The organism is Edaphobacter sp. FHG110511_03, from assembly GCF_059115365.1.
Genome location: NZ_JBZYWL010000001.1, coordinates 1,035,087 through 1,496,459, shown reverse-complemented (window position 1 = coordinate 1,496,459; position 461,373 = coordinate 1,035,087). Strand labels below are relative to the sequence as shown.

The window sequence follows — 461,373 nt, the reverse complement described above, 5'->3', positions numbered from 1 at the left end:
CGCGCGTCATCTTCTTCGCCGGAGAGAACGGCACCGGCAAATCCACTCTGCTCGAGGCCATCGCTTCTCATTACGGATTCGGCCCTGAAGGCGGAAATCGGAATATCCATCACGACACCACCGAACACAACCACTCGACCGATACTTTGGTCCGAGCCTTGCGCCTCTCCTTCGACAGACGCACTGGCGCTGGATTCTTCCTTCGCGCAGAGAGCTTCTTCAATACAGCGTCTCATCTCGATGAGCTCGATAAGCAGGGATTAGGGCCTCCCATTCTTTCTTTTTACGGTGGCCGAAGTTTGCATTCGCGTTCTCACGGCGAAACCTTCTTCACTCTCCTCGAGCAAAAGTTCCGCCGCAATGGCCTCTTCCTCCTCGACGAACCCGAGGCCGCTCTGTCGCCACAGCGTCAGCTTGCCTTCCTCGTGCTGATGCACGACACCCTGCAAAAGTACAAGGACGCGCAGTTCATCATCTCCACGCACTCTCCTGTGCTGCTTGGCTATCCCGATGCGCAGATTCTCTCCTTCGATAGCGCACCTCCGCAATGGATCGGGTACGAAGAGACGGCGCCACTCCAAATCGTCCGTTACTTTCTGAACAATCGTGAGGAGTTTCTGAAGGAACTGCTTGGCAGAGAAGAGCAAGAATCCCTTCCTCTCTTCAGAGAAGAAAAGCCTTAGCGATCCGTTCTTTAGAACTTGTGGAACATGAAAAAGGCGCCCGCCACCAGGCAGCAGAAGGCGACGGCATGGTTCCAGTGCAGCTTGTCACCAAAGTAGAACGTCGAGAAGACCCCGAAGACAGCCAGGGTAATGACTTCCTGGATCACCTTCAACTGATCCGGCGTAAACGTCCTTGCACCGATGCGGTTGGCGGGAACCTGCAGGCAGTACTCGAAGAACGCGATAGACCAGCTCACGACGATAACCTTCCACAACGCCACTTCACGATACTTCAGATGGCCGTACCACGCGAAGGTCATAAAGATATTCGAGCCGATCAACAAAAGGATGGTCCACATGCGTTTTATCTATCTCCGGGAAATGGATCGTCAGCAGCAAGTAAGATGCTGTTGAGATGAGTATCGCGGAGAACATCGCACGCCTGAAAGAAGAGATAGCCACAATCTGCCGTCGCGCCGGCCGTAACGAGAGCGACGTCGCCCTGATGGCGGTCAGCAAGGTCCACCCCGCCGAGGCGATTCTTGAAGCCTACGCAGCCGGTCAGCGGCTCTTCGGCGAGAACCGGGTGCAGGAGTTCGAGCAGAAGTCTGCCACCGTCTCAGGGCTGGAGGGAGCCGCCTTTCACCTGATCGGCCCGCTTCAGTCGAACAAGACCAACAAGGCCGCCGAGCTCTTCGACGCCATCGATGCCGTCGACTCGTTCAAGATCGCCCAGCGTCTTGACGCTGCAGCAAGCGCCCTCAACAAGCGCCTCCCGCTGCTGATCGAGGTGAAGCTGAGCCACGAAGAGTCCAAGCACGGAGTGGCCCCTGAAGAGCTACCCGCCCTTCTCGACGCTGTCAATGAGCTGACCTCCGTCGATGCGGTTGGCCTGATGACCGTTCCTCCATGGTCCGAAGAGGCCGAGACCGCCCGTCCCTACTTCCGTGAGCTTCGCCGCCTGCGCGACGAAGCCGTGAAGACGTACCCTAAGCTGACACAGCTCTCCATAGGCATGTCGAACGACTTCCACGTCGCCATCGAAGAGGGCAGCACCTGCGTCCGCGTGGGCACGGCCATCTTCGGCAAGCGTATCTATCCGGCAGCCCCATGAATCTCGCCCAGGACCCAGCCCCGTTCGCTCGCGATGTTCCCAACGGATGCTCCCTGAGCGTACGTGTGCATCCAGGCGCGAAGAAGGATGCGGTGACAGGAACTCACGCGGGTGCCCTCAAGATCGCGCTTCACTCCCCGCCTGTTGATGGACGGGCCAACGAAGCTCTGATTGCCTTCGTCTCCGATCAGATCGGACTCCCTCGATCGCGCGTCTCTCTCGTCTCCGGCGCATCCAGCCGAAGCAAAGTCCTTCGCATTACAGGAAAAAACGCGGCCGAAGTTCAGGCCGCGCTCTCCCCTTCCTTAGATTGCTGATCGCTATTTGATAGCCACCTTCGCGCTGGGCGCGACGGTCATCGCCGCTCCGGTCGCGGCAACGACATGGACATCGGAACCCGTCACCTCGGCATAAGCGATGGTCATGCCTTTTTCAGCCGCAATGTTGACATTCTTCAAGACAACATCTTTCACCGGCGACTCCGGCAGCCCCACGATCACCCCGGCAGTTCCACTTTTGACCGATTTCACATTCTCAATCGTGATGTCGTGAAAGAACGGAGTCAAACGTGTCACGGGAGCCGCAGCTACATCACCCTCAGGAAGTACCTTCGGGTAGTACTCGCTGATCAGGATCGAGGTCCTCACATCCTCCATCGTGATGTCCTTGAAAGAGATGTTGAACACCTGGTTGCCGCGGTCGCGATTGGCCTTGATGCGAATCCCTTGATCGGTTCCCTTGAAGTGAATTCGTTCCGCGTGAATATTGTTCGCTCCACCCGCAATCTCCGATCCGATCGAGAGTCCGTGTCCATGCATGAACTCGCAGTCCGTAATCGTGATGTTCTTGCTCGGCGCATCCGGTCCGGGCGAGTTGATGATGCCGCTCTTGATCGCGATATTGTCATCCCCCACATCGGCGTACACGTGGTCGATCACCATGTTCGACGAGCTGAACGGATCGATCGCATCCGTGTTGGGCGAGTGCTGCGGCGCAAGAATCCGAAGGTTCCGGATGGTCATATCGTCCGTGTAGTACGGCACAATCTGCCAGCTCGGCGAGTTCTGCACCGTCACGCCTTCCATCCGCACGTGCTTGCAGTGATCGAAGACCACCAACCGGGGGCGGAACTTTACCGCTCCCACCACTCCCGCGTTGTGCGTGGCGCGAGCCTCCGCCCACCAGCTCTCACCGTTGCCGTCGATAGTGCCTGCTCCCGTAATCGCGATGTTCTCTGCATTCGTGGCGCTGACTAGCGATTGGGTTCCCTCGGCGCGAAACTCGGTCTTCGCCGGGTAATCGGCGTGATCGGGCGAGCCAAACAGTGTCGTTCCCTTGTCGAGGTCGAGCGTCACATTGCTTTTAAGTTCGATAGGGCCAGACAGGAAGGTCCCGCCGGTAAGTTTGACCGTTCCGCCACCCGCCTTCGAGCAGTCGTCGATCGCTGCCTGGATCGCCTTGGTGTTCTTTGTCGTGCCGTCGGCCTTGGCTCCGTAGGCCTTTGCATCGCAGACCTTCGCGCTTGCGGGGAGTGCCGCAATGACAAGAAGGGCTGCGAGCGATAGAGAGATGCGAGTGTTCATGACTCCTCTTCCCTGCTGCTTCGTGAATTTCTGTTGCTGTTGGCTCAGCGAAATCTTACACGAAATTGGTCCGACCACGCACTTTATCCCTTTTCTGCACCCTTTTTGCCTTCATAACCGGTGTGGTGAGTCCTTTTCTGTAAACTCCCGCCATGAAGACATCCTGTGTTCTGCTCGCTCTCCTGCTGAGCCCGTTTGCTCTTGCGCAGACCTCGTCTGCCCCGCCCACGGTTGCCGAAGCGAAGGCCTTTCTCGATCGTGCCGACGCCGATCTGCTGGCGCTGGCCAACGAGGCCGCCCGGGCCGGCTGGGTGCAGGCGACCTACATCACCGACGACACCGAGGCTCTCGCCGCCAAGGCTAATGAGCGTCTGCTGACGAAGACCAATGAGATCGTGATCGCGGCGCGCCGGTTCAACGGCCTGAAGATGCCGCCCGAGATGGCACGGAAGTTCATGCTGCTGCGCCTGAACGGTTCACCGACTGACCCGAAACTGGTGGCCGAGCTGACACAGGTGAGCACCGCACTCGATGGCATGTACGGCAAGGGCAAGTACTGCCCGCCAGGCAAGAGCGGCGAGGACTGTCTCGGTATCGACCAGATCGATGTGCTGATGGCGAAGTCGCGCGACCCTAAGGAACTGCAGGACCTTTGGGAGGGCTGGCACCGCATCTCGCCACCCATGCGGGAAAGGTATGCGCGGCTGGTGGAGCTCTCTAACCAGGGCGCAAAGGAGTTCGGCTTCAAAGATACCGGCGACCTCTGGCGTTCCAATTACGACATGACGCCTGCCCAATTCTCCGCCGAGCTCGAACGCGTGTGGACGCAGCTGGAGCCACTCTACAAAGAGTTGCACGCCTACGTGCGCTTCAAGCTGATCGACAAGTACGGCACAGCTGCCGAGCGCCCTGACGGCATGATCCCCGCATATCTGCTGGGCAACATGTGGGCGCAGGAGTGGGGCAACATCTACGACGTCGTCGCGCCGACACCGACGGGCAACTACAAGATGTACAACCTCGAGGCCGCACTGAACCAGCAGATCGGCGAAGTCACTCCCCTTGAGGCCGGCAAGAAGATGGCGCGCTACGGAGAAGGCTTCTTCACCTCGCTCGGCTTTGAGCCTCTGCCTGCCACCTTCTGGGAACGCTCTCAGTTCATCAAGCCGCGCGATCGCGATGTCGTCTGCCACGCCAGCGCGTGGGACGTCGACAACGATCAGGACCTTCGCATCAAGATGTGCATCAAGGTCAACGCCGACGACTTCACCACCGTTCACCACGAGGAAGGCCACAATTTCTATCAGCGCGCCTATCGCAAGCAGCCTTTCATCTTCCGCGGTGGCGCGAACGATGGCTTCCACGAGGCGATCGGCGACTCCATCGCCCTTTCGATCACACCGGATTATCTGAAGAAGCTCAAGCTGATCGACGAGGTGCCTCCGGTCGAGGCCGACATCCCGCTGCAGCTTCGCACGGCGCTCGACAAGATTGCCTTCCTTCCCTTCGGCCTACTGATCGACAAGTGGCGCTGGCAGGTCTTCAGCGGCGAGACCAAGCCCGCCGATTACAACAAGGCATGGTGGACGCTGCGAGAGAAGTACCAGGGCATCGCACCGCCGACCGTGCGTGATGAAGCAAACTTCGATCCCGGCGCGAAGTATCACATCCCGGGAAACGTCCCCTACGCTCGCTACTTCCTCGCACGCATCTACCAGTTTCAGTTCTACAAGGCGATGTGCGATGCCTCGGGATACAAGGGTCCGCTGAACCGTTGCAGCTTCTACGGCAGCAAAGAGGCTGGAGCAAAGCTGAACACGATGCTCGAAGCAGGACAATCGAAGCCCTGGCAGGAGACGCTGAAGGCGATGACCGGCGAGGATCACCTGGACGCCGGCCCGATGCTCGAATATTTCGATCCACTGTACAAGTGGCTGAAAGAGCAGAATACCGCCAACAAGGTGAAGACGGGTTGGACTCCCGCTCCCTAGCCGTATCAAGGCGATTTCGGCAGCTTTGTTTTTTGCCCAAAGTTAGCGGTAAATCTTATACATTGGCTCGTGGCTTCATAGCAGACCTGCTTCTGTTGTGAAGAAGGAGGTTTGTTTGGCCACAAGGCAATACATTCTCGCCCTCGACCAGGGCACTACCAGTTCTCGCGCCATGGTCGTAGACGAATCCGGCTCCGTCATCTCCATCGCGCAGCATCCATTTCGTCAGATCTTTCCAAAACCCAGTTGGGTCGAACACTCCCCCACCGAGATCTGGTCTTCGCAGAGTGGCGTTGTCACCGAAGCCCTCGCCAAGGCCAACCTCACGGACCGCAATATTGCGGCCATCGGCATCACCAATCAACGTGAGACCACCGTCGTATGGGATCGCGAGACGGGAGAGCCTGTCTTCAACGCCATCGTCTGGCAGGACCGGCGCACCGCCGAGTACTGCGACGGTCTGCGTGCGAAGGCCGGTGATCTTATCCAGCAGAAGACCGGGCTCATCCCCGACGCTTACTTCTCCGGCTCCAAGATCAACTGGATCCTCACCAACGTCGAAGGGGCACGCGCCAAAGCCGAGGCAGGCAAGCTCGCCTTCGGCACCGTGGACAGTTGGCTGATATGGAAGCTCACAGGCGGCGCTCGCCATGTCACCGATGTGACCAACGCCTCCCGCACCATGCTCTTCAACATCCACACCATGCAGTGGGACGACGAGCTGCTGAAGCTGCTCGACATCCCCGCATCCATGCTCCCGGAGGTTGTCGCCTCGAGCGGTGTCTGTGGAACCGCGAAGGGCCTCATCCACGACGTACCGATCGCCGGAATAGCAGGGGATCAGCAAGCCGCGCTCTTCGGGCAGATGTGCACCTCGCCCGGCATGGCCAAGTGCACCTATGGAACGGGTGCTTTCATGCTCATGAACACCGGCACCACGCCCATGGCCTCGAAGAACCGTCTGCTTACCACCGTCGCCTGGAAGATCGGCGATACGGTCGAGTACGCCCTTGAGGGCAGCATGCTGATGGCCGGAGCCGTCGTGCAGTGGCTGCGCGACGAGTTGCAGATGATTCGCACCTCTGCCGAGATCGAACAGCTTGCGGCCTCAGTACTTTCTTCAAACGGAGTCGTTCTTGTTCCGGCTTTTGCGGGGCTGGGTGCTCCCCACTGGGACCCCTACGCCCGCGGCGCGCTCGTCGGACTCACCCGCGGAACCTCGCGAGCCCACATCGCCCGCGCGGCTCTTGAGGGCATCGCACTGCAGGCGACAGACGTGCTTGAGGCTATGCAGGCCGACTCCAACCTGCCCCTGGCACAGCTCCGCGTCGACGGCGGCGCGGCGGCCAACAACATGTTGATGCAGATCCAGTCCGACGTCCTCGGCATTGAGGTCGTGCGGCCAAAGAACGCGGAGGCCACGGTGCTCGGCGCAGCCTATCTCGCCGGTCTCGCCGTGGGATACTGGCCAGACAAGGACACGATCGCAGGCCAGTGGGAGATCGATCGCGTCTTCAAGCCGGCGATGGAAGCTGGCGACCGAAAGAAGGTCCGTTCCACCTGGCGCCGCGCGCTTCAGCGCGCTGGCGAGTGGACGCGTGAGGAGGAACAGCAAGGTTGAGCAATCGCGCTGAGATTTTGCGCAGACTGGGCGAGCAGGTCGAGTGGGATGTGCTCATCATCGGCGGCGGAGCTACGGGTCTGGGTGCGGCAGTAGAAGCGGCTTCGCGGGGCTATAGGACCACGCTGATCGAGCGCGCGGACTTCGCCAAGGGGACCTCGAGCCGAAGCACCAAGCTGGTGCACGGCGGCGTAAGATACCTAGAGCAGATGAACATCACGCTGGTGATGGATGCACTGCGTGAGCGCGGCCTGATGCTCGAGAACGCTCCCCACCTGGTGCATGATCTCTCCTTTGTGGTCCCTATCTTCGACCTCTTCGGCCTACCTTACTATGGCTTCGGGCTGAAAGTGTACGAGTGGCTTTCAGGGAAGCTGTCCTTTGGTCCCTCGCAGATGCTTTCGCAGAAGGAGACCCTCGCCATGCTTCCCGGTATTCGCTCCGAAGGCCTGCGCGGAGGCGTGCTCTATCACGACGGGCAGTTCGACGATGCTCGATATGCTATCTCGCTGATGCGAACCTTCGAGGAGCTGAATGGAACCGCCATCAACTACGTCGAGGCGACGGGTCTGATCGAGCACAACGGTAAGGCCGTCGGAGTGCACGCCCGCGATCTTGAAAGCGATACCAGTTTTGACCTGCGAGCCAAGGTGGTGATCAACGCGACCGGCGTCTTTACCGAGCAGGTGCTGGCCATGGATGGTGATCGGGAGTCCCTGCTCTCGGTGAGCCAGGGAAGCCACTTCGTTCTGCCGCCTTCCTTTCTGCCCACGTCGAACGCGATGATGATTCCCAAGACCTCGGATGGCCGAGTGCTGTTTGCGATCCCGTGGCATGGAGCGACGGTCGTGGGGACAACCGACGAGGCTGTCGAGCGGGCCAGCGTCGAGCCTCGGGCGATGGCTTCGGAGCGTGGCTTCCTGCTCGAGCACATCGGCAAGTATCTGGGCCGGAAACCGCAACCCGACGAGATTCTCAGCGTGTGGTCCGGTCTGCGTCCGCTGGTTCGCAAAGGCGGCGGGGCAACCTCGAAGCTGTCACGCGATCACACCATCCTGGTTCGTCCCTCTGGCCTTGTGACCGTGACCGGTGGCAAATGGACAACCTACCGAAAAATGGGCGAGGACGTCATCAACCGGGCAGCTGACGTCGGAGGTCTGCGCAAGGAACCCTCGCGGACGCGATCGCTGCGGCTGCACGGATGGAGTCGCGATATTCCGGACGTTGAGTCTGAGCGAGTTTATGGGTCAGATCTTCCTCGGATCGAGCGGCTGTCACTGGAGGATGCGGCGCTGAACGAGCTCATCCATCCTCAGCTTCCGTACAGGATGCGCGAGGTGGTCTGGGCTGCTCGTCAGGAGATGGCGAGGACCGTCGAGGATGTTCTGGCGAGGCGGACTCGCGCGCTGTTCCTCAATGCACGGGCTGCAGTGGAGGCAGCTCCTCGTGTTGCCGAGGTGCTGGCGCGGGAGCTTGGGCGCGGCGAGGAGTGGAAGATCCGCGACCTGGAGTCGTTCGCTTCGGTCGCGCGTGGTTATGTGTACGAGGGTGAATGATGGTCGATTGGTCTGCGGTGATCGGTGAATTTTTCGGGACGTTTGTCCTTATCGTGCTCGGCAACGGCGTCGTAGCCGGAGCGCTGTTGAACCGGTCGAAGGCGCAGAACGCGGGCTGGATCTCCATCACGGCCGGATGGGCCATCGGGGTCTTCGCCGGGGTTGCTGTAAGTGCGGCGCTGGGTGATACGGACGGGCATCTGAATCCTGCCTTCACCGTGGCGTCGGTGATGATGACTGGTCACCCGGAGCGCCTGCTGACCTATATTCCGGCACAGATTCTGGGCGCGCTGTGCGGAGCCGCCGTGGTCTGGCTCCACTACAAGCCTCACTGGCAATTGACCGAGGACCCCGATGCCAAGTTTGCCTGCTTCGCAACGGCTCCGGCCGTCTACTCGCCAGGATGGAACCTGGTGAGCGAGATCATCGGGACTTTTGTACTCGTGCTGGTGGCCACAGCTCTCTTCTCCAAGCGCATCGCTCCGGCGGGTGTTGCTCCGGGGCTGGGACCACTGCTGGTAGGCTCGCTGGTCTGGGGAATCGGGCTTTCGCTGGGCGGAACCACCGGCTATGCGATCAACCCTGCCCGCGACCTGGGACCACGGCTCGCGCATGCGCTGCTGCCGATTGCGGGCAAGGGCGGCTCCGGCTGGGGTTATGCCTGGATCCCGGTCCTCGGCCCCATTCTAGGAGCCCTGCTCGCGGTAGCGGTCATCCGCGGATTCAACGTTGCCTGATACCCCCTCCCCCCGTACTTTTTTGTGCAAAGTCTTCTATTTAGGTGACTTAGGTCCGGACTTTGTGTGTGCACCGGCTTCCGTCGCCTCGATCCTGTTCATTCAGAGGCTATTTCCATTATAGGGAGGGGGGAAACTGATCGGCAACTGTAAGGCATTGTGGGTAAAGGGCTTCCATGGGATTGGGGCTTGACAGGCCTTTTCTGGGTCCGTTCGATTCCGGATTGGATCTGTGGGGCATGGGTGGCCTTCTTGAGGCCTGGGGGTAAAAGGCAAAATACAGGGATCTCTCCACTTCGCTTCGCTTCGGTCGAGATGACGTTTGTGAGGGGGCGTCGAGATGGCGTTTGGAGATGGGGTGTCGAGATGACGGTGTCGCGATGATGGTGGGCGTGGATGTTTATTTGGAGAAGGATTTTGGCGGTTTTAGGTCTTCTTCGCGGAATGGCTCTATTGGTCCGGCCCAGTCTTCGCTCAGGTCACGCCATGTGGGGTTTTCAGCGACGATGAGCCGCATCTTTTTGATACGGGACCATCGCTTCAACTGTTTTTCCCGCGCAATGGCTGATTCGATGTCGCTGAAGCGCTCGAAGTAGACGAGGTCCTTGATGTTGTAGCGCGCCGTGAAGCTGTCGGGATCGACTTCGTTGCGATGCTGGCGAATGCGGAGATCGAGGTTGGCTGTGACACCGATATAGAGGTGCTTGAAGCCATTGGAGAGGATGTAGATGTAGGAGATTTCCTGCATGGGTGGAGTATGACATCGCCTCGGAGCTGTGGCCTGGGAAAAGCGAAATACAGGGATCTCTCCACTCCGCTTCGCTTCGGTCGAGATGACGTTTTGGGCGGGGTGATTGGGTTGGATTGGGAGCGCCTATGTCCTCTGACTGCGGACAGAGGGTGTGAAAGAAAGAGTGGGTTACTCCTGGACTACCGCTTTGACCAGGTTGCGGGGGTTGTCTACGTCGATGTTGCGGGCCGTGGCCATGAAGTAGGCGAGGAGCTGTAGCGGGACCACCTCAAAGAGCGGAGAGATGTATTCGGCTGTGGGAGGGACCACGATGGTGTGGTCGCTCAGCTCGGCGATGCGGGTATCGCCTTCGGTGACGATGGAGAGGATCTGGGCTTTCTGCTTGCGCATGTCGCGGACGAGGTTGACGGTCTTCTCGTAGCGGAGGACGGAGTCCGGCGCATGAGGGTCGCAGGTGGCAAGAACGACGAGGGGGTTGTTGCGATTCACCAGAGCGTTCGGGCCGTGCTTGAGCTCGCCGGTGGGATAGCCCTCAGCCTGGATGTAAGCCGATTCCTTGAGTTTTAGAGCGCCTTCGCGGGCGATGGGATAGTGAATGCCACGGCCAAGAAAGAGGAAGGTTTCCGCGTCGTTGAGGGTGGCGGCGATCTGGGAGAGCTGCTTTTCCCACCGGGGAAGAGCGGCCTGCATGGCATCGGGAACGGAGAAGAGACGTTCTAGATGGGATTCGACTACCGCACGGGTCATGCTGCCGTGGACGCGGGCGGTGTAGAGCGCGAGCAGGGAGACTACCGCAAGCTGGGTGGTGAAGCTCTTGGTGGCGGGAACCGCGCGCTCGATGCCGGCGAGCGTGGGGAGGGAGCAGCCGGCAAGCTTTGCCATGGACGATTCGGGCTTGTTGGTGATGGCAATGGTGGAGCAGCCGCGGGCGATGGCCTCGCGAAGTGCCTCGGAGGTGTCGGCAGTCTCTCCGGATTGCGAGATGACAACGAAACAGGGGTTGCGCAGGGTCTGGGTGGAACGGTAGATGTACTCGCTGGCATATTCGACATCGACGGCGATTCCAGCGAGGTCTTCGAAGAGAATCTCGCCAGCGAGACCGGCATGACGGCTGGAGCCTGAGGCGGCGATCAGGATGCTGTCGCGACCGACCAGAGCCTGCCGGGCGGCAAGAAAGACATCTTCGCGCAGGCCGGAATCGTCGGAGTAGGCGGAGAGGGTTTCCGCGATGGCGTGGGGCTGCTCAAAGATCTCGCGTAGCATGGCGTGGGGAAAGTGGCGGGTGTTGGCATCCATGGGGTTGTCTATACCTCTATACCGTTAACTCTACCGCGATTCGAAACCTTTCGCGGTCCAGGCAAGGCCGCGATTTTCTGAAGCTATGATCATCTCACGCCTCCCCCAGAACATGTATGGACGTGCCCGGATCGATGTACTATGCTCAAACCTTCAAAATACCTCTGAAGGCAAGGTGATACAGCTCCTTTGACAAGGAGCGTGGTTATGCAGGAAGGCCCCGCAATACGGTATGGATCCGATGTCCTCGACACGATCAGCATCTCGGCTCTGCAACGACGGGGTAATGGATGAGCGATCTCGCGAAAAAGGCTTGGCCAGCTTCTTCGAGAAGGCAACTGGCACTGTTCGTTTTTCTGTTTACGATAACGACGCTGCTGGTGCTGCTCTATCCTTTTGGCCAACCGGTCCAGATTCTTCGTCATGATTTGCCTTGGACGAGGCGCACGAGCGAGGTCCTGCTTCAACTCACCGGTGGCCTGGGAGCCTGGCTGGTCTGCATCTTCTGTCTGATCGGGATGCGGCGGATTTCAAGGTCATGCAGCGAGAATGTTCCTTCCCTTCTTACCTGCCATGTACTTTTTGCCTTTGTTCTCTTTTTCACGATCAAGCGGCTTGCCGGCAGCATTCTGCCCGTCGGCTGGCTCGTGGGGAGTTCTCATTGGATCGATCTGCTGAGCTCCCTTGGAGCCGCGGCGAGCATCGCGATGATCTTTCCCTATTTGCGCAGCATGAAGGAAGATTCCGGAACTGCGCAAAAAGAGCATGCAAAATTTCTTGCGTCGGTGGAGAGCAGCCTCGACGATTTCTACATCTTCGATGGCATTCCTGACGCCTCTGGCCAGATTGTCGATTTCCGGTTCGCCTATATCAACCCGAATGCGGAGCGCCGGCTGAATGTCAAGCGCGAGAGCCTTCTGGGGAAGGTCCTCACGGAAGTTCGTCCTTACATGATCTCCTCCGGGCTGATCGAGAAGTACCGAGAGGTTGTCCGCACCGGCGTGCCCCTGGCCTGCGAGGTTTTTATCGACGATGAGAGGATCAAGGACACATGGCTCAGCATCCAGGTGGTCAAGCTTGGAGATGGGGTAGCCATTACCAGCCGCGACGTTACAGAGAGCAAACGTATGGCGGACCATGTGCAGCACCTGGCCCACTACGATCAGCTGACGGGCCTTGCGAACAGGACGTTGCTGGCGGACCGTCTGCACCAGGCGGTGCTGCGGGCGCGACGCTATCGACACCAGGTCGCGCTGTTTGTGCTTGATGTCGATTATTTCAAGCGGGTCAACGATTCTCTAGGCCACGCTGCCGGGGATGCACTGCTCACCGCAGTTGGAGAAAGACTGGTTTCCCTGATCCGTGAGACCGATACGATTGCGCGCATGGGCGGCGACGAGTTCGTGATTGTGATGCCGGACTTCAAGAGTATGGAAGACGTGAGACGTTGTGGCCTGCAGATGGTTCAGCGTCTTGCAGAGCCGATCACGATTGAGGATCGCGAGATCCAAATCACGGTCAGCGTCGGCGTCTGCACGCTTCCTAACCATGCCGAGGAAGAAAAGGAACTTTTCAAGAATGCCGATGCCGCCATGTACGTGGTGAAGGCGGCAGGCCGCAACGGCCTGAATGTTTTTGGCGAGAGCGAAAGCATGATCAGGGCCGGCGAGGCAGGGATTGAACTGAAGCAGGATCGATACTGACAGCGCGATCCCTCGTGAAGTGTTTCGGAGACCTGGAGCTAAAAAAAATAGCGGTGCGGGCCACCCCCTGCACCGCCGTGGAGAAGCTTAGTGGGTTCCGGCGGTCGCGGGAGACGCTTCTTTGCCGAGGGCGAGTTGAGGATTTTTAGCCATGCTGAGGAGATTGGCCATGATGCGGAAGGAGCCGGGAACTCCGTCGGGCATCTGCCGGAAGAAGGCATACGACAAGTAGACGTAAGCTCCCTTGCCGTAGCGGGCATAGAGAAGGCCGCCCTTTTGTGGGTCCTGATCGGTATCGTGCATTTCGGTGAGGGCGATGTAGTGTGAATCCCAGCTGCGCATGAAGCCGTGGCCGCGCTCCTCGACCCAGTGGTCGAAGTCGGCGGAGGTGATTTTATTGGGCCAGTTGAGGACGGGATCGTTGGGGACGAGGATGGATACCTTGTTGTCCTCTTCGACAACCTTTTCGGGATCACCGGAGAGGGTGAGCGGATAGGGGCCGTAGCTGTGGTCGTACTCGGGAGTCTGGTACTGGACGACGACGGTTCCGCCGTTGTGCACGTATTCGAGCAGACGGTTGTTGAAGGTCTTGAGTTCGGGACGCGCCGCATAGGCACGGATGCCGAGAATAATGGCGTCGTAGTGAGACAGGTCTGCGGAGGCGATCTCCCCCGCGGAGAGCATGGAGGGATGGATGCCGATATCCTCCAGCGAGGTGGCGACGTCGTCGCCGGTTCCCATCACGTAGCCGATGTTGAGATTCGGCGCGGTCTTTACGTCGACGCCGGTGGTGCGGTATGTGGCTGGACGATAGTGCGGATAGGGCCGCAGGCCGGGATAGCCGACAGTCTGAAAGCCCTGGGTGAACTTCTCACCATTGAATTCGGCGACCGCGGTTATGGTGTAGGGCTTTGTCTGCACCTGCTGGGGCTGGACGTGGAAGGTGAGGTTCTGGTCTTCTCCTTCGCGCATGGTGGCAAAGTCAGCGACTTCAGGAGTGGACTTCCAGCCGGGAGGAAGGTCGAGCCGGAGAGTTCCCTTGGCAGGTCCCTTGACGCTGCTGTGTAGCTCGACGTGAAGCTCGATAGCGGAGTTGTTGAGGGGGACCACTCCGGCATAGGGAGTGACCGTGAGCGAGATGGCCGGGGCGATGAGCAGGGGCTCGAGAACAGGTCCTTCCCCGTTGATGCGGTGCACGGTTTGGACGACACCCGCCAGCCTAATTGCGACATCGTGATATGTAACTGTGGCTGTAGCAAGCAGGGGATAGGGGCGCGTTGGGAGGTTGAGGTAACGGGGGTCGTTGATGTCGTAGTAAGACTGTTTCAGGGACGGTCGACTGAAATAAGGCCGGGTGAGCTCGGCGGTGCGGGGAACGGTGACATCGAAGGATTGGTCGCGGGTTCCGCCGGGGGCGAGCTGGCCGACGGCAGAAGCTTTCGGAGCGATGGTAAAGCCGGCTCCGGCCTCGGAGACGACGTTGACCGCGGAAAGGGAGACGGGGTCCGCACCCTGGTTGGCGATGTGGACTGCGACGGCGACCTTGTCTCCGGGAACAACGGTCTGCGAAGTGGGCAGCTGCGTAGAAAAATCACCGAAGGGCCCTGTGCGGCCTGTTCCGGCGGGGCCCTCTATGGTGTTGGCGAGCAAGGCCAGGCCAAGGGACTGCTGCAGAGCGAGATTGAACTGCTGCTGCTTGATCGTCAGCTCGTGCGTCATGTTGTAGCACGCGTCGGCGGGCAGCTTGCTGCTGGAGATCTCCTCAAGGAGCGCGTTGGTTTCGGAAAGGCCTTTCGCGAGGATAGGTGCGATGGTTGCGGGCGTGGCAGCATTGAAACCGCTGAGAGCCGATTCAACCGTAGCGTTGAGGGCATTCAGCTTTTCGCGCCACGCGGCCTGCTCGCTCTCAGGGGCATAAGAGGCGATACCGGCGAGGGTGGTGTCGATGCCGTCGAAGAAGGTTTTCTCCTTCGAAGCGGCGGTCACGCGCGAGGCGTAGAGATGATAAGGAGTGGAGAAGGCGCGCGGGAGCGGCACGGCAATGCCGCCGTTCTGGGTCTTCTGCTCGTTGAGCCCCTCGCGAGAGAGTTGCATATACGAGGTTCCGAGCATGGGATTGTAGTTGCCGCTGGGGATCTCGACCGTCGTTGAAGGAACGCCCTCGATCCAGGTGCTGTCGACGTAGTTACGGAAGCGGGCAGGCGCGTAATGGCCCGTGGCGTAGTCGTAGATTCCCTTTTCAGAGACGCGGGCGAAGGGGACGCGGCCGTAGACCTTGAGCGGCGACCAGGGAAGCAGGCCTGCCCTGATCTGGTCGGGGAAGACTTTGGGATCGCCCGCCATCGCGTAGACTCGCTGCGCCATGTAGCCGGCGACCTGATGGTGTCCGTGGCCATCGGAGACGTTGCCCGCGAAGACGCTGGTGACGACGAGCGGACGCTGGATGCGGATGGCGCGAACGACGTCGTAGAGGACGCGCTCTTCGCCCCAGGTCTTGAGGGCTTCCTCGATGGTTTTGGAGAAGCCGAAGTCGGCTACGCGAGTCCAGTATTGATGAATGCCGTAGTAGTCGCCGGCGGCGAGAAGCTCCTGGGTGCGGAGAGTTCCGAGCTGATCCCAGAAGTCAGAGGTCATGACGTTCTGTCCACCTTCACCGCGATTGAGCGTGAGCAGGGTGGTATCGACGCCCTGGCCGCGGCTTTCATACGTGAGCGTGCCGCCATCTTCGTCGTCAGGATGTGCGGTGACCATGGCGAGCGAGGCCCGGGTATGGAGCTTCTGCAGCGTCTGCGAGAGGCCTGTCGATCCGCGATCTACAGAGAGGGGGCGCGCATATGCGGACTGATAGGGAGCAGGCCCGGACTGCTGAGCCACGACGGCTTCCCCCTGCAAAGCGAAGGACAAGGTAAGGATCGTGGCGATGGTCCCGCGGCGGACATCAGGTCTCATGAACGAAAGGCTCCTGGAGATGCGACTCTTTGCTACAGATGATCTTCTGTTTGGTTAGGGTGCTTTATGAGAGTCTCATTCTTTGTTTGGTAATGGATACCAGACGCCCTATAACTTTGTAAAGATTATTAACAAATTTAGGATATGATGTCTCGACAGACGCCCTCATGCGAATCCAGTCCACCCCATCTGTTCAATATCCATCAGGATCCGCGGTACAGCCTTCGCGGCCGTCGCATCTGCGCCAGGCGAATGCGCGCGGACTTCTGCGGCTGCTGCGGGAACATAATCCCTGTTCGAAGGCCGATCTGGTGCGGCTGTCCGGATTGAGCGCACCTACGGTTTCAAGTGCTGTGGCCTATCTGGAGTCGCTGGACCTGGTAGAGAATCTTGGAGATGGGGAGTCGAGCGGTGGACGGCCACCCGAGATGCTGCGCTTCAACGCCAACCGTGGCTATGTAGCCGGAGTAGACATAGGCGGCACGCGACTGCGCATGGTTCTAGCGGATCTGAATGGACACATTGTGACGCAATGGGCGACGCAGTTCACGGAGCGACAGAGAGCGCCAAAGGCAGTGTGCGCGTTGGTCCATGATGGACTGAAGATGATGTGCCAGGAAGTCTCGACCTCGATGAAGAAGGTACTGCACATCACGGTAGGCGCGCCGGGCGTAACGAATGTGGACTCCGGAATGGTGCTCTCCGCGCCGAACCTGCGGGACTGGAACGACGTTCCCTTGCGAACGATGATCGAGCGCGAAGTTGGCATTGCCGCGACGGTGGAGAACGACACCAATCTGGCCGCGGTGGGCGAGCACTGGCGCGGGTCGGCCTCGGGCGTCGAAGACTTTCTGTTCATCGCCCTGGGTACAGGCGTGGGTGCGGGAATCTTTCTGCGTGGACGGCTGCATCATGGCGCGAACTGGAGCGCGGGCGAGATTGGCTATGCCGCCGTGAACGGACGTCCAAGGCAAGCCCTGGAGGTCCAGGCGGCAGGGCAGATGGAAGGCGCGATCGGCGGCCTGGGTATCGAGGCTGAGTGGAGAAGGCTGCTGGGGCGCGAGCGACGCTCCAATATGAACGAGCTCGCAAAACTACGCGCGACCGAGATCTTTGACCTTGCTGTGGACGGCGACCGACTGGCTGCACAGATTGTGCAGTATGCGGCACAGATTCTGGCGGACTGTATTGTGGACATGTCCCTGACGCTGGACCCGGAGGTCGTCATTCTGGGCGGCGGCGTGGGCTCGCATGCGGAGCTTTGTAGAAGCACCGAGAAGCTGCTGGCGCGCAACGAGTTCGCAAAGCCGCAAGTGCGGTCGAGCTCGCTGGGGACACAGGCGCAGCTTCACGGTGCAATCTCGGTCAGTCTTTCCGCCACCGAAGCTCGCCTGCTGGACTAACCCGAGAATCCAGAATTTTATTGACAGCCTTCCAATGTTTCACTAGTGTGAAGGCACCTTCAACACTTCCTAAATAGGTTTTACTAAGTTTTCCGTCCCGGGCAGCTTTCGCGATAGCAGCTTAGCTTTCCAGATTGCAAGATCCGTTTTGACGGTCCCAGGAGGCACACCTTGTCGACTCTTCGCAGTGTCCGAATCTCCCTTCTTGGAGCCGCGCTCTTCGCGGGACTCCCCGTTCTGATCGCACCTGCAATGGCCTGGGGTCAGTCACAATCCATCAACGGCACGATCCGCGGGCATGTGACGGATGCGAGCGGTGCTTCCATTGCCGGTGCCAGTGTCACCGTCACGAATACCGAGGTCGGCTATAGCCGGGCGATTCAAACGGGAGGGGATGGCTATTACGTACTCGTCAATCTTCCTCTGGGAACCTATAGCGTCTCGATCACAAAAGAAGGTTTTTCTACGGCACACTACGATCAGATCGCATTGTCTGCCGGCAAAGAGGCTACGTTGGACAGCTCGCTTTTAGTGGGAAACGCGACCGAGCAGATTGAGGTGATCGCGTCGACGACGAATATCGATCCTTCGACGCTCAACGTACAGCGGACGCTGGATTCACGCGAGATCGAAAACCTTCCGCTGACTTCGAGGAATCCGTACAACTTCATCCTCTTTCAGCCGGGCGTGAGCGGCCATCCTAACCAAGAGCTGGGGATCCCGCGCACGATCAATACCAATGGTTTGCTGGATCGAATCAATTACCAGATGGATGGCATGGTGAACACCCAGAGCGATCGTATCGGTCTACGCCTGTTCCCGATCGGCAACATCTTCGTCAAAGAAGTCCAGACGGTCTCCAACAGTTTTGCTCCGGAGTTTGGCTGGACCTCCGGGGACGTTTATAACGTGATCTCCAATAATGGAACCAATAACTATCACGGATTGTTTCAATGGCTCCGCCGCTGGCAGGACGCGACCGCGTATCCATTCTTCGCCGATAAAACGAAGGCGAAGCCGAACCTGGAACTGGAGGATTACTCGGCGAATCTGGGTGGTCCTGCGATCAAGGACAGACTGTTCTTCTTCGGATCCTATGAGCACGTGGTGCGCGGACAGCCTGCGCCAGTCACGATTACACCTGCGAATATTCAGGCTCTAGGACTGACGCCCGATCAGGTTGCAGCAGCGCCCGGCCTGCTGCACGGCACCTTTGTGCTGGGACGCGGCGACTGGACCATCAACCAGAAGAACTCGCTGTTCGTGCGTTACAACTACTTCAAGAATGACTTCCCGTTCAACACGCAGGTGGGCGGCATCAATACGCGAAGCACCGGCGTTGACTTTCTGGATCGCGCCCACGTGATCGGTATGCAGTTGACCTCTACGATCAACGATCATCTGGTGAATGAACTTCGATTCTCCTGGCCGTTCCGCAACAACTCGCACTTTCCCGGACCCCAGGGCGGAACTGACCCAGCCATTATCATCACCAACATCGCAGCCCTGGGAGCATCCAACATGGGCGGAGATCAGTACACCGACAAGGTCCCCAGCGGAAGCGACAACGTAACCTACGTTCGGGGAGCCCACACAATCAAAGGCGGGTTCAGCCTGGCGCAGCTGATCAATCGTCAGCGTCTTGTAAGCTTTAACACCTACACCTTCCGCAGCGTCGCAGACTATCTTGCGGCCAAAAATGGAACCAACCCTTATAGCTATAGTCAGTTTGCGCGCCAGCAGGACAAGACCGGGATTGGGTATGCCTCTTTATTCTTCGGAGCCTATATTCAGGACACCTGGCAACTCTCACGAAGACTGGTGGTTGTTTACGGTGGCCGCTATGATCGTTTCAAGGGACCGCAGGCGAATCCAAATGCACCCTTTGTAAACTCGCAACATTTCAATACGCCGAATACCAACTTTGCACCTCGTCTGGGTTTCACATACCGGCTCGACGACAAGACGGTTCTGAAGGCATCCGCTGGAATGTTCTATCAATCGACCCCAACGAATCTCTGGTTCAATGCGCTGAACCTGGATGGATCGAATCGCACCAACAGCTTTACGATCACACAGCCTGCCGGCGCTACCAGTGGCGTTCTGGCGTTCCCGAATATTCCTGCAAGCGGCGTGGGGGCACGACAGAACGTAACCACTGTCTCCCCAACGTTCAGGAACGAATACACCTGGAATGCGACGATGCAGCTCTCGCATGAGTTCAGCCGCTATGACACGTTCATGCTGGGCTATATCATGACGAGCGGTCGCAATCTGCAGTATCAGCACAACATCAACGTCAAAAATCCGATCCGGTTCCTGGCGGATGGGCGCCCCGTCTTCGACACTGCGGTCAATGCAAATTCGCGCGTGGATACGAGATTCGATCAGATCAACCAGGTTGAATCGGGAGCGAATACAAGCTTCAACGCGCTTCTCGTGAACTACACTCGTTCGCTAGCCCGAGGCATCCAGATCAACGCGAACTACACTTGGTCGCACACAATCTCGGATGGCCCTGAGGTGAACACGTTTGAACAAAGCGTGGGCATCGAAGATCCGACGAATCTGAAGCGCGATCGCGGCAACAGTCTCGTGAATCATCCGAATGCGTTCAACCTGACCGCAGTGATGGAGCCGACGTTCACCCTGAGCAACCGCTTCCTGAACTCAGCTGCCAATCACAACATGATTGCGCTGCTGGCCAATGTCAGCTCGGGCGACCAGGCAAGCATTCTGACAGGCGTGACGCTGAATGGAGACGCCTCGACACAGGCTGTTACACGGCCCGCGTTTGTGGGGAGAAACACAGTGCGCTCCCCCAGTGTCTATCAGATCGATGGACGTTATACGCGAACCTTCCCTAAGCTGTTCGATCGCCTCTCCACGTCGTTCCTGCTGGAGGCGAATAACATCTTCAACCACACCAACGTAACCGGCATAGCCACGACGCAGGCCGTCAATACAACAACAGGTATTGCGACCGGAGCGGCGCCGACCATCGTTCGCAGTTCTGTGCTTGAGGCTCGCATCGTTCAATTCGGCGTTGCAGCTCGCTGGTAGTCAATCGCGGTGACGTAAACCGATCATGGTTTACGTCACCTATTTTTTTGTCTTGAAACGGGTAATGTAGAAGGAAGATTCATGAAGACCTCGGAGCAGAAGACGAAGTTTCCAGCGCCCATCTATCGCGATACCGTGCTGGCTCCGGTCTTTGCCGATGCGAAGCGGTACTTTCTGGAGCCGCTGCTGGAGATCGAGTACGCACATACGCTAATGCTCGCCCGCCAGAGAATCATGCCGGAGAACGAGGCCGTGGCCTGCCTATCGGCGCTCGACGGCCTGGATCGCGATGCGATTAAGACGGCAGAGTACGACGGAAGCTTTGAGGATCTCTTTTTCTATCTGGAGAAGAAACTTGCGGCGGCCTGCGGCGAAGAGGTTGCCGGAAAGATGCACACGGCGCGCAGCCGGAATGACATCGACCTTACGATGTATCGCATGGTCCTGCGCGGAAGGCTGATGCAGATGTTCGAATCCCTGCTGGGGTTGCGGAGCTTTCTGGTCGAGCTGGCATGGACGCATCGAGAGGCGTTGATGCCTGCGTATACGCATAATCAGCCGGCACAGCCGACGACGCTTGGCCACTACCTGATGGCTTATATCGAGATCCTGGAGCGCGATGCGGAGCGTATCCGTGAGAGCTACGTGCGGGTGAATTGCAGTCCGCTGGGAGCCTGCGCGATTACGACGACGGGATTTCCGATCGATCGAACTTTTACGGCGGAATTGCTTGGCTTTGACCGGCTGCAGATGAACTCGTACGGCGCGATTGCGGCGACGGATTATCTGGTGGAGAGCTGCGGAGTGCTGGCGACGGCGATGCTCAGCCTGGGAAGATTTACGCAGGATCTTTTGCTGTGGAGCACGGTGGAGTTCGGTTATCTGCGGCTGAGCGACGGTTATGTGCAGATCTCGAGCATCATGCCGCAGAAAAGGAATCCTGTTCCGCTCGAACATGTTCGCGTGCTGGCCAGTCGCGCGCTGGTGGAGGCGCAGGGTGTTGTGGGGAGTCTGCACAACACTCCCTTCGCCGATATGAATGACGCAGAAGACGACCTGCAACCACTGGTTTACACCGCCTTTGACGATGCAGAACGCAGCATTCGGCTGCTTACGGGGGCTCTCGGCGAGGCGGAGTTCAACACGTCGAGGATGGCGGCTGCTGCGGACGAAAATTTTCTTCCTGTCACGGAGCTGGCCGACACCCTGGTGCGTGCGACCGGCATGAGCTTTCACGCCGCACATGGAATTGTGAGCGGCGCTGTGCGTGAGCTGGATGGAGTGTACGATGCAGAGGCTATGACGACTATCATCGAGCGTGAGCTGAAGGGCGAATTCACGCTACCTCGCGATCAGATTCGAGGGGCGCTGAGTGCGAAGAACTTCGTTGCGGTGCGAAAGATTCCTGGCGGCCCGGCGGTGGAGGTTCTCGGTCCAGAGATTCTGCGTGCTCGGGATGCTGTATCGGGCGATGAAAGATGGATTCGCGAGAGAAGGCAGCGGCTTGCACACGCCCAAGATGCGATGAGGGGCGAGTGCGATAGGTTGACAGGGCGGCTGAATGAACGTTAAACACTCCCGGACGGCGCTCGCGGATGGAAAACCGGTGGAGCTGCAGCGGGGGCTTTCTACGTCGTCTGCGCTTGGCCTGAACGTGATCGGAATGGTTGGAGTGGGGCCGTTTGTCACGCTTCCACTCATCGTCGCCGCGATGGGCGGACCGCAGGCGATGCTGGGCTGGATCCTGGGCGCCGCGCTCTCGTTGTGCGATGGAATGGTGTGGAGCGAGCTAGGGACGACTTATCCCGAAGCCGGCGGATCGTACGCCTATCTGAAACATCTTTATGGTGAGCGTGGGCTGGGACGTGTCTTCTCGTTTCTTTATGCGTGGCAGATCCTCTTCAGCTCGCCGCTGTCGATCGCTTCGGGATGCATCGGGTTTTCGCAGTACGTGTCGTTCTTTTTTCCGCATTCGGGCAACCCATTCTTTTCCTCCAGATTCCTGGACGTCCCTATTGTGTTGAGCGGACAGACTCTCATTGCCATGGGAGCGTGCGCGCTAGCACTGGCGGTGCTTTATCGAAGCATTGTTTCAATCGACAAAATCGTTCGCTGGCTCGGCGTTGCGGTAGTGTTGACGCTGGTCTTCATCATCTTCGCAGGGTTTACTCATTTTAATTCGAAGATTGCTTTCAGTTTCCCCACGGGAGCCTTTCAGCTGAACACTGAGTTCTTCATGGGGCTTGGGGCGGGATTGCTGGTTGCGGCGTATGACTATGGCGGATATTACAGCGTCTGTTTCCTGGGTGCGGAGGTTCGCGATCCGCAGAAGACGATTCCCCGAGCCGTACTAGGATCGGTTGTGATTGTCGGCACGCTATACCTTCTGATGAACATCAGCGTGCTGGGCGTGCTGCCGTGGCAGGAGATGATGCACGACAACGGCAGCCATGCACGAATGTTCACCATGGCCGTGTTTATGGAGCGGCTCTACGGGCATGGGGCAGCGGGAGTGATTGTGGTGTTGATTGCAGTGGCAGCGCTGTGCTCGGTGTTTGCGTTGCTGCTCGGCCAGTCGCGAATCCCCTTTGCGGCTGCGCGCGATGGAAACTTTCCTGCCTGGTTTGGCGCGATCCATCCGAAGCTGCGAATGCCGCATCATGCCTTGCTGACACTGGGCACGATGACGATGATCTGCTGCATCTTCCGGCTGCAGGAGGTGATTACCGCCCTTGTCGTGATCCGCATCCTATTTCAGTTTTTGCTGCAAGGCCTGGCGGTGTTGCTGCCGAAGCATCGGCGAGAGCGGAAGGTGCGCGGGTATCGAATGCCGCTGTATCCCCTTCCCGCTTTACTCGCGCTTGCCGGATTCCTCTTCATTCTGTTTTCGCGAACGAATTTCTTTCGAGAGATCCGGACGGCTGGCGTGATTCTACTGGCCGGGCTCATTGTCTATGGAGTTCGCTTCCTGGGCGGCAGCCGTGGCAACAGCATTGCGACTCAACCAGAGGCTTGAGTCGCGATCGCTACTTCAACAGATCGCGGTAGTCTTCGCGGGTGGGTGTGAAGACGTCAAGAACCTCTGAGGGTTCAAGAGCGGACGCCTGATGTTCGACGCCTCCATCGACAATGAAGCTATCGCCTGCGTGAACATCGATGACCTTGCCAGCGATATCGACACGAATGGCTCCCTTGATGACATAGACGAGCTGATGATGCGGATGGCTGTGACGGGCGCCAACCCAGTCCGCCTCGAAAAAGTGGCGAATGAGCATGAGCTGGTCGGTGTTGGCGAGAACCTGCCGGCGCATACCGGGCTCGGGGGTGAAGGTCTTCGGGTCCTGGTTACGTATAAAGCTCATGCTGTTTTCCATGTCTTCAGTTTACGTCTTGAGTTGCGATTTAAAGATTAAGAGAGCGAACGGTCTGGCAGCTCGCCTTCTCATCGTCCCTCTATGGCTACGGCTTCGACGTATGTGGATAGTCGACGCGGATGGAGAGAATCTCGTACGGACTGATGTGCGCCGTAACTTTGTCCCCGGAGAGCGGGAGGGGTGAGCCTGTGGACCTCTCCATCAGGTTCGTCTCGGTTGCGGCCGTGGCTCCTGCAGGAACCGTGAATGTGACGTCGCCTTGCTTGCCGGCCCACTCAAATACGCGGAAGATCAGGCCATTATCGTCCTCGGCCTTCTTGACAGCTGTGAGGACGACGTTCTCAGGCGAGACCGAGGCGTAGGAGTGCGCGAGGGGAAGCGAGCCAGCATGGGGAACGACCTGCTGCGCGCGCAGCTCGTAGTTGTACTGGTAGCCGTGGCGCTCGGTGAGAGCCTGCTTCCAGGTTCCAGCATGCGGATAGAGGGCGTAGCTGAAGTGCTGATGGCCCTGATCCGCGTCCGGATCGGGCCATGTGGCCGAGCGCAGAAGCGTAAGCCGCAGCGAGTTGCCGACGGCATCGTAGCCATACTTCGCCTCGTTCAGCAGGCTGAAGCCGTGTTTGGAGTCGCCGAGGTCGGCCCAGCGCAGAGCGGGAACCTCGAACCGTGCCTTCTCCCAGGAGTTGTTGCGGGTTGTGGGACGCTCGATGCTTCCATAGGGAATCTCATAGGTCGCCATGGGGCCGGAGGCAGCAAGGGGAAAGGCTGCCTTGAGCAGAACGTGTTTCTCATGCCAATCGATGTCATTGATGATGTCGACGGTGTCCGTATCGGCGTAGAGCTGGATGTCCTGAACGAACTTCGAGCTCTGCCAGGTACGGGTTACGCGGATGACGGCACGCATCGGCCCCTTCTCAACCAGCTCGACAGAGTCGACCTTGTCGATGGGGGTCATGTGGTCAAAGGTGCCGGGATCGATGTTCCACGCATCGTAATCCTTCGGTAGATCGGCAAAGGTCTGGAGCTGATTGCCGCAGGCTCCTTTGGCCAGCGATTCGAACTTCGCCTTCTTGTCGTAGAGGCTGGTGATGCAGCCGTCTTTTGGATCGACCTCGACGCGAAGAAATTCATTCTCCATCTTCGTGTCGCTGGCTTTTAGATCGCTCTTGAAGGGTTTTTCCCCAGGAACAGCGTGCAGCACCTGATATCCCAGCGAAGGAACAGCGTGGGCCTGGACCAGCAGCTTGTAGGTTCCGGCCTTCTCATCGCTTGAGAGAATCTTCGTCGGCACCACCTTGTCGTGCTCGTCGAGCAGAGAGATACCGTTGTCGGAGTTGTTCGGCATCTGCACATTCACAGTCGTCACGCCGGTGTGTCCCCACGCCAGCGGATTGAAGACCAGGATGGGAACATCGCCCGCTGCTTTCGTGTTTACGTTTGCGGCGAGTGTGTGGAGCGCGTGAGAAGAGATCTCGTTGGTCTCGAGCCGCACCTGATCGAACTCGGCCTGGGCCTCTTTATAGATGATGCCGATTCCCGAGCCCGCGGCGAGATCGTGGAATCCGTTGAAGGCGATTTTCTTCCATGCATCCGTGAACTGGTCGTTGGGGTAGAGGCTGCCGTTGAGCCATGCGAGTGAGGCATACTTCTCCGCATTTATGGTCTGCTCTTCACTCTCGCGCATGTTGCGTTTGTGCTGGGCCTGCGTGGTGAATACGCCGCGATGGTACTCAAGGTACATCTCGTCGTCCCAGGTCGGAATACCGATCCTGCCGGCATCGGCTTTGGGCTCCTTGTAGCCCTTGGCGATGGAGGTGTAGTCCCAGGTGGATGAGCTGGGGGAGAGCTTCTGCTCGATGCCGGTGAAGTAGCTCTGGGCGGTGCCGAACTGAAGTTTCGGAACGATCATGCCATCCTTCGCCCAGTGGTTGCCTTCGTCGAGCATGGCGCGAGTTGGACCCCCGCCGTGATCGCCGATGCCATATAGATCCATCATCTGTTCCATGCCCGGTGAACGCTGACGAGCGGTCGCCAGGTCGGCGGAGAGACGGATGGGGTTCAGATTGTTATTGGCATAGTCGTGCGGGAAGTAGGTAAGAACCTTGCTGCCGTCAGGCGATTTCCACCAGAAGAGCTTGAAGGGCAGTTGGTTGGTGTCGTTCCAGGTCATCTTCTGGGTGACGAAGTAGTCTATGCCGGAACGCTTGTAGATCTGGGGAAGTTGCCAGTTGTAGCCGAAGGAGTCGGGATTCCAGCCGATGCGGACGTCGACGCCGTACTCCTTCTGGAACCAACGCTTGCCGATCAGCAGCGAGCGGACCTGCGATTCGCCGTCGGGCATGTTGAGGTCGGGCTCGACCCACATGCCGCCAACAATCTCCCATCGTCCTTCCTTGATGCGTTTCTTGATCTCGTTATTGATGGCCGGATACTTGTTGGCCATCCACTCGTTGTAGGCGGCTGCGGACTGCGTGTAGGTGTAGTCCGGGTACTCGTTCATCAATTGTAGGGCGGTGGAGAAGGTGCGCTTGACGACATCGACGGTCTCGGAGACCGGCCAGAGCCATGCTGCGTCGATGTGCGAGTTGCCGGTGAGATGGATCGTCGCCTGCTGCAAAACAGGCTTTAGGGTTTCAAGCTGCTCGCGGGCCGTATCGAGCGATGAGTCGAACTTCGGCTGATTGTTGGAGTCGAGCGCGGCGAGATCGACGGCACCAATGGATCGCTCGAGCGTAGCCATGTCCTGTTTGGGCTGCTTTGAGAGCGAGGGAAGAAGGACGGCGGTTGAGAGAAACTCAATTCTCAGGTCCGAGGGATTCGGACGTCCCTTGGCGAACTCGATGCGCGTGGAGACAGAGGAGAAGTTCTTCGTATCGACAGTCTGAAGAAGTTTTACAGCGACGAGAATTTTGTCGCCCGGCTTGGCCTGATCGAAGAGAACAATGGGTTCGAGATCATCGCCAAGCGCAACCCGGCGCCCATTGAAGTAAATAATCTCCGGCACGGGACCGTTGGCATTCGCGCGAAACTGGAACCAGATACGCGCACCCGTGAGGTCGTATCCATTCAGCGTCTTCGGCACCTCAATCAGGCGGCGGTACCAGACGGCCTCAACCGGGGCCTTGCTGTGCGGTTTCGCCTCGGGCCACGAGGAGTCGTTCAAAGCCGGGTCTTCGCCATGCGCCAGATCGCCGATGTGATAGCGCCACTCGTCACCGGGCAGGTTCTCGAACGAGGACAGGCGCTCGATGGTCTTCTGCGATTGCGGCGCAAGCGTATGCAGGATGTCTGAGACCTCTTTCGGCGACTGCGCATAGAGAGCGGGAGAGACAAAAGAAGTGAGAGCGAGCAATAGTTTTGCCGTGGTTCGCAACGCAGGAAGACGGAGGGGAACGATCAACGGATACGGCTCCTTGTTGGCGATTCTGCGTCGAATCTCGACGAGGTTTAGCAGTAAAGCCGAACAGTGGGAGTCTAACGCACTTTCGCCCTCCGGGCAGGGAGGGCGAAAGTGCAGTGCCTGCATATCCTGTGTGAAGTTTCAGCGCTTCAAAACCGATTCGAGATAGGTGAGTGCGCGAGGGTCGCCGGACTGGCCGAGCCAGAAGAAGGCGTCCTTGCGCACAGCGGGATTGGTGTTGGTCTCAGCGACGTGAATCAGCTGCGGAACACCCTCTTCTTTCGGAAGCTGACTTAAAGCGAAGACTGCCTTCTTCTTCACCTGCTGATCGGGGTCGTTCTCGATGGCGTTGGTGAGAGCCGCGCTAGCTTTCTTTCCCGCCTTCTGGGCGAGCCAGAAGATCGCCTGGCCGCGAACGCCCGGATTGCTGTCGGACTTCGCAAGTGCCAGCAAGTCGTCAGTCGCGGCAGGGTCATGGTTGATGGAGAGATCGAAGGCGAGTTTCTCGCGGAGCTTTGGGTCCTGCTCGCTGCGAACCAGCTTCTCGAGGGCAAGCAGGCCTTCATGACCGCGCGCCGCTCCGAGCCAGAAGGCGGCCTTTTCGCGCAGGTGAGTGGAGCTTGGCGGCGCAGCGAGTGTGGCGAGCTCAGAGGTCGCCGCAGGGGTGGCGTGTTGCGCCAACGTGACGAGTGCGCCTTCGCTGACTCGATTCTCCGTTGCGGACTGGCTTGCAAGCTGGGCGAGGAAGTGCACGCTATCCTCTGGCTGGACTCCCGTGAGCCACGTGAAAGGGACGCCTCCCGCATTCATTCGGCAACCCACGTTGGCTGGCCGCACCTTGGTTACGGAGCCATGATCGAGGCGAAGAAGGACATACATCCTGCCCGGCTCGGTCTTCTGGCTGGTCTGGGTCACACCGTCTCGTGACCCTTCGAGTTGAACTTCACCGCAGCATCCATCGTCAGACGATCCGTATGAATCGCCACATGAAGATGAATGGTTTCCTGGAACAGACGGAACTTCATATCCAATCCATAGCTGCTGGTTGGAGTGCTGAAATCGCGTCACCGTCGCGGACAGTCCTGAGCCCACAGACTCAGTGTTGAAATGCGTGTCGGAGACGCGCGGCTGCTGACCCGAGAAGGCGACAGCAGACGCACTGAGGACGAGAGCTATAGCGAGGTGGCTATTCACGGGACGTACCCTCCTTGTAGGGACGCTGCTACTTGTTGAGGATTTCCATCATGTAGTCGGTGGCTTCCTTGTTGTGCATGAGGCTCAGCTTGGAGACGATGGCCTGCTTCATCTCCGGGTTCTTCTCTGCTCGCGCGAGAGCGATAAGGTCATGCGCGTCGCCGGAGAGGAAGAGACCGTCGAGCGCCGCCTTCTTCGATTCGGCATCGGAGCTGTTCTGGTAGGTGGCGACCAGTGCCGGAGCAGCCGAGGCTCCTCCGCTCACTCCTAGGTTGCGGATGGCCTTGCGGCGCAACTCGGGATCCTGCTCGGTCTTCGCGATCTCGCCAAGCACTTCGGCTCCCTTCGGCCCTGATGCGACCAGCGAACCGATGATGGCGGACTTGACCTGAGTGTCCTTCGTGTCGTGGTAGAGCTGCGAGAGCGCGGAGGTGGCAGCCATGGCTCCAAGCTCCTGAACCGCGGTCCTGGAAAGCATAGCGTTCTGCTCGCTGCGCGCGGCTTCGATCAGTCTGTCCTGCGAGCCTGAGACCAGGTACGACTGCAGGATGGCACGCTTTACCGCTTCGTCCGCTGTATGTTGATAGACATCCGCAAGCGTTGCGGCCGACTGCTTGCCTTTGATGGCTGCATACATGCGAACGGCCCGAATCTGCAGCGCAGGATTCGATTGACCGCGCGCAATCTCTCCGATCAGCTTCTGCGCCTCCGGCGAATTGCTATTCGCCACCACAAAGAGAGCGCGCTCCTTGAGCTTCTCCGATCCGTTGCCGTTGAGGATCTGCTGGATCGCCGGCATGGCACGTGCCTCGTCCTGCTGCATCAGCGCATTGAGCGCCAGCAGCTTCAGCTCGTCGTCGCCCGTCGATTGCGGCGAGACCGGCTGTCCGCTCCGACCGCGAATCTCGATGCGAAGCGCGTCGCACTCTGTGATCCAGCGGCTCTGCGGGTATGTGTGGCCAAGGTCGGCGCAGGTCTCGAGAGCACGGGCCTGCTGGCCCTCCTTGTTCTGCGCATAGGCCTTCCAGTAGAGGGCGGCGTCGGAGCGATCGCTGTGCTGCGATGCGATCTTCGTGAAGATGGCTTCGGCGTCGGACCAGCGGCTTTCGTTGATGGCGCGGGTGCCATCCGCATAGGGATTACTTCCACGATCGTCGGCAGGCATCTCGTTGAGGAAGGCTGTGTCGGCGAAGACGGCAGGTTGAAGGCAGACCGCCGCGGGTGCGAAAAGTGTGGACGCAAAAAGTGCGGCCGGGAAGATCAAATTAGCTTTCATAAAATGGAGACCCCTTTCGTTGCTGCCGCGACGTTCTTCTTCGAATCGCCATCCTCCTGCACCCGGGAGCGGAGGACGCGGACCTCGAAGAGGAGGCCGTCGGTATTCATCTCTTTTTGCAGTTCATCGAGCTTCGCCTGTGAGAGACCGGCGGGCTGGTTCGAAACTTCGATCAGGACGCGCTCCAGATGATCGAGCGCACTGGCGAGGGCGGGATCGCCTGCCTGCTTTACGCTCTCGCGATACAGGCGATTGGTGGAGAGCAGGTCGCGGGCCTCGGCTTGCAGAGGAGCTTCGGTCGAGGGCCCGGCGTGCTTCAACTCGACCAGGAGCCGCTCGGAGCGGTCGAGATGGTCGCCAAGGACGACCAGCACGACTCGCTGTTTGCCCTGTTCGCCGTTCACGTTGTTCGCTAAGGAAGGCGTGCTGCGATGCTCCCACAGCCGTCCCGCAAAGAAGGCTGCTGCGATGACAAACAGGCAGGCTGCTGCGACAGCGAGTCCGCCGCTCCAGGAATGAAGCATGGGATGAAGCGCAAACCAGCTGCTTCTCTTGCGCGGAGCTTCTCGTGAGGCTTCGTAGACCGGCACGGAACTCCGTATGGACTGCCACACCTTTGCGCCGTAATCCGCATCACGAGTTGGAGCAGGAGCAGCCACGATCGCCGAGAGATCGCTCGTGAGTGAGGCGTAGTCCTTTGCGCAGCCGCTGCATTCGCGCAGGTGCGTATCGATTGCGGCCGGCGATTCGGATTCGCCGTAGTAATAGTCGATGAGTTCTTCTTCGTTCAAATGCTTCATGGGTTCACCCGGAGTGGAGCGAGGCTGCGGCGCAGCTTCTGTACGGCGCGAAAGACGGCCTGTTTGGCGGCGTTGGGAGCAATCTCGAGCGCAGCGGCAATCTCTGTAGTGGATCGATCCTCCATGTGACGGAGAATGAAGGCGGTGCGCTCGGTCGCGGTAAGGTTTCGCATCGCCGCGGCCTGAAGGGATTCGAGCTCGCGGCTGAGCAGCGTTCGCTCAGGGCCGGCCGAGGTATCGGCGACCTGCACCTGCTTTTGCGAGGGATCCGTCTCTTCACCGATCTGGTACGTTGCGTCGAGTTTGCGTTTGTTGATCATATTGAGTGCGCAATTTACGGCGATTCGATAGATCCAGGTTCCGAATTCAGATCGCGACTCGAAGCTCTGGAGCCGCTGGTAGCCGCGAAGGAAAGTCTCCTGAACCACCTCGTCCGCGTCGGCCTCGTCGCCGGTAATGCGGAAGGCGACGCGAAAGACATTCTGGCTATGGCGGGCAACGAGCGTGCCATAGGCCTCTTTGTCTCCGCCCAGTACCGTCCGGACCGTCGCGTGGTCGTTGACTTCCATTCAGCGCATTAGACAAGGAAACAGCTGCGCGGTTAGGAAGTTTTTTTCGAGAGTGGTAGACTCCGCTCGGGTCCTGACGTTCAGGCTTCGGCTGAGCACCGAAAGCTTCCCCTCAATCCGTATGACCGGCAAGTAGAAACAATCCAAAAAACGAAGCCGGAGCGAAGAACCGGTTATGGAAAAAAGAGATACGCGCTGCCAGATGTTGCGTTGCATCTTCGTGCTGGCTCTGGTCCATACCACTGTCTTTGCGGCTTCCCAGACACCCTCTCCGGCCTCACCGGGAGCCGGATCCTCCAATCCATCTGCGACTTCCTCCCCTCCGCCTGCCGCGCCGGTTCTTCCGCCTGATCCGTTTGGACGCGAGACACCGCACGGTTCCGTGCTGGGCTTTCTGCGCGCCGCCGGGAGCCAGGATTACGCCCGAGCCGCGGCGTATCTTGACGGCAAGCGTTCGGAGCATGCATCGGAGGAGTTGGCGCAAAAGCTGAAGTATCTGCTGGATCTCGGCACCTCGACCGACATCGGCGCGATCTCCCGCTCTCCGCAAGGGAATGTCGAAGACCGGCTGCGCGTCTCGCGAGAGAAGGTCGGTACCATCCGAATACCTACCGGCGATCTCGATATCCTGCTCGATCGCATCGAGCGCCCGAATCAGACGCCGATCTGGCTGTTTTCGCAGGAGACTCTCAAGCGCGTACCGGCAGCCTATGCCAGCGTGCAACACCGGGACCTGGCGCATTACTTTCCCGCATGGATGTCGCGGTTCCGGCTGCTCGCGGTTCCGTTGTGGCGATGGGCCCTCATTCTCGTCTCCCTGGCCATAATGCTGCTGCTTGCAAGAGTGCTGACACGGGCCCTGATCTGGGCATTGAAGACCGTGTTTCACAAGCGGATGACGCCAGGCATCCAGGCATCCATAACGGCATTGCGCGGTCCCGTCTTCGGCCTGATGCTTGCAGCCACCATCAGGGTAGGAGCCGGCTACGCCCTTACTGCCCTGAGCCGGAATTACTGGGAGGCTGCCGGCACCACGATTGCGCTTGCCAGCGGAGCGTGGCTGTTGATGAGGTTAAGCGATATCTTCGCATCCTTTACCTGCCACCACCTGGCGAGCCAGATGCAGGTTGAGCGCATGACCTTAGTCGGCCTGCTCTCAAGACTTTTCAAGATCCTGGTTGGCATCATCCTGGCAATCCTGCTGCTGCGGAATGCGGGGGTCAACGTATCGGCGCTGGTGGCAGGCCTTGGCATCGGCGGCATCGCGCTGGCCCTGGCCGCGCAAAAGACGCTCGCGGATCTCTTCGGTGGAATCTCGGTTGTCATGCGGGGTGCGGTCCGAGTGGGCGACTACTGCACCGTGGCCGGAAAGTCAGGCACGGTCGAGGAGATCGGCATCAGCGCGCTGCGGCTGAGGACGCTCGATCGGTCCGTGGTGTCGATTCCGAATTCCAGGGTCGCGGAGGCGGAGCTGGAGAACTTCTCGATGCGCGACGAATTCTGGATCCACCAGGTCTTCACGCTGAGATTCGATACGCCTCACACGGTCACGCAGATGGTGCTGAAAGAGATTCTCGCCGTGCTCAGGTCAAGGAAGGATATCGAATCTGCATCGGCTCGGGCGCGGCTGATTCAGCTCACCACCTCGGGGCCGCAGATCGAGGTATTCGCTTATTTTCGGAGACCCGGAAGCGACTATCCGCAATTTCTCGCGGAGCAGGAGAAGGTCATCCTGGAGATGATGCGTGTGGTCGAAGAGGCGGGGACCAGCATGGCTGCACCCATCGGAGTCATCCGTTTGAACGAAGAACATTCGAAAGGCCTGCAGGAGCAGAGGACCATAGAACGCATCCCGGTTGACACCGCGGACCACGGACTATAGGGTTTAGCCCGGAAGTAACCGCTTACGAACTTTCATTTATGGAGAATTGGAAAGATCCTATGAGTTTTGTCCGAGCAACGAAAACCATCCTCACGGACAGCCACTTTCTGGTACCGTTCTTCGTCCTTCTGGCGGGTGTGGTGCTACTAGTCGTGCTGCACTAAAGGTCAAAGCTGGGATGAGGAGAACGAGTGGCAAGCGTGGTGGAGAAATCGAAACATCAGAATCTGTCGCTGCACGGGCTAGGGGTTATCTGCGGACTGACGGCAGGAGTATGGCTGGGCGCGGCTGAGGCTCCTACAAAGCTGGTGAATACGGGGCTGTCACCGTTCGCAGTCTCGTTGTGCATGGTGGCGGGAGTTTTTACGGCTCGGTGGACTTTCCCCACCCTGCTCAAAGGCACAGGCTACGTCTTTACAGACCTCATGGAGAAGAAGCACCTGATCGTGTGGGCGCTTCTGGCCGGAGCTCTGTGGGCGGTGGCGAATACCCTGACGGTCTTCGCGATCCGGGATGTGGGACTGGCGGTCGCGTTCCCGCTCTGGAATGCAAACTCGTTGATCGGGCTGCTCTGGGGACGCGTGCTCTTCAAGGAGCTTGAAGGAGCGAACGCCGGCAACATCAGCAAGGTGGTTCTGGGAACCATCGCCATCGTCATCGCCGCAGTCATGCTGGGATTTAGCACGCTTCATGGGCAGACAGCCGCGGGACAACACGCCGTGCGCGGCATTCTGGCTGCGGCGGGCGCGAGCCTGATGTGGGGAACCATGTATGTCCCGTATCGCAAGGCGTACATCAGCGGCATGAATCCGCTCTCGTTCGTCACGGCCTTCACCGTCGGCGAGCTGGGAACCGTTCTCGGCCTGACGCTGGCACTGGACGGCGGAATCCATTCACCATCCTTCGCGCTGTTTCATCAGCCGGGGCTGGTGTTCTGGCTCTTTCTTGGTGGATTCGTGTGGGTGATCGGGGATCTGTTCCAACAGTTCGCGGCGAAGTACCTGGGCATCGGCCGCGGGATTCCTTTATCCAATACCAATCAACTCTGGGGACTGGCGTGGGGCGCCCTGGTGTTCGGCGAGCTTGCTGGAGCGGATTCGCGGCACCGGTTGCTGGTGATAGGCGGCTCGCTGATCATGATCCTCGGAGCGATGGCGATCGGGACGGCGGTGGCCTCGGCTCGCGAGCAGACCTCGAACAACGAAGCGGTGCTGCGGGAGTGCGACCGCTACGGGCTAGATTACAACCGCACTCTGGCCGCACAGGCCGGGGACGAATTTGGCGGCCGCGATGAGCGCCGGCGCTGGTGGGACTACGCGATTGTTCTGGCAGCGACGGGAGTCTTCGTATGGCTGGGCACAAAGGCGATTGTTCCTCCCCTGGAGATGGACATGCGCTGGGTCGCCGGGCTGGGCCTGCTGCTTGCGGTGAGTCTGGTGGTGGGAAGCTGGACGCTGTGGCGCAGGACCAGATTTTCCTGATGATTCGGTGGTTTCACCTGCGAGATCGTTTTCGATCTGGAAAATCGCTGTAGGATGGTGCTGTTATGGCAGTCAGACTGAAGGACATTGCACGGGACCTTGGTGTGTCGGTCGTCACCGTCTCGAAGGTGCTACGAGGCAACAGTGACATCGGCGAGGAGACTCGAAAGCGCGTGCTGAAGCGCATGAAGGAGCTGAACTACCAGCCCAACATGCTGGCGCGCGGCCTGGCGAGCGGAAAAACCTACACTGTCGGCCTCGTCGTTCCGGACCTGGTCCATCCATTCTTTGCGGAGTTCGCCAAGTCGCTGAGCGGCGTTCTGCGGAAGAGCAATCGTGCCGTGATTCTCGCCTCTTCGGAGGAAGATCCTGAGATCGAGCGGCAGGAGATCCGAACGCTGTTGCGGCGCGGCATTGACGTTCTGCTGATCGCTTCCTGCCAGCCGAACCTGCGCAACTTCTATGAGCTGGGCGACAAGCGGACGCCTTACCTGCTCTTCGATCGCAACTTCCCTCACCTGGCCGCGCACTTCGTGGGCTCGAACGACCTGATGGTGGGCGAGATGGCGACCGGGCATCTGATCGAGATTGGTCGCAAGCGCATCGCGCATATCGCCGGGAAGAACACCAGTCCTTCCTATGAGCGTCTGCGCGGCTTTCGCAACACCATGGCCGAGCATCGCCTGCCGATTCCAGACGATTACGTCATCGTGTGCGACCACACGGAGGAGCGCGGCGATAAGGTGGGTTACGACGCGATGCAGCGACTCCTGGCGCTGAAGGAGCGGCCGGATGCGATCTTCTGCTACAACGACCTGACTGCGATTGGAGCCATCCAGGCGACGATTGCCGCCGGATTGCGGGTCCCGGAGGACATCGCCATTATTGGCTGCGGCAACATGCCCTACAACGACTACCTGAGGGTTCCGCTCAGTTCGGTCGATCACGGCACGACCGAGCTGGGACGCATCGCCGGCGAGCTGGCGCTCGAGCTAGTCAATAGCCCGGAGCAGCCGCCGAAGAGTATTCTGGTGCCCCCAACCCTGGCGGTGCGTGCTTCCACCTCCGTGAGTTGAGAGTGAACCTCCGGAGGATGCCGGCGAATGAGCAAGGTACGAGTTCTGGTTGGCACACGCAAGGGCGCGTTCGTCCTTACAGCAGATGGCAAGCGGGAGAGCTGGGAGGTCAGCGGACCTCACTTCGCGGGGTGGGAGATCTACCACCTGAAGGGATCGCCTGCCGATCCCAACCGCATCTTTGCCTCGCAGGCCAGCGGGTGGTTCGGGCAGGTGATTCAACGCTCCGACGACGGCGGCGCAACCTGGGAACCGGCGGGGAACAAATTCACCTACGAGGGCGTTCCAGGCACGCACCAGTGGTATGACGGGACGCCGCATCCGTGGGAGTTCAAGCGGGTGTGGCATCTGGAGCCCTCGTTGACGAACCCGGAGATCGTGTATGCGGGAGCGGAAGACGCTGCCCTGTTCCGCTCGAGCGACGGCGGCCAGAACTGGGAGGAGCTGTCCGGCCTGCGGAAACACGGCTCCGGACCGCACTGGCAGCCGGGGGCCGGAGGCATGTGCCTGCATACGATCCTTCTCGATCCAAGCAATGCCGAGCGAATGTATATCGCCATCTCTGCAGCCGGAGCCTTTCGCACCGATGACGGCGGCAAGAGCTGGAAACCGATCAACCGTGGCCTGCGGTCGGAGTTCATTCCCGATCCGGAGGCGGAGGTGGGCCACTGCGTCCATCACATTGCTATGCACCCGGAGCGGCCGGGCGTGCTGTTCATGCAGAAGCACTGGGACGTGATGCGGTCCGACGACGCGGGTGACTCGTGGACGGAGGTGAGCGGGAACCTTCCCACCGACTTCGGTTTCGCGATCGACGTTCATGCCCATGAGCCGGAGACGATTTACGTGGTTCCGATCAAGAGCGACAGCGAGCACTTCCCTCTGGACGGCAAGCTTCGCGTCTACCGCAGCCGCTCTGGCGGCAACGAGTGGGAGCCGCTGACGAAGGGGCTTCCGCAGGAGAACTGCTACGTCAACGTACTGCGCGATGCCATGGCCGTCGACACGCTCGACCAATGCGGCGTGTACTTCGGCACCACGGGCGGCCAGGTCTATATGTCCCCGGATGCGGGAGAGAGCTGGAAGCCGATCGTGCGCGACCTTCCGGCAGTGCTCTCGGTCGAGGTGCAGACGCTTTCATGATGATTCGAGTACTACTGCCCGCGCATCTTCGGGTGCTGGCGCGGGTGCAGGGCGAAGTCACGGTAGACGCCGAAGCGGCGACGGTATGCTCGATCCTCGACGCGGTTGAGGCGCGTTACCCGATGCTCGAGGGGACGATTCGCGATCATACGACGAAGGAGCGGCGGCCCTTTCTTCGCTTCTTTGCGTGCGAGCAGGATCTCTCGCATCAATCGCCGGACACTCCACTACCCGGGGCTGTGGCATCCGGCAAGGAGCCATTGCTGGTCATCGGGGCGGTTGCAGGCGGATAGCCCACCCCCCCGTCGTTTTTGCGCAAAGTCTTCCATCTATTAGGTTTAGATTTGGACCAGATATCCCAAAGACTGCAGAAGTCCTGATTTACCGGGTTGATCTTTGTAAAGTATTAATTCTAAAGGAGAAGGCCCGATCCTTGGGACCGGGCCTTCTTTCTTACTCTCTGCATTAATCATAGCGGATTGAGTAGAACTAAACGGCAACGTTGTTCTCGTTTGCTTTGTTTGAGTTGCATGGTTTCGGAGATTGACAGAGAACCGAGCTCCCTCTCACCGCGTTAGCCTGTCGTGATCAGGTTGTCGTCTTTGGGGTTGGGCTCAACCGTAATGTCTTTGTACTCGTCGAAGAGACCGGCGTTGTGCATCTGGAGAGCGAAGGGGCCAGGGCGTCCGGCGGCGGGGTTGTTGAAGGAGAGAACCTCGATGGCCTTGCTTTCGGGCGGCTGGGCTACGGCCATGCGAGCAGTTCCCTTCGTGGCGTCGACGAGGATCTCGACGCGGCTCCATGCATGAGGGTCGAAGTGAGTCTTGGTGACGGTTGTGAAGTTGGAGCCGCTGTTGTTTTGTCCGGGGCGGTAGTCCCAGTGGCCACCGTTGGGGACCTGAAACTGAATTCCTCCGAGGGCGTCGAGCGGCTTCTCATTGGGTGCGGGGCGGGTGCAGAAGACGAGGACGCAGGCCTGGTGATCGGGTGAGCCGGAGACGTGGCGCATGGTGAAGAGGATGCGGTAGCGGGTGAGGTCCTGGGCGGTGTAGATGACTCCACGACCGGAACCGGTGCTGGCCATAGCGCCCTCTTTTACAGTCCAGCCCGTGGTGGAGCTCTTCTGTATCTCAGGAAAGGCGTCTTCGAGCAGAAGCTTGTTGAGGCGGGCGAGATTCTGGCCGGTTGGGTTCTGGTGGAGGAGCTGTTCGGTCTCGGGGCTCAGAGTAACGCCAGCGAAGCGCGCTTTGTCGTAGAGAGACGAGCCGGAGATGAGCTGGTTGAGCTGTTTGACTAGCGCAGAGAGTGTGGCTTTGGCGTTGGGGCTGGAGGGGGAATATGAAGCGAGGTCGGTGCGCAGGGACTCGTCGAGTTGGGAGCGGAGAAAGGTGGAGAGTGGTGTGGCTGGGGTGGCGAGGCGGGCGATGAAGGCGGGCTGATCGGTGATGGCTCCGGCAGAGAGCGAGGTGGCGGAGTTTTCGATCTGCAGCCAGCCATCGAGGGTGCGGCCGTTGAAGAGGAGGAGCTGCTCAGCGAAGGAGCGCTCGCTGAGCGCGAGACCAGCGATGGTGGATCTTGCGATGAGGGAGGCAAAGCTGCGGCGGGTGAGATGCGGCATTGCGGGAGTTTAGCTGGAGCGGGATTGTATGTCTTGCGGATTTCACATGCTGTGATGAACTGCGGTTCGCAGCTTCGCTCAAATGATCCCGAATCTCAGTCGAGATATGGAGCGATCAATCCGCTCCTTGCAGCGTCAACCACTTGCCCCGGTAGTAGTACAGGAACACCGACGCATGTTCGCCGCCCGATTCGATGCCCTGATGGTCAATCGGCGGCGGCTTTGGTCCACCATAAGCCCGGTAGTGATCGAGGATGGATTTTCGGTCAACCGCTCGAATATACCAATCGAAAGTTCTGTGGGGATCGTCAGAAAACTTATCGAATACCAGCGGGTTCGTGGTCTTGCCGTTCCAGAAGACGAGAAGACTTGTGGAGCCCTGCGTTGAACACAGCACAGCCCAATCGGTCTGCCCCGGCTTAGCGAATTCTCCCCGGATTACGTTCTCTTTCTGGTCCGTAGATGGCTGCGGAATTGTGCATCCGCGGCGTTCCAATTCCGTGATCAAGTTCTTCGGCAATTCCGGGAATGCTGCTGGTGGGATCCGACGGATCGGATACGTAAGCTGAGACGACGGTTGACTCATGGCTTGTGCGGCTATCGGGAGTGGCAGAACGCAGAGGAGCGCGGCGGCGAGTGCAGTGACGGCAAGAGGAGCGACGCCAGGTTTCATCGTTCACCATCATTGCACTTGCCGCACGATCCCGGCATGCCGCCGTCGAATCCTTGAAGAGAGCGGAAATGACAGGATTGTGGGAATTGGATTCGCCGCCACGCTATGTATTCCGAGGTTGATGCCCTACTTCACTCCCTTGGCTGGATCCCAAGAACCTTGTTCCTTGCGGACGAAGACGATCTGGCCGATGTGGTAGGCGTTGTGAGCTCCGATGTGGGCGATGGTGGAGGCGTTTTCGGCGATTTTTTTGTCGTCGGCGGACTCGACGGCTTTTTCCCAGTCGGTCATGACCTGATCGAACTGCTTGACGAGGTCGTTCCACTGCTCAGAAGTGAAGTTGTTGAAGGTCTCTTCATTGTTGCCGTCGAATTTGGGGTTTTTTTCGCCGTTGAACTGCCTAAGAGAGCGCTTGTTCCAGAAGACGAGGTGATAGGTGAGCTGGCCGACGGAGTGGTTGCCCTTGCCGTCGGTCCAACGAGCCTGCTCGGCGGTGAGACCGTGGATGGCGGTGTTTCCGGAGGCGAACCAGTCCTGGGCGTCGTGGGTGGTGTGGAGCTGCTCGAGAAGGACGCCCTTGAGAGTGGTGGGCGGCGGCTTGGGTGCGGGGGTCTGGGCGGTGGCGGCGAGGGAGGAAAGGCAGAGAGCGAGACTGAGGCTTTGAATCCTTTTCATGTGAGATGGAACCTCCTCGGAAGAAACAGCGGACTAATTTGTAGTGTCTGAACGCCTGCCAGTTTAGGAGGAGAAAAGAGCTGCTGGCGCGCATTCGGCGCTTTTCCGGCGGAGATTGTGACGAATGGCCGCGAATAAGGGGTTAGGGGACCAGCGGGATCGAGAGAGATAACAGGGATGAACAAGTTCGTCGAAGAAATCCTCGACAAACGGTGCCATGCTGAGCGGATGAGACGACTTCTCCGCTGGCCTGCGTTTATGCGTTCCGTTGCGATTGTGATGATGTGCTTTCTGGCCGCTTTTGCGGCGATGGAGGGGAGAGCCCAGAACAATCCGGAGTGGACGGAGCCTTTTCCTCCGCACAAGATTATGGGCAACCTGTACTACGTGGGCGGCAAGGACCTGGCGGCGTTTCTGGTGGTGACGCCGGAGGGGAACATCCTGATCAACAGCAACCTGGAGAGCTCGGTTCCGCAGATCAAGGCGAGTATCGAGAAACTGGGGTTCCGGTTCAGCGATACGAAGATTCTGCTGATCAGCCATGCGCACCTGGACCACGATGCGGGAAGCGCCACACTGAAGCGGCTGACCGGAGCGAAGTACATGGTGATGGATGCCGATGTTCCGGTGGTGGAGGATGGGGGCAGGAGCGACTTCGCCTATGGACGGGAGAAGGAATGGAGCTATAAACCAGCCACGGTGGACAGGGTTCTGCACGATGGCGATGAGGTGAAGCTGGGAGGAGCGGTACTGGTAGCTCACAAGACCGCGGGTCACACGCGGGGGTGCACGACGTGGACGATGAAGGTCACCGATAACGGGAAAACATACGATGCGGTGATCGTCGGGAGCCCGAATGTGAATTCGGGATACAGGCTGGCCGGCAAGCCGAGCTATCCAGGGATCGTCGCGGACTACGAACGGACCTTCCGGACTCTCAAGGCATTGCACTGCGATATCTTTCTAGGGGCCCATGGCGGCTACTACGGCATGACTGACAAGTATGCCCGCCTAAAAGCCGGGGACCAAAGAGCCTTTGTCGATCCGGCAGGCTATGCGAGCTATGTTGCTGAAAGAGAAGCGGCTTTTCGCAAGGAATTGGCAAACAACAGCAACTGAGTGCTCCGGCAAAAGGGTTTTAAGGTCCCTCTTCCAGCCGGGAAAAAAATCGCTCGAATTGCCATCTTTTAACTTGCTATTCGGTATAAGGACGTCTTATAGTTACCGCTAACTTTAAGCTAGTGCCTGGAGGAATGAGATGGCCGCGACAACGATTGCACAGAATGATCCCTTGCATAAGGACATGGAAGACTGGGACGAGTTTCTGAAGGGTCGCTACCAGGAGGGCAAGAGCCAGGAAGAGTTTCGTCAGTATGACGAGACGGCTACTCCGGGAGTGGCGGAGTTTTACCGTCTGAATCATCAACACCAGAGCTTCGATTACGTGATGGCGAAGGAGAAGGAGTACTTCAGCCTGAAGAAGGGCACGAAGACGATCTGGGAGGCGGCGGAGTTTCTGAACACGCTGGTGGACGACAGCGATCCGGACACGGACCTTACGCAGATCGAGCATCTTCTGCAGACATCGGAGGCGATCCGGGCGGATGGGCATCCGCGATGGTTTGTTTTGACGGGCTTCATTCACGACCTGGGCAAGGTGCTGTGCCTGTATGGTGAGCCGCAGTGGGGCGTGGTGGGGGATACGTTTCCGGTGGGATGCGCGTACTCGGACCAGATCGTGTTTCCGGAGTACTTCAAGGCGAACCCGGATTACAACCACCCGGTGTACAGCACGACGAACGGGATCTATGAGCCGAACTGCGGCCTGGATAACGTTCACATGTCGTTCGGGCATGACGGCTACATCTACGAGGTGATGAAGCCGTATCTGCCGGATTCCTCGCTTGCGATGCTACGGTATCACTCGTTCTACGCGTGGCACCGCCATGGAGCGTATCAGCACCTGATGAACGAGAAGGACAAAGAGAGTCTGCACTGGGTGAACAAGTTCAACCCGTACGACCTGTATTCCAAGGGCCATACGAAGCCTAACCTGAAAGAGTTGAAGCCTTACTATGACGATCTGTTCGCGGAGTTCTTCCCGGAAAAGATCGCCTGGTAAGGACGCGTTCGAAACGTTGTCCGAGAAGGTCGTTTTTGAAGCCCCGGAGTCTCATGGACTCCGGGGCTTTTCTGTTTACGTCTGAAGAACTTTTTGGCGAGAGTTACCGGTTATTCATGAGGGTTTTACATGGGACGTTCATCATGTTTTCATACGCTCATTTTCGGGATTTCTGATTTCCCAAATGGGAATAAGTTTCCGCTAACATTCACGAAATTTAATTCATAACTTATTTATTTTCTGTCAATTGGAGATGAATCCTCCAATTCTTTACGTTATCGGTACCGTTCGGTTATTTCGATTGACAGCGCTGAAGCGCAATCAGTAGTGTTTGTGCCGGTCCAGAAAAAACAGGAACCACCGTTCTTTGCGCGAGCAGAGGACAGGGAAAGCTCAAACCCGGCAAGTGAAACAACTAACGGGCAAACAGACGATGCAAGAGAGGCACATTTCATGAAAAACCTATTCGAGTATGCATACGCCGCTGCAAAGAGGCGTCGATTATCTCCCAGACGTTGTGAGCAAGAGACCTTGAAGACATCTGCCGGAACGAGAGGTTGGCTTGCCTTGGTAACAGCGGTGGTCCTGATGCTGAGCGGGGCTTCGGCGTTCGCGCAGTTTGAGTCAGCTTCGGTGCTGGGGTATGTCCATGACGCCTCGGGCGCGGCGGTGGCGAACAGCACGGTGACGCTGACGAACACGGCTACCGGGATTCAGCAGACAAAGAGCACGGATAACGAGGGCAAGTACGAGTTTGCGAGCGTACAGATCGGCAATTACACCATTACAGCCGAGGCTCAGGGCTTCAGCCGTACTTTGACAGAGACCTTCGCCGTGCAGACGAACGCTCGTCAGCGTGTCGATGTATCGCTGAAGGCCGGCTCGGTCTCCGAAGAGGTGACGGTGACCTCGGCGGCGCAGCTTCTGGATACGGAGACGAGCTCGCACTCGACGGTGATCGGCACCAAGCAGGTTGAGGATCTTCCGCTGAACGGACGCTCCTATGCGGACCTGGTTCTGCTGGTTCCGGGCGCGCGCAAGTCGCTGCTGGAGACCAATGGAACATCGAGTCGCGAGGGCTCATTCAACATCAACGGCCTCCGCTCGGCGTTCAACAACTATATGCTGGACGGTCTGGACAACAACAACTACGGCACGTCTAACCAGGGCTTTGCGAACGAAAACATTCCTCCTTCGCCGGACGCGATCAGCGAGTTCCGGGTAGAGACGAACAACTATTCAGCTGAGTATGGGCGCGTCCCGGGAGCAGTGATCAACGCGTCGGTGCGTCGCGGAACGAACCAGTTCCACGGGCGCGCATGGAACTACGATCGCAACACGATCTTCAACGCAATCGGACCGTTTCTAGCCCCCGGCGCAACAAAGCCGAAATTTATCCAGAACCAGTTCGGCGCAACGTTCGGTGGACCGATCTGGAAGGATCACACCTTCTTCTTCGCAGACTACGAGGGCCTCCGTCGTATCTTCAACAATCCCAGTGCTGCGTCAACCCTGCCGACGACGAATCAGCGGAATGGATTGTTTTACTTCAATGACAATGCGTCGATCCCTACGAACGCGATTCCATTGAAGAACCCTGTTACCGGCAAGAACTATGTCGGCGCGATTCCGCGTGGCGACATGACTCCGTTCGCGCGCGCGGTGCTGGATGCGCTTCCGCAGCCCAACGTGCCAGGGCGCATCGGGAGCAACTATGCGATTACGCCACGCGGGACGATCAACGATGACAAGGGCGATGCCCGTGTCGACCATACCTTCAGCGAACATTTGACGATCTTTGGACGCTACAGCGAGCACCGTCAGGCGCTCTTTGATCCTCCGGGAATCCCTGGACCCGCAGGCGGCAACTCCAACGGCAACGTGAATATTCAGAACCGCAACATCGCCGGTGGTGCGACGTGGACGATCTCGGCCAACAAGCTGCTCGACATTCGCTTTGGATGGTCGCGCAACCTTGGCGGCAAGTTCCCGATCGGACAGGGTCAGCCCTCGCTGCTGGTAGCAAACGGCATCACGGATGGCCTTCCGACCGATCCGCTCGTAGTGCGTACACTGAACGCGCAGTCGGTAACGGGCTACTCGCAGTTTGGAGCGCAGTCGTCGAACCCGCAGTTCCAGAACCCAACGATCTATAACCCGAAGGCGAACTTCACCTGGATCAAGAGCAAACACTCGATGAAGTTCGGCTACGAGTGGCAGGGTGTCAATACCGAGTTGAATGACTTCAACCCGAGCTATGGTCAGGACAACTATGCGGGTGTCTTTGCGGGCAATGGAGATATCGCAAATTCGAACCGTACCAGCACCGACTCATCGTCCAGCTATGCGGCGCAGCTGCAGGCGGCACGGAACCTTGCGGACTTCATGTTCGGCAACCGCTCCTCGTACTCGCTGACGACGTATGCGATTGTGCACCTGCGGCAGCGGTACAACTTCATGTACTTCCAGGATGACTTCAAAATCTCGCCCAAGCTGACGGTCAACGCCGGTCTGCGGTATGAGATCGTCACCCCTCAGTACGAGAAAGACAACCGGCTGGCTAACTTCGATCCCAACACCAACTCGCTGATCTTGGCTCGGAGCGGCGGCGTTTACAGCCGTTCGCTGGTGAACACGCCACTCAACAACTTTGCTCCGCGCCTTGGCTTTGCATACTCTGCGACAGACAAGACCGTGCTGCGCGGCGGTTACGGAATTGTCTACAACCAGTGGAACCGGGCAGGTGGCGAGAACAACCTGACGTACAACGGTCCCAGTGTAGTCAATGCAAGCATCACGCAGGGAACTTCGGCGGCGAGTGCTCCTTCACCGTCCACCGTGTGCGTCAATGATACCCAGGTACAGGCGAACTGCTTCCGTCAGACCCAGCAAGGGTATGCAGCCAACCTCACCTCACCGGCGTACTTCAATCCGCTGAATGTGCTGTCTCGCTACATTCCACGCAACTTCCAGACCGGCTATGTACAGCAGTATCAGATCGGCGTTCAGCAACAGTTGCCTCACGGCATTGTTGCGGACATTGCTTATGTCGGAAACAAGTCGACGCATCTGCAGGTGCTTGCGGACTATAACCAGGCGACGCCTTGCATTGCAGCCAGCGGATGCGGAACCCTGCAGTCGCGGCGACCTGTCTCACAATTTGCCGGGATTGAGATCGCTTATGGTGCGGGCTCGGCAAACTACAACTCGCTGCAGTTCAAGCTGGAGAAACGTGCTTCGAAGGGGCTTTACCTGCTGAACTCGTTCACGTGGAGCCGCTACTTCGACATCTCTTCGGGCCACCTGGAGACGGCGAATGGCGACAACTCGCGCGTGAATTATGCGAACCCGAGCCGCGACTACGGTCCGGGCGGATACGATCAGCCGCTGGCTGATACGCTCTCGATCGTGTATGACCTTCCTTATGGTCATGGGCAGCACTGGGGCGGCTCGTCGGGACGCATGATGAATACGCTCGTGGGCGGATGGCAGCTTACGCTGATCAACACCATGACCAGCGGCACGCCGATCAACGTCACCTATACGCTGTCGTCTTCGTCGCCACTGTACGTCTCCGACCTAGTCACCTACCGTCCAAGCAATCTGACCGGTGGCCGGATCAAAGGAGCTTCGTCGGGACGCGTAAAGACGGCCACTTCACTGAACAATTACCTCATTGGAACGAGCCTCTCCAACCCCACGACGAATCCGTGGGGCAACGTGAGCCGGAACTCCCTCCGTTCGGACGCTTTCTACCAGGCTGATCTTGGCCTGCATAAGGCGTTCCCGCTGTGGAACGAAAGCTCGAAGTTCGACTTCCGCGCAGAGGCGTTCAACGTGCTGAACAAGGTGAATTACTTGCCGTCATCCAACAGCAACTTGAGCAACTTTGGAAACTCGAGCTTCGGGCAGATTACGAGCTCGTTCCCGGCACGTCAACTTCAACTCGCAGCGAAGATCATCTTCTAAGCGACTGCAACCTGCTATGACCTGGCGCCGTGTCCTCATGAACGGCGCCTTTGTTTTTGGAAGCTAGACTTAAGGAAGAGGAGCAAAGATGTTTCGAAATGTATTTGGAACTGTTGCGGGTGCGGCGCTCGTGGTTGCGACCACCACTGGATTTGCTCAACAGACTACGCAGGCGGAGCAGGACAAGACGGTAAAGGTGAATCAGATCCAGGTGATCGGCTCGCACAACAGCTATCATTCGGGGTTTGCTCCAAGTGAGCGGAAGTATCTGGAGACGAAGAACCCGAAGGCGCTGCGAGCGCTGGATTACAGCCATGCTCCCCTTCCCGATCAATTGGATGGAGGCGTGCGCCAGATCGAGATCGACGTGTTCGCCGACGCCAAGGGCGGGCGGTATGCACATCTCCCCATCGACGACGCCACGGTGAAGGCCGGATTACCAGCCGATCCGAACTTCGATCCCAAACATGAGATGGATAAGCCGGGCTTCAAGGTGATGCATGTGCAGGGAATGGATGAGCGCAGCACCTGCCATACTTTCGTGAAGTGCATCACGGTTGTGCGCGAGTGGTCGAAGCAGCATCCTCAGCACCTTCCCATCTTCATTCTGGTCGAGACGAAGGAAGACGGCGGCAAGCAGAGAGAGGGCATGATCGCGACCGAGCCTTTCACCAAACCCGTCTTTGATGCTCTGGATGCGGAGATCCGTTCTGTCTACCATTCAGGCGAGTACATCACTCCGGACGAGGTTCGCGGCAACGCCGCCACACTCAACGATGCTATCCGTGCAGGCGGCTGGCCTACCCTTGCAAAGGCGCGCGGAAAGGTAGTTTTTCTGCTGGATCAGCGCAAGATCGAGACGATCTACACCGACGGACATCCCTCGTTGAAGGGCCGCGTGCTGTTTACCAATGGCGAACCCGGCAAGCCGGATGCTGCTTTCACGGAAGAGAACAACGGAAGCAAAGAGACTATCGATGCTCTCGTGAAGCAGGGCTATCTGGTTCGGACGCGGACCGATGAAGGCACAGAGCAGGCTCGCACGAACGATACGACGCGGCGCGACCTTGCGCTGTCGACCGGAGCTCAGATGATCAGCACCGACTACCCGCCGTCGGAGCCTTCGCAGTGGAGTTCGTTCGTCGTGAAATTTCCGGATGGGTTGGTTGCGCGATGCAATCCGGTGAACAAGCCGGAGGGATGCGTGGATCGGCTGCTGGAAGCTCCGGCAGGTACAGTCGCAACGAAGTAAAAGCAATTCGGTTGTCATAGAAAGGCGCGGCATTGAGCCGCGCCTTTTTGTGTAGAGAGCAAGAACCGCAGGTCCCATTCGGCTACGCTCAGGGCAGGCTCTTCGACTTCGCTACGCTCCGCTCAGGATGACGCTTTTTGAGGGAGGAGATTCCGCTGGTGCAGATGCAGCTTAGCGCTCCAGCCAGTTCTTGATCTTCGATCGATAGGTGCGGCTCATGGAAATTTTCTGTCCGTTGAGCAGATGCACGCCGTATTCGCCATCGATCTCGGGTCGGACCTCCTTGACGTATTGGAGGTTGACGATGGAGGAGCGATGGACTCGAAGGAAGATGTTGGGGTCGAGCTTTTCTTCGAGATGGGTCATGGTCTCGCGCAGGAGATGGGTCTCAGACTGCGTGCAGATGCGAACGTAGTTCTCTTCGGCTCCGATCCAACATATCTCGGTGACGGGAAGAAAGAGAATGCGTCCCTTCGATTTGAAGACGATGCGCGTGGTGTAGGGCGTGCCATTGGGGCTCTTCGGTGCGTTGGCATTCGGGTTCTGTTTCGAGACTCGGATGTGATCGAGAGCGCGCTGGGTGGCGGAGCGAAAACGCTCGAGAGTAAAGGGCTTCAGGAGATAGTCGACGGCGTGGATCTCGAACGCGCGCAGGGCGTAGCGATCATAGGCGGTGGTGAAGATGATGGAGGGCATGACGGGTGCGCCAGCCGCACTGAGCTCGCCGACGACATCGAAGCCATCCATGTCGGGCATGCGGACATCAAGGAAGAGAAGATCGGGTTTGGTGGCGCGCACAAGGGCAATGGTTTCCGAAGCGGTTGCACCTTCACCGGCAACTTCAATTTCTGGGAATTCGCGCAGCAGTTGTCGAAGCTTCTGCCGTGCCAGGACTTCATCGTCTGCCAGGACTGCCTGAATCATCACGCACCATATCCTGTTGTCTGTTCTATTGGACGCTCCGCGAAGCGGAGAGGGAGCGTCAGGACGACCTGAACGAGGCCGTCTTCGAGCTCGGAGATAGAAAAGCTATGATCGTCGCCATAGTGCATACGGAGGCGATCCTGAACGTTGACCAGACCAACGCCATTGCTCGCAGCCTTCTGTGCTGCGACACGCAGGCCGATGCCGGTGTTGGTGACTTTGAGGCGCAGGACAGAGCCTTGTGACGATGCATCAATGGAAAGAAGACCATTGGAGCTTAGTCTCGACAAGCCATGCGCATAGGCATTTTCGACGATTGGCTGAAGAATCATCGTGGGAACGATTGCATCGTGCACGTGTGGATCAACGTTCATCTGCTGTTGCACACGCCCCGCAAACCTGCGGTCCTGCATAGCCAGATACATCTCGATGAACTCCATTTCGTCGCTTAATGGGATGAATTGGGCTTCCCCGCGATGCAACGTTATACGCAAAAGCCGACTGAGTTGTTCCAGCATAAGATCGGCAGCGGCAATATCGGTTTGCATGAGACTCGAAATGCCGTTCATTGTGTTGAAAAGAAAGTGAGGATTGAGCTGCATGCGCAGGGCGCGCATTTGTGCCTGTACCAGTTGCGATTGCAACTGCGAGGCAATACGCTCCTTTTCGCGATAGCGCTGGTAATAGCCCACTCCGCGAAAGAGGAAGAAGGCAGACCAGAAGAGGACGAGCGAGTCGATCAACTCAGCATCGAGATGGAACGACAAACGTTGCCAAAACGGCATCGGTGGTCTACCCATCGGAAGACGGGGAAAGAGGATCACCCAGATGGTCTCCTCGAGCACACTGGCGAAGAGACTAAGAGGGAGGAAAAGAGTGAGTATGGTCTTGAGATTTGCGCTGTAGATTCTGGATCTCAACGTCCACCAAAGGACCCAGCACAGAACGCCCCAGATAAAAAACTGCGCTCCCCATGCCAGAAGCAGAACCGAGAGCATGACATGCTCTTCGTTCCAGAAGCGCATGCGGGTGTTCCAGTCCTGAAGGGCAAAGAGCAACCCAAGCGTAGTTGACCCCGAGATAAAGATCAGAGGGTGCATCCACACTGGCTGGTGCGTCTCGTTCTTCCAACGGGTGAATGTCAGTTGCTTGTCCCTCGGCTTTCTACAGTCATCCGATACCGTAGGCCGCCGGCATTATTGTGCATCCATGGATACGCCTTGAGAACAATCCTGCGAAGGCGCGATTTCTGCCGACGGACAGGAATTCAAGTGGGTAGATGGGATGTAAGCCACGGCGGCAAAGAGGATAAGGGAGATCAGTACCTTTTGTTTCAAGAAAAATGAGTACATCGCAAAGTTCCTCCCGACAGATTGCTTGCCCCAGATGAGATTTCAGACAGAAGGCTGCAGAGGCTCTTCTGCCGGTAAATAAATAGGGGCCCGGTAAGACATCGACGAAATGAATACGATTCCGTCATCCATAAGGGCTAGATCCTTACAGGACGAAAAGGTACCTTGCCCAGCTTAAACTCCAGCTGAACCCATATTCAGGCCGTTGGTCACAAATTCTGCGATTTACAGAGGCGAGGTTTCCCGGGACTGGGGAGCGATGCCGGAACCACGTCCGGTGAGCTGATGGATGAGGTCGGCCTCTCTCTGGCGGTAGGGAGTGCCGTCGTGGCGGAAGACCTCGTGAAACCAGATGGTGGGCTGGGAAAGGACATAAGGATGCTGCCAGGAGTCCCAGGGGAGATACGTCTGGGTCTTTCCGGCGACGAGACCCCAATTAATAGCCGCCACGTTTAGTTGTTTCGCCAGAGGGAGGATGGTATCGAAGGTACTGCCGCTGCCACGCGCCATGTATTCGGTACAAATGATGGGTCGGTGAAGGGGTTGAAGAGAACGGACCCGAGCTTCGAACTCCTCGGGCCAGCCATAGTTATGGAAGGTGATGACGTCGCTTTCTGCGAGCTGAATTTTGGTTACGGGGCTCTCTTTGGCCGGATCGCTCCAATCACCGGTCCAGACGCCGCTGGTGAGGGGCTGGGTGGGGTGAGCAGACCGAGCCCAGTCGAAGGCCTTGGGGAGAAGGGCGGCGATCAGCTCAGCCTTATTCTTCGGCTCGCTGAAACGGTTGCCGTTGTTATTGTCGGGCTCGTTCCATATGTCCCAGGCGAGGACGCGGTCGTCTTTGGCGAAGGCGGAGACGACGCCGACGACATATTCTTTAAGGTGGGGCTCGTAGGAGGAGTCGGTGAGTTCAGCAGCGCCGGGACTCTGAACCCAACCGGAGTTGTGGACGCCGGGGATGGGCGGATGCTGGGGACCGAGATGAGGGTTCGATTCCCAGCAGGAATCGAAGAGCACAAGGATGGGGCGGATATGATGACGGGCGGCGATAGCAAGGAAAGCATCGAGGCGGCTGACGAATGCTTTGGGATCCTGCTTCCAGAGCTGGTCCTGCAGGAAGACGCGCATGGTGTTCATGCCGATAGCCTCGGCGAGGCCGAGCTCACGGTCATTGATGGCAGGGTCGAAGGTGGCGGCCTGAAACATCTCGAACTGGTTGATGGCGTTGGAGGGAACATAATTGGCTCCAACGAGCCAGGGCTGACGGGCGTACCAGGCGTTGGCGGCGCTCTCGGTCCAGCGGGCGGAGGCATTTGAGGGGGATTGAGCCTGGAGGCTTGGGGCCGCGAGAACCGACAGAGCAAGAAAAAAGGCTGAAATACGCATCCGCGCCATGATACGCGAAGGGGTGGCCCATCCGGCCGGTAAAACCATTTGAACCAGGCAACAGGTCGTCCACTGAGATGGATGGCAACCAGTGACGATCTCGAGGATGGGAACGAAGAAAGAACTGTACGAAATACAAAAGGAATGGAATTATCGAAGGACCGCAGGGGTGGTCACTACACTTTGAAAAGAGGGGCGCCGATACAAAGGTGACTCCAAGGGCCAGGTTTTTGGATGGGAAAGGATAGCAGCAAAATGAGATGGTTGCGTTGGGTGAGCGTGGTTGGATTGGTCTCATGGTTGAGCATGGCCTGCTGGGCACAAAACCCGAAGGGGGTCGGGGGAAAGCTGAAGGTCTACTTTGTGGATGTGGAGGGGGGCCAGTCCACGCTATTTGTGACTCCTGCAGGACAATCTCTATTAATTGACACGGGGTGGGGAGAGAATGAAGGGCGGGATGCGGAACGGATTGCCGCAGCAGTAAAGGATGCGGGCGTAAAAAAGATCGACTACGTGCTGATTACACACTTCCACGAAGATCACGTGGGCGGGGTGACGCAACTCCTCGAAAGGGTTCCGGTGGGAGCTTTTATCGATCATGGGCTGAACCGGGAGGAGGAGCCCGCTGCAAACCGGGGATACGCTGCCTATGAAAAGGCGATCGCAGCCAATAAGGTGAAACGCATCCAGGCGAAACCAGGCGACGTGCTTCCGATTGTCGGGATGAAGGCAGTTGTGGTGAGTGCCGATGGCAATCTTATCCAAAAACCACTTGAAGGCGCGGGGGCGGCGAACCCCTTCTGCAAAGGCGCAGAGAGCAAGCCTGCCGATATGACCGAGAACGCACGCTCCCTGGGGATCAAGATTACGTTTGGCAAGCTGCAGCTGCTGGATCTGGGAGACCTGACCTGGGACAAGGAGATGGAGCTCGTGTGTCCGGCAAACAGGCTGGGCAAGCTGGACGTCTATATTGTCTCTCACCATGGGTGGGACCATAGCTCGAGCCCGGCGATGGTCGACGCGATCGGCGCACGTATTGCCGTTATGGACAATGGTGCGAAGAAGGGAGGGTCGCCGTCGGTTCTGGATACGATCGCAGCCGCTCCGGGGCTGGAGACGATGTGGCAGCTTCACTTCTCCGAAGAGGGTGGAGAAGAACACAACACGGCTGAAGAGTACATTGCCAATCTCGAAGCGCAGGAGAAGGGAAATTATCTCGAGCTGATAAGCGCAGGCGATGGCAGCTTCGATGTGTTGAACTCCAGGACCGGCGATACGAAACACTATGCAGCGGCGGCTGCTTCTGTCGCACATTAGAGCGTTGGTTGCGTCGGACAAGGTGGTCAAGATACAACCGGAGGTCCCATTCGGCTACGCTCAGGGCAGGCTCTTCGACTGCGCTGCGCTCAGGATGACAGCTTTTATGGTGCGAATTCTATAGATTCCATCGATTCGCAACGAAGAGTGAGGGGACCCGGAAGATATGCTCTTACGAGCCGTGCGAAATGTTCGACATGCGGGGGTCCTTTTGTTACCTTGTGTGAGATGCGATCCGCTGCACCTCGAACTGTGACCACAAAACCACAGGGAAAACGCTACTATCCGACTCCAGCCCTCGAAAAGGGATTGGACATCCTTGAGCTGTTTGCGAGCAATCCAGAGGGGATGACGGTGAGCGAAGTCGCACGCCGGCTGAACCGCACGATGTCTGAGATCTTCAGAATGCTGCTGTGCCTGGAGCAGCGCGGTTATCTGGCTCAGTCCTCGAACAAGGATCGATATCATCTCACACTGCGGCTGTTTCGGCTTGGACAGGAGCACCCTCCGACCAAACGGATGGTTACCGAGGCGACGCCGGTTATGCACTGGCTGGCGCACCAGATGCGGCAGTCATGCCACCTGGGCATCCTGGACGGAGGCCATGTCGTGATCCTGGCGCAGGTGGATTCTCCGGAGTCCACGGGGTTCTACGTCAAAGTGGGGTCCAAGGTGGACCTGATGCATGCCGCAACGGGACACGTCATTCTTGCGCATCAGACGGAGGATGCCCGTGAGCGGGCCATTCAGGAGTGGATGCGCGAGACCCAGAAGAAAAAGCCGTTGGATCTCGATGAGCATCTGGAAAAGATTCGCGCTCGCGGATACGAACGTCGCGCCAGCTATGAAGTGACAGGCGTGATGAACATCAGCTTTCCGGTGCTCAACTCCCAGGGCAACGCTATCGCCGGACTTACTGTGCCTTATGTTAAGCGGATTGAGGACAAGATCGGCGTGCCAGAGATTGTAGAAGCATTGGGCACGGCCAGCCGTCAGATCTCGGAAGCAATGGGAGCACTGACGGAGGAGGCCCCGCCAGTTGAGGCGTCTTCGAAGAAGGCTGCGGGGACGAAGGCAAAGAAGTAAGGCCTGGCGCGATTCAGAGATCCTGGCAATGACTGGCTGGGATAGTTGACGGAGCTTTGTTTACGTTAAACAAAGCTGCTCCCTGAAAGATTTGCGATGGTGCGATCAAATACAGGGATTCTTCGACTCCGCTGGGCTGCGCTCAGGATGACGTCCTCTTTTTGTTTTCAGAGTGACATCAAGCTCTCAAAAGTGACGATTGGGTTTTCAGAGTGACGTCCTCTACTGAAGAGCTCGACCACCAGACGATTCCTTATCTGTCCGGAAATGGACAGCCTATTTTGTTTGTGGACAGGATGCCTCTCCTTCTCTCCTTCTAAGTCGTTGACGATGCTAGGGAACGAATGGCCCATCGTTTGCGTTTGTACTGGGTGCGATGGACATTCAAAGACCAGATATCAAACGGAAAAAGATTCGGCAACAGTGGATTGCGGGTGCGGTGGGCTTGGTGGTGTTGGCCCTGGCGGCGCTGTTCGTCTCGAAGCTAAAACCAGCTGCGCCTACGGTAGATCGTGCGGTTGTTTGGACGGACACGGTAAAGCAAGGCCCCCTGCTCCGCCAGGTTCGGGGACCGGGAACGCTGGTTCCCCGCGAGGACCGGATCAGGCTGATTCCTGCCGAGACTGAGGCGACGGTGGTGCGAATCCGTGTTCTTCCCGGCGTTAAGGTCGAGCCCAATACGATCGTGATGGATCTGGTGGATCCTACGCTGCAGCAAGAGTTGCTGGATGCCCAGCTGCAGCTTAAGGCTGCCCAGACAGACCTGATGAACGTCAAGGCGAGGTTGCAAAGCGACCTGATGACTCAGACGGCCGGAGCCGCGACCGTACGGGCGGACTATAACCAGGCCAAGTTGCAGGCCCAGACGGACAAATCGCTGTATGACCTGGGGGTCATCAGCGGGTTGACCTACAACGCCTCGAAGGGCAAGGCGGATGAGCTGACGACACGCGATGGGATCGAGAAACAGCGGCTGGTCGTCAACGAGAAGGCCATTGAGACCCAGGTTGCGGTGCAGCAGACCAAGGTGGCCCAGGCACAGGCGCTACTGGCCTTGAAGGAGAGGCAGCAGGAGGCGTTAAGTGTAAAGGCAGGCATCAGCGGTGTGCTGGTGGATCTGCCGCACCAGGTGGGCGAACACGTTGCCCCGGGCACGACGCTGGCCAAGGTCGTGCAGCTGGACCAGTTGAAGGCGGCCTTGAAGATCGCGGAGACGCAGGCACGCGATATCCAGATTGGCCAGCCGTCGGAGATTGACACCCACAATGGCGTGATTCAGGGCAAAGTAATGCGGACGGACCCGGCTGTTGTGAACGGAACGGTGACTGTTGACGTAGAACTGGAAGGCGCATTGCCGCAGGGAGCGCGTCCTGACCTGAGCGTAGACGGGACGATCGACCTGGATCGCATGGCAAATGTGCTGTACGTGGGCAGGCCGGCATTCGGAAACGAGAACAGCACGATCAGCCTGTTCAAGCTAAGTCCTGACGGTAAGACAGCAGTACGGGTTCCAGTAAAGGTAGGCAAGGCCTCGGTCAATGCGATTCAAGTGATCGAGGGGCTGCAGAACGGGGACACCGTGATTCTGTCGGACATGAGCCGCTGGGACAACACAGACAAGATTCGCCTGGAGTAGGACACAACAGTTACGAAAGCAGGAAAAGGAGAAAGCGAATGACCGAGACGATTATCGAGATCGAGCAGCTGACCAAGGTCTTCTACACCGATGAGATCGAGACGCACGCGTTGTCGGGTGTGCATCTGCAGATTGAGCGCGGGGAGTATGTGGCGATGTCGGGACCTTCGGGCTGCGGCAAATCGACGCTGCTGTCGATCATCGGATTGCTGGACACTCCGACGAATGGACGCTATCAGCTGAACGGAAAAGCGGTCGCAAACCTGGACTTTGCCGACCGCTCTCGAATTCGCAACCAGGAGATCGGGTTCATCTTTCAGAGCTTCAATCTGATCGGCGACCTGAGCGTTGCCGAGAACGTGGAGCTGCCACTTACCTACCGGACAGGAATGCCTTCCGCCGAACGGAAGAAGCGAGTGCAGGAGTCTCTGGAGCGAGTGAATATGGCTCACCGGATGCGGCATTACCCGGCACAGCTCTCGGGCGGTCAGCAGCAGAGGGTGGCGGTAGCGCGCGCTCTGGCGGGATCGCCATCGATCCTGCTGGCGGACGAGCCCACGGGAAACCTGGACTCGAAGAACGGCGAAGCGGTGATGAAGCTGTTGAAGGAGCTGCACGATGAAGGCGCGACGATCTGCATGGTGACGCACGATCCTCGTTTTGCCGCACATGCGGAGCGGCAGATTCATCTGTTCGACGGCAAGGTGGTTGCAGAAGGAGAGCTGAGCCAGCTAATGGCGGAGGCGTAGTCATGATTCGTGAAGCGATAGAAGAGGCGAAACAGACCGCACAAGAACTGCCGGCTTTTACGGCGGCTGTTCTGATGCTGGTTGCACTGTGCATAGGAGCGCACTGCGCAGTGTTCTATGAGGCGGATGGAGAGCAGCTGAAACTGACTGCCGCCGGTTCGATGAGCCGTACAGCAACAGAAGGCATCGATGCTCTCGGGCGTATGCGCAGCCGGGCGGAGTGCGCAATGAAGACACCTGGATTCACTGTGATTGTCGGACTGCGGCATTACGAGATGGAGCTAAGCGTTCCGATTGCAAGCGTGCAATCGCTGTTTGAGAACGCGCGAACGGATGTGGTTCGCGTGTTTGCACCTAATCTCAACATCGCGGCTTAAGGAAAACGACTGTCGCGCATGATGCGCGTGAAGAGGAGTGAGGTATGAATCGACTGATTCAGGACGTGAGATTTGCGCTGCGGCAGCTGCGAAAGGCTCCCGGATTTACGCTAACGGCAATTCTTACGCTCGCGCTTGGCATTGGAGCCAATGCGGCGATCTTCACTCTTGTGCACGCGGTTTTGCTGAAGAACCTTCCCGTCGCAGACCCGAAGGTGCTGGTACGCGTAGGTGATCGCGACGACTGCTGCGTGAATGGCGGCGTTCCGGATGAAAACGACTATTCGATCTTCGCTTCAGAGCTCTACGAGCACCTGCGGGACAATACGCCGGAGTTCGAGCAGCTGGCGGCGATGCAGGCCGGGGTGTGGAAGGGGAACATTACTGCCCGCGCAGGCGGAAGTAATGCACTGCCTAAGCCTGCGGCTGGAGAGATGGTCACGGGCAACTACTTCGCCGTGCTGGGACTGAAGCCGTATGCCGGACGCCTTCTGCAGGCTTCTGACGATAAGCCCGGCGCCCCGATGGGTGTAGTGATGAGCTACCAGGCGTGGCAGCGGGACTACAACTCCAATCCTTCGATCGTAGGCAGCACCTTCATCCTGAACACGTATCCGGTGACGATTCTCGGGATTACGCCTCCGGCCTTTTATGGCGACCGCATGACGGACAGCCCCCCGGACTTCTACATCCCGATGGTGCTAGAACCGCAGTTCGGCCCGGCACATCCAACGTCGCTTCTGCATAGCAGGGGAGCGAACTGGCTCTACATCCTGGGCAAGGTGAAGCCGGGGACAAACATTGCCCCGTTGCAGGCGAAGATGAGCGGGGAGCTGCGGAACTATCTGGCGACGATTGACACCTACAAGAAGGCAGACCAGAAGCCGAATCTTACGAAGTCGCATGTGTTGTTGACGCCGGGCGGCTCGGGGATCGCCAACATGCAGGAGGAGTTTGGCAAGGGTTTGCGCCTGCTGATGTCGGTCTCAGGGCTGGTGTTGCTGATCGCCTGCGCAAACATTGCAAACCTGGTGTTGGTACGCGGGATGGCGCGGCGTGCAGAGACCTCAATCCGGATGGCTCTTGGTGCTCAGCGGAAGCGGCTGATCCGGCAGATGCTGACGGAGAGTGTACTGCTATCGTGCCTGGGCGGTATCGCTGGCCTTGTTGTGGCGTATGCCGGCACGAAGGTGCTGCTGGCGATGGCCTTCCCGCACGCGACCAATTTGCCGATCGATGCGAGTCCGTCGGTGCCCGTTCTCGGTTTCGCTTTCCTGCTCTCGCTGGTGACGGGACTTCTGTTTGGTGTGGCTCCCGCGTGGGTGACCTCGCATTCGCAACCGGCAGAGGCTCTGCGTGGATCGAATCGAACGACGCAGGACCGCTCAGGCTGGTTGCAACGCTCCCTGGTTATTCTGCAGGCAGCGCTCTCGCTGGTGCTGCTGGTTGGCGCAGGGTTGATGGCGAAGAGCTTGATGAGGCTCGAAAATCAGAACTTCGGAGTGATCACCGAAAACCGCACGGTCGTTCATTTCAGTCCGGAGAACGCGGGACTGAAGCAGGAGCAGTTGCAGGGCGTCTACGACCAGATCGATCAGGAGATCCGCAGGCTGCCAGGAGTGGAGAAGGTTTCGCTGTCGCTGTACACACCGCTGGAAGGCAATAACTGGGGACAGGGGGTCTTTCTGCAGGGACGGCCGGAGCCGCATGCGGGAGACAGCATCGGGGCTTCGTGGCTTCGCGTAGGGCCAGACTACTTTGACATCGTGGGCCATCGCGTTGTGCGCGGCAGGGGAATCACGATTCACGACACGGCGACATCAGCTCCCGTTGTGATTGTGAACGAGACGTTTGTGAAGAAGTTCTTCCCGAACGGGCAAAACCCACTCGGTGCGCACTTCGGCGTATCGGGGATGGAGAGCGTGGGCGATTGGGAGATTGTGGGTGTGGTCTCGGATGTGAAGTACAACGACATTCGCAATCCTGTACGCCCGATGTACTTTCGTCCGCTGCTGCAGGTTGCGCACACCAAGCCGGACGATGATGTTCGTTCGCTCTATGCTGGCGCGATCATGATTCAGACAAAAGGTAGAGTGGATGGGCTTGAGGCGCAGGTGCGTCACACGCTGGCGAGCATCAATCCCAATCTGACTGTCACGCGGCTGATGAGCTTCGATGAACAGGTCCGCGGCCAGTTTGACCAGGAGCGGCTATTGGCTCGCCTGACGCTGATGTTCGGCGTTCTGGCGTTGATCCTTGCTTCGGTTGGCCTGTACGGTGTCACGGCGTATTCGGTGGCAAGGCGCACGCCGGAGATTGGAGTACGGATGGCGCTGGGCGCGAGCCGGGGCAGCGTGGTAGGCATGGTACTTCGCGAGGCGATGCTGCAGGCAGCGATCGGTCTAGCGATCGGAGTTCCTGTTGCATGGATGTGCGCGCGATTCGTGCAGTCGCAACTTTACAACGTAGGCGGACATGACACGACGGTGCTTGTCCTTGCGATTACGGTGCTGGCGTTCGCCGCCTGCGCGGCCGGGTTGATTCCGGCACAACGGGCCGCTTCCACGGACCCAGTAAAGGCGCTTCGAACGGAATAGATAAGAAAGAAGAACGGAGTTTTGCAATCCGCGATGGTGTTCACGATCGCGCAGGAGCTTTGTCGCTTTGCGCGGGATCCGGGAGTTTTAGAGTGCAAGGATCAGCGGCGCTAAGTTGAAGTGAATCAATACAGGGTCTGCGAATGGAGTAGATGAATCATGATTGAACTGAAAAACCTGGAACGCAGCTATAAGACCGGACACATGGAGACGTGGGTTCTTCGCAGAGTGAACCTGACGATTCGACCGTGGGAGTTCATCACGGTGATGGGTCCATCGGGCGCAGGCAAGTCTTCGCTCCTGAATGTGCTGGGCATGCTCGATGATCAGTGGCGCGGCGAGTTCGACTTCGACGGAGAGGCCGTCCACCGCATGAATCGCAAACAGCGCGCAGACCTGGCACGGCGGCGCATCGGGATCGTCTTTCAGAGCTATCACCTGCTGGATGACCTGACTGTGGCGGAGAATATCGACCTGCCCCTGTCCTATAAAGACATTCCCCGAGCCGAGAGACAGGCGTTGGTCGCCGATACGCTGGACCGCTTCAGCATTGTTGGCAAGAAGGATCTCTACCCTCATCAACTTTCGGGAGGGCAACAGCAACTGGTGGGGATCGCGCGGGCAATGATCCACAAACCCTCGCTTTTACTCGCGGATGAGCCTACAGGAAACCTGCAGTCGAAGCAGGCGAAGGAGATTATGGAGATGTTCCGGCAGTTGAATGAGGAAGGCACAACGATCGTGCAGGTGACGCACTCCGAGGCGAATGCGGCCTACGGCACGCGAACGATCGAGCTTCGAGATGGATGGGTCCACTCCGACACTGCAGGCGAGGTAGCAGACAAAGCAGAGGAGGTGCGTCCTTGAGGAGTTTCCTTCCCAGATGCGTAAGCGTGGTTCTGCTGGTTGCACTGCCGACGTGGGCACAAGATCCCCAGGCGCCCACAGTACAGACTCCTACCCTGCGGCTGGACATACCGCACTCGCACAATCCGCTGGATACTTACCGCGCGACGCTGGTGCCGCAGCCAAACCTTGCGAATACGCCTCGCATTGATTCACTGATTCATAACGGTGTTCTTGAGCTGAGCTTGAAAGATGCGATCACACTGTCGCTCGAAAATAACCTTGACCTGGCGATCGCGCGCTACAACATTCCCATCGCGGAAGCGGATATTCTTCGGACGCGCGCTGGTGCGTCCTTCCGCGGTGTGAATACGGGCGTGGTGCAGAATACTCCGGGTGGCGGCGTAGGGGGATTTGGATCGAGCTCGAGCGGTGCGGGTGCCGGTGGCACCTCCGGCGGTGCGGGCGGTGCCGGATCGGGAGCCGCGGGCCTGGTGCAGTCGACTCTGGGAGCGGGAACGGTAGTGCAGTCCTTTGATCCCTCCCTTACGGGAACGTTCAGCAACGAGCATTACACCCAGCCACTTTCGAATATTACGATCTATGGTGTTCCTCTGCTGCAACAGAATACGACAATCGGAAATGTCAACTATTCTCAGTCTTTCCCAACCGGTACGACCCTCTCGGCGGTCTTTCAAAATAATCGCGCTGCAACGAACAGCACGAAAACTTTTTTGAACCCGACTTTAAATACGTACTACCAGGTGGCTTTCCAACAACAACTACTGGCCGGGTTTGGATTCGGTCCGAACCTGCGATATTTGCGGATTGCGAAGAATAACCAGAAGATCTCCGATCAGGCCTTCAAGCTGCAGGTGGTCACCACGATCACACAGATCGCAAACATGTACTGGGATCTAGTAGCCGCTTATGAAGACGAAGGGGTGAAGAGCCGGGCGCTCGACTTTGCGAGGCAGACGCTGGACAGCGGACGCAAGCAACTTGAGCTGCAGGCTATTCCTGCAATGGATGTGATGAAGGACGAGGCCGAGGTCGCGAACCGCGAGCAGGATCTGACGATCGCCAAGACGACGCTGCAGTTTCAGGAGCTGCTGATCAAAAACGCCCTGACGAAGAATCTCGACGACCCGATTCTAGAGGCGATGCCTGTGCGCCCGACAGACTCAAGTTCGACGATGAGCACGGAGAGCACGGGGTCGACAGAGGACAGTATCGCCGAGGCCTTGCGGGATCGGATCGAGTTGAGCGAGTCGACCATCGATCTTGAAAACAGACGTATCAGTCGAAATGCGGCGCGCAATGCGCTTCTGCCGACGGTCGCGGTTAATGCTTACTATGGTGGGACCGGGCTTGCGGGACCGCCCTATCCGGCGGCCGGAGTTCCTTCGACGGCACCGATGGGCTGGACCGGCGCAGTGAGCGATGCTTTTCGTAACGTGGCGCCGGACTACTATGTGGGTATTTCGGTGAATGTGCCCATTCGCAACCGCGTGGCGAAGTCCGACCAGTACAGGTCGGAGCTGGAGGCCCGGCAGGCGGAGCTGCGAATGCAACAATTGAAGAAGCAGATCCGCATCGAGGTGCGCAACGCGGAATACGCTCTGGAACAAAGCAAAGCAAGGGTGGAATCGGCTCGCAAAGGCCGTGAGCTGGCGCAGAAGACGTTTGATATTACGGCGAAGGAGCAAGAGCTCGGTGCGGGATCGAATTACCAGACTTTGACGGCACGGCGGGATCTATCCGCTGCAGAATCGGCGCTGGTCGCCGCGATGACGGCCTATCAGAAGGCGAAGATCGAATTGGACCGATCCGAGGGAACGACGTTGGACGCGAACAAGATTTCGATAGAATCGGCGAGGACAGGGATTGCTCCAGACGTGCAATAACAGAGAGAGGCTTCATGGTGGAAGTGATGACGGCGAAGGATGCCCGGCCGACCAGACAGGAGACTCTGTGCCGACTACTCGTTGCAGACGATCAGCCCCATATACTGGAGGCGATTCATCTACTGCTGAAGCCTGAAGGGTACGAGTTGGAGATGGTCCGAACTCCGGCCCTTGCTTTGGAGGCAATGACCCGAGAGAGCTTCGACGGCGTGCTTGTCGACCTGAACTATACCCGCGATACAACCTCGGGGCAGGAAGGACTGGAGCTGGTAGCGCGCATCCGGGAGATCGACTCGCAGGTCCCCATTGTGGTGATGACGGCATGGGGAAATATCGATCTCGCTGTTGAAGCGATGCGTCGTGGCGCCGGGGACTTTATTCAAAAGCCCTGGGAGAATGCGCGGCTGTTGAGCGTGCTGCGTGCCCAGATTGAGCTCTATCGCAGTCAGCGGAGGGCGCAATGGCTGGAGGCGGAAAATCGCATCCTCAGGGCGCCAGGCGCACCTGATTTCATTGCAACCGCTCCCGCGATGAGGCCCGTCCTTGAGACAATGGCGAGAATCGGGCCCTCGGATGCGAATGTTCTTATCACGGGCGAGCATGGCACAGGCAAAGAGGTTGTTGCACAGACGCTGCATCGACTTTCGACACGCGCAGATCGCACCCTGGTTGCCGTCAATACGGGAGCGCTGCCGGAGGGCACGTTTGAAAGCGAACTCTTCGGCCACGTGAAGGGCGCCTTCACGGACGCGCGCGCGGATCGTATTGGGCGTTTCGAGCTAGCCAATCATGGCACTCTTTTTCTGGATGAGATTGCAAATATCCCCGTGCGCCAACAGGCAAAGCTTTTGCGCGTGCTCGAGACCGGCGAGATGGAACGCGTAGGCTCCTCGAAGACCCAGCGTGTCGATGTGCGGATGCTCTCGGCAACCAATGCCGATTTGCACGCGGAATGCGCAGCCGGACGCTTTCGCGAAGATCTACTCTTTCGCCTGAACACCGTCGAGATCGCTTTGCCAGCTCTACGGGATCGTCGAGAGGATATTCCCCTGCTCGCGGCGCATTTCCTCTCACGTCACTCCGAGCGATACCGGAGACCCTTGCAGGGCCTGGAGCCCACGGCAATGCAGCAGATGTTGCAGTATGGATGGCCTGGAAACGTACGCGAGCTGGACCATACGCTGGAACGAGCTGTCTTGATGGCGCGTGGGGAGCGCATTGAGGCCTCCGACCTCGGCCTACAAGCGCAACGTGGAGGGGCCGCGGCGCAGAACCTCGATGAGATGAGCCTTGAAACTGTTGAGGCGATTCTGATTCGCAAAGCATTAGCGCGTGCCAATGGCAATGTCAGCCACGCCGCCGATGCTCTTGGGTTGAGCCGTGGTGCACTGTATCGGCGCATCGAGAAATATGGCCTCTGATTCTCAGCCTCGCACGAAACCTATTACCCGCATGAGTCTGGGGAAGACGCGGAGAAGGGTAAGTTTCGAACGAAGATTAAGGCTGTGGCTTCTGCTGATGGGAGTGCCAGTCCTTGTTCTGACTTGGTCCGTGATGCGCATGGAGGGTGCGGACTCGACGGTCCAATGGATCGTCCTCGTGGTTCTCGCAGGAGGATGGGCGTTTGTAGTTTCGCTGTTGATGGAACAGATTACCCGTCCTCTGCAGACTCTCGCAAACGTCGTCGCTGCCTTACGTGAGGACGACTACTCCTTTCGCGCACGCGGAGCGATAAGAAACGATGCTATGGGTGATCTCGCGCTCGAGATCAATGCACTGGCGAGCATGCTGCAAGCTCAACGCGCGGGAGCGCTGGAAGCAATGGCTCTTGTGGAACGGGTACTCGACGCCATGCAGTCCCCCGTGTTCGCCTTCGATCAGGAGGGCAGAATAAAGCTGATCAATGCCGCAGCTGAGCAGATGCTTGGAGTCGATGCAAAAAAAGCTCTTGGCCGGCCGTCGGGAGAGTTCGAGCTTGCCTACCTGATCGATGCTTCGGACGACGATCTATTTTCGCTGGGAAATGGTCAGCATGCTGCACGTTGGATCGTGAAGCGAGCGAACTTCCGCCTAAGCGGAGTTCCGCATACGCTGGTTGTTCTCTCCGATGTAAGCGCAGCTTTGCGGGAGGAAGAACGACTGGCTTGGGCGCGACTGATCCGAGTGCTCGCGCATGAGATCAATAATTCGCTGGCTCCTATTAAGTCGATCGCTGAAAGCCTGCGCGGCCGCGTTACTGTTGCTGTTGCAGGCGATCAGAGTGGTGACTTCGAGCGTGGGCTTGAAGTGATTGAGAATCGCGCAGAGTCGCTGAATCGATTTCTACAAGCCTATCGACAGTTGATGGGATTGCCAGCGCCACGGCTTGAGATGGTTCCACTTGCCCCGTTGATCCGTCGAGTCGCGCAACTGGAGACACGAGTAAAGGTGAATATGGCGGAGGGCTCGGAGATTACGCTACCCGCTGATCCGGATCAGATTCAACAAGCCCTGATCAACCTCATTCGGAATGCAGCGGAGGCCGCGCTGGGGCCTGATACTACGCACGAAGGCACAGCCTGTGTTGGGATTGAATGGAAGGACAACGGAAATGAAGTCACGATTGGCATCACCGACAATGGACCCGGCCTAACCAATGCAAGCAACCTGTTCGTTCCCTTCTATACGACAAAGCCGAATGGAACGGGGATCGGTTTAGTGCTTGCGCAGCAGATCGCCCAGGCTCACCGTGGGATCGTCGAACTTCGCAATCGGAACGACGGCCGAAGCGGATGTAGAGCAGAACTGCGACTTCCACTGACTAATTCCATGCGCGAGATGAATTCGTAAGGATTCTACGGCGCTAATTCTGCCCTTCCCTGCGAGCCAATTCCGCGTTGAACTCCGCGCGCGTCATCTTCAGCTTGTCCGGGTGTTGATCGATCCACTTTGCGAATGCCTGATATTTCGCGGGGTTCCATCCCCCTTCGAACTCAGCACCGTTTTTTCCCAAGGAATTCATCTCGAAGTTGAATGCGTCTTCAAGATTGGTGAACTCCGCGGAAGCAACCGCGGCAGCAGCCAGGGTCGCAGGGATAAAGATGATCCCATCCTGCTTCGCAACAACAAGGTCTCCCGGCAATACAGTCGCGCGACCAATGCGGATGGGCGCGTTGATTGCGGTAAGCGTCATATCCTTCCATGCAGAGGGATCGCTGGCGCGATAGAACCCATTCAGATTCTGGATCTTGCGGTTCTCCTCAACGTCGCGAATTCCGGCGTCAAAGACAAAGCCAACGTGCGAATGCGCGGCGATTCCACTCCCTAGATTCGACCCTATAAGGGTTCCTTCCACGATCTTGCCGAATCCATCGGCAACGTAGACGTCCCCGTTTTGAAGCTCATTGATAGGCCACATATTGTTTCCGCCAGTGCGGCCTTCAGACTTGCCCTCTGCCTTGATGGCAGACACCATATCAGGCCTCGCGGGCATGTATTGCGCAGTCAAGGCTCGACCTACCATGGGCTGATCGATGTGGAGTGCTTGCCATCCACTGTCATATTGACAGTGGTAGCCGTGCTCTTCCAGAAAATCCCACAAGTCTTCTATGGTAATGTGCGAGGCGCGCGCAACGACGGAATCGGGAATCTTCGGCCGACCATCGGAAAAGCGTTCTCCCTTCCAATCAGAGGTGTAGAACAGGATCTGTTGCCTGGTCATGTTTACCTGCGCTGAGAGCCGCGCCGTTCCCATAGCTGCTAGGGCACATAATGTGCCCACAAGAAATCTCTTCAAGTTCGACTCCCTCTCTTAAATGCCGCATAGCCATACGATGGAATCATTCTATGGAAGATGCTCACTGACAATTTAGCGCTTTCGCAGATTCAGCGGAACGAACCATCTTCAAATTGGGGCTTTCGAAATAAATCTCGACCCTGGCCGCAAAATTCAATCTACCAAGCCACAATGATATTTTGCACTGAAAGGCGAGGCGTACTAAACTTTCAGAGGGAAGAGTGGCCGAGTGGTTGATGGCTCCAGTCTTGAAAACTGGCGTACCCGGAAGGGTATCGGGGGTTCGAATCCCTCCTCTTCCGCCATTTCGTCTTTTCTCTCTGGCTTCTGAGGTGGATACAGGCCGAAGTGCCCAAGAATGGCCTCTTTCAGGCGAATTCTTGAACTGCAGAGAATGATGGAGAGGAGAGCCCCATCCTCTGAACTAAGGTTTTTCTCTCGCGTAAAGGATATCCGCTTGTCCCGATTTTAGAGTCGATGAACTCCGAGACATGCGATGGCGGAGACGCTCGGCTTGAAAAATGTTTCGGCTCTTCTCACGAAGAATTTAAATGAGGAACAGCAGGCGGCAGACAAGATTCTGGCCGCAGCAAAGCCGATCCTTCTGGAGTCCGCGAATCAGCCCGAAGAAGGCGACAAGAAGCCTAAGACGGGCAAAGAAAAGTACTCGGCCCAAAAGAGCCGGGAAGATGAGAAGAAGGCCGCTCTCGATCTCGTAGCGCATGGTTCCAGCAAATAGAACGAGTTGGGACAAGAGGCGGTGTAAGACCGTCTCTTGCTAACTACTGACCTATGGCTGAAAACGTCTTCCATATCGGCTCGTGAACGTTTCTCACAAAATTCCTGCTCGTGTCTTGCTATCGTCTCTAGGCATTCTTGGACATGGCCGGGTATCGGCATGAGAGTATGATGCCGATCACGGTACAGGACCGTTTCGCATGTCATGATCCTCCGCCGCCACAATAGCCAATGCGTGCCAGTCACTCAGTGCTATCAGTGTTTATCAAGGCCAATTTCTGCGCTTCGTTAAGATTTACTGCAAAATGTGTCGTCTCACCTGAAACATGGTGCACGGCACTGAACGCGATTTCATAGCGTTCGCGGGGAATCCCCGCCTGTGAGAATGCTGCAGCAATTTGTTCGCTTGTCCTAAACCTTCGAACGACCCCGCTAAAACCGACCACTTCTCCGACTATCGAACAGGAGACGATATAGGGCTCTTCCCCCTCATCTTTGCGAAGATTGACTAGAAAATCCGGTAAAAACTCCGTGTGATTTAACATTCGTCAGTCCGTTTAGAGATGATGTGCTGCGGTGGAGGGCGCGATAGGACAACATAACGATGGACCGAAAGGCCTGGCAGGTGTCAGCGATTCCCTTTTCTGCCAGCAAGCAGGTAATCACTAGAACCACGCTCTCCTAGATCGATACGACCTTCCATGTATAGCTGGCCGTATTCAGAAATGATGGAATCATCCGACGTTTAGTTGTATCTGGATCACCCCAAATGCCCTCTTTTTGGAGGAAACAAACGAGACATAGTCCAAGACAGTTGAGGCGGCCCAACTATGTTCTACAACTCCCTCTCGGCACCGTGACCATTTCGAGGAACAGCCACTGGTCAAGTCCTCTGGATTCCTGGGTTACGCGAAAGCCGCAATCCGCCCTTACCTTGAAACTTATTTTTAGTCTCCAGTAACTCTGAACCGAAATCCTCAGACGTTTGGTGGTGTGCCTCTAGCCCGACCGATCTAGCACCCCAAACTCCAGAATCTTACGTGAATAATACCGACCCCAATACTGCAAGTTGCGACTTGCGACTCGAATGGCCCCTCTTTTGCTGAAAGGTCGTCTTTTATCGGCAACTTCAGTTTCGAACGTTCCGATAACCCCGTTTTCGATAAGTGTGCATACACGGGTCTATTTCGGAGCAGTAGAGATGGACTCGGAGGATCGGATATTGTGGCCGGCAAGGGTGTACTGGCCCAAGAATCGGACTGTCGCGATGCCGTCGAAGGTAACGGGTACCCACATATCGCCCAGTTGCGCAAATTGCAGGGTTATATGAATCTCCTTTAGCCAAAAGGAGGGACTCTTGACGGGCACTCCTTCAATTCGGCGGATGCGGAAAGTGCTTGCATCTACCCAGATCTGACCGCGTAAAAGGTTTTTCTCCTTCCGCTTAGGGAAGATACCCAGGACGTATTCAGGAACAATGCCGAAGTTCTGTCGCCGAAGAAAGACGAAGTCATAGTTCGCCCGACTGATCTCGCTGCTACGTTTTTTCGTCGTTGAGTCGGTTTCCGTTGCCAGAATTTCACGAACCATTCTTTCGCCCGCTGAGTTGCCTTTCGCCTGAATAATCTTGTACGTCTTCACGTCGGGAGGAACGAAATCGATCTGCGCGATGACCTCAGAAGTGGATTGCTTACTATAGCCGCGGAACACTTTGTATTCTCGCGTCACCTCATATGGTAGAGATTGAGCGGGATCCCGGTGCAATATGTCCTCCATACGTTGGAGAATCAGGTTCAGACGGGCATTTCAGTGGCGGACGAAGTTTCCTGTGACGATGCGGCGAGCGTTGCCAAAAGAACGAAACCTGACAGCCAGAGCGTTGGCGTAGCTGTTTTCGTGCGTCTCAAACAGACCGTCCATAGTAGGCATTACGTTAGCGAGAAGAACCCTATCCTGCTAATGCGGATGATAGTTTCATGCGCGGCGTGAGAGGTCAATCGTTACAGTTATGGCCATTCCTGACCGTCATTCGCTATTACCGAATGACGGTCGCGCCGGAAGTGATCCCATAGTGCCTGAAGAGCCCGGTTTCTGCGGCAATGAGTGCTACGCTGTTGCCGATATGGCCACAAACGAAAGCCTCCACAGAAAGCCGGCCAGCTCAACTTTGCTGACGAGCCGGCTCAGGCGGTCGCCAAGCCAGAATCGAAGGAGTCTCCTCACACAGAGCGGGCGCCCCTGGTCGGTGAGGGAGTCACCGTAGCCACCAGCGCCACCGTCTGGACGATCCTTCCTAACCCCATGTGTGGCCGCCACTACAGACGCGGCGACAAGCAGAAGATAGCCGAGACAATGCGGAGTGAAATGATAGGCTGTTGGCACTATGACGACGAAGCTATCCATTGAAGTGGCGGGGCAGATTGTGAACACAATTACTCTTTTGGGCGCAGCCACTCCGGTTCCTCAAATTGGGGATACCCTGACTTTCAAGGGTTTACCGCTGCTCGTCGCTCAGCGTTTCTTCAGCTATGGAACGGATGCGCTGGATATAACCATCGTGTGCTCCGAAACGGCGGACTTTAGAGCTCTCAAAGAGGCCGGTCTTCACCCCGAACATGACGAAGCGAGACGCGTAGCTCTTCGCAAGCAACAGTGGGATGAATAGATGCTCAGGCCATTCAAAACAAACTTACTCAATAGCGCGTAGACTCACGGCCATGCGAGCACTCGTCAGATCCACAAACCGTTTGGAAGAGATCAACGCAGAAATTGACGCGCTGAAGTTGAAGATTATCGGATTAACGAATGATGGAAGCGTTCCGCCCCGGGCTTTGATTGAATTGCGAGTTCTAAAACTCGAACTTGTAGACCTGCAAACTGAGTACCGGAACGAAGTCGCGGGATTGCCCATGTAGCTAATTAGCCGCACAAATGGCTGTCCGTGACAGAGAGACCGGCTTCTCAGTGTTAGTTGACCGAATTTAAGCTATCTAATGTCTAGGTCGCGAGTAACATCTGAATTGATTGCGGTTTGCTGCACTCGCACTGACAGACACCCCACCCTCCGAGCCGCCGGATTGTATGGTCTCAGCCAGAGCCAAACTCCGTTTGCTGGAGAACCTTGATGCCGATTGCTGTATGCCCGAAACAAAAAGAGATGCATGCGCTAGTTATAAACGCCTATCGTCGTTTATATGATCTCGATATCTTCCGCCATACCGCACAGGATCTAACGTTCGCGAAAGACCATGTATTTCGGATGAATAGGATCGTCTCCGCGCACTGCCGCGAATGCGATGAATGCAACGGTACCGTAATCATAGAGCCAAATTTCCTAGCCATCCCACCCCGGTTTCAGTGATTACAGGCAGTTGGAGATCTTCGTCAATTTCACGGATGAGCAGCAACGGAAGCTGAAGTGCGAGCCTTTGGATGTCTAACAAACGAAAACCACCGAGGAAAGCCGAGTCTATCGACATCAGTGCTAGGTTGGCTGCGAAGCCGAAACTTGAGAAGCACCATTCTCACGAGGCTCCGCAGGTAGGGGATACAGTGTGCATTGGCAGCGGAGAAGCCGAATACCGCGTTAGCTATGTGAGTCCGGGCGGGAGAGATGTAAATCTTGATATTCCCGGAACTAATCTCGAACGCTTCCGCGTCCCTATCGAAGATCTGACTGTCGCGGATCAAGTTCTACTCAAGCCAAAAGAACCGGTAAAGCCAGATATCGACAAGGAAGACGTCCACGAACATCTGGTATCTGCTCAGCACAGGAGCATGCACCATTTCGAAGGCGACATAGCCGTTCTCAAGAGATATTTCAAGAGCAAAGGTGTTCCTTCCGACTCCGCCAATGAGTTGGACGATCTCCGTATGGACATCGAAGACAGGTGGAGCGGGGCGATCGAATCGATCATGGATAGGCTGGGGCGGTAGGTTTGCTCCAGCCTATGAAACGTTTACGATGATGAATTTGATCGTCGCGCCCCATAATTTCGTTTGTTCTTTGCAAAGAGTAAAGCGCTCAAAACAGGTGCATTCAGCAAGAGCGTGACACCCCCCTTCCAAAACACAATTTTCTATCTGCTCATCGCTTTATATCCTCCAGGATTTGTTTAGTGGCACAGTGATCACTTCAAGCGTATGATCATCTCAGTTGTTGAATTATCTTTCTCGCCTCCAGCTGTTCATGCTTTGCTCCAGACGAGCACCTTCCAAGCAAGCAACAGACTAACTGGAGTAGCTATGAGCTTCGCCCACAAAACTGATGTAAAAAACCATCTTTCTAGGCGTACGAGAAAGAATATTCTTCCTTTAAAGTCATTACTGGGACCTGATTCCTCAGGTTCTAAGGATGAAGAACAAATCCGTTCTACGATACGCACTTCCAGCGCAGTTTTATCTCCCGATGGGAATGCAGTTGCTGTATTGGAAGTCAGAAAATTGCCCGTATGAAGCAGAATGCGATCTTTCTGCGTACAGGATGTTGCTGCCTGACGGATTAGCTTTTATTCAAGAGCCATTTTGAGAGAGGTGGATGTCTGTCAAAAACACGACTGCCACCACACTTGATAAGAGTTGCGAAATGCAGACTGGCACTTCATGTGGCTTACGGAAGCATATAGGTGTTGGAGTATTGGTCGAACAGCCGAATTAGCTTGTAGCAACGCGATGGTATTGGCCTTGAAAAAGGTGCAACAACGGTTCAATGCTGCCGAACTGGGTTTGCTCAAGATCACAAAATACCCTGGGCTTCAAGTTGCAAAGGTCGAGCTTCGTCCTCGACAGATCCAAAGGTATGCTTCTCTTGGTCTTGTCGACGAGATGACTCTCCGCGACAGCACTGCATAGTGGGCGAAGTAAGCCGGGTTTCTAGCTTTTCCTTAAAGTCCCGCTTTTCTCACTACCGTTCAATTTAGCCACGGTGAAAGTAGGCAAGCATGTCTTTCTCCAGAATCTCTCCGGCATTGCAGACATCCCGACTGCCGTTGCCGACACGCATCGCGTTTATTGGTAACTATCTGCCGAGACAATGTGGCATTGCGACATTTACAACAGATCTATGTACCGCGATGGAGGCCGAATTTGGTAGTGGCCACCTCTTCGCAATTCCCGTCAACGATCCGGACTCCAGCTATCAATATCCCGAGCAGGTACGACTCGAGCTTGAACAGGAGGACTGTTCCTCTTATGAACGCGCTGCCGAATTTCTCAATTTCAATGGAAACGATCTTGTCTGCATGCAACACGAGTATGGCATCTTCGGAGGGATTGCAGGCCGTCACGTATTAGCGTTGCTGCGTAGATTAAAGATGCCGCTGGTGACGACACTTCACACTGTTCTACGTGAGCCAGATTCAAATCAACGTGCCGTACTCGATGAGATCGGTTATTTATCGGACCGCTTAATCGTAATGAGTGAACACGCAGCAACGCTCCTGCGCGATGTATATGGCATTCCGGACGAAAAGATCGATGTCATTCCTCACGGTGTGCCAGATCTTCCATTTATGGATCCCAATTATTTCAAGGACATTTTTGGCACACAGGGAAAATCCGTACTGCTTACATTCGGCCTGCTGTCGCCGAACAAAGGAATTGAAAATGTGATTCGCGCATTGCCAGCGATTCTGACGAAGCACCCTGATCTTGTGTACATCGTCTCCGGAGCAACCCATCCGCATATAAGACGACGCGAGGGGGAGCGGTATAGAGAAGAGCTGCAAGCATTAGCAGAAGAGTATGGCGTTTCCTCGCATGTTACCTTCAACAATCGTTTCGTAAGTAATGAGGAAATGATCGAGCACGTCGGCGCTGCGGACATCTACATCACTCCGTACCGCCAAGAAGCCCAGGTGGTCTCCGGTACACTCGCAATTGCGCTCGGTGCGGGAAAGGCGATTATTTCGACACCATATTGGCATGCCAAAGAGATTCTTGCTGACGGACGTGGTGTCCTCGTTCCATTCGATGATCCTAAATCTATAGCAAATGCAGCGATCAGGCTCTTGGACAATGATGCAGAGCGGCATGCGATGCGAAAGCGCGCTTATCTTCATTCCCGCAACACAACATGGCAGAAGACGGCACAGGCCTACATGGCAAGCTTCCAGCGTGCTCGCGTTGAACGGATGCTACGTCCACGAGCTGCTCTGCCAAACATCTTCGCACCCAAGGCAACGGATACATTACCTGCACTCAATACGTCTCATTTATTGAGCATGACCGATGACACGGGCATGTTGCAGCACGCCATCTTTTCTTTGCCCAATAGCCTTGAGGGCTACACGACCGACGACAATGCGCGGGCTCTCGTAGTGACAACTCTACTCGCCACGTCTTCTGTTCCTCAAAGCAATGAGCACGCGGCATTGTCGCATCGCTACCTGGCCTTTCTTTGGTTTGCTTTTCATGGAAAGACAGGCAGGTTCAGAAACTTCCTTAGCTACAACCGTGAATGGCAAGAGGAAGTCGGTTCGGAAGACAGCCACGGCCGTGCCTTGTGGGCTCTTGGGACAGTGCTTGGCCATTCGGAAGATGCTGGCTTAAGAGGTGCTGCGGGCAGGCTCTTCGAGGCTGCCGTTCCGGCGACCCTAACGTTCTCCAGTCCACGCGCCTGGGCATTTTCTGTCCTGGGAATGCAGGCCTATCTGGACTGGTTCCCCGGAGACAGAGTGATTCAGAGTACACGCAATCTCCTCGCTGACCGATTGCTGGATATCTACGAACGTAGTCACTCCGAGACGTGGCATTGGTTCGAGAAGAGCCTCTCCTATTCGAATGCCAGATTATCGCAGGCGCTCCTAGTTGCTGGTTGGCGAAGTAGCAACAAGAGGATGATCGAAGTAGGATGCGAATCTCTCCGCTGGCTTACGCGGATTCAGCACCATCAGGAAGATGATTTGTTTGTCCCAATTGGCTCCAGAGGATTCTTCGCTCAGGACGGCGAAAGGGCACGTTTTGATCAACAGCCTGTCGAAGCCTGCGCAACAATCTCAGCTTGTTTACATGCATTTCGTCTGACCGAAGAAAAGTGCTGGCTTGACGAAGCATGGTGCGCGTTCCGCTGGTTTCTTGGCGAGAACGATCTTCAAGTTCCACTTTACGATGCGATCACGGGCGGTTGCAGAGACGGCCTCCATCCCGATCGAGCCAATGAAAACCAGGGAGCTGAATCAACGCTTTCCTTCCTAATGTCATTGCTCGAGATGCGAAGCATAAAAACTTCCACTGCAGAAAACACGGTCCCTGAAATGAGCGTTTCTCTTTGACTTCAACCATGCATCCAGCAACATCGCCTAAGTTACCCACCGCGAATCAGCTAGACTCGCAGACGCCGGCGAATGACTCCTTATTCATCCGTCATCCTGGCAATCCAATCCTCAGCCGAAAAGATTGGCCCTACCCTGTAAACAGTGTCTTCAATGCCGGTGCGACGCTATTGGCAGATGGAGATACTCTCCTGCTTTGCCGTGTTGAAGATCGAAGAGGGTTATCTCATCTTTGCGCTGCGCGTTCCTCAAACGGAATAGATGGGTGGCGAATTGATCCGCTGCCGACTCTGATGCCAAACCCCCGGGAATATCCGGAGGAGATTTGGGGCATCGAAGATGCTCGAATTACATACGTTCCCGAGCTTGAGCAATATGCGATTGCATATACTTCCTTCGCGCGAGGAGGCCCAGGTGTCTCCCTCGCGCTGACAAAAGACTTCAAAAGCTTTAAACGCTATGGAGTCATCATGCCGCCGGAGGACAAGGATGCCGCACTGCTGCCACGGAAGATCGGCGGCTTCTGGGCACTGATTCACCGGCCCGTGACAACGCTTGGCGCTCATATGTGGATCTCGTACTCGCCGGACTTACAGCATTGGGGTAACCATAAGGTAATACTCCAGGCACGACGCGGCGGATGGTGGGACGCAAACAAGATTGGCCTTTGCTCACCACCCATCGAAACAGCAAAAGGCTGGCTGGTGCTCTACCACGGTGTTCGGCAAACGGCATCTGGCAGCATCTATCGGCTGGGAGTTGCTCTCTTTGACATCGACAGGCCGGACATTTGCCTGCAACGTGGCGATTCCTGGATGTTTGGTCCCGAAGCTGACTATGAGCGAACAGGAGATGTTCGAGATGTCGTCTTTCCCTGCGGACAAACAATAGGAACGGACGGGGATACCATTCGCCTCTATTACGGAGCAGCTGATTCATGCATGGCTATGGCCACTGGCAGCATTCGCTCTCTCCTCGCGTGGCTGGATACGCATTCTAGTGCAGAGAATGAAGGCGGCGCTTAGAACTCGGAAGGAGATTAGCAATGGATATCTCAGGTCTGACTTGGCCTAGCAACGTTCCTCGGTTGCTGTGGATGCGTCGAGAATGCCCTCTCTGCAGTTCGATCGAGTTTAAATCCGCAGAATCGCAACCTCTTGATGGCTTGCTGAAATTACTTATGCTTTGTCCGGTTCGCTGTGCCAACTGCTGGCGACGATACTACTGGTTTGCAAAATGTGACGCGAATAGAACGTGACTCATGGAGACACCAAGAGTAATGATGAATAACCCACAATATCCATTCGGTCAAACCTCGAACGATTTGTTATTCAGCTTGGAAGAAGACAGCTCCCGGAAACCGCTGAACTATGAAATCGTCGCACAAAGCGTGGAAGAGGTGCAGGACATCTATAACGCTCCTGCTATCAGCATGGGACCATACTTGATCGATTCTGGACAAGAGCGACTTTTGACCACGATCAGCATCTATGCTCAGCGAGGCAAAGTGCGAGAGCAGGTGCGCCTGCTGTATATGAACGCTGTCGCACTTCGTATCTGGAAAGCGATGGGCAAACATCCAAACGTGATCGGCGCGCAGCATCGCCCACCTAAAACAGCCCTGCTTGCGTTCGGTGTTCCATTCAGTGAATAGAAGTTCAAGATTTCAGATTCCTTGGAACATCCACATGGTCGACCGACGCGTTCCATAGATACACGTACAGTGACGCTCTGCTAGGACAAGGAGTCAAGTCGAGTCTTTCTACTATCGGGATCAAATGATCGAGCCCCTACCACCCTCATAGCATCGAACATTTATGTATGCATTGGTGCGGCTGGCTGGGCACTTCCCGTAAAGTGTGGATCAGGTTAACGTCTCGCAATTGGCCAGCACAACCAAGCCGCTACTGAGATGCCATACACCTTGAGAATGCGCATCCAGAATCCGGGATTGTTGCCCGTCGATCGCTTGCTTACCCTTATGCTCGCAAACAATAGGCCATTCCCAATAATGAAGACGATAGCACCGATCACCACGAAAGCGAACAGTGGTGTACTCGGCGGCAGAGCAAGTGCCGCGACGATGATTCCCAGAACAACTCCTGTTTCGACCAAGACAAGTATTGCTTTAGTCACAGCATGGATGTCTTGATGGCATTGCAGGTTAGCCGAAGATGCGAACGGCGAATGGTGTTCGCATGACCACGGCATGAGTACACACTCGAACTCCGGGAAGTCTCTGGAGAGTAGAAATCCTCACTTTGACTCTAGAGGTGCCAAAGGCATCTTTACGGCTTAAACCCAACTGGTTGCAGAAGAGCTTTGTGTCCCAACTGTCCGCGTGAACGGGCGTCGATCGCGGAGGAGTTGGAAGACGGCCTGCATGCCGGACCCGGTCTTGGAAGAGACCTCGAAGATCTGCATTCCAGGGCGCACGCCGTCGATGTTTCGGCGAGCCGCGGCCACATCGAAGTCGGCAGCCTCTGCCATATCCATCTTGGTGATGATCGCGACATCCGAGCTGTTGAAGATGGTTGGGTACTTCAGAGGCTTGTCTTCGCCTTCGGTGGCGGAGAGCAGGACAAAGCGGAGTTCTTCGCCCAAGTCGTAGCTGGAGGGACATACGAGATTGCCGACATTCTCAATGAAGAGGAAATCGAGAGCGTCGAGTTGCCATCCTTGGAGCGCTTTTTCGATCATCTGTGCGTCGAGATGGCAGATGGTTCCGGTAGTGATCTGGCGGACGTTGGGTGTAGCGCGTTTGAGGCGGGCGGCGTCGTTTTCGGTGGCGAGATCTCCGACCAACGCAGCGACGCGGAAGTCGCGAGTAAGGCCATCGAGGAGCTTTTCAAGGAATGCCGTCTTGCCCGAGCCGGGGCTTGAAACCAGGCTGATGACGCTGACGCCCGAGGCCGCGAAACGCCTTCGGAGAGCATGGGCGAGGAGGTCGTTCTGCTTCATGACCTTAGCGCGCACTTCGACGATGCGTGTGTTCACGCTGCGACCTCCAGTGAGACGACTTCTAGTTCGCGGCCGGTGACAATGCAATCACTGGGCGTCTCGCAATCCGGGCAACAGAGTTGATAGAGCGACGGCACAGTGCGGTCCTGGCGGCAGACGGCACAGTGAACGACGAGCGGAACGGTTTCAATCTCGAGTCGCGAATGCTCGAGGGGGGTACCTTCGCAGGCAAGTTCCCAGGCGAAGAGGAGTGCATCGCGTTCGACCCCCGAGTAGACGCCGACCTTCAGATGCACGACCTGCACGTCGTGGAGGCCGCGCGCTTCTGATTCGTTGCCGATCTCGTCGATGATACTAAGAATGATCGATAGCTCGTGCATGAACTGCCTTTCATGCTTGCCGCGTGAGATCGCGATGGTTACATTGTGCTCATTTTGATGTAGCGCTTAATGTCTGGCGCAACCATGATTGCCATTACGAGTAGGGTGAAACCCAATGCTCCGAGCATGAGTTTTCCTGTCATGATGTCACCTCTCTGTTGCCCGTAACCAGGACGGGTGTCTGCGACTCCATTGGACGATCCTTGTTTTCGGCGAGGATTCTTCCGACCAACTCTTCGATCATGTTCGAAGCTTCGTCGATCGCGGCTTGCGCTTGCGGTGACAGCTCCATGCGGCCCTCGAGTTCGTCGCCGAAGTCCCTGGGTTCGCAACCCACGACGAGGATTCGGGCGGTGATAGGGCCGAGCGCCGCGGCGAGATGGAGCACGCGCATGGGGTCCATGCCATGAGGATCAAGGTCCATACCAACTGCACCGTGATTGCCTAGTCCGGTGAGATCCGGTTCGAGGACGAAGAGCGTGCCGGGTGCCTCATGGCGGGGGAGTGCGTCGACGAGGATGACAGTGTGCCATGGGTCGAGGAGGGTGTAAGCGAGATCGAAGCCACGGATGCCGAAGTCTTTCACCTGAACTTCGCCGGGAAGCTCACGACGCGAGAGCGAACGGGCGACCTCCACGCCGAATGCGTCGTCTCCGAGGAAGATGTTGCCGATGCCGGCGATGAGGATCGTATTCGTCATGCCGAGGCATCCTCTATCAACGCATCGCATCCGTTGCCGATATATGGCTCGACCTCTTCAGTACCGAAGAAGAAGCAGTGGCCCGGCTGGCGCATCATCCCAAACTCTCGGCCGGGGTCGTCGTCGAGGACTACGGCGAACTGGATCTGGCCCTCCAAGTCCTGCTCGATGGCCTTGATGATGGCGAGCTTGCCGGTGAGGGCGAGATCCATGATGTCAGCGCTCTTTCGTGGCGAGATGCGGATGCGATCGCCGACGCGGAGGTTGACACCAAAGACAAGCACCGATTCAGGCGGGACCTTCTCTTCGGCGAACGGATTCCAATCAGTTACGAGGCCGTCGGGCATGTCGGGATTCATGGGGCGTCTTCTCGGATTTCGCGCATCGGGGCGCACGATGCCATGGACCTTCAGCATCTCTTCGCCGGTCAAGGCTTCCGTACGCTCGAGGATCTGCCGGGCCCGGGGATCGCCGTTGCGCATCTCGTTCTTTTCGGCGTCGGTCAGGGTGAGGACGCGGAGGGCAAGCATTTCGTCCATCTCGGTGCCGTCGAAGTAGTCGCCAGCGCTTTCGGGCGAGGTCTTGGGGTAGTCGTACAGGATGATGGGCGAGAGCAGGACGATAGACCGGTCGGGTTCATCGCCGGCGAGGACGGGGAAGACGCCGGTGTTGGTGCAGGCGTTGGCGTCGGCGGCGTAAAGACTGGGGGGTTCGAGGAGTGAGATAAAATCTCCGCCGGTGAGGCCGAGCAGGAGGTGCGCGGAGACGAACGACTGAGGCAATGCTTCGTCGCGTCGGGCTTCTGTGCCGCTTGAAAGCGGGCTGATGTTTTGCAGTTCAAGATGTAGCCTACAGGCTCCGCTGGTTAGCCCATGTGCTTGGATGGACAGGTTTGCGGCGAGGTCTGGCGCAGGATTAACGCGCAGGCTCAGTGGTGCAGCGAGAAGTCTAATAAGGCTCAGGTCGCAGTGATCGGATGTGTGTTCGATGGCCTCGTCCCAATCGAGCGACGGATCGGCGAGGTCGGAGCTCGTTCGCCGCTGGGGTAGGAGTTGTAGGAAACTGATTTTTATGTCGAGCGACGGGTTGGCGCCGGGGACTAACAGACATTCGGAGACGAGGCGGAAGGGCTCCTGGGGACACTGGGCTTCGGCATAGATGCGGGGATAGAGGGTGCCGAAGTTCCAGCGCTGACGATTCTTGATCGCGGTGGAACGATAGGGATAGAGGATGTATCCCTCGTAGAGGACAGCGGCGGCGATCTTTTCGACGGAGGTGAAGTTCATGCTTCGACCTCCGCGGAGATTTCTCTTGAGGCATTTTCGGCGGCCAGGGCCTTGGCAATGGCTTGTTCCCAAGTCGGGAGACCATGGCGGACTTTGTAGTTGTAGAGCTGCTCGAAGGAGTCGCGGCGAAGGCATAGCCAGGCGGAGTTGGGGTGGTGCATCTCCATCATCTCTTTCCAGACAGAGATAGGGAGACGAAAACTGGCCTCACGGTCCCACGGGACTTGAGATATCTGCAGTGCATCGTCCTGGCCTTCGTAGAAGAGCGTCCCACTGAACATGACGGCGACCGGGATGTCACCTGTATCGAGGGCGTGAAAATACTTGGTGGCCGCGACGTTGAAGTCGAAGGTGCAAGGGAGTTCAAGGTCCACGAGAAGTTCGGCGGTGAAGCGCGGGACGGCGACGCTAGTGTTCATCCAGAGTAGCGGCTTGACGGTCCGGGCCCAGCGCTCGGGTGTACCGAAGAGGTCGAGCAGCTTCTCCTCTTCGTTTGGGGCGTAGCGGCGCTTGGCGGGCTCGATTTGAACCTGGCAGCGGAGGGTGATGGCGTGGATGGTTTCGGCGGCTGGGAGGTTGGTGATGCGCAGCTTAAGCGCAATCAGCGGTGTGGCGGCATGGGGCACTGCTTCAGCGCCTTCGATCTGGAAGTGGAGCTCAGGCATGGACGGGCTCCGGCTGCCGGTTCGCGGCAGACTCTCTTACTTCGGTGCTGCGGGCTTGCAGGCATGCGAAGAACTCGTTGATATGCTTCCAGACTTCAGCTCCACCAGAGAGGCCGCGCCAGTACATGCGGATGAGGCCGACGAGGTAGAAGCATTCGTCGATAGGGACGATATAGTACCCGTGAACAGTGCCGATGCGGTTGACGAGGAAGGCCTCGACGTCCGGTTCCATCTTCTGGAGCGAGGCATGCTGGGCGGTGATTTCGACCCACGATGCAAGGCTCAGGAGGGACTCGATGGCGCCGGCGGGGCTGGGATACATGGCCATCATCCTCCCGCCTTCGGTGTTGTAGTAGAAGAAGGCGAGGTTGATGGGGATCATGAGGGATTCCCATTGCAGGTTCGGCATCTCGAAGTCCGCGAGAGCGCGGATGCGACGGGGGATGCGGAGATAGCGAGCGCCGGGTTGACCGCAGAAGAGCACGGCGCAACCATCGCAGGAGCAGGCGATCTCGCGCTTGCGCGGGTCGAGCAGATGCTGGTGGGTCGGTGCAAGCTCAGCGCTGCAAAGCTCACAGCGTTCCGCGTCATCGGGGATAGGGCAACGGCCGGCAACCTGCTTCAGGAAGGAGGGGATAGCAGTTCGTTCCTGTTCTGCTTCGGGGAGTTCTTTCATGCTTGGCTCCCGAGGCTACGCTGGCGGCAAGTGAGGCATCTTGGGATGGATAGGGCCGCGCTGCTCGAGGTTAATGCCAGTGGCATCCTGGGCTTTGCGCGTGGGGCGCTTGGCAGGCGGCTCCGCGCGGCTCTCGCCTTTGCGAATTCCGATCGCGTGGGACGGGGTATCAGGGTGTGCATCCTGTTTGGCCATGAGGGTTCTCCTTACTTGATGGTTACGATCTGGGGTCTGCTCTGCGTGGTCGTCGCGGAGTTATCCGACACAATTTCGACGATGTCGGGCGCGACTTCGAAGAGTGCGTCTTCGACCGCGTTCTTCAGGGTTATGGACGAACTTGGGCAACTCCCGCAAGTTCCGTGGAGGCGCAGGTGAACGATGCCGTCGCGTACACCGGCGAATTCGACGTCGCCGCCGTGGGATTTGAGATACGGACGGACCTTCTGGATACCGCGCAGCACGCGCGTTTCGATGTCGTCTGGATGGAGGTTGTGCAATAGAAGCATGCTGGAGATCAGGTCGTTCTGCAGGGCTTCGGTGAGGGCCTGTTCGCCCTCGGGAGTGCGCATGAGCGAATCGACCAGACGCTGCAGGGCCGCAGCGTGCAATTCGACGACGGACTGTACGAGGTCGAGCGCGGTAGCCCGGATCTCCGGGTCACCCGCGCTTTCCAGGCGGGCGGCGAGCTTTTCAACTCGCTCAGTCCGCAGGTGGAACTCGCCGCGCTGGCGAGGTGCGATGCTGCCGAGGACCTCGGGTGGAGTATCGGTTTGGGGCCCAGCGGCCATTATTCGTGCCCCGCTACGCCAAACATTGGAGAATGGCGGGTCTCGAGGATCTTGCCGTCACCGAGATACATGTGGACGCCGCAGGGCAGGCACGGATCGAAGCTGCGGACAGTGCGCATGATGTCGATGCCCTTGAACTTGTCGGCTCCGTTTTCCTCGAAGAGCGGCGTGTTCTGGACCGCATCTTCGTAGGGCCCCGGGGTTCCGTACATGTCGCGCGGATTGGCATTCCAGGGTGTGGGCGGATAGGGATGATAGTTGGCGATCTTTCCGTCGCGGATGACCACATGGTGCGACAGAACACCGCGGACGGCCTCATGGAAGCCGCAGCCGATGGCTTCTTCCGGGACCTTGAAGTCGGTCCAGGTCGCGGTGCGGCCTGCGTTCAGCTCGGCAAGGGCTTTCTCGACGAAGTGCAGCGCGGTAGCAGCAGCGTAGGCCTGGAAGTAGGTGCGAGCGCGATCGCGCTCGAGCGTGTTCGACCACTTTGGGATGTGCCACTCGAACTCGGTCTCTGGCAGCATTGCTGTCTTTGGGAGATTGATTTTGACGCTGCTCCCGGTGGCCTTGACGTAGCCGATGTCTACCAGTCCGGAGAGCGCGGTTGACCAGAGACGTGCGATGGGTCCGCCGCCGGTATCGAGAGCCAGGTGGTCTCCGGTGCGCTTATCAAGCCAACGTGGCGACATAACCCAGGTGTAGTTGCCCTTGAAGTCGCGCTTCTGTGGACGCGGAATGGTGGTCTGGTTCCAGGGATGACGCTTATCGACGGGGTTGCCGAGCGGATCGCGGGCGACGAAAGTCTCGGAACCCTGCCAGTCGTCGTAGTAGGAACTGCCGAGGAGGATGCGGATGTTGAGATTGATATCGACGAGCGAGTTGGTCACCAGTTCGCCGTCGACGACTACGCCGGGCGTAACAAACATCTTGCGTCCCCATTCGGCCATGTTCTTGTACTCGTAGTCGCAATGATCGGGGTCGTTGTAGGATCCCCAACAGCCAAGCAGGACGCGGCGGCGGCCGACCTCTTCGTAACCCGGAAGAGCATCGTAGAAAAAGTTGAAAAGATCGTCGTGCAGCGGTACGACTTTCTTCATAAATTCGACGTACTTCATCAGCCGGACGAGGTAGTCGGTGAAAAGTTGGATAGTTGCTACAGTGCCGACTCCGCCGGGATAGAGTGTCGACGGATGAACATGCCTTCCTTCCATGAGGCAGAACATCTCACGGGTGAGGCGGCTCATGGCGAGGGTCTCGCGGTAGAAGGTTCCGGTGAAGGGGTTGAGCGCCGTCATGATGTCAGAGATCATGCGGTAGCCGTGCTTTTCGGCGTTCGGCGACGGTGTATGCTGCGCTTTCTCCCAGACGTTCGGATTGGTCTCTTTCACCATCTGCTCGCAGAAGTCGACGCCGACCAGGTTGTCCTGAAAGATGTTGTGATCGAACATGTACTCGGCCGCTTCGCCGAGGTTGACGATCCACTCTGCCAGTGCGGGGGGCCGGACGTTGAAGGCCATGTTCTGCGCATAGCAAGCGCAGGTGGCGTGGTTGTCACCGCAGATGCCGCAGATGCGGCTGGTGATGAAGTGGGCGTCGCGCGGGTCTTTGCCTTTCATGAAAATGCTGTAGCCCCGAAAGATGGACGACGTGCTGTGGCACTCGGCAACAGTCTTGTTGGCGAAGTCGATTTTAGTGAAGATGCCGAGACTCCCAACGATTCGCGTAATGGGATCCCAGTTCATCTCGACGAGATTGGGCTTCTTTTCGTCAAGTTCAGGGATGGTATCGGGAAACGTTGCCATGGCTTGGTCCTCTCTCGATTACTTAGAAGGCATTGGAGCGGTATGGGCGATAGCCGGTGGTGAGTTCCGGACGATTGTGGCGCCACTTCGGTTCCTTGTTGACGGTGGCATTGGTAATGCCGCGCAGCGCGCGAATCATTTTGCCGTAGCCGCCCATCATGGTGGACGAAAGCATGGCTCCCGGAGGTTCATCCATGAACGGCATGAATTTATCGGGGAAGCCGGGCATCGTGCAACCAATGCAGATGCCTCCCACGTTGGGACAGCCCCCGATGCCGCGCATCCAGCCACGTTTGGTCACATTGCAATCCACGACCGGTCCCCAGCATCCGAGTTTCACGAGACATCTCGAAGACCCGTACTCATTGGCGAAGTCGCCCTGCTCGTAGTAGGAGCCACGATCGCACCCCTCGTGAACGGTCTTGCCGAAGAGCCACGTGGGGCGAAGCTGCTTGTCGAGTGGAATCATGGGAGCAAGTCCGGCGACCTGGTAGAGCAGGTAGAGAACAGTCTCCATGAAATTGTCGGGCTGGACAGGGCAGCCGGGCACATTGACGATGGGCAGGCCGGCCTTCGAACGCCAGTCCCAGCCGAGATAGTCGGCCAGGCCCATGGCTCCGGTGGGGTTCCCTGCCATGGCGTGAATGCCGCCGTAAGTGGCGCAGGTGCCGGCACCGATGACGGCCAGGGCCTTGGGGGCGAGACGATCGATCCACTCGCAGGTGGTGATGGGCTGTCCGGTGTCATGGTTGGTTCCCATGGCCGCCCAGTAGCCCTCTTTCTTGATCTTCTCGTTAGGGATGGAGCCTTCGACTACGAGGACGAAAGGATCGAGCAGACCCTTTTCGGCGTCGTAGAAAAACTGCATGAACTCGTCGCCGTTCTCGTAGGCGAGCACAGGATTGTGCAAGTGAACCTTGGGCAAACCGGGGATGGCGCCGAGCAGAACATCCTCGATGCTCGGCTGCTCGGCTGCGGTGACGGAGACGCTGTCGCCATCGCAACTGAGGCCGGCGGTAATCCAGAGGATATGTACGTCGGATACGGGTGAAGGCCTGGTGATCTTGCTTTCGTGTTCAGGCATGGAGTTCTCCTTGGGCTGGCATGCAAAGGATGCAGCCGACTGCGCGCCGAACGGCGCGGGGAGGCACATAAGAGCTAATGAGTAGGGGATTTAGATGGGCGGGATGGTAGAAGCAGGACAAGCCTGTCACCTCTCGAAGCGGAATCCCCACTTCGATTTACAGCCCGCAAAAAGTGCAGGCCCCCAACGGCCAAGAGATTACGCCTCGTACAAGTTCGTGTCAAACGTCGAAATGCACAGTATTTGTGGCGTTTGGTAAGAAATTTTCATTCCACAATTTCAACCGTTCTCCAGCTCAAGCGGACTGTTACGGCTAACAGATGCGCGGAAGCTGCTCGCCGAACATCACGTCGAGAACACGCATGCCACCGATTTCAGTCTTCATCAACACCATGCCTGGGTGGGTTTCGACGACCTCGCCGATGATGGCAGCGTCCTGGCCCAAAGGATGCTGCCGCATCTCTTTGAGGACGGCATCTGCCATTTCAGGGACAACGAGGGCGAGCAGTTTGCCTTCGTTTGCTACATACAGGGGATCGAGGCCCAGCACCTCACAGGCGCCTTTGACCGACTCGCGCACAGGGATCGTGCGCTCGTCCAGCACCATGCCGACGTTTGCGTGCTTGGCGATTTCGTTGAGCGTGGTTGCAACGCCGCCACGCGTCGGATCGCGCAGTGTGTGGATAACGTCGTTCGTTCCTTTGGAAACATGAGGCGAGGCGGTCGCAAGTATGGCCGCGACAAGGCCATGGAGCGGTGCGCAGTCGCTCTCGATGGTGCTCTCGAATTCAAGACCCTCGCGTTGACTCATGATCGTCATGCCGTGATCGCCGATGTAGCCACTAAGGATGACCTTGTCACCGGGGCGGGCGCGATCGGCCGAGATGCTGATGCCGGACTCGATGAGACCGATACCGGTTGTTGTGATGAAGATCTGATCGCCTTTGCCGCGGTTGACGACCTTGGTATCGCCGGTGACGAGCTGTATGTCGGCTTCAACGGCGGCGGCTCGCATGGACGCGACAACCCGGCGTAGATCGTCGACAGCTAGGCCTTCTTCGAGGATGAACGCGGCCGAGAGATACAGCGGGCGGGCACCGCTCATAGCCAGATCGTTCACTGTCCCGTGAATCGCGAGCCGGCCAATATCGCCGCCAGGAAAAAAAATCGGCGTGACCACGAAGGAGTCGGTGGTGAATGCGAGGCGCACACCCGCGATGGTCAGCACCGCCTGATCGTCCAGCTTCTCGAGCGTGGGATTACGGAAGGCGGGAAGAAAGATCTTGTCGATCAGGTCGGAGGTGAGCTTGCCGCCGCTGCCGTGGCCAAGCACGATCTGTTTGTGGTCAAAGAAGGGTAGTGGGCAGGAACCGAAGGGGACCAGACCTTCGCCGGTGATTATCTCCTTTGTCTTGAGATCGTCTTCAGCGGCTGGCATGAGAGTGTACCCGTTCTTGGATGGGCAGGGTCGTAACGTCTTGCGGCGTGAGTTCGGGGACGATCTGATGGAGCTTGTCGGCTCCTTGCGGGTTCAGGTGCCGGCCGTAGGCGTAGTATGCGGCGCACGCTCCCTCAGCCGAAACCATCGTCGCACCGAGTGGATGCTGCGGTGTGCAGAGCGTTCCAAACGCGGGGCAATCGTGCGGCTTCCTGATCCCGCGAAGAATCTCGCCGCTGATGCATATCTGGGGTTCTAGCGTTGCGATCTCCGCCACATCGAAGAGCTTTTCGGCGTCGTGTTGGAAGAACTCGTCGCGCAGATGATAGCCGCTCATCGGGATGGTGCCGATGCCGCGCCATTTGCGGTCACCGGCCTCGAAGACCTTGCTGATCAGCTGTTGTGCCGGCAGATTGCCCTGGCGATTCAGGATACGCGAGTACTGATTCTCAACCGTTGCCCGTCCTTCTTCCAGTTGTTTGATGGCCATCAGCGTTCCTTCGAGGATATCGAGCGGCTCAAAGCCGGTGATGACGATGGGGACGTGGTGGCGGGCGCTGATGGGGTCGTACTCGCTGTATCCCATTACAGCGCAGACGTGCCCCGGACCGAGGAAGCCCTGCACACGATTGCCGGAGGCACTCAGGATGACTTCGAGCGCTGGCGGCACCAGAACATGCGAGACCAGCAGCGAAACATTGTTCACCTGCTCTTCACGTGCTCGCCACGCCAGCATCGCGTTGGCAGGAGCCGTGGTCTCAAAACCGATGGCGAAGAATACGACCTGCTTCTCCGGATTGGCGCGGGCGATCTTCAAGCAGTCGAGCGGCGAGTAGACGATGCGAACATCGCCACCTAGCGACTTGATCAAGAACAGGTCGCCGTCCGAGCCGGGCACGCGCAACATATCCCCAAACGAACAGAAGATCACATTGGGCAAGCGCGCTATAGCGTGCGCCTTATCGATCATCTCGAGCGGCGTAACGCATACCGGGCAGCCCGGCCCATGCACTAGTTCGATGCCCTCCGGCAGCAGTCGGTCGAGGCCGTTCTTCACGATCGAGTGGGTCTGTCCGCCGCAGACTTCCATCAAAACCCAGGGGCGGGTCTGGAGGCGTCGCATCTCCGCCACGATTCGCGCCGCTATCTCCCCATCGCGATATTCATCAAGATATTTCATTGTCGAAGCCCTCCGGGTTTCATCCACGCCGGGTAGGTTGGCTCGTCCGTCTCGGCGATCTCCTCGACAACTGGGGATTCCAACTCGGTCAGCTGATCGAGGTCCTTAAGCGCTTGGTAGGTACGCTCTGCTTCGGCTTCATCTACGCGGCTGATGGCGAAGCCGACATGCACAAGGACATATTCGCCGATCTGGGTCTCAGGCACGTACTCCAGGCATGCTTCGCGGACGACGCCGCCGAACTGGACCTTGGCCATTCGCAGACCGCGTTGGTCGTAGGTGTCTACCACTTTTCCGGGAATAGCCAGGCACATGTTAGTCCCCGCGGCGCAACAGCTCGTTCGCGATAACCGCTTGCCCGAGCGAAATACCGCCGTCGTTCGCTGGCACCATCGCGTGTAAGAATACTCCAAATCCAAAACGCCGCAACTGCACCACCGTAAGTCCCAGCAGAAGGTGGTTTTGGAAGACGCCGCCGCTCAGGCATACGCGGTTAAGGCCATCACTCTTGCGAATGTGACAGCAGACCTCGACGATGGCCGCGCTAAGCGTGTTGTGAAAGCAGGCAGAAACCTCGCCCTCACGCCGTCCGCGCCGGATGTCCCTGACGATCGACGCGATGGTTTGACGAAGATCGACCTCGATGGGTTCACCTTGGCGCAGATCGAACTCGTAGCGATCCGTAACGCTTGAGTCTGCTGCCGTCTCAAGCGCAATTGCCGCTTGCCCTTCGAATGTAACCTCAGAACCCATTCCCAATAGCGCCGCTACGGCGTCGAACAGTCGCCCGCACGAGGAGGTCTGCACCGTTTGAATGCCGCGCGCGAGCATCGTGTCCACAAGTTTGAAATGCGTGGCGGGAACCACGCGAAAACCGGCAAGATCGTCATGCGTCTGGGAGCCAAGAGAATCGCGAATGTAGCTCAGCGCCATGCGCCAGGGCTGACGTATTGCCGCATCGCCGCCCGGCAGCAGCACCGTGCGAAGGTGGGCGCGACGCTCGAAGCCCGCAAGATCCGCAACTAGAAATTCGCCGCCCCAGATCGTGCCATCCGTTCCGAGCCCAGTGCCGTCCATGGCGACGCCTATGACCTTTTCGCGGAGATGGTTTTCCGCCATGCAGCTGGCGATGTGCGCGTGATGATGCTGGACAGCAAACCTGTGGTCGATGACGGATGCGAGCGCCATGCGCGTACTTCTGTAATCCGAGTGCAGATCGTGTGCGATCGCCTTGGGTGAGACCTTAAAGAGATGTTTCATCTTCTCGAGAGTCTCTTCGAAGAAGCACATCGTCTCATAGTTTTCGAGGTCACCGATATGCTGGCTCAGGATTGCGTGTCTGCCTCGAGTCAGGCAGAAAGTGTTCTTCAGTTCGGCCCCCACAGCCACGACCTGTTCCAACTCGATGTTTAAATCGATGGTCTGCGGCACGAAGCCACGCGAACGGCGCAGCACACGCTCCCGCCGCTCGAAGATGCGAACCACAGAATCATCGACTCGTGTGGCGATGTCGCGGTTATGCAGCAGGAACCAGTCGGCGATGCCCGATAGACGCCGGAGCGCTTCGGTGTTCGAGACGACGATCGGCTCCTCGCTGAGATTGCCGCTGGTCATGACGAGCGCGGGAAACTCCGGCTCAGATTCCGCCGAGTCGCTGAAGAGCAGATAATGCAGCGGTGTATAGGGAAGCATAATGCCGAGTGTGCTGTTTCCGGGCGCGAGGACGTCGGGCAGGGCTACCGCTGCGGAATCCCCCGGTGGCCGGCGCGGCAGAATTACTATCGGCCTACGCGGATGTTGCAGCGTGGCTTCGTCCTCGGGCGACATTGCGCCAATGCTTTGGATCCCTTGCAGATCGCGCACCATCAAGGCGAAGGGCTTCAAGGGGCGGCGTTTGCGTCTGCGCAGCTCCGCGATAGCAGTGTGACTCCGGGCATCGCACGCAAGCAGGAAGCCGCCCAGGCCCTTTACGGCCACGATCTTGCCCTCCCGCAGGAATTGCCGTGCCATGCGGATCGCCAGTAGCGAATCTTTCTCGGCGTAGGAACAGTCCTCCGATACGGAGCCGCTAGGGACGAGGCAAAGCGACGGGCCGCAGACACCGCAGGCGTTTGGCTGAGCGTGGAAGCGCCGGTCGGCCGGATCATCGTACTCATTCTTGCAGGCATCGCACATGATGAAGCCGGACATGGTTGTCTTGGCGCGATCGTAGGGTATGTCTTGGAGGATGGTGTAGCGCGGACCGCAGTGTGTGCAATTTGTGAAGGCATAGCCAAAGCGCCGGTTTGAGAGATCTCCGAAGTCGCGCCAACAGGCATCGCAAGTGCCAGCGTCTGGGGAGACCAGGGTGGAGTCGCCCTCCTGCTCCCGGCTATCGAGAATGTCGAAACCGGCGCTGCCTACAACGGCCCTTTCGGAGACGGTTACTTCGAGGATTTCCGCGAGTGGCGGTCGATCGAGTTCCAGGCTCTCGAGAAAGGCGCGGATTCCCCCGGCGGCACCCTCGATCTCTATGGTCACGCCTGAAGAGGAATTGAAGACGAAACCGCTGAGGTTGAGCGACGTGGCAGGTTTGTAGACGAACGGCCGAAAGCCGACTCCCTGCACAATGCCTCGAACCTGAATATGACGCCGCGTCCTCGAGTCTGGGGGATCAGACTGCATCATTGGGCCCCTGTCCGCAAGGCTAACACCACGAAGAAAAGAAGATATTCTGACAAATCCGGACCGTGCGATCTCGGATCTCACTCAGTAGCAGAGCTAAAGCGGGCTGCAGGTGAAATCGATGACGCGTTATACAGAATTTTCCACTCTCGAATAGCGCGTTTCAAGCCTGTATCAAGGAACGCAAGTCCCTGATGCAGGATTTTTAATTCCCTGTTCTTTCCAGGCCAGATTCATGACGAGAGTGCAGTAAATGTCCCGCATATTAGAGGGATAGAGACATTTTCCTGTGGAGTCGAATGTATCAAAATCGAGAAAATACCCTGTATTTTCCCTGTTACCGGGAATCTCTCGCGGGAGACTAGTTCGCTGCAGACTGCATCCACCGCCATTTCTCTTTCTCGAAAATCTTTTTGAGTAGACTTACTGAAATCGCGAGATTTCCGCGGCAAAACTGTTTTTGCTTTTCGTACTTAAATAGGCGGGACGCGACTCATGTTATCAGGTCTGGTCTCTGCTAATGGAGTAGCAAACTCGGGATGCTATCGTAATTCTTATCAATACGATAAGAGAGAATGTAACAACAAAAGTGACGGTCTTTGGGATGTTGAGGTTACTGGGCCGTGATGTGCAGCCACGACTCTGAATATCCCCATTTGATATGCAGTTCCGTTTTATTGCTGTGGCTATTCTCAAAATCGATCAGAAGCTGTTCGATCGGCCCATCGGTATCATTGGTGTTGAGCAGGGTTCGACCCAAATCCTGACTCTGATCGTACTCCGCACCCGATTGCCCCGTTTGCTTATTGATGATGAGCTGGTAGCCCTTCTTCGTGACGATGCTATAAACGGTATAGGTCCCAGCCGGTACGTACAAATCTCTGATCTTCAGATCGATCGGAGTCTTGAGCGTTGTTGCCGCACCATCGCCGGTCCGCCACACTGTTCCGATCGGAATCAATTCACCAAGAATCTTTCTTCCGTGAAGCGACGGAGCGCCATAGTCGATCGTAATCTTCTGACCGTTGATCACCGTACTGCTTTGTTGCCGCGAGCTTGGTGCGGGCTCGTTGGCCGATGAAATATTTGCCTGTCCTATCACTGGAAACGATGCACATAGCAATAAGCTCACTGCCCAAAACTCTATCTTGCTGAGCATATATCCTCCGTTACTTATGCTTCCTTGAATACAGCGGGATCGCTGGTGCTGGGGCGCCCATTTTCGGCATGTCCCGCGAAGCGACGAAGAAATCCTGGGTCTGAATCGTGCGTGATCGAGATATCGAACCAGCCGGAGCTGGACGCAAGATTCGAGCGATCCTCCATCGTTTTACCAGGGGCAATCGTGTGATGCCGCACATCGTGAGCATCATACGAATTGCACACCTGCATCGTGCATGGCGATGTGCCAGCATTATGGAGCGTCAGACGAAGATTGCCCGCCGCATCGTGGCGCAGTTTTACCTCCGGCTTTTCCGCGTGATCTGAAGATGGGTTGTTGGAAAATTCCGTGAGGTATCCGTTGGGGCCGAAGACTGAAAGTTTGGCTGTACCCAGATCAGAGAGACTCCAATAATCACTGAGCTGTTGCAATGCGGAAACCGTATAACGCCTCGGATTCTCCTGGGGCTGCTTTGTGCTGTAGATATAAAACGCGGCTCCGACCTTGCTTTGATTGATCAGGTCGACCCAAACCTTTCCGCTCTCGGTATCGATTCGAAAATCGATGTAAATCTGATAAGGCAACGGACGAGCGGGTCTCGTCCCATTCTCCTGTACGGGCATCGACTGCACTGCGGGAACCGTAGGCGGTTCATGCTTGGAAACAATCGGCAATGGGACCGCGAATTGATAGGGCGTCGTATCCGGCGCGCTTGAAAAATCGAATGCGGACGTCAGGTCTCCGCAGACTGCCCGTCTCCACTTGCTGATGTTCGGCTCCGCAACTCCAAATCTCGCCTCAAGAAACTGCAGAACCGACGTATGGTCGAAGACCTGGGAGCAGACCCAGCCACCTTTGCTCCACGGCGACACGATCAGCATCGGGAGACGCGGCCCCAACCCGATCGGTTGCAGGCCGCCAGGATCAGCTCCCGGAATCAACGGATGCTGCTCGTGCGGATGCTTATCTGTATTAAGAAACTCATCCTGCAGACTTTCAAGCAGGTCATCCGATACCATACCCTCCGCATTCTGCTTCTGCGTAGCTGGCGGCATGGGAGGAACGACATGGTCGAAGAAAACGTCGTTCTCGTCGTAGTTGATGATGAATACGGTTTTGCTCCAAACCTCAGGATTGGCGGTAAGCGCCTCAAGAACCGTGTTGACGTAATAGGCTCCATCGCTGGGTGAAGCTTCAGGATGCTCGGAATATTTGTAAGGAGCAACGATCCATGAAACCTGCGAAAGGTTTCCGCTCGTGACATCCTGGCGAAACTCGGCGAGCGTGCGATCCGTTACACCTTTGCGAACCAGCGGTGAATCCGGGGAAGCTTCTTCTTCAACCTGGTACTGCGAAAAGAATTCGAGCGAGTTATCCGTATAGTTGTCCGTCGGCGACCCGGGCTCTCCCGTCCCCCCCTGGTAGAGCCTCCAGCTGATGTTGGCTTTCTCCAGCCGCTCCGGATAGGTCGTCCACGTAAATCCATTCTGCTTGTGGCGTTCTCCAAAACCGGGACCGTTCTTTCGTGTGCCATACGCATTCCGCGGATCCACCGTGCCCGACCAGAGAACAATCCGATTCGGGGCCGTATTGGCATGCACTGAACAAAAATATGAGTCGCACACCGTGAAAGCGTCCGCGAGAGCATAGTGAAAGCTGACGTCATTTCGCTTCAGGTAACCCATCGTGATGACGTCCTGCTTCTGGTTTACCCACTGGTCATATTTGCCGTGGTTCCACGAGAGGTGACCGCTGCTCCAGCCGTGGTCGCCCCCCGTCGTATGCTCCGTCGTGCGTTGCGGGTCGAGATAAAAAGGCAAAACGTACTTGGCCTCTTCCGGCAAGCCGCGGTCGTGGTATCGCTCCGTCCTGGTCACAACCGGCGGCTGATACCAGACAGGTTTGCCGTTGGCTAATCGGGCCGGACGGGGATCGTTGAACCCGCGCACGCCCCGCATGCTTCCGAAGTAGTGGTCGAAGGATCGGTTCTCCTGCATAAGAATCACGACGTGCTGCACGTCCATGATGGTTCCGGTCCTGCGATCGGCAGGAATCGAAAGTGCCTTGGCAATTGCGGGCGGCAGCACCGACATCCCTGCCGCCACTCCCGTCGAGGTCGCTGCAAGCCGCAGGAAGTCCCGTCTACTTCTAACCCTTTTCATAGATCTCCACACAAAACGCTCTTCCGCCTCTTCGCTGATCGCGTTGCAGAGGGGAACAGCTATGACCTTAACGCGCTCTCTCCCATCGCGAAAGGTCTTTAACGGTTCAGAAACTCGGTCTCTGTTCCAAGTATTGGACTTACCAAAGCTCATCCATGAGCCTGCAACAAAATCTTAACAAGGCGAGATTCAATTTTGGGGAATCAGAGGGGAGTGCACGGTTGTTTCACGCGGCCCGTCATTCCAACGAGGAGCCACAATTGCGGCCGCGATCATGAATGTGATCAGAAACAGGTTGAAGATATTGTCCCAGCCGTAATGATGAGCGAACCAGACGACCAGCAGTGGAGCGAACATCTGCCCTACCGATCCCGCTCCATTAACCGCCGCAATGGCGCGTCCCGAGCATGCCAGCGGCACAGTCTCCAGCACCGCGATTGAGACCATCAGTGCATCCACGGCATAGACCATCAGGCCCATCAGGCAGATGCTGACAGCCGAGGCCCACCATCCAAGGTTCGCAATCATCGGCTGCAGAAGCGAAAGAAATCCCAGCCCGAAAAGCAGCATCGTCGCTACCGGGTAGCGCCGCGAGTTGCAATAACGGGTTGAGATATGAACTGCAAAGAGGGCTCCCGCAAATCCAAACAACTCAAACAGGGTTCCAGCCGAAGCCGCGCGATTATTTGAAAGATGCGAAGTCTGCACAAGATACAGGGGCAGCCAGAAGAGCAGAGCATACCTCGTCATCTTGAGGAAGAAGTACATCGCCGAGATCGTTCGGATGTTTGCATTCGAAAGCACCATCCACCAGCCTCGGAGCACGCCATTCGCCTCGTTCTCCTCCATGGCATCGACAGCACCCAGCGGCTCAAGGCCGACATCCTCCGGTTTATCCCGAGTAGCTATATAGAAATAGATCGAGAGCAGGATCAACAGCAGGGGCGGCAAGGCGAAACATCGCCTCCATCCCCAGGTCGAAAGAAGATGCGGAGTCAGACACCACAAAGTGACGCTGGCCGCGAGACCTCCGCCGAGCGAATAACTGGCGCTCCACCATGCAAGAACAGGAGGCCTTTCCTTTCGCGTAAACCAGGAGGCCAGAAGTTTAGCAAGAGCAGGAAATCCCAGGCCTTGCCCAAAGCCGTTCAATAACTGTAGGGTCAGAAGGTTGTGCAGGTTATGAGTAAACACCATCGCAGTCGTAGCCGCAGCGGACACCAGTCCGCCGATCAGTGCAATATGACGGGGTCCGCGCAGATCGGCAATCGTTCCTGCAAAGATATGGCCGAAGACGTAAGCCAGGGCGAATGTGAAAAGTAGTTTTGCCAGCGAGTCCGGGCCTGCTGGTGCACTCGGCAGACTTAGAACCGTGGTCAGATTCTCTCGGCACAGATAGTAGCCCGCATAAAGAAGCCAGCTGGAGTTGAAAGCGGCCATACGCCAGCGTTTATAGAGGTCACTCTTTTGTTCAGGCGATGTCACTTTGGATCTCCAAGGAAGACTTGCGTCTGCCACTGCCCGGCCACGGTATGCAGTAGTAAAACCTGAAGGGGATTGCGGCTGCCGAGTTCATCCGTCACACCATCGGGGAAATGTTTTTGCGATGTCAGATCCTCCAGCAGATGTTCTATGGCCTCGCTGTCGGTTCCCTCTATATAGAGGGTGGCAGTATCTTCCGGCAAAACGGTAAGCAGAGCAGCTGACGAGATATTCGACGTCCAGACCCGATCGTGCACCACTCGGTCCGTAATCCGTCCCTCTTCGGGTTGTTCGGTCAAAATCCAGCGCAGGCGCTTATCCCGCGCAAGTGTCGGTGGAGTAATGAGGCCCTCTTCTACCGATGCAAGCTGTTCGGGCCTTATTCCTGAGGGAACGCTGTTCTCAATTGCCGTATCCACACCATATCTGCCCGCAATCCATGCGATGGGATAGAGGCTTTGAGCCAGTTTCCCCTGCTGCTGTTGATCAATCGAAAGAAGCAGAACATTGCGGCCACTTAATACATGATCCCAGAACCGAAGGTAAGACTCCCGATCCTCCAGCCGGTGCCGTATCAATAAAAGACACAGCAACAACGCCAGCAACGTTGGACGCATAAGAGCCATATTGCTCAGAGGAACGGGGACCAACGCCGCATCCTGAACCTCGGATTTTGCAATAGGAACAACGTCCATCGCTGATTTTTCTGCGACAGGTTCATGTGGTATGAAGCAGGGAATATAAGTTCCCAACGGCAAATTGATCTGAATCTTCGACATGGCTTCGGAAGATGCGTAAAAAGACGTCAGGCGCTTGCGAACATCGTTCGCGCGTACCCGGACAATTGCATCAGAGCTCGGGTCGTAGGAGATATCCCGCCCAAGCAGATCGATGCCGATGGACCGCTCCTTTAAGGAGTCCATGCGTCCATCCAGGGCAACCCGGACGACGTATCGCAGAAACTCACAGGCACGTTTACTGGTTCGAAAATGAACGGCGGAACAGATCCGTTCCAGCTCCGTTTCCACTTCAAGATGACGTGACCGGGCATCCTCGAAACTTTTCGGCATTTGAGGCACCGTCGCCATCTATTGTTCCTTCGGTGTTCGAGTCTTTCTGCTCTGCGCGGTAGGTACCTCTACGCTATCCAAATCGAGTTAACAATCCTTGAATATGAACGTCCTCTGTGTGAAGAACCCAACTTCCAAGATGAATGCCGTGCAAATAATTCCGCCCCAACTCCTTGTTTCTCCGCGAAAACCCCGGAACTTTAACAGTTAGCAACCTACTTCTCAGCCCCAATCTCCTCTTTGATAGACCTGAGGCGGAACGCTTCTGTGCATGGCACGTTTGCCAATCCGCACCCCCATCCCGGGCAGCCGCGATTTTCCGTCCCCCGCACGCTGTTTTAACTTTCAGGAGCCGACCATCATGATGCAGAGAGCGACCCGCATATCGTGCCAGACACGCCTGCGGTGGAACTTGGCCGCACTGGCCACCTTGTTCATATTCGTCCTCACCGCCACTTCTTCCAGGGCGCAGTCCAACCAGGGAGCAATCGTTGGCACGGTAAAAGACCCCAGTGGAGCCATCGTCTCAGGAGCCCACGTCACCCTTCTCAATACCGACGAAGGCATCCTCCGCGAAACCAACAGCAACGCCGCGGGCGACTTCCAGTTCCTCGAGACCAAAGCCGCGCACTACACCATCAGCGTCACCGCCACCGGTTTTGAGAAATGGTCTCAGACCAATGTCGCGGTCGCCCTGCGTCAGCAGCTTCGCCTCAACGTCGCGCTCGCCATCGGCAGCGTGCAGCAGGAGGTCGTCGTCAGCGGCGAGCAGGCCAGCGCCATCGAGACCGAGACCAACTCCATCAGCGCCGTCTACACCCGCGAAGACGCCGAGAACCTTCCCGTCAACAATCGTGCCGGCTCGGGAGGCACCAGTGGTCTCAGTCTGATCGCCACCCTCCCCGGAGTGCAGTCTGAGGGAAATCCTCCCTCCTACTCTCTGCAAGGTGGCCTGCCCTTTGCCTCTGAGGTAGCGGTCGATGGAATCACTGTCCAGAACGCAGGCGGCGGTGGTCCTCTCGCCGACGCTTTTCCCTCCACCGAAGCCATCTCCGAACTCCGCACCGACGGCGTTGGAAATAGCGCAGAGTTCGGCCAGCCCGGCGAAGTCAGCATCGTCACAAAAGGTGGAACCAATCATTATCACGGCTCCGCATTCTGGTATCACCAGAACGCTGCCTTCGATTCCATCCCCTTCGGTGCCGCCACCAAGCCTCACAAAGTCGGCAATACCTTCGGCGTGGAGATGAGTGGCCCCGTCAAAATTCCCCATTTTTACAATGGCCATGACCGCACCTTCTTCTTCGCCGACTACGAAGGCTACCGCTTTCCCCAGCAGGCTCCTAGCCAGCAGGTTGTCCCCACCGTAGCGATGAAAAACGGCGACTTCAGCCACTACAACGCCAAAGGCTTCGCCGGTACCCTGAATAACCCCTTCATGGGCGGCACCTATGGCGCCGTGCTTCCCAGCAACGTGATCAGCCCCATCTCTCAGAAGATCCTCAGCCTCTTCCCCGATCCCAACCATGGTGACCTCAACTCCTACACCGACGGCCAGAACCCCAACTACTACGTCAACCAGGACAAAAGCCAGCACAGCGATCAGTTCGACGTCCGCGGAGACCAGTATCTCGGGGCAAATCAAAAGTTCCTCATCTGGGGCCGCTTTACCTGGAAGAATTACCCCCAATTAACCCCTCAGAAATTGCTCGTTCCTTCCTCCGTCACCGCCAATCAGTCTCGCGTGCTTAGTACCAACGTCACCTGGACTGCCCGGCCCAATCTGATCAACGAAGCCCACTTCGGCTTCACCCTCTACACCTCCGGAGAGGACAACAGTCTCGACGGAAAGAGCTTCACCAACGGACTCGGGCTCGTCGGTCTTCAAAACCTCTTCTTCAACGGCCTGCCTGAGGTCTCCTTCCAGAGGATTCAGAGCCTCGACGTCGGCCGCCTCTCCTCCACCAACAAGTCCCATATCTTCGTCTATACCGATACCCTCAGCTGGACCCACGGCAATCACACCTTCAAGTTCGGCGGAGATATCCGCACCATTCGCTCTATGTCCCCGCTGGGCTTCTTCGGCGCCGATAACTACGGCACCTTCGGCTACACCACCACCGGCTCCGCCGTCGGCAACTACTCCGGCGTCGACTTCGCCGACTTCCTCCTCGGCATCCCCAACGGCACCGAGTACGACACCGTCCAGCAGGACAACGACGGCAGCACTATCCACTATCACTTCTTTGCTCAGGACCAGTGGAAGGTTTCTAACCGCCTCACCCTAACCTACGGAATCCGTTACGAGCTCCATCCCGGATACACCGATGCCGGCGGCGACATCGGAAACTTCGATCCCAGCGTCCCGCTCTCCGGCCGCGTCATCTACCCGGACGGCAAGTCCAGCCTGCTTGCGCAGAACTATCTGGCCAGCGCAAACGCCTGCAATCCCGATGGACTCCACAACACCAACTCCGCTGTCATCAACGGCGCCCCCTGCATGCCGGTCGAGACCGCAAGCCAGGCCGGATTCCCCGGCGGCCTCAAGCACTATCCCAAGCTTCGCTTCATGCCCCGCTTTGGATTCTCTTTCCGGCCCTTCAACGACGACAAGACCGCAATCCGCGGCGGCTATGGCATCTACAACATCACCCTGCTCGGTTCGAACTTCTATTCGCTCACCGGAACGCTGCAGGCCGCAACAACCGAATACGTCAACACCTATAACCCCACCACACACGCCATCGGCTATCAGTGGCCCTCCATCTTTGCCGGAGCGGCCGCGGGCGGCAGCAGCAAAAATTACGGTCAGAATGACTTCGGCACCGCCAACAGCACCAACTGGAAGGATCCCTACACCCAGCAGTGGTCCCTCAGTGTCGACCACGACTTCGGCTCTGGCTATGGCGGACGCATCTCCTACATTGGCTCCATCACTCGCCAGCTCGTCTGGGCGCCTGATGAAAATACCCTGCAGTTCTCCTCAACCGTTGCGGCGTATAACCAGCCCTTCACCGCCCGCCTCTTCCCGAACTGGGGCACCATTAACACTCGCGCCACTGGTGCCAACGAAACCTACAACGCTCTTCAGCTCGAACTCAGCCATCGCTTCCAGCGTGGTTTGAGCTTCGACTCCTCGTGGACCTACGCCAAAGCTCTCGCCGACAACCAGGGTCCCAACAACACCGGTTTTGCCGGGGAGAGCGGCGGGGCACGATCCACCTCTGTCCTTGACCGCCACGCCGACTTCGGCAACGTCGAAGGAACTCGTCGCCACCGCTGGAACACGACGGCCGTCTATGATCTTCCCTTCGGTCGTGGCCGCCGCTACGGCTCTTCCATGTCCCGCTTCACCGATGCCGTCGTCGGAGGCTGGCGTCTCAGCTCCGTTTTCGTCTGGCAGACCGGCGCCTTCCTCACCCCATACTTCCCCGGCGGACAAGGCGATGCCTCCGGTACCGGCTCCGGTATCGGAGCGACTGCCGCAGGCTGGATCGCTCCCAGCCGTCCGCAGCATGCGGATAACGTTCCAGGCGCAAACTGGAAGCCGTCCAACCAGAATCGCAACAATTGGGTCAACGCCAAGGCCTTCACCTGCCCCGGCTATCCCGCATGGCAGCCAGGCACCAAGTGCACCACCGGCAGCGGCTCCGGCCCTGTGCCGCTTCCCATTGGACGCTTCGGAAACTCGCAGGTCGGCTCTATTGTCGGCCCGGGGCTCATCAACCTCTCCTCTGGCCTCAGCAAAACCTTCACTCTGGCAGAAGGTGTGCATCTCAAGGCTGAGGGAACCTTTACCAACGTCCTGAACCACACCAATCTTGCCAACCCCAACCTGGACCTCAGCAATGCCAATGCTTTCGGGACCATCACGGCGGCTACCACCAACGAGAACGGAGGCAACCGTACCGGCCAAGTGTCCGTCCGTCTCGAGTTCTAAACACTCCAAGAATCCCGGCGTTGTGATCAGAAGATCCTACGCCGGGACTTGTACCTTCCTGCCTTCCGACAAGCCTATCCTCTGTATCTCTCCCCCGACAGTTACAACTTGTCTCCCATTAAGGCATCCGAACGGCTACGCAGCCCGCTGTATGATTCGCTCCGAAGCGATTCACTTGCGTGAGGGTTGGGGGAGTCGCTGTCCTAACCGAACAGGCTTCCCGAAATTGGGCGTTCCGTCCTTATTCCAGTGAAAGGGCTGAATGCGGGGGCTACGATGACCTCCGCATCCCTGGTGGGACTGAGGGTTGGCATGATAGATCAGCCAATCCTCAGTCCCGTCTGGAGACTTGAAGAACCCATTATGTCCAGGACCGAAAGCCTGAGCCTTACGAGAGGTTTTTAGTAGCGGGTGTGGCAGCTTCTTCCATGATCTTGCTTCCAACAAGTCGGAATCGACGGTCGACCGCAGAGCACCGAGTGAGTAGTTATCTGTCCAGCAGCCGGAACCTGAATACACAATGAAGATATCTTTCTCGTGAATGAGTGCTGTTGGCCCTTCGTTCACGTTTACGTGTCTTTTGTTAGGTAGGTTTCCAGACTTCTCCCATCGATGATTGGGAATAGAGATGAGCGTCCGGGGAGAATCAATTGTCCACGGGCTATTCATATGCGCGAGAAAGATATCTTGCTCGCCGTCCGCATCTCCTTCCCATCCAGACCAAACCATGTAGTGCCGACCCTTCACCTCGAACACATCGGCGTCAATAGCCCACCTGTCGGTCGCATCTGAGACCTTACCTTTGAAAGTCCATTCTCCATCCATCGGATCGTCGGAAGGATTCTCGATCACGAAGATACGGTGCGATGCATTCTTGCCGTTATCTGCAGCAAAGTAGATGTACCACTTGTCGTCCCAACGATACAGTTCAGGCGCCCAGACGTCTTTAGACCATTGCTGTCCTGACTCTGGTGTCCACACAACTCTTTTCTCGGCATCATGAAGCTCTGTGATGTTCTGCGTCTTCCAGAGCGTCAGATTTCGGCCGGTCGTGTTCATGTAGTAATAGTTTCCCTTCCACATAAAAACCCACGGATCAGCACCAGAGTCTTTCAGTGGATTCGTAAATGTCGCAGATTCACTCGAGCCAACCTGAGCATAAAGCGCAGGCGCCGGGAAGCCGGCCCAACAAAGGATCGTTATCCCTAATATTGAAAACATGCACGCAAGACGTAATGCAGCAGCGACAGAACGTACGAAAGGCATAATCGGATCACCCGATGTTCGATTGGTAGTAGATTTAGTTTGATGCGTGCGCTTAGGACTGCGTCGCTAAGGAATTGCGGTAGGAACCTACGGATTGAATGGGCCAGCGGAGCGTATAGGCTTGCTCGCATGTCTAAGCAAGCCTATACGTCTATCTCGCTCTGACAAATATTAGAGGACTTAGAAATAGAGCTTGCCCTGCAACTGAATCGCTCTTGGTGTATTAACCTGGGACGGAATGGGAGATCCGCCAACCCATCCGAAGTAGGTGTCAGACGGGGTCGTATCCACGTTCCCGAACTGTGGATGGTTGAGGGCATTGAATGCATCGATGCGCAGTTGTAGCCGTATGCTTTCATGGATCGGGAAATTCTTACGCAAGCCGATGTCCCAGTTATTTGTGTAAGGGTTGCGTACTGAGCCGAAGGTTGTCGGACTATCGCTGATCCAGGTCTTGAAGTCGTTGTAGACACCATTCCTTGATTGATCCGAAGACGACGTCGGCGACCAATTATAGCCAGGCAGACTCTGTACTCCGGTCCAGGACGGATAGGCAGCCAGTTGCGCAACCGTGGTGCTGCGATTCGGAAACGCCCGGAACTTATCGGTGTTGAACCATTTCGATTTACTTTTAGCTATTCCGTCCGCAGGGTCGCTCCCCTCGAAGAAGGCCGTATTGGTCGGCAGCGTAATCGGCGTTCCAGAGTAGAACTTGTAGATTGCGGAGATCTCCCACCCTCCAATTAGCCCATCCACGAAATGATTGACGTGGCTTCCAATCAGCTTGCCTTGACCGAACGGAAGGATGTAAGTGGGGCTGATCGAGATCTGGAAACGGCGGTCGTTGGGACTGAGTTGTCGATGCAGCGCCTGCGAATAAACAGCGGGCGTGAAGTAGCCGGTCTTATCCATCTGTTTGCCCCAGGTGAAATTCGCGATGATACCGAAGCCGTCCTTATAACGCCGTTGCACGCGCGCCTGTAAGGCATAGTTTGTTGAAGTTCCGCTGTAGAGACTCTCTGTGATGCCATTGATCAAGGGATTCGGACGAGCGAGCTGATACGCGCTTATCGTTGAATTGGTTTCCAGGCTCGATGTAATGTACGGTGCCCCCTTGAACGGGTTAGACACGACCACATTGCCAGGGAGGGTATCGACGGGACGTCCGTTAGCATCAAACTTCGGGTCAAATGCTCCATGCCAGACATCCAGGCCCGGCTCATCAATCTGATAGCCGGTAGTAAGACCAGTCGTACGATCGAAGACACCCCCGATTTCAAACAGATAGTTGCGAACCTGTTGTTGAAGGCGGAGACTTACGTCGTCCGTATACTGTCGCTTCACATTTGAGGTAAAGAAGCTCGAGACAGAGCCGACGCTGGTGAGCGCACCAAGAGAGTTTCCCGTGGGAGCTACAAGGCCGGCTGGAAACGGACTATCAAGCGTTGCCGAGGAGGTGCGATAGTTGTCATCCGATGCGGTAAACGGCGTCGTCGTGCTGTAGCCAAGCTGATCTCCGTGATTTGCCGTGAAGTTTGCCTGTACGAATCGACCTACGCCACCCCGCAGCACAGACTGTGGACCGAACTGGTAGGCGAAACCGATTCTGGGCTGGAAATACTTGTACTGCAGGTCGGTCAGAGAACGATTGGTCCCGTCGAGACCAGCGTATTGAATCGCACCTCTGGCCTGGAAGGTCGAAGCGTCGCTCCGATACTGGCGCAGGAATGCGACGCCCGAGCTGGTCGATGATCCCGCCAGCAGATTTGCATATTGCGGCTGAGCATAATTGGTTACAGGTTCAAGGTTGGCATTGGGATCAAAGCGAGCGTAGTAGCGATCATGACGCTCCTTCAGGGAGAGTTGAATATCCCAACGAATTCCCAGATCGAGCGAGAAGTTTGGAGTCACGCGCCAGTCGTCCTGCACAAAAGCGCCAGTGAAGGGCTGCGACCAGAATGCCGTCGCGTTTTGTGCGATGGACCCCGAACTTGGCAGGCCCAGCAGGAAAGACGGATTTACGGTATCCGCCCCTGCCGGCGCCGTGGTGTTGGGATTGGGCGAGGTCCATATTGAGCTGAAATTAAAGATCCCGGTCGCCCCAGAATTATTTCCGTCTGCTTCCTGTTGCAATAAATACTCGGCGCCGTAGCGGAGGGTATGCCTCCCCAGGATCTGTGTCACGAAACCGCGACCTTCCCATTGATAATCGTTCTCATAGAGCGGCCCGACCGTAGTTCCAATCGTGCTCAGTCCCAAAACATTCTGAAGCTGCGGAAGACCACGTAGAGGCTGGCTATTTGCAAAATCCTCTGAGAAACCATACTGCGTCGGATCGACGGAGGCTGCAGGCGATCCGTCTGTGGTTTTGTACGCAGTGGCGTTGGCATTGAAGGTGATGATTACATTCGGATTGACTACCCAGGTGTGGTTTACGGTGAGACCGTAGTTGTCACGGTTCAGATTTTCACCCGCCAGCAGGTTGTCAGGCCCAAAATTATCGTTCGTGAACTCCCTGAGCTGATTGCGCCGCCAATCGATATAGCTGTGGTGATTGTTGTTCCACGCCTGATCAACGCGTATGAGCCAGCTATAGAAGTTGTCTACCTTGGGATTGGTCTCGAGATAGTTATTGGAGTCCGTGCCGCCGGCGTCGTGGGGTACGTTCGGCAATGGCAGCAGAGAGACGAGCGCCTTTGCCATTGGGCTGATGCGATCCTGAGGAATGATTGAGTTAGGAAACTTCTGGCGATTGCTAGCGGAATCGATCGTCTTAGGATCATAGATGGCGATGGGATACGTCACGCCATTCACAACTTTGACAGACTGACTATAGTCCCCCTTGCGTTCCGCTTCGTTCGGAATGCTGAGGAAACTCGTCGTGGCCGGCGAGACGTTGTGAACGCCATCATACGAAAAGAAAAAGAAGGTGCCGTGCTTCCGACCGTCATACGCTTTCGGGATCCAAACCGGACCTCCTATCGTTCCACCCCATTCATTGAAGCGAATCGTAGGAGTTGGCGTCCCTGTAGCCTTGTATTGTACGTAGTTTGCATTCAGAAAGTTGTTCTGATTCCGTTCGTACAACACACCGTGAAACTTCTCCGTTCCGGACTTCAATGACATATTAATCGTGCCGGCAGCCGTACGCCCGATCGAGGCATCGTATGAGTTCGTCATCACGCGGACCTGGCTGACGGCATCATTGGGAGGAATGAACGCAATATTACCGCTCGACACGATCGTGTCTGTCGCGCCGTCAAGGACATAATTAACCGCATTGTTGCCCGAACCCGAGCCGTTTACTTTAATGCCCGACAGCGACGAGTTCGACCAGAGAGACGCGGCGCCTCCGGTAGGAGGAGCCAGGAAGACACCGGGCGCCAGCGATGCAAGCTCTGTTGGAGAATTGGTCATCGTGGGCAATTCCTCGAGATCCGCCGAGTTGAGCACAACGCCCGAAACCGCCGCCGTGGTGTCAATCAGCGGTGTCTCCGCGCTCACCACGACCTCCTGATTCACACTGCCGACCTTCATCGCTACGTCAACGGATTTGACATCCGCGATCTGAAGATCGACAGCGGAATGTTCTAACTTTGCAAACCCATCCGAGGTAACCGTAAACCGATAGTGACCGGGAATGAGCGAGTTGATTTGCCAAAGTCCGGCACCATTCGTGCGCGCGTGCGTCGCGACACCCGTTTCCTGCGAAGTCACGACCACTTCGGCACCAGGGATTACGTCCTGGTGCTGATCGGTTACCCGGCCCCCCAACGTTGCGGTGCTGCCCTGCGACCATGCCGGCCTGCTGCCGCCCATCATGATGCAGCCCACCCCGAGTAAAAGAACGATAAAACGACATGTATGGCGAATCACTTGGCCAATGACCGTTCTTGTCAGCTGGGTCTTGTTCTGTTGCTCTGTCCTCATTCCCGTCGAGCCTCCTTCAACGCGCCGATCAAACAGCCGTCCGCACGGACCCACGCCCCCTATCGGATGACATGTCAAATGCCCACCCTCTCGGAGTCGATCCGCGATCAGCAGTACGATCCACGCCTGTCTCTTGAACCACCAATTTCTATGGCGGCATGCTGATGACTGTCAGGGTTGGACACGGTGTCTTACGGTAAGAACTGCGATTATGACGTTTGTTATGAATAAAGTGGCGACAGGACCGGAATGTTCTTTTGGGGTGTAAAAGGCATGTCGTTGCGTATTGAATTCACGCAAGGGTACACTTCGGCAACGAATGATTACTGTTCATGAACAGGAGAACCCGCCTTCTGTCGAGTCACACGGCGTCACTCCAGAGGCTGTGCGCGCAGAGCTAGGACGAATTATCGGCAGTCGACACTTCCGGTCCAGTAAACGGAGCCAACAGTTTCTCCGTTACGTTGTCGAACAGAAGCTTCTTGGAAATGAGTCGGTCATCAAGGAACGGCTGATCGGAATCGAGGTTTTCGGACGGGACAATGATTATGTTACGGGAGATGATCCCGTCGTGAGGGTGCAAGCAGGTGAGGTCCGCCGTCGCTTGGAACTGTACCGGGCCGAATCGCAGGAGGAAGAGGGCATTTGGCTGGAGCTCCCCACTGGGACCTATGTACCCGTTTTTCACATCCGCCAGGCTTCGGCACCCATAGAGTCAGGAGTCGATATCCCTGCGAAATCCGAGGAGACTTTCGCAAAGATGCTCCCGGAATCAACGAGTGCAATCGCGATGGTTCCCGGTGACGGTGATTCTTTATTACCCGAGATAACCTCGCGACAGGTATTTGCATTGCCCGAGTATGCAGTATCACCAAAACTTGTGTTGTCTTGGCAAAGAATAGCTTTCTCCATGCTTCTTCTGATGATCGGCGTCGCAACAGGTTATCTGATCCGAACACCGCCACATGCTTCAGAGGCATTGACTAAGTTCTGGGGTCCGATAATGTCGAATCCGAAACCAGTCGTTCTGAATCTCGGCAAACCGTTCGTCTACGCGCCGTCCGCACATTTATTCGATGAATACGCGAACAGCCATCCAGGAGCCTTCGCTAAAGGGGTTGATAGGCATAATAAATTTCTGCCTCTCGAAGGAAAGGCACTCATTCAATGGTCCGACATGATTGCCGTGAGCAACTCCGGACCTGCGGTCGGCGGCGTACGGGCTGGTCTGGCCTTGACTTCATTTTTAGGAAAAATTAGCAAGCCGTTCGCCGTGCGGTTCGGAGACGAAGGATCGTTCCTCGAATTGCGAGACTCACCTTCGATCATCGTAGGAGCCATGAACAACCGCTGGACCGCCGACCTCGACAGCGATTTTCACTTCGGCATCCACGATAACAACTCCTATCAGTACATCGAGGAGAAAGGGACACATCGTACGTGGCGAACGGAATACACTGAGCGCGGAGCAAAAGACTATGGTTTGATCACGCGCGAACCAAAAGGACCTACTGGCGAGTTTCTTGTCAAAATAGCAGGACTGCAAGATGGTGGAACTGAGGCAGCCTGTGAGTTCGTAACCAATACGGAAATGATGGAGAACGTGATTCGCAGTTTACCTCCACATTGGGATACGAAGAACCTGCAAATTGTTATTTCGACTGATGTAATCGGGTGGAAGGCCGGCCCTCCACAAGTTGTTGCCATTCAGGTGTGGTAACGGTAGAAACGATCGGACCGGTTGTCATCCCCCGAACCTTCGGTTGGTTTTTCGTGTCTTTTACCAAACACAGCGCCGCAGATTCTTTTTGCTTTCGAAGCAATTCGCCCGGGCCACTGACGTGGAATCATGAAGCCCGTTGCCAGCACGATCACACTGTCGACTATCCATTATAGCAAGACAAGGGATCGAAATCACCGATAGCGAACCTTGGATGGCTAACAGAGAACCTTCAGTTAGTAATGCTGGTTTTGAGACTTTACGGCGTTGACAGCATTCCAACTTTCTCGTATACAACAATCATGCTTAGCAATGCGATCAGAAATTTGAGCCAGCCGCTCTACGCACACGCAACCTGCGCGCGCTTTCGTTGTTGCTGCTAAGACTATTCCTTTACATCCTGTGCATTGATTCGCGGAAGTTCTAACCGGACTGAAACCGTCATTTCTCGAATCTCACCGCTTTGCCTAGGCGCTTGTGTCGTCTGCGCCAGCAGAACGCCTGCACAGATCTCCACACTCTACTCACATCGATATATGGAGAGGATAGTCATGCGCGCTAGCCGCTTTCTGCAGCTACTAGCTCTTGCTTTTCTTGTTAGCCAACAACCTTTGAATGCTCAGGTTGACTCCGGAACGATCTCTGGAACGATCAAAGACCCTGGTGGCGCTGTAATCAGTGGGGCTACCGTATTTGTGGTCAACACCGGAGACCATACCTCACGGACCTTCACGACGAATAACGAGGGTATTTACACGGCACCATCTTTGCGTGCCGGTGCCTATGACGTAAGTGCTGAAGCAAATGGATTCCGCAGTGTGGCTCGCAAAGGAGTCGATCTTCGTGTTCAGGACCGTCTGGCAATCGACATCACGCTTCCTGTGAACGGCAGGGACAGTACTGTTCTGGTAACAACATCCCCTCCCCCACTGGAGACTGAGACCTCGTCACTAGGCCATGTCGTTGAGCAGGCTACGATCCAGGGTCTTCCGCTGAACGGGCGTAACGCAATTCAGCTTGCAACGCTGGCTCCCGGCACGTCGCCTTCGCAGCGAACTCAGGAAAGAAACACCTTCATCTCAAATGGACAACGTTCCATTCAGAACAGTTATTTGCTCGATGGCGTCGACAACAAAAACAAGATCGTTGGCTTCGACAACTCAACCGCTCAGTCTGTTGAGCCCATCGTGGATGCCATCCAGGAGTTCAAGGTACAGACCAGTACATTCTCGGCCGAGTTTGGACAGTCAGCGGGCGCGGTCGTGAACGCGACTATTCGTTCAGGTGAAGACAGATTTCATGGGAGTGTTTTCGAATTCATTCGTAACTCGGCTGTCGATGCAGCCCCGTTTTTTCAGCCAGCGTTCACAGCAAAGCCTCGTTATATCCAGAATCAGTTTGGGGCTACGCTGGGCGGTCCCATCTGGAAGAATCACACTTTCTTCTTCGTCGCGTGGCAAAGCTCACGGATCTCCGATGCTGCGCCTCAACTCGCCACCGTTCCAACGCCGGCACAGATTAAGGGGCAATTCACTAAGACAATTTACGATCCCGCGACCACTGCCGCATCGGGAAATACGTATACCCGCAAACCGTTTGCGGGCAATATCATTCCGGCAACTCGCTTTGATCCGGTTGCTGCCAAGCTCCTCGCGCTCTATCCTGCGCCGAATCTCACTGGAACCTTCAACTATTTCTCGAACCAGACAGAGAGGGTTGATAGCGACCAGTATCTTATTCGCATAGATCATCATCTCGGAGCCAAGGATTCGTTCTTCGCGCACTTTGTTCAAAATCTCGGCCGCAATACGCTTCCTACTACACTCCCCCCACCGACAAGCAGTCCAAGCATCGTGAAGCCAGAGGCGCACTCGTTCGTCGCGAGTGAGACCCATATCGTTTCGTCTTCCATGGTGAACGAGGCTCGAGTGGGATATCAAGAGACGCGCGAGCGTCAGAACATAGATGGGACACGCCTGTTCGAGCAATATGGAATCATCGGCGCGCCCAATATTCCAACCATCACCGGCCTCCCTACTTTTGCAGTGTCGGGCCTTAGTATTATCGGCACCACCGGGCCCGGTACGCTTCTAACCCCCGCTACCGGCTCGGGCAACTTGCCGATCGATAAGCAGGGACGCACGATTCAAACCAGCGACACCCTCACCTGGCAGCGGGGGCGTCATTCGCTCAAGTTTGGATTCGACTTTCAGCAGGTGACGCTCTACGCCAACTCCACGCTCAATGCGCGTCCTGCTTATAACTTCAATGGGGCCTATACGCAAGATCCGCAGAATCGAAGCACGACAGGCGACCCGTTTGCCGATTTTCTACTTGGTTATACGAGTTCGTCCACAGTGTCGACCAGATCCCTTAGCGAGAGCCGCCAGCATATCATTCAAGCCTTCGTGCAGGACGACTGGAAAGTTTCTTCGAAGCTATCGCTGAACCTCGGCATCCGCTACGAGCTACCGTTGCCGTTTTACGAGACCTCAAATCATTACTCCAATCTGACCCTCGAGCAAGGTCCGCTCTACGGCAAACTGCTCGACGACAGTAATGCAGCTGCTGCGGGTTATCGGCGCTCCTTCAGCGATCCCAACATTCGCAATTTCGCTCCTCGAATCGGTTTCGCTTACGCCCCTAACTCAGCAACAGTCATCCGTTCTGCGTTTGGGATCTTTTATGGCCGCGATGAGAATGTCCCTGTGGCGCGCAGGCCCACTAACAATCCTCCTTATTTCATCCAAACGAGTTATACATCCGATCAGATCAACCCAGGCATCACTCTTGCTCAAGGGTTCCCAGCGAATGCTACTGATCCAGCGAGCGTGTCGACTCCTGCGGTGAACTCTTATCCGAAGAACGCTCCTACTCCTTACGTCGAGCAGTGGAGTCTCAGCATCCAGCAACAACTGCCGGGAGCCGTGGTCGGTCAATTAAGTTATGTAGGCTCGCAGACCCATCGACTTTACTATCCCCTCCAGATCAACCAACCGCAGCCCGAGCCGGGAGCCATCCAGGCACGACGCCCCATGCCTCAATACAGCGCTGTATATCAGTACAGGCCGTTCATCTCATCGAATTACAACTCTTTCCAAGGTCAGCTCGAGCGTCGCTTTTCGAAGGGGCTTTATTTTCTCGCAGCCTACACATGGGCTCATTCAATCGATAATGGCCCGACTCAAGTAGACAACGCACCGATTCCACAGAACGCCTTCAACCTAGCGGCAGAACGGGGTGATTCGAACTTTGATATCAGAAATCGCTTCGTCGTCAGCGCCATATATGATCTGCCTTTTGGCCACGGTCGCAGTTTTGGAGCGAGTTCGAAACTGGTCAACGCCATTGCAGGTGGTTTGACCGTGAAGGCTATCTTCTCGGCTCAAGGGGGTCTGCCGTTCAACCCGGTCCAGTCCGTCGATCAAAGCAATACGGGTACAACGGCACGCCCCAATCGCATCGCGAGCGGTGCGCTTCCCGATGCTCAGCGGGGCTATCGGAGATGGTTTGATACCTCGGCATTCACAACTCCCGCCCAATATACATTCGGAAATGCCGGCCGCGACATTCTTCGCGGTCCAGGCTTCCATAACTTCGATCTCGCGCTTTCCAAGAACGCGAAGATCTTCGAACGGACCAGCGGGGAACTGCGCATTGAGGCCTTCAATGTCCTGAATACACCTCAGTTCGGCCTGCCCAACGCGACTCTCGGGCAAGGCACAACGGCAGCCATCTCGACCGTCGTTAATCCTCAGCGGCAGATTCAGGCCGCCATTCGAATCGCCTTCTAAAAGCAGGGTCACCTGCACAAACCATTACCAAGGGAGAACATTTTCATGAACAATAAGCCGTCGCGTCGTTCCATTCTTAAAGGTGCAGCATTGGCAGGTATCGCTGGTTTAACTGGGTCCGGGTCTGCAGAAGCTCAGACCGCCGGAGCGAAGCCAAAGACGATCTGGCAATCGCCCGCAAAACAAACAGGCAACAACCTTAATCTGATTGTGCTGGTCTCCGATACGTTCCGCGCAGACAATCTTGAGACCTACGGCAGCAACTGGGTCGAAACACCGTATCTCAACGCTTTCGCAAAAGAATCGGTCGTCTTCGAGCATTTTTACCCAGAAGGCCTTCCGACGATTCCTATCCGTCGTCAGCTTTACACAGGACGCCGGATCGTCCCTACGCATCTTTACTTTCAGCAAGACAATGTATCTCTTCCCGGCTGGCACCAACTCTTCTTAGAGGACGTGACTCTTTCCGAAACTCTTCGCGCCGCTAGTTACAAGACGGCACTGATAGCCGATCTCCCACATATCTTTAAGCCGGATCGTAACTTTCATCGAGGATTCGATTCTTTCCAATGGATTCGCGGCCAGGAGATCGATGCCTTCGGAACCACAGGGCGGAAAGATGCCGACCTCTCTCCCTATTACCCTGCGGAGTATGTCGAACGGGTTCAGCGCGCTCGTCAATTCGCCACGGGATCAGGGTTCACCCGGTTTGTGGATCAGTATCTCGCGAATCGTCATCTTTGGACCAAGAACGGCGACTCGATCGTGCAGCAGACCGCGAAGACCGCGATCAACTGGCTTGAAGACAATCATGCTAATGGACCTTTCTATCTTCAGGTCGAAGCCTTTGATCCCCACGAACCCTGGGATCCGCCGCAGGACTTTCTTGAGAAATATCTGAAGGAACCCACAAAGCATTCATGGCCTGAGCCGCCTTATGACAATGTCATCGTTCCGGAGGAGGGCGTAAAACGTTTGCGCGCGAACTATGCCGGGGAGGCCTCAAATGTCGACTACTGGTATGGCCAGGTTCTCGCCAAGATTAAGCAGCTTGGACTTTACGACAATTCGATTATTGTTTTCCTTGCTGACCATGGCGCCCTACTGAATGAGCAGCAGCAGTGGGTCAAAGGCCCAGAGAAGTTGCGCAAACAGGTGACCCATGCTCCGCTTCTTATCCGCCTTCCACATGCCGAACATGCGGGAAAGCGCGTCAGCGAGTTCGCCCAGCATCCCGATGTCGTACCTACGTTACTCGGCCAACTCAATCTTAAGCCATCTGAGCGAGTTACCGGGAAAGATTTGTGGCCACACGTTCTTGGCAAGATAGACGAGCGAGAATATGCCGTATCCGCTTACGGCTGGATCGCATCCATTCGTACCAAAGAGTGGAATTACTCTGCGGCATGGAAGCCCGAACGATTTGAAGGTAAGTACAAACCGCAGCTCTATGATCTACGTAAGGATCCAGAGGAACTGCACAATGTAGCTGACCAGAACCCCACTGTGACCAAGGAACTCTGCGCCAAGTTAGAGGAATATGTTGCGGCTGGCCGCGGCATCACTAATGGAACTTTTTCACAGGAGCTTTAGAAGGTTGTTGCTGCACATTGTTAGTTTCCGCTCTGTGCAGCAACTTCCCCTAGATCAGATTGGCGAGCGACGCCTGCCGAATGCTTCTAGACGCAAATTTTACAGGTGTTACACATGAGCGAAACAACGAAAACCGACAAGATAAGCAGACGAACCTTCCTTGCGACAACCGCGATGGCAGCGCCGTTAGCCGCTACGACACTGCCCGCTGAAGGCAGACTAGTACCCAGCCAAGCGCCGGCTGTGGCTAGAGGCGGTAACAGGAAACGTAATGTACTCTTCATTTGTTGCGATGACTTGACGCCGCGGATTGGCTGCTTTGGGACACCTGTGATCAAGACTCCGAATCTTGATCGGCTTGGAGAACTTGGTGTGCGGTTTGAACGGAATTACTGCCAATACCCTCTGTGCGCTCCCTCGCGAACCTCTTTGATGTCCGGTTTGGCTCCCGATTCGACAAAGGTCTGGGATCTCAATACGGACTTTCGCGAGACGATTCCTGACGCCGTCACTCTCCCTCAGCTCTTTCAACGGAATGGGTACTACACGGCGCGGGCGGGGAAGATTTATCACTACAACAATTCCAGCGAGATTGGTACGCCGGGGTTTGATGACGCCCTAAGTTGGCAGGCCGTCTCTCACCCTGCCGGTTATGACCGGACCCACGACGAGGCACTCGTCACGTTCTATGCGCCACAACAAATTAAGGAGATGAACGGCAATCGGCAAAACAATAGAGGGCGCGGATTCGCACCAGCATTGAATAGTTCTCAAGTTCCTTGGAAACACGGCGGAAGGGGTCCCTCAGGTATTCGCATTGCACAGGACGGGAGAACGCCGATCCTGCCGCTCAGCAAAAACGGTGACCTAGGGGTCGCAATTGCAGGCCATGCCTCGGATGGCAGTGACGAAATGATGACCGACTTCATGGTTTCCGAATCGGCCATTGCCATGATCGAGGAGCATAGGAACGACCCGTGGTTCATAGGGTCAGGTTTCTTTCGGCCGCATGTGCCGTTCGTCGTGCCGTCGAAATATTTCGATCTGTACAACCTGGACGATCTTCAACTCCCCAGGCTTGATGCCAACGAATTATCCGTAGCACCAGCACTTGCGTACAACTCGCTCAATCCAAATTACGGCATGACTGAGCAGCAACACCGTGAGGCAATACGTGCGCATTTTGCCGCTATCAGCTTTGTGGATGCTCAGGTGGGACGTCTCATCGACGCAGTTCATCGATTAGGGCTTATGGAGAATACAACAATCGTCTTTTGGGCCGATCACGGCTTTATGGTGGGAGAACACAGGCAATGGGAAAAGACAATGCTCTTTGAAGACTCGGTACATGTTCCCCTCTTCATCTCCGGCGCCGGAGTTACAGCAAAAGGGAAAGCGTGCAAGAGAACCGTAGAACATCTCAATATCTATCCAACGCTGGCCGAGCTCTGTGAGTTGAAAGGAGTGCCCGAGAGCCTTCAGGGACGTAGCATGGTACCGCTGCTCTCGAATCCAGAAAGCGCATGGGATCATCCGGCAGTCTCCCAGGTTGGGCGGCGATTGGCATCAGGACCGATCATGGGTTATTCACTGCGCACCGAGCGGTACAGATACACGATGTGGGGCGAGGAGGGTGCAGAAGGCGAAGAGCTCTATGACTATGATTTAGACCAGCGTGAAGTGATTAATCTCGCGAAGAGTTCAAATGCAGCTACGCTCAAATCGAATCTTCGTACGCAACTTCATGAAATATCTCGCGCTCGAAAGTTGGAACTGAAGAAATAATGCGTGGGGCAAATCGCTCGCGGGAGACTGGAACGCTTTTATGCTTTGATCTGCGTTACGGACATTCTACCGAGCCCGATCGATCCCTTTTGGGGAAGTTTCCTGATAAGCCTCTTTGAATTCCCTGTTCCGTATAGAGCCCGAGTGTTAAGACGCGGAACGACAGCCCGCCTTTGCTGGAGAACCTGGCATCGGGCGGCGCAGATCGCGGGAAAATTCCTATATGTGTGCGCGGGATCCCAGTTGTATTCAGGGCGGGGCCGGGCATCAACACCTGCACGTTTTTCTGATTCGTTTATGACGAAAAAAGCAAAAAACAGTGAACAGAACCGCCCTGCCTGGAATATACCGACAGAACACCAAATTGCCATTTGCCTCCAGGCATTCGATTCAGCCGGAATTGTTCTCCCTGGACCAAAAGAGGGCCTTGACCTTGATCCGTAATTGCCGTTCCGTTTTGTGGTTGGTTGTGCTGACTCTGTGTACCTCCCTCCTGGTCTTAGCCCAGGGTTCAACTGTTACGAAGACGGGCGAAATCAGAGTCCAAGTGAAAGATCCCAAAGGACAACCGTTGCAGGCGCAAGGCACACTCTCCGGACCAACTCCCGGCACGAGCCGAAGCCTTGAAACGTCCGCTGATGGCTCTCTGGTCTTATCAAACCTGGCCTTCGGACGCTATCAGTTGCTATTGCAACGGTCGGGTTTCACGCCGCAGGTCATCCATATTCAAGTAGGCTCGACTACTCCATCGACTCGGGAGGTCAGGTTAGTCATAGGCGGCCCGTCCACAACAATTAATGTCATCGCATCGACGCCTATTGGTACGCTTGACGTTCCCTTGTCCGATGTTCCCCTGCCGGTACAAACGCTCACATCCCAGACGATCGAAGATACGAATGCCATCGATCTAACCGATGTCATGAAACGTAGATTGAATGGCGTTTATGTGAACGAGAATCAAAATAATCCATTCCAACCCGATGTCAACTACCGCGGCTATACCGCTTCGCCCCTGGTCGGGTCGCCTGCGGGACTCTCCGTCTACCTTGACGGTGTCCGTCAAAATCAGCCTTTCGGCGATGTTGTCGCTTGGGATCTAATCCCCAAAGTTGCTATCAGTACGACTGAGTTGATTCCCGGTTCAAATCCGATTTACGGCCTTAACACTCTTGGTGGTGCCATTGCGGTTCAAACGAAGAACGGTATTTCGAACGTAGGATTTACCATCAGCGGATATGGTGGCAGCTTCGGTCGCCGAGCGATGGATGCCGAGTATGGTGGCAGTAATCGTGCAGGACTCAATTGGTTTGTCGCCGGAACACTTTTCCACGAGGATGGCTGGCGTGTCGCGTCGCCGTCTGATGTACGGCAGTCTTTTGCCAAGCTTGGTTACAACCGTGGCTCAACGGTTCTTTCGCTCTCCGGGGGATACGTCATCGATGCTCTGACAGGGAACGGAACACAGGATTTCCGCGCGATCAATCGCACCACGGGTCTGAACCATGGCTACAACAGCGTTTACAGCATTCCGGATACAAGTTGGCAGCATTCGCCGTTTCTTACTCTCAACATGACCCATGCATTAAGCAGCAGCCTGACTCTAAATGGCAACGCTTACGTTCGCTACACGAGAACCAACACCACCAACGGTGACATCAACGACGACTCGTTCGATCAGTCCTTGTATACGTTGAGCGCCGCTGAGATGAGAGCGCTGACTTCGGCCGGGATTCCATACCCCCCAAGCATTACTCCCGCCAACACACCGTTCCCGTATCTGCGTTGCGTTGCCCAAGGGTTACTTGAAGACGAACCGGGAGAAAAGTGCACCGGAGTCGATACCGATACCATAAATAAGCAGCATGCCTATGGTCTTTCAGGAGTGCTTTCCTGGCATACTTCGCACAATCAGCTGGCTGTTGGCGCAGGCTGGGACCGCGGAACGCTGACCTTCGTCCAGAATGCTCAATACGGATATCTCAACCCGGATGGTATAAGTATCACTCGTATTCCCACGTTCCTAGACGGTTCAACTGAAGTGGATGATGCTCCTCAGGATAACCGCGTCAATCTCCATGGAACGGCGAACACCCCTAGCTTCTTTCTCACCGACACTTTTACAGCCGGCAAGTGGGTCGTCACCGCTTCAGGTCGTTACAACCATACCAATATTAATAACGTCGATCGGCTGCCTTCCGTTGATTATCGCGGATCACTTACAGCGGAGAACATCTTTCAGCGTTTTAATCCTTCTGCAGGCATCGTCTATAAAGCGTCGAGTCTGATTCAGGCTTACTTCAACTATGGCGAAAGCAGTCGTGCCCCAACATCAACCGAACTTGGTTGCGCCGACCCTGACTTTCCCTGCAGTTTGCCGAATGCCCTTGTTAGCGATCCGCCACTGAAGCAAGTGGTGAGCCGTACCTACGAGGTGGGTGCTCGCGGTGACCTGAATGACCGCCTTCACTGGAGTGCCGGGTTCTTTCACTCCGACAACTACGACGACCTGCTGTTTATCGCGTCGCAACAGACGGGATATGGCTATTTCACAAACTTTGGGAAGACGCGCAGGCAAGGTGTCGAAGCGGCATTATCGGGACGGCTCAAAAATATCGATACCGGGATCGAATACACCTTCCTGAGCGCGACCTATCAAAGTAGCCAAACCATTAATGGTGGAAGCAATAGTAGTAGCAGCAACGCATTGGACGGAGGCAAAGGAGTAACAGATGGGGGAACGATCACCATCAGCCCTGGAAATCGTATCCCGCAGGTTCCTCAAGAGATGATGAAGATCTATGGGGACTACCATCCGATACGAAGGTTGTCCATCAATGCCGACTTCAACTTGATTGGCGCTTCATATGTGCGAGGCAACGAGAATAATCAACATCAGCCAGATGGTATTCACTACCTTGGCGGTGGTCAGAGTCCGGGCTATGGGGTCGTCAACTTAGGATCTCGATACAGATTTGGCCCGCACTATGAGCTCTTCGCCCAGATCAATAATCTTCTCAATCGTCACTATTACACTGCCGGGCAGTTGGCCTCCACGCCTTATGACAACAATGGAAACTTCACACCTCGCCCGTTCGGGGCAACAGAAATGGATGGCGAAACCGTTTATCCAGTTCGCAACTCAACATTCCTCGCCCCCGGTGCACCCATTACTGTGTTCGGTGGACTCAAGGTAACTTTCGGAAAGAGATAGATGAGGTATAGTAGGCGACGATCTTTTTTATGCTGAGTCGCCAACTCGAATCTTTCGAGTCGAAGGGGTCCTATGTTTTTCAGCTTCATTCCAGCCCATTTGTGGAAACATGTCATCCCTTTGTTACTCGTATCTGGGCTATCCCCGGCAGCCCTCGCGCAAGATTCTGGAGCGAGCCAAAACTGGTCCGCTTATGGAGGCGGACCAGGCTCTATCCACTATTCGAAGCTGAAACAAATAAATCGTACGAATGCTAAGAACCTGAAGGTAGCGTGGACATTTGATACGGGAGATTCGGCTCCTGGTGCTAAAACGGAGCTTGAGGCAACTCCTCTGGCAGTCAATGGAGTTCTTTACCTGATCAGCCCAAAGGTAAAACTTTTTGCTGTGAATGCGGCAACCGGCAAGCAGCTTTGGGTATTCGATCCGAGCGAAGGGCGAAAAGTGCTGGGCAGTACGCGAAATCGCGGCCTTACGTATTGGACCGATGGTACTGAAGCCCGCATCTTTATCGCACTCCAGCAATATCTTTATGCCGTCGATGCAAAAACGGGAAAGCTCATTGAAAGCTTCGGCGAAAAGGGCAGGGTAGATCTCAGCCGCGGATTGGGTCATGACGGTGAAGGTCTTACGATCTCGCTGTCTACGCCCGGGGTTGTGTACAAGGACATGTTGATCTGCGGCAGTATCGTTTCCGAGCAGTTGCCGGCCATGCCCGGAGACATTCGCGCCTTCGATGTCCACACAGGAAAGATTCGCTGGCAGTTTCATACGATCCCTCATCCGGGCGAATTTGGATATGACACCTGGCCGAAGGACGCGTGGAAGTATACCGGGGGCGTAAATAACTGGGCAGGCCTGAGTGTCGACACGAAACGGGGACTGGCTTTCGTTCCCCTGGGATCTGCCGCCAACGACTTCTATGGTGCCGATCGCATCGGCGACGATCTGTTCGGTGACTCATTGGTTGCGCTTGACGCCAATACAGGAAAACGCGTCTGGCACTTTCAATCCGTCCGGCACGATATATGGGATCGCGATCTCAACGCACCCCCGGCGCTCATAACGTTGCATAAAGATGGCAAGACGATTGACGCTGTGGCTCAGACCACCAAGAGTGGATATGTTTTTATCTTTGATCGGGAGACCGGGAAACCTGTCTATCCGATCGAATACAAGAAATACCCTGCCAGTGAGATTCCGGGAGAAGTAGCTGCCGATACGCAGCCTTTGCCTAACGCTCCACCAGCCTTTGCGCGGCAAAGACTGGACGAAAAAGATCTAACGAATCGGACGCCGGAAGCACACGCCGAAGTGCTCGCTAAATTTAAGACGATCCGAAGCGATGGCCAATTCATTCCTGCGAGCCTTCAGGGAACGGTGATATTTCCTGGGTTGGACGGAGGCCAGGAGTGGGGCGGTCCAGCTTTTGATCCAGAGACCGGGCTTCTTTATACCAACGTAAACGAAATGCCCTGGATCATCAGCATCAAGAAGCGTCCTGCCGCTTCTGCCATCTCAAGTGGCAAACAGCTCTATCAAAATAACTGCGCGGCGTGTCATAAGGATAATCGGACTGGTAACCCTCCAGACACACCGTCGCTGGTGGATATCGACCAGAAACATAGCTCTGATGAGATTTCGACGATCATCAGAAGTGGGAATGGCCGCATGCCCGCCTTTACGCGACTCTCCGACCAGGAGGTCGCCGCAATTGCAGGTTACGTCCTCAGCGGAAAAGACGACATCGTGGCATCTCCCTCTCCTGATCCGTCGATGCTTCAATATCAGTTTGGAGGCTACGTCAAATTCCTGGACTCTGAAGGGTATCCCGCGATCACGCCTCCATGGGGAAACCTGAGTGCAATCAACCTGAATAAAGGAACCATCGAGTGGCAGATTCCGTTCGGTGAATATCCAGACCTGGTTGCGAAAGGAATCAAGAACACCGGGTCAGAAAACTATGGCGGAGGAGTTGTTACCGCAGGAGGTGTGTATTTTATTGCTGCGACCAGTTACGACCGCAAATTTCATGTATTTGATAAGGGTGATGGAAGGTTGCTCTGGGAAACTACGCTGCCTGCATCAGGAAGTGCCACGCCTGCTGTCTATGAAGCTGACGGGCGCGAATTCGTAGTTATTGCGGCAGGAGGCGGAAAATCAAAGGACCCCTCTGGTGGAAGTTACGTCGCGTTTGCACTTCCGAAAGATGTGCAGCCCTAAACACATTGATACTGGGATGACTAGAACCTTCCTGCTCACCACGCAGTCACGGACCCGAGCAGGGAGCGCCCAAAGCCACCGTATATCGAACAGAAAGAACCCTGCGCTCTGAAAATAAAGGGTGAATAAGACGCCGCATAGAGGCCTATCTATTTAATTAGAATTAGATAGAAGTATGTGTCCGCGATAGTGGTTTACTGCCCAACAGTGGTGTACCTCAAGATGGAGTTTTAAATGGAACGACGTGAAGTACTCAGGTTGCTTGGCTCAGCTGCAGCCATCTCTGCTCTCCCATTAGAAGCTATGACCGTCATCCAGCAGGCGAGCGCGCAGGTCGCCCAGTCGACTGGGCTGAGGACGCTAAATCCGCAACAGAATGCTACCGTCACCACAATTGCCGAGTTGATTATTCCGGCCACCGACACTCCTGGCGCCAAGGGTGCGAAGGTGAACGAGTTCATCGACCTGCTGCTGACGGAGTGGTTTGAGCCTTCTGAGACGAAGGAGTTCCTCGCCGGGCTGGCCGATGTTGACGCGCGCAGCAGAAAGAACTTCTCCGCCGCCTTTGTCGACTGCACTCCCGCGCAACAGACGGAGTTGCTTAAGGAGCTTGACGCTGCCGCGATGGAATTCTCCGCCAGCCAGAAACAAACGATGCAGACGCGCGGCGCTCCACCGCCAATGAACTTCTTTTACCAGATGAAAAAGCTGACTCTGGCCGGCTATTACACCTCGGAGATCGGCTTCTCACAGGAGCTTGGTAAGAGCATCATTCCGCCGGGCCACGCCGGCTGTGCCCCCATCCAGGAGGTGGCGCGATGAGCACAGAGATACAGACACCGAATGTGCAGACCGGAAAGACCAACACCTATGACGCCATCGTCATTGGCTCAGGCATCACGGGTGGCTGGGCCGCCAAAGAGTTGACCGAGAAAGGACTCCAGACGCTGGTGCTCGAGGCCGGCCAGACCATCGTTCCCACGAGAGATTACGTCGAGCACGTTCCCGTGTGGGATGTAAAGTTCCGCGGCATGCGCGACCGCCAATACGAGAAGGTGCATCGCGAAAGGCAGAAGCACATCGGCGATGAATGGAACGCAAAGTTCTTTGTCGATGACCTCGAGAACCCGTACACCACACCGCCGGATCAGCCGTACCTCTTTCTGCGCGGCCGTCATGTGGGTGGACGCTCCGTGATGTGGGGCCGCCAGAGCTATCGCTGGAGCGATATCGACTTCGAGGGCAATCTCAAGGACGGCATCGCCGTCGACTGGCCGATTCGCTACAAGGACATCGAGCCCTGGTACGACTACGTGGAGGACTTTATTGGCGTGAGCGGGCAGGCCGAGAATCTGCCCCAGCTTCCAGACGGCAAATTTCTGCCTCCGATGGAAATGAACTGCGCCGAACTACACATGCGTGACGTGATTGCGCAGAAGTTTCCCGACCGTCGCCTGACCATCGGCCGTACGGCGATCCTGACGGTGCCGCATCGCGGCCGCGCAGCCTGCCATTACTGTGGACCGTGCGCTCGCGGCTGCATCACGCGCTCGTACTTCAGCAGCCTGCACTCGACGCTGCCCGCCGCCGAGGCCACTGGCAAGTTGACAATGCGGCCGTTCAGCGTCGTTCACAGTCTCATCTTCGACGCGAAGACACGGCGCATCACCGGAGTCCGCGTGATTGACGGACAAACGAAGCAGTCGGTCGAATTCCACGCGAAGATCATCTTCCTCTGCGCTTCGACGCTTGAGTCGGCCCGCATCTTGATGAACTCTGCGACACCGGAGTTCTCAACCGGGCTTGCCAACTCCAGCGGGCAACTTGGCCGCAACCTCATGGACCACATGATGGGCAGCGGAGCCAGCGGCATTATCCCCGGCCACGAGGATCGCGAGCAGATCGGCAACCGTCCCAATGGCATCTACGTGCCGCGCTTCCGCAACATCAAGGACAAGCATCCTGGATTCGTCCGGGGCTACGGCTTCCAGGGCGGCGGCAGTCGCGACGACTGGGGCCGTGGCAGCGAGACCGCGGGCTTTGGCGTCGATTTCAAGCACTCGCTGCGCCAGCCGGGGCCGTGGCGTTTCACCTTCGCAAGCTTCGCCGAGTGTCTCTCGAATCCCGACAACCGCATGGAGCTCGACAAGAACAAGGTAGACGCATGGGGTATTCCCGCAATGAAGATCTCCTGCAAGTGGCGCGACAACGAGTGGGCGCTCTTCAAAGATGCACAGGCTACAGCAGCAGAGATGCTCGAAGCCGCCGGTGCGAAGGACATCACGCTGCGCAATGCGCCTTCGGCGCCGGGCGAGGGGATTCACGAAATGGGCTCTGCTCGCATGGGCCGCGACCCTAAAACCTCAGTACTCAACGGCTGGAATCAGGCACACGACATCAAGAACCTGTTCATCACCGACGGCTCGTTCATGGTTTCCTCAGGATGGCAGAACCCGTCGCTAACCTACATGGCGATGACGGCGCGCGCTTGCGATTACGCAGTGAAACAAATGAAGCACGAAGAACTTTAAGCAGTTTGTGGCCAGTCTGCAGGACGTCGTACTAGTCCCTTGATTTCGCAAATAGGCACACCGATCTTCTGGTCCTGGGAGCTTCTTTTCCTCTTCAGTGGGAAGCAGCCTAGTCGCGGATCAACTCCAAATCGCCATTCCCATTGAGAACTCGTAACGCGCCAGACCAATTTCCCCCGTGCTACTATTTGGGCCTCAAATTGAGACGTCTAAATTTTTTCCGAGAAGAGTCTATCGGGGGATATAAATGCGTTCCAGCTTCGCTCGCAAAGCCGCCTGCATCCTTGGCATCGCTTCTACTCTGACAGCTCAAAGCGCCAAGCAGAACGCTTCAAATCAATCCCCGGATCTGCTCCAGAAAAACTTCCTCAATCCACCCAATGCCGCCCGTCCCCGCGTCTGGTGGCACTGGATGAATGGCAACATCACCAAAGAAGGCATCCGCCTCGATCTCGAGTGGATGAAGCGCGCCGGACTTGGCGGCTTCCAGAACTTCGATGCCGCGCTCAACACACCCCAGGTCGTCGATACCCGCCTCATCTACATGGACCCCGGTTGGAGGGACGCCTTCCGCTTCGCAATCGAAAAAGGGAAGTCTCTCGGTTTTGAGATGGCCATCGCCGGGTCGCCTGGCTGGTCGGAGACCGGTGGCCCCTGGGTCACGCCCGAACAGGCGATGAAGAAGTACGTTTGGAGCGAGACTGTCATCGAGGGCGACAAGCCTTTCACCGGCACGCTGTCCAAGCCTCCCATCGTCACCGGCCCCTTCCAGACACTCGCCTCGCAGGACCCTATGGGCAGCATGGGGGGTGCTGGAACACATGCGCCCTCTGTCCCCGACTTCTATAAGGACTCCGTCGTTATCGCCTACAGACAGCCTGAGGACGATAAGCCTGTCGCCTCGCTCAACCCGACTATCACCACCAGTTCCGGCGCAACTGACGCCGCCGCGCTCTGGGATAACGACCTGATGACCTCGGCCTCCATCAAGGCTCCCACCACCGAGCCTGTGTGGTTGCAGCTGACCTTCTCAGAGGCACAGACCATTCAATCTGTCACCTTCGCACTCGGCGGCCCTCGTAACCCGCTCGGCATGTTCATCCCTGAAACTAACGACGGCCCCATGATCGAGGGTAGCGAAGACGGCGCCACTTTTACTCCATTAGTCCGTGTACCGACCTTCGGAGCCGTCGAGCATACGCTCTCTTTCCCCGCAAAGACTCTCCGCGCCATCCGTGTCGTCTTTGCCCCGAAGCCCTCCCGCAATCTCGGCCCCGACGACATCGACCTCACCGACCTCGGCGTTAAAGCTCCTACATCCGTCCCTCCCATCATGGTCGCCGAGTTCGTGCCGCACACCGGCTCTCGCGTCAACCGCTTCGAAGACAAGGCAGCCTTCTCCGGCACGCCAGACAACTACGGCTTCGCCACCGACGAGGTCTCTGCTACCTCCACCATCGACCCCGCATCGGTGGTCGACCTCACAGCGAAGATGCAGCGCGACGGCTCCCTCTCCTGGAATGCTCCCGCCGGCAAGTGGACCATCACGCGCATGGGCTACTCACTCACAGGAATCACCAATCACCCTGCGCCCTCCGAGGCCACCGGACCTGAGGTCGATAAGCTCAACAAGGCCTACGTTGCCTCATACATGAACAAGTACCTCAACAACTACAAAGACGCCACGGATGGAATGATGGGCGCAAACGGAATCGGCTACGTCATCACCGATAGCTGGGAGGCAGGCACGCAGAACTGGACCGACGACATGCTCCCCGAGTTTCAGCACCGCCGCGGCTATAGTGCCATTCCATATCTTCCCGTACTCACCGGCCACATCGTCGGCAGCGCAGCCGACAGCGATCGCTTCCTCTGGGACTTCCGAAAGACCATCGCCGACCTTGTCGCTGAAAACCACTATGGCACCATCGCCGAGATCGTTCATGCGCGAGGCATGAAGGTATATGGCGAGTCGCACGAAGAGCGTCGCGCCACCATCGGCGACGGCATGGAGATGAAGCGCTACACCGATGTTCCCATGGCCGCCATGTGGACACGCTCCGGCCCGCAGTTCGGCTCACAGGCTGACATCCGCGAGTCGGCTTCCGTCGCGCACATCTACGGACAAAACCTCGTCGCCGCCGAGTCGCTCACCAGTTCCATCGGCCCATGGGCCTGGTCACCCGCGATGCTCAAGCCCACCGCCGACCTTGAGCTCGCAAGCGGACTCAACCGCTTCGTCATCCACGAGTCCGCGCATCAGCCGCTCGTTGGCAAGGCGCCGGGACTCACCCTTGGCCCCTTTGGCCAATGGTTCAATCGAAACGAGATCTGGGCCGAACAGGCTGCGCCGTGGATTACCTACCTCGCCCGCAATTCCTACCTTCTGCAGCAGGGACGCTTCGTCGCCGACATTGCCTACTTCTATGGCGAAGATTCCAACCTCACCGCCATTTTCACCGACCACGTGCCCGACGTCCCCGCCGGCTATAACTTTGACTACATCAACGCCGATGTACTCATCAACAAGCTCGAGGTAAAGAACGGCAATCTCACCGTGCCCAGAGGCATGACCTACCGCGTCCTTAAGCTCGACCCCTACAGCAAAAATATGTCGCTCCCCGTCCTGCGCAAACTCCAGCAACTCGTTCAGAGCGGGGCCACCCTCATCGGAGACAAACCCATCGCCACCCCTAGCCTCGCCGACGACAGGAAGCAGTTCCAGATCATCGCCGACACCATGTGGTCATCCGGAGCGAGCTACGGCAAAGGGAAGGTCATCAGTGCCGCCGATGCAGCTGCTTTTCTCCAGAGCTCAAACATCGCGCCAGACTTCGACTACGAAAAGCCGAAGCCTGATACCAAACTTCTTTTCGTCCACCGCCAGCTCCCCGCCGCCGACATCTACTTCGTCGACAACCACAACGATCGCGCCCAAAACGTAACTGCCAACTTCCGCATCACCGGTCGCGCGCCAGAGATCTGGCATGCCGACACTGGCAAGATCGAAGCTGCCTCCTATACCATCGCCGACGGACGAACCTTCGTTCCGCTCACGCTCGACCCCTACGGCACTACCTTCGTCGTCTTCCGCAAGCCAGCAACCACGCCCTCGCGCATGCTTCCGCAGAAACAAGAGGCCGCGCTCGCTTCAGTAGAAGGCCCTTGGAAGATCGCCTTCGAACCCAATCGCGGAGCACCCGCGGAGACCACCATGCCCACGCTCATCTCACTCAGCGAGAGTAACGACGCTGGCATTAAGTACTTCTCCGGTCACGCCACCTACACCAGAACCATCGACGCCCCCACCGAATGGTTCAAGTCCGGAGCCCAACTCTGGCTCGACCTCGGCGACGTTGCCAACCTCGCCGAAGTTAAGGTCAACGGCAAGCCGCTCGGCATCGCATGGAAGAGGCCTTTCCGCGTCGACATGACAGGCGCGCTTAAACAGGGGAGCAACACTGTCGAGATCACTGTCGCCAATCTCTGGGTCAATCGCCTTATTGGAGATGCACAACCAAATGTCGCGACTAAGTACACCTTCACCACCCGCAACCCCTACAAAGCCAACTCGAAGCTGTTACCCTCCGGCCTCATAGGTCCAGTGCAGGTCATCCAGATACAAACTGCCAGCAAACTATAAGCAGCATTCATCCGAATGAAAGCTGATTGATTGTCTGGAGCGGACCAGCAACTACTACGCATCGCGGCACAGCCGAAGAGATCGAATCAGCTACAGGCCAGGACTGTCATTTAACCGCCCGTATGGCATCTATCAAGACCGTTGCCTTTTGCTTCACTGTTTTTGCATCGTCGCCGGGCTTATAGATAGACGTGCCTGCACCAAAGCCATCCGCTCCTACTGCCATCCACGCAGCAATACTCTGCTTGTCGACCCCGCCCACGGGAATAACGAGAGCCTCTTTTGGTAGAACAGCCTTTAGAGCTTTCAGCATAGAAGGCCCTACAACCTCGGCAGGAAACAGCTTGATGGCATCTGCTCCCGCTTTCAACAAGGCGAACGCCTCTGTGGGATTAAAGAACCCCGGAACAGCAAAGAGACCGGATTGTTTTGCCGCGCGAACGACGGAAAGCTCCGCGTGTGGCGTCACGATCAGCCTTCCCCCCGCGCTTGCTACCTCTGTAACCTGTGCCGAATCCGTCAGCGTGCCCGCACCAATTAACATGCGATCGCCGAAGACACGCGCCAGCGTTCCGATGCTTCGAAATGGATCGGGTGAGTTGAGCGGTACCTCAACGATAGTGACACCAGCCTCCTCCAGAGCATCTCCTATGGATTCAACCTCGTCAGGCTTGATGCCACGCAGAATCGCGATCACAGGACAACGCGATATCCATCCCCCGAAATCGCTACTCTCTATTGCCAATTCAGCCTCCTTCCAATAGCTGCAAGTCCACGCGCCGCCGCATCTTCATCTTCGACCGTAGACGTGCCTCCGAGGGCCGCAATCGCCTGTTGATACAGCTTGCACAATTGAAGCGCACCCACCAGGTGTACGTGCGCTTGTGATGGCATCCCCGCGCGAACTTCATGCCCAATCAAAAGACCCGATAGATAAGAAGCCGTGGTGTCTTCCTTGAGGTCGCCCGTCAGCGCCAGGGTGCGGACACTGAAAAGATGATGCAGCAGGCCGCCCGCATCGCCTGAACGGGCAACACCGCGGAGAAAAATCGCTTCGTCCATGATTGCTTCCGAATTCATGAGCTTCGCGAGAATCGTATGTTTGCGTAGCGCAGCAAAGGCATCGCCCGTCATGCAGGTAAGAAAACTTACGATGGATCGATCCCTGAGTTCGATCCATTTCGTGTGCGTGCCGGGTAGACACACCAACCCACAGCCGTCGCAATCGTCGACGATTCCCATCGCCTCCGTCTCTTCTCCACGCATCACCTCAGGCACACCATTAGAGTCTTCTCCCATTACGCCTGGGATCAGCATGGCTTTGGCTCCCGCGAACGATATCTTTACGACTGCTTTGGCAAGATCGTCGATCTTTACCGGGCACTGTATGTAGTTGGCCTCAGTCCATCCCTGGCGGCTCCCGACCATACCGCACAGCAGGACATGTGTTTCACCGTCGGCGATCCAGTCCCCCACATGCTCCTGCAGCGTTTCGGAAAACTTCCCTTCCCGCACCTTGAGGATACCGATGGGATACGATCGTCGCCCAATCACCCTTCCGGTGTTATCGAAGCGAAATGCGCGAAAGTTGCTTGTACCCCAGTCCACCCCAATCAATCCTACCCTCCCGTAAAACTCTCACTTCATTGAAACAGATTCATCTCACGCAAAAAATTTTCTCGACAATCACGGTTCGCTGATCGTTGCATACGAGTGGGGTGGCAGTGAATAGATCATAAGAAGCGAAGGTCGGGAAATCCTGATTTCGAGCACAGCTGTCTCAGTCCACACAAAAACCGTCTCTTTCGTTAGCTCATACTGCGCTAGCGTGCTGCATAGCTCTTACTTTGCTTGTTCCCCGAATTGAAGACCGTGAAGCTCCCCTTCGGACTTGCCTTGACGACGATGTAATTTCCTTCATCTGGTCCTTGTGGATTCGCAATATACTCAGCAGCCGTATTGTGTTCCGCGCCCCCTTCCTCAGAGTAATGCAACTGCCAAAGCGTCTCCAATTTTGGCGACTGACGGATCGTATCGAGAACCGGGATGTTACCGCCCTTCGTAGCGGCGTTATCCATAATCGCCACACGCGGTTGAATGCCATCGATCAGGGCATGGCTGGAGCTTGGGCGAAAACCGTGATGCGAAACTACCAAAAGATCCACTGTGCCGATGCGATTATCCGGGCACATAAACAAGCGCTCCTTCTCCCATGTCAGATCGCCCAGGTCGAGGATCTTCAGTTTTCCGAAGTTGATCAGAATACCCAGTGAGTGCGAGTTCTCACTGCGGTCATTCGGCTTGTTCTCGACCACATCGCAATGTGGATTCTTCTCGCCGCCTCCAGGCAGATTGTGATCGATCACGTTACCGTCGCTGCTGATTACCGTGGCTTTCATGTTGCCGATCGGAAAGACATCGCCCGGCTTCGCTGAAATGCGTTTGTACTTCCCTGTTGCCAGCACCTTTTGATAGGCGTCCCATATCTTTATCGTCGCCCCGCCGGGTTTCGTGTCGATGTTCTCCCCGTGATCAAGGAACGTCCCTACCGGAATTCTCTCGACGAGCTGAGGAACTCCTCCAGAATGATCGTCGTGATAGTGGGTCAGCAGCACGTAGTCAATCCGGTTGATGCCGGCGAGCTTGGTGGCTGCAATAATTCGATCGGCATCGCGCCCGTTATTGCCCGGCCAGCCCGTATCCACCAGCAGCGAGTGCTTGTCTGGCGTTACGAACAGGGTGGCCTGCCCGCCTTCTACATCCACGAAATAAATCTGAAGGTCACCCTTATCGGCTGCCCGCAACTGTAAAGGAAGAACCGTAAGGCCAGCTGCCAACGCAAAGGTTAGCGCAAGAGAAGGAAATCTCATCTTCGACCGTCTCGTAAATCTCATATCACTCCCAGTCAGGTTGCACTTCTATCTATGTGATCTTAATTTGCGGTGGAGCGGAAGGTCCCGATGCTCCTTCCGATCCACTGCCATTTTTAGAACTGGAATCGTAAAGATGCCTGCAGATTCCTGGCTGTGCCTACGATCGACGTGATTTGGCCAGCCTGCGTGGTTCCTATATTCGCATTCGGATATCCGAACTGCGGATGATTGAAGATGTTGAACGCCTCAAAGCGGAACTGGAAGAGCATCTGCTCGTGAATGGGAAACGACTTCAGCAGCGACATATCGAAGTTCGTCCTTCCCGGCCCGACCAGCGAGTTGCGCCCCGCATTCCCATAGGTGTACTGCGCCGGAGTGCTGAAGGCAGATGCGTTGAACCAGTTCGTCAGCGTCTTGGGATAGCGCACGTCTCCCACCTGATTCGGCCGACTGCCGGTGCCAGTGTTTGTGGTTGACACAGCCAGCACAGGAGAAAAGTACAGCCCGGTTTGCGTAAAGAAGATGCCGTTCGTCTGCCATCCTCCGAGCACCCAGTCCAGCGGTCCTCCGCCATTCATGAACTCGCGGCCCTTACCAAATGGAAGCATCCAGAGGTAGCTGAGTGTGAGTCGCTGACGCTGATCGATGATGGAGTTGCTGCGTTCTGCTGAAAGGAACCTTGGGTCCTGTGGCGTTGGACCTACGGCTCCGCCACCGAACTCCAGCGGAACGTTGTCGATAGAGTGCGCCCAGGCATACCCCATCAGGAAGTTGACACCATGGCTGATGCGCTTATCCAGCGTTACCTGCAAGGCATAGTAATTTGCGCGTCCCTGGGACGTCGCGTACGTCACATCGCTTAGGTTTGGGTTGATGGCGTACAAAGGACGCCGTGTGTTTAGCGTAGTCGCCCCTGGAATAGCCTGGTTGGCGTTATAGGGAAGGTAGAGTGCCCGCCCCAGATTGCCCACACCCACCACCTTCATAACCATATCAAGCCGCGGGAACTCCTGCTCCAGTCCCAGGTTGAACTGCTCGGCATAACCAGGCCGGAAGTTAGGAGCGACAGAGGATTGCGCTCCGCTCGGATTGTCAGCCTGCGCATAATTCACTGTAGGTGCCGCAGGAAAACCCTGACTGATTGTGCCACCAGGAGTGATATCGCTCTGCGCGTTGCTGATTGTTAGCCCGAAAGGCACATTGCGCGCGAGACGCATATTCACGCTCTCGCTGCCCGATGCGTTGTAGAAGAGTCCAAAGCCCCCGCGGATTACCGTTGACTCATAGATCTTGTAGGCGAATCCCACACGCGGGCCAAAACCCTTCTTCCACGGCAACACACCGGATGTCAGACTGACACCATTCCGATGCGCAATATCCATCTTGCCTGTTGTCGGGTTGAAGTTCGACCACTGGTCATGCGCCTCGCTTGGCGGGCTGAAATAGTCCCACCGTATGCCGTAGTTCAGCGTCAGCTTCTTGTTCACTCTCCAGTCATCAGCCGCGTAGAAGCCATATTCATTCAGGCGGATACCCGGAAAGGGGAAGGTATAGTCATGTGCAATCGAGTTTGGAAGCCCCAGCATCATGCTCGCAATACTGTCTCCGCCTGTGCCCGCCGGATTACGAGAGTCTGTAAGAGCCGCCGAAAAGTTGAATCGTCCGTTGCCCTGGTTGGTCTGGTAGATTGACAACTGACGGCGACGAAAATCCCCCCCGAACTTCAGAGTGTGCGAGTTGTGGGTCCACGTCAGGTTGTCCAGCTCCTGGAACGTGTTCTCCCGACGATAGAGGGGGAGTGAACGCGTCTGCCCGATTCCAAGGTAGGTCGAGGGTGAGAAGATCGGCAGGTTCTGTTCCCGTGGAGTCACATTCGAGTTGGGGACGCCAAGTTGATTGCCAAGACCTCCGTTCTCGACAAAATCCACCGGAACATAATCCAGCCGGTATCGACTGAATCCAAACCGAAAATCATTCGCGATCGTGGGGGTAAATATTCTTGTGTAGCTTGTGGCCACATGCTGGACAGGCGCGCTTGAACTACCCGCGAAGGAAGCTTCATCGCTCAAATGTACCGGTGTCGATACTCCGGGAATAGTCGTCACTGGGTATGTACTCGGCGAAATGGCTAGTGACTTCTGGATGGAATAACGCGCAAAGAGAATGTCCTTCTGCGTCAGCTGCTCATCCACGCGCACATCCCCTGAGTCCGAATTCGTAATCAGGCTCTGGCTTGAAGAATAGTTGTTGATGCGCCCCGGACCTGTTGGCAGCGGATAAGCATTGAGCATCTTCATCGCAATTGGATCACGCCGCCCAACCGGGATGATGTTGCTCGCGAATGGCGTTCGGAGGAATCCTCCAGCCACATTCGGATTCGGACGGGTCGTCGTGGGATCGTAGATAGTCGCCGTCTCTCCGAAATCGCCATTGCGCATCCGGACCGTGGGAACGTTCCCTAGAAGGAATGCCTGCGTCGTCCGCCGCGATCCCTCATAGTCGACGAAGAAAAATGTCTTATTCCTGCCGTTATAAACACGTGGAATAACGATAGGCCCTCCAAAGGATCCGCCAAACTGATTGAGTTTCAGTGACGGGAATGCAGTGCCTACCTTATTGAAGTAAGTCCGCGAATCCACCGCGGAGTTGCGAATAAACTCGAACGCGCTTCCATGCAGCTGGTTCGTACCCGACTTTGAGATCACATCGATCACGGCACCCGAGTTGCGCCCGATGTCCGCGCTGTAGAGATTCGTCTGGATCTTGAATTCGCGAACAGCCTCTACCGCCGGCCGAAGCACAACCGAGAGTGTGAGCCGCTCATTGTCGTCCACACCGTCAAACAGAAAATTGTTATCTCCTTCGCGATTGCCGTTGGAGAAGATCTCTGACCCCGGCCGCTTGTCGTCTGGCCGCGTGCCGCTCTGGATTGTTCCTGTGGCAGACGACCCGACTCCGGTCACACCAGGACTCAGCGTTGCCAACTGAGTAAAGTTGCGACCATTCAGAGGAAGCTGGTTCACCATCTGAGTGTTAACCACCGTGCCGATTGACGAAGACTCGCTCTCGAGCAGCGGAGCTCGCGCCGATACCTCCACGGTCTCCGTCGCCTGACCAACCTTCAGCGTAAGGTCGAGTCGCACCTGCTGATTCACCTGAAGATGAAGACCGGTCTGTGCCAACTTGCTGAACCCTACAGCTTCGGCGGTGAGTGTATAGGTTCCCGGCCGTAGATTGGTCAGCACATAATCCCCATTGGTTTCGCTCTTCGTGCTCTGGGCTGTGCTCGTTTCGACGTTCGTCGCCGTGACTGTCACCCCGGGAACAACTGCACCCGAGGCGTCCGTAATAGAGCCACTGATCTCCGCGGATGTCGCCTGCGCTTCACAGCGCAAACTCATCAACGCAACTAACACCAAGAAACACGCAGTTTTTAACACGTCCGCTCTCCTCGTCTTCATACCCAGGGGGAATGCTGAGTTCAGTGCGCCGATCACTCTATAACGCAAAAAACTAAAATTGCAATCATTTATTGAAATGAGTTTCAAAATTTGACACGAAGATGCATAAAAGCCTAATGTGCCGTCCCAAACGAATTGCAGAGTGCTTTTCAGATAAGATGGAAGCCTATACAAGCACTTTTTATGGTGAAACCTAAGACAGTCCGGAAGTTAGTAGCGTCCAAGCGTATCGACGACTCGCCCAAGCCCGATAAGTATTTCTCTCGTGCCGTCAGCAAGGCACTGGAAGCGCTTGAGTTCCTGCAAAACGAAGCAAACTCTATGTCTATGAATGAGATCGCTCAACGTTTGAAACTCACCAAGACCTCAGCTTTTCGCCTGCTGAAGACCTTGGAAGCCACCGGTTATGTCGCCCAGGACGGCCGCGGGCAATATAAGTTGTCCCCCGGCATTCACGCGGTCACGCCAACCCAGTGGCTCAGCAAACTCGTGCGTATCGCCGTGCCGCATATGCAGTCGCTCACTCTGGAGACAACGGAAACCGTAAGCCTGGCAGCCCTGTTCGAGAACAGAATCGAGGTTGTCGCCGTCGTCGAGAGCCCTCACGTCATCCGCATGAGCAACGTCGTTGGCCATATCCTGCCCCCTAACGCCAGCTCACTCGGCAAGGCCATCACCGCCTTCCAGCCCTCGACAGGACGGGAGAGGCTGCTGCGCAGCTTCAAGATCTACCGTTTCACCGACCACACCATCACCGACCCGCGCGACCTCGCCCACGAGTACGAGAGCATTCGGGCTCACCAATTTGCCGTTGACCGCGAGGAGTGTGCCAACGATGGCATCTGCTTCTCTGTGCCAGTCTTTGGCCACAGTGACGAGGTATCTTCGGCCATCAGCCTCTCCATGCCGAAGTTCCGGCTGCGCGGCGAGGAACACGAAGCGTCCATCATCGCCGCTCTCCGGGCAACCGCCTCCACCCTTGCTCGCGATCTGTAGTCTGTGGAGTCTTTCTCTATCGACAGGCCCTCTCTCCTCTCGCCTTGTGATTTCACATTTTGAACAAAAGTTCATTTTATTGATTAAAGTTGCAATTTTTGCTTGACGTTGATAAGTCCTCGCCTATAAAGTCCCCGCTGTCGTGAAATCAGGTTTCGCGAACATCTTCTAAAGGGTTCTTTACAGGCGCGATGCGGACATCCAGTCTTTCTCTCCTTCTTGCCGTTTCGGCGCTTGCAACCCACAATCTGGCAGCCCAGACGACGCTCGCCTCCAGAATTGGACATACCGACCCCAGTAAATACAAGCACAGCCGCTCCCACGACAGCGCTGGAGACATGGCCTGCGAACTCCTCGTCCCGCCCACTGCACTGAACATCAATCTCAACTTCATGCACCGTTGCCAGATCATGCCCGGCGGCGGCGTCGGTCATCATTTCCATAACACCACCGAAGAGATGTTCATCGTCTTCGATGGCCAGGCTGAGTTCACTATTGATGGACGCACTTCCACCCTCAGCGGAACAGTGGGCGCGCCCGTTCGCATGGGCCACTCACATGCCATCTACAATCCTTCCGATAAGCCGGTCGAGTTCATGAACATCAACGTCGCCTCGATCAAAGGCCACTACGATGCCTTCAACCTTAGCGATGCTCGCGTGGGCGCCCCCAAGGATGCGATTCCCGTCTTCATGACGATGAAGCTCGATAAGTCACTGCTCGCACCCATCAAGAACTACAACGGCGGCGAGGGAACGGTTCGCTATCGACGTGCGCTGGACCCCGATGTATTTCTCACCAACTGGGCCTACGTCGATCATCTCCTAATTCCTGCCCGCGCCTCCGAGGGCCTGCACCGTCATCGCGGAGTCGAGGAGATCTATTACGTCCTCAACGGAGACGGCCAGGTGCGCGTTGGCGGTGAAACCGCGGAGATCCACAAGGGCGATGCCGTCCCTGTCCGCCTCAACGAGCCGCATTCTTTGACCAGCACCGGCGGCGACCTTGAGTTGATGGTCGTCGGCATCTCGACGCAGAAGAACGTACTCGACACGGAACTTGGTGCTCCAGCACCCCGATGAGACACCTATCCATAAACTGCTTCACGAAGGGAGAAACAGATGCTGGCTGGTAAAGCTGCGAGGATTACGCTCTGCTCCCTGCTCATACTTCCGATCGCATCCCTGGCACAAGACTCGACGCCGCTCGCCCAAAGAATCGCGCATACCGACCCCGCGAAGTACAAGCACCTTACGTCGGTCCACAACGGATCTGGCCCCATGGATTACATGGCGCTCTTCGACGTAAAGAGCCCCCAGTCCGCGAAGTTCAACCTCGGGACCAATCTCTTCTTCCTGCATCGCGGCGTACTTCCTCCCAATGGAGGCATCGGAGCGCACTTCCACAATCACTGCGAAGAGATGTTCATCATCCTCGACGGCGAATCGCAGTTCACGGTCGACGGCCGCACGTCCGTGCTCAAAGGACCGGCAGGAGCGCCCGTTCGTCTTGGGCACTCACATGCGATCTCCAACACTTCCGGCAAGACAGTCCAGTGGATGAACATCAACATTGGCCTCACAAAAGGCTTCTACGATGCCTTCAACCTTGACGACCCACGAGTGGGAGCCCCCGTCGATCCCATCCCGACCTTCATTGCCATGCATCTCGACCGTTCCCTCTTGAAACCCGTATCCAACATGCATGGCGGCAACGGCACCGTGCAGTATCGTCGCGCACTCGACCCCAGCGTCTTCTTCTCCTCCTGGTCTTATGTCGATCATCTGTTGCTTCCGCCAGACACTTCGGTTGGTCCTGATACACAGGCTGACATGAGCGAGGTCTACTTCGTGCTCTCCGGGGAAGGCACCGTCACGCTCAACGGCGAAAAAGCTACGATCCACGCGGGAGATGCTGTTCCCGCCGGCCTCGGTGAGACGAAATCGTTTGCCAGCACCGGCTCTGCGCCGCTCGAGTTCATGATCTTCGGTATCGCCCGCGACCTGGCCGCCAAAGAAGCGTACATGACCTCACCCACAGGAATGACCGGCCTCATCCCGGCAGCGAAAAAATGAGTTCAATGATAAGGAGTCTTTGCAATGCCTAAGGTAATCGACACCCACGCACATCTTGGCGAGTGCTGCGTCTTCGGCCTCTACGGTACTGAGGAGGACATGATCCGCCGCATGGACGAGTGCGGCGTTGACGCCACCATCGTGCAACCCTTTCCTGGAGCCAGAGACTACGTGCATCGTCACGATGAGATCGCCGAACTCTGCGCGAAACATCCTGGACGCTTCTTCGGCCTTGCCAGCCTCAGCCCGCACGTCGGCCGCGACAAGTACGAACGCGAAGTGGAGCGCTGCATCAAGGAGCTGAAGTTCGTCAGCGTCAAACTGCACACCATCGGCCACGGCGTAAATCCACTCACCGAGGACGGCGACCTTGTCTTCGCGACCGCTCATGCACTGGGAATCCCGTGCATGGTCCACACCGGCGCGGGAATTCCCTTCTCGCTCCCCGCTCTCTGTATTCCCGCGGCCAACAAGTACCCCGACCTCAAGATCATCCTCGCCCACGCCGGCGGAGGAATCGTCTCCGCGGAAGCCCAGGTAGCTGCCTCCATTTGCGGCAATCTGTATCTCGAAACCTCATGGTGCCTCGGCGAAGACATCCGCTGGATGATCAACACCATCGGCCCCAACCGTGTCATGATGGGAGCCGACCTGCCCAGCAATGTTCCCGTCGAGTTCGCAAAGTACCGCGCACTGGATCTCGAGCCCGACGTCTACAACAAGGTGATGGGCGAGACGGCCGTTGAAGTCTTCAACTTAAAGTGGTGAGGAGGCCCATGTTCGTTCTGCATGTTGAACTCAAGGCGAAGTCCGGGGCGCAGGCTGATCTCGAAAAGACCTTCGTCGAGCGCTTCTACCCAGCCATATCGAAACAAGACGGTTTCCTCGCAGCACAGCTTCTGCGTTCGAATGATGACGACACCAGCTACCGCTTGTGCCTGAGCTTCGATCACCAGGGTTCTCAGCAGAAATGGGTAGCCACCGATCTGCATCAGGAGATCTGGCCGCTCGTTGAAGATCTCTGCGAGAATTATGCCGTCGCCGGATACACCGCTATCTAGATCTACTTCGATAAAAAGGAAAATGAGGCTGCTCTATGGAGCGTTCCATTCCCGATTACATCTCCCGCTCCGTTCCTGTGCCAACGGCCGCGCGGGTGCCGTGGTACGGCAGCACCTTCCCCACCTACTTCGGAATCTTCCTCTGGGTTGGCTTCTACCTCAAGATCGCTGAGCCAACGATCGGATACGCCAGCCTGGGCCTCTGTCTGATCGCGCTCCTCGTCGCCGGCCTTCTCTGTTTTGCACTCTATTACTGGGCGCCAGCAATGCTCGGCTTGCAGAGCGGACGACCGCTTTATGTCGTTGGCACCTCTACCTTCGGAACCTCGGGCGGCTATCTCATTCCAGGACTCATGATGGGCTTCCTCCAGATCGGCTGGGTCGCCGTCATCGGAGCGGTCTCGGCAGACTTCATCATGAAAGGTTTGAATCTGACCTCGCGAACGCTTTACTGCGTCCTCGTGGTTGTCTGGGTCTATAGCCTCGGCGCGATCGCCATCAAAGGTATCCATCACGTCGCGCGGGTCGCGAAGTTTCTCAATTGGGTTCCTCTGTTCATGATCCTCATCGTCTTCTGGGCCAACCGAGACGGCATCGCACATTATCAACCGGCGCACACACAGCCCCTAAACGGCTTTCTCAACGTGCTCAGTATCGTCATCGGTTACTTCGCCACTGCGGGAGCCGCGGGCGCCGACTTCGGGATGAACAACCGCAACCGCAAGGACATCTTTCTCGGGGGCTTGCTCGGAATCGTCGGCGGCGCGCTCATCGCAGGCGGCCTTCCACTCCTCTCCGTCGCAGGTTATCTCGGACGCGGCATCGGCCCTGCGAGTTATGACTACACGACTGCCATCGCTAGCGTTGGCACCCTGGCTCCCGTCATGTTCTTTCTATTTGCCATCGCCTCAATGGTGCCTACCTGCTTTTCTTCGTTCATCGCATCGAACAGCTTCAGCACTATGCTGCCGAAGATCCCACGCGCGGTCTCGACCTTCATCGCTCTTACCCTCAGCGTCGTTCTCGCGGCAACTGGAGTCGCAAACAACCTCGTCGGCTTCTTCAGCCTCGTCGCCGCATCATTCGGTCCCATCTGTGGCGCGATGGCAGCCGACTATCTCCTCGCTGGACGTCGCTGGAGCGGCCCTCGCTCCGGCATCAACTGGGCCGGATACATTGCCTGGCTCATCGGCTTCCTCGTCGGCATTCCCGAACATATCCCCGGCCTGCCGACCTCGCTCCTCAAAGCGGACAACCCTTCCGGCCTTTATTCCTTCGTCGTGGGCTTCATCATTTATCTTGTTCTCGCCAAGGCTGGGATGCGTCCTCCTGTAGTCGAAACAGGAAGCAGCACAGCGTGGGAACCATCCGCCTGAACCTTTCTTCATAACGAAACCTCGATCCGCCAGGAGTACTCCTCTTTTATGAATCGAAGAACCTTCCTTCAGTCCCTCTCGGTTACTGCGCTCTCGGCGGCATCGGGCAGTTTGCCGGCCTTCGCCTCCCTTCCAAAGATGAAGATCACGCGGGTGCGTGCCTACCTTCCGCCTAACCCGAATCCACTCTTCAACCAGAGTGATGTCGTCGTCACGATCGAAACGGACGCCGGGATCACCGGTATTGGGGAGGGCGGATCGAAAGACACGCTGGCTCAGTCCGCCGGGCGCCTCATCGGCCGCGACCCACAATACATCGAACAGCTGTGGCAGGATATGAATCGCGCCTTCTTCTACCCGCCGGGACGAGAGAAAACCGACGGCATCGGCGCGCTCGACCTCGCCCTCTGGGACATTAAAGGCAAAGTGCTTAAGCTGCCCGTGCACGAAATACTCGGCGGTATGGTCCGTAATCACGTCGAATGCTACAACACCGCCGGCATCATTCCCGGCATCACCCAGGGAATGCCCATCAAGGACCGCGCCCGTATCACCGTCGAGGCCGGCTACCGCGCCTTCCGCTTCGGCGCCGCCGACACGAAGGCCAACACTACCTTCAACACCCGCGAGCGTATTAACAAGGTCCGCGAAGAATGCAAGCAAGTGCGCGAGGGGGTCGGCGAAAACGGCGACTGGTGTATCGACTTCCATCAGCGCTTCGATCTCGCCGACGCGATCCGCGGCTGCAATCTCATCGAAGAGTACAACCCTCTCTTCGTCGAAGACCCCGTCCGTGCTGAAGCCTTCCTGCAGGACATCCCTACCTTACGCAGCAAGGTTAATGTGCCGCTCGCCGCAGGCGAAGAGTGGGGCAACCGCTGGGACTTCAACCCGCTCGTCGAAAACCACAGCATCGATTATGTGCGCGCCACACTGCCCAACGTCGGCGGCATTACCGAGATGATGAAGATCGCGGCACTCTGCGAGACCCACTTTATAGGAATCGTTCCCCACTTCACCGGCCCCATCGCCACAGCTGCACTCGTCAATTGCCTCGGGACCTTTCCAGGGCCCGTCCTGATGGAATACAACTACCAGGGACGTACGCTACCCCATCTTCCAGTCTGTCTGGACTTTAAAGACGGAAAGCTGTTCCCTAACGAAAGACCCGGGATTGGCGTTGAACTAGACTACAAGCAACTGACCCAGATCGCCGAGTTCACCGAACCCGTCACCGCCCGCGCGCAAACCTACTTCCGTCCGGATGGTTCCATCACCAACTGGTAGGCAGTAACGGAGCTCGAACCAATCGCAAGTAAGATTAGAAGGCGCATGACACATATCCGGAAGATCACGACCGCTATCCCCATGCGCTATCTTCTCGTTTTCTGGCTCTTTGTCCTTAGCTCCGTCGCCTATCTCGACCGGACCAACATCTCGATCGCCGGAATTCAGATCGGCCACGAGTACGCGATCGACAACACTCAGCTCGGCTGGATCTTCAGCGCATTCTTGATCGGATACGCGATCTTTCAGGTTCCCGCTGGCCTGCTCGCACACCGTTTTGGTTCACGATGCCTGCTCACCTTTGCCGTAGTGTGGTGGGGCATATTCACCGTTCTCACCACGCTGGTCCCTCCATCAATCAGCCATGCTGTCATCGTCCTCATCCTTGTGCGTTTTGCACTCGGCGCGGGCGAAGCGACGATGTATCCCGCTGCGAGTCAATTCGTAGAACGGTGGTTTCCCATCCCTGAGCGCGGCAAAGCCAATGGCATCATCTTCGGCGGAGTTGGTGTCGGCTCTGGCTTTACGCCGCCGATCGTCACTGCCATCATCCTGCACTTCGGATGGAGAGCCTCCTTCTGGGTCAGCGCCGTCTGCGGCATCGTCGCCGGTGTGGTCTGGTACCTTGCTGCGCGAGATACTCCTGAAGAACACCCCCGCGTCAGTGAACAGGAACTCGCCCTCATTCGAGCCGGACGCGGGCCGGAATATATTGCGGACGGAGCAAAGCACAGCATCCCCTGGAGCCGTATCTTCTCCAGCAAAGAGATCATCGCGCTGTCGCTCAGCTACCTTGCCTACGGGTACGTTGCGTGGGTCTTCTTCGGCTGGTTCTACATTTACCTTGCTCAGGCTCGCGGCCTTAATCTCAAGACCAGCGCCGTCTACTCCATATTGCCCTTCGTAGGAATGACGATTGGAGCCATGGGTGGCGGCATCGCCAGTGACTGGCTCGTGCAGCGGTTCAGTCTTCGCATCGGACGCTGCATTCTTCCCTTCTTCGCAATGGCTACCACCTCCGTGCTGCTTATCGCAGGCTCACGCGCGGAGCAGGCAAGGACAGCAGGCATCGTGCTCGCGCTCGGCGCCGGCGTTCTCTACATCGCCCAGAGCTGCTTCTGGGCCATCACTGCCGACTTCGCGGGCGAATATGCGGGCCTTGCCTCCGGAATCATGAACATGGGTGCGCAGGTCGGCGGCGCTGTCGCCACAACCCTTACACCCTTCCTCGCCGCACGCCTCGGATGGCAGGCAGCGTTCTTCACCGCCGCCGGTCTAGCTGTAATCGGCGCATTGTCGTGGCTGTTCGTCGACCCCACCCGCAGCCTCGCGCTACCGGCCAATATTCCTGAGCCAACACTTCAGCGGAGCTAGTACGTAGCCCTGCCCCCGCTCAAATCGAACACCGCACCTGTCGTAAACGAGTTCTCTTCCGAGACCAGCCACGCAACCATCGCGCTCACTTCTTCTACTTTAAGAAAGCGCCCGCGCGGAATCTTCGAGAGCATAAAGTCTATGTGTTCCTGGCTTACCTGCTCAAAGATGCGGGTCTTCGCTGCTGCAGGTGTAATACAGTTCACCGCGATGTTGTAACTCGCAGTCTCTTTACCCAGCGATTTGGTTAATGCAATCACTCCTGCTTTCGAAGCGCTGTAACCGGATGCTGTCGGATTCCCTTCCTTGCCCGCAATCGAGGAAATGTTCACGATGCGCCCATAGTTCCGTTCGATCATTCCAGGAACAATCGCGCGACAACAAAGAAATGCCCCGGTTAGATTGATCTCCATTACCTGGCGCCATGCGTCGATCGGGTACTCCCATGTCTTGAAATTCGGCCCTGCAACCCCCGCACTTGCCACCAGGATATCGATCGCGCCGTGCCGCTCAACGGTGTGCGCCACAGCGGTGTCAATGTTCGCCGCGTCCGAAACATCCATTGCCTCCGTCGTCACCATCCCAGCCTTCTGCAGCTTTTCCGAAGCATTTTGCAAAAGGGCCGCGTCCTTGTCCCATAACGAGACCGACGCTCCAGAGGCTAACATTCGCTCCGCAATGGCGAATCCAATGCCCTGCGCTCCTCCTGTAATTACTGCATGACGTCCATTCAGATCAATATGATTCACATCTATCTCCGCGCAATTAGTTATAACGCAGGCTGGTTCTCCGACATAGATATAAAGAGTGCCTTTTGACCAATCTGCTCGGTCGATTCCAATCCTTTGGTGCACTCGCAGCCAGGAGACATTTCTTTATGTGCTCGACGAGTTGAGGGCCAAGCCGGGATCGGCAAATGCAGGGAGAAGGTGCACCAGTTGGATCACCCTTTACTGGATCGACCCGCAGGTTCGGTGGGTACCGCCGCCTTCAGCGTGAGATTAGATCTTGCCGGTTCGCGGAACAGGTGCCACTCGGACAAGAAGGCAACTCGAACGAACTCGCCATTCGCAAAGATGCTGCGCTTGTTCCTTGACGTCAGGGATGAAGCCCGTAGCGGGACCGGAACCGCTCGCTGCTAGCTTTTGGAAGTCTTTTGCATAAGCATAACAAAATAAAACGAAATATTTCGATTGAAAAAAATAGTTGCCGTAATACAAAACGTAATACATACTTAGGCCACCCAAAGTTTTCTGTTCTCGACCTGTTCACAAAAATCCATTGATTCCACTGGTTTGGGAGGCTAATTTGTCTCGCAATACGAATCTTTCTTTCGATTCTGGTAGCAACGCCGGTGTCCCTAGGCTTCGCATTGTTTCCATTCTTGTCCTTCTAGCGCTGACCCTGGCGATGAATTTGGGTGCCATGGCGCAGACGGTGAACTCTACTCTACGCGGAACAGCGAGTGACGCATCCGGTAGTGCAGTTGCGAACGCCGAGATAAATCTTTATGAACCGGCGACAGGCCAGCTTGTGCGTCACGCCGTCACCAATGAGAGTGGAGACTTTGAATTCGCAGAACTCAAACCGGGCGTCTACGAGCTCCGCTGTACTCTGACAGGGTTCAAGTTGTTCGTGGCAAAGAATGTAGTGATGGATAGCGGCCAGACGCGTCGTGTCAATCCTATGCTTGCTCTCGGAGAGGTCGCTGAGCAAGTGACCGTCACCGCCGGTGCCGCGGTCATCTCTACCGAGTCTCCCATGATCTCAGGTCTCTTCACGGCGAAACAGCACGATGAGACTCCTCAGGTGACGCTCTATCCGACAACCTATTCCATGCTGACCACGCTTTCCGGCGTCCAAGGCGGAACGGGGACTCCGATTGCGAATGGTCAGACACAAGCTCAGCAGACACAGACATTCGATGGAATCCCAAACGATCTAGCCGGTGCACAGAGCAACAATGCAAATTTCTTCGAACAGGTATCCGCTTCCCTGTTCAATGCTCCGGCAGAGAGTCCGGTTCCGGTGCAGATCAACGAAACAACAAAACGAGGAACGAATTCCTTTCATGGCGCCGCCAGCTATCGGATCTATGACTCAATTTTCAATGCAAGGGGATACTTTGACACGGCAAAGGTTCCCTTTCTGCAACATGAATGGAATATTGAGGGCGGCGGTCCAATCTGGAAGGATCGTACGTTCTTTTATGCCCAATGGTTTGCGCAAAAAATACCTCTAGGCACACAATATCGCGCGAGCGTGCCCACAGCCTCATGGCGAAATGGCGTATTCTCGTCCACAGTCATTGACCCTACGACAGGCCTTCCGTTCGCCGGCAATACCATTCCCGACAGCAGAATCAGTCCGGTTGCCAAGGCATTTCAGGAAAATTATCTGCCAGCACCCAATGTCGCGTCCGCCGCGTCACAGGTGAACAACTATGCCTTCCATTTTCCCTTTAACAGCGACCTTTACAAGGGCAACTGGCCGATTGCGCGGGTTGACCATAATCTGACGAAGAACAATACGATTTTCGTTCGGTGGTTGATGCGCGACACGCCCTACGTCCTCAATAACGGGCTTCCGTCGCTGCTCTGGACCCGTCAACGAAGACATCAGCAGTGGGCTGCAGGCGATACCCACATCTTCACTCCTCAACTGCTGAATAACTTCCGATTCGGATATTCAACGGATTTCTACACAGACGGTGAACCCCAGGCAGGCCATACACCAGCGGATGGAAGTTCCGTTCTTACGACGACCGGTTTACAGGGGGCAAATCCGAGCAATAGTAAGGGCCAGGGATTTCCGAGCATTAGCATTACCGGACTCACAGCGTTGACGAACGTGGCAGGCGGGGTTAAGTCGAACAACCATATCACCACCTTCAACGACACCCTCACATGGCAGAAGGGGCGTCATGTCTGGAAGCTGGGCGGCAGCGTCGAGCGCTTCAGCAACTTCTATGGTTTCGTAAACGATTACGGAGCATTTACCTTCGATGGATCCATTACAGGCAGTCCTTATGCGGACTTCCTCCTTGGCTTGCCACGTACAAGTCAGCGCACAAATCCCCTCAGCGGCCGTGAACAAACCCTTGCCGAATACGGCTTATACGCTGAAGATTCTTTTAAGGTCACACCGCGCCTCAGTCTTGATTACGGAGTTCGCTACGACATCTATGGTTCGCCGAAAGCAGCTGACCACTTGATGTACAACTTCGATCCGTCGACAGGGGACGTGATTGTGGACCCCGCCGGTATCTCGAAGGTGAGTGCGCTCTATCCTTCGACCATTACGGTAAAAGCGGGTGATGCTACCGCAACGGCATCGAAAACCAACATTGTGCCGCGCGTCGGCGCGGCCTATCAGCTAAGTTCCCGCTCTGTGATTCGCGGTGGATATGGCATCTATATCTCGCGTCTAGGAACTTCGGGAACGTTCAATAATTTCTTACCGATCAATCCACAGCTTGGTACAACCGGCCCATTCGCGATCAGTGAAATCTATCAGAATGTCGTGTCCCCCGGAACGACACCTCTCCTCTCTTTCCCAAATCCCTATCCGTCGAGCACATCGCTGGCAACAGTTCCGAGCCAGAGTATCCTGGGTTACCCCAAGCAGACGAGTAATGGTCACACTCATCAGTTCAGCGCAACCTACGAGATTGAATTGGACAAGACAGGATTCCGCATGTCCTATGTGGGATCCCGTAGCACGGGTTTGAACTATTCCGTCGATACGAATAAGCCGCAGCCAGGCACAATCCCGTTTACCGCTGGCCGTAGGCCTTATCCGCAATTCGTTACAACCACGATGCTTCGCTATGACGGCGGTGCCAATTACGATGCTCTTCAGTTCGACGTAAAGCGCAGAGTTGGAAATTTTACGTTTACCGCGAACTACTCTCTGGCGAGGAGCCGGGCCAACTATCTCGACACCGAGAATCCGTATAACGTCTTGTCGCACTGGTCGAATGATGGTCTGACGAGAAGACGCTATGCAACCGGAACACTCATCTATGCGCTTCCTTTTGGCAAAGGGCAGCGTTTTCTTGGAAATTCTGCAGACTTCGTCAATCGAGTCGTAGGCGGCTGGTCCACGAACGCCATCACCTATCTGGCGTCCGGCACATATTTTTCGCCGGCCTTCACAGGCTCCGACCCTTCGAACACGAACACTTTTGGCGGATTACCTGATCTGGTCGGCGACCCTACAGATGTGTCCGGTGGCCGAAGCAAGACGAATTGGTTCAATACGGCGGCTTTCGCAATTCCTAAGGCGGGCACGTTCGGAAATGCTTTGCCCAATAGTCTTGAAAGCCAAAATCTCTATCTGAGCCATTTATCCCTCATCAAAAAAACGCCAATCACAGAGCGAGTGACATTCAACTTCGTGGTGCAGATATCCAACATCTTCAATCACGCTCAATTCCTGGCACCTAGCGGAAACATCAACGTTGCGGGTGGCAACCAGTTCACAAGTCAAGTAGGAACGTTCAGCTCTCTCGAGGTTGCTAAACCTAGACAGGTCACATTCCAGGGCGGGTTCACCTTCTAGATGAAGGAAATCATGCTGCGCCGCTTGATCGTTGAATGGCAAGAATGGAGAGTGACATGAAGCGAGATGCCTGGCCTCATCACAGGTACCGGGAAATGAGTTATTCGTCTGGAACCGCGCACCGGTCATAACCTTTTGTAACGCAGCATCGAAAAATGGGCAGCTATACGTTTATTTTTGACGCATTTCTTCTCTGCAATTTACCCGTATTAAGGTGACCTAGGAGTCGGCCAGTGAACAAGCGAAACAAGCTGCGAGGCAATTTCTACCGAACGATTCTTTTGGCTGCCAGCTGCGTATCTGCGACAGCATCCGCAGCCGCACAACAGCCAGTGTTCGAAGATACTTTGATGCCGAAGCCCGCACATCTCACGCTGTCGAGCGGCCAGCTTCTTCTATCCCCTACCTTCACGTTGGTGCTTCAAGACGATAAGAATTCATTGCTGCGATCTGCCTCGTTGCGTTTCCTGAAGAAGCTCGAAGCGAAAACGGGGGTTCCGATCAGCCGTAACATGGGGACAGGATCAGCTGCTTCACTCCACATCGACGTGCAAGATCAGAGCGCATCCCGGCCCAAAATGGGCGTTGATGAAAGTTATGTATTGCACATCGACCCTAATGGGATTCGTCTTCAAGCAAAGACAACGTTTGGGGCCATGGATGGCCTGGAAACACTTTTCCAAGTCCTTCAGGTTCAGGGCGAGCAGTTTGTGTTTCCCGCGATGGATATTACGGATGAACCGCGCTTTCCCTGGCGCGGCTTGCTGCTCGATCCTGGACGTCATTTTCTCTCTGTTGATCAGATTCTGCGCACACTAGATGGTATGGCTGCCGTTAAATTGAATGTTCTCCACTGGCATCTGACGGAAGATCAGGGATTTCGTATCGAAAGCCGCCGTTTTCCCTTGTTGCATGAAATGGGCTCTGAGGGGCTTTACTACACGCAGGAACAGGTGCGCCAAATTGTGCAGTATGCCTCAGAGAGAGGCATTCGAATCGTTCCTGAGTTCGACGTCCCCGGCCACACGACCAGCTGGATGGTCGCTTATCCAAAGCTCGGAAGCCGGCCGGGGCCTTATGAGCTGCCGTATACCTACGGAGTGAAAGATTCCGCGATGGATCCTACTCGCGAGTCCACCTACGAGTTTCTGGATGCGTTTGTGACGGAGATGGTCACACTCTTTCCTGATGAGTACATCCACATCGGTGGAGATGAGAATAACGGCAAGGAGTGGCTCGGAAATCCTCAGATTGTTCGGTTCATGCACGAGCATAAGCTCGCCGACAAAGGTGCGTTGCAGGCTTATTTCAACCACCGTATGCAGAAAATTCTGGAAAAACATGGAAAACAGATGGTCGGGTGGGACGAAATTTTGGCTCCCGACCTTTCTCCCGAAGTTGTCATCCAGAACTGGCATGGTACTGAATTCCTCATCAACGGCGCCCGTCAGGGCCATCGTGGCCTTCTGTCCAGAGCGTTCTATCTGGATCACAACTACTCCGCGGCCGAAATGTACTCGGCTGATCCATTGCCTCCCGATTCTGGTCTGACACCAGATCAGCAGAAGCTGATCCTCGGCGGCGAGGCGTGTATGTGGGGAGAACAAGCGACCGATTTGACTGCAGATTCACGTATCTGGCCGCGATCGGCCGCAGTGGCGGAACGTCTTTGGTCGCCTGCGGAAACGCGAGATGTCGCAGATATGTATCGCCGCCTCGCAGTAGAATCTCTGCGCCTGGAGGCCGTTGGCACGACGCACATCTCCACCCCGGAGAAGGGTTTGCGACAGCTTGCCGGGAGTGAACAAAACATGACATCGCTCGCTCTATTTGCTTCCGTTCTGCAACCGGTAGACTTCCACGAGCGCGCAAAGGAGCAGCGAACCTCCGAGCGCACTCCAATTGGCCGTCTTGTGGACTTTGTCCGGCCCGATCCCCCGGCTAGACATCAATTGCCCGCATTGGTGCATGCTTATCTGACCGCGAAAAGCTCCGATGAGAAATCGGCGTTGGCTGACAAGCTTAAGAAGACTTTTCAGAGCTGGATCGTCGCGTCCCGCGATGTCGATGCTATGGCAGGACACAGCCCTCTAATTGCAGAGGTGAGCGTCCGTCGTAAGCAGTTTCCTCAACTCGCTGCACTTGGAATGCAATCGTTGGATCTGATTGCATCAGGAACGAAAGCACAGCCGGAGTGGGCGTCTGCGCAACAGAATTTGCTGACAAATGCGGCGCAACATACGGAGTTGGTCGATTTTGTCATCTTAGATGCCCTAAATGATCTCCTCCATGCGTCGCTTTGAAGACGAGGGAACGGATAGCCGTAGGCTATTCCTTATCTATTCATGGATTCTCGTAACGTTCATAGCCGCCCTCTCTGTTTACAGATGCGCTCGTTGAAGCCGCAGAGAATATTTGCGTTCAGGGTCCCGTACGGGATTTAGCGCGGCGGTCGTTTCAAATTCTACGATTTGCATCGCAAATACTGGTCGCCGGGTCACATCTGCAACTCGACGCAATGCGAAGAGGACTGTCTGATGTCTCCAACCAACCCCTGGTTTACGGATTCATTAGAATTTCCGACTAAATGTCTTCTAGTGTCCAATTGACCTAACACTTCCAAGAAGCATCTGATGGGACAAGGTGAACGGATCGCCAGTGAGCTTGCAGTACAAGCAAGTGGCGGTCGGAGGGACACTATTAAAGTGCACAAGGCAGGAGGCGATGTTGAGGCTTCGAGGATGGTACGACAGAAACACATGGCTTTTGTTGAATATGCAATTCGCTGCAAGCGCGGACTCCGCCCCTATCAAGGAGCGCAGAGCTGTTTTAACGTCAATGAGCTGGTTTTCTCGAACTTCGCCTCGCCGATTACACAATTTTTGGCCAAATTACGGTGCACTCTTCATCGCCGCATGATTCACTGAACTGTGTAAAGTTGAACCTTTCACCTGCTTTGGACACTTCGTCTCTAGATGGGTCGATCCAGCTAGAAACGACCTCGACCCTCTTAGCGAGGGCGCCTTTTTTTGACTTTGATGTGTAGGGAAATCTGCAGGAGTATTGGATGGAGTTTCACATTTCGCGATCTTTACGTGAGCGGCTGGATTTAGACGACTTGCTGTTTAGTTTTACAGGGAACATCGTCTTCGCAAACGTCACCGCCAGCCGGAAGTTGGCGGAGCGCTTAAATGTTATTAACGATGCGAGCGGTCTGCCTGAAAAAACCGTCAGCGGGTCGGAACTGTTTGCCATGGGCCTCATTGACGAGTTAAGTCATGCTCTCATAGCACAGTTTCGAAAAAAAACAGATCCCCGCGTACTAACCGACGGTCTTCTCTTTCTCGCGTCTCAGATCGGTACAGAACAACGAGATCGACTCCTTGTTGCCTTCACTGAGCAATTTCCGAACGTCGCAATCTTTCGTAACGAAATGACGGTCGAACAATGGTTGCTGGGGCGGACAGAAGACCTATCAAATCGTGAAGCGGCCTTCGAAGAGTTGCTCCTGCTTTGGCTGGCGAACACAAACCCCGCCTTTGCATCCTTCGGCATGCTTTTTGGAGACGATGCATTAAAAAGTGCGACAGCCTATTCTGCTGCGACCTCCTCGCTACCCAATTACCTGTCAGCTCGCCCACCGGTGGATTCGAATTTAGGAACGTTGTTGGATGCATTAAAAGCTCCCATGCTGGCGTCGCCGGATTCCCTCACAGGCCAGTTGGATTACATCCGGGAACACTGGGCGCCCATCCTTGGCAAAGACCTTAACCGCGTCCTGCTGGCGATTGATGTATTGCGTGAAGAAGAAATAGCGATTTGGATGCGATTTAACCCGGCTAAACCAGCATGGCATCGGCACGCGGATCCAGGCCGTTCAAACGAAGGCTTCGTTGGCGATGAATTCGTTGGCTTTGAAGGAGAGTTCATTACCCTTGCGGATGGCACTCGACGGCGACGATATGCAGAGGACTATCAGGCGCCACTCAACGAGTACGAAGCCTTCAGCGCCGATCAGGCGTGGATGCCGACCGTAGTATTGATCGCCAAAAACACCTATGTATGGCTCGAGCAACTGTCGAAGAAATATGGTCGCCACATTCACCGTCTTGATCAGATTCCCGATGAAGAGCTGCAATTGTTGGCGAATCGCGGCATTACTGGACTTTGGTTGATCGGCCTTTGGGAGCGCAGTTCCGCTTCCAGAACGATCAAGCGCCTCCGCGGCAACAGCGATGCCGTCGCCTCTGCTTATTCGTTGAAGAACTACACGATCGCCCAGGATCTGGGAGGCGAGGCAGCGTACACGCACCTCAGGGAACATGCTGCGTCTGTCGGCTTAAGACTCGCGAGCGACATGGTGCCTAACCATATGGGCATCGATTCTGATTGGGTCATCGAACATCCCGACTGGTTCCTCTCTCGTCACGAAAGCCCCTTTCCTGTGTATCGCTTTGAAGGTCCCGACCTCTCCACGGATAGTCGCGTTGAAATTAAGATCGAAGACCATTACTACGACCATTCGGACGCTGCCGTTGTCTTTCGCCTCCAACACCACAACAACGGTGCGACTCGGTATATGTACCACGGCAACGATGGAACCATGTTCGCCTGGAACGACACCGCGCAACTTGACTACTCCAAAGCCGAGGTTCGTGAAAACGTAATACAGGTAATCCTTGACGTCGCGAGGCGCTTTCCGATCATTCGTTTCGATGCCGCCATGGTCTTGGCGAAACGTCATGTACAGCGCCTGTGGTTTCCATTGCCCGGTGCCGGCGGCTCTATACCCTCAAGAGCCGAGAATGCGATGTCGGAAGAAGCTTTCGATGCGTTGATGCCGCAGGAATTCTGGCGTGAGGTTGTAGATCGAGTAGCAACCGAAGTGCCCGGGACGCTTCTGCTGGCCGAAGCCTTTTGGCTCCTCGAAGGCTACTTCGTTCGAACTCTGGGAATGCATCGCGTTTATAACAGCGCCTTTATGAACATGCTGCGCGATGAAGAGAATGCGAAGTACCGTTCCTATCTGAAGAAGACCGTCGAGTTCGATCCTGACATCCTCAAGCGCTACGTCAATTTTATGAGCAATCCCGACGAACGGACCGCCATCGATCAGTTCGGCTCAGGCGATAAATACTTCGGCGTTTCAGTGCTGCTTGCAACTTTGCCCGGCCTTCCAATGTTTGGTCACGGACAGATCGAAGGATTTACGGAGCGATATGGCATGGACTTCAAGCAGGCCATGTTGGATGAGCATCCGAACGAAGATCTCATCGCCAGACACCAGCAACTGATTGCTCCATTGCTCAAACGTCGTTATCTGTTTGCAGAAAGCGAGCACTTCCTGCTCTACGATTTCTGGAATGACCATGGTACGGTTGACGAAAATGTCTTTGCCTATTCGAATCGCCATGGCAACGAGCGCGCGGTGATTCTCTATAACAACAGCTATCAGTCAACCCATGGCACAATCCATTATTCAGTAGGATTTCTTGAAAAGGCCTCAGGTGCCATGCAGCAAAGGAGTCTCGCTCACGGGCTCAATCTTTCAACCGGTGACTCCAATGTGGTTGCGTATAGAGACAATGTCTCGGGGCTCGAATACCTGCGACGCGCAAACAACGTCCGCGAACGCGGCTTAACCTTAGGCCTGAGAGGTTATCAACACGTCGCGCTTCTCAAATGGCGCGAGCTTCAATCGACTGCGGCACATCCTTGGGATCGTCTTTGCGACGCTCTCCATGGCTCCGGCGTATACAGCATCGAAGAGGCTCTATCCCAACTCCAGGTTCGGCCGCTGCTGGAAGCATTGAGTCTGGCTGTGTCCAGTGAAAATATCGATGTCTTTTCAGAGCTTTTGCATGAGTTCGGACGCCTCAAAAACAAGCCTTCGAAAGATCTACGCTCCCTTCAAACCGAGCAGCCTCCTTCTCCATCGAAAGGACCTCAGCCAACCAAGCTAATTCAGCATACTGCCGCTAAAGAACAGGAGGGTGGGGCAGATCTCGATTTCCGTCTAAACAACTTTCTGGAGCATGCACATTTATTCAAGGACCGCGTTGTAGAGCTCTCCCAATTAGACGGTGGAAACTCCCAGTACGCGCTTCGGATGTCCGAGACCGACTTCGACGCTGGGCAATCAAAATCGAAAGTAGACGCAGCATCCCGGGAACAGGACTTCTGCTCGCCGTTGATAGCAGCCGCCATACGTCTTCCAGTGGGAGCTTCAATCTTTCCTGCAAGTTTGCAGCGTGCGGCTAGCTTGGCACTTCCAAGCCCCGACTTAAAGAACATTTTGACGGAGACGTGGGCTCCAGTCCTGGCATGGTTAGTGCTTCAGACTCTTCCACCCCTCTACAGTCCGCTCGAAGTCTTTGAAAGATTCAACCTGCGCTGGGCACTCGCAGAAACTTTTTCGTCGGTTGGGCTGGAAGGAGAGGCTGCGTGGAAGGCGGCAGCTCAGGTAAGTGTATTGTTGAGGTTTTCAGGCTCCGAGGACTTCGGACAGGTGCTTCGAACGGAATCGTTCTGGAAGGATCCAGAGGTCCGCTGGTTGACCGGCGTGAACAGTTCATCCGGCATTGAATATCTCAATCAGGAACAGTTTGAAGAGCTTTTGTGCTGGCTCCAGTTACCCGCTCTCATAAGGAAAGAAACTCCCAAGCTTCCTCTCGTGAAAGATGCAACTCGGATCACATGCTCCATAGAAGAACTGACGGTTTTACTCCGAGAGGCTGGGTTCGAATATCAGAGATTTCTCGATCTTTTATTTGCCACCCCAAAGGCTAAAGGAGAATTGGCTGAATCGGATGCATCAGACTCAGCTCCGCAGGAAGCTATGACCCCCGACGATACCCCTACATCACCAAGCAATGCTGGCTAGCAGGAAGAATTGTGTCATCCTGCTAACGCTATAGCATCGGAGCGTGCAGGAAGGTGCCGATAGCTGCGATTTCCGCCTTGGCCTGAGAGCTACTGTGCTGTATATGCATTGTTGTGGGCATGTCGGCTGGCCGAATGTTGAGGCGGGCCAATACAACGTCATCCACGTCAAAGGGCGAGTGACCATTCTTCGACATGATGCCGTGGCAGGTGTCGCAGGTCGACGGCGCTCCCTTGGCCTGATGACACGCAATGCACGTGCCCATACTTGTGTCCTTTTCCAGGGTAATGGCGGTGCGTTCGGCCACTGGGCCATGACACTCCTCGCACGTGCTGCCGGCGGAAGTATGAGTCTTATGACTGAAGGTCACAAATGAAGGCACGCGGTAAACGCGGGCCCATACAATGGGGTCTTCATTTTTAGCGGCTTCGGCGAGGCGTTGAATATCCGGCTTGTCCGTCGCGATGGAAGCATGGCAGCGCATGCACTTAGGCGGCTGAGGCATGGCCAGCGTAGTACCGTTGCCACGCGGCTCATGACAATCGTTGCACGACATCTTCGCAGTCTGAACATGCAGCTTGTGATCGAAGGCGATGGGCTGCACCGGGGCTGCGGCAGTAGTTGGAGTGGGGGAGGCCGTCGCACCTGCATTTTGCGCGGGGACGGCTACGGTAAAGCCGAACAATACGGCAAGCATCAGGAAAAACTTCTGCACGCGAAACCCTCTCTCCCTGAAGTGCCGTTTCCCGAGAAAACGGCACGTTGACAACTTTCAGACCACGTCGGGAACATTAGATGTTGCCCTTACGCATCTCCTCTGCAAGATATTCAGATGCGCGCATGGCGAGTGCGCACATTGTTATCGTCGGATTCTGCCATCCGGCGCTAACAAAGACGCTGGCGTCCGTAATGAACAGGTTCTTCATATCATGGCTCTGGTTCCACTTGTTCACGACGCCCTTCTTCGAATCATCGCTCATGCGGGCGGTGCCCTGCTCGTGGATGGAGTAACCCGGCGGGTTGAACTCGTAGTTCTTCACCAGGATGTCGAAACCGGCGGCTTCGGCCATTGCTGCCATGGTGTCGATATAGTCCTTGGACATGTTGGTTTCGTTCGTGGTGTATTTCGTATTGATGTTCAGCGTAGGCATGCCCCAGGCGTCCACGACCTGCTTGTTTAGCGTGACGTGGTTCTCATAGTGCCCGAGCGTCTCCCCCATGATGTTGGTGGAAAAACCGCTGCCGTTGTAGCTCTCCAGCTTCTGTTCCAGCTCTTTGCCATAGAACGGCAGTGCGCGAGCATCGAATGGACCGTTGCTGCAGGAGACATTGACGGCATAGCCGCGGAGGAAGCCATTGGTCTTCGTCTCCAGGTTGCGGAAGCGCGGGATCAAGGCGCCGCCTCCCATCAGGCCGCGAGGTGCCTTGCCATCACGCGCCTCTGGAACCGAACAGATGATTCCCGCTCCGTAGATCTGATCGGTCAGGTAATGACCGAGCGCACCGCTCGAGTTGCAAATTTCTGAGCTCATCAAAAGGCGAGTCGTCTCGAGCGTACCGGCAGCAACAATCACTACCCGCGCCTTCATGACCATCTCACGATGCGAGTGCCGGTCGACGAAAACGACGCCATCCGCCAGGCCGGTGTTCTTGTCCGCCGTGATCTGTCGGACAATAGCATTCGGAATGGTGGTGAGCTTCCCAGTCGCGACCGCATCGGGAAGCATCAGGTTAAGAGACGCAGCCAGACCGTCTTTACCCAGAGCGGAGCGTGGCTTGGTGACCGGCACGCCGAGCTTCTTGCCTGCGTCGACAAATCGCTGCATGGCCCCGGACCACGGAGAATTATCTTCGATAAAGTTGCCGTCCGGGTACTGTGGCAAGCCATCCTTGTGGCCCGTAACGCGGAAGAGCTCTTCCACACGCGGGTAGTACTCCGCCAGGTCTTTCGCAGAGATGGGCCAGTTTTCTCCGAAGCCGTCGTGGTCCTTGCTCTTGAACTCGTAGTCGCTATGACGGAAGGATTGGCGTCCCCAGAAGGGAGAACGTCCGCCCACGCTGCGCACCCGAACCCAGTTGTAAGGCTGTTCCGGCGGATGGTAGTAAGGAACAACCTTCTCATCCACCCACTGGTTCGCATTGAACTCGCTTGACTGAAAGACGTGTGGGAGACGACCCGGCGCATCGAACCCACGATAAGGCAGTTCGTGCACCGGCTTCAGCTCGCGGTATTTATCGAAATCCAGCATCGGACCTGCATCCAGCATCGTGCAGGAAATGCCCTTTTCCGTAAGAATCTTTGCGGCCAGGCCGCCGGTATGTCCCGACCCGATGATCAGGACGTCCACTTTCTTCTCTGCCATGCTCTATCCGTCTTCTTTTCTTGGGCGAAATATCTTAGGAATGCTTCTGTTTTGGTGTGTGTGTAGCTTGGGCTACACCGTGGTTCACCCATGTCTGGATTCCGGGATCAATGGGATGCCAGTAGAGACCCACTCCCGGAGTGCGCTCGCCCACAGCCTCAGCCGCGGTGGCCCAGGCAGGCGAGTTGATGGTTGCGGTGCGAATATCACGATGCACCAGGTTGATGAAGCGAACATGGGCTTCCCGTGGAGGATGGTCGTTCATCCAGCCCTTCAGATGCGGACGGATCACGGCGTCTACCTGCTTCGCATCGGCCTTTGCAAACGGGATATTGAACTGTTTCATGCAGTCGGCATTCACCCGATCGAGGCCATTGTTGTACATGGTCTGCTGTTCATCAGGAGAGGCGCCGATGTAGAAGTCCAGGAACTGCGATGCGCCGGCCTTGGTGGCGCTGGGATAATCGTCACCGGCGGGCATGAAGATCTCGCACAGGCGCAGCAGAGTGGCATAGCGCACGGGCGTGAAGTAGCTGGCATCCGTTACGGCAACGGTATCGGGTAACGAAACTGGAATGTTCGGCGTGTGGAACCGCGCCATCGCTTCCACGCGAGACCTCGCCCGCGAACTGGACGCGGCAGAAGGTTGCACCGCCATAGTGCCTTGATCTGTCGCATTTGCAGCCGGGGGTGGGTTCTGAGCCTGCGGTGCAGCCTGTTGTCCCAGTGCTGTGCTTGCCGCGGCCGTAGCGACGGCGAGGCCCCTTACAAAATCACGTCGTTTCATGGGCAAAATCCTACGGGTTATCGATAACTACAGTCAAACTGTCTACGAGGGGTCTGAACCTTTAGGACTTTCGCGCCACGTTTGTTCTTACCACGAAGACGAATACCTCTGCATCATACCGTCCGATTCGGCAATTCAGGAGAAAAGCTTCAAGAATCCTTCGTTACGGAAAAGGATGGGATACAGCAACTTACGGTTATCGCTATGAGTTGCAGCGAGGATTGACGATTGCAACATCCGTACGCGCATCGCTCGTGATTTCTCCAAAACTCCGATCGAAGTTGTCTTATTTTCAATCGAGTACTTCGCGTAACCCTATTGTCGAGAGACGATAACCGGACGGCGCGGGGCGACTGCCACAATCAGTTCACCGTTAGCATGTGAGATTTCAGCCGGTTGCATGCCTGTCTTCGTTGGCGAATGCACCTTCAGACTTTGTGCGTTCCATCCCGCTGGCATTGGGATACGGAACGTTCGAGCGGCAACAGAATAGAAAATCAGCCGGTCATCCCCCAGCGGGCAGGCCACCCATGTTGGGGTCGCAACTTCTCTTTCCCCTATGACTACGGAATATTCACCCGTTTCAATGGATACACGGATCTCACCACCTTCAATTTCGATATGGGATTCTGTCCCATCCTCCTTGAAGGAGAGAATATTTCTCCGATGGAGAAGCATCCACGGCAGAGCTTGGAGATAGAAGGTCTCCGCCACATTCAGCCGATCCTCGTCAAAACGGGTCATGAAGCGCGGGCCGCCACCGTAAAATACCTGCTGCGCTCCCGGATGCACTTCTCCGCGCCGCATCCCATCTCCCCACACGGCCACCTGTCGATAGACCGCCGGAAACATCGGTATCGCCCGCCCTCCCATGGGACATGGACGAATCCCGCAGCCTTGCCAGAAAAAACTGACCTTCCCCATGAAGGGATAGCGGGGCGCCTCCGAGCTCACATCGATGCCATGCTCGTGAAACGCATCGAGGACTCTGTACTTTCCATCAACCAGATTGATATAGCCGCTAGCGGGATTCTTACGATCCCAGTCATTGCGAATCGCATAGTAGGTCAATACATCGATGTGAGTCGTTCCGGGGAGCTTGTACTGCTTGCACGTGTACGCAACCCGGTCGAGCGCTCCATGTCGCACATATTTCGCCAATCCAAGAATGTATGACCTCTCTCCGGTCCAGGACCTGCTGTTGTACAACTCGCCGTCGGGCCGCCGAGCAACGATCTCCTCCTTCCAGGCTGGGCTGCTCCGATATCCGTCATCGTAGTTATCCGAAAGGGTCACCGTGGCGTTGTACTTCTTCGCATTCTCCATCAAACGCATCATGCCTTCGTATCCGCCGAGTCGCTCATCAACTTCGGTCACGGCCGGATATCCGGTATCTTTTCCTTTGAACTGCCACCCCCACATGTGAACGATCTGTGGGGTGTTCGCCGTGAGAGCCGCAACTTCACGGATGATCTCTTCACACTGCGCAAAGGTCGTCGCCGGTTGCGGCCACGTAGGCTCATCCAGGCGGATACCGTAGGTAAAGACATCGTCGTACATTGTGGTTCTCTTTGGCGGAAGCTGCTTGCGCACATGATGCGCCCCCTCAAGCCATGCCTGTCGCCAATCACCACTTACCGGCAAGAAATCCAGTTGGCATGTTGGTTTTTGCCCCACAAGAAGATTGGGAGTTCCGGCGTTACCGCAATTCAAGGGTTGATCTTTTCCCAGGTTCAGATCCGCGCACTGAGACCCATCTACGCGGTGCCTCTGCACGGTACCCATCGCTCCTCGGCCGTCTGAAGAGACGGACATCGCCCCGCCATCCATAAATCCTTGATTCACCAGGACGCAAAACGAGCTGGCATCTCCCACCATCAACACAGGTAGAGTGCTGAGAGTGTCGCCCCAGAATTGATTTGCACTTAGCCTGCCCGGCTTTGCAGTTGACAGCTCAATCAGAGCACCTCCGGTGTCTCCATGCGCCAACCACGCATTCTTGCGGTCGGTTCGGACTGTAACTAAGGACGGCAGGCGAACTTCTAAGAGTTCAAATCCACTCGCTTCTTTAACATTCTCCAGAGAGAGCGTCAGGCGCGTTCCAGAAACGACGTAGTGCAATTGGAAAATCGCGGCGCCTTCGCCACCAACCCTTGCTGCCATATTAAAGGAAACTGAATCGTTGTTATGACGTATTGAGACCACAGATGTCTGCACGACATCGTTCTTCCATGGACTCTTTCTGCAGACCAACGCCTCGACAGCCCTGCCGGTATCATCACCGGAAAGATTGAGACGCTTATCGACCAAAGTGTATTGAGTCGGCGATGCGGATTTGCCATTGAAAGTGATATGCAAGTCAGAGCTGCGTATCTCGACGGCATGTTGGACCGGCTGAGGTTCACCTGCATAGATCTGCTCCTGCAAACCAATGTTCAACCCCGTCGCCGCGGCAAGTTTGATAAAGGTCCGGCGATTCAATCCAAGTAGCTCTTCCTGCATATGTCTCCACCTGTGAACTATCTGCCAAATCTGCTGCACGACTCCTTCTCAGGAGCCCTCTTTTGCCGCATCCCTGTAATTTCTATTTATGGAATGCTTCGTTTGTCAATAAAAGATTGCGGAATTTTAGCTAAGGCGACCCCGATTCGACGGAATGCGGTACGAGTTCGCCTTGTCGCTGTTCAGCCAGGAACTTTCACCGAAAACGTCGACTATTGATGTCAGCGAAAGATGACATTCAGCATCACGCACGCTAATAGAAGCAGTAGCGCCAAAATCCAGGAACTCGTTGGTGGTCGCGTTGAGCGGTCGTTCCTGGTCACATAGGTAATCCCACCAAGTTCAGCAATCGGCCTCGGTCGCGTGAATAGACTCACCAGCGTGGAAACGCCAAGACAAGTTAGAAAAGCACAGATCGCTCCATAAAAATTTGCGCCCATTTGACTGCCATATTGAAGTACGCCGAAATGAGCGGCAAAATTCATTGCAATTGCCGCGATCATCCCACTAGCGAGCCCCCAGACCGCTGCGGTAGGCGTTGCCCAGCTCGTAAACATCCCGAGAAGCATGGTCGCAAGCAACGGAGCATTGAAAAGAGACAATATCAACTGCAAATAGTCCATGATTGTGTTGTAACGAAGGGCAACGTACGCAGATACGACACTAAGACAAGTTGCCCCTGCAACCGCCAGTCTTCCAACGAGCAGATAGTGAGATTCACTCTTGGTGGTATAGCGTGGGCGATAAACGTCGTGAGTCCAGATGGTGGCAATGGCCATAATGTTGCCAGCCAGCGCAGACATGAGACTAGCGAGAATCGCTGCAACACCTACACCCAACATCGCAGGATGGTAATAATGCAACATCATCGCCGGAAGCGTCTCATCGAAACGCTTCGGCCCGGTGAGTGCCGAGAACGCCGCGAAACCGGGGACAATAACCAGCAATGGAAAAAACAACTTAGCGAATCCGGCAAAAAGCGGAGTATTAATAGATCCCCGGCTGTCTCTGGCGGCCAGCGCTCGTTGAATGAGCATAAAGTCGGTTCCCCAATAGCCGAAGCTCAGAACAAACCCCAACCCAACGACGACCCCGATGGTATCCATCGGACCAGTTGTCGGCTGCGCGAACGGTAATAGGGTCCAGGTATGGCGCATCCGCTCTGGCAAACTGGACATAAGGCCCTGAATCCCATGGAACTGTCGCAAGATGAGATAGGACAAAGGAATGAGACCAGTAACGGTTATGCCGAGCTGAATGATTTCGCTGTAGATCGTGCTCTTCAACCCACCAAGCGAAACGTAACCGCTGGTTATGGCGAGAGTGAATGCAATGGTTGCAAAGTAATTCCAACCCAGAAATACCCGCAATAGCGACGCGATGGCATAGAGACTTATTCCAGATACAAAGCCCATCATGACAATCAGAGATATCGCCACGAATATCTGCATCGTATCGCTGTAACGCAAGCGTAAAAATTCGGGCAACGTAAGGGCATTGCTCTGCGCATAGATCGGCATCATGAAGACTGCGAGAAAGACAATCGCTGGAATTGCGCCGATCCAATAGAAATGCAGCGCGAGAGCGCCATATTTAGCACTGGCTGCAGCAAGTCCCATAATCTCAAGAGCGCCGCAGTTCGCTGCAAGGAATGCAATTGAGGTAATAATCGTTGGCAGCGTCCGCCCCGCATGGAGAAACTGCGATACCGTTCCCGATCGTCTTCGGAAGAGATAGCCAACAACGATCATTCCCAGAACGTACAGGCATACGACGACGAATGTAGCGTTCATACAGTCAATCAGGATTGGACAACACACGGTCCAAGGTGCGGATGATCGTGAGCATGCGTGAATCAGGACAAACGTCTTTCGCTCGAGAAGTGTCGACCAATAAATGCATGAATCAGCACCTCGTCGCTAAATAACGCTCGTCGATCACGTGGATTCTATTCTCCGATATTTTTATAGGCGATGGAGATAGGTCGTCAATGAAAACTTCGCCGAGCGCCTGTTGGCCATCATTTTGCTCAGGCGAAGACGCGACGCAGGTCGAACCACGAAGAGGCGCACTGCGGAGGAATACTTTCTGACCTGACGCTAGAACGCCCGCGGATCCACTCTGAATGTTCTTTGCGCTTGCTGGCTGGCTCTAACCTTTATCAAACGAAGGATTCAAATCCCGCTCCCTCACCCCGATCAGATAGAGCAGGCTGTCCAATCCAAGAAAAGAGACGGCGTGACCGGCTGTCTGCCGTACGATCGGCTTTGCCCGAAAAGCTATGCCCATACCGGCAATTCCAAGCATGGGCAGATCGTTCGCGCCATCGCCTACCGCAACCACCTGCTCCAGCGAGATGTTCTCCTTCCGGGCAATCTGCCGTAGTAATTCCGCCTTTCGGGCACCATCCACAATCTCTGTCCGAACGTTTCCGCTGACTTCACCGTCTACGATATCCAGCTCGTTGGCGAAGACGTAATCGATTCCCAGACGCTGCTGCAAATGCCGAGCGAAGAAAGTGAAGCCTCCCGACAGAATTGCCGTTTTATAGCCCAGCATCTTGAGCGTGCCAATCAGTTGTTCCGCTCCCTCCACTAAAGGGATCGTACCCAGCAGTTCATGCACTCTTTGCTCTGAAAGTCCGCGCAACAGCGCCACCCGGCGTCTGAAGCTCTCCTGGAACTCGATCTCGCCGCGCATGGCAGATTCGGTGATGGCAGCCACTCGATCGCCGACTCCCGCCATCCTCGCCAGCTCATCTATGACTTCGCCCTGAATCAGTGTGGAATCCATGTCGAAGGCAAAAAGGCGCCGATTACGCCGGAAGATACTCTCGCGTTGAAAGGCGATCTCGATCTGGAGATCATGGGCAATCGCAAGAAAGCTGGCACGCATGGACGATTCGGAAATAGCACTCCCACTTGCCCTCAGCTCCACACAGGCATTCGAGGTAGAAGTATGCACTGCGAGTGATAACCGCCCAGAGAGCCGCTCGATGCGGTCCACATTCAGGCCATGCTCCGCGATGACGGTGCTCACCTGAAAAAGATGGTTCGCGGAGATCGCGCGACCGAGAATGGTGATGATGAATCGGTCTTTCCCTTGCGAATAAATCCAATGCTCCAGATCCGCCTTGGCAATAGGCGTGAAATTGACCTGCAGACGCAACTCCATGGACTTAGCGGCTAGAGCCTTCTGAAGGCGAGGAAACTGATCGGATGGAGTCTCTATAAGTAAGCCGAGGACAAGTGTTTCGTGGATGACTGCCTGGCCGATATCGAGCACACAAGCGCCATAGTCGGCCAGAATGGCCGTTAGCGCCGCAATAAGTCCCGGCTGATTTTGGCCGGAGAAATGGATCAGGACTGTTTCGTTCATCGCTAAGGAAGTTTCACACCTAGCCTATCAGGGATAGGCGTGCATACTTCACGCGGCGATTCCAGTCAGAATTTATCAGCGAAAGCCCCCAAAAAGTGCGTCAAAGCGAACCTCGTTCTATCGCTCGGTAATTTCAGGATTGCACAGCGATTTCGAGACTCTTCTTATCACCCCATACCGATGCAGGAATGGTCACCACAGTTTCGGCAACGCTCCCTATCGAAGCAGACGTAAGCTTGCCTTTATTCGGTGGATGAATATGAAGGTGAATATCGCCGCTGAAGCTGTCCTGGCGTTCCAGCAATACTGTCCAGTTTCTATCGGTGGTGGCAATCGTAGACCATGTAATCGCCCCAAACCGGGTGGGGCATCTCTGCACCGCGATACGTTGGCCTTTGCTGAACCAGTGGCTCGGCGCCGCCTTCTGAAGATGGCAAACCTCGCGATCATTCTCTTCGTAGCACAACAACCAGCGAAGGCCCAACGTGGGCTGCAGTGTGCTGTTGATGACCGCCGACCATCCATAGGGACTGTGTTCGCCGGGATAACTGCCGGGAATGTACGCATCTTCCGGAGCATAGCGATTGCCTGAATCTGCGGCGTAGCAGACCAGCGCATACAACGTGAGAAGAAATGGCCTGTAGTCCTCCATGCGAATCCGTGCGGCGAGCGTGCCATGCTCCATAAAATTGCTCGTTCGCGGAACGTCGCCATCCGTATTCAACCCGCAGATCTGCTGTCCTGCAATCTCCCTATGCGTAAGGTGACCTTCGTCGTAGGCTGGAACTCCCCAGTCGGCCAGAAACCAATCCATCATGAATCGGTGATTTTCATAGCTCGATAGATCGGTGGGTTTACGACGGATATCATTCGGCTCAAAAGGAGTAATGCCCGCCTTGCGCATCTCCGGAATTGAAACTGCGATCGTCGCCTCGATGGAGCTTTGAATATTCCCGCGCATCTCTTGAGCGAGCGCAGCGTAAGCATCCCCAGCATTCGTAGCGGAAATATCTTTCTTTGAAGAGCCGACAGCCTTCAGAACCCTCGCATACTGTTCGACTCCTCGCCACACGCACGCCGCATTCTGGTAATAGAGAGGGTGCGAATCGGGGTAGTCGTTTCCAGGATCCCCAAGGTCGGCCTCCGGCGATCCCCAGATGAGCCCATAGCGGCGATCGTTCTTTTCAAAGCGCGTCTTCCCGTATTCATAGCGCCTGAGCACATAGCCCAGCATGCGTTCAAGTACCGGCCGCTGGCGTTCGAACCCTGCGACATCCCGCGTGTACCAGTAGTCGCGCGCCGCGTTTGCGAGAAAAATGCCTACGTTGACGGGAGCTTCTACCTGCTCCTGCGTGTTGTAAGTGAAGTTGCCGTCAGGAAGCACGTAGTGGTCGAGATAATGTTGTGCGTACGGTCGAGAGTTCTCTGCAAGCCCCCACAACTGCTGTGCCCATATGAATTCGTAATGAGCAACGGGAAAAAGCGCATGGCTCCGTTCGGGAATCTTCGTATAAGCGCCTTCTCCAACCTGATAAGTGGGCTCAAGTCCTCGATAGCTGCAACGAGACAGCGTAATGCCAGCACGCGCCGCATCCAGCAGCCACGGATCAGGGATCTCAACCGGCATAACCTCTTCATAGAGATTCTTCCAGTGGTTCCAAACCCCTGCGAGATTCCGGTAGAAGTTATCTGCGGACGTATTCCAGTAATGCTCCGCATATGTCCGCCCGTCGGCTCCCTTAACAAGGGTCCCTTGCCCATGATGATTCGAGCTCTCCTGCAAAAGCAATCGTATCCGGGCAATTGGCGCACTCTCCTCGGCCGGAGGCAACAACATCATGACCTCATAGCCAAGGTTGTAATTCGGATTCCACACTCCAATATCCGCTACCGGAAGATATCCTCCGAGAAGCGTCCTCTTGCTGTATCCCGGTACGTACTCGTAGCACTCTGGCGTCGAGAAAGGAAAGAAGTTGACGGGGTTGAAGAGCGGGCCTTCAAGATCCGGTGCCCAGCTTTGTTGCGGGTTCGCCTTGGGCTGCCTGCTCGTTCCGTCCGCCTCAAGGTAGATAGAGCGCATGGCCCCGGCACCATCGCTGGATACAAGCGTCCAGCCGATATATTCCTTGCCTAGCGCGGCTACATTCTCATAACAGGGATCCTCCGCGGACCGCAAAATATATTCGCCCGCTTTGTCCGGCCCCGGACTCATGCTCAATGGCCTGGTGAGCTTCACATCCGGCGTATTGGTCGGTCGAGGCCGGATATGATCGAGATCGCCGATGCCCTTGGGGATTAAGGCGATCGTGCCGCCCCGCGCAGTTACGTACGCGATGGCGCCACGATGGGTTACATGCCTCTCGAAGACCGCTGTCTGCACCCCGTTAATTTCGAGAGTCGCTAACAGCGTCCATCCGTTAATATGACCGCCAACGGCAACCTGCTGTTGTTTACCGCTGGATTCCCCCAGCAGACCTTCGGGATTGAAGGAGTTGACTTGCGGTGGACTCTGGAGCAGCCCGGCTTCGCCGGGAAGAAACATCCAGTATTCATTTTCAATCCTGCCCGGCTTGTACGGTTGAGAGGATCCAGCAACCTCCGCGTCAAGTGGTGACCCACCGCATACCGTGGCGGCTCCCATGACAGACATCAGCTTGACAAAGTCACGACGATCCAACCGCTTCATCCCCCTGCAGAAATTGTGAAAACGATGCTCGGCCATTATTCGCGCCTGCAGCCGGGAAAGAACATAGACCATACGAACTATACCCTGCGGCCTCGCATAGCATGCACAATTCGAACAGTCAATAGACAAGCTGAACTGAGCGCAACCTGTCTGCGATTCCGCAGAATGGTGGACCGTCTGGGTAGAGCACTAAAAACGCCTCGCATCTTCTGATGGCGATAAACAGACACCAGCTTCATCGATAGAGCGATGCCCGGAGTTACCGGGCACGGTAAAGCGCCCCTGTGGCACTGAAATGCACCCATGAATTTTTGGAGGGCAGTATGAGTTTCGTCCGGAGAATTTTCTGCGAATTGATTTGCATTATGGCATTGACTGCAGTCGCTCATGCTCAATTCAGCGGAGCCTTGCAGGGAACGGTTGAAGATTCCTCCGGTGCCGCCGTGCCATCCGCGGTGGTTACTCTCACCAGCGTAGATACCAAGGTCGACCACCTCACGCATGCTGATGCGTCTGGCGTTTACCGGTTCGCCAGCCTCGCTCCAGGAAACTACAAGCTGTCGGTAACAGCAACGGGCTTCGGGGCCTCTGAAACCAGTCTGGTCCTCAACACGAACGAGACAAGGAATGTGCCCTTCACGCTGAGTGTCGGTCAGGTCGCGACACAAGTGCAGGTGACGACCACGCAGCCGCTGCTGGATACCTCCGATAGCCGCAATCAGCTCACCTTGGACACCCACGCTCTCGGTTCTCTGCCCCTTGCCGCACGCAACCCGCTCGCTCTCATCACGCTCGCTCCCGGCGTGACCGGTCTGGGTTCCGGTACAGCCACAAACTTCAATCCTGAGAACTCCGTGGACGCCAGCGCCAATGGAAGAGGCGCAAACGGCAATCTCTACGTCGTGGATGGCCTCGACGTTACCAGCAGCATCCGCCCCGGTGTGATCAATCTCACTCCGAACGCCGACACCGTGCAGGAAGTCAACGTGCAAACGAACACCTACACCGTTGACTATGGGCGCGCGAGCTCTATCCAAACCGTAATCACCACTCGCTCCGGCACCGACGCCTACCATGGATTCGCCAGCGAGTACTACACCTATCAAGGGCTCTATGCCCGCGGTGAATACGGCGTCCCGAAGGGAACCCGTGTTGCTCCCTTCCATACGAACAACATGTCCTTCGGCGTGGGCGGCCCCGTGATCCCCGGGCATCGGTTCTTTTTCTTCGCTGGCTTCGAACCCTATCGGGCTCTCTCCACGACCGGGGCTACGCTTAGCACCTACGAGGACCCCAAATTCGTGGCCTTCGCACAATCGGTCCGGCCGAACAGCCCCGAAACTCAACTCCTGACGAAGTACACGCCCAGCAACGCAACCTTCAAAAACGTTCTGCAAACGGCACAGCAGGCATTCGGCCCTCAAAACCTGGCCGCGAATACAGGGTGTGGCACACAGTCAACCTTGAACGTTCCCTGCGATCTTCCCGTCTTCGATCAGGGCTTCTTCAACTCCAGCAGCTACAACAATTCAAATCAATACAACGTGCGCGCCGATAAGTATTTTGACAAAGACCGGATCTACGGCCTCTTTTATCGCGACACCATCGAAACAGGCGGCCCCGCGATTCGCCCGGCCTTTGCCACCAAAAACAACTACTACACCTTCTCGGTTCAGGGGAACGAGACGCACATCTTTACTCCCAACACTCTCAATGAAGCCTTCATGGGCTATAACCGCATCGAGGGATTCGCTCCCTCGAGTGGAGATTTCACCGTCCCCGTAGTGAATGTCACCGGGCTCGGCGTTAACTTTGGCTCCGGCTTTGCCTTCGGGGACTACATCCAGCACAGCTATCACTGGCGCGATGTGCTGTCCCACATTCACGGCTCGCATTCCCTCAAGTTCGGCTATGAAGGCTGGCACGGTGACGATATCGCACTCTTCGCCGCCGTCTATGCGCAGCCTAGCTTTCAATTCAATAGCCTCATTGACCTCATCAACGATAAGCCTTACTCCGAAGGCAATCTCTCCTATGACCCTGTTAGCGGTAAGCCCAAGGCCAACAACTATGGCTATGCGCAGACAACTGGCGGAGCTTTCGCCGAGGACACCTGGAGAGCCTCCAAGCATGTCACCATCAACTACGGCATTCGCTATGACAACTTCGGCAATGCCTATCCGTCTCTTGCAGGGACCGGCCTCTCGAACTTTCATCTCGGTACTGGAGCCACCTTACAGGAGCAGGTCACGAACGGTGTCATGACGCAGCAGGGTCATGTCTTCAACAACTCCATGAACTGGGTCTTCAGTCCCCGAGCAGGTATCGCATGGTCTCCCGATGATGCTGGAAAATGGCTCGTTCACGGCGGCGTAGGGCTTTACCACGACTACTTCACGCTGGGTAACTCCGAAAATGGCCTCAGCGCCAATCCTCCCAGCTTTGTCCGTCCTACCTTCTTCAACAATGGATCTACAGCGCCTCCCATCTTTGGATACGCAACCCAGAATAGTTATCCCTTTGGCTATGCTTATCCGGCATTCCAGGGCCAGCCTCTCGACGCCGAAGGCGGCATCCCGGGCTCACAGATCGGTGTCGGCGGCGTCGACGGCAATCTCAAGAGTCCCTTTACGGTAAATTTCTCACTTGCCGTCGACAGGCAGATTACTCCTGGTTTTGTCGCCAGTATTGGTTACATAGGATCTCACTCCGGAAACCTTATCTCAGCTGGCGGAGACACCACAGCTACCGCCTACGGAAACGACGTAAACGCTTTTGCAGGCGACCTGATCCAGCATCTTGACTGTACGGTGGACGCTACTACGAACAATTGCACCGGCACGCAGACCCGTCTCAATTCCAGCTTCGGAGCCATCAAGTACGCCTCTAACTCCGCGAAAGGAAACTACAGCGGACTCGTCCTGGCCGCACGTGGACGATTCGCCCAACGCGGATTCCTCACAGCCTCCTACACCCATGCGCATTCGATGGACAACTGGCAGAACTATCCTGTTGCTTACGACACCGCACGCTTTTACGCCAACTCTCCCTATGACATTCGCAACCGCTTCTCAATAGGGGCTTCTTACGATCTACCCGGCGGCAACATGAGCAACGGTTTCGGCAAACGCATCCTCGGTGGATGGACTCTCTCCGGCCTCTCAGTGCTGCAAAGTGGAGCCCCCTTCACCGTATACACTGGAGCAGCTTTTTCAGCCCGGCTTATCAATCCCGGCTCCCCCGCAACGGCATCGAATCTTGCCTTCGCTCCTGGAAGCGGCGATTTCAACGCGGACGGTAACAACAATGACTATCCCAACGTCTCTTCCTACCGTCAGAGCCATAACCGTGCCGACTACCATAGTGGTAAGGGAATACTCGCAGCCTGCCCCAGCGGTCAACTGCCTTGCGGCAACTTTACCCTGCCCTCTATCGGCATCGAAGGCAACCAGATGCCGAACCAGTTCCGCAACCCCGGATATGCCAATATTGATTTCACAGTCAAGAAAGGCACAGCCATCACGGAGAGGGTCAACTTCGAACTTCGCCTTGATGTCTTCAATATTATGAATCGGGTCAATTATGGTGTCGTCGATACCAATCTGCAGAACGGTACATTTGGACAAAGCACCTCAACCAATCCGCAGCGCAATATGCTTGTCGGTGGCCGACTCAATTTTTAGAGCGCCGGAGGCATGGTAGAGATGTTTCGATCCACGAGAGCCCCGCGTCGGCATTCAGGGATCCTTCGTCTCCTCTCCGTCTCCCTGTTCTTCTCCGCGTCACTGTCGGCGCAGCAAAGAATTACGCAGGTTGCCGAGATCGTCGGTCAACTGCGCTCGGGCAACAATCAGCAGGCGCTCATCCTTATTGAGCGCCAGACAAAAACATATCCGCATGATTGCAGGCTTCGTTCCCTTCAAGGAGTAGCGTTGACTGGCCTTAGCCGCCAGGACGACGCTTTGCATGCTTTCGACAGCGCCCTTTCCATGTGCCCCAACGATCTTGCTGCATTGGAAGGTGCCGGACAAATCCGTTATGCGCGAAAAGATAAGGACGCCATTCCAGTCCTTCAACGCATCGTGAATCTGCAGCCAGCCAATCTTCCCGCACAGGCGATGATTGCCTCCGCACTACGAAACAGCGGCGACTGCGCATCCGCATTGCCGCACTTCGAAGCAAGCCGTTCTGCATTTGGCACTCATGTGGAATGGATGGAGGGTCATGGTGCATGCCTGGCAACGACCGGCGACTATAGTTCAGCACTCACGCAATATCGCGAATTGCAGGCATCGTACCCAAACGATATCTACTTGTACGACATTGCATTCCTTGAGTGGCGCGGGGGAGATAGCCGGCAGGCTCTGGCAACCCTCGAGCCTCTTTTGAGCTCCGGCACCTATGAGCCTGCCCTAAGCCTGGGATCGCACCTTGCAGAGACCTTGGGCGACACCCCGCGCTCCGTCGACCTTCTCCGCAAGGCCATCCTTCTCAATCCGGATCGTGTCCAGAACTACCTGGACTTCGCCAATATCGCCTTCGCGCACCAGTCCTTTCAGGTCGGCATCGACATAGTGAAAGCGGGGCTCACGCGTATGCCGCAGTCAGCCCCGCTTTACCTCGCGCGAGGCGTTCTGGAGATACAGCTTACCGATCACATGCAGGCAGCGATCGCTGACTTCGAGCAGGCGCATCGCCTTGACCCGAAACTTTCGCTAAGCGTCGATGCCATCGGAATCGTGAAAACGCAACAACACGACAGCAGTGCATCGCGGAGTCTCTTCGAGGAACAGGCAAAGCTCAATCCGGAGGATCCCGTCGTGCAATATCTTCTGGCCGAGCAGCTTTCAGACTCGTCTGCCGGCGATCATGAAGCCATGAATCGTGCCATTCTCGCCGCCAGACGCGCTACGGATCTGGACCCGCATTATCTGCCGGCCCATGTTTTGCTCTCCAAGCTTTATCTTCGTACGGAGCAACCGAAACTTGCTATCGCGCAGGCCAGGATCGCTCTGACCGAGGATCCGGATAACCAGGAAGCCCTTTACCAGCAACTGATGGCCACACGCCGTGCTGGCGACCGGGACGCCGTGCAGGAGCTTAGCCAGAAATTCAACGCACTCCGGAAGGCCAATGCTGAGCGTCAACAGAACATCGATCGCTTCCGCCTCGAAGAGGCAAAGTAGCCATAGCCATGACTTTATTCGATCGCAACCCGAAGCCGAAGAAGCGAGCCCGCCCCTTTGCGTCTTTTCTTCTTGCCATGATTCTATGCACGTCCCTGCTCTCATGCACCCATCGCAATCGTTCGCCCGTGGTTGCCATTATCGAGAGCACGGGAGGAACCAGCTTTTGGCGCTTGTTTTCGCAAAACGTGAGTGAGCGCGCCCAGCACTTCGGACTTGTGCTGAACTGGTCCGATCCGCAGAGCGCCGCTGAGTATGAGGTGCAGGCGAAGCTCCTCAGCAATGCTGTGCAACGGCATGTCAATGGCATCATTCTCGCGCCCTCTCATCAGCTGGTGCTCGCAGAAGGTGTTCGTCGCGCCTATGCCGCGGGAATTCCCGTTGTCATCGTGGACTCGCCAATCGCGGTCCAGCCCTCCGAGTACGTTACGTCCATTGGCTGCAGCGACGAGGCCATTGGCTTCATGGCCGCGCAACAGTTCACGCAAACCATCGGCTCTCGTGCCCGCATCCTGGTGGTGGGGGCCAGTCCTACGCTCCAGACCACCGCTCAAAGAGAGGAGTCTCTTCGTCGAGCCCTTGCCCGTTTCGATCCGGGCGCTCGCATCGTAGCCTCGCGCTACAGCCTCTCAGACTGGGCCCGGGCGCGTCGCACAACACTCGATGCATTATCGGAAAAGCCGGAGATCAATGCCGTATTTTCGTCAGACGATTTCTCGGCGCATGGTGTCCTCAATGCCCTCCGCTCCATCCCGCCTTCACGCCATCTCACCAGTGTGACGGTTGACAACGGCGCCGAATCGGTCGAGGGCGTGCGTTCCGGTCTGCTAAGCGCCGCCATTGCCTGCGACGCGGGCACCATCGGTCGCCTGGCCGTCGAGGCCATGCACGATGCCCTTGAAGGTCGCCCGGTCGAAAAGCTCATCCAGACCGAAGCGATTCTTATAACAAAAAAGAATATCGATACCCCCGCCGTACACCGCATCGTAGAGCCATAGAGAGGCCCTACTTCGTCAGCTTAACCTTCAGTCGCCGCCAGGATGCCTTTGCATAATAGCTTCGCAATCCGACTTGCCCCTGCAGCGGCGTACAGGACTGCTCTACGTAAGAAACCTCAGCTTTATCGTCGGTTTCCAAATCTACGACACTGGCGTGGAAGGTACACCCGTCGGATGCAAAGGTCAGGCGGTACCATCGCCCCGTATGGATTTCATGCGGAAAAGGCGTGGTTGCGACTTCGCGAAAAGAAAAGGAGTGCGCACCGATCAGCAGCGTGTGATCGTCTGGCCGCAATCCCACGTAGTATCCACGGTGCGCATCCACGCCTATCGCAGGGTCTTGCACTCGAAGCAGAAGACCGGCGTCGCCAAACTGCGGATCGCCAGGCATGGAATCGAATCGCATCTCCGCGGAAACCACATAGTTGCCATAGTCCTTCGGTCCCGCAACAATCTTGTCCCCGCGGCCGGAGGAGCGGTCCGTCATCACGCCATCCGCCATGTGCCAATCTCCGCCGTAAGCGTGCCACTGGTCCAGGCTTGACGCTGCAAGCTCCGGAAAGACGTTGGAGCGGTGAACCCAGCGGAGGATCCCCGTGGTAAGGATCGCCAGCAACGCAAGACCTGTAAAGAACCGCGCGGGGTGTTTCAAAGAACGCATAACCGTTTCATCATGCCCATTTTGCCAGAGGAAGGGCACGCATGGGGAGAACTCGTCTTGCATCCACGCATCGGAGAGTTATACCCTTTGCCAGCAGCGCGTCTTCTCTGCCCTTCGCAATGCTTCCATGTCAATCCAGCGGCAATCCCGGTCCCTCTCCTTCGCGCTTTGCCTGTTCATCGCATTGTGTCTCGGACTGTTCCACCGATCGCCGTATGCCTTCGCAGAAGACCCCTCCTCCCTCACATCGATTCGATCCTTATTAGAAGATCCTCGCCCGCAAACGAAGGTCGTCCTTCGCGGCGCTGTCACCTACAGCAGTCGGGAGCTCATCGTACAGGACCAGACCGGAGCCATCGCCGTCGAAGCCCCGGCTGGCGCAAACCCCAGTCTCGGCGACGAGGTTGAAGTCTCCGGCCAGCTTGAGAAGCGCGCCGGAATCCCTATCATCCGCAATGCAACCGTACAGGACCTGTGGGCCGGCTCTACACCTCTCCCTCTCGCCATGACCCCGGACGAAGCTGCAGAAGGAGCCTACAGGGGCATGCTCATCTCTACCGAGGGACGTCTTATCAAAGTCACCTCCGATCCCGGTTCCCGCCTGCGCCTCACCATGGAGAGCGGAAGCCAGCTCTTCACCTGCGTACTTGACGGCGACTCTCTCCCCGAAAATTCGACGCCCGATGTCGGCGCTATCCTTCGCTGTACCGGTGTCCTCGCAGTGGATCAGGGAGCGCCCGCTCTGGATGCCGGCACCTTTCTCATCTTGATGCGCGATCATCAGGATATCCATATCCTCGCCGCAGCGCCCTGGTGGACTCCACGCCACCTGATCTTCCTCTTTCTCCTGCTTCTTCTCCTCGTCTGGGTCGTGTATCGCATTCATCTCCGTAACATTCGTGAGCGTATGAGCGTCATTCTTGAGGAGCGTTCCCGTATCGCACGAGAGATCCACGACACTCTCGCACAGGGCTTCGCCGGCATCGCTCTGCAGCTTCAGGGTGTAGACCGCACCATGGAGAAGAAGTCGCCCGCCACAAACGCCCACCTCGCCATGGCCCTGCATATGGTTCGCCGCAGCCGCGCCGAGGCTCATCGTTCCATAGCCACGCTCCGCACTCTGCACAGCTATCAGAATCTCGCTGCCACGGCGGAACGCCTGCTCAAACAGCTCACCGATCCGGCCTCTCTCTCCCTGTCCGTAGAGCAGCATGGAACGGCTTATCCTTTTTCAGACGAGATCACGACGCAGCTTCTCCGCATCTGTCAGGAGGCCGTTGCCAATATCATCGAGCACGCCCATTCAACCGCGGTGAAGGCAACCTTCGATTATCAGCCGACGAAGTTCATCCTTGAAATCAGCGACGATGGCATCGGCTTCGACCCCGAGCTCACACGGTCCCTCGACGAAGGGCATTTCGGTATCGTCGGAATGAGGGAACGAGCCGAACAGATTGGCGCTGAGTTCTCCATCGAATCCAACGACCGCGGCACACTCTTGCGGATTATTCTTCCTGCTTCTCCTGTCCGATCTCTCCGCGACAGGCTTCGCATTCACACGCTCGCACAACAAACCCTAAAGAACAGGCCACACTAAGCAAACCTATGATTAGCATCCTTGTAGCTGACGATCACTTGGTCTTCCGAATGGGCCTTAAGACGATGCTGGGCACGGAGCCCGATATGCAGATCGTGGGAGAAGCCAATAGCGCGTCTTCCACGGTGGAGGCCTACTGCCGGCTCAAACCGGATGTCACCGTACTCGACCTCCGCATGCCCGGCGGAGGAGGCATACAAGCCCTTCGAGAGATCCGGGCCCAGGATAACCGTGCGCGCATTCTCGTGCTTTCCAGCTACGCTTCGGAAGAAGAGGTTTACAGCGCCATACGAGCGGGCGCTTCCGGCTATGTTCTTAAGGACGTGGATCAGGAAGAATTGACCGCGGCCATCCGAAAGACTCACGCAGGGCAGCGTTACCTTCCAGCCGAGCTCGCCGAGCTGATCGCCGAGCGCGCTCCTCGCCCGGAACTGACACCGCGCGAACACGAAGTCCTGCAGCTTATCGCGCGCGGCCTGATCAATCGCGAAATAGCGCAGATTCTTGGCACAAGCGAAAGCACAGTGCGCAATCACACCATCCATCTTTTCGCAAAGCTCGATGTAAGCGACCGTACGGAGGCAGCGACCTTTGCCCTGCAGAGAGGCATCATCTGTCTCTAATGCCTTCCCTTGGTCTATAGACCGAATGGTCGGGATTCCTGCGCCCGAACTCCCTGTAAAACTATAGAAGCCATGATCCAACCCCTGAAAACAAACAGACGCGATCTGCTAAAGCTCGCCATGAGCTCGGCTGCAACGCTCGCGCTTCCGCGTCCCGTTAGCGCCGCCTTGGCCGGCGATAAGGAATCTGCTGCAACGAAGTCCAGGCTTGCCGCCGGCGAGTTTCGTCTCCTCCAGCTGGGCGAGATACATCCCAAGGGATGGCTGACGCGCCAGCTCCGCGTCCAGGCCGATGGCATGGGTGGACATCTCGACGAGTTCTGGCCCGATGTGGGCAGCAACAGCGGCTGGCTCGGGGGCACCGGTGAAAGCTGGGAGCGAGGACCTTACTTCCTCGACGGTCTTCTCCCTCTTGCATGGCTGCTCGACGACGCGACCCTCAAAGCCAAGGCACAACGCTGGGTCGACTGGACTCTCGATCACCAGGCCGCCAACGGCATGATCGGCCCGGCCAGCAACAACGACTGGTGGCCCCGGATGGTGATGGTAAAGGCGCTCTCGCAATACTACGAGGTCACCGCCGATCATCGTGTATTGCCTGTGCTTACAAAATACTTCCACTACCAGTTGGCGGAACTGCCATCGCGCCCGCTCAGGGACTGGGGTAAATATCGCTGGCAGGATGAAGTCCTCGTCGTACAGTGGCTCTACGATCGCACCGGCGATCCAAAGCTCATCGAATTGTGCGGACTCCTCAAACGGCAGGGCTTTGACTGGGAGGCATTATTCACCGATTTCCAAATGACCCAGCCGATGACCCGCGAAGTGCTCGGCATGGGCCCTGGTCACATAGAGAAACCAGAACTCGCGATGCAGGCGCATGGCGTCAATCACTCACAGGCCCTGAAGGTCGCAGCAGTGAACTACCGCCTGTCGGGCGACCGGGCAGAGTCCGCCAATTTCGACCGGCAACTGGCCGCGCTCGATAAATTTCACGGCATGCCCAACGGCATGTTCTCATGTGACGAGCACCTCGGCGGTCTCGATCCCAGCCACGGAACCGAACTTTGCTCCGTGGTGGAAACCATGTTCTCGCTTGAAGCGATTCTCGCCGCCTTCGGTAACGCCGAGACAGGCGATCGTATTGAGAAGATCGCTTTCAATGCACTGCCCGGTACTTTCACCGATGATATGTGGGCGCACCAGTACGACCAGCAGCCGAACCAAGTGCAGTGCAGCCTGAACTCAAAACCGTGGACAACCAACAGCAGCGAATCGAACCTCTATGGCCTCGCACCTCACTTTGGCTGCTGCACAGCCAACTTCCATCAGGGATGGCCCAAGTTCACCAGCAGTCTGTGGATGGCAAAGGGTGACGATAGCCTTGTAGCGGCCCTCTATGCACCTTGTGAAGTGAATACAAAATTGCGTGGCGCTCAGCTCCGTCTTGTTGAGGAAACAGACTATCCCTTCCGCGACACGATTAACATCACAGTTCACCCGGAGCGGCCCATCGATTTCGCCCTTCTCTTGCGTATTCCCGCCTGGACGGAGAATGCCTCGATCCATGTGAATGACCAAAGAATGCCGGAAGACATTAAGCCTGGAACGTTTGCCGAAATCCGAAGAACCTGGAAGCAGGGCGATCACATCGTCTTGAAACTCCCCATGCGTCCTCGCGTCTCGCATTGGTTCCAAAACTCCGTCGCGATCGAACGCGGCCCGCTCCTCTTATCCCTCAACCCTGGAGAAAGCTGGGTCAAGCTCCGTGATCATGGCCGAACAGCCGACTGGCAAGTCTTCCCCACTCACGGCTGGAACTACGCCCTTGCCGTAAATGAAGACGCGGCGACAGCATTTCAAGTCCTCGAAGCACCCGTACCCGAACGCCCCTTTGCAGCCGAGAATGCCGCTGTTCGCATCAAGGTGAAAGGCCGACGCCTGAATCAATGGCGATCGGAAGATGGTGTTGCCAAACCTTTGCCTATAAGCCCCGTCCACAGCACGGAGCCGGAAGAATCGCTGACCCTGATTCCTTACGGCAGTGCCAAGTTGAGGATCACGGCCTTTCCACAGCTCGATTCCTAGATTTCAGAAGTTCCTCCGTTTTCCATGTTTCCAAAAGAGGTCTACACTATTCCTCCGAGCTCCCCATCGGACAAATGGAACCTGGAACTCTCTGCATCTGCCCAACAACACGATCAAGTGCAGGCGCAACGGGCCCCAGGGCTTCCACCGCCGTGATAGTCTCGGAAGATTTCATCGCTAAGCTTAAGGATCGGCAAAGGCGAATACCTATGAAGAGATCTGCGGCGGTTACACATACTCGCAAGATGAAAACCGGGCAGCAGGCGAAAACCTATTGGATAGCCGGTCTGGTGCTGCTTGCAGCGTTCGCCGCGTGTATTGCGATCTACAAGCGCCCTGGAAGCACACTGTCTCCCACGCCTGTCATGTCCGAGACTCCACCGGCCAGCGCTACCGCTGCCCACCCGGTAAACCGTGACACAAGCAAGGTCGAGGCGCAGAGCAACAAAGTTGCCTTCGGTCCCACGATTCCCAACGCCGCACCTGCTCCGGCTTCAGTGCCTGAGGGCATGGCCTGGATTCCCGGTGGAGAATTTTCCATGGGCGCTCAGGATCCTCCCGGTATGGACGATGTCGGAATGAAGGCCACCCTCGACTCACGTCCTGTACATCGCGTTTATGTGGACGGCTTCTTCATGGACAAGACGGATATCACGAACGCACAGTTCGAAAAGTTCGTAAGAGCTACCGGCTATGTGACCGTGGCGGAACGCAAGCCGCGTGCGGAGGATTATCCGGGAGCTCCACCGGAAAACCTGGTGGCTGGTTCTGTCGTCTTTGCTCCACCCGATCACCCGGTCTCGCTCGACAACTACTTTCAATGGTGGACATACATACCAGGGGCCAACTGGCGACATCCCGAAGGCCCGAAGAGCAGCATCGTCGGTAGGAAAAACTATCCAGTGGTGCAGATCTCCTACGAAGACGCTCAGGCTTATGCAAAATGGGCTGGCAAAAGGCTACCAACGGAGGCGGAATGGGAGTTTGGAGCGCGTGGAGGCCTTGCCGGTAGGCCCTACGTCTGGGGAGATGATTTTCGCCCCAAGGGGAAGTGGATGGCCAACACGCACGAAGGGCAGTTCCCCAATAAGGATACGGGCGCGGACGGCTACGTCGGGATCGCTCCTGTCGCACGCTTTTCCCCCAACGGATATGGCCTCTACGACATGGCCGGCAATGTATGGCAATGGACGAACGACTGGTACCGCCCTGATTATTATCAGCGCCTCAACGCAAGTGGAGTCGCGCGCAATCCGCGAGGCCCCGAGAGCGCATACGATCCTTCCGAGCCCGGGCATCAGAAAAAAGTCCATCGTGGAGGATCCTTTCTCTGCACCGATCAATACTGCTCGCGATATATGGTCGGCACTCGCGGCAAGGGAGATGTTGATACTGGCACGAATCATCTGGGCTTTCGCTGCGTCATGGATGCGTCGCAACACAGCGACGTCGCCCAAACAGACTCGCATCCATTGCCGAATCCGTGATGCTGAACGATCCCTGTCGCATTGCCAGGGGGCAACGTGCAGTTAAACTCAGCGCCCTTGTGCCAGCTACGGCCAGAAAGCGAAGCAATAAATTTATGAATGGAGCCGATGAGCGGATTTGAACCGCTGACCTACTGATTACGAATCAGTTGCTCTACCAGCTGAGCTACATCGGCGCGCTAGGAATTCCACGCAGGCCACCCGCCTGCATGGATAAGTTTACCGGGAATAATCGCCCGGCGCAACGGCCGTATGCCCCATGTCCGCAGCCCCGTATGGATTACCCTCAATGCACCATGCATCTGTTCGCATCGCGGTTCTCCCCGCTCGCGCTTGTTCTTGCTTTATTCTGTTGCGTGTCGGCACCCTGCTCCACTCCCGAACTCTCTTCCGCATCTCAGGATTCCCCCGCCTCTCGCGAAATCATCGCCTACGTCTTTCCCCAGGATCGCGTCCTCAGCCCCGGCGAGATCAACGCCCGCCGCCTCACTCGCATCAACTACGCCTTCGCCAATATCAAAAATGGTGAGGTTGTCGAGGGCTTCCCTCACGACGCGGAAAACTTCGCCATCCTTAACACACTCAAGCGCAACAACCCTGCGCTCAAACTGCTCGTCTCCGTGGGCGGCTGGACCTGGTCCGGCGGCTTCTCCGATGCAGCCCTAACCCCGCACTCCCGCGAGCGCTTCATCTCCAGCGCCGTCCGCTTCATCGAGCGTCATAAACTCGACGGCCTCGACATCGACTGGGAGTATCCCGACCAACCCGGCAGCGGCAACACCTTCCGCCCTCAGGACAAACAGAACTACACCCTCCTGCTCGCCGAACTGCGCCAGCGCTTCGATCGTGAGCAAACCCGGCTCCATCGCCGCCTCTATACCTCCATCGCCACCGGAGCTTCAACCAAATTCCTGCAACACACCGAGATGGAGAAGGTCCAGCACTACGTCGATACCGTCAACCTCATGACCTACGACTTCTACGTCGGCGGTCCCGCGACCGGTCACGACGCTCCTCTCTTCCACAACCCGACGGATCCCAAGCAGGTCTCCGCCGACCGCACCGTGACCGAATACGAACAGGCTGGAGTTCCCACGCGTAAGATCGTCCTCGGCCTGCCCTTCTATGGCCGCAGCTGGGGCGAAGTCGCAAACAGGGATTACGGCCTCTTTCAATCGGGTAAAGCCGCCCACGGGGTCCACTTCTCCTACCCCGAGCTCCCCAATCTTCTCGCCACCGGCTTCATCCGTCATTGGGATTCCCAGGCCTCCGTGCCCTATCTCTACAATCCGCAGACCCACGTCTTCGTCACCTACGAAGACCCCCAGTCCATTGCGGCCAAATGCAAATACGTTACAGACCGTAAACTCAGAGGCATCATGATCTGGGAGTACTCCAACGACTCTACCGGCATCCTCCTCCAGGCCGTCCACGCCGGACTCGCCCCTGCACCAGCCGCACCCTCAGGAGGCAACTAGCTGTATCGCCATAGAACGGCGCGTAAAAAATGACTCTCTTTATAAGGAGTGCTTTCCTGAGATAGAAAGTGTCATCCTGAGCGAAGTTTCTCGCGCGGGAAGCGCAGTCGAAGAGCCTGCCCTGAGCGTAGCCGAATGGGATCTGCTGTTTGCTCGTAGCTTCACTCCATCGATACGACTTGGCTAATGGCCACTGCCCAGCCTATAAACGAAACGACCCTCGCCGTATGAACTCGGGAGACGCACAAATATGGCCACCGCCCAGCTCGGAAACCAGACCGCCGCCACCACCATGCAAGCCCCGCGCGTCCTCTCCATCGACGTCTTCCGCGGCCTCACCATGATCGTCATGGTCTTCGTCAACGACCTCGCCGAGGTCAAAGGCCTTCCCTGGTGGACCTATCACGCTCCCGGCCAAGTCGACGCCATGACCTACGTCGACATGGTCTTTCCCGCCTTCCTCTTCATCCTCGGCATGGCCATTCCCCTCGCCGTCGAGCAACGCCTGCGCAAGGTTCCCTCGCAGTCCCGTCTCTGGGTGCACATCTTCCTGCGCTCGCTCTCGCTCCTCGTCCTCGGCCTCATTCTCACCAACGCAGGTGCCGGAGACCCCGCCCTCATCCACATGCCCACCAATCTTTGGGCGATTCTCGCGCTCCTCGGAGCCATCCTCTTCTGGATGGTCTACCCTCACGCCGAAAAACATCCAACCCTCGTCAAAGGCCTGCGTCTCACCGGCCTCATCCTGATGGTTGCCATGTTTGCCATCTTCCGCCGCACCACAAAAGAGGGCGATGTCGCCTGGATCCGCACCGCTTACCCTGAGATCCTCGGCCTGCTCGCCTTCGCCTATCTCACCACCTGCGTCCTCTATATACCCACTCGTCGCTGGCGCTGGTCTCCCTTCGCGTGGGTCGTCGTGCTCACAGCCTTTTGCGCCTTCTGCACCGCCCACTGGATCGAGTTCCTCCACCACGTCGGCATCTATCTCTGGCCCTTCGGCAACGGCTCCGACACCCTCATCGCCATGGCCGGAGTCGCGACCTCCATCCTCTTCGTAGGCCCGCAGAGTCACCGCTGGCCCACCTTCCGCTCCAAGGCCACCGTCGCTCTCACCTTCGCCGCCGTCGCACTGATCGCCGGACGCCTGTTCACGCCCCTCGGAGTCTCCAAGATCCGCGCCACTCCCACCTGGTGCCTCTACAGCATCGGTGCCAGCATCCTTATCTTCACCCTGCTCTACTGGATCTGCGACGTCCAACGCCACACCCGCTGGGCAGCCTTCACCCGGCCAGCCGGAGCGAATACCCTGCTCACCTACCTGCTTCCCGACCTCTGGTACTTCATCCTCGGCGCGCTCGGCATCACCTGGTTCCGAACCCACCTCGCCTGGGGACTCCCCGGCGTCATCCGCTCCATCGTCTTCACCGCGCTCATCATCGCCATAGCCGCGCTCTTAACCCGCATGAAGCTGCGCCTGCAACTCTGATCGAGAAGGCAATCGCAGAGCAACTGATTACGAATCAGTTGCTCTGCCCAACCCCGTCATTCCATTCCCCCACAAACGTCATCTCATTCCATTCCCCACAAACGTCATCTCGACCGAAGCGCAGCGAAGTGGAGAGATCCCTGTATTTCCTCCGAAGCGGCACTCCCGCTCCAACGAAACACTCAGGTGCCTCGGCCTCTAGGTACGCCAAGCCTTCAGGCTTGGCTTCTAAATCGAGCTGAACAAAGAAGGAGCTTCAGCCCCTGCACTATGCAAGGCCCCTACCGCATCGGAACAAACTTCCCCTCACACCCATAAGCCTGTGCCTGCTTCGGCGCAGTAGGAGACACCACCTTAATATCCGTCCCGCTGAAGTCGATATTGGTCCCTCCTGGCCCCAGCGTCACCGTGGCAAAGTGCCCATGCACCTGCGCAGGCGCGATGCCGTCGATGCGCACATTGTCCAACGTCACCTGGGTCCCATGATCCTTCAACCCGGCAATCAGCACATCGCCATCCGTCTCGCTCGTCACATTCTGAATCGTGATCGCCTTGTAGTCCGGAATCCGGTCGCCCTTGTACTTCGGATCTTCAAACGGCTCCGTCGTCTGGTTCGTGTAATAAGGACTGATCGCAATCGGATTCTTTACATCCCGCATGCAGATGTTCCGATACATCAAATCATGTACCGACCCACCCCGAGTCACATTGCTCTTGATGCGGATGCCGCTCGTCGTGTGATCCTCCGTCAGGCCATCCACCAGCAGATAACTCTGCCCCGAATACGTCTCGCTCCCGATCGACATCCCATGCCCCGAGTAGAAGTGGTTATCGATCACGCTCATGTGCGAGACACCCGTCTTGATCGCGATATTGTCGTCCCCGTTGTCGATCCAGCTGTGCGCCACCGTCACGTTCTTCGAGCTGCCCGGATCGATCCCATCCGTATTCCTCGCATCCGTGCCCTTCACCGTCGGAGTCAGCAGATGCACTCCCCACGCCGTAAACCCATCCGTCTGGTTCACGCTCACATGGAAGTTCGTCGAGTTATGCAGCGTAATCCGGTACAGCACCAGCCCGTCCGCATGCGAGGCCACAATCATCCGCGGCGTGAAGTAGCGCTCGTTCTTCGGCTCCGCCTTCCGCGACATCTGCCACCAACTGTAGTCCTTGTTCAGAATCTTCGCGTAGCCCCGGCCATCGATCACCCCATCGCCCATGATCCCAACATCCTTCGCGTTGTTCACGCTGATCAGCGGGCGGCAACCTCCACGCGCAGGCGCAGCATGCTGCGGCGCCGGAAACACCGCCGGCGCAGCTCCCGTCGCAATCGTGCCGCACAAACCCTGCGACGTTCCCTCGCCCTTGATCTCATACACCGCCGCATCGCGCGATCCGTACAGCGTCACTCCCTTGTCCACCAGCAGCGTCACTCCCGCGCGCATCTCTAACGGCCCCGTCAGAAACCCATCTCTACCGCGCGAAGACGTAAGCTCCACCGCCATTCCCTGCTTGCAGTGATCGAGAGCCTTCTGAATCCTCTCCGTATCCAGCTTCGCCTCGTCAGCCTCTGCCACGCCGTCATTCACCGACCGCAACTGCGCCTTCAACTTCGTGCACGACCGCGGAATCTTCGGCTCCACAACATGCCGGGTATCCTGTGCCCCCGCAGACGAGACCATCACTACTGCGAATACCAGCCCCAAACGAAATAACATTGGTCCGACCTCATGAGCTATTCAGATGCAACCCTAACACGATCAGATACTTTCAGGCATCGCCACCATTCTGGGTCTTCCCCGTTACGTCCCTCCGAAGGGTTGAAGGCATAGCGAGCCAAAACATGAAGAGGCCGCCCGGCAACAGGGCGGCCTCTTCTTTAGGGAGAATAGTTCCAACGGAGGCAAAGCCATCAGAACTTTCTGGCGAAATACTATGTTTGGCAAAATGACGTGTCAAGGTTTAAACCTTGAAACCGTAAATCACTATTTTACAAATAGTTACGGGCGTTATCAATTAGATAACCTCTCCCGTTTTATTCGCCTTATATTCGCTTTTTACTGGTAGGAACACTTTCAAACAGTCATCGAATCAGGGGCTTACCTTTCCCCGTGCACCACCTCTGGTGCATCCATCTACCCCTTCGAACCCGCTCCGGTACCCTCCGTGTGGATCGGCGACGGCCTTCCGCTCAGGTCGATCCGCAGGAACTCCGGTTCCGAGGCTGCCGGCTTGCCCTGCAATACGCGAATCGCTGCCCGTCCCGCTCCCAGCGATATTCCCAGCACAATCGCCGCCAGCGCTCCGAAGCTGCAGAAGATTGCAATGCTCGAGAGCAGGCTATAGGTCTTGCGAACCTCGGTATGGAACTGCGGAGGCATCGGCTTGTTCCATGTCACTTCGACCTTGGGATGAATCCCCTGCACCAGGGTCTTCGCCTCAGCCAGGCTCCACTCGCCTGTCGTAATCATCAGCAGGTTCCCCGAGCGTCGCATCACCACCGTGCCCGCCGCTTTGCCCTGCCGGTGAATCTCTTCTTCCACCGCTCGCAGTCGATCGCCTGCGATCTCCGGTGTCGGATAGAGCAGCATCGTCAGCCTGCCTCTTCCCGCATACTTCGCCGTCACTGCCTCGGCGGCCTTCTCAAAGCCAAGAATCGCTCCCGGCAGCGCTCCGCCCATCGCGTCATAGCTCACCGGCCCCAGAGCGTACTTCACCGAATCCCGGTCAAGCCCCTTCGCCGGCAACAGCGTCGGCAGCAGCGGAGCAAGCCCCTTTGGCCCGCTCACCTTCGGCAGCCCCACCTGAATCCTGTTCAGCAATCCTTCGATCTTCGGGCCATGGCCGCCGTCGGCCTCCACTACGCTCGCTCCGCTGCGAAAGACATAGTGATCCCCAATCAGGCTCGTCTCATCGCCCATCCCCACGCCGCGATACGCCGAACCCGGCCGAAGGAAGTAATCGAAGGCCGCATGCGCTCCGGTCGCGTCCACAAACTGCCGCGCTGTCACCGTCACCGCCGGTCCCGAGTTCCCCACGCGGTAGACTGCCTGCTCGCTCCGCTTCAATCCATCTTCATTCAGAACGGTATCCAGCTTCTTGTCGTCTTCCGCTGCCTTAGACGTACCCGCACCATCAGGCTGGCGAATCCAGTCTCCCGCCTGCTGCGGAAGCAGTGGCGAAGGCGGCTCCACCAGCATCGTCTTCGTGTCCTGACCCCACACAGAAGCGCCGCACATCCCGAGGGCCACGCTCGTAAGGCACACCCACAGAATCCGCCGCGTTACCTCATGCACTCTTCGTCCGCCCTGTGTCATCAATACGCCCTGCCAACGGCCAGATTACACCAGCACCAACCCGCGATGCGAGCAGAGCTCTTCCCCAGAGAAGGCCCGCGCAATAAACCGGCATCCCCCCACAAACGTCATCTCGACCGAAGCGCAGCGAAGTGGAGAGATCCCTGTATTCTCTCCAAGCGCCGCGAATCTGCGTGCCCCATCTTCGGCGCAGCTCTATCGCGCCTAAAGTGGTTCGGTCGAAGCTCGAACCACTTTGTCTTAATCCCGCAACACAAGCCTCAACGGATCAGCTTCTCCCTCCGCAACAACTCGAACAACCGGAAGAAGCTCTCATCCGTCGGCTCATACTCCAGGAAGCCAAGCTTGCGGCTCTTCGACATATCCGTAACCACTTCCACAGGACGTCCAAGGTCCGCATCCGTGTGCCATGGAGAGACCAACACGTTTAAATCGGATTCAACCAGGCCGTACTTCTCCGCAATCTTCTTCCATACCGGCGCAGCATCCGCCAGTTGTGTCTCCAGCGGAACGCCTTCGCCCTCAAACGGCGCGGCCTCCAATCCAAACCACTCCGCCAGCCTCGTCCACATCCAGCTCCAGCGAAAGACGTCTCCATTCACGATGTTGAAGGCCTGGTTGCGCGCCGCTGCTGTCGTAGACGCCCACCGAAGATGACGTGCCAGCAGACTGGCGTCGGTCATATCCGTCAGGCCGTTCCACTGTGCAGCGGAACCCGGAAACCGAAAGGGGCGTCCTGTCTCGCGGCAGATCGTGGCATAGACGGCAAGCGTCACCCCCATATTCATCGCATTCCCCACGGCATAGCCGATGATGGTATGCGGACGATGCACGCTCCACCCGAAACCATCCTTCTCGGCGGCGCGAAAGACCTCGTCTTCCTGCGCGTAGTAAAAGTTTTCGATCTCCAGACGCGGCTGCTCCTCGCGAAAGGGAGTAGCCGGCAGTTTGCCTTTCCCGTAAGCCTCGAACGGCCCGAGATAATGCTTCAGCCCGGTCACCAGCGCCACATGTTCTACCGACCTCGATCGCGAGGTCGCCTCAAGCAGATTGCGCACCATCCCGCTGTTCACCTGGATATTCTCGGCCTCGGTCGGCTGGCGCAGCCACGTCGAGAGATAGACATGCGTAGGCGCAATCCCTTGAAGAGCGCTCTTTACCGAATCAGGATTCTGCAGGTCTGCCGCAACCGCATGAATGCCCTTGCGCTCGACAGGCCTCCGGGACAGCCCATACACCTCCCAGCCTTCATCCCCCGCCAACAAATTGGCCAAATTCAATCCCACGATCCCTGAGGCACCTACAATCAGGGCAATCTTCTTCGCCATCTCATCCTCCATCTTTGAACTTCGAAGTTCGGAACTCCCGGAAACTTCGCGCCACATCTATACAGATGAGCCTCATCAGATGAGGGTTCATCGGAACTACGAAACTCCATCTCGTCCGAAGATACCCGCTGACCTAAATTTCGAGCCACAGGCAATCTGGAACAGCCTCTTGACCATTCCGGACGGAAAGGCAAACCCTCGATTCAGAGGTATAACAGATTACAAATCAAGCACTGATGGAGCTTTCCTTGGATCGTCGTGGTTGTGCCGCCTACCTCCGGTCTCCCCGCTCGCATTCTGTCGTAAGAACCGCATTCGCTCTGCTGACTGCACTTAGCTTTTTCTCTGGCAGCCTTATAGCCCAACAAGCTGGCTCTTCACCTATGTCGGAACCATCAGCCGCGCCCGCTGTCGATGGAGTGATGTCTGCGTTTCAAACTCACCGACTGGTGGGGATGTGCGATTGGCATGGGCTCGCACAACAAGAAGACTTCTACATCGACTTAATTCGAGATCCAAGGTTTGCGAAGGACGTCGGGAACATAGTGGTGGAATTTGGCGGTGCAGCGCAGTAAGAAACAATTGACCGGTATACCGACGGACAGGAGATTCCGTACGAACAGCTCCGACGAGTTTGGAACGAAACAGTCGGTTGGACTCCTACAGTCACTCGCCTTGGATATCCAAATTTCTTCGCTCAGATACGAGCCGTAAACCAGAACCTGAAACCTGCAGACCGAATCCATATCTGGCTGGGTAATCCGCCAATCGATTGGTCAACAATTAAGACTCGAGACGAGGCGATACACGTATTGCATGAGACGGATCGCTACCCGGCAAATCTCATCAAGACACAAATCTTGGCAAAAGGGAAAAAGGCTCTCGTGATCTACGGTTCAGCTCACTTCTACGAAGAAGGAACGATCAAGGGTATGGTTGAAACAACCTATCCGAACGCGTTCTTTATGATATCACCATACATTGGATTCATCGAAAAGACGTGCTCCGACTCCTTCGAAGACGCGCATCGCCAGTTGCCAATGCAAACTCTCCTTACGCCTGTTCGAAGTACAGTGTTGCAAAGCCAATTGCAAGCACCAGGTTGTCATTTCTTTCCGGGTTTTAACTTTGCAGCGAATGTGCCTCAATCAGAGAAAACCAAAGCTTTGGCCGCCATGGAGAACGAGGCCTCTGGAGTCGACGGGGATGCACTGCTTTATCTGGGACAGGCCGCAACTCTAACCGAATCCCAGACCATCCCGGATCTCTATCTGGACGAGCGTTTCCGCAATGAGATCAACCGAAGACGAATACTAATGAGCGGCAAACCGCTGGCGCTATCTACTCCGTCGATGTCCCCCGCTTATATTCATCCATATGGAAGAACCGTCCAGGACACACAGAAATAGCTTTCACCTGTATTACTGTCATTCAGCGTCTGCGTGAGGTAGCTCCGAGATAAACCCGTTTGCGACAACGCAGGTCCCCATTCGTGCGAAGCAAGAATGGAACAATCGCGCAAAGCGCGATCCGCTTTCCTCAACCTACTGAGGGGCCAGTGACACGCCACCTCGCTCGAAGTACGATTCTTCCCGAGGTAAATTCGTTTGCGAAGAACCCTTCCGCTTCTATCCCTCCTCGCCATCCCCGCAATCGCACAATCCAACCTCCCCGCGTCGTACAAGGGAACCCCCTACATCGAAGCTCCTCAGAACGTTTCCCAGACCATCCCCGGCAAAGTCGAGTGCGCCTTCTACGACAACGGCGGAGAAGGCATCGCCTATCACGACGCCGACCCCGTCAACCACGGCTCCGGTCAGCTCAACCCGGCCAATGGAAACTACCTCAACGAGTTCCGCATGCGCGAAGGCGTCGACATCTCCTACGCCAAGTTCCACAACTCCCCCGACGCCATCGACGACAATCCCTGGACCGTCGTCATGCCGCCCGCCAATCAGCTCTACGTCGGCTGGACCGAACCCGGCGAGTGGTTCAACATCACCGTAGACGTCCACCAGACCGCCTCCTACACCGCCGACCTGCTCTATACCTCCAACCGAGGCGGAACCATCTCAGTCGATCTCAACGGCAAGCCCGCCTCAGGCCCCCTCACCATCCCCTCCACCGCCAACCCCGCCGAACCCATAGCGTGGCGACAGTGGCACCACTGGAACCTCGCCCCCAGCCTCCTGAGGCTGAATCTCCCAAAGGGCAAAAGCGTCCTCACCATCCACATCCTCACCCAAGGCCAGATGAACCTCGCCTACTTCAACTTCAAGCCCATCCACTGACAGGTACACGAACCCACACACTGCCCCGAACACGAAACATCAGGCCCCCATCATTCCATTCAGCACAAACGTCATCTCGTTCCATTCCCCCACAAAAACATCATTTCGACCGAAGCGCAGCGAAGTGGAGAGATCCCCGTATTCCCTCCCAGCGCCACGAATCCAGGGTGCCCCATCTGCGGGGCAGTTTTACCGCCTAAGCCGGGCTATTCGAGCAAAACTCGAAACCGCCGTTCTCCCGCGAAAATTCTCCGTCAAGCCCCAAACCTCGATAAACAACTGATAAAGAAGGGAATCCAGCTGCCGATCAGTTACGCCTCCCCGGCTACAATTGAATTACCCCAAAAGAAAGAGGCAGCCATCTGGCCGCCCATCATGCATTGATCTATATCATTTTGAATACTTTAAAGGCATGTCATTTGTATTGAATAACTTAGCAGAAGAAAAATTGAAGTCCAAAGCTAAGTCGTTTTTATAGAATACTTTGCACAAAAAGTGACCGGGGGCCTACCTGCTAGTACTGGCCCGCTCCACCGGCCCCTTGGCACCACTCAATCCTTCCTCATACTTGGCAACCCCCTTGTAGAGACTCTCAGCCACCCTCTGCCGATACTCAGGCCGGCGAAGCTGATCGGCATCCTTGGGATTGGTCACAAATGAGATCTCCGCCAGGACCGAGGGCATATTTGCCCCGATCAGCACCACGAACGGAGCCTTCTTCACCCCGCGATTCTTCAGCCCCTCATTCCCACGCTGGAGTCCCGCATACAGGTTCGCCTCCACGTCCGAGGCAAACTCCCGAGACTCGTCGATCTTCTCCTTCATCGCGATCTTCTTCACCAGGTCGCTCAGCTGGTAGATCGACTGATCGCTCACCGCGTTCTCACGCGCCGCAACCTGCAGCGCATCCGGCTGCGAGGTGAAGTTCAGGTAATACGTCTCCACGCCCCTTGCGGTTGAGTCGCTCGAAGAGTTCGCATGGATCGAAAGGAACAGGTCGGCCTGCGCCTTGTTCGCAATCGCCGTCCGCGTCTCCAACGGAACAAACGTATCGTCCGAGCGCGTGTAGAGAATCTCCGATCCCAACCGCTCATGCAGCAGCTTGCCCAGCCGCAGCGCCACGTCCAGCACCACGTCCTTCTCTTCCAGGCCATCCACGCCGATGGTCCCCGAGTCGTGGCCGCCGTGTCCCGCGTCGATGACGATTCGCCCGATCTTCAGCCCCAGCGCACGGACCAGCGAGGTCTGTCCGTCAGCCGTCGGAACCGCTGCACGCGCCGGTGCAGCCGGATCGACTGGTGGCTCTGCAGGCGTACCGCGCCGACTCCTGCGGGTCGCCGAACCACTCCCGGCCTTCCCGCCCGGTACCACCGTCGCGATTGGGTTCGAAGTAGGTACCTTGGTGGCCGCTTCCTTCCCCGGCTGATCGCTCAGCGCGGCAACATCCGAGGTTGTGCCCGCGCTGCTCGTTGCGACGGAGTTCGGAACCGGATGACGCGACGATACCTTCACATCGGGCTCGGTTCTCGGCGCGGGAGCCTTCGCGGAACCCGACGACGAATCGGCATCGCCGTTCGACGCAACCTGCTGCGTTGGCTGGCTGCGTCCATGAATGTCGATAATCAACCGGTAAGGATTCGGCAGCAGGAACGCCGAGTACTCCGTAACGTCGTTCACATCCAACACCACACGCGTCACATCGTTGGAAAACTGAGCGGCTCGAACCTGTTTCAGGAATCCATCGTCAGTCACGGTGAAGCTCTTCCCCACCAGCGACTGCGCCAGCCGCGTTCCGTGCAGATCGAAGTAAATGCGATCCGGATTCGGAACCCGCGCTGCCTCATAGGTCACGTCATCTCCCAGATCGATTGCGACTCTGGTGTAGTTCGGCGTCGACCAGTGTCGAATCCCCGACACCTGCGCCAAAGTTCCATGCTTCTGTCCCGCGGCGCTGGCAACGTGCAGGATCGAGGCCGGCGTATCGGCCGGCTCAGACTGGGTCGCACTCGTCGGCTGAGGCTGAACAGGCTTGCGGCTCGCGACTCTTCGCGACGCTTCCGCAGAAGCAGCGCCCGTCGGCGGCATAGGAGCCAACGAGCTCCCGTCCTCTTGAGCAGGAGGCGCGGCTGCCACACTCTGGGTCCTGTCGGCCTCGGCTGTCCGCGGAACCCTGCTCTTCGCCGTTTCGTTCTTTTTGGTTTTTGAACCCTGTGTTCCAGCGCTCTGCTCGAGCGAAGCCAATCCAGCTCGCGCCTCCTCAACATGAGGGCTGCCCGGATACTGTTTCACGAACAACGCATATTTCTCTCGCGCAGAAGCCGGATCATGCAGAGAGTTCTCGTAGATCTGTGCCTCAGCCAGCAACGCGCTCACCCGCAGAGAACTGCCCGGATATTGTTTTCGCAGAAACTCGTATTGAGCTACAGCATCCTTGAGGCTCTTCTCATCTCCAAGATCGCGTCCCTGCGCAGCCAGCAACTCGGCAACCGAGTTCACCGCAGCGGGTGCATATTTGCTCTGTGGGTCGTCATGGTAGACCTCACGAAATCTGTCGAGAGCACGCGTATAGTCCTCGCGTGTTCTCTTTGCCGGAGGAATCGCCTCCAGGGCTTCACGTCCCTGGGTAGCCTTCTCCCAGGGAGACATCGGCATCGCCCGCCGCGCACTCGAAGAACCTTTTGTCTTCGAAGGCGTCGCCCCGGATGCTCCGGCGCAGATAAGCCCAGCCGCGCAAACGGCACCCCAGATTCCAACACTCCGCAGTTTGTTGCATAGCAGCATTGCAACTTCAGTTTAAGAGGTTCACCCATCTGCCCTTACCGTGAAAACTCGTACAGGTACTCCCCCCGATACCCCCACGGTGGAACACGAAAAGAAGTTGATTCAATCTGCATATTTTTTACATCGCTTTCATGGGATGTAACTCATTCAAGCTACGCTGCTAGACAGCCGGTTTATTCAGGGAGTGCACCACATGAAGGATTTAAACGGGAAAGTCGCAATCGTCACCGGATCATCCAAGGGGATCGGTGCAGCCATCGCCGAACGTCTCGCCTCTGACGGAGCCTCAGTCGTCGTCAACTACTCGCGAGCCGCTGCCCCCGCTGAAGCGCTGGTTCAGCGCATCACCTCTGGAGGCGGAAAGGCGATCGCCGTCCAGGCCGACCTCTCAAAATCATCGGACATCGCAAAGCTCTTCTCCGAAACCGGCAAGGCCTTCGGATGCCTCGACATTCTCGTCAATAATGCAGGAATCTACAAATTCATTCCACTCGAAGCTATCGACGAAGAGCACATCGATAAGCACTTCAATCTGAACGTCAAGGCCCTCCTGCTCGCTACCAAGGCCGCGGTTCCCCTCTTCGGGCCAGACGGAGGAGTGGTCATCAATATCAGTTCCGGAGTTGCGCTTACGCCTGCGCCGGCCAGCTCTGTCTACAGTGGAACCAAAGCCGCCGTCGACGTCATCACCCGGGTCCTCGCAATGGAGCTCGGGCCGAAGAAAATCCGTGTTGTCGGTATCTCGCCTGGGGTCACCGCAACCGAGGGTCTCGATGCTATGGAAGAGATGGACGAAGCGACGACAAATTACGCCATCTCTCGCACCCCTCTCGGACGTATTGGCAAGCCCGGCGACATCGCCAGTGCCGTAGCCTTCATGGCATCTTCCGACTCCGGATGGGTCACAGGCGAGACACTGCAGGTCGGAGGCGGACTGAAGTTCTGACTTACTGCAGTAGTCCGCCAACCACCTCGGAGGCCTTGCCCAGCGCTCCGTCGAGCGCGCTCGCATCGCTTCCGCCAGCCTCGGCGAGATCCGGCCTTCCGCCGCCTTTTCCGCCGACCAGCGCAGCAATCTGACCGACGATCTTACCGGCCTGTACCTTGCCGGTAAGGTCCTTGGTCACACCGACGATCAGCGAGACCTTGCCTTCGTTCGCTGCGCCCAGAACCACCACGCCCGATCCCAGCTTGCCTCGAAGCTCATCCACAAGATTCCGCATCTGCGATTTGTCGAGAGCGTCGACACGCTGCGCCATTACCTTGACGCCTTTCACCTCAACCGCTGTAGAGGCGGCATCCGATACCGCGGCGGAAGCAGACTTCATCCGCACCTGCTCAAGCTCGCGGCGCAGCTTCTTCATCTCCTCTTCCTGCGCGGCGACCCTCTGCCGCAGAGCATCCGCAGGAGATGCATCGCTCGCGCCGACCATCTGTCCTACAACACGCGCTACGTCAAAGCCGCGGCGGAACTCGTTCAACGCGCCTGTCCCGCTCACCGCCTCCACGCGTCGCACACCGCTCGAGACCGAGCCTTCGCCCACCAGTTTCAACAAACCGATCTCGCCAGTTGCAGCCGTGTGAGTTCCGCCGCACAGCTCGGTCGAGAAGCCGCCGATCTTCACCACGCGCACGCGCTCGCCGTACTTCTCCCCGAACAGCGCCATCGCTCCCAGCTCGTTGACCGCGACATCGATGGGAACATCCACCAGCGTCTCGACCTTCGTGTTCTCCAGCACCTGGCGGTTCACGATGTCTTCGACCTGCTGCAGCTCCTCTTCCGCAACCCCGGTGAAGTGCGAGAAGTCGAAGCGCAGACGCGTGGCATCGTTCAACGATCCGGCCTGTTTCACATGCTTGCCCAGAACCTCGCGCAGCGCCGCGTGCAGCAAGTGCGTTCCAGTGTGATTGCGCTCGGTCGCGCGGCGGTTCTCCGCATCGACAACCGTATCGACGGTATCGCCGACGGCTAGCGTCTCGCGCGCCTTCACCCTGTGCGCGAAGACTCCCTGCACCGGCTTGGTTGCACCAAACACATCGGCAACGACGGTATTGTGATCGTCCGAGTACAGCCAGCCGATGTCGCCAACCTGACCGCCTGAGTCTGCATAGAAGCTGGTCGCATCGAGCACAACTTCGCCCTGCTCTCCTGCTTTCAGCTCGGGAACACCCACGCCATCCTTGACCAGCGCGAGTACCTTCGCGCCCTCAACCCTCAGCGAAGAGTACCCTTCGAACTCTGTCTTCGCCAGCTCGCGATACACCGGGGCAGCCGACTTCTGCGATCCGCCCTTCCACGATGCACGAGCGCGTGCCTGCTCCTCTTCCTTCGCGCGCTCGAAGCCATCCATATCAAACTGGATTCCGGCATCCCGCGCTGCATCGACCATGAAGTCCAGCGGCATACCGAAGGTCTCGTACAGACGGAACGCCGCCACACCGGAACGCAGTGTCTCTTCATTCATCTGTCGCAAGCCAAGTTCGAGGGTACGCGCAAACTGCTGCTCTTCCGCCAGCACCACCTTCGCAACGCGATCCGCAGACTCCTTCAACTCCGGATACGCCGCACTCATCTCGTCGCGCACCGCGTAGACCATCTCGTGCATAAAGGGCTTCTCCTGCCCGAGCAGGCGGCCATGGCGAATACCACGCCGCATGATCTTACGCAGAACATAACCGCGCCCTTCGTTCGAAGGCAGTACACCATCCGAGATGAGGAATGTCGCCGCGCGCGCGTGATCGGCGATGATTCGCAACGATGCCTGCGAGCGCGTATCCACTTCGTGATCCGGCTCGACCTTGTGGCCAGTCAACTCCTCCGCACGCTTGATCAATGGCGTGAACAGGTCCGTCTCGAAGTTCGACAGCACGCCTTGCAACACGCAGGCAATGCGCTCGAGACCCATGCCCGTATCGATCGAAGGCTTCGGTAGAGGAGTCAGCAACGGTCCGCCTGAAGTCACCGTGCGGTCGAACTGCATGAACACCAAATTCCATATCTCGACGTAGCGCTGCTCGTCTTCGCCGAATGGCTTGTCGATGCTTGGATCTTCTCCAGCCTCTTTGCCCAGGTCGTAGTAGATCTCGCTACAAGGACCGCATGGGCCGGTATCTCCCATCGCCCAGAAGTTGTCCTTTGCGCCCAGCTCGAAGATGCGCTCTGCCGGAACTCCTACATCGAGCCAGAATTGATACGCCTCCGAATCACGCGGCACGCCCTCGTCACCCTCGAAGATCGTCACGTACAGCTTCGCGGCATCGATCCCGAACCACTCGTTCGAGGTCAGTAACTCCCACGCATACGCGATGGCATCTTTCTTGAAGTAGTCGCCAAAGCTGAAGTTCCCCAGCATCTCGAAGAAGGTGTGATGTCGTCGCGTAAAGCCGACGTTTTCAAGATCGTTATGCTTTCCGCCCGCGCGCACGCATTTCTGCGAGCTGGCGGCACGAGAGTAGTCACGCTTCTCCAGGCCCAGGAAGACATCTTTAAACTGGTTCATTCCCGCGTTGGTAAACAGCAGCGTGGGGTCGTTTGCCGGAACAAGCGACGACGAGTGCACTCTCCGGTGCCCTTTGCCCTCAAAAAACCGCAGAAAATCTTCGCGAATCTGACTTCCAGACCTGTAGTTCATAGACTTTTAAGTCTATCAGCGCAGAGCCCGATTTCCGGGCGAGCCCGGCGCTTCACAGGCCTTATGTGATGTTACGGATGCTGCCGCCATCCACTCCCCAGACCGACGATGTCACATAGGAAGCAAGATCGCTGGCCAGAAAGACGATCACATTCGCCACCTCCTCCGGCTCGCCCAGCCGCTCCAGCGGGAGCTTGCGCAGCTTCATCTCGTGATCTACCGCCTGCCGTGGCGGCATGTTGTAGATCGAAGCCAGTCCCTCGGCAAAGCCGCCGGGACGCGACCAGAAGGTGCTCCAGATCGGCCCTGGAGCTACGGCGTTGATACGAATTTTCGGAGCCTCCGCGCGCGCCAGGCTTTTGGTCAGCGCCAGCATCGCCGCCTTCATCGCCGCATAGTCCGCAGGCATGGCCTCCGGCTGACGTCCCAGGTCTGACGCATTGCTGACGATCACCGCCGTCTCCTTTTGCCGCAACACCGGCAGCACATGACGCGTCACCCGCACCATCGACATCAGATTGATCTCAAATGTTCTCTCCCACTGCTCTTCAGAAATCTCCAGAAACGGCTTCGGATCGCCATGGCCGACGTTGTTGACCAGCACATCCAGCCCGCTCGGAAGCTGCGCCAGCATCGTCTCCACCCCAGCCTTAACTCCCTCTGCCGTGCCGAGGTCAGCCTCAACCGCGAAGGCCTCGACGCCACAACCGCGAACAAGCTCCGCAGCCTCAGCAAGCTTGATCGGATCGTGATCGAGCATCGCCACATGCGCTCCTTCTTTGGCAAAGGCGAGCGCAGTAGCACGGCCGATGCCGTTTGCAGCTCCCGTGATCAACACAGTCTTCCCAGCTAAACCGGTCTCCATTCGTCACCCCTCGGAAAATAATTGGACCGAATCCACAGCAGAATACGGCGATACCTATATATAACGGCTTAGCGGTCCTGAATCGCCGGCCTCCAGGTAATTCCCTCTAGGCGCAACACCTCGTTCTTCGTCGCCTTCAACCGCAAAAACTCCTCCCGCCACCGCACCATCTCCAACAGGCTGACCAGCGCATCGAAAGCATCTTCAGAGCTGAGCGCCTGCCGCACGGCAACGCGGCTTAATCCCGCATACATCGCATCCGTCTTCTTCTTCGCCGCCAGATATCTTGCCCGAGCCTCATCGTTGCTCTTCGCCACCGCGCCGGTCAGTAGCCGCGTATACATCTCCACCAGCAACGGTTGCGGCTTCGCGGTCGCGAGCCGCGACGACTCGAACGGCCACACGCGAAAGCCCGCCTCCCGCATCCTCAGCAGAAACGACATCGCCCGCAGGCTACCCGTCCCCACACTGCCCGCTCCTCCAATCTGAAACGGCGACTTCGGCGTGATCCCCTTCACCTTCGCTGCTCGATCCGGATCGCCTTCCAACAGCTTCGGCGTAATCTTGTTGTCCATATCCGTCAGCCGCATCGATCGGTGCAGGTTCTCTCCGCAGAACTCCTCGGGGCGCTTGTGCGGCGCGCCCCAGAATCTCACATCGCGCGCCACCTCTTCGCACTCGCGGCTCAGCCACCGCTCGCCGTGCCCCTCCGCAACTTTCTTCCAGAAGTCGAAGACCGTCGCGCACCCATGCTCCAGCAGAAACCAGGCTGGAAAACTGAAGCAGCAATCGAGACTGACCACCATCCGAGGAGTCTCACGTGCCATTCCGGTAAGCCACCTCACAAGCTCTTCGCGCGTCCGCCCAGCCTCGAGCGTGACCTTGCCTTCAGTCCATACCCCAGCCCAGATATGTCTGCGCTGGCCGACGGCATCCACCCGGCCCGACCAGTCCACCGCCACAATACGGTCCAGAACTTCCATCCCACCATCATCCTACCGGGATGGATGGAACTTTAAGAATGGCTCACGCGTATCTCGCGCAGGAGAGAAATACCAATGCTCAAGCTGCTCCTCTTCTGTGTGCTTCTCGTCACCTGCTGGCCGATTGCCATCATCGCCGTCCTGCTCTATCCCCTCATCTGGCTCCTGCTGCTGCCCTTCCGGCTGGTGGGCCTTGTCGTAGGAGGCGTCTTCGACTTTATCGCTGCTCTCTTCTTTCTTCCGGGCCGCATCCTCCGCACCATTTAGCTCACTCGAACCAGCCGTATCAGCGCAAAGGCCGTCAAGGCCAGCGAAAGCCATGCGAACCAGTCACCCAGAAGCTGATAAATGGTCTGGTGGTGCTCGGCAGGAAGATCCGCCACCAGCGTCGCGAAGCGAGCCGCGTTGCTCCGCCTCTCCGCGATGATCCGTCCACGATCATCGCTCATGGTCAGGTAGCCTCCCTTGGCCGAACGAGCCACGCTGAAGCCGTCCTCTACGCCACGCATCACCGCGATGTGGCCGTGCCACGCGGCATCCACTACAAAGTCCCAGCCTGGAACCAGCATCAGGCCCGCCCCCGCCTCTCCATAACGACGCGAGAGCCGCGAGAAGTCCATGTCCTTGCAGATGGCCACGCCCCACGTCTCCTGCGATCTCGGAAGTAGCGTCAGCGTCGTGCCAGGCTTCAGATTCGACTCAAACGGAGGAAGCATGTGGTGCTTGTCATAACTCGCCACCTTCGTCTGAGGCGCATATACGCGCGCCTCGTTATAGGTAAACGGCGTGGCGACGTGCACCGAGCCCACCACAATGATCGCTCCGGTCTTATCCGTCACCGCCTGGAAGACATCGTCGGACTGCTGGGTATTCGGGTCGATGAGCACACCAAGCTTCTCCGGCAGCACGATGGCCTGCGCCCCCTGAGTAGCCAGCTTCTCCACCTCGACCGCATAGTCACGGAACATGCGATCCGTGGGTGCGCCTTCATCACTCACATTGGCATAGGCGCGCTCGTCGGAAGTGACCAATCCTACCCGAGCCGTCTTCCCCAACGGTTGCGCAAGCCGAACCGCTCCGAAGATCAGTACCGCCGCAATGACTCCCATGCTTACGCCCACAACGCGCTGCGCCAGTCTTCGCTGCGTCCGCCAGAGATGAATCCCGATTGCAAGCGCCGAAGAGAACAGCACCAGAAGAAAGCTCATCCCCCACGGCCCGGTGATCGATGCGACCTGCAGGAATGGCAGAAATCTTAGCTGCGAATACGCCAGACTTCCTGCCGTTCCGTGTGGTGTCGTCAGATTCCGGATGTACTCGAAGGAGACCCAGACCGCAGGCAACGCCAGCAATCCGCTCCACACTGCACCACGAAGCACGAGCGCGCGAAATAACAACACTCCCAGCGCGAAGGCCACACCCGCTGTCAGGTAAACCACGACCCACACCAGGACTGGTGCTCTCAGTACGCCGTGAAAGTAATGAAACATGTTCAGCCCGCCCACCATCATCGACAAGGTGGAAGCCAGCGCCGCGCTCCACCAGGAACGCCGCAGCGCAAACCAAAGCACAGGCACCATCGCAAACCACATCAACGGCCATACAGGATTCAGTCCGTTCCCGAACCAGATCATCACTGCCGTGCAGGCAACAGCGAGCGTTTCCATACCCGCCAATCGATACTTATTTGCGGATTCCATGAAGATACCTCTCAAAAGATCTGCGGCAGAAGCCGCGAAAACTATCCTGGGACATCGCCATACGTCCGCCCAGGTAAAGCATGATCAGTCCCTGAAGCAGAGCACCCATTTCAAAGACGATCTCCCACACGTCGTCCTCGCGCAGATATCCGGACTCCATGCCCTCCTTCAGAACCTGCGCCGTCGGTGCGGCCGTGGGAGACCGTCCTGCCTTGAAGTCCTGCGGAAACTGCCGGGCTCCTTCGCGCGGCTCAAGGAACATCAGCTGAAACAGGCGCGGATTCTCAAGCGCGTGATCGAGAAAGATGTTCATCAACCTTTCCAGTCTCTTCTCGGTGCTTCCGGAGAGCCTGGCGCCCTGCAACCGTCCCGCCAATTCGGCGAATCCCTCATCGGCCAAAACGTTCAGCAGGCCCGCGCGATTGGGATAGTGACGATAGACCGCCATCGCCGTGATGCCGACCTCGTTGGCAACCCGGCGCATCGTCACCGCCTCGGTCCCCTCGCGGTCCAGCAGACGTCGCGCGGCGGAAGCAATCTTTTCAGAAGTAGACTTTGCAATCACGTATACACTGTATACATAAAATACCGAGGAAGGGAAGGCCAGAGGAAAGGGTTCCCTAAAATTGTCTTCGGGGTTGTGACGAATAGCGTTCGCTACTGGTCTTCCTCGACCGTGGGCTCTTCCGTATCGTCCACTTCAATATTCCACTCTCGTAAGACCTTGAAGATCGCGCTCGCAGAGAACCCGGCTCGCATCAGTCTTCCCATCACGCGCGCGGCCTGTTTTTTCGCATCTTCACCCTCAGGACGCTTCATTCGTTTCCGCGCAATGTACTCGCGCGCCAGCGCGACCTCATCCACATCGTCGTATGCCGTGGCCAACGTGGATGCCACCAGTTCCTTGTGAATCCCCTTCTGCACCAGGTCCTGCTGCACACGCCGCCGGCCAAACTTCTCATTCTCTTTGCGCAGGCGTGTGTAATCGGCAGCGAAGCGGGTGTCGCTCAGGTAGTTGAGATCTTTCAGCCGCGCCACAACGCGATCCATCATCTGCTCGCCGGCTTCGCCTTCTTCCACTCGCATGCGCATCAGGCGCTTCAGGTCGCGCACCGTCCGCATCTTCCGCGCCAGCGCGCCTACTGCATAGTCAAGCAACGCCGTCTCGCCCAGGGGCTCTTTTTTCTTTGGTCGTGCAAATGCCATTACTGCGTCGTCCCCGAGTAAGTGTTCGATCGCGTCCATCGATCGCACCACTCACCGACTTCCTCGTACCAGCGTTGGGAGTTCTGCGGCTTCAGCACCCAGTGTCCTTCATCGGGAAAGTAAAGCATACGCGACGGCACATCCAATCGCTGCAACGCCGTGAACAGTTGAAAGCCCTCGCTCACATCTAGCCTGTAATCACGCTGGCTATGGATCACCAGGGTCGGCGTCTTCGCATTTTTGATCGAGAGCAGGGGAGACCATTTTCTGAAAGGATCCATCGCTACCGGCTTGTCCGCATATCTCCAAGGCTGGCCTGGCTCCTTGTCTCCCGGCGCGCGAAACTCCCATTCATTGAACCACATCTCCTCGGTCGATCCGTACGCGCTCTGCGGATTGAACATTCCATCATGCGTCACGATGCACGCGAACCGGTTCGTATGCGTCAGGATCCAGTTCGCCATGAAGCCGCCATAGCTTCCGCCTAGCGCGCACTCCCGCGTCTTATCGACGAAGCTGTAGTGCTGCTCGACGTAGTCGAGACCCTTCATCAGGTCCACGTAAGGCTTGCCGCCCCAATCGCCGTTTACCCCATCGATAAATGCCTGTCCGTAGCCAGTCGATCCACGCGGATTGACCATGACGACCACATACCCGCTCGCAGCCATCAGCTCAGGATTCCAGCGATAGCTCCAGGCATCCCCCCACGCGCCCTGCGGTCCACCATGCATCAAGAACTTCACCGGATATTTTCTGGTCTCGTCGAATCCTGGTGGCCGCAGCAGAAATCCCTGCACCGTCGTGTTCTCCGCACCGGGGAACATGAAGCTCTCCATCCGCGGCATATCCAGTTGGCTGAGCACAGCATCGTTCATGTGCGTCAACCGGACCACCGCAGCTCCACCACGACCCTCAGCATCCAGTGGAATCGCCGAAATCGCCGCCGGACTCCGCACCGTCATCATCGAGGTCACGATCGTCCGGCCATCCTTCGCTACCTGAAGCTCTCCATACTCGGCCTTGTTCGCGACCGCGGTCGCCTCCGGCAGATCCACACCGACCGACATCACATTCGCTTCGCCCATCTCGCCGCTGACAAAGTAGATCGTCTTCGAGTCCGGAGCCCAGGTAAACTCATCGACCCAATGATCGAACCGGGGCAGCAGATCCTTCAGCAGTTCCTCCGCAACCTCGATGTGCGTGCCTGGCTTATGAGCCGAAGTCTTCATCATGTGTGGCACAATCGGCGCCGTCTCCTCACCAACCGCTCGACCCGCACTGGTGCCGCTCCGGTCAAACACCATCAACCGGAATCGATCGCTCTCATATCCCGCCCGTGCCTGCGATCGAAAGGCCAGCCACTTCCCATCAGGCGAATATGCCGGACCATCGTCACTTCCCGGTGAGGACGAAATCTTAACCGGGCACTCCCCCGTCTGGTCCAACTTCAGCGTGAAGACATCGTTATTCGTGCTCGCCGCCGGAACCGCGTCCAGATTCGCTACAAAGGCGATCTCGTGCGAGTCCGGAGCCCACGCGTATCCCACCGGACCGCCAAGTGAAAATACCGGGGCCTCTGCGTCGCTGATCCAGCGCCGCGGCGTCAAATCGCGTACCGCATTCCCATCCGTCGCGCTCACAACCAGAATGTGGCTCCGCTTCGGTCCAACGTAGGAGTTCCAATGCCGGTACAGAAGATGATCGAAGGTCATCGCCTTTACCTGGCTCTTTGCTGCGGCCTCATCCCTTCGACGGTTGCAGTTCTCCTCATCCAGCCATATCTCTTCGTCGCTGCACTCCGGATACACACGCGACACAAATAAAATTCGTTTCGAGTCCGGCGACCATACCGCCCCATCTGCCTCCGTACTCACATGCGTCAGTTGTTTCGGCGTCCCCAGTCTTCCAGTCGCATCGTTCCAGTCTGCTACATAAATCTGCGACGATGTCCCACCATCAACGGAGACAAACGAGACATGCCTTCCATCCGGCGAGAATCTTCCTTCGCTCTCGCCTTCTTTCCAGAAAGCAATCTGCTGTTCCCGGCCGCCTCCGAGTGGAACGACCCACAGATGCGAGACCTTTGTATTCGCGGCCAGATCGACATCCACCGAGGTGAACATGACCCACTTGCCCGAAGGCGAGATCTGCGGATCACTCAACCGCTTCATCCGCTGCAGATCGGCAAACGTCATGGGGCGACGACCTGACGAGGAAATATCCTGTTCGCCAACGACGCTTGCGGAATCCTCTTTTACAGTCGCGGCACTACTTCCACCAGAGACCTGGGCAATCGCCACACCCCCGGCAATCAGCCCGGTAAACATCCATGCCAATTTCTTCATCGGCCCGTGACTCCCGCGCCAGTCTATAACGGAGAGCACCTCATCCCTACACTGCGAAAGGCATCAGGACCACATCAGGTACGTCCACACTGCGGCTCATGCATTCCTAGCAACCTTGACCATCCCATCTTCTGTCTGACCTGCGAAGGTACCGGCATCCTTCTGCAGATGCGCTGCACTCCTGCGCACGACCTTCAGCGGGTAGCTCCGTGAAGACAACAGTTTTCCCGCCAGCCTTTCGACGCGACGGGGACGCAAGTCCATTTCGGCGTGCTCCATCGCGCGGCCAAGCTTTGTCGCCAGGGCCTCCAGTCCCACCACCGTCTCATCCGCACTCCGCCGCCGAACCTGCATGACGCTGTCGGCGCACACCAGCAAGGCTCCCACCATATGCTCCGCTGCCGTCCGCACGGGAATCACGATGGCGCGGCTGGGCTCTCGGCGTCCATCGTTTCCAAGCGAGATCACCATGCTGCTCAACCCGACGCGGACACCCTCTCCCCATCGTCCTCCGCTCTCGCGCTCCTGCTCTCTCAGGCGATCCAGCCATCTTTCAACCATCAGGACCGTCGCGCCGTCCATTCCCTCGCTTGCTATCAGGGACATGCGCCCCTGCCCATCGCGCGACATCATGGCCACACGACGGAACGCGCTCCTGGCTGCGATCACCCCGCATACTCTCCGTGCTATCCCCCGGGCATCGCTGTTGCCCGTCGATCGCAGATCCAGGCGCGTGTACGCCTCCATCTCCTCCCGGCCACGGCGCTCCCGGTCGCGCTCTCCGCGGACCGCGCACAACCGTCGCCAGAGCATCCCTACCATTCCAAACAATAGGCTTCCATATACCAGATACGGCCAAGTTCTCTGCAATGCCGTCAGCATCAACCAAACCTCCGCCTGTAGCGTCTATTCTGTATGAGGGGGAACGACCGGTAGTTTGTCCAGGCCGTTTCCTCACGCATGGAGTGACAGATCCGATGAAGCTCGCCTCAGCGCTCTCCGTCAGCATTCTCGCAGCGTCTCTCGTCCCCGTATCGGCAATATGCCCGCGCATCTTCGCGTTCGTTCCAAATTGGGACACAACGGTCTACGCCGCGGAAGACCAGGGCTTCGGCCCGATGGACCCCGCGCCGCCCACGGGCATCACCGTCGACGAGATCGTCAAAAGGTTCGGTGAGCGCGAAAGCCAGTTCAACCAGGCTCGCCAGAACTACATCTTTCGCCAGTCGGTGAAGGTTCAGACCATCTCCGACGACAACGGCCGCCCCGACGGCGAGTATCAGCAGGTCACCGATATTACCTTCGACAAGCAGGGCCGTCGCGCCGAGCGCGTCGTCTTCGCCCCCCAGAACAGCCTTGAACGCGTCCTGATGACTCCCGCCGACTTCGAAGAGATCGAACACCGTCTTCCCTTCGTCCTCACCGCGGAGGAGATGAATCAGTACGACATCAAATATCTTGGCCGCCAGAAGGTCGACGAACTCGACACTTACGTCTTCGAAGCTGGTCCCAAGACCCTCGAGAAAGGGAAGCGCTACTTCCAGGGCAAAGTCTGGGTCGACCAGCGGGACTTCCAGATCGTGCTCATCAATGGCCAAACCGTCCCTCAGGACATGCGGAAGGGCCACGAAGACCTGCAGCCCCCCTTCACCACGTATTACGAGCAGATAGACGGCAAATACTGGTTCCCCACCTATACCAAGGCCGAAGGAACCCTCCATTTTCCGGCATCGAACGGCGCCGCCCGGCAAGACGTGCACATGCGCAACATCGTCCGCTACACGGACTACAAACAGTTCCGTGCCACCAGCCGCATCATCTACAACGGCGAGGACATCACCAACAATCGGGCTCCCGAAGACGACAAGGACAAGCAACAGCAACCGCCTCCGGCCAATCCGCCGAAATAATTGCAGCTCGGGATCACTTCACGGCAAAACATCCCGGTCTCCTCTTTCGAGGCCGGGATGTTTTGCGTGAATGGAATCTTCGATGAATCCTGGTCGGGAGCCGCAGCTATGCCGTCTGGCAGTGGGCGTCCGGGTCGGCGTGCTGCTCCATCATCCACCGGTCCATCATGGTTCCCGCGCACCTGGCACCGCATAGATGCTTCACCCCATCTGAGTGCGCGTGGCCGATCTGCCATCGCGTCATCTTGATCAGGGGCTGATCCTCCTCCGGCTTCTGGCCCGGAAAACAATCCACCCAGGCCAGCCACCAGCCATCCGATTCCTTCTTCTTCCCACACACATCACACGTGTAGCTTTCGCTGTAAGCCATCTTTCGTCTCCACCCCTCAAAAAGTCTGCCTGCGGCCGCATTAGCGCAGCGACACCGGATCCACGCGACCGGAATCGGCCAGCATCTGCCAGTCCGACTCGTCCACCGCCTCGAAGTCCTCGCCCTTCACGGTCTTCAGGCGAGCCAGGTCACTGTCGCTCCAGCGCTTGTCCGGCTCGCCGATAATAAACCACGGTCCGCCGTTATCCGAAAGAATCATCCCGTACTTCTTCAGTCCCTTCAGGATGGTCTGGTTCTCCTTGGAGAACTTCGAGATGTCATAGTCTGCCTTCAGGCGGAAACGCTGGCCCATTGGCGGATAGCTTGGATCGGTGAGCTTCGAAGCAAAGTGCCGTGCCGGCCATATATACAGCCGCTGTGTCTTGAGAGTCGTAAACCGGATCGCGTGCTTGACCTCACCGGAGGCGACCTCGTCATACCGCAACAAGCCCGGAAGGATTGCCAGCCCAGCCGCGTCGGTCGAAGTCTTGTCAGGAGCGCGCAGAGCATTGCTGGTCAGGTCCATCTTGATTCCCGCGCCTCCGCTCCAGCTTCCATCCTTCTGCTTCACCGTGCCACCCAGTTCTGTCAGAACGCAGCGCCCCTCGTCCACCATGATGATGTGCCGGTCCGAATCCTCCGGAGCGTTCGGCCCACCTTCCATCAAAGCTCCCTCGGGGGTAGGGTAGTGTCCCGGATCGCTCTCGTCTCCGTACATGAAGGTGATGGGGACTCGCGGCCTGTTCGGCTTGATGATGGTGATGGGAATGCCGTTTGTCGGCTCGGAGCCAAAGTTGGGATGCAGTACCGACGCCGGTCCCATCCGCTGAATATAGTCCTCAGAGTGCTTGTCCTTCTTCAGCGTGTCGATCGGCGTGTTCCACACGTTGTCCGCGGGAAAGATCGGGCAACCGGCGATATGCGGGCCAGACCCCGAATTTGAACCTGCGGCACCCACCACGCCGGAGCCTACCGCTGCCAGCTTCGATGCGGCCATCACCGCATCCGCTTCCGTTGGAACCTTGGAGTGCCAGACAAGAATCACTACAGCGATGCCGAATAGAACTGCGCCTAACTGCTTCCTCTTGCTGGCCTTCATTCACCCTCCACCCACAGATGCTTACGAAACGAATCCGTTTGTCAGCACCATCATAATCTCCGAACTCAAAGCAAACCGGAATTTCTGTTTTGCATCCAATTCGATATCAGCCTTGGTTGGGTGCAGGGCTGTTGCCATTTGCGTTTCGTTCAAATGGTCCTCCCTCGCGTCTTTCGCGGCTTCTGTTTACCCGGCCCCTATATCGATCAGATTGTTGAAATTTACCCGCCTTAGGGGGGTTATATCTTGGGGTCTATTTTTATGGCAAAGGTTCTCGTCATTGGCGCAGGCGTAATGGGTCTGGCCGCGGCGTGGCAGGCAGTTCGCGACGGACATGAAGTCGATCTCGTAGAGACAGCGCCTGAGGCAGGCGGTATGGCAGCTCACTTCGACTTCGACGGCGACTCCATCGAGCGCTTCTATCACTTCGTCTGCCGTACCGACTACCCTACCTTCGAGCTTCTTCGCGAATTAGGCCTCGAAGACCGCCTCCAGTGGAGGAGGACCTCCATGGGCTTCTATACCGATGGACGTCTTCATCCCTGGGGAAACCCGCTCGCGCTCCTCCAGCTTCCCAATGCCCCTCTGCTCTCCAAGCTGCGCTATGGCTTGCTCGCTTTTGTCAGCACTCGCCGCGATCACTGGGCCGAGCTCGAAAACGAGTCCGCAAAGGATTGGATCATTCGCTGGTGTGGTGAGGACGCCTACCGGCGTTTCTGGAAGACGCTGCTCGAGTTCAAGTTCTACGAACACGCCGACAACATCTCCGCCGCCTGGATATGGACCCGCATTCGCCGCATCGGCCGCTCGCGTTCCAGCATCATGCACGAGCAGCTCGGCTACATCGAGGGCGGATCTCAGACCCTGATCGATGCCCTGGTTCACGCCATCGAATCCGGCGGCGGCCGCATCCACCTCGGCTCTCCAGTGCAGTTCGTTACGACTCAAAATAATCGCGTCACCGGTGCGGAAACCTCAGCCCGTCACTTCCCCGCCGATTTCGTCATCTCCACCACACCGACCCCCTTTGTCGCCGAGATGGTCCCCGATCTTCCCGAAGACTGGAAGCAGCGCTATCGCGCCATTCAGAACATTGGCGTCATCTGTGTCATCTACAAGCTGCGCCGTCCTGTCACCGAGCACTTCTGGGTCAACATCTCCGTCCCCGATCTCACCATTCCAGGCGTCGTCGAGCTCACCAACCTGCGCAGCGAGATAGGAAACTCCATCGTCTACATCCCCTATTACATGCCGACCACGAAGGAGAAATTCTCCTGGCCCGACGAGCAGCTGTTAGCGGAGGGTTTCGGCTGCCTCTTACGGCTCAACCCCAATCTCACTTCGGCTGATATCCTCGCCACCCGCGTCGCCCGGCTGCGGTTTGGCCAACCTGTCTGCGAGCCCGGCTTCGCCTCGAAGATCCCTCCCGTCCAAACCCCTATCGAAGGCCTTCAGATCGCCGATACCTGCTTCTACTACCCCGAAGACCGCGGCATTGCCGAAAGCGTCCGGCTAGGCCGCTCCATGTCCCGTTCCATTCCTGCCCCTTCGCCTGTACCTTCCCCCGTTGCGAAGCCTTCGACGCGGATGGAGACTGCCGTTTGAACTCAGCCTTCCCCAAAACAGTGACCGCCAAACCAGGGAACAAACCCATCCCCAGAAGTCACACTATGTCTTCAAAGAACCGCGCAGCGCTTACCTTGGGTGGGCTCTTCCTGCTCGCGCTCGTGATTCAGGTCGTCACCTTCAAGTGCAAAGCCGGACCCTATGATGAGTTCCTCTCCCTCTATGGAGCCGACCGCGTCCTGCATGGAGAGACTCCCTATCGCGAGTTCTGGACCATGTATGGCCCGGCCCAGTTCTATGTCATCGCCTTCTTCTTCAAGATCTTCGGAGTCAGCACCCTCACCGGTCGAATCTATGACGCCCTCATTCGCGCTGGAATCGCCTGCGCGTGCTTCGCCCTGGCTCGCCTGCTCATATCTACGCGATGGGCCTTCGTCGCCTTCGCAGCCGTAATTCTCTGGTTATCTGGCATCTACTATCCCGCCTATAACTTCCCCGTCTATCCGGCGATGTTGGCCTCCCTCGTCAGCTGCCTTTTCTTTACGCGATTTCTGCAGTCTTTCGAAGCCAAGCCCCTCTTCCTCGCCGGACTCTTTGTCAGCATCGCGACTATCTTCCGCCATGACTCCGGGTTTTACATCTGCCTGGCTGAGCTCCTCATGCTCGTCTGGCTCGCGGCTCTCCATCGCCGCTCCGGTCAATCTCTCAGCGACCTGCTGACCACGATCGGCAGGCGCGTCCTTCTCTACCTCACAGGAGTCGTTCTCATCGCCGCCCCTGTTTACGCCATCATCGTCCTGAAAGCAGGTCTTCAGAATGTCTTCTACGACCTCTTCTACGTTCCTGCGGTGATCTATCCCAAGGTTCGCAGCCTGCCCTTCCTCACCGGCGAGACGCTACAGCAACTCCACAAGCCTCTTTCCTGGGACGGTCGTATCGCCGTTGAGTCCCTCATCGTCTTTTTCCCCATTTTTGTGATCCTCTCGGCGTCTCTCTTCCTCATCACCTCGCGCCGGGCGCGCGTCTTTCCCACGAACTGGCAACGCCGCACCTTCTCTCTCCTGCTGCTCCTGGCCTCGCTCTTCTTTCTGAAAGGCCTGATCCGGGTCGGCCCGGTTCAGCTTCTTCAGAGCATCATCGTCTGCCTCATTGTGATGGCCGTGCTGTTCGGCCATCTGCGGCAGCTAAACCGTCCCGTCGCCGCCGCTCTGTACGCGACCGTCTTCTTCCTAACCCTATGCACCCTTCCGGTGCTCTCCCACATGCTCGGCTTCGCCCGAATCAACCTCCACCAGACGATTCATCCTGGGGACGCGGATTCCTACGCTCATCTCTGCCATCCTGCCCCCGAACTGAGCCGAGCACGCTGCATCCTTGTTGAGCCCGACGAGATCGCCGCCGTCAAAGACATCGAACGCCGCAGCTCTCCCGATCAACCCATCTACGTCGGCGACGGACGCCACGACCGAATCTTCTGGAACGATGTCCGCCTTTACTTCCTCTCCGGACGCAGCTCTATTACCCGGTGGCACGATCTTCACCCCGGCGTCCAGACCACTCTTCCAATCCAGAATCAGATCATCGACGCGATGCGGCGTGACGCTCCTCCGGTCATCGCGATCAATTCCACCTGGGACAACACCATCGAACCGAATCAGAGCCAATACTCCAGCGGAGTCACCGTCCTCGATGACTACATCCACGCCCACTATGTTCCGCGGGATATCTATGGAAAGATCAGCATCCTGACCCCGTCACCTTAGCAACAGGACGCTCACGCCGCCGGCTCATTGTGCTCGAAGTACAGATACTTCCGCCACGCCGCGTCTGCGCTCCCGATCATCCGCATAATGTGCCGTGAGGTATGCAGGGAGAAGGGTCTCGGCTCCCGCTTCAAGCGCATATCCGTCAACTCGTGAAGCAGCTGGTTGCCCTTCCTGCGATTGCAGGAGTGGCAACAGGCCACCAGGTTCTCCCACGTCGACAGCCCTCCGCGCGACCGCGGAATCACGTGATCCAGCGTCAGCTCCGCCGCTGTCAGCACCATATCGCAGTACTGGCAGCTGTTCCGGTCTCGCAGCAGGATATTCTTCCGCGACAGCGCCCGGGTCTGATGCGGGATTCTCCTGTACTCCAGCAATCGGATCACGCTCGGCATCGGGATCCGCATCCGCGCCGCGTGCAGTATGTTTCCCTGCTCCTCTTCCGTCCTCGCCACTCCCTTCAACACCAGGACAAGAGCCCGCCGCGCGCCGCAGATGTTGATCGGCTCATACGAGGCGTTCAGAACCAGGACCGGCGTCTGCATCGCAGGCTGACGAAAAACGCCGGCCCGGACCTCCACCCCCGTTAGTACTCGCGGCGTGCCACCCGGCAGATGTCCCGCGTGCCGCTTTCCACTGAATCCCTGCTTGCGCTTCTTTGCCGATTGCATCTTCCTGTCCTCCGGTTGAACACTCTCAGATCAAAAACCAGCTCCCGCTCTTCGCCCCGCCTCAGCTTTCAACTCATCCCGTGCAGACGCATCCCAACTCGCGACCATCTCCTTTTGCGCTCGTGCCACCGTCGCCACCCACACCTTCGCAGCTCCCGCCTGCCGCAATACGCGGGCGCACTCCCGCGCCGTCGCTCCAGTGGTATAGATATCGTCGATCAGCAGGACATTGCTTCCGCTCACCGCACCCGGATCCTTCACGGTGAAGGCTCCGCGAAGATTGCGTCTGCGCTCTCGCGTGCTAAGACCAAACTGACTCTCCGTCTGCCGTGTGCGAACCATGGCTCCATGCGCCAAGTTCAGGCGCCAGCCGGCGCCGCTCCGACCCAGGCTCTGCACTGCCTCTTCCGCCAGCAGTACGGACTGGTTATAGCCTCGCTGTCTCTGCTTAGGAGCAAACAGCGGAACCGCAATCACCACCAGCTCCCGTCCCATTCCGCCTGCGCCCATCTTCTCGATCACGAGAGCCAGCAGCCTGCCCAGGGGACGCGCCACAGCTTCTGCACGCTCATACTTCAACAGCTGGATTGCCTCACGCATTCCGTCTGTATAGACACCCCACGCCGCAGCACGTTCAAACTCCGGAGGAACCATCCTGCAAGGCGCGCACAGAACGCCTTCTCCCTCGATCTGCCGCGTAAAGCGCAATCCATCCATGTCGAGAGCCTCGCCACAGCGCGCACACAACTCCGCCGTCTGCTCTCGCAGCGCATCCACACATTCATCACATAGAGGGGAAAGCCCAGCACTCGTCAGCGGTCCCCCACAGACCCTGCAATCGGCTGGAAAAAAGGTTGTTACCAGATCGTCGACGACAGCCCGAACCATTTGGCCCGGACTCTTCAGCACGCGGGACACAGCGCGCCACTCCTCTACACCACCCGGTGGTCCTCCAGGCGGAGCTCCCTGGGCATTCCTGAGCGAATTGTCCATCCAGCGTTGGCTGAAGACGCACCTCACTCTTAGCAACGAACAATCGTGCCGATGCCCGAAGTATAGTCCTCACCCGCTCCCCTACGTCAAGAATCCCGCACCACGGCAGGTGCGCCTTGTGCTACACCTGAAGCTATGGTTCGTGTCCTCACCTGGTGTGCCAAGTGCCTCTTTCTCTACCTTCTCGTAGCGATGCTCGCCATCAAGTTTGCCTGGATCTTCGTCCTTCCCGTCTGGGCCATCGGCACCAAGATGCACTGGACCACAATCAGCCGCTTCGTCTTTCTTTTGAACTATTTCCTTCCCATCTTCGCGATCTCCGGCTTCGTCTTCGGCTGGATTCCCTTCGGACGCCTGCGTAAGGCCCTCATCGACATCGCTCCCGGCCTCGCCCGCTTTGTTGAGCCCGATAGGATCTCCGCAATTTACCTCGCCTGGGTGCCGGTAACCCTCGCCTTTCTCGTCCGCTTTTTTACCTGGCAGTCACGGAACGCCAGTGTTCTGGGCGGCAGAGATACGGCTGGCCGAACAGCCCGCTTCTTTGGAACTCTGAACTCCCAGACACCCGCGCTCTTCGACAGTCGCTGGGCGCAGGACCGCTTCCTCTATACCGGACCGATGTTCTTCCTGATGGCCTGCGCCATCGCCGTTCTGCTTCGCCACGTCATCTTTGGTCGGCCCTCCTTGCCCGACGAAGTTGCCGCGTCTGAATCGGCAGAATAGACGACGACAGACGTTCTTCTCCGCGTCGCAGCGGGTTATCGCTGGTACACTCAACCAGCCGCAACGCCACGTGACGCGGAGACCTCTTTACCATGGCGACCACAACTACCAAGCCCGTCTTCCAATCCTTCGTTCCCGCCACCGAGTCGCGGCCCGAGTTCACCGTACGCGCCCTTCTCCTCGGAGCCATCTTCGGCATCCTCTTCGGAGCCGTCACCGTCTACGTCGGCCTCCGAGCCGGACTCACGGTCGCTGCCTCCATTCCCATCTCTGTCCTCTCCATCTCCATCCTGCGAGCCTTTGGCCGCGCCTCGATCCTCGAGAACAACATCGTCCAGACCACCGGCAACGCAGGGCAGTCGATCGCCTCCGGAGTCATCTTCACCCTCCCGGCCCTCATCTTCCTCGGCTTCGATCTCGAGTCCACCCGCATCTTCGCCCTCGCTCTCTTAGGAGGCTGGCTCGGCGTCCTCTTCATGATCCCGCTGCGCCGCCAGCTCATCGTCCAAGAGCACGGCACCCTCACCTACCCGGAAGGCACCGCCTGCGCCGACGTCCTCATGGCCGGCGAGCGTGGCGGCTCCTTTGCCTCCCGCGTCTTCCTCGGCCTCGGTCTCGGCGGCCTCTATACCCTCTTCCAGAACGAGAACCTTTTCAGTCTCTTCCCTTCGACCCCCAACTACTCCCCCGACCTCGGTGAGCAGCATCTCCTCCGCGGCGGAGCCATCCGTGCCGACGTCACCCCCGAATATCTTGGCGTCGGATACATCATTGGCATGCGCGTCGCCGCCGTAATGCTCGCCGGAGGCGTCTTCTCCTGGCTCGTCCTGATGCCCGCCATCTACTTCTTCGGATCGCATCTCTCCACGCCGCTCTATCCCGGCACTACGCTCATCCGTGACATGTCGCCTTCCGATCTCTGGCGCACCTATGTCCGCCCCATGGGAGCCGGAGCCGTAGCCTGCAGCGGACTCATCACGCTGCTCCGCACCGCGCCAACCATCCTCGCCGCACTCGCTGAAGGCTTCAAATCCCTCGGGAAAAACAAGGGCGAAGTGCGCGATGCATCCACCTCCACGCCGCGCACAGAGCATGACCTCCCCTGGTCGGTCGTCATCGGAGGCTCGGTCCTTCTCGTCGCCCTGCTCTGGGTCTTCCTCCAGTTCAAGCCTGTTCCCGGAGCGCAGGTTGGGGCCTTCGCCAATCTCGCCGCCGCTTTCCTCGTCGTTCTCTTCGGCTTTCTCTTCGTCACCGTCTCCGCGCGTATCGTCGGCATCGTCGGCTCCAGTGCTTCGCCGGTCTCCGGCATGACCATCGCCACTCTGATGGCCACGGCGGCCATCTTCCTCGTCAAGGGCTGGACCGCCCCCGCCTTCGGGGCCCTTGCCATCACCATCGGAGGCATCGTCTGCATCGCCGCCGCCAACGCTGGAGACACCGCCCAGGACCTCAAAACCGGTTACCTGATTGGAGCCACACCCTGGAAGCAGCAGCTCGCCATCATGATCGGCGTAATCGTCTCGGTCCTCTCCATCGGGATCACCCTGAACGCCATGAATAAGGGCCTCGAGAGCTTCCAGCGCATGCCGCGTCCCATCACGCTGAATCTCTCACAGCTTCCCGACGGAGTACAGAACCAGGGCAACTTCACCCGCGACCGCATCACGCTCGCACATACCGAAGATCAGGGTGCCCCATCTTCGCCGACAGCTTCATCGTCGGCTAAGGTGGGTTCGCAGAATGCGCAAGAGATCACCAACGCCCGCAGCTACATTCTGCTCAACGCCATCGGCTCTTCCACACTCGCCGACGGCAAGTACCTCTACAATCCCGCCACCGGCGAGATCGAAGTTCAGTGGACCCAAGGCATCGGCAGTGAAAAAGCCGCCGCCCCACAGGGCCGCCTGATGGCCACCGTCATCAACGGAATCCTCAGCCGCAAGCTCCCCTGGTCGCTCGTCCTGCTTGGCGTAGCTCTCGTCATCATGATCGAGATGCTCGGCGTCCGCTCCCTCACTCTTGCCGTGGGAGCCTACCTCTCCATCGGCACCACACTCGCCATCTTCGTCGGCGGAGTCATGCGCTGGATGGTCGATCGCGCCGCCGAAAAGAACTCCGAGATCGGCGCCGAGGCGGAGCTGCAGGCCTCACTCGAACTTTGGAGCCGCGACCGGGACGCCTGGCTGGCACAGCATCCCGATTTCAATCCCGCCAACCCCGAGCATCTAGACACATCCACCGGGCTCCCTGACAGAACCTTCTGCCTTCGCAATCCCGAGATCGAATCCGAGATCTCCTCCGGCTCTCTCTTCGCGTCTGGTTTAATAGCAGCAGGCGGCATCGTCGGCCTGCTCGGGGTCGCCATCAAGCTCTACGAATCCGCCACCGATCGCACCATCCCCCGGTTCAGCGACCACAATCCGCTGCATCACGATTGGGTCAGCGTCCTCATGTTCGCCCTGCTCGCCTACTCGCTCTACTACTTCGCGCGCAAGCCGCTCGATCAACCCGATAAGGTATCCCGATGAAAAATCTCTCCCTCGTTCTACTGCTCTCCTTCGCAATGGCTCCGCTCGCCCACGCCGACGACGCCTCCAAGCGCGCCAAGGTCGAAGAGCTGATCCAGGTGACGAAACTGAGTCAGATCATGGACCAGATGACGAGCCAGATGACTACGCGCATGAGGACTGTCGCTGCCCAGCAATCGGCCAACCACACCTTCACTCCCGCCCAGCAAAAGCTCATCGGCGATTACATAAACCAGATTCAATCCATCACACAGGGCGCAGTCTCCTGGGACAAGATCAAGCCCACCGTCGTCGAGGTCTATGCCGAGACCTATACCGATCAGGAGCTTGATGGCATCATCGCCTTCTATCGCTCGCCCGCCGGCCAGGCCCTCATCGCCAAGTCTCCGCAGCTGATGAGCCGGACCATGCAGCTCGTACAGACGCAGATGAGCGAAGTCCAGCCGCAGATCCAGCAGGCCAATGCAGACTTCAACCGCAAGATGAAGGAACTTGGGCCTGTGCCTCCCGCGTCCACTCCCGCACCGGCGCCAGCCCCGGCGGCCAAACCTTAGCTGCATCGACAAGCTGATGATGATGGATCCGATCTGCGACACGCCTCTGCGTTCAGCTGGCGTCGTGCATCCTCATCGCAGCTTTTCTTTGCTGAGCTCCTCGTCATGCTTTTCGATCTGCTCCGATTCTCGCGGCTTAAGACTCCGCAGAATCTCCAGCAGTTTGGCAGGCTGAAAGGACTCCACCCGCTTATCCGCGCTTGGACAATACGCCCCACCGGGTGCGCAGATCACGATCACAGGAATATCCGGATTCGCCGCCTTAAAGTTTTGAGCCAGATCCTCCGCGGAGATATCGTCCATCTCTCCATCCATCACGATTCCATCCAGCGCGGGAAAACGCCGAAAGATTTCGAGCGCCTCGGGTCCGCTGTAGGCTGTAATTACATTGAACTTCGCTGTCTCAAGCACCAGCTTTCGGGTTGAGATACTCCCCGGAAACTCCCGGTCGATCACCAGAAAACACGGCCTTATCATTCGCGAATTATCCCTGATTGCGGAATGGGATGTCACTTTGGCTGACGAAGGATTCTCCGCTACCGCAAGCCTTCCTTGTCTTTACATTTGGAAGCTGGTTTCTGGTCCTACCAATTCTCTGCTAGCATGGCTGCGCCATGAATACCATCAACTCTGCCCGCCGCGAACTCCTCAAGCTCAGCGGCATGGGGCTGGCCGCTGTTGCCGCCACCGCCGTGCCTTCAGCCTACGCCGCTCCCCGATCTGCCTCCGCAGCCTTTCCAGGCGGAGCCATCTTCGACATTCGTTCTTTCGGGGCAGTCGGCGACGGCAAGACCGTAGATTCGCCCGCCATCAACAAGGCTATCGAGGCCGCTGCAGCCGTTGGTGGGGGCACCGTCTTCTTCCCAGCGGGGACCTGGCTCTCCTTCTCCATCCGCCTGAAGAGCCATGTCTCGCTCTATCTCTCGCAGGGCTGCATTCTACTCGCCGCCGACTCTCCCAAACCCGGCGAGACCACTGGTTACAACGGGGGAACCTACGATGCCGCCGAGCCCAACACCGCCTGGGACGCCTACCAGGACTACGGCCACAACCACTGGAAGAACTCGCTCCTCTGGGGCATCGATATCCAGGATGTCTCCATCATCGGCCCGGGTCTCATCTACGGCAAAGGCCTCAGCTACGGCGCCGGCCCCGGACGCCCTCCCGGTGCCCCCAAGACCACCGGCTTCGGCCCCGAGCGCCCCGCCGGATCGCCTCCTCCACCCCCGCGTCCCGCTCGCGGCAACTACACCATATTCCAGGCCGAGCAGCCCGGCGTCGGCAATAAGGCCATCGCGCTCAAGAACTGCCGCAATGTTCTCTTCCGCGACTTTTCCATCCTCAAGGGCGGCCACTTCGGCCTTCTGCTCACCGGCGTCGACAACCTCACCATCGACAATCTCACCATCGACACCGATCGCGACGGCATCGACATCGACTGCTGCCGCAACGTCCGCGTCTCCAATTGCTTCGTCAACTCCCCCTGGGACGACGGTATCTGCCCCAAGTCCAGCTATGCTCTCGGCTATGCTCGCGCCACCGAGAACATGACCATCACCAACTGCTACGTCGCCGGCTCCTGGGAGCTCGGAACCATGCTCGACGGAACCTACAAGAAGTTCCCCGCCAATACTCCGCGCCTCGCCCATAATGGACGCATCAAGTGCGGAACCGAGTCCAACGGCGGCTTCAAGAACATCACCATCTCCAACTGCGTCTTCGAAGCCTGCATGGGACTCGCCCTCGAGAGCGAAGACGGTGCCCTGTGCGAAGACATTGCCATCTCCAATATCACCATGCGCGACGTCGTCAACGCCCCTCTCTTCTTCCGCCTCGGCTCACGTCTGCGTGGCCCGAAGGAGAGCACAAAGGTCGGCACGCTGCAGCGCATCGTCGTGGATAACCTCGTCAGCTATAACACCGTCCCGCACATATCCTCCATCCTCAGCGGAATCCCCGAATATCCCATCAAGGACGTCAAACTCTCCAACATCTTCATCCAGCACCAGGGCGGAGGCACCGCCGAAGCAGCCAAGATCGTCATGCCGGAAAACGCAGACAAGTATCCCGACCCCGGCATGTTCGGCCCTGAGACTCCATCGCAGGGCTTCTTCCTCCGCCACGTCAAAAACATCGAGATGAGCCACGTCGAGGTTGCGCCCGCACAGGCCGACCAGCGCCCCAGCTTCTACCTCGAAGATGTCAACCGCGCCGACTTCATCGCCGTCACCGCACCCACCAGCCCCGCGGCCTTCGCGCTCAACAAGGTCACCGATCTTCGCGTCGCGATCAGTCGCGCGGCCAAAGACACGCAACTCGAAACCGCCGACAACCAGAGCCTTTAAAACACAAAAACCATGCGGGCTCCATCGTTCGCGACGATCTCATCGTTGCGAACGATCGGAATGCCCGGCTTCGCGCTCATCGCCTGGTCTTTGTTCAACTGCTACAGACGAGCCCCGCTCCACCCAGTTGTGTAGAAGCTTTCCATCCTCCCGGATCGCCCACACCGCAGTTCCGGTAAATGAAATCGGCTTCTGATTTGGCTCAGTAGCAATTAATCCATTGTTCTTGCCTGAAACCCTCCACCGCGACGCCACGCGGCTGCCATCTGCGTTCTGAAAGGTCTCAATCACTTCAAAGCGGAAGTCCGTGATCTTTGCAAGAAACTGTCCTACCCAGGCGATAAAGTTCTCCTTGCCTACGATATCGACGCCGCCCGTTGTAATCACGAAATCATCCACCACGAATTTTTGAACTGCCTCTGGATCACGTGCACTCCAGACAGCCTCCCAGAAATCTTCCACGATCTTGACAGAGTTCATCTCTCTCACCTCATCCCCGTTCCATCAGAGGTAGGGATGATTTTAGAATGACCCACATAGCGTAAGGATTCACTCTCCCCGCAGCGTAAAACCGCCCTCTCGACGCAAGGCTTCTATCTGAACTGCAGTCAAGAGAAGCCGACGAACTATGGAGCTGGAATCAAGGACTCGCCCCTCTCATCCATCCCTTCCTTGCGCCCTGTCTGACGGTCTTACCGCACCACAAGCACACGAGACTCATAGGCGCTCAGTTGAAGCTGGATCGACCTGCCGCCGCTCTTCCCAGACGAGCGCACCTCACCAACCTTCCCGATCTGTGCATCCCATCCTTCAACGCGCTGGCCGCTGCTGCGCAACAGAACCCTTTGCGACAGCGCGTGCGGACCTTCGTTGAACAGCACGTATACATCCGCATCCTTCAGCCTCCGCTTCATCACGCGGAGCGACGTGTCGGGACTCTCCAACTCCATGTCACCATGCTTCACAACACCGTGCAGCGCGTCCTCGATCGAGCGAGGAACAATCTGCGGTGAAGGAGCCTCAGCAGGTGGTTGTGCCGGAGGCGTCGGTGTCTCCGCGAGTTGAGCATCGGTTACCACCTTCGCCCATGCAAAGTCCTTCGCGGAAGCTTCCCTCGCATCGAGATATGTCTTTCCCGAGATCATCGTCGGCACATGCCCCAGAAACAACACCGCACCACCGCCCCCGGCAAACTCACGCAGACGATCGAGCGCAGCCTGCGAGATCACAGCCTCACCCGGAAGAATCACCGTTTCGTATCGATTCCCGCTCATCGTCTCAAAGACGCCCTTCGCTGCTTTCAAATCTTTGGACAGAGCATCCTCACTCACGATATCGAAGTCGACCTGCCGTTCTGAAAGCAATCGCTCGGTCGAGACAAACGCCGTATCTGCTGCCTCATCCCCCATCCACATCGCACTCGAGGGCAGATACAGCGCCACCGAGGCCGCGGGCCTTCCCATCGACAGTAGATAACTCATCCGTCGCACATACTCCAGCAGTGCCGGGTAGCCCGCTTCTTTCATGTAAGGCGAGCCTCCGCGTCCCCCCGTCGTCGCAGGAAAGTACATCGTCTCCACCAGGTTCACGCCCCGCACGAACTGCTCGTTCAGGATGTAGAGAGCCATATCGACGTCGGGCTCCGGCCTGTAGGCCGCGAAGCTCTCCGTAAACGCCCGCGGCTTGCCGTACACATGCGACACTGAAGCCGCCAGCCGCGGAAAATCCGAGATCGTGTCCTTCCAGATCTGGTGCCAGATCGAATCGATCCCCGGAACCTGCACATAGCGCATATCGCGAAAAAACTCTCCCTCGCTGTGGACCAGCTGCATCTCCATCTCTTCGTGATTCAGGTGGACCTGGTACTCCAGATGATTCGCGGCGCACCAGTCTCCCTGCGGCTTGAAGAAGCCATCGCGGAACATCTGCGAGAACACATCGGAATAGTCTGCCTTCGCCCGCCGTTGCCTCTCCGTCATCTCCGCAGGCTTTCCAAAAAACGAGGCAAGATAAGGCCGCACATCGTAGCCCTTCACCGCTGTAAAGCGATCGAAGAACTTCGGCGTCCACGGCAGTCCGCGAATCGAATAGTCGGGCTCGTCTCCGCGAAACCCCAGGATGGTTTTGCCGAACTCATCCCCGACAACTTTCTTGTACTGCTCGTGCGTGAACGTAAGATACTGTGCGGTCGCCGCCGGGTCCAGGTAATCCTCCAGCGACTGCGAGCCGTCCTTCACGTTCTTCGGATTCGTGTCGCTCCTCGTCGGCGACGTGCTGAACCGGTGCTCTACAACCGTCACCGTCCAGTTCCCCGCCGGAGCCGTCCACTTCATCACTCCATTCGAGAATGGAATCTCTTCCGTCCTGCTTCCGTCAGCGTTCCTCGCCGTTACCGCGACCGTCTCCGGCTTCAGGGTACGCGTCACTGCTTCGCCGCCATTTACAGGAATCGTCTCTGCCGCGACCAGCGCCTGCATCCGCAGTTCAGGCTTCTCCGCCGTGAACCTGCCGCCCGCGAACCCGCTGGGATAACCGGCGTCATCCACAATCCACACGCGCATGTCGCGCTTCTTCGCCTCGTCCACAAAGCTGCGAAAAAATCGGAAGTACTCTGGAGACAGGTAAGCAAAAGGCGCGCCACGCCCATATTGAACCGTGACGGCTCGGTACCCAAGCCGTTGCATCGTATCCAGGTCGCGGCGAATCACCTCTTCATTCACTGCGCCATTCAATCCGTAATAAGGCTCAGGACCGTACTCGGACGGAGGATTCACCCATCGTTTCGCGACCGCAGCTGCTGCCGGCATCTGAATGCTCTGCCACGCCTGTTGCGCCTCGCACTGCACTAACGCCGATGCTGCAAGAAGGATTCCCAGCTTTTTGAACACGCTATCTCCCGGTCTGTAAACCTGCCCTTTTATACAGATCATCCCTTGAAATAGTTTCACCTTGGACTCGCCTCGATATTCCCTCGGGCATCCTCCGGCGTTCGCAGTGAAACGAAATGATTTGTGCTCATGGCCTGCGCGTGTTTTCATCTCTCTTGCAGACACCAGGAGCCCTCATGCCCTATCTCATCTCTCGCGCAGGACAGACCTACGGCCCTTATACCCTCGAAGACCTGCAGCGCTACGTCGCCACCGGCAACGTTCTCCTCACCGATCTCGCTAAATCCGACGAGATGACCGACTGGCTTCCGGTGGCGCAGATCCTAAATCCAGCCGCGGGCGCCAATCCAGCCGCAGGCGCTACCCCACCTGCAGTCGGGCCACAAGGCGCGTATGCCGCCGCCGCTGCTCCCATCCCCCCAGCTTACGTCCCACCCGCTGCGCCCTATGGACAGCCAGCCTACGCTGTCTCTCCCTATCCCGATCCGCCGAATCTCCACTGGGCGCTCGTCCTCATCCTCGCCATCGCCACCTGCGGACTCTTCGCCGTCATTTGGGACTTCGTCCAGGTCCTCTGGATGAAGCGCATCGAACCGCAGACCCGGGCCTTCCCTTACTTCATCGCCTACGCCGTGCTCTCGTTCCTCAAGGGTGGCCTCTCCATGCGCGCGGGCATCTTCGCCATGCATACCGGCCATCGGCACATCTCCCCGCTTTCGATCCTTGTCAGCATCGCGGTCTTCGTCCTGGTTATCCTTTATCGCTTCTCTATGCGCGATTCTCTCGAGCGTTACTTCAACGGCGCCGACCCCGTGGGTCTCCAGCTCGGCCCCATCATGACCTTCTTCTTCGGCGGCCTCTACTTCCAGTACCACTTCAACCGCATCAACGCCATCAAACAGGCTCTCCGTTATCGCAGCGGACTCTGACCATGTTCCTCCCCGCACAGGATCGCGCGCCCCATCCTCACGACGCGTTTATAGCGGAACAAAACCGGGTGCCCCATCTTCGGCGCAGCTTCATCGCGCCCAAGGTGGGCCGTGCCGCCACAACACGATCGCAGCGACGAACACTTCTCGCCACAACTCTAGCCATCCTCGCTGCAGCTGCAATGCTGCTGCGCTTCCCGCCCACGCAATACAGCTTCTACCCGCAGTGCCCCATCCACCACTACTTCGGCATCCTCTGCCCCGGCTGCGGAACTACCCGCGCCCTCGCCGCTCTTCTGAACGGCCGCATCGCAGAAGCGATGCACTTCAACCCACTCACGACACTCCTGCTGCCTGCCGCTCTCCTGTGGGAACTCTACAGGATCCTCTCCCCCCAAAAAAGACACGACCCGCTCCATCTCCCGCCAGAGGCGCTCTACACCCTCCTCGTCATCGCTACCATCTTCACCATCGTCCGCAATTTCTAATTCTGAGCCGCAGGCGAAAGCCTGTCCTGAACAGAATCGAATGGGGAATCCGTAGGCCTCTCCCAATAACCCGCAAACCTCTCCTGAGAGCAGCCCAAAACAAAAACGGTTCCGGCATCTTCGCCGGAACCGCTCCCGCAACTCTTTGAGAGTCTGGTAGGTCTAAACCGCGACGGGCTCCGAAGTAGTGGCCGGTTGAGCGGGTCCACCCTTCAGGTCGGTTCCACCGGGCTTGCGGATGTCAATGCCGCCCTTGAAGAAGGCGCCATCCTCAATCGAGATGCGTGCCGCAATCACATCGCCGGTCAGCGAACCTTCGCTGCGAATGTCCACGCGATCGCTCGCCTGGCAGTTTCCGCGCACCTTGCCCAGCACCACGACCTCGCGGGCGACGATGTTCGCCGCGACCTGGCCGTTACGGCCCACTGTGACGCGATTGCCCGGCAGGTTGATTGCGCCCTCGACCTTGCCGTCGATGTAAAGCGACTCTGAACCGGTCACTTCACCCTTGACTACCAGCGATTTGCCAATCGTCGCCTGCTCGCCCGTTCCCGGGGCAGCGGTAGTGCTTGCGCCGGAAGAAGCAGCCGCCGCTCGCGGAGCCTCATAGCTCGGCGCCGGGGGAGTCGGCCGCGACGGTTCTGGAGTTGAGGGGCTATTGCTTCCCGGCTGATTCGGTTTCCACATATCTGTTCGTATCCTTTCCTCACTGCTGGAGATGGCCCCTCTGCGGGCTCCACTCGGCGCACACGCACAGGCACACGCTCTGTTTTCACGATACTACTCCGCTCACCATCACGAATTGAGCGACATTCACAAGGTATTCCACAGTTTTTTAATCTTCTTCAACACAACCGGGGAGCTCTTTCCCCCCTCAATGAACTTTCTTCCACGTATAACCCCTTTTATTCCACTCCACAAAAGTGTCAGAAAGTTCTCTGCTTCGAAATCCACAGCCTCCAGTAGCATGACACCATTCTTTCTTCCTTCGGCGCGCGGGAATCTCCGCGAGCCCTCTTTCCACTACGGCCAGTTCTCACAGCAGTCCCACGAACTGGCCGTCTACCTTTTCCGAGCACATTCCCGAAGTGAGATCCTGCGCCGCTGTCCTCTTCCTGAGCCTCACTCTGCTGCCCCGCACCGGCTCTGCCGCCGCTACCCCAAAAATCCACACTGTCGCCCTCGGTGCAGCCCGCCGCGTCTCCTATACCCAGCCGGACTCCACGCCGGAAGCGAAGATCGACGAAACCTCCACCATCAGGGTCCGCCCTCTCATCATCGACGACCGCCAGAAAGACTGGACGACCGGAGACTCCCACCCGATCACCGATCGCACCTTTGCCATACGCCGGGCCCTGCGGATCAACGACGCCCTGCCTGATGACCCCGCCCCGCGTTGGATCTGGCAGCCCGGTCCCTGGATTACCGTCGATCGCGTCACTGGCCACATCACCGCGCTCCATCTCCCCGACTTCGACCCCCTCGTCTCCGACGCAGTCTGGTTTCGCGACTACGCCGCCTACTGCGGCACTGCCACCACAGCGAAAGGAGCCAGCCTCTACGTCATAGTCGCCCAGCTTGGAGCCCGTCGACCTGTCGTCCAGAAGCTCCTCGGGAGATGGCCACAGCCCAATCACTTCATCCCGGTCTGCCGGCCCGCCCAATGGGAGCGTCTGCCGCTCCGCGTAACCATACAGCCCACCGGCGGCGAGGCCGCCACCTACGACGTTGTCGGAACCTCCTCCATCCTCGAAGAAGGCGACAACGACGATGGCAACTGAAGCCGTGGATTGAGAATCAAAACGCGATAATCCATCTCCGTCCGCTAAAGACTGCTTGCGTCCTTCCCGCCCTGTTCAACATCTGTTACAAAGAAGCAAATCTGCTGCAAAGGGTCTGCCGTGAGACTTATCATCGCGTTCCTGCTTCCCTGGCTTACCTTCTTCACCATCGGGCGCCCAATTGCCGGTGTGCTCTGTCTCGTTCTCCAAATCACGCTCATCGGTTGGGTTCCTGCCACAATCTGGGCCGTCTACGCTCTCAGCCAATACAAGACCGATCAAAAGATCCGTCACGCTCTTCATCGCGGCTAATCGCCCTGCCTCACGGCAGGCGCTGGAGGTATTCATGAAGGTTATGTGCCTTGCGGACTCCGGAAAGTCCCCAAAGTTGGTCGAAGCCACCCTTCCCGAGCCTCAGCCAGGCTCCGGTGAGGTTCTCATCCGCATCTCTGCCGCTGGCGTCACTCCCACAGAACTCTCCTGGTATCCCACCACCCACGATCAATCCGGGGCATCCCGCACCGGCGCCGTCCCCTCGCATGAGTTCGCCGGAACCATCGCTGCGGTCGGCTCCGACGTCCGCGACTTCGCTCTCGGACAATCCGTCTTCGGCATGAACGACTGGTTCAGTCAGGGTGCCCTCGCCGAGTTCTGCCTCGCCCAGACAACCTCCATCGCACCGGCCCCGCTCACCCTTACCCCCATTCAGGCCGCATCTGTCCCCATCGGCGCCCTTACCGCCTGGCAAGGCCTCTTCGAGCATGGCCACCTGCATCCCGGCGACCGTGTCCTCATCCACGGGGCCGCGGGAGCCGTCGGCCACTTCGCCGTTCAGATCGCCCATCTTCACGGTGCCCATGTCATCGCCACCGCCTCTTCCGCCAACTTCCCTTTCGTACGCCAGCTCGGAGCCGACGAAATCATCGACTATCACACCACCCGCTTTGAGGACGTCGTCACCGAACCGGTTGACATCGTCTTCGACGCCGTAGGAGGCGACACCCTCCTGCGCTCGCTGCCCCTCGTCAAGCCCGGCCGCTTCGCCGTCACCATCGCCTCCGATAAAGAGTCCTCGGAAGACCCCCGCATCATGCACTCCTTCTTCATCGTCAAGCCCCACCAGCGCCAGCTCATGGAAGTCGCCGCCCTCATCGACACCGGCAAGCTCCGCACCTTCGTCGATGCCATCGTCGGCTTCGCACAAGCCACCGACGCCTACACCGGCAGCGTCCCCAACCGCAAGGGAAACGGCAAGCTTGTCGTCGCCGTCAACCCACCCACCGTCTGAACCCCGCACGCCCCCCATGCATTGCCAAAGGACGATCCGGAACAGGTACAAATCTACTTGGGGATGGATCGGGTTTCCCCACTTCGAAAAGGAGTGTGCAGGGTGTCGGGTGCCCATCTTCGCCGCGGCTTTATCGCGGGTAAGGTTGGCATTCGCGCGAAGTGCGAACCCTCTCTCCCGCTTACTCCCGAGGCGGAAGTTAACCGCGTCGAAGAACGTTTCCGGCTCTACGACCCATGGCTCGCGATCAGCGGCTGGATCAGCGCCTCCAGCCCATTCCATGCAATCTGTACCCCGATGCACAGCAGGATGAACGCGATGACTCGAAGGATCCCATGCACCGTCGAAGGCGAGATCGCCCGCGTAATCTGCGGCGCATAGGCATAGCACACGTACACCAACGCACTCAGCAGCACCACTGCCAGTAGCAATCCAACGCGAGCCAGCACCCTCTCCGTCAGATTGAGACTCTCCATCGTGTGCGCACTCAGCGTCAGCATCACCACAAGACATCCCGGTCCCGCCGTCACCGGAAACATCAGCGGATAAAACGCCTTCGATTCGAAGTTGTCCCTGGTCACCGACTGCGCGCCCGCCCGGGCATCCGCATTCTTCGAGCTGCTTTCAACATCGCTCTGGTTCAGCACGCCCCAGCCGATCGCCGCCACGACGACGCCCCCCGCAAGCTGCACAATCGGCATGGAGATCCCAAAGAAGCTCAACAGGTATGAGCCAATCAACTCAATCACGGCAAGGAACAACACCATATTGATGGCAATCTGTCGCGCCAGCGACTTGTACACCGCCGCCGGCTGAATCCCCACCAGCCCCAGGAACACCAGCGCAGAACCCAGCGGATTCACCAGCGGCAGCAGCGCGCTGAAGCCAATCGCAAAGTGCGTCCACAAAATGCCCACAAACCCTCCCCATGCGCTCGATGGCCCTCTGCAACAATACCGCAACATCCTCCCAAACCCGACGCTCTCGACAACGCGGTGGACCCGTTTGAACACCAGGGCAACCAAAACCCCGTTTTCCGTGAGCCTGATCCTGGTGGTGGTATGAAAATCCGGTAATCTGGGGACCCAACTGACCTTGAAGTAAAGCGCAAGGGGTAACGGATGATACGAAGAACGCTCGGACTTCTAGTCTTGATCGCCTCGACCTGCCAGGGGCAGGCAATACAAGGCACGGCCGTGACGATAACGGAGCCGGGGCGCGCAACACTGGAAAGCTACGGGAGGCAAGCGGACATAGTCGCTTTGGTGAAGGTTGTCGCAGGCGATACCGAAGCCTATGAGAAACCCATCTATAGGGCAGAGGTACTTCAGGGGTTCAAAGGTGCCGTTGCAGGTCAAACCATTTTCTTTGGGCGATTCGTGGGCACGCGACTTGGATGGGAATATGTTGTGTTCCTGCGTACCGTAAAAGAGCCAATCGCCCCCAAGTCGGCCGCGAACGCAGCGTACGGCAGGATCCGATATGGAGAAGTTTTCAACGAGGGCTATAGCTCTATGGAGACTTCTTACGAATGCATCTTTGGAGTAGACAAGCAGTGCGATTATGGGGTTCGTGTTTGCACAGATTATGTAGTCCTACCCGCTGACACACCAGCGTCACCGCCCCTGAGCGAGACAACAGATTTTGGTTGTAGATGGGTACGTAAGACTACGTTGCTCTCACTTTTAGGGCGCCATGCCTCTCTGAAATAGATGGTGTGCGGTCTTCATTCCGGCACGAAGCTTGCGTGAAGTACTGCTGGCTCGATCCTTGCGCGGAGGTTCCCCGCAAAGTCCCGTTTTCGGAAACTTCAGCCATCCCTCCAAACTGACCACTCCCTAACGCCGTATCATGAATCTATGGAGTCCTTCCCCGACCTCCTCCATCAAGCCGAGATCGCCCACGGCCACCTTTGCGCCGGCCAGATTCTCGGCGTCCGCCTCGCCATGCTGGGCTGCCAGCGCCTCGGCATCGCCGAGCCCCGCACCACCGACCGCAAACGTCTCGTCACCTTCGTCGAGATCGATCGATGCGCCACCGATGCCATCGCCGTCGTCACCGGCTGCCGCCTCGGCAAGCGCGCTCTCAAGTTCCGCGACTGGGGGAAGATGGCCGCCACCTTCGTCGATCTGAACCTCCCCCTGGATCCGCTCAACGATGGCACCCCCACGTACAAAGGCATCCGCATCGCCGCCCTCGAATCCTCCAAGCAGCGCGCCCGCGATCTCTACCCTCAAATCGAAAACAAAAACCAGCAGCAGATGCTCGCCTACCGCGGGATGATCGACGCCGACCTCTTTCACGAGCAGTGGGTCCAGGTACCCATCCACCCCCGCGAGATGCCCGGCTACAAATCCCCACGCATCGTCTGCGAACAATGCGGCGAGGGCATTAACTACGACCGCGAGGTTCGCCACTCTCAGTTGGGCATCACAAGAACTCTCTGCGAAGGCTGCGCCTCCCTCGAGACCCGCTACTACCAGCCCCTTCCCTGAACACCGCGAAAGGCTTGCCGATGAGCCCTCATCGATATCCAGAGAAGACTGCGTTTCCGCACCTTTACTATCTGCTTGGTGCGTACTTTCATCAGGACTTCGATATCAATGGCAACACTCTCGAAGAGATCCTCGCTACCTGCAGAAAGGATCTTCCCGCCGAAGATCGAAAGGAAACGGCTGCGGAGATTCATCGCTTCATCTCTGCTTATGGCGACAGCGATTCACGCCTCGCGGAAGAGTTTGTCCAGATCTTCCGCCCGGACATTATTGCGGAAGGCTGGGAGGGCTTAACGACACGCGAGTGGCTGCTTCGTATCTCCGCGCTGCTGGAAGAAAAGTAAACTTCCCCGGGTCCTCCACATTCGGGACGGACCCGGAGTACGTGGCTGCCTTCTAGTGCTTGACCGCGATGGCCGAGATCTCGATCTTCGCTCCGCCGATCAGGCCTGCAACCTGCACCGTGGCGCGGGCTGGCTTCGGATCCGGCATCTCCTTGATGTAGACCTCGTTCATCTTCTTCACATCGTTCAGGTCGGTCACATACACCGTCACCGAGACCAGGTCGGACATCTTGAAGCCCGCCTTCTCGACGATCTTCTTAATCGCTGCGATGGTGTTCGTGGTCTGCAGCGTGATGTCGGTTCCGGTGACCTTGCCATTCGCATCCGGCCCCTGCTGACCCGCAACGTAAAGGGTGTTGCCCGCGACGAATCCATCGCTGAAGGGCATGCCCTGCTTGAAGTCGATGGCCTTGTTCTGGGCAAAAGCGCTGCCCGAGGCACACACGGTCATGATTCCGGCCAGGATAAGGCCGCGCTTCCGCATCAGCGAATACAGCTTTTTCATCGTTCAATCTCCTGTTGATTTGTTGCTAAGGGCATCTTCTCATTCTTCCTGCCGTTCCACATTTCCCATATGTCCTAGATGGAAAGGAATCAGACGCGAAGAACACTCCTCTGTCTCCTATCCAGGAACGAAGTCGCAATTACGCTCTGCAAGTTAAAAGAGAAGGGCCGGTGCGGATCCCCGCAACCGGCCCTTCGTTCAAAACCAAATGACCTACCGACCGTAGTATCCATAAGGACGGGGCGCATACCGATGCGCTCGCACCCATTGCTCGTGCCGCCATGCCTCACGACGAGCAATCTCGGCTCGACGAGCCTCCTCCCAGCGCAGACGATCGTAGTAAGCCCTTCGTTGAGCGTAGTAATCCGGATAAACAACCGGCCGACCGATCTGGACTCCGATGTTCACCTGCGCGGCCTCAGCCTTCTTCGGGCCTGCGAAGAGAAACGCACCCGCTACCAAACCCGCCGTCATCACCTTTGTAATCATCGACTTCATCTGAGTGGCCTTCATAACAACCTCCTCACTACACCCATAATGAACACTCATTCAGTCGGCCGGTTGCGCGCAACTTTCCTGATTGCGAGGGGTTTCCCCTCAGTCGCCGAAGAAATCGTCCAAGAGCGTTTCCCGCTCCACCCGCAGCTCCCCAGGTCCGAACCCGAAAGGGCTCTCGGCCTGGAATTCTCTCTGTTCAAAACCGGACGTTGCCGCTCGGTAGCGGACACTCTTGCGGTGAAATCTTCGAACGGCGTGGCTGATAAGACTACATTTAACTGCTCCAGCGGGGTGGTAATGCGATTGCATTTGGAACACTAGACATCCGGATGGAGGTGCGCCTTGCTAGCCCTTATTCAGAACTTTCGATTTGCTCTGAAGATGCTGCGAAAAAGCCCGGGGTTTACGGCTACAGCGGTTCTGATCATGGCCCTCGGCATTGGAGCGAACACCGCGATCTTCAGTGTGGTGCATGCAGTGCTCCTCGAACCCCTGCCCTTCCGTGACGTGGACCGGGTGGTGCAGGTATGGCACACGCCGCCGCAGAAGAGCTTTCCTGGCATGACGCAATTTTCGGTCTCAGCGGGGAACTACCTGGATTGGCAGAAGCAGAACCACGTCTTCGAGAACATGACTCTGTACTCCGGCAGGGGGGTCGATGTGACCGGGGCTGGCAAGCCGGAGGCGGTCAGAGCGAGCACAGTGAGTCCGGAGTTCTTCTCAGTATTTGGGGTGCAGCCGCTGTACGGCAGAGTGTTTTTGCAGAAGCAGGGCAGCGGCACGCCGGAGCGTGAGGTGGTGCTGAGCTACCGGTACTGGCAGGAGCATGGCGCGGACCCGGGCATTGTGGGGAAGAAGATCAATTTGGATGAGGAACCCTATACGGTGGTGGGCGTGATGGGGCCGGCGATGACTAAGCCGGGGTTTGCGCAGATGTGGGTGCCGCATATGCTGACCGATGCGGAGAAGGCGGTGCGAAACGAGCATCACTTTCTTGTCGCCGCGCGGATGAAACCGGGAGTGACGGTAGAGCAGGCGCAGGCGGAGATGGATACGATCTCACGCCGGCTGGAGGCGGCATACCCGGAGGACGACAAAGGCTGGGGCGCGGTGGTGAACCCAATGCGTGAGGAGACGGTGGGATCCGTACGTCCGGCACTACTGATGATGCTGGGTGCGGTGGCATTTGTGCTGCTGATCGCCTGCGCGAATGTGGCGAACCTCGTGCTGGGACGGGCTTATGCGCGGCGGAAGGAGATTGCGATCCGTTCGGCGATGGGAGCGACGCGGAGCAGGATTGTAGGGCAGCTATTGGCGGAGACGGTGGTGCTGTCGCTGTTTGGCGGCGCGCTGGGTTTGCTGGGAGCTCACTTCGGGATTCAGTTGCTGCTCAAGTTCTTCGCCAACAAGCTGCCGCGGATGGGTGAGATTGGATTGAATGCTCCGGTGCTTTGGTTTGCACTGGGGCTGTCGCTGGTGACGGGTGTCCTGGCAGGGCTGATTCCCGCGCTGCGGATGAGTAAGGGCAATGTGAACGAGGCGTTGAAGCAGGGGCTTGGAAGGACGGACTCGGATGGTAGCGGCGGCAGGACGCGATCGGCGCTGGTGGTGGTGGAGGTGGCACTGTCGCTGGTGCTGCTGGCTGGAGCGGGACTGATGATCCGTAGTCTATGGAACCTGCAGAACATCGATCCGGGGTTCGATGAGAAGAATGCGTTGACGATGAACGTTCAGATAAGCCGCAAGGCGTTTGCGAGCGCGAGCAACGAGGCGCAGTTCTTCGATCGGGTGCAGGAGCGGGTGAGGGCGCTGCCGGGAGTGACGGCGGCGGGTGCGGTGGATAGTCTGCCGCTGCAGGGAGGGTCGAACCAGCCGGTGGCGGTGGAGGGACGGCCTGCGGTGGCGCTGTCGGAACAGCCGGAGGTTTCGGTGCGTGCGGTGACGCCGGGGTATTTCAAGGCGATGCGGATTCCGGTGCTGGAAGGAAGGGACCTCACAGACGATGACAGGGAAGATTCGCAGCCGGTGGTGGTGATCTCGCAAACAATGGCCAAGCAGTTCTGGCCACAGGGAGGATCTGTGGGGCACCATCTGAAGCTGTCCTTTTATCCGGAGAAGGAGAGGACGATTGTGGGCGTGGTGGGAGATGTGAAGCAGTCCCGGCTGGATTCATCGGCGGGTGTAGCAACACTGTACTGGCCGCAGGCGCAGGAGGTGAATGTGTCGCCGCTGACGCTGGTGGTGCGGACGTCGGTTGCACCAGAAAGCATGGCAGAGTCGATCGCAAATGCGGTGCGCGAGGTGAGGGCGGATGTTTCGGTGAACCGTGTGATGACTCTGGAGGCATACGTTGGCGATACGCTGACGCAGCGGAGCTTCAACATGCAGCTGCTGGGGGTCTTCGGGTTGCTGGCGCTGGTGCTGTGCACGGTGGGAATCTATAGTGTGCTGGCTTACTCCGTGCGGCGGGGCATGAAAGAGATTGGTTTGCGCATGGCCTTTGGAGCGACGAAGCGCGACGTGCTGCAGGTCGTGATTGCGCGAGGTATGAAGCCGACCGCGATCGGGATTGCCGTGGGCTTTGCGGCAGCGCTGGCCCTCGGGAGAGTTGTCCAGAGTTTGGTCTACGGGGTGAGCGCGCGGGATATGGCGACACTGATCGCAGCAATGTTCCTGATGATAGCGGTATCGCTCGCAGCAAGCCTGATTCCTGCGGTGCGAGCTACCCGGGTAAGCCCCCTGGCAGTGCTGCGAGAGGAGTAAACAAAAGATCGCGTTATTTGCGAATCCGGCACAGTTGGTTTGTGGTGTCTGCATTGAATCGTCAGGATCGAAGTTGCCGCTAACCCTGTTTAGGGGAAGTTAAGCGCCGGTTATTTCTCCGACCATCCACCCCTCTGGAGGACTACTCCGCATACCTTATTGCTCGGTCTCTGCCTCAAAGCGAACTGAAACCGGAATTGCAACACCGCTCTGGATTCGGTATTGGGCATGCACAGTGCCTAGACCTCCACAGGCGTGACACTTTGCGTCGAGACGCTGCACCCCGCTCTCCAAATAAGCTTCTGCCGGGTGCAGTGCCCAGCAGCGGGACCTATAGGTTCCCTCCTTAGGAATGGCTTGCCGGATCACGTCTTCCAGCTTCGTAAAGTCCACGGGGTGCGCCCCCTGCCTTATCAAACCACCAATAAGCATCGCTGCAGTCACCACCATTCCCCGTGTCTGGGTCGTCCGTTCCCAAGATTGAGTTGGGACCCAAACCGTAGATCCCTGCCGAACCGACCTGAAATCCGCCCCAATTAATTTGCAGTGCGTAAATCTCTACATACTGATTCGCCCCCACCCCAACCAGGAGGCTCTTCCACTGTGCAGGAGGGCCATCGACGCCAGGGCCGCCGAATGTGACCACGCGAGGCCCGGCATGAATTGTCGTGAGCACCTGAACAATACGGTGATCTGCGATCGTGCCGAGAGTGGTTACCTTCTGTTGGACCTGATAGTCCCGCGCCGTAAGGCCAATTCCGCCATTTGCTTTCGAGCCGATCAACAGGTCTCCGCTCTCGTCAAGCTCCAATGGATTGCGTGTCCACCAGGTAAGAGGATGCGGAACAGATACATCGTGCGTTTCTTGTCCGTCGTCCTGAATGAGTGTCCGCTGCCATTGGCCAATAGAACTTATGGTGGATCCCAGCAGGAGGGTGGAGGCTAGAACGTACGAAAAGGGACGTGTTGGAATCAAATTGTTCGCCTCCGGTACTCCTTGAATAACTACCTAGGACAATGGTCTTCGCAAAGCGAACAGGGTTTCGACTGCCTGCTCAGGGAGCATTATGGGGCTAGATGCCGGCGTCGCCGCGTAAATAAATTTGAGACAGAGGAGCGAACCGCTCGGAAAGTCTCGTTTTCAGAAACTTCGGCAGTGAAGTTCTCAAACCTTCTGTCTATGCGACTGCTATCCAGAGCTATGCGAAGCGTTCGCCCTAACCGCTAATATGCGCTGAAGTTTTCATCGTATCCGGACAGCTGCGTTTATCTGAAGGGTGACACTAAACTGTTCTTGATAACGGCGAAACAGTAGATGCGCGAGCCAAACTCGAAACCTTTCCCTCCCATTAGTCTTCGCTGCAGCAAGTGCAACAGACAACGTCTCCAAATAAGATCCGCGCATCATCGATCCACTCGTGTTGATCAAAACATGGGTCTGACTGAACCGCGACATACCTTTCGACCGCGGCTCACGTTTAACACTTCCCTTGCGACTTGCTATACACTGAGTCCCACCATGACGGCTCTCTGCAAATCCGCGCAGCCTCTCCTCCTCATGGTCCCTTCCTGTTGTTGCCGCTAATCCCGTTCCACCCCCTTTGAAGTCCCCCACAAACGTGCCCTTGCACCCTCTGTTCGTGCTCTCTCTGCAGGAGAACTCCATGACCCCACGCCGCACCCTCTCTCTCGATGCCTGGGCCGTAGCCCTCTCGCTCACTCTCGCCCTCATCATCCGCCTCGGCCTCATCAAAACCGTCCCCTGGTAATCGCTCCAGCAATCAAGGAAAAGACCATGGCCACCTCTGCTACTACTCGCGATCCCCGCTCCTCTCGCCTCGCCGACGAGCCCGCTTCGCTTCCCGCGCTTCTGCCCGGCATCGCTCTCCTCGCCCTCGTCGGCTACGCCGGCAAGGCCACCGAGCACGCCATCAACACCTACGCGAAGACCCACCACCTCACCTTCCCTAATATCGAGTACGTCCTCTGGGCCATCCTCTTCGGCGTCCTCATCTCCAACATCGTTGGCCTCCCGCGCATCTTCCGTGCCGGCGTCGCCACCTATGAGTTCTGGCTCAAGGCGGGAATCATCCTTCTCGGCGCCCGCTTTGTCCTGGGCGACGTGCTCAAGCTCGGCGGAATCTCCCTCGGCCTCGTCTTCGTCGCCATCACACTCTCCATCCTCTTCATGACCTGGCTCGGCCGAGCCTTTCGCCTCTCACCCGCTCTCACCACCCTGCTCGCCGTCGGCTCCTCCATCTGCGGAGTCTCCGCCATCATCGCGACACAGGGAGCCATCGACGCCGACGAAGACGACTCCGCCACCGCCATCGCGGCAATCCTCGCCCTCGGCGCCATCTCGCTCTTCGCCTTCCCCGTCATCGGCCACGCGCTGCACATGTCCGATCACGCCTACGGCCTCTGGGCCGGCCTCGCCGTGGACAACACCGCCGAGGCCACCGCCGCCGGTGCCCTCTACTCCGACGCAGCCGGAAAGTACGCAGTCCTCGCCAAGACCTGCCGTAACGCCCTGATTGGTTTTGTCGTCCTCGCCTACGCCATCCAGTGGTCGCGCCGCGGCCTCGCCAACGCCGCCACCGAAGCGCAGCTTCAGAACAAGGTCGGCTTCCTCTGGAAGAAGTTCCCCAAGTTCGTCCTCGGCTTCCTCTTCATCTCTCTGCTCGCCACCCTCGGCGCCAGCTCGAACCCGACCCTTGCCGCACTGGGCTTCAACAAGGCGCAGCTTCTCGCTCTCGGCAACCTCAGCCGCTGGGCCTTCCTGCTAACCTTCGCCGGAGTCGGTCTCCGAACCAACCTCCGCGACCTCTTCCAACAGGGAGCACGACCCTTCATCGTCAGCGCCGTCGGCGAGATCGTCATCGCAATCCTCACCCTCGGCCTTATCCTTGGAGCCGATCGCATCTACCACCTATAGAAAGCAGGGCTCCTTCGCACGAAGGAGCCCTGTCAAAACAATGGCCAGCCGTTGTCAAAAATATTTGGCGGTATATAGATTCCTTGACCTGGCCTAATTCACTTCTTCTTGGCTGCCCGTTGAGCGAGCGCCGCGGAGTTGGCCGCCACCGCTGCACGGATGAGTTGCTTGAAGGCAGCTTCATTGATCTTCTCCCCTTCGCGGAAATCGATCGCACGCCGCGTGTTCCCTTCAAGGCTGGAATTGAAGAGCTTCTTCGGGTCCTCGACGGAGGCTCCGCGAGCGAAGGTGAGCTTCACCGCCTGCTTGTACGATTCGCCTGTGCAGACAATGCCGTCATGGGACCAGACAGGGACCCCGGGGGATTTTGGCTTCTCCCATTTCCACTCCTCCTGGATATCAGGGTCGGCATCATGGATAAGCTGACGGAGATGGGCAAGCGTCTCTCCTCTCCAATCTCCCAGCTCTTCAACCCGCCCGGCGATCTTCGTTGAAACGGCCTCGTCAATCGGACGACTTGTCGGTTTCATATTTTTCTCTCCATCCTTCGTCTCGCCCACACAAACAAGGTCGCGGACGTCTTTCCGTTCCCTGTCATGCTAAGCTTCGCGCTTTCTGAAAAACAGATAGGACAGCGCCATGAGCACGCCCGTTCCCACCGACCAGCTCCACGCCGCGATCCCATCGCCGACGGCGAGGTGGGCTATCAGCGCCGAGACCAGCGTGATAGCGAAGCCTGCATAGGCCCACTCCTTCAGGCGCGGCGGCGACGGCAGCAGAAGGACAACGAGGCCGGCGAACTTGAACCACGACAGCTCAATGCGGAAGTAGTTTGGAAAGCCCAGGTGGACGAAGGTCTCGGCCACCTGGGGAAGCCGCAGCTGGGCATATGCAGTAAAGCCCATCTGCAGCGCGAAGAGTGAAGTGAAGATCCAATAGGCGATAGTGATTCGTTTCGAATTGTCCATGGATCCACTTGCCAACGGATTGACGAGAGTTTCGCTGACCATTGCACTTCTCCTTTTCGCGACGGTATTACTGCAGCTCGGCGACAACTCGTTCCAGGCCACCGAAGAAATTCCGCCAGCCGTACTTTGCACCCTTGTACGCGGCCTCTTGATCGGGACGGAAGCCGGACTGCTCCATGCGAAGATGAGTGCCGCCCTCTGCCGGGGTCAGCGTAAAGAGCACAACGGAGCCAAGCCCCAAAGACCCCCAACTATAGGAGAGCTGTTTCTGGGGTTCGATGGTCAGCACCTCGCAGTCGACCACACCATCCCAGTTCGGCACGGGGTCCGTACGGAGTTGGAACTTTCTCCCGACCACCGGCTCAAAATCATTCTTCATCAGCCATTGCGCGATGAGCGGGCCCTCGGTAAGCGCTCTCCACAGCTTTTCTGGCGGGTGGGGGAAGACTCTCTCAATCACAAGGGTACGTGTACTCTCTGCTGTATTGCTTGTCTCTACTGTATTGCTCATGGGTCCATCCTTTCCAAAAGGGATTCAAGCTGGTCAAACCGGTCACGCCAGAAGACGCTGTAGTGATTGAGCCATTCCACCATCGGCGCCAGTGCACCGGGATGCGCGCGATAGTGAGTTTCGCGTCCCTCGCGGCGATGCCGTACCAGCTTTGCTCTCTTCAACAACGTCAGGTGCTTGGAGACAGCAGGCTGGGATACGCCCGCATAGCGAGTCAATGCGTGGACAGTCTGTTCGCCCTGCCGGGTCAACTCCTCGAAGATCGCCCTCCGAGTCGGGTCGGACAAAACCTTGAAGACGTTGTCAGCAGAGCTTCGCATGAAGAAAACCATAACCAAATGGTTATGGTTTGTCAAACGGAAATTCTCCATCGGTTCGCCGGGTCCGGCGTAGTGCATCTCAATGGGATCGGTGGATGTTATCAAGCGTTGCTTTGGATTGGGTCTCCAAGCCAGCGCCGAATCGATTGCTCGACGACCGTCACATCGGGTTCCGCCTCCGTTGCCCACGCGACGAACCCATCAGGACGGACGAGAAGTGCGGTCAGGCTCTTCTCATCCTTTGCGCGGGAACCGATGTATCGCAGTCTGCCTTCCCATCCGTTGCACAGGGCTTTCAGGGAATCGCTTGCGGTGAAATCGAGCAACAGTCCGCCTCCGTCGCGCAGCAGATCGCCAAGACGTGTGCTGTCTTCGAGCTCGAAGTCCGGAGCGCTACGGCCTATCAGTGGATGCTCTCCCCCGAGATCGTAATGAATCGAGATACCGGAGATCTTTTCGATGAAGTAATTCGTTCCTTCTTTTGTGGCTATCAGGTCGCGAACTACCGAAGCAATCGCTCGCGCATAGGGGTCAGGCCGAATGATGGCTATCTGAGCACGCGTCCAATTCAAAACCCACTCGCCAATCGGATGCCGTTCTGCCGTGTAGGTATCCAGCAGGCCGTCCGGCGCCCATCCCTTGATCGTTGCGCCGAGCTTCCATCCCAGATTCATCGCATCGCCCAGGCCGGCGTTCATCCCCTGTCCCCCGAAAGGTGAGTGCACATGGGCCGCGTCGCCTGCAAGCAAGATGCGGCCCTTGCGGTACGTGGTCGCCTGCCGCGCCCGGTCTGTGTAGCTTGTGGCAACCTGCACGGACTTAAGCGTCACATTCGTTCCGGAGACAGACCGCAACATAGTCTGCAGATTCTCGAGCGTAATCTCTGAGGTGCGATCGAAGCGGCCTGCGTCAAAATCGACCACGCCGATGCGTCCTGGGGCAGGACCATGTGTATACAGACCACGCGGCGTCAGATGGAATCCTTGAGCGAGCCCGTCCAGGTCCTCGAACTCGACAGTGGCCATATAGCCCGTCAATTCAGGCTCGGTGCCCTCAAACTCGAAGCCCGCAAGTTTGCGCACGATGCTTCGTCCCCCGTCGCAGCCTGCCAGCCAACTCGCCTCAAACTCTCCGTTGTTGGTTTGCACTACAACGCTGTTCTCTGTCTCGGTAAAACCGATGACCTCATGTCCGCGCCGAACATCGACGCCAAGCTTTCTCGCCCGGTCAGCAAGCAGATCTTCGATCGCTTCAAGGCTCACCATGCCACCCCCGTTGGAAGGACCGGCGAGAACCCATCTCTGATCGGAGAAGTCAACCTTGTTGGCGTCGAGCATGATGCCCGCAAAGTGTCCCGCAAAACGCGGTGCCGAAGTTGGTGCAGCGACCTTACCTTCCCCGGTAAACTGCATCCCAGGACGATCGTCGCCTCCCATCCACCCAAAGGCCGAAGCCTTCACTTCATCAAGCAGTCCACGGCGATAGAACGCCTCCACCGAGGGGAAGTTGAGTCCGCGAGCTCCCATCCATCCAGTCTTCAGCGGTGTAGTTGCGTTTTCGTTCTTCTCCAGCAGAAGAACGGAAGCGCCCGCGAGAGAAAGCTCGCAGGCAAGGAAAGATCCAACCGGGCCTCCGCCCGCAACAACGACGTCATAGGTCATGATTTTTATTCTCGGCTACAGGGTTACGAAAATTGCCGCGCTACTCGAAGCTCAGTTTATGCAAAATAGCCGACGCGCATTTCGAGGATCTCGATTCTTGAAACACGCATGACTTCGATCTGTTGTGAAAACGGAAGAACGCTAGTCCTCATCACCCAAAAGATTGCTCACCCGTACGATCGTAGCGATCTGTTCCGGGGTGAGGCGCGACAACAGATTCCGTCGAACCGAGTCCGCATGGATCGGGCGGGCAGCATCCAGTTTCTCTCGGCCGAGTTTGGTAAGCACCACAAGAACTGCTTTCCCGTCGGTAGGACGACGCTCAATGAGTGCTCGTTGCTGCATTCGCGTCAGCTGATGAGAGAGGCGGCTCTTGTCCCAACCCATCACCGTGGCCAGTGCTTGCTGGCGCATCTTGCCTTTGCCAAGGCTGGCGAGCCGAGACAACACACCAAACTCAGAACCTGACAGTCCCGTCTCCTGTGCGATATCCCGCCCGACGCGGCCGAGCACATCTTCGCCCATAAACAAGAATGCATGCCAGATACGAAGTTCCTGCGGAGATAGGAATTTTGTAGCCATACTTGTTGCAAGCCTATCAATTCAATGTTGACATGACAACCTCCCGCGGGTAGGGTGATGGTTGATATGTCAACCACAACGATTACAGTTTCGCACCAGGATCAAATCGAGTGCGACCACGACCCGCACGCCTTCCTTTGCGATCTGGAGGCTGATTCTTCTCTCTTCCAATCAGAACGGCTGCATGATCGCCTGGCCGCGCTGGACGATCTCGATGCCAGATTTGAAGGATCGGATTCGGAGGAGCTCGCAAGTTCACGGATCCATACCCGCGTGAAGGCACTCCGGACCCGGCTTGAAGCTGCCAATGCAGAAATCTATCAGTCCATCCGCTCCGAGATTGTTCGCGGCAGCCAACCGCGCACAATCCTTCAGTGGCTCCTTCCGTGGCTTCAAGGCCCAGCGAGTCCGAAGGAATCCGAAAGCCCCTTACCGGGCTTTGGCTTCGATACCCGCGACGAGTTGGTGAGCGGCATTCTTCAGCTCCGCGAACCGAGCGAACCGAATCTTCGGCGATCACCGGAGATGGTGCCCTATCAGCCCACCCCCGTGCGGCATATTCTGCACCTGATAGCGGCGAATGTGCTTTCAGAAGACGATATCTTTGTCGATCTCGGATCCGGATTAGGACATGTGCCGCTGCTGGTATCCATGCTGACTGGAGTCCGAAGCCTTGGTATCGAAGTTCAGCCGGATCATGTTGCCAGTGCGCAGGAATGCGCGCGAAGCCTCAATCTGAACCGCGTCCGGTTCATCTCGGAGGACGCGCGGAGGGCAGATCTGTCCAGGGGTACAGTGTTCTATTTGTATTCGCCATTCAAGGGCTCGATTTTGAACGACGTGCTGAGCACCTTGCGATGGGAAAGTACACGCAGGCCAATCAAGATTTGCTCGCTCGGGCCCTGCACCCGCACAGTTGCAAACGAGACCTGGCTGAAGACAAGTGCACTGCCGGATGCCAGGCGCATTACCGTCTTCGAGCCCCGATAGCGCACCATCGCCAAATCACTCACCGACTTGGAGCGCACGTCTGAAAGGCCGTTGCTGCATTTCCCGTGCTTGCGACGAACAACTCTCCTGACTTGTCTTTGCCGGAATCACGCGAGAAGACAAACGAACCATCCGTACCTAAGAACATTGGCCCTATCTCGGTTCCATTCGCATTGACCTCTTTACCGAGTAGACCTGCTCGACGCCATCCATCCCGTGCGCGTTCCACACGATAAATGCCTCCGTCTGTTGCCAGGAGTCCCCATTGACCATTGCGGGCAGGCAGAAACTCATACTCAGCACCTTCCGTATTAAGGTCTGGTCCAACATTCTCCACCTGCCAGCTGCCATTCGCTGATTGTCTGGCCTTCCAAATATCGTCTTTCCCAAATCCCCCTGGCCGTCGTGAGCCGAAGTAGAGCCAGCCATCGGAAGCGGGTCTTGGGAACCACTCGGCATAATTCGAATTCACCGGCTCCGGCAACTTAACCGACTTGCCCCAGCGTCAGACCGCTCGCGTCTGACTACCCATATATCCAGATCGGCACTCGAGGAAGAACCGGTGCTCCTCGAAGAGATGAAGTAGAGGGTGCTTCCATCGTGATCGAAGTACGGATCGGCCTCAAGTCCCGGCGCAGAGATCGGCGACTCCATCGGAGCTTGAAACCTTCCATCAACACATGAACTGACCCAGATCCTCCAGCCCGAGAAGTCCGGATTGCTTCTCACAAACCATAGGTCGCCATTGCGCGGATCAAGGGCAGGGTGCGATTCCCACATGGGACTCGATATGGCATCGGGCGTCCTCTGTTCGACGCGATAGGGACCCCTGCCATCGGAAGAGGCATCGTGTCGAAATTCCGCAGTGACTGCAAGAACGATGACGAGGAGTACACGAGAGGCGAACATAGGAGCACATCCGATTTCAATTACGATAACCTGCCGAAAAACGGCATAAGCCTGCGCTCAGTCGGCAGGGAATCTATTTCTTCAAGAATTGCTGGCACTTGAGCGAAATTACTGTACCCGAATCCATAGAGGATGAGCCACAATGGAAACGATTCAGCACGAGGCACGAACGGCCGTCTTGCGATCGGAAGCCCGCAGCCAATGCAGATGGAGTCTCGAACAGGGAGGAATTTTGTGGCGAAGATAGTAGCGATCGAACATCTGACGCTGGATGGAGTCGTGCAGGGTCCGGGCCGGCCCGACGAAGATCTCCGTGACAGTTTTGAATATGGCGGCTGGGCAAAGGCTGACAACGATCCTCTTATGCAGAAGGTATCGGGAGAGCGCATGGGAACCTCCTGGTCGCTACTGGCTGGACGGGTGACCTATGAGGACCTCGCGAAGGTCTGGCCTAATGCTCCTCAACCCAACCCCTTTACCGACGCACTGAATCGTGTAGAGAAGTTTGTGATCTCGAATACTTTGACCGAGCCGTTGCCCTGGCAAAATTCCAGATTGTTGAAAGGGGATGCCGGTACCACCGTCGCAAAGCTTAAGGAAACGCATGAAAAAACCTTAGTGATCTTCGGGAGTGGTGCATTGGTCCAGTCTCTGATGCAGCGAAACCTGATCGATGAGTGGGTCCTGCAAATCCATCCCCTCGTGCTTGGTAAGGGACGACGTTTGTTCGTCGATGTATCGTTAGCCAAATTCAAACTAATCGATTGCATAACCACAGGTACCGGCGTCATCATAACGACCTATCTGCAAGCCTGAGTCTTCCGATCTGAACTTAATGGGCGCTCCCCTTGAGGATCCTGCGAGAACTCTTTGTACGTGGTCGCAGTACCTCGGCTTCCGAAGGAATTCCGTCAATACAAGACTCGGGCACCCATCGCGTGCCTTCCGAACAGAGGGCTGGCAACGATAAAAGGCCAGGTCAGGAAAGAATGTCGTTCTGAGAGCGAAAACCAATAAGACTGCGTGTAACTTACGTCGAAACGTCGAACTCAGACACCTAAGCGTGGAGACGAATGGAATGAGCGATTTATTCCATGATTTCAAGCAATCGGTTCGGATGCTCGCCACACAAAACGCGCGATAAAAACCTAACCGTTTGACGCAGAATGTGGGATACCCTACGCCTCGGTTGCCCAGAATGCGAAGTTGCCGAAAACCCCATTTATCGGGAAGCGCGTTCAGCATAGGCCATTGATCGAAATGCGAAAGACGGGCAAGTCGTCGCCGTGACCATGTCGAAGGATTGACGGCAAACTCACCAGACTTTAACCTCCCCACGTCGACCAAGAGGAGATTTCATAGTGAAGCCCGCCATCCCCCTCCCCGTGTGCTCCTTCGTGCTACTGCTCGCACTTACTGTGAAGGCCTGTGCACAGGCACCTGCCGATGTCACGACCTTGCACGCAAGCGCACATCTTGTGCCCATCTCGGCCATCGTACTTGATAAAAGCGGCCTTCCAACTGCTGGCTTGACGAAGGACGACTTCCTTCTCAAGCAAGATGGAAAAGAGGAGGCGATTCGTTACTTCGCGACCGCGGAACAACTCCCACTTACGTTTGCTGTGCTAGTGGATGTGAGCGAAAGCCAGAGGACGATGGTCGACGACGAAGTAAAGGCGAGCGACATCTTCTTCGAAAGCATGTTGCGTAGACCGCAGGACAGGGCGATGCTTGTGCAATTCGACACGACGATCCAACAGTTGAAAGCGTTGACGAACGAATATGGCTTGGTGCACCTTGCGCTTGGCTATGTAAAAAGTGGGAAGGAAGCAAACGGCGGTACACGCGTGATAGATGCGGTGGCTGGCGTGACGGAGCAGGTGTTGGCGAAGGAAACGGGACGCAAAGCAATCATCTTGATCACGGACGGTGGTGACACTCACAGCCGCGTCCCGTTGAAGACAACCATCGAAGAAGCGCAGAAGGAAAATGTGGCCGTGTACTCAATCTGCTACCGCGCAAGGGATGCCGGATTTGCAGGAGCGTCGCCGCTGGAGGTCCACGCAATGACGGACTACTCTAATGAGATTCTGCAGAAACTTGCTGCGGGTACGGGCGGCGGCCTCTTCCGTGTGACCCGAAAGATGCCTCTGCAGAAAATTTTTGCGCAGATTGCCGACGGTTTGAGCAAGCAGTATGAGATCGGTTATGTGCCGCCTGCGGATACAGCTACTAATCGCTTCCATAAGTTGGAACTGAAGACGAGAGACCCGCACATGAAGGTGCAAGCCCGGACTGAGTTTTTCGCGGCGCCATAAACCTTAGGCACAGACTGTAATGGCAGCGAAAACGACTGACCAGTTCCTCAAAAGTCCGATTTCTACGAGCAGGTCCGTGCTGTCAAGATATTTTCATTTGCGGGCTAACGGCCGCCAGAATTACTCCTCAAAAGTCATCTTTTCGGAAACTGACATTGTTTCTCAAAACCCGTTTTGCGAGAGTTACTACCGGAGCTTATCCAACAGATCGCGTTTTGTTTCGATGCGATCTGCCCAAGGAACCGAAATCGTCCGGGAGCCGTTCAGGGAAACTCTAGTTAATCTCAGCGACAACGTGGGCGGGATCGCTAGGTTTCCAGCGTACGGTGCATTGGCTCTTCTTTTTGAGTAAGTAAGCCTGTAGCTGAGCATCGGCGAGAAGCTTCGGAAGCCCAGAGACCGTAATCCACTGCTCCTGAATGATCCCTCTCGATGGGTATTTTGCCAGGATTTGAACCTCGTAGAACATTGCTCCGCCTCCTTGTGAATTACTTTGCATGACCAGGTGAGTTCGCGTACTTTCAATCGTGGCGATCGCACTCCTCCACTCCTGCTCACGCTGACTCTGAAAACGGTGCTTGTTATAAAGAAGGCCCACAACAATGGCAAGGGCGAGCGCTACATAAGCGGTAATTTTGGCCAGGGCTTGCCAGTCACTCCGTTTGTTCGGCCGAATCAAGCTCATGGCTTTTCTATCTGACAAGGCGTAATGACGCATTCCGGTCCCCCGTCCGAATCGATCCGATTTTACATGGCAGAAGATGTTCTCCCGCAAAGTCGGGTTTTGAGAAAGTTCGCCGCCAATTACTCGAAACGCGTTTTGGGGAAGATCATGAACAACAGGCTGGTCAGCTGACCAAAACACCGCGCTCGCGAAGGATCTCCTGTAAATTCCAATCAATCTGGTTGTAATTACCGATACCCGACTGCCCGAGTGACATGTCGGTTTCCAAGTGCGGTATGTCTAGCTTCTTTCCTGCCTCGTTCACCAGGTCGTAATCGTACCGGCTGCCAGTTCCCCTGAACCTGACGAATAAGTGTCTGTCGAGCGTATCGTTGGGCAACACCGGTTCAGAAGCCACGATCTCCCAGTAACCCCGCGAGAAACCGAGATTATTTACTACGGAAGGCCCGAGAATGAGATTCCCCGGAGTCAACTTCACTGGAGCGGGACGATCGAAACCTATCGCGTCATATATGTAAACAAGATTTAGCTCAACGTCCACGCCAAAGAAACGCGCTCGCTTATCAAACGACCCCAGACAAAAACCCCAGGGGCCGAGGAAAGGCGGAATAGATCCCCCACCTTTGCCCTCTGCCGTTTCGCCGTGAGCCGGGCTGCTGTACATTCGTTCGCTTCGGCCATGGTCTTGAGGACTCGCACTGACGAAGGATACCAATCCACCGCTCGCTCATACGGGAGAAGTCGGGTTATCGGCAAGTTCGCGGCCTACGTCCCCGGTTACACACCCATCACACGCCACCTCTGGACGTGGTTCAGCCATATCGCCAGATGTCAACTCGGTTCATGGCGTCGGTCTGATCGTCGTCCAGCGCGTCCGCAACTTTTGCAGTGTCACCAGCGCCAGACTTGTAAGCTGGCCGGAGCCGTGTTCTCACTCGCTATCTAATGACCAAAGCCTATGCATCATGGCGAACAGGAAGGCGGCGCTCAGCCCGAATAAGAGCCACCCGTTCAGCGCCTCCATTGCGCCCATAAGGTGCCAGCGGTCTTCCAGCTGCAGGTTCGCGTGGCCATAGCTTGTAATCGCGTTCAGCGAGTAAAGCATTGCCACCTGATAATCGGGCAAGGCTTTGAGAAATCGATACACAAGCGCCCAGAGAGCGGCCTCCATTCCGTGCAGCGCCGCCGCCGACAAGGCCGTGCCAGAGGTGATCGTGAGCATCATGGTCCTGCGGTGGCGGCGAAGAACGGGATGCCTGAGAGCCCGAAGCATCGTTTGCCTTACCATCCATAGGCCCGACGTGTGGATGAGGACAGTCAGCACGATCAATAGCAATCCCCATGCCCATTCCGCCACCCACGTAGGGTGCTCCGTCATAAAAAGGCTGGAAACGCATCGGACGATCATGATTAACGCCCTCCGTAAATCGAGTTCTCGACAACAGCCCTATGGCCCCCAACTCTGGCTGCGTCTCTTGGATTGTCGTTCGGGTGAGCAGCTTCGTTCGTCGAACGTCAGGTTCGTCATTGACGTCCTAAATTCACCCTTCCATATGCGCTGCTAGTCTACCTCCCTTAAAGTCCGGCTTTGGGCAAGTTCGGATACTGAGGTCGAAGCCGCTTATCCCACTTTATGCGTCAACCTACGACGCTCTCAACCAATCACTCACAGTAAGTGCATCGCCAATTGAGATTTAAGACTGACTCGCTTCACGCCGCCACGAACCAACCTTCTCCGCTCCACCACTCCGCCCTCACCCGCAATCAGAACCATCTCCGCCATCCCCAAAAACAGTCCATGCTCCACCACGCCAACAATCGAATCCAGCTTCGCCGCCAGCGCGACCGGGTCCTCGATCAACATACCCGAACAATCCAGAATCAGGTTCCCCTTCATCGTGGGATCTGTGACACAAAACGTGCGATAAACCTACCGTTTGAAGCAGGATGTGGGATACCCTGCGCCTCGGTTGCCCCGATTGCGAAGTTGCCGAAAACCCGTTTCGCGGGCGAGTCGAGAATTGCTTCCGGTTTTGCCCGTCACTCGGGGACGCGAAGCGGCCCGAGTGTTCCAACCCACAGAGAGCGGACTCGGCTTCGTGGACTTAACTACTTTTCACGGTTCAGTCTCGAGCGCCGACTGTCGCAAGGAGAGTGTCAGATTTATTTAAGAGAGCATCGAGTTGACGGTCTCTGTGATTAGATCGAATGCGTTGTATCGCGCGAATTCCTTCTGCAGTTTTAGAGCGTTCTCCTTGTACTTCTTGTCGGAAAGGATGGCACGAACGGCGGTGCGAATCTGTTCGACGGTTGGATGGCCGGTTGCGAGATTGATTCCAGCTTGAGACAAGCCGACCCGGCTTGCAGTGAAGATCTTGTCTTCGGTGTCGCCGGCTACCACCATCGGTATTCCGTTGCTGAGGGAAAGATTGACCGTTCCAAAGCCGCCGTTGGTTACAAAAACATCCACTTTGGGCAGGATCTGCTCGAAGGGTATGTAGTTTTCGATCTTCACGTTCTGGGGCTTGACGCCTCCAGGCAACTGGATTGCCTCGAGGTCGGGACGTCCCGCGGCGACAATCACCGTCACCTGGTCATCCGCCAGGGCAGCGATAGCTGGTTCGACCAACTGACTCAAATCCCAGTTGGCAATCGTACCCTGCGTCACAAGCACCACAGGTTTTGACGCATCCAGAGAATCCCACCACGCTGGCAGAGACGATTTGCTATGCCCATTGGGCATGAGATTCCCAATGAACCGGACACTCTCTTTCAGATCGCTTCGTGGATATTCAAATGCTTCCGCCGTCAGCTGCAGGAAACGATCGGGAAGATGGACCGCACTGTCGACAAAAAATTCAGGAAGCTCCGGCGCTCCGCAGGAGTGCAGTGCCTCATGGATGCGTGTAGTGCAAGGCTGCATCATCGCCCGAATCTGTTGCCTCTCCACCTGATTGCGTAGCCGGCCCTCCGGACTCGCGTCGGGGCCAGAAAGTGGGCCCACGTCGCGACTGCTCACCATGAGCGGCAACACTCCGAATGTCAGGACGGGAGGACGGGCATCTCTTGGCCCAAGCAGCAAGGGGAAAGTGCCAAAGAAAAAGACGTCTGTCACGATGAGATCCACCTGATCTTCGGAGAGGATCTGCTGGATAGCCCGAGCTTGATCGGGAATAGGATTGATGCCGGTATAGATACTTATCGCGTTCATCGCGTCGGGACCTGGCTTTGCCGCTGCTACCTTAGGAAACTCCACATCTATACGTCTGTAGTCGAAGTCAGCCTTCCCCGTGAAAGGAACAAATCGAAAACCCAGGGTGACAGCCTGATCGTGGAAGAGCTTTCCTGAAAGGAAGATGATGGAATGCCCGAGAGACGATAGATGTCGGGCTACGGACAGCATGGGGTTGACGTGACCTGGAGCGGGAGTGGAAGCCACAAGAATATTTGCCATTTACTCTCCTCGATGGGCATGAGTAGGTGAACATCCACCTCGCATAACACACACTATGAGGAACAAGCCAATACGGCTTTTATTCCTTGCGATCAGTCACTGCGCTGGTTTGTCGGTAAACAGGACATGATCTCGTGCAAGCAGGAGTCGGTGAGCACCAAATCGCCAATGCGCCCATTGACCGCACCAGCTAACTAACCTTGGGCCTGTAAAGTCCGGTTATCGGCAAGTTCGATTGAGGTTTTCGATAACCCCGTTTTGCAGGAATTTCGCTCCTCACTTCACACTAGGCTCTTAATTCGTTAGGCAGCTATGCGATGGTCTTCAAGAGAAGATATCGGCGGAGGGTAATTTCGGCACGAATGATCGCAACCGCCGCTGGATATCGCAGACGCGCAAAGGCCACCCAGGCATCACGGTAGGTTTCCCACTTTGCTTGCACGTCAGCAAGATGGTCAGCCGTCACGGCCCCCTCATCGATCTCTTCGTTTGTCCGCGTTCCCAATTTCTGTAGCGTTGTTTCGTATTGGTGGCGCAGCAAAGCATCGGCCGTTGTGACTTGATTCGCAGAAAGCGCGGGCCACTCCTTGCGCTCGAAGTGAACGACCTCCGCGTGAAAGAGATCGTTGAGGATGCTCTCTGAGCCGAGAGTCCGTAGCCCGCGGATGGTGCCGCCTTGATCTACTTCGAAGGCGTGCGCCGTGACGTATGCTTTCTGCGAAGCAAGGAGCTTTTCGAAGGCCGCGTTTTGCTCCGGAGTCATGGAGAACTTGAGCGAGCTGTAGTAACGACTCTTGCGGTCGTCATCGATTTCGGATGCGTAACCACCGCAGAAGTTCATCGTGAAGGTGGTCGCGGCGTAGTCGCAGAATTCGAAAGGTCCATGCACCGGACGGGAACCATTGAGTTTTGCGATGTCCGGCAGAGCAAGCTTTGCCATACCCTCTTCTGACTCGCAGGCGAAGCGCATGGCCAGCGGGATGTTCCGCTTGACTCCAGCGCCGTTGAAATAAACGTCGGCGAGGATGAGCGAGCCGCCAACGACCCATGCAGTAGGCTCATCCTCGTTTTGTCTGAGCGCAGCCTTCTGCGCAAGTCGCTCCTGCCACGCACAGGCGCGGGCCTCGGCATAATTTACCGGGCGACCGATGCCGCGGTAGGAGCGATAAGAGGCGCATGCCGGGGACATCTTTGGAACAGGAACATTGTTTGCCTCCGCGGGCAGCGGAACCGATGCGTAAGCGGAGCAGTCTGCGGGAAGGTCAGCCGGCGTGCCCTGCCCGGCAGCGGTCTTGGCAAACGCGCAAGTTGCCGCAAGGATGGCCGCCGCGAGACCAAGGAATTGCGTGCCGGAATGGCGAGTGCGGGACATCTGTGCGAAGTATAGGGCAAGGGTGAGAAGCCGCTTATCCCACTTTATGCGTCAACCTACAAGACGCTCCCAACCAATCACTCACAGCAAGTGCATCGCCCTGTGACAGCCAATTGAGATTCAAGACTGACTCGCTTCTGTGGGTTGCCTCATAATGTGATACCAGGCTCAGCTAGAATCAGCGGCTTGTGGTGAACCCTACCCCATAAGCTGAAATCAGCCGACCCAAAAGCTGAAATCATCCTCTTGCGTAGCCCATAAGGCGAAACTGCTTTGAATCCTGCTCGCCGAAGGCCACTTGTCCGAGATGCCGACTATCCGCTCAAGTGGATTGCCGCAGCTAAATGCGCCCATTCGCATTCCTAGACCATGGAGCGTTTCTCCGATTGACGAAGATCTCGGCCTCATGCAGGCACGGGACCAGTCACTTCTGACATCCAAATCGTATCCATTCTTCACAGATAGTTCACAAACGAATTTCCGCCCTGTTCGTCCCATTAGAGCCCCGTTTGGTTCGGAATCTTTAGATACTTTGGGAGAAGATGACTTTCCACAACGCTGCACAGTGTGCGGATAGTAAACTCCGCGATCGACGAAGGCAGATCACCATCATGAAACTGACTCGGCTCACAGAGAATTGCGCACGACAAATCGACTCCCTCGCGTCTGGAGCGTCGTACATGCTCCCAATTGCTGTTTTAGCTATTGCTACCCTGATGGGGAGCAGTGTAAACGCAGCGGCACAGTCGTCGGTTGTTGCCGATCGACCGTACCTCGGCTGGAGCAGCTTTAGCGAGCAGACAGTTTCAAGCAGTTTTCTCACGCAGGACAATGTGGAAGCGCAATCGGATGCACTTCTGTCTGCAGGCTTGCAGCAGCACGGCTTTACCTACATCAATATCGATGCCGGCTGGCAAAACGGCTTCGATGCAAACGGTCGGCCAACGCCAGACGCATCGCTCTTCCGCAACATGACCGCTCTCATCTCCCATATCCACTCAAACGGGCAGAAAGCCGGGATCTATTGGAAGCCGGGGGTGGATCGGCAGGTTGTTCTCGCCAATCCACAGATTCTTGAAACGAATTATCACATCAGAGATATTCTGACCATGCCAAACACTGCCGGTAATGCCTTTGCGGCCTCAGATCGGATCAGCTCCCTCTCAAACTTCAAGATTGACTATTCCAAACCGGGAGCGCAGGAGTACATCGATTCCATTGTTGCTCTGTTCGCTTCGTGGGGGGTCGACTACATTCGACTCGACGGCGTCGCCCCAGGCTCGGGCACAATGTCGCTGGATAACCAACTTGACGTTATGGCATGGAGTAAGGCCATCAAGCAGAGTCAGCGACCAATTTGGTTGACAATTTCTTCAGCTATCGACCAGGACTACTTCAACACCTGGCAGCAGTATTCGAATGCTCGGCAGATCAGTGCCAATCTGGAGTGCGAGGGGCGCTGTTCAACGTTGACCAGTTGGCCTCTTACTTCTCAACGGTGGAGTGACCTCATCGGATGGCAAAACTACGCCGGTCCCCAGGGTGGATGGAATGATCTGGGACCCCTCGAGATTGGAAATACCACCAGTGATGGTTTGAACGAAGTTGAGCAGCAATCGGCGATCACGCTTTGGGCCATGGCGAATGCACCTCTTTATATCGGCGGGGACCTCACGAAGCTCGATTCCACTGGGCTCGATCTGCTGACCAACGATGAGGTGATTGCCGTCGACCAATCTGGTTTTCCTGCGAGCCAACTTGCGGGAGGGATGACGCCGATTTGGGCTAGTAATCTGGGAGACGGAAGCTTTTATGTCGCGTTGTTTAACCTCAACGCGTTTCCATCGCCAGTTTCGATCAAGTGGAGTGCGTTGGGTTTCATTGACGCGCCACAGGTTCACGATGTTTGGAACCACCGGAATCTAGGACGTTATGATGAGCAATTTTCCGCAGTGGTTCTGGGACATGGCGTTCGTCTTCTCCGTGTCTTCTCACGCGGCGTTGCAAAGCCTGAACTTTCTCAATCATATGTAGCGTATCTCGGCCTCAACAGCGGGAAGGCTGCCTTCATCAGATGTAAAGCATGCTCTACAGGCCACGAAGTCGTTAACCTGGGGCTTGGGAAAAACAACGCTGTCACGCTTGACAATATCTATGTCGAGCACGCGGGTACATTCCGCATGGAAATCAATGCCGCAACGAGCAGATCGAGCGATTTGTTTTATCAAGGGAATAACGGTGTGCCCACCTCGGTAAAAGTAGGAGGTGGGAGCTTCGACCTGCCGTCCAGCACCAGCGTGCTGGTCAAACTCGCTGCGGGTTATAACTCGATTCAGTTCGGCAACCCAGCCGGCTTTGCTCCAAATCTCGATCAAATCGGAATGAGTGGAGACGGCCATACAACTCCCCCGACGTTTGCGGTCTACGATGCTGAGATTGGGAATTTGGACGGAAAAGCACTCAATAGTGCCTGCGAATACTGCTCCGGAAATACGAAAATCAGCGGTATCGGAATGGGAAGCGACAGTACGGTCACCTTTCCCGACATCACGGTTGCAGGACCCGGGATGTACAACATGGAGATCGATTACCTCACGAAAGTTCCTCGGCTCCTATACATGACGGTGAACGGAGGAGATCCCATTCCGCTCGACCTGACGGGAGACAGTGAGGATTCTCCAACCAGCTTAGTCATTCCTGTAGGCCTGAAGAAGGGGAAGAACACCGTCCAATTTGGAAACCCTGACGAACAGGCGCCCGCACTCGACAAGATTGCCATTGCGCCACCTTCGGAGTCCACGGATCTAACGCTGACGTTGGGACTACAAAAACGAAGCGGCCCTTCAAGCCTCCGGACCTGGACGTTGAACCTTGCGAATCTAGCTTCGATACCAGCGGAAGGCGGCCAGCTAAATCTACTTTCGCTTGTGCAGGTGAGCGGTGCGCGGGCATGTCAACCCAAGGTGCTTGCCAGTCTACCGATGAGCGTGGGAACTATCCCGAAGCAGGATGCGAGAAGCTTGGAAGTGCCTATCGATTTTTCTTCTTGCTCCGACGATGCTGTGTTCAACCTCAGTATTGTCTATTCAGCGGACCATGGCGCCGTCGTCGGCAACGCTATCCTCACAGGGTTTTCCCAATAGTATCTCGGAACGTCTTCAGTCAGGTACGAATGCGCTCGCTTCACTTGGCCGAAAAACCGTCTATCCAGACATCTAGCTAGATCTGGAACGCGCACCGATTTCACCTTATGAAGTCAACTACAGCTTCACGCCGCCACGAACCTACCTTCTCCGCTCCACCACTCCGCCCTCACCCGCAATCACAACCATCTCCGCCATCCCCAGAAACAGTCCATGCTCCACCACGCCCACAATCGAATCCAGCTTCGCCGCCAGCGCGGCCGGGTCCTCGATCAGCATCCCCGAACAATCCAGAATCAGGTTCCCCTCATCGGTGATGTATCGCGATCCATCTTTGTTCACGCGAACCTTCGGGGTGAAACCTAACCCACGCAGCTCTGCGCTCACCAGTGGCTCTGCCATCTGGATCACCTCCACCGGCAGCGGAAACTTCCCCAGCTTCTCCACCACCTTGGACTCGTCCACCACCACGACAAACCGCTTCGAAGCACTCGCGACAATCTTCTCCCGCAGCAGCTTTCCTCCTCCGCCTTTGATCAGCGCCAGTCCGGGCGCAACTTCATCGGCCCCATCCACTGTCAGGTCGAGGCTCGAAGTTTCCTCAAAGGTCGTAAACGGAATCCCGTAGCTTCGTCCCAGCTTCTCGCTGTCGTCCGAGCTCGCGATGGCGCGGATCTTCAATCCCTTTTCCCGCACCTTCTCTCCCAGCAGCTTGATCCACAACGCCGCGGTCGAGCCCGATCCCAGCCCCACTGTCATTCCCGGCTCCACCAGCTCCAGTGCCCGCTGCGCCGCTTCCTGCTTCAATCGTGTCTGTTCGTCATTCGCCGCCATTGGTCTTCACCTCTCCTCCACATTCTTCCATGCCGGGCTTCCGTTTGTTCCAGGACGGCAAATCCCCGCCAGACTGCCGGAAACCGGGGCCCCGTCGGCACCTGCGGCAGAACTTTCGGCGCAGCTCCATCGCGCCTAAGGCGCCCATCCACGCTGGGGTCCCGATTCATGCGGTCTTATCGTATGCGCCGGGCATTCGCGCGAAGACGCAAACCGCCTCCCACACCAACCCACTCCCTCCCAAAGTGTCATCCCGACCGGACCATGAGCAAGCGAAGCGCGTCGAAGGGGCAGTGGAGGGATCTGCTTCTTTGTATGTCCAACGCAATCATCCACGCAGCGCATGACAGAAGCATGTCAACCCAAGAAACCAGCAACAGGTTGAAAACAAAGGCAGATAATTCTGCCGAACAGATACCCTGCACTCGCTATACTTTTATTAGGTTTTGGGAAGAGAAGAACCACCAAACCCCCTATAAACAATACTTTAGAGATAAGCCGTTTCCTTTGAATACTTTGCGCTGCAGGTCCAAGGGTAAGTGATTTGTATTCAAGACTTTGAGCAAAAAACGCACCAAGGGGGTATCCCCTCGCCGCGGGTACGGGGCAAGTAACTGTTCTCCGCTATGTTAGCCTCGTCTGAGGGGTCGCATCGCTGACCGGCCGCCTTAATCACAGCTATGGATGTAACCCCGAAAAGGCTTTTGCCGCCGGTATTTTCTGCGGTCTTCCTGCTTCTCTCCTTCCAGCAGCAGCCCTGTCTCGCGCAGACCACGTCTCCAAACGCCTCTATCGGCTCTGCGGCGCTGCCCGATGCACCCGAGCCGCAGAACGTTCCAAAGCCGAGCCAAATGCAGCCGAACTCCCGCGAAGGTGAGCCCGAGGACATCACCCTCGCCGGAACCCCGAAGCGCCTGCTCAACGACCAGAAAGCCATCTGGACCAGCCCGCTTCGCCTCAAGCCGAGCGACGGAATCTGGCTCGTCCCCTTCGGAGTCGCCACCGGAATGCTGATCGGAAGCGACCATCACACGATGACGCAATCGATCAACCTCAATCAGGACACTCGGGACAAGGCCAACACCCTCTCGCAGGGAGCCCTCGTCGGAATAGGCGCGATTCCAGCCTCGGCGTACCTCTGGAGCCTCGTCAACCACGCTCCTCAAGCCCACGAAACCGGACTCCTCGCCGGGGAGGCGGCCGTCAACGGACTCGCCGTCAACGAAGCCCTGAAGCTGGTCTTCCGCCGCGACCGTCCCCTGATCGACAACGCGAACGGAAAGTTCTTCCATTCGAGCTGGAACGACGGCTCCTTCCCCTCGAACCACTCCATCCTCGCCTGGTCGATGGCTTCGGTGGTCGCCTCGGAATATCCCGGCTGGCTCACGCAGACCGCGGTCTATGGACTGGCCTCGACCGTCAGCGTCAGCCGCGTCCTCTCCGAGCAGCACTTTCCCTCCGACGTCCTCGTCGGAAGCGTCGCCGGCTGGCTCATCGGACGCTACGTCTATCGCGCCCACCATAACTACACCCTCAACCCCTACAGCTCACCCCCTCCTCTCCCACGCAACTACATCGCGCAAAACCCCTCCACAGGACAAGCCTCCTCATCCCTTCCTCCTCCTCCGCCTCCACCGCAGTTCGGCCTGCCACCGGATCCGATCCAGCACCGTCCTCCTCCGGTCTTCGACGCCGATCCCGACACCATCGGTTCCACCAACGTTCCGATGGATAGCTGGATCTACCCCGCGCTCGAAAGGCTGGCTGCCCTCGGCCTGATCCCGACGCAGAACGCATCCATTCGCCCCTGGACTCGACAGGAATGTCTTCGCCAGCTTCACCAGGCGCAGGAAATCGCAGACCGACTAAGCACCTCAAGCCCGGGACTGGTCAAGGAAGCCAGGCGCCTGATGACCGATCTCGATCGCGAGCTCTCAAAGGAATCCACTTCCTACCAGGAACTGGCGCTCGAATCCGTCTATGCCCGCTACGGAACCATCGCCGGACCGGCCCTGAACGACAGCTTTCACTTCGGCCAGACCTGGTGGAACGACTTCGGCCGGCCCCAGGGCCGAGGCTCCAACTTCATTGCAGGCTTCTCTACGCGGGCTCACTACGGTCGCCTCTTCTTCTACGCTCGCGAGGAGTTTCAGCACGGCCCGGGCAATCCTCAGCAATCCGTTGAACAGAACCAGCTGATCAATCAGCTTGACCGTATCCAGCCCGATTCCAGCCCTTACTTCCCCATCATTCAACAGCGGGCGGCATACCAGCAGCAGCGCCCACTGGAGCTTTACGCCGGCTTTGCGTTCGCGGGCAATGCCCTCACCTTCGGCAAACAGCAGCTCTATTGGGGACCGACGACGATGGGACCGCTCTCGTTCTCCAGCAATGCCGAACCCACCTACAGTGGACGCTTTGTCTCGACACGTCCGCATCCATTTCCATTTGTCCCATCGCTCGGCACCTATCGTTTCGACATCGTACTTGGCAAGCTCTCAGGGCACACCGCCCCCGCACGTCCCTGGTACAACGGCCAGAAGATCTCCTTCAACTTTGGAGACTACCTGGAGATCGGCTTCACCCGATGGTCGGTCTTCTGGGGTGTAGGACATCCCATCACGCTTCACAGCTTCAAAGACAATATCTTCAGCTTCAATTCGACGGGAAGTTATGTCGGCAACGGAGCGGCTCCCTATGGCGACCGTCTGGATCCCGGCGACCGCAAGAGCAACTTCGACTTCCGCTACAAGCTACCCTTTCTACGAAAGGTCGTTACGTTGTATGCCGATGCTTACTCCGACGACGATCCTAATCCGATCTCCGCACCACGGCGCGCAGTCTGGAATCCAGGCATCTACTTCGCCCGCCTTCCCTGGTTGCCGCATATGGATCTTCGCGTAGAGGCAGTCAGCTCACAGGGGCTTGCAACAGACTTCGGAGGACAGCACTTCTTCCAGAACAATCAGTATCTAGACAGCAACACGAACAAAGGCTTTTTGTTAGGCAATGCGATTGGCCGAGATGGTCGCGCAATCGAAGGTCGCACTGGCTACTGGTTCTCCGGGCGTACTCGTGTAGAAGGAGGGTACCGTCAAAACAAAGTCAGCACGTTGTTTCTTCCTGGCGGTGGCACCATCACCGACGGCTTCGTGAATGGCTCTTATGCCCTCAACCGGCACTGGACGGCTCAGATCTTCACTCAATACGAGCGGTTTCTTATCCCATCCTACATGAGCGGATCACAGCACAATACGAGCGGCTGGTTTCAGCTGACCTGGACTCCTGAGTTGAGTTTGCATCGCTAATGCCATCTTTCTCAAACGACGATATGCAATGATAAACACGAATTGTGGGATCAATCGCGTCTGGTAATCGGTGGCTTTCGACAAGCCCTTCAGCTTCGTCCGTCGATTCGGAATTGAGGATGGGCGCCTTCTCGACAGAGATCTTCACCAGTAGTGCCTCTAAAGCACTGCTGGCCTAATCAGCTTCAGCGTTATGTCGTGTATAGGATCGCGCCCCTATACAAACCCAACGGGAGAGTATCCTCAGTTCCTCTTATTGCCCCAGTACTGTATTCGCGGCGGCGATGGCAATACCAAACTGCCCGACAATCTGGGCGATGTCGACGATAAGACGCATAGTCTTTCCTTTGTCGAGGTTTAGCGGAATTACAATGGTATCGCCGGGATAGACATGGATAGAGTTGAATCCGCTTCCACGAAGGGACGAGCTGTATTGCTTACTGATCACTGCCCCTCCAGCCCGAATCACGTAAGCGCGCTTACTATCAGCATCACGATTCGCACCGCCAGCCAAGCGTATGAAGTCTCCTACTCGCCGGTGAGGATCATACATAAAGGAATTCTGATTGTAGACCGCACCATCGACGTTGACCGTAGACGGAACACGAGGAACGATAAATCGGTCTCCATCCTCCAGCGGAAGATCGGGCAATTGCTCAATGCTATGTGTGTCTGCCGGTAGCTCTAGAACAATTCGACCGCTGGCTCTAGCTCGGCGCAGGCTGTTAACAATATTCTGATTTTGCACTTGGGCTGCGGCTACTGCTGCAGAATCCTGCGGATTGATGGAGCGACTTGCGTTGGCGCTTGCGACGGTGCTCGCTTGCAACGCAATTTGATCAACGTATTCATTTAGGCGAGCCTGTTGCACTCGCCGGGTTGATTCTCTCGTGAACTCCGACCCATACAGATAAGCCTCGGGCGTTAGCCCGCCTGCTCGCTGCACGAGCTGCCGCAACGTCTCGCCGGGCTTTACGCTATAAACTCCAGATGAGTTGAATTCGCCCTCCAAGCGGACGAATCTAGTCTGCTGAGCCTGAGGAACGCGAATGTCAGCCTTGGAGAAAATCGTGACAACGTCTCCTGGCAACAACTCCAGATTTTGAGAGGAATCACCCTCAAGTACCACCTTACCGAGATTAAACGGCAACAGCGAGGTGGTGAGATTTTCTTTGCTCTGCCTTTCAACAACAGCGTACGACCAGTCGATATCTGGTTCGCTAAGTTTGACGTCATTCTTTGGCTGAAATTGACCTGAAGAGACATTACGAGAACTCGTCCCAATACTGGCGCTCGCCGCACTCGCCCGATCCGAACCCGCAGTATCAACTGGCTGCGTCTGGCTAAGCCCTAAGGGATTGTTCTGTTGTTGAGAATTGTTTTGGGAACTGTAGGCAGCAAATCGCTCTACATACTTCGGGATATCGGAAATGCGAGCACAATCTAACTCATCGTCGCTCATCGTTGCAATGTTTCGATCGTCGATCATTGGGTTACGCAAAAGGTTGGAGGACGTCGAGTCTTGATCACTCAGTCGTCTATCGCCGTTTACAACCGGATACCCCATCAAAGCCCTGTATTCCGGAGTCGACGAATAACGCCAGAACGGATCGTCACCTTCCTCTCCAACCGGAATGCCATAACGAAGGGTCGGGACTCCGTATGGGGTCCGGGGAAGGCAGGTTGGAATATAGGTCATCATCGACTGGCCAAGCTGGCTACGCTTGAGCCAATAATCCCGCGTAATCAATGAATCTTTATCTGGCAACAGATCTTTGATTCGCATTCCGGGCTTCCACATGTAACGCCCGGGATTTGCCACATTGCCTCGAAGTGTAATCGCGTTCTTGAACTCACCTGCGACGGCCACAAGTTCGAGCAAATCACCATCCTGTACTGGTGTCGCTTTCCCTTGCGCGTCTAATGGAACGTCAGCGCTGCTACGCATACGTCGCTCATCGATCCGTTCCAGCCGAATCTTGTCGCGCGATGCAATACTGGTCAATCCTGCGGCGAGGTCCAAAACATCACCCACTGTCGTACCATCGGCAGATTTCAATTCGTAGATGGAAGGGACCTTCACGTTTCCTGCGACGGCCACTTGGGGTCCTACCGGCGGAATATAAATGACGTCTCCCGGAAGAAGCGCGACGTCGTTTGATTTGTCGCCCCGAACAAGCAGGTCGTAAAGGTCGAAGTCTACGACGAGCTTGCCGCCGCGCTTCAGTTGAATATGTCGAAGACTGCCCTGAGGAGAGGGCCCACCCGTAGCAAAGATCGCATTCACCAAAGTGCTGAGTGAGCTAATCGTGTAGGTGCCGGGTCGCCGGGCTTGCCCAACCAGAAAGACCTGAATGGAGCGTAGCTGCCCCATGTTCACATTCAGGTCAAAGTTACGGAACAACTTGTTCATCTGCGACTTCAGGTAAGGCTGTACCTGCTCAAATTTCAAACCTGCAACTTGAACAGTCCCAACCTGAGGGATGAAGATCCCCCCTGAGCGATCTACGATGAAACGCCCGTTGAGAGTGACCTGCCCCCAAGACTGAATCAGAAGTTCATCACCCGGCCCTAGAAGATAGTCCGGGGTTACAGGAGCAGTATTGACCGGAGAAAATGTTGAGGGCGGATTGCGAAACAGGGCCGCCCCGAAAATGGGAAGCATCTTACCAGTGGAGTTTGCTACAAACTGCTGGAATTCCGTAGGAGGATCGAGCGGCAATCTTGAGAATGGGTTGACCTGCTGTAGCTGATTCTGGTTCTGGTTCTGGGTCTGGGTCTGGGTCTGATCGTTCTGCATTTGTGAATTGGGCTGCAGAACAACTCCGCCCTGAGACGATGTCGGAGCCGATGTCTGTGGCAATCGATAGTCACCACTGTAGCCTCCGCAATTGACATCTCCGGGAGAACACGAGCTCTGTTGTTGGTCCGGTGAACTTCCAAGACTTTGAACTGGCAATTGTCCCGAAGCTGCAACTCCGCAAAACAGAAAAGCCACGGCACAGATGAACCCGCGAAACCCCACAAAACCAGATTGTTCCCTACCAAATTCTCGCAAACCGATTAACCTCTCTGAACATTCTTCGCTGAAAGGCCCCTGGCGAGGCGCCATCCGCAGTTCAAAAACCGCTGTCTTGAGCATACTCGAACGATCTTTTCACTCTGGAAAGGGAATGCCGCAAACTCCTGCAATCCAAGTGTTCCTAATGTTTTTGGGGGCTACTGCGCCTCGACGGTTTTCGCCACCCGAAGCATGGTAGCTTCGCCAAAATGTCGACCGAGAATCTGCACACCTATCGGCAATCCATCTCTAGTTTCGCCCAATGGAACGCTCACGCCGCAGATACCTGCCAGACTCGCGGCAACGGAATAAATATCCTCCAGGTACATCTTCAGGGGGTCGTCCGTCTTCTCTCCCAAACGAAATGCCGGTGTCGGTGTTACAGGAGTCACCAAGACATCAGCTTCCGCAAACGCCGCCAGAAAATCGCGCGTCAACAGCGTTCGGACCTGTTGAGCCTTCTTGTAATAAGCATCGTAATATCCTGCACTTAGAGCGTATGTGCCTAGAAAGATGCGGCGCTTGACCTCAGGCCCGAACCCAGCATCCCTCGTCTTGCGGTACATCTCCGAGAGAGTTTTCGCCTCTGCGTCCCGCAGGCCGAAGCGCACGCCGTCGAACCGCGAAAGATTCGACGAGGCCTCTGCCGTCGCGATCACGTAATACGTCGGAACGGCATACTTCGTATGCGGCAGGCTGACCTTCTTTACTACGCATCCCGCTGCCTTCAGGCCATCGAGGGCTTTCTCGACGGCTGCGCGGATCTCAGGATCCAATCCCTCGCCGAAATACTCCTCGGGAACCCCGATCCGCAGGCCCTTGATGGGCTGGTCCAGTCCCTCCAGGTAGCCGCCCGCCGGCTTGTCTGACGAGGTCGCATCCATGGCGTCCTGCCCCGATAAGACCTCGAGCATGGTTGCCGCGTCCTTCACGTTTTTCGTGAACGGTCCCACCCGATCCAGTGAGGAAGCAAAGGCAATCAAGCCGTACCGGCTGACTCGTCCATAAGTCGGCAGAACCCCAACCACGCCGCAGAAGGCCGCCGGTTGTCGTATAGAGCCGCCGGTGTCGGTACCAAGCGTGGCAACAGCAAAGCCAGCCGCAACTGCTGCTGCCGAGCCGCCGCTCGAGCCCCCAGGGACTCTATCAAGTGCTCTGGGATTCCGCACCGGTCCATAGGCAGAGTTCTCGTTCGAGCTCCCCATCGCGAATTCATCGCAGTTCAGCTTGCCCAGCAGGACAGCGCCGGCAGCCTCCAGCCGCTCTACCGCCGTTGCGTCATAGGGTGGCCTGTAGCCTTTGAGAATCAGCGAGCTTGCCGTTGCCGGAGCACCCCGCATGACGAGCACGTCCTTGATTCCTACCGGTACTCCGGCCAGCGGCGGCAATACCTGTCCCCGTTGCGCCATCGCATCGATTTTGGCAGCCTGAGTAAGCGCGCGCTCCCGGCTCAAGGAAAGATAGCTATGAATCTCCTTGTCCCCGGCTGTGATCCGGTCATAGTGCATCTCGGCCAGTGCAGTTGCCGTAGTCCGTCCCGCCGCGACCGAGTCCCGCACCTCATCGATGGTCAAACTCTTCAAATTTTCCGCTGTCAATCCCGTCTCTCCGCAACCGCCCTGAAAGGGCTCTTACCGCTCAATGACCTTCGGGACTTTGAAGAACCGACCGTCGGTCTCCGGAGCGGATGCCATAACCTCAGCCCGATCAATACAGGGCTGGACGACATCTCTCCGAAGCGACTCACCGTGGAGATGGAGCAAGCCACCTTCCAGAACCTCGCCCACCTGCGCCATCGGGGGAACATCGCTCGTGTCCAACTCGTTCAACTGGGCGATATGACCCAGAATTGCATTCAGATCACGCTGCATGCGTGGTTCTTCTTCCGCGGTCAGCTCCAGATTGGCCAACTCCGCGACCCGTCGCACATCCTCGATCGTTACTCCCGACTGCCCGCTCATCGCTTGAATCCCTATCTGTTCACTATAAAGTGTAGCTTGGTTATCTTCATTCCCGCGACTCGCGCCAGCTCACTTTCGAGGTGTCCGCTCATGCTCCTCATCTCTTCGAGCCATGATGGATCACGGACCTCAATTTTCACAATGCCGTCGCTAAATCCCACCACGGTGCCCCGTCCGGCCAGAGGTCTGCCACACACGACCAGCCAAGCCATTGCCAAGCGGTCCTGCTGAGGAAGGGCGCTCAACCCTCTCCACAAGCCGGCCTTCACTACGTCCCGCATCCGTTCCATTTTGCTGGGTTCCTTGCCATGCGAACCACAGGGCGGAATAGACCCCAGATCGCTACATCTGCGTCCCCCGGTCTAATAAGCTCCATCCTGCTTCAATACAACCCCGAATGTCTTCAGGAGGATCTTCATGTCCCTGCGTAAGGACCATTGATTTACATAGCTGCAATCCAAGGCCACCCGTTCGTCATAGGTTAGCTCGCTGCGTCCCGAGACCTGCCACAGGCCGGTCAAGCCAGGCTTTACTCTGCAATAACACTCAAACGATTCAGCATATTTCTCGACCTCGGCAGCTACGATGGGCCGCGGCCCAACCAGACTCATATGCCCTGCGAGCACATTCCAAAGCTGCGGGAGCTCATCCAGACTGTAGCGACGCAGAAAAGCGCCAACCTTCGTAATTCGTGGATCGTGACGCAATTTGTGGGTCTTGTTCCACTCCGTACGTGCATCGGGATGCTCAGACAGATATTGTTCCAAAACCTCGGCTGAGTTTACGCACATCGTCCTGAACTTCCACATGGAGAAGAAGGCTCCATGTCTGCGAATCCTTCGATGAGAATAAAAAATTGGCCCAGGTGAACCAAACATCACAAGTATCGACACCACCCCTAAAGCCAAAAGAATAAATGGGGTAGAGATCAGGATCAGCAGAATATCGATGCAGTGCTTCACGATCCGATAACGAAAGAGTCCGGACGGCACCATATCCAGGGGATAAGTTGTCCTGAACACCGGTCTGCTGATCGCTTCTGTATACGAATAAGCATCTTCGATAGCCGCTGTCCGCGACTCAGGAGATTGATATTCAGCCTGCATTGAAATCCTGTACTTGTATAACGATACCCTCGCCTCTCTCTGCGCTGGTCCCGAATACTGGTTGTTCGTGCGTCAAATTTCTGCGGCAGTAACCTCGAAAATCTCAACTACAAAGATTTCAGATGATTTTCTGCCCTCTCTAAATCGCGGATATACTCGAGGGCCGGTCTTGCAATGGAACAAGCAGTATCGTCGAATACTCCTTCAAGCAGTGCATATCTCCTGCCATTTCAGAAACCAAACGTTTCATCATCGCAGTCCGTTCATTCTAATCATTGAACCGCCCTTTAATACAATCTATTTTAGCCCGGGCTCAGCTAAAACACTTCCGATCTGAAACTTCCGCCAATCGAACTGGTCGGCTAAACTTCTAGGATGCAGGTCCTAGACACACCACTACAAAGCGTCAAAATCCTTCAACCTCGGCGTTTTGGGGATAGCCGCGGCTGGTTTGCCGAGATTTTCAATGCCTCGGCCTTCGCCTCCATGGGCTTTCCTGCCGAGTTCGTTCAGGATAACCAGTCCTTCTCCAGAAAAGGCGCCCTCCGGGGTCTTCACTATCAACTCGGTAAACCGCAGGGAAAACTCGTTCGCGTACTCTCAGGTCACATCTGGGACGTCGCAGTCGATCTTCGCCGTGATTCCCAGGACTTCGGCAAGTGGGCTGGCTTCCACCTCAAGCCACGCAACGATGCCGGCGAGCTCGAGCTCCTTTGGATTCCTGAAGGATTCGCCCACGGCTTTCTCGTTCTCTCCGATTCGGCCGAGGTCCTCTACAAGACCACCAATCTCTACTCTCCGGTTGGAGAGCGTTCAATCTTGTGGAGCGACCCCACTCTTAACATCACCTGGCCCCTCAACCTACTCGACGGCGCCCAACCCTCGGTCAGCGACAAAGACGCCCGCGGAAGCACCTTCCTCGCTGCCGAGTTGCCCTGAACCCTCTGAATCTCAGTTCTTTCTCCGGTCATCAGCTACCAGCAGGAGGCGTTTTGATGACCGGAGCTAAAGTTATCTTTGCAGCGGGCCTGCTCTCCGGGTCGCTCGACATCGCTGTCACCGGCATCCTGCGCCGGGCTCAGGGAGTTTCTTTCCAAAAACTTCTTCAGACCATCGCCAGCGCTGCCATCGGACCATCGACCTTTACACAGGGTCGCAGGAGCGCTGCTCTCGGGCTGTTCTTCCACTTCCTGATCGCCTTCACTGCCTCTACCGTCTACCTGACCGCCAGCCGGCACATTCCACCGATTCTCGACCAGCCTTATCTTTCAGGAGCCATCTTTGGCATCCTTGTGCATTTCTTCATGTCGCTCGTTGTGGTCCCTCTATCCAGGTTGACGCGACCCTTCTCCACCAAAGCCTTTCTCGTTCAGCTCGTAATTCATATCCTGTTTGTGGGTCTTCCGATCGCCCTTACGACAAGCGGGCTATACCACTAAATCAGCGTGAAGCCTCGTCGTCAAAGAGCCACTGCTCAACTTCGCCGAGCCGCTCGACCGCGATGTACTCTCCACCACAGACGGCCTCTTCGGTCCCGTTGATCAGGAATGCCTGCCTCAGCCCTGCGCTGTTGGCGGCAGCGATATCGCTGCATCGGTCTCCGACCATTACAGAGTCCGGTAGCGATACGCCAAGCTCTCGCATTGCCCTCCGTAGCATCCCCGTGCCCGGCTTCCTGTCTTCGTGCTCGCGACGGTATTCCCCCACCCCATGGTCCGGATGATATGGGCAGTGATAGACCGCGTCGAATTCCACGCCCTGGACCCGCAGTTCACTCCGCATCCAAGCCATTAGCGCTTCGAAGTCCGCCTCGCTGTAGAACCCACGCGCGATTCCTGCCTGGTTGGTCACTACAACCAGCCGGTATCCCAACTGCATCGCGGTTCGGCACAACGGAACGATTCCCGGCATAAACTCCACATCTTCAACACGATGCAGGTAACCGATCTCGACGTTGACCACGCCGTCCCGATCCAGAAACAGAGCCTTTTCCTTCATGCCTTCATCCTGTAGGCGTGCTGGTGTCCCGGAGCCTCAATCAACTCCACCATGAACCGTTGCGCCGTAACCCAGAACTGGACCCTCGCTCCACCGTAAGCGACCGCAGGCTTCGCCGGACCCGCCATCATCGAGCCCTTCTCCTGCAGCTCCTTCGCAGCACTGTCCAGATCGGCAGTCAGATAGGCCACGTGGTTCAGAATGTTCATCCCCCGCTTAAGGGCGGTGGCAACCGGGCTCGACTCGCCCAACGGCGAGATCAGCTCATAGCACGGTCCCTCCTCGGTCCGCCCAAACTGCACATAAACCCCGATTCCCGGATCCTCAAAAACCTCGGTCCAGCGATCGATTCCGAAGGTGCCCTCAAGAAACTCCCGGCCGTCTACCATATCCCCCACCACCAGGCCGATGTGATCAAACTGCATGCCGCTCATAGCTCAGCTATCACCTCGCGTAAAGAGTCCCGCCAATCCATCATTCTCCAACCAAAATTTTCCGTGAGCCGCTCGCAGTTCAGCCGCGAGTTCGTGGGCCTCTTCGCGGGAGTCGGGTACTCACTGGTCGCGATTGCATCCACCTCAGCCAACTTAGCTCCCGGCTCGCGTTCTCGCATTTGTTCGATCGCTTCCTCCGCAAAGCCAAACCAGGTCGTCTCTCCAGAACCGACCGCATGATAGACCCCGCGGAACTCAGCGAGCGCCTCTGCCAGCTCTTTCTGCTGAGCCAGATCCTCCATCCTTCCGATAACCCGTGCTGTCATTCGTGCAAGGTCGCGGCTCCACGTCGGAGCTCCATATTGATCGGCCACCACTCTTAGCCGGTCCCGTTCCCGCGCCGCCTTCAGGATAGTTCGTAGAAAGTTCTTTCCCGTTGCCCCGTAAACCCAGCTGGTGCGAAACACCATGTACCCCGCACCACTCTCGACAAGCGCCCGCTCACCGGCGAGTTTGCTCGCACCATAGACGCTTACCGGCCCGGCCGGATCGGTCTCTCGATAAGGACGACTTCCTGTGCCATCGAAGACATAATCGGTCGAGAAGTGAATCACCCCGGCGCCGATCTCGCGCGCCCCTTCTCCCATGGCACGGACAGCCTCCGCATTGATCGCGTACGCCAGATCAGGCTCGCTTTCGGCCTTGTCTACTGCCGTGTATGCAGCAGGATTTACGATCCACCGAGGGCGCAAGGCTCGAATCTGCTCTCGTATGGAGGCCGTATTCGCCAGGTCCATCTCGTCCCGCTTAGGGGCAATGACTTCACCGAAAGTCGCCAGTGTCCGGACAAGCTCGCCACCTACCTGACCCGTCACTCCTGTTAGCAGAATCCGTCCAGTCATCCCCAGAGCACCGGCTCTGAGAGAAGTCGGACAAGATACTGTCCGTAGCTGCTCTTCCCCATCTTTTCTGCCAGACCCCGCAGCTGGTCTTCGTTGATATATCCCAGCCGATAGACGATCTCCTCCAGGCAGGCCACCTTCAGGCCCTGGCGTTTCTCGATCGTCTGAATGAACGACGCCGCCTCCAGCAGTGAGTCATGCGTTCCCGTATCCAGCCACGCCATCCCGCGCCCCAGCACCTCGGTCTTCAACTGGCCGCGCTCCAGATACCAGCGGTTCACATCCGTGATCTCGAGCTCTCCTCGTGGGGAAGGCTTCAGGCCTTCGGCAACGCTCACCACCTGTGAGTCGTAAAAATAGATTCCTGTTACCGCATAACGCGATTTCGGCTTTACAGGCTTCTCTTCAATCGAGATGGCCTTCCGGTTCGCGTCGAACTCCACTACCCCATAGCGCTCCGGATCGAGCACGGGGTACGCAAACACGGTTGCACCCTCGCGATTCGTCGCGGCCTGCCGCAACGTCTTCACCATGTCGTGCCCATAGAAGATGTTGTCGCCCAGGGCAAGAGAGCATGGCTCTCCGTTGAGAAACTTCTTGCCGATCACGAAGGCCTGGGCCAGACCGTCCGGTGAAGGCTGCACCGCATACTCCAGCCGGATTCCCCACTGCTCACCTGAGCCCAGAAGCTGCTCGAACCGCGGAGTGTCCTGCGGGGTCGAGATGATCAGGATCTCCCGAATCCCCGCCAGCAGAAGCACTGAAAGCGGATAATAGATCATGGGTTTGTCATAGACCGGTAACAGCTGTTTGGAGACAACCTGTGTCACCGGATGGAGTCTCGTGCCAGAGCCGCCTGCGAGGATGATTCCTTTCATCGCGCACTCCCCGTATCTGCGGTATCGCGCGCGCCATAGTTCTGCTTCACCCAATGCTGGTAGGCCCCACTGGTCACGTTCTCCACCCAGGTCGTGTGAGACAGGTACCACTCCACCGTCTTGCGAAACCCGGTCTCAAAGCTCTCCTGCGCGCGCCACCCCAGCTCACCCTCGAGCTTGCGAGCATCGATTGCGTAACGGCGATCGTGCCCCGGACGATCGGCAACATAGGTAATCAATTGTTTATGCGGACGAAACGGCGATTCCGGCACCAGTTCATCCAGCAGGCTGCACAGTGTTGTGACTACCTCGAGGTTGCTGCGCTGATTTCCTCCGCCCACGTTATAGGTCTCGCCTACGCGGCCGCGTTCGAGGACCGTCATCAACGCCCTGCAGTGATCGGCTACGTAGAGCCAGTCCCGGACCTGCTGGCCATCGCCATACACCGGCAGGGGTTTACCCTTGCCCGCGTTGGCGATCATCAGCGGAATCAGTTTCTCCGGAAATTGATACGGACCATAGTTGTTTGAGCAGTTTGTAATGATTGCCGGCAGGCCGTAGGTGTGGACCCAGGCGCGCACCAGATGATCGCTCGAGGCCTTCGATGCTGCATACGGCGAGTTGGGGGCATAGGGCGTCTCCTCATGGAACGCCGGATCCGTGGGCTCGAGAGTGCCATATACCTCGTCGGTCGAGACATGCAGAAAGCGGAACCGCTCACGCTGCTCTCCCTCAAGCGATGCGAAGTATTCCCGCGCGCCCTGCAGCAGCGTAAAAGTTCCGTCGATGTTGGTCCGCAGAAATGCCTCCGGTCCATGGATCGAACGATCTACATGGCTCTCCGCAGCAAAGTGCACCACGGCGCTTGGCCTGTGCTCTTCCATCAGCCGCTTTACCAGAGCGGCATCGCAGATGTCCCCCTGCACAAACGTGTACGCCGGGTTCTTCTCCACGTCGCCGAGATTCTCCGGGTTGCCCGCATAGGTTAGTTTATCGAGATTGACAACCGGCCCCTTGCCTGCGGCAAGCCACTCCAGAACGAAGTTGGAGCCGATAAAGCCTGCGCCGCCAGTAACAAGAATAGGCGCGCGATCGTGGTCTGCCGCCTCGTTCAGATTCTGCTTTCGATCCATGCCGTCTGAAGACTCCTCCCGGGACTAGCTTCGACCCGTGTCCATCTGCGCTATGGCCTTCTGCCATGCCTCAGACAGGTTACAGCACCCGGTTTTCATCCACCACCATCAGGCAACGGTCTTCCTTTCCGCGATCTCCTATCCAAGAGCGAAAGGACATCCATCATGGCTACCAAAACTCCCGTAGGAACTCCCGTTGACAGCAGCTCCCCCGAGACAAAAAGGCATGGCGTCGAGCCCTCCGGGCCACGCAGCGATAATCCTGCAACCGCAGGGCCTGGGCCGACTTCGGTTCGCTCCGGCACCCCGGAGAACGCCGAGGGCCACATCAATCCTTCCCCAGAGGACAGCAACGCCACCCCGGGAACTACTCCGGAAAAATAGGGAAAAAGCTAATACTCCCTTGCCATCTCCTTCCTGAGCGGAGCAGGATAGACGCATCAAAACGGGCTCCGAAGGTCTGCGCATAGACATTGCGCAACGGAGGAAACCATGGCTACACCTGCACCACCACCTGCTCTCGACGAATCGAAGCTCAACGCCTTTATGAACCAGGCCGTTCAGGATATGGGAGCGGCCATGCACGCTGCGCTTGTGGTCGTGGGGGACAAACTTGGACTCTACAAAGCCATGGCCGCGGCAGCAGTACCCATTACGCCGTCGGAGCTTGCTGCGAAGACAGGCACGAAAGAGCGCTACGTTCGGGAATGGCTTAATGCAAACGCCGCCTCCGGCTACATCACCTACGATCCAGCGACCAAAACCTACGCTCTTCCCCCGGAGCAGGCCTTTGCTCTAGCTGTGGACGACAGCCCCGCCTTCCTTCCCGGAGCCTTCCAGATCATCGGTTCCATCATGCGCGATGAGCCCAAAATCACCGACGCCTTCCGCACCGGGCGCGGTATTGGCTGGCACGAGCACGATCCCGAACTGTTTCAGGGCACCGAGCGTTTCTTCCGGCCCAACTACGCTGCCAACCTTATCTCGCAGTGGATTCCCTCGCTCACCGGAGTCAAGGAACGCCTTGAGACGGGTGGCCGCGTGGCCGACGTCGGATGCGGGCACGGGTCTTCGACCATCCTTATGGCCAAGGCATTTCCCAAATCGACCTTCTTCGGCTTCGACTATCATCCGGCGTCGATCGAATGGGCGCGGAAGGCCGCGGAAAAAGCCGGCGTCGGTGACCGGATCACCTTCGCGGTCGCCGCGGCTAAAAGTTACCCGGGAATCGGCTACGATCTTGTCACCTTCTTCGACTGTCTCCATGATATGGGTGATCCGGCCGGAGCAGCCACCCATGTCTGCTCCACACTGGCCGCCGAAGGTTCCTGGATGATCGTCGAGCCCTACGCCAACGACAAGGTGGAAGACAATCTCAATCCCGTCGGGCGGATCTACTACTCGGCCTCGACCATGATCTGCACCCCGGCGTCGTGCTCGCAGGAGGTTGGCCTGGCTCTGGGAGCGCAGGCCGGCGAGGCTCGCATGAAGGAGGTCGTCTCCTCAGGCGGCTTCACCCAATTCCGCCGTGCGGCCGAGACACCATTCAACCTGGTCTTCGAGGCCCGGCTTTAAGGTACGACGGGCCGAGCGACAAAAAGCGTCTTCGGCCCATTCCACTCATGTAGTAGCGATTCCCACTGGTAGGATCTTGAAATTTGGGGATCGCCAAAAGTGGAGGCGTCTCGGACTCGGAGCAGCATGGGGGAATGCCGCTATCGTGCGCTGCTCCGGAGGAAATGTCCACAGGCTCCGGAGACCGTGCGCAAACCTGAGCGGCTATGCGACACTGAAAAGGCCGAAGGCGTTACTGACTCCAGCCGCCTCGCATCAGCAACCTTTGCGGGCCTGTAGCTCAACGGTTAGAGCAGGGGACTCATAATCCGTTGGTGAGTCGCCCCAGAAGGCTGTACAATCGTTTCAACGGCGAGGGCGATAAAAGCCTGGAAATAGCCGTAAGGGCCTATAGCTCAATTGGTTAGAGCAGCGAACTCATAATTCGTTGGCTCCAGGTTCAAGTCCTGGTGGGCCCACCACACCATTCGAAATTAGCCTTTCGGTACAATTGCGGTACAGTGCTCGGTTCAGAGCACTGTACCGGAGGCTTCATGGCGACCATTGTTAAGACTGATTCAGGTACATGGAAAGCCCTCATCCGGAAGGCAGGATGGCCCTCCACGGCAAAGACATTTCGTACTAAGAGGGACGCCGAAGATTGGTCCCGCCGGACCGAGGACGAGATGGTTCGAGGGGCTTATATTCAGCGAGCTGGTGCCGACCGCCTCACTGTTGCTGATGCTCTGGCTCGCTACCTGGTTGACATCACTCCAACCAAACGACCGAGCTCCCAAGTTTCCGACCGACAGCGAGCCGCGATCCTCACGAAACATCTCGGCAAATACTCCTTGGCTGCCGTGACCGCAGAGGTAGCAGCGAAGTTCAGGGATGCCCGCCTCGCAGGTGAAGACCGCAAGGATGGGAAGGGCAATCCGCTTCCTCGTTCGAATGACACGGTTCGTCTTGATCTCGCATTGCTTGGACACCTGTTTACTGTCGCGATCAAGGAATGGGGCGTTGGGCTTATCGCAAATCCGGTCATGAACATTCGTCGGCCTTCCCCGACACCTGGCCGCAACCGGCGCCTTACTCTGGAGGAGGAGAATAGGCTACTAAGCGCCGTTGCTGCGCATTCTAATCCACGGTTGAGTTGGATCGTCCAGATCGCGTTGGAGACTGGGATGCGTTCTTCTGAAATCGTCGGCCTCCGGCGTCCTCAAGTCGACCTTGATCGCCGCATAGTCCGTCTTTCTGAGACCAAAAACACGATGCCACGTACAGTGCCGCTAACGAGGAAGGCGGCGGATATCTTCCGACAGGCTCTCGATCACCCGACACACCGTGACACAGACCTTGTCTTTTCGGGTGAGCCAGGCAAAGACGGCAACCGGCGCCCTTATGAATTCAATGCTGTATGGCTCAAGATAAAGCGCGGACAAGGACTCGCGGATGTTCGCTTCCACGATCTTCGTCACGAAGCGGTGAGCCGTTTTGTTGAGTCGGGCCTTTCAGACCAAGAAGTGTCAGCGATTAGCGGGCATAAGTCGATGCAGATGCTCAAGCGTTACACTCACCTGCGGGCTGAAGACTTGGTGGGACGATTGGACACCATGAGCGAACGGAAGGCTGCCCGTATGGAGGAGCAGGTCAGGGCGTAACGAACTGCTCCGTCTGTGTCTCGAGCGGACGATCCAATCTGAAGCATGTTGGTACCGAATTCAAAGCTGCGTGCACCGCTTGGCGAGACATGCCTAAGTCCATAGCTATCGCTGCTTGTGAGTGCTGGCTTGCAGTTCGCATCACGATCTCTTTCTTTCGATCAGTGACATCATGCTCCACCAGGTGCCACGCTATCCTCGCAAGTTCAAAATGTTCATCTACATAAAGCTGCGATCTTGCGATAACGTTTCGGGCGAACAAATCTAGTGATGGGTTAGAGGCCGTTCGCACTTTCCGTTCCCCAAATTGAACATGTGCGTTGAGGCGGCTGAACTCCCGCCGATAGATCCAAACCTTCGCCACTCTGGACTCGTACGTTGATCGATCGAGATCGGGCCGCCTGCTTCGACGCCAAGTCCCGTCCTGCTGTTGAGGCCTGTGGTGTCGGCAAAAATCAGAACTGAAGTGCGTGTTGAACTCCTCACCCCATCGCAGAGCGGCCCAAAGCTCCGATCGCCGGGGACACAGCCGGCAAGTTTGCCGATGGCGCACAGCCGCGATTTCACAAAGCTTTCCATGCGTTGAGTCGCTTGCGGTGAAAAACTCTTGCGGATCGCTTCCGCTTGGTTTTTCTAGATCGATTTGGCTCGTTCCCCACCACGGCGGGACTAGCAAGATGTTTCGATGGACGGTGCATCTAAGAGTGCTCAGGCGTAGCAGTGTTTTCCACGGACCATCGTCTAGGGTGTAGCCCTGCCGATAGGCCTCGACCTCTGTGAGTCGATTGCACAGCCCCGCGCCAGGACCTAAGGCAAAGTCACAAAGTGGGCTGTTCAATTCATCAGTATCGAACTCCATCGCGGTCTCGTAACCGTTCAGGAGATCACGATCAAGATCGCCAAACCACTCTGACCTGACAAGTCTTTGTTTGTAGTCGGGCGCCACCAGGTTTCCCCTGGCTCTACGTTGCAGAGCCGGATCAGGCAGAAATTGCCGGCAGAGGCCGAGTACGGCAATGATGCTGTCCAGACTGGCGATAAGCTCTTTCTGCGCTCGGTGCCACTCTAACTCTGCAGGAGAGTTCATTTCGTCGGCAAGTCCATTTCGCGAACAGTCGTCGCCCATCATCTCAGCGGTTATCGCCGCGATCACCTGCAACCCTCTGGCAGCGATGGCCTTTCCTAATTGGTCCAAGCCGAACTCTGCGGCCCGCAGTTCTTTCTTTGAACTAGAACTTGTCCGGACATCGATTCGTAGAAGCCGTTCGAGCTGATCCTCAAAAAAGGGAATTTTCAGAGCACGAACATACTGAGACCAACCTGCATCAATGGTGGTTGCTAGGGATGATGCCGGATTCCAGCTTGGCTTTTTTGCGAGCCGAGCGGTTCTAATTTCAGAGAACCGTTCAATCGACGCCGCAATAGAGGTGTTGCACCCCTTCCAGGAGCAGTAGTGGAACGGTCGCTTTAGTCTGTCTTCACATTCCTTGCGTGTCAATCTAAAACCCCAAAGAGTGAGATTAGCTTAGCTTTTCCCTAGCCTTCGTTCAAGTACGGGGGGCTTTATATGACTACGGAAGAGATACTGATCAAACAGTTTGGAGCGAGTCTTTCTCTGCCTGAACTTGCCTTGGCTCTAAAAAGCAAGAGCGCAAACGCGATCCGCGTACGGATGCACGGCAGAGACGAGCAAGCTGCACGGCTACGTGCTATTCGGAAGAAGGACGGCCGGCGAGTCTACTTTAGGGTGCAGGATGTAGCCGCGTTTCTTGATCAAAGGCAAAGTGCCTAGCGTGCGTCCAAAGCGGAATGCCGAACCATTTCTTGAGGCTATCCCGGACCCCGGCCAGGCCAGAGACCCTATCCAGCGTGCGTGTCGTACCGAGAAGGCGCTACCGCAGTCACGCCATCCAGAACAGCTCATTCAGGTTCGAGAAGCATCTCAGGATGGCTCTTTGGGGCACGATCACACGGGTATGGATCGGCTCCCAGTCGCGCAAGTTCTCGTAGGCTATCCTGTTTCGTGCAGCCCAACGGCTGGACCTCGAAATCACAAGACGGAAGCTCATCTAGCGAAGACTCGGCGCGCCAAGTCTCTGGCGGAAATACGTGCAGAACGAGATGCTAATAGTGGCGACGAGGAGATATTTCAACTCGCCCAGGCGCTCATCCTCTGCGGCTTGCCCTACGAAAAAACCGATCAGATTAGGATCACCAGGACGGCCCGAATTGGCGACGGCAGTGTAGTTTCAGTTACTTTCACCGTTTCCTCTAAAGATGGTGAGATGCCTTATGGGAGCGATCGCTCGCTGCTCCATTTTCTCTTCAATAAGGCAGTCAAAAGCAATTCGCGCTTCGTGAGCTGGGAGACTGCAACGGAGTTCTTGAAGGCTATGGACATCAGCGATGGTGGCAAAAACTATCGTGATCTCCGGGCACGTTTCGATCGTATTCGGGGCCTGGTTATTTCTGTGGAGCGTCAGACCTCCGCTAGTCGACAGACTGAAACCACGCCCATCATCCGGCGCTCTAATCTGCCCACGAGCGTCGACGTTCGCGCCGCAGAGCAGGGCCAATCGTTACTGCCGATCGGTCGCACATCGATCGTCTTCGGGGTCGAACTCGATGAAAGCTTCTTCGAGGATCTCAAACGCTATCACGTGCCCGTCCCAGCCGCGATCATCAAGACCACCCGAAACAAATCCCAGCTCCAGGACATAATGCTGTTTCTGCACTGGCGGTCCTATGCCGCTAAGAAGCCCAGCCTAATCCAATGGCAGCATTTACGGTTGCAGCTTTGGCAAGATGACGCCACGCACCGACGCATCAAAGTCCGGTTTGCCGAGGCCATCAGAGCGCTGCGTGTTCTCTGGCCGGAACTACAAGCCGAGGCGCTAAGAACCGGGCTGATGATCGGACCGCCCTTGCGAGGTCGGTACCTGATTCCGCAAGCGGCCGAGGGCCGTTTGCTCAGTCAATGAGCAGCAGGGTCTGGTCCCGTACTTCCGGGCACGTTTCAACTCACGACGCCTTACAGCGACTGTACTTCCAGGCCCCCCTATCTCCACAATCACTGTGAAAAGAAGGCATGAGGCATCCGTACTTCCGGGCACGCAATTCCGTACTTCCGGGCACGTCCCCCCGTACCTCCCGGCACGTTGTTCCGTACTTCCCGGCACGCTTTACCAAGCCCAAATATAGGTATCAAGATGTTCAAGAAGATCAAGATAGAAATCAGGATTTGAACCCTGTGCAACCGTGGAAAAATTCCAATCCAATAATGCGGAGCGCAGCTTGCGGCGCTATCGATTGGTTTTGCAACGGCAGTGTCTACAAACAGCGCCAGCAACAAGAACAAGAGTTTCTTAGTTAAGTGTGTGGCGGCTTGACGGTCGTGGCTGAGATTGAAGCCCTTCTAGATTGGACAGGAAGGCATCAAGAGCAGCCCTCAAGCCTTCGCGAGGCAGCAACAAGGTACCCCGAAACCGTCATCCTCGCGGCCTAGGGCCTCTGGCGAAGCCAGAAACTGATTTTCCCTTTTGTGCGCCTGTGCTTCGCGGTGTGGTTAGGTTTCAACTCTTGATCTCGGGGAAAAGCCGAGGTTTTCTAAAGCTGCACGGCCCTGCGCGAACAGGGCCGTCATCTTCGTTGAAGGTGGAAGAAGCTATGTTGCGTCTCAACATCCATTTCAAGTTTGCAATCCATCCACCGTTGCGGTGGAATGCCACCATGTTCTACTTACTTTGGAGATAGGTGGAGCTAAGATTTTCCAGTGGGGTGGAGCACAATCGGAGGTAATGCAAGCAGTATATTCGGCAGTGACTCTCGAGGCTGACGAAATCGACACCAATCCATCTCGCCCGCACCGGCCCTACCCGCCGTTTGCCTTCCACGGGTGGCTTCGTCCATCTCCGATTCGACGAGTGCGTCCCGGCCAGATGCTCATCACTACACGAAGCGTTCTATTCAACCCCGAAGAAACCGCCGAAGAGTCGCGCCAAACTCTTCTGTGTTTGTCGCAATCTGAACTTTTTCAAGCCGGTCTGTGCTTCGACCCTTTCCGAAAGGGTCAACCCATGCATGTCCGGACCCAACGCATTCGGGGGCAATTGGTATTCTCTTCCCGCCAAATTGATCGACCCTTTGATATCCGTGCCCGAGATGTTAAGGCAGCTCAGGGCATCAGCAAGCGTGAATGGTCCATCAAAGGCGTTCAGCCAAAGGACGAATGGAAGCGTCCCACGGACGTTCATCCGTTCAAAACCGTACTTGCTCGATTCCAATCTGTATCGCATCAGCGGGACATGAAGCATCCAGTTCACCCGCTCCTCGAGCCGATTGTCTTTGATGTACTGCAAAAAAGGGCCATATCCGATCGGCCCGCAATCTAGGATCGAGATCTCAGCGCGGGATTCAAAGACCGGGTCGAAGTCGATAGCCCCTCTGGTCTCATAGTCGCCGTGCTTCCAAAGCTGTTCCACGTTGAGACTCTTGTAAGCCCTCAAGTTTGCCCAATACGGATCAGAGTCGAAACAGCGTAGATCGCGGCCATCCTGCTTGAAGTAGTCCGCCAGTAGACCCGCAAGATGGGTCTTCCCCACACCCCCAACGTTGCTGTGAAAGACGTGAATGGACGGAATGGGCCTAATCATTGGATGATAAATACCACTCGTATCTTTATGACGCGATTGCTCAAAGTAGGGGCTGGCGGTTCCTTGATCTGGCCCTAGCTGTACTTGGCCGTCTTTATGCATCCCAATCCTGACTACCGACGCTCGTCCGATACAGGCTTCTGAGGTGTGCGAAGGCGGAGACAAGAATCCGTAGCTCCGAAGTTCCTAGTAGATTTCCGGCTAAAGTGTCAGCCCACAAACCTATGAGAACTCCTCCCCAGATTGGCCGACCGGCGGGACGAAGGGTTTTATCCGATTGCCCTCAGCGTCTAGGATGCCCAAGCGGACAAGTTCATCTTGTTCCCTCTTGATCTGAAGAAAACCCACCGCAATCACTGCATCTTGCCTTGTTCGGTACTCTGCCGATTCTTCCGGAGCCATCCGAGGGAGCCGTACACGGGAACTTAGATTACTTGTTGTCATCGTACCTCCTCAACATACATTCGGCTTGTGTTTGCCGTTCATTCTGCGGGGTGACCTATGTTCAGGCCCGGCCCCGAAGCGACTGCTCCATCTGACGGTAAACTGCCGTGAACGCCCCGGATGAATTCCTTGGCTTTATTTAAACTGGTCTCTGCGTCCTTACCGGCTTCTGCCCACGCAGGAGGAGGCGGCGTCCCAACCTCCCTCCCCGCTACTGGCAAGTTAAGCTTACCCGTAGTTCCGAAGCCTGTGGACGGCGGAGGAGGTGTACCTACGCCGCCTGATCGGGATGCTCCAGCGAAACTACCAGTTGCTCCACCAACTCCGCCAGCACCTGATGCCGTAGCCGGGGCGACACGGCTACTCCCAAAGGCCGCCGATCCTGCTGCTGTACTTGTTGCGCCGCCAGCTCCGGCACCAGTTCCAGCCGCAGCTCCGATTGCCCCAATGCTCGCTGCCCCCGTTGCAGAAGTCGTGGTACCCGCAGCCGATGCAACATTGGCCACGGCAGCAGCTCCGGCCGCTGGAGCACCCACACCCGACAGCGCCGCCGCACCGGCCAGTGTAGCTGTAGCCGCAGCCACGCCTACGCCGATTGCATCGCCAGCGCTAGCCGATAACGTTCCACCAATCACATTGCTGACCAACTTCGGAACTGTCCAGCAGATCACGGCGTACATCGCAATCTGTGCCGCTAGAGCCCACGACAAAGAGAGGTTCGCACTTGCTCCGTTTGCCGCGACTTGGGCCGCCGCGATCCATTGAGTTGCGAACTGCTGGCCAAGACCAATGACCAAATAAAGAACCATCAAACGAGAGCCGATACTTATGACCTGGCTCACATATTTTTCGGCGTACGACGAAGTCCACCGAGATCCTCCAAACCCTAGGAATATATAGCCCGCGCCAACCAACAAATAAGACTCCACCATGGCCGTTACGAAGTGAACCGCGATGACGCCATAGGAGATGAAGATCACAGCTGCCGCAAAGATCAATGCCAAGCTGCCTGAAAAGCCCGTCAACAAAGACGTTGTGTTTGCCGCTGCATTCAACAGGGTACCCGCAATCGTAGCGCCCATCTTGAAGATGTCCGATGGATTGAGAGGCGTTGCTGTGCCAGATGCAGTGCCCCCGATCTGTACAAAGCTTTGAATGATTCGTGGAAACCATTGTGGAGCCTGGATCAATAAGGCATAAAAAATGCCGACCACCATCACCTTTCTAATGATCGACGCGACGAGAGCTTGCGCGTCTGATTTCTCCAGCGCGACTGCGATGCACGTCCAAGCGAAATCGACTGCCGCCAGCAGCTTGAAGAGGTCAAGTGCAAACGGAAAGATCGCATTCTGCCAATTGACCGAGGCATCCGCGAAGACCTGCAACATCCCCTGTGGGTCTGTTGTGCCCTGACCCAAAGCGGACCTAACCAACAAGCCCGATCCGATTCCCAAAACTGCCAGCAACACCTTACGTCGTGAGATCTTCATGGTCACTATTTCCCCTCTGCTTTATCGATTTCTGTTGCGGCGTTCTGATCCCCGTTCTGCGTATCCATGCGCTTCATCGTTTCAAGATCTTCGAGGTACTTCACCCGATCTCGACTTGCGACAGCCTGACAGACCTTTCCTTCCTCGCTCACCATCCAATCGGTGTCCCGAGGTTTGTGCTTGGCAACACACAGGGCTTCGATTCGAATTGCTAACCGGGCATGGAGGTCGAAGAATCTCATCAGAGAATCAACTGGGATCTTCTGCACCTCTCCTGAACCTGCAATCTCCACTTGACGCACAATCTCGGAGGATCCAGTGGGACGACAGCCAACCAGCACAAATAGAGAGAGTGAGACTATTGCTTTTGCGGTCTTCATTGAACGTTCTCCATTGTTTGCACTCCGGTTTTGGCTAAGGTATGAGCCAGCCCGTAACCTCACCATCGGAACCAGGATTTACAAAACATCCCTTGACCCCCGTCTTGGTTTTCTGTATCTCCCAACCGGGCTGGTCGCACCTGACCAGGTGAGTCAGATCCCCGTTTCGGTCCAGACGGTATGCACCTTGCCCCGCAGCCGTTGAGGCCCAGCTTGATGCCTCTTTAGCATCCAAGGCGGTGGCATATCCCACATGTTGTCCATTGGTGTATCCGCAGTAGAAGGCAACTGCAACGATAGCCATTCCGGCGCACGACGCGGCCCCTAACCATTGAAGCCAACTCTTCGCCGCCGCATGACGCGCGACGGCCTGTGCCGACCTCGCAATCTGTCTTTCGGCGGATGCCACAACCGCCGAACTCACGTTTTCCTCGATACGAGCCTTCAAGGTGTGCAACTCTGCCTCGGCAGTTTCGCTTCGTTGACGGATGGCTGATTCGAACTGTACAAGTGTCTGTTTTGTTACCGCAGTCAGTCGCTCCGGCAGCGTTTCCGTGAGTTCCAGGTGATACCCGAGAAGGAAGACAATGTTCCATACCGCGTCGTTTTCGCGAATGCCGAGCTCCTTAGCCAAACGATTGAACCTATTTGTTTCTTCCGGTTTTGCTTCTCTTCCGTAGACCGCCAGGAAAGCCGTTTCGAGGCTCATGGCAGCACCTGTTCAAAGACCACGGCACATTCCTTTACCCACCGGTTTACCTCAGCTCGATTTCCCAATGGTGCGTTCGCGATGACATGCTTAATGGTGTGGCGGTCACTGTGCAGTTGGTCGGAGATGCGATCAGCTACATCAGGGAAGTTGAACGTCTTGCCCTTGGCTTCGATGGAGTCGCGGATCTTTGATGCGTTGTAGAGTTCGAATTTTCGTTCCGGACCGTGATACAGATTTCTCAGTACATGGGTGGTGCCACCCTGCATAGCGTCAAGATACTCACGCATGAGTTGCAAGCTGTCACGTTGCGAGTTGATTACCCAAAGCGTTACCAACTCTCTATCGAGCTCTTGAAGAGACTCGGACAGAAGCATACCGTAAAGCTTCACTCCTTCACCGCTGCGAGCCGGAGTGTTGATCAACGCTATCTTTTCTGGATGTTCCGCCAGGCGGTTTGTAAGATCCATCCATCCCTCCTTTTGGTCGAGGTTTAAATAGAGCGTCTCCACGCTCTTTCCATAGACTTTTCCCACATCAGGATTCGCTGTGTCCGCTTCAACCAGAAGTAGTTTCTCGTCGCGTTCCAGCAAGTAATGCACTGCAGCCATGCAAACAGTGCTCTTTCCGACGCCACCCTTCGAGCCGCTAACCATACAGACTTTCCCAGCCATAATGGCCTCCTCAAATATTGATTTCGTCTTCCGTTACGGTGAATGTTCCTTTGGGTTTAGGAGGTTCCTCTCCAGGCGCTTTGCGATCCGATTCGGCAGGTTTTCGAATTGATATTCCCGAAAGAGGGGAGATGCTGGCAGGTTTCTTGGACTTGCGACCAGGCTTGAGATACTGTCGTGCGGTTGAGATTGTCATTCCGATACCAATTCCCTTTAGGTCGTCGAGCACCGTTTCGAGCGAGTGTCCGGCAGCCAGAGCTTCCTTCGCACGTCCTCTGAGCTTTAGGAATGCATCTCGCCGGCTGTAGCTTTTGGGTGATGTGAGAGGCGGCTCCGCTATGCGTTTATCTAAGAGCGCAAGAGCGGCTTCGATCATTTCTTCTGTGACTATTTGACTCTTTGCCATGCCCCATCCTTTGCGTTACGGCAGGGTTCGTAAGAGCAACGTAGCATAGATGAAAATCACATAGAGCCCTCGTCAATGCAGGGATTTTGTAATGTAGCGTAGAGCTTTCAAAGGGACCGTAATTGGGCGTAAGAAGCATTGCGAAAATATTTTTCGCGGTTTACGTTGGAATAACTGCAGGTGCTGATTACGCGTCGCATTGTTAGTTACGGAATAAGTGGTGATAGAGCAGTACAGGATGCGGGTTGTCCGTACACATGCTTGCCGCATGGTCCGATCAACCCGTTGCCTCTGATGCTCCGCGCTACGCTTGTCTCATCCGGGCTCATCCTGAAACCATCGGGGCACGCTTCGCATAGGAGAAATGCAAATGTCGTTCACAGCACGGTGTAAGGATCGAGCCAGCTCGCGCTTTGAGATGCGCCTCTCTTCGTCAGAACGGGAACAATTGCGCGACGATGCAGATCTTGCTGGGATCAGCATCAGTGAGCTAGTTCGGAGGCGCGCTCTGGGCAGACCTCTTCACGCAGCAATTGACCTCACCATGATTCGTGAGCTGCGTCGTCTGGGAGGGCTACAGAAGCACGCGATGAACAAGCTCATGCAACATCGCGGAATCACAGATGAGTGCGTCGCGACAATTAAGGCATTGCGTAGTGCTGTGGAGCGAGTCGCTAACAATGATTGTTAAGCACATTGGCAATCCGAAGGCGCAGTCAAGTAAAGCAGTCCGTATTGGCAGCCTTCTCGATTACATCAAGGCAGATGCCCGCGATGGCGGACAAAAGGCTGAGTATGTTGCCGCAAGTGGCAACTTCTATTCGGACTCTCTGCAGGGACAGCGCGCGGAGATGATTGCTCTCGCAATGGAGGCCACTCGGAGCAAGGACCCTGTAGACCACTGGCTGATGAGTTGGAAGGAAGGGGAACAACCTACACAGGGACAGTGCAAAGAGGGCGTCGAAATATTGAAAAAGCATCTCGGAATGGACAGCGATCATCTGGCCGTCTACGCTTTGCACCGCAACACCGGGAATTACCATCTGCACATTGTCCTCAACCGTGTCGATCCAAACTCAAATCGGGTTGCGGATAAAGGCTGGTGCATCGATAGGTCGCACAAGGCGATAGCCGAGATTGTGCATGTCCAGGGTTGGGAGCAGGAGGAAAACGCACGCTATGTCGCGAGCAGCAGCGGCGAGATGTCCCTGGCTAAGGTTACTCGTGAGCGAGGACCGGGGTCGAAAGTGCGAGACCATGAGAACGCGACTGGGGAGAAATCTTGCGAGCGCATCGCGATAGAGAAGGCAGCGCCGATTCTGGCCAATTCAAAAAGCTGGGAGCAGGCGCATAAGGACTTGAATAGTGTGGGGATGCAGTACGAGTTGAAGGGTAGTGGTGCGCTGCTCTGGGTGAATGATCAGCCGGTAAAGGCTTCCGTAATCGGTCGTGAATTCAGCCGGAAGCGAATGGAGGAGCGCCTTGGTGTCTTTCAGCCAAACACTCGTAGCCTTCTGACTAACCACTCACCTCGGCAGACGGAGTCTATTGGCCGTGATGATTCGGGACGTTGGGCCGAATATCGTAAGGTTCTGGGAAGCCATAGGGAGGGGAAGGAAGCAGCACAGACTCAGCAGCGGATCGAGCATCGCGTAGGGCATGAGGCTCAGTTCGCCGTGTTTCGGAAAGAGCGTAATGAACTCTATCGGGAGGGAAGATGGTCAGGGGAGGCTCTCAATGTGGCCCGGAGCCTGATGGCTGCCGACCACGCGAAGCGGAAGGCGCAACTCTCGGAGCAGCACAAAAGGGAGCGTGACGCATTGCGATTGCAGTTCGGTAAGCGACAGACCTTCGAGCAGTTTCTGGTGGCCCAAGGCGAACAGCAACTCGCTAAGGCTTGGCGCTATCGGAACACCTCAGAGGCAGGTGCGGCATTGTTTGGAACCGGCGAAGCGCAGCCTTTGAAGCACGACATTCGAGACTTTACCGCTCAGGTACAGCTCGCACATGACCGGCACAAGGGAATTCACTACGCCAAGCACGATTCAACTGAGATCAGCTTCACCGACCGGGGGAAGCGTATCGATGTCTGGCAGACGAGTGATGAGGCCTCAGTATTGGCCGCTCTTCAGTTAGGCGCTCAGAAATGGGGAGTCCTAACCATCACAGGGCCAACCGAATTTAAACTGCTATGTGCGGACCTGGCCACAAAACATGGGATCAAAATCAACAATCCCGATCTTCAGGAAGCAATCGCCAAGTCCACCCGCGCATCACAGTCTCCGCCGGAGATACCTAGTGGAGCGACGTCTCCAGACATCTCCTATCGCTCTCACAAAAGAGATATTCTGAACCGGATTGAGGTCCCGAATCCGTCGCGGCTCGACTGGATGATCGCTGTGAGAATGCGCGTAACCGGCCACGACCAGAAAACAATCGCTGTGGCGCTTAGAGATAATGCGAATGAGGGTCGTGCGGCAGAGAATCGCAACTGGTCGAACTACGCAGACCGGACGGCCGAAGCTGTCTTCGGCCCGCGTGGCGACCGTGAAACCGCTACGAACAAATCCAGAGCCCTCGCGTGGGCGCGGGTCGAAGGCAGGGACCTTACTCGGGACAAAGCTATGCAGCGGCTATCCTCTCAGCGAAGTCTCAGCATGCAGCGAGAACGTGGCGGACACGGCATCGGCGAGTAAACGCGCCGGCTTTGTCGCGATCACCTAAGGCACATCTAAACATTGCATTTCTGCCGTCTCGTAGAATAATTGCAATGTATGATCCAGCGTGTATTCAAAACACCGCTTGTTGAGCCTTTGGCACGGTTTCCAGCTGTCGCATCGTCTGGTCCCAGATACTTCGTCAAAACGACGCTCGCTCTGAGTCTCACTGAAGACACTGACGCTTCGCCGCTTACCTTAGCTTGGAACCTCCGGCAGCAATCTACCGAAACCCTGGCAGGCAGAATCGCTTACATGGTGCTGACTCCATTCAATGCGGGTAGGTTTTTGAGGCGCCCGCATATAGCATTCTTTAGTGTCTCTAACTCAAGGCCCCCGCAGCAATATGTATAATTAACTTTTGATATAGTGTTTTGATTTGGCAACCCTTCGACACGCCAACGCCCACAGAGTCAAGCGACTCTGTGCAGAAAAAGCAATCCCGTGTGGGTGATTGCATGATCGAGTCAGCATGCAGAAAATTCGGCAGTTGCTACTTCCTCGAGACCCTACAAGCCTGGACGACCACGCACGCGGGGCCGAGAGGAATCGCCGTGCTGTGATTACCGGCAGTGCAACGACTCTTGCACGCGCCGTACAGGTCGGGACCTCTCTCATTACTGTCCCCCTTACACTGAAGTATCTCGGCAATGAGCGCTTCGGGCTGTGGATGACTATCAGCTCTGTGTTAGCGATGGCCACATTTGCAGACTTTGGCGTGGGCAATGGCGTGTTAAACGCCGTTGCCAAGGCCTTCGGAAAAGATGATCTGGAGGGAATCCGCAAGGCCGTCTCCAGCGGCTTTGCCCTTCTCAGCTCCATCGCGGCTCTGCTCCTGCTGTCATTCTTCGCGATCTATCGGTTTGTCAACTGGGCCGATTTTTTCCGCGTCGTTTCGCCGCAGGCGAGATCTGAGGCCGGGCCAGCCCTCGCGGTCTTTGCCGTTTGCTTTGCACTCAACATCTCAATGGATGTCGTACAGCGCGTGCAACTGGGGCTGCAGCAAGGCTATCGCTACGGCCTATGGCAGTTGTGCGGCAGTGCGGCTGGACTCATTGGCGTGCTGGGCGGCATCTACCTCCATGTCGGCCTTCCCGTGCTGGTTGTGGCCATCGCTGGCGCTCCGATCTTTGCCACAGCGCTGAATACTCTCCATTTTTTTGGCTTTGTACGGTCCGACTTGCGCCCAAACCAGAAGTTCGTAGCCCGCGATGCAATTTCACAGATCGCCAAGCTGGGCGGCCTCTTCTTCGTCCTCCAAGTGGTCGTTGCGGTTTCTTTCTCCGCAGACAATTTCATCGTGGCCAGAACGCTTGGCGCGGTGAATGTGCCAGAATATGCTATCCCCCAGCGCCTCTTCGCGCTCATCACCATGATGTCAGGGATGCTGGTCACGCCCCTTTGGCCCGCCTACGGCGAAGCCATCTCCCGCGGTGACTTGGTATGGGTGCGGCGCACACTTCGCCGCTCTCTACTCGTTGTCTTAGGAGCATCCTGCGCAGCCTCATCATTACTACTACTCCTTGCGCCTACGGTCATCCATTGGTGGATTGGCTCGCGCATCCACCCACCCTTCTTTTTACTTCTAGGCTTGGCTATATGGTCTGTGATTGAGTGTTGTGGCACAGCTTTGGCTATGTTTCTGAATGGCTCAGCAGCAATAAGTTTCCAAATCTACATATCTATTACCTTTGGAATTGTATGCATTGCTTTGAAAGTCTTTCTTGTTAAGCATCTTGGACTAATCGGGGTGCCTTGGGCGACGATTGCTAGCTATATCCTGATTGAAGCTCTTCCGTGGATGTTCTTTGTTCCGCGCGCGTTGCGCAACCTGGAGTCAAAATCCCTAGCAGCGGGCGCTATGCCTGAGAAGGTTCAGAACACCCTTAAGTCCTGATTGTCTCCCCACTTCAACCATGACCAAAGGGTAAGCCACCCATACATAATCGTTAAGGCATTGAAATTGGGGAAGATGTGGTAGCTGCAGTATCGCAAGAGCTAGGGGATTGAGAACGGATAACCGTTTATGCAGCTCCTACTGCGCCAGACCCTATGGATTGGATATTGCGCCCATCTGCTGCAACCAGGTCTCGTTATACAGAGGAGCCAGTTCTCTGAGCATGACGTTCTTCCCAGTTTCGGTTTCAATTACGGGAAGATCTTGAATCGTTTTATAACGGTCATACGCTTCAATTTCCAATGCGCGCCCCACAACAAGAGATGAGGATCGAGTCTTCAAAGGATAAGCGACCACATTCTTCAGAGCGTCCTCTATCTGGGCCGCATAATCTTCGCGAATAAAGAATGCATTGTTCGCTGCCACAGTAGTTCCGAGGAACCTATATCCTTTTCGCGCTGCTAGAGAAGAGAGGGCCAGAATAGAAGCCCCGTAGTACGCACGGTCATGCTTCTGTCCCCACATGAACCCCGCATCATACGGAACGGAAATGGAGTGAATATTTCCAAAAATAGGGTTGTATTCGCAAATGCAGATGACTGGATGAATTACGTTGATAGCTTCCCATACCCAATAATCGTTTCCATCAATATCAACACTAAGAAGTCCGACATCTCCTGCAAAACCAGCCTGCAAAATCAATTCATTAATATTATCGCGAGTTATGAATGCGGATTTCGCCCTCAAGTTGTGCCGCCACTGTGACAGGCCTAGACTGAGATTTTCATTCAGTTTTGGGTCGCCGTCGATCACCAATCCGCTCCATAAACGATTTTCTAGAAGAAAACGTGTATTCGCTTCATCATAAGTTTCAACTCCGAACTCAACAAATGTATGGAGGCGTGCTGGCAAGCCTGCGCGTTCTATAAGCCAATCGATGATTCCATCTTCACCACATTGCGAGAAGACTCTGAACTCAACATCTGCCAATGATGAGATATTCTTCTGGGCGCGAACATGCCGGCTGGCTATGCTGCCTTGAAGCAGCATAGAATCATAAAGCATTTTTTTTATAGGCTGATTTAAAAAATTTCTTACGTGGCGAGCCTTGGATTTTAGAAGGGACTTGAGCATTCTCGTCATTGTAAATTCTGTGGGGATAACAGTATATGCTCTAGGGAATGTCATCAGATCGCCCAGAGAATAGAGGCAGCGAGATGAATAGCGGCAAGGAAGTTGCGACCGGTTTTGTCGTAGCGAGTTGCTATAGGGCGGTACAGTTTGAGTTTGGCGAAAAAGTTCTCAATCAAGCGATGTGCCTGTAGAGGTCTTGTTGTATGCGCGTTGTACTTTGCGGTTGACGGAGTCACCGCTGTTTGGACAGAGGTTGTAAATACGCTGGTCGGCATCGAAGGCTTTGCGGCCAGTACTGATTTGGCTAGCGCACGCGGCAACAGCCTCTTGATCCGCTTCCACTATCGTCCCGCAATGCGTATCGCTTTTACCGTCCGCCATTATCCAATCATTCGCTGAAAATCGGCTTCAATTAGGCTTGAGCGCCGACGAATTCGATTCACGATTTTGGCAACGCGGAACCTGGTCACCAACCGGAACAACACTTCGTTTTGCGGTTTCTTGCAAAAGAGGTGGTATGGTCCAACAGACAACAGGCTTCTTCCAAACCGGTCAGCCAGCAGTCGGAGCGCATCCTTCGTATAGAAGGCAATATGCTGGCCGCTCTTCGGTGCGTAATACCACCAATCCGACAGTCCAGGCGCTGGCTGTGGCACGATAAGAGTCGAGACAAATACGTTGTCCGACAGCTCCATCAATTTCGCCAGATCCGATACAGGATCATTCAAGTGTTCAAGCACTTCAAATGCTGTGAGGAAATCGAAGGTGGAACCCTCTTTGCGCTCAAATCCCCGGGCGTAGTCATTTGTTGCATGAAGATCGGACCAATAGAAATTGAAGCCGCGGTCCCGCATCAATCGCACAAAGACTCCGTGCCCGGCGCCAAAGTCGACGGCGCTGGAGACCTTTGGAAAAAACAGATTAAGAACAGCCGAAGTCAACTCACAGTTCACTAGATTTCGCTGCATGATTCCGACATCCTGATTGGCGATCGCTGTAGAATAGGCTTCCCCGAGCCAATATGGCTCTTCAGTCTGGATGAAACCGCATCCTTCGCATCGAAAGTACCGGACATCGAACTTTCTCAAAACATTGGTCTCCCCGAAGAAGGGAGAAACGCCGCCACAGATCTTACAACTGGCTGACAAAGTGTCCGCGCTTCGCACAACATTGGCCATCTACCCCTCCTTTTCCTTGTGGAAGGTCGCCATCTCAACATGGAGCATCATTCTGATGATCTGTTTCATGATCTTGTTAGGAAAGTACGGCCGTTTTCTCGTAGAGGGCCTGAAAACTCGCGGCTGTATCGCTGAATGAATAGTGAGATAGCACGCGCGTTCCCTTGCTGATAAGTTCCTGTCGCAGTTCCGGTTCGTCCAGGATCGTCTTCATCAAAGACGCTAACTCCGCTGGCGAATCGGGGTCGAAGTAAAGAGCTGCGTCAAGCGCTACTTCCGGCAGTGTAGTAGCGCTTGAAGAGAGCACAGGAAGCCTCGCCTGGAATGCTTCCAGAATTGGAAGACCGAAACCTTCGAATTTGCTTGGATATATCATGGCCGTCGCTGCACAGAAAATAGCTTGCAGTTCTTCAGAAGGGAGGAACCCGAGGAAATGCACCTGATCAGATACGCAAAGCTCTTGGGCCAGCTTGTCCAGCACCGAGCGATAATCCGTAGTCGTGCCGGTGAAGTAGACATGGGGTCTGCATCGCTGTTCGGACTTCAACAAATGAAGAGCGCGAAGGATGCTCTCATGGTTTTTATGTGGCCAAGTGACTGCAGGGTAGAAAAAAAAATGGTCTGGAAGAGCATATTTTTCGACAATAGCCCGACTTTCGGCCAGCGATGGAGACTTGTATGCTTGGAATACCGATCCCCAGGGAACCACCACCATCTTTTCTTCCATTATTCCGTAGCGATTGATGACATCCTGCTTGGTCCATTGCGCCTGAACACAAACGAACGAGGCACGATCACAGAACGTCCGATAATACCTCTCGCGTACAGCAAATTCTCTCTTGGAGAAAAATTGCGGATAATGCAAATGCTGCAGATCGTGTGGCTGATAAATTGTAGGACGATCTGTCAGATAGGCCATCTGGGTTGGAAAGTGGACAACATCGAATTCCTGTGACTCGACATAACCGTCGGAGACCGGTATCTGATCTATTTTGGTAGGCAGCTTGTGCCAAACAAAGCGAAGAGGCGCGATTGACTTAAGCGCTTTCTTGAAGAAAGAAGATTTTGATGCGGGCATAGCTGCCAGACTGCAGGGACCATAAACATAAGGTGCAAGCCAATTCTGCATCCCCTCCCGGACGATAAAGGTATATTCCTGATCTGCGACCTTCGAATCGGAGAGCGCCTTGGCCAGAGCAAGCACCGCTGTGCCGATACCTTGGTGAGGGTCTCCGATTCGGCAATCGATTGCGATACGGAGTTTGTGATCCATGTGCATTCAGCGTCTAACTCTAGCCAAGTGTACATGATTCCTCGGCGTTCGCTGAGGCTATGACGTCTGCATATGGGAGATTGAATAGGACAAAGATTCACAGGGGCGGTGAGGGCAGGCGGACACCTTGTGATCGTTTTGCCGCATTGGGGTCACTACACCAAACGTCAAAAATAGTACGCTAAGGCTTCGACCGCAGGGTTATCGCCGCCACCAATCATCCCCAGCCCGACGTTACAGCTTCCGACTGTGATCAATCTGAAAATCGACAGTGATCTACTTGCTGAGTCTCTCGCCGAATGAGATCGGAGGATCTCGGGAACCGTGATTTACAGGTGGCAATAGGCAACGATCACGGCTGCGAATATAGGAGTACGACCTTATGCCATGCGGGAAACTTCGTGAACGGTGCTCGCAGGGAAAACTTAGCCTTCCCGCTGAAAGCAAAAACGGCTTCGGCTGGATAATTGAAGGGAGCGGCACGCATATCAAGAGGTCGGAATTCCCCTGCTTGAATGTCGCGGTTACGCGCGGAGGCAGGCTCAATGCAATTGGTAATCAGAGCAAAGCGAAACCTTCGGACCACTTGCGACATGAAGCGGTGAATCATTTCATCCGGCAAGTGTTGCAGCACGTCTTTGACGATCAGCAAATCGGCGGTGGGCACATCGTTGAACTGGTCAGGTGCCAGCTCGAATCTTACGTTCTGGCGTCCATATGTAGCTCGGTTATTTTCTATCACGGATTGAGCGACATCGAGGCCGAGGTATTCAACGCCGGTCCAATCCATCCGCCGCGAAATCTGCCAATCACCGCACCCGAAATCGACGACAGTTTTGACGCTGTGTTCGCGTATAAAGTCCTGCACGAACCTCCGATAGCCTTCTGTCACCTTCGGCAACGAGCCGTGACCGGAGCCAAAGCCCCAAAGATTGTGGCTGTAGATCTTGTCAAAGGCGGCGGCGATAGGGGTATCAGGCATTCAGGCATGATAGCAGTCGCGTGGCATCCTGATGTGCCGTAATTTTCCACTGACGGATTCAACCTCGCGAAAGGCGTCGCGGGATGGACATTGAATAATGTCGAGCAACATCCGCGGCGGTCTTCTTGCCCTTCGTCACCATCTTCACTCCATCCGTTGGCGTGCAATGGATGCGATCAGCAGAACGAGGCCGCCATGCCGACCGTATTCCGGAACGGTACCAAGCAACCAAGCATATGCTAGGCTTAAGTGGAGGGCTGGCAGGTAGCATATGAATGCTCTAGCCCAGTAATCGAAGTTCGACAGAGCTAATTTGATGTAAAGTTCGTCCTTCCGAACGCCTTGGATTAGTGGAATCTGGGACTTAGCGAGCGAATACGGATGCAAGTACATTCCTGTGATCGAAGAGAACATGCCTCCATCACATTTTGCTGCAATGACTGGCGCATATTCCAAGTCCAATAGCTGCACACTCATCAGCTTTTCCCTGTTTCGATGAATTGCTCTAAATTACTGTCGCGCGAGAGTCAACGCTCAGAACTACTTGAGCCAGAAGCTCCGAGCCATCAACCTTGGTGCATGCAAGTATCGCAGTAAGCGCTCCAATGCCCTACTGCGCATTTGCCATGACCTCGGACGCCTCCGCCAATCAGGAATGGACTGGCCTTGCATACTATGCATCGCCGTTGGGCCGAGCGATCTGCGTGCCAAGCGTGGTTGATGACTATATGCGGGAGTGCATGGCACTGGAGGTGATCAACAGATTCGCCAACCGACGGATGGAAGAGTGTTTTGAATGAGCTCGTTGCGGACGCGGAGCGCCGCGATCGATTCGCTGCGACAACGGCCCGGAACTGACCAGCCGGGATTTCCTCGCTTGGTCGATCGAGCGGCGTGGCGCGGAAGTGGCGAGGACGCAGCAGTTTGCGAGGTCGAAATTATCGCTTGAACCGCAGAGGTTTGTGGATATGGCGAGATACTCTCTACGCGAAAGTTCTGAACTGAGGGTTTGCAAATCTTCTGTTTAGAACCCTTGAAGCATCATCGCGAGCCGGGTTTTCATACCCCGCCATTTGCATATTAACCAAGCTGGAGGCAAATGCGTCCAGCCGTAGTTTCTCTTGATGACCTGAAAAAACTCACAAACGTTCGCTTTTGTGTGGGCATCGGAAAGACCGCCGCCCTGATGGGAAGCTACCACCTGATCGAAAATCTCAATGCGGGCTCCGCTGCGCGCAAGCCGTTGGTTCGCGTCGAAGTCGGCAAATACCCGATAGTTCACGTCGTAAAACGGAAAATCCTCTCTCCTATAGAACGTTCCTTGGTGGTGCAAGGTGTTCTTGAGTCGTAACGCGATTCCACGCCTAGGACGAAACTCCTGCTTGCCATCGATCGAGACACGAAATGCCACAACATCTGTACTATTCGACGCGGCAGCCTCAAGTTCCCGAAACGGAATATGCAGGAGTCTATCACCGGCATTAAGATGTAACAGAAAGGTACCTTGAGCTGCAGCGATGCCTTTGTTCATTGCATCATAGATACCCTTGTCTGGCTCACTTGCCCAATAATCGATGACGGAATCGTACTGGCTTAGTAGCTCGAAGGTCCCATCTTTGGAGCCGCCATCAATTACGATGAACTCAACATTGTCCTTCTTGAGGCGAGCAACGCTCTCGATCAGATCTGGAAGATCTTCTCGTGCGTGAAAGACAACGGTAATGATCGAAACGAGAGGCTCAACAGCTGACGGTATTTCACGTCGTCGATGGTCCTCGACTCTCGATATCATCTGTACAAGTATAAAGGAGAACACTTGCTGGACATCCTTGATCAAGATCTTTGCTTTTCATCCGCCTTCGCAGGCGAGCTGTGGAAGGAAGACGAATGCTAGATATCCTGAGCGCAATCGGCCTGGATGCGAATCAATTCGTGGCTCTCTTCGTGATTGCCACAATTGTCTTGATTCTCGCTTATCGGCCATTTGTAATCAGTATTCTCGACCCGTTGAATGTGTTTATCGTCGCAATGATTGCGGATGTTGTTTTGATGTTCGGCCTGGACTGGAATTCAAGTGCCAAGATCGAGTTCACATTTTTTATTGTGTTTTTTTGGATTGGACTCACTTTCGCGGGGAAAATGTCAACAGACAATCCGACTATACGATTTAACGATGATGCTTTGTTAGAATTAGAGATTATCCTTTTTCTTGCTTTTGTAATTATCTCTATCGCAAATCTCTATCTCGGTTTTACTGCTGGCTTTCCATTATTGTCCGGTCAACCTAGTGAGGCAAAAGTCTCTACTTATACAGGAGGATTGGGCATGATTCGACACTTAGATCAGGGCCCTTATCTATTCCTTTGTTGCGGTTGTATCTTACTGATTGCCATCGGTCGAAAGCCGATGCTGGCGATGATGATGCTCGTCACCAGTTCCGCTTTTGTTGCACTCTCTGGCTCAAAGGGAGCGCTCCTGCCGATCCTTTTCGTGATGGCCTTTGTTATCAACCACAAAGGCCTGGGGGAAAGCCAGAAATATTCCAGCAAGCTTAGGAAGCTTTCGATACCTTCTTTTGGAGCAGCTCTCGCAGTTGCAACAACGGTATTGATAGTAGAAAACGGAGGGCTTGCACAGGGTATCGCAGCCCTCTCGAGAAGGATACTTCTCTTCGGTGATGTCATTTTGTTTTACTACCCTCGGCGCGGTGCCATACCAGAGTTAATGAACGCTGGCCCTTGGGATTATGCCCATTATTTGGTGGATCCTATTCTGGGGATGTTCAGAATAGTGGACTATGCGTCCATTCCCATCGCGCTCGGATCGATTATTGGCAATATGGAAAATGGATTCGGCCCAAATGCGCAATATTTTGTTCGCGCCGACATATTTTTTGGTCCTATTGGGGGCTGCGTCTATTGTCTCGCAATCGGCTACCTGACTGGCTTGTTTCGTAGGCAGTTCTTCACCTTCCATGCGAGAAGCGCCATGACTCTCACTTTCTCGCTGCTATTGGCAGTAGCTGCTATTAACTTGCCATTTGAATCGTCCCTGTTCGGGTCAATAGTTGTGGACACAGCCGTCTTCCTTTTTCCGTTATGGTGCTTCGCGCATGTAGCCACTTTGTCTACAATGGTTTCTGACGACCTACATAAGCCAGCGACACGGACTTAAGCGAAGACTTCATTGCGAGAGTCTTCTGCCTCTTGAAGAAGAACTCGCCATTCGATCCGCTTGACCATCCATCGTTGCATTACGAACGCAGATCTTTTAGCATTTCTCAAATGAATATCACCTGGAAAATGAAGGCCCGCATTTTGGCCAGAGATTCGGCCGCGTTGAGCCTGCTAATGGGGATAAGGGCCAGAAAGCAGCAAAAGGCATGGGAGACAGGAGGACGATTTGGGCCTCCCCACATCATTAAACAGCGCATATTGCTGGATCATGCCCAAAAGTTTAATACACATATTCTAGTTGAAACTGGAACCTTCCTTGGGGATATGATCTCCGCGATGAAAGATCACTTTAAGGAAATCTATTCCATCGAGTTAAGCGAGGAGTTGCACGAAAGGGCAAAGTCGGCATTTAGGAAGTACCCACATATTCATCTTGTTGCCGGTGATAGCGCAACTGCACTCGAGAGCGTCTTGGGAAGCATCAAGGAGCGTTGCCTGTTCTGGCTAGATGGCCATTACTCCGGGGGGATTACCGCGTTGGGAGATGTTCGGTGTCCGATTCGTGCAGAGATTGAAGCGATTCTCCGGCATCCGATCAAGGACCACGTCCTTCTCATTGACGATGCTATTTGCTTTGACGGAAATCATGGATATCCAACTTTGTTCGAACTCCACGATATCGTTGTAAGTCGTTTCCCAGGGTACGAAATGCAGGTTTTTGATAATGTAATCCAAATTCGTCCTACTCGGTAGCCAGCTTGTCGAGCAGCTCATTCTGGAATACTGCGTAGCATTTGGTTCGCATAGCGCTTGGGCAAAGTCTTACCCAACCAAGCGGTAACAATGAAGATGTCGCGCTCTTGTTGGAGAGATCACATCTTCTGGTTTTCAACTGAGGATTAATATCGGCTACTCTTCGTTACCGGTGCTCTGCCGGGGCCTTTAATCACTCGCTTGTCGCTGCTTAGATGAAATTCCGCCAGTTTGAGCCAGTACCGTAGTCTGACCGCCTGCCTGATCAAGAACTTTATCAAAAGGTTGGAGCTAAAGTAATCGTAGTGATCGCTAAAATCAATAAACCCCCGGTGTTGCATCCGGATACCCGCAAGTGCTCTTTGATTTACGCTCTGACTACCGTAGTGAATAATTTCCGCAGAAGGCGTGTAATAGATCTTAAAACCCTTCATCTTTAGTGTGTAGCAGTAGGCAAGATCTACCTGGTACATTGGAAAACGCTCATCAAGCATTCCAGCTTGTTCCCAGGTCGTCCGGCGAATGACAAACGCGGTGGTCCCTAACGCCTCGATCACCTGCTCGCGAGAATGATCGAAGTTTGCGGCGTAGTATTTGGTACTAACGATTCCATTGGGGAAAAATTTGTGCCAGTTCAGGCCTTGAAGGATGAGTGTCCCTAACTGAGCGAATCGTCGAACGCATATTTGGGTAGTACCGTCGGGATTCAGCAACCTGGGCGTGCAGGCAGCCGCGTCGGGATGGTCATCCATAAACTCGACCAACGCTTGAAAGGCATTCGCAATCAATTTTGTGTCGCTGTTCAACAGGCACGCATAACGCGCACGAGACATCCTCATGCCAAGATTGTTATTTTTCGCATACATCTGACCTGATGTATTGCGAACCAAAATCGCCTCGGGAAACTTTGCTGCAACCATGTCGGCACTGCCGTCAGACGAATTATCGTCAATGCAGATAACCTCAAACTCGATGCCATGCGTGTGCTCGTAAACAGAGGCGAGACACTGGCGGAGAAGTTCCCGTGTGTTGTAGTTCGGGATAATGATGGTTACATCTAGCAGTGTGCCCATGTTGGCTACTTACCTTTTGAAATTCCTATAGTGTCTAAACTAGTTGCGTCCTGCCTGTTAGTTTTCGTTTATCGTTTCGTCGCAAGAATGGCTTCTCGACCAGGTTCCATGATGTGAAACTCAATGCCGCTACGGATAACAGGATTAATCCAAGGGCAAGTTCCGGATGGCTTTTAACCAAGCCCAACGCAATGAAGGTTTGGATCACAGGGAAATGAAAGACATAAGTTCCATATGAGAAGTCGCCATACTTCGCAGGCTGCCCAAGCGGAGGTACCAGAAGACCGAAACAAACAACGCCAAGAGAAACTCCGATAGCTCGGAAAGCAATCCCGCTCGAAAACACGGATACAAGATAGCAGATAATGGCAACAGTCCACACCCGCCATCCGTTCCGCTTGCACCAATCATGATAGTAATATGCCAAAGCCCCAACCATAAAGAAGCATAATTGGCCAGGTAATTGAGATGCGAGTGTCGGATGAAATCGCCGCATTGTGATCTGATAGACAACAGAGAGCAGAAACAGACCGCCGAGAGTCTGCAATTTACCTATTCTCCGACATAGCCACACGATTGCAGGAACACTCAGATAAAACATTACTTCGAGCTTAATTGTCCAGAGCGAGCCGTTCACGCTGGACATTACTGGATTACCTTCGAACAGTCCCGGAAGGCTGGGGTGAAGGAAATTCGCGAAACAAAAATTGGCGCCTACATACTTCCAGGTGGAGATCGAGGTTAAGAAAGCGCTTAGCGGTAAAGTGGAAAAAAACATTCCGAGAATAAGAGTGAAGATCAGCGCGGCCCAGTATGCAGGCAGAATCCTCCGTCCGCGTTTACTCAGATAAGCACTAAGTGTGGAACTGTTTTCATAGCTGCCCACAATCAAGAACCCGCTCATTGCGAAGAACCCTTGCACCGCCAGGTTGGCGCTGGCGACGCGGGGAATCCAGAAGTACGCGGGACTAAAACTGAGGTCGAAGCAGTGATATAGCACTACGATCGACGCAAAGAGAAGTCGCAACAAGTCAAAATTGTTATGACGATGCGTATCATTCGACTCTGAAATTTGTTTCATATTCGCACGGTGAACGCCGTTGATTAATAGGCCTCGCTTGGCAGTTTTCAGATCACACGCTTTCGTGTAGTAAACCAAGTCCCTTCAATTCCTGAAGAGATCGCTCGTAGTTACTTTCATTGAACTCGCCCTCGCTGGCCCATTCCAAAAAATTCCGCAAACCATCACCAAATCGATATCGCGTTGTGTAACTAAGCAGCGATTGAGCCAAACTCAGATCCGCCTCCCCATGACGAATATCGCCTTCTCGAAAATCCCCAGTAATCTTAACTTCAGATCGCCCTCCATAGAAGGCATTGGTCCGCTGAGCTACGTCCAGCACAGTTGTTCGTTCTCCGGAGCCAACATTGACCGCGTGAACTCCGCGAACGTTCTTTTCAGTGATAGAGGCGACAGTAGCACGCACAACGTCGTCGATATAGACAAAATCCCGGCTCTCCAGCCCGTCCTCAAAAACATGGATCGGACGTCCAGCCCTGGCTAGATTCGAGAATATTGCTAATATTCCTGTGTACGGATTTTGAAGTGATTGTCCGGGGCCATATACGTTCTGATAGCGCAAGGCAACAGTAGGGATTTCTCGGACCTGACCAAACATGAGCGCCATCTGTTCCTGCACCTGCTTGGTCAGTCCGTAAAACGAGGACGGCTGGTGAGGTGCCGTCTCCGGTGTCGGTATAGTCTCGCAAGCGCCGCCGCATTGGGGACAGAGGGGATCGAATTGACCGGCTTGCTTTTCTTCGACGGACCTTGAGACAGGATAGACCACTCCATCGCACTCACAACGATATGCCCCTTCGCCATAGATTGCCCTCGAGGAGGCAACGACGATCCGCTCTACCTGGAGGCGGTTCTCCTTCGAAAGGAGCTCGTACAGCAGCGCCGTTCCCGCAATGTTAGTACGCTCGTAACGGGAAACCTCGTACATAGATTGCCCGGTTCCTGTCTCCGCTGCTAGATGAACAATGCAGTCCTGGCCTTCCAGAGCAGCCCGAAGGGAAGCGGGGTCCGCAACATCACCAACCACTAGTCTTACCTGCTTCTCGAGATCACTTGGCAGTACGCGATTACCTGCGTGCACCTGATCCAGGAAATTGTCTAATATGGTGATCTCGTAGTGGAGTGCGAGCAGGTGACGTGTGAGGTGCTGCCCAATGAATCCTGCACCTCCGGTGATCAGTATCTTCATTTTCGCTAGTATAGCTAACCCTGATACTGATGCACTAGATCAACATATAATAGCTATCCGCCGGTTGCTTGGACACAAATTATTGACACCAATGAAGCCCCTTCATGATTGGGGATAATTCTGCTGACCATGCCTCACGACGATAGACCCTCCCCGTGCTTGGACGGAGTTGCTGCATCGCGACATTGCCCACTTCCTCCACTCGGCAATACGTCTCTGTCTTGGAGTGAACAGGCGCCGCTTCAATTCTGACAGAGTTGCTTTCCAGAAGCCGGATTCTTTGGAAAAATAAAGGTCTTTGCAAGCTCTACCTGCGAATCGTATGATTCGTTCAAATCTTGCGACCGGACCCATGTAGATATCCCAGAAAGCACCATCATCCAGAAGGGATTCTTTGTATCGCTCAATGCTCATTCGAGCAGGCTTATTCAGTAGCGCGAAGTCATGGTGCACCAAGACATCACCGGCAATAAAAACGCTCTTGCCGGAGTCGTGAAGACGATGGAAGAGGTTGGTGTCACTGAGATCGAGCGGGAACATGGGATCATAGCCACCCATCTCTCGTAGTGCGCACACTCGTATTGTAGACCCAGAATTTGCTGCGTATGCCGCCCTCTTTGAGGTGCCTACAAATCCTGAGCCGAACCAACGAGGCACACCGAATACAAACCGAAAAGGGGAGACTATGCGGCCGTCTGCAATAACCTGAGGAACAATCGCTCCGATCGTCTTATCCGGGCTCAGTTTACGGGCAAAGTCTGCAATTTTTGCCAAGAAATCCACGGGTAGGCAGGAGTCCTGGTCCAGCGTCAGTAGCCATTCGTATCCCTCAGCTTCAGCCTGTTCCAAAGCTTGATTGTAAGCCTGCGCCAAGCCCGGGTTATGCGGCGCCGATTCGTACAAGATTCCGCTGGGGAGCTCCCCGATGTCTTGACCGCCCGGCGTGTTGTCCCAAACTAGTATTTTTAGATCGAGGTTGTCTGGGGAAGTGTTTTCAACTGAAGCGAGAAGCGTTTGCAATGTCGAAGAATCAAGAGGTTGCATCCTGTAAATGACGATCACGGCAAGCACTCTGGTGATCGCCTGAGACGAGATGCTTCTCTCTGCACTATGCATTCTCATGTGTTTTTGTAATATCGACACTCTTATCCACCTACAAGCGAATGTGAAGAATCGTGCCCACTTGATCCAATATGACTGCGGACGCAGGATTCTCCCGTATTCGCATAAGGGCTTTGCTCCAAAGAATCCAAAAACATGCGAGGCAAAATCCAACTAGGCCAAAACCCAAAGTGATCAACATGCGAGGCGGCCCGGACTTTTTGTCGGGAGGCACGGCGTGGTCGACTACCTGGATGACTGGTGCAGATTTTGCCTCATCGATGCGCGCGGCTTCGTATTGCCTTGACAACAAATCAAAGAGCGTCTGATGGTACCGGACCTCTCTCAATTTCCTGACATACTCCATAGCCTCTTTCGGGACCCGCCCGGCAGGCACCTGAGTGTCTCCAGGGAGCATGTTCTTCTGGTTATTCTGCAAAGCAGATAGTTGTTGGCGAAGGGCGTCAATCTGGGTTTGCAGTCTCTTAACATCAGGATTCTCGTCGGTTGCATAGGTCCGCATGGCCTGCAATTCAACTTCGCGGCTTCTCAACTCAGCCCCGGTTTCCGCGATGGTACGGATGGCCATTGCTGATTGACCGCTCAGCTCTATGAGGCCGGTTTTCTCCTGAGTTGTTCGAAGGTCGTTTTCAGCAGCCGTGAGAGCGTTCTTTTCTTCCTCTAATTGTCGATCGAAAAATAACCGCCTCTGACCGGCCTCCGTGACTGCCAGAGTTGAGTTCATCTGATACAACTCGTCCACAAATGCATTTGCCATATCGCTGGCTAACTTCGGGTTTGGATCTTTCACAGCAATGACGATTAACCCGTACTTGGCGGCTTCGAACTGCGCGTGTTTCTTAAGTGCTTTGCGCGTATCCTCCAACTTTTTCTGTTTCCACAGAGACTCGAGTTGGAATCGATTGATGATATGGTCCGTGATCGTCCGGCTTTCGAGCATTGCCACGTAAATATCGCCAGGATTCTTTAACAAACCTCCAGCACCACTTGCCCCTAGTCCTGCCAAAGGACCCAGTTGCCCCATCAGGAGTGACGCGGTTGACTGGGGGGCTTGCGGAGGAAGAATTGTCGCAGTCGCAGTAAAGGTGACTTTCAACAAAAAAAATGAAATGGCTGCTCCGATGAGGAGCGAAACGAAGGTGATGATCGCAATGCGCCGTCGACTTTGAAGCAGAATCAAAAAGATCCTCAGATAGCGGGAACCCCCGCTATCTGAATAGAGCTCACCGTTGGCCAGCGGTTCTAGTGTTTGCGCAGCTTTCATTTCCTACAGAATGATACCGCATCCAGTCTCCAAACTGACGCCTGAACAGGCTATTGGGCGTATCATTCCTATGTGGGTGGGTGTTTTAGCATAAGTTACTGAATAGCGCAATCTAGGTACAGCCATCGTCGCGCTCCGACGATTGACACGAGCATAATAGATTCAGAGTCAAGCTGGGAATATGCCCTAAAAACTTCGGAAATCAGAGTTTAGGAACAGTTGACGGACAAGATTTGAATTTGACGCTACACGTGTTCGATTTTGAACAGGTTGAAAGAACTTCTGAGAAGAATGTACCGTTTGCCTGACTGAGGGGTTGGATGATGTAATGCTGCGGCGAACGAGGTCCTTATGTCGGTGTGATACTAGTCTTACGAAAAGCCGCCACCTACCAAGGATAGCAATGACAGAACAACGTAGAATTCTTATATTGCAGGCACACAATTTAGGGGATGCGGTGATCAGCACTGCATTGATTGAAACGATTGCGCGTGGCCTTCCCTCTGCACAAATTGACGTTCTGACCAGACCAGAGATTCATTCGATATTTGCACACAACCCATCTGTGAATTGTGTCCATACAGGCCGTTTCCCGATGGGTTCCGTTCGCGACTTTGGACTAAGGGAAATGTTCGCTCTCCCTCGTTTGATCGGCAAGTTACGCCACCAAAAATATACTGACGTTGTCAATCTCGCGGGAGATTTTCGAGAGGAATTTCTAGGAAAATTGGTTTCGTACCGGGACAATTGGAGTCCTGCGTGGTCACCTGATCATCCCTGCGCTCAGGTGATTCGGCGCTCAGCCATCCCCCTTGCCAATCGACCGACACTCATACCTGCGAACAAGCCCAACATCTATGACGCGGCATCGATCGTGGGAACTGCTGTGAGCGGTGTAGAGGTGCAGAGATCTGCGCTTTACACGCCTGCAAAGAAGAAGATCGCCTGGGATCCACTAGAGAACGTTGTAGGGATTCATCCTATGGCAAGTCAGCCTTGGAGAAGATGGGAGATGGAGAAATGGCAATCTCTTGCGCGACACTTGGTCGAGCAAGAGGTTGACGTGCACGTATTCGGCTCGCCTTCGGAGAAGGAAGAGCTATTTAGATACTTCGGTGCCTTGGATAGTTCGAGGATAACAATACTGGCAGGCGGTCTTTCGGAGTGTTTCGTAGCGATCTCAAGACTGCGCATGTTGCTTTGCCATGATAGTTTTGCCTCGCACGTAGCCTACGCTCTGGGCGTTCCTACAATCCTTTTGAATGGAGCCAACGATGCAGCAGCCTGGGCTCCGCCCGGAGCCGTGGTTCTCGCTGCTGGACCGAGCCTGACTTGCTACCCATGCTACAACCGCCCCACGTGTTTCGGCGGGTCCAATGAGTATGCTTGTATTCGGCACATTGAAATCGTTTCAGTAATAGAGGCAGTTTGGGACCTACTGAGAGTTACTTCCAGTGATCGGCACATTGTTCCACTACTCCATCAGTCTGCTGAAAAGTCTTCCCCTTTTCGTATAACTAGCGCTTGTTAATAACTTGAGTCACTAGAGCTTAATAACTTCAGTTGCTTATTTTTTGAATAATCTGCCGAGCGTGAGGCAGCCTCTCCGAATACGAAATCATACTCAGTTCTGTGCAGATTTTGATGAGCAGGTAGGAAGTGCAGTTCACCCTACAACAGCGGGCTATGCGGTTATGCAACCTAAGCTGAGTCAGTTCTGCCGTAAATGGAGCGGATGTTTCACGGCGACAAAGCCAGTGACACGCGGCGGGGTTTGGATAGGTATTTTTCTGCTAGACAATCCCGTTTCTGGCAAAGCGGGATGAGGGCCGCGTCTTATGACGCTTGCGTTGCTATATATCCTGCTTTACGATTTCGTCGAGGACGGAACCCCTGTAAATGGCTGGTTTTGCCTATGGTGGGCACTGAGAGACTCGAACCCCGACATCCTGCTTGGAAGGCTCGTGCTCTGTCCGATTGAGATACTCGCCATAAAATCAATAACTTACAACCATTTCCGCCATGCTTAAGCCTGGTACAGGCTTGGGGTCACCCCGTCTACCGCAATACAGACTCAGCTAGAGGTTGCATAACCGCAAAGCCCGGCGCTGCGGGGTGGACACCGTCGCTGGTTAGCCCTGCGGCATAGTGAAGCCCCTCTGCGTTCGTGAGCGCCGCGTGATAGTCAACGAGGGTGACATCTTCTTGAGAGGCGAAAGTCTTTAGCCACGCATTGAGCTGTGCGATTCGGTCGTATCGTGCTGCGGATTCGTCCGCGACAGCTAAACCGCATGTGGGGTTGTCGGAGCATCCCCACGGTGGAATCGTCCCAATTACCACTCGAATCCCATAGCGCTTGGCCTTCTCCACCATTGATTGCATGGGGGAGCATGTGTCCCGACTACCCTTGCAAAGTGCCCACCCTGGGTAAACATCATTGGTACCTGCAATGATGTGCACGGTGCCCGGGTGAAGTATCAGGACATCGTTATCGAATCTCGCGGCAATGGCACGTGACGTTTGCCCCGAGATGCCCTTATTAATCCAATTTTTGTGGGCTTGAAAGGCCGCTTGCTCGCCCCAAAGCTGTGTCACTGAGTCGCCTATAAAAACCACATCATTGTTGACAGGCAAGATGGGTATTCCGCTGCCGCACGCTTGAATGAAGAGCAAAGGCAGAAGGAGGACGATGCGCATCTGTTTCTGTAACAATTGGGTCAAGGGACTCTTAGTTTATCTAAAACGCGCTCATAAACCGCACATGGTATGCGGATGCTGCGATAGCGCCGCTTGTTCATATTTCTCCTTTTTTTCGCCATACTCACTTTATGTTCGACCGAACGCCCACTTGCCGAGACTCAATCGGAATATGTTCACCTCGGTGCCTGCCTTATCGCGGGTACCTCCATCACGTTTTTGCGCAAGGACTGGCGCATATTCCACTGCAATAGCGTTCCCTGATTCGATAAATTGCTCAAATTACAGTCGCTTAGCTACTTAGGGCTACACTCAATTACGCCAGCATTTCGTTTATTTTCATAGAGTTCGTTGAGTCAAAACTCATAATCTTAGACTTAGCAGTTGAGTTGGATTTGCACCTACTGAGATGAGCCTGTATCTTCAACACCTTATGAGGCACTCGTGCTAGGCCATGCAAGCCATCTAGACCGGTAGTCGCTACCGGTATCCGCTACATCAATAGATCAGAAATAACCCATTGCTTTGGGTCCCGTGAAGGAAGATCGATGGTAGTTGGCTGAGAATTGGGGGATCGGGCAACCCAATTCATCCGCCCTTGGCAACTGTGAGGAATGCGGGTTTGCAAATGATTTGTCGAACAATGAAGTCGGTCAGGAGACGGGTTGAGGGGGCAGCTCTAACAAGAAGTGACGTGTCGGAAGTCGTCACAACGACATGTTATCCAATTTCAACCTCTCCCGCATCGCAGGCCATCAGTGCCGCCTGAACGCAGAGGCTAATGCTGCCACAGAAGATATTCAGCGCATTACCAACAATGCTGAGATCTTGCGCCAAATAACTCCGTACTGTCGATACTGAGCTGAGATCGCGTCGAATGGAAGTGTCCTCTCACCAGGATGCCGCGTTCAATCAAGTTTTTTCTTGCCATCGGAAAAACGGAGAAAGTTGCTTTCCATCCCTACTGACCTTAAACCCCCTGCGGAAATGTCACTCCAACAAGCTTGATGGGTGAGTAAATCTCCTGAGTCAGAAAGTTCTCAATGGCCTTCTGGAAGCCATCACCAACACCCCCTGCCTCATCCTCCCCGTCTCCGACGAATCCAAATCGGAACCAGAGACGGGAACGCTGCTTCAGTAATATTGAACTCCAAACTTTTACCCGTGACGCTAGACATCGGTCATGGTACGGTTACCGTTGCCTAGCAATGCGTAGATTTGCAATGTAATTCTTTGTCGCATCTTTTTCGCCTTTGGAGCGTTCGGTGAAGCCATCGCTTATCTGCAGCCGCTGTAGCTTATATCTTGCCGCCCTCTTTTCTCCAGCTATCCTATTCGGTCAACAATCCTCGACTACTTCTGTCATGGCCTCGCCGACAACCGCACCTGGGGGCCAACCAGTCAACATAAGTGCGAGTGTTGCAGGACAAACCAACACGATTCCAATCCCGACAGGATCCGTATCGTTTTACGATGACACGACGAGCCTGGGAAGCGCGAATCTATCGAGTGAAGCTGTAACCGCTCCCAAATTCATGAGTTTCTCGCAAGCCTTCGGACAAGTCTCCAATCGAACCGATAGCTGGTTTCCTTACGCCTGGTCTGACGTAAACGGCGATGGAAAACAAGACCTAATCACTGGTTACGGTACAGGGATACAAGTATTTCTAAACCAGGGAAACGGAATTTTTACCGCAGCGGCTCTACAGAATTTCGGTCTTCAAAATTTTGTAACAATCGACTTCAATGGCGATGGCAAGATCGATATCGTATTCATCAACCAAAATACACTACGGGTCGCGTACGGTAATGGAGATGGAACCTTCCAGGCTCCACTCCAAACTCCCGGCATCAGTGGAACTGTAAATTCTCTCGCGACCGCAGTTCTCTCAACGAGCAACCTTTCAGATCTTATTGTGAGTCAGGATGCTGCCTCTCCCGCGACCTCGTCAATCACGGTGTATAAGAATAATGGCTCAGGAAGCTTTTCTTCACTAGGGAACTTTCCAGTAGCCAGCTCGACCATGAGCAGTCAAACAATACGACAGATCCTTCCCGTAGATCTGACCGATGATGAACGACCCGACCTGGCAGTCGCCATACAAAATGGCGACTCTAACACCGGAAATACTGTCGTATCGATTCTTCACAATTTGGGAGATGGTACGTTTGCGCCGCCTTCTGCTCCTCTTGCGGGAAGTAATTGCGCCGACGCAACCTGCATCTCTGCTGTTGTTGCTGGAGATTTCGCTTCTCGCAACAAAATGGATCTTGCGGTCCTCGATAATACAGGAGTCGAGCTTTACCCCGGCAATGGGGACGGCACATTCTCGGCACCCACTCATCTCAAAATCCTCGGTACTGCAGGCCAAGGAGGTGTTAACTCCGTTAGCGCCGCTCAGCTCGTATCCGAAGATATTAATGGCGATGGAAAACTTGATCTTGTCGAGTGCGATGGCTATGCGTACTTGGGAGACGGAAACTTCTCCTTCACTCCCACAACGGATTTCCTCGACATGGCAATCAACCAGATGACTCCCAGCACGCCCGGTGGAAATGGGTATTCTGTCATCTTAGGGGACGTCGACGGGGATGGAGTTGCCGACCTTCTCTACCGATATGAGGGATTCATGAATCACTTCGACTCCCTCGTTCAGTTCGGATCTCGTAGATCGATCGCTTCATTGCCCGCAATTAACAATTTGGCTGGTGGCGTTCATCCTATCACTGCGAAATACGCCGGCGACATTAACTTCTCTTCCAGTACATCTTCTCCTCTAAATGTCACGGTCAACAAAGTAGCAACAACAGTATCTGCCAGTGCAGCTCCAAATCCTGCTCTAACCACCCAGGCTGTGGCCTTAACTGTCCAAGTCAATTCGAGCGGCCCAGTACCTACCGGCAGCGTCGCTGTGACTGACGGCTCAACGTCTCTTGGAACAATAACTCTCAATAACAAAGGCGCTGGAACGCTGAACGTAACCATCAGCACCGCCTCCTCGCACAGTATTACGTTTAGCTACTCCGGGGATGCTGTTAGTCAGCCTTCTAATGTCTCTGCAACAGTTGTAACCGTCACTAATTTTCCAACACAGATCAGTCTGGGTACCTCTCCCAATCCAGCTCTGGTGGGTCAATCCGTTGTTTTGAGTGTTGTCGTTACACCAACAGGCTCGAGTTCAACACCTACCGGGAATGTTGTTTTTCTTAGCGGATCGACTCGACTTGGAAGCGCCACCCTTGATTCATCAAGAAAAGCTACGTTTAGCACTTCATTTTCTGAGGTTGGTAATCAAACGGTCACAGCGAACTACGTGGGCGATTCCGCTAATGAACCCTCCTCAGCGTCAATGGTCGTAGCAGTCCTCTCTGCGTTTGATTTTCAACCGGCCGGAGGCAGTGCAGCCATCACAGTATCTCGTGGAAGCACCGCGACCTCGTCCATTAGTGTCACTCCCCAAAATGGTTTCAGCGGAAACATCTCTTTTGCCTGCAGCAATCTCCCGGCAAATGTAACTTGTAGTTTTAGCCCAGCAAATGTAACAGTCTCAGGTTCCACGCCTGGCTCTGTGTCGTTGACGGTCTCAGTGCCCTCGAACTTTAATTCCGCCGCCTCTTTTTTCAAGGATGGACTTCACCGCAACATATTCGAAGCGACTCTATCCCTCGGATGTCTTTTTTTTCTTTTCCCTGCAAAGCAATCAAAACGAAAGAACGGTCGTTATTTGTTTTGCGCTCTATTCGCAATTGCCGCTATCGGCATCTCCGGTTGCGGCGGAAGTAGCTCATCCGGAACAAAGACCCCAACAACTTCTAACTTCAATGTAGTTGCGACTTCAGGGTCTGTGGCAAAAACAACGTCTTACTCCCTTGTCATTCAGTAACGTCAGAAATCTGTTGATCCATGTCCGCTTTATTACGAAGTCTCAAATAGGTCTTCAAGTGCATCCAGCCCCGCTTGTCCCTAGTCCTACCAAAGGACCCAGTTGCCCCGTCAGGAGTGACGCGGCTGACTGGGAAGGGATAATTGTCGCAGTCGCGGTAAAGGTGGCTTTCAACAAAAGTGCAATGACTGCTCCGATGAGGAGCGAAGCGAAGGTGATCGTCGCTGGGGATTCTCTTCTGTAGTGACAGCTTACGACGCTGAACTCGCCGTGTTGATCAAGAGGTAAAATCAGCGATTGCGTGGTCGTCCTGGGCCAGACCGGCATTCCCGTTCACTTCAAACCTTCGGCAAAGTAAACCATCACAATTTACATCCCCGTCTACCTCTGCGTGGAGAGTGTTGACCGATCAAGATCGCGGGGTGTGGTTAACGCGGCGGTTCGGACCAGCGACATTTAGCTTGAACAGAATGTGTTATGGAATGTTACTTAATGCAGTCCAGGCACCAGGGGTTCCTGAAGCCGTACATACCCACCCCATAGGCTGACCGCTTGCAGGGGCGTTGTTGTAAATAATGTCTCCGACTTTCCATGTACCAGAAATAGGGCGGGTGGTTCCCCACTTAACAACATGATCCTGACTGATCAGAGTGTTGCGCATCTGTTGAGAGATGATGTTGGAGCTAATCTGTGTCCTGATCGCACCAGAGCCAAGAAAATTATTTCCAATTACACTATAGCCCGTAGTGTCTGTGTCACCAGAGCAAATGCCACAATATAGTGTGGCCGAAGAATTGTTGATTATCGTATTTCCAGAAAGATGAACTGATGGAGTTTGAATAGTATCAATAGTTTTGATAGCTTGAGAATTACCCCACACTCCTGTGTACGTAGCATCCCAATATAAGTGATTATCAGTAATATCTACATCTCTAGCATTCGAAACGGTGATACCTTTCACATCATCTACCATATCAGGGTTGTACAAAGTGTTCCTCGATATTAGAACACTTCTGGCATTCGACACCCACACAGGACCACCAAGCTCAGCACCAGCAAGAAATAAATGAGAGAAGCTATTACTCTCAATTCTTACATTAGCTAACTGTCCAGTAGAACCATAACCCCAATAAATTGCAGCACCAGTGGCAGTATCTCCACCTGTAAAACCGCACCCCATGCACGAGGAGTGAGTAAATTCTAGATCAACAGGATTCAACGACACGGAACGAAGTGCACCATTTGACGCCGCAAAAATTTCTGCATCTGAAATCACGACGCTGCCAGAAGCATTACCCTGAGAAAGTAGAAACCATCTACCACTATCCATCTCAGCATGTTCAATGGTAAGCGACCCATTGAAATCATGGCCAGCATAAACTGGAGCATTCGATACTGTCGTAACAATAGGTGTATCAATCGTCACTGTATAAGACTGACCAGAAGGACGAGGGATCGGAGGATCAGGAACGCCCGATATGATATTCGCCGTAAGGTTAGACCTTGCTATTCCAGCTCCAACGATAATAATTTGGTTACATGGCTGATTGAGAGCAGCGGCGAATTTTGCGGTACAGAATGTAGAACCATCTGCCAAAGTAACCGTTGTGGTGCCAGCCGTAGCCGTGCCTGCAGTCGAAGTAATAAACCCGAACCCAAATCCTGATCCCGCTATGCCTTCTAACATCAGATGGTCCCAACGATTATCGCTATGAACATTGCCAGCATTCAAATATTGAATGACCGGAGGAACTGTTACAGCGCCGGGATCATATGATCCTCGTATTTGAATGTGATCAAAATACGAATTCCCATTGCCATAATTGATCAGCATTCCATCGGGGGTATATCCATTAGCACTAATCTTCAAAACGTTAATGGCGGGATTGCATTGTGCAAAAGCTCCACCAACATTTGTGCTGCTTTGCTCGGCCTGCATTACAGTGGAAGCAAAAACTAAAACAGGAGTGCTACAGACAGGATAGTTGCCTTTAGGAAGATAAAGAAGGGATGGACCGTATTCGGCTCGATTGTCATAGAAGTTAGCTAGATGGTCACTTCCTCTAACTGAGGCCGTCCAAGCATTGAGTGCCGCAGAATCATCTTCTGTATAAATTGGTGCTCGCATCACAGTTGTTGAGGGAGCAGGAGAAACATTGAATGAATTACGAGTAACTGTGCCAGTAACTGTCGCTATCAAATTTGCGCCTCTAGGACCGGCACCAACAAGCGTTACCGCATCTCCAACGACAAAATTAACTGTTGCCAAAGGGAGAGCTAATGTAATGAGAGGATTTCCTGCAGTAGAGGCGAACCCCGCAGCTTTACCATTGCCCGTTGCTCCGAACCACTGAGGGAGCACCTTTACCGTAGATGATCCGCCATAAAAGTAAACTGAACCGGCCCCGTAAAAGACTTTCTTCAAGAGTGCATCAAAGGGCCCGGCGATAATCAAGCTTTCGCCGGAAGAAACATTGAATCCTCCCGAACCCACTATTTGTAGGGAAACATTAGTGGGAATAGTTACGGTCGAAGTTATCGGGAGGGAGATGTTCACGACCAAACTAGCACTGGCTGCTCCAATCGCCGTTAAAGCATTGGTAAGACAGATTTGACTAGGAGAAGATGTGCACGATTCCGCCAGATAGTATATGTTATTCAGAAATCGGTTGTTAAGTGCTCTCCCGCCTGTCTGGGAATCCACAGTGGGAGTCTGCACGACAGCCGTTCCCTCGATCTGCTGAGGATTAATCTGCTTAGCAAACAAGGCGGATGGAATGAACATCAAGAGGCTAACTAAAAATGATCGCATTGAGCATATCTCCGGGTTGCGGCGTCATAGCCAGGCTAGACATTCTCTCCGTTCCCGGAGCTCCCGATCTGCGCCTCGGAGCACAGCGCGGGTCGATCCAGCAGCTCTCGCCCAGTAATCGAAGTTCGACAGAGCTAATTCGGATGTAAAGTTTCGTCCTACCGAACGCCTTACGGATGAAAGTAGATTCATGTGATCGAAGGGAACATACCTCCCAGATTTTGCCGCAATGACTGGAGCATATTCCAAGTGCAATAGCGGTACACTCATCAGCTTCTCCCTGTTTCGATAAATTGCTCTAGATTACGGTCGCTTAGCTACTTAGGGCTACACTCAATTACGCCGGCATCTTATTTATTTTCATAAACTTACATCGTTGGGTCAAAACTCACGGATACCGTGTCGCGGTATGACTCTCGACTCTCGATACGAACGGCGCGTATGCGATCGTTGAATCCATTTGCAGTCCCCGGTTGTGCCACAGGATGCATCTTCATCGCAACGAAAGGCAGAACATTTTGTGGGCCATCGCGTGTAGCTACCGCATCGGTTCGGAGAGAAATCTTGAGGCGTGCCCAGCCGGTGCTAGCTTCACCTGCCTAAGGCTGTCCCCTATGGCTGACGCAATATCCCCGCGAGGCCGAGCACCTGGTAGTCATTCTCTCCAGGGGAATTGGAGCAATGTATCAGATGATCCGCAAAAAGCCCTCCCGAGGAGCTTTAAGCGGTCGCTGCATCCTATGGCGGCTACATCGTCGGACTGCCGGTCAGCCCATAACGAAGCACAACATCGACCAGCGGCACATGCGCCTAAGATTCTCCGAGCGGCCGTCACTGAGCTGATTCCTAAGCGTACGACCTGACCTCTTAAAGTACGCGAAATCAGCAAAGAGACGTTTCCCGAGGCAAGCCTCGGGAATTCATTTTGATCGGCACCGCCATTCTGCCACTTTTGGCGGCGGTTCTAGGAACGCCAGCGAAGCCCTGTTTTCGTCGACTGCGATTCGAAGCTGCGGAAACGAGACTCATCAGGTATTGGCTTTACACTCGAGTCGGATGGAAGTTTGGGGAGGCACAACTGCTGTTAGCGTACCGGTCGTTTGCCTCGCCGGATTGCGTCAAACAAAATTACGGCTCTTTCACCACGCAGTATTGTTTGCCGACATAACCGACCGTGGGCGCCTGTGGTAAATAAACAAGTTTGCCGTTGAAATCCTTTGCCGCTGTGTTCGTGAATTGAATATCCGCCACTCTGGCAGAGCCGAGTGCGCGTCGGACAGCGCGTTCGGACAGACAGTGCATTTGCATATGACGCTGCCCAAGACCCAGTGCATCTTGAATTCTGGAACGGATACGAAGAATGTGGCGGACTCGAATCATTTGTGATGAGATATCCGGCGCCACAAAAGAATCTTGAACTCCAAATACGAGTACACCACCCGGCGCGAGCACTCTTACGAAGTCGCGGAGATACGGCTCCGAAAAGCGCCGAGGCACATGCTGGAGAACGATATTGCTGTAGATGAATGAGAAGCTTTCTTTAGCGAATGGCAGCCGTACGTCGGAGTGAACCACATACTGGCAGTGTGCGTATTGGTTGAAAGAATCTGCTTTTTCAATCATCCGCCGCGAGATATCCATGCCTATACAAGAGGCAAAACGTCGCCCCAGAGCCTGCGTCAGGCGGCCGACACCGCACCCAAAGTCCAACGCCGCACAGTCGAAATTGGGAATGCAGCCGATGCCAGCCAGATGGCTCATGACGATCGCAATTTCGGCTTCTCCGGTGGCCATGAACTCCGAGTTATCCCACCTACCATCGCCTCTGGAGGGATCGGTGAGAATGGCGCCGAACGCATCCCGCTCGGCGAGAGATTCCCAATCGTTCTTGAGCTTGTCGAGACTCATCAGTTTCCAGTCACAATTTCACTGATAGTGCCGTCCATGCATTCCAGTTCATGCATGGTCTGAGTGGCGGCACTCCGTCACGGCAGACCGCTGCATACTTGAAGAAAGTTACGAGACCTCATGAATGGAGTGGCGCATATCCAACAGTATCCCTTGCGCGGAGTGAGCCGATCCGAAAATTCAGCTCGTTAGAGTTTTACGGCTCATCCGAGATGGATTTTCAGCGAACATGATGCCAGTTACGCTTGGATCTAAGCGACTGAGTGAGTCACATTTAGAATCAACTTGCGCCCATCACTCAAGGCCATCTGGCTCTCGATCCAGCGATAGGTTTTCTCTATACCATCGCGGAGTCGAATCGACGGCTCCCATCGCAATCGATCGAGAATCATCGTATTGTCGCTGTTGCGGCCATTTACTCCTTTCGGAGCCTTCAAATCATATGTTCTCTTGAGCCGGATGCCCGCTATCTCCTCAACAATATCTACCAGTTGATTAATGCAAACCATCTCGCTGGAGCCAAGATTAATGGGTTCGTCGATATTGCTGTTCATGATCATTTGGGTCCCTTGAACACAGTCATCGATAAACATGAAGCTGCGCGTCTGATGTCCATCTCCCCAAATATTGATCTCATGACGTCCGGACCTCTTGGCTTCTATGATCTTCCGGCAGATGGCAGCAGGCACTTTCTCCCGTCCCCCTCTCCACGTACCGTATGGCCCATAGACATTGTGGTATCGCGCGATGCGACAGGTCAGGCCGAAGTCCTCCTCGAAATTCCGGCACATCCTTTCACTGAATAGCTTCTCCCATCCGTATCCATCTTCAGGCATGGCGGGATAGGCATCACACTCCCTGAGAGCAACTACATCCGGTCGGGTCTGACGGGTCGCGTTGTAGACACATGCAGATGACGCGTAGAAGAACCTCTTAACACCAGTCTCGCAGGCTGCCAACAGCATATTCGTGTTTGTGAGCACGTTGAGCATACAAAGAGCCTTGTTTTTCTCAATGAACCCCATGCCCCCCATGTCTGCGGCAAGTTGATAGACGTGGTCGGCCCCTTCCGTTGCCATCAGACAATACTCTTTTTCTTTGAGGTCGAGGGAGAGATTCTCAACCCCATCCGCTATCTGGTGCCACTCTTTCAGTGGCTTGATATCGATAGCTCGGATAACTCGAATGCCCCGGCCAATTAGGCTTTTTACAAGATGACCTCCGATAAACCCGCCTGCCCCGCAAACAACTGCTGTTGGTGACGCGGTATCCATCCGCAACTCCTCCCTTTTGCTATCAGTTCATCGGCAAATCCTTCTTCAACCGCACGCCGCGAATCATCGCCCTAAGAGGCAATTTATGAGTGCACGGACAGGAAGTTGTCAGAACACTGTCATTTTGTTGTCGCAGAACTGAGAGCACTTCTCGTTTGCGCGTCCGCTAGTCCTCGGCAAAAACAGGCTGAACGCAGAATATCGCAGCATCGGATTCCAATTAGGTTTGGTGGAGCCAATTAGGGCGCTCCAACAAGAGACTGAACATGATAATCGCCCATAACGGAAGCGATAAGTCATACACCTCCGTATCGGCCAGCCCGCGTATCAGTGTGGCGAAGCAGGCTGCTGCGCTGTTGTTGCCGGAAAGAAAACGTCATTGCTCGTCTCTGGCTGCGCTTCGTCCGATTCATTCTGCACAAGAAGGCTGATGAGAACGACAGCCCAAAGCGGCAGAAGAAGATCGAACGGCTCCGCTTCAGCGAAGCCACGGATTACCACGAAGAAGACGATGCTGACGAAGATCACGCGTACCGATGGGGGCGCCGTTCGGCGGATATTGCGAAGGAGGCTGCCGTACACACCGCCGAGCAGGATAAGGCCGGCCCCACCGTAAGAGTAAACCTGTTCCAGCACCTCGTTCTCGGCGTGGCGTGCTTCGAAAGTCCCGAATACCGGCACCACGTTCCACATGGAATCGAAGCCGTGGCCGATCCACGGATGCTCTGTCACTTTGCCGACAACATAGCTCCAGATGGCGGTGCGTCCGGTCAGCGTCTCTGCCTGATTGCCGGACGATGTGTAGACGTCGTAGTAGGCCTCGAACAGGCCCCAGAAGGCCAGGATAAGCAGCACTGCACCTAGCGTGAGTAACAGCTTGGTTCTGCGACTCATGGAGCGATCCTGGATCAGCAGATACGCTTCGCTGATGAGGAACGCTACGATGGTTGTCTTGCTGAGGCTCCGGACGATGGTGACGACAAGAAACAGAGTGACGAACTGCAGCTTCGCCCCCCTGCGCCGCATTAGGTATTGCGCAAAGAAGACGGCGAAGACGCAGACGTTGCAGATGGAGTTGGCGTTGAAGAAATTCTCGTCCCCCAGTCGGAGATCGTACTCCGCCGGCATAATCCATGCGACGATTGCCACGCCACACGCACCGAAGAGGAAGCCCTTCATGACAGCAGCGGCGGAGCCGACTGTGCCCTTTAGGCGAAGGAGCAGAAGCGTAGTCCCTACGTCGACCGCTGTTCCAAACCAATACACCAGAGATGCCGCGACTGAGGCCGTTTCACTCCATGCGAAGCTGCACAGCGAGAATCCAAGAAAGAACAGGACCCAGCGTACGCTGGACGGTTGCAGCGCACGGCGCCATGGCGGTGCATCCGCTCCGAAGACGACGAAACAAGTCAGGCCAAAAGCGAGAAAGCCGACGGCCAGCTTCACCATCGATCCCGTCTGAATATCGGCTCCTGCAAGCTTCATGCAGAGGAGCGGCACTGCGAGGCGGAATGCGAAACAGAAACCAACGAGCAGCGGTACCGCCAAATCCACTGTGACGGCAGTACTGAGTGATCCTCTGTCTTCCATCACGCGTCAAGCTCCATCTGCGATCTCAATGTGTATACCAATGCGCAGCGGAGAACCGGCGCAAACGTTCGAACATGTATGGTGGACTTGCAGTCGCAATGCGGCGATGCAATCAGGATTCATAGGAGTGCCTCCGTACCGGATTCTGCTGCGGTAGAAGGAATGGCCGCGCTGCGGTGATTTCTCAGCAGTTGACGCGTGATCTTCCAAAGGAAGAGCGGATTGTTGCGAAGATAGCGGCGCCACAAACGCTTCGGATCCTGCAGCAAGCGATGCATCCATTGCAAGCCTGCTCGCTTGACCCACTGTGGACAATCGCGCAGACGGCCGGTGTGAAAATCGAAGGCCGCACCCACACCCACAAGCAGTGGCACCTGCAGACGGTCGACATACTGCGCCATAAATCGTTCCTGCTTTGGAGTGCTCAGCCCTACCCACAGCATGTGCGGCTTCGAATCGCGCAATTGGGCGAACACCGTCTCTTCCTCCCGCTCGTTCAGCGTTCGGAATGGGGGCGTATACGTTCCCACCACCTGGAGGCCGGGTAGCCTCATCTCCAGCTCTTCTTTCAACTTCTCTGCCACGCCAGGCTCGCCACCATAAAGAAAGTGGCGATACCCCCGATCCAGCGACAGTTCACACATCTTCAACATAAAGTCTGGCCCAAAAACACGGTCCATGTTGCTAAACCCCTGTACTTGACCGACCCATGTCATGGGCATGCCATCCGGGGTGTTGATTACAGCATGGTTCAGAATTTCGAGAAGGCCGGGGTCCTTCTGGGCTTCCATCACACCGTGCACGCCTGTTACGCAAATGTATCCAGCACGTCCGCCCATGACCCATTGATCGGCCAATTCAACGGCTCGGGCCATATTCACCGCTGACACCTTTACGCCGAGGACGTCGACATGCTCGTGGTCAACGGCAGAGTTTGATATGGCGGCACCACAGCCATCGCGCGAACAGAGAATTCGTGAGTTTGGTCCATTTGAAATAGACACGGTTTTAGAACGCTCCGTCATACTCCTCCACCCATTGAAAAGAACAGTGTGTGGATGAGAATCGCCAGATCCATGCATAGGGTCCGGTTCCTGAGGTAGGAGAGATCGTGATGGAGATTCTCGTGGATGGGGAAAGCTCTGTCCTTGCTCAGTTGCCACAGACCCGTAATTCCAGGAGTAACCTGAAGTCGTTGCCGCTGGTACTCGTTATAGCGACGCACGATGAAAGGCATCTCAGGCCTAGGCCCGACCAACGACATTTGCCCAAGGAAGACATTCATCAACTGAGGGAGTTCATCCAAACTAGTCAGCCTGAGGAGCCTGCCGACTCTTGTGATTCTTGGGTCGCTGGATATCTTCGGAGAGCACTCGTACTTTCTTGCTCTGGAATACATCGAACGAAATTTATACATATTGAAGAACTTGCCAGCGAGTCCCACTCTCCTCTGCACGAAGAGTGCAGGCCCAGGTGAGGTCAAGCGGATAAGAAGCAGAATCACGATGAACGCAGGTGAAAGCACCACTAAGAGGACGGAGGAAACGGCGATGTCGAGCACTCGCTTGGTAAAAGCATAATTCCAAGCAACATCCGCCGGCTCCTCGTGAATCAGCGATAGCCCACCGATTTCAATCGATTCTCGTGGCCAGCCTTCCGGTACCAGAGGATCTGACAGATGTGCGACAGGAACTCCCACCTGCCTCGCTACAGCTCTGAGCTCGCTTCCCTCTTTCAAAGGGAGGTTCGGCACCCCCAGGATTACCAGATCGCACTGGAGCGACTCCAGCAGGCTCGCCGTCATCGAAGCGCATTGCACCGGAATCGTTTGCCCCCGATACGCAAGCTCTAACGTGCATTCATCGGTCGAACAGGGGTCCTCATGGATCACGGCTACGGGACGTAACCACAAACGGGGTGACGATAAGAGTCCTGATGCGATACGCCGCCCTGTTTCACAGGCTCCGTAGATAACAACTCGTTCCATAACGGAGTACCTGCTGGGCAGCCTTTGGGCTAGGAAAGCGGTCATATACTTCTGGAGCGCCAGCAGAGGGGGCATCAGCAAGAAGGCCAGAACAATTGCACTCCGTGGGACCTCCAACCTCAATAGGAAACTGCCCAGCAAGATGAAGAGCGGAGCTTGAAAGGACATCCGAACCGCACCCGCAGTCTCCCAGACCGGATCGAGGTGAGCCGATTTGCTGTCCGTTCCCTTTCCCTGTAACAGAAGTACGGCTAACAGGCCACAAACGAGGCTGATCCCTAACAACTGGTGAAACGAATATTGGGCCGAGTCCGTGAAGCGCACTTGCAGTGCGGAAACAAGAAATATCGATGCGGCACATGTGACAAAATCCGCGACGAGTTCGCAGGCTGTCGTGATCTGCAGAAACAGCTTTCTTGAAATCGCATCCCGACGCTTGCCGGACGCCGTAACTTCATCGGTACTTATTTTCGAAACAAAGGATTCAGACGCGATCACACCCGCTCACCTTTCCCTGCGATTCGGGGCTGAATCTCTCCGTCATAGCAACTGCCTTTCGGCGTAAACGCTGAACCGAAGTGGCGTGTGCAGCACTCCCCAAGCTGGACACCGATGACAGGAGTCCCCGGTAGAGGTTTACGTATTGAGTTCCTATTACTCCGGAAGAGAATTGTGGAAGAGAGATCTGAGACTTTGGAGGTTCCTGGAGACTGGCGAGAATAGAGTCCGCAAACCGCTCCTCTGCTCCGGGGCCCAATGCGACAAAACGGCAGTGCCCCTCGCCTATCTCTCGAAAAGCAGGAATGTCGGAGCAGACGATATGGCATCCTGCAAGCAGAGCCTCCGCCACCGGTAGGCCGAAGCCTTCCGTTTCCGATGGAGCGACAAGAACTTTGCAGTGGGTGAAGCACCACTGCAGCACAGGTTCAGGGAGTCCTTGCAGAAAAACCACTCTCTCATCAAGCCGTAGATCAGATACGAGTTGATGAATGCGTGCTGTCTCCGGACCTGTGATGCCAATCACGAACAACTTCATATTCGGATCAACTGAATCCTCACGAAGCAGCCGATGGAAGACCCGAATGAGAAGTTGAATGTTCTTATTCTTTCGGTGCTGCGAAACAGAGAGGAGAAAAGGCTCACCTTGCCATCCGGGCTGAGGTAAATCCTGTGTATAGCGCTCCTCCGTCTCGACGCAGTTATAGATTCGAATGGCCTTTCGCCAGGTGACCCTCGGGACATACTGCTTCATCCGATGCACCGTAGTATCGGACACGCATGCGATCGCGTCGACGTTGCGCAAACATTGTTGCAGGATCACGCGATTGAAGATGACCTTTGGAAAGCCGAAGTTTTCCGGGATCTCGTAGGGATAGAGATCATGCAGTGTCAACACAATAGGACAAGAGATTGCCGATGCATTTACAGGAACCGGATACGATAGGTGAATGACATCGGGCCGAATCTGGGCAGCCAGCTCTGGGAGCCTGCGGTAGTACCAAAGATTCCGACTCGACAGGCTTTGATCCATGTCCACAACGTGAGTCGTGACACGATCCATCGACGAAAGGCTGACGGCCTGCACCAGTTCCTGCTGCCAGGGAGCGAGTGCAAAATGTACTTCTGAGATGCTCTCTTGCGTAAGAAGACAGCGCACCATATTTAGTGCGTGCCGTTGCACTCCGGAAATGCTGGATGAGAACTGAGCTGCAGTGATCAGGACCTTCATCGTCATGCTTCTCCCTGAAATTCGGTGATGATGGGCCTTGAAGGAATAGAGCCGCTGGACTTCTTGAAAAGTCCAATCTGCCGAATTAGGGGGAGATACACTAACAGTCCGGCCACTCCATAACACACACGCGCAATCGCAAGTCCCTGCAACCCGCGATGGTGAAGCAGGTAGAGCATCATCAGCAACAAACCGCTTCTGCTGACCAAGCTGATGTACGCTACGGTACGGAACATACCGAGTGCCTGCATCGTGTAGATTCCGGTGACGCTGAGTCCGGAGAGGGCAGAACCCACAACAATCAGTGGAAGAATCTTTGCGGCACTATGCGCAACTGCAGGTCCGGCCCAGATCCGAAGGAAACGATTCCCAAAGAGAAGTAAAATCACCCCTCCACATGCGACCAGCAGCAAATTACAGAGAAAGACGTTCAGAACAGTGTGCCTCAGCGCCGCACTCGAGAGCGTAGTCACGCGACTGGAGAGGTAAGGAAAGAAGAAGAAGAGGCCGGAAGCCGTCAGTCCGAAGAGTGGCTCAGCAAATTGGATACTGACCGAATAGGGCGCGACCGCCGCCGCTCCAAGTGAAATGCCCAACAGGATCCGGTCAAGCTGTCGAAATAACACACTACCAAGCGCCTGAAACCAGACGAAGATTCCGGACCCTAGTAGGGTACGCGTCTCCTGAGCCTGAAACATTGGCCAGAGCGACGTTGTATCCAGGAACTTTCCAAGATGTCGAAACTGAAGCCAGGTACCCACGGCAAAAAGAACCGCCGTGGCAATCATGATGCTTTCCGTCCGCTTGCCCAACAAAGCAAGAACACCGGCGGACCCCAGCGTAAGAAGCCGGATGGCCGTACTGATCTGTACAGTTCCTCGATATTCTTCAAACGCGCGTTGTGCGGCGACACTTACAGTTTCGATTGCGCGCATGAGGACCATAATGCTGGCGATACGTAGGCAAATCAGACACTCCCGCTCCGAGGTCAACCGCGAGGCGGCTATATGCCGAGCCGCATACGGTGCGGCTACCCAGACCACCATTGCAATCACCAACCCGAGCGCAAGATTGATTGCAAGCATGGTACGTACGGCCTCTATCATTGCTATGGGTTTATTCTCCCCACGCAGCCTCGCCACACGCTGTATTCCGACATCGGAAAAGCCGGAGGCGATGATGCCACCAGCACTGACAACAGCTGTGGCTACCATCCACAGCCCGTACTCCGCAGCACCCGCATTACGCAGGACTACTGGAGCCACCACAAGCATGCCCAGTGGATAGGAAGCGTAATCCAGTACGCCATATCCGGCATTTGTGATGTGTCTTCTCATGCAATCCCCTTGCCTCGTGGAGCGATCGCATGAAATCGTCTGCGGAGAACAGGAAGAACTTCAGAAGCAAGTTGCTTCCTCGGGTCGTCTGGACTAAGCCTTGTCCACGCTTCGCGGAGCAAAATCCACGCGGACACGGCTGCACAGGAAAGGAAGGTCAAGAGCAGCGTAACGATGATGCGCGGTGGAAACGACTTCTTCTCCGGAACCCCTGGAATATCGATCACACTGATGACAGGAACGTCCTTTGCCTCCTCGATGCGGGCCAGCTCGTATTGCTGTGTGAGCAACTCGAAGACGGTCTCCTGCACTTTCACGCGGCGATAGAGGTCAGCATATGGGACTGCAAGGCGAGGCAGCTGACGCAAGGGTGGGTATAGTGCTCCATTGTCATCCGGAACTCCTGCGGCGCCTTCAGACACGGAGGTTTCCGACCTCAATGGGGCAGATGACCCGGTCATCTGCGCGAGATCTCGACGAAGCGCTGCGATGCGTGCCTCGGTGCTCTTCACGCGCACATTGTTGTCACCATAGATCTGCCGCAAGGACTGAAGGCCGGACTGCTCAACAAGCAGTTCTCCCTGTACGCGCGCGCCGGTCTCGACCATCGCACGCGTCTGCTCTTTAATGTCGATAGTGCTGTTCTTGCTGGAAAACTCACTTAGCTCAAGCTGCGCACGTTCGAGATCGCCGTCCACGGCGTGAAGTCGGTGCTCGATAAAAATACGCTCCTGGCGCGCAGATGAGGTACTGTTCTTCGTAACAAGATTGTTCAGCTCCTCAAGATAGGCCTTCGCCATATCACGAGCTCGTAGAGGATCTGTATCCTCTACTTCGATCGTGATCACTCCGCTCTTTTTGTCGTCCGTGATCTTGGTGTGTCGGGCAAGGCGCTTGGCAGCGGTGAACCGATAGCGTGAGTGGTAGACCCGTTGAAGATCGAAACGATCAATCAGATGTCCACGCACCGTTCCGCTCTGCAGGAGATTGACGAACAATGCCGTGGTCGTGTGTCCTCCGAGGAGTCCGCTGGCAAGGCTGCCGAGCGCTCCCAGTCCTCCGCGGCCTGATAGCGCCGCCAGCATCATCGCGCCAGAGTTCTGTTGGTCCGGCGGCATAATGCTGGCTGTGGATTTGTACTGTTTCGGAATGAGGAAAGCTATTCCGAAACTCACCACGAGCGAGATTGAGGCGACACGAGCCAGTAGCCTTCGATGCTGCCACAGTAATGCTGAGCGAACCGCCCAGTTCGCGGGAATCGGTTCGCTGCCCTCTTTGGCCGAAATGACGGAAGTAATGGTCTTCATTTCGTCCTCCCCCTAGGCTTATAGGAAAGCTGAAGAGTAATTTCGTTATTGCGTTGCGGCTGCGGAGACAACAGAGGGAAACGCCACCACTCTGCCTGATCTTCGAGGCGTAGTTGCCATTCGGAACTTAGGGCTACGTCGGCGGTTGCACGAAAATCGCGTACGTAGCCCCCATGCAGAAACTCAGTACTGGAGTTCATGCTGCGTCCACTCACCTCGAATGATGAATGAGGCGAAACCTGCCAAGTCGCCCACATTTGTTCCCCATAACCATCCCGACCGATCCAGCTACCAATCAACTGGCGGTTATTCGTGTAGCCGCTCAGGTAATGGACATTGAAGTAGTAGTAGCCTGGAAATTCGTCCCGATGCGGGGAGACAAGGCCTTCTGCGCGGATTGTCAAACGAGGTACCCTCGGAACACATCGAAGAGCAAACCCTGAAATCCATACGCTCCGCTTTGCATAATTCAATGGAAACGGTTCATCTTCTGTGAAGGTATCTAGATATCCTGTCAGGCATTCGCGAAGACCGGGAATCCGATACTCGGCGTCAAAGGCAACTCGCCGGTCGCCCGGGTCATTTTCTTCGTCTCCGGTCCCAACGGAAAAGACGCTCCGCAGAAATGTCGAAGTGGTCACAGGCGCCCCTTGGCCGCCAAAGAGCACCGTACGCGAGACGCCGAACTGGAAATTCGGCGTTGGCTCAAACGTAACCTTTTCTCCATGAATCCAGGGCTGGTTGCCGAGAGCCACCCCGGGGGTTCCGAACGTCTCGTGATCTGTATGAATAAATTGCGCACCATCGAGACGGCCCACAAGCAGCTGCGCACGAATCGGGCCTAGCAATTTCAGGAATCCCGGCAACTCAAACGGCCTCACACGATCGTAGCGAAACATTGTGATTGGCTCTGCGTTGTTGCTGAAAAGAGTAGAGCCACTTCTCGCCGGTCCCCACCAAAGAGTCTGCTTGCCAAAAGTAAGCTGATTGTTGGCGAAGGCGTATGAGATATTCGCGTCCAGCAATCGTCCACGAAGAAAGTTCGATGGCGGCCCGAGTGCCCCAGCTGGCGTGAAGTCAGCGGCGGCAATCTGCTGCTGAGCGGAAGCGTTCGGGACAGGTGCCGATGGTACACGCTGGATCTCGCCTCGGACGTAAGCAGCAAACGGCCCAGCGGTCGCTTGAACTGACATTCCCGAATAAAGATTTACGCCCTGGCCGAACGGACGGCCGTAATCATCCACATGCGACTCCGCGAAGTGGTAACCGTCCGTCAACGGCCTGCCGGCGATCGACGTGATGTGTTGATCTATCGACTCAATCCTGAACTCTACATTTCGATCACCAGCACGGCGTCGAAGCTCTGAGGCAAATTCCAGCCTTAGAGCTCGCAATGTCTTGGCGATATCGTCGCTGACGGGCTCGTCCGCCGTTAGATCATCGGCTTCTTCCAATAAACGGGCGCAGTCAAGGCGTGTCCAGGGACGCAGATTGAAGAATGCGCTTTGAACATATCCTTTCGCTGCCAGTAATTCGAAGGCTGGATAAACCCAGCTCTCCACAGGAACATAAGGCGATGCCATGTTCGCGACGTTGCTCTGGGATCGGTCACCCGGGCCGGAGAAGCCTGCGGCTTGTCGATTCACATTAAACATAAGGCTCACGAGAATCACCGTAAACGTGCGAGACAACGACATGGGACCTAAAGGGCCGCTACTGCAATTCCTGCGGTAATGGCAATCGAAGACGCAAGCTGCGCCGTAGTCAGAAGATTCTTCCAGAGGAGCGAGTTTCCGATGATCTTCTGTGGCACCACGACAACATCGCCAGGACTCAGCTTGGTCGAGAGCACATCTGGATCGAACCACCCACCTGAGTGCCGGCCGACAACCGAACCGTTTGCGCGGATGATAAAGATCTCCTTACGATTTGCGGTTGAGTTCGTCCCCCCTGCATGGCTCAGGTACCAAGCGGCTGTCTTTCCCGGAGCGAACGTGAGCGCCGTGGCGTTGTAGACCTGCCCCGTCACGAGCACGAAGCCCGGACGTTTCGGAATTGTTAGCACATCACCTCTCCGCAACTCGATGTCTGCGGGAGTATTGGCCCAGCTATCGATATCGGCGCTGATATGAATCACCATGCGCCCAGTAGCGGGATGGCTCTTAAGTTGGTTAACCGCCTGGTCCTGCTGCGCCTTGATCAGTTGCAGGGCGCCCCCCGTATCACCACTCCCGACAGCCGGTCCAAGTCGCGCGGCTGCGGAGTTTGTTTCGATCTGACGAATAAGTTCCTGACGGCTTTTTTCCTCGAGATCACGCACCTGCGCACGGATTAATACGGCGCCTTCCGCGTATGCGGTATCACGCATTCCGCCGGCACGTCGAAGGACGGAACTAAGGCGCTCGCCTTCCTGAAAGCCATAGTTGCCAGGAAATCTAACCTGCCCCTGGATCGCGACGGATTGGCCAATCTCATTCCATCCGGTGATCTGGTGGATCGTAAGGATGTCACCGGGTTTGAGCAGAACATCCGCATTCGGCTCGCTTCCAGAAACAGCAGCGCCAATATGCAGAGTGGAGACCCTCCCCGCAACACGGCTGCCGCCTTCGACACCGTAGCTGGTCAGGTCGGCACCATCCAGCAAAGCGTCGCGCTTGAACCCGCCTGCCATCCGCACAAGCTGGGCGGCCGTCATGCCGTTCGACAGCGGATAGGTTCCTGGCCGTAGCACCTCACCATGGACGATGACCTGCGGCGTATCCACCTCATATCGTCCAAAGATGCGGATCGTATCGAAGGGCTGAAGAGTGAGATTTTCATTGCCAATCAACACCTCAGAAACATTGAAGGCGATGGTCTCTGCGTGGAGATCAGGGGGAACCAGACGTACAATCTCGCCGTGGGTTGCCGGCTCGGGCAACATATCCTGATAACTGTGCAGCACATCGTTGAGCCGCATGCCGTCGGTATAAGACAAGCGACCCGGGCGAGCGACGTGGCCTTGAAGATAGATCGCTCGCTCGCTGTAAGGAAGAATCGGAGCGATATGGATGCGGTCTCCATCCTTGACCGCAAATGTATCGATTGCAGCTCGGTCCGTCTGCGAATCCTGTCCACTGATGCCCTTCACCGTTACCGTTTCACGCTGACGATTGGCATCGATGCGTTCGATCGTGATGTGCCCCAGGGAGGCTGCGGCCGTTAGGCCGCCGGCATCCTCAAGCACCGAAGCAAGAGTCGATTCGTTGGGCTTTAGTTCATAGATGGCTGGCCGTTTTACTGCACCAGAAATAGCAACCTGCGACCCCGCCGGAGGCACCTGAAGCGTGTCTCCGCTTTCGAAACGGGCGCTGCCCTTTCGAATTCCATGGAGGAGGAAATCATAGAGATCGACATCCTCGATCAGCGTCTGTCCACGGTAGTGCCGGGCAATGCGAAGGGAGCCAACCGAGGTGGGTCCGCCAGCCGCATAGAGCGCACTTAGAGGAGTCGACAAGGAGCTGATGTCATATCCACCCGGCCGTTGCACATCTCCAACAACATAGACACGCACCGAACGCAGCCGAGAGATCGTGACGGCGACCTGAACATTCCGATATTGCTGTTTGAGCGCACCTTCGATGAGGCTCTCTGCCCGTTGAAGCGGCAGGCCCGCAACTTGGAGCGAGCCCGCGTCGGGTAACAGAATATGACCGTCCCGGTCGATCACCCGGCTGACGCTTTGCGTGACTCCGCCCCAAAAGCTAATGGTGAGGGTATCGCCCGGACCGACGACATAATCTGGACCCAGAGGCACATCAAGCGGCGTGTCTCTCGCGGACACACCGCGTTCCATCGAGGGGAACTCCTGGCTCATCGAGGGAAACTCCCTGCTCACGAAGACCTCTGAGCCAAACCGCTTTAAAGGAGCTGCATGCTCTGGAACCTGGGTGTATAGATCACGCATGGATCGTAAGTTGTAGGGAGTGGGCAGGCGCAGCACCTTCGGAACATCGGTCGAGGCGTTTGTCTCTTCCTTCCCACGGTTTTCCATTTTGCCCCGACTGTTTCCTGCAGGGAGAGTCGTGCGCGGTTGGCCGTCTCCACCGCTATCAAAATTAGAGAACTCCGTATCTCCCCCTGCACTCATGCCAGACGGGCTCGTGCTCAGGCCATCGGAAGACGGTATACCAAACTGCGAATCGTTCTGCGCGAGCCCAGCGCCTCCACTCTGGAGTCCCCCTTGGGGAACATACCCACGTGCCCTCAAATAGGTCGTAATATTTGCGCGCACACTGGCATTCGTCGCGATCTGGTTGTAAAGCATCTCGTCGGAGATGTCGGTCGCCTCCATCTGCGTGCCCTGCTGTTGAAGACGATCGGCAACCTGCGATTTCACGTCCATCAGCAGATTTTGGTTTTGCTGTAGAATCCGGATGATTTGATCGGCAGGCAGCGACGCTACGGGCGTATCCAGATTGCTTGAAGTCGTGACGGCGCTGCGATCGTCAGCGGAATCCGAGCTGCGGCCAAACGCCAGCGCGGCTGCACTCGGATCATCGTTCGTCGGGGTTGGCGACGTATCCGACTTATCCTGCGTCGAACCAGAACCGAGCACTTCCTGAGCCCTTGCATTGCCTGCCAGGAGAAACAACGATCCCACAGCGGATGCCAGTGCCAAGAGAATTACACGTGAAGTGCGAACGAAACAGGTATGCGGATACGCGTGTTGCCTTAGAGTCATAAAGGGGGTCACACCAGTAAAAGCAGCACCTGCTGAGCTGCCGACTTCTCCTTATCTCCTTATCGACCCTAGAGAACGGACACATCCACAGTGTCACGGGTACATCAGTGAATTGTCATTTCTTTGTTGCCTCCGATTAGAGGCCCAATAACGCCCAGTTGTGCGGGCAGCAGCATCCACGTCGAGAGAAGTGACAATCAAATTAACAAAGACAGATGATCCGGGGACAAATATGCCGCGTTCGATTTAACTCCGGATGATCGTGCGAACCTCCATCTTCTGGACAGCTACTTGGACGTTGGCTTATCCTAGTTGGCCTCTTGTTGCTAAGAGGCGACAGAACTTCTATGGGACGCATATATGGTCGGAACCGAAAGGACACAGCGTTCCGGCTGAGCTCTGGGTCCCCTCGTGGTCATCACGCGCAGGAAGACTGGCTGAGGGACTATCGGACCCAGGCATTCGGCGTCGCGGACGGTTAGATCGGATATATTGAGCCGCCTTCTGCAAGCAGCAGACCGGTCGTACTGTGCAGATCCTCGTTGGAGTAGCGATGTAGCCTCCGTGGCTCGTCAGTCTGTCCCGTCAAAATCTTGACCTTCACATCGCCGGTACGCTGATCGGGTTACATGTTTCCACTGCAATATGTTCGCAAAGCGGATCAGAGCTCATCAATCCCAACAGTCGTATGACAACTGCTTTACTGTGAGTTGACAACTGTTTCTGCAAGCCACTCTATCCTCACTACAATACGGCACTGTATACGCGACTCTGGTGAATGTGCGCTACGGGGCCAACGCGGAGAGGTGACATTCACTTGTCAGTCGATAGCAAAGGAATCTCGGAAGGAACACAACTTCGCGACCCGTCCAAACCCTCGGCTGCTGGTAGCCCTCCGTCAGAGAGGCAGTCGTCAGCCCAAGAGTCAATCCTGATCAACAGCAAAGTAATGTCCCATATAAGTCGAGAGCAGCGAATCCGTCAGGCTGTGCTACTGAGTTTTTGCGATCCAGTATCTGAGGAGGTCGAACAATTGCTTCACCTCTCGACTAGGGAATGGCGCAGACTGCTACGTTGGTTGGACATCAGTGGTCTTGCACTTTATTTCCTTGACCGCTTCACTGAACAAGGGTTACGCAATGCGTTGCCGCGAGCCGTCATCGACCGCTTGCAACAGAACATGGATGACAACACAAAACGGACGCGCGGCATGGTGGACGAGTCGGTGGCCATACAGACCGAATTTGACAGCACTGCCATCTCGTACGCCGTCATGAAAGGCCTGGCACTATCTCCCGTGTCGGTGCCGCGTTCGGAACTAAGGCACCAATTCGATCTTGATTACCTCGTTGCTGAAAAGAGTGCTCCTGAGGCTCGCCGTATTCTTGAGCGTCGAGGTTATCGCTTATACGCGATCAGCGGGAAAAGCTGGGAGTTCAAGATCAACGAGACACCTCGCGTATCGACGAAGGACTTTTACAAGGACCTTCCGTACCGCGCAGTGGAGCTGCATTTGGAGGCCGATAAGAAGGGTGGGGATTCGCGATTGAACAGAATCGTGAATCGAGAGATGTTTGGCATCACCATGCCAATCTTTTCGCCTGTTGACCTCTTCCTGAGCCAGGGACTCCATGCTTTCAAGGACGTGTGCAGCGCATTTTCTCGTACTGCACATATCCTTGAATTCTATCGGCATGTGCTTGCCTATCGTAATGATGATTCGTTCTGGCAGGAACTTCGGAGTGTTGCCGAGCGTGATCGGAGAGCCACTCTAGGCATCGGGGTAGTGACATACCTGATCACCTCGATCATGGGCCATTTCGCTCCTGAAGCACTGACGGAATGGACTGTCAATGTTCTTCCTCCATCCGTGCGTCTCTGGGTGGATCGATACGGCCGTCGTACTGTTTTCGCTGATCATCCGGGCAGAAAACTCTATCTACTGCTGGAGAAAGAGCTTGAGACCGCGGGTATTCCTGCAAAGCGTCCGCTCAAGAAGTCTCTACTGCCCTCACGCCTGCCACCATCCGTCATACGAAGATCATCGAACGAAGCGTTTTCGACACGAATCGCTCGCTGCCGTGTGCAGGCCAACTTTCTTTCTTCTCGCCTGCGTTTTCACCTCGTGGAAGGACTTCGCTATGCAATTGAGTCCTATCTCTGGCGTCGGTACCTGGAGCGGCTGCCATCATGATCTGCTCTTTACGTCCTGTAGCGCTTGCCTTGATGTGGCCGCACCGTCGTTTGATTCACTCTTGTCCAGCTGGGACCAGCGCTGCTGCAGGAGTGGCCTTCGGGAGGGCATGTGCTGGAAGTCGGTGGTGGCGCAGGTGAAGATGTCCTCAGTCAGAGGACGAGCTTTCAGAACAGAGAGTAACTCTCGACGAATCTACCTGAAAGGTACCAAGAGTCGAAATAGCAGTCGGAGTGAAGCTGGAGAAAGGGCACAGTGCGGGTCGATCCCTGGCGCATATTCACAAGTGCAATAGCGGTACACTCGTCAGCTTTTTCCTGTTTCGAGAAATTACTCTAAATTACGGTCGCTCAGCTACTTAGGGTTACGCTAGGCTACGCCAGCATTTCTTTTATTTTCAAAGACTTACATCGTTGATCCAAAACTCATAATCCCTTGGTTGGGGTTCAAATCCCTCCGGGTCCACCATCTACGCGAAAACATATTGCGTTACGATGCGTGCTACATCAACGCGGGCCGCCGATACCTCATGAGCGAAAGCGTTCTTGCTCTGCGAGAAGACTTTCATGTGGTGACATGACGTGGGGACCAGCTTCATTAGGAAGCTAAATTGGAAAGATTCAGGGCAAAGTGCTTCGTTTGGCAAAAAATATGGCGTCATACTGATCAGATTGAGTTGATCAGTTGCGTAATTTGCGCGCGGACCTCGGGACTACAGCCTCTCTTTGGCTAACTTTGTGACACGTCCCGTCTGGTTCCAATCCGAGATATAGATGTCTCCTCTATGGTCGATATGGCATCCATGCGCTGCGCTGAAAAGCGTAGGAAGAATCGCCTCGGGGCTCACCTTATAGTTGGCCCACTGCGTCTTGTCTGGATTGTCGCCAAGAAAAGCTACGGGGTAATTGTCTTTATCCAATATTGTGACGCGTCCCTCCAACTCGGAGACAACCGCATAATCGCCATGAAAGCTCACCTGGCAGGGTCGCCTAAGAGGATGCGCGATGTTTGCCACAAATCGGCCATCAAAATCGAAGTGCGTAAGGCGTCGATTTTCGCGATCGCACACTAATAGAAGAGGCTGATCATAACGTATGTCGACTGCTAACGAATGGCAGCAGTTGCATTTTCCATCGAGGCTGCCTTTGCCCGCAAAACTTGTTTGGTATTGTCCGTTCTTATCGAACTTGAAGATGCGCGAGTCACCATATCCATTGGCAATGAATATCGAGCCATCCGGCCCAGAGATGGCGGAGGTGATCCTCCATTCATTCGGAGCGTGAAAACCTGCCTCAGCCGGTGCCGTGATCTTCTGCATCACTGTCCCATCGGTCTTAAGCTTCACGAACAACCAGTTTTGCTGGGGCGTCCCTTTTTGTACAACCGTATAGAAACAGTCCTCCCCCTGCTCATTTGCGAGGATCATAGAATGTATCTCAGGGAATTCTGTAGCAATGCGCTTTAGTAATTTCCCATCGCTGTCATATACCAACAGCCCAGTATTACTTTGCGTGCTGACGTAGACCAATCCCGCATTGTCGGTTGCGATTGCCCCGTGGGTTCCACCGAATGCAATACCATCCGGCAGATGTCCCCAATTCTCAACTTTGCGATAGGTCCACTCTCCATTACCCGTAAGCATTGGAGTTGAATCAACAGCAATCGGTTCGGCAGATGCTCTCGCACTAGAACCCAACATGGACGAGGCGGCTCCGATCGCCGCGGCTCCAAAAAACCTGCGACGGTCAAGATTGCCATTGAGACTACGAACGTTTGACACTAGGACTTCCTCCGTAGTGAGCTGGATGCCTTGCTGGGTGCTAAGGGTTGGGCTGGTGTATTAAACAGGTAAAGGTGGCGCAGTGTCTTGAGCGATTGCAGTGGAACAATGGCCGCTGAGGTAACGTTCGTCCCACTCAGATTCAAATAATTCAGCTCTGGGAGTTGGGTAAGCTTCGCGAGACCGCTCCCCGAAATGGCGGTACCCTCGAGATGGAGTACTCGAAGATGTGAAAATTTGGCGAGCGTAGCAAAAGACGCATCTGTAATCGAAGTTCGACCCAGTTCCACTTCGACGATATAGGGTGCGAACGGTGCAAATTTCTCGAGTTGAGCATCATTGAAAGAAGGTGCAGCGTCGACAGTATTCAGCACAAGACCGTCGCCCGGATTTGTCGATACCTGCGTTAGCGTTACACCTTGCGATTTCGCGAGCTGCTGCATGTTCTGCATCATGCTGCTATAGTCGGTGACCTGTGGCAAAGGTGTATTGATTATGACGTCGGGTAAAGATATCCCGCTCAAAGCCTTCGCGGTGGGAGAGGCCCCTTGTGTAATCCACGCTCGAATCAGTGTGATGTCCTGGGACTTCAAAGCAGGCTTGCCATCAGCCGGCATGAACTTGGGATGTGAGTTGGGCAGTGTGACACGCTGAAGGAGAATACTCTGATCCGGCTTGTTTGGAAGAATCACGGGGCCCCCTCTCCCACCTCTCAAAAGAGAGTCATACGAATCGACGCGCAACCCACCCTTAACCTTCTTACCCCCATGACAGGCTGCGCAATGACTATCCAGTACCGGGTGGATATGTCTGGCATAAACCGAATCCGCGGCCGGGACGATCTTCGGCTGTTGTGGACCAAGTCCCGTTAGGTGTTTCAAACTTTTCGGCAGATACTCAAACAAGTAGTTATCGCCATGCGTGAGTGACCCGCCCATGTGCGCCGCCCAAGACAATAGCAACAACACACAAACGAGCGAGACTGGGTATGCGTTGGCGATGACACCGGTGGACGTTCCCGAAGCCCACATAGGACGGATAAACCAGCAGGTCACTACCGCAAGACTAAGAGCGATGCCACCCCACATATGTCGCGTCATGCTCTGCCCTGTAGTTCCGCCACCATATGCCAAAAGATATCCAAAGGTCACGGCAACGAAGCAACTAAGCGCACTCAGCGATAGGACGAAGGATGCTGCCTCGCGAAGGGCAGAGCGAAACCTCCCAGCAATCTCCAGAACAGGTACGAGCAAAATGAGTCCGATAGGCACATGCACGATCAAGGGATGAAATCTGCCTAAGAACTGCTGCCAGTCGGCATGAACTTTTCCATCCAGCCGGAAAAAGAATGGCAGCACGAGAAGGATTGCACTGATGAAGGTCGCACCGAGCTTGATTGCCTTCGATCTGTCTTTCACCGAGGAACTTGGAAGTGCCACGATCTTCATCCAAACTGCGCCCAAGCCAGCCCTCACTTCACTATGCAAGCAGTCCAGGAACTACATTGGCTGGCGTGGTTCCAGTCAATTTCTGGTCCAGCCCCTGGAATTTGTAGGTTAGTTTGTTGTGGTCGATACCAAGGCAGTGAAGTAGGGTGGCATTGAAGTCTCGCACGTGCACGGGATCCTTCACCACGTTGTAGCTGAACTCGTCTGTCTCTCCATACGTTATGCCAGGCTTGACTCCACCCCCAGCCATCCAGGAGGTGAAGCAACGCGGATGGTGGTCTCGGCCATAGTTGGTTGGAGAGAGGCCCCCTTGACTGTATACAGTTCGTCCAAACTCACCACTCCAGATAACCAGGGTATCGTTGAGAAGTCCGCGCTGTTTTAGGTCCGTAACCAACGCATAGCATCCGCGATCCGTCTCATTGCAGATCATGGGGAGCACGCCCGTAACGTCGCTGTGGACGTCCCATCCACGCTTATAGATCTGCGTGAAGCGCACGCCACGCTCCGCCATACGCCGCGCCATGAGGCAATTGTAGGCAAACGTTCCCGGCTCTTTTGCATCGGGTCCGTAGAGATCCCAAGTGGACTGAGGTTCCTTGCTCATGTCCGTTAGCTCTGGCACGGAGGCTTGCATACGGTATGCCATCTCATACTGCGAAATGCGAGAGTTCGTCTCGGGGTCACCTAGTTCTTGATAGGTCTGTCGGTTAATCTCATTGACCGCATCGAGCATCTCGCGGCGAACCTCGCGGTCAACTCCGCGTGGATCACTTAGATAGAGGACAGGATCACCAGCGGATCGTAAACCAACTCCCGCATATTCGGAGGACAGGAAACCGCTACTCCAAAGACGCGACGAGACCGGTTGATTGTTCTCCTTTGGGTTGGTCTTACTCAGCAAGACCATGAACGTCGGCAGGTTGTCATTCATGCTGCCGAGTCCATAGGAAAGCCAGGAGCCGAGACACGGTTTTCCCGCATTCATGTTTCCAGTGTTCAAGAGCATGATCGCAGGCTCGTGATTAATAGCGTCCGTATTCGTCGACTTTATGATCGTTAGGTCGTCGGCAAGCTTGGCTGTATATGGCAGAAGATCGCTGACCCACGCACCCGACTTGCCATATTGCTTGAAGGCCCAGTGAGATGGAGCAATGGGAAAACGTGCCTGGCCAGCCGTCATGCCTGTCAGCTGCTGTGTTCCACGGACTGAATCCGGAATGTCTTTGTCATAGAGCTGCGCAAGGCCAGGTTTGTAGTCCAGTAGATCCATCTGCGGCGGTGCGCCAGACATGAAAAGATAGATTGCTCGCTTCGCTTTCGGGGCAAAGTGAGGCAGTCTCTGGAATTCACGCGAAGGACCGCTCGGTACAGGAGCATTGACTGCGCCGGTCATTGCCTTGTCACCGATCAGACTTGCGCAGGCTGCCCACCCCAGGACCTTGCCGGCTCTTCCAAGGAAGTGACGCCGTGTCTGCAACTCAGCCCATTCTCGCTTGATGCCATCAGAGATTGGAAGATCCAAGACCGTAGGACCGTGCTCTGGATCGGTGCAAAACGGATGCTGCTTCATAATGCTTCTCCCTCGTCCCCTAATCCGTGCAGCCGCCAGCGGATGAGCCTACTTGTTCAAAGTCTCATCGAGATTCATCGTCTCGTTCACCACCATCGTCCAGGCTGCGAGTTCCGCTACTGGAACCGCCGTATTTCTTGGTTTTTCGCCGACTGACACCAGATCTCTAGCTGCGCTTGGATCGGCACTGTAATGATGCTCCATCTGTTTTAGCGACTGCTCCAACGTCAACTCGACCTTAGGCGAAGGCTTGTGCGCCAGCAAGATCTGGCCGAGATAATCGATCCTCTGTTTGGGATTTTTTCCGCCCTCGACTAAAACGCGCTGTGCCAGGGCTCGCGAGGCCTCAATGTACTGGACGCCGTTCATCGTCGCCAGCGCCTGCAGAGGCGTATCGGTCCTTTGACGTCGAGTGCAAACTGTATCTCGGGTGGGAGCGTCGAACGTGTCCATGTCCGGCTCCATCGCCATTCGCTTCCAATAGGTGTACAAACTGCGACGATACAAGGCATCGCCGTGCTCTTGTGTGTAATGGGTCGTGTCGCTGGTGGGATAGCCGACGGACTCCCATACGTTTGCCGGCTGATATGGCTTGACACTCGGGCCACCTATCTTGTCCACCAGAAGACCGCTCGATTGAAGAGCAATATCGCGAAGCATCTCCGCGTCCATCCGAAAGCGGGGACCGTGAGCCAGGAGCAAATTACGTGGATCCTTGGCAAGCTGTTTCGGCGTCGACTTCGCGCTCTGGCGATATGCCGCCGACATCACCATCAACTTGTACATGTGTTTGACATTCCAACCGCTGCGGCGAAACTCAACGGCAAGCCAATCGAGCAGCTGAGGGTTGGACGGCCTTTGCCCCATGATTCCGAAGTCCTCGGTGGTTTCGACCAAACCGGTCCCGAAGAGCTCGTTCCACATGCGATTTACACTGACTCGAGCCGTCAGCGGATTATTCTCGCTTACCGTCCACTCCGCGAGCGCCAGCCGATTATGCGGCTTCCCCGCAGGCAGTGGAGGTAAGAAGTGAGGTGTATCTGCTTCGACTCTTTCTTTTCTTGCAGAATAGATTCCGCGATCAAGAACGTCGGCATACGCTACGGTCTCTTTCTCCTGGGACACGATGGAAATGTCCCCACCTTGGGAAAGTTTTCCAAGCTCGTTATCCATCTCCGCGATCTGACGCTTCATCGTCTTCGTCGACGCGTCGATCTCGTCGAAATAGAACGAAGTGACGGTGTGCCACTGATCGCGGCTCCAAGCCGTGGCCGACTTGCGGATGATCGCAGCGACTTCGTCTTCATACGGTAGACGCTTTGCCTCCTGCGGATTCAAGTCCCTCGCATACAAACGGAAGTCCTGATAACGCGTCTCTTTCGCGGGCCTTACATCGGGGTATCTCCATCCAAACTGGAGCGGAACGGTTGTCCGAATAGTGGAATGGTCCAGTGTGTCGGAAAGGACCTTAGTGGCTACAGGCTCGCCGTTCACATAAATTTTGATACCCGAAGCCTTACCGGAGCCATCGTAAGTGAAAAAGATATGCTGCCACTGTCCATCCTTAATGACTCTTTCAGCAGTGGAAACCCTGATCGCACGGCCGTGAATGACGGGCCACTGTATCGGCGGCGGGACATCCGAAACTTGCTTGGCGACTGGCTTTTTATTGGACTTCGGCTTGGATTTCTTCGCTGGCTTCGGAAAGACTGGATCGATGTGCTCTGCGCTACTAACTAGATCTACGCTGATGACTCCTTGATCGGTCGCAAGATCCCAGCCTCGATTCATCTGCGTCGTATCCATCTTCGAAAGAAGAGACCCGTTCATCTTTCCCACAGGAAAATTGGGAGTCGAGCGAACCATGAACCAGCCCCCGCTTGAGAAGGCCTGACTCCATTCAAAGTCTCCGGCCTGGCCAAGATTCACATGGCTCGAGGTGTCCATCCGAAAGTCTGGCCATAACCACGTTGTCTCTCCCCATAGCGGCTTCGACTTGCCCAAAGAGAAGGTAGCTGAGCTGGCGTTCGGAGCGACGTTCTTCAACATGTCACCCCCACCCTCATCCAGGCGAAGACGTACCTTCAGAGCCTCCGTCGAAACTGGCTGTGGGGGCCGTTGATGCGATTCCAACCACTGCTTGATTCGATTTGCCGACTGCATCTGCTCTTGCTGCAAAGCAGTTACGAGTTCCGATCTCTTCGACAACACTCGGTTGAAGGCTTCGACATTTCCAGCTTTCGGGATATGGACTATGGGAGCCCAATCCGGACGGTCTCCGTTGAAAGGCAGCTCGTTAATGTTGTTGAAAAAAGCGCTCAGCTGATAGAAATCCTTCTGCGTGGTCGGGTCATACTTATGGTCGTGGCAGACAGCACATCCGACAGTCAGCCCCAGAAAAGCTCCACCATAAGCTTCGGCACGTTCGCGTGAAAGGTTGACCCGCAATTCCTCTGGGATCGTTCCTCCCTCATTCGAGCTGACACCCGCGCGGACATACCCACTCGCGATCAACGTACTAATATCCTTGGCAGGCATAAGGTCGCCGGCGATCTGCTCCTTCACAAACCGATCGAACGGCATGTTTGTGTTGAACGCCTTGATGACATAGTCACGGTACGGCCAAAGATAACGGCTATTGTCAAAGTGCAGGCCATACGTATCCGCATAGCGAGCATAGTCCATCCAGTAACGTGCTCGCTGTTCCCCAAACGAAGGACTGGCTAGTAGCCGATCTACAAGCTGTTCATAGGCGGCGGGAGATGGATTCTGCACATATTCGCTTACCTGCTGCGTCGTCGGAAGAAGACCTGTGAGGTCAAGGGTTACGCGGCGGATCAGCGCTGCCTTGTCGGCCTCGGGTGATGGGACCAGGTCTTCTCTTTCAAGCCGCGCCAGAATGTAGTCATCGATGGGAGTCTTTGGCCAGGATGCATCATGCCTGGTCGGGACCGTAACCACCGGTTTGTCAAAGGCCCAATGAGGCTTGTAGTGGGCCCCTTCTGCAACCCATTCCTTCAGAATCGCAATCTCACGCGGCTTCATCGGTTTCGCTTCGCCTTCAGTGGATTGAGGCATCAATTGATGAGGATCGGTCGACTCAATTCTCCTAATGAGCTCGCTCTGTTCTGGATGACCGGGAACGATTGCGTCGGGCTTACCCGGCCGCTTCCGAAACGCCGATTCTTCCAGGTCGAGCCGCAACGAAGCCTTACGTGCCGCTGGGTCGGGTCCATGACAACTGAAACAATTGCTGGCGAGGATGGGCTGGACATCCTGATTGAAGTCCAGACGAGACTCGGATTTGAGCGTGCTTGAATCCGCAGACCATTTTGCACGACAACCAGTTAAGTTAGCGATGATGGCGCAGACGATTACCATCAAGACGACACGCGCCAACAACCGCTGGACGCTGGTAACGGATCCATGGTGCTGGATATCGTGTTGAATTGGTTGGCCTATCTCACGGAGACCGCGTGATGTTCGTTGGTTCGTCATTGCGTTATGAAATGGACGACATTAGACGTTCGATTCGAATCCTTCGAAAATAGCCAGCCCATATTACTCCGCCGAACTTCTCTTTCAAAGATTCCGACCGATCAGTCGTACCGTCACCAACTGCAAAATTTAGGATAGGACGGCGTGGCGACTGGCAAGCTGCTCCACCGCATCCCATCTGAGGTGGATCCCCACTCCTGGCTGCCCATCTGGAATCATTTTGCCGTCCTTAGTCACAGGCATATGAGCAAGTAGACGATCCAACGGATCTGCGCCAAAGGTTGCAGGAATTACCTCTACTCCCTCTACAGTAGGAAAAGCGCTTGCCAAATGAACATGAAGCGGCCAGAAAACGTGTGGCAGAACCGTTCTTCCTCTGCCGGTCGCAAGAGCAATCGCTTCGATCGCGCCGGTGATTCCTCCCACCGTCGTGGCATCGACGCGCAAAATATCTATTCCGGTTACCAAGTCAGAAACCGTTTGGGCTCCATAGACGTCCTCGCCGGCAGCAATTGGCGTCACCATCTGCCGGCGCAATTCGTGAGTCAGCCGCCAGTCGGATGCTGCAAAAGGATCTTCAAGGAAATCTAAGCCAAGGGAGTCGAGATGACGACAGGTTCTTCGAGCCTCCGTCAAAGTAGTCCAACTCCAATGCGCGTCAGCAGCCACACGACCTGGCATTGTCTGGACTGTTTCCGTCACGTATTTAGCATCGAAATCCGAGTCATTTCCGTTGAGCATGATCTTTACTCTGTGACAACCTTCGTCTCGTAAATGGCTGATCTCATCAACGACTTCGGCGATTGAGCGCTGATCGATATAGTAACCAGCGACCTGTGTTGTCTCAACCGACGTTCGAAAGCCGCCCAGGTATTGGAAGAGCGGCTGTGCCGCGCTTTTGCATGCAATATCCCAGAGAGCAATGTCAATCAAGCTTAGTCCGCGAGTTAGAGCAGCCCTTGCAGGAATGTTTGACTGTTCAAGATCAAACATCACGCGCCGTCTCATTTGCGCATCCTTACCGAGGATGCGACGACCCATAGCATTTAGGGTGTCAAAAAGAGGCGTTCCGCGTGGGTAGCCAATCGCCTCTCCCGCTGGTCCGCCCTCGGTTTCAATGCGAATGACGACATAATCTCTCGTACGGATCTCGACAGAACCGAGTCGAAGGACACGTGGAAGGGGGATAGAACATTCTGCAATCAGGATTTTGGAAATGTTCAAAAGGATCACCGATTAGGATTAATATCTCAATATTTGATAACGCAATCATATTGTGTTACATTTTCTGCGTCTTTGAACAAGAATATTTTTTGAAGTTGCCTGAGATCCTCATGAATCTCAGGAGCTATTCAAAGGGGAAAACCATTGATTCCTTCATCTCCATCAGGATCAGGTTTGCCAGGTCTCCGGGGTACTGAGCACATTGGTTTCACGGTCCCTGATCTAGAGCAAGCGACGTCTTTTTTCACAGATGTTATTGGCTGCGAATACGTGTTCGAACTTGGCCCCTTTGTTGCTGACGACATGTGGATGAATACTCACCTCAATGTGCCTCCCGGAACGGTCATGCAGAGGTTGCGTTTCTTTCGGTGCAAACATGGACCAAATTTTGAAGTATTTCAGTACGAGTCACCGGATCAGGATCTGATCCAACCGAAAAACAGCGATGTGGGAGGTCATCATTTGGCTTTCTACGTTGACGACTTCGATGAGGCTGTTGCGTATCTCTCATCCAAAAACATTCGTCTTTTGGGAAAGCCTACAGTCAGAACCTCTGGTCCGAATGCCGGTCAGACATGGATCTATTTTTTGTCTCCCTGGGGGATGCAATTCGAGTTGGTCAGTTTTCCCAATGGAAAAGGATACGAAGCTAACACCACCATCCGCCTATGGCACCCGGCAGACCCATCTGCATAGCTCAATCAAGATCGATCTCGGGTCGTCGTAACCTCTTCCAGAGATGAATCGTTTTCTTACGCGAACGACTCTTCATTAACCCTTTATTTTTGCGGCGCTGAACAGGACTTCTAAGTAACGCTTGAAATTTGAGTCAAAACGGCCACTCGGTACAGAAATCCCTAATGCAAACCGGCCGCCAAGACCTTCAACCGGTACCGACAAACAACGTAAACCTTCATTGAATTCCTCGTCATCCACGGCATAGCCTTGCTTTCGAATCTTCGCAAACTCTTCCATGAGCTTGTCATAGTTCGTAATGGTCTTCTTAGTTCTCGCTTCGAGAGGATGACTAGCGAGATAGGCTTCGCATACCTGAGGATCTGCCAGTGCGAGAAGGAGCTTGCCAGATGCGCGTGCGTGCGCGTGTCCGCTAAATCCTTGGGGAATTTCAGCTGCTCCCACTGGAGATTCTCCCCGAGCTGTTGCGAGGGCCACAATCTCGTCATGAACCCAACCACCGGCGTACGCAGTTTCCCCGGTGGCCGCAACTATGGAACGGACTCTAGGCGCTAGATGTGCTGGAGGATCCAACTGACGACGGAAACCTTCTGCAATTGAAAGTGCGGCGAGACCAAGAACGTAACGACTGTTGTCGTTCTTGCGTATGATCCCGGTCGCCAGCATCGTGTGTATAAGGTGGTACGTTACCTGACGGGAGAGCCCGACCTGATTCATGATCTCTTTGGTTTTAAGGCCGTTCGAACTCTCGGCCACAGCAAGGAGAACCGATACAGTTCGCTCAGCTGACTGAATCCTGGCCTTCGGTTCCTTTTGGGAATTTTCGACAAGTGAATCTACGCGCAAGCTCAACACCCCACATTGAAAAAGGTCGACGCGACATCATTTTATCATTATCTGATAATGATGATTTTTATTGATGAATTGTGCTCTGAAATAACAATTCCGGGCTGATGTGAAGGATTTCAAATACTCCAGAAATCGAACGAACATCATCGCTCATTAAAAACCATAGAAAAGCCTCGGCCAATGCCGAGGCTTTTCTATTCTCCTTAATTAAAGGAGTGTCGATTTTTGAGTCCTATTTAGAAGCCAGCATTGCACTGGGAGTCGTGTCTGCGGGAAGATCGCCCAGTACAAATTGAATTGCTGCAAACATCATCTGTGCGAGCGCTTGCGTTTCGAAAAGAGTGGGAGTATGCCCTATTGCACAGTTAAACACACGCCCACGACCATAACTTTTAATCCATACAAGCCCGTAATCTTTATCTGGTCGGACGTGCCATGGGCTCAAATCGGTCTTGTCGGCGTCAATACTAATCAGAACGTGCAACTTCTCTCGGGAATAAGGTCCGGATGGTAGGAAATGATAGAACTCATCCGTATACACAAAGCCTTTTCCGCCCAGGTCAGCTGTCAACGGACTTGAGGCAAACTGTTTCGTCAAAGGGCTATTGGGATCATCAATCTTCAAGGTCGCCTGCTCAACGTGGTGCGGTCCCGTTTGAGCTCCTATGAGTGCCCCAAATTCAGGTACATCTGGTGATGCGTAGCTTGCTCCGTGGAGACCTGCAACGCCGCCGCCTTCACGCACGAAACGAATCAAACCGTTCATCACATCTGGATCGGAAAATACTGGACCGTCACCACTATTAAGGAAAACGGCATCATATTGAAGTATCTTTGGATACTTTAGGTTATTTAGATCATTGTCGAATATTGCCTCAAACGCCCCGGTCGACGCCAGTTTACGGATTGCGAAGTTCGCGTGAGCTGCAGTGTCATGATAGTAAGCGCCAGTTGGAGCCACATCGATAACGAGAAGTTTCCTCGGTTTCTTTGGTGTGACGAGAGGATGCTTTGGAAGCGCAGCTTCAATCTTCGCTTTCACATCGTTTGGGATCCGATCTGTCGGCGTAATGGGAATTAATAGGGCATCTTGCTCGACGCGGTATCCCATAGCTGGACGAACAACTTTTTCGAAGTTTTCAGCTGAGTACCACAAATCTGAAAAGACATTTCCAGAAGTTCCGGTTTGTGGTTCCTTCGCGGTCACAATTTGCCACGGATCCACTTCAAGCGAAATAAACAATGGCTTAGTGCCACCGTAGGGCCGGCTGCAGTTGACACATTTCCCCGGCTCCTCTTGAGGGGAAGGTTCTTGCTTTGCGATCTGCAGGAAAAATTGCTCCAGACCTGCGACCCCCTTGCCTAACGGAACATCTCGGCTATTGGGCCCGAGCGCATTACGATCCCGCAACTGAACGGCCATTAGCCGGTCTTTGACCGCGCTTAGTCCCTCTATCGGGCGTATTCCATTTTCCATCCATTGGGCTAAATTGGCATTTACACCTATGCGAGGGGTTGCATTGCCTATTGTCTTCATTAGACCTTGCGGATCATTCGAGCTATCGATCGCAACATTGATGCCACTTTCTGTCGCGAGCTTGTCGATTGAGCTTAATTCCGACGGCGGTGTGCTTGTGATAATCGTTTCGACACCAATCTCTTTAGCAAATGCGAAGAGTTTACGGGCCACCTTTTCGTCGGCAGGTATAGCTTCAACCCGATAAGCCGGCATCTTAAGATTCAATTCGGCGAGTCTCTCTTTGACTGCAGATATATCTTCAGGTGTAAGTTCAAAATTAAGTTTCTTGTTGATCTGCGAACTTACGTTCTGGCTACTGACTCCCTCAATATTTGAGAGTCCTAGCGCGTCAGCCAAAGCTGCCGCTTCAAAGAAGCTAAGAGAGTGGAATGCATTCGACGGTATTCCAACACGCCATCCCAGCAAATGATTGATGGACGAACGAATTTGTCCCTGGCGTACGGATTTTGCACCTAACGGAGTCTGCGCTGCACTAACCAGACCCACTGATGTGGTGGCGAACGTCACGGTTACGGCGAGCATGATGCGAGCGATCTTTACCATGATTTACCCCTTTTCCAAATTTCAAAAAAATGATCTTCTTCCGGCGATCAAACACGGATAACTGCCTATTTGAAAGCCCATCCACCATCTACATGAATCGACTGTCCAGTGATGTAACTGGACTCGTCAGAAGCAAAGAACGCTGCTGCCGTGCCAATTTCCCGAGGTTGGCCTGGTCTGGCGGTGGAAATTTGTTTCAAAACTTCCGGGAGTATCTGTGGACTGTCGAGAATCCATGCAGTCATGTTCGTTGCGATAAACCCAGGATGGATACAATTCACGCGTATCCCGAGCGGCGTCATCTCGGCTGAAATATTGCGTGTCATAGCCTCAATGCCAAGTTTCGCGGGAGCGTAGTGTGTCCTTCCGGGAAGAACCTTCGCTGCTTGAATCGAGCCGATGTTCACGATGTTACCTTTGCGGTTTTCAGCAACAACGCGCTTACAAAATACCTGGGAACAAAGCCAGGGGCCACGCAAGTCAACGTCGGTGACGCGAGTCCATTGCTCATCCGTGAGATCGAGAAAGGGAACAATGGTCTCTATACCCGCATTGTTAACTAATATGTCGATGTGTCCGAACTCGTTCCACGCCAGCTCAAACATTGCTTCAATCTCGGTGCGACTTGCAACGTCCGCCTGAAACGCCTTGGCTTTTCTCCCTCTCGAACGAATCCACTCCACAGTATCGTTCACAGCTGTTGTTTTGAAATCGATATCGTTTAGAGCGATATCAGCACCTTCATCCGCGAATACCTCAGCAATTCCTCTCCCTATTCCTTGGCCGCCCCCGGTAATAAGGGCAACTTTTCCTGCAAGCTTCATAGAATGAACTCCGTGACGCGGGTTACATCGGTACAAATTCCGAATCCACGTAGACGTAATTGATCGAGAGGAGATCAATTAGTGCGCGGGAGATGTCGGTCCCGGTAAAGCAAACACGTAGTATCCCTGCGTGCCCACTTTGCCTGGTCTATAGGACACCGATTGAGGCTTTCCATCTACAGCCGCATAGAAGGCAATGTATTCGTTTCCACCCGCTTCATAGATCGCCGGAATCCCATCGGGATTTGCATCCAACTCCGTCTCCCATAGAGTGCGACCGGTATCTTTATCGAGAGCGTGCACCATGCGATCTGGCCCAGTCGCAATAATGATTAAGCCACCAGCAGTTACTACTGGTCCATTTCGAATTGCCAAAGAGCTCCCGGTGTCGGTAATACCTTTATCGGCTAGCCCTGGGGTCGTCCCAATTGGCCTCCTCCACTTAATAGTCCCGTCGTTTAGGTCGTAAGCCATGATGGAGGACCATGGAGGGCTGAACGCGGGAAGTCCGTTATTGGTGCGAAAAATATTGCCAAACGGACCGTAGTATCGTGTTTGCCCCTCAGGTGCTGGGCCTGCAGGTGCCGAGGCCTTCCGCACGGATGCAACTGCGGCCGCTTCTCCAGCAACAGGATCCGCTAAATACGCTTCGAGAGAAGTTACATCTTCTGGCTTCAGAGTAGTTTCAGAAAATGCTGGCATTTCCCCATTTCCACTCCGGAGAACAGTCGTGAAGCGGTTCGCGTCAATTTGCTTTGGGAATGTAATTCGTTCGCGGTTCGGTCCATGACAACCTATGCAATTTTTCGTATACAGACCATAGCCCCTCTGCTCTGGAGTGCCTGCGATCACGCTTTTATTTTTGATCGGCGGCGTCTTTGTCATAGCGTGGATCGTGGGTAGATCATAGGCTTTGACATACAGCATTCCTGTATACGGATCTGCAGCTGTGCTCCCCTGGTTCACTCCTCCGAATTCACCAGGGACTGAAATTTGGTTGCCCTTATCAGTAACAGGAGTAAAAATTCCCTCGTTACGAGCATTAGCGACTAGATCGTGGATACGCTCTTTTTCAACCGGATCAAGATAAGGATTGATATCTTTCAGAGTGAACAGCTGTCGAGAAAAAGGCTGAGGTGCAGTTGGAAACGGTTGCGTCGGCCACGATTCTTCATCAGGCATATCGGATTTCGGGACTGCCCTCTCCTCGATTGGCCAAAGTGGCTTCCCAGTTACACGGTCGAATACGTAGAGAAATCCTGTTTTGCCAGCAAGTGCCACGACATCGACCATCTTGCCGTCATGACGTACGGTCAGAAGTTTCGGAGCCGCAGTTGGGTCGTAATCCCACAGGTCGTGATGTACAAGTTGGAAATGCCATAGTCGTTTCCCCGTGCGGGCATCGAGGGCTAACAAACAATCACCAAAGAGGTCGGCTCCCTTGCGATCGGCTCCATAAAGATCATAGGTAGGCGAGCCGAGTGGGAAATAGGCAATCCCGCGTTCCTCGTCGATAGAAATTTCGCCCCACGTATTGTTGCCACCAACGTATTTCCAAGCGTCTGGGGGCATCGTCTCGTACCCGTATTCACCGGGGTGCGGAACGGTGTGAAAAGTCCATACAATTTTTCCAGTTAACGCATCGTAAGCTCGTAGGTCACCTGGAGGAGATCCATACATCTCACCTGGAGCTGAACCGAGAATGATTAGGTTCTCGAAAACCCGTCCTGGAGTCCCGTTTTGAATCTCCCCTATCTCGGCAGGATCTCGTCCCAGTCCTTCGCGCAGGTTTACTTTGCCATGATCGCCAAATGATGAGATTAGCAAACCCGTCTTCAAATCCAGTTCTTGCATGTATCCATCGACAGCAAAGATCAACCGACGATCCTTTCCATCTTTTGACGACCACAAATTAAATCCTCGATTCGTCGGCTGACCTCCTTTTATCTCATGCACCCAGATTTGCTTACCGGTTTTACCATCCAGTGCATAAATTCCCATATCTTTGCCGACGACGTACATCACCCCATCCACGATAAGTGGATTAAATGAAAATCTGCCGACGGGGCCTGGAGCGGGTACGAACCATGCCAGCTTAAGTTGGCCTACATTGCTCTTATTGATTTGCTTAATAGCTGAATACTGCATTGAATCTGATGAGCCACCGTAGTCACTCCAGGTTGAGTAGGCTTCTTTGTGTGTCTTGGCAGATAAAGTCTTCATCGTGTAAATGCTTGCTGATGAAATAACGACGGCTATAGAACACAGCACGCTAAGAGGTCGTACGGCTATCTTGTGCATAGATATCTTTCCTATTCCGGAAAATAATTACGAGCGAAATGCATAACCAAGTTTTGTCAAATATTTTTTGGTTTCTTGTACTGTCTGCAACGGGGTCATAGGTGCATCTTTAGAAGGATCCAGCTCGACCAGGATGTCTGGTTGTTGACCGCCACTTTCGACCATGTTAAGAATTGCTTCAATATCTACAGTTCCCATACCTAACGGACAGTACCCGGCATATGCATCCCAACCCTTGTAATCTTTCAAATGCATGTGCTTGACGAGAGGTAGGAAGTCTTTCACCACTTGCGCAGCATCAGCACCGCCCTTCTGTAGTTGCCCGACGTCCGGCGCGAATTTCAGTTTCTTGGTATTAACCGCGCCCATCACTGCGTATACCTCGTCGCGGCTTTCGATACAGGTTCCGGTGTGCTGATGAAGACCCGTCCCCAGGCCAAGATCCGTAACAGCGCTGGCATAATCATTTAATGCCGCCACAATATTCGATTGGTTTTCTTTAAAGGAGTAAGAATCACGCTTTACGCTGTTGGGCGCCAGAACAATGAAAGTTCCACCACGTTTTTGAATGATTTTTGATAACCTGACTACACGTGCGATCTCGTCTTTCCTGAGTGATGGATCAATCAGGTTGGGTGTTATATAACCGGATCGCAACGGCACCCGATATTTTTCCATGAGCGGCGTCAGCGCACCTCTCTGATCCCAGCTGTCCAGAACTTCTGGAAATGTTTCAAAAGACCAAAAGCCCTCAGCAGAAATGTCTTTCAATGCAGCTTCTAGTGTCGCGTCGCCACCTGCACGAGGAAAGGTACCCCACGTTATGCAGGTATGACCGATCTTCAGCTTCTTAGGTGAACTCGCCATCTTCCGTGCGAATGCGAGTTTTGGATGTTCGACTAATCCGGCGATTGCTCCCATGGCTAAATTCTTTGCGAATTTCCGGCGATTGATCGTTTCGCTCATACTTGGCTCCTAATTTCTACCTTCGGCACGAAGTCAACGAACTTCGGCGTAGACATTCTCACTAACTCTCACGAACCGAAACCTTTGTACGGCCTGAGAGGAATTACGGTGAATTCAACGATTCCTGCCTTGGCAAAGGGAAGAGCATCCAGCATGAACTTCACGTCTTCAACATCATTCGCTTCCCATAGAATGCAAACACCCGGGGCGTCCATACGATGCCATAGCTGTCTAAGCGTTCCATCTGCGTATAGCGTTCTCGCTTGCCTGACTTCTTCATCTACTAACGATAGGTACGCGCTTTCAGTGAATGTTTCGCGGGGGCGAGAAATAGAAATGAATTGCATTCGATCTTCCTATATCGCCGGATCTCTAATCCGGCAGATATACCTTCGCAGCACTACTTATTAAGAATGGCAACGGCTCTTACTGGCGCCCCCGTGGTGTTAACCCATTTGACAGGGAACAAACTGAGAGTGAATCCGTGACTTGGAAGCTGGTCCAGGTTAGTGAGATTTTCGAGATGATAGTACTCACGCGTATTCATCACTCGATGGGCTTCCCAGAACTTTTTACGTTCGAACATAGCCCAAATAGGAGGGTCAAAAGTAACAGCATCGATACCGGTCATCTTGATACCTTGATCAAGCAACCAGTTTGTCGCCTCTCCAGTCATCCCTACATGGTCAGTGAGATACTTATCGCTATCTTGTATTTTTCCGGCGCCAGTGTGAATCAAGACAATATCAAGAGGTTTTAGCTCGTAATCAATCTTGGCTAACGCTTCGCGAACATCCTCCACGGTAATGCCGGCGCCTTTGGGAAGGTGCCGAAAATCGAGACAAACCCCATTTCCGTAACAGTATTCAAGGGGGATCGCCTCAGGACCTGGAGCATCCTCCCGCATATGTCGGAGTGCGTCCATATGAGTGCCAATATGGTCTCCGATTACCACCATGCAATGTGCGGTTAGTGAATCAATACCGTGCTCGGCAGCCCCGATACGTTCAGCGAACCCTTTCCAAGTCTCATACATGACGAGAGCAGGCCGGACAACGCGTGGAAAAGTAATCATTTCGTTATGTACTGCCATGCTCAGATCTATAAACGTTGTAGGCATCAAAACCTTTCCCATCAAATGTGATTTACTGCGTTACTGTGAGTCCCCCATCCAGATAGAGGGTTTGGCCAGTAATGAAACTTGCAGCCGGTGAAGCAAAAAAAAGAACCGCGCCCATAACGTCCGCCGGTTCACCAATCCGCCCGAGTGGAATTCGCTCAACTAACTTAGAGGAAAATAGCGGATCGGCAAGCATCTTACCTACTTGTTCCGTACGGATGAATGTCGGAGCAACGACATTTACGGTGACGTTGTCGGGAGCCCATTCGGCCGATAACTGTCGGCACAAGGTAATCAGGCCTCCTTTGGCGGCGCAGTACGCAGCATAGCCACGACCCCGCAAAGCGAGAGTCGAACGAACAGAACCAAGATGAATCTGTCGTCCACCTCCCTGCCTGATCATGTACTTAGCCGCCGCCTGCGCTTGAAACATCGCACTTTTCAGATTGACACTGTAGACATAGTCGAACATCTCTTCTGTAACTTGCCCTGCCAACTCTTCGCGATTCAAGCCGACACAATTCACGAGAATATCTAGACGGCCAAATCGGGAGATCGCTTCATCTACCATTCTTTGAGTCTCGGAAACGGAGGTTGCTTCAAAGCTGGTAGACCAGGCATCGTAGCCACGATCTGATAATGACTTCGCGCAGTCAGCTGCGCGCTGGCCGTTGTGTCCAGCTATAGCGATCTTTGCTCCAGCCATCGCCATCCCCTCACACACGGCCTCTCCAATACCGCCATACCCACCTGTTACGAGAGCAACCTTATCTTCAAGTCGGAACAACTTATCAATTGAACTCATTTTTATGCCTCTGAAGATGGGGTCATAGGATCGTTGGGATGGGATGCCAAAGGGTGTACCGTAATTGTCATGTAGTTGAACAGCGGTAAGGACGCGATTGCCTCGTGCAGTTCATCGCAATTTCTGGCACTCCAAATTCCCCAGTTTGCTCTGCGACCCGGAACTCGCCAAAGCCGAAGCAAAATACCCTCTTCAGAAAGCTCGCGACTCCTCAGCCTTTCTTGCTCTCGCAAGTCAGCTTCCTTTTTATCGTCGATAACTGTTGTAAGTTCCATGGACACCAAGAATTCCATACGATCACCTAGTAGAATCAGGCACGGCTCTGTGTTGAGACAAGAAGTTGGCGGGCCGCCTTCAAAATGTCATCGACGGTTGGGATAAGTGTTCGTTGTAGATTAGGTGCCGCAGGGATTCTCACATTGGGAGTAGCAACTCGAACGACATCGATTAAAATGTCATCCTCGAATAACTCATGAAGTGTCGCGACGATCTCAGCTCCGAAACCACCCGTGCGATTTGCTTCATGTACAACGATCGCTTTTCCTTTGGCCTCTGCAACAGCCGCGTGCAGCGCTTTAATGTCTAAAGGGCATAACCAACGTAGGTCAAGAACTCCAGCGTCAACACCCTCTTCTGTAAGTCTTTCTGCCGCTCCCAGTGCCGCCGAAAGCATTGTTCCCCAGGTAATAATCATTACGTCTCGACCGGCTTTGTGCAGACGAGACATACCAACAGGTTCTATATTGTCTGAAAGCGAAACCACGCTTGTTGTTTGATAAAGTGCTCTCGACTCGAATATGACGCAAGGGTCTGGGGATGCGACTGCTGAGCGTAGAAGGTCGTATGCGTCCTGCGGCGTTGAGGGTATAGCAATCCTCAATCCCGGAATATGCGCCAGAAGTGCTTCCAAACATTGCGAATGCTGAGCGCAAGATCCAGGTGTCGCGCCTTGTTGTGTACGGACAACAATGGGAGCACCGGACCGACCGCCTGTAATATAACGAACATTTGCTGCCTGATTGATGATTTGATCTAACGCAACGAGCAGGAAGTCAGCCCACATAATCTCTACAATCGGCTTCATTCCCATCATCGCGGCGCCTACCGCGGAGCCAAGGATTGCACTCTCGGAGATAGGCGTATCAAAAACCCGTTCAACGCCATAGCGTTTCTGAAGCCCTCTTGAAGCTCCAAAGATACCACCAGCGAATCCAACATCTTCACCGAAGACGACGACTTCAGGGCGAGTCTCCAATTCCCTAGAGAGCGCTTCATTTACCGCTTGAATATAGCTAATCGTTTTCGACTCGTAGTTTTGTTTGGGCTCAGCAGTCTCATCCGCGACACCAACTGAATTTGGCATTGCCCAGACATGCCTCACTGCACTTGCAGGATCGGGAATGGATGAATTGAGGACTATTGCTTCAGCTTCGTCTATCTCGTTCTTAGCACCGATGAATAATTCAGCTAAAGTGCTCTGGTTAATCAAGCCTGCGCTAATCAACTTATTCGAGAATTGAACAATTGGATCTCGCCCCTTCGCCTCTTCACGATCTTCCTTTGGTCGGTAGTGTTCGATATCGCGGTTGTAATGGCCCCATAAACGCGGCACTCGACACTCTATCAGCACAGGGCCGCGATTTTCTCGAGCCCACCGTGCAGCCTGTAACACCGTGTCTCGCACAATTACCGGATCGGTCCCATCTATAGTTATCCCCTTAATGCCATAGCCATTCGCTCTCTGGGCTATGCGATCTACCTTGAACGTCAAAGAGGACGGGGTCAGCTCCGACCAACGATTATTTTCACAGATAATAAGGACTGGGAGATTCCTCGCCGCTGCAAATGCAAGCCCCTCATGAGTTGCTCCTTGATTGAAGGCCCCATCGCCAAGGGAAACTGCAACCACCCTCCCATTCCCAGACGCCAGATTTGACATGGCGACGCCGCAAGCAATGGGAAGACCTGCGCCCACAATGGAATTCTCCCCGATGAAGCGTCTTTCCGGGGCCATCATGTACGCTGATCCACCGCGGCCTTGGTTGATACCTATGCTTCGGTGGCAGATCTCACCCATAAGTTCTATAGGAGACAAACCAGAAGATAGCGCCCACCCGTGGCCGCGATATGTCGCGACGATTTGATCAGCAGGCCCGAGCCCGGCCAGCGTTCCGACCGGAACAGCTTCCTGGCCGGCGCACAGATGTACGGAGCCTACAACGCTTGGAGGTGAAGCAGTGCTAAGGTCAAGCGCCCTTTGCTCCAGTTCTCTTATAAGTATCATCTGTCTCAAAAGAGTGATATGGGCAGATTTATCGCTATCTTCGATAGTTGGATAAACATCAGGGGGCACAATCATTGATCATCCTTATCGGGACCTTTTTGAGGGATCACCACAACTATGCTCGAAGCAGCAGAGACGAGCTGCTTCGAATTTTTTAGAAATAGGCCATCGAAGTTTTAGAAGCTAGCTCTCAAACTGAATTGCATTTGCCTTGGAGTAGATCCTGCCGCCAAGCCAGTGATAATGCCGAAATTACTTCCCCCGAAAGTAGTACCTGGTAACCCGTAATTTTGAATGTTGAAAACATTGAAAAACTCAGCTCTGAACTGCAGTTTGGCTTTGTCTGCAATAGAGATGCCTTTGTTCAAGGAAAAATCGAGATTATCGAATGGCATCCCGAGGATGATTCCCCGGCCTGTGTTTCCATATTCGTTACGAGGATGGAAAAAGACTGATGTATCGAACGCCCTGGTTTTGGTTGGATGGTCGATCTTCGGGCTCTTGGTAATGCTTGCCCTCGCGTAGATCTGCGTACCGCTGTTGCCGATATTGGCAGGGTCGATGCCCGAGTCAGCAAAACTAAGAGGTGGTCCTGAATGTGCCGACAGACTTAGATTCGCTTGCCATCCTCCCGCCACATAAGACGCAAACCCGTGATTGAGATACGGTTTATCTTTGCCGAAGGGCAACTCATATAAAGTCCACCCGTAAACAATATGAGCAATACTGTAACCAGATAGCCCATAGTTCTTACTTAGATCGTTGTAATTCTGCACTTGCGATGCGCCACCGGGCCCATTTTCAGTATTGAAGAATCCGCTTGCGCCATTGTCGAGTGACTTCGACCAGGTATACCCGGCCCCAAAAGCAACGCCCTTAGCCATCCGTTTCTCAGCTCGCAGCTGCAGGGAGTTATAGTTTGATTCCCCTCGAGAGGTGGCCATTATCTGCGTACCTGCCCACGGGAATGGACGATTTGCTCCAGCTTGACCGGGAACAGGTGAGTTATTCATCAAGCCGGTTAAGGGGAGTCGTCTATTGACACTTCCGGCGTATGAAATAGACATCATCAAGCTCGAATTGATTTGTTTTTGAATTTCTAAGTTGAACTGATGGGAATAGTGATTCTTCAAATGGGGATCATAATACCAACCCGACTGCTGCCACGGTGTAGGAACAGCGGGGAGGGCGTTTGCAGCAGAAAGTGTCGGCACAATTTGCGTCATTGTTTGTACCGGAGAACCCGTGTTGTTGAATACGAGTGGAAGAGAAGCGTTCGACGGCCACGCCTGCATGCGATCGTTGAGCGTTTGAATGGCACCTTGCAGGTTGTCGTAGACCAATCCATATCCGCCTCGCAGGACCGTAGTGGAGTCTAGTTTGTACGCCATTCCAAATCGAGGACCAAAGTCTGTGTAAACTCCATCGGGACCAAGATTTGGATTGTCTGCAACCTTCAGGTGCTCTGCCAGCGAAGCATTGTTTGCCGGGGTCGACGAGGGAATACACGGAGCATAAATACCGGCGCCCGGATCGCAGGGAGGAGGTAATTTCCCTCCTGAGACAATCCAGTTACCCGTGTTGGGATCAAGCATCGCCGCACTTCCTACCAATATGCGCGGGGATGATTGAGAATCCCAACGAAGGCCGGCGCTAATAGTTAGCTTTGGAGTAACCTTCCATGAGTCTTGGATGTAGACGGCACTTGCATAGAAGCGCAAGCCATTCTGTTGGGACTGAAATCGACCGTTGTGTGGAGTTCCTATGAGCGCCGAGGCGAGTGGATTCCCAGTGCTTGAAGCGTTACGGGGATCAGACGTCTCACTTGGATCATGAGTAAAACTGGCTCCCCCGAAATGTCCACCGGACAGGCCGGTAGTTCTCTGGGGAATAATTTGCTGAAATCCAAAGCGTATCTGATGGTTGCCGTGCAGCCACGTAATGTTTCCAGCGTAACTGAGCTCATGAGTGGTCGAGCCGCTAGGACCGCTACCGCCGATCGTGTTGTAGGAAGCGCTTGGATAAGTAAAGCTGACATGCCCATAGGTTGACTCAACACCAGGAAACCCCGAATCGGCGGTGACATTTATTGGCCTGGTTTCGGTCACAGTATCGAATCTTCCTGAATACCCAACCCTCGCATCCAAGATCAGGCTTGGAGTAAACACGTGGGTATATCCACCGCCGAAGTTTCGGTTGGTTGCGCTGCTGACAGTGGCCACATGCGCAGCCAGAGGATTTTGATTGCCGCCGGCGAGAACACTGTATCGAAACCATAAGACATTGTTGGCCCCAAAATTTTGGTCAATACGTCCGTTATATTGATTGGCGTTATCTGTACCGACCGCGTTCAGGATCGTGTTAGGTCCTCCGGGCGTGGTGGGGGTAAAGTTGGGAGTATCGCCATAATTCTTTAGATAAGCTTGGTTGACCGGATCGATCATGCTCGCAGGAATGTGTCTGCCATCTCCGAGGAGCTGTCGGGTGTAATTTCCCGGAGTGCCGGTTGTTGAAAAGGGATTGTATAAAAGTGCCGGGACTTTTTGGCCCGTCGTTGGACTCGTAGTGAGCACCGACGGATTCGTAAAATCACCATTCAGTTCGGCGGGAGTAGGCGATATATAGGTGAGTCCCGCCGCCTTTGAGTATCTCCATCCTTCATAGGCAAAAAAGAAGAACGTCTTATCCTGACCGTTATAAATCTTGGGGATTCGTACAGGGCCACCGATATCCCCTCCATACTCGTTCTGACGAAAGGAGGCCGGAGCAGCAGGTATATTTCCCTTGAAATCGGTAAATGGATTGCGAGCATCAAAGGCATTGTTGCGGAGATACTCCCATATCGCGCCATGATATGCGTTCGTACCAGATTTGGTGACGAGGTTTACGACTCCACCCAAAACACCACCGAACTCCGCAACGTCGTTGTGCGATTGAATCTTGAACTCCTGAATCGCATCTACGATCGGCGGAATGTCATAAGAGCCTCCAAAGGCCGCCGTGTTGATGATCCCATCCATGAAGTAGAGGTTCTCTCGGTTCCATTGTCCCTGCACAGATGGGTACACAAAGGTGGCCGTTGGCAGGCCAGGTGCGCCGAATCCCGTACTGTAGCCCACCGTCTTATTTTGAGAGTAGTTCACCGCGTTAACACCGGGCGCAAGAGTAAGCAGCGCGGTAAAGTTTCTTCCATTGAGGGGTAATTCGTTAACCGTCCGCTGCTCTACCGCAGTTCCTAACTCCGTAGATGATGATTGGAGTAATTCAGCTGATGCGGAGACGTCGACCGTCTCCATCTGCGATCCCACTTGCAGGTGAAAATCTTGCGTGGCGTTTTGATTGACGTCAAGATCAAGCTCCGGACTCGCAGCCGTCTGAAATCCATTTTGCGACGCGGTCAGCTTGTATCTGCCTGGAGGGAGAAGTGGGAACTGATAGAGCCCTTCGCCGTTTGTGGTTGCAACCCTATTCAATCCGCTTTGCGGATTGGTGAGAGTTACCGTAGCCCCCACAACCGCAGCGTCAGTATTGTCTAAAACGTGACCGTTGAATTGACCTGTAGCAGTCTGCGCGTGTGCTGCGGCACAAACCGTGAAAAGGAAACCACTCGAGAGAAGTATTCGAATCGCATTGCCCAATCGGCGACGTAAACTTCCTGACTTCGCATTCCTATAGCAACTGATATCTGACATACTCGCTCTCCAAAGAATTCCTGACCGTCATATCGCCTGATAAGGAAAGAAAACCTTTACGAAGCGATCAAGATAGCGACCAAAGATATAGCCAGCCCGGAATTCGCTTGTCAAGAAAAATTATCTAAATATGAGATGGATGTCAGCATTTGATACAAATAGGTTGATGGATTGCCGAATTAATTCAATAGGAAGTAAGTGTTTGTATTGGTACTAACGCGAAGAACCCTGGACATGGATTTTGCAATTGGGAGACGATGTATAGGCTTTGCCATTCAACGCGTGCGATTTATTCCAAATTCAATTCTCGGATCGAATATGGATCTCAAACATTCATACAGTCCAATTCCGGTTCAATCGAAGATGCTCACACCGGCTACGTTGCTATTTTTGCTGCTCTTCGGAGGGCACCTCTTCAGGCCACCACGGAGCTACGCGCAACAAAATTCGCATCCGCAGAAAGTCAATGCCACGACCCTGTCACTTGCAAAAGCGAGAGAACTTATTCAAGCGGGCAATCCGCAAGAAGCATTGGTAGGTTTGCGAGAAATTAAATTAGGAACATCGTCTGACAGTGAGGTTCATTTGCTTAGAGGAATCTGTTTGGCCATGATGGCACAGCCAATCGAAGCAGGGACAGAGTTGAATGAGGCTACCGCACTACGACCGAACTATGCCCCGGCATACATGTCTGCGGGGTTATCATTCGCAAGTCTTAATAACCTGGAGATGGCGCTGGATCGCCTATCGACCGCGGTACGACTTGATCCCAATCTACCTAATTTGCGGTTCAACTACGCGCTCGTGCTCGCTCGTGCCGGCAATTATGTGGAGTCAGAGAAGCAGTTAGAGCTTGAACTGAGAAGTAAAACGCGAAAGGGGCCGGTTTCATTAGACTTTTGGCGTCTTAAGGCTCGGGACGCCTACTTTCAGAAGAAGTGGCAGGACACTCTCGATTCCTACAACAAGGTTCGCGAGCTCGAACCCGATTCTGCTGAAGCATACTCTGCCATCGGGGAAAGTTTGTATTTCCTGAACCAGCCAGAAAAGAGCGTGGCGGCCTTACAGCAGTCCCTCGTTTTGGAGCCAACGAACGAAACCGCACATGTTTTCCTCGGTAAGATTTACCAAATCCAAGGACGCGATAAGGAAGCGATCGCAGAATTCGAAATCGCAATGAAATTGGTTCCTGATGATCGTGAGGTCATATTTCGTCTGTCGAAGCTCTACAACAAAACAGGAGATCCAGCTGCCGCTTCTAATCTTCAGATGAAACTAAAAAGCTCATTCGCAGAGAGCAGCGTTCAATCAATCAATGAACTAAAAGCTGCGGAGCTCAATAACACAGGGATTGAACTGGAAAAGAATGGAAATCGGCAGGAAGCGCTCGATCACTACAATCAGGCTGCAAAAACAGACGTCACGAATCTGGTTTTTGCACGAAACGCAGCTTTGCTTTTATGCAAAATGGGACGAACTCAAGAAGCTGTTGAACGCTCAAAAGAAATTCTTGCTTTAGATCCGGATGATGCAAAAGCCGCTCAAATTTTGACTGTCGCAAATGAAGTCGCGGCAGGTAAACTTAGCGAGGTCAGTAGTTTACCTGAATCTCAACAATGAACAGCTCCAAGGGGCTTACCTCATAAGTGAGGCACACGAGATCTGAAAACTGAATACCTTCACCGGAGACTCTGGGGTATCCATTTGCCCAAGTCGATACTCAACATCGTTGGGGCTCAAATTTCTTTGGGTCCACCATTCGAGTTTCGGTAGGATAGGGATCAGTTCCAAACTATTTTGCATTTCTATTGGCACTTCTTAATTGCGCGCTTGCGCTTGTAGCACATATCTGTCCTAGGTGAATTTACTTGGTTGCGACATCTCGTTCTTTGGTTACTCACAGCCTCGGGTTGTGGGTAAGTCTTATTGCGTTAGCCGGATGTGGTGCGGGAACTTCAGGGCCTTCTGGGACTGGAGTAACGGTTCCTCCGCCTGTTCAGCCTCCTACCGGTCAGCAAACCAGCACTCCTCCAGTTGTCAGCGTTTGTAGTCTGGATTTAGGGAGCGTTGTAGTTGGGACAGTGGGAACGGCTAAGACGGTAACAGTCAGCTCACAGGAAATCCCATCTCTTACGATTTCTGTAGAGCCGGCAGATAGCTTTGTCGCTGCTTTGGGATCGACTTGTGTCAAGGGCGCTTCTGCCTGTCTGGTTTCGGTTGCCTTCCGACCTTCTAAGGACGGGGTCCTGACAGGATCTCTCGTTATCGGCGATACGATAACGGGACTTACCAGCACTGTCCAACTCACAGGAGTTGGACTCGCTCCGACTCTGCCGAAGGCAACAGCACCTGTTGCCACACCCGGCAGCCTGAGCTTCAGTAATACGGGTATTGGTCTTGCCAGCAGCGCTCAGACAGTGAGCATCGTTTCCCAGAATGGCGACCCTATCGTTGCTCAGACTCAACCCTCTGACAGCTTTAGAATGACGCACGGTTCAACATGCGAACAGGGATCACAATCATGCCAGATCGCTGTAACGTTCAATCCTGCAAAAGTGGGAACAGTAACCGGCTCCTTGATCGTAAGAGACACTGTCACGAATCTGTCTGTGACTGTTGCTCTCACTGGCGTCGGATATTCAGTGCCTCCTCCTGCAACAGCTCCATTGCTGTCACCAACAAGCCTGGACTTCGGTACTGAACAAATCGGACTGACTACGACTGCTCAGAATGTGACAGCGATCGCTCAGAACCAGGATGCTCTGACTGCTCAAGTACAGCCATCCGATAGTTACAACCTGACACAAGGCGCATCATGCGCCCAGGGGTCACAGTCTTGCCAGATGGTTATAACCTTCAGCCCTTCCAATCCGGGAACGATTGCAGGCTCCTTGGTGGTTACGGATATGATGTCTGGGTTAACATCCACGACTGCATTGACAGGTGCTGGTTTTAATAAACCAGACCCAATGGCTGGGATGGAATTCTATCTTCCTTTTACTGACAATAATGGGATCACTGTTGCGGATGTTACCGGCAACGGCCACACTGGAGTGATCTCCGGCAGTGGAGCCGCAGCACAGTGGATAGGCTCTGTTGGCTTGCAGCTAAACGATCAGATCGTCACAATTCCCCAGATCTCCGGACGCCCCGTACACGGAGTCTGTGCCTATTTTCCGGCTGGAACAAATACGGGCTTCTCCCTTTACCCATATCTATTTTCTCCTCCGGTCGGATCGAATTCGGGACAGGCATTTGTGTCTTCATATGTTTCCTCGGATCAAGGCCATGGAGCCCTCGCCAACTTTCCTGCGATCGGATATTCAAGCTATAGCTGGCATACTGCCTCTCTCGATGGCTTTGCGGGGATTCACTGCATTGAGGATATCGTCGGAACAAGTACTAGCAATCCAGACCACATCATTGTGGATGGAAAAGAAGTAACGTACTTGGCCCAATCGCATTCCGAGGATCAACTGACGGCAGTGCAGCTTCCCATGCCAATGACAGTTCAGTCCAATATCAATGGCACGATGGCCAATCATCCGGTCATTTACAGCATATGGGGATCATCGACCGCGGACACGGTGCTCCAGGCTCAAACACGCACCAAGGCTGAGATAAGCAGACTGACCTCTCTTGGTGTGCCCGTGACCGTTCCAGTCAGTACGGCAACTGACTCCACTTGCTCGATCACCGGATCTTCGATCGACGTAGGTTACGGAGCCTCTCACGATCCAACCACACTTTTGGCCTTGAGCTTTCCGTGCACAATTCATAACTTCGCGGTTTCGGGACAACCTTCAAAGGATATGGCTGGTGCCTTTCAGGATCGTGAAGAAATGGTCTACCATCCGAAGGCCGCACGAAACATCGCTTATAACGGCGGGCCGACGAATAGTGTCACAAACTATAGAGAGAAGCCACAAAATGCCTACCAGGATATTGTTGACTGGAATACAAAGGCTCACGCATTGGGATACAAGACGATCGTCTCCACTATGATCAGCCGATGTGGAACAACTGGATATCAAGGATTGCCGGCGGATGCATTAAAACAGACCTTCAATGCCTTGATTCTGGCAAACGCAGACCTGTTCGATTGGGTTGCGAATCAGGCGGCAGCTCCAGAGATCGGAGCGGACGGAGCATGTACAAACACGACTTACTTTTGGGATGCAGCTACAACTGGAATCCATCCGAATGATGCCGGGCAAGCTTATTATGTTGCCGCCATGCGTGCCGGTTTCGAAGGAATTTATCAAACGTCGTCGACATCCGTATCCGGAGCTTATACGCAGATTCCTTCTGACACGAATCTCGTCGCTAGTGGATCGCTTCCGTATTCCATTACCCTGATAGATGCCAACACGGCTAACTTCAACAGAAAGGGAACGCTATGCGTGAACAATGTCGGTTCGGGCACAGTGACTCTATCTCCAGTAAACGGACAAGGAATCGACGGGAATCCGTCGCTGCAGATTGCACCGGGAGACACATCCTGCATTCGCGCGACCGTCATTGATCCGATTGCGGCTGGGGCATCCTGGACAGTAGTGCCTGTGATTCAGTGATGGAAATGTCCTCTGACCTGATTCAGCGTCAGAGGACACTCAATACCACGGATCTCTAGTTGTAACCCAACTCATGCGGCGCGGGATAAGTCAGCGTTCCATCCTTCTTTTCGTACCACATGAACAGCTTATGGTCGCCGTTGACCCGCACAGCCACAATAATTCCAGTTCCAAATGTGCCGGACCCGTCCGTCTTCGAGATATCTACCTTGTGCGACTGGATCGGTCCTACCGGGCTCTGCGTCGTCCAGTCCTCGGTAAACCGCTGCAACGTGTAGTCGTACTTCTGGGGATGCTTCTGCCAGTCCGGGTCGCTCATCCAGAGCGCATACGCCTGGTTGTAGTCCTTCGCCTCCAGAGCCTGGAAGAACTTATCCACCTTGTGCTCTGCCGGAAGGTTCGTATAGAACCACCCGTGTCCCGTCAGGTATCCCCCCACCCCTATCACGGCAGCCACGAGGATCAGCGCAATCGCCCCAATCACCAGGCCCGTATTGCGCCGTTCACGGCTCGCATCGTACTTCGGTGCATTCAGCAGAGTCATCGGATCCTCCCTCACTTCACTCGCCTATATTATTAGACAGTCGACGGCTCTGAATGTTCCCTCCTACCAGGCGCCACTTTAAGCTTCAGAGAATCTCTCTCCAGCTTTAGCTGAATAGGAAAATCCACGACAGGCCACTTAGGCCCGTTCGATCACTTTTCGTGGTGAATTGCCGCATATTTGGCACGAATCAGCCCGCCAGCATCTATCCTGAATCCCATGGCCCTCCCCGCGCGGTCTCCTAGCCTTCGAAGATTGCCTTCCGGCCTCTGGCTCGGCGCGCAGGCCTGGGCTCTTCGACGTCTTCACTCCCTGCACCGTACCCGCACGGCTGCCCATCTTGAGACCGGCGCCCTTGGTGAGCGCGAAGCACTCTTTTACCTGCGCCGTCGCGGCTATACCGTCGTCGCCCGGCGATGGAAGACCTCGAAATTTCGTGGCGATATCGACCTCATCGCCTGGCACAGTCCCACCCTCTGTTTCATCGAGGTCAAAACCCGCAGTCACAGAGATGCCTTCGCTGCCGAGCTCGCCGTCGACGACGATAAGCAGCGCGTCCTCCGTCGCCTTGCCCGAGCTTATATCCACCGCATCCCAGAGGCCGTCCGTCCGACGACTGCACGCTTCGACGTGCTCTCCCTCTATCTCTACTCTCCCGAAGACATCAGGCACACCGGTGCAGCTGAATTTGTCCTCAACCAGGGAGCCTTTGAATGGGCATAAGTTACACGCAAGGAACCGCCCCCTCCCTCCTCGGCCCCCTTGAGCTCAGCGAACGGCTCGCTGCAACCATCCGCTCTGCGGTCCCTTGGCTTGTCACCCTGTCCAACGCAGATGCCAGCCATCCCGAGCGCGAAGGCAAGTGGTCGGCCAAGGAGGTGATCGGGCACCTCACCGACTCCGCCGTCAACAATCTTGGACGGATCGTGCGCATGCAGATCGCTCCCGAAGCCATGCCTGGGTATGCCCAGGAATCCTGGGTCAAACTCCAGCACTATCGCGACCGCGAGTGGGCCGAGGTCCTCGCTCTCTGGTTCGCCCTCAACGAGCATCTCGTCTGGACCATCCGCCACATCGATCGTGCCAGCCTGCCGAACCAGGGCATCGTCGCTGGAACTCCGATCACACTTGGATTCCTCATCGAGGACTACATCGCCCACATGAAGCACCACCTGCGCCAGATGCGGCCCTGGGTTCACCCCGGCAACGCCTGAGGATGGCAGTCGGTTTGACTTCACCTGCGGCCATGCCTAGCCTCAAAGAAAGGGAAAGGTAGACAACCAGCTGAAGTGGTTGATCTTTTCTCAGAGGAGCAAGACGAAGCACATGAAGGTTCTGGTGATCGGTGGTGGAGGGCGCGAGCACGCCCTGGTATGGGCGCTGCGCAAATCCACTTCGGTGACCGAGGTCGTAGCCGCCCCCGGCAATGGAGGCATGGCCGCGATCGCGCGCTGTCTGCCGGTGGACGTAAATAACCTGCATGCGATGGTCGACGTGGTCGCGATCGAACGGCCGGATCTGACTGTGGTGGGACCTGAGGTTCCGCTCGCGCTGGGACTCGTGGATGAGCTCGAGTATAGGAAGTTTCGCGTCTTCGGTCCCACGAAGGACGCGGCGCAGCTTGAATCGAGCAAAGCCTTCGCGAAAGCTTTCATGCAACGGCATGCGATTCCGACTGCGGAGCACGCCCTCTGCACAACCCTCGACGAGGTACGCGAATCTCTCCTGCGCTTCTCTGTCCCGGTGGTGGTGAAAGCATCGGGCCTGGCCGCGGGCAAGGGCGTGGTGATCTGCAATACGCGCCTCGAGGCCGAGACGGCTGCAGCGCAGATGTTCTCTGGAGTTCTGCTGGGCGCTCCCGAAACCGAGGTCGTCCTGGAGGAGTTCCTCATCGGGGAAGAGGTTTCATTCTTCGCATTATGCGACGGCAAACAGGCAATTCCAATCGCCGCTGCACAGGACCACAAGCGTGTAGGCGAGGGCGATACGGGTCCGAATACAGGTGGGATGGGGGCATACTCGACCGATGGCTTGCTGACACCCGCAATGCGGCAGTGGATCATGCACAACGTCGCGCAGAAGGTTGTGGCCGGCATGGCGTCAGAGGGGACGCCGTTCAAGGGGATCCTGTTTATCGGTCTGATGATGAGCCCGCGCGGGCCGATGGTGCTGGAGTTCAACACGCGCTGGGGTGACCCGGAGACAGAAGCAATCATGCTGCGGCTGGAGACGGACATCCTCGATCTTTTCAACGCCTCGATCGACGGCACGGCAAACACGCTGGTCGTCCGGCTGAAGCCGGGAGCCAGCGCCACGGTGATTGCGGCCAGCGGAGGATATCCGGGCAAGTACGCCTCGGGACTCCCGATTACCGGACTTGAGAGCACCAGCGACGATGGCGTGATCATCTTTCATGCCGGAACAACGATCAAAGATGGAAGGCTTGTGACGGCAGGTGGGCGAGTGCTTGCAGTTACAGCAGAGGCGCCCGACCTGAGCGATGCGCTCGACAGGATCTACACGCGGATGAAGACGATCTCGTTTGAGGGAATGCAGTATCGACGCGATATCGGGCATCGGGCGTTGCGCTAGTTCATTTTTGCCCGATCTTGCAAGGAGGATTATGGACTGCGAACATCGCCTGACAGCAATACTTCCCTGCAACAATCTCGACGCCTCCGAGGCCTTTTACAAGCGCCTCGGCTTGAGGCGTCCGGGAGATCGCCCCGCGAACAGCTTTGACGATGGCTACCGCATCTTGAGCGACGACAGGGGCGGTCATCTTCACCTGACGAATGCGGTGGAGGGATGGTTGATTCCGGGACAGAATCCTTTCGGTCTGTATCTTTACGCCGAAAACGTCGATGAGATGGCAAAAAACTTTGCAGGTGAGATTCTGGGCGAGATCAGGACACCAGAAGACAAGCCCTGGGGTATGTACGAATTTGCCCTCAGCGATCCCGATGAAACGCTGGTACGCATTGGCTGGCCGACGCGGTTGCGCACTCCCATCATGCAACCAGCTGCCCCTGAGGAGAAGTGACGATGAGCGAACCGGCGTTGACCGCAACAGAAGCCCTCAAATGGAACGAGACGACAACTGCGAACTGGCGCAAACTGCTGGCCGCGCATCCTGAGATTCTTGCGCTGTCCTGCGATATTGCGCGGACGTCGACAGTGGCCCAGCTTCTGCAGCATATCGTCGCAGCGGAGGTGCGCTATGCGGAGCGCCTTGTCGGCAGGGCTGAGACAGACTACGCCGACATTCCGTACGATTCCGTAGAGGCGATCTATGCGACACACGATCGCGCCATGGCGCTTTATCGGCAGAGCCTGGAGACAGAGACGAACTGGGACGAGCCGATCGAACTTAAAACCCGAAGTTTGGGAATCCTCGTTGCGTCCCGCAAGACCGTGTTGTTTCATGCGGCCCTTCACAGCATCCGTCATTATGCGCAGCTGGGAACGTTAATCCGTCCTCATGGCTACGCTGTGGAATGGCCGGGCGACTATCTGCTGATGGGAGCCTCGCGGCCACCTGCGGCGGGTTGATCGCTAAACCACGCGGGAGTAGACGTATCCACCTGCATCCAGGACTGCAAGAAGCTCATCGACCTGTTCGCGGCCGCGCGTCTCAAGGGTGATATCGATGGTGGTGTCGCCGAGGTTCACGCCGTAGTAGGCGCGATTGTAGAGCGTGTCCACAATATTGACACGATGATGCGCGATCAACTTGGTTAGTTCTGCGAGAGCGCCGGGCTTGTCCAGCAGATGGATGCGAAGGCGGATCATGCGTCCGTCCTGCACCAGGCCGCGCTCGATGATGCGGCTGAGCAGGGTGACATCGATGTTGCCGCCGCCGATGATGACCGCTGTACGTGCGCCTTTGAGAGAGGTCCGCTTCTGCAGAAGCGCTGCAAGACCGGTCGCTCCCGCGCCTTCGGCCAGGGTCTTCTCGCGCTCGAGCAGCATCAGAATCGCTGAGGCGATCTCGTCCTCGTCGACGGTGACGATCTCATCGACGTAGCGCTCAATGACGGGAAACGTGATTTCGCCTGCGCGGCGCACAGCGATACCGTCCGCAATGGTGGTCGCTGGCGGAATGGTGACTGGGTGTCGTTGCTCGACCGCAGCCGCCATCGAGGGCAGTCGCGAGGTCTGCACGCCAATCACCCTGACCTCCGGACGCGATTCCTTGATGGCGCAGGCAATACCTCCGATCAGTCCGCCGCCGCCAATGGGCACAACCACGGCTTCAAGATCCGGGACCTGCTCAAGCAGCTCGAGACCGATGGTTCCCTGGCCTGCCATCACCGCCGAATCGTCGAAGGGATGAATGAAGGTCATGTTCTGTGCCGTGCAGATACGGCGAGCCTCTTCGTAGGCCTCATCGTAGTTGGCGCCATGCAACACCACTTCAGCACCAAAACCCCGCGTGGCCGTAACTTTGACCAGGGGCGTTGCCAGAGGCATGACGATGACCGCGCGGATTCCGCGCGACGTTGCATGGTGGGCGACTCCCTGCGCGTGGTTTCCAGCGCTTGCGGCAACGACTCCCCGCACAGCCTGCTCTGACGTCAGAAGAGCGATACGGTTCAGCGCACCGCGCTCCTTGAACGAACCAGTCATCTGCAGGTTCTCAAGCTTGAGGAAGACCTGCTGGCCGGTCAGCGCCGAGAGGACCTTCGAGTGCGCGCACGGTGAGTAGTAGATCGCATCGCGCAATCGTTCTCGGGCCGCCGTCACGTCAGCGAGGCTGATGTTCAAACTGCTCCGTGCTGCCTGTTCGGTCGAACTCAAAATGCCACTCCTTGCCTTGAAAAGGCTGAAACTCTAACGCCGTACTCGGAACTGATTGGCCAGGGCGAACTCCTCGCGCAGCCCCGGAGTGCGCAGGTTCTCCCGAACATGGCCGAGACGCTGCTCCAGTGCAAGCAGGGTCTCGGCGATAGGTTCGGTATTGGTCATCGCGACATCGCGCCACATGCTGTACGGACTCGCTCCAAGACGGGTGGTCTCGCGAAGAGCGCGTCCCCCGATGGCGGCGATCTCGGGCGCGTCGCCAAACTTGTCTTCGAGAAGGGCCGCAAGAGCGGTCGAGAGCATCTGCGGCAGATGGCTGACCCAGGCGCACATCTCGTCGTGACGCTTCGGGTCCATATCGAGTGTGCGGGTTCCGAAGAAACCTACCCAGCTGCGCCACTCCTTCTCCATCTCCGAGGGAGGAGCGCCGCTGGGAGTGAACAGCCACATCGCGCCCTGAAACAGGGAGGCCTCCGCCAGCAGAGCGCCTCCGGATTCCTTGCCCGCCATCGGATGTCCGGCAAGGAAGCAGGCCTGGTTCTCGCCACCGAAGAGCGTCGATGCGAGTTCAGTGATCTCGAGTTTGGTGCTGCCGACGTCGGTGATCAACTGTCCGTGACCGGTTACGGTGGCCAGTTGCTGCATCCAGTCCTTAATGGCAAGCACGGGCACGGCCAGCACGATGACATCGGCCTGGCGCGCCAGTTCGAGTGCTCCCCACTGGTTTCCGGCAACGCCATTGACAGCGCCCATCTCAAGCGCAGCGCGCAGCTCCAGCAGACTCTGGTCCCACCCGTCGATGCGCCCGCCAAAACCGGCGGCGCGCAGAGCAAGACCGGTCGATGCTCCGATTAGTCCGGTTCCGATGATGAGTACGCGCTCCATCATGCCAGCAGCCATTCCTTCCGTCCCCTACGCGACCGAACGCCCGACAACAGGGGCGAGTTGCCTCAGCTGCGCGACCAGCTTCTCCAGCTGCTCGGGATACATACTCTGCGCGCCGTCGCTCATCGCCTTATCGGGATTGGGATGCATCTCCATCAGCAGACCATCGGCTCCAGCAGCTACGGAGGCAAGCGCCATGGGGGGTACGAGATCGCGGATGCCCACACCATGCGAAGGATCACCCAGTACGGGAAGATGAGTCAGCTTCTTGAGCACCGGAATCGCAGAGATATCCATGGTATTGCGGGTTGCGGTCTCGTAGGTGCGAATGCCGCGCTCGCAGAGCATCAGGTCGTAGTTGCCACCGGAGAGGATGTACTCAGCACTCAGGAGAACTTCCTCGATGGTGGCAGAGATTCCGCGCTTCAAGAGACAAGGCTTGCGAATGTGGCCGAGCTCGCGCAGAAGGTTGAAGTTCTGCATGTTGCGCGCGCCGATCTGGAAACAGTCGATGTAGGGCAGCATGATCTCGATCTGCGAGATCTCCATGACCTCGGTGATGACGAGAAGGCCAGTCTCATCCGCCACTTCCCGCATCAGCTTCAGTCCTTCAACGCCCATGCCCTGGAAGCTGTACGGCGAGCTGCGCGGCTTGTAGGCTCCGCCACGCAAGAACTTTGCGCCTGCGGCGGCGACCTGCTTGGCGCTCAACAGGATCTGCTCCCGCGATTCGACCGAGCAAGGGCCTGCCATCACAACAACTTCCTTACCCCCCACGACGACACCATTTGGGAAGGTAACCTTTGTGCCCTCGGGACGGAAGTTGCGACCGGCAAGTTTATAGGGTGAAGAGATGCGATAGGCGTCGTGGACGCCCCCGAGCACCTTGAACTCAGCCACATCGAAGTGCTCGGGGGTGCCCACGCCTGCCAGAATGGTCTGTGCGGCGCCAGTGGTACGGTGGACGTTGAAACCGAGCTCGACCATTCGCTCGATCACAAGCTGAATATGTTCTTCTGTTGCCGAGTCCTGCATTGCTACGATCATCGTCTTCGTTTCGCTTTCTTGATATGAAACAGAATAAGTTACAAACTGCAGAAAATTTATGGTCCTTACTTTTTCTGAAGGGCTCGCATCACGTCGATGATGCGCTCGTAGATATCGACAACCTCAGCGTCCGACAGCGGCCCAGGGTTCGAGCGGCGGACATGCTCAAAGACACTCTGTTCCCGCTGCGGTTCGTATATAGGAAGGCTGGACCCCTTCTTGAGGAGGCCGATCGCCTGTGCCGCTTCAGCACGCTGGTTGATAAGGCGAACGATCTGCTCATCAACTTCATCGATCTTTCGCCGCCAGTCAGAGATTTCCATCGAATGTCCTTATATTGCAGCGTTCCCGAGCAGGCCCACTGCGGGTTATTTACGTACGACTTATGATAAACGGGCGTTCTTTCATGCCCGGCGTGACTCGGAAGGGCTTCGTTCATGCGCGCAGCTCCGCAATAAATCTTCCAACGGTTGCCGCTGCCTCTTCGGGAGCGGTCTTTTCAATCAACTGAACAATAGCGCTGCCGACAACCGCGGCATCGGCGAACTCGCCCACTGTCTTTACATGCGCTGCGTTCGAGATGCCGAAGCCTAACGCGATGGGCAATTTGGTGAACTGGCGAAGCCGTGTGACCACCTGCGCGGCGTCCTCGGTGAGCGAGGACTGCGTGCCGGTGATGCCGGTGCGCGAGATGGCGTAGACGAAACCCTGTGAGTTGTCGGCGATGGCTTTGAGACGGGCATCGGGGCTGGTCGGTGCCGCGAGGAAGACCGGAGCCAGCTTGTTTGTATGCATCGCCTCGAGATATTCCGCAGCCTCTTCGACGATCATGTCGGTCAGCAGAACGCCGTCAGCGCCTGCGTCGGCGGCCTGCGCACAGAAATCTTTAAGGCCAAGACGAAGCACAGGATTCAGATACGAGAAGAGGATCATTCCGGCGTTCGGCCGTGCGGCACGTAGTTCCTTCGCGAGGCCGAGCACATCCGTAAGCCGCGTTCCTTTACCGACGGCGCGCTCGCTGGCGCGTTGAATGACGGGGCCGTCAGCCAGCGGATCGCTGAAGGGCACGCCCAGCTCAATCACATCCGCACCGTTGTCGATCGCTGCCAGTGCGATGTCGCGCGTCGTCGCAAGATCGGGATCACCCGCGGTGAGATAGACCACCAGGCCGGGCTTTGTCGTGAACTCAATCGCCATCGTCTCTTATCCCTTCACCGAGACGCTCTGGAGATCGAGCTCTCTTGCCAGAATTCCCATGTCCTTATCGCCGCGGCCCGACAGGTTCACCATCAGCACGTCCGTCTTCGCCATCGTAGGCGCAAGACGGATCGCCTCCGCCACAGCGTGTGCGCTCTCGAGCGCCGGAAGAATCCCTTCAGTCCGCGCCAGTGTGACCGTTGCCTTCAACGCTTCCTCATCGGTCGCCATCGTGTAAGTGGCACGACCTGAGTCATGCAGCATCGCATGCTCCGGCCCAACGCTCGCGTAATCGAGACCCGCACTCACCGAGTGTGTCGCCGCGATCTGTCCGGCGTTGTCCTGCAGAACATAGCTGTAGGTTCCCTGCAGCACGCCAGGAACTCCACCTCCGGTCTTCATAAACCGAGCCGCATGTTCCCCGAGAGCAGTTCCACGTCCGCCGGCCTCAACCCCGATCAGCTGCACGTTCGCGTCCTCGAGAAACTCGTAGAACGCTCCGATCGCGTTCGATCCGCCACCGACGCAGGCGACGATCGCCGTCGGCAGCTTCCCCTCCTGCTCCAGGATCTGTTGCTTGGCTTCCTTGCTGATCACGCGGTGGAAGTCGCGCACGATGGTGGGATACGGATGCGCTCCCAGCGCCGAGCCGAGAATATAAAACGTCGTGCGCACGTTAGTGACCCAGTCACGCATCGCCTCGGAGATCGCGTCCTTCAGCGTCGCAGAGCCTGCCGAGACACCGCGCACCTCCGCGCCCAGCAAACGCATGCGCAGAACATTCAACTCCTGGCGGCGCATATCCTCATCGCCCATGTAGACCACGCACTCCATGCCCAGCAGCGCGCAAACGGTGGCCGTGGCCACACCATGCTGACCCGCCCCGGTCTCGGCGATGATGCGCTGCTTGCCCATGCGCTTTGCCAGCAGACCCTGGCCCAGCGCGTTGTTAATCTTGTGCGCTCCGGTATGGAGCAGGTCTTCACGCTTGAGGTAGATCTTCGCGCCACCAAGCGTCTCGCTCAAGCGTTTTGCGAAGTAGAGCGGCGTAGGCCGTCCACAATAGTGGTGCAACAGATCGGCCAGCTCGGCCTGAAACGCGGCGTCTTTCTGAGCATCCGCATAGGCCGCCTCCAGTTCCTCAAGCGCCGCCATCAGGGTCTCGGGAACGTACCTGCCGCCGTAGACTCCGAATCGCCCCACTGCGGACCTCACAGGTCCGGCCGGATTCACTATCGCTGCCGTAGTGCTCATCGAAACGCTCCTCACAACGCTCTGTACCGCAAAAACAAAAGCCGCAACCTTGTCGGTCGCGGCTCGTGTGGACTTCGAATCTTATCTGAACTTCAGCTTTACTTCTCAGCTAATCCGTCAGAAGACCCTACTCCGCCGATGCCGCTACCGGATACCAGTAGCGGTAAATAAAGCTAATAAATCGGCTGGACGGAAAGGTCATCTTGCTCTCAAGCATACATGCGCTCTCGCCGGGCCGCAACTTGTTTGCAATTTAGTAATAGAGGGGATAGAAGGCTTGAGCGGCTAAATACAATCTCTTACGGCTCCAGAACAAACTTCTTGATCGCCACCTTCGCGCCCATCCTCGCACGCTGTGGCGCTTGCCGGACCACCACCGTAATCTCGTCGAAGTTCGTCCCCTCCATCGCAGCCGGAATGGGAAAGCGCAGCTTCTCCTCCACCAGCTTTCCAGACACATTCGGGCGTTGTGCAATCGGCAGCTCGCTCGAAGGGATCGCCACCGTACCCAGATAGTGCGGAGCCTGCTCAGGGGCGACCGCGTTCACTCGCTGCCGGACTGCGGCTTGCGTATTCGGCAGCTTCTTCACCCATAGCTCCAGCGAGATCGGCCCATCCAGCTGGTCGCCGTTCTCCACCACCAGGTCCATCGCCGAGCAGCAGCCCAGATCCAACGGCTGGGCCAGTTTCTGGTGCGCCTCCATCAACAGCGGGTACCGGTCGCTCGAACGCACCTGCGTCTTCGTCGAACTGCCTCGCACTACGCGAGCCGTCGGCCGCGGCTGCTTCTCCGGCCACTTGAAGTACCAGTACTGGCCATCGAACGGTATCTCCATCGGCTCGGCAATCTTGACACCGAAGTTCGGCACCAACGTTCGTTTTACCGGCGCAATGATCTTCTTTTGCTGCTCCGTCATCGGCAAGAGAATGATGCCCACATAGCCATCGCTGTTCGAGGTCGCCGCATCTTTTGGCACAGCGGCAGACTTCTTCGTCACGTTTTTGCCTAAGTGGAAGTTGAGGCCACCGAGAACCCCCACCCGCAGGTACGGCAACAGCGCGATCACAGTGAACAGGAATGCTGCCGTCGCAATCGTCGTCTGCCTGCTGCCTGAGAGAACGGTTTGACCGCCCGTAGCGGAGCTGCGCACCGCCGCACGCCAAGCCAGCACTCCCGCAAAGACTCCCGAAGCGAGGGAGGCCATGACAAACCACCGGATCGCCGCCAGGGCAATCACCGCATCGAACAGCAGCACCAGCAACAGAGAGGGCAGAAGCTTCCGCGCCAGCAAGCCGTCGCTGAACAGGAATGGCGTGCCCGGCTCAGGGCGTGAGGGTTGAATCTCTGCGGGGGCAGCCTCGATCTGGCAGAGCTTCAGAAACGCTCCCAGGCACGCAAGGCAAATCGTTCCCGCTGCGATCATCAGCAGGGACCACGTCTCGATAAACAGAAGCCACGCGGGAATCCAAAGAGCCGTCAGGCAGGCTGCCCGCACGACCGGCGTGATGACCTTTCTTCTACCGGGAACAATCCGGGAGTAGATCGATCGGACAACAAAGCCGCACACCATCACCGCGGTAAACAGAAGCGACGTGGCAATAAGGATCAGGCCGATTCGTGGAAGTGTTCCCTGGCGCAGCCACGAGCAGAAGAACTCCAGGACGAAGGCGGCAGCCACAACGCCAACGACCATCGGCCACACAGGTGAATCGCAGGAAGACGAATCCTCCGCGAGGACGGCTTCCTGACCGGTCCTTCCCTGCTGCTGCCAGTTCCCTTGCGGCATCGGCGCCTCAGAACGTTGGCACAGAGAATAGCAGAGACCAGATTGGAAGGGGCCAAAATAAGCCGTGAAGAAAAAGCGCATGAGGACTCGCGCTGAACCAGTTAATCCACCGGCGACGGTTTTCCCCAATTAAAGCGCCGGCCTACGATCGCTTTGAAAATCAAGTGGTCGGTTGCCGAGGTCGAGCCGAGTCCGACGCCGAAGTTGAGCTCCCATTTCGGAGACACGTTCAGGTCGGTCACGGCGAAGACCTGCTGCTGTTGATCGTGCAGCGCGCTGAACGACCACACACGGCCGAAGTTGCCGTAATACTCAAAACCACCCGAGACCTTGCGGTTGAAGTCATAGCCAATCTTTGCCGCGGGAGCGAAGCCGACCCCCTGCGATGTGTCGGGGCCGTGCCACGTGCGTTCAAGCGCCGGGTTGACGGCCATGTACCACCGACCGATCGATTTATCGACGATGGGGCGAATCTCCCACGTCCACGTATCGGGCGAATATTGCGAGCGTTGATAGCCGACCTCGGTCGACAGGCTCACGCCCACCGGCCAGTGCCAGGAATCGGGAACGCGCACACGCGGACGGATGTGATCTCCCACCCACTGCACGCCATGACCATCCTGCCAGCTGGTGAAGAGATAGAACCCGACCTCCGACCAGCTGTTGAGTCCCTGCGTAATCTCGAGCGTCTCATGCAACTGATGATTGGTGGGATAGGTGCCGTCGTCCGTCGACTTCGAGCCTTCAGGGGTGAAATTCGAATGCAGCTCCACCATCGTGCTTCTCGGCGCCACCGTGTCCGATCCGTACACCTGGATCTCATAGTTGCCCTGCGCCTTCGCATCCAGCGCCCCCGCGCTCAACAGTGCCATGCACGCGAATAAATACAGCAGTCTCTTTCGATTTCGCAAAACAAGTTTCCCGTTCGTCCGCACAAGGTTCAGGAGCACCGGAACAGCATCATGAAGCCCATGTCCATGTGGTCCTGTTGGTGACAGTGAAAGAGCGACAGACCCGGGCGGTTTGCGGTGAACTCAACCTCCGCCTCTGTACCTGCGCTCACCAGCAGCGTGTCTTTCAAAATACCGCGTGTCTCTCGACCCGCCAGTCGCCGCACCTCAAAGGTATGACGGTGCAGATGCACGGGATGATCGTCCATGCTTTTGTTCTTCATCACCAGCCGATATCGCTGACCATACCTCAGTGCCACCGTCTCGGTATCGGGAAACGATCGGCCATTGATCATCCAGCGATCCATGGCGCCGTGCCCTACAAACTTCGACTCAAAGATCAAGGGAATCGTATTCACCTTAATCTCCGCTGAAGGTGTAGCGGCATCGATCACGCCAAACGGCAGATAATCCCACGCAAGCGCCTGGGGCTGCTGCCAGGTAGGCTTCCCGGAGCGTCCCGCATACTCGACCACAACCCCCATGCCCGCGGCCTGCACGTGCTTTCGGACCTCCCCCAGAACCCACACGCCCGGATTGTCCATCTCCACCTCGGCGCAGACTCTCTCTGCCGGAGAGAGATGTAGCATCTCCACAAGGCGAGGCGAAGGCACGGGGTTGCCATCAAGCGCGATAACGCGGAATTTGTGGCCGGAGAAGGCGATCCAGTGCGGATCGGTTGCGCTGGTGTTGACGATGTGCAGCAACACGCGCTGGCCCTGCTTCACTCTCAGGGGCTCCCCAAAACCAAGCGTCTTCCCATTGATCGTCGAGAAGGTATAAACGGCGTTCATGGAGCCGTCATCGCTCCCCTGCAAAGTGCCGTCCCAGTCATGCAACCCAAGAAAGAACTCCTGGTCGTAGCGCGCCGGATTCTCGCGCGGCTCAATCAGCAGAAATCCATGCTGCCCGCTGTAGAGAGCTTTCTTCAGATTATTTCCTGCGGAAGTATGCGTGTGATACCACCGAAATCCGGCAGGCTCTGGAGTGAAGGTATAGCGAGCACTGCTTCCCGCCGGAATGTGCGGTGTGCCTTCCTCCATGGCGCCATCCACTTCTGGCGGCAAAAAGAGGCCGTGCCAGTGCACAATCTCTTCGCTGCTGCTGTGATTCGCAACATCGATCGTCACCGATACACCCTCTTTCATGCGAAACAGGGGCCCGGGAGCCTGCTGGTTATAGGCAGTGGTTTTGACGAAACGGCGAGAAGCAACCTCAAGCGCGTAAGGCGCAATCGTAAGCGAGAAATCGGGTGGAACGAGAGCGAATCCACGCCGATTTAATAATCCTGCTGTTGCCGCGCCGGAGAGCTTCAGGAAGTGTCGCCGATTCACCACACCTTAATCCTACTTGTTTAATCGGCGTCTAAGTGAGATCGCAGGCAACCTTATACCTCGCGTGCAAAATGTTTTTTTCAGCCTCTCCGCGGTGGTCTCTGCAGCACCCGCATCCAAAAAAACATGGAGCATAAAGAGAAAAACGCGTGGATACAAATTCAGCGAGTCATCGTTTTCACAACGTTAGGAAGCATTCTTGCCCTTCCAGTCTCATTGCCGGCACAACAGGATAGCGAAACGCGCCAGGCCGCCCACGACCGCGCCGAGCGCGAGCAGACAGAGAAGGACCATCGCAAGCACACAGGAGCAAAGGTCGTAGGCGGAACCGCTGCCGGTGGTGCTGTTCTGGGTGCTGTTGCGGGTGGAGGAAAGGGTGCTCTGATCGGCGGAGCCGCGGGAGCCGGAGGCGGGGCTATCGCAAACAAGGTACGGAAGGACAAGGCTGTGAAGAAGCGGGAACAGCGTGAGCCGCAGTGAGCGATGTCCTTTGGGGGATGCTCGATGGGAATCTATAGCAACACGATGTTGGGAAACGCGCGTCGCGCGGTGATCGGGAGCAAGCAGAAGAAGGAATCTAAATCTTCTGAACTCTCTGGACCTCGCGCACGCCGGGGACACGTCGCAGCCGTTCGACCAGCCGGTTTAGATGGCGAACGTCCACCGTCTCAATCACAAAATCCACCACCGCCATCCCATCCGGAAGCGGCTTCGTATCCACACTCCGAATATTCGTCCCGTCGTCGGAGATGATGGCGGTGAACTCCTTCAACATACCTGTGCGATCTTCGCAGATAACGGTCAGCTTCACGGGATAAGTCTGGGCCTTCACCGCTCCGGGCTCCGTGTGGGTCGGAGCCCATTCTACCTGGATACGGCGGTCCGATTCATAGAGCAGGTTCTGTACGTTGGGACAGCTTCTTGCGTGGACCGCCACGCCCTTACCGCGTGTGACGTAGCCAATGATCTCCTCGCCTCGAATCGGATTACAACATCGCGCTCGATACACCAGAAGATCGTCCTGTCCTTCCACCTGCAGCGATTCCGATCCTTTGCCGAAGAAGACGCGCTTCACCGCATCAGACATCTGGCCGAGGGTGTTCCCCACGATTCCCGGTTCAGGCTGTGCAGGCTCCGGAGCCATCGTCGATCCGGGCTCAAGCTTGTTCAGCACCTGCCGGGAGGAGAACTTCCCGAAGCCTACGCCCGCCAACAGCTCAGCTTCGCTGGTCAGGCCATATTCCCCGGCAACGCGATCGAAATCAGCAGTGTTGTACTTGTTCAGCGCCAGCTTGTATTTACGAGCCTCGCGGTCCAAAAGCTTGCGCCCAATCTCCATCGCACGCTGCCGCTGATGCTCGTTGAGCCAGTGCTTGATCTTGTTGCGCGCTTTAGAGCTTTTGGTAAAGCTGAGCCAGTCCCGGCTGGGCGTGTGCCCTGTCTGGGTAGAAATCTCGACGATGTCGCCGTTCTTGAGCTTGGTGCGCAGCGGGACAATGCGCCCGTTGACCTTTGCCCCCACAGTGGTGTTCCCAACTTCGGTATGGATGGCATACGCGAAGTCGATAGGACTGGCGTCCTTGGGAAGAACAACCACCTTGCCCTTGGGGGTGAAGGTATAGACCTCCTCCGGGTACAGGTCGATCTTCAGCGTCGACATGAACTCGTTGGGGTCGCTCATCTCGCGCTGCCATTCCATCAGCTGCCGAACCCAGGCAAGCCTCTGCTCATCCTTGGCGCTGACGTTGTCGTCGGCCTTGTACTTCCAGTGCGCTGCAATGCCCTCTTCGGCGACGCGGTGCATGTCCTCGGTGCGGATCTGCACCTCAAACTGGTGACCGCCCTCCGCGATCAGCGTAGTGTGCAGCGACTGGTAGAGATTCGGCCGCGGCATCGCGATGAAATCCTTGATGCGCCCCGGCACCGGTCTCCAGATGGAGTGCAGAAGACCCAGCAGGGCGTAGCAGTCCTGCACGGTATGGGTGATCACGCGGATCGCGAGCAGATCATAGACCTGGTCAACGGGGATCTTCTGGTCCTGCAGCTTCTGCTGAATGGAGTAGAGCCGCTTGATGCGCCACTCCACGCGGCCTTCGATCTTGAACTCGCGAAGTTTATCTTCGAGGCGCGTGACGATCTTCTTCAGGAACTCCTCGCCTGCGCCGCGCAGGGCGTCGACCTCATTCGAGAGCTGCTCGTACGTGAAGGCGTCCGTGTAGCGAAAGGCGAGGTCTTCAAGCTCTCCGCGCAACTTACCCATGCCCAGCCGATGGGCAAGCGGAGCATAGATCTCCAGCGTCTCCCGTGCGATCTTCTGCTGCTTCTCCGGCTTCAGGTGCTCGAGCGTGCGCATGTTGTGCAGCCGGTCGGCTAGCTTAATGATGACCACGCGAACGTCCGTCACCATCGCCAGCAGCATCTTCCGGATGTTCTCCGCCTGGTGGTCCTCGCGGTTCGCGAACTTGATCTTGTCCAGCTTGGTGACACCTTCGACGATGTGCGCCACTTGCTCACCGAAGCGCCCGGCGATCTCGTCAGAGGTCACATCGGTATCTTCTACTGCATCGTGAAGCAGGCCCGCGGCGATGGCCGTCGAATCCATCTTCAGCTCCGCAAGTACCTGTCCAACCTCCAGAGGATGAATCACATAGGGCTCTCCGCTGGCGCGCTTCTGACCCTCATGCTTTTGCAGGCAGAGGGCCCACGCCTTGCGGATGATCTCCAGATCATCCCCCGGACGGTTCAGGTGGACCGTGTCGAGCAGTTTCTGGAACTTTTCGTCGATATCCCGAATATCGCTTGCCGCCAATCCCGAAAGGTGCGACGCCGAGGACTCCTCCCTTGCGGCGATGGGGGCAACGGGAGCCATGGAGAGCGGAGCCGGATGCGGCTCGACGCTCGGACCGAGATCGGAATTCTCCGGTTGACCCTTGGCTACATTGTGAGGATCTGGCTCGGAGCCGACCTGCTGAGAGGTCGGATTAGCGATTGCCATAGGCCATTATAGGCCGGAACAGTACGGTTTCCCAGAGCTTCGACGGCTCCGCGCCGTTTGGCTGGAGCGTTGGCCTCACGCCCGCCTCCCCCGAAATACATCCGGTTCACCGCTCGAAAAATATAGTTTCTTCTTCCAGGACCGAATATCTAAACTGGGCGTATACTTTTTTCGCCTCCCGATCCCATGGACCGGAAGATACGAAAACAGAAGGGCCAGGTGCTCTCATGAAGACGGCCTCGATTGCAGTAGCAGGTTGGATAATCGCGCTGGCAGGTGGGCTGGCCGCCCAGGATCAGAATCCAGCCCAGAACGCAGCCCAAAGCCCCACCCAAAATTCCGCCCAAAATTCTGCTGTTGTGACCGCACAACAGGCCGTCTCCGTGGACGCCGCAAGCACAGTACCGGCGACGGAAGCTACGCCAGCGGCAGCTCCTCCCGCCGCGAACGACGGCGCAGGACCGGGAGATTCGCATGTACGGATCGTCCGCATGAGCCAGGTCCAGGGACACATCGGACTCGATCGCGGAACCGGTAAGGTTGAAAAAACCATGCAGAACATGCCCATCGTCGAGGGCTCGCGTCTGGCGACGGGCGAGGATGGCTACGCGGAGGTTGAGTTCGAAGACGGCAGCACGCTGCTCCTTGCGCCGGACTCGCAGGTCAACTTCCCGCAGCTGATTCTGCGCAGCACCGGCGCTAAGGCCACGACGATATCTCTGATCAAGGGCACCGCGTACGTCAATCTGGAGAAGACCAAGGGCAACGAGTTCACCGTCAAGACCGGAGACTCCATAATGACAGTCCCCCCCGGAAGCCATCTGCGTCTGGAAGAGGAGAACAAGAAGGTCGTTCTTGCCGTGTTCAACGGAGATGTGGAGGTAAAAGCAGGCCAAAACTCAGCCATCGTCTCGAAGAAACACACGGCAACGTTCGAAACGGCTTCCGCCCCCACTGGAAAGATCGACGTCCAGAAAGACATTGAAGAGTCCGACTACGACGAATGGAACAAGAACGCTCTCGATTATCAGCATCGCTACTCGAAAGCCTCCGCCTACGGAAGCTCGCTCTACTCCTACGGCGTCTCGGACCTGAACTACTATGGCGGCTTCGTGAACGCGGGCGGCTGCGGCTCAATGTGGCGCCCCTACTTCGTAGGCACAGGCTGGGACCCCTACGGCAACGGCGTCTGGGCGTGGTACCAGGGAGCGGGCTACTCCTGGGTCTCTCCCTACCCATGGGGCTGGCTGCCCTACCACTCCGGAGCATGGTCGTTCTGCCCGGGCACTGGCTGGGGATGGAGACCGGGCTCAACATGGATGGGCCTGGCGAATGGATCCCCTATCCTGCAGGGAAGGCCTATACCGGGTAAGCCGGGAGTGCCGGCCCAGGGCGTCGCTCGTGGTGGAGTGCCGCTGCGGCCTCCGGGACCGGAACGGCCCACGCAAACTCCGCATTCGACCCTTGTGCTCGCAAACCGTACCCCGCTCGTGTACTCGAAGATCGACAGGCCTGGAAACTTCGTCTTTCAGCGGAACTCGGCAGGCCTCGGAGTCCCTCGCCAACTGGGCAACCTGCACGGTGTCTCGAACCACGTAGAACACAGCGGATTTGTAAATCGCCAGTTCTACGAACCGCCGGCGATGGAGCAGCACTCCATGGCAGATCGTGGAACCGCAACAGCGGCAGCACGCTCAGGATCACTCAACTCACCCGCGCATGACAACCACTCCTGGAGCTTCCACGACAACCATCAGGCAGGCACGAACGCCCAATCGTTCCATCGTGGGCCGGATGGGCAGGCAGGCGGATTCCACGGCGATCGCGGCGGCAATGCTGCAGCGGGGTCGTTCCATCAGGGCGGCGGTGCTGGCGGATTCCACGGAGGCGGTTCAGGTGCACAGAGCTCCGGCGGCTCGTTCCATGGCGGCGGAGGAGGAGGAGCCATGGGTGGTAACAGCGGCGGAGGCTTCCACGGTGGCGGTGGCGGCGGAGCGTCGTCGGGTGGTGGCGGTGGATCCAGTACCGGCAGCAGCGGTGGCGGACACAGGTAGACCAGCAGAGATCTCCTGAGTATTGGCCTTTCCAGGCATGGGAGATCTCTGGCTTGACATGCAACCAAATGGTTGCATATAGTCTGATCACGATGGATGCGGATTCAGTCTTCCGGGCATTGGCGGACCCCAGCCGCAGGCATCTGCTGGACCGGCTGTTTGAAAAGAATGGCCAGACCCTGGCCGAGCTCTGTGCCGGACTCGAGATGACCCGGCAGGCGGTCTCGAAGCACCTCCTCCTGCTGGAACAGGCGAACCTGATCGCCACTCGCAAGCGGGGGAGAGACAAGCTGCACTACCTGAATCCAGTCCCCATCCACGAGATCGCGGAGCGTTGGATTGGGAAGTACGAGCGGGCGCGACTCACCGCGCTCAGCGATCTGAAGAAGAACCTCGAAGCCACAAGGAGCAAAGAGCAATGACTGGTGAAAAATTTGTCTATGCGATCTACATTCGAACCACCCCCGAGAAGTTGTGGGATGCCCTGACCAAACCCGAGTTCACGCGGCAGTACTGGGCTGGGACCTGGCAGGACACAACGTGGGAGCCTGGAGCCACTTGGAAGGCGATGATCCCCGACGGGCGCGTGGCAGACAGCGGAGAGATCGTCGAGATTGAGCGGCCGCGCCGGCTGGTATTGAAGTGGCAGAACGAGTTCCTTCCGGAGTTGAAGGCCGAGGGCTTCTCGCGCTGCATCTTCGAGCTGGAGCCGCAGGGAGACATGGTCAAGCTAACAGTCGTACACACGATGGAGAAACCGGGAACGAAGTTTCTTCAAAGCGTGTCCAACGGCTGGCCGCCTTTGCTGTCGAGCCTCAAAAGCCTGCTCGAAACCGGCAAGCCACTCGAAGCAACAACGAAGTGGCCTGAAGGAATGTGAGTCCGCTTCAATGCCTGACCGAAAGGACCTGCACAAACCTCAGTGCAGGGTCCACCCTCGCCACCTCGCCCCGCTTGCACCGCATCATTCCGCTTGCCTCATCGCAAATTTGCCCCACCTCATTCACTCTCACCACCACCGTCATTCCGAGCGAGCGCAGCGAGTCGAGGAATCCCTGTATTTCGCCTGTAGCGCCATCGCTCTTGAAGTCGCCCAGTCAGCGTGACGCCACCGTCCGCGGCTTAACCGCCTTGCACGCAACCGGAACATTCGTCATCTGCTTCGCGAATAGGCGATAGTCCATGTTTCCAAGTCGCAGGGTGGACCAATAGCCCGAATTGGACAACAGCGGCTTGTGTTGATCGATAATCTGGTTCTCCAGGATCTTCACGCCGCATTCGAGATTGTTCTTCGGCTGCAGAATCGTCTTCGCAGGATCATCGGCCTTCAGCGTCCGATCGTGCTCCCAGTCGAAGTCGCAGCCGTATCGTCGCTGGTCTTCGTAGGTGAGTTGCATTAATCCTTCGCTCCGCACCATGCGTCCGCTTACCTTGTCGACCACCGCTACCTCGGGCTCTGTGTGTCGAACCCGGGTCGTGGGATCGAGCCCCGCCTCGGCCCCAGCCAGTGCCTGAAAGAAATAGGCCCAGAAGGCGCGCTTGTCCACCTCGCCCATCTCATAAAACCTCGGGCAGAAGCGTCGCACATCGCGAGGAACCTGCCGCGAGAGCATCGTAGGAGGAAGCGCCAGCTCTATGATCTTGTCCCATTCAGGATTCCAGGTATCGCCGCCCAGCTCTATACGCTCAGTGTGGATAGGAGTAGCCGGAGCCGGTTTCAGTGCCGGGACCGTCACCGGCGGCGCAGAGGTCGCGTGCGCCTCTTCGCGTCTGCCGCAACCGACCGCACAAATCAGAGTGCAGATTAGCATTACGGAAACGGCATTCACAACGCGCTGTGCCTTGTCGAACATCGGCGTGTGCCCATGCTCCTCTAAATTTTCAGGGGCCCTATGCTCTGTTTAGAGGCGCTGCAGGGTCGCGGGGTCTTCTTTCCCGGAAAAATATTTATCGAGAGCCTGGCTGAAAACAAGATCTTCTTCGGAGATCGTGGCGGCCTGTGCAAACAAAGTCATACTCGAATGAAATTTCAGGTTATCCGGATACCCAAAGATCTGTTCCACCGTGCGCCCGTTCAGACCGGTCACGATCCCCGTGCACTCGCGTAACCTCGCGCCCAGCAAGGGATGCTCCAGATAAGCGTGCGCCTCTTCTATCGAAGAGATCGCATAGCCAATCGCCATCTCACTCGATCCCAGGCCACGCAGTTGAGGGAAGATGAACCACATCCAGTGGCTCTGCTTCTCTCCCGCGCGAAGCTCGGCGCAGGCACGCTCATAAATGCCATCCTGAGCCTCGATAAATCGTTCCAGATCGTGATCGTCTCTTGAAGCCATGCCGGGCTCCTTCATGAACTCGATTTTCGCCGCTGGGGCAGCAGAGCCAAACTCAGCCTCGGTAGGGTGCCAGCGTAAAGTACTGCTCACTGTGATGCAAAACTCTTCGCCAGGAAAGCTCATTCCCTCTCGCTGTCGTTTTCTCCTTGTGCGCAATGTCAGGCTGGACGCGCAAAAGTAGCACTCCATGGTTTCAAATACCCCTGAGGCATATTCGAATCTCTATCGCTCATCCAAATACTTTGCAGAGCCTTCCGGCAGGCCTCAGCGTCTAAACGCCAAAGGAGAGTCATGGAACCTCGCTCAACCGCACGTATCCTGACCTATCTCATCGTCTTCGCGTTACTCGGTTTCATCGCCATCCAGTTCGTAAGGCCATCGCTTGAGAACCCTCCGGTCACCGCAGAGCTGCAGGCTCCGCCGGAGGTGAAGCAGGTTCTGAAAAACTCCTGCTATAGCTGTCACTCCAACGAAACGAAGCTTCCCTGGTTCGATCGCGTTGCGCCAGCCTACTGGCTGGTTACCGCCGATGTCAAAGAAGCCAGAAAGCATCTCAACTTCTCCGAGATCGGAAAGCTGCCCGCTGCCCAGCAGAAGGGCATTCTTTACGAGGCCGTCAATCAGGCGCAGCTAGGAGCGATGCCTCTGCCTCGCTATACCCTCGTTCATCCTCACGCCCGCATTACGGCTGAAGATCTCGCCGTCCTCAAGAACTATCTCAATCCCCCCGCACCTGCGCCTGCTCCGGACGAGGCCGCGAAGGCCGCCGCCGATGCCCAGTACAACACTTGGATCCACGCCAGCGAGAGAACACTGAACGTGCAGCCCTCCCTCAATGGCATCCAGTACTTTCCCGGCTATCGGGATTGGAAGGTCGTCAGTACTACGAATCGCTTCGACAATCACACTCTCCGCGTCATCTCCGGAAACGAAGTCGCCATGCACGCCATCGCCACAAACCATATCAATCCATGGCCTGATGGCACAGTCTTCGCCAAGACAGCGTGGACCGAGCAGGTCGATGCGAACGGCGATACAAAGACCGGAAGCTTTATTCAGGTCGAGTTCATGATCAAGGACAGCCAGAAGTACGCTTCCACCGGGGGCTGGGGGTACGCGCGGTGGAGAGGCACCGATCTGAAGCCCTACGGCAAAGACGCGAACTTCGCCAACGAGTGCGTCGGTTGCCACAACCCGGTTCGTCAAAACGACTACGTCTACACCTTCCCGCTTGCGGGACAACAGTGAGGTCTGCGCGATGAAACTTTTTCTGCTGACGATGACAACACTATTCGCGCTTGTGGGATGCCAATCCACCCGGCCGGAGCCCGCTTCGACAAATCGGCCGGCCGCGCTCGTCGGAACGCTTCCTTACAATCCGCTGGCTTGGAGAGTCGTCACGTCGTGGACCAATGAGCGTCAGGCCACGATGTCCACGCTCTACGGTAATGATCTGGCGATTGAGCACGCGCGCTCAAGCTCTGATCTCGGCTACCCTGCAGGCGCGGTTCTCGCCCTTGTGACCTGGTCGCAGCGCGACGATCCACACTGGTTCGGGGCGCGGATTCCGTCAACCCCGCAATCGGTGGAGTTCGTAGTGATCCCATCCGAGGCCGGGCAGAACCCCGCTTACGAGCGTTACCAGGGTTCGCCCCTGAAGCGAACGAACGACGCGGATCGAAATACAGCAGCACAACGAACTTCGTATCTGCTCTCGCAACGGGCGGCGGTTATGCCTTAACAGGTTTGTTGCCTTTGCGCAGGATAAGGTACACGCTGATCAGCACCAGCGCTGCGCCAGCTACGACGTGCGCCGTGATCGGTTCATCCGCGACAAAGTAGCCCAGCGCTACCGCCACCACGGGATTGACATAGGCGTAGCTGGATACCTTGCTCGCCGGCATCCTGCCCAGCAGCCATACATAGGCCGTAAACGCCAGCACCGAGCCGCACAGGATCAGGTATGCGAGAGACAGCGCAGCGTTGCGCGAGATATGCGGAAACGGATGCAGCTCGCCGAAGGCTCCCGACAGCAGCAGCAGAATCGCGCCGCCGACCATCATGGCGCCCCCGGACGTGACCGGCCGCGACTCCGGAAGCACAAGCCTTCGGCTAAGCACTGTGCCGAGACACCAGCCTGAGGTTCCCACCAGAATCGCCACGCAGGGAAGAACCGGCAGCGACTGGTGAGGGTCCGGGAGCAGCAACACCCCCACGCCACAAAAGCCCAGCAGGACCGCGGCGACCAGGCTCCAGCGAAACGGCTGCATACGAAAGGCGACCATCTCAAGCGCAATGGTCATAAGCGGAACGGTAGCCGACAGAACCGCGGCGATGCCCGAAGGCACATACTTCTCCGCCCAGAACAGCAGGCCGTAGTCCAGCACGAACATCAGCAATCCGAGCAGCGCCAGGTTGCGCCACTGAAGCCTCGTCGGGCGCGCCGCGCCACGGGCCCACATGAAGCCGGAGAGGATCAGACCGGCCAGAAACATCCGGGTTCCAGCCGCGAACAAAGGCGGAACTTCGCGGACCGTGATGCGGATGGCGAGGAAGGTGGTTCCCCATAAAACATAGATGGCGAGGAAGGCCAGGACGACCCGGAGATCGATGGACCGCCGTTCGCTGACCTGCTCCCCGCTAACCTGTGTAGTCGTCATAGATGGTTACCACTTTACAAATTGCAGGCTAACCTGTAAACATGGTTTTGCAGGTTAGCTCGAAAAAAGTGACGAAACCCTTCGAACTCGTTGCCGGCCACCCGGTGCTCGATCTTGTGAACACGCTCGACTGGCGTTTTCGCGAATCCGGACCTGAGGAGCTGATCCCTTCTTTTGAAGACCTTGTACGTTTTGCGGAGCAGTCCGGAGTTCTGAGCCCGCGCCTGGCGCGAGGCCTCCGCCGCGCGGAGATTGGAAATCATGCCCGCGTTCTGCAGGAGGCAAAAGACCTCCGCGAGACCTCCGCACAGATCTTTTATGCGATGTTGGACGAGGTAGAGCCTCCTGTCGAGTCGATCGTAAAGCTGAATCGGCAGTTGCACGCAGCACTGTCGAACCGTTCGCTGCGATGGGCCTCCTCGCGTGTGAAGTACACGTGGCCCTCTGCCGATACCGATCCCAGGCTGCCTCTTTGGCTCCTGGCGCAATCGGCCGCAGACCTTCTTACCTCCGAGGCTGCGGGTTCCATCCGGGCGTGCGCCAACCTGGAGTGCCGCTGGCTCTTTCTGGACACAAGCAAAAATCATCTGCGCCGGTGGTGCGACATGAAGATCTGTGGCAACCGCATGAAGGTACGGCGCTTCAAGGCGCAGCAGCGGGCGTAACCCCGCTCCATCGACTATCCTGTAAGAGACAGCTTTTTCCCGAGCCGGAACGCGCTCGAATGAACAGAGGACCTTCCCTTGCCCTTGAACTGCGGAATCGTCGGCCTGCCCAATGTGGGCAAGTCCACCATCTTCAACGCCCTAACCTCGGCCAAGGCCCAGGCGGCGAATTATCCCTTCTGCACCATCGACCCCAACACCGGCACGGTTACGGTTCCCGATGAGCGGCTCGACCAGATCACCAAGCTGGTGGTCCCCAACCGCACCGTTCCGACCACGATGGAGTTCATCGATATCGCTGGCTTGGTCGAGGGTGCGAGCAAGGGCGAAGGTCTCGGAAACCAGTTCCTGGGCCACATCCGTTCCACCGATGCCATCTGCCATGTAGTACGCTGCTTCGACGATCCCGAGGTGGTTCACGTTGCCGGCGGAGTGAACCCACTGCACGACATCGACATTATCAACACCGAGCTTCTGCTGGCCGATCTCGATACGGTCGACAAGCGCGCGCAACGCGTCGAAAAGCTTGCCCGCAATACGCAGGACGCAAAGATCAAGACCGAAGCCTCTGCAGTGGCGAAGCTGAAGGTTGTGCTGGACGCCGGTAAACCGGCGCGTACCGCCGACCTTACCGACGACGAGCGCATCGCCGCGCGCGATCTCTTCCTCATCACAGCCAAGCCGCAGTTGTATGTTGCCAACGTCGACGAGGCTGGGCTTACAGTGGGCAATGCCTACACCGAGGCGGTTGAGAAGCGAGCCGCGGAAGAGGGCGCGCAGGTTGTCCGCATCTGTGGTGCTCTTGAGAGCGAGATCGCACAGCTCGACCCAGCCGAGCGCACGGAGTTTCTCGAGTCGGTCGGATTGCACGAGCCTGGCCTGAACCGGCTGATCCACTCCGCCTATCGTCTGCTCGACCTGATCACGTACTTCACTGCCGGTGTGCAGGAGGTACGCGCATGGACCATTCGCCGCGGCACGAAAGCACCTGGGGCCGCCGGTGTGATCCACTCCGACTTCGAGCGCGGCTTCATCAAGGCGGACTGCTATTCGTGCGATGACCTCTTCAAGTACGGAAGCGAACAGGCAGTCAAAGAAAAAGGTCTGCTTCGCTCTGAAGGCAAAGAGTATGTCGTTAAGGATGGAGACATCCTCTTCTTCAAGTTCAACGTATAGCGATCAAAGTCCTTCGCGAAAGCCTTGTCTCCAACTGCTCCATCTTGGAGTCCAGTGGAGTTCTTTCCGCGCCTTCGCGTTGGAAACTCCGCGGATATCGTTCATCATCGCGATAGCATGCTCGCCGACGGCGAGCTTCGCCATCCAGTTAGGAATGTGCCTTGGAGGCGGGGCTCCCAGGCACTGCGCAAGATAGGGAAGCCACTCGACCACGGGCGCAGGATCGTCGTCGACGATGTTGTAGATGCCATGCTGCGCATGGGTGAGCGCGGCTACGGTAGCGGTGGCGGCATCATGCAGATGAAGGAAGGACCAGACCCCGGTACCTTCGCCGATCACGGGAACCTTGTGTTGCCGGATGTCCTGAACCATGGTGCCGTCGGAGGCGATGGAGCTGTACGGCCCGTAAAGAGGACCATACCGCAACACAATGCCGGTGAATCCTCGTTCGCGAAGGACCGTGTGTTCGAGAGTCTCGATGGCGTCGAGCATCGCCTTCAGCTGAGGCGGCGGGGTTGGATCCAGGTCGTCCTCTTCGGTCTTGAGGATGATGCCCCGACGGGCATAGGGCCAGCCTGCAAAGCTCTGGGCGATGAACTTCTCCACGCCGGCATTGACGGCAGCGGTAGCAAGGTTGCGGGTTCCTTCGGTGCGAAGGCGGTTGGTAAGCTCGAAGTCGCGATCGATATGGCGAAGATCGAGGTGCGCCGGAATCGCCGTAAGCTGGTGAATGACGACCTGCGGTTTGATCTCCGCCATACGGCTGTTTACGGCCTGACCATCGAGGGCATCAAGGACGATGGGTGTTGCGCCTAGTGCCTGCACGCGTTCCGTGTTTGCGGGATTACGGAAGGCTCCGAAGACTTCGTGTTGCTGTTCGAGGAGGAGAGGGATCAGGGTTCGGCCTATGGCTCCGGATGCGCCTGCCAGGAAGATTCTCATGGTCGTTGATCTCCAATTTCGCTCTCCAGTTTATTGGATGGCTGCAGCGAATCAAGCGGCATCTAAACCGGCATGGAATTCAAAACAATCGAACCAAAGATTCTTTACTTCGGCACACCGGTAGCTTTGATCAGTTCTCTGAATGAAGATGGGACCACAAACCTGGCACCGATGTCATCCTTCTGGGCACTAGGCTGGACCCTGGTGCTGGGGCTGCTGGATGAGACAAAGACCGCGGAGAATATGGAACGTTCTCCAGAGTGCGTCGTAAACCTGCCCTCTCCCGATCTGTGGCCAAAGGTAGAGAAGCTGGCCCCTTTGACGGGCAAAAATCCGGTGCCGAAACTGAAGGAGAAGCAATTCCGGTTTGAGAAGCAGAAGTTTGACGCTGCCGATCTGACGCCGTTGGCAAGCGAGACGGTGAAGCCTGTGCGGGCTGGAGAATGCCCTGTGCACATGGAGGCGAGGGTAATCAAGATGCATCGCCTCCACGGGGAAAAGCTGCAACAGCTGGGAGGAGGACTGGCAGCTGAGGTGGAGATCTTGAAGGTGCATGTTGCCAGCGATTTTGTGATGGACGACAAATACATCGACCCTGCGAAGTGGTCGCCGCTGCTTTACAACTTTCGCCACTACTTCCGTTTGGCACAGCAGGAACTGGGAAAGACGTTCCGAGCAGAGCATTGAGTTTGGTGAGCACGGCACTGCAAGCATTGATCGGTGATCATGTGGAATTCCATCGCGAGTCCACCAGGACGACGGAGGTTTCGATCTGGCGTTCGGGGATGGTCCAGTATCTCTGCAGCAATTCGGTCTTCTCCTCAGTGCTAACGATCCGGAAGCCATGCCGCTGGTAGAAACGAATCGCCCATGCAGCGTCAGCCCACGTTCCGATGAGGATTGGCCTGTGGGTCAGCTCCCGTAGGTGTGAGAGCAGGAATGCACCGATCCCCTGTTTCTGGCTGGAGGTGCGGACGTACGCATGGCGGATGAGCGTGACATCCCTGACATGCTGGATTCCCATAACGCCAGTCAACGCGCCGGCATCTTCGTAGCCCCAGAACTCGATGCCCGCATCAATCTCAACCTGAAGCTTCTCGCAGGACATGTAGGGTTCGGACCAGCGATCGGCGGGGATCGTCCCTTTGTAGGCCTGGGCGCCATCGTTGATGATGTCGTGGATAGTATCGAAGTCGCGGTCGGTGCAGGGGCGGATCATGAGGGGGCAGGCTCCTGGGCTTCCCTGAAGGATGACGACTGCCGCCCGGGAGATTCACGATGTGAGCCGCGACCTGTTTCAAGTAGGAGCTTGTTACTTCCGTTCGTCCAGTTCCAGCAGATGCCGGGCCTGTTCGAGGTTCAGAACGTTGTCGTCAATCGTGAGCTCATATTCGCCGGCGTTCTCGGGGACGTGATGGACGTCGCGAACGTTGTGGCCTTTGGCTCGGAGGGTGTTTACGAGAAGGTCGATATCTACCATGGCTGCCTATTTTAGAGTGACGGAAGGTCTCATGGGTTGTGCCCCCGGTTGGGGGAACACCTTTTTGAAGCTTGTGATGTAATGTCGGTCGCGGGCCCGGCTGTTCGATGTTCGTCGTGAAAACTTTTCGATGGAACCCAAGAGGGACGGTATGAAGCGATTTCTTCTGAGCGTGGCCTTTTCGATTTCAACCGCAGGACTGATGGCGCAGGCTCCGGCAACGCCACCTGCTCCGGCGGCGCCACCTGTTCCGGCTAAGCCCGGTCTCACACTGACGAGTTCGGCGTTTGAAGATGGTGCGATCATTCCGAACAAGTACACCCAGGCAGCTGCTCCGGCCACGCCGGTTTCGCCTGCCCTTGCATGGACCCATGTGCCCGACGGCACCGTGAGCTTCGCTCTGGTTGTGGATGACCCGGACACCTCCCTGAACCACACGACCGAAGAGGTTCTGCACTGGATGGTGTTCAACATTCCGGCAACGGCGACGAGCCTGCCGGAGAATGTCGGCGATCAGGCACAGCTCGCGAACGGCTCTATCCAGGCATTGAATCGGGCAAAGAAAGTGGGCTACCTGGGAATGGGAGCAGGCGCCGCAGGCCCCTACCATCACTACGTGTTTCAGTTGTATGCCTTGGATACCAAGCTAAGCCTGGGACCAGATGCGACGCGGGCGGACCTGATGAAAGCGATGGACGGACACATCCTTGGTAAGGGCGTGACCGTAGGCCGATTTCATCGTCCCTGACAGCTTTTTGAATCGCATGGTGTAAAAGTCAGGCTCGCAAGGCACGGCAGGAGTGCCGGCGCCTTATGTCATGTAGAAAAGCTCACCTGACATAAGAGAAGGTGCCGCACAGGTCGGTGGAGTTCTGGATCGCGTCGAGGGTGAACACCGGCGGCTTCGCTCCCGAGAGGAAGGCCAGCTGCAAAGAGTTTCCCTGGGCATAAGCGACCATCCACTGGACGTTCTCCACGCCGCAGAGACTGTTCTTGTGCAGAAACTTCTTGGCCGCCGGGATGTTCAGGCGGTAAAGACTTCCCGTGCCACCGGCGTTCGAGTCGATATCGAAGACAGAGCTGACCTCCGAGGTTTCGAGGGCGCGAATCTTCGACATGGTGGTGGTGTAGAAGTTGATGGTCAGCTTCTCGTCAGCGAGGGTAAGGTCGCCGGTGATTGAGCGTGCCGTAGTGCTTGAGGCACGCCAGTAACCTCGCTCCTCGGCGCGTGCCGCCGTCAGGCAACAGATCAGGATCAGTCCTGCGAAAGTTCGTAGCAAGGTTTCACGCTTCATGTCATTCAGGATGACACTTTGGGGTGGCTTTAAGGAAATTGGAGCGATCGGGGAAGGGTTTCGCGTTGCCCCACTCATACGATGAGGCCGCATGAATAGGGCGTCCGGTACCTGAAGTCTGCCTTAGTTCCTGCGGCGTCCACCCATCAACTGCAGAACAGCGAGGAAGATGTTGATGGCGTCGAGATAGATGGAGAGGGCCAGCGATACGGCGGAGCGGCCGTCCCCACCGGCGCGGATGCGTGCGAAGTCGCCGACGGTGAGCAGCGTAAAGACACCAAGCGTCAGCCAGGAGTAAGCATCCGGCGTAAGGAAGTGGAAGAACATGCTGGCGATGCCGGCGATGATCAACAGCAGCAGCGCGGCAAAGCCGATTCCGGCGATGCGGCGGTAGTTGATATTGAACAGATACGAGATGCAGCCCATGACGGCCATACCGGCGCCGGTGGTGGCAGCCGCATTGAAGACGATCCCGGTGCCGAAGGTGCGGATGTAGCGCTGGATCAGCGGGCCGATCTCCCAACCCATGAAGTAGGTAAGGGTGAGGAAGAGCCCCAGCGCGATGGCCGGATTGGCCTTGCGCGTGAAGTTGATGGCGAAGACGAGGCCGATGACGGCGATGAAGCCGACCAAGGTTCCCCAGGGCGGCGCGGTGGCAACTCCGATGGAGGTGATGAAAAAACCAAGCGAGGTAATGCCGAGCACCTTGGCCAGTAGAGACGTGGTCTCCTCGCGCGGGGCGTCGATGATGGTGGGGTAGCTGCGGTAGCTGTTCATCTGGTAGTCGTTCATGGGCATAGGTTTCGCTCCAATACTATTGGACGCTTTCACGGGCGATTTGTCATTCCCGGCGGCAACCGTCCATCAGAAGACAGGATACTCCCAGGCTCCTGCAGCTTATTTCGTCGCTGGCAGCTCGCGGATCTTGATGTTGCGGAAGGAGACAGGGAAACCGTGATCCTGCAGCAGCAGGTAGCCATCGTGCGCTTCACCGAAGTTGGGCCAGACGTGGTACTTGCTGTCGGCGACGAGTTTGCGGAACTGCGGCGTGAAACGCTCGTACTCGACGACCTTGACACCGTTGAGCCAGTGTTCGCCGTGGGCTCCTCGGACCACGATCCGTGCAGTGTTCCACTCGCCGATGGGCTTGACGGGCTTGTTCTTCGCGGCAGGGATCATGTCGTACAACGAGCCAATGGTTCGGTCGCCGTTGACGCCTTTTTTCGCATCCGGGTGAACAGCGTCGTCGAGAATCTGGTACTCAAAACCGATGGCGGAACCGCGGCCTTTGTTCAGGTCAGGGTCGACAAAGTACTTGATACCACTGTTGGCTCCAGTGGTGATGCGGAAGTCGACCATCAGCTCGAAGTTGGTGTACTTGCGCGTCGTGATGATGTCACCGGCATTGCCGCCCTCTTCGCCGCCGTGCTCGGTGACGGAGATCATGCCATCCTTGACCTCCCAGCCGGTGGCGGGGAAGGCGGGGCTGTGGTCGCCGCGCCAGCCGTTCGAGGTCTTGCCGTCGAAGAGCAGATGCCAGCCCTGCGCCTTTTCAGCTGCGGAGAGTGTATTGGGTGCCATCTGCGCGACAGCGGGGAGGGTGAAGGCTAGGGTGAGGGCGAGGAAGATAGCTCGGGTGCGCATGGGTACCCATAGTACGCGCGGGGGTGCAGGTTGGGAGGCATCCATTCGTTCGATTCCGATGTCGAAGCCGGCGTCTGGTCGAGGAAGAACGAGGAATTCTTGGGCTCGAATGTCCCATTCATGGGATGAGCCCACATGAATGGAGCGTCCGGGGTTGTGGGATTACGTTGGTGCGTGGGCAGGAGGCAGGGCGTGAGCGCTCTGCCTCCTGCCTGTTCAAGCTAGGCTGCCTGCATGATCTTCTTCATGCGCTCTTTCATCTCGTTGGGCGCGACATCTTCGATATGGGTAGCGATGCCCCAGAGATGTCCGAAGGGATCCTGGATGAAGCCGGAGCGATCTCCATAGAACTGATCCTGAACCGGCTTGAGGAGCTTCGCACCCTCTTCGGTTGCGCGCTTCACAACGTCATCGACATTGGGAAGGTAGACGTAGAGACTCACCGGGCTGCCTCCAACGGTGTCGGCGCTGATGTGTCCCGGGCCCATGCTGGGAGTTTCGTCGGCCAGCATGATGTGCGAGTCGCCGATTGTGAGCTCGGCATGACCGATCGTGCCGTCGGGGCCAGGCATGCGCACGGTTTCGGTAGCTCCGAAGACTTTCTTGTAGTAATCGATGGCTTTCGCGGCGCCCCTGACAACCAGGTAAGGCGTGATGGAGTTGTAGCCCTTGGGAATGTACGAGACCTTGTCTGCCATGATGTTCACCTCAGAATGTGGGTTGGAGGTGGAGGTTTACGGCGTGCACGCGGCGTGGTTCGATCTCTCTTTCGTGAGTTCAGAACCTGGGAAAGGTTTGGGGGCTGCCGAGTGCCTCATCCGGCGTAGTTTCGTGCAGAGACAAATTACTCTCTTCGGCGTGGGGATGGCCAGTGTGAGCATGTGGAAAGTCTGAATCGTGCTGGAAGGACCTTTCTGCCCCGACCTAGGGATTTCGCTAGTTGACGGGGTGAAACGGCGGGCCTACCTTGCCGTGTAATCGACGATATGGCACCCCTCGGAGGAATGGCCGAGCGAATTACAAACCAGCCCCGAAGGGCAAGGGACGGAAGCCATGATAAAAGCAAGCAAGAAACGCATTTCGGCAGTGTTCGGGCTCCTGCTTCTCGCCGTTTTGTCTTTGGCGAACGCGGTGGGTTACGCGCAGGACGAGACCGTGAAGGTTGACGGCATAATCAAGGCACGCAGCGGAGCCACGATGATTCTGGAGACTAAGGAAGATCCGAACCTCGCTGTCGAGCTAACGGAAGCCACCAGGGTGGGTCAGGTACAGGGCGTGTTGAAGGCGCGGCAGAAGGCGATGTCGATGGCCGCGCTTATTCCGGGACTTCCCGTGAAAGTGGAGGGGTTCCACAATCTGCAAAAACAGCTGGTGGCGACCTCGGTGAAGTTCAAAGGGAACGATTTAGAGCAAGCTCGGGCGATCCAGGCCGGCATGCACGAGACGAGTGTGGCGACGGCAGAGAATCAGGCAGAGCTGGCGAAGCAGAAAGAGGCACTCGCAGAACAGGGAGGGCAACTGACGGAGCAGCAGCAGAAGATTGCCGACAACAAGGCCCAGATTGCGGCGAATAAGGCCCGCTTCGGGCAGTTGGACGACTACTACATCATGGACCAGGTCACGATTCTATTTGCGAACGGATCGTCCAGGATTGATCCCAAGTACAACTCGGAGCTTCAATTATTGGGAAGCAAGGCCAAGGGTGTGCATGGTTACATGATCGAGGTGAAGGGATATGCCTCTGCCACAGGCAGTGTCTCGGCAAACCAGGCGATCAGCGAAAAGCGCGCCAACAATGTTGCCAGCTACCTGCTGCAGCAATGCAATATTCCTCTTACGAACATGCTTGCACCGGGCGCGATGGGAGAGAGCCGCCAGGTGGACACTGACAAGACGGTTGAAGCGGAGGCTCAGAACCGGCGTGTCGTGGTGAGGGTATTGCAAAACAAAGCGATCGCCGGAACGGAGTGAGATTCAAGGGCCGTCCTGTGTCTTGCATTCCTCAGGGGAGAGATGCCTTATTTGTGCAGATCGAAGTCCCACTGGAAAGCTGGCGAGAGGTTTGGTCTTCGATGCGAGGCTTGAGGTAGCGTGGCTGTCGACGCGCTTGGAGCCGCCGATGATCTCGCCGTAGCCCTGCGGCAACCCGGCTCATTGGGGATGGATGCTTTCCAGCTCAGGCAGAAGCACGACGCTCTCCTGCTCGTTGGGATCGGTCCGGGCGATGACGGCCACAACGGTTTCGGTCGCGCTGGGGTTGTAGGGCAGGTGTGGGACGTCGGCGGGGATATAGAAGAAGTCGCCGGGTCGAACGATGGTGTGGTGTTCGAGACGCTCTCCATGCCACACGCCGGATTCGCCGGTGAGAGCGTAGATGGCAGTCTCGTGCGTGGCGTGTTTGTGGGCACGCGCGCGTCCTCCGGGAGGGATGGTAACGAGCTGCATGTGGAGGTGTTGCGCGCCGACCGATTCAGCGGAGATGCCGACCGCGTATTGCAGACCCTGTTTGCCGGTGAAGGTCTCTCCGGCCTGAAGCAGGCGGCATGCCGCTGATAACGATGGAGAAGTGGGAGTACTCATCGGAGTGATCCTCGCATGATGGTAAGTGGGTCCTGATGGCCCGATGCCTCCATGCTAATCCTCGGGAGCGAGTGAAGGGTGCGTCACCGGGCAATCCCGCAGGGTGTCATCTCTTCAGACGTTCTTACGGTGCCGGAGAGGTGACAAAGTCTCCGCTGACAACATAGACGCCATCTCCAGCGCCACCTACTCCGAAATTAGCTCCAGTAAGAAAAGCAAGCCCCTTGCTTCCCCAGCGAACCATCCTGAAAGGAATCCCCGTTACGTTCGTGATTGGGACTGCACCGAGGAAGGTGAAATGCGTAAGATCGAATGCTTCGAGAGCATAGTTGCCCGCACTTCCGCCTTCGACCGTTTGACCAAGGAAATAAGCGATATTCAGCCTTCCATCCGGAATCATGATGGGGTTTGAGCTAAACCCTCCTTGAATCGTATTGAAGGGAAAGCTTCCGATAACGGCGCCTGTCGCGGGGTTGATGACCTTGCCGGAGTCGCTATACAGATAACCGGTGGCCGAATCGGAGTGGAGTGCATTTCCCGAGGATCCAATCGTCGACTGCGTTTCGAGGTGAACGCCTGCGGAACTGACCGACATGGTGTAAAAACCGTTTGCACTGGTTTCCGTGTCGAGGCCATAAAGGCTTTTCCCATCAGGATTCCAAAGAAGCGTGTCGATAGGTCCAGGTCCAGGACCGGTTCCGGGAACAGATTGAGAACGAGCGGTCGCGTCGTCGTAGATCAGAATCCCGCCCAGCTCCCGAGGACTGAAGCCCCTTACACCCCGAGCGACCGCCACGGCATGCGAGTTGTGGGGATCCACCGCAAGCTCACTTGCGTAGTAAGGTCCACGGGATTCTGATCCCAGGGGAATGTCGAGGTCGGATTGCAGAGCGGGCAGTGTGTATCTACGAACTGAGTTAGCACTATTTGAACCAGCATAGAGATAGGTGCTGTCCTGCGAGATCGCAAGCCTGCCTGGCTCACTGCCTATGGATATCGATGAGCCCAGCGCACGATTTTGAGGGTTCAGAGCCGTGATGGTGTTGGCATTGGCTCCATTTCCGCTCGCAACGGCAAGGTACAGTTGCTGGTTCGTTTCATCCCAGACCATATCGTTGGCCTGAACGGGAAACATGGACACAGAGAAAGAATTGTTGCCCGTCAGTGGCTGGGTCGTGATGGTGAAGTTGGTTACGAAGTTGAACGTGCCTAAAGGCGAGGGGGCGATATCGACCGTTCCTGGCTTGGCGATCAGCGAAGCCGGAACCTGGGCCTTTATGACAGTAGAGGAGACGTAGGTCGTCGTTAGGCTTGTAGTGTCATTCCAGAGCACGGTGGTAGTCGGCGCGAAATTCAATCCGTTCACTGTAAGCGTGAACGTCGCTCCGCCCGCAACAATTGTGCTTGGGCTAAGGGATGTGACCTGAGCCTGACCTGGTGAGGGTTTCGGACCGGTGCCATCGCCATCGCGGCCTGGCAAAGAGCCGGTAAACTTAGACCCGCTACATCCTGTTAAGGCAGAAAAACTAAGAAAGACAAAAACAATAGGAAGAAAAGCTCTGCGCATTTCCATTTTCTGTGGATATTAAATTTGTGGAATGTAGCTCAGGATACGGGAGTGTCAGATGAATGTCTCACTTTTTCGGCTTGCGTTTGCAAACTGTGACTGTTCGATTCCCTCGTTGGTTGTGATGGGCTCTGGGAAGGGCGGTTCGCGCTTTTCGCGCAAACGGCCCACTCCTACGATGAGATTGCACGAATGGGACAGCCGATCTATGAGCTACATAATGTGCAAACCGCCCGCCACTCGAAGGTCTAGCCTGATCGAGACATGGGCCACCCGTCGTGCTTTCATCTGTTCTCCTCTGAATGGGATCGACGGAATAGCAGGTCATCCACGCTGAACGGAAACCTTTCACAATTTGCAAGAAGGAAAGACCCTCCTATCCCTGTGAGAACAGCAAAATTCAAGACTGACTTGGCTCCCAACGCAATCGTCATTGCCGTCGCGAATGTTAATAGAAGAAGTCCACTTAGCCGCGCGGCGATGCGTGTGTGCCAGCCGACAAGGACAAGAAGGCCGAAGAGCATTTCAGAGCCCGTAGCGATGGCTCCTAACGGCGCGGTCATTCCTGACGGCAAATACCAAATGAGCGTGTGCGTGTATTCCAGAAACCGTGAGTAATTCCCCCACTCGACATTCGGTTGCCCAAAGGGGCCCCACAGACCGAACCTGTCTGCCACGGCCGAAAGAAAACCTAGCCCCAGCCCAAGTCGTAAAACCACCGAGCTTAAGATTCCATCCCTGAGAGACATCCTATCCTCCTGTTGTTCAATCTGTTGTTCAACGGTGAAATGCGGTTTCTACAAAGTCGTTGACACATCACCCAGAGAGGGCGGCCAGAGCCGCCATCCAAGGCGTTGTCATTCGGCCAGCCGGGACTCAAGTAGCACGGGCTGGTTTTACACCAGTCCTTACTTGGCTGGTATCACCAGCGGGGCGTCTTTCTTATGAATCAGGAACACAAGAAATTTTGCTGGCTTCGAACTACTTGCATTCCGGCTGACGACGTGAATATCGTTGGGATTTTCATAAAAGCTTTGCCCTGGCCCCAGTGTGAGTTCTTTTCCGCCTCTAACCTGCATCACGACGGAGCCCTCCAGCACGTAAACAGACACCTGTGCATCGTGGCGATGAATAGGGCTCGAAAAGCCCGCCGGAAAGTCCACGGTATACATCAGAACTTCCTTGTCAGAAGCGTCTGCCAGGGCATGCGACATGATCGGCGTGATAGTCTCCTGCGCCATCAACGGTCTGGTTAGGATGAGAGGGGTTGTCATGAGAAACGCCAGCGCCAGCATTCGTCCTGAGCTTGCTACTTTCATTCTTGTTTGCATAACGTCTATCTCCTTACAATCAACACTAGGCTTTATGTGGAATAGAAAGAAGATCCATAATGCAAAGGTGGAGTGGTCCACTTTTTGCCAAATTAAAGGCGGTCCACTAACAAGCGATGGCTAAAGAAGAAACATTTCAGGATCTCTCGCTCAATCCACCCTCCGGGAAGCAGGATCTCTGGCGCTGGCTCTACACCGAACTGCGCAGCGCCATCCTCGACGGACGTTTGAAGCCCGGTGCTCGCATGCCATCTACACGCAGCCTCGGTATACAGTACTCGCTCTCGCGCGGAACCGTCGTCGTAGCCTTCGACCAGCTACAGGCCGAGGGTTACACACGTACCGAGGTCGGGTCAGGAACCTACGTCGCCTCGGGCGTTCCAGATGGATTCCTGTCCACTACACGGAAACCTGCGGCTCTCGCTCTCCAGACATCAAAGGCTGGAGTCCCCAAACGCGCGCAGCAATTTCTGAAGAGCGTCGAAGTGACGCCCGCGTCTCACACCGTCGGCAAAGCCTTCCGCTCTCACGAACCGGCCATCGATCTCTTCCCCGTGGATCTTTGGGCGCGCGTTGCTTCGCGCGTCTTACGCCGAGCTCCGCGTTCGCTCTACGGTCACGGCAATGCTGCGGGTTACCTGCCCCTCCGCCGCACCATCGCAGAGTACGTTGGCGCATCGCGCGGAGTGCACTGCTCTCCCGAACAGATCATCGTTACCTCAGGCGCACAACAAGCCCTCGACCTCATCGGCCGTTTCCTCCTCTCTACCGGCGATCAGGTCTGGATGGAGGACCCTGGCTACTCAGGCGCTCTTGAAACACTCCGCGCCACAAGTGCGCGCATCGTTCCGGTACCTGTGGACGAAAATGGCCTCATCGTAAAAGCAGGACGCAAGCTTGCACCCAAAGCGAAGCTCGTCTACGTCACGCCGGCGAATCAATTTCCAATGGGCTTCACGATGTCCGCGGACCGCCGTCTGGAACTCCTTCGCTGGGCCGCCAGCGCGAACGCATGGATCATCGAAGACGATTACGACGCGGAGTACCGCTACTCCGGCCACCCTGTCGCCGCTCTACAAACGCTCGACAGCTCCGGCTGCGTCATCTACGTCGGCACCTTCACGAAGATGCTCTTCAACGCTCTCCGTCTTGGCTTCATGGTCTTGCCTTCGCGCCTCGTAGACGCGTTCATATCGGCTCGCAGCCTGGTCGACCGCCATCCGCCTACGCTCGATCAAGCCATCCTCGCGGAGTTCATCACCGAAGGCCACTTCGGCCATCATCTCCGCCGCATGCGCCAAGTCTACGCGGAACGCATCGACGTTCTCAAGACGGCTGCAGACAAACATCTCGATGGCGTAGTGGACGTCGTGCACGCAGAGGCTGGCATACGCACACTCGGCTGGCTCAAAACATGGAAGTCCGATCGCGACGCTGCGCAGCAAGCGCGGAAGTTTGGTCTCGAAGCAGAGCCGCTGTCGATGTTCACGACGAAATACGAACAGCCACCGGCCCTCATGCTCGGCTTCGCAGGCTGCAACCCGGCAGAGCTGCGACGCGGCGTCTCTGTCCTCGCAACTGCATTACGTTCGCACTAAGCGGTTTAAGCCACCAATACCTTGGAACGAGATGAACGTATTTCTCTGTGTGGTCTCGTAGTCAATCATGGATATATACGATTCAATGTTCTAGCAAACGGAATCGTCTCTCTCACATGATCCAACCCGCAGATCCACGCAACGGCACGTTCAATCCCCATGCCAAACCCCGCATGCGGCACGCTCCCGTACTTGCGCAGGTCGAGGTACCACTTGAACGCATCTAGTGGGAGGCCGTGGTCTTCGATGCGCTGCTTCAGCAGGTCGTAGCTGTCGACGCGCTGGGAGCCGCCGATGATCTCGCCGTAGCCCTCGGGGGCGAGCACGTCGACGCAGAGAGCCTTCGTGAAATCGGCGGGGTCGGGCTGCATGTAGAAGGCCTTGATGGCGGCGGGATAGCGGTGCACCATCACGGGCTTGTCGAACTGCGATGAGATGTAAGTCTCGTCGGGACTGCCGAAGTCGTCGCCATCCTTGTGCGCATTCTCGATCTTGCCCTCGGCAAAGGCCTTCTCCAGCATGGCGTGCGCCTCTTCATATGACAAGCGCGGAAACGGACCGGGCGCGGCGATGGCTTCAAGCTTCTCGATGTCGCGGCCAATGACTTTCAAATCGGCGCGATGCTGCTCCAGCACCCGCGTCACGATGTGCGTGATGAATCCCTCCGCGAGATCCATCAGCCCATCGAGCTCAAGGTGCGCAACCTCGGGTTCGATCATCCAGAACTCCGTCAGGTGCCGCCGCGTCTTGGACTTCTCCGCCCGGAAGGTGGGACCGAAGCTGTAGACCTTGCCCAGCGCCAGCGCGGTGGCTTCGATGTAGAGCTGCCCAGATTGCGTGAGATAGGCCTTGTCGTCGTCGAAGTAGTCCATCTCAAACAGCTCGCTCGTCCCCTCGCACGCATTCGGCGTCAGGATCGGCGGATCGGTGCGGATGAAGCCGTTGGTGTCGAAGTACTCCGCCGCCGCGCGCATGATGGTGGCGCGGACGCGCAGAATGGCCGACTGGCGCGGCGTGCGCAGCCACAGGTGGCGATGCTCCATCAGGAAATCGACACCGTGCTCCTTGAGCGTGATGGGGAAGGGCTCTTCGGAGGAGACGGCGGAGATGACATGGATGCTCTCAACATCGAGCTCGTAGCCGGAGGGCGCGCGCGAATCGGCCCGGACCTTGCCCGTGACCGTCAGCGAAGACTCAAGCTGAAGATTCTTCAGCGTCTCGAAGACCTCTTCCGGCACAGCGGCCTTGGGCACGATGCCCTGAATGGTTCCGGTGCCATCGCGAAAGGTGGGAAACAGCAGCTTGCCCGACGAGCGGATGTTGTACAGCCATCCGCGCAAGGTGACAGTCTGGCCCTCGTGCTGGCCGATGGTGGAGAGGGTGACGATGGGGGCTACTGTGCTGTTTACGGCTTCGCTCATGGCAGGTAGTAGTTTAGCCGGTTTTGCAGCACGGTCGATAACCTGCTCCGGAAACAACTAACCGATGCGCGTCCCCCTACTTGGCGAGGAAGGAGGCAATCTCCTCGCGGAAGATCTTCCATGCCGGCTCCTGGGCAAGCAGGAAGTGATTGCCGCTGTTGAGAGGAACAAACTTTGCGTTCGGGATCTCGGTTGCGACGATGCGGCCTTCTTCCGGCGGAGAGACGCGGTCTCGATCACTGTGAAACACGATCGTGGGCACAGTAACCATTGGCAGCAGCGAGCGCACGTTGATGTTGTCGCATGCACGCATGAACTGCACGAGGTTCTTTGAGGAGACGGAGATCTGCTGCAGATCCTTGAACCACTCCTGCTCTTCGGGAGCTGCACCTTCGGGAATGTAGAAGCCGGTAACGAGCTGGAAGAAGGAAGGGTTGCTTTCGCCAAAGTTGAGCTCCACCAGCTTCTCGAGAGCGAGGCGCGCTTCCAGAATCTCGGCGCTCTCGCGAAAGCACGCTCCGCGCGAGTAGGAGCCGCAGAGGATGAGATGACTCACGCGCTCGGGATGACGCACGGCGTAGGCAATCGCCACAGAACTGCCCTGCGAGTGGCCCATCACTGCGAACGTTTCAAGCCCCGCCGCGTTCGCCACGCTCTCGAGATCCTGCACCCACGCATCCAGCGAAAAGTCGTTAACGTCGCGCTCGGAAAGGCCATTGCCTCTTCCGTCGTAGCGCACGATGCTATGCCCCTTCGCCAGGTCTCGTACCCAGTGACGCCAGATGGGGCTGCCCCACTCGAAATCAAGGTGATTGAAGCAGTTTGCAACGCGAACGATGGGATGTCCGCTGCCGATGGTGGCGTAGGCGAGACGGACCTTGTCGGGGGTGATGCAGAAGCGAATCTCCTGGCGCGACGGAAGCTCGGGATCGCGGTCGGTTGCACGTCGATTCATGGGCCGCAGCGAAGTCTCATGAACGGGAGCGACAAACCGATACCCTGCGCGCGGAACGGTTTCGATGAAGGGTCTTCCGGTGGCCTGCACGCCGAGCGATTTCCGCAGAGCAGAGATGTTCCGATCGAGGTTGTTTTCTTCGACACGGGTCTCAGGCCAAACGGCGTCCATCAGCTCCTGTTTTGAGACGAGCTTTCCATGCCGTTCCAGCAAAACGCAAAGCGTGTCCAATGCCTTGCCGGTAACGGGAATCGAGAGGCCCTCGCGCGTGAGTCGATGTTCGTTGGGTTCCAGGCGAAAGGGGCCGAACTCGTAGACAACGTTCGTAGAACTGGCGACCACTCTATCAGGAAAATAGCAGAAAAAAGTCAGTCCCGCCAAAGGACGCCGGGGCTTGAGAAGCGCGGTAATAGCTACAGTGGCGCTGGATCGGGCCCAATTTCAGATATCACAGTGCCGATGCAACCTGAAGGAGAAGCACCAAATGTTGAATCGAATGACGTTGTTGCTGGTTGAAGCTGTTTGTTATCTCGGGATGGGTGTTGGCTTATGGATGACTGCGCATTTTGACGAAGTAGCTGCTCCGATGCAGGTGGCCTGTGTATCGGCTGTCGTATTGGTCTCTTGTGCGCTTGGGAATGGGAGGGAATAGTCATGGTGCGACGAATCGTAATTTTTCTGTATGGCGTTGTTTGCTACGTGGTTTTCCTGGCTTCGTTTCTGTACGCAATCGGATTTCTCGGCAACTTCCGGGTGCCCAAATCGATCGATTCCGGACGGGAGATACCATTCGCCGAGGCTCTTGCGATCGATCTCGCTCTGCTGGGCCTGTTTGCGATCCAGCACAGCGTGATGGCGAGGCCGTGGTTCAAGCAAATCTGGCAGCGTCTGGTCCCACCAGTGGCGGAGCGCAGCACGTACGTCCTGTTTTCGAGCCTTGCGCTGATCCTGCTGTTCTGGAAGTGGCAGCCGATGGGAGGAGTGGTGTGGAGTGTCACCAGCTTGACCGCATGGTCTGTGCTCGTAGGACTTTACGTTCTGGGCTGGCTGACGGTGTTGATGACAACGTTCCTTATCAATCACTTCGATCTCTTCGGCCTCAGACAGGTGTGGCTGGTTCTGCTTGGGCGTCCTTACGTGCCGGTTCCATTTCGGACACCCGGACCCTATCGCCTCGTGCGTCATCCTCTCTATCTGGGCTGGCTGATGGTCTTCTGGTCCGCTCCGGTGATGACCGCGGCGCACCTGGTGTTTGCCGTAGCAACGACGGCCTACATCCTGATCGCGATTCAATTTGAGGAACGCGATCTCATGCGCATTCATGACGAATATGCTGAGTATCGCCGGCGTGTTCCGATGATCGTTCCGATCGGCGTCGCGGACCGGAGCAAACGCCCGGCGGAGCAGGAGGCAACCCGATAAAGGACGTCGACTCGTTGGTTGAAGAAGCAAACCATGCGAAGCACATATTCGCCTTTTCTTCGCATATGATTGCGACATGGACAGCCTTTCGAGCGCGGCGCTTCGGCGGGAGCTGAGTGCGAGGAATCTCGCTCGCGCAGCGAATCACGAACACGAGCTGACATACGGCGATGTGGCGAGTGTGATCTATCGCGAAGACGAGGGAGCGCACGGAAACTTCTACGCTCCTTCGTATCGTGCGATCTGCGCAAGGCCCGAATGGGCCAGGCGATTGTCGAAGAGTTACACGGCGAGCGCGAGGGTCCCGCGCTCGCGCGACCGCCAGAGGTACGAGCTGGACTGCGCCAACAGCTCCGATGCCCTGCTGATGAATGTCTTCTGTTGCCCCAGGATCCTGCAGCGCGCAGATCTGTGCGGACTGCTTGGCGTCGAATGCGGCGCCGTGCCTGAGTTCGGGATTCGGGTAGGTGTGCCGCTGCATAACGACCACGTGGACCGCACCGAGATCGACATGAGGCTTGGCGAGTTGCTGGTGGAGGCGAAGCTGACAGAGACGAACTTTCAGACTGCCCCGATGCGATTGCTGTCGCGTTACTGTGAACTCGAAGAGGTCTTCGACATCGAGGAGCTGCGCAGAAGCGGTGAGCGCGTGCAGGGCTATCAGCTGATTCGCGGTGCGCTTGCCGCCCACGTCACGGGCGGCTCGTTCGCGGTGTTGTGCGACGCGCGGCGCAAGGACCTGATCGAACAATGGTTCGGCGTGATCTGCGCCATCCGCAGCCTGAGCTTTCGTAGCCGCATGAAGCTGCTTACATGGCAGGAGCTCGCCAGCAGGCTTCCGCATGGGCTGCAGAAATTTCTTGGCGACAAGTACGGAATCAGCGCTGCCGGTTAAAGAACGGCTGCAGAGCCTCTTACGAAGCGATGTTCCAATAAGACTGAATGATCTCAGTCAGCAAACGGTTGTTACCTCATCCGCTCCATGGGATCTAACCAGGAGATAAGCAGCTTCCCTGATCTTGATTTCATCAGGGTTAAGCTTGAGGGCCATGAAAATACCGCATCTATCGGAGAACGCCAGAAGCATCATGATGCGATGGGCTCCCATTCCGCTTCGCCTGATCGTCGGCTACGGTTTCATGCAGCACGGCTTTGCCAAGTTGGCGAAGGGACCTGACGTGTTTGCCGCCCTTCTGAGCGCGATGAAGGTACCCGCACCGCACATGATGGCCTGGCTCACCATCCTTATAGAGATCTTCGGCGGCTTAGCCGTACTTCTGGGAGCCTTCGTTGCCCTGGCGAGCCTGCCGATGGCTGCCATCCTGCTGGTAGCGATCTTTACAGTCCACCTTCCCTACGGCTTCAGTTCCATCAAGCTGAAGGCGGTCACTGCCGCCGGAGCCCAGTTCGGGCCTCCGGGCTACGAGTGCGACCTTCTGTACTTAGCATGCCTTGCCGCGCTTGTGCTTGGGGGGTCAGGTCCGTGGGCAGTGGATGGATTTCTGAGGCGACGCAGATCTCCCCACTCACCCACGGAAGACAGGTAATACTTCCACTACCTCACTGCCACATAGAGCTATCTATCTTGCCCGAAATAGGGATAATGATTCCATCAGGGGACCGGTCAGCTCAATTGGAGTGGGGGACAACCTGCGTTGCGGACCTCAGAGTGGATTCAACTCGGCTTTGCCGTAGTGTTTTCGATCGCCGCATGGGCTACCGGGCTCACGTCTCGCCCACTTCCAGTGCAACGGCGGTGGATCGTGACGGCGCTTGCGGCCTTCGCCCTCGTCGCGATTGGCCTTGTTCACGCGTGCGCTTCCTTTCTTTCCGCAACGCAGTTTCTCGTCCTTCTCGACTTCCTTACAGTGGCACTGTTCCTGGTACCGTACTGGCAAACCGGCCGGTTTTTTTTAGGGCCGAATCCTGCAATGCAGGATCGCCTGCTCGCGTTCGACCGGCGGCTTATTCCCGGGATTGCGGCCAAATCAGGGACGGAGCGAAACTCGGCAGGCTTCGTCCTAGAGATGGCCTACCTCTCCTGCTATCCCCTCGTGCCTCTCGGACTCGCCGCAATCTACCTGGCTGGATTGCGCGGCAAAGTCGATGGCTTCTGGTTGGTGTTGCTGGTGTCCACGTACCTTTGCTATGCGATTACGCCCTTCGTTCCGGCGTTCCCTCCTCGGTCGCTCTTCGCCGATCCGGCCGCCTCCAGTGAGACCGCGAAACACGCAAACAAGGGGCGCATCTTCAATCGCTGGATCCTCCAACACGGAAGCATCCATGCGATCTCCTTTCCCAGCGCGCATGTGGCCTCCGCCTTCGCCATCGCATTCGTTCTGCTGCTCTACGCTCCATGGATCGGCGTGATCTTTCTTGTCATTGCGATCCTGATCTCAGCAGGAGCCGTTGTAGGTCGGTACCATTACGCACTCGACGTTCTGCTGGGCGCGGTAACATCCTTACTCGTCTTTCTCGCTTCCTACAAATATCTATAGTGCGGCGAAGATCTGAAGATCTATTGGTCGACGCGGCCCTTCTCCGTCTTTCTCAAACCGAAGGCTCGCATTGCCATCCCGGCGGCGAATCGGCGCACGGGTCCAGCGGGCTTGCCGTTTGGCTCCGGCAGAAAGATAGAGCTGAGCACACGGACAGGAGGCGGATACGAAGGTGGGCCTCCGGGTGTCGTGGGAGGAAAGAGGCGCAAGAGAGAGTTGCGAGGATCATTGCGGATCATGTCGAGCATGGCGACGCGATGCACGCACGAGACCGTGCAATACGGCGCGCAGGATTTCTTCGTTGAATACTCGCGGTCGATGTCCTCCAGCGTGTACTTCTCAAGAGGAATCGCCGGATATCCACGCTGCTGCGAGCAGTAGTGAACCAGCCCGTCCTCGCAGATGTAGAGGTACCGGCTTCCAGCTCCGCACTGCCAGTCGTTCGGCTGGCCGAGGGTCAGGTTCTTATGAAACAGATTGTCGTAGGCAAAGGCGAAGAAGCCCGGCTTCCGCTCCGCCAGAATCTGATCGTAGACCTGCTGCTCCTCCTGCCTGAGCGGTTGAAGCTGTCCTCCATGATCGTGGATCACTCCTACCGTCGTCTCAAATCCCAGCTCCAGGGCTCGCCGCGTAATGGTCAGCGCATCTTCGGGATTCGGGATTCCGCCGCCCAACACGGAGTTGATATTGATATCGAAATCGGCGTACTGCCCGAGCCACTCCAATTTCTTATCGAGAACCTTGAGGCTCTTCTTCGAGACCTCGTCCGGGTTTACGTTGTCGATAGAGATCTGCAGATGTTCCAGGCCCGCCCGGTTCAGCCGCTCGATCCTCTCCTGCGTCAGCAGGTATCCGTTTGTGATGATGGTGGCGATCATGCCATGCGAACGAATGGCGCGGAGGATCTCATCGAGATTCGGATGCAGCAGAGGCTCGCCGCCGGAGATGGTGATGATTCCCGTGCCCAGCCCCGCCAGCAGGTCGATACGCCGTCGGACCTCCTCCAGCGGCACAGGGTTTGAAACCTTGTCGTACTCGTTACAGTATGTGCACGAAAGATTACAGCGCCGCATGGGAATGATGTGCGCAAGGATCGGATGGTGCTTGGACTGAAACGCACGCGCCACAATGCGCGCCTGACGCAAACGCCGCTGGTAAAAGTGCACATTCTTCGCCGTTGGCAGAAGCCTCATCGCAATCACCAGGACGTCGACGACGCCTACAGTCTACGCCCGCCCTGATGATTGCAATGTCAAAACAGAACTCCTCTGATTAAGCCTTCAAACCCACCACCATGGAGTCCGGCCCGACCAGGTGCTCGACATACGTTTCGCGAAAACCGGCCTCTTTCATCCAGCCCATGCAATCGGCTCCTGTGTAGTCGAAGCCTCCCTCCGTCTCGATGAGCATGTTCAGGCTCATCATCAGGCCGAATGCATTTTGAGATCGATCGTCATCGATGATGGCGTCGTAGATCACCAGCGCTCCCCCTGGATTCAGGGCATCAAACGCCTTTCGCACCAGCATCTTCTTCTCTTCCAGATTCCAGTCATGGAGAATGTGTCCCATCGTGACTACGTCGGCCGACGGTATCGCCTCCTGGAAGAAGTTGCCGGGCTTAAATCGCACACGGTCGCCTACCTTGTTCGCCGCAACATACTCCTCGAAGATAGGGCCGCACTCCGCAAGGTCGAACCCCATACCGCTCAGGTGCGGATTCGCCAGTGCAATCTGCACGGCAAGATCTCCCTGGGCTGTTCCGGCATCGACAAAGGTCGTGTACTTCGTCCACGGAACCTTCTTCGCGATCGCGATATTAGCCCCATGACTGATTCCGGACATCGCCGCAAGAAACGTTCGCAGACGCGCCGGATCCGCATAGAGAGCCTCGAAGGTTGCTCCTCCGGCGTTCTGCCCCGCCTCGTTCTGTTGTCGGCCGGTACGCAGGCCCTCCGTAAGATGGTTCCAGAATCCAAACAGGCGCGAGTTCGCCATCTCCAGGATCCCGCCAATGTAGCCCGGCTTGCGACGGTCGAGAAACAGATCCGCCTCCTGGCTGTTGCAATAGGTATCGCCGGTACGTTCAAGGAAGCGAAGGGCAACCAAAGCGTCCAGAAAATCCCGTGCCGAACGCGGATGAAGTCCAAGTCTCCCGCTCAAAGCAGCAAACTTCTCCGGGCCATCGGCCAGCTCGGTAAAAACTCCCATCTCAACCGCACTCAAAAGCGTCTTCGACGACCAGAATGCGAGACCTGTCTGCATAATGTGGTCCGGGGTCGGACCACCGTTTGGTGTACTCACGGTTCCTCCATCCGCAAAGCACCCCGCGTCGCAGCACCAGCGACGCTCAAGGCTCTCTACGCGTCTCTCTCGGAAAATGTTGTCAAAGGGCCCACCCCGGCGAAGACCGGGGATATCGTACGTACAACTTCAAAAAAAGAGCTTATACAGCGGAGATAAAGATACGACAGAAGTGCCGATCCATTTACGGGAATCCGCTAAATTAAGCAGCGCTGGACAGGAGGGCGATCCCGATCTTGCATGGCGTAAAGGACAAAAAAAGAGGCACCCGGCCAAATGGCAGGGTGCCTCTCGTGTTTCTTTTTGAGCGAAGAATTACTCTGCGGTAGCCGGAACAGCTTCAGCCTCAGGCTGATCGCTCTTCACGGTGACCTTCACGTGGCTGGTGACCTCGCGGTGGAGCTTCACTGGCACGTGATACTCGCCGAGCGACTTCAAAGGTTCGTCGAGAGCGATCTTGCGGCGGTCGACGGTATAGCCCTTGGCCTCAAGCGCGTGCGCGATGTCGCCCGAGGTGACCGAGCCGAAGAGATGATCGTTCTCGCCAACCTTGCGCTCGAAGACCAGCTCGACTTCGCTGAGCTGGGTCGCGAACGACTCGGCGTCGACCTTCTCCCGCGCAGACTTGCGCAGGGCCGAGCCCTTCATCTGCTCGATGACGGCCTTGTTGGCTGCCGTGGCCTCGATCGCGAGTTTCTGCGGCAGCAGGTAGTTGCGCCCGTAACCGTCAGCGACTTTGATGACGTCGCCGCGGTGTCCGAGCTTGATGATGTCTTCCTTCAGAATGACTTCCATTGCAATGTCTCCGTTCCGTTCTCAGGTCGTGCAGCAAAGGCGCCGGCCTGGCGATAAGTTAGTAGCGCGTGGCGAAGGCGAGCAGGGCGATGTTGCGCGACTGCTTGATGGCCAGAGAAAGGCGGCGCTGGTGGCGGGTGCAAACGCCCGTCAGGCGACGCGGAACGATCTTGCCTCGCTCGGCGACAAAGCCCTGCAACAGGCGAACGTCGCGGTAGGAGATGGCATCGATCTTCTCGGTGCAGAACTTGCAAACCTTCTTACGACGGAAGAACTTGCGTCCGCCACCGGGGCCGCCTGCGGGCCGCGGGGGCCGAGGGCCGCCGGGGCCTGCCGACGCTGGGCGGGATGAGGGGGCGTGCTGCTGCTCAGTGGGTTGCGTGCTGGTTGTCTCGTCAGCCATGTTGATTTTCCTCTTTCGCTGGTTGGTGCCTTTGCCGCTCCAGACACGCTGTGGAGTCTGTGGACATGCTGCCTTCAGGCAACACGGAAGCGGGTTCAGGCTGTGGATGCTGCGTTATGCGGTGCCCTCAGGGCATCGCAGATCTCTTGAGCGCCGATTAGACTGCTGCAGCTTCAGCCGCAGGAGCCTCCGTCACCGGCGTCGCTGGAATCTCGGCGGGGGCAGGCGAAGCTTCTACGTTGCCTGCAACCGGCTGCGCACTGCGCTTGACCTTGGTATCGCGGATGGCCTTCACCTTCGCCAGGCGCTTTTCCTCTTCGTCGATGCGGACGGTGATGAACTTGATGACCGGCTCGGAAACACGCAGGCGACGCTCGATCTCGCCAATCAGCGAACCCTCGGCGACGATCGTCATCAGAACGTAGATGCCGTCGTTGAACTTGCGAACGGTGTAGGCCAGGCGGCGGCGGCCCATCTTCTCGGTCGACTTGATCTCTCCGCCACCATCGGTGACGTTCTTCTCAAAGCCTTCGACCAGCTTGTCGAGATCTGCCTCTTCCACGTCCGGACGGACGATGTACATCACTTCATAAGCGCGGCTGCTCATACGTTTCACTTCTTTCTGCGAAGTTCTGCTTCGCACCGCCCGGCAATGGCCCGCCGGTCCGGTATGGAATCTACTGCGTTGGTCCTGCTACTTCCCTTCGCTCGAGTCCTTTTCAGAGTCGGGACGACGGTTGAACTCGTTCATCGCGGCGCTGACCCCTTTGGTCAAGACCGCTTCGACCGCAAGCTTCACGCGATCGAGCACTTCATCCAGCACCGCAAGCTCCTGCTTGCGCATCGGCGTCAGCAGATAATCCCTGCCCCCAGCCTTGATCTCTCTTCCATCCGCCAGCGCGGGCTTGCCGACGCCAATGCGAATGCGAATCCATTCCTCTGTCCCAAGCACGCCGGAGAGGGACTTCACTCCGTTATGCCCGTTTGCCGAGCCGCGCTCCGCGATGCGGAAACGGCCCAGCGGAAATGCCAGCTCGTCGTAGAGGACGATGACATCCTCGGCGACTCGCTCAATCTCCAGCTCCTGAACCAGCGCGGCCACCGAAAGCCCGCTGAGATTCATGAAGGTCTCGGGCTTGGCCAGGAGAACCTCCTGTCCTCCAAGCTTCGCCTTCGCCGTCAGAGCCCTGCCTCGCCGGTTGGTTACAACCACTCCGCAATCCTCTGCGATGCGATCAATCGCCAGAAAACCGGCGTTGTGTGGTGTGAACTGATATTCGATCCCTGGATTACCGAGCCCGACGATCAGCTTCACGTGACCTTTCCTTCCGTACGATAAGCGGTAGTCCCGAATCGAATCAGGACTACCACCGATTTACTTCTTCTTCGCGTCAGCTGCCGGAGCGGCCGCGGTCTCCGTCTTACCCTTCTTGGCGACCTCAGGCTCGGCCGCGGCAGGCTCAGCAGCCTCGGCAGGAGCCTCTTCCTTGATGACGGTCACGTGTGCGACCGTTGCCGTCTCCTCACCCAGGTACTTGATCGAACCGGAGTGCGGAAGGTCGGAGATGTGAATGGCGCCATGCAGCTCCAGAGCCGAGACGTCGACATCGATGTGGCTCGGAATGTCGGCCGGAAGGCACTCGATCTCGACCTCGCGCAGAATGTGATCGAGGATTCCGCCCTGGGTCTTCACGCCGGCAGGAACACCGATGAGCTGGACAGGAACCGAGACGCGCATGGTCTTGTCCATCGCGATACGCTTCAGGTCGATGTGGAGCAGCCGGCCCTTGATAGGCTCATTCTGCCAGTCGACGATCATCGCCTTGGTGGCTGCGCCGCCCTCGATGTTGAGATCGAAGATGGTGTTGTGGCCCGACTCGGAGTGCAGAATCTTGGTGATGATCTTGGGATCGACCGTAACCGCGACGGCATCCTGACCCGCACCGTAAACGACTGCCGGAATCTTGCCGGCGACGCGAACGCGGCGAGCCGCATTCTTGTTGAACTTGCCCTCGCGGGGAGTGGCGACGACTGCATCGAACGTTGCTACTGCCATGTCAGTTTTCCTTTCGGGCACGAAGACCGTTTGTCTCCGCTCCCTTTGCGGCCATGCCGCGTTATTTGTACAGCGCCTGCTACCTGCTGGCTTCGCCCAACCTCTGCGCAGCCAAACTTAGTTGAAGAGCGAGCTGACGCTCGTCTCCATGTGAATGCTCTCGATCGCGCGGCCCAACAGCCCGGCAATCGAGAGCACCTTGATCTTCGCCACCTTCTGCGCCTCTTCGCGCAGAGGGATGGTGTTGGTCACGATCACCTGCTCCAATCGCGACTCTGCAATGCGCTCGATGGCCGGGCCCGAAAGCACCGGATGCGTCGCGCACGCATAAACCTTCTTTGCCCCCTGCTCCAGCAGAGCATCGGCCGTCTTCACCAGCGTTCCGGCCGTGTCGATAATGTCGTCGAGGATGAGGCACGTCCGGCCGCGTACATCGCCGATCACGTTCATCACCTCGGTGACATTAATGTCGGTCCGCCGCTTATCCACGATGGCCAACGGTACATCCAGCTTCTTGGCGAAGAATCTCGCCCTCTCCACGCCGCCGGCATCGGGTGAGACCACCGTCAGGTCCGGCAGGTTCAAATCCCGGAAGTAGCTCACCAGCACCGGGCTGGCAAACAGGTGATCCACCGGGATATTGAAAAAACCTTGAATCTGCGCTGCATGCAGATCGACAAACAACGCACGGTTTGCACCCGCCGTCACAAGCAGATCGGCAACCAGCTTCGACGTAATCGCGACGCGGGGCCGGTCCTTGCGGTCCTGCCGGGCGTACCCGTAGTACGGAATCACGACCGTAATCCGGCCGGCGGAGGCGCGCTTCAGCGCGTCCATCATGATCAGCAGCTCCACGAGATGCTGATCCACCGGGAAACACGTCGGCTGCACGAGAAAGACGTCCGCACCGCGAACGTTCTCGAGCAGCTGAAAGTGAACTTCTCCGTCGGAGAACCGTTGCAGGCGGCTTTCGCCCATCGGCACTCCAACGAACTTGCAGATCTCCTCGCACAAAGCGATGTTGGACGATCCACAAAAAATCTTCATGCGCTTATTCTCACTCGATCGCGGAGTGCGCTTCTTCTCCGCGGACTTGAACTGTCCGCCGGGTTGACCCTTGTCGGAGAGCGCCGGTGCAGGCTGGGAGCTGGTTTCTGCCTCCTCAACCTGACCTTGAATAGGGGAAAGAACTGCAGTCGCGTCTTGTTCGTTCACGATTGAAACCTCCAGGTTGGTTGACCTTGAATAGTTCCTGCTGCTTTGTCTTGACGAAGCCTTGTTGCGACTCCGCGTTCCATCAAAAATCCTTGTTGCGAATCCCTGAAAACTTTAAGACTGTCCTTCAAATCTTCTGATCTCCGTTTGCCAGCCCATTCTTGTTTATTCCGTGGGCCGCGGAGTTCAGTCCATTCCACATCAACGGCACATTTCTGCCGCAAATCCCTAACTCTTAACTCTCTTCGCTGGCGAAAGACTTTGGCTGGGCGACTAGGATTCGAACCTAGACAAAGTGCGTCAAAGGCACTTGACCTACCGTTAGTCGATCGCCCAGTAATCGGCCGCATGGTTGGATCGGCCGGGTCACCCTGCGAACATTCTCATCCAGTATTTCCCTCGAGGCAAGGTCTTCGTCATCAGGGCCTTGACACCCGCGTTCTGGACGCGCTGTTGAGCCGCCTTGGCATCCTCCTCGGACCGGTAAAGTCCGAACAGAGCCGAACCCGAGCCAGAGAGCGCAGCAAAAAGCGCTTGGCCGGATTCTTGGCCGGAGCTGGTACCCATCAGTTGACGCTTGATGTCACGCAAGGAGGGATAAGCAGGAAAGACGACTCGTTCAAAGTCGTTTTCAACCCCGGTGCGGACAAGCGAGAGAAGGGTACTCTCCGCCAGATCATCCACTTGGCTGCCCTGAGCTTGCTCAGAGCCTCCCTGCTGGTTTCCAGGGTTCGAGCCACGGATGATACCGGAAGTGCCTGGCTCCGCATACAAAGATGCGTAAGCGAGACTCAACTCGTTTAGTCTATCGAGTTTGTCGGGCTGCGTCAATGACGCACGCGCCCCCACAGAACCAAGTACCTCGCCCTGTCCTGTTAAGGGCACGGCTTCAGCCGTGCCGCCACCGAACCCGGAATGAAAAGGGGCTTTAGCCCCTGCGGTCCCAGCCACCAAGGCATCCCAGTCCCGAAACGCCTGCGGCGTCGAAACTCCAACCTCAGGAACAGCAACGACGCAGAAAACAGAAGGAATATCAGGCACGGGCACCACCTGCTCCCCGCGCCCAATCCCTAGAACCGCCCCTCCGAGTAGAAAGAGCGGCACATCCGACCCCACCTCACCCGCCAGCCTCAGGCGCTCTCCCCCCGGCAGCGCGACGCCAAGCTCCCGCTCCAGGCCGATCAACGCCGCTACGGCGTTCCCGCTTCCGCCACCCAGGCCACCCTGAATCGGAAGACGCTTCTCGATATGGATGAAGACATCGGCAAAGAGGTTGAGCCGTTCCAGTGCCTTCTCGACCATCTTCCATGCCGTGTTGCGGCTGTCCAGAGGTACGCGACGGTCGTTCGAGGTAATCGCAATCGAAGTCTTGTCCGCCCGCTCCGCCGAGACCGTCACCAGGTCATGCAGTTCCAGCGTCTGGTAAAGCGTCGTCAGCCCGTGAAAGCCGTCCGGGCGGGAGGGCCCAATCGCCAGGCCAAGATTGATCTTGCAGTAGGAGCGGACTCGCGTGGGCATGCGTCTTCAATTCTATTCGGTCTGCTCACACGATCTGAAAGTTCCAAAGGGTGTTGCGAACCTGCCGACGCATGGGAGCTGTAAATTTTCTGCAGAAATCCCTTGACTATAGTTTCCATGGAAATCATTATAGTTTCCATGGAAATCATTATAGTTTCCATGGAAATCATTATAGTTTCCATGGAAATTAGAATGAGCGCCCAACGCTCCATCTCTGGGCTTGAAAGCCATCTGGGATATTGTCTGCGACGGGTTTCCAACTCGGTCTCGGGTCAATTCGCCCAGTCCTTGCATGGGAGACAAACATCCGTCGCCGAGTGGGTCTTGTTACGTCATCTCTATGAGCGACAACAAGCAACCCCGGGCGAACTCGCTGAAGCCGCGACCATGACTCGCGGGGCAATCTCGAAGATCGTCGACAAGCTCCAGGCGAAAGGTTGGATCAAGAGCAGGGTCAATCCTAAAGACAGTCGAGGCCAAATACTCTCACTGACGACCGCTGGGAAGCGCAATCTTCCTCAGCTGGCTGAGATCGCTGATCAGAACGACGCGCAGTTCTTTGCTTGTCTCGATGCCGACGAAAGATCCGCTCTGCGCCGTCTGCTTTCGAAGGTGGCAGAGCATCATCAGATCCTGGATGTTCCGGTCGATTGATTTGCGCTGGATGAAATCTCACTCAATTCCAAACCGCACTTTACCCCAAAGGGAGCAAATCTCATGAGCAAAGCAGTTGACAACCTGATGAAGGCAATGGAGCAGGCCTCCGCCATCCGCCCGAAGGTGGGAGGATTTCCCTATCTTGCCGAGAGCCTGCGACGCGCCGGAGTGACCCGCAATCTCTGGGCTCTACCCGCGTGTCAGAGCCTGTTCCTCACCGGAGAGGGACCGGTCGTGATCCAGGGCATACCCTTGGTATCTGGCCCTGTGGACGTACCGGCATTCGATCGAGATGCTTTGATCACAGCGTTGCGAATCGATCAAGCCGGAGAAAGTACATTTCCCGAGTTCCTCAAAGCAAGTTGGCGTGCGGGAGTTGTTAGCTATGACGTCGATTTTGGCGCCCGTACCGTCACCTACTTCGGTTGCAATGGCGAGGAATACGTCGAAGCGTATCCCGCCGTCGAAATCCGTGAGTGAAGATGGCATAACTTCTCTTTTGAGGAATAAGCGATGGAAAGCGAGGAAATATCACTGTCAAGCCCCCTGACTCCTTCGATTCATGCCCATCTTCCATCAACACAAAACAGGATAGTTACCTCAGAAAACTAAATGGGCCCGGAATGGCATTTCCATATCGCGCGCCCGGTATACTTAAATCAGCATCCATAAAAGCGATCACCAAAGGCCCCGGACAACAGCCCGGGGCCTTCTCTTTTTAAATGAAGACTTTGCCGGAAATCCAACTCCATTCCTCAGCAAAATCAATACTTTACGAAAGGAGAGAAATGGAGGTCCGGACCTAACCATCAAGGAATGAAGACTTTGCGCAAAATGTAGGGGAGGGGGCCTCATCTGGCCGGCACGTTATTCTGTCGTTGATAAATCCCATTCAGGCCCGGAGCTCTTCCTCATGCGTTCAGCGAACCTTCGTATCCCCATATCGCTTCTCTCGCTTGCTGTCCTCGGCTCCGTAATCGAGGCCCAGCAGCCCGGCCTCGAGCCGACGCGTGCCCCGCATGCGATGGTCGTGACCATCCAGCATGACGCCTCCGACGCAGGCCTTGAGATTCTGAAGCAGGGAGGCAATGCCGTCGATGCTGCGGTCGCAGTCGGCTTTGCGCTGGCGGTGGTCTATCCGGTGGCGGGAAATATCGGTGGCGGCGGCTTCATGCTGATCCGCGACAGGCATGGAAAGACCCACTTCCTCGACTATCGCGAGAAGGCTCCAGCGGCCGCCACGCGCGACATGTATCTTGACGCGAAGGGCAACGTGATTCCCCGCATGTCCCTGGTTGGATACAAGGCATCCGGCGTTCCGGGAACGGTCGCAGGACTGGCCTATGCCCAGAAGCACTACGGCAAGCTGACGCTGGCGCAAGATATAGCTCCCGCCATAAAGCTCGCAAGCGAAGGCTATGTCCTCTCTGCCGAAGAAGCGCGTCTGCTCCAGAGCAAGGACTTCAAGAGCTTTCCCGCGACGGCAAAGATCTATCAGCGCAGCGGCAACTTCTACAAAGAAGGTGAGACCTTCCGGCAGCCCGAGCTTGCCGAGACGCTGCGGCGCATCGCGAAAGACCCGACAGACTTCTACAAGGGAGCGATGGCGAAGCAGATTGCGGATGTTGAAAAGACCGGCGGCGGTCTGATCACCGCCGAGGATCTCGCGGCCTACGAAGTGAAAGAGCGCAAGCCCATCAAGGGCAGGTATCGCGGATACGACGTCATCACGGCTCCTCCACCGTCTTCCGGTGGAATTGTCCTGGTGGAGATCCTGAATATCCTCTCCGGCTTCAATCTTCCGAAGCTGGGCGCGGATCGCAGCGCGCCGCAGGTTCACACCATCACCGAGGCCTTTCGGCGAGCCTACATGGATCGTGGCGATTACCTCGGCGATCCGGACTTCAATAAACTCCCGCTGAAGCAGATGGCGAACACGAAATACGCCGCAGCCTGGCGCAGCTCGATCGATCCGGCAAAGCCCAGCCCGTCTGCTTCTCTGGTGCGTCCGGCGGGTTTCATGCCTCCGCCTCCGCAGGCCGCTCCGGCAAAGGAGTCGACGCAGACGACCCATTTCTCGGTCGTGGATAAAGATGGAAACGCCGTCTCCAGCACCTATACGTTGAACGGCTACTTCGGATCGGGAGTGACGATCGAGGGACTTGGCTTTGTGATGAACAACGAGATGGATGATTTCACCTCGAAGGTCGGCGTACCCAATGTCTACGGCCTCATCCAGAGCGCAGCTAACTCCATAGCGCCGGGCAAGCGTCCTCTCTCCGCCATGACGCCCACCATCCTTACCACGCATGGCAGCTGGTTCAAACATGGAAAGCTCGCCTATGTCATGGGAACCCCCGGCGGATCGACCATTATCACCACGGTCGCGAACGACGTCATCAGCGCGGTCGACAACGGCCTCAACATCCAGCAGGTTGCGGACGCGCCGCGCTTCCACCATCAGTACCTTCCCGACCGCCTCGATCTCGAAAAGAAGTTTCCGGTGCCCCCGGCTGAAGAGCTCAAGGCGATGGACTATACCATCAACCGCCTCGCCGTAGCCGATGAGAAGAATCCCGGAGTATGGGGCGACAGCGAGCTGATCGCCATCGATCCGAAGACAGGGGAACTGCTGGGAGGCCACGATTCGCGCAGAGACTTTGGCAAAGCTGCAGGATACTAAGGCCCGAAAGGATGCTTAGCGTACTATCTCTCCGTACCGTCCATCACGAAGAGAATCGAATCGGAAGGAGTCTTATGTCGACCATCAGCTCCCGTCGTAAGTTTCTCCGCAACACCGGCGTCGTCCTCGCCAGCGTAAATTTTCCCTTCGAAGCACTGGCCGCGCCCCGTTCCGTCCCAGCTCCTCCGCCAGACGAGGTGCTCAAGCTGATGCTCGAAGGCAACAAGCGTTTCGCCGCGGGAGCCTCGACTCATCCTCGTCGCACCCCGGGGGACTTCAAGCCGCTCGCTGCTGGCCAAAGCCCGATCGCCTGTATCGTTACCTGCTCGGACTCCCGCGTAACACCGGAGATCCTCTTCGATCTCGGCATCGGCGAGCTCTTCGTTGTCCGCGTAGCCGGCAACTACGTCGATGGGGCCGGCGCCGCAGTCAAAGGCACCGTCGAGTACGCCGTCGCAGAGCTGGGAGTTTCCCTGATCATGATTCTCGGCCATAGCCAGTGTGGAGCCGTGAAGGCCGCAATTGAACACATTCACGACAAAGACGCTCTTCCAGGCGCCATCAACGATCTTGTGAACGCCATCAAGCCCTCTGTGCTCGAATCGCAGCACAAGCCGGGCAATCCGCTGGAAAACGCCATCCGCGCCAATGTAAAACGTGGCGTAGACCGGCTTGACGATCTCCAGCCCATCGTTGCGCCTGCAGTGAAAACCGGAAAGCTGAAGATCGTTGGCGGCGTCTATGAGCTCTCCAGTGGCAAGGTTCAGATGCTTTAGAAGCTATCAGTGCGCCTCAAGCTCGATGTGCTTCTGCACCGGCGGCCGTTTCAGGAAAAACACCAGCGGCAGCATGCAGACCATGACTCCGCACAGGAGCTTGAACTGATCCATGTACGACTGCAGCAGAGCCTGTCGCTGCATCGCCTGGTAGAGTTGCGCCAGAGCGAAGTAATGATTGTCGGTCGCGTTCCCAGGCACCGCAGAGAGCTGTTTCACAGCGTGTTGCATGGCTCCGCTCGACGCCGTCATGTTCTGCCCGAGCACGGTCTGAAACACCTGCGCCCGGCGTTGCAACATCGTGCTTACCAGCGCGATGCCAAGACTTCCGCCTTCGTTTCGTACCAGGGCATAAAGGCCCGCCGCCTGTGAGCTCTCCGTCTTCGGAATAAAGCGGAAGACGATGGTGCTTACCGGGACCGTAATCAAACCCAGTCCCAGTACCTGCACGATACGGGGAAGGATGAGGTTCATCTCGGCTACATCTAAGTTCAAGGACGACATCCACCAACAGGAAGATGCGATCAGCAACATTCCGGAGAAGACCATCTTGCGAGGATCGTATCCCTTGGTCAGCACGTAGCCCACAAACGGAACTTCGATCATCGTAAAGATTCCGGCAGGCGAAAGCGCCAGCCCCGAGGTCGTGGCATCGTAGCCCATCATCTGTTGCATGAAGGTTGGAAGAAGATATGTGGTCGCGTACAGCACCGCATAGAGACCGAGGATGATGATGCAGCAGAAGAGGAAGTTACGCTCCTTCAACAAGCGAAGATTCACGACCGGATTCTTAGTGTGCAACTCCCATAAGACTGCGGCCACAAGCGCAATGATGGAGATGCTGGCGAAGAAGACGATAAACGGCGATCCGAACCAGTCCAGTTCTTGCCCCTTATCGAGGACGATCTCGAGCGTAGCCAGCCCGAGTGAGATAAAGCCCAGGCCTCCCCAGTCGATTGCGACCTTCCGGGCCTTCGCCTTCGCTTCCTTCATGTAAGGAGGATCTTCAAGCACGATGCGCGTCAGGAAGACACACAGAATCCCGATCGGAATATTGATGTAGAAGATCCACCGCCAGGAGTAGTTGTCGGTAATCCAGCCACCCAGCGTAGGCCCAAGTACGGGAGCGACAAGAATAGCCACCGTGTACAGCGCCATGGCCATGCCGCGTTTTTGCGCGGAGAAGGTGTCCGCGAGAATCGCCTGCACCGAAGGCTGCAGGCCACCGCCCGCCAGCCCCTGGGCCACGCGGAACAGAATCAACATGCCCAGCGAGGGAGCCAGTCCACACGCAGCTGAAAACACGGTAAAGAAGAAGACCGAGGTCAGATAGAAGTTCTTGCGGCCCATCAGCGACGAGAGCCATCCGCTGATCGGCAACACGATCGCATTTGCCACAAGGTAACTGGTCAGCACCCAGGCTCCCTCATCCTGCGAGGCGGAGAGGCTACCTGAGATATGCGGAAGAGCGACGTTGGCGATTGAGGTATCCAGCACTTCCATAAAGGTGCCGATGGTGACCACCAGGGCTACGATCCACGGGTTGAAGATTTTTGCCTGGGGAAGGCGCTCGTTGTCGAACTGCGGAACGGCCTCCGCCAGCGACGCTTCTGCTTCAGAGATCCCGGGTTTTTCGAGAACGGCTGGCATAATGACTTGTCAGTATTGTTTGATGACCGATGGGTCATATTGATGCAAGTTTATGATAAGTCACTGGGAGAACGTCGTTCCATGCCTCGCGTCGCCACAAGCAGCAAGCAGAAGGTCGTGACCGAGCTCCGCCGCTCAGAGATTCTTACCGCGGCGACGAAGGTCTTTGGAAACAAGGGTTTCGACGCCACGCGCATGGAGGAAATTGCGAAGGCGGCTGGCCTTGCGAAGGGCACCCTGTACCTCTATTTCCGCTCCAAAGACGATATCTACCAGGCCGCCGTTCTCCAAGCGATTAGCGAGGTGGACGAGCTGACGCAAAAGCATGTACTGAACGAGCCGCATTTCGCCGGGAAGTATGCAGCGTTTATCCGGGTCCGTATAGCCTTCTGGCAGGAGCAGCACGTTCTCTACCGGCTTATTCTCAGCATGAGTCGCGCACCGCAGTACCGCAAAAAGAGCATCGGCTGGCAGCGTCAGAGTGTGCTGTACCTCGCCGACCTGCTCGCCGCCGGTGCGGACGCAGGCGAGATTCCGCAACAGGACTTCGTTGCAACCGCATGGGCCACCTCGGATGCCATCCGCGGGGTCAACGAGCGCCGGGTCTTCGCCGACGCCAACGCTCGTTCCGTCGAAGAGGACACACAATTCCTGACAAATTTTCTACTGGATGCAGTGCGCGCCAGACGTGAGTGAGGAAGAGGACATGCCGGTAGCTGATCTGTGCAGGCTCAAATCTGTATAGTTCTCTAGAGAATCCACATCTCCAAGGAGAACCGGGTGAAGCACACGATTGCCGCTGCCCTCACGATTGCCGTCATGCAGATGACAGGACCTACTCTCGGTAGCGCCTCAGCACAGGCCGCCGTCCCCGCACAGGCCGCCTTCGTCAACACGTTGATGCCGCAGCCGGCGCATCTGAATGCGACTGGCGCAACCTTGCCATGGACTACGGCAGTGACGGTGGGGGTTCCGCACTTTCATAATCAGCGCCTCGATGACGCAGTTACGCGGACTCTCGAGCAGATCGAGCGCAAGACCGGCGTCCCGCGTCAGCGCGAGATGGGCAACAGCGCATCGGCCACCCTCGTAGTCGACGTCGATGGCGCGGGCGACACGATTCAATCCTTCGAGGAGGATGAGTCCTACACGCTGACGATCACCTCGACCGGGGCTAAGCTTCACGCCGCTACGGTCGTCGGCGCCATGCGCGGGCTGACTACGCTGTTGCAACTGGTGCAGGCGAGCGGTACAGGCTTCGTTCTTCCGGCTGTCCAGATCGACGATACCCCGCGTTTTCGCTGGCGTGGCTTGATGATCGATGTCGGCCGCCACTTCGAGCCTGTCGAGGTAATCAAAAGGAATCTGGATGCGATGGCCGCGGTGAAACTGAACGTCTTCCACTGGCACCTCACCGAAGACCAGGGCTTCCGCATCGAAAGCAAGATCTATCCGAAGCTCACCGGCGAGGGCTCCGACGGCCTTTTCTACACACAGGAAGAGGCGAAAGAGATTGTGGCTTACGCAGCAGCTCGCGGAATCCGGGTCATTCCGGAATTCGATATGCCGGGCCACACTCGAAGCTGGCTGGTGGGTTATCCCGAGCTATCGAGCGATTCTGGACCGTACACCATACGGCGCGAGTTCGGTGTTGAGGCGGTGGCGATGGACCCCACCAAGGAAAGCACCTATCAGTTTATCGACGCCTTCCTCGGCGAGATGGCGACCATCTTCCCCGACGCTTACCTCCATCTTGGTGGTGACGAAACTCCGGGGACGCAGTGGAAGAACAACCCCCGCGTTGTCGCCTTCATGCGCGAACACAACTTCAAGACCACAGAGGAGCTGCAGACCTACTTCTCGGGACGCGTGCTCGAACTGGCGAAGAAACATAGCAAACATATGGTCGGGTGGGACGAGATCCTGAATCCCGATCTTCCAACCGACGCCGTCATTCACTCCTGGCGCGGCGCGAAGTCACTCACCGATGCTGCAAGACGCGGATATCACGGAATCCTCTCGCAGCCCTACTATCTGGATGGAATGAAGTCGGCAGAAGAGCACTACCTTGCAGACCCGCTTCCCTCGAGTTCCGAGCTCACCCCCGAACAGCGAAAGTTCGTGTTGGGTGGCGAGGTTTGCATGTGGGGCGAGCACATCAACGCTCTTTCCATCGATTCGCGAATATGGCCACGCACCGCCGCTATTGCGGAACGATTCTGGTCTCCTGAATCGACGAGAGACGTCGACGATATGTACCGTCGACTCAACGTGGAATCCCTTCGCATCGAAGCACTTGGCTTGCGTAATCTGACCCACGAGGATGCTGCGCTGCGTGAACTGGCTGGCACCGGAAACATTGACGCACTGCGAGTCTTCGCATCGTCGCTGCAGCCTGTTTCGTTCGGAGATCGTTACAAGGGCCAGCATACGGATCAGATCACGCCCCTGGACAACCTCGTCGATGCGGTGCGGCCAGATCCTCCGTCTCGCCACCAGGTCGATGTTCTGGTTCGTGAGCTGCTCAAGTCGCCTTCGACAAATAGGCAGGCTCGGGCAGAGCTGGACCACTGGTTCAAAAACTGGGCCGCGTCAGTGCCTGCGGTTGAGACTCAGATGTCCAGCTCGCCTCTGCTGGCGATTGCGCGTCCGCGCGCACAGCAGCTGCAGCAGCTTTCGCAGACTGGCGAAGAAGCGCTTTCTTATCTCAGCGGAGCCAGCAAGGCTCCGGCTGGCTGGAAGCAGTCAAAGCTCTCGCAGATTGAGGCTGCGCGCCAGCAGCAGGCTCTGGTGCGGTTTGTATTTATTGACCCGCTGGAGCAACTGGTCAAGGCCGTACCTGGCCAGTAAAGATATTGGGCCGCGACAAACATTTCAGTCGCGGCCCAATTGCCTAGCGTAGAAAATCGACGAGCAGAGTATTGACCTTGTCAGCGTGGGTGGCCAGCAAGCCATGTGGAGCGCCTTCGATAATTGCCAGTCTGCTTCCACGAATCGATGGTTGCAAGAGCCTCGAGCTTCCTTCCAGCGGGACGATCCGATCCGCATCCCCATGAATAATGAGAGTGGGGACATTGATCCTTGTGACACAGCCGCGAAAGTCGGTCCACCACGCCCCGATACACTTCAAAGTCCCGTAGGGCGAGGCCATTGAGCCGATGTTCCAGCTATAACGAAGCTCCTCCTCCGTCAGCCTGGAGCCTAGCAACACATTCGCGTTGTACATGTTCTCGAAGAAACTGGTCAGGAAGGCTAGTCGGTCTCGTTTGACGGAGGCCTCAAGTTCCATTTGTACGCTGACATCGACACCGTTCGGGTTGTCCGGCGATTTCAAAATATGTGGCACCGGGCTGGCGATGAAGACAGCCCGATCGATGTTTGTCGATCCGTATCGCGAGATGTACCTTGCGACCTCTCCCCCTCCCATGGAATGTCCCACCAGCGAAGGATGTTTCAGATCGAGATGCTTGACGAGCTTGTGCAGGTCTTCGGAGAAGATGTCGTAGTTGTAGCCCGTGATCGTCTGCGAGGACCGGCCGAAGCCGCGTCTGTCGTAGATGATGACCCGATGGCCGCTGTCGACCAGAGGCCCAATCTGTTTTTCCCACGATCTTCCGCTTAGAGGAAAGCCGTGAATCAGGACGACCGGACGGCCCACGCCGTGGTCCTCGTAGTAAAGGTCAATGTTGCCTGCATCTCTCCCGACGGTAAGGTATGGCATCCTGCTCTCCTCATGCGTGTCGTTTACTCACAACGATTCACTTCTACTGAGACTGGATCCAGGTACCGCAAACAGTACATCAAGTGGTTACTCGCTAAAGCCCCAGATCGCTCAGGCTCGGATGATCGTCGGGCCTGCGCCCGATCGGCCAGTGATATAGCCGCTCGGACTCTGCGATCGCAAGGTCGTTGATGCTGGCGTGGCGTGCTTTCATGAGCCCGCTCTCGTCAAACTCCCAGTTTTCATTGCCGTAGCTGCGCCACCACTGACCGGTGGCATCATGGCACTCATAGGCGAACCGAACGGCGATTCTTGCACCGTCGAAGGCCCATAGCTCTTTGATCAGTCGATACTCCAGCTCCCGCTCCCATTTGCGGGTGAGAAATGCAATGATCGCGTCACGCCCCGTCACGAACTCCGAGCGGTTGCGCCATCGGCTGTCCACGGTGTAGGCGCGCGAGCAGTGCTGCGGATCACGCGTATTCCATCCATCCTCTGCGGTGCGGACTTTCTTGATGGCGGTCTCCCTGGTGAAAGGGGGAACGATCGGGCCTAGAGTCATTGTCTTTTCCATGATGATTCTTCTTTCTGTTCAACGTGCCAATGCTTCTGCGATCGCCTTCTCTGCGAGAGGAGACATGATCGCATATCCCTTGCTGGTTGGATGCACTCCGTCTTTCGCCAATTCAGGATCGAGACCGCCCTTGTCATTCGTCATGGCCGAGTAATAGTCGAGATAGACAAGGCCATCCTTCTGGCAAAGTTCTTTCAGTTTCGTGTTCATCTGCCGAATCTGATCGGCAGGATGCACAGCAGGTTGCCAGCTGTAGTGGTCCGCCGGAAGGATGGACGAGACGACCATCCTGATGTTGTTCGCCTTCGCGATTGCGACCATCGATTCGAAGTTATCTTCGATCATCTCCGGCGTGGACGGTCCTGTGTTGCCGGCAATGTCATTGGTACCGGCAAGAATGACGACCACAGCGGGCTTCAGGTGCACAACGTCCTGCTCAAACCGTACGAGCATCTGCGGGGTTGTCTGTCCACTGATGCCGCGACCGACATAGGGTTTGCCGGGAAAGAACTCTTCCGGCTTTCTCGCCCAGGCGTCCGTGATGGAATCTCCATAGAAGACGACGCGGTTTTCGCCAGCAGACAGGGGAGGCAATGCGGTATCGGCATCGTGGTATCGCGAGAGCTGCGGCCAGTCGTCCAGCTTCTTTTGCATGGTGGCCATCTGCTTCGCGGTATCCACGACGGGCGGAGCTGCTGCTACAGGAGCTTGTCCATAAGCTGTGACCGCCAACCAGAGGGTTCCCACCAGAACAATCATTCGACGAACCATGTAAATCGTTTCCTCCCGATACGTGATTGCTGATCCTGACTATGGCGCTGCTGCCGCCAAAGCCTCTGCAATAGCTTTCTCTGCCAGCGGCTGCATCACAGCATATCCGGCAGTATTTGGATGCACGGCTCCGTCGAATGCAAGTTCCGGCTTCATGCCGCCTTCCGCGTCCACCAGGGCCGAGTAGTAGTCCAGATATATCATTCGTTGCTCAATCGCATAGTGCTTCAGCCATTCGTTCCATTCCAGAATCGCGGCTGCCGGTCTGGCCTCGGGTTTCCAGGGAAATCGTGCGGCGGGCAGAAGAGACGCGAGAATAACGCGGATGTGGTTGGCACGCGCAATCGCGACCATGGAGACGATGTCGTTTTGAAACATCTCGAGCGTGGCAGGTCCCGCATTTCCAGCGATGTTGTTCGCGCCTGCGTCGGCGATGATTACGGCTGCCGGTTTGAGGTGCACTACGTCCTGTTGAAACCGGGCGAGCATCTGCGATGTGACCTGTCCGCTAATCCCTCGATTGACATAAGGCTTACCGGGGAAAAATTCCCCGTACTTCCTTCCCCAGAAGTCCGTGATCGAAGCCCCCAGAAAGACCACCCTTTGTTCGCCTGGCCTGGGAGCGCCGAGGGCGGAATCCTCATCCCGATAACGGGCCAGGTCTGGCCAGTCTGCAAGTCTTTTCACCATGCGTTCTTTTTGCAAGGTTGGGTCAGGCTGTGGAACAACGGCCGGCGTATTCATTGCCTGGCCCCATAACGTTCCGGTAAAAGCAACCGTGACCCAGATCCACCGCATGGTTTCTCTCACTAAAATTAGGACAAGCCCATGCTAAACGAAATCCTCACAGGCTGGTCTGTTGTACTCTTCTAGTTCAGCATGCAGCCCGGAATCTCCACCCACGTTTTTCTCTCCCAGCGCCTTCACCCCGGCCTGCTCGATGCCTTGCACCGCGGCGGAGTTCGCACCATCGAACTCTTTGCTGCGCGACACCACTTCGACTATACGGATCGCGCCGTGGTTCGAGAGTTTGCCACCTGGTTTAACGACACCGGTGTGGGTGCGACGCTTCATCAACCCATCTATACTCGCGAGCAATCGGAAAACTGGTCGCGCCACGTCTGCCCTACACTTTCTTTGATTGCTCCGGATAAAACTTATCGCATCGATGCGATGGACGAGGTAAAGCGAGCGCTCGAGCTGGCGGAGCAGATACCCATTACAGCCATCACCCTTCATCTCGGCTTGAAAGACGATCCCTGGGATGAGAGAGCGATTGAGAACTCCCTGACGGCCATCGAACACATCAAGACATTCGCTCATCCACTCGGGGTAAAGGTGCTGCTTGAGAATCTGCAAAACGATGTAACCACGCCCGAGCATCTGCTGCAGATTCTGAAGATCGGTCACTTCGATAACGTCGGGATCACCCTCGATGTCGGACATGCGCATCTGAGCGAAGGTGGGCTGGAGCATGCCTTCGAACATTTAGGTTCACGCATCAGCGAGTTGCACATTCACGATAACAATGGGGTGCGCGACGAGCATCTGTGGCCGGGATCCGGAACCATCGACTGGACGAAGCTCGTTCGTTTAGCAGCGACGCTTCCTGCGGAGATTCCCGGCATTCTTGAGATCGCCTACGAACTCAACGAAACCGTAGAATCGGCGGTTGCGAAGGCGACGGAGAGCTTCTCAAAGCAGGCGCGTATCGAAGAGTCGATGCAGGAGTCCGTTTAGATCTGTAACTGTCCGCCTTCTTTATCTTTAAGTTAAGGCGATGCCATCAACAGGGTCGCAACTCGCGTATCCCGAGTCATGGCCTTGCTGACGGGCATCGCTGTGGCGCAGTGAGCTTCTTAACTTGTCTTCGCGGGAACCTTCTTACCTTCTCTGCGAGCTTCCGACAACCCGATCGCGATTGCCTGTTTGCGGCTGGTGACCTTCTTGCCGCTGCGACCGCTCTTCAGCTTGCCCTGCTTCATCTCGCGCATCTCTCGTTCGACGTTCTTGCTTGCGGATGGACTGTACTTCCTGGAACTCGATTTATTGCTGGATTTCGATTTCGCGGATGTCTTTTTTGCCGTCGACTTCTTTACGGATTTCCTTGCAGGAGTTTTTTTGCTCGCACTTTTTTTGCTTGAAGACTTCTTTGCGGATTTCTTGCTTGCCTTTTTGGTTGCCATACTATCCTCCCATCTGGTTCAGAAGGCATAATCTGTTCCGCGAGTTGCATCCAATGCGCTGAGAATCGTGCACTCAATGCGCGATGCGTCTTCTTCTCCAAAGCACCAGGCCCGCGAGCAACAGCACTGCTGCCGCTCCAATCATTCGCAATAGCATTCTGCGAACCCACGTCGGCGTGCGCTCCAGCGAACCATCCTGCCATGCTGCTCTCACGCTCGTAAGATCCTCTGCGAGCCCCGGGATGGTAATTGCGTTGAGATCGTCCGTGGGAAGCGAGCCGAAGATTCGCTCCGGCTCCGGCTCATGGCCCTCGAAATCCTTCGGGATCGCAGCCATCATCGCATTCACTTCAGCATCCCGTGGATCGTCGAAGAGCGACACGTCAGCCGTGTTCGGAAAAAGAGTGTCCTTCCCCGTCATCTTCTTTTCAATTGCAGCCACGCCGTCCTGGCAAACACCCAGCGGATAGTAGCCACCGAACGGAAGATCGGGGCGACGCAGATGCTGGCGCATGAATGCAACGACCATCTTCCCCACCAGACGTGTTACCTCGACTGCATCCTTGTCCCGATACTCGTGCGCATGACGACCCAACACCCAGGCCTGATCCTGCGTATCCATGGTGCGAAACTCGCTCTTGCCGTCGATGCCGAAGTACCAGCTCACATTCGCATTGATGCCGGGCTTATCTTTCGGGGCCCGGATCTCCCACTCATACTCGGCGTGGCTTACAGGGACCAACAACGATCGCTTTGTGCCGGGAACCGCGAGCTGCGAGTTCAACCAGAATGGCATCATCACTTCCTGATCCTTGAAGTGAAAATGACCGAAGTTTGCGAAGTAACGAGCGTCGAAGACCGTTACGGTGTGTCCTGTCGCCATCAGCGCAGCGATCAACTCTTCCGGCGAAATCGCTGCCTTTCCCCCGACCGCCGCCGAGGCCGGAGCGACTCCGCTCAATCCATTCAGGCTTAGGCGATTCAGCACATCGGCAATTCGCTGACTCTCCGCATGCATCGGCGCCAGGCGTGGGTTCGGTCCATCGCCACGCATGACACCCGCGCCCAGTTCGCTCACGATGCCTTCCGTGGTGAACCCTGGAAGGTCTGAGGGTTGGTTCAGATTGATAGGTCCGGCCTTCTCCAGCGTGTATGGGCCAAGGTCGATGAAGGGAGCGACGCGTTCCATTGTTGGCGAGCCTGTCTCGAGTGGAGCGTGCTCAATCGGCCCTGCTCCCTCCTGCACCGACACCGTTCCATCGTCCTTCTTCGCTACGAAGCGTCCGGCGACCTTTACGGTAGGGTTGATTCCCTTGAGCGTCCACCCCGGAAACCGATCCAGCCCTCGCCAGTCTTTGCCCAGAATAAGTTCGCGGAGGCGTTTGAGCAACGCGGGGCTCATCAACGCAGGTCCCTGTTTTCCGCCGTTCAGCCGGGCTAGAAGAGCATCCGTAAAACCCGGCGTAGCCGACAGCTCGCGCATCATGCCAGAAAGCAGAATCGTGTTCGGCGGCATCGGCTCTTCAGGCACCACGTAGGTCACGTCTCCCCTGCACCCAAGTAGGGCCAACGATACCACTGCCGCCGCACTCCACATCCGCAGAGACAACGCACCCGTTCGCATCCGCCCATTAAACTCCAGACCGATCGAAGACACGGCAACAATTTTTTACAAAATGCCGAGAATAGCCTTAGCTATCCAGCTTCTTCACCACCAGCTCATTCAGCAGCGCCGGGTTCGCCTGTCCCTTTGACAGCTTCATCACCTGCCCCACGAAGAACGCCGAAACCGTCTTCTTGCCTCCGCGATACTGCTCCACCTGCTTCGGATTCGCCGCGATCACCTCATCGATCATCTTCTCGATCGCACCCGCATCGGAGATCTGTTGCGGCTTCTCGCGCTCATAGACAGCGGGGAAGTCTTCGTTGTTTTCAAACGCCGTATCCAGAAGCTGTTTGAGCATCTTGCTCGAAAGCTCGCCCGACTCCGCCAGATCCGCCGCCATCACGATGCCATCCATCGACACCGGCGACTGCTCCAGCTCCAGATTCTTCAGCCGCAATCGCATCGTCAGCTCGCTGGTCAGCAGGGCGGCCACGCGTTTCGGGCTCTTCGCCTTCTTCGCCGCAGCTTCGAACTTGTCCGCGAACGAGGCCGTTGCAGTCAATGTCGCCGCATCCTGCGCGCTGATCCCGTACTCGGCGATCATTCGCACGCGCCGGGCCTCGGGAAGCTCCGGCATCGACTTCAGGATCTCTGCCTGCCACTCCGCACCAACCACCAGCGGCGGAAGATCCGGCTCCGGGAAGTAGCGATAATCGTGCGCCTGTTCCTTAGACCGCATCGAGTAGGTGCGACCCTCGCCGCTATTCCACAGTCGCGACTCCTGCACTACGCGGCCACCCTCTTCGATCACACCGATCTGGCGCTCAATCTCATACTCCACCGCAGAGCGGATGAAGCGGAAGCTGTTGACGTTCTTCACCTCAGCCTTGGTACCGAACTGCTTCGCTCCCTTCAGCATCACGCTGACGTTCGCATCGCAACGCAGCGAACCCTCTTCCATATTGCAGTCGCTCACGCCGGTATAGAGCAGGATCTCCTTGAGGCGGGTCAGGTATTCGAAGACCTCATCGGCCGTACGCAGGTCCGGCTCGCTCACAATTTCCACCAGCGGGGTGCCGCAGCGGTTCAGGTCGATGTACGTCCGGTTGATCGAGTCGGCAAAGCCGTCGTGGATGCTTTTGCCTGCATCCTCTTCCATATGCAGACGCGTGACACCGATGCGCTTGGTGATCGCGACGCCGCGCTCATCGAACGCCGGAACCTCGATCCAGCCGTTTTCGGCCACCGGCTTGTCGAACTGCGAGATCTGGTAGCCCTTGGGGGAGTCCGGGTAGAAGTAGTTCTTCCGCGCAAAGATGCTCGTCTCGCGAATCTCGCAGTTGATCGCCTTCGCAGCCAGCACCGCATACTCCACCGCCTTGCGGTTGAGCACCGGAAGCGCTCCCGGCAGGCCGAGGCAGACGGGGCAGGTATGAGTGTTCGGCTCTCCGCCATACTGGTTCACGCAGCCGCAGAAGGCCTTCGACTCCGTAAGGAGCTGGACGTGAACCTCAAGCCCGATCACAGGCTGGTACTTGGCAAGAATCTCTGGCGAGAGTGCGGTGGCAGTGGACATAATCAATACGATTCTACCAAGCGACCGGTCTTGAGGACGGACGGGTACCTATCTTCGGTGCGCTTTGTCACGCCTAGGTGGAACATCGCGCCGAGCGCGACCATTCTGTTGCAAAATCGCTAATTCCGCGCCATCGAGGTCCTCCTGATGCATCCATTCTGGCCGGAGCGCGTCTCTCACGATATGCGGCGTGCGCTTCTCTTTCGCCTTACCCTCTGTCTCAGCCTAGCGCTGTCCGCGTCGTCAGTCTTACTCGGGCAGAAGCAGCCTCTCCCCCATCCCACACTCGTGGGCTACTTTCCACAATGGGCGCTCTACGATGAGGAGCCCTATCTCGTCAAAAATCTGATCTCACCCGGGGGCAAGGCTCCTCTCGTCGACCAGGTCAACTATGCCCAGGGGTTCGTCACGAATGGCCGCTGCTCCGTAGCAGACCCCAACGCCGACCTGAACTTCACCTTCAGCGCGCAGCAGAGCGTCAATGGTGTCGCTGACTCTCCCTCCCGCCCCTTTCGCGGCCACCTCCATCAGCTTCAACTTCTCAAGCGGAAGTTCCCTCGCCTGCGCATCCTTATCTCGCTCGAAGGTCGCGCCTCCGACTTCGCCCAGGATGCCCAGCCTGGCAACCGCGAGGCCTTCGTCGCCTCCTGCGTCGACATCTTCCTCAAAGGCCACCTGGCTCCCGGAATCGAAGCCCCTCGCCTCTTCGACGGCATCGACCTTGACTGGGAGTTCCCTCGCGAGCCCGACGCTGCCAACTTTCAGGCTCTTCTACGCGAGTTCCGCCGGCAGATGAACGCCGTCCGTCCCGGCCTGAAGCTCACCATCGCCGTCGGCCATACGCCGCATATGTATCCCGGAACCGATGTCGCCACCGTCGCGTCCCTCGTCGATCAGGTCGGCTTGATGACCTACGACTTCGTCGGACCCTGGAGCGAGACCACCGGCCTCCTCGCTCCGCTCTCTGCGCCACCTGAATTTCAGGGCGGCACCGTGACCCGGTCCATTTCTTCCTGGCATGACGCCGGCGTTCCCACCTCCAAGCTTCTGATGGGCGTTCCCTTCTATGCCTACGGCTGGCATCAGGTACCCGAAGACGCGAACGGCCTCTTTCAGGAAGGCACAGGAATTCACGGGGATCGTCCCTACAGCTACATTCAGACGCTGATGGAACACTCGACCGTCTATCGCGATCCATCCTCTCAGGCGCCCTGGCTCTTCGATGGCGATGCCTTCTGGACCTATGAGGATCCTGTCTCGGTCGCCCACAAGGCCAGCTTTGCCCGCGAGCAGGGTCTGGGCGGCCTGATGATCTGGGAGCTCGGCGAGGATGACGGCACCGCCGCTCTGCTGCGAGCCGCGCACAGAGCCTTGAACGGAATACCGGTGACAACGGCCGCACCACAGCTCAAACCGGTGGCGGCCTCTCCGTAATTCACTAGTGACCAACTCTACCTATCGATCACGGCCTAACTGGAGAAGAATGGCCCGAAGCATGGTCGAGTGAGAGGATACTTTAGAGGGCTCTGGAATCGAACGATGAACGGTCGCGCATGGATCGAGGGTGCTGTGGCGGGCGGCGATGTGTCGGCGGCAGCCATTGGAGCAGCCATGGGCCTCGCCGCGGCCATGACGGCCGGGCTGGCCTGGGCAGCGTTATCGCCGGAGTCCCAGATCTTCGGCAGGACATTGATCGCCCCTGCCCGGCCGGATGAGCTTGCTCTGACCTTCGACGACGGCCCGAACCCGGAGGTGACGCCTCGGCTGCTCGAAATACTGGAGGGCGCTGGCGTACGGGCTACCTTCTTTCTGATTGGAAGGTTTGCGCAGCAGTGTCCGGGTCTGGTGCGGGAGATCGCCGCTGCCGGACACCTTATCGGCAACCATACGATGACGCATCCGTGGCTGGCCTGGCAGACGGAGCGGAGAATCCGTGAAGAACTTAGCGGGGCAAGCGCAGCCATCGAGGACGTGCTGGGAGAGAACGTGCGGTATTTTCGCGCTCCCCATGGCGCGCGCAGACCCGCGGTGCTGCGATTCGCGCGGGAGATGGGGATGGTCCCAGTGCAGTGGAATGTGATCTGCGGAGACTGGAATCCGATTGGGGTGGAGAGGATTCTGGCGCGGTCCATGCAGGGGGTAGAGCGAAACCGGCGACGTGGGTTCGCGACGAATCTCGTGCTGCATGATGGAGGACAGGAAGGGCTGGGCGCCCCACGGATGAATACCGTTCGCGCAACCGAACAGCTGATAGAGAAGTCCATGGGGATGCGGTTTGTTGGGGTGGATGAGTGGGGGTAAGAGCTGTTGCCTGTTGCAGGAAAGTTCAACGCTGCGGCGCGTAGTATCCGGTCCGGATAAGGATTTTGCCTACCCGTTCGGGGGCTCTCATCTGAATTCGATGAAATGAGCCGTCGGGTTTCAGCTGGTCCGGTCTATAGACAAGACGATACCGATTTCGGAGATCGGCTTCGATGATATGGAGGTCCTCTGTCACTTCCGCATCTGAGTCGTCGTCATGAAAGACACGGCCTCCAGTCTCTGAAGCCAGTTCTGCTAAAGTTCTCGGGCCCGGAAGGGTAAGACCGGGCTTCGACTCTGCACGAAAGGCGTAGATGGCAGTATTGGTACGCTGGCACATATCGACGGCCTGCTTTAGAGAAAGGTAGCTGGCATTGTCCTCGCCATCGGAGAAGAGAAGGATGAAGTTGATATAGGAGGCATGGTCGCCTTTTCCGAACTGATAGCGGCATGCGCTATAGATTGTGCCAAAGATGGCCGTGGTGCCAGGTCCCCCAGCGACGCGGCGAATGCCACTCGTAAGCGCACCAGTGTCGCTGGTCCAGTCCTGTAAGAGACTCAGACGGTGGCCGAATTCCATGACGAAGGCCTGGTCTGTCTTTTGCCGCAAAAGCTGTTGCGCATATCGGGTCGCAATGGCCCGGCCTCCGGGACGGTTGTTCTCCATGGACGAACTTGTATCCATGAGGACGCCGGCGCGGATCGGCAAATCCGCGAGGGATTGGAAGACGAGAATGCTTCGAGGTGGTTTGCCGTCGTCGAGAAGATTCAGCTCGTCGAGTTTCAGGTCATTAACCGGCGCACCATGAAGATCGCTTGCGTGGAAGGTGAGGTCAACCTCATCGACCGATACGCTGAGGTTGTAGCGTACAGAGTTTTGGGCGGCAGTATCGTTCGCCTGCGAATCCATCCGACGGACTTGGCCCGAGAGAACAACGACGAGCAGGCCGCTGAGGATATGAGTTGGCCGCATCTGCCTGAGAGCGCGCTTCCAATGACGCGCGCTGAATGACAGGGTAGCAGCTCTCGAAAGCCGCATTAGACGTAAGCAATGCAATCGATTGCCAAACCGTAGTCGCCCGCAGGAAGCTGGGCCGGTTGAACAGTATTCCGAGCAGGAAAGACAGCTCCCCATTTGCGCGTTTTGTAGACGGCGTTCATGCGGTCGAATTCCTTGATATCTTCCATGAAGACGTTGACCTTGAGCACCTTTTCGAGTGACGAGCCTGCGGCTGCCAGATTCTTTTCAATCTCGTCGAGCACCCACTTGGTCTCTTCCTCGATGGTGCCTTTGACGCGGCATCCGATCCCGGAGACAAACAAAAGATTGCCGAACGAGACGACGGGAGTGAAGGGAAAGGCCGTGGGTGGTTTGCCTGTGGCGTCTTTTTTTACCATCGATCTCGTCTGCGCAGAGGCCCCCTGTGTAACCAGGGCTCCGCCCATGGCTGCCTTGGTAGCATTTTTTAAGAGGTCTCTCCTCGTCTGCTTTTGCATTACGTGTTGCTCCTTCTAGGAATAAGTTCAAACCCGATCATGGTACAGAATCCATTCGGACCCTAGAAAGGAGGACAGCATTCGACAGATGGGTAGGCAGGCCGTGTCCGATTTCGGACATGCGATTGCAGTTCCGAACAGCAAGGATTCACGAAGGAGAACAGCATGTTGTTGATTAGGCTGCCTGTTATCTACGACGAATCGCGGAGCTTCGCATGCATGTTTTGATGTAGGTTTTCTTTGGAGACATTCATGCGTTCTTTCCTTCAAGACCTTCATTACGCCCTTCGTCAGCTTCGCAATGCACCTGTCTTCGCGTTGACGGCTGTGCTTACGCTGGCGCTTGGCATTGGTGTGAATGCAGCGATGTTTTCTGTCGTGGACCAGGTCCTGCTGCGCGCCATGCCGTTTCCTCGCGCCAGTGAGGTCGTCCAGATGGCGGTTCGATCGGAGAGCGGTGGATTCTCTCCGACCTCAATGCCGGACATACGCGACTGGCAGGCTCGCAGCCACTCCTTTCAGCAGATCGGCTTCTTTACCGAGCAGGTTCCGACGCTTGGCGGAACGAATAGCCCCAGGCTGGTTGCGCAGGTTATATCGAGTGCAAACCTCTTCGACCTGCTGGAGGCTCGACCTCTGATGGGCCGAACCTTCCTGCCGTCTGACAGCGAAGCTGGCCACACGAATGTGGTTGTGCTTACAGCCTCAATCTGGCGGGAGCTTTACCACGGCGATCCGGGCATTGTGGGCCGCTCTGTTCCGATCAACGGACTTCCCTACACGGTCGTAGGGGTGATGCCCGAAGGATTTGCCTTCCCCGCCAACACCGGCGACAACGCTCTATGGACTCCGGCGCCGATCGAAGACAAGTCCCTCCAGGAGCGCAACTCCGCCATGATGAGCGTCATTGGGCGGCTCCGTCCGGGAGTTTCGCTCTCCGATGCGACGCACGAGATGAACTCGATCCACGATCAGCTTCGGCATGAGTACCCAAAAGATGAGAGCGCGGATCCGGTTCGCGTTGCTTCCTATCCGGATGTGGTCACTGGCTCGGTACGGCCCGCAATTCTGGCGCTCGATGTTGCAGTCTTCGCGGTATGGCTTATCGCCTGCGCGAATGTTGCGGGACTTTTGCTGGCGCGAGGAAGCACTCGCCGGCGTGAGATTGCGGTTCGCGCGGCGCTTGGCGCACAACGTGGCCGCCTGATTCGCCAGTTTCTTACAGAGAGCCTTCTACTGAGCCTGGCGGGCGGCGCTTTAGGGCTTGGACTTGCGGTCCTGGCGCTACATCTACTGAAGCGATACCTAGCGAACGCGATCATCTTCGGCGATCAGATCCATATCGACCTGAAAGTCTGCGCTTATCTCTTCGTTGCTTCGTGCGTGTCGGCAATTCTCTTCGGTCTTCTGCCGGCGCTCCATGCTTCGAACATAGCCCCGCAGGATGGCCTTCGCCAGGGGGCGGCGGCCAGTGGAACGAGCCAGCAACAGACTCGGTGGCGCGACGCGTTGGTGGTCGGCGAGATTGCGTTGACGCTGACCCTGCTGGTGGCTGCTTCGCTAATGGTCCGCACACTGGTCTCTCTGCGGCATACGCGCGTGGGGTTCGTTGCCAGCCAGGTGATTACGGGTGAGATCTATCTGCCGAATCATGCCTCGGCTCTTTTCATGACGTCTCCCGAGCAGCAGAAGGGAACACCCTCGATCATCGATACTTTCTACGGGCCTTTGCTGGACCAGGTCAGGACTCTGCCGGGCGTCCAATCCGCCGGGCTGACGACCGTTCGCCCGCTCCAGGGCAGCTGGGACTTCAACATGACAGTTGAGATTGCCCATCATCCCAAGCCGGAGCAGTCGGCGCATGCCGTCGCTCAGGCGCGAGCCACGACGGGGGACTACTTCCGCACAATGGGCATCCGCCTGCTGCAGGGGCGCCTGTTCACATCGACCGACACTGCGACAGGCCCTCCTACAGCGATCGTCAATCGCACATTCGTGCGGCGTTTTCTTCCGAAAGAAGGCCCCATCGGACAGCAGCTGCGGCTCAACGACACCGGTGAGCGGCAATGGTCGACGATCGTCGGCGTTGTGGATGACAGCCCGCAGAAGACACTGGGACAGCCACCGTTGCCGGAGATTCACTACAACCTCACGCAGTTGTTGCCGCAGGATGAGCTCTATCCGATCCTTGGCAACTTCTACATGAATATAGCGATTCGTTCACCTCTTCCTGTCGGAACGGTGACGCAGAACCTTCGACGGGTTGTTCATAGCCTTCAGCCGGATGCAGCCTTGAACGGCGTTGAGAATATGCAGCAGGTGGTGGACGACTCCCTCGGCAATCAGGTGCTCGCGGCAAGACTGCTCAGTCTGTTCGCTCTCTGCGGATTGGTAATTGCCGTGGCCGGTATCTATGGTCTGCTGGCGTACTCAGTGGGCCAGCGCACACGCGAGCTGGGGATTCGCCTGGCTCTGGGCGCTCAGCGCGAGGCGATTCTGTGGCTGGTGCTCCGCCATGCTCTTGTCCTTCTCGGCATCGGTGTCTCGATCGGCGTGGTCCTGATCGCCGGTTCCGGGAGGTTTGTCACGTCCTGGCTGGGCTATAAGTTCAGCGGCTACGATGTGCTGGCAGCGATCGGGGTCACGCTATTGCTGGCGCTCTGTGGGCTGGCAGCGAGCTATCTTCCGGCGAACCGCGCAGCCCATATCGAACCTGTTGTGGCTCTTCGGACAGAGTAGAAAGGTCCATACCTCGATGGCTCTCTTTCAATTCAAGACGAAGACATGTTTTGAAAGAAGGCGGTTCGGACGCGTTACGCCTTAATGAAGTGCATCGATGCCGAATTCATGCAATAACGCAGGCCTGTCGGCTCCGGGCCATCGTCGAAGACATGTCCCAGGTGGCCCTCGCATCGCGCGCATTTGACCTCAATCCGGGCAACTCCCAGAGAGCGGTCCGCCGCCTCAGCAACGTTTTCCTTTGCAAGCGGCGTCCAGAAGCTTGGCCAGCCGGTGCCGGACTCGAACTTCGTCTGCGAGCTGAACAACGCCGCATTGCAGCAGACACAGCGAAAGATTCCGCGGCCATGCTCGTTCCAGCTGACGCCGGAGTAGGGCATCTCGGTGTCAGCCATTCGGGCGATCTGAAAGGAGTTCTTGCCCAGTTGCTGGAGCCACTCCCTGTTGCTTTTCAGGATCTTCGCGACCGTTTGCTTGCCAAGGTTTTTTCCATCGTCGCTGAAGTTGACGATCACAACCTCGCCTGGAGTGCCGCGGATCTCCTCACTGGCCTCGACGATAGGGGATCTGCGCAGCGCAGGCACGGCGATTACTGCAGCGATGCCGGCAAAGAAAAGCCTTCGCGTCATCTTCTTTGCCTGATCGTCCCGGGTTATATCTGAGTCAAACATGACCTATTCCCGAATAATGCCGCTATCCATTCGATGGAGATCTTCGGAAAAGGTAACAGAATGGGTGGATGCCTTAAGCGCGATCAACTGCGGGTGAGAGCAGTTCGGGCGGCGTCAAGGACATAGGCTACATCCTGGGGAGTATGGGCGGCCGAGACAAAGGCAGCCTCGAATTGGCTGGGAGGGAGCCAGACCCCGCCGTCGAGCATGGCGCGATGGAACTTGCCGAAGGCCGCGGTGTCGGAGGAGGAGGCAGAGGCGAAGTCTGTCACAGGGCTTGGCGTAAAGAACCATGTGAACATGGAGCTCACCTGGTTGGTCGTCAGGGTGACTCCGGCCTCGCCGGCGAGGTCGGCTACGCCCCCGGCGATGGCGGCGGTGGTTTGCTCGAGCTGGGAGTAGACCGTCTGCTCGTTGGCGATGAGATGTTCGAGCGTGGCGATCCCAGCGGCCATGGCGAGAGGGTTCCCGCTGAGGGTCCCGGCCTGGTAGACGGGACCGAGGGGGGCGAGGAAGTTCATGATATCTGCGCGTCCTCCAAAAGCCCCGCAGGGCAGGCCGCCGCCGATGATCTTGCCCAGCGTGGTGAGGTCCGGCTGAATGTTGTAGAGACGCTGGGCTCCGCCAAGGGTGACGCGAAAGCCGGTCATGACCTCGTCGAGGATAAGGAGCGCCCCGTGCTTGCGGGTGATCTCGCGGAGGCCTTCGAGGTAGCCGGACGCAGGAGGGATAGTTCCGGCGTTGCCGACGATGGGCTCAAGGATGACGCAGGCGATCTCGTCGGGACGGGCGGCAAAGGCGGCACGGACGGCCTCGAGATCGTTGAACGGGAGAGCGAGAGTATGCATGACCGTCTCGGCAGGAACGCCTGCGGAGCCGGGGATGCCGAGTGTAGCGACTCCCGAACCTGCCTTGACGAGCATGGCGTCGGAGTGGCCGTGGTAGCAGCCCTCGAACTTGAGGATGAAGCTGCGGCCGGTAAATCCGCGGGCGAGGCGGATGGCGGACATGCAGGCCTCGGTGCCGGAAGAGACGAAACGGAGTTTTTCAACCGAGGGAAAGCACTGCTGGACGAGTGCCGCCAGCGAGGCTTCCGCGGCTGTGGAAGCTCCGAAGCTGGCACTGCGGCCTGCGGCGTCGCGGATGGCCTCGACGACGGGAGGAAAGGCGTGACCCAGGATCATGGGTCCCCAGGAGCCGAAGAGGTCGAGATAGCGGTTGCCGTCTTCGTCGTAGAGCCAGGCTCCCTCGGCGTGGGTGAGGAAGGGAGGCTCGCCGCCTACGGAACGGAAGGCGCGGACGGGGGAATTCACGCCCCCGGGAAAGACAGCTTCGGCTTTCTGCTGCAGCAAGTTGGAACGATTGTGCGAGAGAGGCATCGTATTCAGTATAGAAGTTGTGGGTTTCTGGTTGTGAGCTGCCGCCTCGTCGCTGACAGGTATGGCGGAAATTCCTCGACGGACGCCCGGTAATCAGGATGAGACAGATGACGGATGGAGAGCGCGCGAAGATTCTGGGGCAATCGGTGCTGCTGTATGACGGCGTGTGCGCGCTTTGCAATGGCCTGGTGCGATTTGTGCTGAAGAGAGACGCCGCCGGGACTTTTCGGTTTGCGGCGCTGGATAGCGCCGTGTCACGAGAGTTGGCGGGCTCGCGCAACTGGATGGAGGGAGTGGTCCTGGTCGTGGATGCTTTGGGCGCGGGGCAGCGCGTGTATCAGAGGTCTGATGCAGTGGTGGAGGTTTTGCGATCGCTGGGCGGTGGATGGCGAGTTATGGGCAGGCTGTTGGGCGCCATTCCGCATTGGCTGCGCGAGTGGGGCTATGGCGTTGTGGCCCGGATTCGATATTCGGTCTTTGGAAGATATGCAGTCTGTCCAGTACCCGATGCCAGTATCCGGTCTCGATTTGTGGTGTGACGGATGCCGGGTAAAGGAGTTTAAGCCCAGGAACCTGAAGGGGAGCGCCGTGCTGCTAGACTGATATCTCTGCTTTTTTGCATAAATCCCCCTGGAGAGCACCTTGCCGGAGAACTTCCCCACCACCGACGCGACCACCCCAGACAGCACGATGCAAAGGCAGGCGGAAGCGAGCAACTCAAAGCTGCGCACGTCAGCTGCGCAAAAGGGCGCTGCCCAAAAAACCTCCCCAGCACCGGGGAAAAGAGCTATCAGTTATGCCGACGCTGGCGTGGACATCTCCGCCGCAGACAAATCGAAGCATCGCATCAAGATGCTCGCCCGAAAGACCTTCAACAAACAGGTGTTGAGCGAGATTGGAGGGTTTGGCGGCCTGTTCGCGCTGGACCTGGAGAAGTATCCGAACCCCGTGCTGGTGTCTTCCGCAGACGGAGTAGGGACGAAGCTGAAGGTGGCCTTCGAGTTGGGGATTCACCACACAGTCGGACAGGACCTGGTGAATCACTGCGTAAACGATATTGCCGTGCAGGGTGCGGCGCCGCTGTTCTTCCTGGATTATCTTGCCACCGGAAAGCTGGAGAACTCCGTGGTCGAGACGGTCGTGCAAGGCATCTCGGATGCCTGCCGCGCCAATGGATGCGCTCTGATCGGCGGAGAGACGGCGCAGATGCCCGGCTTCTATGGTGATGGGGAGTACGATCTCGCGGGCACAATCATCGGCGCAGTCAGCCGAGACAAGATTATTACCGGGGATGGGATTCAGGTGGGCGACATCCTTCTGGGCCTGCCCTCGAACGGACTGCATACAAACGGCTACTCTCTAGCGCGAAAGCTGCTGTTCGAAGAAGCGAAGTATGGTCCGGAACAGTATGTGAACGAGCTGAAAGACAAGACCGGCGCAGCGCTGATGCGGATTCATCGCAGCTACCTTGCGATCATCAAGAAGCTGACTGCAGGTGAGGTCGTGAGCGGGATGGCGCATATTACCGGTGGAGGCATCACGGAAAACCTTCCGCGAATTCTCCCGAAGGGAATGGGCGCGCACGTCGACCTTGCCACATGGCAGGTTCCACCGCTTTTCGAACATCTTCAAAAGCTCGGAAATGTGGAACAGGATGAGATGCTTCGCACTTTCAACATGGGGATCGGTCTGATTGCCGTCATTCCCGCAGAGAAGGTAAAGAAGGCAAAGGCAATTCTGAACCGCGCCAATGAACGGCACTGCATTATCGGCAGGATTGTTCGGGGCGAGCGGAAGGTCAGCTACAACTGAGCTTTGTCCCTCACAGCAAATAATCTGCTGAGAAAAGAAATCCGTCATCGTGTCCCTTGCGTACTGAACCTGTAAGCGCAGGTTTCAGGCTGCAGAGGAGACCGATATCGTGAGTAATCTTGAGGAACTCTTTAACAAGAGAAGTGTGTCTCGCCGAAGATTCCTGAATATGGCGGGAACGGGCGCAGGCGCGGCCGCTGTGCTGACGCTGGCAGAGGGATGCAGTGATAATGGCTCTTCGTCGAATCCAAACCCTCCGACCACGCCACCGTCAACGACGCTTACCGACGCGGATATTCTGAATTTCGCGTTGAATCTTGAATACCTGGAAGCTGAATTTTATCTGCGGGCTGTCACTGGTTCGGGACTTTCAACGACGGACGCCGGTTCCTCCCCAGGAACGGTGACTGGCGGAACACAGGTCGCCTTCAAGACCCCGGCGATTCAGCAGTATGCCACCGAGATCGCGAATGATGAGCTGGCTCATGTGCGCTTTCTCAGAACGGCACTGGGCTCGGCGGCAGTAAGCCGTCCGGCAATTGATCTGACCAACAGCTTCAACGCGGCGGCCATGGCAGCCGGCATCGGGCCAACGTTCAATCCATTCGCAGACGAGAACAGCTTTATCGTAGGCGCATTTGTGTTTGAGGATGTGGGCGTGACGGCATATCACGGAGCGGCAGGACTGCTGACGGATAAGAAGAATCTTGCGGCAGCGGCAGGCATCCTCGCGACAGAAGCATATCACGCAGGCGAGATACGAACCCTGCTGGTACAGCTGGATGTGCCTTACATCACGTATGCGAACCAAATCTCCGCGTTACGTGCAAAAGCCGGTGGCGGTGCAGAGACGACCTTGTCGGCGGGAGCGATCGTCGCCGCGGATATGAACTCGATCTCATACGGCCGAACGACAGACCAGGTTCTGCACATCGTTTATCTCAACGCTACAGCAGGCGTTGTGAAGACAGGCGGATTTTTCCCCAACGGTCTGAATGGAAAGATCACAGCTTCAGCTACCTAGGAGATGACGATGAGCTACGGAGAAGAGAACATACGCAACGCAGTGACCGAGGAAAAAATCTCGTCGCGACGTTCCGCCATTCTGATGGGTGGCGCTGCTCTGGCGGGGCTGGCCCTGAGCCATAAGGCGTTTGCCCAGGCTGCAACAGTAACGGACGCCGATATCCTGAACTTCGCTTTGAACCTTGAGTATCTCGAAGCGCAGTTCTACACCATCGCAACAACTGGAATGACACTCGAACAGGCTGGTATCTCTACCAAGGGCGGGGACGGTACGGCAGGCGGTGCTGTGACAGTAAAAGACAGTGCCAAGGTAGCCTTTACAACTCCCTTGCTACAACAGTTCGCAGCGGAGGTAGCCAAGGACGAGCAGAACCACGTGAAGTTTCTGCAATCTCAACTGGCCGCAGCGGCCGTAGCGCAACCTCCGATCGACCTGATAAACAGCTTCAATGCTCTGGCTCAGGCTGCGGGTCTGGGAGCGACCTTCGATCCCTTTGCTAGCGAAACAAATTTTCTGCTGGGAGCCTTCATCTTCGAAGACGTCGGGGTAACGGCTTATCAGGGAGCAGCCGGATTGATCTCAAGCAAGACCTACCTCGATAAAGCGGTCGGCATTCATAATGTTGAGGCATACCACGCGGCATCGATCCGGACCCGCATCTTCCAGGCTGGAACAGCGGCGCAAACGGCATCGCAGGCGATTGCAGCTACCCGCGCAAAGCTTGACGGAACCGGAAACGATGACATCGGTGTGGGGGTAATCAATGGCGCGGCAACGATCGTAAACGCCGACGCCAACGCAATGACGTTTTCGCGCACGACCTCACAGGTGCTGAATATTGTCTATGGAGGAGGTCCGGCAGGCACGGGGGGAGCCTTCTATCCCAAGGCGATGAACGGCACCATCAAGTAACTGATCCCTTCTGAAGTTCGTTTGCAAGAGGGCCGGAAAATTCCGGCCCTCTTTTCTCGTCCCAGCTAAAAACCTGCATCCTATCTGTCTGTACTCGCAATGCAGAAATCTTTTGTCGATGATGGACTCTCACGACAATCCGACGGGCCTTCCCCGGCGTTCTTCCAATGACGCATCTCAGTCCCTGCGGCCGCTGAAGGCCGGGAATGACTCTCACGAAAGTGACGAGTCGCTGTTGAGACGCGTCGGCGAAACGGACCAACAGGCGATGGCCAATCTCTTCGATCGATATGGGGGACTGGTGTACTCCGTCGCACTGCGCGTCTTAAGGGATACGGGCCGCGCAGAAGATTTATTGCAGGATGTGTTCTTTCAGTTGTGGCGAAATCCTGGATCATTCCTGCCGAGCCGAGGATCGCTGGGTGCATGGTTGCTGGTCGTCACGCGTAACCGAGCCATCGATGTGCTGAGACGCAGGCGTCCGACGGAATCGATAGAGGATTATCCGATCTCATCGAAAGAAGATCTCGCTTCGGAGGTGGAGCGAGGTGCGATGATGCAGAAGGTCAGGATCGTGCTGACATCGCTCCCACAAGAGCAGAGAAATGCGTTGGAGTTGGCATACTTTGAGGGTTTGACTCAGACGGAGATCTCCGAACGCACCGGCGATCCTCTGGGAACGGTAAAGACCAGGATTCGACTGGCGTTGATGAGTTTACGAAAGGCATTGCAGGCATGAACGGCGGCAATCATATCTCGCTGGAGGATCTCGCTCTTTACGCGATGCAGACGCTTCGCGGCGAAGAGCTGGACGCTGTACGCGCCCACCTGCAGACCTGCGCCGAATGCCGTCAGGAGCTGAATGCAATCGCGAGCGATCTGACCGGGCTTGCCCTGGGTATCGAGCAGCAGCCTGTTCCCACGCAGGCGAAGCAGCGCTTCATGGATAGCATTGCTGCCGAGGGCCTGCCTGCCGTCTCCCCCGCTGCGCCGGTAACAATCTCTTCCGCGAAGACTCCCGCAAAGACTCCATGGGTTCCGTGGGCGATTGCAGCCGCGCTGGCGGTCGGAACTGCGTGGATGGGGATGAAGATCAACACGCTGCATGAGCAGTTGCAGCGGCAGTCTCTGGAAGTTGCGAAGTCGACTGAGGAAAACGTCCACTCGCAGCGTGTCTTGAATCTGTTGATGGCGCCCTCGGCACAGCGAGTCACCCTGAAAGCCAGCAAGACGCCAATAGAGCCGACCGGACACGCGATCTATCTCGCCGATCGTGGAGAGCTGATCTTCCAGGGAAACAATCTGAAGAGCCTTCCCGAGGGCAAGACCTACGAGCTCTGGCTGATTCCCGCAAATGGAAATGCGCCGATTCCCGCAGGACTTTTCCAGCCGGACAAGAGCGGCGACGCCAGCGTAGTGCTGCCGCCGCTTCCCGTAGGGGTGGCCGCGAAGGCGTTCGGGATCACCATCGAGAAAGCGGAAGGCTCGAGCACACCAACGGCGCCGATCGTACTCTCCGGAGCTCCAAGCTCCGGAGAGTAATGGATCTCCTCGAAAGAGGCGACCCTATTCCGTGCGAAGCGCCTTGATGGGATCGATGCGTGTAGCCCGGCGTCCGGGAATCACACATCCAACCAATGCAACGAGACCAAGAAGCAGCGCGATAGCCACCAGCGTGGGCCGGTCGTTGGGTTCGATAGCAAAGAGCATCGTGGACAACAGCCGGGTCGACAGAATGGCGGCGAGCGAGCCGACCACGATTCCTGCAAGCACAGGAGCCATGCCGCGCTTGAGCACATTAAGCAGGATCTCCTCGCGGCTTGCGCCAAGCGCGATCCGAATCCCGATCTCACGAGTCCTGCGGGAGACGCTCAGGCCAAGGGTTCCTGTCACTCCCACGATGGTGATGAAGAGGGCCACGCCGGCAAAGACTCCAAGAAGGATCGAGGTTACGCGCGGCGTTCCCAGCTGAGCGCTTCGCAACTGGTCAAGCGTACGGATATCGGTGACTGGCTGCTGCGGATCAATTTGGTGGATGATCGCAGCGATCTGGTGGGAGACACGGTCAGGATCGTTGCGGGTCCGGACGAGTAGATGGGGATCGCCCATAAAGGTGACCTGGGCCTGAGGAAAATAGACTCCGTCTACGAAGTCGCGGGTGAGTCCGTATTGATGAGCGTTGCTGACAACTCCGACTACGGTCGCCCACGTCTTGCCGGCGTCATCGGAGAGATGACGGCCAATGGGATCCTGCTTCGGCCAGAAGCGCATGGCCATCTGGGCATTCACGATGGCCACGGGGGCAGCGTCGCGGCTGTCAGCCTCGTTGAAGGCACGCCCGGAGAGCAGGGGCACACCCAATAGACGGAAGTAATCAGGAGTAACGAGTTCGTGATTGACCTGGGGCAAAGGCTCTCCCGGACGAAGTGGATGGCCTTCGATCAGGACGCCGCTGTTCATTCCGCCCCGATCGCTGTTAAGTGGGACGACGCTGCTCATGGCCACGGTCTCGGTGCCGGCAACCTGCCTGGCGCGTTCGAGGATTCGGTTGAAGAAGGTATTCTGCGTAGCGAGGTCCGAGTATCGAGTCCAGTTGAGGGGGATGTCCATCGAGAGGACATTTGCCGTCTTGAACCCAGGATCGACCGAGAGAAGGTTATACAAGCTGCGGATCATCAACCCCGCGCATACCAGCAGAACAAAGGAGAAGGCAACCTGTGCGGCGACCAGCAGGTTGCGCGTGCGGGTTCCGGTCTCACTTCCAGCAGCGCGCTCGTCTGATCCTGCAAGAAGGGCGAGCTTGCTGCGGCTGGCGATAAACCCAGGGAACGCCCCGAAGAGAACGCCCGTAAGCAGGGAGATGGCAAGGCCGAAGAGTAGTACCCGGCCATCGATACGGATCTCTCCCGAAAGCACGGTCAAGCGAGCAGCATAGGAGACCAGGAGCTTGAGGCTGAAGGCGGCGATCGCAAGCCCGAGAACTCCCCCTGAAAGCGCGACGACCAGGCTCTCCGTAAGAAGCTGCCGCAGAATGTCCCACGGAGTAGCTCCCGACGCGAGGCGAATCGCCATCTCGCGCGAACGGCGAAGCTGGCGGGAGAGTGCGAGATTTGCCAGGTTGGCGCACGCCAGCAGAAGCACCAACGCTGCCGCTCCAAGCAGCATCAGGAAGGTAGGGCGAGCGGCATGGGTAAGCTGGTGCTGGACCGGAGCTACTTCGACGGCAAATCCCGCCGCTGCCGGATACGATTTCGGATAAGCAAGTGCAAGCCGTGCCGCAACGGTCGCGAGATTATTCTGTGCCTGCGAGGCGGAGATGCCGGGCTTGAGTCGAGCGAGAACCGTCAACACGCGGGCGTCGCGGTTCGAGATCATACCCGCACTGGATCGGAACGGGCAGGATGTTGTGGGCATGTAGACATCGTTCGCATCCGGATAATCGGGAACAGGAGACAGCACACCGATTACGGTGTGAACGCGGTCGTTCATGGTAAACGCGCGGCCGAGGATCTTTGGATCCGCGCCGAACTCCTTGATCCAATACGCATAGCTCAGTACGAGAACCGGAGGCGCGCTTAGAGTCTCGTCGGCGGGTGTGATCAGGCGCCCCAGCCCAGGCTTTACGCCAAGCACGTTGAAGTAGTTCGCGGAAACGACCCCCGTGACAACGCGTTCCGGCACCTTGGTTCCCAGCAGATTGAAGGTCATGGAGTGATACTCGGCCAGATCGGAGAAGTCCCGGGACTGCTCGCGATAGTCCTGAACCTCCTGGACCGAGAAGCCAATCGGGTCTGGCCCGATTCGAGAGGCTTTCTGCTGCAGATGAACCACCTGATCCGGCTGAGCATAAGGCAACGGACGCAGGAGCACGCCATTGATGACAGTAAAGATGGCTGTATTCGCTCCGATACCAAGTCCCAGGGTAAGCACGGCCATAAGGGTGTATCCGGGGGAACGGAGAAGAGTGCGGAAGGCATAGCGAATATCGCGGAGGAATCTCTCGAAGGGCACGAAGCTGTCTCGCTCCCAAACCTCCTCACGCACCCTGCGCGGGGAACCGAACTTAAGATAAGCCTGTCGCCTCGCCTCCGCCGGGTCCAGGCCGCGAGAGAGGTTCAGATCCCGCTCAAAGGCGAGATGCTCCTCAATCTCGCGTCGAAGTTCCTCGTCGCGGTAACGACGTTGAAAGAACCGGAGAAGGCCCATGGCTACCCCTCCCCCATGACCAGACCGATGGCTCGGGCGATCTGGCGCCATCGAGTGGTCTCGGCTGCAAGTTGCTTCTTTCCCGCGACGGTCAGCTTGTAGAACTTTGCCTTGCGGTTGTTCTCGCTGACACCCCAGGAAGAGGAGAGCCAGCCTCGATCTTCAAGGCGATGCAGGGCGGGATAGAGTGAACCCTGCTCGACCTGCAGAATCTCTTCAGAGCTGTGTTCAATAACGTGGGCGATTGTATGGCCGTGGGCAGGGCCCATAACCAGCGTCTTCAGGATAAGCATGTCCAGGGTTCCCTGGAGCATCTCGGCATCAGTGGTTTTTTTCAAACGGGGCAAGAGATCTTCTCCACTCGAATGTCTATGGGAGAGAGCATACACCACTCGAACGTCTATGGGAAGGAATCCTGAAGTCCGTCACAGGCCATATGCCACGCGCTTAGAATTGACTCTGAAAAGATCGAATAAGGGAAAACACTTGCACAGACTAGGCATTCTTCTTTCAGGCAGAGGCTCCAACTTCCTTGCGATTCACCGCGCGATTACGGATGGGCGGATTCCCGGCGCCGAGATAACCGTGGTGATCTCGAATAAACCGGATGCAGGCGGCCTGGAAGCAGCACGGTCTCTCGGATTAACGGCGATGGCAATTCCGCAGGAGGGCAAGGGCCAAGCTGCACGTGAAGAGCACGATACCCGCATGATCGCCGCGTTGACCGACAACGGCGTCGATCTGGTCTGCCTCGCTGGCTATATGCGGATTATTACTCCTGCCTTCGTCGAGGCCTTCCCGAATCGCATCCTGAACATCCACCCATCCCTGCTGCCCGCATTTCCCGGGCTGGACGCGCAGCACCAGGCTTTCGAGTACGGCGCAAAGATCGCGGGATGCACGGTCCATTTTGTCGATGAAGCCGTGGATCATGGCGTGATTGTGCTGCAGAAGATCGTTCCCGTACGCGACGAGGACAACGTCGAGACGCTGTCGGCAAGAATTCTCGAACAGGAGCATATCGCCTATCCGGAGGCGATCTCGCTTGTCCTTAGCGGCAGGTATCGCGTAGTGGGACGGCGATACCTGCCGCTGTAGAACAAGGATTAGGTGCTCTGGGAACCGCGAGGGTCCTGCTGGTCACGGGCATCCCCGAGTGTGACCTTGATCTCCATTCGTTTGCGGCCGCGGAAGATCGTCACGGTAACCGTATCGCCGGCGCGATGGGAGTTCATGGCAGCGGAGAGATCCTGCGGACTCGTGATCTCCGCGCCATCCATCGCAATGATGAGATCGCCACCCAGCATGACCGGGATGTTGCCCTGGTAAGCCTTCTGATTGCCTCCGTGAAGCCCGGCCTTTTCCGCCGCTCCACCGGGAAGAACACGCTCGATCAGGATGCCGTAGTCGGCGGGAAGGCCGATCTGTTCGGCGATGTCGGGGCCTATGGGAAGAGTGACGATGTCGAGTGTCGGCCGCCGGACATAGCCGTACTTCGCGTAGTCGTCGAGCATGGCCCGCGCCGTGTTGATGGGAATGGCAAAGCCGATGCCTGAGCTCTGATCCGCCCCATTGCTGGCGATCATGGTGGTGATGCCGATGACCTCGCCGCGGGAATTGAGCAGAGGTCCGCCGGAGTTGCCAGGATTCACTGCGGCGTCGGTCTGGATGGCGTCCTCAATGGGGTTGCCCTGCGGGCCTCGGATGGAGCGAATGGCCGAGATAATGCCGCGCGTCATAGTGCCGTTGAGCCCAAAGGGGTTGCCGATGGCGTAGACGCGCTGACCCACCACGAGGTTACGCGAATCCGACAGCGTGACCGGGGTAAGGCTGGGAGCGTCAATCTTGATAAGGGCCAGGTCGTGGTTCTTGTCGACTGCCAGAACGCGCGCCTTGTATTTATGCTTGTCCGACAGCATCACTTCGAGCCGCTGCGCGTTGCCGATGACGTGGTTGTTGGTGAGGATCAGTCCCTCTTTCGTCAGAACGAAACCGGAGCCCTGCCCCTGCTGAGGGACCGGGCCGTAGAAGAAATCGAACGCGACCTCGGTGGAGGTGATGTTGACGACGGAAGGAAGCGCCTTCTTGTAGACGCCGATGTTCTGCTGCTCCTCGGTGTCGAAGGCAGGTGCAGCTGCCGCTTCCGTCAATTGGAAGTTCCCCCCCGGACCATTCACGGAGGTCATGTTCGTAGAGAGATTCGAGTTGGGCGCGTGTTCATGTTGCAGCCAGGGGAAGAGCCTTCCGGTGGACGACGAGTGTGTCGTCACGTAATAGAAGCCGGAGAGGAGCAGTACAACAAGCAGAACGGGACGTAATTTCATCGTAAGTTTCCTGGGTTTTACCATCGTGACCACGCAATAAAGCGATGCCAGTTAATTGTAACGAGTCATGCACGAGGCAGCTACACGCGGAGTTGGCAGCTGAAAGCAGTTGAGATGCTAATTTTTCTCTCACGGACTTTCCCGGGAACGGAGAATCGAAGGCCCACTCAATCGGCAGACGGGTCTTAATGTTTATGATTCAACGCCGAGGCGAACTGAAGCAGCGGCCATAGCTCGTCGATCTGCCGTTCCAATTCAGCAAGTTCACAGTCATTCACAAGGACAAAATCGCTGAGTGGAACCTTGCGCTCGTCCGGAATCTGCTGAGCAAGACGTCGACGCGCATCGGCAGTTAGCTCGGCGCGCCGTTCTGGAGAGAGCCCTGAACCGGAGGCCACACGCTGCAGATAGCGTTCGATCTTTACATTATCCGGAGCTGCGACCAGGATGATGCAGTCGAAGCGGCTTCGCCAGGGGGCAAGCGGTTCTTCGTTTTGCGTTCTCTCTGCGCCCTGCAACTCGGTGTGCAGGGTCTCGTTATGCCGGGTCTCAAAGAGAAGAGCGGATTCGACGATCACTACGGCGTTAAGGTCCTGGAGGAAGATCTGCTGCGCAATCTCCGCCTGACGGGCAATCACGGCCGGGTGAACGATGGCGTTCAGCTCCTCTACGCGGCCTTCCGTGAAGGAGATGCGCGCAAGGGCACTGCGGTCGAGCTGCCCGTCGGGCAACAGAACACTGGAACCGAAATGTTCGACGATAGCGACGTAGACGGCGTGGCCAGTCTGCATCATCTCGCGGCCGATGGCGTCCGCCTCGAGAATATGAGCTCCATGCTGCGCGAAGAGATCCGCAGCAGTGGACTTTCCGCTACCCAATCCTCCGGTAAGGCCAACGCGTAGCATAGTTCAACGCCCCTTGGGCAGGATGCCGCGGCGAAGCTTCGCCGCCTTCACAGTATTGTGCATCAGCATTGCGATGGTAAGGGCCCCCACCCCACCGGGAACAGGAGTGTAGGCTCCTGAGATAGCGAAGGCTGCCGGGTCGATATCGCCGACGATAACTGAGCCGCGCTTGGCAAAGGTTGCGGCACGTTCTGCGTCGCCAGGAAAGAATCGCTGTACCTCTGCCGGATCAGTGAGGCGATTGATGCCAACGTCGATCAGGATTGCTCCAGGCTTGACCATCTCAGCGGTGACGTAGCCGGGACGGCCGATCGCCGCGACGAGGATATCGGCGTTACGGGTCACTGCGGGAAGGTCGCGGGTCTTGCTGTGGCAGACCGTGACCGTAGCGGACTCGTTCAGCAGCATCAGTGCAACAGGTTTGCCGACGATGTCGGAACGGCCAACCACCACGGCATTTTGGCCAGAGATGGGAAGCCCGCTGCGACGAAGGATCTCGATGATGCCGGCAGGCGTACAGGGTGCAAGACCGGGCTGACCGCTCTGCAGGCGTCCGGCGTTGACCGGATGGAAGCCATCAACGTCTTTATCGGGCGAAACCGCCTCAAGCAGGCGCTTGGTGTCCACGTGCTTCGGAAGAGGCAGCTGGATCAGGATGCCGTCAATATCCTCGCGGGCGTTCAGGTCGGCGACCAGAGCCAGCATCTCCTCCGTCGTAATGCTCTCGGGAGGAGTCAGCATCTCGCTGAAGATGCCAAGCTCCCCGCAGGTCTTCACCTTGCTGCGAACATAGATCTGCGAAGCGGGAACCTCGCCGACCAGAATGACGGCAAGACCCGGACGAACGCCGCGGGCGGAGAGATCGGCGACCTCGTGGGCGACCTCGGCCTTGATCTCGGAGGCGATGGCCAAGCCATCCAGTACATGAGGAAGATTCTTCATACCTCTTCATGGTATCGCGACCAGGAACTCATCGCAGATCCAGCCGACGAATTGCTATCCCGTGAGGAGAAGCGCCGAGTAATTTGAAACAACAGATAGAGTGTCTAAAGCAACGGCGAAAGCAAGGATGAAACCAAAGCGTGACAGAACTCTGACAATTGTCGCCGGTGGAACTTTTGTGGGTGCCTCATACGTATAGCTTTGTCAGAAGACGCGCATCCTTGCGTGATGAACAGCGTCTAATGTGTGAGGTTTGATTCGCGGCAGTTTCGCGGGAGGAAAGACAATGACGACAGCTGGTCCAAGCGGAATAGAGAAGTTTTCGGCTGCCGATCTCGCAGGTTTGCGCGAGGAGTTGTTGCATGCGCACCTGGACTCCTGGCAGGCTGCCGATGTCATTAGCAATTACCTCGCAGCGCGAGGGTATGGCGTATCGAGTCCCGCGGCACGGTCCACGGCCTCGCGTCTGGAGTCTGCGGGTTACGCAGTGGACCAGATGCAGGAAGAATTCGAGCGGCTGGCGCTGGTGATGTAAACACGCGCCTTCCTGCGAGACTGCAGACGATATGCCTAGCAGTGCATAATCAAGACATGTCGTCGCTCTGGACTCCTTCAAACTGGCCGCAACGTCTCTCCGAACTTCTTGCTTCAACAGGTGAACTGAAAGAAGCTCCTCTGCGTCGGGACGTGCGTTCGCTGGGCATGCTGCTTGGCGAGGTGTTGAAGGAACAGTCCGGCGACGCCCTGTATGACGCGGTCGAAGAGCTTCGCCGTACGGCGATTGCACGACGCGAAGCCGATGCCGCGGGCGACACCACCGCCGCCGCCGGGCACCTTCAGCAGTCACTGGGCGGGGTTCACAATCACGCCGACAACCTGACACGCGCCTATCAGCTTGCACGCGCCTTCAGCTTCTACTTTGAGTTGATCAATCTCGCCGAGACCAATCATCGCAAGCGACGTCGGCGTTCCAGTCAATTGAACGTTGCTCCTCCACAGCGCGGCGACCTGAGGGGAACCCTGCGCAGGCTGCGTGAGGCAGGATTCGATGCGAAACGGGCTTTGGCAACACTGGAAAGAATCTCGATCACGCCCGTCTTCACGGCACACCCAACAGAGGTGGCGCGTCGATCGGTCATGTTCAAGCGCAGGCGCATCTCCGATCTTCTGGAACGGTTGGACCGCATCGCCGTGCCGGAAGAGGAGCTTGACGCTCTGGAGCGCGAGGTAACGGGCGAGATCACAGCACTCTGGCAGACCGATGATGTTCGCAGCGCGCGGCCCACCGTGCGCGACGAAATCCGCATGGCGCTCGATTACTACGAGGCCTCGCTCTTCGATACCTTGCCGGTTCTCTACACGGAGGTTGCGGCGGCGATCGAGGCCGAGTATCCCGACGAAAAGATCCCCATTGCGGAGCTTCCGCAACTTATCCGCTTTGGCTCCTGGATCGGGGGCGACCGCGACGGAAATCCCTTCGTGACCCCTGAGACCACCAAAGAGTCGCTGGCGATGGCCCACTCCCTGCTCCTGAATCATTACCGCCGCAGACTGCAGAATGTCTTCGAGCAGTTGGGAAGCTCGACCCAGCAGGTTCCCGTCTCTCAGGATCTTCTGGCGTTGCTGGAGCGTTACCTTACGCAGCTCCGCACGGCGGGCCAGACGGCACTTGAAGAGCGTTTTCACTTTGAATATCTACGCTTGCTGATTGCATGCATCCTGATGCGGCTTGGGGGCACGCCACAGAGTTCGGTGCCGCTCCCCTCGAGTCCTGCCCTGGCCCCTTATACCCAGGCCGCGGAGTTGCTGTCCGATCTTACGGTCCTGCGATCCAGCCTCATGGAGAACCGGGGCGAGCGACTGGTCGAGATGCTGATTGATCCGCTGCTGATCGAGGTGCGGACCTATGGACTGCACCTGCAGACCCTGGATATCCGCCAGCACGCCCGTGTCCACGCTGCCGCCGTGGCGGAGATCGCCGGCTGTGCGGAAACAAGCGCAGACTGTTCGACGTTGCGTCTGCCCGCCGCCCTGTCTCCCCAGACGGCGGAGGTGCTCGAGACCTTCCGTGCGATCGCGGAACTGAAGCGCAAATTTCCTCCCGAAGCGATCCGTCAGTACGTAATCAGCGGAGCGACCAGCGCGGAAGATGTGTTGCACGTGCTCTGGCTTGCGAGATTAGGCGGCGTTCGTGTTGAAACCGACGGTGATGATCCCGGCCTGCAGCCCGTGCCGCTGTTCGAATCGATCGAAGACCTTGAGAACGCTCCGGAGATCATGCGCCGGCTATGGTCAAGCGAAGCCTTTCAGCCGTTGCTGAAGTCGTGGGGATACCGACAGGAGATCATGCTGGGCTACTCGGACTCCAACAAGGACGGCGGCATGATCACGAGCACCTGGCAGATCTGGAAGGCGCATCGCGATCTGCATCGTGTCGCCGCGGAGTGCGGAGTGACGCTGCGCCTGTTCCATGGCCGCGGCGGAACCGTCGGACGCGGCGGGGGTCCAACCCATCGCGCCATCTTCGCGCAGCCGGTCGATAGCTTCTCAGGCGAGCTGCGGCTTACGGAGCAGGGTGAGGTGCTGAACTGGAAGTACTCCGACGTCGTTCTGGCGGAACGCAATCTGGAGCTGATGATCGCCGCCTCCCTCGATGCCCTGGCCAGGCCGGACGCAACGCTGCAGAAAGGCGCGGAGACTCCCCACCTGACAGGTGAAATTACACCGTCATGGGAGACCGCGATGGAGCGGCTTTCCGAAACCTCCTACGCCTTCTATCGCCAACACATCATCGACAATCCCGAGACCTTCACCTACTTTGAACAGGCTACCCCGGTGGCGGAGCTGGAAAATGCCCGCATCGGCTCTCGTCCTGCCAAGCGCACGGGCAAAAGAACGATGGCTGATCTGCGCGCAATCCCCTGGGTCTTCGGATGGATGCAGTCCCGGCAGCTGGTGCCCGCCTGGTTTGGAGTCGGACACGCACTGGACAAATTCGTCCACGAAAATCCGGATGGCATCGAGCAGCTTCGTTCCATGGCCCGCGACTTCCCTCTCTTCGTCGACATCATTCGCAACGTCGAGATGGCGTTGGCGAAGTCCGACTTCGGAATCGCTCGACTGTACGCTGCTCTGGTAGAGGATGCTGCGCTGCGCGACCGGGTCTACACGACGCTGAAGACGGAGTTCGACCTGACCCAGAAGATGGTTCTCGCGGTCACAGGGCAGCAGCGCCTCCTCGAAACCAATGCCGTGCTTGAGCGCTCGATTCGACTGCGCAATCCCTACGTCGATCCGATGAGCCTGTTGCAGGTGGAGCTGATCCGCCGCAAGCGTGCCGCCGCAGCGAACGGTGAAGCGGATTCGCCGGAGCTGAACCGTGCCATCTCCGCGACGATCAACGGCATCAGCGCCGGACTGCGAAATACAGGCTGAGCTCAGACTGCCGGGTTCAACTCCATCGGATGGCGATGAAGGTACCACTCGCCGGCAGCGTAGGTGACACCAAATCCAATCCAGAAGGCGATACCGAAGAACTGCCGGGGTTCAAGATGCGTAAGACGCGCCGTGGCGAAAAAGACGCCCATGACCGGTCGCGTGGTTGCGATCCCCAAAAGGACGGCGATCCCTCGCATCATCCACTCCCGGTAGTACAGGTTGTGCCTCAGAAAGAGCGTCAGCGCTCGCAGGAACGAGAAGAGAAAGATTCCATCGAATACGATAATGGCGGAGAGCTCCGTCACCCCGCCAACAGGTGACGCGACCATCGGAATTGCGGTGAGCCCCACGATGAAACCAAGCAGGAACAACGCCCAGCTGATGCGGCGGTGCAGAGCCTCCTTGACGCGCAGTCGCACCGAAAACCAGAACGGCAGCAACAGCACAAAAATCAGCGCTGGAATGACATGCGCGAGGGTGAGTGCTTTGCGGGCCGCAAAGCCCGCGTCGAGATCGCCGTACTGCCCTGCCCGAGTCGCAGTCTGGACGATCAGAAGGGCGACGATACGACGCAACGCGGCCGCAGCTGCAATAAAACAAAGGACATAAAGGACTGAACGCATCCACGGGGACTGCCGGATTGCGGTTGTCGTCATCGCGATCTCCTCCGGACGGGCATGGACCCGCCATGGCGATCGGCCCCCGCTGCTAGAAGCCCTGATCGGGCCGGAAGGCAGTCGCCTTGTTGTTAACAAACGTTACGGCGAGAGGCTTGCCTAAGTTCGCGTAAACAACCAGGCGGTTGCCATATTCGTTGCTGACGCTCTTGCTGACCTGCCCTAAAGCCAGTTGCGTCTCCCGTTCGCTCATCCCGAGGATGACCTGGTGGGAATCGATGGCCTTCCAGATCTCCGGCCCCCAGTGCTTATACAGCTCATGAGGATCGTCGTAGAAGAAGATCTCGTCCAGATAGAAGGTGTATTGACCTGACTCGTGATAGCCGACAGGAACACCATATTGCTTCGTCGGAGCGTCCGAACCGGGCAGGGTAAAGAGCATCAGAACCTGCCGGTCGCCACCGGGAATCCGATGAGTAGCCGACTTTGGAGCGACCTGCTCGACAAAATCCTTCACCTCGAGCTTCTGCGCTCCAAGCAGCGTGCCGATGGTCTTCGCGTAATCCACATGTTTTCCGTTGGCAGGGTAGTAGTCCATCTGGCCGCCGGCAGAGATCCATAGAGATGAGCCGTTTAGCTCTCTCGCGTCGGCCATGGAGGACTGGCGCTTCTTCTTGAGGAAGACCAGGTCGTCATCAGCGATCTTCTCGCGTACAGGCGCGGCAACTGACTTCTCCGGCGCATTGCGCTCCCGGTAGATCATCCCGACTCGCACCCCGGCCACCACGAACACCAGCAGGGTTCCCCCGATTGCCCATTTTGCTCCGCTCTGCATTCGCCTTATCCCTCCGGAATTCTTACCTTTGTGCGCTGGGGTGTACTTTAGTCGATCGGCTCGGCTGTGCTCAACTCCCGGTTGGCTTCCATCAGGGATTCGACGGTAAGAGCGTCAGCGCGACGGAGCCTGGGAAAGAGCACTGAGGCGGAGCCGGTGACAATCAGCGAGGCGATGCCTCCTACGATGACTGCGGGCACTGCTCCCCACCAGCTCGCGGTAACGCCGCTCTCGAACTCGCCAAACTCGTTGGAGGCTCCCACAAAAAGCCAGTTGACGGCGCTGACGCGTCCGCGCATCTCAGGCGGCGTGGCAAGCTGCAGCATGCTCGAACGGACCACCACGCTGACCATGTCGCTGGCCCCCGTGACCAGAAGCGCCGCCAGGCTCAGCCAAAGGTTCCGGGACAGGCCGAAGACGATGGTTGCGACGCCATAGATGGCGACGCAGGTCAGCATCGTGACTCCGGCGCGGCGTTTGATCGGTCTTATCACCAGCAGCAGCGAGACGATCAATGCGCCCATGCTGGGCATGGCTCGGAGAAGGCCCAGGCCGCGAGGCCCGGCGTGCAGGATCTCGGTCGCAAAGATGGGAAGCAGCGCCACCGCCCCACCCAGCATGACCGCAAAGAGGTCCAGGGAGATGGAGCCTAGCAGAAGCTTAGTGCGCCAGACATATTCCAGACCGGCAAGCAAGGTCTTTGCATTGAAAGAGGTTGCCTTTCTTTCGACAGGCTCAGGACGGATCATGCCGATAAGAACAATAAATCCCGTGAGCATGACCAGGGTCAGCATATAAACCACGGGAGCACCGCGCCATCGCTCCAATACCCCTGAAAGAGGAAGCGTAAAGAGCACGCCGCCGACGGCGGGACCGGACATATTGGCGATCTGGTAGATCGTCGCGCCCCAGGTCACGGCGTTGACGAAGTGGTCCTTGGGGACAAGGCTGGGAAGCAGCGCGCTGGAGGCCGGGCCGCTGAAGGCCCTTCCCATGCCGATGCCGACCAGCACCGCGTAAATAGGCCAGATGCGTCCTCCCGCCAGCGCCCACGAACTGAAAGAAAGCCAGAGCAGGACGGCCGTACAGACAGCCTGGAGACCGTAGCAGAGCAGGATAATCTTGCGGCGATCGTAGCGATCCGCCGCATGTCCGGCTGCCAGCATGAAGATCAGGCCGGGAAGAAATAAGGCAAGACCGGTAAGTCCAAGGTCGAGAGCGGAGTGCGTGATCTGGTAGACCTGCCATGCGACTGCAACCGACTGCGCTTCGGCCCCTACGATCGCCATCAGCCTCGCGCTCTGATAAAGCCGGAAGTTGCGCGAGCGAAAGGCATCCCCAGCTCGCGCGGGCGTTCGACTCTCACCATCAGCCATAGCTCTATGCTGTCATACTTTACGGCCCGGATGCGTCTCTTCGCTCCGGGGACGTCGAAGCAGGTCATAGAGATACCAATGACAGGCCGTACCGGGACCGATCCGCCCCCATTCGACGGAGATCGTCTCTCCTGAGAGAGTAGATATTGGACGCTCGAGACAAATCCCGTCTCACGCGTTCCCTGTCACCCAACTGGACTATGTCAGGGAGCGCCAAAACGATTTATTGTTCATGCACGCTTGATGTCTGAAATTCCGGAACACATTCTGTCTTGGTAAAGAGGGCCTCTTGAGATTTCAAACGATGAAACGGATTCCGGGTCAGAATCCGGAGCATGTTTTGGGGGTATTGGAAGTTTGTCTTCGTTCGGTATCGAAGGATATCGTCCGTGAGGGCACGAGGATCACGCTCTTCGGGTTAGGCCCGTCGCCTCGTGGAATCAATCGCCGCGACCGAACTGTCATTGACGTCAACGCGGAGGACGGCGTAACCACGATCGATGCGGACGTCAACTTCCAGGCGTCTGCGTTTCTGGGAAATACCCCGCAGGATAGCGTGGTACAGGCGAAGCTCGATCGCGTCTTCGAAGACTTGAGATCGCAGCTGGGAGTGGATCGGTGGCTCACGCCCACTCAGGAAAAGACCCCTGTCTCTGCGGAACCAGTAGCCCCTGCTCATTCCGAGACCTTGCCGGGCGCACCATTTAGTGAGGAAGCAGGGTTCTCGAGCGCCACGGCTGAAGCTTTCGAGGATACCCTTTCCAGCGAGCTAGAGCCGTCAGCGACCTCTTCCCAGACGGAGGATGGGTCCGTCGAAGCAATCCCCGAAGAAGTTCCCGAAGCGAAGGCTCCAGAGGTAGCGATACAGCCAGAGCCTGAACCAGTGGAATCGCCCGCTGTGGCGGTGCATCGTGCCCGCGAGCCTCGGGCGGAAGAGCTCAAGGAAAATGCACCGTCCGCAGCTATCGCCACGCTCGAACCGATAGTCGCCGAGCCTCAGCCGCCGGCCACTGCAGAGTCTTCGAAGAAGATCCAGCCAGAAGTTGTGACTGCTCAACTCCAGCCAGCGGTAAAAGAAGCCCTGCCTTCCGAAGAGAAGCAGCCAAAGCCCGCACCGCAAACAATGGCAGTTCAACCCAAACCTGCTGAGCCCAGACCTGCGGGCCTGGCCACGCCTCGACAGCCGGCAGCAATCGCGATAGCGCGGCCAGGCGTTGTCTTGTCGAAGCCTCCCCGGCAAGAGCCTCTCCGGGCAACGGAGATTTTGTCGCCCCGTTCCTCCAATACGTTGCTGGATGACTCAGGGTCCGAAGAGGACGAAAAGAAGTCCCGGCGGCTGAAGTGGAGCGCATGGGTGGCCGCTATCCTCGTTCTCGTTGTCGCCCCGGCCGCCTGGCTCTATCTGCCCCGTCAGCTGGAAGAGAAGGTCGCCACGGCACAGGTACGGCAGCCTCCGGTGGCCCTGCCGCAAGCTCCTCCAGCACAGCTCGCGGTGGAGACGCCTGCCACGAAAGAACCCGTCTCGGATGAAGATCCGGCGGCAGTGGTGAAAGATTGGGAGCTCGCGCTGCGTTCCCGCGACGCTGCCGCGCAGGCTGCGTTCTATGCCGATCCGGTCGCGCGATACTTCCTTCGTCACGATGTCAGCCGGGATCAGGTATTGGCCGACAAGCAGTCATCCATCGACAAGCGAAAGGGGGACTGGATGGTGAAGATGGAGCGAGTGAACCTGACACGCAAAGGCGACACAAGCGCAAAGGTAAGCCTGGTGAAGCACTATAGTGTGCAGCAGAACGGCCGAACCGTCTCCGAGTGGTTTATCCCCTCCCAGCTTCAACTGGTCCGGGCCGATGGCAAGTGGCAGATCACCTCGGAACGCGACCTCGGTTGGGCACCCTCGATGGACGATCTGGATTACTGAAGCGTCTAGCCCTTCTGTTTTTTCAACAGAGCCAGCACCTCTTCCGCATGGCCTTCAGGCTTGACCTCTTCGAAGACATGGATGAGACGCTGGCCTTTGCCTGTATCCGGGCCTACAAGGTAGGTCGTCCGCTTCACGCCTTTCACCAGCTTGCCGTACATGTTCTTCGGCTTGATCAGATCGTAGCGATTGATCAACACCATATCGGGATCGGCAAGAAGATCGTAGGGAAGGTCATACTTGTCCTTGAACTTCTTCTGGTCCTTGACGGTGTCGCGCGAGATTCCCAGCACGACGATGCCCGCCTTTTGAAATTTTTCGAAGGCATCCCGAAAGCCGCACGACTCAATAGTGCAGCCCGGTGTGTCGGCACGCGGATAGAAGAAGAGCACCACCGGCGACTTCTTGAAGTCGGAGAGAGAGACGTCCTTGCCGTCCTGATTCTGCAGCGTAAAGTCTTCTACGAGGTCGCCCGGTGTCATCTCTATTGCCTCCACTTTCTTTTAGCAAGCTTAACGGTTTACTGGCTTTGTGGCCATAGGTGGCCGATTGACGATTCGAATCTCGAAGATCGCGGGCCACTGTTTGCCCGTAACAAACAGCCGATCGTGCTGTGCGTCGTAGGCGATACCATTCAGCACCGATTCTGCATCGATCTTCTGATCCTCCGGAAGAATCCCGGTCAGGTCGATCCAGCCGATGACGTGCCCATCGTGTGGAGAGATGCGGGCGATGCGGTCCGAATGCCAGACGTTGGCATAGATCTCTCCCTTGATATATTCGAGCTCGTTAAGCTGGGACACAGATTTCGAGCCGTCCCTGACGACGATGTGGCGCGTCTCTTCAAATGTCCTGGGATTGCGAAAGCGCAGGGTCGCAGTGCCGTCGCTGGTGATGATCTCTTTGTCGGTGCGAGTCATGCCCCAGCCTTCACCGCTATACGTAAGCTGACGAACGGGACGCAGGCTGAAGCGGTCATAGACGAAGCAGACGTGAGATTGCCATGTCCACTCGTAGATCTCCGAGCCCCAATCGACGATCCCTTCGCCGAAGTATTGCGGGGGCAGATCGAGCCGTTGAAGAGTTTTCCCGTTCTCGGGCGTACTCGCCATCAGCGCCGAGTGGCCTTCACGCCCGGTGCCCTCGTAGAAGAGCCCGTCGAGAAAGAAGAAACCCTCGGTATAGCTTGACGTCGAGTGTGGATATTTCGCAATGACCTTGTAAGTGGCAACAGGAGCCATTGTCTCCGCACGCAATCCGGCAAAGCCAGTGAACAGCACAAGGCCGGCCGCTACGATGCGAGGAATTTGAGCAACGATCTGCACCGCCTGAATGACTCGAACCTTTAGCTCAGCGCAGCAAGCGTCTTTTCGAGCGAAGCCGAATCCTCAACGTTAAGCGAAGGAATCGCGGAATCCCTGCCAAGAATCTGCCGATTAAGACCGGTAAGCACCTTTCCTGGACCCACCTCGATAAAGTGGGTCGTTCCCTGTGCGGCGAGGAGGCGAATGCACTCCACCCAGCGAACCGCACCGGTTACCTGGCGGACAAGACAGTCACGAGCGTCGGGTCCGCGCGTGACCAGACGGGCGTCAACGTTTGTCGCGATAGGGAAAACAGCATCGTTGAACGCAATCCCTTCAAGATCGGTGGCAAGAAGATCTTGTGCGGGCTGCATGAGCGCGCAATGGAAGGGAGCGCTGACCTGGAGCATCACCGTTCGCTTGGCCCCGGCCTCCTTGCACAGTTCCGCGGCCCGGTGAACCGCCGCGGACGAGCCGGAGATGACAGTCTGCTCCGGCGAGTTCAGATTTGCCGGGGAGACGATGGAGCGCGCCATCTGGGCTCGTGTCGCCTCAGGGTTGGTCGCCGCTGCCGCCGAGGGCGTGCCCGCATTGGCAGCAGCCGCCGCTTCGGGGTTAGGAGCATCGGGATTTACCGGAGCAGGTGGAGCAACCGTGTTCTCATCGGAGGCCTGAGCGCACAGCTCTGCGATTTGGGCCTCGGGAAGGCCGAGAATCGCGGCCATCGCTCCCTGTCCCGCCGGAACGGCCTGCTGCATATAGCGCCCGCGTGCGCGAACCGTGCGTACCGCGTCAGAGAAGCTGAGAGTGCCCGCCGCAACATGCGCGGAGTACTCGCCAAGAGAATGGCCAGCCGCGAGTGTGGCCGTAACGCCTCGTTCCGAGAGCAACCTCGTAACTGCAACCGAGACGGTGAGGATCGCGGGCTGTGTGTGCTCGGTCAGCTTCAGCTGATCTTCGGGACCCCCGAAAATAAGCTTCGTCAACGGAAACCCCAACGCAGAGTCTGCTTCTTCAAACAGAGAACGCGCAGACGGAAAGTTATCGTAGAGGTCGCGCCCCATGCCCACTGCCTGTGAGCCCTGCCCGGGAAAGAGAAAAGCTGGTTTCATCATCGATGACTATCGTAAATGAGAGGCGTCAGGTTCCAGGCCGGATGCTGTTAGTCTTCCTGTGATTCAAGGCAGGGCAAGGTCGATCTCTCCGGAGAAGAAAAGAGACAACGGAATGGCTGCTCGAATCAGCAGAGTCCTCGCACTGGCCACGGCTCTCCTTGCGTACGCTGCAATACCTGCCACCGCGCAGGCACCGCCTGAACCCGCGCTCTCCGCGACGCAAACAACGGTCGTGAACCGGAAGATCGCGGCTCTGCACTCCGAGGCCGACCGCAAGGTAGCCAGTGAGTGGAGCAACTCGAAGAAAGTTGCCGAGATCCTGTGTCGGCCTGCGGCGACAGCGTACTGGAAGAAGAAGGCGCCGGGCGCCGATCGCGTCTTTCTAGGCACATCAGCGCCTGAGACACTCATCCTTGAGAGCAATCAGAGACTTACCGGCTCTGGCCAATACCGCACGCCGAAGGGCTGGACGGATTTCCGATTTACCTGCGACCTCGATCCGGAAAAAGGAACCGTCACGGCCTTTGCCGCAACGCCTCCCCAATCCGGGGGGCAATAAACCAGCTCGGGCATCGCAGCTCTTCCGCGAACAGGCAGAGAGACTGCTCCGCCTGCCGTCAGTCATCTTCTAGCTCTTCATAGAAAACGACCCGGTCGCGTCCGTCGGCCTTGGCGCGATAAAGAGCCTCATCCGCGCGGCGGATAAGTTCTTCGACGACAGCGATGCTGGGATCGTACCAGGTCGTTCCGAAGCTCGACGTGACACGCATTGGTTTGCCCTCGAACAAAAAAGGCTCGCTGGAAATCGCCCTCACGAGCTGATCGAGCCGGGTGTGCGGATCGCGAAAGGGCAGGCTTGGCAGAACGATAAGGAACTCCTCGCCGCCATAGCGCCCGATGAAATCATACGGACGAATGTTATGAAGCATCCGCGAAGCTACATCCCTCAGGATGGAATCCCCCGCCAGATGCCCCAACGTGTCGTTGATCTGCTTGAAGTGATCGATATCGGCGAGCACGACAGCCAGCGAGGTCCCCGTGCGCCGCGCGCGATCCATCTCGCGGATCAGGATGTCGATAATCGCGGAGCGGTTCCAGATTCCGGTCAGGGCATCTCGGGTGGCCTGGTGGCTGAGAGCCTCCCGTACTGCGACCAGCTCTGCCTTCTCTGCCTCCAGTTCGCGCGTTCGCTGCGCCACCAGTTGGCGCAGCATGCGCTGGCGGTGAAGAAGGCGGCGCTCCCGCCAGTGCCAGACGACGATCGAAGCCACGAACGAGAGAATGCCAAGCAGCAGGTACATGGCGCGGGTTCTCCACCATGGCGGCCGGACGGTAAAACGCAGCGAGAGGATCTTCGATTGCTTCTGCTGGTCAGGGTCAATCGCCTGAAGCTCGAAGCGATAGTCCCCAGGGGCGATTGCTGGATAGTGCAGCGTGTGCGATGTGGTCTCATTCCAGTCGAACTCCATCCCGGTAAGGCGGTAACGGAAGTGCACCGAGCCTTCGCGGGCTAAGTTCAGCGACGTGAATGCGATGTTGAGGGAGGCATCCTGCCACGAGGTCAGAGTCGTCGATTCCAGGTCAAGAGGTTGTGTTCCCAGATTTGCCGAAGTGAAGCGAACGTCCAGCGGGGCGGAAGAAAAGAGATGCTCGGGGTGCAACAGATGAATCGCTCCGCCGTTGGCGCCGATCCACACGGATCCGTCCGGTTCCGCAAGGAAGGCCCCCTCATCCGTGTCGTTCGAGATGAGACCATCACGGCGTGTGAGCAGGCGCCATTTCACTCCATCAAACACATTCACGCCGAGATCGGTGCCCACCCAAAGCCATCCGCGTGTGTCCAGACGCACAATCTGGACGTTGTTCGAGGCAAGGTTGGGCGGTGTAATCGAGTCCAGCGTGCGAATGCGATTGCCCTCGACACGCAGGTGAACCAACGCGGAGATTCCTCCTCCAATCCACAGCGTCCCATCCGATGCTGCCGCGATGTTGCGCATCTGGCCTCGAGTCGCCGCATCGTCGAGCACAATTCTGCTGAAGCGGCCACTTTTGTGCGAGAGCCGGTAAAGATGGTTGTCAGCTAAGAACCAGAGATCGTGGTCAGGGCTCTCCGTGGCATCCGCAAAAGCATCGCTGGAAAGCATCGGACCGGCAACTTTGTCGATGGCGGACCGATCCGGGTCGTGGACAACGTAGAGGCCGTTGCGCGACATAATCCAGATCCGATGCGAGGAATCGGTGAAGACGCGGGCCAGACTCGGGAGTCTTGACCGAAACACGATGTGTTCGAGGGCGGGATCGGTGTGGTAGACCTCGCCACTGAGCGTGAAAACCCAGAGAGAGGCATCCGTGGACTCCGCAAAGCCGGTACCGTGCAGGATCGGCAGTCCACGGAAGAGCTTCGGGGTGCTGAGCATCCGCCCTGTGTCATCGAGGCGGTTGATCTGGAACTGATCGGCAATCCAGAGATGATGGTGGCTGTCGCGAAAGATGGGCCAGACGACATCATCGTGTAGCCCCTGCGCAATGGTCCAATTCTCCACCTCGCCATAACCCTCCCAGCGCACGATTCCATGCCCTCGAGTGGAGAACCATGGAACGCCATGGCGATCGAACAGGATCGCGCTGACATCCTTGAAGTCGATGCCGTTGGCGGCGTCGAAGATCCTCCAGGAAGATCGCTCCCATCGGGCAAGGCCGCGATTCGTCTGCGTGAGAACCGCTCCCCGCGGATCTTCCACCATGGTGAGAATGCCCGCTCCACGGTAGGTGTTGAGCCCATCGTGGGACGGAATATCCCTGGAGCGGAAGGTCGCTTCGCCACGTATAAGGACACGGACGTGACTCCGGCTCCGGGCCCATAAGGTTCCCTCCCGATCTTCAAAGAGACAGGTCCAGGAATCTGCGGGGATTCCTTGAGAGCTGGAAAAGACCTCGACACGTTGGGCCTGCTTTGCCTCCAGCGGTCTCCGAATCCGGCAGATGGCGTCGCCACAGCCAAGCCAGAGATCATGCGTTGAATCCTGATTCTTTGATATGAAAACGCTATGGATCTTGGAGAGAACCGGGTTTGCAATGCCCTCCTGCGAGTCGAAGAAAGGCGCCGCCCTCCATACAGGCTGACCCTTTTGTTCTCCGATCCTGGAGATCAACATCAACGAACCGCGTGCCAGGAAGAGAATATGCTCCGGATCGATGGAGCTGATCGGCTGACCTGCACCGAATTGCATGGTGGAGGTCCCGAGAGGAATCGCGACAAAGCGAGTTCCATCGAACTGATAGAGATGATCGTTCGTAGCCACCCATATGCGTCCGGATGCATCTTTGTGCAACCCCAGTACCAGGGACTCTCCGATACCCTCCTTCGGTCCAAAACGTTGAAACCGCGCGCCATCATAGCGGAACAAGCCATTCTCCGTGGCCAGCCACAACAGGCCGGAGTTGTCCTCGACCACCCCGAAGACATCCAGATTGCGAAGGCCCTCATCCTGTCCGTAATGAAGAAAGCTGAACTGCTGGGCACCCGCTTTGGGAATCGCCGAGACGAAAATGAATGCAGCAAGGGCGAGACGCAGAAGCAGGCTTCCGCCGAGCGAGAGGGACATAGGAAGCCGAAAAGTAGCTTTGCGTTCAGGCCGGCTGCTCAACTGGAGTACCTGCGCAACACCACGGTCAGACCGAAGGAGCAATCGCTACATTCGGCCGAAGATCAGTTTTTTGGGGCCCGGGTGTCTCCTTACTGTATCAAGGGGAGTCACTTCCGGGGAACGGATCCCTGCAACTAGAACGTGATTTAAGTTGGAACTCTGGCTTTTTCCACGAGCGGGAACCAGGTAGGTGTGATCTTCAGGCCTCTACGAACTTGTCTGGAACACTAAACCCCGAGACCAAAGTCCACGTCCTGCTCATCCCCGGAGTGGGAATAGAAATCATAGGGAGTGCGGCGATTGAACTTGTAGCGCTGGCGAAGCTCGCGACCGATGAACAGGCCGAGCGCAACCGCGCCAAGACCGGCTGAAACCCATCCGATGGTCTTGATGAGAGCCGATTCTTCCTCCCCCTCAGGGAAGGGGAGATTCTTCAAGGCAGAGACGACAGAATCCTCAGTGTTGGCGGACTTCATGCAAGGATGATAGCGCAGGTTGAAGATCGCTGGCAGAACGGCGCGACCCAACAGAGGTGCTTCGGAAGCTTCCGCCAGGCATTCGTTAGCTCACATCTACTTTTTGGAAGCCAAGGCTGTAAAGCAGCGTTGTGACTGTCGCCCGCGCATTCTTTCGCGCTGCATCGAGGATTCCATCCGATAGCGCGGTTTGCTGCAATTGCTGTTCAGCCTTTACCCGCGTCTCCGATTCCAGGTTCTGATCCACAGGAACAAGAATGCCCGTGGAGCGGGCATAAACACGGGTGTGCTGATTATCCAGTGTGGTTGCAAACAGCTGCGAAGCTGGAAGCATCACGTGAATATCGCGCACTCCGTTCTTTTCCGTAATTTGAATGTCTTCAGGCTTTAGTTTCGCCAGATCGATTCCCGCAATCGCCTGACCGTGAACCACCAGAAGGATTCGGTCTCCTGCCAGCAGGTCTGGAAGAACCGCGCTCGATTTGGAGCCTTCCACGATCGTGTCCATGGAGTACACAACCGTCTCAAGCCTGTTGAGGCGCTGAATACGTTGAACTATGGCTGGAACCGAGGTATCGAACGTCGTGCTGCGTCCGGCGATGCGATCGGCGATATGCGCCATGAAACCAGAGGTCGCATGGCGCAGAAAGAGTGCAAGGATGGCAGCTCCAAGCAGTAACGCGAGCAGAAAGGTCAGTATGGGCCCTGATGAGCTGCGGCCATCGTTTGTTTGAGTCGTCATCCTGGTTTGGATGGTATCTCAGCACGGAACGACTGGCTGATCGAATCGCAGGAACAAAAGTTGAAAAAGGGTTCCTGCGAGGACGAGCTCACGCGTCCTAGCAGGTACCGGATTTCTTCTACGCTACGAATTTGCGTGCGCCAAAGGCTGCAAATCCGAGAGCCCCTGTGCTGAACAGAAGCAGAGTCGAAGGCTCAGGTGCTACCGCGGTGCTGCGCGATGCGGAGATGAACCCGCTGGAAATTTCATGACCGACCGCGTCGATATACGTATAGCCGAGCAGACCCGAGGTCAGCGAAATCGTAATGCTGTTGTTAAGCGAACCTACATAATTGACGCTGACGAGGGAGCCCAGAAGGAAATCCACGGAAGCGTTCCCGATGGAGTTGGCGAGGCCGAAGGTATCGCCGCCAATGCTGAAGCTCAGGTTCGTAAGCGCGCTGCCGGAGGCTCCGTACTGTGAGAATTCCTTGAAGAAGCCGTTGGGCGAACCGTCGATCGTGAAGGAACCCGTTCCTCCAGAGACGTTGCCGATAACGTTTGTGAGGGTGAGATCGTACGTGACAGACGAAGCATGAGCTGCGAGTGGAGCGGCAGCCAGACCGAGAATCAATACCAAAGCAGAAAGAATCTTACGCATGAAGGGGCCCCTTTAGTCCCGAGTATTGCAATGTATCTGTAAGTTGCTACACGGCTTACAGGACAGTCAACGGGAAAGAAGTTGCTTTGGAACACGCAAAAAGATGCACTCTAAATCATGAAAAATGCAACTCGACTCGCGAACAGATGAGGAATGGCAGAAAGAGTCCCCTGCGATTTCAAAGATTCCCAAATCGGAACAATTCGGGGGCTCAACAGCGAGAGACTATGCAGAATCTTGCGCAAAAAAAATAACGCATGCGCAGCCAGAATCTCACCTTGGATGTCTTCCCTGTTCGCGATTACGGTATGCAGCAAGTTGATCCGTCGCTGATTTTTGAGAATCAGCGACGCATCAGCCCACCACGAACTCAGAGTTCAGAGGATCAGGCGTTTTGAGAGACCGCCGCCGATCCCACCGATTCGTGTTCGGCACGATTGCGATAGCTCGCGCTGATGAAGTCGCGGAACAACGGGTGCGGCTCGAGTGGCTTCGATTTGAACTCGGGATGGAACTGGCAGCCGAGAAAGAATGGATGCCCGGGAATCTCGACGATCTCGACGTAAGTCGCATCGGGAGTCGTTCCGGTGAGACGGAGTCCCGCCCCGGTAAGGACAGCCTCATACTCGCGGTTGAACTCATAACGATGACGATGACGCTCCGAGATCTCGACGGTGCCGTAGGCCTTGGCCGCAAGCGATCCGGCCTCGAGCACACAAGGCCACGCTCCCAGGCGCATGGTTCCGCCCATCTCTTCCACGCCGGTCAGCTCGCGGAGTTTGTAGATGATGCGATGCGGCGTTGCGGGATCGAACTCGCCGGAGTTAGCGTCCTTCAGGCCACAAACGTTGCGTGCGTACTCGATGCATGCCGTCTGCATTCCAAGACAAATCCCGAAATAAGGTGTGCCGCTCTCCCGCGCATAGCGGATCGCGTTGAGCATGCCCTCGATGCCGCGCTTCCCGAAGCCGCCGGGAACCAGGATGCCGTCGAAGCCCTCAAGCTGGCGCTGGTAGTCGAGATTCGCGCGCCCGTCGGCATCATGCGTCTCCAGGCCCTCCGCCTCGATCCACGTAACGCGCAGCTTGAGATTGTGGGCGAGCGCGCCATGGACCAGAGCCTCCTTCAGAGACTTGTAGGAATCCTCGTACTCAACGTACTTACCGACAATCCCGATGGAGACCTCATCCTGCGGGTTGTACGCCCGATGAACGATGTCCTTCCACCGCGAGAGATCAGGCTCGGCCGCATCGATGTGCAGGTAACGCAAGGCGAGCGCATCGACACCCTCCTGCGCGAAGTTCAGGGGAACCTCGTAGATGCTGTCGACGTCGCGGGCGGCGATAACGGCCTGCTCTTCGACGTTGCAGAAAGCGGCGATCTTCTGGCGCATCTCGCGCGGAACGGCGCGGTCTGAGCGGCAGAGAAGAATGTCGGGCTGAATGCCGATCGAGAGCATCTCCTTCACCGAGTGCTGCGTGGGCTTGGTCTTCAGCTCTTGCGCGGCGGCAATCCACGGGATCAGCGTGACGTGGACGAAGACCGTATTTTCCCGGCCGAGGTCCTGGCGCATCTGGCGAATGGCTTCAAGGAAGGGGAGCGACTCGATGTCGCCAACCGTTCCGCCGATCTCGACGATGGTAACGTCCGTGTCCTGCGCGACCTTGCGCATGGCATTTTTTATCTCGTTGGTGACGTGCGGAATCACCTGGACCGTCTTGCCCAGGTAGTCGCCGCGGCGCTCCTTGGTGATGATCTGCTCATAAATGCGCCCGGTGGTCAGGTTGTTGTCGCGAGAAAGGCGGGCATGCGTAAAGCGCTCGTAGTGGCCAAGATCGAGATCAGTCTCGGCGCCATCGTCGGTGACGAACACCTCGCCGTGCTGGAACGGCGACATGGTGCCGGGGTCGACATTCAGGTAGGGATCGAACTTCATCAGGTTGACGCGGAGACCGCGGGCCTCCAGCAGGCAGCCGATCGAGGCCGCTGCCAGGCCCTTTCCTAACGAAGACACAACGCCGCCCGTTACGAAGATGTACTTTGCAGACATTTCCGCGACCCCTTGAAATTGAATGGAAGTTTGTGCGTGGTGTGCACGATTAAGTATATCGCAGGGTTCGGGGCTGCAGACAATATCTGTAGAGATAGGTTGTTAGCAAAACGTGGAAATCATGGAACGGTCAAGACGAATTCGGCAAATACGTGTCTTGCCGGCGCTGGAGAAGGATTAGAGGCGTCCGGTCCCCGGCCGTGAACGAATCTTCACTGATGGTGGTCATAGCTGATGATGCGAACCAGTTTCCAGCTTCCGCTTGCCTTCGACCATACCTCGGTGAAGCGTGCCTCTGCGTCGAGGCGTTCGCTGCCGTCCTTTTGTTTTGCGTAGAACCGGTGGGTTCCAGCCTCAATGGCGCCGAATCCCGGAGCGGCGTCGACCACCAGGGAATTTTGCACCAGCTCCCGGCGCAGTACGAGGCCCTCTCCACAGCGCTGGCGTAGCGAGTCGAGTTGAAACTGATAACCGGTTCTGCCTCCCTGATCGTGGTAGAACTCGAGATCGGGGCTGAGGAAACTCGCGTATGCATCAACGTTGCAGGCGTCGAAGGCTGCAAACAGGTTGTGGTCTGCGTCGCTGATCTCGGCCATCAACTTGTCATGGGGAAGCAGACCCGGCGCAGGGCTTACGTCGATCGTTGCCTGCATCTTTCCGGTTGCGGTTCCCACAAGGTGGTCTCCCTGCCGCTTCAGCTTGAAATCGAGCCCCCCGCCGGCCTCCATGTGAAAGCGAATCTCATCGCCCGTGAGCTGAACTCCAGAGATCGGCATCAGCTTGTCGATGCCGGAACCCGCACCGCCGGTCAGGGTACCACCGTTGTCGGCAAACATCAGCACGGCGTTGTCACGTCTGGGCTTGCCGTCCGGAGTGCTGACATTGAAGGAGCCGAACCAGGTTCCCGCGAACGCGGCGGCGGGAGCAGGTTTGCCCATCTGCGCCAGGGACACTGCACCCAGCAGCATGCAGAGGGTGTAAGAGAGCGGGGATCTCGTCAGCATGCAGGCTCATACGCATCCGGATGAGGCACAGTTCCCGCGCCCTTTTGGCAGCCGTTTAGTGATAGGGCGCGAGACCCATGCCGGGGTTCATCCGTCACTGCTACAGTTAATACCCCCGGGCTTTTGTTTGGAGGTTGTTCACCCACCTCCGTCGATTTAGCGGAAAACGATCTTCTGGAAGAGAGGGATAGCTTGAAACAGAAAACTTCATCGCTGGTCTTGGCGTTATTTGTGGCAGTTACGACGGTCTCCGCCCAGAGCTTCCATGATGCTCCCGCCTCCGCGGCAGCCGTGACCAATCCACACACCGGCCCGTCGGACGTTGAGGCAGGGGGCAAGGTCTACCAAACTCGGTGCGCTGCCTGTCATGGGCCAACGGCGAAGGGGGTGGCGAATATTCCCGCGTTGGCAAGCGGAGCGACGCAATCAGCCAAGCCCGGCGACGTCTTCTGGTACATCACCAGGGGTGACCTGGCCAACGGCATGCCTTCGTGGTCGTCGCTTCCAGAGACGGACCGCTGGCAGGTGGTGAGCTATCTGAAGTCTCTGGGCAGCGGGGCTTCGGCGCCCAACACTGCCGCTACCGGATCAGAGTCTGCCAAGGCGAAGTTTGAGGCTCCTGATCCGAAGCCGCCGTTTACGGATTTTCGTTTCGAGAAGCCAGGTCTCTCTCGGCACATCACCGTGGCCGATCTGCCACAGCCCTATGCGACGGAGTCGGCGGGCAATGGACCTACGGTTGTTGCGAAGCCAGAGGGCGTATGGCCGCTGGTGCCGGAGGGATTCAAGGTCGAGTTGTACTCGAAAGACGTTGATGGTCCGCGCATGATCCGCACCGCTCCAAACGGGGATTATGTCGTGACCGAGAGCGAAAAGGGGCAGGTGACGATCCTGCGCGGCCTGACGGCGGATGGCAAGGCGGAGAAGGCAAGCGTGTACGCCACCGGCCTGAATCGTCCCTTCGGCATCGCGTTCTATCCGAAGGGGCCGAATCCAAAGTGGCTGTATATCGGCGATACGGACGCCGTGGTGCGCTTCCCTTACAAGAATGGCGATCTCGTGGCTACCGGCAAGCCGGAACACGTTGCTGATCTGCCGTCCGCTGGCAGCAAGGGCCATTGGACACGGGATATCCGCTTCACGCAAGACGACAAGAAGATGTTGGTATCGGTTGGCTCCGCCTCGAATGTGGATGACCCGGACACGACTCCCGGCGAGAAGAACCGCGCCGACATTCTGGAGTTCACGCCCGAAGGCAAGGGAATGAAGGTCTACGCCTACGGCATCCGCAACTGCGTGGGCGAGGCAATCAACCCCAAGACAGGCGAGCTGTGGTGCTCGGTAAACGAGCGCGATGCACTGGGCGACAACCTTGTCCCGGACTACATCACGCATGTGCAGCCAGGAGGCTTCTACGGCTGGCCGTGGTGGTACATGGGAGCGCATCAGGATCCGCGTCATGCAGGCAAGCGTCCTGAGCTGAAGGACAAGGCCATTGTTCCCGACGTCCTGATGAATCCGCACAACGCTTCGCTGGGCATTCTGTTCTACGAGGGCAGTCAGTTTCCGGCGGAGTACAAGGGAGACCTCTTCGCCGCGGAGCACGGCTCATGGAACCGAGCGGCTCGCGTTGGCTACGAGCTGGTGCGAGTGCCGATGCTGCCCAACGGCCGTGCCAAGGGTGAGTATCAGGACTTTATGACCGGCTTCGTTCTCCCGAGCGGCGATGTCTGGGGCAGACCGGTCGCGGTGACGGCAGCAACCGACGGCTCGCTGCTGGTCAGCGACGATGCGTACAACGCGATCTGGCGCATCAGCTACACAGGAAAGTAACAGCACTATCGAGTCACCGTTACAAAAGCAGAATAAAAGCAGAAAGCCCCGGGAATCCGGGGCTTTCTGCTTTTCCAGAGAAGATCGAGGCTTTATTGGAAGCGCAGCAGATGGAGCAAACGAAAATTCCCTTCTTCTGTTGTTTTAGAAAACATAGGCGCGATTCACGCTGGACAGGGTCGGGTGGGTCAATAGCTTTTTCACCGCGAACTGGCCGGGGCTGCTTTTGCAGACGCCGGGCCTTGTGCTGGAAAAGACGTGCCCGTATCGCTCGCCAATCTCCATCACTCGTTGTATCTGTTCGGTCGAGGGAATCGTAAAGCGATAAGGACTCTGATCGTAGAAGGGCAGACCGGCATCCTCGAAGAAGCGGCCAAGGTTGGGTGTGCAGGTGATGAGGACGCGAGCGTCCGAGGTTGTGGGGTTGCGGAAGCCGTGCACCTTCCTGGGGGGAACGTTGATCATCTCGCCAGGCACCGCAAAGCACCAGTCAAGGCCGGAGGGAGTCTCCAGCGCAAACTCCGGAGCACCTTCTAGAACCAGGAAGGCTTCCTGATCCGGATGGCAATGGGGAGGCACCATAACACCTGGGGGAATGGTCGCTTCAAGGACACAGTATCTGTGATTCGTTTCGGCGTCGGTCAGCTTCCATTCAAGCTCGACGCCAAGGAGTTCTATCTTCTCGGATTTGTTCATGAACATTCACTTTCTGTTTGCTGTCTTATCTCTGCTCTGCTTGGGAATGGATTTGGCCGCGTCGATCAGGGTGCTCAGAGCCCAGGTGACAGCCTCTTCCGCCTCGGGGCCCGAAAGCAGGCCGCGATCGCGAAGCAGTTGCCAGAAGGGTGCGCTGTAGATCGAGACAAAAACGGCGATAATGCGGGCCCGCTCCTTCTCCGGCAGGCCATCGAGCATGGAACCCAGGCTCCGGGCAAAGGCGGCTCGGCCTTCGATTCCTCCGCGATCGCGGACCTCCGTGCCTGCAGGCGTGTTGATGACGGCCCGAACCAGCGGTTCATTGGCCTCGAACTCCCGAAACACGCTTCGGGCAAGTGGAAGAATCTCCT

366 protein-coding genes, 4 tRNA genes and 2 pseudogenes (2 of these 372 running past the window's edge) are annotated in these 461,373 nt (G+C 56.4%); 155 read left to right on the top strand and 217 right to left on the bottom strand.

Annotation, left to right across the window (positions count from 1 at the left end; genetic code table 11):
• Positions 1–683, top strand: partial view of an AAA family ATPase gene (locus AC5S26_RS05995; RefSeq protein ID WP_494183939.1) — the 3' portion only. It extends 148 nt beyond the left edge of the window; 683 of the gene's 831 nt are visible here — the last part of the coding sequence; the start codon falls outside the window, past its left edge; the stop codon is at positions 681–683.
• A gap of 11 nt (positions 684–694) precedes the next feature.
• On the opposite strand, the gene AC5S26_RS05990 is transcribed toward AC5S26_RS05995, so the two are convergent.
• Entirely contained in the window at positions 695–1,024 is a 330-nt protein-coding gene (locus tag AC5S26_RS05990) for a DMT family protein (protein ID WP_494183938.1), read from the bottom strand.
• Positions 1,025–1,080: 56 nt separating this feature from the next.
• Here AC5S26_RS05990 and AC5S26_RS05985 point away from each other — a divergent pair, with 56 nt between their 5' ends.
• Both AC5S26_RS05985 and AC5S26_RS05980 read left to right on the top strand, forming a co-directional pair.
• The gene (locus AC5S26_RS05985; RefSeq protein ID WP_494183937.1) at positions 1,081–1,779 is read left to right on the top strand and encodes a YggS family pyridoxal phosphate-dependent enzyme; all 699 of its coding nucleotides are present in this window, start codon (positions 1,081–1,083) and stop codon (positions 1,777–1,779) included.
• Positions 1,776–2,096, top strand: a complete 321-nt coding sequence (locus AC5S26_RS05980; RefSeq protein ID WP_494183936.1) for a DUF167 domain-containing protein — start codon at positions 1,776–1,778, stop codon at positions 2,094–2,096. Before AC5S26_RS05985 ends, AC5S26_RS05980 begins: the two co-directional genes overlap by 4 nt.
• A 3-nt stretch (positions 2,097–2,099) precedes the next feature.
• On the opposite strand, the gene AC5S26_RS05975 is transcribed toward AC5S26_RS05980, so the two are convergent.
• Complete coding sequence (locus AC5S26_RS05975) at positions 2,100–3,362, bottom strand: glycoside hydrolase family 28 protein (protein ID WP_494183935.1); 1,263 nt, start codon at positions 3,360–3,362, stop codon at positions 2,100–2,102.
• Positions 3,363–3,514: 152 nt separating this feature from the next.
• Between AC5S26_RS05975 and AC5S26_RS05970 the strand changes: the two genes are divergently transcribed.
• From AC5S26_RS05970 to AC5S26_RS05955, 4 genes are all read left to right on the top strand, one after another.
• Positions 3,515–5,353, top strand: a complete 1,839-nt coding sequence (locus AC5S26_RS05970; protein WP_494183934.1) for a M2 family metallopeptidase — start codon at positions 3,515–3,517, stop codon at positions 5,351–5,353.
• Between the two features lie 115 nt (positions 5,354–5,468).
• A complete protein-coding gene (gene glpK, locus AC5S26_RS05965; RefSeq protein WP_494183933.1) occupies positions 5,469–6,974 on the top strand; it encodes a glycerol kinase GlpK in 1,506 nt (501 codons plus the stop codon).
• Positions 6,971–8,530 carry a glycerol-3-phosphate dehydrogenase/oxidase gene (locus AC5S26_RS05960; protein WP_494183932.1) on the top strand — a complete coding sequence of 520 codons (1,560 nt, stop codon included), beginning with the start codon at positions 6,971–6,973 and terminating at the stop codon, positions 8,528–8,530. Before glpK ends, AC5S26_RS05960 begins: the two co-directional genes overlap by 4 nt.
• Positions 8,527–9,267, top strand: a complete 741-nt coding sequence (locus AC5S26_RS05955) for an MIP/aquaporin family protein (RefSeq protein ID WP_494183931.1) — start codon at positions 8,527–8,529, stop codon at positions 9,265–9,267. Before AC5S26_RS05960 ends, AC5S26_RS05955 begins: the two co-directional genes overlap by 4 nt.
• A 400-nt stretch (positions 9,268–9,667) precedes the next feature.
• Here the strand turns inward: AC5S26_RS05955 and AC5S26_RS05950 are convergent, their stop codons facing one another.
• Together AC5S26_RS05950 and AC5S26_RS05945 are read right to left on the bottom strand one after the other, a co-directional pair.
• Positions 9,668–10,015, bottom strand: coding sequence for a GIY-YIG nuclease family protein (locus tag AC5S26_RS05950; RefSeq protein ID WP_494183930.1), 348 nt, complete (start codon positions 10,013–10,015; stop codon positions 9,668–9,670).
• A 171-nt stretch (positions 10,016–10,186) separates the two neighbouring features.
• Positions 10,187–11,314: an SIS domain-containing protein gene (locus tag AC5S26_RS05945; RefSeq protein WP_494183929.1), complete on the bottom strand. Its 1,128-nt coding sequence runs from the start codon at positions 11,312–11,314 to the stop codon at positions 10,187–10,189.
• A gap of 290 nt (positions 11,315–11,604) precedes the next feature.
• On the opposite strand from AC5S26_RS05945, the gene AC5S26_RS05940 reads away from it, so the two are divergent.
• Positions 11,605–13,017, top strand: a complete 1,413-nt coding sequence (locus AC5S26_RS05940; RefSeq protein ID WP_494183928.1) for a diguanylate cyclase domain-containing protein — start codon at positions 11,605–11,607, stop codon at positions 13,015–13,017.
• Positions 13,018–13,104: 87 nt separating this feature from the next.
• Here AC5S26_RS05940 and AC5S26_RS05935 read toward each other — a convergent pair whose 3' ends face one another.
• Positions 13,105–15,966, bottom strand: coding sequence for a PIG-L family deacetylase (locus AC5S26_RS05935; protein ID WP_494183927.1), 2,862 nt, complete (start codon positions 15,964–15,966; stop codon positions 13,105–13,107).
• Between the two features lie 167 nt (positions 15,967–16,133).
• On the opposite strand from AC5S26_RS05935, the gene AC5S26_RS05930 reads away from it, so the two are divergent.
• The 4 genes from AC5S26_RS05930 to AC5S26_RS05915 all read left to right on the top strand — a co-directional run bounded on the left by AC5S26_RS05930 (position 16,134) and on the right by AC5S26_RS05915 (position 23,448).
• Positions 16,134–17,369 carry an ROK family protein gene (locus AC5S26_RS05930; RefSeq protein ID WP_494183926.1) on the top strand — a complete coding sequence of 412 codons (1,236 nt, stop codon included), beginning with the start codon at positions 16,134–16,136 and terminating at the stop codon, positions 17,367–17,369.
• Between the two features lie 171 nt (positions 17,370–17,540).
• Positions 17,541–20,432: a TonB-dependent receptor gene (locus AC5S26_RS05925; RefSeq protein WP_494183925.1), complete on the top strand. Its 2,892-nt coding sequence runs from the start codon at positions 17,541–17,543 to the stop codon at positions 20,430–20,432.
• 81 nt (positions 20,433–20,513) lie between these two features.
• Entirely contained in the window at positions 20,514–22,004 is a 1,491-nt protein-coding gene (gene argH, locus AC5S26_RS05920; RefSeq protein WP_494183924.1) for an argininosuccinate lyase, read from the top strand.
• On the top strand, positions 21,994–23,448 hold the full coding sequence (locus AC5S26_RS05915) for an APC family permease (protein ID WP_494183923.1): 1,455 nt from the start codon (positions 21,994–21,996) through the stop codon (positions 23,446–23,448). The genes argH and AC5S26_RS05915 overlap by 11 nt, the downstream gene beginning before the upstream one ends.
• Positions 23,449–23,458: 10 nt before the next feature.
• On the opposite strand, the gene AC5S26_RS05910 is transcribed toward AC5S26_RS05915, so the two are convergent.
• The 6 genes from AC5S26_RS05910 to AC5S26_RS05885 all read right to left on the bottom strand — a co-directional run bounded on the left by AC5S26_RS05910 (position 23,459) and on the right by AC5S26_RS05885 (position 31,045).
• Positions 23,459–23,794, bottom strand: coding sequence for a cupin domain-containing protein (locus tag AC5S26_RS05910; protein ID WP_494183922.1), 336 nt, complete (start codon positions 23,792–23,794; stop codon positions 23,459–23,461).
• Between the two features lie 97 nt (positions 23,795–23,891).
• Positions 23,892–27,206 (bottom strand): alpha-mannosidase, encoded by a 3,315-nt coding sequence (locus AC5S26_RS05905; RefSeq protein WP_494183921.1) that lies wholly within the window; start codon positions 27,204–27,206, stop codon positions 23,892–23,894.
• Positions 27,207–27,347: 141 nt separating this feature from the next.
• Positions 27,348–28,400: a HEAT repeat domain-containing protein gene (locus AC5S26_RS05900; RefSeq protein ID WP_494183920.1), complete on the bottom strand. Its 1,053-nt coding sequence runs from the start codon at positions 28,398–28,400 to the stop codon at positions 27,348–27,350.
• A gap of 28 nt (positions 28,401–28,428) precedes the next feature.
• The gene (locus tag AC5S26_RS05895; protein WP_494183919.1) at positions 28,429–29,676 is read right to left on the bottom strand and encodes a HEAT repeat domain-containing protein; all 1,248 of its coding nucleotides are present in this window, start codon (positions 29,674–29,676) and stop codon (positions 28,429–28,431) included.
• Positions 29,673–30,476 (bottom strand): hypothetical protein, encoded by an 804-nt coding sequence (locus AC5S26_RS05890; RefSeq protein ID WP_494183918.1) that lies wholly within the window; start codon positions 30,474–30,476, stop codon positions 29,673–29,675. Before AC5S26_RS05890 ends, AC5S26_RS05895 begins: the two co-directional genes overlap by 4 nt.
• Entirely contained in the window at positions 30,473–31,045 is a 573-nt protein-coding gene (locus AC5S26_RS05885; protein WP_494183917.1) for an RNA polymerase sigma factor, read from the bottom strand. The genes AC5S26_RS05890 and AC5S26_RS05885 overlap by 4 nt, the downstream gene beginning before the upstream one ends.
• A gap of 202 nt (positions 31,046–31,247) precedes the next feature.
• Here AC5S26_RS05885 and AC5S26_RS05880 point away from each other — a divergent pair, with 202 nt between their 5' ends.
• The 5 genes from AC5S26_RS05880 (at position 31,248) to AC5S26_RS05860 (ending at position 36,920) form a co-directional block, all read left to right on the top strand.
• Positions 31,248–32,927 (top strand): mechanosensitive ion channel family protein, encoded by a 1,680-nt coding sequence (locus tag AC5S26_RS05880; protein WP_494183916.1) that lies wholly within the window; start codon positions 31,248–31,250, stop codon positions 32,925–32,927.
• A 191-nt stretch (positions 32,928–33,118) separates the two neighbouring features.
• On the top strand, positions 33,119–34,408 hold the full coding sequence (locus AC5S26_RS05875) for an EamA/RhaT family transporter (protein WP_494183915.1): 1,290 nt from the start codon (positions 33,119–33,121) through the stop codon (positions 34,406–34,408).
• Between the two features lie 65 nt (positions 34,409–34,473).
• Complete coding sequence (locus AC5S26_RS05870) at positions 34,474–35,484, top strand: LacI family DNA-binding transcriptional regulator (protein ID WP_494183914.1); 1,011 nt, start codon at positions 34,474–34,476, stop codon at positions 35,482–35,484.
• A 27-nt stretch (positions 35,485–35,511) separates the two neighbouring features.
• Positions 35,512–36,627, top strand: a complete 1,116-nt coding sequence (locus tag AC5S26_RS05865) for a WD40/YVTN/BNR-like repeat-containing protein (protein WP_494183913.1) — start codon at positions 35,512–35,514, stop codon at positions 36,625–36,627.
• A complete protein-coding gene (locus AC5S26_RS05860) occupies positions 36,624–36,920 on the top strand; it encodes a MoaD/ThiS family protein (RefSeq protein WP_494183912.1) in 297 nt (98 codons plus the stop codon). The genes AC5S26_RS05865 and AC5S26_RS05860 overlap by 4 nt, the downstream gene beginning before the upstream one ends.
• Positions 36,921–37,201: 281 nt before the next feature.
• Here the strand turns inward: AC5S26_RS05860 and AC5S26_RS05855 are convergent, their stop codons facing one another.
• The 3 genes from AC5S26_RS05855 to AC5S26_RS05845 all read right to left on the bottom strand — a co-directional run bounded on the left by AC5S26_RS05855 (position 37,202) and on the right by AC5S26_RS05845 (position 39,593).
• Positions 37,202–38,245, bottom strand: coding sequence for a 3-keto-alpha-glucoside-1,2-lyase-like domain-containing protein (locus tag AC5S26_RS05855; protein WP_494183911.1), 1,044 nt, complete (start codon positions 38,243–38,245; stop codon positions 37,202–37,204).
• 115 nt (positions 38,246–38,360) lie between these two features.
• Complete coding sequence (locus tag AC5S26_RS05850) at positions 38,361–38,918, bottom strand: hypothetical protein (RefSeq protein ID WP_494183910.1); 558 nt, start codon at positions 38,916–38,918, stop codon at positions 38,361–38,363.
• Between the two features lie 126 nt (positions 38,919–39,044).
• On the bottom strand, positions 39,045–39,593 hold the full coding sequence (locus AC5S26_RS05845; protein WP_494183909.1) for a DinB family protein: 549 nt from the start codon (positions 39,591–39,593) through the stop codon (positions 39,045–39,047).
• Positions 39,594–39,872: 279 nt separating this feature from the next.
• Between AC5S26_RS05845 and bla the strand changes: the two genes are divergently transcribed.
• The 4 genes from bla to AC5S26_RS05825 all read left to right on the top strand — a co-directional run bounded on the left by bla (position 39,873) and on the right by AC5S26_RS05825 (position 46,936).
• Positions 39,873–40,712, top strand: coding sequence for a subclass B3 metallo-beta-lactamase (gene bla, locus AC5S26_RS05840; RefSeq protein ID WP_494184610.1), 840 nt, complete (start codon positions 39,873–39,875; stop codon positions 40,710–40,712).
• A gap of 139 nt (positions 40,713–40,851) precedes the next feature.
• The gene (locus tag AC5S26_RS05835; RefSeq protein ID WP_494183908.1) at positions 40,852–41,715 is read left to right on the top strand and encodes an inositol oxygenase family protein; all 864 of its coding nucleotides are present in this window, start codon (positions 40,852–40,854) and stop codon (positions 41,713–41,715) included.
• A gap of 531 nt (positions 41,716–42,246) precedes the next feature.
• Positions 42,247–45,684, top strand: a complete 3,438-nt coding sequence (locus AC5S26_RS05830) for a TonB-dependent receptor (RefSeq protein WP_494183907.1) — start codon at positions 42,247–42,249, stop codon at positions 45,682–45,684.
• 88 nt (positions 45,685–45,772) lie between these two features.
• A complete protein-coding gene (locus tag AC5S26_RS05825; protein ID WP_494183906.1) occupies positions 45,773–46,936 on the top strand; it encodes a phosphatidylinositol-specific phospholipase C1-like protein in 1,164 nt (387 codons plus the stop codon).
• A gap of 171 nt (positions 46,937–47,107) precedes the next feature.
• On the opposite strand, the gene AC5S26_RS05820 is transcribed toward AC5S26_RS05825, so the two are convergent.
• The 3 genes from AC5S26_RS05820 to AC5S26_RS05810 all read right to left on the bottom strand — a co-directional run bounded on the left by AC5S26_RS05820 (position 47,108) and on the right by AC5S26_RS05810 (position 50,598).
• Entirely contained in the window at positions 47,108–47,860 is a 753-nt protein-coding gene (locus AC5S26_RS05820) for a LytR/AlgR family response regulator transcription factor (protein ID WP_494183905.1), read from the bottom strand.
• The gene (locus AC5S26_RS05815) at positions 47,860–48,960 is read right to left on the bottom strand and encodes a sensor histidine kinase (RefSeq protein ID WP_494183904.1); all 1,101 of its coding nucleotides are present in this window, start codon (positions 48,958–48,960) and stop codon (positions 47,860–47,862) included. Before AC5S26_RS05815 ends, AC5S26_RS05820 begins: the two co-directional genes overlap by 1 nt.
• A gap of 477 nt (positions 48,961–49,437) precedes the next feature.
• Entirely contained in the window at positions 49,438–50,598 is a 1,161-nt protein-coding gene (locus tag AC5S26_RS05810; protein ID WP_494183903.1) for a cellulase family glycosylhydrolase, read from the bottom strand.
• Between the two features lie 255 nt (positions 50,599–50,853).
• Between AC5S26_RS05810 and AC5S26_RS05805 the strand changes: the two genes are divergently transcribed.
• The 10 genes from AC5S26_RS05805 to AC5S26_RS05760 all read left to right on the top strand — a co-directional run bounded on the left by AC5S26_RS05805 (position 50,854) and on the right by AC5S26_RS05760 (position 63,942).
• Positions 50,854–51,915: a ComEC/Rec2 family competence protein gene (locus AC5S26_RS05805; protein ID WP_494183902.1), complete on the top strand. Its 1,062-nt coding sequence runs from the start codon at positions 50,854–50,856 to the stop codon at positions 51,913–51,915.
• A 252-nt stretch (positions 51,916–52,167) separates the two neighbouring features.
• Positions 52,168–53,001 (top strand): IclR family transcriptional regulator, encoded by an 834-nt coding sequence (locus AC5S26_RS05800; RefSeq protein ID WP_494183901.1) that lies wholly within the window; start codon positions 52,168–52,170, stop codon positions 52,999–53,001.
• Positions 53,002–53,377: 376 nt separating this feature from the next.
• Entirely contained in the window at positions 53,378–54,637 is a 1,260-nt protein-coding gene (locus AC5S26_RS05795) for an efflux RND transporter periplasmic adaptor subunit (RefSeq protein WP_494183900.1), read from the top strand.
• Between the two features lie 38 nt (positions 54,638–54,675).
• Complete coding sequence (locus AC5S26_RS05790) at positions 54,676–55,386, top strand: ABC transporter ATP-binding protein (protein ID WP_494183899.1); 711 nt, start codon at positions 54,676–54,678, stop codon at positions 55,384–55,386.
• A gap of 2 nt (positions 55,387–55,388) precedes the next feature.
• Positions 55,389–55,763 carry a hypothetical protein gene (locus AC5S26_RS05785; RefSeq protein ID WP_494183898.1) on the top strand — a complete coding sequence of 125 codons (375 nt, stop codon included), beginning with the start codon at positions 55,389–55,391 and terminating at the stop codon, positions 55,761–55,763.
• A gap of 44 nt (positions 55,764–55,807) precedes the next feature.
• Positions 55,808–58,360, top strand: a complete 2,553-nt coding sequence (locus AC5S26_RS05780; protein WP_494183897.1) for an ABC transporter permease — start codon at positions 55,808–55,810, stop codon at positions 58,358–58,360.
• Between the two features lie 159 nt (positions 58,361–58,519).
• Entirely contained in the window at positions 58,520–59,227 is a 708-nt protein-coding gene (locus tag AC5S26_RS05775; protein ID WP_494183896.1) for an ABC transporter ATP-binding protein, read from the top strand.
• Positions 59,224–61,113 carry a TolC family protein gene (locus AC5S26_RS05770; protein WP_494183895.1) on the top strand — a complete coding sequence of 630 codons (1,890 nt, stop codon included), beginning with the start codon at positions 59,224–59,226 and terminating at the stop codon, positions 61,111–61,113. The genes AC5S26_RS05775 and AC5S26_RS05770 overlap by 4 nt, the downstream gene beginning before the upstream one ends.
• Positions 61,114–61,127: 14 nt before the next feature.
• The gene (locus AC5S26_RS05765) at positions 61,128–62,534 is read left to right on the top strand and encodes a sigma-54-dependent transcriptional regulator (RefSeq protein ID WP_494183894.1); all 1,407 of its coding nucleotides are present in this window, start codon (positions 61,128–61,130) and stop codon (positions 62,532–62,534) included.
• Positions 62,524–63,942: a sensor histidine kinase gene (locus tag AC5S26_RS05760; protein ID WP_494183893.1), complete on the top strand. Its 1,419-nt coding sequence runs from the start codon at positions 62,524–62,526 to the stop codon at positions 63,940–63,942. Before AC5S26_RS05765 ends, AC5S26_RS05760 begins: the two co-directional genes overlap by 11 nt.
• A gap of 13 nt (positions 63,943–63,955) precedes the next feature.
• On the opposite strand, the gene AC5S26_RS05755 is transcribed toward AC5S26_RS05760, so the two are convergent.
• The gene (locus AC5S26_RS05755; protein ID WP_494183892.1) at positions 63,956–64,888 is read right to left on the bottom strand and encodes an RraA family protein; all 933 of its coding nucleotides are present in this window, start codon (positions 64,886–64,888) and stop codon (positions 63,956–63,958) included.
• A 215-nt stretch (positions 64,889–65,103) separates the two neighbouring features.
• On the opposite strand from AC5S26_RS05755, the gene AC5S26_RS05750 reads away from it, so the two are divergent.
• Positions 65,104–65,193 (top strand) — tRNA-Ser (locus AC5S26_RS05750).
• A 191-nt stretch (positions 65,194–65,384) separates the two neighbouring features.
• The gene (locus AC5S26_RS05745) at positions 65,385–65,627 is read left to right on the top strand and encodes a hypothetical protein (RefSeq protein WP_494183891.1); all 243 of its coding nucleotides are present in this window, start codon (positions 65,385–65,387) and stop codon (positions 65,625–65,627) included.
• A 241-nt stretch (positions 65,628–65,868) separates the two neighbouring features.
• Here the strand turns inward: AC5S26_RS05745 and AC5S26_RS05740 are convergent, their stop codons facing one another.
• The 3 genes from AC5S26_RS05740 to AC5S26_RS05730 all read right to left on the bottom strand — a co-directional run bounded on the left by AC5S26_RS05740 (position 65,869) and on the right by AC5S26_RS05730 (position 68,008).
• Positions 65,869–66,171 (bottom strand): hypothetical protein, encoded by a 303-nt coding sequence (locus AC5S26_RS05740; RefSeq protein ID WP_494183890.1) that lies wholly within the window; start codon positions 66,169–66,171, stop codon positions 65,869–65,871.
• Positions 66,172–66,808: 637 nt separating this feature from the next.
• Positions 66,809–67,336, bottom strand: a complete 528-nt coding sequence (locus tag AC5S26_RS05735) for a hypothetical protein (RefSeq protein ID WP_494183889.1) — start codon at positions 67,334–67,336, stop codon at positions 66,809–66,811.
• A 396-nt stretch (positions 67,337–67,732) separates the two neighbouring features.
• Entirely contained in the window at positions 67,733–68,008 is a 276-nt protein-coding gene (locus AC5S26_RS05730; RefSeq protein WP_494183888.1) for a hypothetical protein, read from the bottom strand.
• Position 68,009: 1 nt separating this feature from the next.
• Between AC5S26_RS05730 and AC5S26_RS05725 the strand changes: the two genes are divergently transcribed.
• The 5 genes from AC5S26_RS05725 (at position 68,010) to AC5S26_RS05705 (ending at position 74,551) form a co-directional block, all read left to right on the top strand.
• Positions 68,010–68,291 (top strand): hypothetical protein, encoded by a 282-nt coding sequence (locus tag AC5S26_RS05725; RefSeq protein WP_494183887.1) that lies wholly within the window; start codon positions 68,010–68,012, stop codon positions 68,289–68,291.
• Positions 68,292–69,058: 767 nt separating this feature from the next.
• A complete protein-coding gene (locus AC5S26_RS05720) occupies positions 69,059–69,562 on the top strand; it encodes a hypothetical protein (protein WP_494183886.1) in 504 nt (167 codons plus the stop codon).
• A 1,052-nt stretch (positions 69,563–70,614) separates the two neighbouring features.
• Positions 70,615–72,897 carry a glycosyltransferase family 4 protein gene (locus tag AC5S26_RS05715; RefSeq protein WP_494183885.1) on the top strand — a complete coding sequence of 761 codons (2,283 nt, stop codon included), beginning with the start codon at positions 70,615–70,617 and terminating at the stop codon, positions 72,895–72,897.
• 8 nt (positions 72,898–72,905) lie between these two features.
• Positions 72,906–73,922: a glycoside hydrolase family 130 protein gene (locus AC5S26_RS05710; protein ID WP_494184609.1), complete on the top strand. Its 1,017-nt coding sequence runs from the start codon at positions 72,906–72,908 to the stop codon at positions 73,920–73,922.
• Positions 73,923–74,176: 254 nt separating this feature from the next.
• The gene (locus tag AC5S26_RS05705; RefSeq protein ID WP_494183884.1) at positions 74,177–74,551 is read left to right on the top strand and encodes a hypothetical protein; all 375 of its coding nucleotides are present in this window, start codon (positions 74,177–74,179) and stop codon (positions 74,549–74,551) included.
• Positions 74,552–75,192: 641 nt separating this feature from the next.
• On the opposite strand, the gene hypB is transcribed toward AC5S26_RS05705, so the two are convergent.
• The 19 genes from hypB to AC5S26_RS05610 form a co-directional block, all read right to left on the bottom strand.
• Positions 75,193–75,894, bottom strand: coding sequence for a hydrogenase nickel incorporation protein HypB (hypB, locus tag AC5S26_RS05700; protein ID WP_494183883.1), 702 nt, complete (start codon positions 75,892–75,894; stop codon positions 75,193–75,195).
• Positions 75,891–76,238: a hydrogenase maturation nickel metallochaperone HypA/HybF gene (locus AC5S26_RS05695; RefSeq protein ID WP_494183882.1), complete on the bottom strand. Its 348-nt coding sequence runs from the start codon at positions 76,236–76,238 to the stop codon at positions 75,891–75,893. Before AC5S26_RS05695 ends, hypB begins: the two co-directional genes overlap by 4 nt.
• A gap of 38 nt (positions 76,239–76,276) precedes the next feature.
• Positions 76,277–76,366, bottom strand: coding sequence for a DUF6893 family small protein (locus tag AC5S26_RS05690; protein ID WP_494184608.1), 90 nt, complete (start codon positions 76,364–76,366; stop codon positions 76,277–76,279).
• 11 nt (positions 76,367–76,377) lie between these two features.
• Positions 76,378–76,938, bottom strand: coding sequence for a hydrogenase maturation protease (locus tag AC5S26_RS05685; RefSeq protein WP_494183881.1), 561 nt, complete (start codon positions 76,936–76,938; stop codon positions 76,378–76,380).
• A complete protein-coding gene (locus AC5S26_RS05680; protein WP_494183880.1) occupies positions 76,935–78,224 on the bottom strand; it encodes a hypothetical protein in 1,290 nt (429 codons plus the stop codon). The genes AC5S26_RS05685 and AC5S26_RS05680 overlap by 4 nt, the downstream gene beginning before the upstream one ends.
• Complete coding sequence (locus AC5S26_RS05675; protein ID WP_494183879.1) at positions 78,221–78,889, bottom strand: DUF6084 family protein; 669 nt, start codon at positions 78,887–78,889, stop codon at positions 78,221–78,223. The genes AC5S26_RS05680 and AC5S26_RS05675 overlap by 4 nt, the downstream gene beginning before the upstream one ends.
• Positions 78,882–79,565 carry a DUF5947 family protein gene (locus AC5S26_RS05670; RefSeq protein WP_494183878.1) on the bottom strand — a complete coding sequence of 228 codons (684 nt, stop codon included), beginning with the start codon at positions 79,563–79,565 and terminating at the stop codon, positions 78,882–78,884. The genes AC5S26_RS05675 and AC5S26_RS05670 overlap by 8 nt, the downstream gene beginning before the upstream one ends.
• Before the next feature lie 15 nt (positions 79,566–79,580).
• On the bottom strand, positions 79,581–79,760 hold the full coding sequence (locus AC5S26_RS05665) for a hypothetical protein (RefSeq protein ID WP_494183877.1): 180 nt from the start codon (positions 79,758–79,760) through the stop codon (positions 79,581–79,583).
• Positions 79,761–79,771: 11 nt separating this feature from the next.
• Complete coding sequence (locus AC5S26_RS05660) at positions 79,772–80,353, bottom strand: NifU family protein (protein WP_494183876.1); 582 nt, start codon at positions 80,351–80,353, stop codon at positions 79,772–79,774.
• On the bottom strand, positions 80,353–82,155 hold the full coding sequence (locus AC5S26_RS05655) for a nickel-dependent hydrogenase large subunit (RefSeq protein WP_494183875.1): 1,803 nt from the start codon (positions 82,153–82,155) through the stop codon (positions 80,353–80,355). Before AC5S26_RS05655 ends, AC5S26_RS05660 begins: the two co-directional genes overlap by 1 nt.
• Before the next feature lie 22 nt (positions 82,156–82,177).
• Positions 82,178–83,239: an NADH-quinone oxidoreductase subunit B family protein gene (locus AC5S26_RS05650; RefSeq protein ID WP_494183874.1), complete on the bottom strand. Its 1,062-nt coding sequence runs from the start codon at positions 83,237–83,239 to the stop codon at positions 82,178–82,180.
• 313 nt (positions 83,240–83,552) lie between these two features.
• Positions 83,553–84,677 carry a hydrogenase expression/formation protein HypE gene (gene hypE, locus AC5S26_RS05645; RefSeq protein ID WP_494183873.1) on the bottom strand — a complete coding sequence of 375 codons (1,125 nt, stop codon included), beginning with the start codon at positions 84,675–84,677 and terminating at the stop codon, positions 83,553–83,555.
• Positions 84,664–85,857, bottom strand: coding sequence for a hydrogenase formation protein HypD (gene hypD, locus AC5S26_RS05640; protein WP_494183872.1), 1,194 nt, complete (start codon positions 85,855–85,857; stop codon positions 84,664–84,666). Before hypD ends, hypE begins: the two co-directional genes overlap by 14 nt.
• Complete coding sequence (locus AC5S26_RS05635) at positions 85,854–86,171, bottom strand: HypC/HybG/HupF family hydrogenase formation chaperone (RefSeq protein WP_494183871.1); 318 nt, start codon at positions 86,169–86,171, stop codon at positions 85,854–85,856. Before AC5S26_RS05635 ends, hypD begins: the two co-directional genes overlap by 4 nt.
• 1 nt (position 86,172) lies before the next feature.
• Positions 86,173–88,524, bottom strand: coding sequence for a carbamoyltransferase HypF (hypF, locus tag AC5S26_RS05630; RefSeq protein WP_494183870.1), 2,352 nt, complete (start codon positions 88,522–88,524; stop codon positions 86,173–86,175).
• Positions 88,525–89,134: 610 nt separating this feature from the next.
• Entirely contained in the window at positions 89,135–89,680 is a 546-nt protein-coding gene (locus tag AC5S26_RS05625; protein ID WP_494183869.1) for a DUF2911 domain-containing protein, read from the bottom strand.
• Positions 89,681–89,694: 14 nt separating this feature from the next.
• Positions 89,695–91,845 (bottom strand): phosphocholine-specific phospholipase C, encoded by a 2,151-nt coding sequence (locus tag AC5S26_RS05620; RefSeq protein WP_494183868.1) that lies wholly within the window; start codon positions 91,843–91,845, stop codon positions 89,695–89,697.
• Positions 91,846–92,034: 189 nt separating this feature from the next.
• A complete protein-coding gene (locus AC5S26_RS05615; protein WP_494183867.1) occupies positions 92,035–93,330 on the bottom strand; it encodes an MFS transporter in 1,296 nt (431 codons plus the stop codon).
• Positions 93,327–94,250 (bottom strand): hypothetical protein, encoded by a 924-nt coding sequence (locus AC5S26_RS05610; protein WP_494183866.1) that lies wholly within the window; start codon positions 94,248–94,250, stop codon positions 93,327–93,329. The genes AC5S26_RS05615 and AC5S26_RS05610 overlap by 4 nt, the downstream gene beginning before the upstream one ends.
• 508 nt (positions 94,251–94,758) lie before the next feature.
• Here AC5S26_RS05610 and AC5S26_RS05605 point away from each other — a divergent pair.
• Complete coding sequence (locus tag AC5S26_RS05605) at positions 94,759–98,337, top strand: carboxypeptidase-like regulatory domain-containing protein (protein WP_494183865.1); 3,579 nt, start codon at positions 94,759–94,761, stop codon at positions 98,335–98,337.
• Positions 98,338–98,508: 171 nt separating this feature from the next.
• Here AC5S26_RS05605 and AC5S26_RS05600 read toward each other — a convergent pair whose 3' ends face one another.
• Both AC5S26_RS05600 and AC5S26_RS05595 read right to left on the bottom strand, forming a co-directional pair.
• Complete coding sequence (locus AC5S26_RS05600; RefSeq protein ID WP_494184607.1) at positions 98,509–99,558, bottom strand: glycoside hydrolase family 43 protein; 1,050 nt, start codon at positions 99,556–99,558, stop codon at positions 98,509–98,511.
• A 225-nt stretch (positions 99,559–99,783) separates the two neighbouring features.
• Complete coding sequence (locus AC5S26_RS05595; RefSeq protein ID WP_494183864.1) at positions 99,784–103,533, bottom strand: TonB-dependent receptor; 3,750 nt, start codon at positions 103,531–103,533, stop codon at positions 99,784–99,786.
• Between the two features lie 319 nt (positions 103,534–103,852).
• Here AC5S26_RS05595 and AC5S26_RS05590 point away from each other — a divergent pair, with 319 nt between their 5' ends.
• The 9 genes from AC5S26_RS05590 (at position 103,853) to AC5S26_RS05550 (ending at position 124,033) form a co-directional block, all read left to right on the top strand.
• Positions 103,853–105,253 carry a hypothetical protein gene (locus AC5S26_RS05590; protein ID WP_494183863.1) on the top strand — a complete coding sequence of 467 codons (1,401 nt, stop codon included), beginning with the start codon at positions 103,853–103,855 and terminating at the stop codon, positions 105,251–105,253.
• Between the two features lie 551 nt (positions 105,254–105,804).
• Positions 105,805–109,047, top strand: coding sequence for a TonB-dependent receptor (locus tag AC5S26_RS05585; protein WP_494183862.1), 3,243 nt, complete (start codon positions 105,805–105,807; stop codon positions 109,045–109,047).
• A 45-nt stretch (positions 109,048–109,092) separates the two neighbouring features.
• On the top strand, positions 109,093–110,640 hold the full coding sequence (locus AC5S26_RS05580) for a sulfatase-like hydrolase/transferase (RefSeq protein ID WP_494183861.1): 1,548 nt from the start codon (positions 109,093–109,095) through the stop codon (positions 110,638–110,640).
• Between the two features lie 114 nt (positions 110,641–110,754).
• A complete protein-coding gene (locus tag AC5S26_RS05575; protein WP_494183860.1) occupies positions 110,755–112,425 on the top strand; it encodes a sulfatase in 1,671 nt (556 codons plus the stop codon).
• 547 nt (positions 112,426–112,972) lie between these two features.
• Positions 112,973–115,636, top strand: a complete 2,664-nt coding sequence (locus AC5S26_RS05570) for a TonB-dependent receptor (RefSeq protein WP_494183859.1) — start codon at positions 112,973–112,975, stop codon at positions 115,634–115,636.
• Positions 115,637–115,708: 72 nt separating this feature from the next.
• The gene (locus AC5S26_RS05565) at positions 115,709–117,859 is read left to right on the top strand and encodes an outer membrane protein assembly factor BamB family protein (protein ID WP_494183858.1); all 2,151 of its coding nucleotides are present in this window, start codon (positions 115,709–115,711) and stop codon (positions 117,857–117,859) included.
• 234 nt (positions 117,860–118,093) lie between these two features.
• Positions 118,094–118,681 carry a gluconate 2-dehydrogenase subunit 3 family protein gene (locus AC5S26_RS05560; protein ID WP_494183857.1) on the top strand — a complete coding sequence of 196 codons (588 nt, stop codon included), beginning with the start codon at positions 118,094–118,096 and terminating at the stop codon, positions 118,679–118,681.
• Positions 118,678–120,390 (top strand): GMC oxidoreductase, encoded by a 1,713-nt coding sequence (locus tag AC5S26_RS05555; RefSeq protein WP_494183856.1) that lies wholly within the window; start codon positions 118,678–118,680, stop codon positions 120,388–120,390. The genes AC5S26_RS05560 and AC5S26_RS05555 overlap by 4 nt, the downstream gene beginning before the upstream one ends.
• 247 nt (positions 120,391–120,637) lie before the next feature.
• Positions 120,638–124,033, top strand: a complete 3,396-nt coding sequence (locus AC5S26_RS05550) for a glycosyl hydrolase (protein ID WP_494183855.1) — start codon at positions 120,638–120,640, stop codon at positions 124,031–124,033.
• 106 nt (positions 124,034–124,139) lie between these two features.
• Here AC5S26_RS05550 and AC5S26_RS05545 read toward each other — a convergent pair whose 3' ends face one another.
• From AC5S26_RS05545 to AC5S26_RS05530, 4 genes are all read right to left on the bottom strand, one after another.
• A complete protein-coding gene (locus AC5S26_RS05545; RefSeq protein ID WP_494183854.1) occupies positions 124,140–124,778 on the bottom strand; it encodes a 2-dehydro-3-deoxy-6-phosphogalactonate aldolase in 639 nt (212 codons plus the stop codon).
• The gene (locus AC5S26_RS05540) at positions 124,769–125,641 is read right to left on the bottom strand and encodes a 2-dehydro-3-deoxygalactonokinase (RefSeq protein ID WP_494183853.1); all 873 of its coding nucleotides are present in this window, start codon (positions 125,639–125,641) and stop codon (positions 124,769–124,771) included. Before AC5S26_RS05540 ends, AC5S26_RS05545 begins: the two co-directional genes overlap by 10 nt.
• A 215-nt stretch (positions 125,642–125,856) precedes the next feature.
• Complete coding sequence (locus AC5S26_RS05535) at positions 125,857–126,903, bottom strand: ComEC/Rec2 family competence protein (RefSeq protein WP_494183852.1); 1,047 nt, start codon at positions 126,901–126,903, stop codon at positions 125,857–125,859.
• A 116-nt stretch (positions 126,904–127,019) separates the two neighbouring features.
• Positions 127,020–130,307, bottom strand: coding sequence for a TonB-dependent receptor (locus AC5S26_RS05530; RefSeq protein WP_494183851.1), 3,288 nt, complete (start codon positions 130,305–130,307; stop codon positions 127,020–127,022).
• A gap of 243 nt (positions 130,308–130,550) precedes the next feature.
• Between AC5S26_RS05530 and AC5S26_RS05525 the strand changes: the two genes are divergently transcribed.
• The 8 genes from AC5S26_RS05525 to AC5S26_RS05490 all read left to right on the top strand — a co-directional run bounded on the left by AC5S26_RS05525 (position 130,551) and on the right by AC5S26_RS05490 (position 138,536).
• Positions 130,551–131,363, top strand: coding sequence for an IclR family transcriptional regulator (locus AC5S26_RS05525; RefSeq protein ID WP_494183850.1), 813 nt, complete (start codon positions 130,551–130,553; stop codon positions 131,361–131,363).
• 191 nt (positions 131,364–131,554) lie between these two features.
• The gene (locus AC5S26_RS05520; protein WP_494183849.1) at positions 131,555–132,445 is read left to right on the top strand and encodes a cupin domain-containing protein; all 891 of its coding nucleotides are present in this window, start codon (positions 131,555–131,557) and stop codon (positions 132,443–132,445) included.
• A gap of 39 nt (positions 132,446–132,484) precedes the next feature.
• Positions 132,485–133,438, top strand: a complete 954-nt coding sequence (locus AC5S26_RS05515; RefSeq protein WP_494183848.1) for a cupin domain-containing protein — start codon at positions 132,485–132,487, stop codon at positions 133,436–133,438.
• A 24-nt stretch (positions 133,439–133,462) separates the two neighbouring features.
• Complete coding sequence (locus AC5S26_RS05510; protein WP_494183847.1) at positions 133,463–134,206, top strand: amidohydrolase family protein; 744 nt, start codon at positions 133,463–133,465, stop codon at positions 134,204–134,206.
• Positions 134,207–134,214: 8 nt separating this feature from the next.
• On the top strand, positions 134,215–134,499 hold the full coding sequence (locus AC5S26_RS05505; protein WP_494183846.1) for an antibiotic biosynthesis monooxygenase family protein: 285 nt from the start codon (positions 134,215–134,217) through the stop codon (positions 134,497–134,499).
• Positions 134,500–134,534: 35 nt separating this feature from the next.
• Positions 134,535–135,875, top strand: coding sequence for a purine-cytosine permease family protein (locus AC5S26_RS05500; protein WP_494183845.1), 1,341 nt, complete (start codon positions 134,535–134,537; stop codon positions 135,873–135,875).
• Positions 135,876–135,923: 48 nt separating this feature from the next.
• On the top strand, positions 135,924–137,162 hold the full coding sequence (locus AC5S26_RS05495) for a mandelate racemase/muconate lactonizing enzyme family protein (protein WP_494183844.1): 1,239 nt from the start codon (positions 135,924–135,926) through the stop codon (positions 137,160–137,162).
• A 45-nt stretch (positions 137,163–137,207) separates the two neighbouring features.
• Complete coding sequence (locus tag AC5S26_RS05490) at positions 137,208–138,536, top strand: MFS transporter (RefSeq protein ID WP_494183843.1); 1,329 nt, start codon at positions 137,208–137,210, stop codon at positions 138,534–138,536.
• Here the strand turns inward: AC5S26_RS05490 and AC5S26_RS05485 are convergent.
• A complete protein-coding gene (locus AC5S26_RS05485; protein ID WP_494183842.1) occupies positions 138,533–139,285 on the bottom strand; it encodes an SDR family NAD(P)-dependent oxidoreductase in 753 nt (250 codons plus the stop codon). The genes AC5S26_RS05490 and AC5S26_RS05485 overlap by 4 nt on opposite strands.
• Positions 139,286–139,844: 559 nt before the next feature.
• Here AC5S26_RS05485 and AC5S26_RS05480 point away from each other — a divergent pair.
• The 3 genes from AC5S26_RS05480 (at position 139,845) to AC5S26_RS05470 (ending at position 149,982) form a co-directional block, all read left to right on the top strand.
• The gene (locus AC5S26_RS05480; RefSeq protein ID WP_494183841.1) at positions 139,845–143,099 is read left to right on the top strand and encodes a carboxypeptidase-like regulatory domain-containing protein; all 3,255 of its coding nucleotides are present in this window, start codon (positions 139,845–139,847) and stop codon (positions 143,097–143,099) included.
• 233 nt (positions 143,100–143,332) lie between these two features.
• A complete protein-coding gene (locus AC5S26_RS05475) occupies positions 143,333–145,402 on the top strand; it encodes a beta-N-acetylhexosaminidase (RefSeq protein WP_494183840.1) in 2,070 nt (689 codons plus the stop codon).
• Between the two features lie 764 nt (positions 145,403–146,166).
• Entirely contained in the window at positions 146,167–149,982 is a 3,816-nt protein-coding gene (locus AC5S26_RS05470) for an alpha-amylase family protein (protein WP_494183839.1), read from the top strand.
• A 28-nt stretch (positions 149,983–150,010) separates the two neighbouring features.
• On the opposite strand, the gene AC5S26_RS05465 is transcribed toward AC5S26_RS05470, so the two are convergent.
• The 7 genes from AC5S26_RS05465 to AC5S26_RS05435 form a co-directional block, all read right to left on the bottom strand.
• Positions 150,011–150,697, bottom strand: a complete 687-nt coding sequence (locus AC5S26_RS05465) for a cytochrome c3 family protein (RefSeq protein ID WP_494183838.1) — start codon at positions 150,695–150,697, stop codon at positions 150,011–150,013.
• A gap of 76 nt (positions 150,698–150,773) precedes the next feature.
• The gene (locus AC5S26_RS05460; RefSeq protein WP_494183837.1) at positions 150,774–152,345 is read right to left on the bottom strand and encodes a GMC oxidoreductase; all 1,572 of its coding nucleotides are present in this window, start codon (positions 152,343–152,345) and stop codon (positions 150,774–150,776) included.
• Positions 152,346–152,379: 34 nt separating this feature from the next.
• Entirely contained in the window at positions 152,380–153,132 is a 753-nt protein-coding gene (locus AC5S26_RS05455) for a gluconate 2-dehydrogenase subunit 3 family protein (protein WP_494183836.1), read from the bottom strand.
• 315 nt (positions 153,133–153,447) lie between these two features.
• A complete protein-coding gene (locus AC5S26_RS05450; protein ID WP_494183835.1) occupies positions 153,448–155,634 on the bottom strand; it encodes an endo-alpha-N-acetylgalactosaminidase family protein in 2,187 nt (728 codons plus the stop codon).
• A 221-nt stretch (positions 155,635–155,855) separates the two neighbouring features.
• Complete coding sequence (locus AC5S26_RS05445) at positions 155,856–157,385, bottom strand: sodium:solute symporter family transporter (protein ID WP_494183834.1); 1,530 nt, start codon at positions 157,383–157,385, stop codon at positions 155,856–155,858.
• Positions 157,386–157,785: 400 nt separating this feature from the next.
• On the bottom strand, positions 157,786–159,012 hold the full coding sequence (gene serB / locus AC5S26_RS05440; RefSeq protein WP_494183833.1) for a phosphoserine phosphatase SerB: 1,227 nt from the start codon (positions 159,010–159,012) through the stop codon (positions 157,786–157,788).
• Between the two features lie 133 nt (positions 159,013–159,145).
• Complete coding sequence (locus AC5S26_RS05435) at positions 159,146–161,698, bottom strand: hypothetical protein (protein WP_494183832.1); 2,553 nt, start codon at positions 161,696–161,698, stop codon at positions 159,146–159,148.
• 365 nt (positions 161,699–162,063) lie between these two features.
• Between AC5S26_RS05435 and AC5S26_RS05430 the strand changes: the two genes are divergently transcribed.
• From AC5S26_RS05430 to AC5S26_RS05420, 3 genes are read left to right on the top strand one after another with little or no spacing between them, the layout of a single operon-like run.
• Positions 162,064–165,381: a TonB-dependent receptor gene (locus AC5S26_RS05430; protein WP_494183831.1), complete on the top strand. Its 3,318-nt coding sequence runs from the start codon at positions 162,064–162,066 to the stop codon at positions 165,379–165,381.
• A 21-nt stretch (positions 165,382–165,402) separates the two neighbouring features.
• A complete protein-coding gene (locus AC5S26_RS05425; protein ID WP_494183830.1) occupies positions 165,403–166,884 on the top strand; it encodes a tetratricopeptide repeat protein in 1,482 nt (493 codons plus the stop codon).
• 8 nt (positions 166,885–166,892) lie between these two features.
• Complete coding sequence (locus AC5S26_RS05420) at positions 166,893–167,882, top strand: sugar ABC transporter substrate-binding protein (RefSeq protein WP_494183829.1); 990 nt, start codon at positions 166,893–166,895, stop codon at positions 167,880–167,882.
• A 7-nt stretch (positions 167,883–167,889) separates the two neighbouring features.
• On the opposite strand, the gene AC5S26_RS05415 is transcribed toward AC5S26_RS05420, so the two are convergent.
• Positions 167,890–168,543 carry a 3-keto-alpha-glucoside-1,2-lyase-like domain-containing protein gene (locus tag AC5S26_RS05415; protein WP_494183828.1) on the bottom strand — a complete coding sequence of 218 codons (654 nt, stop codon included), beginning with the start codon at positions 168,541–168,543 and terminating at the stop codon, positions 167,890–167,892.
• A 127-nt stretch (positions 168,544–168,670) separates the two neighbouring features.
• On the opposite strand from AC5S26_RS05415, the gene AC5S26_RS05410 reads away from it, so the two are divergent.
• From AC5S26_RS05410 to AC5S26_RS05395, 4 genes are all read left to right on the top strand, one after another.
• A complete protein-coding gene (locus AC5S26_RS05410; protein WP_494183827.1) occupies positions 168,671–170,140 on the top strand; it encodes a sensor histidine kinase in 1,470 nt (489 codons plus the stop codon).
• Between the two features lie 8 nt (positions 170,141–170,148).
• On the top strand, positions 170,149–170,763 hold the full coding sequence (locus AC5S26_RS05405; RefSeq protein ID WP_494183826.1) for a response regulator: 615 nt from the start codon (positions 170,149–170,151) through the stop codon (positions 170,761–170,763).
• Positions 170,764–170,835: 72 nt separating this feature from the next.
• Positions 170,836–172,851, top strand: a complete 2,016-nt coding sequence (locus tag AC5S26_RS05400) for a beta-L-arabinofuranosidase domain-containing protein (RefSeq protein WP_494183825.1) — start codon at positions 170,836–170,838, stop codon at positions 172,849–172,851.
• Between the two features lie 209 nt (positions 172,852–173,060).
• A complete protein-coding gene (locus tag AC5S26_RS05395; RefSeq protein WP_494183824.1) occupies positions 173,061–174,338 on the top strand; it encodes a formylglycine-generating enzyme family protein in 1,278 nt (425 codons plus the stop codon).
• Positions 174,339–174,438: 100 nt separating this feature from the next.
• Here AC5S26_RS05395 and AC5S26_RS05390 read toward each other — a convergent pair.
• Positions 174,439–174,514, bottom strand: a tRNA-Thr gene (locus tag AC5S26_RS05390).
• A gap of 120 nt (positions 174,515–174,634) precedes the next feature.
• Here AC5S26_RS05390 and AC5S26_RS05385 point away from each other — a divergent pair.
• Together AC5S26_RS05385 and AC5S26_RS05380 are read left to right on the top strand one after the other, a co-directional pair.
• Entirely contained in the window at positions 174,635–175,816 is a 1,182-nt protein-coding gene (locus tag AC5S26_RS05385) for a glycoside hydrolase family 18 protein (protein WP_494183823.1), read from the top strand.
• Positions 175,817–176,066: 250 nt separating this feature from the next.
• Entirely contained in the window at positions 176,067–177,305 is a 1,239-nt protein-coding gene (locus AC5S26_RS05380; protein WP_494183822.1) for a DUF5009 domain-containing protein, read from the top strand.
• A gap of 281 nt (positions 177,306–177,586) precedes the next feature.
• On the opposite strand, the gene AC5S26_RS05375 is transcribed toward AC5S26_RS05380, so the two are convergent.
• The 3 genes from AC5S26_RS05375 to AC5S26_RS05365 form a co-directional block, all read right to left on the bottom strand.
• Positions 177,587–179,023, bottom strand: coding sequence for a glycoside hydrolase family 28 protein (locus AC5S26_RS05375; RefSeq protein ID WP_494183821.1), 1,437 nt, complete (start codon positions 179,021–179,023; stop codon positions 177,587–177,589).
• A gap of 417 nt (positions 179,024–179,440) precedes the next feature.
• The gene (locus AC5S26_RS05370; protein WP_494183820.1) at positions 179,441–180,622 is read right to left on the bottom strand and encodes a DUF6599 family protein; all 1,182 of its coding nucleotides are present in this window, start codon (positions 180,620–180,622) and stop codon (positions 179,441–179,443) included.
• Positions 180,623–180,882: 260 nt separating this feature from the next.
• Positions 180,883–181,950, bottom strand: coding sequence for an SDR family oxidoreductase (locus AC5S26_RS05365; RefSeq protein ID WP_494183819.1), 1,068 nt, complete (start codon positions 181,948–181,950; stop codon positions 180,883–180,885).
• Between the two features lie 812 nt (positions 181,951–182,762).
• Here AC5S26_RS05365 and AC5S26_RS05360 point away from each other — a divergent pair.
• Together AC5S26_RS05360 and AC5S26_RS05355 are read left to right on the top strand one after the other, a co-directional pair.
• Positions 182,763–183,359, top strand: coding sequence for a hypothetical protein (locus AC5S26_RS05360; RefSeq protein WP_494183818.1), 597 nt, complete (start codon positions 182,763–182,765; stop codon positions 183,357–183,359).
• A gap of 198 nt (positions 183,360–183,557) precedes the next feature.
• Positions 183,558–184,241, top strand: coding sequence for a hypothetical protein (locus AC5S26_RS05355; protein WP_494183817.1), 684 nt, complete (start codon positions 183,558–183,560; stop codon positions 184,239–184,241).
• A gap of 507 nt (positions 184,242–184,748) precedes the next feature.
• Here AC5S26_RS05355 and AC5S26_RS05350 read toward each other — a convergent pair.
• Positions 184,749–187,022, bottom strand: a complete 2,274-nt coding sequence (locus AC5S26_RS05350; protein ID WP_494183816.1) for an N-acetylmuramoyl-L-alanine amidase — start codon at positions 187,020–187,022, stop codon at positions 184,749–184,751.
• A gap of 193 nt (positions 187,023–187,215) precedes the next feature.
• Here AC5S26_RS05350 and AC5S26_RS05345 point away from each other — a divergent pair, with 193 nt between their 5' ends.
• Entirely contained in the window at positions 187,216–187,968 is a 753-nt protein-coding gene (locus AC5S26_RS05345) for an SDR family NAD(P)-dependent oxidoreductase (protein ID WP_494183815.1), read from the top strand.
• 1 nt (position 187,969) lies between these two features.
• Here AC5S26_RS05345 and alaS read toward each other — a convergent pair whose 3' ends face one another.
• From alaS to AC5S26_RS05330, 3 genes are all read right to left on the bottom strand, one after another.
• A complete protein-coding gene (gene alaS, locus AC5S26_RS05340) occupies positions 187,970–190,654 on the bottom strand; it encodes an alanine--tRNA ligase (RefSeq protein WP_494183814.1) in 2,685 nt (894 codons plus the stop codon).
• A 61-nt stretch (positions 190,655–190,715) separates the two neighbouring features.
• Positions 190,716–191,519: an SDR family NAD(P)-dependent oxidoreductase gene (locus AC5S26_RS05335; protein ID WP_494183813.1), complete on the bottom strand. Its 804-nt coding sequence runs from the start codon at positions 191,517–191,519 to the stop codon at positions 190,716–190,718.
• 68 nt (positions 191,520–191,587) lie between these two features.
• Positions 191,588–192,502, bottom strand: a complete 915-nt coding sequence (locus AC5S26_RS05330) for a hypothetical protein (protein WP_494183812.1) — start codon at positions 192,500–192,502, stop codon at positions 191,588–191,590.
• 75 nt (positions 192,503–192,577) lie between these two features.
• Between AC5S26_RS05330 and AC5S26_RS05325 the strand changes: the two genes are divergently transcribed.
• Positions 192,578–192,769, top strand: coding sequence for a hypothetical protein (locus AC5S26_RS05325; protein ID WP_494183811.1), 192 nt, complete (start codon positions 192,578–192,580; stop codon positions 192,767–192,769).
• Here AC5S26_RS05325 and AC5S26_RS05320 read toward each other — a convergent pair.
• The 5 genes from AC5S26_RS05320 to AC5S26_RS05300 all read right to left on the bottom strand — a co-directional run bounded on the left by AC5S26_RS05320 (position 192,766) and on the right by AC5S26_RS05300 (position 198,566).
• Positions 192,766–194,202 (bottom strand): apolipoprotein N-acyltransferase, encoded by a 1,437-nt coding sequence (locus tag AC5S26_RS05320; protein WP_494183810.1) that lies wholly within the window; start codon positions 194,200–194,202, stop codon positions 192,766–192,768. The two genes, AC5S26_RS05325 and AC5S26_RS05320, sit on opposite strands and share 4 nt — an antisense overlap.
• Positions 194,186–194,767: a TetR/AcrR family transcriptional regulator gene (locus AC5S26_RS05315; RefSeq protein WP_494183809.1), complete on the bottom strand. Its 582-nt coding sequence runs from the start codon at positions 194,765–194,767 to the stop codon at positions 194,186–194,188. Before AC5S26_RS05315 ends, AC5S26_RS05320 begins: the two co-directional genes overlap by 17 nt.
• A gap of 92 nt (positions 194,768–194,859) precedes the next feature.
• Complete coding sequence (locus AC5S26_RS05310; protein ID WP_494183808.1) at positions 194,860–195,408, bottom strand: regulatory protein RecX; 549 nt, start codon at positions 195,406–195,408, stop codon at positions 194,860–194,862.
• Positions 195,408–197,753 carry a prolyl oligopeptidase family serine peptidase gene (locus AC5S26_RS05305; RefSeq protein ID WP_494183807.1) on the bottom strand — a complete coding sequence of 782 codons (2,346 nt, stop codon included), beginning with the start codon at positions 197,751–197,753 and terminating at the stop codon, positions 195,408–195,410. The genes AC5S26_RS05310 and AC5S26_RS05305 overlap by 1 nt, the downstream gene beginning before the upstream one ends.
• A 96-nt stretch (positions 197,754–197,849) precedes the next feature.
• Complete coding sequence (locus AC5S26_RS05300) at positions 197,850–198,566, bottom strand: hypothetical protein (RefSeq protein ID WP_494183806.1); 717 nt, start codon at positions 198,564–198,566, stop codon at positions 197,850–197,852.
• 164 nt (positions 198,567–198,730) lie between these two features.
• Here AC5S26_RS05300 and AC5S26_RS05295 point away from each other — a divergent pair, with 164 nt between their 5' ends.
• The gene (locus AC5S26_RS05295) at positions 198,731–199,663 is read left to right on the top strand and encodes a hypothetical protein (protein WP_494183805.1); all 933 of its coding nucleotides are present in this window, start codon (positions 198,731–198,733) and stop codon (positions 199,661–199,663) included.
• A gap of 106 nt (positions 199,664–199,769) precedes the next feature.
• On the opposite strand, the gene AC5S26_RS05290 is transcribed toward AC5S26_RS05295, so the two are convergent.
• Together AC5S26_RS05290 and AC5S26_RS05285 are read right to left on the bottom strand one after the other, a co-directional pair.
• The gene (locus AC5S26_RS05290) at positions 199,770–200,033 is read right to left on the bottom strand and encodes a hypothetical protein (protein WP_494183804.1); all 264 of its coding nucleotides are present in this window, start codon (positions 200,031–200,033) and stop codon (positions 199,770–199,772) included.
• 40 nt (positions 200,034–200,073) lie between these two features.
• Entirely contained in the window at positions 200,074–201,132 is a 1,059-nt protein-coding gene (locus AC5S26_RS05285) for a hypothetical protein (RefSeq protein ID WP_494183803.1), read from the bottom strand.
• A 261-nt stretch (positions 201,133–201,393) separates the two neighbouring features.
• On the opposite strand from AC5S26_RS05285, the gene AC5S26_RS05280 reads away from it, so the two are divergent.
• Entirely contained in the window at positions 201,394–202,737 is a 1,344-nt protein-coding gene (locus AC5S26_RS05280) for an NAD(P)/FAD-dependent oxidoreductase (protein WP_494183802.1), read from the top strand.
• A gap of 65 nt (positions 202,738–202,802) precedes the next feature.
• A complete protein-coding gene (locus AC5S26_RS05275; RefSeq protein ID WP_494183801.1) occupies positions 202,803–204,461 on the top strand; it encodes an ArnT family glycosyltransferase in 1,659 nt (552 codons plus the stop codon).
• Between the two features lie 11 nt (positions 204,462–204,472).
• Here the strand turns inward: AC5S26_RS05275 and AC5S26_RS05270 are convergent, their stop codons facing one another.
• Positions 204,473–205,132 (bottom strand): HNH endonuclease, encoded by a 660-nt coding sequence (locus AC5S26_RS05270; protein ID WP_494183800.1) that lies wholly within the window; start codon positions 205,130–205,132, stop codon positions 204,473–204,475.
• A gap of 30 nt (positions 205,133–205,162) precedes the next feature.
• The gene (locus AC5S26_RS05265) at positions 205,163–206,125 is read right to left on the bottom strand and encodes a ComFC family protein (protein ID WP_494183799.1); all 963 of its coding nucleotides are present in this window, start codon (positions 206,123–206,125) and stop codon (positions 205,163–205,165) included.
• A 135-nt stretch (positions 206,126–206,260) separates the two neighbouring features.
• Here AC5S26_RS05265 and AC5S26_RS05260 point away from each other — a divergent pair, with 135 nt between their 5' ends.
• From AC5S26_RS05260 to AC5S26_RS05250, 3 genes are all read left to right on the top strand, one after another.
• On the top strand, positions 206,261–206,848 hold the full coding sequence (locus tag AC5S26_RS05260; RefSeq protein WP_494183798.1) for a hypothetical protein: 588 nt from the start codon (positions 206,261–206,263) through the stop codon (positions 206,846–206,848).
• Positions 206,849–206,940: 92 nt separating this feature from the next.
• Positions 206,941–209,376: an OPT family oligopeptide transporter gene (locus AC5S26_RS05255; protein ID WP_494183797.1), complete on the top strand. Its 2,436-nt coding sequence runs from the start codon at positions 206,941–206,943 to the stop codon at positions 209,374–209,376.
• The gene (locus tag AC5S26_RS05250; protein WP_494183796.1) at positions 209,373–209,930 is read left to right on the top strand and encodes a DUF2059 domain-containing protein; all 558 of its coding nucleotides are present in this window, start codon (positions 209,373–209,375) and stop codon (positions 209,928–209,930) included. The genes AC5S26_RS05255 and AC5S26_RS05250 overlap by 4 nt, the downstream gene beginning before the upstream one ends.
• A 72-nt stretch (positions 209,931–210,002) precedes the next feature.
• Here the strand turns inward: AC5S26_RS05250 and AC5S26_RS05245 are convergent, their stop codons facing one another.
• Positions 210,003–210,407: a response regulator gene (locus tag AC5S26_RS05245; protein ID WP_494183795.1), complete on the bottom strand. Its 405-nt coding sequence runs from the start codon at positions 210,405–210,407 to the stop codon at positions 210,003–210,005.
• A gap of 137 nt (positions 210,408–210,544) precedes the next feature.
• On the opposite strand from AC5S26_RS05245, the gene AC5S26_RS05240 reads away from it, so the two are divergent.
• Positions 210,545–212,275 (top strand): rhamnogalacturonidase, encoded by a 1,731-nt coding sequence (locus AC5S26_RS05240; protein WP_494183794.1) that lies wholly within the window; start codon positions 210,545–210,547, stop codon positions 212,273–212,275.
• Between the two features lie 39 nt (positions 212,276–212,314).
• Here the strand turns inward: AC5S26_RS05240 and AC5S26_RS05235 are convergent, their stop codons facing one another.
• A complete protein-coding gene (locus AC5S26_RS05235; RefSeq protein WP_494183793.1) occupies positions 212,315–212,755 on the bottom strand; it encodes an ester cyclase in 441 nt (146 codons plus the stop codon).
• A 212-nt stretch (positions 212,756–212,967) separates the two neighbouring features.
• Positions 212,968–215,163 carry a glycosyl hydrolase gene (locus tag AC5S26_RS05230; RefSeq protein WP_494183792.1) on the bottom strand — a complete coding sequence of 732 codons (2,196 nt, stop codon included), beginning with the start codon at positions 215,161–215,163 and terminating at the stop codon, positions 212,968–212,970.
• A 176-nt stretch (positions 215,164–215,339) separates the two neighbouring features.
• Here AC5S26_RS05230 and AC5S26_RS05225 point away from each other — a divergent pair, with 176 nt between their 5' ends.
• Positions 215,340–216,092 (top strand): DUF4339 domain-containing protein, encoded by a 753-nt coding sequence (locus AC5S26_RS05225; protein WP_494183791.1) that lies wholly within the window; start codon positions 215,340–215,342, stop codon positions 216,090–216,092.
• 2 nt (positions 216,093–216,094) lie between these two features.
• On the top strand, positions 216,095–216,580 hold the full coding sequence (locus tag AC5S26_RS05220; protein ID WP_494183790.1) for a DUF2752 domain-containing protein: 486 nt from the start codon (positions 216,095–216,097) through the stop codon (positions 216,578–216,580).
• 162 nt (positions 216,581–216,742) lie between these two features.
• On the opposite strand, the gene AC5S26_RS05215 is transcribed toward AC5S26_RS05220, so the two are convergent.
• Entirely contained in the window at positions 216,743–217,267 is a 525-nt protein-coding gene (locus AC5S26_RS05215) for a bactofilin family protein (protein ID WP_494183789.1), read from the bottom strand.
• Positions 217,268–217,668: 401 nt separating this feature from the next.
• Here AC5S26_RS05215 and AC5S26_RS05210 point away from each other — a divergent pair, with 401 nt between their 5' ends.
• From AC5S26_RS05210 to AC5S26_RS05200, 3 genes are all read left to right on the top strand, one after another.
• A complete protein-coding gene (locus AC5S26_RS05210) occupies positions 217,669–218,361 on the top strand; it encodes a hypothetical protein (RefSeq protein ID WP_494183788.1) in 693 nt (230 codons plus the stop codon).
• Between the two features lie 120 nt (positions 218,362–218,481).
• Positions 218,482–218,673, top strand: coding sequence for a YqaE/Pmp3 family membrane protein (locus tag AC5S26_RS05205; RefSeq protein WP_494183787.1), 192 nt, complete (start codon positions 218,482–218,484; stop codon positions 218,671–218,673).
• 34 nt (positions 218,674–218,707) lie between these two features.
• Complete coding sequence (locus AC5S26_RS05200) at positions 218,708–219,649, top strand: NADP-dependent oxidoreductase (RefSeq protein ID WP_494183786.1); 942 nt, start codon at positions 218,708–218,710, stop codon at positions 219,647–219,649.
• Positions 219,650–219,876: 227 nt separating this feature from the next.
• Here the strand turns inward: AC5S26_RS05200 and AC5S26_RS05195 are convergent, their stop codons facing one another.
• The gene (locus AC5S26_RS05195) at positions 219,877–220,566 is read right to left on the bottom strand and encodes a MarC family protein (protein ID WP_494183785.1); all 690 of its coding nucleotides are present in this window, start codon (positions 220,564–220,566) and stop codon (positions 219,877–219,879) included.
• 942 nt (positions 220,567–221,508) lie between these two features.
• On the opposite strand from AC5S26_RS05195, the gene AC5S26_RS05190 reads away from it, so the two are divergent.
• Positions 221,509–222,144, top strand: a complete 636-nt coding sequence (locus AC5S26_RS05190) for an FmdE family protein (protein ID WP_494183784.1) — start codon at positions 221,509–221,511, stop codon at positions 222,142–222,144.
• A gap of 20 nt (positions 222,145–222,164) precedes the next feature.
• Entirely contained in the window at positions 222,165–222,488 is a 324-nt protein-coding gene (locus tag AC5S26_RS05185; protein WP_494183783.1) for a contact-dependent growth inhibition system immunity protein, read from the top strand.
• A 52-nt stretch (positions 222,489–222,540) separates the two neighbouring features.
• On the opposite strand, the gene AC5S26_RS05180 is transcribed toward AC5S26_RS05185, so the two are convergent.
• Together AC5S26_RS05180 and AC5S26_RS05175 are read right to left on the bottom strand one after the other, a co-directional pair.
• Positions 222,541–222,993 carry a RidA family protein gene (locus AC5S26_RS05180; RefSeq protein ID WP_494183782.1) on the bottom strand — a complete coding sequence of 151 codons (453 nt, stop codon included), beginning with the start codon at positions 222,991–222,993 and terminating at the stop codon, positions 222,541–222,543.
• Positions 222,994–223,206: 213 nt separating this feature from the next.
• A complete protein-coding gene (locus AC5S26_RS05175) occupies positions 223,207–223,506 on the bottom strand; it encodes a hypothetical protein (protein ID WP_494183781.1) in 300 nt (99 codons plus the stop codon).
• Between the two features lie 327 nt (positions 223,507–223,833).
• Here AC5S26_RS05175 and AC5S26_RS05170 point away from each other — a divergent pair, with 327 nt between their 5' ends.
• Positions 223,834–226,254 carry an ABC transporter permease gene (locus AC5S26_RS05170; RefSeq protein WP_494183780.1) on the top strand — a complete coding sequence of 807 codons (2,421 nt, stop codon included), beginning with the start codon at positions 223,834–223,836 and terminating at the stop codon, positions 226,252–226,254.
• 346 nt (positions 226,255–226,600) lie between these two features.
• Here the strand turns inward: AC5S26_RS05170 and AC5S26_RS05165 are convergent, their stop codons facing one another.
• On the bottom strand, positions 226,601–227,230 hold the full coding sequence (locus tag AC5S26_RS05165; RefSeq protein ID WP_494183779.1) for a hypothetical protein: 630 nt from the start codon (positions 227,228–227,230) through the stop codon (positions 226,601–226,603).
• An 819-nt stretch (positions 227,231–228,049) separates the two neighbouring features.
• On the opposite strand from AC5S26_RS05165, the gene AC5S26_RS05160 reads away from it, so the two are divergent.
• Entirely contained in the window at positions 228,050–229,189 is a 1,140-nt protein-coding gene (locus tag AC5S26_RS05160; RefSeq protein ID WP_494183778.1) for a YeiH family protein, read from the top strand.
• 98 nt (positions 229,190–229,287) lie between these two features.
• Here the strand turns inward: AC5S26_RS05160 and AC5S26_RS05155 are convergent, their stop codons facing one another.
• The 6 genes from AC5S26_RS05155 to AC5S26_RS05130 form a co-directional block, all read right to left on the bottom strand.
• Positions 229,288–229,719 carry a DUF1801 domain-containing protein gene (locus tag AC5S26_RS05155; protein ID WP_494183777.1) on the bottom strand — a complete coding sequence of 144 codons (432 nt, stop codon included), beginning with the start codon at positions 229,717–229,719 and terminating at the stop codon, positions 229,288–229,290.
• 69 nt (positions 229,720–229,788) lie between these two features.
• Positions 229,789–230,199, bottom strand: a complete 411-nt coding sequence (locus AC5S26_RS05150; RefSeq protein ID WP_494183776.1) for a DoxX family protein — start codon at positions 230,197–230,199, stop codon at positions 229,789–229,791.
• Positions 230,200–230,224: 25 nt separating this feature from the next.
• Positions 230,225–230,668 (bottom strand): SRPBCC family protein, encoded by a 444-nt coding sequence (locus tag AC5S26_RS05145; protein ID WP_494183775.1) that lies wholly within the window; start codon positions 230,666–230,668, stop codon positions 230,225–230,227.
• Complete coding sequence (locus tag AC5S26_RS05140; RefSeq protein ID WP_494183774.1) at positions 230,665–230,988, bottom strand: ArsR/SmtB family transcription factor; 324 nt, start codon at positions 230,986–230,988, stop codon at positions 230,665–230,667. Before AC5S26_RS05140 ends, AC5S26_RS05145 begins: the two co-directional genes overlap by 4 nt.
• Positions 230,989–231,089: 101 nt before the next feature.
• A complete protein-coding gene (locus tag AC5S26_RS05135; protein ID WP_494183773.1) occupies positions 231,090–232,649 on the bottom strand; it encodes an FAD-dependent oxidoreductase in 1,560 nt (519 codons plus the stop codon).
• Positions 232,650–232,790: 141 nt separating this feature from the next.
• Positions 232,791–233,231 (bottom strand): MarR family winged helix-turn-helix transcriptional regulator, encoded by a 441-nt coding sequence (locus AC5S26_RS05130; protein WP_494183772.1) that lies wholly within the window; start codon positions 233,229–233,231, stop codon positions 232,791–232,793.
• Positions 233,232–233,297: 66 nt separating this feature from the next.
• Here AC5S26_RS05130 and AC5S26_RS05125 point away from each other — a divergent pair, with 66 nt between their 5' ends.
• Positions 233,298–234,221 (top strand): hypothetical protein, encoded by a 924-nt coding sequence (locus AC5S26_RS05125; RefSeq protein WP_494183771.1) that lies wholly within the window; start codon positions 233,298–233,300, stop codon positions 234,219–234,221.
• Positions 234,222–234,240: 19 nt separating this feature from the next.
• Here the strand turns inward: AC5S26_RS05125 and AC5S26_RS05120 are convergent, their stop codons facing one another.
• Positions 234,241–234,693 (bottom strand): hypothetical protein, encoded by a 453-nt coding sequence (locus AC5S26_RS05120; protein ID WP_494183770.1) that lies wholly within the window; start codon positions 234,691–234,693, stop codon positions 234,241–234,243.
• A 671-nt stretch (positions 234,694–235,364) separates the two neighbouring features.
• Here AC5S26_RS05120 and AC5S26_RS05115 point away from each other — a divergent pair.
• Complete coding sequence (locus tag AC5S26_RS05115; protein ID WP_494183769.1) at positions 235,365–235,946, top strand: dihydrofolate reductase family protein; 582 nt, start codon at positions 235,365–235,367, stop codon at positions 235,944–235,946.
• A gap of 545 nt (positions 235,947–236,491) precedes the next feature.
• A complete protein-coding gene (locus AC5S26_RS05110; RefSeq protein ID WP_494183768.1) occupies positions 236,492–237,448 on the top strand; it encodes a VWA domain-containing protein in 957 nt (318 codons plus the stop codon).
• Positions 237,449–237,722: 274 nt separating this feature from the next.
• Here the strand turns inward: AC5S26_RS05110 and AC5S26_RS05105 are convergent, their stop codons facing one another.
• The 6 genes from AC5S26_RS05105 to AC5S26_RS05080 form a co-directional block, all read right to left on the bottom strand.
• The gene (locus AC5S26_RS05105; protein WP_494183767.1) at positions 237,723–238,133 is read right to left on the bottom strand and encodes a hypothetical protein; all 411 of its coding nucleotides are present in this window, start codon (positions 238,131–238,133) and stop codon (positions 237,723–237,725) included.
• 163 nt (positions 238,134–238,296) lie between these two features.
• A complete protein-coding gene (locus AC5S26_RS05100; RefSeq protein WP_494183766.1) occupies positions 238,297–238,797 on the bottom strand; it encodes a hypothetical protein in 501 nt (166 codons plus the stop codon).
• Positions 238,798–239,064: 267 nt separating this feature from the next.
• On the bottom strand, positions 239,065–239,541 hold the full coding sequence (locus tag AC5S26_RS05095; protein ID WP_494183765.1) for a hypothetical protein: 477 nt from the start codon (positions 239,539–239,541) through the stop codon (positions 239,065–239,067).
• A gap of 258 nt (positions 239,542–239,799) precedes the next feature.
• Entirely contained in the window at positions 239,800–240,030 is a 231-nt protein-coding gene (locus AC5S26_RS05090) for a ribose-5-phosphate isomerase A (RefSeq protein WP_494183764.1), read from the bottom strand.
• 270 nt (positions 240,031–240,300) lie between these two features.
• Positions 240,301–241,587 carry a glycosyltransferase gene (locus AC5S26_RS05085; RefSeq protein WP_494183763.1) on the bottom strand — a complete coding sequence of 429 codons (1,287 nt, stop codon included), beginning with the start codon at positions 241,585–241,587 and terminating at the stop codon, positions 240,301–240,303.
• A 310-nt stretch (positions 241,588–241,897) separates the two neighbouring features.
• On the bottom strand, positions 241,898–242,959 hold the full coding sequence (locus AC5S26_RS05080) for a lysozyme inhibitor LprI family protein (protein ID WP_494183762.1): 1,062 nt from the start codon (positions 242,957–242,959) through the stop codon (positions 241,898–241,900).
• 680 nt (positions 242,960–243,639) lie between these two features.
• Between AC5S26_RS05080 and AC5S26_RS05075 the strand changes: the two genes are divergently transcribed.
• Complete coding sequence (locus AC5S26_RS05075) at positions 243,640–246,102, top strand: alpha-galactosidase (protein ID WP_494183761.1); 2,463 nt, start codon at positions 243,640–243,642, stop codon at positions 246,100–246,102.
• A gap of 141 nt (positions 246,103–246,243) precedes the next feature.
• On the opposite strand, the gene rpiA is transcribed toward AC5S26_RS05075, so the two are convergent.
• Positions 246,244–246,936 (bottom strand): ribose-5-phosphate isomerase RpiA, encoded by a 693-nt coding sequence (gene rpiA, locus AC5S26_RS05070; protein ID WP_494183760.1) that lies wholly within the window; start codon positions 246,934–246,936, stop codon positions 246,244–246,246.
• Between the two features lie 704 nt (positions 246,937–247,640).
• Here rpiA and AC5S26_RS05065 point away from each other — a divergent pair.
• The gene (locus tag AC5S26_RS05065; protein ID WP_494183759.1) at positions 247,641–250,244 is read left to right on the top strand and encodes a capsule assembly Wzi family protein; all 2,604 of its coding nucleotides are present in this window, start codon (positions 247,641–247,643) and stop codon (positions 250,242–250,244) included.
• A 253-nt stretch (positions 250,245–250,497) separates the two neighbouring features.
• Here AC5S26_RS05065 and AC5S26_RS05060 read toward each other — a convergent pair whose 3' ends face one another.
• From AC5S26_RS05060 to AC5S26_RS05040, 5 genes are all read right to left on the bottom strand, one after another.
• Complete coding sequence (locus tag AC5S26_RS05060) at positions 250,498–253,107, bottom strand: SLBB domain-containing protein (RefSeq protein ID WP_494183758.1); 2,610 nt, start codon at positions 253,105–253,107, stop codon at positions 250,498–250,500.
• Between the two features lie 356 nt (positions 253,108–253,463).
• Entirely contained in the window at positions 253,464–254,903 is a 1,440-nt protein-coding gene (gene gatA / locus AC5S26_RS05055) for an Asp-tRNA(Asn)/Glu-tRNA(Gln) amidotransferase subunit GatA (protein ID WP_494183757.1), read from the bottom strand.
• 33 nt (positions 254,904–254,936) lie between these two features.
• Complete coding sequence (gatC, locus tag AC5S26_RS05050; protein WP_494183756.1) at positions 254,937–255,266, bottom strand: Asp-tRNA(Asn)/Glu-tRNA(Gln) amidotransferase subunit GatC; 330 nt, start codon at positions 255,264–255,266, stop codon at positions 254,937–254,939.
• An 11-nt stretch (positions 255,267–255,277) separates the two neighbouring features.
• Positions 255,278–255,556, bottom strand: a complete 279-nt coding sequence (locus AC5S26_RS05045) for a DciA family protein (protein ID WP_494183755.1) — start codon at positions 255,554–255,556, stop codon at positions 255,278–255,280.
• A 72-nt stretch (positions 255,557–255,628) separates the two neighbouring features.
• Positions 255,629–256,372, bottom strand: coding sequence for a sugar transferase (locus tag AC5S26_RS05040; RefSeq protein ID WP_494183754.1), 744 nt, complete (start codon positions 256,370–256,372; stop codon positions 255,629–255,631).
• Between the two features lie 375 nt (positions 256,373–256,747).
• Between AC5S26_RS05040 and rfbC the strand changes: the two genes are divergently transcribed.
• Both rfbC and AC5S26_RS05030 read left to right on the top strand, forming a co-directional pair.
• Positions 256,748–257,311, top strand: coding sequence for a dTDP-4-dehydrorhamnose 3,5-epimerase (gene rfbC / locus AC5S26_RS05035; RefSeq protein ID WP_494183753.1), 564 nt, complete (start codon positions 256,748–256,750; stop codon positions 257,309–257,311).
• Between the two features lie 56 nt (positions 257,312–257,367).
• Positions 257,368–257,811, top strand: coding sequence for a hypothetical protein (locus AC5S26_RS05030; protein ID WP_494183752.1), 444 nt, complete (start codon positions 257,368–257,370; stop codon positions 257,809–257,811).
• A 1-nt stretch (position 257,812) separates the two neighbouring features.
• Here the strand turns inward: AC5S26_RS05030 and AC5S26_RS05025 are convergent, their stop codons facing one another.
• The 5 genes from AC5S26_RS05025 to rfbB are packed head-to-tail and all read right to left on the bottom strand — an operon-like array spanning position 257,813 to position 261,717.
• Positions 257,813–258,370, bottom strand: coding sequence for a D-glycero-alpha-D-manno-heptose-1,7-bisphosphate 7-phosphatase (locus AC5S26_RS05025; RefSeq protein ID WP_494183751.1), 558 nt, complete (start codon positions 258,368–258,370; stop codon positions 257,813–257,815).
• A complete protein-coding gene (locus AC5S26_RS05020) occupies positions 258,367–258,795 on the bottom strand; it encodes a VOC family protein (protein ID WP_494183750.1) in 429 nt (142 codons plus the stop codon). The genes AC5S26_RS05025 and AC5S26_RS05020 overlap by 4 nt, the downstream gene beginning before the upstream one ends.
• 5 nt (positions 258,796–258,800) lie before the next feature.
• Positions 258,801–259,706 carry a dTDP-4-dehydrorhamnose reductase gene (gene rfbD, locus AC5S26_RS05015; protein WP_494183749.1) on the bottom strand — a complete coding sequence of 302 codons (906 nt, stop codon included), beginning with the start codon at positions 259,704–259,706 and terminating at the stop codon, positions 258,801–258,803.
• Entirely contained in the window at positions 259,703–260,584 is an 882-nt protein-coding gene (gene rfbA / locus AC5S26_RS05010) for a glucose-1-phosphate thymidylyltransferase RfbA (protein WP_494183748.1), read from the bottom strand. The genes rfbD and rfbA overlap by 4 nt, the downstream gene beginning before the upstream one ends.
• Positions 260,581–261,717, bottom strand: a complete 1,137-nt coding sequence (gene rfbB, locus AC5S26_RS05005) for a dTDP-glucose 4,6-dehydratase (RefSeq protein ID WP_494183747.1) — start codon at positions 261,715–261,717, stop codon at positions 260,581–260,583. Before rfbB ends, rfbA begins: the two co-directional genes overlap by 4 nt.
• 165 nt (positions 261,718–261,882) lie before the next feature.
• Here rfbB and AC5S26_RS05000 point away from each other — a divergent pair, with 165 nt between their 5' ends.
• From AC5S26_RS05000 to AC5S26_RS04985, 4 genes are all read left to right on the top strand, one after another.
• A complete protein-coding gene (locus AC5S26_RS05000; protein ID WP_494183746.1) occupies positions 261,883–262,101 on the top strand; it encodes a hypothetical protein in 219 nt (72 codons plus the stop codon).
• A 108-nt stretch (positions 262,102–262,209) separates the two neighbouring features.
• Positions 262,210–263,292, top strand: a complete 1,083-nt coding sequence (locus AC5S26_RS04995; RefSeq protein WP_494183745.1) for a class I SAM-dependent methyltransferase — start codon at positions 262,210–262,212, stop codon at positions 263,290–263,292.
• 384 nt (positions 263,293–263,676) lie between these two features.
• Positions 263,677–263,753: transfer RNA gene (locus tag AC5S26_RS04990), tRNA-Ile, on the top strand.
• A gap of 72 nt (positions 263,754–263,825) precedes the next feature.
• On the top strand, positions 263,826–264,932 hold the full coding sequence (locus AC5S26_RS04985; protein ID WP_494183744.1) for a site-specific integrase: 1,107 nt from the start codon (positions 263,826–263,828) through the stop codon (positions 264,930–264,932).
• On the opposite strand, the gene AC5S26_RS04980 is transcribed toward AC5S26_RS04985, so the two are convergent.
• Positions 264,922–266,430, bottom strand: a complete 1,509-nt coding sequence (locus AC5S26_RS04980; protein WP_494183743.1) for a hypothetical protein — start codon at positions 266,428–266,430, stop codon at positions 264,922–264,924. The two genes, AC5S26_RS04985 and AC5S26_RS04980, sit on opposite strands and share 11 nt — an antisense overlap.
• Positions 266,431–267,325: 895 nt before the next feature.
• Between AC5S26_RS04980 and AC5S26_RS04975 the strand changes: the two genes are divergently transcribed.
• Positions 267,326–267,913 (top strand): replication initiation protein, encoded by a 588-nt coding sequence (locus AC5S26_RS04975; RefSeq protein WP_494183742.1) that lies wholly within the window; start codon positions 267,326–267,328, stop codon positions 267,911–267,913.
• A 981-nt stretch (positions 267,914–268,894) separates the two neighbouring features.
• Here the strand turns inward: AC5S26_RS04975 and AC5S26_RS04970 are convergent.
• The 6 genes from AC5S26_RS04970 to AC5S26_RS04945 all read right to left on the bottom strand — a co-directional run bounded on the left by AC5S26_RS04970 (position 268,895) and on the right by AC5S26_RS04945 (position 273,687).
• The gene (locus tag AC5S26_RS04970; protein ID WP_494183741.1) at positions 268,895–269,686 is read right to left on the bottom strand and encodes a P-loop NTPase family protein; all 792 of its coding nucleotides are present in this window, start codon (positions 269,684–269,686) and stop codon (positions 268,895–268,897) included.
• A 380-nt stretch (positions 269,687–270,066) separates the two neighbouring features.
• The gene (gene trbL, locus AC5S26_RS04965) at positions 270,067–271,518 is read right to left on the bottom strand and encodes a P-type conjugative transfer protein TrbL (RefSeq protein ID WP_494183740.1); all 1,452 of its coding nucleotides are present in this window, start codon (positions 271,516–271,518) and stop codon (positions 270,067–270,069) included.
• A gap of 5 nt (positions 271,519–271,523) precedes the next feature.
• Positions 271,524–271,811: a hypothetical protein gene (locus AC5S26_RS04960; RefSeq protein ID WP_494183739.1), complete on the bottom strand. Its 288-nt coding sequence runs from the start codon at positions 271,809–271,811 to the stop codon at positions 271,524–271,526.
• 121 nt (positions 271,812–271,932) lie between these two features.
• The gene (locus tag AC5S26_RS04955; RefSeq protein WP_494183738.1) at positions 271,933–272,607 is read right to left on the bottom strand and encodes a hypothetical protein; all 675 of its coding nucleotides are present in this window, start codon (positions 272,605–272,607) and stop codon (positions 271,933–271,935) included.
• Positions 272,604–273,281, bottom strand: coding sequence for a nucleotide-binding protein (locus tag AC5S26_RS04950; protein WP_494183737.1), 678 nt, complete (start codon positions 273,279–273,281; stop codon positions 272,604–272,606). The genes AC5S26_RS04955 and AC5S26_RS04950 overlap by 4 nt, the downstream gene beginning before the upstream one ends.
• Before the next feature lie 10 nt (positions 273,282–273,291).
• On the bottom strand, positions 273,292–273,687 hold the full coding sequence (locus AC5S26_RS04945; protein WP_494183736.1) for a hypothetical protein: 396 nt from the start codon (positions 273,685–273,687) through the stop codon (positions 273,292–273,294).
• Between the two features lie 364 nt (positions 273,688–274,051).
• On the opposite strand from AC5S26_RS04945, the gene AC5S26_RS04940 reads away from it, so the two are divergent.
• From AC5S26_RS04940 to AC5S26_RS04930, 3 genes are all read left to right on the top strand, one after another.
• Positions 274,052–274,378: a plasmid mobilization protein gene (locus AC5S26_RS04940; RefSeq protein WP_494183735.1), complete on the top strand. Its 327-nt coding sequence runs from the start codon at positions 274,052–274,054 to the stop codon at positions 274,376–274,378.
• Positions 274,368–276,383: a TraI/MobA(P) family conjugative relaxase gene (gene traI, locus AC5S26_RS04935; RefSeq protein WP_494183734.1), complete on the top strand. Its 2,016-nt coding sequence runs from the start codon at positions 274,368–274,370 to the stop codon at positions 276,381–276,383. Before AC5S26_RS04940 ends, traI begins: the two co-directional genes overlap by 11 nt.
• 493 nt (positions 276,384–276,876) lie before the next feature.
• Positions 276,877–278,301, top strand: coding sequence for a lipopolysaccharide biosynthesis protein (locus tag AC5S26_RS04930; RefSeq protein WP_494183733.1), 1,425 nt, complete (start codon positions 276,877–276,879; stop codon positions 278,299–278,301).
• 153 nt (positions 278,302–278,454) lie between these two features.
• Here the strand turns inward: AC5S26_RS04930 and AC5S26_RS04925 are convergent, their stop codons facing one another.
• From AC5S26_RS04925 to AC5S26_RS04905, 5 genes are all read right to left on the bottom strand, one after another.
• Positions 278,455–279,444: a hypothetical protein gene (locus AC5S26_RS04925; protein WP_494183732.1), complete on the bottom strand. Its 990-nt coding sequence runs from the start codon at positions 279,442–279,444 to the stop codon at positions 278,455–278,457.
• Between the two features lie 371 nt (positions 279,445–279,815).
• On the bottom strand, positions 279,816–280,403 hold the full coding sequence (locus tag AC5S26_RS04920; RefSeq protein ID WP_494183731.1) for a class I SAM-dependent methyltransferase: 588 nt from the start codon (positions 280,401–280,403) through the stop codon (positions 279,816–279,818).
• Positions 280,404–280,689: 286 nt separating this feature from the next.
• Positions 280,690–281,886, bottom strand: coding sequence for a glycosyltransferase family 4 protein (locus AC5S26_RS04915; protein ID WP_494183730.1), 1,197 nt, complete (start codon positions 281,884–281,886; stop codon positions 280,690–280,692).
• A gap of 352 nt (positions 281,887–282,238) precedes the next feature.
• Positions 282,239–282,868, bottom strand: a complete 630-nt coding sequence (locus tag AC5S26_RS04910) for a class I SAM-dependent methyltransferase (RefSeq protein WP_494183729.1) — start codon at positions 282,866–282,868, stop codon at positions 282,239–282,241.
• A gap of 1,024 nt (positions 282,869–283,892) precedes the next feature.
• Complete coding sequence (locus tag AC5S26_RS04905) at positions 283,893–284,705, bottom strand: glycosyltransferase family 2 protein (RefSeq protein WP_494183728.1); 813 nt, start codon at positions 284,703–284,705, stop codon at positions 283,893–283,895.
• 50 nt (positions 284,706–284,755) lie between these two features.
• Here AC5S26_RS04905 and AC5S26_RS04900 point away from each other — a divergent pair, with 50 nt between their 5' ends.
• Positions 284,756–286,042, top strand: coding sequence for a hypothetical protein (locus AC5S26_RS04900; protein ID WP_494183727.1), 1,287 nt, complete (start codon positions 284,756–284,758; stop codon positions 286,040–286,042).
• A 32-nt stretch (positions 286,043–286,074) separates the two neighbouring features.
• A complete protein-coding gene (locus AC5S26_RS04895) occupies positions 286,075–286,797 on the top strand; it encodes a hypothetical protein (protein WP_494183726.1) in 723 nt (240 codons plus the stop codon).
• A gap of 146 nt (positions 286,798–286,943) precedes the next feature.
• Here the strand turns inward: AC5S26_RS04895 and AC5S26_RS04890 are convergent, their stop codons facing one another.
• The 5 genes from AC5S26_RS04890 to AC5S26_RS04870 form a co-directional block, all read right to left on the bottom strand.
• Complete coding sequence (locus AC5S26_RS04890) at positions 286,944–287,870, bottom strand: glycosyltransferase family 2 protein (protein WP_494183725.1); 927 nt, start codon at positions 287,868–287,870, stop codon at positions 286,944–286,946.
• Positions 287,871–287,904: 34 nt separating this feature from the next.
• Positions 287,905–289,029, bottom strand: coding sequence for an acyltransferase family protein (locus AC5S26_RS04885; RefSeq protein ID WP_494183724.1), 1,125 nt, complete (start codon positions 289,027–289,029; stop codon positions 287,905–287,907).
• Positions 289,004–290,140, bottom strand: a complete 1,137-nt coding sequence (locus AC5S26_RS04880) for an NAD-dependent epimerase/dehydratase family protein (protein ID WP_494183723.1) — start codon at positions 290,138–290,140, stop codon at positions 289,004–289,006. Before AC5S26_RS04880 ends, AC5S26_RS04885 begins: the two co-directional genes overlap by 26 nt.
• Positions 290,141–290,242: 102 nt before the next feature.
• The gene (locus tag AC5S26_RS04875; protein WP_494183722.1) at positions 290,243–291,202 is read right to left on the bottom strand and encodes a glycosyltransferase; all 960 of its coding nucleotides are present in this window, start codon (positions 291,200–291,202) and stop codon (positions 290,243–290,245) included.
• 91 nt (positions 291,203–291,293) lie between these two features.
• Positions 291,294–292,526: a GumC family protein gene (locus AC5S26_RS04870; RefSeq protein ID WP_494183721.1), complete on the bottom strand. Its 1,233-nt coding sequence runs from the start codon at positions 292,524–292,526 to the stop codon at positions 291,294–291,296.
• Between the two features lie 403 nt (positions 292,527–292,929).
• Here AC5S26_RS04870 and AC5S26_RS04865 point away from each other — a divergent pair, with 403 nt between their 5' ends.
• Entirely contained in the window at positions 292,930–294,057 is a 1,128-nt protein-coding gene (locus AC5S26_RS04865) for a glycosyltransferase family 9 protein (protein ID WP_494183720.1), read from the top strand.
• Positions 294,058–294,584: 527 nt separating this feature from the next.
• Here AC5S26_RS04865 and AC5S26_RS04860 read toward each other — a convergent pair.
• The gene (locus tag AC5S26_RS04860) at positions 294,585–295,223 is read right to left on the bottom strand and encodes a GDSL-type esterase/lipase family protein (RefSeq protein WP_494183719.1); all 639 of its coding nucleotides are present in this window, start codon (positions 295,221–295,223) and stop codon (positions 294,585–294,587) included.
• A gap of 1,535 nt (positions 295,224–296,758) precedes the next feature.
• On the opposite strand from AC5S26_RS04860, the gene AC5S26_RS04855 reads away from it, so the two are divergent.
• Positions 296,759–299,107, top strand: coding sequence for an FG-GAP-like repeat-containing protein (locus AC5S26_RS04855; RefSeq protein ID WP_494183718.1), 2,349 nt, complete (start codon positions 296,759–296,761; stop codon positions 299,105–299,107).
• A 475-nt stretch (positions 299,108–299,582) separates the two neighbouring features.
• On the opposite strand, the gene AC5S26_RS04850 is transcribed toward AC5S26_RS04855, so the two are convergent.
• From AC5S26_RS04850 to AC5S26_RS04800, 11 genes are all read right to left on the bottom strand, one after another.
• Positions 299,583–301,919 (bottom strand): hypothetical protein, encoded by a 2,337-nt coding sequence (locus AC5S26_RS04850; protein WP_494183717.1) that lies wholly within the window; start codon positions 301,917–301,919, stop codon positions 299,583–299,585.
• A gap of 1,128 nt (positions 301,920–303,047) precedes the next feature.
• On the bottom strand, positions 303,048–303,827 hold the full coding sequence (locus tag AC5S26_RS04845; RefSeq protein ID WP_494183716.1) for a class I SAM-dependent methyltransferase: 780 nt from the start codon (positions 303,825–303,827) through the stop codon (positions 303,048–303,050).
• A 251-nt stretch (positions 303,828–304,078) separates the two neighbouring features.
• Positions 304,079–305,101, bottom strand: coding sequence for an NAD-dependent epimerase/dehydratase family protein (locus tag AC5S26_RS04840; RefSeq protein ID WP_494183715.1), 1,023 nt, complete (start codon positions 305,099–305,101; stop codon positions 304,079–304,081).
• A gap of 327 nt (positions 305,102–305,428) precedes the next feature.
• Positions 305,429–306,691 carry an O-antigen ligase family protein gene (locus tag AC5S26_RS04835; protein ID WP_494183714.1) on the bottom strand — a complete coding sequence of 421 codons (1,263 nt, stop codon included), beginning with the start codon at positions 306,689–306,691 and terminating at the stop codon, positions 305,429–305,431.
• 119 nt (positions 306,692–306,810) lie between these two features.
• On the bottom strand, positions 306,811–307,716 hold the full coding sequence (locus AC5S26_RS04830) for a WecB/TagA/CpsF family glycosyltransferase (protein ID WP_494183713.1): 906 nt from the start codon (positions 307,714–307,716) through the stop codon (positions 306,811–306,813).
• Positions 307,713–309,176: an exopolysaccharide biosynthesis polyprenyl glycosylphosphotransferase gene (locus AC5S26_RS04825; protein WP_494183712.1), complete on the bottom strand. Its 1,464-nt coding sequence runs from the start codon at positions 309,174–309,176 to the stop codon at positions 307,713–307,715. The genes AC5S26_RS04830 and AC5S26_RS04825 overlap by 4 nt, the downstream gene beginning before the upstream one ends.
• Positions 309,163–310,407 (bottom strand): glycosyltransferase family 4 protein, encoded by a 1,245-nt coding sequence (locus AC5S26_RS04820; protein ID WP_494183711.1) that lies wholly within the window; start codon positions 310,405–310,407, stop codon positions 309,163–309,165. The genes AC5S26_RS04825 and AC5S26_RS04820 overlap by 14 nt, the downstream gene beginning before the upstream one ends.
• Before the next feature lie 2 nt (positions 310,408–310,409).
• Positions 310,410–311,744: an oligosaccharide flippase family protein gene (locus AC5S26_RS04815; protein ID WP_494183710.1), complete on the bottom strand. Its 1,335-nt coding sequence runs from the start codon at positions 311,742–311,744 to the stop codon at positions 310,410–310,412.
• Complete coding sequence (locus tag AC5S26_RS04810; RefSeq protein ID WP_494183709.1) at positions 311,741–313,051, bottom strand: GumC family protein; 1,311 nt, start codon at positions 313,049–313,051, stop codon at positions 311,741–311,743. The genes AC5S26_RS04815 and AC5S26_RS04810 overlap by 4 nt, the downstream gene beginning before the upstream one ends.
• A complete protein-coding gene (locus tag AC5S26_RS04805; protein ID WP_494184606.1) occupies positions 313,048–314,706 on the bottom strand; it encodes a capsule assembly Wzi family protein in 1,659 nt (552 codons plus the stop codon). The genes AC5S26_RS04810 and AC5S26_RS04805 overlap by 4 nt, the downstream gene beginning before the upstream one ends.
• A 47-nt stretch (positions 314,707–314,753) precedes the next feature.
• Positions 314,754–317,711: an SLBB domain-containing protein gene (locus tag AC5S26_RS04800; RefSeq protein WP_494183708.1), complete on the bottom strand. Its 2,958-nt coding sequence runs from the start codon at positions 317,709–317,711 to the stop codon at positions 314,754–314,756.
• 1,012 nt (positions 317,712–318,723) lie between these two features.
• On the opposite strand from AC5S26_RS04800, the gene AC5S26_RS04795 reads away from it, so the two are divergent.
• Positions 318,724–319,968 carry a nucleotidyltransferase family protein gene (locus AC5S26_RS04795; protein WP_494183707.1) on the top strand — a complete coding sequence of 415 codons (1,245 nt, stop codon included), beginning with the start codon at positions 318,724–318,726 and terminating at the stop codon, positions 319,966–319,968.
• A 712-nt stretch (positions 319,969–320,680) separates the two neighbouring features.
• Here AC5S26_RS04795 and AC5S26_RS04790 read toward each other — a convergent pair.
• The 5 genes from AC5S26_RS04790 to AC5S26_RS04770 form a co-directional block, all read right to left on the bottom strand.
• Positions 320,681–321,748, bottom strand: coding sequence for an NHL repeat-containing protein (locus AC5S26_RS04790; RefSeq protein ID WP_494183706.1), 1,068 nt, complete (start codon positions 321,746–321,748; stop codon positions 320,681–320,683).
• Positions 321,748–323,187 (bottom strand): c-type cytochrome domain-containing protein, encoded by a 1,440-nt coding sequence (locus tag AC5S26_RS04785; protein WP_494183705.1) that lies wholly within the window; start codon positions 323,185–323,187, stop codon positions 321,748–321,750. The genes AC5S26_RS04790 and AC5S26_RS04785 overlap by 1 nt, the downstream gene beginning before the upstream one ends.
• 40 nt (positions 323,188–323,227) lie before the next feature.
• Positions 323,228–324,769, bottom strand: coding sequence for a DUF1501 domain-containing protein (locus AC5S26_RS04780; RefSeq protein ID WP_494183704.1), 1,542 nt, complete (start codon positions 324,767–324,769; stop codon positions 323,228–323,230).
• A 48-nt stretch (positions 324,770–324,817) separates the two neighbouring features.
• Positions 324,818–328,267, bottom strand: coding sequence for a DUF1553 domain-containing protein (locus AC5S26_RS04775; protein WP_494183703.1), 3,450 nt, complete (start codon positions 328,265–328,267; stop codon positions 324,818–324,820).
• Positions 328,268–328,396: 129 nt separating this feature from the next.
• A complete protein-coding gene (locus tag AC5S26_RS04770; RefSeq protein WP_494183702.1) occupies positions 328,397–329,491 on the bottom strand; it encodes a mandelate racemase/muconate lactonizing enzyme family protein in 1,095 nt (364 codons plus the stop codon).
• Between the two features lie 144 nt (positions 329,492–329,635).
• On the opposite strand from AC5S26_RS04770, the gene AC5S26_RS04765 reads away from it, so the two are divergent.
• The gene (locus tag AC5S26_RS04765; protein WP_494183701.1) at positions 329,636–330,187 is read left to right on the top strand and encodes a VOC family protein; all 552 of its coding nucleotides are present in this window, start codon (positions 329,636–329,638) and stop codon (positions 330,185–330,187) included.
• Positions 330,188–330,262: 75 nt separating this feature from the next.
• On the opposite strand, the gene AC5S26_RS04760 is transcribed toward AC5S26_RS04765, so the two are convergent.
• The 12 genes and pseudogenes from AC5S26_RS04760 to AC5S26_RS04705 form a co-directional block, all read right to left on the bottom strand.
• Positions 330,263–331,042: an IclR family transcriptional regulator gene (locus AC5S26_RS04760; protein ID WP_494183700.1), complete on the bottom strand. Its 780-nt coding sequence runs from the start codon at positions 331,040–331,042 to the stop codon at positions 330,263–330,265.
• 226 nt (positions 331,043–331,268) lie between these two features.
• Positions 331,269–333,119 (bottom strand): ThuA domain-containing protein, encoded by a 1,851-nt coding sequence (locus AC5S26_RS04755; protein WP_494183699.1) that lies wholly within the window; start codon positions 333,117–333,119, stop codon positions 331,269–331,271.
• Positions 333,120–333,184: 65 nt separating this feature from the next.
• A complete protein-coding gene (locus tag AC5S26_RS04750) occupies positions 333,185–333,943 on the bottom strand; it encodes an SDR family NAD(P)-dependent oxidoreductase (RefSeq protein WP_494183698.1) in 759 nt (252 codons plus the stop codon).
• A 78-nt stretch (positions 333,944–334,021) separates the two neighbouring features.
• Positions 334,022–336,244: an outer membrane protein assembly factor BamB family protein gene (locus AC5S26_RS04745; protein ID WP_494183697.1), complete on the bottom strand. Its 2,223-nt coding sequence runs from the start codon at positions 336,242–336,244 to the stop codon at positions 334,022–334,024.
• Positions 336,245–336,271: 27 nt separating this feature from the next.
• Positions 336,272–337,210, bottom strand: coding sequence for a sugar phosphate isomerase/epimerase family protein (locus AC5S26_RS04740; protein WP_494183696.1), 939 nt, complete (start codon positions 337,208–337,210; stop codon positions 336,272–336,274).
• Between the two features lie 68 nt (positions 337,211–337,278).
• The gene (locus tag AC5S26_RS04735) at positions 337,279–337,557 is read right to left on the bottom strand and encodes a muconolactone Delta-isomerase family protein (protein ID WP_494183695.1); all 279 of its coding nucleotides are present in this window, start codon (positions 337,555–337,557) and stop codon (positions 337,279–337,281) included.
• Positions 337,558–337,610: 53 nt separating this feature from the next.
• On the bottom strand, positions 337,611–338,330 hold the full coding sequence (locus AC5S26_RS04730; protein ID WP_494183694.1) for a cyclase family protein: 720 nt from the start codon (positions 338,328–338,330) through the stop codon (positions 337,611–337,613).
• A 25-nt stretch (positions 338,331–338,355) separates the two neighbouring features.
• Complete coding sequence (locus AC5S26_RS04725) at positions 338,356–339,135, bottom strand: SDR family NAD(P)-dependent oxidoreductase (protein WP_494183693.1); 780 nt, start codon at positions 339,133–339,135, stop codon at positions 338,356–338,358.
• Positions 339,136–339,137: 2 nt separating this feature from the next.
• Positions 339,138–339,428 carry a muconolactone Delta-isomerase gene (locus tag AC5S26_RS04720; protein ID WP_494183692.1) on the bottom strand — a complete coding sequence of 97 codons (291 nt, stop codon included), beginning with the start codon at positions 339,426–339,428 and terminating at the stop codon, positions 339,138–339,140.
• Positions 339,429–339,445: 17 nt separating this feature from the next.
• Positions 339,446–341,494, bottom strand: a complete 2,049-nt coding sequence (locus AC5S26_RS04715) for an alpha-ketoacid dehydrogenase subunit alpha/beta (protein WP_494183691.1) — start codon at positions 341,492–341,494, stop codon at positions 339,446–339,448.
• 101 nt (positions 341,495–341,595) lie between these two features.
• The gene (locus tag AC5S26_RS04710; protein WP_494184605.1) at positions 341,596–344,439 is read right to left on the bottom strand and encodes a TonB-dependent receptor domain-containing protein; all 2,844 of its coding nucleotides are present in this window, start codon (positions 344,437–344,439) and stop codon (positions 341,596–341,598) included.
• 270 nt (positions 344,440–344,709) lie between these two features.
• Positions 344,710–345,111: pseudogene (locus AC5S26_RS04705) on the bottom strand (carboxypeptidase-like regulatory domain-containing protein); the annotation flags it as partial.
• Positions 345,112–345,345: 234 nt separating this feature from the next.
• Between AC5S26_RS04705 and AC5S26_RS04700 the strand changes: the two are divergent.
• From AC5S26_RS04700 to AC5S26_RS04690, 3 genes and pseudogenes are all read left to right on the top strand, one after another.
• Complete coding sequence (locus AC5S26_RS04700) at positions 345,346–346,731, top strand: tetratricopeptide repeat protein (RefSeq protein ID WP_494183690.1); 1,386 nt, start codon at positions 345,346–345,348, stop codon at positions 346,729–346,731.
• A gap of 461 nt (positions 346,732–347,192) precedes the next feature.
• Positions 347,193–348,005, top strand: a pseudogene (locus tag AC5S26_RS04695) (choice-of-anchor D domain-containing protein); the annotation flags it as partial.
• A 75-nt stretch (positions 348,006–348,080) separates the two neighbouring features.
• On the top strand, positions 348,081–349,685 hold the full coding sequence (locus AC5S26_RS04690; protein ID WP_494184634.1) for an SGNH/GDSL hydrolase family protein: 1,605 nt from the start codon (positions 348,081–348,083) through the stop codon (positions 349,683–349,685).
• 55 nt (positions 349,686–349,740) lie between these two features.
• Here AC5S26_RS04690 and AC5S26_RS04685 read toward each other — a convergent pair whose 3' ends face one another.
• Positions 349,741–350,229 carry a hypothetical protein gene (locus AC5S26_RS04685; RefSeq protein ID WP_494183689.1) on the bottom strand — a complete coding sequence of 163 codons (489 nt, stop codon included), beginning with the start codon at positions 350,227–350,229 and terminating at the stop codon, positions 349,741–349,743.
• Between the two features lie 180 nt (positions 350,230–350,409).
• Here AC5S26_RS04685 and AC5S26_RS04680 point away from each other — a divergent pair, with 180 nt between their 5' ends.
• The 5 genes from AC5S26_RS04680 (at position 350,410) to AC5S26_RS04660 (ending at position 353,781) form a co-directional block, all read left to right on the top strand.
• A complete protein-coding gene (locus AC5S26_RS04680) occupies positions 350,410–350,952 on the top strand; it encodes a YraN family protein (RefSeq protein WP_494183688.1) in 543 nt (180 codons plus the stop codon).
• Positions 350,943–351,443, top strand: a complete 501-nt coding sequence (locus AC5S26_RS04675; RefSeq protein ID WP_494183687.1) for a DinB family protein — start codon at positions 350,943–350,945, stop codon at positions 351,441–351,443. Before AC5S26_RS04680 ends, AC5S26_RS04675 begins: the two co-directional genes overlap by 10 nt.
• A 112-nt stretch (positions 351,444–351,555) precedes the next feature.
• The gene (purD, locus tag AC5S26_RS04670; protein WP_494183686.1) at positions 351,556–352,821 is read left to right on the top strand and encodes a phosphoribosylamine--glycine ligase; all 1,266 of its coding nucleotides are present in this window, start codon (positions 351,556–351,558) and stop codon (positions 352,819–352,821) included.
• Positions 352,822–352,852: 31 nt separating this feature from the next.
• Complete coding sequence (locus AC5S26_RS04665; protein ID WP_494183685.1) at positions 352,853–353,272, top strand: VOC family protein; 420 nt, start codon at positions 352,853–352,855, stop codon at positions 353,270–353,272.
• 2 nt (positions 353,273–353,274) lie between these two features.
• The gene (locus AC5S26_RS04660; RefSeq protein ID WP_494183684.1) at positions 353,275–353,781 is read left to right on the top strand and encodes a DinB family protein; all 507 of its coding nucleotides are present in this window, start codon (positions 353,275–353,277) and stop codon (positions 353,779–353,781) included.
• 3 nt (positions 353,782–353,784) lie between these two features.
• On the opposite strand, the gene AC5S26_RS04655 is transcribed toward AC5S26_RS04660, so the two are convergent.
• The 9 genes from AC5S26_RS04655 to AC5S26_RS04615 form a co-directional block, all read right to left on the bottom strand.
• On the bottom strand, positions 353,785–355,029 hold the full coding sequence (locus tag AC5S26_RS04655; protein WP_494183683.1) for a threonine ammonia-lyase: 1,245 nt from the start codon (positions 355,027–355,029) through the stop codon (positions 353,785–353,787).
• Between the two features lie 33 nt (positions 355,030–355,062).
• Positions 355,063–355,932, bottom strand: a complete 870-nt coding sequence (locus AC5S26_RS04650; protein ID WP_494183682.1) for a prephenate dehydrogenase — start codon at positions 355,930–355,932, stop codon at positions 355,063–355,065.
• Between the two features lie 12 nt (positions 355,933–355,944).
• A complete protein-coding gene (gene aroF / locus AC5S26_RS04645; protein WP_494183681.1) occupies positions 355,945–356,964 on the bottom strand; it encodes a 3-deoxy-7-phosphoheptulonate synthase in 1,020 nt (339 codons plus the stop codon).
• Between the two features lie 65 nt (positions 356,965–357,029).
• Positions 357,030–357,287, bottom strand: a complete 258-nt coding sequence (locus AC5S26_RS04640; protein ID WP_494183680.1) for a chorismate mutase — start codon at positions 357,285–357,287, stop codon at positions 357,030–357,032.
• A gap of 112 nt (positions 357,288–357,399) precedes the next feature.
• A complete protein-coding gene (gene trpA / locus AC5S26_RS04635; RefSeq protein WP_494183679.1) occupies positions 357,400–358,161 on the bottom strand; it encodes a tryptophan synthase subunit alpha in 762 nt (253 codons plus the stop codon).
• A 6-nt stretch (positions 358,162–358,167) separates the two neighbouring features.
• Positions 358,168–359,415, bottom strand: coding sequence for a tryptophan synthase subunit beta (trpB, locus tag AC5S26_RS04630; RefSeq protein WP_494183678.1), 1,248 nt, complete (start codon positions 359,413–359,415; stop codon positions 358,168–358,170).
• 299 nt (positions 359,416–359,714) lie between these two features.
• A complete protein-coding gene (locus AC5S26_RS04625; protein WP_494183677.1) occupies positions 359,715–361,202 on the bottom strand; it encodes a hypothetical protein in 1,488 nt (495 codons plus the stop codon).
• Positions 361,203–361,303: 101 nt separating this feature from the next.
• The gene (locus AC5S26_RS04620) at positions 361,304–362,113 is read right to left on the bottom strand and encodes a hypothetical protein (RefSeq protein WP_494183676.1); all 810 of its coding nucleotides are present in this window, start codon (positions 362,111–362,113) and stop codon (positions 361,304–361,306) included.
• Between the two features lie 29 nt (positions 362,114–362,142).
• A complete protein-coding gene (locus AC5S26_RS04615; protein ID WP_494183675.1) occupies positions 362,143–363,486 on the bottom strand; it encodes a multicopper oxidase domain-containing protein in 1,344 nt (447 codons plus the stop codon).
• Positions 363,487–363,612: 126 nt separating this feature from the next.
• Here AC5S26_RS04615 and AC5S26_RS04610 point away from each other — a divergent pair, with 126 nt between their 5' ends.
• On the top strand, positions 363,613–363,966 hold the full coding sequence (locus tag AC5S26_RS04610) for a hypothetical protein (protein WP_494183674.1): 354 nt from the start codon (positions 363,613–363,615) through the stop codon (positions 363,964–363,966).
• A gap of 97 nt (positions 363,967–364,063) precedes the next feature.
• On the opposite strand, the gene AC5S26_RS04605 is transcribed toward AC5S26_RS04610, so the two are convergent.
• Positions 364,064–366,481 carry a RelA/SpoT family protein gene (locus AC5S26_RS04605; protein WP_494183673.1) on the bottom strand — a complete coding sequence of 806 codons (2,418 nt, stop codon included), beginning with the start codon at positions 366,479–366,481 and terminating at the stop codon, positions 364,064–364,066.
• A gap of 227 nt (positions 366,482–366,708) precedes the next feature.
• Between AC5S26_RS04605 and AC5S26_RS04600 the strand changes: the two genes are divergently transcribed.
• From AC5S26_RS04600 to AC5S26_RS04590, 3 genes are read left to right on the top strand one after another with little or no spacing between them, the layout of a single operon-like run.
• Positions 366,709–368,535, top strand: coding sequence for a FecR domain-containing protein (locus AC5S26_RS04600; RefSeq protein WP_494183672.1), 1,827 nt, complete (start codon positions 366,709–366,711; stop codon positions 368,533–368,535).
• A gap of 53 nt (positions 368,536–368,588) precedes the next feature.
• Entirely contained in the window at positions 368,589–368,957 is a 369-nt protein-coding gene (locus AC5S26_RS04595; protein ID WP_494183671.1) for an ArsR/SmtB family transcription factor, read from the top strand.
• Positions 368,954–369,415, top strand: coding sequence for an SRPBCC family protein (locus AC5S26_RS04590; RefSeq protein ID WP_494183670.1), 462 nt, complete (start codon positions 368,954–368,956; stop codon positions 369,413–369,415). Before AC5S26_RS04595 ends, AC5S26_RS04590 begins: the two co-directional genes overlap by 4 nt.
• Positions 369,416–369,632: 217 nt before the next feature.
• Here AC5S26_RS04590 and AC5S26_RS04585 read toward each other — a convergent pair whose 3' ends face one another.
• Entirely contained in the window at positions 369,633–370,388 is a 756-nt protein-coding gene (locus tag AC5S26_RS04585) for a hypothetical protein (protein ID WP_494183669.1), read from the bottom strand.
• A gap of 48 nt (positions 370,389–370,436) precedes the next feature.
• On the bottom strand, positions 370,437–370,994 hold the full coding sequence (locus tag AC5S26_RS04580; RefSeq protein ID WP_494183668.1) for a DUF1810 domain-containing protein: 558 nt from the start codon (positions 370,992–370,994) through the stop codon (positions 370,437–370,439).
• A 168-nt stretch (positions 370,995–371,162) separates the two neighbouring features.
• Here AC5S26_RS04580 and AC5S26_RS04575 point away from each other — a divergent pair, with 168 nt between their 5' ends.
• Both AC5S26_RS04575 and AC5S26_RS04570 read left to right on the top strand, forming a co-directional pair.
• Entirely contained in the window at positions 371,163–372,119 is a 957-nt protein-coding gene (locus tag AC5S26_RS04575) for a heme-binding domain-containing protein (protein ID WP_494183667.1), read from the top strand.
• Between the two features lie 10 nt (positions 372,120–372,129).
• On the top strand, positions 372,130–372,612 hold the full coding sequence (locus tag AC5S26_RS04570; protein ID WP_494183666.1) for a cytochrome P460 family protein: 483 nt from the start codon (positions 372,130–372,132) through the stop codon (positions 372,610–372,612).
• On the opposite strand, the gene AC5S26_RS04565 is transcribed toward AC5S26_RS04570, so the two are convergent.
• Complete coding sequence (locus AC5S26_RS04565; protein ID WP_494183665.1) at positions 372,602–373,531, bottom strand: EamA family transporter; 930 nt, start codon at positions 373,529–373,531, stop codon at positions 372,602–372,604. The genes AC5S26_RS04570 and AC5S26_RS04565 overlap by 11 nt on opposite strands.
• Positions 373,532–373,599: 68 nt before the next feature.
• Between AC5S26_RS04565 and AC5S26_RS04560 the strand changes: the two genes are divergently transcribed.
• Together AC5S26_RS04560 and ychF are read left to right on the top strand one after the other, a co-directional pair.
• Positions 373,600–374,196, top strand: coding sequence for a CGNR zinc finger domain-containing protein (locus AC5S26_RS04560; RefSeq protein ID WP_494183664.1), 597 nt, complete (start codon positions 373,600–373,602; stop codon positions 374,194–374,196).
• A 78-nt stretch (positions 374,197–374,274) separates the two neighbouring features.
• Positions 374,275–375,372 (top strand): redox-regulated ATPase YchF, encoded by a 1,098-nt coding sequence (ychF, locus tag AC5S26_RS04555; protein ID WP_494183663.1) that lies wholly within the window; start codon positions 374,275–374,277, stop codon positions 375,370–375,372.
• A 3-nt stretch (positions 375,373–375,375) separates the two neighbouring features.
• On the opposite strand, the gene AC5S26_RS04550 is transcribed toward ychF, so the two are convergent.
• Entirely contained in the window at positions 375,376–376,314 is a 939-nt protein-coding gene (locus AC5S26_RS04550) for an NAD-dependent epimerase/dehydratase family protein (protein ID WP_494183662.1), read from the bottom strand.
• Between the two features lie 72 nt (positions 376,315–376,386).
• On the opposite strand from AC5S26_RS04550, the gene AC5S26_RS04545 reads away from it, so the two are divergent.
• Positions 376,387–377,001, top strand: a complete 615-nt coding sequence (locus AC5S26_RS04545) for a flavin reductase family protein (protein WP_494183661.1) — start codon at positions 376,387–376,389, stop codon at positions 376,999–377,001.
• A 37-nt stretch (positions 377,002–377,038) separates the two neighbouring features.
• Here the strand turns inward: AC5S26_RS04545 and AC5S26_RS04540 are convergent, their stop codons facing one another.
• Both AC5S26_RS04540 and AC5S26_RS04535 read right to left on the bottom strand, forming a co-directional pair.
• On the bottom strand, positions 377,039–377,533 hold the full coding sequence (locus AC5S26_RS04540; RefSeq protein ID WP_494183660.1) for a GNAT family N-acetyltransferase: 495 nt from the start codon (positions 377,531–377,533) through the stop codon (positions 377,039–377,041).
• Between the two features lie 93 nt (positions 377,534–377,626).
• Entirely contained in the window at positions 377,627–377,794 is a 168-nt protein-coding gene (locus AC5S26_RS04535) for a hypothetical protein (RefSeq protein ID WP_494183659.1), read from the bottom strand.
• 151 nt (positions 377,795–377,945) lie between these two features.
• Between AC5S26_RS04535 and AC5S26_RS04530 the strand changes: the two genes are divergently transcribed.
• Positions 377,946–378,542, top strand: a complete 597-nt coding sequence (locus AC5S26_RS04530; RefSeq protein ID WP_494183658.1) for a YbhB/YbcL family Raf kinase inhibitor-like protein — start codon at positions 377,946–377,948, stop codon at positions 378,540–378,542.
• 82 nt (positions 378,543–378,624) lie between these two features.
• Here AC5S26_RS04530 and AC5S26_RS04525 read toward each other — a convergent pair whose 3' ends face one another.
• The 4 genes from AC5S26_RS04525 to AC5S26_RS04510 form a co-directional block, all read right to left on the bottom strand.
• On the bottom strand, positions 378,625–379,089 hold the full coding sequence (locus AC5S26_RS04525) for a hypothetical protein (protein ID WP_494183657.1): 465 nt from the start codon (positions 379,087–379,089) through the stop codon (positions 378,625–378,627).
• A 123-nt stretch (positions 379,090–379,212) separates the two neighbouring features.
• On the bottom strand, positions 379,213–379,887 hold the full coding sequence (locus AC5S26_RS04520; protein ID WP_494183656.1) for a Bax inhibitor-1/YccA family protein: 675 nt from the start codon (positions 379,885–379,887) through the stop codon (positions 379,213–379,215).
• 99 nt (positions 379,888–379,986) lie between these two features.
• A complete protein-coding gene (locus tag AC5S26_RS04515) occupies positions 379,987–380,778 on the bottom strand; it encodes a 3-keto-disaccharide hydrolase (RefSeq protein WP_494183655.1) in 792 nt (263 codons plus the stop codon).
• A 176-nt stretch (positions 380,779–380,954) separates the two neighbouring features.
• A complete protein-coding gene (locus AC5S26_RS04510) occupies positions 380,955–381,431 on the bottom strand; it encodes a VOC family protein (protein WP_494183654.1) in 477 nt (158 codons plus the stop codon).
• A gap of 355 nt (positions 381,432–381,786) precedes the next feature.
• On the opposite strand from AC5S26_RS04510, the gene AC5S26_RS04505 reads away from it, so the two are divergent.
• Positions 381,787–382,704: an OmpA family protein gene (locus tag AC5S26_RS04505; RefSeq protein WP_494183653.1), complete on the top strand. Its 918-nt coding sequence runs from the start codon at positions 381,787–381,789 to the stop codon at positions 382,702–382,704.
• A 180-nt stretch (positions 382,705–382,884) separates the two neighbouring features.
• Here AC5S26_RS04505 and AC5S26_RS04500 read toward each other — a convergent pair whose 3' ends face one another.
• From AC5S26_RS04500 to AC5S26_RS04490, 3 genes are all read right to left on the bottom strand, one after another.
• Positions 382,885–383,313: a cupin domain-containing protein gene (locus AC5S26_RS04500; protein WP_494183652.1), complete on the bottom strand. Its 429-nt coding sequence runs from the start codon at positions 383,311–383,313 to the stop codon at positions 382,885–382,887.
• A gap of 124 nt (positions 383,314–383,437) precedes the next feature.
• The gene (locus AC5S26_RS04495) at positions 383,438–384,880 is read right to left on the bottom strand and encodes a choice-of-anchor Z repeating domain-containing protein (protein WP_494183651.1); all 1,443 of its coding nucleotides are present in this window, start codon (positions 384,878–384,880) and stop codon (positions 383,438–383,440) included.
• A 908-nt stretch (positions 384,881–385,788) separates the two neighbouring features.
• Positions 385,789–386,211, bottom strand: a complete 423-nt coding sequence (locus AC5S26_RS04490) for a cupin domain-containing protein (protein WP_494183650.1) — start codon at positions 386,209–386,211, stop codon at positions 385,789–385,791.
• 116 nt (positions 386,212–386,327) lie between these two features.
• Between AC5S26_RS04490 and pdxR the strand changes: the two genes are divergently transcribed.
• Positions 386,328–387,809, top strand: a complete 1,482-nt coding sequence (gene pdxR, locus AC5S26_RS04485; RefSeq protein WP_494183649.1) for a MocR-like pyridoxine biosynthesis transcription factor PdxR — start codon at positions 386,328–386,330, stop codon at positions 387,807–387,809.
• Positions 387,810–387,874: 65 nt separating this feature from the next.
• On the opposite strand, the gene asnS is transcribed toward pdxR, so the two are convergent.
• Both asnS and AC5S26_RS04475 read right to left on the bottom strand, forming a co-directional pair.
• Complete coding sequence (asnS, locus tag AC5S26_RS04480) at positions 387,875–389,230, bottom strand: asparagine--tRNA ligase (protein WP_494183648.1); 1,356 nt, start codon at positions 389,228–389,230, stop codon at positions 387,875–387,877.
• Between the two features lie 76 nt (positions 389,231–389,306).
• Positions 389,307–390,527: an alpha/beta hydrolase gene (locus AC5S26_RS04475; RefSeq protein ID WP_494183647.1), complete on the bottom strand. Its 1,221-nt coding sequence runs from the start codon at positions 390,525–390,527 to the stop codon at positions 389,307–389,309.
• Between the two features lie 312 nt (positions 390,528–390,839).
• Between AC5S26_RS04475 and mddA the strand changes: the two genes are divergently transcribed.
• The 4 genes from mddA to AC5S26_RS04455 all read left to right on the top strand — a co-directional run bounded on the left by mddA (position 390,840) and on the right by AC5S26_RS04455 (position 394,105).
• Positions 390,840–391,607 carry a methanethiol S-methyltransferase gene (mddA, locus tag AC5S26_RS04470; RefSeq protein ID WP_494183646.1) on the top strand — a complete coding sequence of 256 codons (768 nt, stop codon included), beginning with the start codon at positions 390,840–390,842 and terminating at the stop codon, positions 391,605–391,607.
• A gap of 76 nt (positions 391,608–391,683) precedes the next feature.
• The gene (locus AC5S26_RS04465; protein ID WP_494183645.1) at positions 391,684–392,502 is read left to right on the top strand and encodes a PGN_0703 family putative restriction endonuclease; all 819 of its coding nucleotides are present in this window, start codon (positions 391,684–391,686) and stop codon (positions 392,500–392,502) included.
• 193 nt (positions 392,503–392,695) lie between these two features.
• A complete protein-coding gene (locus AC5S26_RS04460) occupies positions 392,696–393,154 on the top strand; it encodes a DoxX family protein (protein ID WP_494183644.1) in 459 nt (152 codons plus the stop codon).
• A gap of 108 nt (positions 393,155–393,262) precedes the next feature.
• Positions 393,263–394,105 (top strand): phosphatase PAP2 family protein, encoded by an 843-nt coding sequence (locus tag AC5S26_RS04455; RefSeq protein ID WP_494183643.1) that lies wholly within the window; start codon positions 393,263–393,265, stop codon positions 394,103–394,105.
• Positions 394,106–394,125: 20 nt separating this feature from the next.
• On the opposite strand, the gene AC5S26_RS04450 is transcribed toward AC5S26_RS04455, so the two are convergent.
• The 10 genes from AC5S26_RS04450 to AC5S26_RS04405 all read right to left on the bottom strand — a co-directional run bounded on the left by AC5S26_RS04450 (position 394,126) and on the right by AC5S26_RS04405 (position 402,393).
• On the bottom strand, positions 394,126–395,298 hold the full coding sequence (locus tag AC5S26_RS04450; protein ID WP_494183642.1) for a radical SAM protein: 1,173 nt from the start codon (positions 395,296–395,298) through the stop codon (positions 394,126–394,128).
• Between the two features lie 79 nt (positions 395,299–395,377).
• A complete protein-coding gene (locus AC5S26_RS04445; RefSeq protein WP_494183641.1) occupies positions 395,378–396,406 on the bottom strand; it encodes a methyltransferase in 1,029 nt (342 codons plus the stop codon).
• A 315-nt stretch (positions 396,407–396,721) separates the two neighbouring features.
• Positions 396,722–397,201 carry a 50S ribosomal protein L9 gene (gene rplI / locus AC5S26_RS04440; protein ID WP_494183640.1) on the bottom strand — a complete coding sequence of 160 codons (480 nt, stop codon included), beginning with the start codon at positions 397,199–397,201 and terminating at the stop codon, positions 396,722–396,724.
• A gap of 58 nt (positions 397,202–397,259) precedes the next feature.
• The gene (gene rpsR / locus AC5S26_RS04435; RefSeq protein WP_494183639.1) at positions 397,260–397,604 is read right to left on the bottom strand and encodes a 30S ribosomal protein S18; all 345 of its coding nucleotides are present in this window, start codon (positions 397,602–397,604) and stop codon (positions 397,260–397,262) included.
• A gap of 157 nt (positions 397,605–397,761) precedes the next feature.
• Complete coding sequence (gene rpsF, locus AC5S26_RS04430) at positions 397,762–398,211, bottom strand: 30S ribosomal protein S6 (protein ID WP_494183638.1); 450 nt, start codon at positions 398,209–398,211, stop codon at positions 397,762–397,764.
• 87 nt (positions 398,212–398,298) lie between these two features.
• Complete coding sequence (gene pth / locus AC5S26_RS04425) at positions 398,299–398,919, bottom strand: aminoacyl-tRNA hydrolase (protein WP_494183637.1); 621 nt, start codon at positions 398,917–398,919, stop codon at positions 398,299–398,301.
• A gap of 60 nt (positions 398,920–398,979) precedes the next feature.
• A complete protein-coding gene (locus tag AC5S26_RS04420; RefSeq protein WP_494183636.1) occupies positions 398,980–399,660 on the bottom strand; it encodes a 50S ribosomal protein L25 in 681 nt (226 codons plus the stop codon).
• A 117-nt stretch (positions 399,661–399,777) separates the two neighbouring features.
• The gene (locus AC5S26_RS04415; RefSeq protein WP_494183635.1) at positions 399,778–400,875 is read right to left on the bottom strand and encodes a ribose-phosphate diphosphokinase; all 1,098 of its coding nucleotides are present in this window, start codon (positions 400,873–400,875) and stop codon (positions 399,778–399,780) included.
• A gap of 262 nt (positions 400,876–401,137) precedes the next feature.
• Positions 401,138–401,211, bottom strand: a tRNA-Gln gene (locus AC5S26_RS04410).
• Positions 401,212–401,241: 30 nt separating this feature from the next.
• Positions 401,242–402,393 carry a 4-(cytidine 5'-diphospho)-2-C-methyl-D-erythritol kinase gene (locus AC5S26_RS04405; protein WP_494183634.1) on the bottom strand — a complete coding sequence of 384 codons (1,152 nt, stop codon included), beginning with the start codon at positions 402,391–402,393 and terminating at the stop codon, positions 401,242–401,244.
• A 192-nt stretch (positions 402,394–402,585) separates the two neighbouring features.
• Here AC5S26_RS04405 and AC5S26_RS04400 point away from each other — a divergent pair, with 192 nt between their 5' ends.
• The 4 genes from AC5S26_RS04400 to AC5S26_RS04385 all read left to right on the top strand — a co-directional run bounded on the left by AC5S26_RS04400 (position 402,586) and on the right by AC5S26_RS04385 (position 406,509).
• A complete protein-coding gene (locus AC5S26_RS04400; protein ID WP_494183633.1) occupies positions 402,586–403,047 on the top strand; it encodes a MarR family winged helix-turn-helix transcriptional regulator in 462 nt (153 codons plus the stop codon).
• Between the two features lie 63 nt (positions 403,048–403,110).
• Positions 403,111–403,530 (top strand): DUF1398 domain-containing protein, encoded by a 420-nt coding sequence (locus AC5S26_RS04395; protein ID WP_494183632.1) that lies wholly within the window; start codon positions 403,111–403,113, stop codon positions 403,528–403,530.
• A gap of 433 nt (positions 403,531–403,963) precedes the next feature.
• On the top strand, positions 403,964–405,733 hold the full coding sequence (gene ggt, locus AC5S26_RS04390) for a gamma-glutamyltransferase (RefSeq protein WP_494183631.1): 1,770 nt from the start codon (positions 403,964–403,966) through the stop codon (positions 405,731–405,733).
• A gap of 74 nt (positions 405,734–405,807) precedes the next feature.
• The gene (locus AC5S26_RS04385; protein WP_494183630.1) at positions 405,808–406,509 is read left to right on the top strand and encodes a carbonic anhydrase; all 702 of its coding nucleotides are present in this window, start codon (positions 405,808–405,810) and stop codon (positions 406,507–406,509) included.
• A gap of 6 nt (positions 406,510–406,515) precedes the next feature.
• Here AC5S26_RS04385 and AC5S26_RS04380 read toward each other — a convergent pair whose 3' ends face one another.
• Positions 406,516–408,159: a DHA2 family efflux MFS transporter permease subunit gene (locus AC5S26_RS04380; protein ID WP_494183629.1), complete on the bottom strand. Its 1,644-nt coding sequence runs from the start codon at positions 408,157–408,159 to the stop codon at positions 406,516–406,518.
• An 81-nt stretch (positions 408,160–408,240) separates the two neighbouring features.
• Between AC5S26_RS04380 and AC5S26_RS04375 the strand changes: the two genes are divergently transcribed.
• A complete protein-coding gene (locus AC5S26_RS04375; RefSeq protein WP_494183628.1) occupies positions 408,241–408,855 on the top strand; it encodes a TetR/AcrR family transcriptional regulator in 615 nt (204 codons plus the stop codon).
• Positions 408,856–408,939: 84 nt separating this feature from the next.
• Positions 408,940–411,009, top strand: a complete 2,070-nt coding sequence (locus AC5S26_RS04370; protein WP_494183627.1) for a beta-N-acetylhexosaminidase — start codon at positions 408,940–408,942, stop codon at positions 411,007–411,009.
• A gap of 43 nt (positions 411,010–411,052) precedes the next feature.
• Here the strand turns inward: AC5S26_RS04370 and AC5S26_RS04365 are convergent, their stop codons facing one another.
• The 4 genes from AC5S26_RS04365 to AC5S26_RS04350 all read right to left on the bottom strand — a co-directional run bounded on the left by AC5S26_RS04365 (position 411,053) and on the right by AC5S26_RS04350 (position 414,023).
• Positions 411,053–411,880 (bottom strand): alpha/beta fold hydrolase, encoded by an 828-nt coding sequence (locus AC5S26_RS04365; protein WP_494183626.1) that lies wholly within the window; start codon positions 411,878–411,880, stop codon positions 411,053–411,055.
• 94 nt (positions 411,881–411,974) lie between these two features.
• A complete protein-coding gene (locus tag AC5S26_RS04360) occupies positions 411,975–412,454 on the bottom strand; it encodes a nuclear transport factor 2 family protein (RefSeq protein WP_494183625.1) in 480 nt (159 codons plus the stop codon).
• A gap of 18 nt (positions 412,455–412,472) precedes the next feature.
• A complete protein-coding gene (locus AC5S26_RS04355) occupies positions 412,473–413,225 on the bottom strand; it encodes an SGNH/GDSL hydrolase family protein (protein ID WP_494183624.1) in 753 nt (250 codons plus the stop codon).
• Positions 413,226–413,264: 39 nt separating this feature from the next.
• A complete protein-coding gene (locus tag AC5S26_RS04350) occupies positions 413,265–414,023 on the bottom strand; it encodes an SGNH/GDSL hydrolase family protein (protein WP_494183623.1) in 759 nt (252 codons plus the stop codon).
• Positions 414,024–414,104: 81 nt separating this feature from the next.
• Here AC5S26_RS04350 and AC5S26_RS04345 point away from each other — a divergent pair, with 81 nt between their 5' ends.
• On the top strand, positions 414,105–414,965 hold the full coding sequence (locus tag AC5S26_RS04345) for a sugar phosphate isomerase/epimerase family protein (protein WP_494183622.1): 861 nt from the start codon (positions 414,105–414,107) through the stop codon (positions 414,963–414,965).
• A gap of 119 nt (positions 414,966–415,084) precedes the next feature.
• Here AC5S26_RS04345 and AC5S26_RS04340 read toward each other — a convergent pair whose 3' ends face one another.
• The 3 genes from AC5S26_RS04340 to gatB form a co-directional block, all read right to left on the bottom strand.
• Positions 415,085–415,411 (bottom strand): DUF6496 domain-containing protein, encoded by a 327-nt coding sequence (locus AC5S26_RS04340; RefSeq protein ID WP_494183621.1) that lies wholly within the window; start codon positions 415,409–415,411, stop codon positions 415,085–415,087.
• Positions 415,412–415,484: 73 nt separating this feature from the next.
• Positions 415,485–417,035, bottom strand: a complete 1,551-nt coding sequence (locus AC5S26_RS04335; RefSeq protein ID WP_494183620.1) for a hypothetical protein — start codon at positions 417,033–417,035, stop codon at positions 415,485–415,487.
• A 67-nt stretch (positions 417,036–417,102) separates the two neighbouring features.
• On the bottom strand, positions 417,103–418,593 hold the full coding sequence (gene gatB, locus AC5S26_RS04330) for an Asp-tRNA(Asn)/Glu-tRNA(Gln) amidotransferase subunit GatB (protein ID WP_494183619.1): 1,491 nt from the start codon (positions 418,591–418,593) through the stop codon (positions 417,103–417,105).
• 147 nt (positions 418,594–418,740) lie between these two features.
• Between gatB and AC5S26_RS04325 the strand changes: the two genes are divergently transcribed.
• Together AC5S26_RS04325 and AC5S26_RS04320 are read left to right on the top strand one after the other, a co-directional pair.
• Positions 418,741–420,027, top strand: a complete 1,287-nt coding sequence (locus AC5S26_RS04325; RefSeq protein WP_494183618.1) for a glycoside hydrolase family 18 protein — start codon at positions 418,741–418,743, stop codon at positions 420,025–420,027.
• A 105-nt stretch (positions 420,028–420,132) separates the two neighbouring features.
• Positions 420,133–420,894 (top strand): polysaccharide deacetylase family protein, encoded by a 762-nt coding sequence (locus AC5S26_RS04320; protein WP_494183617.1) that lies wholly within the window; start codon positions 420,133–420,135, stop codon positions 420,892–420,894.
• A 25-nt stretch (positions 420,895–420,919) separates the two neighbouring features.
• Here AC5S26_RS04320 and AC5S26_RS04315 read toward each other — a convergent pair whose 3' ends face one another.
• Positions 420,920–421,867, bottom strand: a complete 948-nt coding sequence (locus tag AC5S26_RS04315) for a VWA domain-containing protein (protein WP_494183616.1) — start codon at positions 421,865–421,867, stop codon at positions 420,920–420,922.
• 65 nt (positions 421,868–421,932) lie between these two features.
• A complete protein-coding gene (locus tag AC5S26_RS04310) occupies positions 421,933–422,391 on the bottom strand; it encodes a RidA family protein (protein ID WP_494183615.1) in 459 nt (152 codons plus the stop codon).
• Between the two features lie 252 nt (positions 422,392–422,643).
• On the opposite strand from AC5S26_RS04310, the gene AC5S26_RS04305 reads away from it, so the two are divergent.
• The gene (locus AC5S26_RS04305) at positions 422,644–425,130 is read left to right on the top strand and encodes an ABC transporter permease (RefSeq protein ID WP_494183614.1); all 2,487 of its coding nucleotides are present in this window, start codon (positions 422,644–422,646) and stop codon (positions 425,128–425,130) included.
• Positions 425,131–425,204: 74 nt separating this feature from the next.
• On the opposite strand, the gene msrB is transcribed toward AC5S26_RS04305, so the two are convergent.
• Both msrB and hemL read right to left on the bottom strand, forming a co-directional pair.
• The gene (gene msrB, locus AC5S26_RS04300) at positions 425,205–425,801 is read right to left on the bottom strand and encodes a peptide-methionine (R)-S-oxide reductase MsrB (protein ID WP_494183613.1); all 597 of its coding nucleotides are present in this window, start codon (positions 425,799–425,801) and stop codon (positions 425,205–425,207) included.
• Between the two features lie 83 nt (positions 425,802–425,884).
• Entirely contained in the window at positions 425,885–427,180 is a 1,296-nt protein-coding gene (gene hemL / locus AC5S26_RS04295; protein ID WP_494183612.1) for a glutamate-1-semialdehyde 2,1-aminomutase, read from the bottom strand.
• 107 nt (positions 427,181–427,287) lie between these two features.
• Between hemL and AC5S26_RS04290 the strand changes: the two genes are divergently transcribed.
• The 6 genes from AC5S26_RS04290 to AC5S26_RS04265 all read left to right on the top strand — a co-directional run bounded on the left by AC5S26_RS04290 (position 427,288) and on the right by AC5S26_RS04265 (position 432,473).
• Complete coding sequence (locus AC5S26_RS04290) at positions 427,288–427,719, top strand: thiol-disulfide oxidoreductase DCC family protein (RefSeq protein ID WP_494183611.1); 432 nt, start codon at positions 427,288–427,290, stop codon at positions 427,717–427,719.
• A 151-nt stretch (positions 427,720–427,870) separates the two neighbouring features.
• The gene (gene purM / locus AC5S26_RS04285) at positions 427,871–428,992 is read left to right on the top strand and encodes a phosphoribosylformylglycinamidine cyclo-ligase (protein ID WP_494184604.1); all 1,122 of its coding nucleotides are present in this window, start codon (positions 427,871–427,873) and stop codon (positions 428,990–428,992) included.
• Positions 428,993–429,101: 109 nt separating this feature from the next.
• Entirely contained in the window at positions 429,102–430,016 is a 915-nt protein-coding gene (locus AC5S26_RS04280; protein WP_494183610.1) for a ferritin-like domain-containing protein, read from the top strand.
• A gap of 9 nt (positions 430,017–430,025) precedes the next feature.
• Positions 430,026–430,931, top strand: coding sequence for a ferritin-like domain-containing protein (locus AC5S26_RS04275; RefSeq protein WP_494183609.1), 906 nt, complete (start codon positions 430,026–430,028; stop codon positions 430,929–430,931).
• 118 nt (positions 430,932–431,049) lie between these two features.
• A complete protein-coding gene (locus tag AC5S26_RS04270; RefSeq protein WP_494183608.1) occupies positions 431,050–431,670 on the top strand; it encodes a sigma-70 family RNA polymerase sigma factor in 621 nt (206 codons plus the stop codon).
• Complete coding sequence (locus AC5S26_RS04265) at positions 431,667–432,473, top strand: anti-sigma factor (RefSeq protein ID WP_494183607.1); 807 nt, start codon at positions 431,667–431,669, stop codon at positions 432,471–432,473. The genes AC5S26_RS04270 and AC5S26_RS04265 overlap by 4 nt, the downstream gene beginning before the upstream one ends.
• 24 nt (positions 432,474–432,497) lie before the next feature.
• On the opposite strand, the gene AC5S26_RS04260 is transcribed toward AC5S26_RS04265, so the two are convergent.
• Both AC5S26_RS04260 and AC5S26_RS04255 read right to left on the bottom strand, forming a co-directional pair.
• Positions 432,498–435,137: an ABC transporter permease gene (locus AC5S26_RS04260; protein WP_494183606.1), complete on the bottom strand. Its 2,640-nt coding sequence runs from the start codon at positions 435,135–435,137 to the stop codon at positions 432,498–432,500.
• 2 nt (positions 435,138–435,139) lie between these two features.
• A complete protein-coding gene (locus AC5S26_RS04255; protein ID WP_494184603.1) occupies positions 435,140–435,451 on the bottom strand; it encodes a PadR family transcriptional regulator in 312 nt (103 codons plus the stop codon).
• Positions 435,452–435,623: 172 nt separating this feature from the next.
• Here AC5S26_RS04255 and purN point away from each other — a divergent pair, with 172 nt between their 5' ends.
• Entirely contained in the window at positions 435,624–436,235 is a 612-nt protein-coding gene (gene purN, locus AC5S26_RS04250) for a phosphoribosylglycinamide formyltransferase (protein ID WP_494183605.1), read from the top strand.
• Between the two features lie 8 nt (positions 436,236–436,243).
• Here purN and AC5S26_RS04245 read toward each other — a convergent pair whose 3' ends face one another.
• The 3 genes from AC5S26_RS04245 to AC5S26_RS04235 all read right to left on the bottom strand — a co-directional run bounded on the left by AC5S26_RS04245 (position 436,244) and on the right by AC5S26_RS04235 (position 439,308).
• On the bottom strand, positions 436,244–437,461 hold the full coding sequence (locus AC5S26_RS04245; protein ID WP_494183604.1) for a S1C family serine protease: 1,218 nt from the start codon (positions 437,459–437,461) through the stop codon (positions 436,244–436,246).
• A 185-nt stretch (positions 437,462–437,646) separates the two neighbouring features.
• Positions 437,647–438,366 (bottom strand): dephospho-CoA kinase, encoded by a 720-nt coding sequence (gene coaE, locus AC5S26_RS04240; protein ID WP_494183603.1) that lies wholly within the window; start codon positions 438,364–438,366, stop codon positions 437,647–437,649.
• Between the two features lie 3 nt (positions 438,367–438,369).
• Entirely contained in the window at positions 438,370–439,308 is a 939-nt protein-coding gene (locus tag AC5S26_RS04235) for a bifunctional 5,10-methylenetetrahydrofolate dehydrogenase/5,10-methenyltetrahydrofolate cyclohydrolase (protein ID WP_494183602.1), read from the bottom strand.
• Between the two features lie 286 nt (positions 439,309–439,594).
• Between AC5S26_RS04235 and AC5S26_RS04230 the strand changes: the two genes are divergently transcribed.
• Together AC5S26_RS04230 and ppc are read left to right on the top strand one after the other, a co-directional pair.
• Positions 439,595–439,843, top strand: a complete 249-nt coding sequence (locus AC5S26_RS04230; RefSeq protein WP_494183601.1) for a hypothetical protein — start codon at positions 439,595–439,597, stop codon at positions 439,841–439,843.
• Positions 439,844–439,899: 56 nt separating this feature from the next.
• Entirely contained in the window at positions 439,900–442,743 is a 2,844-nt protein-coding gene (ppc, locus tag AC5S26_RS04225; RefSeq protein WP_494184602.1) for a phosphoenolpyruvate carboxylase, read from the top strand.
• A gap of 2 nt (positions 442,744–442,745) precedes the next feature.
• Here the strand turns inward: ppc and AC5S26_RS04220 are convergent, their stop codons facing one another.
• Genes AC5S26_RS04220 through AC5S26_RS04210 form a run of 3 tightly spaced genes read right to left on the bottom strand, consistent with a single transcriptional unit; the run spans position 442,746 to position 445,574 of the window.
• Entirely contained in the window at positions 442,746–443,402 is a 657-nt protein-coding gene (locus tag AC5S26_RS04220; RefSeq protein WP_494183600.1) for a DUF2306 domain-containing protein, read from the bottom strand.
• 52 nt (positions 443,403–443,454) lie between these two features.
• Positions 443,455–444,198 carry a hypothetical protein gene (locus tag AC5S26_RS04215; protein WP_494183599.1) on the bottom strand — a complete coding sequence of 248 codons (744 nt, stop codon included), beginning with the start codon at positions 444,196–444,198 and terminating at the stop codon, positions 443,455–443,457.
• Positions 444,199–444,245: 47 nt separating this feature from the next.
• A complete protein-coding gene (locus AC5S26_RS04210; RefSeq protein ID WP_494183598.1) occupies positions 444,246–445,574 on the bottom strand; it encodes an MFS transporter in 1,329 nt (442 codons plus the stop codon).
• A gap of 304 nt (positions 445,575–445,878) precedes the next feature.
• On the opposite strand from AC5S26_RS04210, the gene AC5S26_RS04205 reads away from it, so the two are divergent.
• Positions 445,879–447,495, top strand: coding sequence for a hypothetical protein (locus AC5S26_RS04205; protein WP_494183597.1), 1,617 nt, complete (start codon positions 445,879–445,881; stop codon positions 447,493–447,495).
• 5 nt (positions 447,496–447,500) lie between these two features.
• Here the strand turns inward: AC5S26_RS04205 and AC5S26_RS04200 are convergent, their stop codons facing one another.
• From AC5S26_RS04200 to AC5S26_RS04190, 3 genes are read right to left on the bottom strand one after another with little or no spacing between them, the layout of a single operon-like run.
• Positions 447,501–447,977: a peroxiredoxin gene (locus AC5S26_RS04200; protein WP_494183596.1), complete on the bottom strand. Its 477-nt coding sequence runs from the start codon at positions 447,975–447,977 to the stop codon at positions 447,501–447,503.
• A 30-nt stretch (positions 447,978–448,007) separates the two neighbouring features.
• Positions 448,008–448,820: a glutaminyl-peptide cyclotransferase gene (locus AC5S26_RS04195; RefSeq protein WP_494183595.1), complete on the bottom strand. Its 813-nt coding sequence runs from the start codon at positions 448,818–448,820 to the stop codon at positions 448,008–448,010.
• A 20-nt stretch (positions 448,821–448,840) separates the two neighbouring features.
• On the bottom strand, positions 448,841–449,914 hold the full coding sequence (locus AC5S26_RS04190; protein WP_494183594.1) for an ACP S-malonyltransferase: 1,074 nt from the start codon (positions 449,912–449,914) through the stop codon (positions 448,841–448,843).
• 112 nt (positions 449,915–450,026) lie between these two features.
• Between AC5S26_RS04190 and AC5S26_RS04185 the strand changes: the two genes are divergently transcribed.
• Complete coding sequence (locus tag AC5S26_RS04185) at positions 450,027–450,473, top strand: hypothetical protein (protein ID WP_494183593.1); 447 nt, start codon at positions 450,027–450,029, stop codon at positions 450,471–450,473.
• A gap of 58 nt (positions 450,474–450,531) precedes the next feature.
• Here the strand turns inward: AC5S26_RS04185 and AC5S26_RS04180 are convergent, their stop codons facing one another.
• The 6 genes from AC5S26_RS04180 to AC5S26_RS04155 form a co-directional block, all read right to left on the bottom strand.
• The gene (locus AC5S26_RS04180) at positions 450,532–453,603 is read right to left on the bottom strand and encodes a ligand-binding sensor domain-containing diguanylate cyclase (protein ID WP_494183592.1); all 3,072 of its coding nucleotides are present in this window, start codon (positions 453,601–453,603) and stop codon (positions 450,532–450,534) included.
• Positions 453,604–453,788: 185 nt separating this feature from the next.
• A complete protein-coding gene (locus AC5S26_RS04175; protein ID WP_494183591.1) occupies positions 453,789–454,088 on the bottom strand; it encodes a hypothetical protein in 300 nt (99 codons plus the stop codon).
• 34 nt (positions 454,089–454,122) lie between these two features.
• Positions 454,123–454,779: a DUF4230 domain-containing protein gene (locus tag AC5S26_RS04170; RefSeq protein WP_494183590.1), complete on the bottom strand. Its 657-nt coding sequence runs from the start codon at positions 454,777–454,779 to the stop codon at positions 454,123–454,125.
• 118 nt (positions 454,780–454,897) lie between these two features.
• Positions 454,898–455,419, bottom strand: coding sequence for a PEP-CTERM sorting domain-containing protein (locus AC5S26_RS04165; RefSeq protein ID WP_494183589.1), 522 nt, complete (start codon positions 455,417–455,419; stop codon positions 454,898–454,900).
• A gap of 385 nt (positions 455,420–455,804) precedes the next feature.
• Positions 455,805–457,469, bottom strand: a complete 1,665-nt coding sequence (pyrG, locus tag AC5S26_RS04160) for a CTP synthase (protein WP_494183588.1) — start codon at positions 457,467–457,469, stop codon at positions 455,805–455,807.
• 212 nt (positions 457,470–457,681) lie between these two features.
• Positions 457,682–458,473, bottom strand: a complete 792-nt coding sequence (locus tag AC5S26_RS04155) for a nuclear transport factor 2 family protein (protein ID WP_494183587.1) — start codon at positions 458,471–458,473, stop codon at positions 457,682–457,684.
• A gap of 192 nt (positions 458,474–458,665) precedes the next feature.
• Between AC5S26_RS04155 and AC5S26_RS04150 the strand changes: the two genes are divergently transcribed.
• Positions 458,666–460,306: a PQQ-dependent sugar dehydrogenase gene (locus AC5S26_RS04150; protein ID WP_494183586.1), complete on the top strand. Its 1,641-nt coding sequence runs from the start codon at positions 458,666–458,668 to the stop codon at positions 460,304–460,306.
• A gap of 144 nt (positions 460,307–460,450) precedes the next feature.
• On the opposite strand, the gene AC5S26_RS04145 is transcribed toward AC5S26_RS04150, so the two are convergent.
• Together AC5S26_RS04145 and AC5S26_RS04140 are read right to left on the bottom strand one after the other, a co-directional pair.
• A complete protein-coding gene (locus AC5S26_RS04145) occupies positions 460,451–461,002 on the bottom strand; it encodes a cupin domain-containing protein (RefSeq protein ID WP_494183585.1) in 552 nt (183 codons plus the stop codon).
• Positions 461,003–461,008: 6 nt separating this feature from the next.
• Positions 461,009–461,373, bottom strand: partial view of a TetR/AcrR family transcriptional regulator gene (locus AC5S26_RS04140; RefSeq protein WP_494183584.1) — the 3' portion only. Its footprint extends 247 nt past the window's final position; only the last 365 of its 612 coding nucleotides appear in the window; its start codon lies off the right edge, out of view; its stop codon occupies positions 461,009–461,011.

What these genes read in the sequence shown, in the direction of transcription:
- AC5S26_RS05990 (WP_494183938.1), bottom strand. Translation starts at nt 1,024, where the DNA reads ATGTGGACCATCCTTTTGTTGATCGGCTCGAATATCTTTATGACCTTC.
- AC5S26_RS05985 (WP_494183937.1), top strand. Translation starts at nt 1,081, where the DNA reads ATGAGTATCGCGGAGAACATCGCACGCCTGAAAGAAGAGATAGCCACA.
- AC5S26_RS05980 (WP_494183936.1), top strand. Translation starts at nt 1,776, where the DNA reads ATGAATCTCGCCCAGGACCCAGCCCCGTTCGCTCGCGATGTTCCCAAC.
- AC5S26_RS05975 (WP_494183935.1), bottom strand. Translation starts at nt 3,362, where the DNA reads ATGAACACTCGCATCTCTCTATCGCTCGCAGCCCTTCTTGTCATTGCG.
- AC5S26_RS05970 (WP_494183934.1), top strand. Translation starts at nt 3,515, where the DNA reads ATGAAGACATCCTGTGTTCTGCTCGCTCTCCTGCTGAGCCCGTTTGCT.
- AC5S26_RS05955 (WP_494183931.1), top strand. Translation starts at nt 8,527, where the DNA reads ATGATGGTCGATTGGTCTGCGGTGATCGGTGAATTTTTCGGGACGTTT.
- AC5S26_RS05950 (WP_494183930.1), bottom strand. Translation starts at nt 10,015, where the DNA reads ATGCAGGAAATCTCCTACATCTACATCCTCTCCAATGGCTTCAAGCAC.
- AC5S26_RS05945 (WP_494183929.1), bottom strand. Translation starts at nt 11,314, where the DNA reads ATGGATGCCAACACCCGCCACTTTCCCCACGCCATGCTACGCGAGATC.
- AC5S26_RS05940 (WP_494183928.1), top strand. Translation starts at nt 11,605, where the DNA reads ATGAGCGATCTCGCGAAAAAGGCTTGGCCAGCTTCTTCGAGAAGGCAA.
- AC5S26_RS05935 (WP_494183927.1), bottom strand. Translation starts at nt 15,966, where the DNA reads ATGAGACCTGATGTCCGCCGCGGGACCATCGCCACGATCCTTACCTTG.
- AC5S26_RS05930 (WP_494183926.1), top strand. Translation starts at nt 16,134, where the DNA reads ATGCGAATCCAGTCCACCCCATCTGTTCAATATCCATCAGGATCCGCG.
- argH (WP_494183924.1), top strand. Translation starts at nt 20,514, where the DNA reads ATGAAGACCTCGGAGCAGAAGACGAAGTTTCCAGCGCCCATCTATCGC.
- AC5S26_RS05915 (WP_494183923.1), top strand. Translation starts at nt 21,994, where the DNA reads ATGAACGTTAAACACTCCCGGACGGCGCTCGCGGATGGAAAACCGGTG.
- AC5S26_RS05910 (WP_494183922.1), bottom strand. Translation starts at nt 23,794, where the DNA reads ATGAGCTTTATACGTAACCAGGACCCGAAGACCTTCACCCCCGAGCCC.
- AC5S26_RS05895 (WP_494183919.1), bottom strand. Translation starts at nt 29,676, where the DNA reads ATGAAAGCTAATTTGATCTTCCCGGCCGCACTTTTTGCGTCCACACTT.
- AC5S26_RS05890 (WP_494183918.1), bottom strand. Translation starts at nt 30,476, where the DNA reads ATGAAGCATTTGAACGAAGAAGAACTCATCGACTATTACTACGGCGAA.
- AC5S26_RS05885 (WP_494183917.1), bottom strand. Translation starts at nt 31,045, where the DNA reads ATGGAAGTCAACGACCACGCGACGGTCCGGACGGTACTGGGCGGAGAC.
- AC5S26_RS05880 (WP_494183916.1), top strand. Translation starts at nt 31,248, where the DNA reads ATGTTGCGTTGCATCTTCGTGCTGGCTCTGGTCCATACCACTGTCTTT.
- AC5S26_RS05870 (WP_494183914.1), top strand. Translation starts at nt 34,474, where the DNA reads ATGGCAGTCAGACTGAAGGACATTGCACGGGACCTTGGTGTGTCGGTC.
- AC5S26_RS05865 (WP_494183913.1), top strand. Translation starts at nt 35,512, where the DNA reads ATGAGCAAGGTACGAGTTCTGGTTGGCACACGCAAGGGCGCGTTCGTC.
- AC5S26_RS05860 (WP_494183912.1), top strand. Translation starts at nt 36,624, where the DNA reads ATGATGATTCGAGTACTACTGCCCGCGCATCTTCGGGTGCTGGCGCGG.
- AC5S26_RS05855 (WP_494183911.1), bottom strand. Translation starts at nt 38,245, where the DNA reads ATGCCGCATCTCACCCGCCGCAGCTTTGCCTCCCTCATCGCAAGATCC.
- AC5S26_RS05850 (WP_494183910.1), bottom strand. Translation starts at nt 38,918, where the DNA reads ATGAAACCTGGCGTCGCTCCTCTTGCCGTCACTGCACTCGCCGCCGCG.
- AC5S26_RS05845 (WP_494183909.1), bottom strand. Translation starts at nt 39,593, where the DNA reads ATGAAAAGGATTCAAAGCCTCAGTCTCGCTCTCTGCCTTTCCTCCCTC.
- bla (WP_494184610.1), top strand. Translation starts at nt 39,873, where the DNA reads ATGATGTGCTTTCTGGCCGCTTTTGCGGCGATGGAGGGGAGAGCCCAG.
- AC5S26_RS05835 (WP_494183908.1), top strand. Translation starts at nt 40,852, where the DNA reads ATGGCCGCGACAACGATTGCACAGAATGATCCCTTGCATAAGGACATG.
- AC5S26_RS05825 (WP_494183906.1), top strand. Translation starts at nt 45,773, where the DNA reads ATGTTTCGAAATGTATTTGGAACTGTTGCGGGTGCGGCGCTCGTGGTT.
- AC5S26_RS05820 (WP_494183905.1), bottom strand. Translation starts at nt 47,860, where the DNA reads ATGATTCAGGCAGTCCTGGCAGACGATGAAGTCCTGGCACGGCAGAAG.
- AC5S26_RS05815 (WP_494183904.1), bottom strand. Translation starts at nt 48,960, where the DNA reads ATGCACCCTCTGATCTTTATCTCGGGGTCAACTACGCTTGGGTTGCTC.
- AC5S26_RS05810 (WP_494183903.1), bottom strand. Translation starts at nt 50,598, where the DNA reads ATGCGTATTTCAGCCTTTTTTCTTGCTCTGTCGGTTCTCGCGGCCCCA.
- AC5S26_RS05805 (WP_494183902.1), top strand. Translation starts at nt 50,854, where the DNA reads ATGAGATGGTTGCGTTGGGTGAGCGTGGTTGGATTGGTCTCATGGTTG.
- AC5S26_RS05795 (WP_494183900.1), top strand. Translation starts at nt 53,378, where the DNA reads ATGGACATTCAAAGACCAGATATCAAACGGAAAAAGATTCGGCAACAG.
- AC5S26_RS05790 (WP_494183899.1), top strand. Translation starts at nt 54,676, where the DNA reads ATGACCGAGACGATTATCGAGATCGAGCAGCTGACCAAGGTCTTCTAC.
- AC5S26_RS05785 (WP_494183898.1), top strand. Translation starts at nt 55,389, where the DNA reads ATGATTCGTGAAGCGATAGAAGAGGCGAAACAGACCGCACAAGAACTG.
- AC5S26_RS05780 (WP_494183897.1), top strand. Translation starts at nt 55,808, where the DNA reads ATGAATCGACTGATTCAGGACGTGAGATTTGCGCTGCGGCAGCTGCGA.
- AC5S26_RS05775 (WP_494183896.1), top strand. Translation starts at nt 58,520, where the DNA reads ATGATTGAACTGAAAAACCTGGAACGCAGCTATAAGACCGGACACATG.
- AC5S26_RS05765 (WP_494183894.1), top strand. Translation starts at nt 61,128, where the DNA reads ATGGTGGAAGTGATGACGGCGAAGGATGCCCGGCCGACCAGACAGGAG.
- AC5S26_RS05760 (WP_494183893.1), top strand. Translation starts at nt 62,524, where the DNA reads ATGGCCTCTGATTCTCAGCCTCGCACGAAACCTATTACCCGCATGAGT.
- AC5S26_RS05745 (WP_494183891.1), top strand. Translation starts at nt 65,385, where the DNA reads ATGGCGGAGACGCTCGGCTTGAAAAATGTTTCGGCTCTTCTCACGAAG.
- AC5S26_RS05740 (WP_494183890.1), bottom strand. Translation starts at nt 66,171, where the DNA reads ATGTTAAATCACACGGAGTTTTTACCGGATTTTCTAGTCAATCTTCGC.
- AC5S26_RS05725 (WP_494183887.1), top strand. Translation starts at nt 68,010, where the DNA reads ATGACGACGAAGCTATCCATTGAAGTGGCGGGGCAGATTGTGAACACA.
- AC5S26_RS05720 (WP_494183886.1), top strand. Translation starts at nt 69,059, where the DNA reads ATGTCTAACAAACGAAAACCACCGAGGAAAGCCGAGTCTATCGACATC.
- AC5S26_RS05710 (WP_494184609.1), top strand. Translation starts at nt 72,906, where the DNA reads ATGCATCCAGCAACATCGCCTAAGTTACCCACCGCGAATCAGCTAGAC.
- AC5S26_RS05705 (WP_494183884.1), top strand. Translation starts at nt 74,177, where the DNA reads ATGATGAATAACCCACAATATCCATTCGGTCAAACCTCGAACGATTTG.
- AC5S26_RS05695 (WP_494183882.1), bottom strand. Translation starts at nt 76,238, where the DNA reads ATGCACGAGCTATCGATCATTCTTAGTATCATCGACGAGATCGGCAAC.
- AC5S26_RS05690 (WP_494184608.1), bottom strand. Translation starts at nt 76,366, where the DNA reads ATGCTCGGAGCATTGGGTTTCACCCTACTCGTAATGGCAATCATGGTT.
- AC5S26_RS05685 (WP_494183881.1), bottom strand. Translation starts at nt 76,938, where the DNA reads ATGACGAATACGATCCTCATCGCCGGCATCGGCAACATCTTCCTCGGA.
- AC5S26_RS05680 (WP_494183880.1), bottom strand. Translation starts at nt 78,224, where the DNA reads ATGAACTTCACCTCCGTCGAAAAGATCGCCGCCGCTGTCCTCTACGAG.
- AC5S26_RS05675 (WP_494183879.1), bottom strand. Translation starts at nt 78,889, where the DNA reads ATGCCTGAGCTCCACTTCCAGATCGAAGGCGCTGAAGCAGTGCCCCAT.
- AC5S26_RS05670 (WP_494183878.1), bottom strand. Translation starts at nt 79,565, where the DNA reads ATGAAAGAACTCCCCGAAGCAGAACAGGAACGAACTGCTATCCCCTCC.
- AC5S26_RS05665 (WP_494183877.1), bottom strand. Translation starts at nt 79,760, where the DNA reads ATGGCCAAACAGGATGCACACCCTGATACCCCGTCCCACGCGATCGGA.
- AC5S26_RS05660 (WP_494183876.1), bottom strand. Translation starts at nt 80,353, where the DNA reads ATGGCCGCTGGGCCCCAAACCGATACTCCACCCGAGGTCCTCGGCAGC.
- AC5S26_RS05655 (WP_494183875.1), bottom strand. Translation starts at nt 82,155, where the DNA reads ATGGCAACGTTTCCCGATACCATCCCTGAACTTGACGAAAAGAAGCCC.
- AC5S26_RS05650 (WP_494183874.1), bottom strand. Translation starts at nt 83,239, where the DNA reads ATGCCTGAACACGAAAGCAAGATCACCAGGCCTTCACCCGTATCCGAC.
- hypE (WP_494183873.1), bottom strand. Translation starts at nt 84,677, where the DNA reads ATGCCAGCCGCTGAAGACGATCTCAAGACAAAGGAGATAATCACCGGC.
- hypD (WP_494183872.1), bottom strand. Translation starts at nt 85,857, where the DNA reads ATGAAATATCTTGATGAATATCGCGATGGGGAGATAGCGGCGCGAATC.
- AC5S26_RS05635 (WP_494183871.1), bottom strand. Translation starts at nt 86,171, where the DNA reads ATGTGCCTGGCTATTCCCGGAAAAGTGGTAGACACCTACGACCAACGC.
- hypF (WP_494183870.1), bottom strand. Translation starts at nt 88,524, where the DNA reads ATGATGCAGTCTGATCCCCCAGACTCGAGGACGCGGCGTCATATTCAG.
- AC5S26_RS05625 (WP_494183869.1), bottom strand. Translation starts at nt 89,680, where the DNA reads ATGCTCAGCAAGATAGAGTTTTGGGCAGTGAGCTTATTGCTATGTGCA.
- AC5S26_RS05620 (WP_494183868.1), bottom strand. Translation starts at nt 91,845, where the DNA reads ATGAAAAGGGTTAGAAGTAGACGGGACTTCCTGCGGCTTGCAGCGACC.
- AC5S26_RS05610 (WP_494183866.1), bottom strand. Translation starts at nt 94,250, where the DNA reads ATGGACTCCTTAAAGGAGCGGTCCATCGGCATCGATCTGCTTGGGCGG.
- AC5S26_RS05605 (WP_494183865.1), top strand. Translation starts at nt 94,759, where the DNA reads ATGATGCAGAGAGCGACCCGCATATCGTGCCAGACACGCCTGCGGTGG.
- AC5S26_RS05600 (WP_494184607.1), bottom strand. Translation starts at nt 99,558, where the DNA reads ATGTTTTCAATATTAGGGATAACGATCCTTTGTTGGGCCGGCTTCCCG.
- AC5S26_RS05595 (WP_494183864.1), bottom strand. Translation starts at nt 103,533, where the DNA reads ATGAGGACAGAGCAACAGAACAAGACCCAGCTGACAAGAACGGTCATT.
- AC5S26_RS05590 (WP_494183863.1), top strand. Translation starts at nt 103,853, where the DNA reads ATGATTACTGTTCATGAACAGGAGAACCCGCCTTCTGTCGAGTCACAC.
- AC5S26_RS05585 (WP_494183862.1), top strand. Translation starts at nt 105,805, where the DNA reads ATGCGCGCTAGCCGCTTTCTGCAGCTACTAGCTCTTGCTTTTCTTGTT.
- AC5S26_RS05580 (WP_494183861.1), top strand. Translation starts at nt 109,093, where the DNA reads ATGAACAATAAGCCGTCGCGTCGTTCCATTCTTAAAGGTGCAGCATTG.
- AC5S26_RS05575 (WP_494183860.1), top strand. Translation starts at nt 110,755, where the DNA reads ATGAGCGAAACAACGAAAACCGACAAGATAAGCAGACGAACCTTCCTT.
- AC5S26_RS05565 (WP_494183858.1), top strand. Translation starts at nt 115,709, where the DNA reads ATGTTTTTCAGCTTCATTCCAGCCCATTTGTGGAAACATGTCATCCCT.
- AC5S26_RS05560 (WP_494183857.1), top strand. Translation starts at nt 118,094, where the DNA reads ATGGAACGACGTGAAGTACTCAGGTTGCTTGGCTCAGCTGCAGCCATC.
- AC5S26_RS05555 (WP_494183856.1), top strand. Translation starts at nt 118,678, where the DNA reads ATGAGCACAGAGATACAGACACCGAATGTGCAGACCGGAAAGACCAAC.
- AC5S26_RS05550 (WP_494183855.1), top strand. Translation starts at nt 120,638, where the DNA reads ATGCGTTCCAGCTTCGCTCGCAAAGCCGCCTGCATCCTTGGCATCGCT.
- AC5S26_RS05535 (WP_494183852.1), bottom strand. Translation starts at nt 126,903, where the DNA reads ATGAGATTTCCTTCTCTTGCGCTAACCTTTGCGTTGGCAGCTGGCCTT.
- AC5S26_RS05530 (WP_494183851.1), bottom strand. Translation starts at nt 130,307, where the DNA reads ATGAGTTTGCGCTGTGAAGCGCAGGCGACATCCGCGGAGATCAGTGGC.
- AC5S26_RS05525 (WP_494183850.1), top strand. Translation starts at nt 130,551, where the DNA reads ATGGTGAAACCTAAGACAGTCCGGAAGTTAGTAGCGTCCAAGCGTATC.
- AC5S26_RS05520 (WP_494183849.1), top strand. Translation starts at nt 131,555, where the DNA reads ATGCGGACATCCAGTCTTTCTCTCCTTCTTGCCGTTTCGGCGCTTGCA.
- AC5S26_RS05515 (WP_494183848.1), top strand. Translation starts at nt 132,485, where the DNA reads ATGCTGGCTGGTAAAGCTGCGAGGATTACGCTCTGCTCCCTGCTCATA.
- AC5S26_RS05510 (WP_494183847.1), top strand. Translation starts at nt 133,463, where the DNA reads ATGCCTAAGGTAATCGACACCCACGCACATCTTGGCGAGTGCTGCGTC.
- AC5S26_RS05505 (WP_494183846.1), top strand. Translation starts at nt 134,215, where the DNA reads ATGTTCGTTCTGCATGTTGAACTCAAGGCGAAGTCCGGGGCGCAGGCT.
- AC5S26_RS05500 (WP_494183845.1), top strand. Translation starts at nt 134,535, where the DNA reads ATGGAGCGTTCCATTCCCGATTACATCTCCCGCTCCGTTCCTGTGCCA.
- AC5S26_RS05495 (WP_494183844.1), top strand. Translation starts at nt 135,924, where the DNA reads ATGAATCGAAGAACCTTCCTTCAGTCCCTCTCGGTTACTGCGCTCTCG.
- AC5S26_RS05490 (WP_494183843.1), top strand. Translation starts at nt 137,208, where the DNA reads ATGACACATATCCGGAAGATCACGACCGCTATCCCCATGCGCTATCTT.
- AC5S26_RS05470 (WP_494183839.1), top strand. Translation starts at nt 146,167, where the DNA reads ATGGAGTTTCACATTTCGCGATCTTTACGTGAGCGGCTGGATTTAGAC.
- AC5S26_RS05460 (WP_494183837.1), bottom strand. Translation starts at nt 152,345, where the DNA reads ATGGCAGAGAAGAAAGTGGACGTCCTGATCATCGGGTCGGGACATACC.
- AC5S26_RS05455 (WP_494183836.1), bottom strand. Translation starts at nt 153,132, where the DNA reads ATGAAACGACGTGATTTTGTAAGGGGCCTCGCCGTCGCTACGGCCGCG.
- AC5S26_RS05450 (WP_494183835.1), bottom strand. Translation starts at nt 155,634, where the DNA reads ATGCAGGAAGAGCTACTTGGATTGAATCGCCGGACCTTTATCAAACTT.
- AC5S26_RS05445 (WP_494183834.1), bottom strand. Translation starts at nt 157,385, where the DNA reads ATGATCGTTGTTGGCTATCTCTTCCGAAGACGATCGGGAACGGTATCG.
- serB (WP_494183833.1), bottom strand. Translation starts at nt 159,012, where the DNA reads ATGAACGAAACAGTCCTGATCCATTTCTCCGGCCAAAATCAGCCGGGA.
- AC5S26_RS05435 (WP_494183832.1), bottom strand. Translation starts at nt 161,698, where the DNA reads ATGAAGCGGTTGGATCGTCGTGACTTTGTCAAGCTGATGTCTGTCATG.
- AC5S26_RS05430 (WP_494183831.1), top strand. Translation starts at nt 162,064, where the DNA reads ATGGCATTGACTGCAGTCGCTCATGCTCAATTCAGCGGAGCCTTGCAG.
- AC5S26_RS05425 (WP_494183830.1), top strand. Translation starts at nt 165,403, where the DNA reads ATGTTTCGATCCACGAGAGCCCCGCGTCGGCATTCAGGGATCCTTCGT.
- AC5S26_RS05420 (WP_494183829.1), top strand. Translation starts at nt 166,893, where the DNA reads ATGACTTTATTCGATCGCAACCCGAAGCCGAAGAAGCGAGCCCGCCCC.
- AC5S26_RS05415 (WP_494183828.1), bottom strand. Translation starts at nt 168,543, where the DNA reads ATGCGTTCTTTGAAACACCCCGCGCGGTTCTTTACAGGTCTTGCGTTG.
- AC5S26_RS05410 (WP_494183827.1), top strand. Translation starts at nt 168,671, where the DNA reads ATGTCAATCCAGCGGCAATCCCGGTCCCTCTCCTTCGCGCTTTGCCTG.
- AC5S26_RS05405 (WP_494183826.1), top strand. Translation starts at nt 170,149, where the DNA reads ATGATTAGCATCCTTGTAGCTGACGATCACTTGGTCTTCCGAATGGGC.
- AC5S26_RS05400 (WP_494183825.1), top strand. Translation starts at nt 170,836, where the DNA reads ATGATCCAACCCCTGAAAACAAACAGACGCGATCTGCTAAAGCTCGCC.
- AC5S26_RS05395 (WP_494183824.1), top strand. Translation starts at nt 173,061, where the DNA reads ATGAAGAGATCTGCGGCGGTTACACATACTCGCAAGATGAAAACCGGG.
- AC5S26_RS05385 (WP_494183823.1), top strand. Translation starts at nt 174,635, where the DNA reads ATGCATCTGTTCGCATCGCGGTTCTCCCCGCTCGCGCTTGTTCTTGCT.
- AC5S26_RS05380 (WP_494183822.1), top strand. Translation starts at nt 176,067, where the DNA reads ATGGCCACCGCCCAGCTCGGAAACCAGACCGCCGCCACCACCATGCAA.
- AC5S26_RS05375 (WP_494183821.1), bottom strand. Translation starts at nt 179,023, where the DNA reads ATGTTATTTCGTTTGGGGCTGGTATTCGCAGTAGTGATGGTCTCGTCT.
- AC5S26_RS05370 (WP_494183820.1), bottom strand. Translation starts at nt 180,622, where the DNA reads ATGACACAGGGCGGACGAAGAGTGCATGAGGTAACGCGGCGGATTCTG.
- AC5S26_RS05365 (WP_494183819.1), bottom strand. Translation starts at nt 181,950, where the DNA reads ATGGCGAAGAAGATTGCCCTGATTGTAGGTGCCTCAGGGATCGTGGGA.
- AC5S26_RS05350 (WP_494183816.1), bottom strand. Translation starts at nt 187,022, where the DNA reads ATGCTGCTATGCAACAAACTGCGGAGTGTTGGAATCTGGGGTGCCGTT.
- AC5S26_RS05345 (WP_494183815.1), top strand. Translation starts at nt 187,216, where the DNA reads ATGAAGGATTTAAACGGGAAAGTCGCAATCGTCACCGGATCATCCAAG.
- alaS (WP_494183814.1), bottom strand. Translation starts at nt 190,654, where the DNA reads ATGAACTACAGGTCTGGAAGTCAGATTCGCGAAGATTTTCTGCGGTTT.
- AC5S26_RS05335 (WP_494183813.1), bottom strand. Translation starts at nt 191,519, where the DNA reads ATGGAGACCGGTTTAGCTGGGAAGACTGTGTTGATCACGGGAGCTGCA.
- AC5S26_RS05330 (WP_494183812.1), bottom strand. Translation starts at nt 192,502, where the DNA reads ATGGAAGTTCTGGACCGTATTGTGGCGGTGGACTGGTCGGGCCGGGTG.
- AC5S26_RS05325 (WP_494183811.1), top strand. Translation starts at nt 192,578, where the DNA reads ATGCTCAAGCTGCTCCTCTTCTGTGTGCTTCTCGTCACCTGCTGGCCG.
- AC5S26_RS05320 (WP_494183810.1), bottom strand. Translation starts at nt 194,202, where the DNA reads ATGGAATCCGCAAATAAGTATCGATTGGCGGGTATGGAAACGCTCGCT.
- AC5S26_RS05310 (WP_494183808.1), bottom strand. Translation starts at nt 195,408, where the DNA reads ATGGCATTTGCACGACCAAAGAAAAAAGAGCCCCTGGGCGAGACGGCG.
- AC5S26_RS05305 (WP_494183807.1), bottom strand. Translation starts at nt 197,753, where the DNA reads ATGAAGAAATTGGCATGGATGTTTACCGGGCTGATTGCCGGGGGTGTG.
- AC5S26_RS05300 (WP_494183806.1), bottom strand. Translation starts at nt 198,566, where the DNA reads ATGCTCTGGCGACGGTTGTGCGCGGTCCGCGGAGAGCGCGACCGGGAG.
- AC5S26_RS05295 (WP_494183805.1), top strand. Translation starts at nt 198,731, where the DNA reads ATGAAGCTCGCCTCAGCGCTCTCCGTCAGCATTCTCGCAGCGTCTCTC.
- AC5S26_RS05290 (WP_494183804.1), bottom strand. Translation starts at nt 200,033, where the DNA reads ATGGCTTACAGCGAAAGCTACACGTGTGATGTGTGTGGGAAGAAGAAG.
- AC5S26_RS05285 (WP_494183803.1), bottom strand. Translation starts at nt 201,132, where the DNA reads ATGAAGGCCAGCAAGAGGAAGCAGTTAGGCGCAGTTCTATTCGGCATC.
- AC5S26_RS05280 (WP_494183802.1), top strand. Translation starts at nt 201,394, where the DNA reads ATGGCAAAGGTTCTCGTCATTGGCGCAGGCGTAATGGGTCTGGCCGCG.
- AC5S26_RS05275 (WP_494183801.1), top strand. Translation starts at nt 202,803, where the DNA reads ATGTCTTCAAAGAACCGCGCAGCGCTTACCTTGGGTGGGCTCTTCCTG.
- AC5S26_RS05270 (WP_494183800.1), bottom strand. Translation starts at nt 205,132, where the DNA reads ATGCAATCGGCAAAGAAGCGCAAGCAGGGATTCAGTGGAAAGCGGCAC.
- AC5S26_RS05265 (WP_494183799.1), bottom strand. Translation starts at nt 206,125, where the DNA reads ATGGACAATTCGCTCAGGAATGCCCAGGGAGCTCCGCCTGGAGGACCA.
- AC5S26_RS05260 (WP_494183798.1), top strand. Translation starts at nt 206,261, where the DNA reads ATGGTTCGTGTCCTCACCTGGTGTGCCAAGTGCCTCTTTCTCTACCTT.
- AC5S26_RS05255 (WP_494183797.1), top strand. Translation starts at nt 206,941, where the DNA reads ATGGCGACCACAACTACCAAGCCCGTCTTCCAATCCTTCGTTCCCGCC.
- AC5S26_RS05250 (WP_494183796.1), top strand. Translation starts at nt 209,373, where the DNA reads ATGAAAAATCTCTCCCTCGTTCTACTGCTCTCCTTCGCAATGGCTCCG.
- AC5S26_RS05245 (WP_494183795.1), bottom strand. Translation starts at nt 210,407, where the DNA reads ATGATAAGGCCGTGTTTTCTGGTGATCGACCGGGAGTTTCCGGGGAGT.
- AC5S26_RS05240 (WP_494183794.1), top strand. Translation starts at nt 210,545, where the DNA reads ATGAATACCATCAACTCTGCCCGCCGCGAACTCCTCAAGCTCAGCGGC.
- AC5S26_RS05235 (WP_494183793.1), bottom strand. Translation starts at nt 212,755, where the DNA reads ATGAACTCTGTCAAGATCGTGGAAGATTTCTGGGAGGCTGTCTGGAGT.
- AC5S26_RS05225 (WP_494183791.1), top strand. Translation starts at nt 215,340, where the DNA reads ATGCCCTATCTCATCTCTCGCGCAGGACAGACCTACGGCCCTTATACC.
- AC5S26_RS05220 (WP_494183790.1), top strand. Translation starts at nt 216,095, where the DNA reads ATGTTCCTCCCCGCACAGGATCGCGCGCCCCATCCTCACGACGCGTTT.
- AC5S26_RS05215 (WP_494183789.1), bottom strand. Translation starts at nt 217,267, where the DNA reads ATGTGGAAACCGAATCAGCCGGGAAGCAATAGCCCCTCAACTCCAGAA.
- AC5S26_RS05200 (WP_494183786.1), top strand. Translation starts at nt 218,708, where the DNA reads ATGAAGGTTATGTGCCTTGCGGACTCCGGAAAGTCCCCAAAGTTGGTC.
- AC5S26_RS05190 (WP_494183784.1), top strand. Translation starts at nt 221,509, where the DNA reads ATGGAGTCCTTCCCCGACCTCCTCCATCAAGCCGAGATCGCCCACGGC.
- AC5S26_RS05185 (WP_494183783.1), top strand. Translation starts at nt 222,165, where the DNA reads ATGAGCCCTCATCGATATCCAGAGAAGACTGCGTTTCCGCACCTTTAC.
- AC5S26_RS05180 (WP_494183782.1), bottom strand. Translation starts at nt 222,993, where the DNA reads ATGAAAAAGCTGTATTCGCTGATGCGGAAGCGCGGCCTTATCCTGGCC.
- AC5S26_RS05175 (WP_494183781.1), bottom strand. Translation starts at nt 223,506, where the DNA reads ATGAAGGCCACTCAGATGAAGTCGATGATTACAAAGGTGATGACGGCG.
- AC5S26_RS05160 (WP_494183778.1), top strand. Translation starts at nt 228,050, where the DNA reads ATGGCCACCTCTGCTACTACTCGCGATCCCCGCTCCTCTCGCCTCGCC.
- AC5S26_RS05155 (WP_494183777.1), bottom strand. Translation starts at nt 229,719, where the DNA reads ATGAAACCGACAAGTCGTCCGATTGACGAGGCCGTTTCAACGAAGATC.
- AC5S26_RS05150 (WP_494183776.1), bottom strand. Translation starts at nt 230,199, where the DNA reads ATGGTCAGCGAAACTCTCGTCAATCCGTTGGCAAGTGGATCCATGGAC.
- AC5S26_RS05145 (WP_494183775.1), bottom strand. Translation starts at nt 230,668, where the DNA reads ATGAGCAATACAGTAGAGACAAGCAATACAGCAGAGAGTACACGTACC.
- AC5S26_RS05140 (WP_494183774.1), bottom strand. Translation starts at nt 230,988, where the DNA reads ATGCGAAGCTCTGCTGACAACGTCTTCAAGGTTTTGTCCGACCCGACT.
- AC5S26_RS05135 (WP_494183773.1), bottom strand. Translation starts at nt 232,649, where the DNA reads ATGACCTATGACGTCGTTGTTGCGGGCGGAGGCCCGGTTGGATCTTTC.
- AC5S26_RS05130 (WP_494183772.1), bottom strand. Translation starts at nt 233,231, where the DNA reads ATGGCTACAAAATTCCTATCTCCGCAGGAACTTCGTATCTGGCATGCA.
- AC5S26_RS05125 (WP_494183771.1), top strand. Translation starts at nt 233,298, where the DNA reads ATGTCAACCACAACGATTACAGTTTCGCACCAGGATCAAATCGAGTGC.
- AC5S26_RS05105 (WP_494183767.1), bottom strand. Translation starts at nt 238,133, where the DNA reads ATGAGCTTGATTCGGCCGAACAAACGGAGTGACTGGCAAGCCCTGGCC.
- AC5S26_RS05100 (WP_494183766.1), bottom strand. Translation starts at nt 238,797, where the DNA reads ATGTACAGCAGCCCGGCTCACGGCGAAACGGCAGAGGGCAAAGGTGGG.
- AC5S26_RS05095 (WP_494183765.1), bottom strand. Translation starts at nt 239,541, where the DNA reads ATGATCGTCCGATGCGTTTCCAGCCTTTTTATGACGGAGCACCCTACG.
- AC5S26_RS05090 (WP_494183764.1), bottom strand. Translation starts at nt 240,030, where the DNA reads ATGAAGGGGAACCTGATTCTGGATTGTTCGGGTATGTTGATCGAGGAC.
- AC5S26_RS05085 (WP_494183763.1), bottom strand. Translation starts at nt 241,587, where the DNA reads ATGGCAAATATTCTTGTGGCTTCCACTCCCGCTCCAGGTCACGTCAAC.
- AC5S26_RS05080 (WP_494183762.1), bottom strand. Translation starts at nt 242,959, where the DNA reads ATGTCCCGCACTCGCCATTCCGGCACGCAATTCCTTGGTCTCGCGGCG.
- AC5S26_RS05075 (WP_494183761.1), top strand. Translation starts at nt 243,640, where the DNA reads ATGCTCCCAATTGCTGTTTTAGCTATTGCTACCCTGATGGGGAGCAGT.
- rpiA (WP_494183760.1), bottom strand. Translation starts at nt 246,936, where the DNA reads ATGGCGGCGAATGACGAACAGACACGATTGAAGCAGGAAGCGGCGCAG.
- gatC (WP_494183756.1), bottom strand. Translation starts at nt 255,266, where the DNA reads ATGAGCGGGCAGTCGGGAGTAACGATCGAGGATGTGCGACGGGTCGCG.
- AC5S26_RS05045 (WP_494183755.1), bottom strand. Translation starts at nt 255,556, where the DNA reads ATGGAACGGATGCGGGACGTAGTGAAGGCCGGCTTGTGGAGAGGGTTG.
- AC5S26_RS05040 (WP_494183754.1), bottom strand. Translation starts at nt 256,372, where the DNA reads ATGCAGGCTGAATATCAATCTCCTGAGTCGCGGACAGCGGCTATCGAA.
- rfbC (WP_494183753.1), top strand. Translation starts at nt 256,748, where the DNA reads ATGCAGGTCCTAGACACACCACTACAAAGCGTCAAAATCCTTCAACCT.
- AC5S26_RS05030 (WP_494183752.1), top strand. Translation starts at nt 257,368, where the DNA reads ATGACCGGAGCTAAAGTTATCTTTGCAGCGGGCCTGCTCTCCGGGTCG.
- AC5S26_RS05025 (WP_494183751.1), bottom strand. Translation starts at nt 258,370, where the DNA reads ATGAAGGAAAAGGCTCTGTTTCTGGATCGGGACGGCGTGGTCAACGTC.
- AC5S26_RS05020 (WP_494183750.1), bottom strand. Translation starts at nt 258,795, where the DNA reads ATGCAGTTTGATCACATCGGCCTGGTGGTGGGGGATATGGTAGACGGC.
- rfbD (WP_494183749.1), bottom strand. Translation starts at nt 259,706, where the DNA reads ATGACTGGACGGATTCTGCTAACAGGAGTGACGGGTCAGGTAGGTGGC.
- rfbA (WP_494183748.1), bottom strand. Translation starts at nt 260,584, where the DNA reads ATGAAAGGAATCATCCTCGCAGGCGGCTCTGGCACGAGACTCCATCCG.
- rfbB (WP_494183747.1), bottom strand. Translation starts at nt 261,717, where the DNA reads ATGGATCGAAAGCAGAATCTGAACGAGGCGGCAGACCACGATCGCGCG.
- AC5S26_RS05000 (WP_494183746.1), top strand. Translation starts at nt 261,883, where the DNA reads ATGGCTACCAAAACTCCCGTAGGAACTCCCGTTGACAGCAGCTCCCCC.
- AC5S26_RS04995 (WP_494183745.1), top strand. Translation starts at nt 262,210, where the DNA reads ATGGCTACACCTGCACCACCACCTGCTCTCGACGAATCGAAGCTCAAC.
- AC5S26_RS04985 (WP_494183744.1), top strand. Translation starts at nt 263,826, where the DNA reads ATGGCGACCATTGTTAAGACTGATTCAGGTACATGGAAAGCCCTCATC.
- AC5S26_RS04975 (WP_494183742.1), top strand. Translation starts at nt 267,326, where the DNA reads ATGGACATCAGCGATGGTGGCAAAAACTATCGTGATCTCCGGGCACGT.
- AC5S26_RS04970 (WP_494183741.1), bottom strand. Translation starts at nt 269,686, where the DNA reads ATGCATAAAGACGGCCAAGTACAGCTAGGGCCAGATCAAGGAACCGCC.
- trbL (WP_494183740.1), bottom strand. Translation starts at nt 271,518, where the DNA reads ATGAAGATCTCACGACGTAAGGTGTTGCTGGCAGTTTTGGGAATCGGA.
- AC5S26_RS04955 (WP_494183738.1), bottom strand. Translation starts at nt 272,607, where the DNA reads ATGAGCCTCGAAACGGCTTTCCTGGCGGTCTACGGAAGAGAAGCAAAA.
- AC5S26_RS04950 (WP_494183737.1), bottom strand. Translation starts at nt 273,281, where the DNA reads ATGGCTGGGAAAGTCTGTATGGTTAGCGGCTCGAAGGGTGGCGTCGGA.
- AC5S26_RS04945 (WP_494183736.1), bottom strand. Translation starts at nt 273,687, where the DNA reads ATGGCAAAGAGTCAAATAGTCACAGAAGAAATGATCGAAGCCGCTCTT.
- AC5S26_RS04940 (WP_494183735.1), top strand. Translation starts at nt 274,052, where the DNA reads ATGCAAATGTCGTTCACAGCACGGTGTAAGGATCGAGCCAGCTCGCGC.
- traI (WP_494183734.1), top strand. Translation starts at nt 274,368, where the DNA reads ATGATTGTTAAGCACATTGGCAATCCGAAGGCGCAGTCAAGTAAAGCA.
- AC5S26_RS04930 (WP_494183733.1), top strand. Translation starts at nt 276,877, where the DNA reads ATGCAGAAAATTCGGCAGTTGCTACTTCCTCGAGACCCTACAAGCCTG.
- AC5S26_RS04925 (WP_494183732.1), bottom strand. Translation starts at nt 279,444, where the DNA reads ATGACGAGAATGCTCAAGTCCCTTCTAAAATCCAAGGCTCGCCACGTA.
- AC5S26_RS04920 (WP_494183731.1), bottom strand. Translation starts at nt 280,403, where the DNA reads ATGCAGCGAAATCTAGTGAACTGTGAGTTGACTTCGGCTGTTCTTAAT.
- AC5S26_RS04915 (WP_494183730.1), bottom strand. Translation starts at nt 281,886, where the DNA reads ATGGATCACAAACTCCGTATCGCAATCGATTGCCGAATCGGAGACCCT.
- AC5S26_RS04910 (WP_494183729.1), bottom strand. Translation starts at nt 282,868, where the DNA reads ATGCCTGATACCCCTATCGCCGCCGCCTTTGACAAGATCTACAGCCAC.
- AC5S26_RS04900 (WP_494183727.1), top strand. Translation starts at nt 284,756, where the DNA reads ATGCTAGATATCCTGAGCGCAATCGGCCTGGATGCGAATCAATTCGTG.
- AC5S26_RS04890 (WP_494183725.1), bottom strand. Translation starts at nt 287,870, where the DNA reads ATGGGCACACTGCTAGATGTAACCATCATTATCCCGAACTACAACACA.
- AC5S26_RS04880 (WP_494183723.1), bottom strand. Translation starts at nt 290,140, where the DNA reads ATGAAGATACTGATCACCGGAGGTGCAGGATTCATTGGGCAGCACCTC.
- AC5S26_RS04870 (WP_494183721.1), bottom strand. Translation starts at nt 292,526, where the DNA reads ATGAAAGCTGCGCAAACACTAGAACCGCTGGCCAACGGTGAGCTCTAT.
- AC5S26_RS04865 (WP_494183720.1), top strand. Translation starts at nt 292,930, where the DNA reads ATGACAGAACAACGTAGAATTCTTATATTGCAGGCACACAATTTAGGG.
- AC5S26_RS04860 (WP_494183719.1), bottom strand. Translation starts at nt 295,223, where the DNA reads ATGCGCATCGTCCTCCTTCTGCCTTTGCTCTTCATTCAAGCGTGCGGC.
- AC5S26_RS04855 (WP_494183718.1), top strand. Translation starts at nt 296,759, where the DNA reads ATGAGTTTCTCGCAAGCCTTCGGACAAGTCTCCAATCGAACCGATAGC.
- AC5S26_RS04850 (WP_494183717.1), bottom strand. Translation starts at nt 301,919, where the DNA reads ATGCGATCATTTTTAGTTAGCCTCTTGATGTTCATTCCATCCGCCTTG.
- AC5S26_RS04845 (WP_494183716.1), bottom strand. Translation starts at nt 303,827, where the DNA reads ATGAGTCTCGACAAGCTCAAGAACGATTGGGAATCTCTCGCCGAGCGG.
- AC5S26_RS04840 (WP_494183715.1), bottom strand. Translation starts at nt 305,101, where the DNA reads ATGGATACCGCGTCACCAACAGCAGTTGTTTGCGGGGCAGGCGGGTTT.
- AC5S26_RS04835 (WP_494183714.1), bottom strand. Translation starts at nt 306,691, where the DNA reads ATGGAAGACAGAGGATCACTCAGTACTGCCGTCACAGTGGATTTGGCG.
- AC5S26_RS04830 (WP_494183713.1), bottom strand. Translation starts at nt 307,716, where the DNA reads ATGACGGAGCGTTCTAAAACCGTGTCTATTTCAAATGGACCAAACTCA.
- AC5S26_RS04820 (WP_494183711.1), bottom strand. Translation starts at nt 310,407, where the DNA reads ATGAAGGTCCTGATCACTGCAGCTCAGTTCTCATCCAGCATTTCCGGA.
- AC5S26_RS04815 (WP_494183710.1), bottom strand. Translation starts at nt 311,744, where the DNA reads ATGAGAAGACACATCACAAATGCCGGATATGGCGTACTGGATTACGCT.
- AC5S26_RS04810 (WP_494183709.1), bottom strand. Translation starts at nt 313,051, where the DNA reads ATGAAGACCATTACTTCCGTCATTTCGGCCAAAGAGGGCAGCGAACCG.
- AC5S26_RS04805 (WP_494184606.1), bottom strand. Translation starts at nt 314,706, where the DNA reads ATGTTTAATGTGAATCGACAAGCCGCAGGCTTCTCCGGCCCGGGTGAC.
- AC5S26_RS04795 (WP_494183707.1), top strand. Translation starts at nt 318,724, where the DNA reads ATGTCCCATATAAGTCGAGAGCAGCGAATCCGTCAGGCTGTGCTACTG.
- AC5S26_RS04780 (WP_494183704.1), bottom strand. Translation starts at nt 324,769, where the DNA reads ATGAAGCAGCATCCGTTTTGCACCGATCCAGAGCACGGTCCTACGGTC.
- AC5S26_RS04775 (WP_494183703.1), bottom strand. Translation starts at nt 328,267, where the DNA reads ATGACGAACCAACGAACATCACGCGGTCTCCGTGAGATAGGCCAACCA.
- AC5S26_RS04755 (WP_494183699.1), bottom strand. Translation starts at nt 333,119, where the DNA reads ATGGTAAAGATCGCTCGCATCATGCTCGCCGTAACCGTGACGTTCGCC.
- AC5S26_RS04750 (WP_494183698.1), bottom strand. Translation starts at nt 333,943, where the DNA reads ATGAAGCTTGCAGGAAAAGTTGCCCTTATTACCGGGGGCGGCCAAGGA.
- AC5S26_RS04745 (WP_494183697.1), bottom strand. Translation starts at nt 336,244, where the DNA reads ATGCACAAGATAGCCGTACGACCTCTTAGCGTGCTGTGTTCTATAGCC.
- AC5S26_RS04740 (WP_494183696.1), bottom strand. Translation starts at nt 337,210, where the DNA reads ATGAGCGAAACGATCAATCGCCGGAAATTCGCAAAGAATTTAGCCATG.
- AC5S26_RS04735 (WP_494183695.1), bottom strand. Translation starts at nt 337,557, where the DNA reads ATGCAATTCATTTCTATTTCTCGCCCCCGCGAAACATTCACTGAAAGC.
- AC5S26_RS04730 (WP_494183694.1), bottom strand. Translation starts at nt 338,330, where the DNA reads ATGCCTACAACGTTTATAGATCTGAGCATGGCAGTACATAACGAAATG.
- AC5S26_RS04725 (WP_494183693.1), bottom strand. Translation starts at nt 339,135, where the DNA reads ATGAGTTCAATTGATAAGTTGTTCCGACTTGAAGATAAGGTTGCTCTC.
- AC5S26_RS04720 (WP_494183692.1), bottom strand. Translation starts at nt 339,428, where the DNA reads ATGGAATTCTTGGTGTCCATGGAACTTACAACAGTTATCGACGATAAA.
- AC5S26_RS04715 (WP_494183691.1), bottom strand. Translation starts at nt 341,494, where the DNA reads ATGATTGTGCCCCCTGATGTTTATCCAACTATCGAAGATAGCGATAAA.
- AC5S26_RS04710 (WP_494184605.1), bottom strand. Translation starts at nt 344,439, where the DNA reads ATGGATGGGATCATCAACACGGCGGCCTTTGGAGGCTCTTATGACATT.
- AC5S26_RS04700 (WP_494183690.1), top strand. Translation starts at nt 345,346, where the DNA reads ATGGATTTTGCAATTGGGAGACGATGTATAGGCTTTGCCATTCAACGC.
- AC5S26_RS04690 (WP_494184634.1), top strand. Translation starts at nt 348,081, where the DNA reads ATGGCTGGGATGGAATTCTATCTTCCTTTTACTGACAATAATGGGATC.
- AC5S26_RS04685 (WP_494183689.1), bottom strand. Translation starts at nt 350,229, where the DNA reads ATGACTCTGCTGAATGCACCGAAGTACGATGCGAGCCGTGAACGGCGC.
- AC5S26_RS04675 (WP_494183687.1), top strand. Translation starts at nt 350,943, where the DNA reads ATGGGCATAAGTTACACGCAAGGAACCGCCCCCTCCCTCCTCGGCCCC.
- purD (WP_494183686.1), top strand. Translation starts at nt 351,556, where the DNA reads ATGAAGGTTCTGGTGATCGGTGGTGGAGGGCGCGAGCACGCCCTGGTA.
- AC5S26_RS04665 (WP_494183685.1), top strand. Translation starts at nt 352,853, where the DNA reads ATGGACTGCGAACATCGCCTGACAGCAATACTTCCCTGCAACAATCTC.
- AC5S26_RS04660 (WP_494183684.1), top strand. Translation starts at nt 353,275, where the DNA reads ATGAGCGAACCGGCGTTGACCGCAACAGAAGCCCTCAAATGGAACGAG.
- AC5S26_RS04650 (WP_494183682.1), bottom strand. Translation starts at nt 355,932, where the DNA reads ATGGCTGCTGGCATGATGGAGCGCGTACTCATCATCGGAACCGGACTA.
- aroF (WP_494183681.1), bottom strand. Translation starts at nt 356,964, where the DNA reads ATGATCGTAGCAATGCAGGACTCGGCAACAGAAGAACATATTCAGCTT.
- AC5S26_RS04640 (WP_494183680.1), bottom strand. Translation starts at nt 357,287, where the DNA reads ATGGAAATCTCTGACTGGCGGCGAAAGATCGATGAAGTTGATGAGCAG.
- trpA (WP_494183679.1), bottom strand. Translation starts at nt 358,161, where the DNA reads ATGGCGATTGAGTTCACGACAAAGCCCGGCCTGGTGGTCTATCTCACC.
- trpB (WP_494183678.1), bottom strand. Translation starts at nt 359,415, where the DNA reads ATGAGCACTACGGCAGCGATAGTGAATCCGGCCGGACCTGTGAGGTCC.
- AC5S26_RS04625 (WP_494183677.1), bottom strand. Translation starts at nt 361,202, where the DNA reads ATGCCGCAAGGGAACTGGCAGCAGCAGGGAAGGACCGGTCAGGAAGCC.
- AC5S26_RS04610 (WP_494183674.1), top strand. Translation starts at nt 363,613, where the DNA reads ATGGAGCATAAAGAGAAAAACGCGTGGATACAAATTCAGCGAGTCATC.
- AC5S26_RS04605 (WP_494183673.1), bottom strand. Translation starts at nt 366,481, where the DNA reads ATGGCAATCGCTAATCCGACCTCTCAGCAGGTCGGCTCCGAGCCAGAT.
- AC5S26_RS04600 (WP_494183672.1), top strand. Translation starts at nt 366,709, where the DNA reads ATGAAGACGGCCTCGATTGCAGTAGCAGGTTGGATAATCGCGCTGGCA.
- AC5S26_RS04590 (WP_494183670.1), top strand. Translation starts at nt 368,954, where the DNA reads ATGACTGGTGAAAAATTTGTCTATGCGATCTACATTCGAACCACCCCC.
- AC5S26_RS04585 (WP_494183669.1), bottom strand. Translation starts at nt 370,388, where the DNA reads ATGTTCGACAAGGCACAGCGCGTTGTGAATGCCGTTTCCGTAATGCTA.
- AC5S26_RS04580 (WP_494183668.1), bottom strand. Translation starts at nt 370,994, where the DNA reads ATGAGCTTTCCTGGCGAAGAGTTTTGCATCACAGTGAGCAGTACTTTA.
- AC5S26_RS04575 (WP_494183667.1), top strand. Translation starts at nt 371,163, where the DNA reads ATGGAACCTCGCTCAACCGCACGTATCCTGACCTATCTCATCGTCTTC.
- AC5S26_RS04570 (WP_494183666.1), top strand. Translation starts at nt 372,130, where the DNA reads ATGAAACTTTTTCTGCTGACGATGACAACACTATTCGCGCTTGTGGGA.
- AC5S26_RS04565 (WP_494183665.1), bottom strand. Translation starts at nt 373,531, where the DNA reads ATGACGACTACACAGGTTAGCGGGGAGCAGGTCAGCGAACGGCGGTCC.
- AC5S26_RS04550 (WP_494183662.1), bottom strand. Translation starts at nt 376,314, where the DNA reads ATGAGAATCTTCCTGGCAGGCGCATCCGGAGCCATAGGCCGAACCCTG.
- AC5S26_RS04545 (WP_494183661.1), top strand. Translation starts at nt 376,387, where the DNA reads ATGGAATTCAAAACAATCGAACCAAAGATTCTTTACTTCGGCACACCG.
- AC5S26_RS04540 (WP_494183660.1), bottom strand. Translation starts at nt 377,533, where the DNA reads ATGATCCGCCCCTGCACCGACCGCGACTTCGATACTATCCACGACATC.
- AC5S26_RS04535 (WP_494183659.1), bottom strand. Translation starts at nt 377,794, where the DNA reads ATGGTAGATATCGACCTTCTCGTAAACACCCTCCGAGCCAAAGGCCAC.
- AC5S26_RS04530 (WP_494183658.1), top strand. Translation starts at nt 377,946, where the DNA reads ATGAAGCGATTTCTTCTGAGCGTGGCCTTTTCGATTTCAACCGCAGGA.
- AC5S26_RS04525 (WP_494183657.1), bottom strand. Translation starts at nt 379,089, where the DNA reads ATGAAGCGTGAAACCTTGCTACGAACTTTCGCAGGACTGATCCTGATC.
- AC5S26_RS04520 (WP_494183656.1), bottom strand. Translation starts at nt 379,887, where the DNA reads ATGCCCATGAACGACTACCAGATGAACAGCTACCGCAGCTACCCCACC.
- AC5S26_RS04515 (WP_494183655.1), bottom strand. Translation starts at nt 380,778, where the DNA reads ATGGATGCCTCCCAACCTGCACCCCCGCGCGTACTATGGGTACCCATG.
- AC5S26_RS04510 (WP_494183654.1), bottom strand. Translation starts at nt 381,431, where the DNA reads ATGGCAGACAAGGTCTCGTACATTCCCAAGGGCTACAACTCCATCACG.
- AC5S26_RS04505 (WP_494183653.1), top strand. Translation starts at nt 381,787, where the DNA reads ATGATAAAAGCAAGCAAGAAACGCATTTCGGCAGTGTTCGGGCTCCTG.
- AC5S26_RS04500 (WP_494183652.1), bottom strand. Translation starts at nt 383,313, where the DNA reads ATGAGTACTCCCACTTCTCCATCGTTATCAGCGGCATGCCGCCTGCTT.
- AC5S26_RS04495 (WP_494183651.1), bottom strand. Translation starts at nt 384,880, where the DNA reads ATGCGCAGAGCTTTTCTTCCTATTGTTTTTGTCTTTCTTAGTTTTTCT.
- AC5S26_RS04490 (WP_494183650.1), bottom strand. Translation starts at nt 386,211, where the DNA reads ATGCAAACAAGAATGAAAGTAGCAAGCTCAGGACGAATGCTGGCGCTG.
- pdxR (WP_494183649.1), top strand. Translation starts at nt 386,328, where the DNA reads ATGGCTAAAGAAGAAACATTTCAGGATCTCTCGCTCAATCCACCCTCC.
- asnS (WP_494183648.1), bottom strand. Translation starts at nt 389,230, where the DNA reads ATGAGCGAAGCCGTAAACAGCACAGTAGCCCCCATCGTCACCCTCTCC.
- mddA (WP_494183646.1), top strand. Translation starts at nt 390,840, where the DNA reads ATGGTGCGACGAATCGTAATTTTTCTGTATGGCGTTGTTTGCTACGTG.
- AC5S26_RS04465 (WP_494183645.1), top strand. Translation starts at nt 391,684, where the DNA reads ATGGACAGCCTTTCGAGCGCGGCGCTTCGGCGGGAGCTGAGTGCGAGG.
- AC5S26_RS04460 (WP_494183644.1), top strand. Translation starts at nt 392,696, where the DNA reads ATGATGCGATGGGCTCCCATTCCGCTTCGCCTGATCGTCGGCTACGGT.
- AC5S26_RS04450 (WP_494183642.1), bottom strand. Translation starts at nt 395,298, where the DNA reads ATGAGGCTTCTGCCAACGGCGAAGAATGTGCACTTTTACCAGCGGCGT.
- rplI (WP_494183640.1), bottom strand. Translation starts at nt 397,201, where the DNA reads ATGGAAGTCATTCTGAAGGAAGACATCATCAAGCTCGGACACCGCGGC.
- rpsR (WP_494183639.1), bottom strand. Translation starts at nt 397,604, where the DNA reads ATGGCTGACGAGACAACCAGCACGCAACCCACTGAGCAGCAGCACGCC.
- rpsF (WP_494183638.1), bottom strand. Translation starts at nt 398,211, where the DNA reads ATGAGCAGCCGCGCTTATGAAGTGATGTACATCGTCCGTCCGGACGTG.
- AC5S26_RS04420 (WP_494183636.1), bottom strand. Translation starts at nt 399,660, where the DNA reads ATGGCAGTAGCAACGTTCGATGCAGTCGTCGCCACTCCCCGCGAGGGC.
- AC5S26_RS04405 (WP_494183634.1), bottom strand. Translation starts at nt 402,393, where the DNA reads ATGCCCACGCGAGTCCGCTCCTACTGCAAGATCAATCTTGGCCTGGCG.
- AC5S26_RS04400 (WP_494183633.1), top strand. Translation starts at nt 402,586, where the DNA reads ATGAGCGCCCAACGCTCCATCTCTGGGCTTGAAAGCCATCTGGGATAT.
- AC5S26_RS04395 (WP_494183632.1), top strand. Translation starts at nt 403,111, where the DNA reads ATGAGCAAAGCAGTTGACAACCTGATGAAGGCAATGGAGCAGGCCTCC.
- ggt (WP_494183631.1), top strand. Translation starts at nt 403,964, where the DNA reads ATGCGTTCAGCGAACCTTCGTATCCCCATATCGCTTCTCTCGCTTGCT.
- AC5S26_RS04385 (WP_494183630.1), top strand. Translation starts at nt 405,808, where the DNA reads ATGTCGACCATCAGCTCCCGTCGTAAGTTTCTCCGCAACACCGGCGTC.
- AC5S26_RS04380 (WP_494183629.1), bottom strand. Translation starts at nt 408,159, where the DNA reads ATGCCAGCCGTTCTCGAAAAACCCGGGATCTCTGAAGCAGAAGCGTCG.
- AC5S26_RS04375 (WP_494183628.1), top strand. Translation starts at nt 408,241, where the DNA reads ATGCCTCGCGTCGCCACAAGCAGCAAGCAGAAGGTCGTGACCGAGCTC.
- AC5S26_RS04365 (WP_494183626.1), bottom strand. Translation starts at nt 411,880, where the DNA reads ATGCCATACCTTACCGTCGGGAGAGATGCAGGCAACATTGACCTTTAC.
- AC5S26_RS04360 (WP_494183625.1), bottom strand. Translation starts at nt 412,454, where the DNA reads ATGGAAAAGACAATGACTCTAGGCCCGATCGTTCCCCCTTTCACCAGG.
- AC5S26_RS04355 (WP_494183624.1), bottom strand. Translation starts at nt 413,225, where the DNA reads ATGGTTCGTCGAATGATTGTTCTGGTGGGAACCCTCTGGTTGGCGGTC.
- AC5S26_RS04350 (WP_494183623.1), bottom strand. Translation starts at nt 414,023, where the DNA reads ATGCGGTGGATCTGGGTCACGGTTGCTTTTACCGGAACGTTATGGGGC.
- AC5S26_RS04345 (WP_494183622.1), top strand. Translation starts at nt 414,105, where the DNA reads ATGCAGCCCGGAATCTCCACCCACGTTTTTCTCTCCCAGCGCCTTCAC.
- AC5S26_RS04340 (WP_494183621.1), bottom strand. Translation starts at nt 415,411, where the DNA reads ATGGCAACCAAAAAGGCAAGCAAGAAATCCGCAAAGAAGTCTTCAAGC.
- AC5S26_RS04335 (WP_494183620.1), bottom strand. Translation starts at nt 417,035, where the DNA reads ATGCGAACGGGTGCGTTGTCTCTGCGGATGTGGAGTGCGGCGGCAGTG.
- gatB (WP_494183619.1), bottom strand. Translation starts at nt 418,593, where the DNA reads ATGTCCACTGCCACCGCACTCTCGCCAGAGATTCTTGCCAAGTACCAG.
- AC5S26_RS04325 (WP_494183618.1), top strand. Translation starts at nt 418,741, where the DNA reads ATGCATCCATTCTGGCCGGAGCGCGTCTCTCACGATATGCGGCGTGCG.
- AC5S26_RS04320 (WP_494183617.1), top strand. Translation starts at nt 420,133, where the DNA reads ATGAACGGTCGCGCATGGATCGAGGGTGCTGTGGCGGGCGGCGATGTG.
- AC5S26_RS04315 (WP_494183616.1), bottom strand. Translation starts at nt 421,867, where the DNA reads ATGCGGCCAACTCATATCCTCAGCGGCCTGCTCGTCGTTGTTCTCTCG.
- AC5S26_RS04310 (WP_494183615.1), bottom strand. Translation starts at nt 422,391, where the DNA reads ATGCAAAAGCAGACGAGGAGAGACCTCTTAAAAAATGCTACCAAGGCA.
- AC5S26_RS04305 (WP_494183614.1), top strand. Translation starts at nt 422,644, where the DNA reads ATGCGTTCTTTCCTTCAAGACCTTCATTACGCCCTTCGTCAGCTTCGC.
- msrB (WP_494183613.1), bottom strand. Translation starts at nt 425,801, where the DNA reads ATGTTTGACTCAGATATAACCCGGGACGATCAGGCAAAGAAGATGACG.
- hemL (WP_494183612.1), bottom strand. Translation starts at nt 427,180, where the DNA reads ATGCCTCTCTCGCACAATCGTTCCAACTTGCTGCAGCAGAAAGCCGAA.
- AC5S26_RS04290 (WP_494183611.1), top strand. Translation starts at nt 427,288, where the DNA reads ATGACGGATGGAGAGCGCGCGAAGATTCTGGGGCAATCGGTGCTGCTG.
- purM (WP_494184604.1), top strand. Translation starts at nt 427,871, where the DNA reads ATGCAAAGGCAGGCGGAAGCGAGCAACTCAAAGCTGCGCACGTCAGCT.
- AC5S26_RS04275 (WP_494183609.1), top strand. Translation starts at nt 430,026, where the DNA reads ATGAGCTACGGAGAAGAGAACATACGCAACGCAGTGACCGAGGAAAAA.
- AC5S26_RS04270 (WP_494183608.1), top strand. Translation starts at nt 431,050, where the DNA reads ATGATGGACTCTCACGACAATCCGACGGGCCTTCCCCGGCGTTCTTCC.
- AC5S26_RS04265 (WP_494183607.1), top strand. Translation starts at nt 431,667, where the DNA reads ATGAACGGCGGCAATCATATCTCGCTGGAGGATCTCGCTCTTTACGCG.
- AC5S26_RS04260 (WP_494183606.1), bottom strand. Translation starts at nt 435,137, where the DNA reads ATGGGCCTTCTCCGGTTCTTTCAACGTCGTTACCGCGACGAGGAACTT.
- AC5S26_RS04255 (WP_494184603.1), bottom strand. Translation starts at nt 435,451, where the DNA reads ATGCTCCAGGGAACCCTGGACATGCTTATCCTGAAGACGCTGGTTATG.
- AC5S26_RS04245 (WP_494183604.1), bottom strand. Translation starts at nt 437,461, where the DNA reads ATGAAATTACGTCCCGTTCTGCTTGTTGTACTGCTCCTCTCCGGCTTC.
- coaE (WP_494183603.1), bottom strand. Translation starts at nt 438,366, where the DNA reads ATGCTACGCGTTGGCCTTACCGGAGGATTGGGTAGCGGAAAGTCCACT.
- AC5S26_RS04235 (WP_494183602.1), bottom strand. Translation starts at nt 439,308, where the DNA reads ATGAAGAATCTTCCTCATGTACTGGATGGCTTGGCCATCGCCTCCGAG.
- AC5S26_RS04230 (WP_494183601.1), top strand. Translation starts at nt 439,595, where the DNA reads ATGACGACAGCTGGTCCAAGCGGAATAGAGAAGTTTTCGGCTGCCGAT.
- ppc (WP_494184602.1), top strand. Translation starts at nt 439,900, where the DNA reads ATGTCGTCGCTCTGGACTCCTTCAAACTGGCCGCAACGTCTCTCCGAA.
- AC5S26_RS04220 (WP_494183600.1), bottom strand. Translation starts at nt 443,402, where the DNA reads ATGACGACAACCGCAATCCGGCAGTCCCCGTGGATGCGTTCAGTCCTT.
- AC5S26_RS04215 (WP_494183599.1), bottom strand. Translation starts at nt 444,198, where the DNA reads ATGCAGAGCGGAGCAAAATGGGCAATCGGGGGAACCCTGCTGGTGTTC.
- AC5S26_RS04210 (WP_494183598.1), bottom strand. Translation starts at nt 445,574, where the DNA reads ATGGCTGATGGTGAGAGTCGAACGCCCGCGCGAGCTGGGGATGCCTTT.
- AC5S26_RS04205 (WP_494183597.1), top strand. Translation starts at nt 445,879, where the DNA reads ATGAAACGGATTCCGGGTCAGAATCCGGAGCATGTTTTGGGGGTATTG.
- AC5S26_RS04200 (WP_494183596.1), bottom strand. Translation starts at nt 447,977, where the DNA reads ATGACACCGGGCGACCTCGTAGAAGACTTTACGCTGCAGAATCAGGAC.
- AC5S26_RS04190 (WP_494183594.1), bottom strand. Translation starts at nt 449,914, where the DNA reads ATGATGAAACCAGCTTTTCTCTTTCCCGGGCAGGGCTCACAGGCAGTG.
- AC5S26_RS04185 (WP_494183593.1), top strand. Translation starts at nt 450,027, where the DNA reads ATGGCTGCTCGAATCAGCAGAGTCCTCGCACTGGCCACGGCTCTCCTT.
- AC5S26_RS04170 (WP_494183590.1), bottom strand. Translation starts at nt 454,779, where the DNA reads ATGACGACTCAAACAAACGATGGCCGCAGCTCATCAGGGCCCATACTG.
- AC5S26_RS04165 (WP_494183589.1), bottom strand. Translation starts at nt 455,419, where the DNA reads ATGCGTAAGATTCTTTCTGCTTTGGTATTGATTCTCGGTCTGGCTGCC.
- pyrG (WP_494183588.1), bottom strand. Translation starts at nt 457,469, where the DNA reads ATGTCTGCAAAGTACATCTTCGTAACGGGCGGCGTTGTGTCTTCGTTA.
- AC5S26_RS04155 (WP_494183587.1), bottom strand. Translation starts at nt 458,473, where the DNA reads ATGCTGACGAGATCCCCGCTCTCTTACACCCTCTGCATGCTGCTGGGT.
- AC5S26_RS04145 (WP_494183585.1), bottom strand. Translation starts at nt 461,002, where the DNA reads ATGAACAAATCCGAGAAGATAGAACTCCTTGGCGTCGAGCTTGAATGG.